Origin of the sequence: Vibrio tubiashii ATCC 19109 (assembly GCF_000772105.1) — a bacterium.
In the GTDB taxonomy this organism is placed as follows: Bacteria; Pseudomonadota; Gammaproteobacteria; order Enterobacterales; family Vibrionaceae; genus Vibrio; species Vibrio tubiashii.
This window is the reverse complement of record NZ_CP009354.1, coordinates 285,947-747,319: the sequence shown is the minus strand read 5'-3', so window position 1 is coordinate 747,319 and position 461,373 is coordinate 285,947. Positions and strand designations below refer to the sequence as shown.

The following is a 461,373-nucleotide window of genomic DNA, read 5'->3' as shown; positions in this document are numbered from 1 at the left end:
CAGTTTGAAGAGCTGAAGATGAAACTGGCGGGGGAAGGTTTATTTGCCCAAACCAGTAAACAGCCGTTACCAGAGCACCCAAAACGCGTCGGAGTTGTCACATCAAAAACGGGCGCGGCTTTGTTCGATATCCTAGATGTACTTAAGCGTCGTGATCCCTCCCTTCCTGTGGTTGTTTATCCAACCATGGTTCAGGGAGAAGAAGCCGCTATCCAAATCGCACAAGCCATTGGCTGTGCAAACAGCCGCAATGAGTGTGACGTTTTAATTGTTGGACGTGGCGGTGGCTCACTGGAAGACTTGTGGTGTTTTAACAATGAAATACTGGCGCGCACCATTGCCGCGAGCCAAATTCCGATCATCAGTGCAGTCGGTCATGAAGTCGATGTGACGATTGCCGACTTTGTTGCGGATATGCGTGCTCCTACTCCATCAGCCGCAGCCGAATTAGTTAGTCGAGATAACAGCCACAAAGAGCAAGCGCTCACCACTCGCCAGCACAAACTGATTAGCTCAATGCGCTACTACTTGGCTGAGCAAAAAAGAACGACCACTTCTTTACTTCATCGCATCGAGCGCCACCATCCTAATTATCAACTGCAGCGTCAAAGCCAACAGTTAGACGAGCTTGAGGCTAGATTGCACCGTGCTATGGGGCAATTTATCTCTCTGCGCAATCAGAAGATTGAACGTCAGCAGCACAAAATTCAGCTCAATTCTCCAATCAAACGACTAGCCGAGCAAAATGCTTCATTACAAAGACTGGAGCAAAAGCTATTGGATGCAATGGATCGAAAACTGCTCAATACTCGCCACCAACTTGCAATGGCAGCGGAAAAGCTTGAGACAGTAAGCCCACTAGCCACGCTCAAACGTGGTTATTCGATCACCCAGACCGAACAAGGTAAAGTAGTGACTCAATCCTCACAAATAAAAACAGGTGACACTTTAGTCACCCGTCTTTCTGATGGCGAAGTTCGTTCAATCGTGAACTAGAGAACTAGAGAACTAGAGAACTAGAGAACTAGAGAACTAGAGAACTAGCTTGGTTGAAACTCGAATCGAACACGAGATTTAGATTTCAGTTCATTACAGTTATTGCAAAAGTAGTTCGCTGCTCCACATGCTTGGAGCTTTTCTAACTCGGCTTCACAATCAGGGCAAAAGCCCACCTTAATATAACTCTCATCACAAGCAGAACAGTGGTATTTGCCTGTCCACTCGAGTTCGTCTTCGCATACAGGGCAAATGTTATCGTTCATACGGGCACTCAACAATCTTTCACAACTTACACTCACTTTAATATTCTGCGGTAAGTTTGCCTTGATCTTTGTCATGCCTGCGCTGGTGTTTGACCTTATACATCTGCTGATCAGCTAGCTTTATTAAGCTTTGAAGTGATGTCACTCGGCTTACTTCGCACACAGCCTTACCCACACTCACTTTGATCGTTAAACCTTCTATTGGGGAGACACTCTTCAGCTGCTGATTAAACATTTCCTCAAGTTCGGTGAACACTTCTCTACTATTGGAGAAAGAGAACACGACAAACTCGTCACCGCCATAACGACCTTTTAGACTGCAACCTTTAAAGGTTTGGTTTAGCAGCATTCCCACTGTAGACAGTACTTTGTCACCAACTTCATGCCCGAAACGATCATTAATCAACTTAAACTGGTCTATGTCGGCAAAGAAGCATGAAACATACTGAAGGTCGGTGTTCAAACAGTCAGCAACTTGGTCTAGTAATGCAGAACGATTTAAGCACTTGGTTAGCGAATCATACCTCGCATGATAATACAGCTGCTCTTCAAGCTGATACTTTTCCCAAGCAACAGCATACAATGAGGCTAACATCTCAAGTACTTCGAGCTCATGAGCCGCGGGAGCAGATGGCGTCGAGCTATAGATTGCGAATGTCCCCATTGCGGTGTCTTCGCTTGATAAGATAGGCACCGACCAGCAAGCTCTCAAATTGGCTTGAGCCGTTATTGAGAGAAATGGAGCCCAATTAGGGTGAAGGTTGATATCCTCGACGACCACTGTCTGCTTTAGATATGCGGCTGCACCACAAGAGCCAACATTAGCCCCTATTTCAACCCCTTCTATTGCGTCGTTATACAACTTTGGCAAACTAGGGGCATACTCTAAATATAATTTCGCAGTGTTTGGTTCTAAACGAAGAATGGATGCTCTGCGCTCGCCAAACCAGCTTTCAGAAAGATCGACAACTCTTCGATTGAGCTCTTCTTTTCCCATTCCCAAGGCTAATTTTGCGAGCAGCTTATTTACTTCTCTGTGAGCTGTGAGAAGTTCAAGGTGACTCATAAGGCGACTACTTTATTTGTTTTAGTTTTTCACCTCGAACACTAGCATAAAGTTTGAGCTTTTTAGCCGATCTCTAGCTCATTAATAATCACGAGCAATTAATCTTTACCACCAAAACCGTTAAGATGATAAAAGATCCAAGTCTGATCGTCGGCAAAATCCAAAGTGATCAGCGATCTGCCCTAAAAAGAACATTTATATAACCACACACCGAAAGCATAAGTTACATATGCTGCATTTGGATTTTAGAAAGCATAAAACTTCAGAAATACAACTTTAAATCTAGTTTTTAGCATTTAATAAAAAGATCAGATTCCATTAAGCCGGTTTTACATTGGTGTGCATTTCAATATTTTGCTCATCAACATGAAGTAAACTCACCTCAATAGCGAGATATTCTGCCAATGAACTAGCATGGGTGCCACCGCACGGAATGACTGCCATTGCGGATTCTTTCAAGTCACATTGCCAGTATCGAGAATCGGTTAAAGCCTCACCATCACACTCAACTTTGATGTCAGAATTGAGCTCAAGCCAGTTGATCAATTGCTCATTAACTTGCTGCTCGATTTGACTTAAATCTGAAAGTACATCAGCGCTATTTAAACCTCGTTTACGCAGCGTTTTTCCTAAACGATAGGTATCTAAGCACTTATCTGGGGTGACAAAACTGGTCACTTGCGCATAGCTATTAAAATCATAGTTTCCATGAGGGTCTTTACGATCAGCATCTTTACGCCAATAGCCTTGTTTGGTCAGAACCTTATTTAATGCAAGATAGGATAAGTGACCTGCACTATGACCTCGACTGAGTGACAGTTGGTACTCTTTATCGACAGATAGGCTCACGCTCTGCCCTAGAGTTAAATCAGAACAATCTGCTGATAAACAATGCACGGTGACAAACACCCATCCAGCTTCATCACGTTTAACCGGAATCGCCTGTCCAACATAGAGTTCACCGCTTTCAGTATCGACAGCGCCGACTTGGCAATCTTGTACTATGTAGCCATTCAGTGTGCCTTTATCTGCTGGATGATCAGGCCAAATATGGCTTACAGGGTGAAAAGGCGTGGTATCGGTTACTACATAGAAATGTTCTTCGGTTAACTTGGTCAGTTGAATGCTCGCTTCTAGCTGCCAAGTCTGATGACAGAATTGTGTAATGGTGGGTGTAATGTGCATCTTTCTATTCTTTCCATATCATACTAACCAGAATAAACATCTGGTCGTTCTTGCTAGTGAATATCGCCGATTACCTATTTGTCTCGACTGGTATAAAAAAAGCGCCGAGATCATCAGGCGCTTTTGTCGAAATTAGTCGTTTTTACCGTTAGGAAGCAGAGTTACTTCTTACGATTTTTCATCATGCTCATTAGGCGTTTACGTTTACGCTCTTGAGACATAGTCATTTTGTTCGATTTACCCTCAAATGGGTTATCGCTGCTTTGGAACTGGATACGAATCGGTGTACCCATGATTTCCAATGACTTACGGTAGTAGTTCATCAGATAACGTTTGTACGAATCTGGTAGCTCATTTACTTGGTTACCGTGAATCACAACGATCGGTGGGTTGTATCCACCAGCGTGCGCGTATTTGAGTTTAACACGACGACCGCGCACTAGTGGCGGTTGGTGATCGTCAGTAGCCATTTTCATGATACGCGTCAGCACAGAAGTCCCTACGCGAGTTGTCGCTGATTTGTATGCCTCTTGAACAGACTCAAATAAGTGACCAACACCTGTACCGTGAAGTGCAGAGATAAAATGGATGCGAGCAAAGTCGACGAAACCTAAGCGACGATCAAGTTCTTTCTTAACGTGCTCTTTCACGTCCATATCCAGACCGTCCCACTTGTTCACTGCAAGCACAATTGAGCGACCAGCGTTAAGTGCAAAGCCAAGTAGACTTAGATCTTGGTCTGAGATGTTTTCACGAGCGTCAATAACCAGTAGAACAACGTTAGCGTCTTCAACTGCCTTCAACGTTTTAACTACAGAGAATTTTTCAACGGTTTCGTTGATACGCTTACGACGACGTACACCCGCTGTATCGATAAGAACGTATTCACGACCATCACGTTCCATAGGAATGTAGATAGAGTCACGCGTCGTGCCTGGCATATCGTAAACCACCACGCGCTCTTCACCGAGAATACGGTTAGTCAGGGTAGATTTACCTACGTTAGGACGACCAATAATCGCCAGTTTGATCGGCTGATCTTGTAGACGTTTGAACTCTTCTTCCGCTTCTTCTTCGGTGTAGTCGAGTTTCTCTTCTTCTTCGTCAACGAATTCAGTTAAGTCTTCGATTTCACCTTGCGCTTCTTCCGCCATTTTTTCAGCAAACGGATTCAGAGCTCGATCGATCAATGCGCCTACACCACGGCCGTGAGCAGCAGCAATCTGGTACATGTTTTCAACACCTAACTGCCAGAAGTCAGCCGATGCGGCATCAGCATCGATACCATCAACCTTGTTCACAACAAGCATTGAAGGTTTTTCAATTTTGCGTAGGTGATTAGAAATCGCAATATCAGATGGCGTCAGACCTGCGCGTCCATCAACCATAAACAGCACGACATCAGCTTCGTCAATCGCTGCCAATGACTGCTCAGCCATTTTGGTTTCAACACCTTCTTCCGTGCCATCGATACCGCCGGTATCAATCACGATAAATTCATGCTCACCAAGCTTCGCTTGGCCATATTTACGGTCACGAGTTAAGCCAGGGAAATCCGCAACCAATGCGTCGCGAGTACGAGTCAATCGGTTAAATAACGTTGATTTACCAACGTTTGGACGCCCTACCAGAGCAACAACAGGTACCATAACAACCTCTACAATATTCTTTTCTTTATGTAGTTATAGGTAACAACTCAGCAGAGTCCACACTTTGAGCGCTTTACCTATAACCACATCTAACTATGGGTTCTAAAACAAACAAACGGCTCCCAACTGTTACCAGCTAGGAGCCGAATGTGAATTATATCACACGATTACTCGTTGATCGTCAGTTTCTTTACATCGCCATTGCGAGTCGTCAGCACGTAACCACCCGGCACTGCAATCGGTGCCACAGCAAAACCTGTGGTATTTACTTGCTGCATTGAAACAAATTCGCCACTACTGCGATCGATCCAGTACAAATAGCCTTCGCTATCACCTACCACAACGTACTCATCAATCATTACAGGAGCAGTTAGTAGTCGGTGTTCTAGCTGGTCATTAGTCCACAGCTCAGTACCACTGCGAGCATCTACAGCGACAAGATGATCTTTTTCTGTCACTAAGTACAGACGACTGCCGTCGCTCGCTAGGTCTGTTGCTGAAGAATAGCTGCGCTTCCAAGCTGGTTTGCCAGAACGCAAGTCAATTGCTGTTAGCTGCCCGTTGTAACCTACGATGTATAGTGAGCTACCCAAAATCAGCGGTGCGGCATCGACATCAACTAGGCGATCAATCTCAGTGGCGCCTTGTGGCATACCGATTGGTTGTTGCCAAATGAGCTGTCCACGTTCAACAATCGCGGCTGCGAGTCGGCCGTTTGCCGTACCCCAGAAAACACCACCAGAAGCGGTTACTGGAGTACTATTACCACGCAAAGTTAGGTTTGGAACTTCAGTACTGATGGTCCACTTGGTTTCACCCGTTTCTTGGTCTAGCGCCACTAACATACCGCTGTTGGTGTGAACGATAACGTAGTTACTGTCCGTTGCTGGCGCTGTTAGTACTTCGCCGTCTACGTCGACTTGCCAATTAACTTCACCTGTTTCTTCATTGAAGGCGATCACTTGACCGTTTTCACTACCAATAAAGATTTGGCTGTAACCTGCGGTAATGCCACCAGCTAGACGAGCAGAGACATCCGCTTCAATCTCGGTTTCCCATAAGGTTTTACCATTTTCAGGATCCAAAGCTTTAACGACACCGTCACGGCTTGCGACAAAAACTTTGCCATAAGCGTACTCAGGAGTCAGCTTAGAGTAGTATTGACCAACACCATTACCGACAGAAGTGCTCCATTGGCTTGACGGAGTGAACTCACTGTCAACTTGCGGTACAGGTGACATAATGATGGTATCTTCTTCGCCGGCACAGCCCGCAAGAACACCAACGAACACCGCCGTTGTGAGTGCTTTTTTCAGCATATTCTTCATGCGACGCCCTTACTTGGCTAGATCATCCAGTTTCATCTGTAGAGTCTGGCTCGCATCACCTGACTGCTGTGCTTCCGTGTATGCTGCATACGCCGCTTGTGCATCACCTTTACGCAGTAGGATGTCACCTTTTAGCTCGGCAACACGACCAGCCCAGCTTTCGTCTGTAATGTTAGCCAGCTGAGCAACAGCTGCATCAAATTCGCCTTGCTCTGCTTTAACACGTGCCAAACGGTAATCAAGTACCGCAGAAACCGCTGCATCTTTCGTTGCTGACTTCGCCCACTCTAGTTGAGCCAAAGCTTCATCAAGGTTACCAGCTTCAACTTGGACTTTTGCCAATTGCAGCGCGGCTAACACTGAGTATTCAGTTTCTTTGTTTGCATCGATGAAAGCTTGAATATCGCCTTCTGCAGATGCGCCTTTTTCAGCGAGTGCTTGAACCGCTTTAGTGTAGCTTTCAGACGCTGCTTCTTGAGCCGCGGTCACTGAATCTTGGTAATAACGCCAGCCAAACAGACCGCCTAGACCAACAACAGCACCTAAAATGACTGCTTTGCCGTTCTCTTTCCACCAATCTTTGATCGCTTCTACTTGTTGTTCTTCAGTATCGTAGAGTTCCACTTCCTGTCCTCTTACATCAAAATGGCAGCCGAGACTGCCATTCAAAATTCATTAATATTAAACGAGCTCTGCTAGCTTAGCGATGACATCTGCTTGGCTCAGTGTATCTTGAGTACCGCCAATCAGATCTTTTAGTACCACTGTATTGTCAGCGACTTCGTTTTCACCAAGTACTAGAGCCACAGCTGCGCCTACTTTGTCTGCGCGCTTGAACTGCTTCTTAAAGTTACCACCACCGAAGTGGCTCATAACACGTAGTCCAGGGACTTGTTCACGTAGTGACTCTGCTAGCTTCATACCCGCTAGCATTGTGCCTTCGCCTGCCGTTACCATGTAAACATCAACACTACGACGAACTTCTGTTAGCTCTAGAGTTTCTAGCATAAGAACCAGACGCTCAAGACCCATAGCAAAGCCCACTGCTGGTGTTGCTTTACCGCCTAGCTGTTCGACTAGACCATCGTAACGACCACCACCACATACAGTGCCTTGAGCACCTAAGCTTTCAGTAATCCACTCAAATACAGTACGGTTGTAGTAATCCAGACCACGAACTAAACGCTCGTTAACTGTGTATTCGATACCTGCCGCGTCAAGAAGTTCACAAAGACCTGCAAAATGTTGCTTTGACTCTTCGCCAAGGTAATCAGATAAACGCGGTGCATCACCTAGAATCGCTTGTACATCTGGGTTCTTAGTATCCAGTACACGCAGCGGGTTAGTGTGCATACGACGTTTACAATCATCATCCAGAATATCAATGTGCTGCTCTAGGAAGGCAATCAGTGCAGTACGGTAATTCGCACGGTCTTCCAGTGAACCAATTGAGTTCAGCTCTAGACGAACGTGCTTATCAATACCAAGCTCACGCCATAGACGAGCTGTCATCATGATAAGTTCTGCATCAACATCTGGGCCGTCTAGACCAAATACCTCAACACCACATTGGTGGAATTGACGGTAACGACCTTTTTGCGGACGCTCGTGACGGAACATTGGACCCATGTACCATAGGCGCTGCTCATCACGGTTGATAAGGCTGTTTTCAATACAAGAACGTACACAGCCAGCCGTGCCTTCTGGACGAAGGGTTAAGCTGTCGCCGTTACGGTCTTCAAATGTGTACATCTCTTTTTCAACCACGTCGGTCACTTCACCGATAGCGCGACTGAATAGATGAGTCATCTCAACGATTGGCATGCGCACTTCGTTGTAACCGTAGGCGCTGATTACGTTCTTCACTGTGTTCTCAAGTTTCTGCCACAGTGGTGATTGAGTTGGAAGGCAGTCGTTCATGCCTCGAATTGCTTGGATTTTCTTTGCCACAGTTATCTACCGTAAAAATAGTTACCGTAATTTGGGTTACGTTGAGATTAATCTTGTACTTTAACGTCGATGCGATTTGCTTCGTCTAATGTTGAAGCTTTTGCACGAATTTTAGCTTCTAGCTGGTCAACAAGGTCGTTATTGTCAAAACGCTCTTTCTGACGTTTACCGTCCTCGTAGAATGCGCTCTTCTTGTTACTACCAGCTAAGCCTAAATGAGAAACTTCTGCTTCACCCGGACCATTGACCACACAGCCAATAATGGACACATCCATCGGCGTAATCACGTCTTCTAGACGTTGCTCCAGTGCATTCACTGTACCAATCACATCAAATTCTTGGCGCGAACAGCTTGGGCAAGCAATAAAGTTAATACCGCGAGAGCGAATACGCAGAGATTTTAGGATATCGAAACCAACTTTGATCTCTTCTACTGGGTCAGCCGCAAGAGAGATACGCAGCGTATCGCCAATCCCTTCTGCCAACAGCATCCCAAGGCCAACTGAAGATTTCACCGCGCCAGCTCGTGCGCCGCCTGCTTCAGTAATACCTAAGTGAAGCGGCTGATCGATCTTCTTCGCAAGTAAGCGATAAGAATCGACAGCAAGGAAAACATCTGAGGCTTTCACACTCACTTTAAACTGGTCGAAGTTAAGACGATCAAGAATATCAACATGTCGCATCGCAGACTCTACCAACGCCTCTGGAGTTGGTTCGCCGTACTTCATCTGAATGTCTTTTTCTAGCGAGCCACCATTCACACCGATACGAATCGGAATGTTTTTGTCGCGCGCGCAGTCAACCACAGAGCGGATACGGTCTTCGTTACCGATATTGCCCGGGTTGATACGTAAACAGTCTACGCCGTACTCCGCTACTTTTAGCGCGATACGGTAGTCAAAATGAATATCTGCCACGAGTGGGATATTCACTTGCTGTTTAATTTGCTTGAACGCTTCCGCAGCATCCATAGTTGGAACCGATACGCGAACGATATCAGCACCGACATTTTCCAGTGATTTAATTTGAGCAACAGTCGCTTCAACGTCTGTTGTTCTAGTGTTAGTCATCGACTGCACAGCAATCGGTGCACCGTCACCAATAGGTACGTCGCCCACATAGATACGAGTCGATGGGCGACGTTTGATAGGAGATTCGTATTGCATAGTAATTTTTTAAGGTAAGTTGAATCTTGCTACTTTGCCTGAAGTATACCCAGAAAGGTCGACAGGTTCACTCGCTAATGTCATTGAAACGTTTTCTGGTGCACCTAAAATGACACTATAAGGTAAATTGCCGCTTAAATTGAGGCTCTGACCCGCTTTCTTCACACCAGTAGAAAGGGTTTTACCCGAGGCATCTTTAACTTGAATCCAGCAATCATCGGTGAATGACATCACCAGTAAGTTAGCCGCGGCAGCTTGTTCTGTTGTCGCGGTTTCTTCTACTGGCTCAGGCTCCACAACTTCTTTAGTTTCACTTACTGGCACAGCTTGAGTTGGTTGTGCTGGTTGTGTCTCTTCGACTATCTCTGTAGTGGCAGGTTCAGTAGAGACTACCTCTTCAGTAACCGGCGCAGGCGTTGAGTCGAGTGCTTCAATCGCATCTTCACCAACTGCAGGCTCCAGTTCCGCTTCAGTTAAGGTTGTAAAATCAAGAGGTTGGTTCTCTATTTCCTGCTCTAGCTGTATTTCTTGATCCGTTTGGTCGGTCAGTGACTCCATGGTTTTTTCTTGGTTTTGCCACCACCAAACTGATGAAATGCCTAACACTACAATCACGATACCCAACGTCAGGGTCATAATCCGGCTATCATGAGCTTCGCGCTTAGTTTTGTGCGAAAAGCTCTTCATTTCTTGCTCTTCAGGTTGAGTCTCTTCACAACCATCTAAAGCACATAAGACTTCTGACTCCGCAATCCCTACCGCTCGCGCATAAGAACGTAAGTAACCACGAGTAAAGGTGGCTACTTGGTCAGAAGTAAAATTGTTACTTTCAATATTTTCGATGATAGATACGCGTAGGCGTAAACGGTCGGCAATTTGTTTTTGACTGAGGCCAAGCGATTCTCGTTTGTTTTTTAACAGAGTGCCCGCTTGCACTTTTTCTACGTTCTCGTCGCTCGCTTGAAGTTGTTGTTCAGCTGTCATGATTCTAAAAATTCTCTTCTCGTTTCAGTTTCGCCATATCGCCGCTTAATTATTTATTTTTCGTTGCGTGCTACTAACCAAACTCTGAATTATGTAAGGAATAATCCTTAATTTATGTCAATCAACGCTCCACTCAATAGACAGAGGTAAGTACCCCGAAAGCGTTAACCATTAATTCTAATAGATATCATAGATGAAACAACACTAACAAAGCGCATAATTTACAAGCAGCTCAAGGTTTTTCGTTATTTTGACAGTTAGATCGCTACCAGATGTAACAAAAAAGCCAGAGCTAGGCTCTGGCTTTCGCAAAATTAGCGCGCTTTATGAAACTGCTTTAACTTCGATTGTTTCACCTTTGGCCGCTTTATTGGTCGCTGTACGTTTAGTACGGTCGATGACGTCACCAACTAGCTGACCACATGCTGCATCAATGTCATCACCACGAGTTTTACGTACCGTTACCGTGTGCTCGTACTGCATCAAGGTTTTTTGGAAACGATCGATACGCGAGTTACTTGGTTTCTTGTATGGCGAACCTGGGTACGGGTTAAACGGAATCAAGTTGATCTTACAAGGCGTGTCTTTTAACAGCTCAGCAAGCTCTCGTGCGTGGTCCATATCATCATTAACATGGTCGAGCAGAACATACTCTACTGTTACCTTACCGCGGTTAGCGTTAGAAGACTGAATATAACGACGTACAGACGCTAAGAAATCTTCAATATCCCAACGATCGTTGATTGGCATGATTTCACTACGTAGCTTATCGTTAGGCGCATGCAGTGAGATTGCCAGTGCAACGTCAATCTTACCTGTCATCTGGTCGAGGCCAGAGACCACACCAGATGTTGATACCGTCACGCGGCGCTTAGACAAACCAAAGGCTAAATCATCAAGCATTAGCTCAAGCGCAGGAATCAGGTTCTTCATGTTGAGTAGTGGTTCGCCCATACCCATCATTACTACGTTGGTGATTGGACGACGACCTGTCTCTTTTTCTAAACCGATCTCACGCGCAGCGCGCCACACCTGACCAATAATTTCAGATACTTTCAGGTTGCGGTTGAAACCTTGTTGAGCAGTCGAACAGAACTTACACTCTAGCGCACAGCCAACTTGCGAAGAAACACACAAGGTAGCACGGTCATCTTCTGGGATGTATACCGTTTCTACGTCTTGATCGCCCACCTTCATCGCCCACTTAATCGTACCATCTGACGAGTGCTGAGCTTCCGCTACGGTTGGCGCTTTAATTTCGCAACGACGTTGCAGCTTTTCACGTAACTTCTTATTAATGTTGGTCATATTATCGAAGTTATCGACACCGAAATGGTAGATCCACTTCATCACCTGATCTGCACGGAATGCTTTTTCACCAAGCTCATCGGCAAAAAACTTACGCAAACCTTGGCGATCAAAGTCGAGTAGATTGATTTTTTCAGTGGTCATGTGGCCTCTCAAGCGACGGAACATTAATTAAGGGCGCGAATTGTACAGCCTTTACGCAGCGACAACAAGACCTGTAAAGCCCTGTATTTACTAAGGCGTTAATATAGCGGTGTTTATTTTTTGTACAGAAGAAATCAGCCTTCAGAGATTTGCTTAATCTGCTCGACAATCGCTTTCAAGCCATTGCCTCTAGAAGGGCTTAAGTGGGCAATCAAGCCCAGCTTGTCAAAATAAGCATCAATATCAAAAGATTGAATTTGTTGCGAAGATTTACCATCAAATGCCGCCATCACCAAAGCAATCAGACCACGCACAATACGTGCGTCGGAATCTGCGCAGAAATACCAGACTCCATCGGAATTTTCACTCACTAGCCATACGGTGCTTTCACAACCTGAGACCGTCACTTGCTCAGACTTGAGCTCTTCAGGCATCTTTGGCAGTTTCTTGCCCCACTGGATAACCTGACGATAGCGATCTTCCCAGCCTTTGAAACCTTGCATGGTTTGGGCAATCTCTTCGGCCGTAATTTCAGTACCAAATGGTGATTGAGGAAAAGGTGACATTTTTCTCTGACCTTATTTACTTGCTGTATTTCTGGATAAGCTTTTCAACGATGCGTGATACCGCAACAAAACCAAAGCTCGCCGTCACAACGGTAGCTGCGCCGAAACCGCTGGCACAGTCCATGCGCTTTGGTCCTTCCGCGGTTGATTTTACCCCACATACACTGCCATCCGGCTGAGGGTATTTCAGTTGTTCAGTGGAAAATACACATTCAATACCAAACTTACGAGCCGGATTAGTTGGGAAGTTATGATGACGACGCAGCGTATCTTTGATTTTCTTCGCCAATGGGTCTTGAATCGTCTTTGTCAGGTCTGCGACTTTAATTTGAGTTGGGTCAACCTGGCCACCAGCACCGCCCGTCGTAATAACTTTGATTTTATTGCTGCGACAGTAAGCCAATAACGACGCTTTTGCTTTGACGCTATCAATCGCATCCAGCACATAGTCGTATTCTTTACTCAGGTACTCATGTTGGTTGTCTGGTGTAATAAAATCATCAATCAGATTCACTTTACACTCCGGGTTAATCAGCTTAACCCTTTCTGCCATCACTTCGATCTTGCTTTGACCCACGGTTCCGCTCATTGCGTGAATCTGACGGTTAATGTTGGTCACACACACATCATCCATATCGATCAGGGTTAGCTCACCAATACCTGTTCTTGCCAGTGCTTCAACAGCCCAAGAACCCACACCACCAATACCGATAACGCAGACATGCGCAGCGCGCAAAATTTCAACTTCACTATTACCGTAAAGACGGCGTGTGCCACCAAAACGTTGGTTGTAATTATCAGAAGCTGGAGTGTCGAGTTCACGCATATGGGTTTTCCGCAGGGTACAAAAACAAAGAGTGCGATTTATACGCACTCTTAATTAAAAAGTCTAGATGAAGCTATTGTAGCTTTTCTGGAGGCAATGCCCAAGGCGCTTGTGTCGCACTCCCTTCAAGCCCCAACTTCCACACTCGGCCAAAATGTTTGTAGTGACCAGCTTCGGTACCCGCTCTTGGCCCCATCCCATGATAAAGGTCGAGATGGTTCTGTTTTACTGCACCGCCTGTATCTAGCACAATCAATAAACGCAGCTGATGCGCACCACTCCATGAACCATCCGGATTTAGCAATGGAACTTCAGCAAGGATTGGTGTCCCCATTGGGAATATGGAGCGATCGCCAGCAACAGAGGCCATAGGTAGAAGTGGAATACCTGCCGAGCCAGTTACTGGTGCGTCAGCGCGAGGCTGGAAGAAAACGAAAGAAGGATTCTGTTCAAGAAGCTCACGAACGGTCGCTTCATCATTTTCCATTACCCACTCTTTGATCGCCTTCATCGACATTTTTGCTCTCGGCACTAAGTCTCGTTCGATTAATACCTTACCGATACTGACATAAGCCTTGTTGTTTTTGCCTCCGTAGGCGAAATACTCCAAGGTATCGTCATCTTCAAAATGGACAAAGCCACTGCCCTGCACTTCCATCAAAAACGGGTCGATTCTATTTGATGCGTAACCTAGCTCTAGCCCTTGACCTTCTAGCGCACCATCGTAGATTTGAGCTCGGGTCGGGCAATCACTTTCGCACTCAGGTTTAGCATAAACTGGGTATTTAAATTTCTCGTTCGGCTCATGGCGAAGCTCCATCACCGGAGAAAAGTACCCGGTAAACAAAACATTGCCTTGCTTGTCGCCACCACCTAATTGAGCAGCTTGAATGCCAAAACTAGCGAGATCGGTAGGTTCACCGCTTTGCAACACCCATTCATTTAGCTTGTCATACAGAGGCTGATAGATCTTCGCCATTGAAGGCGAGTTATCAACGACTTGTTCAGCCTGACGGTGAAACTCGGTAAAATCGCGTGGCTTAGTCGATTCGACAACTGCAGATTTATTCAAAATTGAATTGAATTCATCATCGACATATTGCTGAGCGCGGTCGGTAGGTTGAGCACAGCCGAACAGTACACTGGCGGCTGCAAGAGGAAGATATTTTTTAAACACTGGTTTTATCCCTAGCAAGCTATGTCATGAGCATGACAAACTTGTTAGGAATTCGCAATCGAGTCGTCGTTAATGAATGTTATTTTTAACTTTTTCTGACAATCGATACACGGGTTGGTAGTTGGGTTCTGAGACTAACTGCAGCTCGGTAAATTCCTCATTGAGCGCTTTAAACTTACGTACCTTATCGCCAAGGCGATACTCAAGATGGGAGCCATCCCAACTGTACTGAGTATCGACAATCCCACCGTTAATAGAAATACCTGCAGAGCTGACCACAAACTCTTCCGCCGCATAAGACGCAACGTTTTGCTCAACCCAAGTGCCATAAACATTCGATTTAGGATACGTTGTAGCTAAGTAGAACTGATACAAGCTGCTTGTCATCATAACAGCCGCTACCGCAGCAATAATTGCACCTAACACTATTGCTCTCTCAAGAAACTTCTTCTTACCGCTCACACCACTCACTTTCTTTGTCACCAATGTACTACTGATAATTTCACCATTAATTGTTAACCAAAAATGTGTTTACCGCGAATTACAAAACCATTTTGACCTGCTCAATGGCCCTGAGTCTCAAAGTCGAAATCCGCTCCTTACACTAAGAACACAAAGAAGCACTTGCATCACATTGAAAAAAACCTTGCTGAACACCGAATAAAATTGCAATATCTTTGTATATAAATTCAATTCACGGAAGATATTGTGAAGATTCGAAGTACTGCCCTAGTCAAAGGGTTTAGACAATCTGCTCCTTACGTCAACGCTCACCGAGATAAGACCATGGTCATTATGCTGGGCGGCGAAGCCGTGGCTGACGGCAATTTTTCGAATATTATCAGTGATCTGGCTCTACTGCATAGCTTAGGTGTCAAAATTGTTCTCGTTCATGGAGCGCGACCACAAATTAATCACCTTCTTCAGCAAAATCAGTACGATAGTCCATATCACAAAGGAATCCGCGTTACAGATGAGACATCCCTTAATTACGTCATGCAAGCTGCCGGGCAATTACAGCTGACCATCACTGCACAGCTGTCGATGAGCTTAAGCAATACCCCTATGGCTGGAACTCAACTGAACGTTGTTAGCGGTAACTTCATTACCTCTCAACCTCTCGGGGTCGACGATGGTATCGACTATTGTCACAGTGGCCGGATTCGACGCATCGATGTGGAAGGGATCAATCGCATGTTGGATCAAGGTTCGATTGTTCTCCTTGGCCCGATAGCAAGCTCAGTTACCGGAGAGTCGTTTAACCTACTTTCAGAAGAGGTAGCAACTCAGGTCGCCATTAAGCTCAATGCGGACAAGTTAATCGGCTTTTGTTCAGAGCAGGGCATCATCGACGAAAATGGTGACGTCGTTGCTGAACTGTTCCCAAAAGATGCGGAAAGAATTTTATCAAGACTTGAAACAGACCGAATCGAAGGCGTTGATAATTCCTCAGGCACACTAAGGTTCTTACGCGCAGCGACCGCGGCTTGTCGAGCAGGGGTTCCTCGCAGCCACCTAGTGAGCTATAAAGTTGATGGTGCTCTGATTCAAGAGTTGTTTTCACTCGATGGTATCGGAACCCAAGTGGTGAAAGCCAGTGCTGAACAAGTTCGTGTAGCCGACATTGATGATATTGGTGGCATCTTAGATCTAATTCAGCCACTGGAAGAACAAGGCGTGCTAGTTAGGCGCTCACGTGAACAGCTGGAGCAAGAGCTGCATCAATTCACCATCATAGAAAAAGATGGACTGATCATTGGCTGCGCAGCTCTCTACCCGTACCCAGATGAAAAGATGGCTGAAATGGCCTGTGTTGCGATTCATCCTGAGTATCGTGACGGCAACAGAGGCTTACTGCTGCTTAACCACATGCGTTTACAATCTAAGGCTCAGGGGATTGAACACATCTTTGTCTTAACCACCCATAGCCTTCACTGGTTTAGAGAGCAAGGTTTCCATGAAATGGGGGTCGATTTCCTGCCTTCCCAGAAGCAAAACTTATACAACTATCAACGAAAATCGAAGATCTTAGCACTTGTTCTCTAAGCGATTGTAATTCTTACATTTGCGATCAAATTGCTTATTTTTCTTACACTATAAGCTTTATTTCATATTTCCAATTGGTTAATATTTCAGCTCCTCACCTCTAGTGAGGAGCTAGATAGGATTCACTTCTCTACTTAACTTTTTACTCAGTTGAGTCGCAAGGATTGCTTGAGGTTACTGACTACGTCACTAAGAGCAAACTATCGATGAAGAAAATTATCTGTAACTCTGTACAGAGTTTTTGGGATATGGCTGATAATGAACTACTAGAAGATCTAGACGTTCACTGTGTCTTCCCAGTGACAGAAGGCTTAAAGGCGTTCATTCTGAACTATCAGAAAAAGTACCGCATCCGCAGTATCTCTTTCTCTAAAGCACTTTAATCGTTTAATACGGTAGCCACGGATGGTTATCCCCTTCGCTGCAACCTGTGTATCAACCCACTCGCTCGCTCAGTTCGAACTTTAATTCCACGCTTCATCACTCGCTCATCAATGTATAAACTCAAACGTTTCTTCGCTCGCGTTATCCCTGTGTAGATCAACTCACGTGTCAAAATCGGGGTAAAGTCTGGTGGCAAAATCATTAGCGTATGCTCAAATTCACTCCCTTGAGATTTATGAATCGTCATCGCATAAGCGGTTTCGTGTTCTGGTACACGGCTTGGCAACACTGACTTGACGCTGCCATCTGGCAGTTCGAAAAAGACCTTCAATCTTGGCTCGCTTTCCGAGTCATCCAGCATGCAAATGCCGATATCACCGTTATACAGACCCAGTGCATGGTCATTTCTCGCCACCATCACAGGTCTACCGTGATACCAAAGCTCGTCTTGGGTTTGAATCAACTTTTTAGCCGCCAGTGCACGTTCAATACGCTGATTGAGCCCAGTAACACCAAAGTCACCCTCACGAATAGCGCACAACAAACGACAACGCGCAAACTGATCTAATACCGCTTTGGCCCGCTTCGCCATGGTTTCGACTTCGCCTGTTGCAGAATCAAGTTGCTGCACATCAATTCGCTTAAGGTAATGGCTATATTCAGCAACCAAAATCTGCACCATTTGATTGTAGTGCTGGCTATCCATCGGAAACTTAGCGATATCAGAGAAATCTTTCTGCCAAACCCAATCAACTTTTTGCGCCGAACCAGCATTAATGGCTTGCGCTAATTGACCGATCCCAGAACGAGCATCAAATCGATAGCTCTTCTTCAGCATACACAAGCTGTCAGCAATAGAGGGCAGCGTATTGGTGGTGTGAGCCAGTGTTTCAAAACCGGTTAAGCGAGCAATTTGAGCCGCTTGACCATGACTAAAACCTAGCTGGCTGAATGAACAAATGTCCCCCAGTACCGCCCCCGCTTCTACTGACGCCAACTGATCTTTATCACCCAGTAGAATCAATCTGGCATGCTTAGGTAACGCATCGACCAATTTGTACATCATAGGCAAATCGACCATTGAGGCTTCATCGACCACCAGGATATCTAGGTGGAGTGGATTATCTCTGTTGTGTCGAAACTCTGAGCTGTTAGGCAGTGCACCGAGCAAGCGATGTAATGTACTGGCATCGGTTGGAATGGCTTGTTTTAGTTCAGGCGCGACAGGTAATTCTGCCACAGCCTTACCAATCGACTCAGTTAATCTCGCTGCTGCTTTGCCCGTCGGCGCGACCAACTTAATCGTTGGCTGCTCAGCTTGAGCGTTTTGCTGCGATGAGCTTTGAGCTTGCTCAATCAAAGCGGCAAGCAGCTTGGTTACGGTGGTCGTTTTACCTGTACCCGGACCACCAGAGATCACGGCAAACCTTTTACTCAGTGCAACCGCAGCTGCAACTTTCTGCCAATTCACACACGCAGATAAAGGAACTAACTCGTCCAACACCGAAAGTTGCTCAATGTTTTTAGCGGCTAGGAGCTTTTGGTCTATGGTAGGCCAATCCAATTTATCCTCTGCCACGACGTCTAGATGGTCACAAACCATACGCTGACGCATTACTGGCGTAGAGTTACCTTCTTGCTGAGATTTGTTAATTGCTTCAAAGAGATAGCGATAGTTACGAGCAAAAAGATGATCGAGTAGATTGGAAAGCTTTTGGATTTCATTAGGCTTTAGGATCATAGGTGACCCAAAGCTATTCAAACGCTCAGCCAAGGTCACTTCATAGTGCCAATAGCGGTGTAAATAGAGTCGCTCACCATCAAATATCAGCGGTAGCGCTTCACTCTCTTCAGCTGAGTTTTTAGCCACCAAACAAGAGTTGTTGAGCAAGGATACCCAATCAACTGTCACCTGCGTTTGATTTAACTCTAGCGCCGCTTCGCCAAACAAACCCAGCTTAGCAGCGAGATCGACAGGCTGCCCTTCTGCATCAAACAGCGGTAGACAGATATGGCCTTTGCCAAGTTCGTGACTAACGACTCCTGCAATAAAAGCGAGCTGATCATCCTGCGATTGGCTAGCGATAAATCGGGCAAACTGATAATCAAGTTGTCTGATGCTGGATTTGTTTGCCAGTTGTTTAAGCACAGAAATAAGAGTAGTCATGATTACAGTAGCTCCATCTGGCCAACTTGATTCGTTTTCGCATCGACACTTTGCCCATCGATGAGTCTGTCCATATCGTTAAGAAACTCTAGGCTTGGTTTGGCAGAGAAAATGCCATGCTCGCTTTCTCCATCCATCCCCCTAAGGAATAGGTAGTAGACACCGCCAAAGTGCTGATCGTAGTCATAATCTGCGATTCGACTGCGTAAGAAGCGATGTAGCGCTAAGGCATAGATTTGATATTGCAGGTCATAACGATGATCTGCCATGGCAGATTTTAGCGCTTCTCCGTGATAGAAACCGACCTCGTCACCCAGATGGTTCGATTTCCAGTCAAGGACATAGTATTTACCTTGATGCTCAAACACCAAATCAATAAAGCCCTTCAACATACCTTGAACGGTATAAAACCCTAAGTCACCAGCCTTTGCAGATAAAGGATCATGACGCTGGATGACGCGATTTAATGCCGGCGCCGCCAGTACCTCAATCGGTAGCAAGAACTCCATCTCAACTAAACGTTGGCTTGGCCCTTTCTGGTTAAGCAGCAAAGACTTTCCGTCCAGTGGTGTGGCTAACACGGTATCAATCAATTGCTGTAAAACCGGTAGCCAACTTGGTTCTAACTGCTCACTGTCGAGAAGATGAGTGATAATCTCAGTATTCGCTGCGCTAGTACTTGGCTCGGTAAACTCGACTTCTTCGAATAACGTATGCAGGAAAGTACCCGGTCTAGCGCCGCGCGGGAAAGTGAAGATGGATTGCTCTGGTTCAACTAACTCATCTTCATCGTGCTCATCGGAAGAATCAATATCAAGATGCATTAAATCAGTAAAGGCATCCGAGCTATGATGAGAGCCCTGTTTTACCAATCCAGAATAACTGGTGATTCGCCAATCTCGATCAATCACACTTTTCAGCTCACTTGCGGTTATATCTTGCTGCTGCGAAGTATGGGCAACAAAGACCTCTTGTTGTAGCTCTGGTAAGTCGCTTAATCGCACACTTTCAAGCCCATCCACATGCTGTTGAATAGCGTTAGTGAGATCATTGATCCCCCCTTCTTTGCCATCTTGTAGCAAATACCCCATCGCACTGTGATGAACACCGGTTGGCTCTTTAGTAGAGCGACCGTTTCTCAGTGGCGCAGCCCCAACAAAACAGCCATAAACGGCACGGGTAAGCGCTACGTAGATTAGACGTAAATCTTCAGCAAGGCGCTCTTTATCAGCTTGCGCTAAAGAAGCATCTTGCCCAGTAATATCTAAAATGGTTTTGTCTTGTTGCTCATCATAGTATTTTGCTTCGCTAGCCTCGCGATAGCTGAGAACGAAAGGCAAGAACACTAGATCATATTCCAGACCTTTTGATTTGTGGATTGTTACGATTTGCACCAAATTACGCTCTGATTCCAAGCGCTGAATTTGGTCTTCGCTGCCACCTAAACCATTTTGTGCATCACTGATCGCTTGAGCCAACCAACGTAGTAAACCATGGTCACTATCGAGTTCCTGACTTGCTTGCTGTAACAGCTCACCGATGTGCATCAAATCCGTCAGTGCACGCTCTCCACCTTCTTCTTCTAATAAGCGCTCAGCAATATGTCGCTTGCTCATCACACTGCGCAACATAGGGAGCACACCTCGCTGAGTCCAGAGTTTACGGTACTCTTTAAACTCATTGATTGCGTTTTCCCACTCATTTTCATCGTTGTTGAGCTTATCTAAACTACCTGCATCGAGAGCAAACATTTCAGAAGCCAAGCTTGCTCGTAAGGCGCGATCATTTTCAGGCGTCAGTACCGCTTGCAATAGACGCTGAATATCTTGGGCGACAAGCGAGGTAAACACGCTGTCTCGGTTTGATAGATAAACACTCGCAATACCTTGTTTGGCTAGCGTATCTTTCACCATACGACCTTCATTACCGGTTCGAACCAGTACTGCAATATCTCCCGCCTGAATCGTATGCTCTCCTTTACCATCTTTAAAGAAAGCTTGCTCGTTTTGCGCCGCAGTGAGAATGGTTTGGATTTGATCCGCGGTCGCCTTAGACATCGCCTCTAGGTACTCACCTTTTGGTAATGGCTTCTCGTCCGCATCTTGCAGCCAATAAGTGAGCGCGGGTTGCTTTTGACCACCGATAGTCCAAACGCGTTTATCCGCGTTGGGGCTAGAGTCGACAGGCAAGAATGGAATATCTTTATCGTAAATAAACGGGCTCGAAGGCAACTCAAAAATCTGGTTTACCGCACTGACCATATCTGCGCTAGAACGCCAGTTAGTACCTAGAGTGAAGTGCGACGAAACCTGATTACGCGCTTTGATGTAAGTAAATATATCTGCGCCACGGAAGCCGTAGATTGCCTGTTTGGGATCACCGATCATGAACAAACCACATTCAGGGTTGTTCAAATAGATACGGCTAAAAATGCTGTATTGAAGGGGATCGGTATCTTGGAACTCATCAATCATAGCGACCGGATAGAGAGTTCGAATCCGCTCTGCAAGTAGCTCTGATTCATCACCATCAATAGCAGCAGAGAGATTGGTCAGCAAGTCATCAAAAGAGAGCCACTGTTTCTGCTGTTTGGCTTTTGCCAACATCTCGCGACAATGTTCAATCGCATGGGCAAGAATAGGCGCTTTGAGACTAATTGGCGCAGCAAGGAAAGCATCGATCGCTTCAAAAACAAGGTGCTGCGGCGCGGTGCCTTTCGGCGTTTTCTCAACCAAGGTATTCTGGGCAAACTTCTCCAGTTTGTCTGGATAGTCATAGCCCGTCGTTTCTGTTGCCGCCCACACATTGACCGCTTCGAGCCAAGTCGGTAAAGACTTTTTGGTGTAACTGCGTTTGTTGACATCAGAGTCACTAATCAGGGCGAAAAAGTCATCCTGATGCTCTCGCCATAGCAATTTCAATTCATCGATACGCTTTAGATTTTGTTGGTGTAAGTCCGCTAAACTGCCACTCATCGCAGCAACAGACAGGCTCAGTGGTGCACCAGTCAGATAGTTAGTCACATCGCGTAGTAAATCAGAGGGGGCATTCCAGATTCGACGCACCTCTCCTGCCAAATTAAGCGGCAAAGGATAGAAATTACGTCGCCAGTAATCGGCAACAATCTGCGCTTTAAGGTGACTCTCATCGGTCACAAATTCGTTGTTAAAGCGACTGCCTGATTCAAATGCATTTTGGGTTAACATGCGTTGGCAAAAGCCGTGGATGGTATAGACCGCGGCTTCATCCATTTGCCTTTCTGCTTGCAAAAGGATCTCCGCGGCTTGTTTGTGGTCACTGAACTCATCAAGTAAAGGCTCAATCACAGGATCGCTACTTTTACCTCGGGCAAAGGCAAGACGAGCATCATGAATACGAGCGCGGATTCGGTCTCTAAGCTCTGCAGTTGCCGCTTCAGTAAATGTCACCACTAAAATCTGGTCGACAGTCAACGGCACCTGATGTTTGGTCTCGGATGTACCGTGACCGAGAAGCAATCTCAGGTATAAGCCAGCGATAGTAAAGGTTTTACCCGTACCCGCCGATGCCTCAATTAATCGTGCACCGTGCAAGGGAAAAGTCATGGCATTAAGCGGAGTAACCATTGACGTTGCTGTCATAAAATATTTGCCCTTTTTATGAAAACCCGAGATCCAAATGTGATCCAGACTTAAAAACGATTGTTATTAATATAAATCCCTAAAAACTTGGGACTTTATGAGATCCTTCTCACGGCAGGCTCGTTACCTAACCGCTACTATGCGCGCCATGTGTTGAGCAACTCTAAGCTTGTCTAAGCAGCCAAGTTGCAACAAACCGACAGAATAATGGTCCCTCTGACCTGTGGCCGTACAGCGAACGCCCTACACTATAATGATTTACTGGCGGCCACCTACTTTCCTTCAACCTGTTTTCCACTAAGCTGATCTATTGCGCGTCTTCACTGCTCTTTGCCTCTAGTCGAGGAGTTTGCAGTACCAATGTTGTGATGGTGCGTGCCTGCGCGGCTAAGTTGTCGTTCCAATTTGGCCAAATACGCGAGATGTAAGGGTTATTGCCTTCACCTGCTGCCATAAAACTATCGTTAAATGTATCGGCCATTTTCTTGAGTGATTTCTCTTCATCATCCACCCAGTTCCCACGACTGAATCCCGCTTCAACACCCGCTAATGCGGTTCTCGGGAAATAGCACAAGGGTTCGGTCATACCTTGGTAGAACAAACGAACCAGCTCAGCTAACAAGCTATGAGCGTAGCTGGCATCTGCAATTTCAGGGTAGATAAGATGAACAACCCCTTCCTTGCGATCATAACCAATCATATGGGTGCGCTTACTAATGCCCATCGCCGACATCGCTAGGTGGTCTATCCAAGCAGACAAGTAGTCTTGTGAGCGAATCTTACCGCTGCGAAAACGAATTAAGCCCGACTGATAATACTGTGTCAGCCAGCCAGTTAGGTTGACCTTTTTATCCTCGCCTAAGATATCAAAAGTCAGCTTTACTTCGAGGTCATTAGCTTCGCTGCCACATAAGAAAGTCAGTTTTTCCACCAGCTCCTGCGCCTGAACTCGGTTAGTTTCAAACTCGATATCACCAAATGCGCCAACCGGTAATCTCCCTTGCGCCCGTTGCTGCTTAACAAAGCTTTCAATCACACCCTTGCTATCTTGACCACCAGAAAGCTGCTGTTTGAGTAAGCTATCCAATAAACTGTCGCGCATTTGATAGCTTTCTAATCCATTAAGTACAAAGGGCTCGTCATCTTCCATAACCGGTAGCGGTGGCTCAAACATCACTTTTAAGCGGCGATTGAAAAAGTATTGCACCGGCAAACGCCAGAAGCGTTGCAACTCAACCAGATCTAGCTCTAACGGGTAGGTCGCATCGAGTAAGTAATCTTGCAGTTGTCGATTAAACTCACCGCTTACCTGACCTAATCTGTTCACCGCAGGTAACCACTCTTTAGCATAACTTGGATGCTCACCGACAAACGCGGTAGCACTAAACGGCACCATAGAGTGGTGAGTGATAAGTTCTGATAGCAGTTTTTCTCCAGACTCATCACTCGCTAACACCTCATCTCCATCTAGGCGGTAGTTTTGATGGCAATACTCCATCAGCTCAGAAACCAGCACCGATGGCACACGCTCGGTGTTATCTTGGATTGAGCGGCCAACATAGCTGATGTATAGCGTTTGCTGCGCAGACAGCATAGCCTCTAAGAATAGGTATCTGTCATCATCTCGGCGAGAGCGATCCCCTGGTTTGGTTCGCCCATTCATCAGATCGAAGCCCTCTGGCGGCATAGAACGTGGATAGACCCCATCATTCATACCCAGTAAGCACACCGTTCTAAATGGAATAGAGCGCATCGGCATCAAGGTACAGAAGTTCACTTGCCCAGCAAGGAAGCGCTGGCTGATCCGCGTCCCCGACAGCTTGTTGTTCAAATAGGTGGTAATAATCGCCGGAGATAATGACTGCTCGAAGGCAGCGTCCGTCAGTTGCTCTTTTAAGTTGGCCAAGGTGTCACGAATCGATTTGAGCGCAGCTTCACCTTCGAGTTCAACACTAAAGAAATCATCCAGCAGCAAGGTTAGTATTTCGCGCCAACTATCAATTGATTGAGTTTGTACCAGTTTGTGTCGGTAATCGCTGATCGTCTCAATAAAGTGCGCCAGCTTGCCCGCTAACTCCGCACCCATTCCTTGCACTTCATTGTAAGGTGAAAGCGCCCCTGACCTTGATTCAAACAGCCCTGCTGATTCTGGCATGGCATAGCCAAGCAACATGCGCTCAATACCAAACTGCCAAGTATTTTGCGCTGTCTCAGGTAAATCAAACTCTTGTCCTGTGGTCGCATTCAATCCCCAGCGAATACCCGACTCTTCGACCCACTGTTTAGCTAAAATAAACTCATCTTCCGTTAAGCCGAACCGAGCTAAAATCGCCGGAGTTTCAAGCAGTTCGAGTAACTCAGACGCTAAACAGCGGGTGTTTGGCAGATTAACCAGCTGCATAAATGCATTAAGGATTGGGCTTTCTTGGTCGGCGGTACGGTCAGAAATAGAGTAAGGGATAAATCGCTCACCGGGAGCGTTGCCAAACACGGCTTGAATGGCTGGGCTGTAGGCATTGATGTCCGCCACCATGACAATAATATCGCGTGGCTTTAAACTTGGATCGGCATCGAACATCGCCAATAGCTGATCATGTAAGACTTCCACTTCACGCATCGGGCTATGGCAAGCGTGCAGCGTGAGGGACTTATCGCCTAATTGCACCACTTGCTTATGCGAGCTGGTTTCTAACTGATGATCATCTTGATGCTCTTCAAGATTGAGAATGTCTGCTTGAAGTTGATGGAGCAATGAATCTCGCTCAACATCAACAAAAGCTTCAATCTCGTGTGATTCTAGCTGCGATAGAAGATACATGTTGTCGCGTCCCAACTTACCCATTGAAGCGAGTAAGCTATTCCCCACCGCATCGGTATGCAGCTCATCAAGTACGTTATCTTCAATCGAGCCTTTTAGTTGCTCACTCTCGCCCTGTTGCTCTGAGTGGTCTTGATTCCACACCACATGTTTACGGTGTTTTGCCGCTAAACGCGCTAAGAACTTTCTGTCTCGAACCTCACCCCAGTAGTAACGACAAGGGTTGGTAAACATCAGGTGGACATCAATATGCTCACCTATGGCTTTAAGCGCATCCATATAACGTGGCGGCAGTGAGGTAATTCCGAACACAAACAAGCGCTGAGGCAAGTGTTCAAAACTGCCCTGAAAGTTTTCTAAGGTATCGATAAAGTGTTCGTACAAGTTGGCGCGATGATAAGGTGACTGACCTAAGGCAACAGTATGATCGTAAAGCGCTTGCCATAAAATCGGCTGCCAAGGGTGCTCATCTTCCAACTCCAGTACCGCTTGCCCCGCTTCCCAACTGGCAATCCACTCTGGTCGATAAACCAAATAACCATCAAAGATATCGGCAATTTTCTCTGAGAGTTGGTAAAGCTTGGAACTGTCTTCGTCTTGCTCTAGATAGCGCTTAAGTGGTTCGAACTCTGGCTGACCCAGAAGCCCAGGCAAGATGTGCATCAACTTCCAAGTCATCGACTCTTTGTTAAAGGCGCTACGCTTAGGTACATCTGGCAATACCTCTGTAAACATGTTCCAGATAAATGTCGCTGGCAGAGGAAAATCAATGTTCGCCGCTACGCCAAACTCTTTAGCCAGTTCCATCTTCAACCACTGAGACATACCCGGGCTTTGCACCAAGATCTGCTCTTTATCGAAAGGGTTTTCTAATGGATTGAGACGAACGAGTTCAACGAGTAGTGACTTTAAGACGTCGACTTGGTTGGAATGGTAGACAGTAAACAAAATGCACTCACACTAATATTGCCGCAACTAGGGTGAGACTAGCACAAGCTGATCAATTTCGAGAGCGTTATAAGCGTATGATTTGGCTCGAATCAAAATACCCGCTCAAGCCTTAAACAGACAAGAGCGGGTAGGAGGGAGAAATCATCAATTAAGGCGATAAAACCTTATTGAGCGATGAGATCTTTGTAAGCAATAGTCTTACCTTGTGGCTTCTCGTTAGCCAGTTTCGCTTTTGGAGCACCTAGCTGAGATAACCAGTGTTCTGGGTCTTTCTTCGGATTCAGCTGAGGACCACACTCACCTTGTGCACCACTACGCTCTAGACGTTGCAGTACTCGGTCTTGTGCTTTTGCTAGACCATCCAGTGCTTCTTGAGGTGTTTTCTCACCGCTTGCTGCTTCAGAAACGTATTGCCACCAAAGCTGAGCCAGTTTTGGATAATCTGGCACGTTGGTTCCTGTTGGTGTCCATTGTTTACGAGCATCACTGCGGTAGAACTCAACCAAGCCACCCAGTTTTGGCGCCGCTTCCGTCATCGCGTCTGAGTTGATATCCGACTCACGAATTGGCGTTAGACCAACCAGAGTTTTCTTCAAGCTGACTGATTTAGAAACCACAAACTGAGCGTATAACCATGCAGCCTGACGACGATCAACAGGTGTACTGTTGAGGAATGTCCACGATCCCGCATCTTGGTAACCTAGCTTCATACCGTCTTCCCAGTATGGACCACGTGGTGACGGAGCCATACGCCATTTAGGTGTGCCGTCTTCATTAACAACAGGAAGACCTGGCTTGGTCATATCAGCAGTAAAGGCGGTATACCAGAAGATTTGCTGCGCGATAGAACCTTGAGCTGGAACTGGGCCTGCTTCACCAAATGTCATACCCTGAGCTTCTGGTGGCGCGTACTGCTTAAGCCAATCCACATATTTGGTCGTTGCATAAACTGCTGCTGGGCCGTTAGTTGCGCCGCCACGAGCGACATCTGAGCCAACTGGCTTACAACCTTCAATACGAATACCCCATTCATCAACTGGTAGACCGTTTGGAATACCTTTGTCACCCGCACCCGCCATTGAGAACCACGAGTCCGTGAAACGCCAGCCTAGTGAAGGATCTTTCTTACCGTAATCCATGTGACCGTATACAGGCTCGCCATCGATGGTCTTAACTTTATCGGTAAAGAACTCGGCAATATCTTCATACGCAGACCAGTTCAAAGGTACACCCAGCTCATAGCCATACGCTTTCTTGAACTTAGCTTTCAAATCTTCGCGTTCAAACCAGTCTGCGCGGAACCAGTACAGGTTCGCGAACTGTTGGTCAGGAAGTTGATAGAGCTTGCCGTCAGGGCCTGTCGTGAAGTCCAGGCCAATAAAATCTTGCAGGTCTAAGTATGGGTTAGTTACGCTTTTCCCTTCACCTTCCATGAAGTCTGAAATAGGTACAACTTTACCGTAACGAACGTGAGTACCAATCAAGTCGGAATCGTTAATGTAGGCGTCGTAGATGTTACGCCCTGTTTGCATCTGAGTTTGTAGCTTTTCTACTACATCACCTTCTTGAATCAGGTCATGATTTACCTTGATCCCTGTGATTTCATAGAATGCCTTTGCCAATACTTTCGCTTCGTACTCGTGCGTAGTAATGGTTTCAGAAGCAACATTGATTTCCATACCTTGGTAAGGCTTAGCAGCATCGATAAACCACTGCATCTCTTGCGTTTGTTCATCCTGTGACAAGGTCGTCGGAGTAAACTCTTCACTCATCCATTGTTTTGCCGCCGCCATGTCAGCTAGCGCAGCAGGAGAGATTGCAGCAAGCGCAAAGGTCAGTGCTAAGCTACGTGCAAGGTAAGACTTTTTGATATCCTTTTTCATTATTGTGTAACTCCAGTTATGAGTATTCTGTCTCTTACGTTATTGATTACACTCATTACCTAGCGACTATGGCATCCTGTCAGACTGGTAATGAGCACATGTCAGTCAGTTGTATTTATCCCCATTTCAAAACTGTACCCAGCCAGATCACGCAAAGCGTAAATGGCACCCAAATAGATAATTCAGTCAGCCCTACAAACCCAAGATGGATAAATGCGGAGCTTAATAACCCGATAAACAGACGATCGCCACGTGTGGTGGTGATAGGAAGAAATCCTTTACGCTCAATACATGGCGTACGAATTTCTCGAATCGTCATTGTGAGTAAGATCAGCGCAATCCCCAGAAAGAACAGTGCTGAAGGTGTTGTCCATGCCATCCAAGCCATGATTTATCTCCTTAAACTCGACCCAGTGCGAAGCCTTTCGCAACATGGTTTCTCACGAACCAGATAACCAAAATACCTGGTAAAATGGTCAGCACACCGGCAGCCGCCAGTACACCCCAGTCAATGCCAGACGCACTAACAGTACGGGTCATAACCGCAGATATAGGCTTGGCATCAATAGAGGTCAGCGTACGTGCGAGTAGCAACTCCACCCAGCTGAACATGAAGCAGAAAAAAGCCGAGACCCCAATCCCCGAACGGATCATCGGCAAAAAGATTTTCACGAAAAACTTTGGAAAGCTGTAACCGTCAATGTAAGCGGTCTCATCGATTTCACGTGGCACACTCGACATAAAGCCTTCAAGAATCCATACCGCCAAAGGGACATTGAACAAACAGTGCGCAAGCGCGACCGCAATATGGGTATCGAAAAGACCAACCGACGAGTAAAGCTGGAAGAATGGCAGCAGGAATACTGCTGGTGGCGCCATTTTGTTGGTCAACAGCCAAAAGAACAGGTGGTTGTCGCCAATAAACTTAAAACGCGAGAAAGCGTATGCGGCTGGCAGAGCCACTGTTAAGGTAATAACCATATTCATGACCACGTAAATGATGGAATTCACGTACCCCATGTACCAGCTTGAATCAGAGAAGATGGTCGCATAGTTTTTCAGCGTCCAAGTCTCTGGCAGAAAGCTCAGTCCACCTAAGATTTCCTGGTTCTCCTTGAAAGACATGTTAAGTAACCAGTAAATCGGCAGCATCAAACAGATGATGTAGAACGCTAACCCGACAATTTGTGTATAGCGGGTGTATTTTGATTTTGTCATCGCCATTGTAGTTTCCTTACTTGTTTTCACCGTGCGTCATTGCGGTATAGAACACCCAACTCACCAACAAGATGATTAGGAAATAGATAATTGAGAAAGCGGCTGCAGGACCAATATCGAACTGGCCGATAGCCATTTTGGTCAGCGTTTGGCTGAGGAAGGTCGTTGAGTTACCTGGACCACCACCCGTCAAAACAAACGGTTCGGTGTAAATCATGAAGCTGTCCATAAAGCGGATAAGAATGCCGATTAACAGCACACTCTTTAGCTTCGGCAGCTGAATGTAACGAATGATTGACCAAGTAGAAGCGCGGTCGATGTTCGCCGCCTGATAGTAAGCATCAGGAATAGCGCGCAAGCCTGAATAACACAGCAACGCGATTAACGATGTCCAGTGCCAGACATCCATTAGAATAACCGTTAGCCATGCATCAATTGGGTTACCCGCGTAGTTGTAGTCAATCCCCATGCCATTGAGTGCCCAACCAAACAAACCGATATCTGCACGACCAAAGATCTGCCAGATCGTGCCGACCACGTTAAGTGGAATAAGCAATGGAATCGCTAACACAATCAGACAAAATGCAGACCACTTACCTTTGGTTGGCATTGTCAGAGCAACAATGATCCCTAGCGGAACTTCGATAAGCAAAATCGTGAAAGTAAAACCAAACTGACGAAGCAGCGCGCCATGTAATCGATCATCATTGAGAATTTCTCGATACCACTCGGTGCCAACAAAGTATGCGGTGTTAGCATCAAAGATATCCTGCAGCGAATAGTTCACTACGGTCATTAAAGGCACAATCGCACTGAAGGCGACCAATATGAAGACGGGTAGAACGAGGAACCACGCTTTATTGTTTGCTACCTTATCCATTACTCTTCCCCTACATTGACTAAGAATTCATCGACATACAGCATGGTCCATTGTTCAGGGAAGCTGATGTAAGCCTCTTTTTCTGGAACAGGTTGATCCTCTTGAAGACGTGCTTTGATTTGTTTGTTACCCAATTGCAGTGTGACAATCTTGTAGGTACCTAAGTCTTCAACGTGCAACACTTCACAACGCAGCGCAGACTCATTGCCCTTCTCCCATACATGAACAAATTCAGGTCGAATGCCGATCTTGATGTTGTTGCTACCTGCTTGAGCAATGGCATGACGGTAGGACTCAGATAACGGTACTTCAACTCCATCGAACATCACGCCATTATCCGTTGGTGTCACCTCCATTAAGTTCATCCCTGGACTGCCAATAAAGTAACCAACAAAGGTGTGGTTCGGTCTTTCAAACAACTCTCTTGGAGTACCAAATTGAACAATCTGGCCGTTGTACATCACGGCAATTTCATCAGCGAACGTCGACGCTTCAAGCTGATCGTGTGTGACGTACACCATGGTGATATTGAACTGCTGATGGATTTGCTTTAGCTTGCGGCGCAGTTTCCACTTCAACTGCGGATCGATAACGGTGAGCGGTTCATCGAACAAAATCGCCGACACGTCATCTCGCACCAGACCGCGCCCCATCGACACTTTCTGCTTTTCATCTGCGGTAAGGTGTTGCGCTTTTTTCGACAGCACATTGGTCAGCTCTAAGATTTCAGCAATTTCGGTCACTTTGGAGTGAACCTTTGCCTTGTGTACCTTCATGTTGCGCAGTGGAAACGCCAAGTTGTCGTAGACAGACATGGTGTCGTAGATGACTGGAAACTGGAAAACCTGAGCGATATTGCGGTCTTGCGGGCGAAGCTCGTTGACTCGCATGTCATCAAACATCACATCACCTTGAGATGGGCTCATCAATCCAGAAATAATGTTCAACAGTGTCGACTTACCACAGCCCGATGGCCCCAATAGAGCGTATGCACCGCCCTGCTTCCAAACATGATTCATCTCTTTAATCGCATAAGGCGATGAAGCCGTTGGTTTCTTATCATAAGTATGCGCGAGCGAATTGAGTGTAATTTGAACCATGACGACTACCCCCTAACATCACGAATCGGGGCATGGATAAGGTTCTGATCCATACCAAAGACATAAAATTTGTGGATTGGAATATAGATTTTGATCGTCTCATCCACATCGTAGGTATGTACGCCTGGTAAGTGCAGCACCATATCGAGGTGCGCATTACGTACATGGAGAAACGTCTCAGAGCCACTGATCTCAGCGACTTCTACCTGAACAGTTAGCTCTACATCGTCGTCATTTTTTGGCAGTAAACTCAGATGGCTCGGGCGAATACCAAACTGGTACTCCCCTTTATCCAACTTACTGAGAGACTGGTTAAGTGGGAAATGAGCACTCTTATCAAACGTCACTTCATTGCTGGTTACTGCACCTGAGATCAAGTTGATAGGTGGTTCACTAAACAAGGTTGCTGAATCAACATTATCTGGTTGGTGATAAACCGAGGCAGTCGGGCCAGATTGAATCACCTGACCTTCATGCAGAATTGTGGTTGTACCGCCAAGCGCAAGCGCTTCATTCGGCTCCGTTGTCGCGTAAATCGCAATGGTGTGCCTGGTTTGGAATAGCTCACGCATTTCTTGACGCAACTCTTCACGTAGCTTGTAGTCGAGGTTTACGAGCGGTTCATCAAAAAGAATGATTTCCGCATCTTTAACTAAAGCGCGAGCCATCGCTGTACGCTGCTGCTGACCGCCAGAAAGCTCTAGTGGATGTTTCTTCAAGTGTTCAGTAATGCGCAACATTTCTGCGGTTGCGTGAACACGCTCTTGAATCTCTTTCTCTGGCATACCCGCCAAGCGTAGTGGCGAAGCCACGTTCTCAAACACGCTTAGGTTGGGATAATTAATGAACTGCTGATACACCATCGAGATGTTACGCTCCCTTACGGAGACTCCCGTGACATCCACGCCGTTTACCAGAATCTTCCCTGATGTTGGTTTGTCTAGACCTGCGATAAGTCGCATCAACGAGGTCTTTCCTGCCAATGTGCGTCCTAGCAACACATTGAACGAACCAGGCTCAAAGGTGAGGTTAACGTCTGAGATATGCATCTCACCGTCAACGTATTTGCTTACCTGCTCAAGTGTTAATGACACTAAAAACTCCTTACCATTCGAACAATAATTTTTTTCGATATTGTTCGGTAGAGCGAGAGTCATGCCAACTTACAAAATTTGAAACAATTATTTTACAATACAGTTTTCCAGCCCTTTAAACATAAGGATATTGTGACTAAAAACTCAGTAAGGACCTAGATTTCATACTCATTCCACATATGAGACCACCGTAACATTTGTTAATAAAATGTGTTCAAAACATGTTCAAGGTGTTCAGATGAGTGATATGTTAAGTGAGCGTTTGTGATCATTAACGTTCACATACGAACAATTAGAATAATTACTTAAAAATGACTTTGTATCGCTGCTATTGGCCAACACTATGGACAAAAAACATCAATCAATGATCGAGAGCTCTTGGCAACGCTGTCGGGATGCTGGGCTAGTTCACAACAGCAACCCGATAATAGAGATGGAAACAGGACAAGCCTTTTCGCACACTCTCGAAGAACACTCGGGGTTGCTGACGACAACTCAGCAAAAGGTATTGCCTTTCTATGACAGCTTACTTTCCAATAGCAATTGCTTGATTACACTAGCAAACACGAATGGTCAGGTGTTGAACAGCTGGGGTGAACAACGCTTTTTCTCGCAAAGGCAACCACAGGTTTTCCAAAACGGTGTGCATTGGCAGGAAGGACTTATCGGCACCAACGCGATAGGTACTGCCCTTGAAACGGGTTCTATTGTTCAGGTGTTTCACGATGAACACTTTTTGACATCCAATCGATTTATGACGGGTTCAGCTGCGCCGCTATTTGATGCCGACAGAAAGATGGCTGGTGTATTGTCTATTTCTAGCGATGCCTACATGCCGACGGCTCATACCTTGGGTATGGTGAAGTTGATGTCACAAGCAATTGAGAACCAACTCATCGCCTCTAAATTTCAATCTGATCACTATCTACTGTGGTTTAACACTTCCCCTGAAAACATTGATAGCCAGTGGTCATCTTTACTGGTGTTCAATGAACAGGGTGTGATTGTTTCTGCGAATCGACGTGCAGAAGTCGTACTCGGACAAGATCTAGCTTTGCAAAGACTGGAACAGATTTTTGATATTAAGCTTGAACAGCTGTTGTCTCACCCTCCTTTCAATCCTACGGCGATTAGCACCCATTCACGCTTTAGCTTTTTTGGTATTATTACCCCACCTAAGGTGCCTCAAGGAAGACAAATTGACTACCGTAAATCGATTCCTAAGACCGACTTAAAAGACGCAAAAGCACCGCTGGATTTGGAGCGCTTAAACATGGGCGATCCTAGATTGGCAAAAGCGATTGCTCAGGCAAGTCGGATTCTAAATACCGATATTCCTATCTTGATTCAGGGCGAAACGGGCGTAGGTAAAGAGGTGTTCGTCAACGCTCTACACCTATCTAGTGAACGAAAACACGCTCCTATGATTGCCGTTAACTGCGCAGCAATTCCGGCCGAGTTAGTGGAGTCAGAGCTATTCGGATACGAAAAAGGCGCTTTCACAGGAGCGAACAACAAAGGCTATATCGGATTAATCCGCAAGGCAGACAAAGGTACCTTGTTCTTAGATGAATTGGGCGATATGCCAATGAATGTTCAGGCTAGACTGCTGCGCGTCTTGCAAGAACGTAAAGTAACGCCACTCGGTTCAACCACATCATATCCTGTTGACTTTAAATTAGTTTCTGCGACAAACCGGAATTTAAAACAGGATGTAGAGAGAGGGACATTTCGCCAAGATTTATACTACCGAGTTACGGGACTCAATCTATCTCTGCCTGCTCTGAGGGAGAGAACAGACAAAGAAGCATTAGTGAAGTTCTTGCTAGCCAAATACGCGCTCGATGAGGAAACGCCCAATATTAGCCTAGAAGTGCTAGCCATGTTTAAGTCACACCCTTGGCCGGGTAATATCAGACAGATGGTCAGTGTGATTCAAATTGCGATTGCGATGGCTGGCGATGAGACTATCTGTGTCGAACATCTTCCTGATGACTTTTTGCATGATCTTGAACTGCATGACCTTGAAGCACAGCAACTAGAGCCAATCGCGATGGCAACAACCAATATCAGTCTGCTGACTCCTCCAGAGCAATCCGAGTTAGACCAAGGAGACTGGCTAAGCGTTTATGAGCAAAACGGCCGCAATGTTTCTGCGACCGCGAAAGATTTGAATATCAGCCGCAACACCTTGTATAAACGGCTGAGAGAACAAGGACTGCGTTAATTTGATGCTAAGCCCAATGCATTGCTCACAGGTTTGTAGAAGGTGAGATATCTTAAGGCCACGTAGCTAACGACTAAGGTCGCCACAACCAGTTCAATGGCGGCTATCCATTGCACTTGCACAATGTACTTGTTTGCAACGCCAATAGTTTCCATCCATGCGGCAAGTTTAAATAGCGCTGTTGCACCAATCACCATTGGGAAGGTAAATGCTGCGTAACCAGGGCTGAATGGCAGTCTGAGTAATTTAAAGAAAGCCAAGTAGATAATAGCTGTCATCAAAATCGCAATGCCAAACAGCAGACCAATGATCACAGGTGAAGGGTCAGCAGTGACCGTTAAATATCCCGCTAACGATAGGCTGGCAGGTGCTGCCATGATCGCCATGGTTGGTTTTGCTGCGTCAGGAATCTCATGAGTAAACATAAAGCGATAAATCATCATTGGCAGCATCACGGCATAGGCAACCATTCCGAACAATAGCGTACCATCTGCAATATGGCTCAAGACAGGGTTACCTGAGAAAGATACATCAGCCACTATGATGCCTACCGGTGGTACGAACCAACTCGGTACCATATGGTGCAATTCAAACTCTTGCGCTCTGTGGTAGATAAAACTGACTAGAAACACAATGTGAAGACCAACCGCAAACAGCCAAAGTAAGTCGCCAGCTAAAGGGTAAAAGTGCCCTAAAGAATTCGAAACCACCATAGTGCCCATCGCAAACGTTGGTACAACACTACCCACGACAGGATGAGCAAGATCTTCACGCAATAGATGATTATGAAAGAGAAATTTTACTGCTAGAACAGCCAGCAATACACTTGCGATTGCCGCACCACTCCACTGAGCATAACCATCAAATGGGGCTGCATTTTCCCAACACCATCCTAAACTGGCGATACCAAGCGCTAAGCCTGCCATAGGAGTAGGCGCACCCATCACTTTTGCTTTTGCTGCTTTAATCATCTTTATTTACCTAGTTTGCTTACCATGGAGCTAGTTTACGCTTGCCAATCGTTCGATAATATCTAATTATTTAGAACATATGTTCAGACAATCTTAACGAAGCTATGGCCACGAATATTTCTCTAAAACAGCTCAGAGTGTTTATCTCAATCACGCAACATGACACGTTAACAGCAGCGTCAGAAGCCTTGTTTTTGTCCAAGGCGGCAGTCAGCATGGCGTTGTCAGAGCTAGAAAAACAAATCGGCCATTCATTGTTCGACAGAGTCAATAACCGACTTATCCTCAATCAAGAAGGGCAGAAACTACTGCCTTTAGCGGACGAACTCATTGAGCGGGCGCAAGATATTGAACAGTTATTTGATAATGACCAGACATTAACGGGTGAACTAAGAATTGGGGCTAGTGACACCATAGGTAATCAAGTTGCGCCTTATCTAATTAGTGATTTTCGCCGCCATACCAATCACCACTCGCAAAGCTTGTTTATCTCCAACTCTGCATTGATCTGTCAGAAGTTGGTCGACTATGAGCTCGATCTTGCACTTATTGAAGGAAAAACACTGCACCCTGAACTTATTTCCACTCAATTCAGCCAAGACGAGATGTGCGTGATCTGCTCCCCTGATTCGCCCCTGGCAAATAAACAAAGGTTTAGTGTTGGTGATTTAGAAGAGAGTGAGTGGATATTGCGCGAGCCGGGTTCAGGCTCGAGAGAGTTTTTCCTTCGCGCTATCGCTCCGCGTATTGAACAGTGGCATGAATCATTTCAGCTCAACACCACAGAAGCTTTGATTAACAGTGTCTCTGCTGGGCTTGGATTGGGTTGCTTATCTAAACTCGCGGCTCAGCCGGCGTTAACCGATGGTAGAGTGGTAGAACTTAAACTCTCTTTGGATATGAAAAGGCGCTACTGGTTACTGGTACATAAAGAAAAATATCAGAGCCCATTGCTCAAATCCTTTATTGAATTTTGCCATAGGTGGAACAAAGGCTGACCACTTAGCTCTCAGTTTGGTGCTCTCGTCTAGACTTAATTGGTTAAAAACTGTATAAACAGACAGTAAATATTTTTGATAATTTGAGTTAGAGGACCAACCATGGCTGTAATCGTCAAGTACGTGGTAGAACGCAACGGAGAAGAGAAAATGACTTTTACCTCTAAAGCGGAAGCTGACGCATATGACAAAATGCTTGATATGGCTGATGAGCTTTTTGAGCTACTAGGTAAAAGTGAACTGCTAGAAGACGAAGGCAAGAAAGAAGACTTGGCTATGTTCCTAGCGCAAAACAAAGAAGAAGTGCTCTACGCACTGGGTGCAAAACGCAAACCTGCACCTAAGAAGCCTAAAAAGGTTGAAGCAGTCGAAGACGCTGAACCAGCACAAGACGACGCAGCTTAATCTAGCTCCTGCTCAAGATCTTAAACCTCAGCTAATGCTGAGGTTTTTTATTTTCTCCCACTCATTTTTGAGGAAATCAAATCTTCGACCTTTACCCTAATATCTTCCGCGGTGACTGCTAAAATAACGCCAATCTTATCCTCAGAGAGCTCTACCTATGAAGTACCACGTTGAAGTTTGTATCGATAATCTTGAATCACTGCATAATGCGATTACAGGTGGCGCAACACGCATCGAGCTATGCTCCTCTCTAGCGCTTGGTGGATTAACGCCTAGCTTTGGTTTTATGAAAAAAGCGGCGCTAATCTCCCCTATCCCTGTCTACGCCATGATTAGACCAAGGCAAGGAGACTTCTTGTACGACCAAGATGATATTGAAGCAATGTTACTCGATATCGAAGCAGCAGCAGAGGCTGGATTGGCAGGCGTAGTACTGGGTGTGCTGAGTGCGGATGGACATATCGATATGCCGTTAGCCGAACAGCTGACTCAACGCGCCAAGTTGTATAACTTAGGTATCACTTTCCACCGTGCCATTGACCAAAGCAGCAACTGGCAGCAAGCTCTTGAACAGATAATTTCATTAGGCTGCGAGCGTACCCTTACTTCAGGTTTGGCTGCCAATGTAGAACAAGGAAAAGAGGTTCTGCAACAGATGGTCAAAGTCGCTGACGGTAGAATCTCAATCATGGCAGGTGCTGGACTAACAGCCGACAATGTTCAAAGCATCGTTCAACAAACTGGCGTCAGAGAAGTTCATCTATCCGGTAAGAGTACCCGATCAAGCTACATGACTAACGTCAGCGAAGAAGCCAAAATGGGTAATCAGAACGTCGACGATTTCATTATTCCAGTGACCAATAGCGCAGCCATCGAAAAGGTCGTAGAGGCTCTCAGTTCTCAGCGATAAAACTCTCATCCCTACTCCACAAGTGCTAACCTTTTGATAACAAAGGAGTGCGCTATGGCTAAGAGCAAACTGGATAAGAAGTTTTACGAAAAGGAACTTCAACGCCTTCAAATTGAGTTGGTAAAGCTACAAGAGTGGGTTAAGCAAGAGGGGCTGAAAGTTGTTGTGATCTTTGAAGGTCGTGATGCCGCAGGGAAAGGTGGTGTTATCAAGCGCATCACTGAAAAACTCAATCCAAGGATTTGCCGAATCGCCGCATTGCCCGCCCCCACAGAGAAAGAGAAAACCCAATGGTACTTCCAACGTTACGTTGCACACCTCCCTGCCGCAGGTGAAATAGTCCTTTTTGACCGCAGTTGGTACAACCGAGCGGGTGTTGAAAAGGTGATGGGCTTTTGCTCTGATGAGCAGTACGATGAGTTTCTGCGATCTTGCCCTGAATTTGAGCGCATGTTGCAGCGATCTGGCATCATCTTGCTAAAATATTGGTTTTCCGTCTCCGATGAAGAACAGGAAAAACGCTTTTTAGAGCGAATCAAAACTCCGATCAAGCGCTGGAAGTTCAGCCCAATGGACTTAGAATCGCGCAACCGCTGGGCTGAATACTCTGAGGCCAAAGATAAGATGTTTGCCTATACAGACACCAAACAATGCCCATGGTGGGTAGTCCCTTCAGATGATAAAAAACGTGCTCGCCTAAACTGCATTAGCCATCTACTTGAACAAATTGAGTATCAGGATATTACCTACCCAGAGATCGAGCTACCAGAGCTTAACAAAGAAGGTTATATTCGAGCTCCACTTGAAGAACAAACCTTTGTTCCTGAGAAGTATTAGGGTTATTAGTGCATGGCAAAAGATCTGTTTTACAACTTAGATTTAAACCTTTTGAGAACCTTCTTGGTCCTGTCTCAAGAGCTTAATATGCGCAAGGCTTCTCAGCGTCTGTTTGTCTCTCAGCCCGCAATTAGCCAAGCTTTGCAGAAGCTACGTCATCATTTTGATGATGATCTTTTTGTCAAAGTTCCCAAAGGATTAGAGCCGACCTCTTTTGCCATTGAGCTTGCTGAGTCAATCACTCCCCACTTAGATGGATTGGCTAACGCACTCAATGCCTCACAAAAATTCGACCCTAGTGAAGTCAACTCCAAGCTCAAGATTGCTCTAGCCCCAATGGTGTTAAGCTGCTTATCTGGAACATTGTTTCAACAATTGAGAGCCCAAGCCCCTAACGCTGAAATCGAGCTTGTAAGTTGGACTCATGCAACTCTTGAAGAAATCAGTAAGGGACAAGTCTTAATTGGAGTTAATTACGACCTTTCGGCTCCAAAAGAAATATACATCAATCACCTTATTGAAGTAACAGGACACGTTTTAGTTCGTCAAGATCACCCTATCACTAAGTCAATTGCAGACCCACAAGACTTTGAGGGCTATGAAATTGCCTCCTTTATCAATCCTGGTTGGAATGATCATGCAAGTTTAGCTGAACAAATTCTTAAGTCACAAGGGGTGACTGCGCGAACAGGTTTTCGCTCTGAAATGATCATGGCAATAATAGACGTAATCAAGCACACCGATATGTTTATGCCTCACTCAAACCTCTTCCCTATCGATCAATACCCAAGCTTGAGAGCAATAGAAGTCAACGTCGACGATAAACTCAAAAAAACGAGTGTATATAGTCAGTACCATGTCAAAAATCGCAATAACCCTCTTATTGCATGGCTACATCATGAAATAAAAAGCGCACTAGAACAGCAAATCTCATCTAACCATAAGTGATAAGTATTGATTATCACGCATATAAAAAGTGTTAATTAGAAATTATCTAAATCGTTTTTTAACATTGCCACATCGGAATAGCTTCAATTCAAGGAAGACAGTTCTCAACCTTAGTTCATGGTCTTCAAACAATGAAAAAACACTTTTTAGCACTCACACTTTTAGCTCCAATCACTGCCTCAGCAACTGGGTTACATATTTCACCAGAATTTAAGATTGGTCCATATTTTGGCTCTGGTATTTCAGGGGGTGGGCTGCAACTTGGGGCAACGGATGTTCTTGGCTTGGACGCTTTGTACTTAAGTTACTCCCATACTTCAGCAGAGTTACTCTGGGATAAAGATAGGCTAAAAACTTACCGTGTTGGCGGACAGTACCACTTTATCGATCAACCAATTAAATTTGGACTGCAACTAGAAGCTGGGGTTGTTGAGTATGAAGGATATCGAGAGCCAATATTCAGTGGCGATACTCGTTATGCCGAAGGCACTGGGGCAAGCTTTTCAGCGGCTTGGGTTGTCTTCCCCACTGATAACATTGGTTTTAGACTAGGTGGCGATTTCAATTACATCGATAAGAAAAAAACACTGCTTGAAAACAATTGGTCCGCTACCCTCTCTACTGGGATTATCTTCCACTTCTAACGAAGTGCATCATCAATACTCTGTTCGCCCAAGTGGCGAACATCTTTACCTTTGACAAAGTAAATGATGTACTCACAGATATTCTGGCAACGATCCCCGACTCGTTCTATCGCACGAGCAGACCACATGACCTGAAGGATATTGGGAATATTTTTCGGGTCTTCCATCATATAGGTCATCAACTGACGGATCACCGCTTCGTATTCAGCGTCAATCTTATCATCGAGTTTGTATACTTCTGCTGCCGCATCAACATCCATACGTGCAAAGGCATCCAACACTTGGTGCAGCATGCTGATCGCTTGACGGCAAAGCGGCTCTAATGAAACATGGAACTGGCGCTCTTTGGAAGATGGACTTTCAATCGCCACATAAGCAATTTTAGTTGCGACGTCACCAATGCGTTCTAAATCGGTAATCGTCTTGATGATCGCCATAATCAGTCGTAAATCTTTTGCCGTCGGCTGACGCTTGGCAATGATACGAGTGCAGGCTTCATCGATTGAGACTTCCATCGCGTTAACTTTATGATCATCGCGCACCACTTTTCTCGCCAGTTCGATGTCTTCTTTGTGCAACGCCTGCATCGCAAACGACAACTGCTGCTCGACCAAACCACCCATCGTCAATACGTGGGTTCGGATCGACTCTAACTCGACATTAAACTGACCTGATATGTGGCGTCCAAAATTCATAGTTAACGTTAATCTCCCAATGGATAAGTAAAAATTCTAATACGACGAGTTAGCCGTATCGACCCGTAATATAATCTTCAGTCTGCTTTTTCAATGGCGACGTAAAAATTGAGTCGGTATCTGAGTACTCGATCAACTTACCCATATGGATAAAGGCTGTGTGATCGCTCACTCGCGCTGCCTGCTGCATGTTATGGGTAACGATAACTACAGTATATTTGGTTTTCAGGTCGTTGATCAGCTCTTCAATAGTTAAAGTGGAAATAGGATCAAGTGCTGAGGTCGGCTCATCAAGTAACAGTACCTCAGGTTCAATCGCAATTGCACGCGCGATAACCAAACGCTGCTGCTGACCACCCGACAATCCAAATGCATTTTCATGTAAGCGATCTTTAACTTCATCCCATAGCGCTGAAGCACGTAATGAGCGCTCGACAGCATCATCGAGAGCGCGGCTATTTTTGATTCCTTGCAGACGCAAGCCATACACCACATTTTCGTAGATAGACTTGGGAAACGGATTCGGGCGCTGGAACACCATACCCACTCGGCGGCGAAGCGTGGCGACATCAACTTTCGGGTGGTAAACGTTTTTTCCGTGTAGTTTGACCTTGCCTTCGACACGGCAACCATCAACAAGATCATTCATGCGGTTTATGCAACGAAGCAGTGTCGATTTTCCACAACCAGAAGGGCCGATAAACGCGGTAACCTGCCCTTTTGGAATTCGCATCGAGATATCACTTAATGCCTGGCTGTTTTGGTAGTACAAGTTCAACCCTTCGATAGCAATCGCCGTTTGCTCATCGCTCAGATTATTCACATCTAAGGGTGCTTGGTAGCCGAGTGTTTGATTGACTGAAAACATGGTTAATCTTGTCCTAGAGTTCGGTACTTCTCGCGCAAATTATTTCGAATACTGATCGCGGTTAAGTTCAGGCCAACAATCACAGTTACAAGTAGAAATGACGTGGCATAAACCAAAGGTCTTGCTGTTTCAATGTTAGTGGTTTGGAAGCCAACATCATAGATATGGAAACCTAAATGCATGAACTTACGCTCTAAATGCAAAAACGGAAACTGGCTATCGACAGGCAAGCTCGACGCTAATTTCACTGCGCCGACTAACATCAACGGAGCGACCTCACCCGCCGCACGCGCGACCGCAAGTATTAAACCAGTAATAATCGCCGGACTTGCCATTGGCAAGACAATTCGCCACATGGTTTCAAACTGAGTCGCGCCTAACGCCAAAGAACCGTGACGAACTGAGCTCGGAATTCGAGTTAAGCCTTCTTCGGTAGCGACTATCACCACTGGCAGCGTTAGCACTGCAAGTGTTAGTGCTGACCATAACAGACCAGGAGTACCAAAGGTCGGGGTTGGCAGTTTCTCTGCATAGAATAGCGAGTCGATTGAGCCGCCTAGCGTGTAAACAAAGAAGCCTAGTCCAAATACACCGTACACAATGGAAGGCACACCTGCCAGATTAATTACTGCCACTCGAATTAAGCGGGTGAACGCATTGTTCTTAGCGTACTCGTGAAGATAAATAGCTGCAATCACACCCAGTGGCATCACTATAACCGACATGATCAGTACCAGTAGCACGGTACCGAACATCGCAGGGAACACACCGCCCTCAGAGTTAGACTCGCGAGGATCATCGGATAAGAACTTCCACGCCTGCTTACCCCATCTAGCAATTTTCTCTGCCAGGTTCATTTGGTTCGGGTACCATAAATCCAGAATCTCACTCAGTGGAATCGTTACCTGCTGACCAGTCATATCTTCAACCAGCAAACCTTGGTTCGCCAATTGGTTACGCAATCGGTCTAACTCAGCTTCTGTTGCCGCTAACGCCTCGGTGTACTTGCTACTCTGGCTTTGATACAAAGCAATGAAATCATCATCCAGCGTGCCATTCAGGCTACGTTTTTTCCTCTCCAACCTTAATCGCTCAGCTTGAGCATTAATCACTCTCACATCGCGCTCAATGAGACTTTCGATCTCGTCGCGCAAGTTTTCAGCAAACGCGATTCCCTGCGTGTAGTCTTGAAGAATATCGCTACTTACACGTCCATCCGCATGTATGTATCCAACTGGATGACCGTAAAAATCTCCACCACGAGTTCGCTCTATAACCGCCCAGTTTTCTGGTTTCGTTGGCTCATCAAGGTCAATTTCTAACAGCGACACAAAGTCTGAAGGGTATAAATCACGATTAGCAATCTTGATGCTAACTCGTTTGACTAAACCTTTTTCCACCACGTCCTGCGGTAACTCAATATCCATCTCTCGCAAGTGACTGATAGGGACGTACTCTTGCGAGTAAACTTGACCAACCAGAATATCGCCTTGCTTTGTTTGCCACTGATACAAGGGGGCAGGCCAGAAGTAAGAAAGCCCCTTCCAGCCAATAAGCAGCAAAAGCCCTAACACAGACAACAAGCTGATACTGACTGCACCGCCCGTCAACCATATCCAAGGAGAGCCTGACTTTAACCACTTAAACACGTAGAAGGTTTCCTAATAATTCTGATTTATAGCGAGCGATACTTGGCGCGTAAACGCTCACGTACCCACTCAGCTAAAGAGTTAACCGCAAAGGTAAAGACTAACAACAATAAAGCTGCTAAGAACAAGATTCGATAGTGAGAGCTACCGACCGCTGACTCAGGCATTTCAACCGCAATCGTCGCGGATAGAGTGCGCATCCCTTCAAGGATGTTCCAATCCATAATTGGGGTGTTACCTGTTGCCATGAGTACAATCATGGTTTCACCTACCGCGCGCCCGAGTCCCATCATAATCGCGGAAAAAATACCGGGACTCGCCGTCAATAGAACAACATGAATCAGTGTTTGCCATGGCGTCGCCCCTAGAGCGAGCGAACCATCCGACAAATGCTTAGGTACTGAGAAAATCGCATCTTCGGCAATAGTAAAGATCGTAGGGATAACCGCAAATCCCATCGCAAAGCCAACCACTAGCGCATTGCGTTGATCAAAATCGATACCGTGTTCAGCCAGATAAACCCTGACATCACCATTAAAGAATAAGGCTTCAATATTGCCGCTCTGCGACAAAATCACCACAGTAATCACCACAATGATTGGCATTAAAATCGCGGCATGCCAACCATTTGAAAGCTGCCCAGACCATTGCTTAGAAGCCATATGCCAAGCAAACCCGACCATGATGGTTGAGAGTGGTAAAAACAGCATTAGAGCAACGACCGCTGCAAGATGGCTCTCTACAATCGGGGCAAACCATAATCCTGCTAAGAAACCTATGATAACCGTAGGTAGTGCTTCCATCAGCTCAATCGAAGGTTTGACGACTCGGCGCATTTTCGGCGTCATAAAGTAAGCTGTGTAGATGGCACCTAACACCGCGATAGGAATCGCGAAAAGCATCGCAAATGCTGCTGCTTTTAAAGTACCAAAAGCAATCGGTACTATGCTGAACTTAGCCTCAAACTCATCACTGGCAGACGTGGTTTGCCAGACAAATTCAGGTTCAGGATATCCTTCATACCACACTTTCTGCCAAAGCGAGGAGAGCGACACTTCAGGGTACGGGTTATCAATCACAGATAAGCTAAGCGTGCTGTCATCAATGGCAAGCAGATAAGATTCATTGTTCGACATAGCAGCAAGCTGAGGGGCTTTCTGATATGCGCGCTCAAACATCACCAGCTTTTCACTGGTGGTATAGTGACTTTGCACCGTGCCGTTGATATAAAAACTGTAGAACCCTTTACGGTAGGTATCTGGCAACAAGAATTGAAGCTCGGAAGCGAGCTTGAACTGGCGAATATGAGTTAAATAACGTTCTCCATCCGTCAGTACATCAAACCATTGAGATACAAGACCGTCTTGGTGAGTGACCAAAACTGAGTAGGCTCCCGGTAATAAATCTATATCGGTGACGACATGTTCAGGGCGACCTTGGCTCAAGTCCACTACCTCACGAACCTCAAATCGATTCTGTTTCTTCAGCGCCACGATAAGCTCTGAGCCAGAACGCAAATAAAGTGTCTTGCCGTCAGGCGTCAATACTAGCTGATCCAAATCAGGCATTGGCGCGGCAAAAGTGAAATGGTGGGCTTGCCCCTGCTCTAACCAACGGACTCTGACAAAACCATCATCATACCAACCCGCCAACGCCATACTGTCTTGGGTAGCAAAAGCAAATTTAACTAACTTGTGCTTATCAGTACGTAGATCAAATGGTAGCTTGAGTTCAGTGACACTCGGGGTTAGTACTCTAACGCCTTGCTTCATCTCTGAATCTAAGTTTGGCTTGATGATTTTTACTTGTCCTTGTGGCGAAGCAAAAGCATATAAACCTTGTGCAGAGAGTGACTGAGCGAATAAGTCATTGAGTTGACCCACCTGCTGCGATAGCACGGGCTCACTACTTGATTTGGTCAGTGACCAGAAGTCGATTGCTCCTTGGTTAGAGATGACAAAAGCGCTTTCGCCAGAGTCATCGACACCTAGTGCTATTGGCTGCGCGGTTGAAATGGGAACTGAACGAACATTAGGCGTTATTTTGGCATCGCTAAACAAGGGCAATACCATCATGGCAAGGTAGACAAAGATCAGAACCAGAGCCGCCAACACGCCCACACCACCAGCAGATACAGCGAGTCGAACTAATCGATCTTTGATTAGTCGCTTTTGATCTCGCTCTCGCAATGAGAATTCTGCTTGGCCCATCTGTTTCTCTTACCTATTTTCGTCCGAGGGTATAATATTTCTACTAGGTGACAATTATATTACAGATCGCAATAAACAACTGAAAACAATGCAATAAAAATTTGCAATAAAACTGTCATCTAAGCACCTTAAGTTGCTATTCATCTGAGAGTTTTCTCAATACTTTACTTCGTCACTTCGGTTAAAGGTAAGATCATGAGCGCAGAGAAACTGTATATTGAAAAGGAATTAAGTTGGCTCTCTTTCAATGAGCGCGTCTTACAAGAAGCCGCAGATAAAAGTGTGCCTTTAATCGAAAGAATCCGTTTTCTTGGTATATTTTCCAATAACTTAGATGAGTTTTACAAAGTTCGTTTTGCCGATGTAAAACGCCGAATTCTGATCAATCAAGAACGTGGAATAAATGATAATTCCAAACACTTGTTAACCAAGATGCAGACCAAAGCGCTACGACTCAACGAACGTTTCGATGAACTATACGCTGAGCTGATCCGCGATATGGCAAGACATAGAATCTTTTTAGTCAATGAGACTCAGCTCAACGAAACTCAACAAAATTGGGTAAGAAAATACTTCCGCAAACAAGTTCTACCTCACATCACCCCACTGATGATGCGTGATGATATTGATGTGCTGCAGTTTCTAAAAGATGAATATGCCTACATTGCCGTTGATTTGCGTAGCGGTGAGCAAAGTCAGTATGCATTGATTGAAGTCCCGACCGATCATCTACCTCGTTTTGTGATGGTGCCAGAGCAAAAGCGCAAGCATCGTAAAACCATCATCTTACTCGATAACATTATTCGCTACTGTTTAGATGAGTTGTTCAGTGGATTTTTCGATTATGACGAACTCAACGGCTATGCGATGAAGATGACACGCGATGCTGAATATGATCTTAACTATGAAGTCGAACACAGCTTAATTGAGCAAATGTCTGAAGGGGTCAACCAACGTTTAACCGCGATGCCGGTCAGATTCATCTACGAGCGAGAAATGCCGCAAGCTATGCTCGACTTTCTATGTAGAAAACTCAAAGTCTCCAATTATGACAGCTTAATTCCAGGTGGACGCTACCATAACTTTAAAGACTTTATCGACTTTCCTAATGTCGGAAGAGACTACTTAGAAAACAAACCATTACCGCCAATGGCATGTGCCGACTTTAACGGATACGCCAATAAATTTGATGCCATCAAGGCGCAGGACATCTTGCTGCACTACCCCTACCACACTTTTGAGCATATCAGTGAATGGGTACGGCAAGCTTCGTTCGACCCTAAAGTGCTGAGCATTAAGATCAACATCTATCGTGTCGCCAAAGACTCACGCCTTATGAACTCGCTCATTGACGCGGTTCATAATGGCAAAGCGGTGACTGTTGTCGTTGAGCTGCAAGCACGCTTTGATGAAGAGGCGAATATCGAGTGGTCAAAAGTACTCACCGAAGCTGGCGTTCATGTCATATTTGGCGTTCCGGGGCTGAAGATTCACTCCAAACTGCTACTCATTAGCCGCCGAGAAGAGGATGAGATTGTTCGTTACGCGCACATTGGAACCGGTAATTTTCACGAAAAAAATGCGCGAATCTATACCGACTTTTCTCTGCTCACAGCGGACTCTGAGCTCACCAACGAGGTTCGTGGGGTATTCAACTACATAGAAAATCCTTACCGACCAATTAAGTTCCACCACTTGATCGTCTCACCGCGCAACTCGCGTAAACAACTCTACCGCCTGATAGACAATGAAATCGCTAATGCAGAGCAAGGCCTAAAGGCAGAGTTGACTCTTAAAGCCAATAACTTAGTCGATAAAGGCTTGGTCAATAAACTCTATGAAGCCAGTGGGGCTGGGGTCAACATTCGCATGATCATTCGCGGTATGTGTTCTTTAGTTCCTGGGGTCGAAGGCGTCAGTGACAACATCAAGATCATCAGCATTGTTGATCGATTCTTAGAGCATCCAAGGGTTATGATTACCCACAATAACGGTGACCCACAGGTTTACATTTCTTCAGCGGATTGGATGACACGTAATATTGACCATCGCATTGAGGTCGCAACCCCTATTCGTGACGAACGTCTTAAACAGCGCATTATTGATATCATTAACATCCACTTTACCGATACAGTGAAGGCGAGATGGATCGATAAAGAAATGAGTAATAGCTACGTAGCGCGCGGAAACCGAAAGAAAGTTCGCTCACAAATTGCCATTTACGACTATCTTAAAAATATAGAAAAACAAACTAAGAATCAGAAACGTAAAGAGCCGTTAATAAAACATGACCTCGGACATTCGTGACGTTGCCGCTATAGATTTGGGCTCCAATAGCTTCCATATGGTGGTAGCGAAAGTCATTGACCAAGACTTACAACTTGTCAGCCGCCATAAGCAGCGAGTTAGGCTAGCTGCTGGGCTCGACGCACAAAAAAACCTAGACAATGCTTCTATTGAACGTGGATTAGAGTGCCTTGCGATTTTTGCTGAGCGCTTACAAGGCTTTGAGCAACAAAACGTTCGCATTGCAGCAACCCACACGCTTCGCCAAGCCAATAACGCACATATCTTTTTGCAGCGCGCTCGGGAAGTCCTCCCTTTTCCGATTGAAATTATTCCCGGCATTGAAGAGGCGCGCTTGATCTACCTTGGTGTGGCTCACACCCAGCCTGAATCAGACTCAAAACTGGTGGTCGATATTGGTGGGGGGAGTACTGAGATGATCATTGGAAGCGGATTCGAGCCCCAATTGATTAACAGTAAGCAAATGGGCTGCGTTAGTTACACCAAACGTTACTTCGCTAACGGCAAGTTATCTAAGAAAAATTTCGCTAAAGCTATTCTCGCCGCCGAGCAGAAGATGGAGTCTTTAGCCTATCGCTACAAGAAAAAAGGTTGGGATGTTGCTTTTGGTTCTTCTGGCACTATCAAGGCAATCCGAGAAGTTCTAGTAGGCTTAGGTTATGAGGATGGCCTCATCAACGCGAAAAGACTGAATGAAGTGATCGATACGCTGTGCGAGTGGGAAACAATTGATGAGATTGAGCTGAGTGGGCTCACCCCAGAACGTAAACCCGTCTTTGCCGCCGGCGTTGCTATCTTGTGCGCAATAGTAAAAAGCCTCAAAGTTACTGAGATACACTTTTCAGAGGGCGCACTACGTGAAGGTCTCCTGTTTGAAATGGAAGACAGCTTTAAACGCTCTGATATTCGTATGCGAACCACTGAGAACCTCGCCAGTAAACATCTCGTAGATTTAGAACACGCGGCAAAAATCAAAGGCCAAGCGACCGAGTTTTTGCAGCAAGTCCATAAAGATCTCGGCATCAAAAAAAGCTCAGAGCTGTTCGACTTGCTAGAGTGGAGCGCACTGCTACATGAAGTAGGGTTAAGTATCAGCCTGCAAGCTTTTCACCGTCATTCCGCATACATTCTTCGTAATACTTACATGCCGGGCTTTAACCGCGAGCAGCAACGTGTGTTAGCCATGTTGGTTCGATTCCAAAGAAAAGCCCTCAAACTGCATGAAATGGAAGAGTTTACCCTGTTTAAGAAAAAGCACATCGTCGGTTTGATACGTATTCTACGCTTGGCGATCTTAGTCAATGGTCAACGTAATGATGAACCGCTGCCAGAGCTTAAACTGTCTATCAATGGCGATAAGTGGTCACTCACTTCGCAAGATGAAAACTGGTTGGAAGCAAATAAATTGCTCGATGCGGACCTAACCAGTGAGCAAGAATATTGGCTGGCTGCCGGCTGGGAATTGAGCTTCTAGATGCAAATAGAGCCTCTTAAATGAGGCTCTAGCTGGGCTTACTGTTCTTCCGAAATACCGACTTTCGCTAACTCTCGGCGAGCGATGTCCGTCGAGATGGGAATATAACCATCTTTCGCCACCAAGGCCTGCCCTTGCTTTGAATAAATAAAGCGAATGAACTCTTGCTCGATGGGACTGAGTGGTTTAACTGGGTTCTTGTTTACATAGACGTACAAGTAGCGCGATAGTGGGTACTTACCTGATAGAATATTCTCTTGGCTCGCTTGGATGTAATCTTGACCCTGTTTCGCTATCGGTAACAACTTCACTCCAGAAACCTGATAGCCAACACCGGAGTAGCCAATAGTGTTGATTGCAGAGCTGACAGATTGAACGACAGACGCCGAGCCTGGCTGCTCATTGACACTATTTTTAAAATCACCACCACAAAGTGCATTTTTCTTAAAATAGCCGTAGGTTCCAGAAACGGAATTTCGGCCGAACAGCTGCATGCCTCGTTTAGCCCACTGATAGTCTAAACCTAACTCTGACCAAGTATTGATATGTTGCGTTGAACCACAACGGAGTGTCGCCGAGAAAATACTGTCGAGCTGTGAAAAGTTCAGCCCTTTGATTGGGTTATCGCGATGAACAAAAATCCCAATTGCATCAATGGCAATTCTCAGTTCAGTCGGCTTGTAGCCATGCTCTCTTTCGAATGCTTCGATCTCACGATTTCGCATTGGCCGACTCATAGGACCAAACTGCGCTGTGCGTTCAGTCAGCGCAGGGGGTGCAGTCGAAGAGCCCGAAGCTTGTACCTGACCATTAACGCTCGGGTATAGCTCTTTAAATTCCTCAACCCACAAGGTCGTCATACCTGCCAAAGTATCAGAGCCGACACTAGTTAAGCTGCCCGTAATCCCCGACTTTTTCTTGTAGCTTGGCAGTTCATCCGCCGCAAAAGCAGAGATACAGACACTCAATAACATTGACGCTACGGCTATTCTCATTAACTCACCACTAATCGCGGTGGCAGAATAAACGAGAACTTACTGCCGACATTGACCTCACTTTGAATTTCAAGGTGTGAGTCATGATGACTAAGCGCATGTTTTACAATAGCTAAACCTAAGCCACTGCCGCCTGTATCGCGAGAGCGAGCTTTATCAACGCGATAAAATCTTTCAGTCAGGCGATGTAAGTGTTGCGGCTCAATACCGTCACCACTGTCTTCCACTTCTAAGTGCGCACCTTGTGCAGACTGATACCAACGAACTCGAATATCTGCCCCTGCCGGAGTATATTTCACTGCGTTGTATACCAAGTTCGATATTGCACTGCGTAGCTGGTCGTCATCGCCTAATACACGCAGGCTGCTATCAACATCGAACGACAATTTATGTTCGAGCTCACCGCTTAAACTCGCCGCTTCTTTCTCTAGCACTTCAAGCATCGCAGGGACATTGACGACCTCTTCAAGCTCATGCATCGGCGCAGCTTCAATCTTAGATAGCGTCAGCAACTGATTAACCAAGCTATTCATGCGATTGAGCTGCTCAGTCATTACGCCATGAGCTTTGGTCCACATTGGGCCAACCACCATGTCTGGATCTTCGGTCATTTCAAGGTAACCTTGCAGCACCGTCATTGGCGTTCTTAACTCATGAGAGACATTGGCGAAGAAGTTACGACGCATCCCTTCCAGCTGTTTAAGCTGAGATACGTCACGCACCACCATCAAGTGCTCGCCTTCTGTGTAGGGTACGATACGCAGTTCAAGCATACGTTCAACATTGAGCGGCGAACGCATCTCAAGTGGTTCAGAAAAGTCTTGCTTGTTGAGGTACTTAATAAAATCCGGCGTACGAATCAGATTCGAAATTGGCTGACCTGAATCATCGGGCCATTTAAAACCAAGTAGGTGCTGGGCAAGTTTGTTGCACCAGACAATATTCCCCTCACCGCGAAACACGACCACGGCATCCGGTAAGGATTCTGCACCATTGCGGAAACGGCGAATTAGGTTGGTTAACTCTTTGCGTTTTTTACGTTGGCGTTGCTGCAAACGGTAAATACCGTTAAACAACGATTCCCAGTTACCACTGCCTGAAGGTGGCGTAAGACGCTTTTCGTCCCACAACCAAGCAGATAAGCGCATCTGGTTATGTAAATGCCATACAAGCTGCAAAACCGTGGCAGCTAATAGCAACCACGGCATATATCCGAAAATCCAGCCTACAATCACCCAAGGGGTGTAAAAAAAAGCTAGCTCCCAGGCTAGCTTTTTCCAAGTTAACCGTTCTACCACTTACCTCTCCAAATGGTATTGCTTGTTACGCTTTCGTCGAGAATCGGTAGCCTGCACCACGAACTGTCTGAATCAGTTTGTCATGCCCTGCTGCCTCTAGCGCTTTACGCAAGCGACGAATATGTACATCCACTGTGCGGTCTTCAACATAAACGTTGGTTCCCCAAACATTGTTCAGCAGTTGCTCACGGCTATATACGCGCTCTTGATGCGTCATAAAGAAGTGCAGCATTTTGAACTCAGTTGGGCCCATATCTAACGCTTCATCGTTAGCCGTAACACGGTGTGAAACTGGGTCTAGTTTAAGACCTTGAACGTCAATCACGTCTTCTAGCGCGGTTGGTGTCACACGACGAATCACAGCTTTTAAGCGAGCCACCAGCTCTTTAGGTGAGAATGGCTTGGTGATGTAGTCGTCAGCGCCGACTTCAAGTCCACGGACTTTGTCTTCTTCCTCACCACGCGCCGTTAACATCACAACAGGAATGTTACGCGTCAGCTCTTCACGCTTCATATGTTTAATAAAATTGATACCGCTGCCACCAGGTAGCATCCAATCTAGTAGCACTAGATCTGGGAAGGGTTCAGCCAGTTTAGTTACCGCACTGTCGTAATCTTCCGCTTCCACCGCTTGGTAACCTTTCTGTTCAAGAACAAAGCAAAGCATTTCGCGAATTGGTGCTTCGTCTTCAACAACCAGAATCCTTCTAGACATAATCGCATAACCTTATGTTAATTGAGTTTTCTCATGATTAAGGCAGTTCTGCCGCCTCTTGATGCATAGGCATTATTACTAGCAATTATGACACTTTTGTGACCTTTGAAAACAAATTTTCATATAACTTTCATCCCACTATTGTGTGTTTGCAGTAAGACAAGCGCGACAAAAGTCTTTATGATTGGCTGCTAATTTAAAGGTATAGAGAAAGAGTATGTGGTTTAAAAACTGTCTGGTGTATCGTTTTAACCGTGAAATTGAGTTCAACGCAGATCAGCTTGAGAAACAATTAGCTGAGTTTCGTTTTACCCCGTGTGGCAGCCAAGATAAGCAGAAATTTGGCTGGGTTACCGCCATGGGCAAGCATGGTGACATGATGACTCACGTCTCTGAAAACCGCATCCTTATCTGCGCTAAGAAAGAAGAAAAAATGCTACCTGCATCAGTCATTAAAGACTCTTTGAATGCCAAGGTAGAAGCTCTTGAAGCGCAAGAAGGTCGCCCTCTTAAAAAGAAAGAAAAAGATAACCTCAAAGAAGATATTGTGATGGATTTGCTTCCGCGCGCCTTTAGCCGTAGCAACCACACTTATGTTCTGATACTGCCTAAAGAAGGCTTTATTTTAGTCGATGCGAGCAGCTTCAAAAAAGCGGAAGATGTTTTAGCACTACTACGTAAGACGATGGGCAGCTTACCTGTGGTTCCTGCTATCCCAGAAAAAGCGGTAGAAACAACCCTGACTGAGTGGGTGAAAACGGGTGAGACGCCGGTTGGTATTCAAATGCTTGATGAAGCCGAGCTTAAATCAGTGCTTGAAGAAGGCGGTGTGATTCGCTGTAAGAAGCAAGAGCTGACAGCAGACGAGATCCGCAGCCATATTGATGCTGATAAAGTCGTGACTAAACTGGCATTATGGTGGCAAGAGCGTATCGAGTTCATCTTAGCTGAAGACGGCAGTATTAAACGCTTGAAGTTCTCTGATGAGCTTAAAGACCAAAATGATGATATTCCACGTGAAGATCAAGCAGCGCGCTTTGACGCTGACTTCTCTCTACTGTGTGGCGAGCTAAGCGCATTCCTACCTAACCTGTACGAATGCTTAGGTGGTTTACCTCACCCTAACGCTTAATGCCTCCTAGGTGCTCGACCTATTCGGGCACCTTTTGCAATTCCCCATCTTAGTTATGGACTTTTTCCTAGTCACAGGTCACATTTTGGCGTAAAATTTTCGCCCCCGATCCCATCTGGTGGAATCGGCCTGACTTGAGATCAGATTAAGAGAATTACACATGACTGAGAAAGCATTCGTACCTGAGCTACTGTCACCAGCAGGTAGCCTGAAAAACATGCGTTACGCATTTGCCTACGGCGCAGACGCGGTATACGCAGGCCAACCTCGTTACAGCCTTCGCGTACGTAACAACGAGTTCAACCACGAAAACCTAAAGATTGGTATCGACGAAGCTCATGCCCTTGGCAAAAAGCTTTACGTGGTTTGTAACATCCAACCGCACAACTCTAAGCTAAAAACCTTCATCCGCGACCTTAAACCTGTGGTTGAAATGGGCCCAGACGCACTAATCATGTCTGACCCTGGTTTAATCATGATGGTTCGTGAAGCCTTCCCTGAAATGCCAATTCACCTGTCTGTACAGGCGAACGCGGTAAACTGGGCAACAGTGAAGTTCTGGGCGGCAAACGGCGTTGAGCGCGTGATTGTTTCTCGTGAGCTTTCTCTGGAAGAGATCGAAGAAATTCGTGAGCACTGTCCTGAAACTGAACTCGAAGTGTTCGTTCACGGTGCTCTATGTATGGCTTACTCTGGTCGTTGCCTACTTTCTGGCTACATCAACAAACGTGACCCTAACCAAGGTACATGTACCAATGCATGTCGTTGGGAATACAAGGTTGAAGAAGGCAAAGAAAACGACACTGGCGACATCGTTGAGAAGTTCGACCCAGCACAAGCGCAAGCAGTTGAAGTTCAAGACGAGCGTCCAGAAACGACAATCGGTCGTGGTAAGCCAACAGATGAAGTAGTTCTGCTTTCTGAAGCACACCGTCCAGAAGAGAAGATGGCAGCTTACGAAGATGAGCACGGCACTTACATCATGAACTCAAAAGACCTACGTGCAATCCAACACGTAGAGCGCCTGACTAAGATGGGTGTTCATTCACTCAAGATTGAAGGCCGTACTAAGTCTTTCTACTACTGTGCTCGTACTGCGCAAGTTTACCGTAAAGCGATTGATGATGCGGTTGCAGGCAAGCCATTTGATGAGAGCCTGATGACCACTCTTGAAAGCCTAGCTCACCGTGGCTACACAGAAGGCTTCCTCCGTCGTCACACTCATGACGCTTACCAAAATTACGATTACGGTTACTCAGTTTCTGACGCTCAGCAATTTGTCGGTGAATTCACAGGCAAACGCCGTGGTGACCTTGCTGAAGTTGAAGTGAAAAACAAATTCGTTGTTGGTGATAGCCTTGAGCTCATGACGCCAAAAGGCAACGTGATCTTCACACTTGAAGCAATGGAAAACCGCAAGTCAGAGAAGATTGAGGACGCAAAAGGAAACGGCCACTTCGTATTCATTCCAGTTCCAGAAGATATGGATCTAGAGTACGGCCTATTAATGCGTAACCTAAACTCAGGTCAAGATACCCGTAACCCAACTGGTAAATAAGCAATGGCGTTACTGATTACCGACAAGTGCATTAATTGCGATATGTGTGACCCAGAATGCCCAAACGGCGCAATTACCATGGGTGACACTATCTTTGAGATCGATCCAGATCTCTGCACTGAGTGTAAAGGTCACTATGAAAAGCCAACGTGTCAGTCTGTGTGTCCAATAACCAAATGTATCATCACAGATCCTAACCACGTTGAAACCGATGAAGAACTGCTCGAAAAGTTCGTCATTATTCAAGGTTTAGCTTAATTGAAAACGCCGCTCATCGAGCGGCGTTTTTGTTGAGTAATTGCTGACACTGTTGGTGCATCACTTTAACAGGCTTCTTTTTCGGTTTGGCTGTCGTTACTTTGGGAGCTGCAGGTTTGGGTTGAGGTTTCCAACTCGCTAGCTCTGCCCCACAGCCATCACCTTGAGGTGGCTCCGCCTGCGGTTTACAATTCATACTTCCTTCAGGGCACTGTAATCGTACGTGCATATGATAGTGATGGCCCCACCAAGGACGTACCTTTCGCAGCCACTCTCTTTCACTTCCCTCTTCGCTAGCGCATAACTTTTCTTTAATCACTGGATGAACGAATATCCGTGCGACCTGCTCATCACTCGCTGCCATTTTAATCAATTGAAAGTGACGATTGTCCCAGCTTTTCTTTAGCAGTTGATACTGTTTTAGGTTCACTACGCTCATTGGCGTTGGTTGTTCTAGATCTGTTGGCGACAGCGGAGAGTCAGCCAAACGCAGCCAAATATCAATATCAAGACCAGTTTGATGACTAGAATGACCGCTAGAGAAACGCCCACCTTGTGGTAAAGAGATATCACCAATAAGCAGCCTGGTATTGAGCTTATCCTTGGTCAGGCTAGCCAATCTCTGAATGAAGCTAACAGCATTAGGGTGACCATAGTAGCGTGCTCTTTGACTGCGGAGCACTTGGTAGCCCTCACCTTCAAGTGGTAAAGCGGCACCACCTGCTAAACAGCCGTTCGCATAACTGCCAATGGCTTGAGGGTTCTGTTTGGAAGGGGTTTGAATCTGCTCCCAGGGCGTGGCATGCGCCGTCACTGGAATCACGTTCAGCAAGGATAAGAACGCCGCTATCGTCATCGCGATTGTGTTTCTCATCCTTACCTCTCTCATTTATGCTCTGTTAGTAGTGCTGACCATTATCATAGTAGCCACTAGCATCCAGCGCTGTGAAGATCACCGCGACATCGACATCTTCACCGATCATGCCACGTACTTGATGTGTAATGATCTTAGCCACTTCATCTTGTGTCTCTTGCCCACGGTTGAACCACAACACCTCGACAAACGGATAAGCTTGGTTTACTTCACCTTCATGATAAAAAGTGCTGTAGATGTACTCAAAAGTAAAATCCTCACGCGGACAGTCCATATGTGACTGTAGCTCATCGATCAGCGATTTTGATAATGTCTGGACCGTTTGCGGCTCTACTGCTCTAAAACGTAAATGTGGCATTACTTGCTTCCTATTATTTTATTTTTATTCATCATAACAAGTTATTCATTAATGTCTCTCTAAATGATCACCCTATGTTTCAGTCTCGTATTTCTCTTCAATAGTGCAATTACTACTTAGTTGTCCATTAGCACTATGCTTACTGATAGAAGATAGAAAACACCGTGTCTTCAGTTTTTAAGGGAGAATTTCTTGATGGTCAGAGGATTACGTCGATTAATGGTACTGTGCTTGATCAGTTTCAGTTCTCATAGCTTATCTCAAGATTGTATTGGCGTGGTTCCTGCTGGCTCAGTTCATGACTTTTGGATGTCAGTCAAAGCAGGCAGTGAAAAAGCAGCGCAAGAACTAGGGTTAGCCATTTATTTTCGCGGACCAAAGGACGAGTCCGACATTGATGCTCAGCGCATGATCATTGACCAAGTGGTAAAAAATAGATGCATCGGTTTATTGCTCGCCCCCAACTCTGCAGACAGAGCAGACGACGTTGCACGGCTCAAACAACTCAACATTCCAACCGTCTATATAGACAGAGATGCAGGGGTTTCAGATGTCATAAGTGTTATTGCGACGGATAACTATCACGCCGGTTTTCTAGCCGGGAAAAAAATGGCAAAAAAACTTGGCAATCAAGGCAAAGTCGCTCTGTTAAGAATGGAAAAAGGCGTGGTATCAACAGACGACCGTGAGCAAGGCTTTGAAGATGGCGCGACATCGTCTGGGTTAATGATTGTTGAAGACCGTTACTTAGGACTAAAGATTGGTGACGCGCGCAAAAATGCCAAAGAAATCCTTGCCGGCAAAATCCAACAACTTGATGGTATCTTCACACCGAATGAATCCACAACTGTCGCTGTATTAATCGCTTTAAGATCACTCAAAACACCGACAGATTTAGTTCACATTGGCTTCGACTCAAACAAAATTCTTGTAGAGGCCCTATCGGATGGTCGAATTTATGGACTCGTAATACAACAACCCTATGAGATGGGCTATCGAGGTGTTTACGCTTTGTATCAGACTTTTCTCGGTAATCCTTTTCCTAAAAACATTCCGACAGATAGTATCTTCGCCACTCAAGCGAATATGGACCAACCTAAGGTACGTAAAGCACTGTTAATGAAGTACCGATAAGAAAACGGTTGTTAAGACAACTCCAGCTTTGCAAATCAGTTTTCACTTGGTTGAATGCGACGCTGAGTAAGTGTCAACGAGACTAACTCACCGTCACTTTTTAGCTGGGTATGCCAAACTCGACTTTGCCAATCAAGTGTTCGTTCAGCGCTAGAGGGGTAGCGATTAAGAAACAGAATTAGAGCCTTGTCCGCTTCAGCAAGCGACGACTCTTTTACCGCTGAGGCAACATCAAACTCTACCCCTTCGATCTTTACTCTAAGCAGTTCAAAGCCATCTTGGCGCAGGTGCAGTTGTAATTGAGAAAGTAAGTGAGGTGAGTATTCAGCAAACAACTCGACAGTAAGGCTCTGCTCGGTAACTTGCGCTTCGGCAATAAAGCTCTCTCGATAGTAATACACCTCATCAGCACACCAACGTTGCTCCTCACAGTGCATCCACGATGATTGAATCATCGCTTTCAACTCATCGCCCGTATCCTCTGATATGACAAAGGTGTTCGCCCATAGTGTTGAGCTCAGCAGTGCAGAGATAAAAAAAGCAAAACAACGCTTCATTGATTTTCCTTATACCAATCGGGAGAAATAGGTGATCAGATAGTTATTCTGGTTTGTATTAAAACAATAAAGCCGCTGAGATTCAGCGGCTTTCGTATAGCGAGCTTGATTTGCCTTATGGCATCTCGTCGAACTCTGCACCTTCTTTTTCTACTTGAGGCGGCATTAGGTGTTCTTTGGTAATACCCAGTTTCAATGCTAGTGCCGAAGCCACGTAGATTGATGAGTAAGTACCTACCGTAATCCCCAGTAGAAGTGCTGTCGCGAAGCCGTGAATCATAGCACCACCCTGCGTAAACAGTGCGATAACTACGAACAAGGTTGTACCCGAAGTAATCAATGTACGGCTCAATGTTTGTGTAATTGAGTTGTTCATGATCTCAGCAGGCTCGCCTTTACGCATCTTGCGGAAGTTTTCACGGATGCGGTCGAATACAACAATGGTATCGTTGAGCGAGTAACCAACAACGGTTAATAGCGCCGCGACGATCGTCAGGTCAACTTCGATTTGTAGCAGTGAGAAGATGCCTAGCGTAATGATAACGTCATGAGTCAGAGCCATTACAGCACCCGCTGCCAAACGCCACTCAAATCGCACCGATACGTAGATCAAGATACAGATAAGGGAAACAAGGATCGCAAGACCACCCGCTTCTGTTAGCTCATCACCGACGTTCGGACCAACGAACTCGATACGACGCATCTCAACGCTTTCACCCGTACCATCTTTGATAGCATCTAGGATCTGGTTGCCCAGTGTTTCACCGGCAACATCTTCACGTGGACGCAGACGTACCATAACGTCACGAGCACTACCAAAGTTCTGTACTGTCGCATCACCGAAGCCTTTCGCTTCTAGAGCATTACGAATATCTTCAAGGTTAGCTGGTTGCTCAAAACCGACTTCGATCAAGGTACCGCCAGTAAAGTCTAGACCCCAGTTCAACCACTTGGTTGATAGAGTAAAGATTGACGCACCAATCATTAGGATTGAGAAAACAAATGCCAGCTTTGACCAACGCATAAAGTCGATCGTTCTTTCTGTTTTCAATAACTGAAACATAATACTTCCCTAGATCGACAATTTGTTGATTCGTTTACCGCCGTACAATAGGTTCACGATACAACGTGTACCAATGATGGCTGTAAACATTGAGGTCAAGATACCGATAGATAGCGTTACTGCGAAACCTTTAATCGCACCTGTACCGACTGCAAATAGGATAATCGCAGTGATAAGGGTTGTGATGTTCGCATCGGCAATGGTACTGAATGCGTTGGCATAACCTTGGTGAATCGCTTGTTGAGGGTTACGACCTTCACGTAGCTCTTCACGAATACGTTCAAAGATAAGTACGTTAGCATCGACCGCCATACCCACTGTCAGAACGATACCGGCAATACCGGGTAGCGTCATCGTCGCACCAGGGATCATCGACATAATACCGATGATAAGTACGATGTTAGCAATCAAGGCACAGTTAGCAAAAATACCAAACTTACGGTAGTAAACCAGACAGAAAAGCATCACCGCAACCAGACCAAAGATACACGCTTGAATACCCATATCGATGTTCTGCTGACCCATAGAAGGACCAATGGTACGTTCTTCAACGATAGAGATTGGCGCAATCAGAGCACCTGCGCGTAGTAGAAGCGCTAGGTTATGTGCTTCTGAAGCTGAATCAATACCTGTGATACGGAAGTTACGACCAAGAGCAGATTGAATCGTTGCTTGGTTGATCACTTCTTCATGCTTAGTCAGAATCACTCGACCATCAGGCGTTTTACGGCCGCTGTCTTTGTACTCTGCAAACACGGTAGCCATTAGCTTACCAATGTTCTTTTTCGAGAACGCAGACATCTTGTTACCACCTTCGCTGTCTAGCGAGATGTTAACTTGAGGACGACCATATTCATCAACACTTGAGCTTGCATCCGTAATGCTTGAACCACCTAGAATAACGCGCTTTTTAAGCACAACTGGGCGACCATCACGGTCTTGCTTGATCTCACTACCTGCTGGCGCACGGCCATTTGCTGCAGCTGCTAGATCCGCTTTCGAGTCCACTTCACGGAACTCAAGCGTCGCTGTCGCACCAAGAATTTCTTTAGCACGAGCCGTGTCTTGTACACCTGGAAGCTCAACAACAATACGGCTTGCGCCTTGGCGTTGAACAAGAGGCTCAGCAACACCAAGTTCGTTTACACGATTACGTAGGATGGTGATGTTCTGCTCAACAGCGTAGTTACGAATTTCAGTTAAGCGTTGCTCAGTAAAGGTTGCGGTTAACGCGTAGCGGCCATCAGAGTCTGATTCAGTGAAGATCATATCTGGATGGTTTTGCTTTAGAATGCGCTCAGCATCCGCTAACTGTTCTTCGTTACGAAGCAGTACTTCAACGGCATCTTTACCTGAAGGACGAATAGCACGGTAACGAATTTTCTCTTCACGAAGTTCGCTGCGGAAAGCTTCTTCTTGCTGACCAACTAGCTTTTCCATTGCAGCGTCCATATCCACTTCCATCAAGAAGTGAACACCACCACGCAGGTCAAGACCAAGCTTCATTGGCGCCGCACCAATAGACTCTAGCCAGTCTGGTGTTGCAGGAGCAAGGTTAAGAGCAACAATTTTATCGCTGCCAAGCGCTTCGTTGATAATATCGCGAGCACTGATTTGCGTGTCAGTGTCGTTAAAACGTACGAGAATAGATCCATTTTCGAGAGCAATGGATTTATGAGATAAGCCCTGTTCATCAAGAGCTTTAGTGACAGAATCCAGCGTTGACATATCTACAGAGGCGCCACGCGCCCCTGTAACTTGAATAGCCGGATCTTCACCGTAGATATTTGGAAGTGCATACAATGCAGCAATGGCGATGGCAAACACCACCATTAGGTACTTCCACATAGGATAGCGGTTTAGCACAGCGAGGATCCTCTAGCTGTTTTATAGAGACTTAAGCGTACCTTTTGGTAGCACTGCAGTAACGAAATCTTTCTTGATCACAACTTCGTTATTTGTGTTCAGCTCGATAGAGATGTAGTCGTTGTCTTCTGCGATTTTAGTAATTTTACCTACTAGACCACCGCTTGTTAGAACTTCATCACCTTTGCCCATCGAAGACATTAGGCTCTTGTGCTCTTTTACACGCTTAGCTTGTGGACGGTAGATCATGAAGTAGAAGATCACCGCGAACATACCTAGCATGATTAGCATTTCAAAACCGCCGCCTGCTGGAGCGCCTTCTGCTGCTGCGTGAGCTTGAGAAATAAACATTAAAAAGTCCTCTATTATTTTTTATTAATATCCAAGTTGGGCTTTCGCATTTTAGTTTCAAGTCTGAGAGTGACTAATAGAGATCGCTCTCTCAAAAATAACCTGCGTTCGCCTACTTTATTAGCAAAAGCCTCTGGCACAATGCCAAAGGCTTTAATTTTTTTAATCGGTCAATTACTGCTCTTTTGCTAGCGGTGGTACTTCACGACCACGACGCTCATAGAACTCAGTAACAAACTCATCGAAACGATCTTCATCAATCGCTTTACGAATACTTTCCATTAGACGCTGGTAGTAGCGCAGGTTGTGAATCGTGTTTAGGCGAGCACCTAAAATTTCGTTACAACGCTCTAAGTGGTGAAGGTACGACTTGCTGTAGTTCTGACAAGTGTAACAGTCACAGTGTGGATCTAATGGAGTTGTATCTGTTTTATGTTTCGCATTACGGATCTTGATCACACCGCCAGTCACAAATAGGTGACCGTTACGTGCGTTACGCGTTGGCATTACACAGTCAAACATGTCGATACCGCGACGTACACCTTCTACTAAATCTTCTGGTTTGCCAACACCCATTAGGTAACGAGGTTTGTCTTCCGGAAGTTGTGGACAAGTGTGCTCAAGAATGCGGTGCATGTCTTCTTTAGGCTCGCCGACTGCAAGACCGCCAACCGCATAACCGTCAAAACCGATATCCGTTAGACCTTTAACCGATACATCACGCAAGTCTTCATAAACACCGCCCTGAACGATACCAAATAGGTTGTTCGGGTTTTCTAGCTTATCGAAGTGGTCGCGTGAACGTTGTGCCCAACGCAGTGACATCTCCATCGATTTTTTCGCTTCGTCGTGTGTCGCTGGGTATGGCGTACACTCGTCAAAAATCATCACGATGTCTGAACCTAGGTCTTTTTGGATTTCCATCGATTTTTCAGCGTCCATGAAAATCTTGTCACCATTTACAGGGTTACGGAAATGTACACCTTGCTCAGTGATGGTACGCATTTTACCTAGACTGAATACCTGGAAACCGCCTGAATCGGTAAGAATAGGACCGTGCCAGTTCATAAAATCGTGCAGGTCGCCGTGCATTTTCATCACTTCCTGACCTGGGCGTAGCCAAAGGTGGAAAGTGTTACCAAGAAGAATTTCAGCACCCGTACCTTTTACTTCTTCTGGTGTCATGCCTTTCACAGTACCGTACGTACCTACTGGCATAAATGCAGGGGTTTGAACGGTGCCACGTTCGAAGGTCAGTTGACCACGACGTGCAACACCGTCTTTTTTCTTAAGATCGAATTTTAACTTCACGAAGCCTCCGGTTGTCAGAGAAACAGTCTGACATTAAGTTCAGAGCTTTTAGCTCTATGAGGAGCGGTCGCCTTCCATGCGAGATGTAGAGTATCCGATTACTCTACTTCCTAGCCTACTGCTAGCACTCGTAAATTGTTTGCGTTCAGCTCAATGCTGAACATAAGAGATTCCCTACTCGCTCGTTCCTCACTCTATAGAATGACAAAACCGTCATTCCTGAATCGAGGCACGAGATATCAGGAATCTCTCAAAGTAATCTATACCGTTTTCTTTTTAATGAACATTGAATCGCCATACGAGAAGAAACGGTAGTTGTTCTCTACGGCATGTTTATAGGCGTTCATCGTATTTTCATAACCAGCAAATGCACTCACCAACATAATCAGTGTCGACTCTGGTAAGTGGAAGTTAGTGATTAAACAATCGACTAGCTGGTACTCATAACCTGGATAGATAAAGATTTCAGTGTCACCAAAGAAAGGAACAAGCTCAGTGCCTTTCTTGATGGCATCTTGCGCGGCACTTTCTAAAGAGCGAACCGATGTGGTGCCTACCGCGATGATGCGACCGCCACGCGCTTTTGTTGCTTTAATCGCCTCTACCACTTGTTGCGGTACTTCAACATATTCCGCATGCATGTGGTGGTCATTGATGTTATCCACTTTTACCGGCTGGAACGTGCCCGCGCCAACGTGAAGTGTCACGTAAGCGAGCTCAGCACCTTTCGCTTTGATTTTTTCGATTAAAGGCTCATCAAAGTGCAAACCTGCCGTTGGCGCCGCAACAGCGCCCGGTTTTTCGTTGTAAACCGTTTGGTAACGCTCTTTATCTGAATCTTCGTCAGGGCGGTCAATATAAGGAGGAAGAGGCATATGACCAATCTCTTCCAATACCGCCAAAACGTTTTGCTCAGAATTAAATTTCAGTTCAAACAGTGCATCATGGCGTGCCACCATTTGTGCCGAATACTCGTCGTTCTCACCAATAAAAATGGTTGAACCCGGCTTAGGAGATTTAGAACAGCGCACGTGGGCCAGAATGCTCTTTTCATCAAGAACGCGCTCAACTAGAACCTCAAGTTTACCGCCTGATTCTTTACGACCAAACAGTCGTGCTGGAATCACGCGCGTGTTGTTGAAAACCACTAGGTCACCCGCTTGTACTTGATCCAGTACATCGGTGAAGGTGCCATCATTAAGCTCACCGCTATTTCCATCCAGTTGAAGCAGACGGCTAGCAGTACGTTCAGGCTGAGGATAACGAGCAATCAGCTCATCAGGTAAGTCAAAGTGGAAATCAGATACTTGCATGTTACTAAATCTTTTGTCGTGGTTTATCTTGTCGTGATGGAAGTCGAACTGATTCTGTCACAAACAGACGACGAGTTTTTCGCAGCCGACTAGTATATTCTGCGCACGCGCAATAGCAAGGAAAGAGATGTGAATTATTGTAATCAGATTCGAATTTCGTGCGAATGAAAACGCTTTGTAGGCAATGCTTCTGAGTCGTTGCTGGAAGCTGTTCATATTTCGCTACAGCTTTTTCTAAAAATCGGAATAAAAACCCAACTAGCTCTCAATATCTAGTCGCAAAAGTTACTATATTAAAGGTATACCTAAGTAGCTTTCGTCGATATCGACAGTGGGTAGATGACAAAGATTAAAGGTACTGCCAAAGAAAAGGTTACTTAGTTATAAACAACAATAACTCAGGAGGCAGCCATGATTAAAATCGAAGACATGATGACGCGTAATCCGCATACCTTGCTACGCTCACATAACCTTGCCGATGCAAAACACACCATGGAAGCACTAGATATTCGCCATGTTCCTATCGTCGACGCGAACAAGTGTTTGCTTGGCGTGGTTTCTCAACGTGACGTATTGGCCGCTCAAGAATCGAGCTTACAAAAAATTCCAGAAAATCAATCCTTCACTCTCGATACACCGCTATATGAAGTTATGAAAACGGGTGTCATGACCGTTTCTCCACAAGCAGGATTAAAAGAGAGTGCGATCTACATGCAGAAACATAAGGTAGGCTGCTTACCGGTAGTGGAAAAAGGCCACCTAGTCGGAATTATCACTGACAGCGATTTTGTTGCTATCGCTATCAACTTACTTGAACTTCAAGAAGAAGTTGAACCAGAAGAAGTAGAATAAAAAAAGAGCGGTCTGCACCGCTCAAAGCATGTCAAAGTTTATGCTTAACAGAATACCAATTCCCAAATCTAGCGAGTTAAAGCCTGCATTTTTTAACTCGCTAGTTAGGAACAGTGGCTAGGGATTAAAATTGGTCTTCTTCGGTAGAACCTGTCAGAGCCGTTACTGAAGAGTTACCACCTTGGATGGTGTTGGTCATCTTATCAAAGTAACCTGTACCTACTTCTTGTTGGTGCGCTACGAAGGTGTAACCTTTTTCAGCCGCTTGGAACTCAGGGCGCTGTACTTTCTCAACGTAGTGGCGCATACCTTCACCTTGCGCGTAGTCGTGCGCTAGTTCAAACATGTTGAACCACATGTTGTGGATACCTGCCAGTGTAATGAACTGGTACTTGTAGCCCATATCCGATAGTTCTTGCTGGAATTTCGCGATAGTTTCAGCATCTAGGTTCTTCTCCCAGTTGAATGAAGGAGAACAGTTGTAAGCCAATAGCTGACCAGGGTGTTCAGCATGAATCGCTTCAGCAAACTTACGAGCTTCTTCCAGACATGGTGTTGCTGTTTCACACCAGATAAGGTCTGCGTATGGTGCGTAAGCTAGGCCACGAGCGATTGCTTGGTCGATACCTGCACGAACTCGGTAGAAACCTTCTTGAGTACGCTCACCTTGAATGAAATCTGCATCGTATGGATCGCAGTCTGAAGTAATTAGGTCTGCAGCGTTCGCATCTGTACGCGCAATCACAAGTGTTGTTGTGCCTGATACGTCTGCCGCTAGACGCGCTGCTACTAGCTTTTGTACCGCTTCTTGAGTTGGTACAAGAACTTTACCACCCATATGGCCACATTTTTTCACTGACGCTAGCTGATCTTCAAAGTGTACGCCTGCTGCGCCCGCATCAATCATCGACTTCATCAGCTCGTAAGCGTTAAGTACACCACCAAAGCCTGCTTCTGCATCCGCTACGATTGGTAGGAAGTAGTCAATACCCCCTTCATCCGCTGGCGATTTACCGTTAGACCATTGGATTTGGTCAGCGCGACGGAATGAATTGTTAATACGCTTAACCACAGAAGGTACAGAATCCACTGGGTATAGCGATTGGTCAGGGTACATGGTTGATGCAGTGTTATTATCTGCCGCTACCTGCCAACCTGATAAGTAGATTGCCTCGATACCCGCTTTTGCTTGCTGCACCGCTTGACCACCGGTTAGAGCACCTAAACAGTTTACGTAGCCTTTTTTCGCGTCACCGTTGACCAGTGACCATAGCTTGTCTGCACCACGTTGAGCGATAGTGTTAGCAGGCACCATTGAACCACGTAGTTCTACGACTTCTTCAGCTGTGTAAGGGCGTTTAACATTTTTCCAGCGTGGATTAGTAGCCCAGTCTTTTTCCAGAGCTTCGATTTGTTGGCGGCGAGTTAAGTTAGTCATCGGTCTATCCCTCTTTTGATGAGCGCTTCTTATGTGGGTAAATGGGCGCTATGTTTCTTTTATCCTTGGCAGTACATCCATCTCTGCCTTAGAACATTCACGTTATTGTTGAGTTGTTATTGGTTTACTTAGTCCAAGAAGTCATATCCTGGGACGGTTAAGAAATTGGTCAGTTCATCACTGGTGGTGAGCTTAGCCATTAGCTCGGCGGCTTGTTCAAATCGACCCGAGTCATAACGCTCTTGGCCAATCTCACTTTTCACCACTTCGATTTCTTCTATTAGGTACTGCTCGAATAGCGGTTTGGTCACTGTTTGCCCGTTATCAAGTGATTTGCCGTGCTGAATCCATTGCCAGATAGAAGCGCGAGAGATTTCTGCTGTCGCGGCATCTTCCATCAAGCCATAGATAGGCACACAGCCGTTACCAGATATCCAAGCTTCGATGTATTGCAGCGCAACACGAATGTTGTGACGCATGCCTTGCTCAGTAATCGCTCCGTCACACGGTGCTAGCAGATCTTCTGCCGTAACCGGAGCATCTTGACTACGAGAGACATTGAGCTGGTTGGTACGCTCTCCTAGCGCTTGGTCAAACACCACCAGCGCTGTGTCGGCAAGGCCCGGGTGCGCAACCCAAGTGCCATCATGGCCATTGCTCGCTTCCAGTGACTTATCGTTATAAACCTTATCGAGCACTTGCTGATTGGTTTGTGGGTCTTTCGCTGGGATAAAGGCGGCCATCCCTCCCATAGCGAAAGCACCACGCTTGTGACACGTTCGAACAAGTAAACGCGAGTATGCATTTAGGAACGGCTTGTCCATGGTCACCACCTGACGATCCGGCAGCACGCGATCGGGGTGTCTTTTTAGGGTTTTAATGTAGCTAAAGATGTAGTCCCAGCGACCACAGTTTAGACCTACGATATGCTCTTTAAGAGAGAACAAAATTTCATCCATCTCAAATACCGCAGGGAGCGTTTCTATCAGTACCGTTGCTTTGATAGTACCAGTGTCTAAACCAAAGTAGTCTTCAGTAAAGTGGAATACGTCGCTCCACCATTTCGCTTCGTGATGAGACTGCAATTTAGGAAGATAAAAGTAAGGGCCACTGCCTTTTTTCAACAAGCTGGTGTAGTTGTTGTAAAAGTAAAGCGCAAAGTCAAACAGCGCCCCTGGGATAATCTGACCGTTAAATGTCACGTGTTTTTCTTTTAGATGTAGACCACGTACACGGCAGATTAAAACGGCTGGATCTTGTTCCAGCTTATAGTGCTTACCATTAACCGGGTTGGTGTAACTGATGTCGCCATTTACCGCATCGCGCAGGTTAATTTGACCATCAAGCACCTTATCCCAAGCGGGAGCCAAAGAGTCTTCAAAATCTGCCATGAACACTTTTACGTTGGCATTCAGTGCATTAATCACCATTTTGCGGTCAGTAGGACCTGTGATTTCAACACGGCGATCTTGCAGATCTTTTGGAATCCCTTGGATCTTCCAGCTTCCTTCTCTGATATCTAGCGTATCTTCAAGGAAATCCGGCAGTTCGCCAGCGTCAATGCGCGCTTGCTTCTCTTCACGAGTAGCCAGCAGCTCATCCACTCGGCCAGCAAACTTGTCACACAGCAGAGACAAAAAGGTTTGGGCTTCAACAGGGAAAATCGCCTGATGCTCTGGTGAAAGGGTACCAGTGACATCAAGCATGCCTTCGGTTAGTAGGGTTTCTTGGGCTTCTACTGTTGTTTTTTCTCTATCTGGTGTGTTGGCAAGCATAATTTCTTCCTTAACTATCCAGAGTGTTGAAACTGGGTGCTGTTCACTCACCTTTAATTAGTTTCTGTCACTCAGGTATTGCTTGGTCTATTTCAAGTTACATTTGTAACTATCAAACAACAATCAAACATCCACATTGACCATCACTTGATTGATTTTTTGTTTCGTTGGTTGTTAGATTGACTGAGCCTAATTCGCTTTTCAATCTAGACATAAGTCTTACAAGACCTGCATTTAAACTATACCAACATCCGTTAGAGTAAAAGTCCTAAAGTAAACAAATCGTTAAATTCAAAGTTTTATTCGGTCAGCTCCAAGCTATTGATTTCGATCACCAAAATGTAAGTAGTTACGTAATTTAATTACAGTAAAATTACACCTGTAAAACCGTTTCAAACAGATGTTTGATTATTAATAATAGAAAGGAAACCTAGCGATAACTGGGCTTTTAGAGGATATGCAACGAAGAGATCAAACAGAGTAAATTTGACTAGTTGTAAAATTCACAGTGTGAAATTTCACAATTTAATGAAAGCTTCATCAAGATTTCTTTGTAAAATTTTACAAGTTAAAGTTCACCAACAGAATAAAATGCTAAAAAGCGCACTGAAACTAGTGCGCTTTTTACGGGATATTGAGAGTTAATGGCTACTACTTATCGCTAAAGTAGCTCTGACACGACATCTGCTAATTGATTAAAAGTATTCACACGCGACGAACTTGGTCGCCAAACGAGTCCGATATGGCGATGAGCCTGTTGCCCTGGCGCGTCGACTACGACCAAATTCTGGTTTTCAATCAATCCATGATCAATCGCCATTTGCGGAATAAACGTCGTGCCCATGCCGTTTGCCACCATTTGAACTAGCGTGTGCAAGCTAGTAGCAGAAAACGGATTGATCTTTTCTTTATCGGTTAACTGACAAGCCGATACCGCATGCTCGGTTAAACAGTGCTCTTTCTCTAATAGAAAGACGAACTCATTTGGCAAGTCAGCATATTTAATCGGTGTTTGAATTGCATCGGCTTGGTTTTGACTGATGATCATCCGGAAAGGGTCGTTACCGACAATTCGGCTGTCCATTCCGTCAATCTCGACCGGTAAGGCCAAAATCAGCACATCAAGCTCACCGTGACGAAGCGCATCTAATAAATTAGTGGTGGTGTCTTCTCTTAATAGAAGGTTGAGTTGCGGGAAGCGCTGGTTCACTTCCTGAACTAAATCGCACAATAAGAAAGGAGCAATCGTTGGAATACAGCCAACTCGAAGTTGACCTTCCATTTCATCCCCTTGGCACAGACGCCCGAGTTCAACTAAGTCTTGCCCTTTAGCCAGTAGCTCTCGCCCTTGCTGGACAACGAGTTCTCCTGCCTGAGTAAAAACCAGTGGGCTCTTCTTATCTTTCTTTTCATAGAGAGGACAGCCAATCAGCTCTTCGAGATTTTGAATGCCTTTACTTAAGGTTGACTGGCTAACAAAACACTTTTCAGCAGCATCGCTAAAATGACGTGTTTCATACAAAGTGATTAGATAGTGTAACTGCTTGAGGCTAGGCCACTTATTCATAGATTTGTTTATTACTTCTGACTAGATATTGACCAAGTTAATAAAAACTAATTTATCGCTTTTTTCGATTAACTTAATCTATTTAATTCGCTTTTTTACATACTACAATGTGTACTATAGTTTGTCGCGTACAAACACGGACCAAACCAAAAACACTTATCTTGGTTTGGAACTAACCATATATTTTAGGAGCAAAAAAATGGTACTAGTAGGTCGTCAAGCCCCAGATTTTACTGCTGCAGCTGTTCTAGGTAACGGTGAAATCGTTGATAACTTCAACTTTGCAGAGTTCACTAAAGGTAAGAAAGCAGTTGTTTTCTTCTACCCACTAGATTTCACTTTCGTTTGCCCATCTGAGCTAATCGCTTTCGACAACCGTCTAGCTGATTTCCAAGCTAAAGGTGTTGAAGTAATCGGTGTTTCTATCGATTCTCAGTTCTCTCACAACGCATGGCGTAACACTGCTATCGAAGATGGCGGTATCGGTCAAGTTAAGTACCCACTAGTTGCTGACGTTAAGCACGAAATCTGTAAAGCATATGACGTTGAGCACCCAGAAGCAGGCGTTGCTTTCCGTGGTTCTTTCCTAATCGACGAAGAAGGTCTAGTACGTCACCAAGTAGTTAACGACCTACCACTAGGCCGTAACATCGACGAAATGCTACGCATGGTTGACGCTCTAAACTTCCACCAGAAGAACGGTGAAGTATGTCCTGCACAGTGGGAAGAAGGTAAAGCAGGTATGGACGCATCTCCAAAAGGTGTTGCAGCGTTCCTATCTGAGCACGCAGAAGACCTAAGCAAGTAATTACTTGCTTCACATACCCAAGCTCACGGGTATGAACGGTTGGTAGTATAAAGCTATATAAACAGTAATAAGCGCAAAAAGCGCAGCGCCAATCAGTTATAAGTAAAGTCTTACTAAAGAGCCCGAAGCATTGCTTCGGGCTCTTTTTATTGCGGGTAGCAAAATCGCCAATATATACAAAAAGACAACATATCGCTAAAGAGACAAAAAATATCGGCTTACAGACTTTCTCCATTTCAGGTCTTTAAACTCTTAAATCGTCTCTTTATGATGAATCTAACTTAATTTGAGACAGAGCAACAACGCCCTGTCGAAACGATATCTACATGGAGATGAAACATGGCTTACTTTTCTCTAGCCTTTGGTACGGCAACCAAAAACCGTGATGGAAAAATCATCGAAGCATTTTTCCCAAACCCAGTTCTTAACCCAGCTGATGCTCTAGTTGAAGCGGTAGCAAAAGTGGCAGGTTATGAGCAAGGTAACCAAGCTATCGAAATCTCTGCGGCTCAAAGTGCTGAGCTTGCTGGCGCATTTGAAGCAAATGGCGACGCAGCAAACGCATCATTCGCGGCAAAAGCAGCGGAATCTTCTCAGCCACTAGTACTGGTTGTTCTAGCATCGGACGAGAAACCAGCGTCAGTAGCAGAAGGCTTCCTTAAGCTACAACTGATCTCTAACCGCCTAGTTCAACCTCACGGTACCGTGCTTGATGGTATCTTCGGCCTACTGCACAACATTGCTTGGACTAACGAAGGTCCTATCGATCTACCAGAACTGGCTGAGCGTCAAATTGAAGCTCGTCTAGCAGGTCGCGCACTATCTGTAGATTGTGTCGATAAGTTTCCTAAGATGGTTGATTACGTGGTTCCTGCAGGCGTTCGTATCGCTGACACATCTCGCGTACGTCTTGGTGCGCACGTGGGCGAAGGTACTACGGTTATGCACGAAGGCTTCATTAACTTCAATGCGGGCACAACAGGTGTAAGCATGGTTGAAGGCCGTATTTCTGCTGGTGTGGTTGTTGGCGACGGTTCAGATATCGGTGGCGGTGCATCTATCATGGGTACGCTATCTGGTGGCGGTACCGTTGTCGTATCTATCGGTGAAAACTCACTGCTTGGTGCTAACGCAGGTCTTGGTTTCCCACTAGGCGATCGTTGTACTGTTGAATCTGGTCTTTACGTAACTGCGGGCTCTAAAGTACGTATGCTTGATTCAGATGGCAATGAAGTAGAAGTGGTTAAAGCTCGTGATCTTGCTGGCGTATCTGACCTGCTCTTCCGTCGCAACTCAGTAACCGGCCAAATTGAATGTCTTGCTAACAAGACGGCTGTAGAACTGAACTCTGAGCTTCACAGCAACAACTAATAGCACAGTAGACCAAATTAGCGCTTGTTAATAAGAAAATCCCCCAGCAGATACCTGCTGGGGGATTTTTTCGCTTATGCATAAAAATTAACAATAAGCATTATATGTCACTGACGTTGTTTTTATAGTTTTTACTCAAGAAGCAACAAGCTGCTATCAGGCTAGCGCTTCTTTCTCGCGTGCTTTTTGTTCGTGGTGCGCTCGTTCACCTAAGAAGGCATAGGTCAAACAAACGATAGATGTAATACAAGAGCCAACCAAGATGATGAATCCGCCATCCCAGCCAAAGTGGTCAACCGTATAGCCGAGAATCGCATTCGCCGCCACAGCGCCACCTAAGTAACCAAACAAGCCAGTCAGTCCTGCAGCTGTTCCCGCTGCCTTCTTCGGTGCCAGTTCTAATGCATAGAGACCGATTAGCATTACTGGGCCGTAAATTAAGAAGCCGATCGCCACGAGAGCCATCATATCAACCGTAGGGTTACCGGCTGGGTTAAACCAGTAAACCAGAACTGCGACGGTAACGAGAACCATAAACAAGATACCTGCAGGTGCTCGGCGACCTTTGAACAACTTATCGGAAATCCAGCCACAAAGCAGAGTGCCAGGGATCCCTGCCCACTCATATAAGAAGTAAGCCCATGAGGATTTGTCGACTGAAAAATCTTTCGCTTCTTTGAGGTACACAGGTGCCCAGTCCAATACTCCGTAACGAATCAGGTAGACAAACGCATTGGCAATCGCAATCGACCACAACAGCTTGTTAGAGAAAACATATTTAAAGAAGATCTCTTTTGCGGTCATCTCTTTCTCATGTGACTTGTCGTAGTCATCTGGGTAATCTTCTTTGTACTCTTCAATCGGAGGCAAGCCACAAGACTGAGGCGTATCTCGAACAGTAAACCAGATAAAAATCGCAACGAGAGTGGCAAAGAAAGCGGGAACATAGAAAGCAGTTCGCCAATCATCGTTGAATGCCCATAATCCAAGAATAAACAGAGGGCCAATTAAGCCGCCGCCAACGTTGTGTGCCACGTTCCAAACCGAAACGATCTCACCCCGCTCTTTACGCGACCACCAGTGAACCATAGTTCGACCGCAGGCAGGCCAGCCCATTCCTTGGAACCAGCCGTTCAAGAACAACAGAATGAACATGGCCGCGATGCTTTCGGTAGCCCAAGGCATAAAGCCAAAACAGAACATCACCAAGGCTGACATCAACAGACCGCCACTTAGGAAATAACGTGGGTTAGAGCGGTCCGACACACTGCCCATCAAAAATTTGGACAGACCATAAGCAATAGAGACCGCAGCAAGCGCAACGCCAAGATCACCACGACTAAAGCCTTGTTCAATTAGGTATGGCATAGCCAGACTGAAGTTTTTACGTACTAGATAGTAGCCCGCATAACCGACAAAGATGCCGATAAAGAGCTGCCAACGTAAACGGGAATAAGCGCCATCAATCTTATCTGTGGGTAATCGATCGATGTGCGCCTTAGGTTTAAATATTCCAAACATAGGGGCCTCATTATAATTTGAGCGATAGTAGGGTCTTCAAAAACTCGAACGAGCAAAATAAAGTTTCGTTCGAAAGCCTGCGCATTCTATTAGAAATTCAATTTATTTCTGTGACAAATGTTGCATAAGAATTAAATCTGAGTAAATACAGTGTATTAAGGCAAAATAGTTAGCGCGCGCTTCCACTTTTCACATATTTAGTTACTGTTCGAATGACCATATTGAACAAAACACCAACTCCCCTACCGTACAAAATCTCAAATAAAGCTATTCACAACGGTGATACTCTCGATAACAGAGTGACTGAAAGGCACGCTCATTAAGGGGCTAACATCGATTTTTTAGGGCTTTCGACAACTACCCATAGATAGCAAACAGACAGAGATGATTAACAAACAAAGCGCGTTTACTTAACATTTACATGCTTAAACGCTCATTTTTTATGCTCGTTTGTTTTCGATTGCCGTGATATGTGCAAAATTAATGTGCATAAACAGGGAAACTACACCAATCTTTACTGCTCAAACCGCTCTGTCTCGACTCGCACGGCAAAGATAAGCAGACCAAGATTAGCTAAAATAGTAATAACGAAACAAAAGGACTCTTACCATGACTGAGCAAAAGTACATTGTTGCCCTAGACCAAGGCACAACAAGCTCACGCGCGGTGATTTTGGATCACGATGCAAACATCGTTAGTATCTCGCAACGTGAATTCACACAAATCTATCCTCAGTCAGGATGGGTGGAACATGACCCTCTCGAAATCTGGGCAACCCAAAGTTCAACCTTGATTGAAACTCTGGCTAAGTCTGGCATAAGCAGTGATCAGCTCGCAGCTATTGGCATCACTAACCAACGTGAAACCACCATCGTTTGGAATAAAGAGACGGGTAAACCTGTTTACAATGCGATCGTATGGCAGTGCCGCCGAACTGCAGAAATTTGTGAGCAGCTCAAAGAACGAGGATTGGAAGAGTACGTCAGAGAGAATACGGGGTTAGTTCTCGATCCTTACTTCTCGGGAACCAAAGTAAAATGGATACTCGACAACGTAGAAGGAGCAAGAGAAGATGCCGAAGCGGGCAAGCTCTTGTTCGGCACCGTTGATACTTGGTTAGTTTGGAAAATGACTCAAGGCCGTGTTCATGTCACTGACTACACCAACGCATCACGTACCATGTTGTTCAACATCAACGACTTGTGCTGGGATCAAAAACTACTTGATGAACTAGGAATTCCGGCTTCAATGATGCCAGAGGTTAAACGCTCTTCTGAAATTTACGGACAAACCAACATTGGTGGTAAAGGCGGTACAAGGATCCCTATTGCCGGTATCGCTGGAGACCAGCAAGCCGCACTCTACGGCCAAATGTGTGTCGAAGCTGGTCAAGCTAAAAACACCTATGGAACAGGTTGTTTCCTACTGATGAACACCGGACAAGAGAAGGTCAACTCTACCCATGGTTTGCTCACTACGTTGGCTTGTGGACCTTCAGGGGAACCTGCTTATGCATTAGAAGGCGCGGTATTCATGGGTGGCGCATCTATCCAATGGTTACGTGATGAGATGAAACTGCTTGCTGACGCAAAAGATTCTGAATACTTCGCCACCAAAGTCGACTCATCCAATGGGGTGTATGTCGTCCCTGCTTTTACCGGCCTTGGTGCTCCGTATTGGGATGCTTGGGCGCGTGGCACTATTGTTGGCCTAACTCGTGGTGTCAGCTCTAACCACATCATAAGAGCGACGCTAGAAGGTATCGCCTATCAAACCAGAGATGTTCTTGATGCGATGCAGGCGGACTCGGGCATTAAACTGGCCAACTTACGTGTTGATGGAGGTGCAGTCGCTAATAATTTCCTTATGCAGTTCCAATCAGATGTTTTAGATACTGAGGTTCACCGTCCTAAAGTAACCGAAGTCACCGCATTGGGAGCGGCTTACCTTGCTGGCCTTGCTGTTGGATATTGGAATAGCATTGATGAGCTGCAAAACAAAGCCGAACTCGATCGCACCTTTGAGCCTCATCATGACGAAGAGAAACGCAATCGCCGCTACAAAGGATGGAAGCGCGCCGTGAAGTGTGCTCAGGTATGGGCTGAAATGCATAATGAAGAAGACTAGTAAATAAATCCGACATTCGATTAACGAAAGTGGGGCGCCTTAAGGCGCCCTTTTTTGCGCCTTGCCCCCTATTCCGTACACGCTTCTCTTCTCAGAACGAAAGAATTCGCGCACAATAGCGCGAGTTATTATTTTCGAATATTAGTGTATTAATTCTAATAGTTCGAACACAGGGAGCGGCGAGTGAAGCAAATACCAAGACATCAGCAAATCATTGCTCTTGTACAAAAGCAGGGCTATGTGAGTACTGATGAGTTAGTTGAAAAGTTTAATGTCAGTCCACAAACCATCAGACGAGATCTGAATGAGTTAGCGGACGAAAACAAAATTCGCCGCTATCACGGCGGTGCTACGATCCCATTAAGTTCAGAAAACACCTCTTATACCGATCGTAAGAGCATGAACTTCAATGAAAAGGATGTGATCGCTGACGAAGTGGTCAAACACATTCCAGATGGCGCGACGCTATTTATCGACATCGGTACCACCCCAGAGGCCATCGCTCGTGCACTGAGTAAAAATCACAAGCAATTACGTGTTGTCACCAATAACATCAATGTCGCGACTATCTTGCTTCCGAATCCAGAATTTAAAGTGATTCTCGCAGGCGGAGAGGTGCGCAATCGAGACGGCGGTATTGTCGGCGAAGCAACACTCGATTTCGTCAAACAGTTCAGACTAGACTTCGGTATTCTGGGGATTAGTGGCATTGATTTTGATGGTTCTCTACTCGACTTTGACTACCATGAAGTCAGAGTGAAACAAGCGATTATTGAGAACAGCCGTAGTGTGTTCTTAGCCGTTGACCACTCCAAGTTCGGTCGTAATGCAATGGTCAAACTAGGCAACATCTCTCAACTCCACATGTTGTTTACCGATAAGCAGCCACCAAAAGAAATTCTTTCAATCCTTAGAGAACACTCCATTCCTTTAGAAGTGGTAAACAAAGAAGAATAATCAACATTTCTTCATTTGAATTTAACCTTATTGAAACCTTTATCGCGAGATAAAGGTTTTTTTGTGCACAAATCACACAAACGAGCGTAAACGAAAATAAATAGTGATCAAAAACGAAAGCTGAGCTAGGATTCAATTATGTTCAAAAATGCTCGTTCGCTCAACACAAGGTCATATTCATGAGTAACAACCAGAATTCGGCTAATTCGCAAAAAGTTTTAGATTTGATCGTTATTGGTGGTGGTATCAATGGCGCAGGTATTGCTGCAGATGCGGCAGGTCGTGGACTATCAGTCGGTCTATACGAAGCACAAGATTTCGCGTCAGCCACTTCGTCGGCCAGTTCTAAACTGATCCACGGTGGCTTACGCTATCTAGAGCATTATGAGTTTCGTTTGGTTTCGGAAGCGCTCGCTGAACGTGAAGTATTACTCCAGAAAGCGCCCCATGTTGCTCAACCGATGCGTTTTCGCTTACCTCATCGACCATTTCTCCGCCCAGCTTGGATGATCCGTTGTGGACTATTCCTTTACGACAACCTAGGTAAACGCACCACACTACCTGCAAGTAAAGGGATTGATTTAGCCAAGTCCGGCATACTTAAGCCTGAAATGAAAAAAGGCTTTGAGTATTCAGACTGCTGGGTAGACGACGCGCGCTTAGTGCTGCTCAATGTCCTTGCTGCTCAGGAGAACAATGCAGAGATCCGTAACTACAGCCGTGTAGAAAGCGCTCGACGTGAAGGTGAACTGTGGAGCGTGACTATTCGTGATGAACTGACAGGCCAAGCAATAGAACGCAAGGCGAAAGCCTTAGTCAACGCGGCAGGGCCGTGGGTCAAACAGTTCTTTGATGATGGTTTAGAGCAAGCTTCTCCTCGCAATATTCGCTTGATCAAAGGATCGCATATTGTCGTTCCTCGTATTCATGATGAGCCTCAAGCTTACATTCTTCAAAACCAAGATCACCGAATCGTGTTCATGATTCCTTATTTAGATAAGTTCTCGATCCTTGGTACCACCGATGTGGAATACAAAGGTGACCCACGTGAAGTTGCCATCTCTGATGATGAAGTCGATTACCTCATCGACATCGTCAACCAACACTTCGTCCAGCAGCTTAAACGTGAGGACGTGGTTTGGACATACAGCGGCGTGCGCCCTTTATGTGATGACGAATCAGACTCACCACAAGCAATCACGCGCGATTACACACTTGAACTGGAAGCGGAATATGACCAAGCACCACTGCTTTCCGTATTTGGTGGCAAGCTCACGACCTACCGTAAGCTGGGTGAAGCTGCGTTAGAAAAGCTCAAGCCTTACCTACCTAATATGGGTACACCTTGGACAGCAAACCATGCGCTTCCTGGCGGTAACTTCAGTTGCTCACGTGAGCAGCTAGCCGCAACGATTCACAACGCTTACCCTTGGTTACCCGAAGCATTATTGCTGCGCTACGTAACGCAATTTGGCACCTATACATGGAAGCTACTGGAAGGAATGGAAGATATTGATGCGCTGGGAACTAAGTTCTCGGACGCAGCTCAAGGTGTTTTTCAACGTGAAATCGACTATCTCATTGAACATGAAATGTCAGTCACTGAAGAGGATATATTGTGGCGTCGTACCAAACTTGGCTTGTACCTAGACAGCCAAGAGCAACAGGCGCTAAGTGACTATCTAAAGAGTAAGCAACCTGCCACAGTGGTCCCGTTTTCTGAGGTAGGTTAGCCCCCACTTTCCTATCGCAATGCAAAAGGCTTGGCACTCGCCAAGCCTTTTCTTTTGATTTAATTCACTTTAACCAGGGTGCCCATCGACTCTTGGCGTGATCAGCATCTTGCCAAACATTCCCACATACATAGCGAATGCGAGTATCCACAATGCGGCGCTGATGTTGACCGATTCAATCAGATATTGAGGGAAAAACGCAACGCCCAAGCTACGAACCAAAGCAGCCAATATAATCGCTGCGAAAGCAACACTCATATTTGGACCTTGGTAAATCGCGCGCCCGGTGTGCCCCATCGTTACACGTGCGATCATCGCTAAGATCACACCACCAATGGCGCCAATAGCAAACATGTGCAGCATATTGTGGCTGGCAAATGGGTTGTCGAGTAAACCACGCAGCAACAAACTCACTGGAATACATAAGTAGGTTGCGTGCAGCGACCAGACGAGAGGCTCACTGAGAGTTCGCCACGGCTGCCACCTCATCACTCTAATGAAATGCGCTACTCCTGAAATCACCATTAATGGCTGACCTAATTGTGCAAACGTCATCGGGAAGAAGCTGAGAATAAACAGCCCTACCAATGGCAAATTCGCCACCCAATCTAACCAGACAGTAGGTTGAGGCTTTTCGAAATTAAACCGACGAGCCGTAAAGAATGGGATCACTCTGCTCCCCATAATAGAAAGCAACAAGGTGAACCACCACAGCATAGCTTGCCACACCGCCGATGAAGGAAACGGTGGCATCCCCTTCACTGTTGCGTAACTGGCAAAGTTAGCCACGATTGCCAGAACAAACAAGGGAACGAAAAACAGGTTACGCCACCCTTTTGCTTTGACCACGCGCGTCCCGACTTCAAATGCGGTCATAGCCAAAAACAGAGCTTCAATAGAAGAGATGAGCCACAACGGCGTTGGCGTCCATAACAGTACGCGAGGCGCTAACCACAACCCAACCAAGATGGCTAAACGGTGATGTTTAGTGCCGTTAATGCCCGTCCAGTTTTGCACTGCAGTTAACACAAAGCCGACAACAATCGCCATCGCAAAGCCAAAGATCATTTCATGTACGTGCCACCACAGCGCAGGCACTTGCAATGTTGTTGGCTGGCCGGATTGAAACATCCATACCCAAACCGCTATCGCAATAACGGCATAAATAGAACCAAGAAGAAAGAAAGGCCGAAACCCAAGACGCAAAACGGGTGGAATGGCTTCTTCGACCTTTTTGTCGGTAATATTGAGCACTGAAATACTCCTAAACAAATTTAAATCTCTAACTTGTTTCACTATCGCAAGAAGTGTTCCAGTTTGTTAAACCTTTATAGACTCTTGCTTTCAGCGCTCTAATTACTCCATTTAAAGTCATAATGACACAATAAATACATGTCATTATGACCTTAATGAAACAATTTGTATCACTTACTTTTATCTCGAAAAGTCGCTAGTTTAGAACTCAGCTGATCATGCCAATCAATAAGGAGAGCAGAATGGCAAACTATATCTTTGGCTACGGCAGTCTGATGAACTCTGCCTCACGACAACTGACTGGCCAAACTTCCGCAGCGATTCCCGCTACCGCACATGGCTTCAAGCGTTACTGGGGCAAAGTCGATGATAGCTATATTCTATCGCCACTGGTGGTAGACAAAGGACAGGGACAGGTCAATGGGGTTTTGCTGGAAGTCAGCGATGAAGGACTGCAAGAATTCGACATTCGAGAACGAGGGTATCAGCGAGTTTTAATCTCAGCGGATAAACTTGATGCTGAACTAGCATTATCGACAAACGATCATGTGTGGGTTTACATCAAAGACAACCCTGAACCACCCTGTTCATTGAGCCCTATCATGCAGACTTACGTCGATACTGTACTCGCGGGGTGTCTAGAAATTTCCGAGCAGTTTGCCAAGCAGTTTGTAGAACATACCATTGGCTGGAACTTTCCATTGGAGAATGATCGCCATCAGCCCAAATATGGCAATTTGGCAGGAGTAAAACCAGAGCACCACAACACAATTGATGCTCTGGTGGCTGAAGCAAGAACCTAATAAAAAAACCCTCAGCCGAAAAGAGAACTCTATACAATACGAACCCCAGCAGGCATAGAACGCTCTGGGGTTAACAGAACACTTTGTGATTCATCGTCCGTCTCAGCGCAAAGCAACATACATTCCGAGGTTTCTCCACGCATTTTGGCTTTCGCCAAGTTACACAGCACCACGACTTCTTTTCCCATCAACTCCTGCTCGGTGTAATAAGGCACTAAGCTAGTGACGGTTTGCAGCGTCTTTTCCCCAACATCAATTTGAACGATGTAGAGTTTGTCTGCATTTTCGTGGCGAGCGACTTCGATGATTTTTCCTGTACGCATTTCTAATTTTGCGAAGTCGGTGTATGCGATCGTTTCCATGATAAACCTCGAACTTAAAGTTGGTAAAATTTTACTAAAAGACAACGTTTACACTATCAGCAATCGCTTATATTGCAAGTGGTAAAGATCGCATTTCAAGAAACTGAATGCTATACAATTTGCCTTATTTACATTCAAAGGGTTAAATAACCCTAGGAGTATTTTTCGAGGTCACACATGGCAACTATTAAAGATGTCGCCAAAGAAGCGGGCGTATCAATCGCGACTGTTTCTCGGGTCATTAACAAATCACCAAAAGCGAGCAAAGCATCGATTGCTTCAGTGACACAGGCGATGGCCAAACTCGGCTATCGACCAAATGCCGCCGCAAAAGCCTTGGTAAGCCAAAGCAGTAATACGGTTGGGGTATTAGTTGGCGATGTATCTGATCCTTTTTTTGGCACTTTAGTTAAAGCAGTCGACAATGTTGCCCATGAACACGGTAAACATATCTTGATCGGCAACGGCTACCACAGTCCAGAGGAAGAGCGAAAGGCGATTGAGCTATTGATCAACAACCGTTGCGATGCCTTGGTTATTCACTCGAAAGGTTTGTCAGATGAAGAATTGATCGGCTATGCCAAAGAAGTCAAAGGCCTGGTTTTTATCAATCGCCACATTCCTGAAATGGCCGAGCGCTGCATTGCTTTAGACAACCGCCGGGGTGCCTACCTCGCCACGGAATACCTTATCCGCCATGGTCATACTAAGATAGCTTGCGTCGCTTCAGCGCATCGTATTGAAGACTCGGATCAACGTGTTGATGGTTACTTGCAAGCACTACGAGACAACAATATCGAACTTCCGCAAAGCTATATTGAATATGGTGAGCCGAACAACGATGGCGGTGAAGTTGCCATGACAAATCTGCTGACTAAATCTTTAGACATCACTGGCGTTGTAGCCTACAACGACTACATGGCCGCGGGTGCGCTGTCGGTGCTAGACGAAAATGGCATCAAGGTGCCGGATCAAATTTCAATGCTTGGTTTTGATGATGGCTTGATCGCTCGCTATGTCAGCCCTCGTCTCACAACTATCCGCTATCCAATCGCCATGATGGCAGAACGAGCGGCGCGTTTAGCGCTTAATCTAGCCAAAGAGCAAAGCTCAAACGAAGAGGCGCTGATGTTCACGCCGACCTTAGTACGCCGCAATTCAGTTGAGAAAGTGACCTAAACGTAATAAAACAAAGGCGTTACCTGAGTAACGCCTTTGTTGTTTTAGGCATTTAAGCCACACCATGACCTTTCGATGCAACCCAAATTCGGTACCACTGTTCATTGGTCAATGACAGTTCAAGCGCGCCAACCGCAGCGTGAACACGCTCAATGTTTCCACTGCCCAAGATTGGGATTGGGTTGGAAGGTAAACGCAATACCCATGCAAAAATGACTTGGTCGATCGAACTTGCGCCGATTTCTTGCGCCACTTGTGTCAAGCTGTGACGAATGCGATCCATCTGTTCACTCTCTTCACTGAAGATACGCCCACCAGCGAGACAAGACCACGCCATTGGTTGCACGCGATGTTGCTGTAATTGGTCTAGCGTGCCATCTTCCGTCATTTGCAGGTTGACCGGATTGATCTCGACTTGGTTAGTGATCAATGGCTGCTCAACTCTTGATTGCAATAGAGCAAACTGAGCAGGGGTAAAGTTAGACACACCGAAATGTTTTACTTTACCCGCTGCTTTTAACTGAGCGAATGCTTCAGCCGCTTCATCAGCATCCATGAGTAAGTCAGGGCGATGCAGGAGTAACACATCTAGATGATCGGTATTGAGTCGAGTTAACGATTGATCAACGGATTCAATAATGGCGGCTTTACCACTGTTGTAATGGTTAACCTGAGGATCTTCACCACGGTAAATTCCGCATTTAGAGACGATCTCAATTTGATCGCGCAAACTGCTATCTAATGCCAACACTTGACCAAACATACGCTCACACGCAGAGTCTGGGCCGTAAACAGGCGCGTGGTCTACCGTCGTAATGCCTAGCTCTAGGTGCTGCTTAACAAACGACAGCTGCTGTTGGGTATTCATTCCCCACTCAGCCATACGCCAGTAACCTTGGATCATTGGTGAAAACACCGGATGTGTCTTATTCATCTCTATCCCCTGATTTATAGACCTCACCATTGCAATATTGCAGTGAGTTTAATCTGTTCTGCACTCAGTATACTGGTACTAAAGCGAGGGATTAAACTAGCTAACAAGAAAAGATAATTCGATATACAGCACAATAGAAGAGATTTAATTTCCTATATAGAACGATATAATTAACGACAGATTCAAGAACTCAGGTGAGTCAGATATGCAGAAGATGCACAAACGCTTTGAACGATATGCGTTGTTTAGTGAAGTCGCAAAGCAACTCAGCTTTTCTAAGGCCGCGGAAAATTTAGGCATTTCACGCAGCTACCTTTCTTCACAAATCAATCAGCTAGAGCAAGAATTAGATACAAGTCTACTGATTCGTTCGACACGCAATGTGCGCCTAACTGCAGCGGGAGAAAAAATTCTGGCTAAGATGCAGTTTATTAATACATCGATCGTCGAGTTAGAAAAAGAGCTCGACCACACCAAAAGCGATGTCAGTGGCCTACTTCGAATTACTGCGCCCACCATTTTTAGCCACCGTTTCTTGATCGATATTTGTCATCAATTTCAGCAACAATACCCAGAAATCGAGTTTGATCTTGATGTTGGTTATAACCGTGAAGACCTAACCAAAAGTCATTTTGACTTAGCGATAAGAGCCACCAACAACCCTCCAGATAATATGGTGGCGAAAAAGCTTATTCCTTATCAACACATCTGCTGCGCGTCACCTGAATACCTTGAAAAACATGGCGTACCCAGTCACCCAGACGAACTGGTCCATCACAACTGTTTGTCCGATCCCAACTTACGTCGCTGGCAGTTTGTCGATAGTACCAAGAGCATTGAGGTCGAAACGAATGGCGATATGCTGATAAACGACAACTTACTGCTTCTGACTGCCGCGCAACAAGGCAAGGGGGTTATAAAAATGCCAAGCTACTTGGTGCAGCCTTCTTTAGACAGCGGACAATTAGAACAGCTACTGCCGAATTACTTTATTGCCAGAAGCAATATTTATCTCATCTACCCACCGCAACTGCGCAGCAGCAGCAAGCTTGCCGCTTTTATCGAATTCACTCAGAAATGGTTTGAGGGTAAGTAGTCTCTGCACACAAAAAAAGCCACTTCCAATCGCTTGGAAGTGGCGTCGAAATTACCGACAAAATGTTTGCAAATGAATATGGACAGGGATAATACCAATCGGGATAAATAGGTGGTCAGAGAATTGCGCTGAAAAAATCGCTTAGAGCAAGGCATAGATTGCAGCTAGCTAGTTGTTCTAACTACAAAATCTATAACGATGCTATCAGCGATTTTAGCAAGCAAGGATGACCAGATATTTGTTCGGGTTGGTATCGAACTCTTTACGCCGTTTCAGCAACCTTTGCTGGAGCAGGTGTGCGAATTAGATAATCGAACGCGCCTAAGCTTGCTTTAGCACCCTCACCCATGGCGATGATGATTTGCTTGTACGGCACTGTGGTTACGTCACCCGCAGCAAAGACACCGCTCATCGTAGTTGCACCGTGCGCATCGATTTCAATTTCACCGCGTGGTGAAAGCTCAACCTTAGTACCTTTCAACCATTCGCTGTTTGGCATTAGGCCAATTTGAACAAAGATACCGGCTAACTCGATTTTCTTAATCTCACCTGTGTTGCGGTCTTGGTATTCCAAACCAGTAACACGGTTGCCGTCGCCTAGCACTTGTGTGGTTTGCGCCATCTTGATGATTTCAATATTAGGTGTCGCATTGGCTTTATCGATCAGAACTTGGTCAGCACGTAGGGTGTCTGCAAACTCCAGAACGGTAACATGTTCAACAATACCGGCTAAGTCAATCGCCGCTTCAATACCTGAATTACCACCACCGATTACCGCTGTTTTCTTGCCTTTAAATAATGGACCATCACAGTGTGGGCAGTAAGCAACCCCTTTGTTGCGATACTCTTGCTCACCAGGAACATTCATTTCACGCCAGCGTGCACCTGTACTGGTAATCACTGTGCGAGCTTTTAGTACTGCGCCGCTTTCAAGCTCAACATGGATGTAACCATCTTCAGTCTGCTCTGCATCGATAATGTTGGCTGCGCGTTGCTCAGTCATTACTTCCACGCCGTATTCTTTAACGTGCTCTTCTAGACTCGCAACCAGCTTAGGACCGGTTGTCGCTTTGACTGAGATAAAGTTCTCAATCGCCATCGTATCCATCGCCTGACCACCGAAACGCTCAGCGACGACACCTGTGCGAATGCCTTTACGTGCTGCGTAGATTGCTGCTGAAGAACCCGCAGGACCACCGCCAACAACCAAAACATCAAATGGTGCTTGTTCGTTTAGGCTGGCTGCTTTTTTCGCTGCTGCACCGGAATCAACTTTGTTAAGAATCTCAGCCAATGACATACGGCCTTGACCAAACAGCTCACCGTTGATGAAGACACTAGGCACCGCCATGATATCGCGTGATTTCACTTCATCTTGGAATGCAGCACCATCAATCATGGTTGTGTTGATTAGTGGGTTAATCGCAGACATCATGTTGAACGCCTGAACCACTTCAGGACAGTTTTGGCATGATAGTGAAATAAAGATTTCCACGTTTAGTGCTTGGTCTAGCTGCTTGATCTGCTCAATCACTTCCGCTTCTAGCTTGATTGGGTGGCCGCCGCTGTGAAGAAGAGCGAGAACCAGTGAAGTAAACTCGTGACCCATTGGCAAGCCTGCAAAACCAATCGCTGTCCCTTGTGTTTGGTTCACAACCTGCATAATTGGTTTGCGTGAGCTTGCGTTGTCGTCACGCGTTACTTGGATTTTGTCTGTCAGTGAAGCGATATCATCCGCCAGTGCTTGGAGCTTGCTTGCTGTTTCGCTTTCATCAAGGCTCAATACAAGCTGAACGTCTGTTTTTAAGTTTTCTAGGTATGCTTTAAGCTGCTGCTTCATCGCTTGGTCTAACATGATATTACCTACTATTCATTTGTGATTCAGATGCGCTCTACTGCGCTGATGGAGCTATATTGCCCTGCGGTCGTAGATAGGTAAATTTGAACGTTTCTATTAGTTTGGTAGGCAAAACCTATCGAAAATCCCACGCCATCAACATTCTTTTCTGCAAAAAATCAAACGCAAAAAGCCACACCCTATTCGGGTATGGCTTTATCATTAAAGGCGGTATGCCAAGCTCAATAGGAGCAGAGCAAGGCATACCTGTACAAACCTGGTAATAAGGTTAGATTTTACCTACTAGGTCTAGAGATGGCGCTAGAGTCTCTTCACCTTCTTTCCATTTCGCTGGGCAAACTTCACCTGGGTTTGCTGCAACGTACTGTGCTGCTTTAACTTTACGTAGTAAGTCTTCTGCGTCACGACCGATACCTTCAGCAGTGATTTCCATTGCTTGGATAGTACCTTCTGGGTCGATTAGGAAAGTAGCACGGTCAGCAAGACCTTGACCTTCACGCATCACGTTGAAGTTGTTAGTGATAGTGCCAGTTTGGTCACCTACCATGAAGTATTCGATAGTACCGATCTTGTCAGAAGTATCGTGCCACGCTTTGTGTGAGAAGTGAGTATCCGTTGATACTGAGTAAACTTCTACACCACGTGATTGAAGTTCAGCGTACTTCTCTTGTAGGTCTACAAGCTCAGTTGGACATACGAAAGTAAAATCAGCTGGGTAGAAGAAGAATACTGCCCATTTGCCTTTCACGTCTTGCTCTGTGATATCTACGAACTCGCCGTTTTTAAATGCTGTTGCTGAGAATGGTTTGATTTGTGTGTTGATCATGATTTTACTCTCTTTCTAATCTAGTGTTTGAACGCTGCCTTGCGTCGATGGAGTTATATTGCCCTGACCAGGTTGATAGGTAAATTTGAACGTTTCTATTGCTCTGATAGGGAATCACTATCAATCGAGATAGAGAAAATCTATCAACTCCTCGGGAAAGTAGAGAGCGTGGCGATTTGAGGTGTGTTGCGATAAAGTGGCATCTATTAATTCCCTTAATTGACTCACCATGATTTCCGTTCCGTTAAACAGTTTTGTTCACCGCGTTAACGATAAAGCGCAGGTTATCAGCGCGATTGTTAGTTATGGCTGCCAAGTAAAGCGTATCCGACGTTCTCGGCATTGGTTGCTTAGCGGAGAGGAACAAGTGCTATGAGAACTCAAACAGCACTTGGTTACGGAAGATACATTGTGGATTGTGAAAGCGATAGAGAAAGCTTTGCCCACTCCCGTTGTTGATCTATCAGCCATCATTGCTGAGTCACCAAATATCACAATCAATCAGCTCGTTACTCAGTCGGGTTGTTCTCTTTCTGAAGCAAGAGCCGCGATTGACGAATTTGAAGGGTTTTAACGCCAGTTATCAGACTGGCGTTATTAGTAGGTGGTGCTTTCGAAGCTCAATTAGAAAGCAAACTGATAGGTGGTTTTATACCTGTATTCCTGATCTGGGTAGAGAATACAACTTGGTTGCTGCCATTCGGGATGGTTAGGCGAATCAGGTAAAAATTGGGTTTCCAATGCTACGCCTGCGTAGTCTGCATATTCTTCCCCATCGCGCGCTGGGGTTCCAGCTAACCAATTACCAGTATAAAGCTGCATTGCGGGCTTATCGGTTGACACTCGCATAGTCACTAAGCGGTCTTCACTAACTAGGCTTGCAACGGGTAGATTTCTGTCTCGGTTTGGCTCAAACCAATAGCTGTGATCATAGCCTTTCGCCGCTTGCTGTTGTTCGTCTTGCAAGAAGTCTTGCGTGATGCTTTTCGCCACGCGAAAGTCGAATCCAGTGCCACTCACACTTTCCAGTTCACCGATTGGAATCCCCACATCGCTGGTTGGCAAATAGTAATCAGAACAAATATTCAAAGTATGATGGCGCGCGTCTAACTCGCTGCCCGCGCCATTGAGATTAAAGTAGGCATGATTCGTCAGATTGACTGGCGTTGCTTTGTCGGTGTGAGCATAGTATTCAATCGAGACGCTGCCGTCGTTATCGAGCTGATAAGTGACAGAGACACTTAGATTACCGGGGAAGCCTTGGTCACCATCTGGAGATTGGAAACTAAAAGTCACCCTTTGTGCGCTTTGCTCGACAATGTCCCAGCGCAGCTTATCAAAGCCAGTGACGCCACCATGTAAGCAATTGCCTGCTTGATTCGTTACCAATTGAACTTGCTGACCTTCGAGATCAAAAAGACCATTGGCAATGCGGTTTGCATAGCGACCAACCGTTACCCCCATGTAACTTTGTTGGCACTCAAAGTCAGCCATAGCCCCTACACCAAGCAAGACTTCGCGCTGCTCCCCGCACGCCAAAGGTAAACGACAACTGAGCCATGTAGCTCCGATGTCCATCAACACAATGCTAACCCCTCTAGCATTGGTCAATTCGATTAACTGAGCAGGCTGCCCATCATAGGCAAACTGCTTAGTCATACTCTCAAAAAGAGGATGAGCCATCATTTAAGTTACTCCACCACACCTGCGCCATTTTTAGCTTGGCACACGTAGATAGACTCTTTCAGCCCAATCGCAGCTTGATATTGTGCTGCAACCGCCGCTTTTACTGGCTCTACAAGTTCAGGTGGCATAACCGCAACAATACAACCACCAAAACCGCCTCCTGTCATACGAACGCCACCTTGCTCACCGATCACTTGTTTAACGATCTCAACTAAGGTGTCGATCTCTTTGACTGTGATTTCAAAGTCGTCACGCATAGAGGCATGGGATTGTGCCATCAGCTCTCCGATGCGCTTCATGTCGTGATTACGCAACGCATCAGCCGCTTCTACCGTTCTGTCGTTCTCGCTGATCACATGGCGCGCGCGCTTTGCTACTAACTCATCTAATTCAGACGCCTTATCATTGAACTGCTCAATAGTGACATCACGCAATGCTTTTACGCCAAAGATGCGAGCCGCTTCTTCACATTGCTCACGGCGAGTGTTGTATTCGCTATCGACCAATCCACGTTTTTTGTTCGAGTTAATGATCACCACTGACATGTTTTCAGGCATTGAAACCGCCTGCGTTTCTAGGCTGCGACAATCAAGCAGCATTGCGTGGTTCTCTTTACCTTCAGCAGAAATCATCTGGTCCATAATGCCGCAGTTACATCCGACAAATTCGTTCTCAGCTTGCTGACCATTAAGAGCGATCTCAGCCTGAGAGATTTCTAGGTTATAAAGCACCTTAAATGTCTGACCAATCACCACTTCAAGCGCTGCTGATGAGCTAAGCCCTGCGCCTTGAGGAACGTTACCGCTGACAGAAATATCCGCGCCACTAAACTCGTATCCGCGTGCGATAAGGTACTTCACTACACCACGAATGTAGTTCGACCACATTTTATCTTGCTGAAAGATGATCTCTTGGCTGATATCAAACTCATCAAGCTCATTGCCATAATCAACCGAGACGACACGGACTATGTTGTCGTCACGCTTAGCTGCTGCAACGACAGTTTGGTAATCAATGGCACATGGCAGAACAAAACCATCATTGTAGTCGGTATGCTCACCGATCAAATTAACGCGCCCCGGCGCTTGGATAATGTGGCTTGGTGCATAGCCCAACGCTTGTTGAAAAGAAGTTTTTACGTTTTGGATTAGATCAGACATAGTAAATTCTCAGCTTCAATATTTAGTTAGATTCCCAACTCGTTCGTCCCTCACTCTCGAGAATGACTACTTCTCTAATGATTGAGTTTGTCATTCCAGAATCGAGGGACGAGATGTCAGGAATCTCAAATTTTTATCTATTCACTATCGGCAAAATGACAGAGGCTACTGTTCTTTGTAGTGAATATCGCTCAAATCACGCAGACGCTGCGCGGCTTGCTCTGCGGTTAAATCACGCTGACTTTCTGCCAGCATTTCATATCCCACCATAAATTTACGAACCGTTGCGCTGCGCAGCAGTGGCGGATAGAAGAGTGCGTGTAGTTGCCAATGTTCAATATCCGTACCCTGTTCAAAGAAAGGTGCGTAGTGCCAACCCATTGAGTAAGGGAAAGAGCATTGGAATAAGTTGTCATAACGACTGGTGAGTTTTTTGATTGCCACAGCCAAATCATCACGCTGGATTTCTGTCAGTTCACTCATACGGCGAATATGCGTTTTCGGCAGTAGCATGGTCTCAAATGGCCAAGCCGCCCAGTAAGGGACTAGCGCTACCCAGTGTTCGGTCTCCACCACAATACGCTCGCCATCTTTCAATTCAGCTTGAACATAATCGACCAGTAAATTGGTGCCCTTTTCTTGATAGTAAGCTTTTAGATTCTGCTCTTTGCGCTCAATTTCATTGGGTAGAAAACTGTTCGCCCAAATCTGACCATGCGGATGCGGCTGAGAGCAGCCCATGGCTTCACCCTTGTTCTCAAAAGCTTGCACCCAAACATAGTCTTTACCTAGTTCTTCAATTTGTTCGTTCCAGGTATCGATCACGCCACGAATTTTTTCAACGGCAAGCTCAGGTAAAGTTTTGCTGTGATCTGGGGAGAAACAGATAACCCGGCTCAACCCTCTAACACCCTGAGTTTTAAACAATGGATTTTCTGATTCGGGCGCCTCTGGCGAGTCAGTCATCAGAGCGGCAAAATCATTGTTAAATACATAAGTACCTTGGTAATCGGGGTTCACATCACCAGAAATACGCTCATTCGTTGGGCATAAAAAACACTTACCGTCATAGCTTGGCAAATCAGCAGTAGCAGGAGTTTCATCCGCACCACTCCATGGACGTTTAGCGCGATGCGGTGAAACTAAAATCCACTGCCCTGTCAGCGGGTTGTAGCGGCGGTGTGGATGATCAACTGGGTTAAACTCAATACTCGACATATTACTTACTCAACTTTTAAAAATACCTTTGTGCATTCGCCAATGAAATTGGAGTGCAACCTTGTTACGCAGGGGAATAGCCGTTTGGGTTTTCTGATTGCCAGCGCCATGTATCGGCTGTCATTTCATCGACACTGCGAGTGGCTTTCCAAGCTAAATCTCGCTGCGCTTTATCTGTACTCGCCCAACATTCAGCAATATCACCTAGGCGACGTGGACAGATTTCGTAAGGAATAGGCGCACCACAAGCTGCACCAAATGCATTCACCATCTCAAGCACACTGGAACCTTTACCCGTACCTAAGTTGTAAACATGTAAGCCCGCTTTATCGCCAACAGATTTTAGCGCTGCAATATGACCATCGGCCAAGTCCATCACATGAATATAGTCACGCACCCCAGTGCCATCTGGTGTTGGGTAGTCATCCCCAAATACCGCTAAAGATTCGCGTCGTCCCACTGCAACTTGAGCAATGAAAGGCATTAAATTGTTTGGAATACCTTGCGGGTCTTCACCCATGGTGCCTGATGGATGAGCCCCCACCGGATTGAAATAGCGCAGTAGCGTGATGCTCCAATCACTCTCTGCATTGAAGAGATCACTCAAACACTGCTCGACCATATATTTGCTGCGACCATAGGGGTTGGTGGTAGCCCCTGTTGGAGAGTCTTCAGTAATTGGCACAATATCCGGGTCGCCATACACGGTAGCTGAAGAGCTGAACACAATGCTTTTCACGCCAGCTTTACGCATACAACGCGCTAAGACCAAGGTACCGTTAACATTGTTATCGTAGTACTCAAGAGGTTTTGCCACCGATTCACCGACCGCTTTAAGTCCGGCAAAATGAATAACGGCGTCGATGTCATGCTGCGCAAACACAGAGTCTAGAAACGCCTCGTCTCGGATATCGCCCATGTGAAACTTTGGCTTTTTACCCGTTAATCCTTCAACGCGGCTCAACACTTGTTGTTTTGAGTTAGCTAGATTGTCTACGATAATTGGCTCCATCCCTGCTTCAATCATTTGAACGCAGGTATGACTGCCGATGTACCCCATCCCACCTGTGACTAGAACTTTCACTGTTTGCTCTCCAGATAATCTTGAGCACTAAATACTCAATGCTTGATGTTGGAAAAGTCTACCAATCAAACCGCATACAGATCCGTGATCAAATTCGCATTGTGTAAACGTTTCCACAAAATCACTCATTAGAAGAGGGAAGATATTAGGCAGAAAGTGATTTTAACTCTGCGGCTAAAGTCTCCTCTAACCCCTGTATTTATTGGTTTTCTAACCCACCATCTCTGGAAATTTCCACTCAGCACAAAGCTGACAACAATTTTTACTAAAAATTAGTGCTTCATCAGTGTGTTTGTTTACAATAGAGACCAATAGTTAGATTGCCCGCTCAAAAAGGGATGTAAGAACACATGGCAACACTAAAAGATATTGCAACTGAGGCAGGCGTTTCTTTAGCGACGGTTTCGCGAGTCTTAAACGATGATCCGACACTCAGTGTGAAAGAAGAAACCAAGCACCGCATTCTGGAAATTGCAGAAAAGTTAGAATACAAAACCAGTAGCTCAAAACGTGCTGGACTGGGGAAAAAGCACAATCACCACTTTCTTGCTGTCTATAACTACAAGCAAGAAGCAGAAGTGAATGACCCTTACTATTTATCGATTCGACATGGTATTGAGACCCAATGTGACAAATTAGGCATCGAACTAACTAACTGTTATAACAATGAAATCTCTCTTGAAGGCAATAAGGTCACTGGTGTCCTCTTAGTTGGCCGCAGTCATCCAAATGTTTTATCTGAAGTTCAAAAACTCACCGACAATATCTGTTATGTCGATTTCAGTGACGCGAACTGTGAATATGATTCGGTAGACATCGATCTCGTGCGCATTAGCAAAGAAATCACCGATTTTTTCATCGCTCAAGACTATCAACGTATCGGTTTCATCGGTGGTCAAGACGAACCGAATAGTGCTGATATTCGTGAAATTGCCTTTGCAGAATATGGGCAGTTAAAAGGCGTTGTCTCTCTAGATGATATCTACCGCGGCGATTTTACTAGTTCGTCAGGGTATGATTTAGCTAAGGAAATGCTCGCTAAACCGGACTACCCTAACGCACTTTTTATTGCATCTGATTCAATTGCGATTGGTGTATTGCGTGCGATTCATGAGCATGGCCTTAATATCCCACAAGACATTTCACTGATTAGTGTTAACGATATTCCAACCGCTAAGTTCACCTTCCCTTCTCTTTCAACAGTAAGAATTCACTCTGAAATGATGGGAATTCAGGGAGTTAACTTGCTGATCGAAAAAGCGCGCGATGGACGAGCGCTCCCTTTGCAAGTTTACGTCCCAAGTAAACTCAAGCTGCGAGACACTACTAAGAAGTAGTTCCCACTGCTAATTACTCATATAAAGCGCTGATTTTCAGCGCTTTTTTATTATCTCCCTTTCCCTACCCCAGCGTTTAGTGGTTAGCTTCCACACATTTACTGTTCAATATTCACTCTTTTAAACAGATCACAGCTTTCAGACAATTCAGTCAATAAATCGTGATCAAGTTAAAGTAAAACGTTTTCACAAATTTATTTTAGTAAAACTTTTACTAATATCTTTCCCAGATGCTCAGTGAGCAATTATTTCATTACAACGTCGGCATGATCATTCGATCGTTTTAGCCGAGGGAGAGTAAACGTGAACAACTGGGAAAACTTCCTACATCTGCATGAGAACCGTATGGCACCACGTGCTTACTTCTTCTCTTATGACTCAGTGAAAACAGCTCAAACCTTCCAACGTGAACTCAGCAGCCGCTTTATGCTTCTGAGCGGTCAATGGAACTTTAACTTCTTCACTAACCCTCTATTGGTTCCTGAAGAGTTCTATTCGCAAAAGATGACCCAATGGGGCCAGATTACGGTTCCGAACATGTGGCAAATGGAAGGCCACGGCGACCTTCAGTACACCGACGAAGGTTTCCCATTCCCAATTGATGTGCCGTTCGTGCCAACCGATAACCCAACCGGTGCGTACCAACGCACCTTCACCCTAGGTGAAAGCTGGGATAACAAGCAAACCATCATTAAATTTGACGGTGTAGAAACCTACTTCGAAGTGTATGTAAACGGTGAGTATGCAGGCTTTAGCAAAGGTAGCCGCTTAACCGCTGAATTTGATATTTCACAGTTCGTTCAGCAAGGTGAAAACCTGCTGTCAGTGCGCGTTATGCAGTGGGCAGACTCTACTTATATCGAAGACCAAGATATGTGGTGGACGGCGGGGATCTTCCGTGATGTTTACCTAGTCGGTAAAGAGCAAATTCACGTACAGGACTTCACCGTTCGCACGGATTTCGACGAAGAATACCACGCAGCAACCCTTTCTTGCCAAGTAGAACTGGAAAACTTATCTGCCCTACAAGCTTCTGGCTACGCGCTTGACTATGCGCTGATGGATAAAGGTCAGGTTGTTGCACAAGGCTCTTGCAGCAACCTGACAATCGATACCTCAACACAAGCTCGCTTTGAGATTGAAATGGATGCACCAATCCACTGGACGGCAGAAAATCCTTATCTTTACCAACTGATTCTGACCTTAAAAGACCACCTAGGTAAAACCGTGGAAGTCATTCCGCAACGAGTGGGGTTTCGTGACATTAAGGTGCGCGATGGTCTGTTCTACATCAATAACCAGTATGTGATGCTGCATGGCGTTAACCGTCACGACAACGATCATCTGAAAGGTCGAGCTGTTGGAATGGAGCGTGTAGAAAAAGACTTAGTCTTGATGAAGCAGCACAATATCAACTCTGTACGTACTGCTCACTACCCGAACGACCCACGCTTCTACGAACTGTGTGATATTTACGGCCTGTTTGTCATGGCCGAAACGGATGTAGAAACCCACGGTTTTGCTAACGTTGGCGATCTCAGCCGAATCACTAACGACGCAGCATGGGAAGCGGTATTTGTTGATCGAGCAGAGCGACATGTTCATGCCCAAAAAAACCACCCTTCGATCATTATGTGGTCGCTAGGCAATGAGTCAGGCTATGGCTGCAATATTCGTTCGATGTATGAGGCGACCAAAGCGATTGATGACACTCGTCTAGTACATTACGAAGAAGACCGAGATGCAGAAGTGGTCGACGTGATTTCAACCATGTATTCCCGCGCTCAACTGATGAACTACTTTGGTGAGTTTCCTCACGAGAAGCCACGCATTATCTGTGAATACGCCCACGCAATGGGGAATGGCCCTGGCGGTTTAACTGAGTACCAAAATGTGTTCTACCAACATGATCACATTCAAGGCCACTACGTTTGGGAATGGTGTGATCACGGCATTTTAGCTCGTGATGAAAAAGGCCAGTCCTTCTACAAATACGGCGGTGATTACGGTGACTACCCGAACAATTACAACTTCTGTATGGATGGTTTGATTTATCCAGATCAAATACCTGGTCCGGGGCTTAAAGAGTACAAGCAAGTGATTGCGCCAGTGAAAATCCGCGCTGTAGATGAGCAAGCAGGCAAGTTCATTGTTGAAAACAAACTTTGGTTTAGCGACCTCAATGATTACACCATCACCGCCGATATTCGCGCTGAAGGTGAAACACTGCGCAGCGTTCAGTTCAAAGTGGAACAGCTTAGCGCAAACTCAGCGCGTGAAATTAATATCGCCATCCCTGCACTTGATGAGCGTGAAGCCTTCATTAACTTCACGGTACGCAAAGATACGCGCACCCTATACAGTGCCGCAAACCATGAGATAGCTATTTACCAATACCAGCTCAAAGAAAGCACAGCGATAGAACCAAGCTTCATCAATCAAAATGCGACACCACTTAACGTTGAAGAAAGCCGCCTTAACTACCTGATCTCAGGCAACAACTTTGCGCTTAACTTCTCAAAAGTGAATGGCAAGCTGACCTCTTGGATTGTCAATGGCGAAGAGCTGATTCAATCAGAACCTAAACTGAATTTCTTTAAGCCGATGATCGATAACCATAAACAAGAGCACGAAGGTCTGTGGGAACCCGCTCACCTGCAAATCATGCAAGAGCATTTCCGCACCCTTCACCTTGAGCATCTTGATGGCAAAGTAGAGATCACCGCCACCAGCATCATTGCGCCGCCCGTGTTTGATTTTGGTATGCGCTGCGAATACCGCTACCAAGTGAGTGCTGACGGCCAATTAAACCTAGAACTGAGCGGTGAACGTTACGGCGACTACCCTCATGTCATTCCAGTTATCGGCCTAGATCTTGGTATCAATGGTGAGTTTGACCAAGTGAAATACTACGGTCGTGGCCCTGAAGAAAACTATCAGGATAGCAAGCAGGCAAACCTGATTGATATTTACCACAGCACAGTTGCCGACATGTTCGAGAACTACCCGTTCCCACAGAACAACGGCAACCGCCAACACGTTCGTTGGGCGGCACTGACTAACCGTAATGGTACCGGTTTGTTAGTGAAACCTCAGCAAGAGATCAACTTCAGCGCTTGGTTCTACACCAATCAAAACCTACATCAAGCACAGCACACGATTGAGCTAGAAAAGAGCGGTTATATCACCCTCAACTTAGACCATAAATTGATGGGGCTTGGCTCAAACTCTTGGGGTAGTGAAGTGCTCGACTCTTACCGAGTGACTATGGATGAGTTCCGCTACGGGCTGACACTCGTTCCGCTACAAACGGGGGATTGCAGTGCACAGACAATGGCGCAGCACCGCTTTGAACAAGGTTTCTTTACTTCAACTACAGCAAATGAGGCATAACCCATGATCGTGTTAGAGAGCTTAGCGCAATTCAAAGTCGTTTACCGCGATGGCCGCAAGTGGAACCGCTGTATAGAAGCGATTGAAAACATAGCCAATATCAAAGATGGCGTCATGCATTCAATTGGAGATTCATTGGTTTACATGATTGAAGATGGTGTTGCTCGTCATACCGACACCTTTGAAGGTAACCGACGCTATTTCGATGTTCATTACTACCTAGAAGGAAGAGAAAGCGTCGAATTCGCTGAAAAATCTCAGCTTGAGCTCGCCGATAAGTACCGTGATGAAACGGATCGAGAATACTTCTCTGGTCAAGGTGAGACACGTGAACTCACAGAAGGCCAAGTTGCCATTTTCGACAACAACAATGCCTATCGTTTCCACGGAGATAACCGAGTTCGCAAAGTGGTGCTTAAAGTGACCATCGAAGACGGCTATTTCCTGAATAAATAAATACAACTTACAGGGTCAGCACAACTGACCCAAACAATAACGACTACAACCCCTGAGGTACTAAAGTCACAAAAGCCAGTTACAGCGCTGGACTCTAACGCGGCATAGCCTACTATTCGCGCAGGATGACAGAACGCTCAATAGCAAGTGTAACTTTTAGTACCAAAGGAATTGACGTGATTCATCGGAGGACTCTATGTCTGAATCTATGCGTGGCACCATTGGCAAGTTTGCCCTGCTGTCGATGACCTTTGCGGCGGTATTTAACGTCCGTAACATCGTAAACAACAACATTGAATTAGGCTTAAGTTCAGCGCCTATTTTCTTACTCGCAACCATCGTTTATTTCATTCCTTTTGTGTTCATTATTGCCGAATTTGTTTCTGCCAATAAGAACTCTGAATCCGGTATGTACGACTGGCTGAAAAAACCGTTAGGCACTAAAGCCGCATACTTAGGCTCTTTCTTATACTGGTTTGTAAACCTGTTCTGGTTTGTCTCTCTACTACCAAATGTTATTGCCTACGCCTCATACGCAATGCTTGGCTATGAGTACACCTTCTCACCTATGGTGACATCGATTATTTCGATTGTTCTCTTTGCTGCGGCGACTCATATCTCGACTAAAGGTGCGAGCTGGCTGGGTAAGATTTCAGAGATTGTGGCATACGGCGTCTTTGCTCTGTTCGCTATTTACGTCCTTGGCGCGTTAATGGCATTAGGCGGCGGTGAGTACACACCAGCTGAACCGATTACCTTAGAAGCGATGAGCCCAACAATTAACTGGGCAACTCTGGGCATTATGTGTTGGATCTTCCAAGCAGCCGGTGGTGCAGAAACCGCAGCCGCTTACCTAAAAGATGTCAAAGGTGGTCAGAAAGCCTTTATCAAGGTGATCATCATGGCAGGTGTTCTGATCGGTGCTATGTATGCGCTTGGCTCACTACTGGTTAACGTTTTTGTCCCTCGCGAAGATCTCACTTACGCAGGTGGTATGGTTGAAATCTTTACTGGTATGGCTCAATACTTCGAGGTTTCTACCTTAGTAGTTGGTCGCTTTGTTGGGGTTATTCTCTTTATCGCGATGTTTGGCTCTATGATGATGTGGACAGCGGCTCCAGTGAAAATCCACTTCTCAGAGATTCCAAAAGGCGTCTACGGTGAGAAAACCACTGAGCTTAATGAGCACGGTGTACCAGTTCGCGCAGCTTGGTGGCAGTTTGCCTTCGTCGTCGTGATGTTGGTGGTGAATGGCTTTGGTTCAGAATCCGTGCAAGACATGATGAACCAAGCAATCAACTTAACCGCTGGTACTGCGATGCTACCACCAATCTTTATCATGGCTGCTTACTTCATCTTCCGTCTAAAACATGATGATACGCCACGTGATTTCCGCATGGGCTCACGTAAGTTTGGTATGGGTGTGGTATCGGTATTGATCACTATCTTTGTGGTAAGTATGACCGCATCTGCCTTCCCAGCTGGCGTTGATTTAGTACGTGCCTTCTTCATCAACGTCTTTATGACCGCAGTATTCTCTGGCCTTGCATGGTGGTGGATCTCTCGCTTCGAGAAAAAACAGGCGAGCAAAGAGGTAAAGTTACAGACAGCTAAACAAGCCTAGGGTCTGTTGAACACGGTAAAACTATAGCCCTTACCTTGATGGTAAGGGCTTTTTAATCTGACGCTAAGCGCGGTACTGACTCATAAACAAACGAGTGCTCTGCTCAGCCAATACCCTCGCCTCTTGCTTGGTCAGCGAAGGTTTCATTCCCAGAACCTGAGGCCAGAAGGCGCTACCTTTAACTAAGCTATGCAACTGGGTGCTAGCCACAACCACGTCCTCAATAATGAGCGTCTGCTGCTCCTTCTGCTCAATTAGCCAACGAAACAGCGCGGTCTCTTGTTTTGCCATCTTCGCTTCTTGCTCTTTAAGCTCATCCGGCTTATGGAAGAAGTAGCTTAAAGCCACTTTGGCTAGATCAACATAGTGAGGTTCTGTCACAACATTAATCTCGCTTTCAAGCAGTGCGATAAGCTGCTGCTCTAAAGTCAGTTCAGCAAGCCCCGCTATTTCATGTTCAGCCATTGAAGTGCGCCACAACTCCGCCAGCAGTTCCATGACGATCGCTTCTTTAGACTCAAAATGGTTGTAAACCGTTCGCTTAGAAACCTCTGCCATCGCAGATAGCTTATCCATACTGGTATTTTGCACACCAAATTCCTGAAAAGCCTGCTTTGCCGCAACCAATATCGCCTCACGTTTGATTTCGCTACGACCTTTTTTTCTAACTTTCATAGAGTTAACGATCCTACCTCATTCTGCTGAGATCTATTTTACACCAAGTAGTTTACTTTAAAAGCAAAGCATGTAAACTACACCGTATAGTTTACTTTGGGATAGTCACTATGAAACGCACATTGTTAGCTACTGTAGGAGCGATAATTATGACCACCTCTATCATCTCTTGTTCTAGTTCAGATAAAGCAGCGGGTAAGCAATACCCAGAGAAATTTGCCAACACTGAGCTTGAATACAAAAGCGGCTTTGGAGACATCCTGAAGATCGTAAAAGCCTATTTCACGACTGAGCGCCTTAACCCAACGCCAAGCTTTGATTTACCCGTCCATGCGATGACGACAGAGCAACTTGCCAATGAACAGCAAGATGTTCTCTACCGCTTAGGCCATTCAAGTATCGCGATGAAGATTGATCAGCAGCTCATCCTGACAGATCCTGTGTTTAGTGACCGAGCATCACCCGTACAATGGGCTGGGCCAAAGCGTTTCCATCAGCCACCTATCTCGTTACAAGAGCTACCAAGTATTGACGCCGTTCTGATCAGTCATGACCATTACGATCATCTCGACAAAGCGTCGATCAAAACACTGACCGAAAAAGTCACGGTATTTATTGTGCCGCTGAAGATTGGTCAAACCTTGAGAGAATGGAATGTTCCTGAAGAGAAGATAGTTGAGCTTAACTGGTGGGAGTCCCATGTACACAATGGCGTGGAATATGTGCTCACTCCAACCCAACACTTCTCTGGACGTGGACTAACTGATCGCGACGGCACTCTATGGGGAAGCTGGGTGATTAACGGTCAGCAGAATAAAGTCTTCTTTAGTGGTGACTCTGGCTACTTCTCAGGATTTAAAGAAATTGGTGATAAATACGGGCCATTTGATTTCACCATGATAGAAACCGGAGCTTACAATAGCTTATGGGCGGAAATCCATATGTTCCCTGAGCAAAGTGTTCAAGCACACATTGATCTTAGAGGTAAGGTGATGATGCCAATTCACAACGGCACCTTTGATCTCGCTATGCACGATTGGAACGAACCAATGCAGCAAGCGATGGAGATTAGTGAAGAGCGTGGTGTCACCATAGTCAGTCCTGAATTTGGACAACGTGTTGAACTCAACGAGCCACTAGAACTCAAACCTTGGTGGAACCTATAAGGCTATGCGGGGTGAGTGGTCGGTATTGGTCGCTGCCAAACGTAGATTAAGGGGAAGTGATGAAACGGTTGTATCTAGTCATAATGTTAGCGATGTTGGCAACTTCTGCAGCAGCCAGCATTCAAAATGATGTAGACAGCTTAATCAGCAAGATTGAGCAATCATCCTGTACTTTTTATCGAAACGGCAAAGCCTATACCCCGACAGAAGCCGCTGAGCACATTAAAAATAAATGGGACTATGCCCAAGATGAGGTCAAAGATATCGAGACCTTCATTAACGAAGTTGCCTCCAAAAGCTGGTTCACAGGTAAACCTTATATGGTCGAATGTGGCACACAACAAATCACAAGTCAGCAATGGTTACTTCACCTCGCTAAAAGCGAAACCACTCAATAATATCATTAGCACTAAAAAGCACCCATGCGGTGCTTTTTCTTTTCCTTGCTCTCACCAACTCCATCCGCCAACTTCGACCTCTAGGAACAGAAAACCGTCCGATGGGATCATTTGTTCCGATTTAGCCAAGCTATAGTAACTACCCATATAGGTGGCCACCGCATCTTTCTCTACAGTTGAATTAATAAGGTTAAATCTGATGATTAAATTAGATTCTCTCGCTCCTATCCTATTCCTAGTGATGTGGAGCAGTGGTGCGGTTATTGTAAAACTTGGATTACAGTTCTCTTCCGAATGGAGCTTTCTGGCAATACGTGCGCTGATCTCTTTTGTCAGTGTTAGCATCATTTGTTTGCTTGCTAAATCACTGTTCAATACTCAATTTCATAAACCTAGCAAGGAAGAATTGAAAACCGTCTTGTCGGTCGGTTTGTTGTTACAGGTGTTCTATCTGGCTTTCTATATTCTGGCGATAGCAACAGGCATGTCTCCTGGCTTAGTAACCTTGGTTTTAGGTATCCAACCTTTGATAACCCCCTTACTTGGCAAGCAAAAAATCGGTGCGAGTAAATTTATCTTACTGGGTGTTGGTTTCGTAGGACTCGCTATCGCGATTGCTGGTGCGCAAAGCCTTGATAGCATTCAATGGGCTGGTATTCTGTTTTCCGTCTTAGCGCTCCTCTCCCTCACCATAGGCACTATCAAGCAAACCAAGGTGACGATGAATTCATTTCAAGCCATGTGGTATCAATGTGTTTTATCGAGCCTTGTATTTATCGCGCTTAGCATGGGCACTGAAGGCCATATTGATTGGCAGCCAGAGTTTGTTTTCTCAGTGTTGTGGATGAGTTTGGTGGTTTCCGTCGGGGCACTCTTACTGCTGATGTACATGGTAAAACGGGACAGCTCAGATAAAGTCAGCGTACTGTTTTACGCAATCCCAATGCTAACCTATCTGTTTGATCACCTGCTGTTCGGTACAGTGTTAACGCCTTTGACTATGCTAGGAATGGCTATCGTCGCCATTTGCATTGTTTTGTATCGTCGTCAGCCGAGACTCAATCGTGGGCGCGATAAGCTTTCGGTGGCAAACCAAAATAACCACTAAAACTACGCGTAAAGGAAGATGGGTTACTAAAGCCCACTTCCTCAGCAATCCGGCTGATCGGCATATCGGTATTGATCAGCAAAGTACGCGCTTTTTCCATACGTAACTTAGCTAGATACTTAAGTGGGGAAAGCTGTACTTCTTTGCTAAATAGGTGTTTAAACTGAGTCGCACTTAAGCAGGCAACCTGAGCGAGCTCGTCAATTGAGTGATTCTTAGCGATGTCTTGATGAAGGTACTGGATACTGTTTTTGATCCTCATATCCATTTTACTACTGGAACACTGGCGAGCTAATAGTTCAAACAAGAGCGACAACATGTTCTCTTCTAGTTCACCGGAAATATCTTGCTCAAGCCGCTTCTCAATAAAACTTAGATACTGATGCGTTGCTTCATCGAGTGCCAGAATCGGATGCTCTAGTTCTAGTAATGGGCTTGGTAGCTCGTTGACATCAATAACCAAAAAGCGAAAGTCCTCACGAGCACGAAACTCATGGTAGCAACCGGATAAAATCACCACACAATCGCCATAAGAGACTGTCGCCGCCTGCCCATCTAACGTCAAATCAATATAGCCACGTAAAGGCAGCAGCACCTGATGATGGCTATGACTATGTCCATTCGATGAGCGGCTATAAGCTCTCACTGTTATCTTACCACTCAAAGCTTCTTCCTGAATTTAAACAAGTGGATACTCACTCTATCACACTCATCAAGAATCAATCGATGGCAAATTCTATAGCCATCTTATGTTGGCATTCCAATAACTATCTGGACAAATACAATACAAGGTAAAATTTTACTAAATAATGATCACACATTAACTAAAGATTATTTAACCCCAACAAATAGGGTCGATAGAATCATCTCAAACAAACTTCAGGTCGCTGACCGAGGATAATTACATGACCCTACGAAAAACTTTAATCGCTGTTGCTGTTGGTTCTGCTGTCGCTCTCTCTGGCTGCGGTTCTATATCCGATTCAAACAACGCAGATCTGCAAGCTGCTCAATTCAAAAATGTCATCGACCGCACTGGTTCTCCAGAGTATATGCGTGACTATGACTTTGACGACCACCAACGATTTAATCCATTCTTTGACAATGGCGCTTGGCATGGTCATCTACTTCCTGATAACCAAGAGGGGATGGGAGGTTTTCCAGGCACGGCATTGCTGACCGAAGAATACATCAATTTTATGGCCAATAATTTTGACCGTTTAACTGTGTACAAAAATGGCCAGAAAGTTGAATTCACCATGGAGGCTTACAGTCTTCCTGGCGCACTCGTCCAAAAGCTTTCATCTGACGATGTGCAAATTGAAATGACTTTACGCTTTGCGACTAATCGCACTTCGTTGCTACAAACTAAAATCACGTCAGACAGCCCACTCGACCTAGTTTGGGATGGAGAGTTGCTTGAAAAATACCACGCCAAACAAGGCATAGCGCAATCCGACAAAACCATCGATCAAGCTTATCCTGAATATGATCGTAAGATCGTAAAAACCGATGACGGTCTCAAGGTAACCTTTGGCAAAGTTCGTGAGACATGGATATTGTTAACTTCGGGTGAATCTGAATACCAAATCCATAAATCAATCCCAATGGAGACAAAGATTGACGGACATAAGTTTGTGTCCAAAGCACAGGTTTCTGGGTCGACAACACTCTATACCACATACACGCATGTACTGACTGAGAAAGAAAGTCGGGCTGAACAGAGCAAGATCCAAGATGTATTCGCCCACCCACAGCAATATTTACAGGCTTCGGCTCAACGCTGGGAAGACTATTTAGAAAAAGGTCTGAGCAACCCAAATGCTACACCAGCACAAGAGCGCGTCGCGGTCAAAGCAATGGAAACGTTGAATGGCAACTGGCGAGGAGTCGCTGGTGCGATGAAGTTTGACTCTGTCACGCCGTCGGTTACCGCCCGATGGTTCTCGGGTAATCAAACTTGGCCTTGGGACACATGGAAACAAGCCTATGCGATGGCGCATTTCAATCCAGATGTGGCGAAAGACAATATTCGCGCGATGTTCGCTTATCAAATCCAAGCTGACGATCCGGTGCGACCATGGGATGAAGGCTATGTGCCAGATTTGCTGGCTTACAACTTAAGCCCAGAGCGCGGCGGTGACGGAGGTAACTGGAATGAGCGTAACACTAAGCCGAGTTTAGCCGCATGGGCCGTAATGGAAGTGTACAAAACGACTGGTGATAAAGCTTGGCTAGAAGAGATGTATCCAAAACTGGTTGCTTACCACAATTGGTGGCTACGTAATCGTGATAACAATGGTAATGGCGTACCTGAATATGGCGCCGCCCGTGATAAAGCCCATAATACCCCAGACGGTCAGATGCTATTTACTGTCACTCGTGGTGACAAAGTGCAAACCTTTACCGGGCTCGATCAGTATCAAGCAATCATCGCCAATGGCCAATATGACCATATTGAAATCCCAGCCCAAACAGCTGCTTCATGGGAATCTGGCAGAGACGATGCGGCAGTATTTGGCTTTATCGACAAAGAGCAGCTAGACAAGTATGTCGCCCAAGGGGGCAAGCGTGGTGACTGGGATGTACAGTTTGCTCAAAACCGAGCGAAAGACGGCACCTTACTTGGCTACTCTTTGCTGCAAGAATCCGTCGATCAGGCTAGCTATATGTTTAGCGATAACCAATACCTAGCTGACATGGCAGACATACTAGATAAAGCTGAAGAAGCCAAACAGTTTCGTGCTAAAGCAGATCATCTAGCCAACTACATCAACACTTGTATGTTCGATGAAAGCACAGGCTATTTCTACGATATTCGTATTGAAAACAGACCACTCGCCAACGGCTGTGCAGGAAAACCTATCGTCGAACGTGGCAAAGGCCCTGAAGGCTGGTCGCCACTGTTTAATGGTGCGGCAACCCAAGTGCACGCAGATGCCGTGGTCAAAGTGATGAAAGACAACAATGAGTTCAATACCTATGTTCCACTAGGAACAGCAGCGTTAACCAACCCTGCCTTTGGTCCAGATATTTATTGGCGTGGCCGCGTATGGGTCGATCAGTTCTACTTTGGCTTAAAGGGTATGGAGAAGTATGGCTACCGCGACGATGCGGTTGAAATGGCGAAAGCCTTCTTTAACCACGCTGATGGCTTAGTGGAAGATGGCCCAATCAGAGAAAACTATAACCCGCTAACCGGTGCTCAGCAGGGTGCTCCAAATTTCTCTTGGAGCGCAGCGCACCTGTATATGCTCTACAACGATTTCTTTACCGAAACTAAGTAACTAAGCTAGGGGTCAGATGAAACTGGCCCCTTTTCAATTTTAGAAAGCATCGAAAGTCAAAGTTACTTGGTAGCGGTAACGTTTGTCATTCAGCAAGTACTCTTTGTGTACGCTTGGGGTCCAAGAATCATCGCCACCGACTCCCATATGGAAACCATCAATCCGAACAAAAATAGTGTCTTGCTTCATCAGTTCATTGGTGTGTTTTGCCATCGCGAGGTTAGCTTGACTAAACTCACTCACCGCAAAATGGAAGTCACCCCGAACGCTCAGTTCGCCAATCTGTGCTTCTAACACATTGCAGCGCAGACCGTTTTCTGAAGGGAAGATGTAATCGGTGTGCATCTGCCTAACGGAGGATTGATAACGACCTATATGCGCCGATTCTTTTCTATCAGGATAATTCTCGTGAGGCCCGCGACCAAACCAGCTCACAGGCTCTTGGTGCTCGCTCACTCCATGATCATATAGTGATAACTCAAGACCAATCCGAGGTAGTGGCGGAAGGCCATTAGCCAATTCAACATCAACATCGATAGTCACTTCACCATCTTGAGTCACCAGATAACGCCACGTGGATACAATCAGGACTCTACCCTGCTGAAGATAGGCCGATTTGATGATGACTTGTAAGCCAGATTTGGTTTCATTCCATTCAAAATCAATCGCTTCACATTCTAAGGAATCTAACCCTATCGACTGCCAGCGAGCGAACCAAGAGTTGGGATCTAACCGGTCAGCCTCACTGGTGCCTATATCATTATCAAGCGGCGCGCGATAAAAGTTATCCATGATTGGCTGGGTAAGCTTTTCGTTGCCATTGACCTTCCAGCTCGAAATCGCACCAAGGCGTTTGTCGAACTCAAGCGCAAAAAGATCACTGTAGACCAAAAGCTTTTCTGGGCTATCAGAGATGTTCGCTTGCCAAGTTGGTTTCGGATCTGGCAGCACCAACTCTGGCTCTGAGCTCAGTTCAAACTGTTCAGTGGCAGTAACATGCCCAGCTTCAGACCATGGAGTCGCTTTGCTCAGTACCACAGTTAAATTCAAGTGATATCGAGCGCCTGATTTTTCACGCAAAGCGGTATTTTCTAGTACCAATTCGGCGCTTTGCTGCGCTTCTAAAACAAGCTCTACGTCACCTTCATCCACAACAACGCCATCTTCAAGAATCTGCCACTGCAGGCTTTCTCCTTGGCTTGAAGTGAATAAGTTTTCGCTGGTCATTTTCACCGTTAAAGGGGTTTGCTCTACAAGAGTGAACTGGTAGAACTGCTGAGCTTTTTTCACTTCATGTAGAGTCGGATGCACACTACGATCTGGGAATATCAACCCATTGATACAGAACTGGCGATCATTAATCTCGTCACCAAAGTCACCTCCATAAGCCCAATATTGATTACCTTGCTCGTCGACCTTGGTCAGCCCTTGATCAACCCAATCCCAAATAAAACCACCTTGTAGGCGCGGATGATCGCGAAACGCCTGCCAATACTCGCTGAAGCTGCCTAAGCTATTTCCCATCGCATGCGCGTATTCACACAATATCAGCGGGCGTTGCTCATCAGGCAGCGCGATGGACTTTTTAATTCCAACTCTTGGCGTCACATGAGGTTGATGAGCAACGACAGGTAAATCCCAATCCACTCTGGCGTACATAGGGCAAATGATGTCAGTGGCGGCTGTCATTGCACCGCCTCCTTCATACTGAATAGGCCGTGACGGGTCCCGCTGCTTCACCCATTGATACATCGCATGATGGTTATGGCCTATCCCTGACTCATTGCCTAGCGACCAGATAATGATAGAGGGATGGTTTTTATCGCGTTCAACTAAGCGCGTTATTCTGCGCATATAAGCATTGAGCCACTCACTGTCATCGGATAGACGACACATAGGAAACTGACCATGAGTTTCGATATTGGCTTCATCGACCAGATACAGCCCATATTCATCACAGAGCTGATACCACATCGGATGATTGGGGTAATGGGCAGTGCGCACTGCATTAAAGTTGTTTTGCTTAAGCAATTTGATATCGCGAATCATATCTTCGCGCGTCATTACATGGCCAAGTTCTGGATGGTGCTCATGACGATTAACACCGCGAATCAGCAGCGGCTTACCATTAAGTTTAAGCTGGCCTTGGCTGATTTCTACCTGTCTAAAGCCGACATCATAGCTCTCACAATCCACCAGCGAGCCATGCTCGTCAATTAAACTGACGACCACTCGATACAGTGCTGGCGACTCTGCGCTCCATAGCTCTGGCGCTTGAATCGATAGACTGTGATTAACTTTATCGCACCAAGGCCCCTTCTCATCGGCAAACTCCAGACCTGCTTGAGAGCTCTGCTGAGAAACCATTTGCTGCTGGGCATCAAACAAGCTGACACATACCTGATAAGGGAGGTTCTTTTTCGATAGCGTCGTTACCACTTTTAGCTCAGCATCGCGATAAGCCTTATCTAGCTGCGTGACGACTTGGACATCTTTGATATGAATGGCAGGTTTCGTTAACAGGGTAACATCACGAAAGATACCGCTTAGCCACCACATATCTTGGTCTTCAAGGTATGAGCCGTCACTCCAACGCATCACCATTACTGTGAGTTGATTTTCGCCATCGATAAGAAAGTCTGACAGATCAAACTCCGCCGCAAGTCTTGAGTCTTGTGAGTAACCTACCCATTGGTCGTTACACCATAGATGGAAAGCACTATTTACCCCATCAAAGGTGACCGTTGTTTGCCCTTGCTGTGGCGAAAACAGGAACCGAGTTCGGTAAACACCCGTTGGATTATCTTCAGGAACTTTTGGTGGCGTATCCGCAAATGGATACTTTACGTTGGTGTAGATTGGCTTATCAAAGCCTTGCAGTTGCCAGTTACTCGGAACCGCTATTTGACTCCAGTTGCTGTCATCAAAACTCTTACTCACACATTCAGCCGGCACATTATCTGGTCTATCGAACAGCGCAAACTTCCACTGACCGTTCAAACTCAGTTGATTGCTTGAAGGCGTTTTATTCAATGCGTTTTGTTCGCTTGAATAAGCATGAAGAGGCGCGTGCGCAGGCATCACATTGTGGTGAACCACATGCTGATTTTCCCATTCGCGCGCCGCTATGACTTGGGTAAAAGTACTCATCACAGCACCCTTTAGATAAGAGGAAAAAGAGCGCCCCTTGTTGGTAAGGAAACGCTCAAGATTGACCACATCAATCTCATCTCGATTGATGCCCTCCTCTGCTTATCGCTGGCATGGTAAACGGGGAACGACAGCCACAAGCAAAGGAAGAACAGTTTGAGTTATTTGAAAGTACGCTTACTGACTTTATCCAGTTTGGCGAGAATCTTATCGATACGTTCTGGATGTACCATAAACTGCTGGAAGCCTTTCATCCCTTCTTTCGCCATTGCAGGATCCGTATCGCGATCATAAAACTGAGCTGTCCCTGATGCACTGTTAAGCATCTCGACACCTTTGTTCAGGAACGGATCATCTTTCACTTCCGCTTTATTGTTAGTTGGAATTTGCAGCATCATCTGATTGATCAATTGCTGATTTTCCTTACGCGCGACAAAAGCGAGGAACTTGCGAGCATCTTCTTTGTTTTTAGCTTTAGCGGGAATATGAATCGTATCCATTGGCGCATCTTCTGCTTTTGGAATCGAAGGATCGATAATTGGGAACTGGAAGAAACCCATTTTATCCCCCATCCCTTCAGGGAAGTTGGCGGTTAAGAAGTTACCCATTAAATACATTGCCGCCTGACCGTTATAAAGGAATGGCTGAGCTTCTTGCCAAGAGTATGAAGCGTGGTTTTCTAGGAAATAACCCGGCTCTACTAGCTGAGACCAATTTGCAAACGTCTTCTTAACCCGCTCATCTGTATATGGCACCTTGCCATCCATTAATTGAATATGGAAATCTAAGCCATTGGTGCGCATGTTGATGTAGTCAAACCAACCCGCAGCCGTCCACAGATATTTAGTACCAATAGTGAAAGGAGTAACACCATTCTCCTTCAATGTAGCTGAAGCTTTCAGCAATTCATCCCACGTTTTAGGTTCAGCAATACCGAATTTGTTAAAGATATCTTTACGGTAATAAATACCCCACTGATAATAAGTGTAAGGCACACCATACTGCTTATCACTGATCGTCATAGCGGGTTTGGCAGAAGCAAAGTCATCATACATACCCTGCTCTTTCCACACGTCGCTGACATCTTCGAATAGGCCTCTGTCCACAAAAGTTTTCATACGGTTACCAGCATACCAAAACACGACATCCGGCGGCGAAGTCACCAACCAGTTTCGAATGGTTGTCTTATAAGCCTCGTGATCATACAGATTGTACTTCACGGTAATATCTGGGTACTCCTGCTCAAATCGCTTAACGATTTCACCCCAAGCTTCTTTTGGTGCAGGATCCGATGCATCTGAGTTGATCACTAAGGTTCCCGCCCAAGAAGCGGTAGAAAGTGTTGCCCCGAGAATTGCGGAAGCAGCAAGATGTTTCACGTATTTCATATTCAGGTCCTTGTTAGTGAGCTTACGCTCATGGGTCCAATTGTTATATTTATTTACTGCATAAAAGAGCGAGCCAACCTTTGAGGGATAAAGTTGGCTTGCTATGAAAACTAACCTTTTGTCGCACCGAGTGTTAAACCAGCAATAAAGTGACGCTGCATGGTGAAGAACAGAACAACTGGTGGAATCGCCGCAACGATGGCGCCTGCAGACATCAGCTGCCACGACGCTAGCCACTGACCTTGCAGTGAACTTAAGCCTGCGGTGACAGGGCGTACTTCATCACTTTGAACGAGTACCAGCGCCCAAAAGAAATCATTCCAAATAAAGGTAAACACCAATACCGCTAAAGCAGCTAATGCTGGGCGAACTAATGGCAGTACGACATGCCAGAAGATTTTCCACTCTGTGACCCCTTCTACGCGTGCCGCTTCAATGAGAGCATCAGGAATACCAACAATAAAATTGCGCATAAATAGCGTGCAAAATCCAGCTTGGAAAGCGATATGGAAAAAGATCAGCGCCCAGTGGGTATCGTATAAACCAAAGCTAATGGTTAAGTCTCGTACCGGAATCATCAGAATTTGGAAAGGCACAAAATTACCCGCAATAAACATCGCGAAGATCCAGATATTGGCTTTAAAGTTGTACTTAGCTAGAGCGAAGCCCGCTAATGTCGACAAAGCTACTGCCCCCGCGACAGCTGGAAGCGTTATGAGAAGACTGTTGACCAAATACTGCCCCATCGCCGTCGAAGCAAACACTTGCGTATAGTTTTCTAGAAATTGAATCTCACTCGGCCAGCCCCAATAGTTACCTGTATTGATATCTTCCATGCCACGAATTGAAGTCATCATTACGGCAATCAATGGTAATAACCACATCACAATAGAAATGGGCAATGCCACACGGTAGCTAATGTTGGCAAAGCGTCCTGCTTTTTGAATCGGTTGTGGGTACATTATTTTTCACTCCTCAACATACGCCATAAGAAGTAAGCGATATACACATCCATGATGAGGAACAACACAACTGAAACCGCTGCGCCATAGCCCATTCGATAGTTAAAGATCGACTCTTCATACATTTGATAAGCCAGTACCGTCGAGCTACCCCAAGGTCCGCCCGCTGTCATGGTTGCGACTAAGTCAAAAGAACGCAGAGCGCCAATCACGGTCACAACGATGGCGATAAAGGTCGCCGGACGTAGTTGAGGGATCACCACGTACCAAAGCATGCGCCATTTTTTCGCCCCATCCAGGCGCGCGGCTTCAATCTGCTCTGGGTCGAGGTTGTTCAAACCTGTAAGGTACAAAATCATGCAGTAAGAGATTTGCGGCCACAGACCAGCGGCAATGATGCCGTAGGTAACGTAATCTTCATCGGCAAGAATCGAAATTGGCTCTACACTAAATGACCCCAGCACCATGTTAAACAGGCCAAACGACGGGTCGTAAAACCAAGCGAACACCAAACCGACCACCACTTGTGAAATAACAAAAGGGAAGAAGAAGAGTGATTTCACCACGCGGATTCCTTTTACCTGCTGGTTAAGGAACAAAGCGATAGCAAGACCGATTGGTGGGGCTAACATAAAGAAGACTAGCCACAAGGTATTGTTCTTAAGAGAGGTATAGAAAGCTTCAGAGTCAAACAGCTCGCGATAGTTATCTAAACCTACCCATACCTTCTCTCCTAGACCATCCCACTCATAAAAACTAAGCCAGATACTGTCTAGAATTGGATAGATGACATAAATAGCGAAAATCGCCATTGCTGGGGCTAAAAATAACCATGGTGAGAGCTTTGCGCTTACCCTTGCTTTGCGCCTTGCAGAAGGAAGACGATTTTCCGGGTATATCGTTTTCACAGATCGCTCCATTTTGTGTGACTCCTTGTCACATCTTCAGGTTTACAACCGCTTCAAACACTTTAGTAAAAGTAGAAGAAGGGTGACCAAAAGATGAAGTTATATCTAATCTACACTCATATACTAATAACTCTGGTGATTTAATACACAGTAACAAATCAGTTTTGTAAACGTTTCCACAAAATTGATCTATTTTCATGAAATAACCATGATCATGATCAACAATTCCTTAATGGCAGGTAACAAAAATATATCAAAGGCGTATGTTTTATAGACGAAGCGAAATTGACAGTGGTTGTTCACTCACTCTTCGCTCATCGAACGAGTTTTTTGCGCCATAAGGCAAGGAGTAGATATGGCTGACATCAGCTTAAAACAGGTCATCAAACGTTTTGGTGATGTGCAAACCATTCATGGTGTCGACCTAGAAATAGACAACGGTGAATTTGTCGTTTTTGTCGGTCCATCAGGTTGCGGAAAATCAACACTACTACGACTTGTTGCGGGCATTGAAGAGATCTCTGACGGCGAAATTCATATCGATAACCAGCTAGTGAACGATATTGATCCTGCCGAGCGAGGTGTTGCTATGGTATTCCAATCCTATGCCCTCTACCCACATATGACCGTAGAAGAGAACATGGGTTTTGGCTTGAAGATGAATGGTCACCCGAAAGAGCAGATCGAAAAACAAGTCCATAGCGCCGCGAAAACGTTGCAACTTGATCATCTACTAAAGCGTAAGCCAAAAGAGCTGTCTGGTGGTCAGCGCCAACGTGTTGCTATTGGTCGTGCCATTGTACGCAACCCGAAAGTGTTCCTATTTGATGAACCTTTGTCTAACCTTGATGCCGAATTGCGAGTTGATATGCGTTTGCAGATTGCCAAGCTGCATCAAGATCTGCAAAACACCATGATCTATGTGACTCACGATCAGGTTGAAGCCATGACGTTGGCAGATAAGATCGTGGTGCTGCGCGATGGGCGTGTTGAGCAAGTAGGTTCACCCCTTGAGCTTTACCATAACCCACAAAATGAATTTGTGGCGGGCTTTATTGGCTCACCTAAGATGAACTTCATCCCGACAAAAATTGAGTCTTCGAACGAGCAAGGATTGAAGCTTGTCAGCGAAGATGGTTCATTGTTTACACTGCCTCCAGTGCAGCAAGACCTAGCAGCGGGCGATACTCTTACTCTAGGTATTCGTCCTGAGCATTTGGAAATTGACCTCTCCGGTGACGTACACCTTAACTTCCAAAGTGAAGTCGTCGAGCGCTTGGGTAACAGTACATACATGTTCGGTCAATCATGTGGCGTCGATGGCTTCAAAGTTCACCTGCCCGGTGACCAAGAAGTGTCTAAGTTCCAACAAATGGAGCTAAGCTGCAAAGCTTCAGATTGCCACCTGTTTGATGCTAATGGCCTGCGAGTCGAATAAGCCGATCAAAGATGTCAAAGTGGCTGAGAGAACTTCAGCCACTAATTGACGACTGAGGCCACAACCCTTCTTATCCAAATGCTTTTCTCTTCATACTGATTCGCCTTTAAGAACAGTAAGCGAATATCGAAGTCAGGAATCTCTATTGGGCTCGAAATGGCTTGCAGATCATGGCTGTACATTTCCATCTCAGCAAAGCGTTTAGGCACAATACACAACAACTCTCGCCCGAGTAACAAACGTCGAATAGTCAGAAAGTTTCGCGAGGCTACCCCAACTCTGCGCTCATAACCTAACTTAGCGAGACGCTTATCAACCTGAGTTTGTAAGCTACCGTCTGGACTAACGAGCGCATGTTCATAGCCCACAAAGTCTTCAAGGCTCATCGGTTCATTCGTGGTCACGGAGCTAGGATCAAACAAACAGAGGTGTTGCTCGGTATAGAGATGCTCAGAGAGGAAACGACGGTTAAGGTTTTCAATGCTGCCAATCACGACATCTAGACCTTCACTCTCTGCAATCTCAACATAGTTGCTGCGGTTGACGTTAAAAAAGCTCACTTGCGAATTGGGTGACTGCTGCTTGATCGCATCATACAGGGCTGGGGCAAAAAGCTGCTCTGCATAATCAGTTAAACCTATTTTCCACACTCCCGAATAGCCATTGGCTGTGAAATGCTTCTTAACTAGCAAGTCGTTCTTGATACTGCCCAACAACCTGTCGATTGTCGGAGCTATCTCCTGAGCATGTTGCGTGGGCTCCATTCTCGCTCCAACCCTCTCAAACAGAGGATCATCAAACAGCACACGCATTCTTTGTAAGGTGTGGCTCATTGCCGACTGGCTAACAAAGCACTGCTCTGCCGCCGCGCTGACACTGTTGGTCTGAAACAAGGCTTGAAAAGCCACCAGCAAATTGAGGTCGACCCCTTTCCAATTAAACTCTTTCACTCACCCAATCCCATTTGATTCATAGTTTGTATTAAGACTATCAATTTGAATCATTTTAGTTCATTACGTACATTATTGGCACTATTTAAGGTCTCTTGACCTAGCAAAAGAGTAAACCTAACCATGCTGTCGATTTTTAAAACCTTCTTTATGCTTGGCTGGATTAGCTTTGGCGGTCCTGCAGCGCATATTGGCTATTTCAGAAATACCTTTGTTGAAAAGCTCAACTGGCTAGATGACAAAGAGTACGCGCAAATTGTTGCGCTGAGCCAGTTCTTACCCGGCCCAGGTTCGAGCCAAGTAGGCTTTGCCTTAGGTTACAAACGTGGTGGCCTTGGCGGTGCGTGTATGGCCTTTATCGGCTTTACCCTACCGTCTGTCATCATTATGTTGGCGCTCGCAGTGCTAAGTAGCCAACTCACTGAGGCGAGTGCGTTCCAAAACATCGTGCATGGTTTAAAACTGCTCGCGGTTGTAGTGGTTGCCGATGCCACTTGGGGAATGTACAAAAACTTCTGTAAAGAGAAGCTATCTGTCGCATTGTGTTTGATGACGGCTGTTGCGCTATTGCTTTTACCTGGTATTGCGACCCAAATGGGCGTGTTGATTGTTGCGGCCTTAATCGGCGTTAAATATCTTGGTAATGACGATGCGCAAAGCACCAGTAAGTTTGAGCCTTCTATTGCTCCTCTCGCTCTGTTTGTTGCTTTACTTGTTGGCCTACCGTTTGCGGCACAAGCATTGCCAGCACTTGGGTTATTCAATGACTTTTTCCAAGCGGGCAGTTTAGTCTTCGGTGGCGGTCATGTGGTTCTGCCACTGCTACAAAACATCGTTGGTGATCAGCTAAGCCAAGATGCTTTCCTTACCGGCTATGCAGCAGCGCAAGCGGTGCCTGGGCCTATGTTTACCTTTGCGACTTACATAGGTTACGAGTTGATGCCTTCAGCTCCGATTGCGGGTGCGTTGATAGCCACATTAGCGGTTTTCTTACCGGGCTTCTTGTTGCTACTTGGGGTACTAAAGAACTGGCAATCACTGGCTCAAAATCACAAGGTCTCTGGCGCTGTCAACGGAGTGAATGCTGCGGTCGTTGGTTTGCTGGTCGCTGCGCTATACCAACCGGTATTTACTAGCGCAGTAATCAATCCACTTGATATCTCGCTCGTTCTGGTCGGTTTCTATTTACTCAAGCAACAGAAGCTGCCGATTGTTTGGATGGTCGCCTTCTTTATGCTAGCGGGCTTAGCAACGGGCTACATCGCCTAACTAGAAGGTAGGTAGAAATTAACAAGGGAGAGCCAGCGCTCTCCCTTTTTTATCACTCGTGTTTTATTGCTCTTGTTTAATTTTCTCTTCCCTAACCATAGCCAGAGCTTTTTCTAAATTCTCATTCGCGACTTTGTAGTAAGTCGATTTGGTATTAATTGCTTGCTGAAGATAAGGGATCGCCTTATCGGGTTTGCCTTGCAGAGTGAGAAAGTATCCGACGTTGTTTAGCGCTTCAGATTTATCCATATGCTGTGAGAAAACATTGAGCGCGCGATTAATCTCCCCTTTCGCTAGATAAATCAGTGCTAGGTTATTGAGCGCTTTTTCGTTATCGGGATCAATATCGAGCGCCTGCAATACGAAGCGCTGCGCCTTACGATAATCTCCAGACATATAGAATGAATAGCCGACATTGGTGAGAGTTTTGACCGATTCTGGCTCAATGCTTAAAGCCTGTTTGTAAAACGCCTGTGCTAACTCGTGCTGCTTATCTAAATCTGCCGCTACTCCTAACCCCATAAATGCGTACTCAGGTGAATGCTGGTCAACCTTAAGATTGGTAACAGATTTCACCGTCACTAGATCTTCACTTTCTAGCGTCTCAGCGTTATTGAACCTTAACTGGTCAGCATTGACCGCACGTAGGAAGTAACTGCGACCTTGCTCAATATCACCATTGCGACTATAAAGAATGCCCAGTTGTTCAAGGACTTTGATGTTGTTGGGATTCTCTTCGATAGCAATCAAGTAGGCCTTTTCTGCCAACGCTAAGTTGTTTCGCGACTGATGAATACGGCCAATATTAAACAGCGCTCTATCTCTGAATTGCCCGTTTTCAAACGCCAGCGAGCGAATATACTCATACAAGGCGAGATCAGAGTTGCCCGAACTCAAGGCAATATCACCGCGCTGAATCGCCTCCTTTTCTGTTTTCGGTGGTTCCTCTAATGAAAGCGTATCTATGGGCCGTCCGTCATACAGAGAGGTATCAAGAGATGGCTCCTTGCTCGCACACGCTGAAAGCAACACAATGCTAGCTAACAGTATTAAATAACGTAATCCATTCATAACGAGTCCTTAATTCCCTAAAGTCGAAGTTAACGACAGCATTGAAGGGCCTATTGCGACAATAAAGAAGCAAGGCCAGATGAAAATTAGAAGCGGGAATATCATTTTAGTCGGTATTTTAGCCGCAATCTCTTCCACCTCTTGATTGCGCTTATCACGGAAGTCTTCCGTATATTCACGCAAAGTTTGCGACAAGCTACCACCAATTCGAGAAGCATGAGACAACATGGTAACAAGACCCGCAATCTCTTTTACCCCAGTGCGTTCGACCAACTCACTAAAGGCGTCAGACATCTCTACACCCGCTTTAATTTTTGCACAGACCGTATCAAGCTCATCAGCAAAATCAGGGTGAGAGATCATTAGCTCATCAGCCACTCGACGCAATGCCGCACCAAACCCTAAACCGGACTCTGTACAAACCACCAGCAGGTCTAGTGCATCGGGCACCCCACCACGAATCAGAGACTGGCGTTTATCCACCATATAGTTGAGCGCGATATTAGGTGTATATAAACCAATAGCGACACTGACTATCATCAACAGGTTTAGCTGTGTAACTTCCGGCAAGAAAAAGTAAAGAAATGCGGCAACCGCTAAACCAAAAATGATTGATATACCCTTGAAAGCATAAAATATGGTAATCGCACTCGCATCATGGTAACCAGCATGCATTAATTTACTTCGAATACTCTCACTTTCCTTACTATTGGCAGGCTGCATTACTGGTGCCAATGATTCCAAAGTATTATCTAAACGACGACTCTTCTTGAGTTTTTCACTTCCTGTACTTTTGCGGATCTCTTCTAATTTTTGAGCGATGGGTGACTTAGAACCCAATAAGAGCAAAAAAAGAGTAAAGATGATCACCACTGTCGCAATGAGTATGAAAACTAAAAAAACAGTTTGTTCGTCTATTTGAAAAGCATTGAGTTGATTAATGAGGTCTTCCATAACTACACCTCAAAGTTGATTATTTTTCTTATCCACATCGAGCCAATAAATAGACTCACTATGCCACCACTCACTAAATCTAACCCTCGAGGATCTCTGTAAAGTGGTTCTACATACTCAGGATTTATGAACGACATGAAAACAAACAAAATAAAGGGGGAAAGGACAAGTATCCATGCTGATAAACGACTTTCAGCCGACAAAGTTTTAATCTTACGCTGTAGCTTGAAACGAGAACGTAGCACCTTAGACACTTTCTCTAAGTTCTCAGAAAGGTTCCCTCCCGTTTCCTTTTGCAGAAGTACGGCACTAGAAAAAGCGAGCATGGAAACAGTGGGGGTACGCTCTGCCATTTGCATGATAGCCATCCGCATATCGTAACCATAATTGAGTAAGTTAAAGGTGTTTTTAAACTCTACTCCGATGGGTGCTGGCATTTCGTTACCAACCTCGTTGAATGCCTGAGTGACTGGCTGGCCGGCCTGAAGCATTCGGCGCATAATATCGAGCGCTTCAGGAAGCTGCTCCTCGAATGCCGCTAATCGATCTGAAATCTTTTTATTCAACCAGAAGTAGAGTATGAACCAAATACCAACGGCGGCGACAAGCCCAACGTAAATCGGTTGCTTGAATATTAAGGTCGTGACGAAGACTATCGTCGAAAATAAAAAAGTAACAGTAAGTGTTTGAGTAAGACTCCAGTCGTAACCTGACAGCTCTATCATTTTCTTTAAGGAAGAGAAAGTTTCAATTTTAACCAGTTTTCTATCAAGCGGAGTTAAGCTTTTAACGTAGTGCTCTTGTAACAAAGAGCGAGCTTCTTCATCGAGGCCAGCTTGAGATTCTTTCAGTCGCTGAGACAATTCTTTGTGCTTGGCTTTGCTACCAGCAGCAGGAAGTATCAATGCTTGTGAAATAAACACTACTGCAAAGAATAGTAATATAAAGAATAACGTCGCATCCTGCTGCATAACGCCCCCTTATAAGAATGTCTCATTAAAAATGTCGAACGGAAGGTGCATGCCTTTTTTCGATAACTGGTCATGACACTGAGGGACGACTCCAGTCGCCGTGTAATAACCTCGAACATTACCTTCTTCATCCATCCCTTGGCGATTGAAGCGGAACAGTTCCGACATGGTAATAATCTCGCCTTCCATGCCATTTATTTCACAGATACTCACCATGCGCCGCTTACCATCTTCCTGACGCTCCATTTGAACCACCAAGTGAATCGCTGAGGCAATCTGCGAACGTAAGTTCTTGGCTGACATGTTCCAACCTGCCATGGCAAACATGTTTTCAACCCTTGAAAGTGCGTCCCGCGGCGTATTGGCGTGAATGGTGGCTAATGAGCCATCGTGACCAGTATTCATTGCCGCGAGCATATCGACCGCTTCAGCGCCACGCACCTCCCCAAGCACAATACGGTCTGGTCGCATACGCAGTGAGTTTTTAACTAAATCTCGCTGAGTAATTTCCCCTTTGCCTTCAAGGTTGGCTGGGCGAGTCTCTAAACGAACAACGTGAGGCTGTTGCAACTGAAGCTCAGCCGAGTCTTCAATCGTCACGATGCGGTCATCTGACGGGATAAAGTTGGAAAAGATATTTAAAGTGGTGGTTTTACCCGAGCCCGTACCGCCTGAAATTAACACGTTCAAAGCACCGTTCACCGCCGCTTCGACAAATTGAGCCATCTCTGGAGAAAGCGAGTTGAATTCAAGCAAGTTATCCATGTTGAGTTTTTCCACCGCGAAGCGACGAATTGAGACGGATGAGCCATCTAACGCTAACGGGGGAATAATCGCATTAACACGTGAACCGTCAGTCAAACGCGCATCAACCATAGGAGATGCTTCATCAATACGACGACCCACTTGGCTAACAATACGGTCGATAATATTGCGCAAGTGCCGTTCATCAAGAAATGTATAAGGAGTGAGCTCAAGCTTACCGCGTCTTTCAACAAATACATGCTTAGGACCATTGACCAAAATATCAGACACGGTCGCATCGTGAAGTAACGGCTCCAAAGGCCCAAGACCAAACACTTCATCTTCAATCTGTTGAATCACACGTTTACGCCCTTCCGCACTCAACGCATGTGTCTGGTCCTCAGCCATCAACTGAACGATGGCATCATGTAGATCCGCTTTTGCTCTTTCTGGCTCTAAACTTGCCAAAAGTCCAAGGTCTAAGGTCTCAAGCAATCTTTGGTGGTAATAACGCTTTACTTCCTGCTCAAGCGTCAATTGCTTACGAGTCTCTTCTATGACCTTTTCTTTGGCTTCTGTCTCTAACATTTTCTGTTCTTTGAAAGAGTTAGATGAAGAAGAACTGGCTGCTGCATGTACATTTGAATCTGACGTCTTCGATAAATTTTCTTGCTGTTGCTCTACTGCATTCACTTTTTCTTGCAACTCAGGATTCAAATTTTTTCTTTTAAAAAACATAATCGCTCTCTGTCACTGGAAGTGAAAAGTTATGAGAATAACCGCTTAAACCAACCTTTTTTCTCTTCAGGCTGTGGAGAAATGGACTCAACAAAACGGCTAATTGATTTAGAAATCGAACTGCTTTTTTTGGCTTCAATAAATGGGCGACCTAAATTGGCACTCTCTAATGCCACTTTAAAATCATTCGGAACGACATGAAGCGAGATATCGCCGATCGTTCCTTGAATATCTTTAAGGCGAATGGATTGACGCTTCTCATAGCGGTTAATCACAATTTCTAATTGATCCTTGCTGATGCCGAATTCAAACGACAATAGCTTGATCATTTGCGTGGTATTTTTAATCGCGACTAAGTTTTGTTGTGCTATCAGGTAAACTTTGGTCGCAGGTGCCAACACGGGAGCAAATAGACGATCTAACCCTCGTGAAAGATCGACAATCACATACGGGTAATGCTCTCGCAGTAAGGGCATGAGCTTATTTAAGTACTTGGCTTTCTCGTAGTTTTCGTGGCTGTTTTCACGCTTAAACGACAAAATATGCAAGCCACTGGAGTGCTTAGTGACAAATGTACTCAGGGAAACTTCATCAAGATCAGACACATTCGCTAACGCATCCGTCATGCTGTAAGAAGGATTAATACTCAAATAGTCATTCACCACACCAAACTGAAGATCTAAGTCGAGCAATAACACTTTTTCAGGGTTTTGATTAGCCATCTTTATTGCAGAGTTGAGAGCAATGGTTGAAGCTCCTGATCCCCCTTTGGTGTTCATAAACACCAGCAATTCCCCCAAATTGCGACTAGCAACTTTTTCTTCTGCAACGTTTTTAAGTAGCGGAATGAGTTCTTCAATCTGCGCCGTATTCGAAACAAAATCTGCCGCACCAATGCGCAAAGAGATCTTTAGTGCGCCATTGTCATTCTCATTACCAAACACAATCAATGATGCTTCGTGGTTATCTGAGTTAGATTCGGGGGCTTCGTAGTTCTGTAGCTCAACGATTTTCTGCGCCCAATTAGGGCCTGTTTCTACGAAGATTAAGTCTGGCGGTGAAAAGTGGGCCAAATTAGCAACGACTAGCCCGTGAAAAGAGATCATTTCGTAGCTAATGCTTTGGCATTTAGATAGCTCGTGACTGATATGCAAATGAAAAGAGTCAGACGAGTAAAACACCCAAATCGTAAGATTGGTTTTTAGTCTTAGCGGAGCACTTCCATTTGGCGTTATCTTCACAGCCTCTCCCATATTTGCCTCCTAGCAATCTGAACTACTACTGCTGCCATCCGATGTTCGATGATGACCTAAGTTTTCTCTCGGTCGAATCGTTTCAAACTCAGGCACAGCCAACAACCCTGTTAAGTTGACGAAACTCAATAACCCTGTGTACTGATAATTAAAATTCACCACTCTAGCTCTTACATAACTAATTGTAGGAAACACATCATCATCTGTCAGAGTTCCGGTAACAACATTTCCAGAGTCATCCAGATAATCGATAACAATGTTAGCCGTCGTTAACCCTCCCGGCGCATACGCAGGAAGAACTAAAGCAGGAATATCATTACGATCTTCCACGCGGCATACTGCTGCTAATCTTGCTGCAACTCTAGTCACGTCGTTGATGACCTGTAAGGAATATACATACCGCCCAATCTCTATTACCGAAAAAATAACCAACAGAAGCGCTGTCGATATCATGGTAAACTCTATAATGCTAATACCGGCTTGCCGCTTCATGGTGCTGTCCTCATCATTGCTGAGGAATTCAGTGGTACAGTAAAATTAAAGTCGGTATCAAATGCCGTCATCATCGGGGTATATTCATGAGAAATGGTAATAGTGACATAGCCATTGCTGTGGCTTACCGCCACATCTGAAGTAGAGACACCTTCAACCATAGGGGTAGAACCGTCTCCCACTGATGAGTGACCATAAACCACAATGTTTTTGATCTCACTGATGTCAGCGATTTGATCATAGCTTGCTGAACCCGCAATATCGGTCGTGGCATATCTAATGCCGTTTTGCGCCATTTTATTTAGAGTGTTGTAACGAATAAGAGCGTTACCAAATTCAGTAATGGCCATCATTACAAGTAACAAAACTGGTATGGAGATAATCATCTCAACAGCAGCTAGCCCACGCTGCTTTTTACATACTGGAGTTAAGCGATTCATGACTCACCTCCATTAGGGTCTTTGTAAAGCACAATTCGATAAGGACCATCACTATCTGAATTTTGCCCTGGAGGCCCACTCAACACTGAGCAATCTTCAATGAATTCGCCATAGACAGGGTCTTTGCTGCCATTGCTAGTCGGTGCTTGCTGCAGTAAAAAGAAACATGCTAGAGCGGTCACATCGAAGCTCGTTGTCCCTCCTTTAGCCCCAGTACAGTCAACAACAGGAAGAACTAAAACTCTGCGGTTAACTTGCCCCCCCGATGAAATTCGGCAATCACTGTCTCCTGTACAGTCAGGTAAAGCACTGAGGTAATCACTATATCCCCATGGTTGACCACCAGCACCACTGGTGTCTTCATAGGTAACATTACCGTCGTTGTCGGTTGTCGGTGAGGTATCAGGCTCACGCACGTAGACATCCGAAGGGTAATCATCTGCGGACAAACCTCCACCACTGTATGAGCCAAAACGTGTATTGAGCCCCTGCCCGACAGGACCGACTGTATTACCTGGTTTAGTCGTGACCGTACTGCCAACACCAATTGAACCGTGGGTGGCCTGATATTGCTCAACGGGTTCAGGGTCTCCCGCTAAAGCCTCACGGACAGTAGACGCCCCGGAACCAAAGTCGAGCAATTGATAGTTCCCTGGCCCCATATCACTGTTTTTATGATCGGAGACTTTAATTGGATAGATTTCACCTGGGTTATAGCCATTGGTTCCACCATCTTCACCTTCACAGACAGCAATTGGCACAATATTAGTGGTAGAGCCAACCGAAGGGCTTGGCCCTGCGACAGCGGAAGAGTCTAAGTTCTTATCAACGCTAAAAACGTGAGCAAAAAAGTTATCTAGCTCGAAACCTGTAACGGACACTCGAACAAATGTGTCTTCTGCTGCGTTAAAACTGCCATCAGGAAACACACCCGCATCATTGGAGTACTGTACTGCTATTGTGGCAGTAGAAAAGTCCATTTCATCATTACCAGTAGCGTTGGCGACATTGGTCAGCGTCGTATTGGCTGCGGCTGTTGCTTCAGCTGTCGTTCCACCGTTATCAATGACGATTGCTGCTGCAAGCGCCGCGGCATCAAGACTGTTTTGCAGTCGAGTTTTATTGAGCATTGCATGGTTTACATCAATAGATAATGCTGCAACGCCTATTAGCGACAACATTGCAGCTGTCACAAGTACTAATGCTAAGCCTTTTTGCTTACTCGCTCTCCGAGTGTTTGTTCGCCGACACATAGCTGGATCCTTAGAGGCTAATCCGAGCCTCCTTCTAAGAATTGACTCTCAGTACCTTTCAGCTCAGTCCCTTTTTTACCGGTATAAACTTGATAAGCACCTTCCATTCGTTCACCACTACCTGACGGAATAACCCCTAAATTGTCCTGAGTTGCATTAGGGTTGTACGTTTGTTCTGTTTTCAATTTCGCCACATGGGCTCCCAACCGCTCTGCATTATTGACACACCCAAAGAGCAGCAGAGATAGAAAAATCACACCTGTAATTACTTTCGTATGTTTCATATTGCCCCCTATAGACTGTGCCCAAATGTGCCTTCCGTACCACCTTTGGTATGGTCAACATATTCTGGCTCAGTGGTATCGTTTGGCTTAGCCGTGTTCGCAGGAGCTAAATAAGCACCACGCCCAAGTAAGTAATATTCAAAGTCATTTGGTTCAACAAATGAATCGGTCGGAAGAGTTACACGACGGCGGTCCACAGGTTTGGCTAATCGCGGAGTGACCAGAATAACTAATTCAGTTTCACCCGAAATATATTCCTGACTATTGAACATCTGACCAAGGATAGGGATATCACTAAAGCCCGGCATTTCATTAACGATGTCACGAACGTTTTCACTAATTAAGCCTGCAATACCGATTGTCTGACCATCGGCCATTTCCAATGTCGAAGATGCGCTGCGGCGAGTAATGGGTGGGATAATATAGGTGCTGTTAGTAAAGTTAGGGTCTAATACCAAAGATGACGTATTGGCGATTTCACTCACATCAATCGCCAAGTTAAGATTAATTTTCTGATCACTTAACACCGTGGGGATAAACTTAAGACCAACGCCATACTCCTTATACGCAATGGTAATTCCATCCTTATCAGGTACCGGTATTGGGAACTCACCACCTGCTAAGAATTCAGCTTTAGCACCACTGAGCGCGGTTAGATTCGGCTCTGCCAAGACCTTGGCTGTTCCATTTTGCTTCGCGATATCCAACGCGAATGAGAAGAGGGTATTGCTATCAATAAATGAGCCCAACAAACCTGTCGTATCTATAGTAGGTGCGTTAAATACAGGTGTCACAGAGCCTGGACTTCCTGGTAATGTCGGTAGGGAACCGCCTGCTGACGTTCCTCCCCAAGAAAAATTGCCGCTTTGCTGCAAAAACTGAAAGTTTGCATCGAATTTGCGCACTAAACTTCTTTGCACTTCAGCGACTGTGACTTCAAGTAGCACTTGCTGCGCACCACCTATTGTCATTAAATTGATCACTCCAGTTTGAGCTGTTTGCTCACTCAGAGACTCTTTCGCTTCATCAGCCTCTTGCCCTACAGCGTAAGTCTCTGCGACTCGCAATGCGATATTCATTGCCGCTTGGTTACTGATTTGCCCACTTAGGATCAAACGATTCTGAGCACTGTGAACTTCGATCTGTTCATTAGGTAAAAACTCAAATAATTTGGCTTTTAGGCTATTTAAGTCATGGGTGACTTCAATATTGATCGATTCAATCAACTGGCCTCGACTGTCCCAAGCCATCAAGTTGGTTGAGCCTAGTTTTTTACCAATTAAGAACACTTCGTTTGATTTAAGCATCACAATATCAAGCACTTCTGGGTCGCCTAAAGAAACGCGTTTTGCTTTACCCGCTAAAGTGACATGAGTTGATTTATGATGTGGCACCTTAACCACTTTTCCCGATTGAGTCGCGCTATGTACATGTAACGTACTCAATAAAAAAACACTTATTAGTATGATTATCTTACGCATAGCTCACCTCAATCCTTGACTCTGATGTTGCTTTTCTCTGTGCCTTTAAGGATGGTGACACTTGGTGCAACATATCTTTTAACAGGCTTCTCCTCTTCGTGAGGATTGCGAAGGGCGAGTTGAATATCTCCCTTACTTTGCGCTGATAAAAGCTTCTCAGCTTCTCTTGGTGACACTTCTAAAGTCACTGCTCTAACAATAATGGGTTTGTTTTCTTTAGTTCTGGCGGTTTGGTCTACCGCTAATACTCTAATGTCTTTTAAAACAGTTAAAGTCGTTGCTGATGTCGCGCTATAGCTAATGGTATTCAGCACATCAACTCTGTTGCCGGGTAATAAAAAGCCCGCAACACCAATAACATCATTCACTCGTATAGTTACCGCTCGCTTGTTCTCAGGAATTAATGCGGCCAGCGTAGAGCCCTCGCCAGAATTTGCGAGTCTGTTTCGACTCACGATTTCGCCTGGGTAAATTGTAGTTGCTACTACTTGACCGAGTAACTCTTCTTCAACCATAAACTGAGACTCATCACGCCATGCAACTTCAAGTAGCTTAGAACTAATATGCTGCTCTTCAATAACGCTACCTGACGCAATTTCTTGTGCTGCGACAATCACGGGCTCACGCTCTACCACTTCAACTTCGGTTTGTGGTGTTAGTTGCCGATCCATCCACTGCTTGGCAAAAAAAACCGCTCCAAGTCCGAATGCGATAGAGAGTAAAAATAGTAAAATCACTTGGTTTCGACTCATCGAGCACCTCCTCCTTTGCCATCAGCAGTAAAATAGACTTCCCATGCGCGGCAGACAATCTCAGAGGTAATGACCGGGGCAACTTCTTCGAACACTATAATATCTCGGCTGATACCTACTAAATCCTTTGGAATACAAGGATAAAAGCCAACGCTATGCTGACGATGTAACTCTAAAAGTGATGGTATACAGTCCTCAGCAAGCTCTAGCTGACGACCTTGAGAAAACTGGTCCCACAATTGGCGATACTCTGTTTCCAATAAAGGGCCAAACTGAATTTTGTAGCCTAATCGACGTAAAAAAGCGGGGTCACTGATCTTTTCCGGATCTAAGTTCGTAGAAAAGGCCAGAGTTAAAATAAACGGGATGGTGATTTGCTGACCATTTGGCAGAGATAGATAATCGTAGAAGTACTCCATCGGTACTATCCAGCGGTTAAGCAATGTAGCAACAGGCATAGTTTGACGACCCAAGTCATCAATGATGAAAATGCCATTATTTGCCATCATTTGGAGAGGAGCCATCCAAACTCGGTTGTGCTCACTGTGGTTGACCTCTAGCATATCCATGGTCAGCTCACCACCAACTTGGATACTGGGTCGCTCACATAGGCACCATCGACGGTCAAACTGTTCTTTAAATGTTATGGACTGATTTTCAGCACTTCTAACCCGTTTGTGGTGCTGAGGCGAAAATACTTTGATGATGTTTCCCGCTGCATAGACAGCATAAGGAACGTAGACAGATGTATTAAGAGAATTCAGTAAACGAGTCGCAACAAACGTTTTACCAGTACCTGCATCGCCATAAAGAAGCAGCGCTCTACCCGAGTTTATTGCCGGACCTAAAACACCAGTCATTCGCTCGGCACCAAGTACTTCCTCTAAGGCATAAGTGACATCTTTGCGATTGACCATTTTTGCTCTTACGTCCTGAGACTTAACCATCGCATCGTAACTAGTTAAAGAAACCGGTACGGGACCTAGATAAGCATCTTTGGCAAAGGCAGTATCCGCTTCCTGCATACCTTGTTCTGAGAGACCATACCGTATGTTGCCAGCAGAAGATGCAGCGAAGCCAGAACCTTGTGCTTGATATACTTCTACCTGGGATTTAGCTCTCAGGTCACTGAGCATCTCTTCAATCATGTGGCTATTAATACACATCAACTTAGTCAACTGAAGAATGTCAGACTTTGGATACGCAGCAAGATGTTTAAGAAGAAGATTTTCGACAACAGCTTTAGGTAATTCCAAAGCATCAAAAGATACAGGCACAGAGGGTGCGGGGGCTTGGGGCGTAAGTTCGACCCTATGTTTTATTTGAACCGTCGACTGAACCATAGAGACTCCTTGTCTCTTGAAGGTAAGTACTCAAAAATACTGGGACATAGCAACTCCAACTACAACGACTGGAGCAAATGGCATTCTATAATGCTCTTCCATGCTTCTTTTCTCACCTAGAGCTTTAGTAGAAGAAACGCCATACAACGCAAAGATCGAGTATTTCTTTATTAGTACTTTAGTTTGTTCTGGGCTTTGTGCCATTCTCTGAAGTGCGTACAATAACCCTATCATTACGCTAGAAACTGCAATCCAAAACACAGCATTTAACGTGTGTTCGCTACCTAACCAAAAGCCGACCACTCCCATTAGTTTTACATCCCCAGGAGCCATAACTTTTAATAAGTAAAGAATCAAGGCGCATATAAAACAAGTAATACCACTAAATAAAGACCATGCTAAAAGAGAAAAATCGCCGACAACGAAAGCATTGTTTATGAAAACAATAGCAATAATCGTTAATAAAAAAGTATTAGGAATTCTATGTTCTTTGGCATCAGAAACGGCTACTGCAAATAAGACGACCCAAACTAATACATCCATTTAACCGCTCCGTAATAAGACTTTGTTATTAGTTAAATATAGTCGCAAATTCGGCAGTTAGTATTCCTCTAAACGCAACAAATAAACCAGCAAAGCCCACAACTATCAGACCAGCCCCCACTACATATTCAACAACGGTAAGTCCTTCTTCATCCTTTAAAAAATCTGATACAGACACAAAAACCTCCTTATTTCACCTAGTACAAAAGACCCATAGTGAGTTCACTATGGGTCATAAACTATCGATTGAGAGGTGATACTTTTACCTTATACTCTCGGCTATTCATCAGCAAATACATTGCCCAGCTCAGTTTCTAGGGTTGTACTGAATGTGCCAAAAATACCCGCTAATCCTGCAACGAGTAGACCTGCACCTACAACGTACTCAACAACTGTCAAACCTTCTTCGTCTTTCATAAATGCTGTGATGTTTTTAATAAGCTTGCTCATGATATGTCTCCTTCCAAAGTTCATTAAGCTGTAGCGCTTATTGATAATTTAGAGTTATTCGAAGATAAGAGTTAGGATTATTTTGTCCATCTTTGGTATTTTTTTGCTCAACCTTCGAATACGATCTGGACTTTTTTGTCCTATTAAGCGCACAAATTTAGCCATTAAAACAATTACTCTAAATAATTTTATTACTACAAATAAATGATTAAAAAAGAAATAATCAACAATCTAAGCTAAAATTATAAAAACACTGTAAACATTACTTTATTTCTCACTTTTGATACTTGACAAAATTCTGACGAGAACAAAGTGTGACAATGATCTATTAAAATAATCATATAAGTTTGTTAAAGCTCAATAGCGCAGTTGGTCAACCTCATAATCTCATACTAAGCTCAACCTTATAGTTCCTCATTATTCTAATTAAGATGACTAAGGACTGCATACAGTGGAAGTACTACACAAAGGCTACTGGCTCGGAAAATCAGTCACTTATATCGAAAAAGATCTGGTAAGAGATTTAGAAAGACATTTTCACATTCTAGATTATGGTTATGATGTATCAGTACTGAGTGAGCCCGATATACATTTCTGCTTTTTTTATTTTGAAGAGCCCTTTGCTTCTTTACTGCATACTGCGGTTAAGCTTTGCCAAAACTTAGATAAACACTTAATTGTTATCTGCAATGAAGAACTTCCAGAAGAAATTGGTCAGTTGGATGTGATATTTTCTTCCTTCTCTATAAATAATGATGACGTAAGGTTATGGTCTGATGAGCTGAATAAGCAGGTTTATTATCAGTTTACGAAACATCAAGAAATTCTTGATATACATAAATTAGTTGAGAAACAATCTCAAAAACATATCAGTAAAGACCTCGTTGAAATGCTGAGATATATAGAGAAAAACTTATCTAGAACAATAAGAGAAGAAGATGTCGCCGAATATTGCCATTATTCAGTCACTTACTTTTCTAAGTTTTTTCATAAAACCATCGGGGTGAGTTTTCGCGATTACCTAACCTTAAAAAGAATCAATCTTGCCAAGCACCTTCTCACCAACGACCGCAAAGAAAAGATTTCCTTTATCGCCTTCCAATGTGGTTACAACGACGTCTCCTACTTTTCTCGTATCTTTAAAAAGAAGACTGGAATCAGCCCGGCTATCTACCGTCAACTACACTAGTAGTAGATAACGAGGAAGTCTCCCATTCGGACGACTTATGCATATTGAGCGCGTTTACGTATATTGTTCACAAGATGCACGAAAACTCGCGACTTGCACTTTCCTCCGCTTAGACTAACATGCTAGAGTTAACAATCTATTAACAATAAAAATATAAACATAACTTTGCAAATAACATGGAGTTAGAGAATGATTCAGCCTAACGAGTTAAGCAAACCAACCTGTGCTCTCCCACCACCAAACGAGATGATCCTAAAATGGGCTGAGGAACGCCCAAACGAGGTTTATCTCAAGCAAACCATCAATCGAAAGTTTGTTGAATATACCTATGCTGAAGTCGCCGATCAGGCATTGAAGCTAGTAAGTGCGTTAAACGATCTTGGCGTTCAACCTCGCGATAAAGTCGCCTTAGTCTCAAAAAACTGTGCCGAATGGTTTATTTGTGATTTAGCGATGATGCTTGGTGATTTTGTAAGTGTCCCTATCTTCCCTACTGCGGGGGCGGATACGATCGAATACTGTTTAACGCATAGTGAAAGTAAAGTATTGATTGGCGGTAAGTTAGATGACGCTGCAGCGACTCAGCAAGTGATCGACTCAAAGCCTGATGTCATTACTATCTCACTACCTTATGATACTGCGCCAAAATGTAAATATCAGTTCAAAGAGTTAATTGCTTCAGCTCAGCCTAGTGAGACTCGTCCAGAACATTATGATGATAAGTTAATGTCATTGGTATACACCTCTGGTACTTCTGGTCTACCTAAAGGCGCAATGCTGACTTACGGCGCATTCAGTTGGTCAGTTCAACAGCTTATTAATCATATCGGTATCCAAGAAAACGATCGCTTGTTCTCTTATCTGCCGTTAGCACACATCACTGAACGCGTTTACATCTTTGGTTCATCGATTATGGGTGGCGTTCAAACCGCCTTCCCTGAGTCTTTAGATACCTTTATCGAAGACGTGAAAATGCAGCGCCCAACGCTGTTTATCTCAGTTCCTCGCCTATGGACTCTGTTCCAGCAACGTATTCAAGACAAGCTACCGCAGAAAAAACTCAACATTCTTCTTAAGATACCGTTTGTAAACTCTCTGATTAAGAAGAAACTCGCAGAAGGCTTGGGATTAGATCAAGCACGTGTACTCGGCTGTGGTTCTGCGCCAGTTTCACCTGCTCTACTTGAGTGGTATCACAGCGTTGGTCTACATATCACCGAAGCATGGGGCATGACAGAGTCGTTTGCCTACAGTACGCTCAACTACCCATTCCGCGCAGACAAAATAGGTAGTGTCGGTAATGCAGGACCCGGTATTGAACTTAAGATTGCCGAAGATGAGGAGATCATGGTTCGCGGTAAAGGCTTGTTCTCTGGCTACTACAAGAATGATATTGCAACGCAAGAGTCATTCAATGCTGAAGGCTGGCTACATACAGGCGACATCGGCTTTATTGATAGTGAAGGCTATCTAACGATTCAAGGTCGTAAGAAAGATACCTTTAAGACAGCTAAAGGTAAATTTGTTGCCCCTGTGCCAATCGAGAAAAAGCTGTTTGAATACAGTCGAGTCGAAATGATGTGTTTGATTGGGCTTGGTCTGCCAGCACCCATTCTTCTCGTAGTTCCGCATGACTTCCCGAACTTCGATAAAGAGCGTTATGAGAGAACAACCAAAAAGGTCATTGCGAGAATGAACGCCGACCTTGAATCTCACGAGCAGATCAAAGGCGTGCTAATGATCAAAGACCCGTGGAGTATCGAGAATGGTATCTTGACGCCAACGCTTAAGATCAAACGTCATGTTCTAGAACAAAAATACCACGACATTGGTCATAACTGGCCAAAAGGACAACTCGTGGTGTGGGAAGATTAATCTTCACTAACTCAATCCAAAGGAGAGCATACGCTCTCCTTTTGCTTTTGTTACTAAACCGATTATGATGCCAATTCATTCGGACCAAACATAGGAAGTGGATATGGATGCAAGGCTGCATCACTTACCGGGTTTACGCTATTTTGAGGTGGCTGCGAGATTAAACAGCTATAGTCGCGCTGCCGAAGAGCTATTTATTAGCCAAGCGGCTGTCAGTCAGAAGATTCGTCAGCTAGAAGACGGCTTAGGCTGTAAACTGTTTGTCCGTGAAGGCAGGGAAATGCGTTTAACAGAACAAGGGAAAATCTTGTTTAAACATGTCTCCCAAGGTTTTGAAAACATCATCAGTGGCCTCAATCAAATCCAAAGTGAACCGGTAGAAGGCTTGCTGTGTGTCAGCTCTACCCCTTCGTTTGCTTCGCGTTGGCTACTGCCGAGACTGTGGAAATTTTCTACTCAGCACCCAAACATCCCGATTCGCATCATCACCAGTTGTGATGCCCCAAACCTCAAGCAAGGCGACGCTGACCTTGCGGTATGGCAGGGGGAAGAACTCGATATCAACAATGACCAAAAGCTGCATAAAGAGTTTCTATTTGAGGAAACCATCTATCCCTTCTGCTCACCCAATTTAGCAAAAACTATCCAACTTACTAGCCCTGAACAGTTACTCAATACATGGCTTATTCACTATGAGTCTGGTGGTTACCCTTGGCAAACCTGGTTCGCTCAAGCGGGAGTGACAATGAACAAGGAATCAGTCCAATGGATGGATGTCAGTACTTTTGACCATGCAATGAATGCCGTTATGGCCGGTCATGGCGCTTGCCTTGCTTCCGATTCGTTAGCAAGCGACTACGTTGAAAGAGGGCTACTGATTAAGCCATTTGAGATAGGGATGACACCGGGTATTCAGTTCAACCTTTTCTATGACCATGAATCTCCTCGTCGACAACGTATCGCCGCATTTGCTAACTGGCTGCACAGTGAAATCGCAGAGTAGTCGCCAATAGAGAACTACTTGTCCCAAAATCGACGAATACTCTCTTGATGCGCTTGCTCTTTCGTGAGCCCAAGATCATCGAGTAGATGCTCTGGCAGATTTTCTAACTGCTTACGAGTACGATAATTACGCCACCAGCGTTTTATTAGAGTTAAGATTTCTTTATCCCAAACTAAAGTATCAGATAGTTTCTGTTTGTAGCCATACTCTGAAGTTTCCATGGTTTCTCTCCTCTCTTGCATTTAATGACTAAATAATTAACCATGAACCTATCTTGCTCAAACGATACAAATTGACCTTCAGTTAAGGAAAACTAAAGTGAAAGATCGATTACCACCTTTGCAGGGTATCTATTACTTTTATACCGCTGCGAGGCTAGGCAGCTTCAAACTCGCGGCTCAGGAACTCTATGTCACCGCCGCAGCCATTAGTCAGCAGATACGCCAACTGGAAGACTTTTTAGGCGCAGAACTGTTCTTGAGGCAGCATCGTAAAGTCACGCTAACCATGGAGGGAGAGATACTCTATGAGCAGGCGCTGCGAGGCTTTGAGCACCTTCATCGCGGTGTTCGACAAATCAACCAAGATCCGAATCCTAACCAGCTCTCCATTTCGACATTGCCTTCCTTTGCCCAGCACTGGCTTGTGCCGAGAATTGGCCACTTTAGACAACAAAACCCAGATCTTGAGTTGATGATTGAACCCACCAGCGAACTGGCTGACTTTCAAAACTCTAATCTCGATTTGTGTATTCGATATGGTCCTGGGGATTATCCAAACATTACCTCAGAGCTACTTATTGAAGAGTTGCTCTATCCCGTTTGTCATCCTATCTACCAAGAGCAACACGGCATATACGAACTCAGCGACCTAACAGGCGCGGACCTAATTGAAGATTATTGGCGAGACCTAGACTGGGGAATTTGGCTCAACAATGTGGGCCATAAAGCCTCTAAGCCGACACTGAAATACAATGGTTCCCACTTTGTGTTAGAAGGCGCTTTAGCCGTTCAGGGCGTCGCACTCGCCAAGCATACCTTAGCTCAACGTTATATTGATGAAGGGAAACTAGTGAGAATCGGCAATCTAGCGCAGCGTACCGACTATAACTATTTCCTGTGCGCACCCCGCGCCTACTTTAAAAGAGAGAAAATCAAACGCTTCTGTGAGTGGATTTTTGACCAAGCCAAAGAGTGCCAGAAGCTCGATCACTTAGGTTTGGAGATTATTGATAGTCGTAGTCCGAGGTGAGCGGAACAACTGGATAACTGGATAACTGGATAACTGGATAACTGGATAACTGGATAACTGGATAACTGGATAACTGGATAACTGGATAACTGGATAACTGGATAACTAAAGTTGCTTCGATATGATTGAGGGAGCAAATCTATTTTTCCAGAAGGGCGAAGCCCGATCCCGTTTTCCAAAAGCGCAGCGTTCCATAGGACGAAGTCCGTTCCCGCTCTCCATAGGACGAAGCCCGTTCCCATAACAAAAAAAGCCCCAGTCTTTCGACTGGGGCTTTCAAAGCTATCTAGCTAACGTAAGAATTACTTCTTCTCGTTACGCTCTTTAACTTCTGCGATTACTTGCTCAGCAACGTTTGCTGGACATGGTGCGTATTGACCGAACTCCATAGAGAACTGACCACGACCAGAAGTGATAGTACGTAGGTGACCGATGTAGCCAAACATTTCTGATAGAGGAACGTCAGCTTTAATACGAACGCCTGTAGTACCAGCTTGTTGGTCTTTGATCATACCACGACGACGGTTAAGGTCACCGATTACGTCACCAACGTTGTCTTCTGGAGTGAATACGTCAACGTTCATGATTGGCTCAAGAAGTTGTGCACCCGCTTTAGGCATAGACTGACGGAATGCGCCTTTAGCAGCGATTTCGTAAGCGATAGCTGAAGAGTCAACTGCGTGGAAACCACCGTCGAATAGTTCAACTTCTACGTCTAGAGTTGGGAAGCCAGCTAGAACACCAGTTTCCATCATAGATGCGAAACCTTTCTCAACTGCAGGCCAGAATTCTTTAGGTACGTTACCACCAACAACTGTTGAAGAGAACGTGAAGCCAGAGTTTGGCTCACCTGGTTTGATGCGGTAGTCGATCTTACCGAACTGACCAGAACCACCAGACTGCTTCTTGTGCGTGTAGCTATCTTCAACTGCTTGAGTGATAGTTTCACGGTAAGCTACCTGTGGAGCACCTACTTCTAGCTCAACGCCGTAAGTACGCTTAAGGATATCTACCTTGATGTCTAGGTGAAGTTCACCCATACCTTTCAGGATAGTTTCGCCAGACTCTTCGTCAGTCTCAACTTGGAAAGATGGATCTTCTGCAACCATCTTACCGATAGCGATACCCATCTTCTCTGAACCGCCTTTGTCCTTAGGAGTTACAGCGATAGAGATTACTGGTTCTGGGAAGATCATAGCTTCAAGAGTACATTCGTGCTTAGGATCACATAGAGTGTGACCAGTTTGAACGTTCTTCATACCAACGATAGCGATGATGTCACCAGCTTGCGCTTCAGTAAGTTCGTTACGCTCGTCAGCTTGCATCTCACACATACGGCCGATACGCTCAGTCTTACCAGTTGCTGAGTTAAGGATAGTGTCACCCTTCTTCAGACGACCAGAGTAGATACGTACGAACGTTAGAGCACCAAAACGGTCATCCATGATCTTGAATGCTAGCGCTTTTAGTGGCTCATCTGCAGATACAGTAGCTACTTCGCCAGTTGGCTCACCAGTTTCTGGATCTGTTAGAGGCTGAGGATCAACTTCAGCTGGAGCTGGTAGGTAATCTACAACAGCGTCAAGGATTAGCTGCATACCTTTGTTTTTGAATGCAGAACCACAGAAAGTTGGGAAGAACGCTAGGTCACGAGTACCTTTACGGATACAACGCTTAAGGTCTTCGATAGAAGGCTCTTCACCTTCCATGTAAGCTTCCATTAGGTCGTCGTCTTGCTCTACAGCAGTCTCAACTAGCTCTTCACGGTAAGCTTCTAGATCATCAACCATGTCCGCAGGAACATCTGTGATCTCGTAGTTTTCTGGAAGACCTGTGTCATCCCAAACGTAAGCTTGACGGTTTAGAACGTCTACAACACCAACGAAATCGTCTTCACGACCGATTGGCAGAGTCATTACTAGTGGGTTTGCACCAAGAACGTTTTTCACTTGATCAACTACGTTGAAGAAGTCTGCACCCATACGGTCTAGTTTGTTTACGAAGATCAGACGAGCAACTTCTGAATCGTTCGCGTAGCGCCAGTTAGTCTCTGACTGAGGCTCAACACCACCAGAACCACAGAATACACCGATACCACCGTCAAGAACTTTAAGTGAACGGTATACTTCTACTGTAAAGTCAACGTGTCCCGGAGTATCGATAACGTTTAGGCGGTGGCCATTCCACTCACAAGTTACGGCAGCAGACTGGATTGTGATACCACGCTCAGCTTCCTGCTCCATGAAGTCAGTTGTAGACTCACCGTCGTGTACTTCACCAGTTTTGTGGATTTTACCAGTAAGCTTAAGGATACGCTCAGTGGTGGTAGTTTTACCCGCATCAACGTGCGCGAAAATACCAATGTTTCTGTACTTTGATAAATCTGCCATTGTCTTACTCTGTTTATAAGGTATAAATTGCGCGCAGAGTATATCACAATCTGTCAAGACTGATACCCTTGCATGCGCTGTATGTAAAAAAAACTTTTCTCACCAATACTAGCAGTTAATCTGCCCTTTCATGGCAATTTTCAACGAATTGACGAAGTTTTTTCAGAATAAAAATGCTGCCTATAAACAATACAGGCAGCATATCTATCATTAAGCCTGTCCTTTAATTATCGAGGACAGATTTCCGATTCAGGGAAGAAGAATTCGATTTCGCGAGCCGCAGACTCTGGGCTATCAGAGCCGTGAACAGAGTTATGACGCATGCTTAATGCGTAATCAGCGCGAATAGTGCCGCAAGCCGCTTCCTCAGGGTTAGTTTTACCCATTAATTCGCGGTAGCGAGCAATTGCGTTCTCACCTTCCAGTACTTGAACCATAATTGGACCTGAAGTCATAAAGGCTTTCAAATCTTCAAAGAATGGCTTGCCTTCATGTTCAGCGTAAAAGCCGCTCGCTTGCTCTTCAGTTAAACGCACCATTTTTGCAGCGATAACTTGCAGACCTGCTTTCTCAATACGGTGGTAGATTTCACCAATTAAATTACGTTCTACTGCATCGGGCTTAACAATAGAAAAAGTTCTTTCTAGAGTCATAGGGTATCCTTTCGTTATTTCTTGGTATTATTAAAAGAGGCTCTACGACCTCTTAGCTTATTTATTCGCTTGCTGTAGTAGCAGACCAGCTAGGCTACGCACACCTACGCCAGTTGCACCTGCTGCCCACTTATCTGTTGCAGACTTACGATAAGTTGCTGCACAGTCAAAATGCAACCAACCTTTTTTGTAGTCTTCAACAAAGTAAGACAAGAATGCCGCCGCAGTACTTGCACCAGGAGAGTAGTCGCCACTGCTGATGTTTGAAAGATCAGCAAAATTAGATGGCAACATACCACGGTGGAAGTCAGCCAATGGCAGTGGCCATAAACCTTCTTTTTCTTCGCGTGCCGCGTTCAGCGCTTGATGAGACAACTCATCGTCAAAGCTCATCAATGCGTGGTAATCATTACCTAGAGCATTTTTAGCAGCTCCAGTTAAGGTAGCGCAATCAATAATTAGCTCAGGGTTTTGCTCACTCGCATAAATTAGACCATCCGCAAGTACAAGACGACCTTCCGCATCGGTATTCATGATCTCTACTGTCTTACCGTTTTTATAGGTAATGATGTCGCCAAGTTTAAGTGCGCGACCAGAAATCATGTTCTCTGCACAACAAAGGATCAGTTTCACACGCTTGTTCAAACCGCGCATAATCGCAAGACCTAAACCGCCAGTAATCGTACCTGAACCGCCCATATCCGCTTTCATTGCTGTCATAAAGCCAGACGGTTTGATGCTGTAACCACCAGAGTCGAAGGTGATCCCTTTACCAACTAGACAAGCAAAAACTGGAGCGTTTTCATCACCTGTTGGGTTGAAATCCAGTTGAAGCATTGCCGATGTACGCTCAGAGCCGCGACCAACCGCAAAGATACCTTGCCATCCTTCAGCAAGAAGGTCTTTATCTTTTACGATACGCGCCTTCACTGTCCCTTCAGGTGCAACTGATTTGATGAACTCCGCCGCCATCGTCGCCAATTGACGCGGTGCGACTTCTTCTGCTGGCTTATTGATAATATCGCGAGTAAAGTCCGTCGCTTTAATGCGCGCAGTTAACTCAGCTTGATCTTGCTCTTCAAGCTCTTGCCATACGAATTGATTTTTCTTCTTTGGTCCACGGTAACCTTGATGGAACGACCAAATACTCTCTAGATCCCATCCTTCCCCTTGTAAAGAAATGGAAGCGATACCTTGGCCATCTAACTTACGCGCAGCACGCTGAATTGCGCCTAAATCATGATTATCACCAAGATGGATTGTCGCACCTGAATCAGAGAAAGAAAGAATTGCTTTCTCACCCCAATGTGGCGCTGCAGTCTCTTGGCTTAGAAATACTGACATCTGTGTAGACATGGTTTCTCCTTGTCTGTACTGGCGCTGCCTACGCCTTTTTCTGTTCACTCAGGGATGTTAACACTTTAATGTGAAATTGATAAAAAAACGGGCCATAAGGCCCGTTTTTTTTAGTAAATTTTGTTAACTGAGATGGGTTTCCGTTTAAGGATTAATCCATTTCATCCATCCAGCACAAGATCACCGCTTCCAGAATCTTTTCATTAGAACGGTTTGGCTCATCATCAAACTCGTCCAACTCAGTAATCCACTGATGAAGATCGGTAAAACGTACTGTTTTAGGATCTACCTCTGGAAACTTGTCACATAGCTCGATCGCAATATCGCGTGAATCTGTCCATTTCATTACCAACTCCTTATGTAATTCTTGTTGCTCACATCTATAAATGCAGGATACTCAAAATAATTGGAGTTGCAGCTAGGCAACAAGTAAGCTCATCCCTATGAGCATAGGTGTTCTATGTGATTAGGGCGGCCGGCGTTCCGGGGAGCTTACGCAGTTAACAACGCTGCGGCTTCAAGTATGAAGAGTATTTAGTGATCTTCTGAAGCGTGGTTCAGAGTATATTTTGGAATCTCAACGACGAGATCTTCGTCTGCGACTTTAGCCTGACAGCCAAGGCGAGATTCTGGCTCAAGACCCCACGCTTTATCTAGCATGTCATCTTCAAGCTCGTCACTCTCTTCTAGTGAATCAAAACCTTCACGAATCACCACGTGACAGGTCGTACAAGCGCACGACTTTTCACATGCGTGTTCAATGCCAATGCCATTTTTTAGCGCAACATCAAGAACGGTGTCACCACTATTTGCTTCCAAAACCGCACCTTCTGGGCATAAATCTTCATGCGGTAATACAATAATCTTAGGCATAACTCTTTCTCTTAAATATCATTTACTGATTGACCTGACAAAGCAGCTCGAATCGATTTGTCCATGCGGCGAGAAGCAAACTCTTGGCTCGCCTTGTCAGTATCTTTGATACCTTGTTCTATCGCGTCAGCGCTGTCGCCATTGCGTAGCTCAATTAAAGACTCAATCGCTTTAAGCAGCTCAGCACGTTCTGACTCAGACAGTAGCTCATCACCATCTGCCTGCATTGCTGCAATCAAACCTTCGATAACGCGATCGGCTTCAACGCGTTGCTCTGCTAGCGCTCGAGCATTCATATCTTCTTTTGCATACGTCATAGAATCACGCAGCATATTGGCGACTTCATCATCGCTCAAACCATAAGACGGCTTAACCTGAATCTCAGACTGAACACCTGTACTCTTTTCCATCGCAGTTACAGACAGGAGGCCGTCTGCATCAACTTGATAGGTCACGCGGATATGCGCTGCCCCTGCCGCCATAGGTGGAATGCCTTTTAGCGAGAAACGCGCCAGAGAGCGACAGTCATCAACCATTTCACGTTCACCTTGCACAACATGAACGCTCATTGCCGTTTGACCATCTTTAAACGTGGTAAATTCTTGAGCTCGTGCAACTGGAATTGTCGTGTTACGTGGAACAATCTTCTCAACCAGTCCGCCCATGGTTTCAATACCAAGGGATAGCGGAATAACATCGAGTAGTAGCATTTCAGAGTCAGGCTTATTGCCAGCCAAAATATCGGCTTGAATACCAGCGCCAATTGCCACCACTTCATCAGGGTTAATGCTGGTTAGCGGCTTACGACCAAAGAAATCACCCACCATTTCTCTTACAAGCAGCGTACGTGTAGAACCGCCTACCATAACCGCTTCTAGCACATCTTCGGCATCAACTTGTGCGTCTTTCAATGCACGGCGACAAGACATCAAAGTCTTCTTAACGAGCGGGCGAATCAAGTCTTCAAACTCATCGCGAGAAACGCTACCTTGCCAACCTAGAACATCAACCTCTACTGACTCTTTATCTGAGAAAGCAATTTTAGTCGCAGTTGCCACATTCAAAACTGCGCGCATCTGCGTTGCAGTTAAAGTCTCTGTGTTACCCGACTTTTCAAGTAGGTAATCAGCCAGCAGGTGGTCAAAATCGTCACCACCAAGTGCAGAATCACCACCGGTTGCCAATACTTCAAACACGCCTTTGGATAGACGTAGAATAGAGATATCAAACGTACCACCACCCAAATCGTATACGGCGATCACACCTTCCTGACCCGAGTCTAGTCCGTAAGCAATTGCCGCTGCTGTCGGCTCATTAAGCAGTCTTAAAACATGCAGACCTGCTAGCTTAGCCGCATCTTTGGTTCCAGCACGCTGAGCGTCATCAAAGTAAGCAGGAACGGTGATTACCACTCCCGCTAACTCGCCACCTAGCGTTTTCTCAGCACGCTGACCTAGCGACTTGAGAATTTCAGCGGATACTTCAATAGGGTTTTTATCCCCACTTGCCGTTTGCAGTACCGGTAGGCCGTTGTCACTCGCTTTAAACTGGTAAGGAAGATTCGGATAGCGCGCTTGGATATCTTCTAGTGAACGGCCTAATAGTCGCTTCACTGAGATAATGGTATTGGTTGGATCAGCTTCTGCTTTATCTTTCGCTGCATAACCAACTTCGGGAGTCTCTCCTGAGTAGTTAACAACGGAAGGTAAGATGCTTTGACCTTGCTCATCTTGCAGTGTTGCCGCGTCGCCACTTCGAACTGAAGCCACCAGTGAGTTAGTCGTACCTAAGTCAATGCCAGCAGCAAGTTTATGCTCATGTGGAGCCGAGCTTTGACCCGGTTCTGCAATTTGAAGTAATGCCATGGGTGGTCCTTGTATTGCACTAGCCGAAGAGTTTGTCTTCCACTAGCTCGATTTCGTTCTGTAGTTTGGCAATAAATTTAAGTTTACGAACTCGGTCAGCTGCTTGCTGCCAGTCCGTTTGATTTAAATCTTGCTCGGTTGCAGTCAATTGCTGCTTAAACATTTTGCTCACTTTGCTTTCAAAGTCGAACAACGCATCTTCTGCGTCGGAGCTTGAAGAGATATCTTCTAGTTCTTCACGCAGTTCCATTTGCTCCATTAAGAACATCGGATCTTGCATCGTTTGCTGCTCACCTCGAATCTCTACGCCATTCTCAGACAAGATGTATTCGGCTCTTGAGATAGGGTTCTTGAGAACTTGGTAGGCGTCGTTAATCTCGGCAGCTTTTTGCACCGCCATTAAACGGTCACGTTCAGATGCAGTCGCAAAATTATCAGGATGAAACTGTTTTTGAAGTTCACGGAATTGTGAAGAAAGAAGGCTACCATCCAGATTAAACTGACTTGGTAGCCCAAATAATTCAAAGTAATTCATGGAGAATTCTATCCTTGGTAATAAACCTGTGAGCCGAAACCCACAGGCCTTATCAATTACACGTTGAAGCTTTCACCACAACCACATTCGCTCTTAGCATTCGGGTTATTGAATTCAAACCCTTCGTTGAGGCCTTCTTTAACGTAATCCAGTTCAGTTCCGTCTAAGTACACTAGGCTCTTTTGGTCAATGATGACCTTCACGCCTTCATGTTCGAATACTGAATCTTCTTCGTTAAGCTCATCAACGAATTCAAGTACATATGCCATACCAGAACACCCGGTCGTTTTCACACCCAAGCGTAAACCGATACCTTTGCCTCGGTTTTCTAGGAATGTTCTAACGCGACTTGCCGCGGTTTCTGTCATTGTAATGGCCATACTGCACCTTAGTTTGTCTATTTCGCGAATGAAATGGGGGTTCTGGCCCCCATTATATACAGATTACTTATTCTTGGTGTTTTTTCTTGTAGTCAGCAACCGCTGCTTTGATTGCGTCTTCAGCAAGAATTGAGCAGTGAACTTTTACTGGTGGAAGCTCTAGCTCTTCAGCGATTTCAGCATTTTTAATTGCTGCTGCTTCATCAATGCTCTTGCCTTTTACCCACTCAGTTACAAGTGAGCTTGATGCGATCGCACTACCACAACCGTAAGTTTTAAACTTCGCGTCTTCGATAATACCTTCTGGTGTTACCTTGATCTGAAGTTTCATTACGTCACCACACGCAGGAGCACCAACCATGCCGCTACCTACTGCTGGATCTTCTTTATCAAATGAACCAACGTTACGTGGGTTCTCGTAGTGATCAATTACTTTTTCGCTATATGCCATGATATTTACCTCGAATCCTCTATTTCTATCCTTGGAATGACTGAGTCAGTATTAGTGGTGTGCCCACTCAACTGTGCTTAGGTCAATTCCTTCTTTGTACATATCCCATAGAGGAGACATGTCACGCAGTTTAATCACTGCTGTACGAATTTGTTCGATTGCGTAGTCGATCTCTGCTTCAGTCGTTGCACGACCAAATGAGAAACGAACTGAGCTGTGAGCTAGCTCATCATCCAAACCTAGAGCACGTAGAACGTATGAAGGCTCTAGACTTGCTGAAGTACAAGCACTACCTGAAGAAACCGCTAGATCTTTTAGCGACATCAGTAGTGATTCACCTTCAACGAAAGCAAAGCTGATATTTAGGTTATGAGGTACACGCTGCTCAAGGTCACCGTTGATCGTGACTGCTTCAAGATCTTTAACGCCATCAAGAAGGCGAGTACGTAGAGCTAGAGCATGATCGAAGTCTTTCTGCATCTCTTCTTTCGCGATGCGGAACGCTTCACCCATACCCACGATTTGGTGAGTCGCTAGAGTACCTGAACGGAAACCACGTTCGTGACCACCACCGTGCATTTGTGCTTCTAGGCGAATACGTGGCTTACGACGTACGTATAGTGCGCCAATACCTTTAGGACCGTAAACTTTGTGCGCTGACATAGAGATTAGGTCGACTTTCATCTCTTGAACGTCGATAGGTAGCTTACCTGCTGATTGAGCAGCATCTACGTGGAAAACAATCTTACGCTCACGACACATTTCGCCGATTGAAGAGATATCTTGGATAACGCCGATCTCGTTGTTTACGTGCATGATAGACACAAGAACGGTATCTTCGCGCATTGCAGCTTCAAGCTTCTTAAGATCGATAAGACCGTTTGATTCAGGCTCAAGGTAAGTGACTTCAAACCCTTCACGCTCTAGTTGACGGCATGGGTCAAGAACCGCTTTGTGCTCAGTTTTACAAGTGATGACGTGCTTGCCTTTCTTCGAATAGAAGCGCGCTGCACCTTTAATCGCTAGGTTGTCTGACTCAGTTGCACCAGAAGTGAATACGATTTCACGCGGGTCTGCATTTAGTAGGTCTGCAATCTGCTCACGAGCGGTATCTACTGCTTCTTCTGCCTGCCAGCCGTAACGGTGCGAACGAGACGCTGGGTTGCCAAACGTACCGTCCATAGTCATGTACTGAACCATTTTTTCAGCTACACGAGGATCAACAGGACAGGTCGCTGAATAATCTAGATAAATAGGCAGTTTCATTTTCTACTCCAATGTAACAGGCAAACCGCTTATGAGCGGACGTTTACACCGATGGGCGCGGTGTTTGTATTTTTAGTAGCGAACCCATGATTAACGGCAAGATCAATATCTTGTCGATCTGAAATTTCTAGTACTTCATTGTCTTTCATCAACTCACCTAGAGTGATGTTATTCAAGAAGTCACTGATACGTGAACTTAGGTCACGCCACAGTGTGTGCGTAAGGCAACGAGAGCCACCTTGGCAATCTCCTTTACCATTACATTTTGTAGCATCCACTGACTCATCTACCGCGGCAATGACAGTGCCAATTGCGATTGAATGAGCGTCTTCGCCGAGGCGGTAACCACCACCAGGACCACGCACACTAGCTACTAGGCCAGCTTTACGTAACTTAGAGAAAAGCTGCTCTAAGTAAGACAAAGAGATACCTTGACGCTCTGAAATATCAGCCAGAGGCACAGGGTTCTGTTGCGAATGCAGAGCCACATCTAACATGGCTGTCACTGCGTATCTTCCTTTAGATGTAAGTCTCATATAACACCATATCCACACCGTTTATGTGGTATGAATTGTCACATACCCGACTAAATTGGTCAAGTATTTAATTGACTGTTTTAGTCAGGTATTTAACCATTCACTTACGGTGGTTATTTGGGTTGAGAGATACGCTTCTCAATTGAAGTTAAGATACCGCGCAGAATATTAAGCTCTTGTGATTCAGGTCTAGCTCGATTAAACAATCTACGTAGCTTATTCATCACCTTGCCAGGCTGTTCTTCACTGATAAATTGGGTCTCTTGCGCCACTTTTTCAAGGTGTGAGAAAAATAATTCTAATTCTTTGTGCCTTGGGTACTCTGCCGTTTCTTGCGGTTCATATTGGCTTTGTTCACGTTCTAGGTAAGCCATTCGCACTTCGTAGCTCAATGTCTGAACCGCCATCGCCAAATTCAGAGAACTGTATTCAGGATTCGCAGGGATACATACGTGATAATGGCAAGTTTGTAGCTCTTCATTAGTCAGCCCAGTGCGCTCTCGCCCAAAGACTAAAGCCACTGGTGCAGATTGACCCTCTTCAACAAACTTCTGGCCGCATTCACGCGGCTCAAGCATCGGCCACTCTAGAGTACGCGAGCGAGCACTCGAACCGACAACTAACGCGCAATCGGCTACCGCTTCAGTCAAAGTCGATACAACTTGAGCATTCTGAGCGATGTCTGCCGCGCCTGCCGCTAACGCTAGGGTTTGTTCATCAACGCTACACTGAGGATCAACGAGCACTAGGTTGGATAACCCCATAACCTTCATTGCACGGGCTGCTGAGCCAATATTTCCTGAGTGAGAAGTGCCGACAAGGACGACTTTTACGTTGTTAAGCATTGATGATTTCCGAACACAAAATTTGAGCTGCAAGATAGTACCATATACCTGAGTAAAATGGTCAGACCCTTTCTACTAATAAAACTAAAAGTGCAAAAATTAACCACTTCCATTTCACTATTTATCTGGTATACTGCCGCCCGTTTTTCTGTTCTTTAACATCCGTTGGGAAATTAGTATGCATCCAATGCTTAATATCGCTATTCGTGCTGCACGAAAAGCAGGCAACCATATTGCTAAATCTTTAGAAAATGCTGAGAAGATCGAATCGACTCAAAAAGGCGCGAATGACTTTGTTACTAACGTAGACAAAGAAGCTGAAACTCTAATTATCGATACAATCAAAGCGTCTTACCCTGAGCACGAGATCGTTGCTGAGGAAAACGGCGTAATCGAAGGTAAAGATAAAGACGTACAATGGATCATCGACCCACTGGATGGCACAACAAACTTTGTTAAAGGTTTGCCACATTTCTCTGTATCTATCGCTGTTCGTATCAAAGGCAAAACTGAAGTAGCGTGTGTATACGACCCAATGCTTAACGAGCTATTCACTGCACAACGTGGTGCTGGCGCTCAGCTAAACAACGCTCGTATCCGCGTTAAACAACTAAAAGACCTTCAAGGCACTGTTCTAGCGACAGGCTTCCCATACAAGCAGAAGCAACACTCTGAGTCTTACTTCAAGATCATGTCTGCTCTATTCGTAGATTGCTCTGATTTCCGTCGCACTGGTTCTGCTGCTCTTGACCTATGTTACCTAGCAGCTGGCCGAGTTGATGGTTTCTTCGAGCTAGGTCTTAAGCCTTGGGATATCGCTGCAGGCGAACTGATTGCTCGTGAAGCAGGTGCTATCGTAACTGATTTTGCAGGCGGCACAGACTACATGAAGTCGGGCAACGTTGTAGCTTCAAGCGCTCGCGGCGTTAAAGGTATGCTTAAGCACATCCGTGAAAACGGCAATGAAGCACTACTAAAATAATCTCAAGCTCCGTCACAGCTGAAACTTTTAGCCCACTCTAATGAGTGGGCTTTTTTGTATCAACACTATCTATTATTGGGAGCTAACTCAGCTATTAACTCGCTATAGACACATAACTAAGACAATGTGTGATAAGAAAGTGATGCCTATTTTTGAAGACAACGGATGTATCGATACTAACGCATGAAGATAAAACCTCTTTTCTACTCTATTACCCTACTTTTAGTTGGCTGTGGCTCAGACCCAGACAGTGTGCCACTTTCTGAAATAGATCATTGTGATTCAATCCAAAAGCATCAAGTAGAGCCTCTCTCTCATTACATTGAGCCCTTCCAATCAAAGCTAGACAATGCAACTGGTGTATATGTTTTGGAGCAAGGTGCGGAAGCCATGATGTCTAGAGCTTGGATAACGGATAGAGCGGAGCACAGCATTGATATCCAGTACTTTATATTCTCGGTAGACAACATTGGACTGATTGCAACAGACCACCTTGTTCGCGCGGCCGAGCGCGGAGTAAAAGTCAGAGTATTAATTGATGACATCATGCTAGATGCAAAAGGCGATGAGCTTCTAATGCTCGATGCCCATGAAAATATAGAGATAAAAATCTATAACCCAAATGTGAACATAGGAAAGAACATCACCAATAAGCTTGGCACCTTGCTTACTGACTTCCACGGTTTAAACCAAAGAATGCATAACAAGGTATTCTTGGTCGACGACCAGATAGCCGTTACTGGAGGACGCAACATTGCGGACGAGTATTTCGGTTTTGACCACGAGTATAATTTCAGAGATCGCGACGTCTTTCTCGCGGGTAAAGCGGTATCAGATGTAAAAAGGTCATTTAATGAATTTTGGAACCATGAGTTAAGTGTAGGAGTTGAGAAACTGGTTGGTAATAACCCTTACCCTAAGAACCCTGACTTCTCCCGCCTGCATTCTTACTCGTGTAACCCTGAGAACTTCCATCCTGAGATAAAAGCTGAAATCGAGAAAGTGCCTCAAACTTTTGACCGCTTGATGGACCAAGGACGCTTTAGATTCCTTGAGAAGGTGGAATACGTCTCAGATAAACCCGGTAAAAACGATCAGCAAACTTTTCTTGGCGGTGGAAGTATTACAAGGAGCAAGTTGATTGAACTCGCAGAAAGTGCTGAGAAAAGTATTTTGATCCAAACACCATACCTAGTCACCACAAAAGCGGACCGTAAGTTCCTTCGTCAATTAGTCGATAAAGGGGTAGAGATAAAGATCCTCACCAACAGCCTCGCCTCCAACGACAACCTAGAAGCGTTTAGCGGCTACCAAAGGAATCGCTCTGCGCTACTAAAAACAGGCGTCGAGATTTATGAGTTCAAGCCAGATGCCAAAGTTCGTCAGCGAGTTATGACTGAACATATGTTTAAACGCTTACCCACCACGCCTATCTTTGGCTTACATGCTAAGACGATGACCATTGATGAGCATATAACGATTGTCGGTACTTATAACTTTGACCCTCGTAGCGCTAACCTCAATACAGAGAGCTTTACCGTCATTCATTCGCCAGAGATTACTGATGGTGTAAATACTGCAATGAGAATAGAGATGGAACCAGAAAACGCGTGGCTTATTAGCGAAGACTTCAACCCGGATCATAAGGTCAGTATCTTTAAACAAATAGGGGTAAAAATCAGAAGAATTGTTCCCAAGAGTATCCTTTAAACGGGATTCTCAATATATGGCAGGAATGGAAAGATCTGACTAGGCTGACACTCCAGCTTGCAGCATATAGATGTTTAGGTAGTGTCGGAGTCCGCTGATCTTTTCTTGCTACAAAGAAAAAGGCTCTAGAATATGGCAGGGGTGGACAAATTCAAACTCCCAACACGCGCATGTTTTGGTATTGGGGGAATCCGCTACTTTGGTTTGACACGCATACGAAAAAAGCCTCAGCATTTCTGCTGAGGCTTTCGAAGATGCCAAGGATGGAAAGACTCGAACTTGAAACACGCGCGTCTTTGGTAGTGGCGGAATCCGCTGCTTTGCTTTGAAGCTCGCATACGAAAAAAAGCCTCAGCATTTCTGCTGAGGCTTTCGAATATGGCAGGGGTGGAGAGATTCGAACTCCCAACACGCGGATTTGGAATCCGCTGCTCTGCCAATTGGAGCTACACCCCTGTAGTTCGTGTTTAATGAGACGACTCTCTAAATAAGTGGCGGAGCGGACGGGACTCGAACCCGCGACCCCCGGCGTGACAGGCCGGTATTCTAACCAACTGAACTACCGCTCCGCACTGGTTAGACTCTAAGTCTAAATTTAAAGCCTGGCGATGTCCTACTCTCACATGGGGAAGCCCCACACTACCATCGGCGCTAATTCGTTTCACTTCTGAGTTCGGCATGGAATCAGGTGGGTCCAAATCGCTATGGTCGCCAAGCAAATTCTTAATTCGGAAAGCTGTTTTAAGTTCTGTAATTACACATTCAAAGTTCTTGCTTTGAGTCCATCAAAACCCTTTGGGTGTTGTATGGTTAAGCCTCACGGGCAATTAGTACAGGTTAGCTCAACGCCTCACAACGCTTACACACCCTGCCTATCAACGTTCTAGTCTCGAACAACCCTTTAGGACCCTCAAGGGGTCAGGGAAGACTCATCTCAGGGCTCGCTTCCCGCTTAGATGCTTTCAGCGGTTATCGATTCCGAACTTAGCTACCGGGCAATGCGTCTGGCGACACAACCCGAACACCAGAGGTTCGTCCACTCCGGTCCTCTCGTACTAGGAGCAGCCCCCTTCAATCTTCCAACGCCCACGGCAGATAGGGACCGAACTGTCTCACGACGTTCTAAACCCAGCTCGCGTACCACTTTAAATGGCGAACAGCCATACCCTTGGGACCGACTTCAGCCCCAGGATGTGATGAGCCGACATCGAGGTGCCAAACACCGCCGTCGATATGAACTCTTGGGCGGTATCAGCCTGTTATCCCCGGAGTACCTTTTATCCGTTGAGCGATGGCCCTTCCATACAGAACCACCGGATCACTATGACCTGCTTTCGCACCTGCTCGAATTGTCATTCTCGCAGTCAAGCGGGCTTATGCCATTGCACTAACCTCACGATGTCCAACCGTGATTAGCCCACCTTCGTGCTCCTCCGTTACTCTTTGGGAGGAGACCGCCCCAGTCAAACTACCCACCAGGCACTGTCCTCAACCCGGATAACGGGTCTAAGTTAGAACATCAACACTACAAGGGTGGTATTTCAAGGACGGCTCCACCGATACTGGCGTACCGGTTTCAAAGCCTCCCACCTATCCTACACATGTAGGGTCAATGTTCAGTGCCAAGCTGTAGTAAAGGTTCACGGGGTCTTTCCGTCTAGCCGCGGGTACACTGCATCTTCACAGCGATTTCAATTTCACTGAGTCTCGGGTGGAGACAGCGTGGCCATCATTACGCCATTCGTGCAGGTCGGAACTTACCCGACAAGGAATTTCGCTACCTTAGGACCGTTATAGTTACGGCCGCCGTTTACCGGGGCTTCGATCAAGAGCTTCGACTTACGTCTAACCCCATCAATTAACCTTCCGGCACCGGGCAGGCGTCACACCGTATACGTCATCTTACGATTTTGCACAGTGCTGTGTTTTTAATAAACAGTTGCAGCCACCTGGTATCTGCGACTCTCAATAGCTCCATCCGCAAGGGACTTCACCGTCAAGAGCGTACCTTCTCCCGAAGTTACGGTACCATTTTGCCTAGTTCCTTCACCCGAGTTCTCTCAAGCGCCTTGGTATTCTCTACCCGACCACCTGTGTCGGTTTGGGGTACGATTCCTTACAATCTGAAGCTTAGAGGCTTTTCCTGGAAGCATGGCATCAATGACTTCACTACCGTAGTAGCTCGACATCGTGTCTCAGCCTTAAAGAGAGCCGGATTTACCTAACTCTCAAGCCTACGCACTTGAACCTGGACAACCGTCGCCAGGCCCACCTAGCCTTCTCCGTCCCCCCATCGCAATTGTAAGAAGTACGGGAATATTAACCCGTTTCCCATCGACTACGCCTTTCGGCCTCGCCTTAGGGGTCGACTTACCCTGCCCCGATTAACGTTGGACAGGAACCCTTGGTCTTCCGGCGAGGAGGTTTTTCACCCCCTTTATCGTTACTCATGTCAGCATTCGCACTTCTGATACCTCCAGCAGACTTTACAATCCACCTTCAACGGCTTACAGAACGCTCCCCTACCCAATACGATAAATCGCATTGCCGCAGCTTCGGTTTATAGCTTAGCCCCGTTACATCTTCCGCGCAGGCCGACTCGACTAGTGAGCTATTACGCTTTCTTTAAATGATGGCTGCTTCTAAGCCAACATCCTAGCTGTCTAAGCCTTCCCACATCGTTTCCCACTTAGCTATAATTTGGGACCTTAGCTGGCGGTCTGGGTTGTTTCCCTCTCCACGACGGACGTTAGCACCCGCCGTGTGTCTCCCGGATAGTACTTACTGGTATTCGGAGTTTGCAAAGGGTTGGTAAGTCGGGATGACCCCCTAGCCTTAACAGTGCTCTACCCCCAGTAGTATTCGTCCGAGGCTCTACCTAAATAGATTTCGGGGAGAACCAGCTATCTCCAGGTTTGATTGGCCTTTCACCCCTAGCCACAAGTCATCCGCTAATTTTTCAACATTAGTCGGTTCGGTCCTCCAGTTGATGTTACTCAACCTTCAACCTGCCCATGGCTAGATCACCTGGTTTCGGGTCTATATCCAGCAACTCGACGCCCAGTTAAGACTCGATTTCTCTACGGCTCCCCTAGATGGTTAACCTTGCTACTGAATATAAGTCGCTGACCCATTATACAAAAGGTACGCAGTCACACCACGAAGGTGCTCCTACTGCTTGTACGTACACGGTTTCAGGTTCTATTTCACTCCCCTCACAGGGGTTCTTTTCGCCTTTCCCTCACGGTACTGGTTCACTATCGGTCAGTCAGTAGTATTTAGCCTTGGAGGATGGTCCCCCCATATTCAGACAGGATATCACGTGTCCCGCCCTACTCGATTTCACTGATGATGAGATGTCGGTTACGGGGCTATCACCCTGTATCGCTGAGCTTTCCAGCTCATTCACCTGTCTCATTAAAAGCTTAAGGGCTAGTCCAATTTCGCTCGCCGCTACTTTCGGAATCTCGGTTGATTTCTTTTCCTCGGGGTACTTAGATGTTTCAGTTCCCCCGGTTCGCCCTGTTAACCTATGTATTCAGTTAACAGTAACTGCTTATGCAGTTGGGTTTCCCCATTCAGAAATCCCAGACTCAAATGGTTGTTACTACCTAATCTGGGCTTATCGCAAGTTACTACGTCTTTCATCGCCTCTGACTGCCAAGGCATCCACCGTGTACGCTTAGTCACTTAACCATACAACCCCAAAGGGTCTCTGTTTAAACAACCAAAGTTGTCTGCATTTTTATACATGTGCAGACACGATTTTGCCGGACTCAAATTTCCAAGAACACTTGAATGTGTGTTGGTACCTAAAACATAGTTTTAGGATTTGAGAACTTTTAATTTGAATAACAACGCATCTCATAGAGATGGGGATTGTTGTTATTCGTCAGCTTTCCAAATTGTTAAAGAGCAAATCACCTCAATGAGGTAACCATTTTTAAACACACTCATAAGAATGCTTAAAGATGGTATCCCGTAGGGGAGTCGAACCCCTGTTACCGCCGTGAAAGGGCGGTGTCCTAGGCCTCTAGACGAACGGGACACTGAATTTCCAGACGGAAATTGGTGGAGCTAATCGGGATCGAACCGATGACCTCTTCGCTGCCAGCGAAGCGCTCTCCCAGCTGAGCTATAGCCCCTTCAAAGCTCTAATAAAGACATATCAATCTGTGTGGACACTCATCGTGAGTAATCATCGTATAAGGAGGTGATCCAGCCCCAGGTTCCCCTAGGGCTACCTTGTTACGACTTCACCCCAGTCATGAACCACAAAGTGGTGAGCGTCCTCCCGAAGGTTAAACTACCCACTTCTTTTGCAGCCCACTCCCATGGTGTGACGGGCGGTGTGTACAAGGCCCGGGAACGTATTCACCGTGGCATTCTGATCCACGATTACTAGCGATTCCGACTTCATGGAGTCGAGTTGCAGACTCCAATCCGGACTACGACGCACTTTTTGGGATTCGCTCACTTTCGCAAGTTGGCTGCCCTCTGTATGCGCCATTGTAGCACGTGTGTAGCCCTACTCGTAAGGGCCATGATGACTTGACGTCGTCCCCACCTTCCTCCGGTTTATCACCGGCAGTCTCCCTGGAGTTCCCGACATTACTCGCTGGCAAACAAGGATAAGGGTTGCGCTCGTTGCGGGACTTAACCCAACATTTCACAACACGAGCTGACGACAGCCATGCAGCACCTGTCTCAGAGTTCCCGAAGGCACCAATCCATCTCTGGAAAGTTCTCTGGATGTCAAGAGTAGGTAAGGTTCTTCGCGTTGCATCGAATTAAACCACATGCTCCACCGCTTGTGCGGGCCCCCGTCAATTCATTTGAGTTTTAATCTTGCGACCGTACTCCCCAGGCGGTCTACTTAACGCGTTAGCTCCGAAAGCCACGGCTCAAGGCCACAACCTCCAAGTAGACATCGTTTACGGCGTGGACTACCAGGGTATCTAATCCTGTTTGCTCCCCACGCTTTCGCATCTGAGTGTCAGTATCTGTCCAGGGGGCCGCCTTCGCCACCGGTATTCCTTCAGATCTCTACGCATTTCACCGCTACACCTGAAATTCTACCCCCCTCTACAGTACTCTAGTCTGCCAGTTTCAAATGCAATTCCGAGGTTGAGCCCCGGGCTTTCACATCTGACTTAACAAACCACCTGCATGCGCTTTACGCCCAGTAATTCCGATTAACGCTCGCACCCTCCGTATTACCGCGGCTGCTGGCACGGAGTTAGCCGGTGCTTCTTCTGCAGCTAACGTCAAATGATAGTGCTATTAACACTACCACCTTCCTCACTGCTGAAAGTACTTTACAACCCGAAGGCCTTCTTCATACACGCGGCATGGCTGCATCAGGCTTGCGCCCATTGTGCAATATTCCCCACTGCTGCCTCCCGTAGGAGTCTGGACCGTGTCTCAGTTCCAGTGTGGCTGATCATCCTCTCAGACCAGCTAGGGATCGTCGCCTTGGTGAGCCCTTACCTCACCAACTAGCTAATCCCACCTGGGCATATCCTGACGCGAGAGGCCCGAAGGTCCCCCTCTTTGAGCCGAAGCTATTATGCGGTATTAGCCATCGTTTCCAATGGTTATCCCCCACATCAGGGCAATTTCCCAGGCATTACTCACCCGTCCGCCGCTCGACGCCGTTAACGTTCCCCGAAGGTTCAGTTAACTCGTTTCCGCTCGACTTGCATGTGTTAGGCCTGCCGCCAGCGTTCAATCTGAGCCATGATCAAACTCTTCAATTTAAGATTTTGTCGGCTCAATGAATACTGAACATTACATAAAGTAATGTTTGAATTGACTGTGCTCTTATTGGTTTTCACTTTTGAAAAAGCAAAACAAAACAGCTCAAGGCTGCTTCCCAATTCGAATGGTCACTTCGTATCATTGAAACCTAATTTGAAACCCCTCTTTATTTAGAGAAATTTCTAATTGGATTATCATCAACGAGTGCCCACACAGATTGATAGGTCTATATTTTTAAAGAACTTCGTTTTGGGCTCTGCTCAAAACGGACGGCCATTTTATCGATATAACTTCCAGTGTCAAACACTTTTTTCGTTATTTCTTCGAAAGTTAATGCTTAACTTTCACCGTCTCAGTTGTCATTGCTTTTCAGCTCGGTATCCCCTGACAACGGAGGCGCATTATAGAGAGTTAGCTTTGAAGCACAAGAGCAAAATCAAAAAAAATCACCAACTTTAATCCGTTCGCTCAGCAAACGAACAATAAGTCTAAAAAGAAAACAAAAGAGCCCATAAACAGGGCTCTTTTTCTTGTTCAACCTGTAGATTTACTGATGCGCGATAATCTGATCGTTGTTCACCAGTAGTTTGACCGGTTTATCCGGTATGACTTTCCCAGCTAGAATTGCTTTAGCTAATGGATTTTCTACGCTCTGCTGAATAGCTCTTTTAAGTGGTCTTGCACCATACACAGGATCAAAGCCCACTTGAGCAATCAGATCTAGCGCTTTATCAGAAACATCGAGTGAATAACCTTTCTCTTCCATTCTCTTAGATAAACGTTCCAATTGAATAGAGGCTATTGACTTGATGTGGTCCTGACCTAATGGATGGAAGACAACACTTTCATCAACACGATTAAGGAACTCTGGGCGGAAATGCTTGCCGACCACATCCATCACCTGCTCTTTCATTCCCTGATAATCCAAAGAACCAAAGTTTTCTTGAATTCGAGTTGAGCCCAAGTTGGAGGTCATGATAACAACGGTATTACGGAAATCGACCGTTCGACCTTGTCCATCGGTGAGACGACCATCATCTAGCACTTGTAGCAATATATTGAAAACGTCTGGATGCGCCTTCTCTACTTCATCTAACAAGATCACTGAATATGGCTTACGACGAACGGCCTCTGTTAAGTAACCGCCCTCTTCATAGCCAACATAACCAGGGGGCGCACCGACTAAACGAGCAACGGAGTGTTTCTCCATAAACTCGGACATGTCGATACGTACCATTGCATCTTCACTATCAAACATAAAGCTTGCTAACGTTTTGCATAGTTCCGTTTTACCAACGCCTGTTGGACCTAAGAATAAGAATGAGCCAATGGGTTGATTTGGATCGGATAAGCCTGCTCGGCTGCGACGAATCGCATTCGCCACAACTTCAACGGCTTCAGTTTGACCAATAACACGTTTGTGCAGCACATCTTCCATACGCAGCAGTTTTTCTTTCTCTGCTTCAAGCATCTTAGACACAGGAATACCTGTTTGCTTCGACAAAACATCAGCGATTTCGTTATCCGTGACTTTATTACGTAATAAAGTCATCTCTTGCATTTCTGCCTGAGTCGCAAGATCGAGCTGCTTTTCGAGTTCTGGAATACGGCCATATTGAAGCTCGGACATTCTATTGAGGTCACCCGCACGGCGAGCAAACTCCATATCCATTCGTGCTTGTTCTAACTCCGACTTAATATGTTGAGTACCAGACAAGGCCGCTTTTTCTGCATTCCAAACTTCTTCAAGTTCGGCAAACGCGCGCTCTTTCTCGGCCAATTCATCATTTAAGATGGTTAGACGCTTTTCACTTGCGTCATCATGTTCATTGGTTAGGGCTTGCTGTTCAATCTTAAGCTGAATGATCTTGCGTTCTAACTTGTCGAGCGATTCTGGTTTAGAGTCGATCTGCATGCGGATGCTCGAAGCCGCCTCATCAATAAGGTCAATCGCTTTATCCGGAAGCTGACGATCAGAGACGTAACGATGAGATAGGCTTGCAGCCGCTACAATCGCAGGGTCAGTTATCTCTACATGGTGGTGAAGCTCATAGCGTTCCTTCAAGCCACGTAAAATCGCTACGGTATCTTCTACACTCGGCTCATCAACGATCACTTTTTGGAAGCGGCGCTCAAGCGCAGGGTCTTTCTCTATATATTGTCGATATTCGTCCAGTGTCGTCGCGCCAACACAGTGAAGCTCACCACGGGCAAGTGCAGGTTTAAGCATATTGCCTGCATCCATCGAGCCTTCACCTTTACCTGCTCCAACCATGGTATGAATTTCATCAATAAAGAGGATGACGTTACCCTCTTCTTTAGACAGTTCATTCAATACCGACTTAAGGCGTTCTTCAAACTCGCCGCGATACTTAGCCCCAGCCACCAGTGCGCCCATATCTAAAGAGAGTACCCGGCGACCACGAAGACCTTCAGGCACTTCGTTATTAATGATTCGCTGAGCAAGACCTTCAACAATTGCTGTTTTACCAACACCAGGTTCACCAATAATCACCGGATTGTTTTTGGTTCGGCGCTGCAAGACTTGGATCGTACGACGAATCTCGTCATCACGGCCGATAACGGGGTCAAGCTTACCTTGCTCTGCACGCTCCGTGAGATCGATGGTGAACTTCTCTAAAGCTTGGCGTAACTCTTCAGCGTTTGGGTCATTGATTTTTTGTCCACCACGAACTTTATCTATTGCTTCAGCAACATTAGCCTCTGTTAGACCCAGTTCTTTTAGCAGAGCGCCTAAAGCCCCCTTATCTTCTAAGGCGGCAAGCAGGAATACTTCAGATGAGATATAAGCATCTTGACGTTTCTGTGCAACTTTATCGCACAAGTTAAACATGGTGCCCATCGCACTCGATAGCTGCACATCCCCACCGATACCACTCACTTTAGGTAATCGGTCTAGAATTTCGCTTAACTTAGAGCGTAAATGGGTAACATCAACATTAAGCATGGTCAAAAGTGGGCGAATTGGGCTGCCATTTTGATCCATCAGTGCCACCATTAGATGCACAGGTTCGATGTATTGATGATCTCGGCCTAAAGCCAATGATTGAGCGTCAGATATAGCGATTTGGAATTTGCTAGTAAATCTGTCAAGACGCATACCTACCTTCCTACCTCAACTGAGAAAAAATTAACTAATCAGTATGAAAGATGGATACGCTAGGCGGGAATTTCAAGGGGAGAGAGTCTGTTTCCGCTATGAAAACAGACGATTAATTTTCAATCCAGATAAATGTCGCTTGGCGCCCAGTTACCCCATCGCGACGATAGGAGTAAAAGCGCTCTGCATCTTCAAAAGTACACAGTTCGCTGTAATAAACTTGATTCACTCCTGCTCGTTGCAATCTTTGCGTAACCAGTTGATTCATATCAGCTAGCCACTTCCCTTCTTGCTTGCGTGGAATAAATGCCGCCATCGCCTTTGCTTCGACAGAAACGAAGGCGTCAACAACATCTTTACCTACCTCGAATACTTGAGCACCGATAGCAGGTCCAATCCAGGCCATGACTTCACCATCAAACTTTTCAACCGCATTTTCAACAATGCCGCTGGCAAGCCCACGCCATCCAGCATGAACAGCAGCAACTTGCGTTCCCTGAACATTGGTTAGCAGCACAGGTAAACAATCCGCTGTCATTGCCGAGCAGACAACATTAGTAGTGGAAGTGAAAACTCCATCAGCATTTAGCACCTGACGGGTTGGAGCATTCACCTCTTCAACGACTGTCGAATGAGTTTGATTGAGCCAAACAGGCGCACTTGGCATGTTTGCCTGTTCTGTGAGCCATTGACGATTCTGTTCAACCTTTGCCAGTTCGTCCCCAACATGAGTACCTAAGTTCAAACCTTGGTACACGCCAGTCGAAAAGCCGTCACATCGCGTCGAAGCAAGGGCTTTAATCTGTTTTGCAACTGGCCAGTTAGGAACGATCAGATCCATAGGTTTAGTACTCGTCTTCTAAGCCATGCTCACGGGTATCTTGGCGAAGTGCTTCTGCCATTTCTACCATGTCGTCAGGCACTGGTGCGTGGAACTCAACTTCTTCACCCGTGATTGGGTGTTCGAACTTAAGCATCACCGCATGCAGAGCTTGGCGGTCAAAAGAGCGAATGTGTTCTGCCAACTCTTGCGAAGCTCCGCTTGGTATACGAGCACGACCACCGTATGCAGTGTCACCTAGAAGTGGATGCTGCAGATAAGACATATGAACACGGATTTGGTGAGTACGTCCGGTTTCTAGGCGAAGACGAATGCGAGTATGCTCGCGGAAATGTTCCGCTACTCGATAATGCGTGATTGCCGGTTTACCCATTGGGCTTACTGCCATCAAGGTACGTTTCGTCGAGTGTCGACCAATTGGTTGTTCAACACGACCACCCGCGGTCATACGGCCGATTGCAATCGCTTCATACTCACGAACGAAGTTACGCTTTTTCTGAAGGGCGCGAACCAAACGTGTTTGAGCAGGAACTGTCTTTGCAACCACCATCAAGCCTGTGGTGTCTTTATCAAGACGATGCACGATACCCGCACGCGGGACTTCCGCGATATCAGGATAATGATGGAGCAATGCGTTGAGCACAGTACCATCTGGCGTTCCGGCACCCGGGTGAACTACAAAACCACGAGGCTTATTGATCACCATGATGTCGTCATCTTCATAAACGATGTCTAATGGAATATCTTGCGCTTCCCAACGCTCTTCATCTTCAAGTTCCGCTTGCAGAGTAATCTCTTCGCCGCCCATCACTTTGGTGCGTGGCTTGGTGATTACCTCTCCGTTCACTTGAACTTTACCATTCAGGAGCCATTCTTTGAGGCGAGAACGTGAGAAGTCGGCGAATAATTCGGCGATAGCTTGGTCTAAACGCTGACCTAATTGGCTATCTTTTACTGTATTTGTTAATTCAATCTGCTGAGCCATATCGAACTTTTTTAAAAACTGTGAGACTAATTGTCACTACTGTGGAAAAATATACTATTTGGACATTGTATCTGTTACGCCACAGAAAGTAACGGAAGCAACAGAAATATTTATCTCAAGGAATCGAATCCTGACATGAAAAAGCATACTTTATCTGGTTTGTTGGCATTATCCGTACTGGTAGGCTGCTCTAGCAGCGAAGAAGTTGTGCCAGATGTGCCACCATCTGAGCTTTACTCAGAAGCACAGGTTTCGCTTCAAAGTGGTAACTGGCTGACTGCAATTAGCAAACTGGAAGCGCTAGATTCTCGCTACCCATTTGGTGCTTACTCAGAGCAGGTGCAACTTGACCTTATCTATGCCTACTACAAAAATGACGACTTAGCGCTAGGCTTAGCAACAATTGAACGCTTTATGCGCCTCAACCCAACCCATGAAAAATTAGATTGGGTACTTTATATGCGCGGCCTTACTCATATGGCGCAAGATCGTAACTTTATGCATGACGTATTTAACATGGATCGTAGCGATCGCGATCCAGAGCCCGTGAAAAAAGCATTTGCTGACTTTAAGAAGCTACTTGAGCGTTACCCTGCAAGCCCATATGCAGAAGATGCACAAAAACGTATGTACGCACTTAAAAATCGATTAGCGAATTACGACTTAGCAACGGCGGATTTTTACCTGCGTCGTGAAGCTTGGATTGCTGCGATTAATCGTACTCAAGAACTACAAAAGACTTACCCAGATACAGAAGCAGCACGTAAGTCTTTAGAAATTCAGCTTGAAGCCTATCAGCAACTAGGTTTAGAAGATGCGGTTAAACGAACTGAGGAGCTCATCGAGCTAAACCCTCAGTAACTTGCTAATTTAATAGAAGAAGCGCCTTTATCGTATGGCGCTTTTTTTATGCCTAATTTTTGCACCTGCACCACTTTACAACTACATTTTAATCAATGTTGTTTAGAGGTCCGTCATGCTGCGAGCAGTTGTTTCCGTTTTATTAATCTTCCTTTCTATCCAGTGCGCTCAAGCTCTTTCTTTGTCGCCATTAAAGAAACAACCTTATTTTGGCGATCTTCCTGCGCTTGAAAAGAAAGGCGTCATCAGAGTTCTCGTCGCTGCTGATTTGGGTTTTTACTATGTTGAAGGAGGTAAACCCAAAGGGATACTCGCAGAACTTCTCTATCACTTTGAAAAAGAGCTGCGTCAACGCTCTTCTTACTTCAACTTGCAAATTATTCCCGTCCATCGAGACGAGTTAATTCCATCCCTTGAGCAGGGATACGGCGATTTAGTTGTCGCCAACCTAACCATTACCCAATCAAGGCTAGAAAAAATCGATTTTAGTGCCCCTGTTTTAAAAGGCGTGCAGGAGCTACTGGTTACCCATAATGCCATTGAACCGATTCTTTCGTTGGAACAATTGAGCGGACAAGAAGTATGGGTTCGCGCAAGCTCCAGTTATTTTGAAAGCCTACAAAAGCTTAACCAACAACTCGATAGCCAATCTTTACAGCCCATCACAATTCGATTTATTGAAGAGACACTACAAGACTACGAACTGGTTGAGATGATCAACCAAGGACATATTCCCGCAACCATACTCGATAGCCACAAGACCGAGCTGTGGTTAAAGGTGATGGAGAACATCCAGATTCACGCCAATATTCCACTGCGTGAAGAAGGACAGATCGCTTGGGCAATGCGTAAAGATAGCCCTAAGCTAGAAGCCTTTGTAAACCAATACCTCAAAGATTATCGCTCTGGCACCCTTCTCGGTAATGTTATTTATGGTAAGTACTTAGGTAACACTCAATGGCTTAAACGAATCTTAAACCCTAACCACATCAACAAACTTGAATCCCTAACGCCTATCTTCGAGCTCTATTCAGATCAATACAGTTTCGACTCATTGATGATCTCGGCACAAGGCTTTCAAGAATCAGGGCTAGATCAAAGCAAGGTTTCGCACAAAGGCGCGGTAGGCGTTATGCAAGTTTTACCCAGCACAGCGAAAGACCCTAACGTCAATATTCCGGATATCTATCAAGTCGATAACAACATCCATGCCGGTGTGAAATACATGCGATTTATTAAAGACCGCTACTTTAGCGAACAACATATCTTGCCTGAAGATCAAGTCTACTTCGCGCTTGCGGCCTATAACGCAGGCCCCGCTAATATTCGCAAGATGCGCCGACTGGCAGAAAAGAATGGTTATGACCCGAATAAGTGGTTTCGTAATGTTGAAATCATGGCGAGAAGAAACATAGGAAGAGAACCCGTGCATTACGTTTCTAACATCAATCGCTATTTCATTATCTACAAGCAACTCAATTCGCTGAGGCTAATAAGGGAAAATCAAGCCGCGCTAAACAGAGTGGCAGAACAGCCTTAACAAGGTTGCAAGCTAACAGCAAAGAGACAGAATTGTGAGCGGATAAGAAAATGGAATTTAATTCACATTTTGTAGATGGTTAATTCGCAATCAAGTGTTTTTATTAGGTCGCAGGAAGTCCCTAAAAAACAGTTGAATTTTAGCGTGTTACCTCTCCCAATCTAATGAGATTTTCTCGTGACACAAGCTTTTTCGACTCATAATCAAGCTAGTATTTGAGATAGATCACGTTTAATTTCAACGCCTAAAAACACCCGCAAAAAGGTGATTTGGATCACATCTTTTTAGCCTTGGATAAGTAATCTGGAGTTAACCCATGAGGGATGACACAGAGGAAAACATCTATGAAAGTAAACATCACTGGTAAAAATATCGACATCACCTCTGCAATCCGCAATCACATTGAGAGCAAATTTAAAAAGTTAGAAAAGTGGCAAGTAGACATTATCGGTTGTCAGGCAAGCTTCAGCGAGGAGCCGAACAAGCAGAAGAAATTTGAAGCTGTAATCACCGTACCTAAAGGACAGCTTATTGCGTCCGCCACTCACGAAGATTTATACGCTGCCGTTAACGAGGTAGAACAGAAACTAGAACGTCAGCTAAACAAACTACTCCACAAGCCAGAAGCACGCCGTACCGAGAAGCCAGAGCTTGAGGAAGAAGCTGAATAAAGCCAAATCTAAAGGATTGTAAAAATAGCGCCAATTGGCGCTATTTTTTTGCTTGACGCCCTATAGCGTGTTGCTTATTGTGTTCAAGGGTTCACTACTTAGTTGATTATTATGCACCAAACCACTCTGTTCGTTTTTGACTTCTTTTTTCTCCACTAAGCTTGGAGGCTCTCGCGTTTTCGAAAGATAAGTCAAAAACGAACAGAAAGCCTCCCAAAGGGAGGCTTTTTTTATAAGGAATACCAGGATGACTGACCAAAAATACTCACTTGATGAAATACGACTGCGTTTAAACGAACTGGACGACCAACTGCTCCAGCTCCTGTCTGAGCGTCGCCAAATGAGTATTGAAGTAGCAAAAAGCAAAGTACAAACCTCAAAACCTGTTCGCGATGCCGATCGTGAACAGCAACTTTTGGTTAAGCTAATCAATAATGGTCACCAAAAGTACCAGCTTGATGCTCAGTACATCACCAAACTTTTCCATACTATTATTGAAGACTCAGTCCTCCTTCAACAGTCATACCTACAAAACTTGGCGAACCCTGAATTGAGCCGCAAGCCACTCGCTCGCGTCGCTTTCCTCGGTTCAAAAGGCTCATACTCCCACCTTGCAAGTCGAGAGTATTTCAGCCGCAAGAACACTGAACTGATTGAACTGAACTGCGAACACTTCAGAGAAGTGACACACACTGTGGAGTCTGGCCACGCAGACTATGGTGTGTTACCGATTGAAAATACTAGCTCAGGCTCAATCAATGAAGTGTATGACCTTCTCCAGCACACCACTCTCTACATCGTCGGTGAACTAACCTTGCCAATTGAGCACTGTTTGGTTGCTACTTCAGAGCTGCGTTTAGAAGAGATAAAAACCCTTTACTCACACCCTCAACCCCATGCTCAATGTAGCGAGTTCTTGAGCAAGCTAGACGGTGTTAAGCTAGAGTCTTGCGCCAGTACCGCAGATGCAATGCGTAAAGTTAAAGAGATGAATCGCTCGGACGTTGCAGCAATCGGTAATGCATCAAGTGGAAAATTGTATGGCTTGCAGCCGATTCAAGGCAACATCGCCAATCAGACAGAAAACCATACGCGCTTTATTATCGTCGCACGTAAGCCAGTCGAGGTATCGGCTCAAATTCCGGCGAAAACAACCTTGATCATGTCGACGTCACAAGAGGCAGGCTCACTGGTTGAAACTCTATTGGTTCTTCAGCGTTACGGCATCAATATGACCAAGCTAGAGTCGCGTCCTATTATGGGCAACCCTTGGGAAGAGATGTTTTATGTTGACCTTGAAGCACACCTTGATTCTCAAGCGATGCAGCAAGCACTTAACGAGCTCACTAAGATCACAAAACACCTGAAAGTCCTCGGCTGCTATCCGAGTGAAAATGTGAAACCAACACAAGTAAAACTACAATAAATATATCTACATAGCTCAAATAAATACCACTTAGTAGCTGACACAATTTATTAATATTCTTAATATCACAGATATTTAGTTGCATATTAGTGTTGTGTCAGCCCTTACCAACTGACTCTGATAAGCAGTACATTTCTGATTTATCTAATAAGGTACCACCTAGTCAGTATGAGAGCTTCGTTCTTATCTTTACTCGCCCTTTTCAACTCCTCTGTTTTCGCACAAGAATCCGCTCTGAATGTCTATATGTGGGAAGACACGCTCTCACCAAGTATCCATTCAGACTGGGAGCAAAAGTCTGGTGCACCGCTAACTTTGTCGCACTTCGACAATGATGATGAGCGCAGTTTACTGATGATGAGGAGCGTCCAGCTGCCTTTTGATGTCGTTGTTTTAGATAATGTTTCAGCGCAAATATACGGCCGCCTAGGATCATTTGAAGACTTATCGAACCTTAAGAACCGCTCCAATAACGACCCTAAATGGAACCAAGCGTGCGGTCCTTATGCGGTCCCTTATTTTTGGGGAACAGTAGGCGTCGCTTACCGCAAAGATAAAATCGAACAGCCGCCCACTACATGGCAAGAATTTGTTAATCCGCCCAAAGAGCTGTTTGGCAAGATTGGAATGATTAATGACAGTGTGGAAAGTTTTTTGCCCGTTTTGTACAGCTTAGGAATTTCGCCAACAACGGAAGACACTAAACAACTACAAGCGGCATATCCTGCCATGATGACATTTAGCGAAAAAGTTCTCACGTATGAGTACATTTTGAGCTACGTTCGTAGCCAAGAAAATATCAACCAAATGCTAATGACCCTCGCCTATAGCGGTGATCAATACTCGTTAAACCGCTCTTTTAAGCAAGATAAATGGGATTATGTCATTCCAGACGGAGAACTCTTCCTCTGGGTGGATTGTTTAGCTGTAACCAGTCATTCAGAGCAAAAACAACAGGCTATCGCCTTTCTTGAATACCTCATGTCTCCCAAAGTGGCTGCAACAAATGCAATGGATATCAAAGCCGCTACTCCGAATTTAAGTGCTACGAAACTACTGCCCGAATGGTACTTAAATGATGCATCATTATTTCCACCAGCAGAAAGACTAAAAAACGCACGTATAGATAGCGAGCTCTCTGCAGAAAATATAAGCCTACGGGCAAAAATAATTAACCAAATACTTAAACGTCATGAAGCTAAACACTAGAGTTTTATTACTCGTTGCGCCTGTCATTTTGTTGAGTGCTGCTGTCTCTAGTTATAGCATTTACTTCAATCAAAAAGACGCCTTAATAAAGCGCGAGCAAAGTTATCTTCAACTCTCTATGGAAAAGCTAGCCGGTCACTTTCGTCAATCTATGGCATTGATCAACAGCTACTCTCTGACCCTAACCAAAAGTGACATTATTCATCACTACTTTGGGCAGCCAGAGAACCCTTATCGAGAGATGAAATTGATTGAAAACCTACAAACTACCATCGAAAACCTGCAACCGAATAAGCAGGATGATATCGCCGTCGCTATTGTCGATAGCCAGCACAGAGTCCGCTTTTACGCCGATAACCAAAACGACCCTTTTTCCGCGCTAGATGAGAATGTTCGTTACTACGTGCAACAAACCTATGAAACAACCGGACAAACGAGCCATACGGGGTTTGCTAAAAGCTACCAAGGACAAAGTATCTTGATCCGCTATGACGTATTGGACAACAACACGCTCGTATCGCCACTTAGCTACAATAAGGATCAAGTGTTCTTCATCGTTGTATCGCTGTCACTAGAGAAGTTCGATCAACTCAAGCATATCCTTGAGTTTGACAACGACAGCAGCATCTTTTTCTCTGAAGAGCCGATCTTTAAATCAGGGCTCACTCAATCGGTCGAACTAAAATCAGGCCTCTATGCCGTGTTAGATCCAGCACAGTATCTTACTACAGAAAAACTCGCCAAGATTGAACAGCGCTTAATGCTCTCATTTGGCGTGTCGTCCTTGATTACGGTTTTGATTCTTTTGGTACTGCTTTATCGTCATGTCATTCAACCCATTACTCACCTTGATCGCCAGTTAAGAGAAGTTGAACAACGTAAGCGGTCTAATATTGAACGCTTAGATAGTGACAATGAAATAGGTCGTTTATCTGCCCGTTTCTACGATATGTATAAGGAGCTCAACTCTAGCTATCAAAAAACCAAAGCGATGGCTGAGAATGACCACCTCACCCAACTGGCAAATCGCTATCAATTTCAAGTCTATGTGGAACGAATCTTGGCCAACAAATTTAACTACAGCCACGCTTGGATTCTTTACATCGACCTAGACAATTTTAAGTATGTAAACGATAAGTATGGGCATCATGTCGGTGACTCCTTACTGGTCAACTTCGCTGAACACATCAAGAAACTCAGTGTAGAAAGCGAAACAAAATATGGCGTTAAGTCACTGGCATCACGATTGTCTGGTGATGAGTTCGCAATTTTTATTGCCGCCAACAAAGCAGGCACCTTTGCTGACACATTAGCCCAGGCGGTGTTAGACCCTATTCAAAATCATACCAACGCATCCATTGGGAGTTTCCCAATAACCGCAAGTATCGGTATTGCCTCTTACCCTGATGATGGAATGGATTTAGCTAAGTTGCTGTCTCATGCAGATACTGCCATGTATCAAGCTAAGCGCGCGGGTAAAAATCAAATTGCTCATTATTCAAAAGAGCTAGATGAAATTGTACGTCGACGAACTCAAGTAGAGCGCGCACTGCGTAAAGGTGATCTAGAGAACGAGTTTACCCTGCTCTATCAACCTTATTACGACCGCGACGGCAAGGTCATTAAGGGCGTCGAGGCTCTGTTGCGTTGGGACTCACCAAAATTAGGCAAAGTCACTCCAAGCGAGTTTATCCCCATTTCAGAGCAAATTGGTCTATTTGGCACCATTGACCGTTGGGTCATCAAGCAAGCTTTTATCGACTTCCAGCAGCTACAGAGTTGCTTTGAGAGTCCCATTCAGCTATCGATTAACTTGTCATCAGCAGAGCTGGATTCTTTACAGCTAGCGGCTGATATTCAAAGTTTGATGGAGCTATATCCCGTTCAACCGCACTTAATCGATTTCGAGATCACGGAAACTTTTGCTTCAGATTCACAAAGCTACCTACTCCTTCATGAGTTAGCACAGATGGGCTTTAAGTTAACCATTGATGATTTTGGCTCAGGTTATACCTCGATCACTCAGCTGGTCGAATACCCGGTACAGAAGATTAAGTTTGATCGCGAGTTTTTAGAAACTCTAATCAAAACCAATAATCATCAGGTGGTAAAACCTTTGGTTGACCTTTGTCACTCGCAATCTATGATGGTGACTGCGGAAGGGATCGAGTCAGAAGAGATGCATCGCTGGTTAGCGGACAACAAGTGTGATTACATGCAGGGTTATCATCTATCGCCACCACTGTCACTTTCGCAGTTAAGTTTTGTCCATATAGACCCGAAAGGAAATCTCAATGTCGGTGAAGACGGTTATTGTAGCTTCGCTTAATCCCGCCAAAATCAATGCGGTAAAGAGTGCATTTGAAGCCACATTCCCTAAGCAAGCATTCAATTTTTCTGGCGTAAGTGTTGATAGCGGTGTCGCAGACCAGCCAATGTCCAATCAAGAAACACATACTGGTGCACTTAACCGTGTAGTCAATGCAAAAGCTGAACGTCCCAATGCAGACTATTATGTTGGCTTAGAGGCGGGTATCGAAGGTTCTGTTACTTTTGCTTGGATGGTGGTGGAATCACAAACCCAGCGCGGTGAGTCCCGTTCAGCCAGTTTAATGTTGCCACCGGTTGTTATTGAGAAGCTTCAACACGCCAATGAACTTGGTGATGTCATGGATGAAGTCTTCGGTACAGAGAATATCAAACAGAAAGGTGGCGCAATAAGCTTGCTCACGCACGACTTGCTCACCCGTAGCTCGGTCTATCACCAAGCGTTAATATTGGCATTGATTCCATTTGCTAACCCTGAGCATTTCCCTGCCAATTTGTAATATGTCTTTAAAAAAATAAGGATGCCGAGGCATCCTTATTTATTTTCGAGTAGAGCGGCGATTTGCTGCTTTTCGTCTTCACTCTTTGATTTTAGCTCGTTAGAACCCCGGGTAATCGTTGCAATGCCCACGCCGAGCATCTGGCTGATCTGCCGCTGCGACATTTCCCCTTTGAGCAACTCCCGAAAAATATTGACGCGCGCAACAAGAGCTTCACGCTCATCTGGTGTCAATAACATGGTCAACAACATCTGATGTTGCTGTGACTCTGTGCTATGTTCAATCAGATCTAGTATCTGTTGCCACTCTTTATATTCAGGTTCTAAAGACATCTACTGGTGCTCGCTAATATTTCGCGTTCAGCTCATGCGGGTTTAAGAAAGCGCCATCAACACCTAACACCTCACGGTAGTAGGTTTCAAACATCAGGATATTTTGTACATATCCACGAGTTTCTTTAAATGGAATCGCTTCAATAAACGCATAAGCATCTAGTTTTCCTTGCGTTCTTTCACGCCAAGTTTTCACTCGATGAGGCCCTGCATTATACGCAGCTAACGCGAAAATTCGATTGTTATCGTAGCGTTTGAGTAAGCCATCCAAATAGTGGCTACCTATCTCTATGTTCTTACCCACTTGGTAAAGGTCTTTATAGCCCTGATAATCAATCTTGTATTTCTTGGCAGTGTACTTAGCGGTGGAAGGCATAATTTGCATGATGCCGCGCGCACCAACCGGCGACCTTGCTTCAATATCTAATGCGCTTTCCTGTCTTGCCAGAGACATCAGAGTAATTGGGTCAATGCTGTGCTTGTCACCATAGAAGTTAAACCACCAACGATGCGCAACCGGGAAACGAATCTCAAGGTTATCCCACATCTTTGCTTGGATGCTCGCAGTCACCGTCAGATGATGCCAGCCTTTAAATGAAGCGAATGCCGCTAGCATCTCTTTTTGAGATTTGTCTGCACGCGCCAGTAGCCAGCGCCATTCACTTTTAGCAGCGGCAATCTTATCGCGATCAATCAACTCTTCTATTCGAATCAGTTCACTGCGGTAAGGCTTTATCTGCTGTTGGTCGAGGGATATCACTGACGTAGGGTACTCAATCGAACGCTTAAGCTCTTTCGCCGCTGCAACGCTATAAAAATTACGCTGACCAACCAAAGCCTCTAAGCGTTGCTGACCATTCTGCTTCTCACCCTGCGCCATTTCACTGCGCGCAAGCCAGTATTGCCAACGTAGACTCTGTTGTTTATCTTGCGGTAACTGCTCTATCCAACCTTCAACGCCTTGCCAGTCAGCAAACTGAATCGCAAGGCGCACACGGCGCTCAATCAAAGGCACACTTGAAGAGGTCGTAATTTTCTTGTCACGCCACTTAGCCAACGATTCTGAATCTGTATTGATTAAACGAAACGAAACATAGTCAGCAAGATGTTGTGCCGTGGCTTTGTCGAAGTGTTGGCCCTTAACCACCCCATCGAACTGCTGCTGCGCCATTTCGGCATCTTTACGTGCCAGCTTCTTAAAAGCGAGCTTGGTTTGAGTTTGGTAAAACTCAGTGACTTTGTGTTTTTTGGCAAACGCCTGAACCGACTCTGGCTTACTAAACAGCGCTTTCATTTCATCGGCTTGACGCTTTGCTTGAGTCGAATTGAGCTGCTTTTTCAGATAGTTCATCAAGCTGCCATTACGAGCTTCAAACGCCAACAGCATACGTTCAAGGACTAGCTGGTCGGTTTTGAGACCAGCCTTATTCCAAGCGTCAAAAAGCGGGTCACAAGCATCGGCGATGCTGTGTCCTGATAACCAGAGTTTTTCCGCCCCGGCAAATGCGACTTGCTTGTCTCCTGCCTGCGCATGAGCGTTGTAGAAGTAACATTGATACGTTTCGCCTCTTGGCTCTTCAGTTTGAAACTCCAACAGCGTGCGCCATTTTCCTTTCCTTGCCAAAGCATCGATGTAAGGAGCCCGCATTCGATTCGAGAAAGGGAAAGATTGATGAGTGGCAATAAACTGATCCACTTCACTAGGCGTTCTATCGCCAATATCAACTAAGAAACTGCGGTAGTCGACGTAAGGCGTAAGAGGATAATTCGCTATCTGAGGACGTATTTTTTTGTACTGAGAAACCTGTTTGTCATCAAGCAATGACTGAGCTTGATCGTATAAGTCTCGCTGTTGTTGAAGATCAGAAGCCACCACTGATGTGGCAAAACCTGCGCTGCAAACCATCGAAGATACAAATAAAATCGATGAAGGAAGACGATGCAGCGACTTGAGAAAAGTCAGCGTCATAAGAGTCTCATCCTGAGATTAGAAATCTATGGTGTTCCCTATTAATGCTTATTGTAATCAGCGCTGTAAAGGGCGTAGATGTAAATAATAATAAATTCACACAACTGTGACATTCAGCTTGCTTTGGGCAAATTGTTGATTAGTAATTCATCAGCAAAGAGAATCTATTTCAGTGTCTTGCTTTCTCTGGTAACAAACTGAGCTCGGTTAGTATAAAATAACCTTTTACGTGAATTGACTATTTAGGAACGATCGGCAATGGCTGAATACGTATATACCATGTCGCGAGTGAGCAAAATTGTGCCACCAAAGCGACAAATTCTTAAAGACATCTCTCTAAGCTTCTTCCCTGGCGCAAAAATCGGTGTTTTGGGTCTAAACGGTGCAGGTAAATCTACCCTACTACGCATCATGGCTGGCATTGATACCGATATTGATGGTGAAGCGCGTCCACAACCAGGTCTTAATGTGGGTTACCTACCACAGGAACCAGTACTGGACGAATCTAAAACGGTACGTGAAATCGTTGAAGAAGCGGTATCCGATGTTGCAGGTGCGATGAAGCGTCTTGACGAAGTATACGCAGCTTACGCAGAACCAGATGCTGACTTCGATGCGCTAGCAAAAGAGCAAGGTGAACTTGAAGCGCTAATCCAAGCGAAAGAAGGTCACAACTTAGAGAATGCTCTAGAGCGTGCAGCTGATGCACTTCGCCTTCCTGAATGGGATCAGAAGATTGAGCACCTATCTGGTGGTGAGCGTCGCCGTGTCGCTATCTGTCGCCTACTTCTTTCTAAGCCAGACATGCTACTACTCGACGAACCAACCAACCACCTCGACGCAGAGTCTGTTGCTTGGTTAGAGCGATTCCTAGTGGACTACACAGGTACTGTTGTGGCAATCACCCACGACCGTTACTTCCTAGATAATGCTGCTGGCTGGATTCTTGAACTTGACCGTGGTGAAGGTATCCCATGGCAAGGTAACTACACTTCTTGGCTAGAGCAAAAAGATGCTCGTCTACAACAAGAAGCCTCTCAAGAGAAAGCGCGCCAGAAAACGATTGAGAAAGAGCTTGAGTGGGTTCGTCAAAACCCTAAAGGCCGTCAGTCTAAATCTAAAGCACGTATGGCTCGCTTTGAAGAACTGCAAAGCGGTGATCGTCAGAAGCGTAACGAAACCAACGAACTCTTCATCCCGCCAGGTGAGCGTCTAGGTGACAAGGTTATCGAAGTGAATAACCTATCTAAGTCTTTTGACGGCCGTGTTCTGATTGATGACCTATCATTTAGCATGCCTAAAGGTGCAATCGTGGGCATCATCGGTGCCAACGGCGCAGGTAAGTCGACTCTGTTTAAGATGCTAAGCGGTACTGAGCAACCAGACTCTGGTACGGTTGAGATGGGTGACACGGTTAAACTTGCGTCTGTTGACCAGTTCCGTGACTCTATGGACGATTCAAAAACGGTTTACCAAGAGATTTCTGAAGGCGCTGACATCATCAAGATCAACAACTTCGAAATTCCTGCTCGTGCCTACTGTTCACGCTTTAACTTCAAAGGCTCAGATCAGCAGAAGATCATTGGTGAGCTTTCTGGTGGTGAGCGTAACCGTGTACACCTTGCTAAGCTGCTTAAAGCTGGCGGTAACGTACTACTACTCGACGAACCGACCAATGACCTTGACGTTGAAACGCTACGTGCACTAGAAGAAGCACTTCTTGAGTTCCCTGGCTGTGCCATGGTTATCTCGCACGACCGTTGGTTCCTAGACCGTATCGCTACGCACATCATCGACTACCGCGATGAAGGTCAGGTTAACTTCTACGAAGGTAACTATACTGAATACATGGAGTGGCTGAAGAAGACCCTTGGTCCTGAAGCAGCGGAACCGCATCGCATCAAGTACAAACGTATTGCTAAGTAAATACGCTTGAAATTTGTGCAAAGGCCGCTAATATTAGCGGCCTTTATTTATATAGCTCACAATACGGATAACTTCTGGTATTGATTAAAGCGAAGAATGCGAACAACCGCGCATAGTAGCCACTTTAGTTTTGTTACTCTTATGAGTTGAAATATAGAGAGAAGATTATGATCGAACGTCGTCGTTTTTCGCGCATTGTTTATCAAGCTCAAGCTACACTGACTCAAGAATCCACAGAGGTGACTGCCTTAGTGTGTGATTTATCGCTACATGGACTCTTAGCCACCAGCGAACAGTCAGACCAGCTCGACACAGATAAACAAGTAGATGTTGAATTTTCGCTTGCAGGAAGTGATGTCACGATCCAACTTGTAGGAAATATCGTTGGGCTTAATAACAATGTGATTCGTGTCAGCATTGATCATATTGATATTGAGAGTATCGGACATTTGAAGCGATTAGTTGAATTAAATGTAGGTGATGATGACCTGTTACACAGGGATATCGAACACCTCTCTGATTTAGGTGAATACACCTAATCTAACTAGTTTATGTCGAAGAAAATTACCATTTCTATCCCCAATTCATCGGGGGTACAAACTTTTGATGTTTCAAGAAAAACTCTGTTTACTTCTATAGCGGTCATCGCTGGCATCCTATTTTCAGGTGTCGGTTATGGCTACTACCAGTCGCATCAAGAACAAACCACCCAACAAAAGTACCATGCGCTAGTCGATAAGCTCAGCGAGCTTGAAGTGCTTTATGAGGAACAGGTTGATACCACGCACTCTCTTTCCCAAGAGCTAGAAGATAAGCGCAATCAAATACATGTATTGGGCAAACGCGTCTACGATGTGGAGTCCGTTCTTGGTCTTGCAGATGAATCCTTAACGGATGATGTCAGCCTAGAAAACCGCATTGATGCAGCGGCGGTAGATTCTGCTGTACGTGCCACCATGTTTCGCTTAATTCCAAACGACACACCAATGAACTACGAGCGTATTTCGTCTTCCTTTGGTCGTCGTACTAACCCAATCACAGGCAAAAGACATACCCATACCGGGATCGACCTTACCTGTAAGCGTGGTGAAGAGATTTATGCGCCTGCCGATGGCGTGATTGAAACAGTCCGACCAAGTAAAAAGGGCTTTGGCAACTTCTTAACCGTTCGCCACTCGTTTGGTTTTATGAGTTCCTATGCCCACTTGCATCAGTTTAAAGTGCGTAGCGGACAGTTTGTCAGTAAAGGTGATCTGATTGCCACCTGTGGCAACTCAGGTAACTCCACTGGCCCTCATTTGCATTATGAAGTGCGCTTCCTCGGACGTGCTCTAAATCCGCAATACACCATGGATTGGACGCCAGAGAACTTTAACTACCTGTTTGAGAAAGAGAAAAAGGTAAAGTGGGCGCCACTGGTTAAGCTGATTGATGACACAGTCAGACTGCAAGTGAACTTGACCAACAACCCTTACCAAGACAGTTCAGTCAGCACAGTAAAAAACGACCAAGAGCCGAAAATCGATAATCTTACAGTGCAATAGTCTTCCTGAGAAAACAAAAGAGCGACCGTTTGGTCGCTCTTTTTCTATTCATTATCGACTTATTAGCCGCGATGAATGGAGTCATTGGCTTGTTTTAACAAGTTCTGGCTCTCATCAAGGAACTGCTTTGAGTAATCGCCAAACCAGTCACTCACTCTATCAAAGCTCTCAACAAATGCTTGTTTGTCATTACCATCCAGAATTTCCAACGCCTCACCGAAACAGCGATGGAAACGCTTGATCATGTCGATGTTTTCCTGAGAAGAGAGAATGATATCCCCGTATAGGTTAGGATCTTGGCCAAATAGACGTCCAACCATTGCCAGCTCCAAGCGGTAGATAGGTGAACTAAGCTGCAGTAGCTTGTCGATATTTGGGTTTTCTCTACTTAGGTGTAGACCGTAAGCGAACGATGTAAAGTGTCTTAGCGCTTGAATCAAAGTCATACCGTGGTCATGCTCACTTGCATCAATCTGGCATAAACTCGCGCCCCAAATAGAGAACTGCTTTAGCAGCCATTGATAATGCTCTTCACCACGTCCATCACAGTAGACAATCACCTGCTTAGCTAAACTTGGCACATCTGGACCGAACATAGGGTGCAAACCAACAACAGGCCCTTTATGGACGTTCAGCATCGCTTGTAACGGTCTTGATTTTATCGAGGTTAAATCACACAGAATGCAGTCTTCAGGCAATTTGCTCAACTTCTCAATCACACCTTCAGTCAGGTGAATTGGCACGGTCACTACGACCATGCCAGCATTCTCTAGCAGTTCATCAGCGCGGTGCCAATCTTTGCTGCCAAGTACTTTTACATCGTAGCCAGACAGAGTGAACATGCGACCAAACAGTCCACCCAGTTGACCATTACCACCAACGATGACAACAGAGCGCAATTCAGGGTTGAGGCACTTAAAGCCAGAATCCTTCTCGCTCGCATAAGACTCGCGCATAGTGCGGCGCAAAATATCTTCAATCAGCTGAGGCGGTACGCCCTTTTTCTCGGCTTCTTCACGGCGCGAAGCCAGCATTGCGGCTTCACGATCCGGAGCATAGATTGGCAAACCGTGCTCACTTTTTACTTCACCAACCTTCTCAACTAAAGAAAGTCGCTGGGATAATAAATCAAGAATTTGTTTATCGACTGCGTCTATCTGATCACGCAATTCATTCAATTCAACTGCCATTGATATTCCTTGTGCTCTCTACTTACCCTTTCAAGCGGTCTTCTAGGAAAGGGACTAGCTCTTCATGTGCATGACGTAATAGTGCCTCAGTTGTATCCCAATTGATACACGCATCGGTGATCGATACGCCATATTGCATTTCATTGAGAGGAATATCTGAAGATTGATTACCTTCATTGATATGGCTTTCAATCATCAAGCCGATGATAGACTTGTTGCCTTCGCGAATTTGATGGATCACATCTTCTGCTACAAGCGGCTGACGACGGAAATCTTTGCGCGAGTTTGCATGGCTACAGTCAACCATCAGTGACGCTTCTAAGCCGTGCTTAGCCATATCTTGCTCACACTCAGTGACAGAAACAGAATCGTAGTTAGTCTGCTTACCGCCACGCAGGATAACGTGGCCGTTTGGGTTACCTTGAGTCGTCAGTAGAGCGACTTGGCCTTCACGGTTGATACCCATGAAACGGTGGCTTGAAGAAGCAGCCTGCATCGCATTGATTGCCGTTGCTAAGCTGCCATCAGTACCATTTTTAAAGCCGATTGGCATTGAAAGACCACTCGCCATTTCACGGTGGGTCTGCGATTCCGTGGTGCGAGCGCCAATTGCAGCCCAGCTAAAGGTATCCGCTAGGTATTGTGGGCTAATTGGGTCAAGCGCTTCCGTCGCAAGTGGAATCTCCATTTCAGCGAGTTCTACTAACAGCTCACGCCCAACATGCAGACCATGCTCGATATCGAATGAGCCATCTAGATGTGGGTCATTAATCAGGCCTTTCCAGCCGACAGTAGTACGAGGCTTTTCGAAGTAAACACGCATAACAATATACAGTTGATCACTCAGTTGTTCTGAGAGTACTTTTAGACGCTTAGCATATTCCTTTGCAGCATCAACATCGTGAATTGAACATGGACCACATACAACAAGTAAGCGGTGATCTTTCTTATGGATGATATCAGCAATGGTTTGGCGAGATTCTTGGATAAAACGTCGAGCGTTGTCGCTCAAAGGCAGTTTCGCCTTTAGCTCTTCAGGTGTAATAAGAACTTGTTCATCACTAATGTTAATATTGCTCAATTCACTTTTTTGCATAACTCTAACCTGTATATTATTTTTTACACCTAGCTATATCCGTGTTTACTAGGTTGGAATAAGCATAAAATAACAGGCTGAATGTAGATTTCAAGGTGTAAATATAAAAAAACACATATGTAAAAATTAATTTACATCCTGTGTTTTAACTCTCTTTATTGTCAAAGTATGAGATAAGCATGTTTTCTAGAAGGATTCTTAACTAAAATAAGCCTAAATCCCGCTAATTGAATCGTTATGGATCTAATCCTCTCTCTTCTTCAGCAAATGTGTGTCTATTTGGTTTTAGCTTATATGCTAAGCAAGACGCCTATCTTTTTGCCTCTGCTAAATATCTCTAACCGTCTTAGTCACAAACTGAGTGTCTATGTGCTGTTTTCGCTATTTTGTATCATGGGAACCTACTTCGGTTTGCAGATTAATGATGCGATTGCCAATACGCGCGCGATTGGTGCAGTGATGGGAGGACTGTTTGGTGGTCCAGTTGTGGGTTTCTTTGTCGGGCTAACCGGTGGTCTGCACCGCTATACTCTAGGTGGGTTTACCGATCTCGCCTGCGCAATCTCGACCACAGCAGAAGGACTGATTGGCGGATTGTTCCATATCTACTTTGTGCGTAAGAATAAATCTGACCAACTGTTCAACCCAAGTATCGTGTTCGCCATTACTCTTGTCGCTGAAATTGTCCAGATGCTGATCATCTTGATCGTCGCCAAACCCTTTGATCAAGCTTATTCCTTGGTTTCTGCGATTGCGGCGCCAATGATCATCGCTAACTCGGTAGGCGCTGCGCTATTTATGAGTATTTTGCAGGACAGAAAAACCATCTTCGAAGAATACTCAGCGACCTTTTCTCGCCGCGCGCTGAACATTGCAGAGCGTTCTGTTGGTATTCTAGCCTCTGGTTTCAATGTGCAGAACGCTGAGAAAATTGCCCGTATTGTCTATGAAGAGACCAATGTCGGTGCGGTATCGATTACCGATGATGAAAAGATTCTTGCTTTTGTAGGTATCGGCGATGATCACCACAAACCCAATACCCCTATCTCTTCTCAAAGCACCTTAGATGCGATTCAACAAGATGACATCATCTACCTAGACGGGGCAGAAAAGCCGTATCAATGTTCGATCTCTGCAGATTGTAAGCTCGGTTCAGCGCTGATCATTCCTCTTCGCGCAGGCGACAAGGTCATCGGCACCATTAAGCTCTATGAGCCCAAGCGTAAACTCTTTTCCACCATCAATATGTCGATGGCGGAAGGGATAGCCCAACTGCTTTCGAGCCAAATCCTGTTTGGCGATTATCAGCAAAAACAAACGCTGTTATCTCAAGCCGAAATCAAACTGCTGCACGCTCAGGTAAATCCACATTTCCTATTCAATGCGCTCAATACTATCAGTGCCGTTATCAGGCGCGACCCACCTAAAGCTCGGGAGCTTATTCAGCACCTTTCACAATTCTTTCGCAGTAACTTGAAGCAAGATATTGAAACGGTCACGCTGAAAGAAGAACTCGCACACGTTAATGCCTACCTCACGATAGAGAAGGCGCGTTTTACCGACCGCTTAGAAGTGACGATCGATATTGATGAAGCGCTGTTAACTCGAAAAGTACCGACCTTTACCCTACAGCCGTTAGTTGAGAACGCCATTAAGCACGGTATCTCTAATCTTCTGGAAGGCGGTAAGATTCACATCTACAGTCAAATAAGTGAGTCAGGATTCCAAGTCGTGGTGGAAGACAATGCTGGCAGTTACACACCACCAGCTGATGACCATGCAGGCCTGGGGATGCAGATTGTCGACAAACGACTGAGCAATAAATTTGGTCGCGCTTCAGCTCTCAATATTGAAGTCGAGCCTAACCATTTTACTCGGATGAGCTTTATCATCCCAAATAAGAACATGTACTAAGGTATCAACATGCTTTCGGCATTAGTCATAGATGACGAACTTTTTGCTCGCGAGGAACTGACCGAGCTACTCGAAGAAACGGGTCACATTGAAGTGATAGATCAAGCCAGCAATGCGATTGAAGGGTTGAAGAAAATCAATCAACTCAAGCCTGACGTGGTGTTTCTTGATATCCAAATGCCGCAGATTACTGGGATTGAGCTATTAGCTATGCTTGACCCTGAAACTATGCCTAACGTGGTGTTTGTCACCGCTTATGATGAGTTTGCTGTCCAAGCATTTGAAGATAATGCCTTTGATTACTTACTAAAACCTGTTGATACCTGTCGCTTGGAGAAAACCGTCAAGCGGTTACTCAAATCAAAACAAGCCGACCCCCATCAATTTGCCGCCATTACCCCTCAGAACTTAGATCAAGTGCCATGTATTGGCTTAAACCGCATCGTCATTATTCCAACCCAAGATGTTGAGTTTGCCTACAGTGATATCAGTGGCGTCCATGTTCAAACCCATGAACAGAAAGCTACATCTCAGCTGACGTTAAAAGTACTTGAAGAAAAAACACCTTTGGTTCGCTGTCACCGCCAGTTTTTGGTTAACATTAAAGCAATCAAAGAGATAAAACTGTTCGAAAATGGCCTAGCAGAAATTATCACCGTCAGTGACCATCCACTTCCGGTAAGTCGACGTTACTTGAAAACTTTAAAAGAGATGCTGGGTTTTCATTAGCAACAAAAAAGCCGCACTTGATGTGCGGCTTGTTGATTGAATCTATGAGATTAAGCGTCAAGAATACGCTTCATGGCCTCGGAAGCCTTTTTCCATTGTTCACTGCTATGTAGCTCAGACAAACTAAAGCTCTGTGTTTTCAATAAGCGACTTGCTTGCGGAGTTTCCATCACAGGCAGATTGTCTAGCACTTCCACCTGAGCGTCACGTTTATTACACACTAAAATCATATCGCACCCGGCCACTAACGCCTGATGTGAACGTTCTGCTGGGCCGCCCATGATCGATGCACCTTCCATTGTCAGATCATCGGAGAAAACAATACCTTTAAAACCTAGCTTTTCACGCAGTACCTGCTTAAGCCAGTATTCCGAACCACTTGCAGGTTGAGCATCATAGTGTGGGAAAACAACATGCGCAGGCATCATTGCGTCTAAAATTCCCGATTCAATCTGAGCTTTAAAAATCGCCATATCTTGTTCAAAGATAGTGTCTCGGCTATCGAATGGCGTTTCTAAGTGTGAATCAGCCACAACGCCGCCATGTCCAGGAAAATGCTTACCCGTCGTCGACATTCCAACCGCTTTCATCCCTTTCATGTAAGCCAGACTGTGGCGGATTATGGTATCAGCATCATCACCAAATGCACGGCTACCAATCGCTTTACAATCAAAGCCTTTATCAAGAACAGGCGCAAAACTTAAATCAATATCATGGGCAACTAACTCTGCAGCCATCAACCAGCCACCTTGCTCTGCAAGTTGCTCGCCATTATCAAACTGAGCATATCTTTGAGCCGCAGGAATCAGTGAGAAACCCTCTTTAAAGCGCTGAACACGACCTCCTTCTTGGTCAACACCAATCAGAATTGGGCGCTTAGCCGCTTGACGAATCGATTTGTTCAAAGCCAGTAGCTGATCACTGTCATGATAGTTGCGGGCAAATAAGATCACGCCTCCCACCGTTGGGTGCTCAAGAATCTCTTTATCTTCCGCAGTCAATTCACAGCCTGCTACGTCTAACCATAACGGTCCCATACCGAATCCTTATTGTTTCAATGCCGCCACTGCGGATTTACTTTGTTCTATCAGTTGATCAGCACTCTCTTCTTGCTGAGTTAAAGCAATAAAGAGTAAATCAGTAATCAATAACTGACTGTCACGCGCAGTAATCGATGAGCTACGAATATGCTCTTCGTCGGCGGCAGTCATTAGCTTTATATCGGAGTACTTGTCTAATGGCGTTGGCGCTAATTGGCTGATGGTAATCACCTTTGCTTTACGCCCTTTAGCTATTTGGGCGACGCGAAGAATTTCACGACTTCGCCCCGAGTAAGACAAAGCGATCAGCACATCGTTCTCATTTAAAGCCGAGGCATTGGCAATTTGGATATGGGCATCGTGCTCACAATGCACCGCATGACCAATTTTCATTAGCTTGTAACTTAAGTCTTTCGCCACCAGCGAAGAAGCCCCAACACCAGCTATCTGAATCTTGCCCGCCAAATGAAGCAAACGCGTTGCCTGCTCTATCTTATCGCCTTCATTGAGCGCAATCGTTCTCTCCAATGATTGCTGTTTACTCGCGAGTAACTTAGCCATCACCAGCGGAATATCATCACTACGCGAGATAGTGCCATGAATCGCCTTACGTGAGGTCGGCTGGTAACTTATCTCACTTTCGTACAGCTTGACCTTTAATTCAGAAAACCCGCTGTAACCAATTTTCTGGCTGAACTTAACGATGGTTGATTGACTCACTCCCACCGCTTTAGCCAACTCTGGAGATGACATTACCTTGACTTGCTCAGGGTACTCAAGAAGGAACTGAGCAATCTGCGTATCGGATGGTGATAGCTTTGGCAGAAGCGTTTTTATTCGCGCTAACCCTTTCATCATCAAGCCTCCTATCAATTGATGCCAGTGTACTCAGCTAAGTCTGTATCTGGAATAGCTATTCCAAAAAACAATTCACGGCGGAATAGCTTCGACGATTAAATGGGATCATGGTCATAGAAAACAACTGGTCACTATTCCACCAAGGAATAGCCTTTTGAATCACTTATTCTTCACAGCATACTGGTGAAAATAACAAAGATATACCCTACATAATTCATGCTATGGAGCTGCTATGAATTCTCTATTTACCTCATTAGATTGGGCAGTATTTGCGCTTTACTTTGCGCTGATTGCCTACACAGGTTGGCACTTCAGCCGTGTCAAAATCACTTCAACCAAGGATTACTTTCTCGGTGGCAACAGTATGCCAATGTGGGTGGTTGCGGTATCGGTACTGGCGACATCTCAGTCTGCAGCTACCTTCCTTGGCGGACCAGAATCTAGCTACCGCGGTAACCTAACTTACTTAGCCACCAATATCGGCGGGATATTAGGTGCTTTGTTTGTTGCTTGGGTACTGATTCCTAAGTTCTACCACAACAAAGTCTCGACCGTTTACGAGCTGCTTAAGGTTCGTTTTGGTGAAAAAACCAAACAACGCGCAGGCTTGATGTACCTCGTGGGACGTGTGTTTGCTTCTGGTTCTCGCCTTTATATGGCCGCTATCGCCGTGTCGATGATTCTGTTTACGAACATTGAACCTTCTAGCGTCATTACCTCTGTCGTGATTCTGGTTGTCGTCGGTCTTGCCTACACCTATATGGGCGGAATTCGCTCCGTCATCTGGAGTGATCTTATTCAGTTGATTGTTTATGTGGGCGCAGCCCTTGCAGTCATCGTCTATCTTCTCGGACAGATTCCAGCGGATATGGGGCAAATTGTTCATGCCTTACAAAACCCGGGCAATGATCAAATCTCTAAGCTGACACTATTTGATTTTAGCCTCGATTTCTCACCAGCCGGCACCTTTAGTTTCTGGGCTTGTATTACAGGTTTTGTGTTACTCAACATCGGTGCATTTGGTCTTGATCAGGATATGACTCAACGAGTTCTGACCTGTAAAAACGCTAAGCAGGGTTCACAAGCGATGATCAACTCCATTATCTTCTCGATTCCTGTCGTACTAGTGTTTATGACCATCGGCTTGCTGCTGTATGTTTTTTATCAACGACCAGAGCTTATGGGCGTTGAAGGTAAAGAAGTAGTACAAAACTTCAATGGCGAAAATGTCACCATCTTTATGTACTACGTCCTCAACGAGATGCCTGCTGGATTGCGTGGTCTGGTAACTGTTGGTGTCGTTGCTGCCGCATTATCTACGCTCAATTCTGGTTTGAACTCTATGTCTTCAGTTGCGGTGCAAGATCTCTATCGTCCTTGGAAAGAGAATCGTGATGGTAAACAAGATGACTTCCACTATGTTAAAGCAGGCCGATTCGGCATGGCCGTGGCCGCAACCGCACTGGGTAGCATGGGGATTCTTTGTTTCTACTGGCAACAGTACACGGATATGCCGCTACTCTCTTTTGCTCTCAGCGTGATGGTGTTTGCTTACACGGGCTTACTGGGGGTTTACTTCACCGCCATCTTTACTAAACGTGGTAGTGAAGCATCGGTTGCCATGGCGCTTATCGCTGGCTTCTTAACGACATTGCTGCTGCAAGCTTATGTATGGGACAGCATCATGGGTGTTATTAACCCAGAGTGGGTGGGTGTTCAGCTCGCGTTCCCATATCAGCTTTGCATTGGTACTTTGGTCTCGTTATGTGTTTGTTTGTGTGGGAAAACAAGCAATCAAGAGCAAGACCAGCTACAAACGGCTTAATATGATTACACACCTTCTTGCTGTCGACGGGGGCGGAACCAAAACCGCTCTTCGTTTAACACCTCTGGAACCCCTAACGGCGGACCCGTTTTTCACCTTAACGTTTGGTCCGTCATCCCTTACACAACAAGGTAAGCAAGCAATAGAACTTATTCAACATGCCGTTGCTGATTGCCTTGAGCAACACAGACTGCGAGTAGAGCAAGTCTCAATCGTTGTTGGTGTTGCTGGAGCTGGGAATCTGGAGCTAAAACAACAACTACAATTAGCTTTAACAAAATACCCGTATTGCCAAGTCACAACTGACGCTCATATTTCGCTGTTAGGCGCTAATCAAGGTCAGCCAACTAACGTCATTGCGATTGGTACAGGCTCGGTGGCGAGTCAGCTTAACCGTGATGGAGAGGTAAAAACATTTGGTGGATGGGGCTTTCCTATCGGCGACCAAGGTGGTGGTGCTTGGCTTGGCCAGCAAAGCATTAGGGCGTTAATCCATACCCTCGAAGGGGCACCGCCTTCGCCGTTAACTCGTCATCTTAAACACAATATTGGCGACTCTCGCGCTGAGGTCATTACTTGGCTAAAGCATGCAACAGCAACAGAATTTGCCCAACTCGCTCCCGATGTCATTCGACTGGTTGAGCAGTCTTGCCCTGATAGCTTAGCCATCTTGAACCAAGGCTGTCGGTATATTGATAGGCTTATAGCAAAGTGCTGTGAAAATAATGACTTAGATATCGCTTTTCTAGGGAGTTTAGGCGCATACTATCAATCACGGCTTGGTAACCCATGGCGGTCTAGAGTGATTCAGCCCAAAGGAGATGCCTTAGACGGGGCGATTTGGCTAGCAAAACAACAAGTGGAAAATAACAATGAGTAAAGAGCTGTATATTGGCATTATGTCTGGTACCAGCCTTGATGGTATCGACACTGTTTTAGTTGAGATCGAACACAATCAAGTTCGCTTGCTAGACAGCCACGACTATCCCATTCCGCAATCGCTTAAGCAGCGCCTATTAAATGTTTGCCTAGGTCAGGCAACGAGCTTAGTTGAAATTGGTCAACTTGATCATTTGCTCGGGCAACTCTACGCGCAAGCCGTTCAAGCTCTGTTAAACAAAACGGGTTATGCTGCCGAGGAGATCACAGCGATCGGCAATCACGGTCAGACCGTCTATCATCAACCGAGCGGAGATACTCCATTTACTACCCAGCTAGGTGACGCCAATATTATTGCCGCTCTTACAGGATTAGACACCATTGCGGACTTTAGACGCAAGGACATGGCTCTTGGAGGTCAAGGAGCGCCACTGGTTCCTGCATTTCACCAATCGATTTTTGGCTCTACAGAGTCTAGTGTGGTGGTACTTAATATTGGAGGCATCGCCAATATTTCAGTATTACGACCTGAACAAACCGTTATTGGGTATGATACAGGCCCAGGTAATATGTTGATGGACGCATGGTGTGCTAAAAACACTGGCAATGCCTATGACTACAATGCTCAATTCGCACTACAAGGAAAGCTCAATCAAGATTTGCTGACTGAATTACTCAGTGAGCCTTATCTTGCGCTCAGCGCGCCTAAAAGCACGGGTCGCGAGCTGTTTAACTTACCTTGGTTAGAAGCAATCCTTGCCAAGTTCTCTATTAAGCCTGCAGATGTGCAACGGACTTTGTGCGAGTATACCGCGATAACAATTGCCAACGAGGTAAGTAAGTTTGCCGTTGGCAGCTCACCAGAACTACTGGTATGCGGCGGAGGAGCACACAATCCTCTTCTCATGCGTTGTCTCACCCAGCAGCTAGCTGATTGGCAGGTCATGTTGACCGATGACAAGGGTGTAGACAGCAACAATATGGAAGCGATGGCCTTTGCTTGGCTCGCCTATCGCCGTATTCACAATTTGCCAAGCAATCTGCCTGAAGTCACCGGAGCCAGTAAAGCGGTTTCCCTTGGTGTGATGTACTTTGCTGATAAATAAGGACCACTATGACTAACGATGCGTTAATCGCCGCTCTTTCTCATCTCGTTTCTGAAGGACGTAACCCAGAGACGATGGATATCGACTTATTGCCTTCTCTGGAAATTGTTCAGCGAATCAATCAGCAAGATCAACAAGTTCCATTAGCGGTAGAAAAAGTCCTACCTGAGATAGCCCAAGCGGTCGATAAGATCACTGCTGCATTTAAAGTGGGTGGCCGACTTGTTTATATGGGTGCTGGCACTAGCGGTCGCTTAGGTGTGCTAGATGCCTCGGAGTGCCCTCCGACGTTTGGCGTTTCAGACCAAATGGTGATTGGCCTGATTGCTGGCGGGCCAGAAGCGATTTTAAAAGCAAAGGAAGGAGCGGAAGACTCCCCAGAGTTTGGCGTCGACGATCTCAAATCGATTAACTTTAGCGCTAAAGATGTGGTGGTCGGTATTGCTGCAAGCGGCCGAACCCCTTACGTCATCGGAGCATTGGAATACGCCAATGACATTGGAGCGACAACAGTTGCTCTATCTTGTAACCCAGATTCAACGATTGCCGATATTGCCCAAATAGCCATTAGCCCAGTTGTAGGCCCAGAAGCTTTGACTGGCTCGACGCGTTTAAAATCAGGGACTGCGCAAAAGCTCGTGCTCAACATGCTTACCACAGCCAGTATGATTCGCTTGGGTAAGAGCTACCAGAACCTTATGGTCGATGTGAAAGCGACGAATAAGAAGCTCGTCGCACGCGCAGCCAGAATCGTTATGCAAGCGACAGATTGTGATAAGCGCCTAGCCACCGAAACGCTAGAGAAAACCGATTATGATGTGAAACTGGCGATTTTGATGCTACTGACTGGCATGGAGTTATCTCAAGCTAAGAGTCAGCTAGAAAAGCAAGACGGCTTCCTACGTAAGGCGGTTCAAGACCACCACGGCGAATAGAAAAAGGGAGAAGATCACTCTTCTCCCTCTACTCTATAAAATATTAATTTTGGTGTTCACTCCAACCACGCTGCCACTCCATACGGAACCTTTGTGCGGTTTCGGTGCCTTCACATACACCCTCGTAATACTGACCGGATAACCCAATTTGATAAGCAAAGTCAGGGTTACAGTACTCACCTACCCCTTCTAAATAACCCTCTTCATAATCCGCGTGTTTAACACTGCCTAAACTCGCCAGTTCAGTATAAGAGCGTTGAGTGTGACCAGTGATGCCATCTTGATAACCGATTTGATACCAATCCCCTTGCTCAGCTAACTGCTCAGGGCTACTGCTACAAGCCGCCAATACTGACACTAACGCTGCGATAACGATGTTTCTCATTGTTTTTCCTTGTTTTTGCAGACTTCTATTAATCAAACCACTAAATCCTAATAATTGCCACTCACCAAATGTAAAAACCACTTATTTTCTCAGCAAACCACTCACTTCGTTATACGACCACTCACTCCATAACCAGATGATGATGGCCAAGTAACCCCATAATATGCATGGTGAGCTTAATCAATTTCACTAAGGAACAAGTGCTATGTTGTGGTTTCTAACCTGTGTTGCAGCCCTAATCGGCGGATACTTTATTTATGGGGCTTTTGTAGAAAAAGTCTTTGGCATTAACGAAAAACGTCAAACTCCTGCGCATACCAAAGCTGATGGTGTTGACTACGTGCCAATGTCTACCAAGAAAGTTTACCTCGTTCAGCTACTTAACATTGCTGGTGTTGGTCCAATCTTCGGCCCAATCATGGGTGCCCTATACGGCCCTGCGGCTATGCTATGGATTGTTATCGGCTGTATTTTCGCTGGCGCAGTACACGATTACTTCTCTGGTATGCTGTCTGTTCGTAACGGCGGAGCCTCTGTTCCTACCATTACCGGCCGCTACTTAGGCAATGGCGCAAAACACTTTATGAATATCTTTGCCATTGTTCTATTGCTATTGGTTGGTGTTGTATTCGTATCAGCGCCTGCAGGTATGATCACTAACCTAATCAATGATCAAACTAGCCTATCAGTTAGCATGACGACTATGGTCATCGCGATTTTCGCTTACTACATCATCGCAACAATTGTTCCTGTTGATAAAATTATTGGCCGCTTCTACCCACTGTTCGGCGCGCTACTGATCTTCATGTCTGTTGGCTTGATGACTGCGGTTGCCTTTTCAAGCGAACATACCGTGATGGGTGATTTCCAAGTGAGCGACATGTTCACTAACCTAAACCCTAACGATATGCCGCTATGGCCAGCGCTATTTATTACTATCGCCTGTGGTGCAATCTCTGGCTTCCACGCTACGCAATCGCCATTGATGGCTCGCTGTATGGAAAATGAGAAGAATGGCCGCTTTGTATTCTATGGTGCAATGATTGGTGAAGGTGTTATCGCGCTAATCTGGTGTGCTATCGCGCTGTCTTTCTTTGGTAACTTAGATGCACTGTCTGAGGCAGTAAGCAATGGTGGCCCAGGCAATGTTGTTTACAGCGCGTCATTTGGCCTACTTGGTGTGTTTGGTGGTGTCATTGCTTTCCTAGGTGTAGTGATTCTGCCGATTACCTCTGGTGATACGGCTTTCCGCTCTAGTCGTCTGATCCTAGCTGAATACTTCAACGTTGACCAAAAAGCACTGCGTAACCGCTTAATGATGGCCGTTCCACTATTCATTATTGGTGGCATCCTAACTCAAGTAGACTTCGGTGTTATCTGGCGCTACTTCGGTTTTGCTAACCAATCAACCGCAGTCATGATGCTATGGACCGCTTCAGCTTACCTACTTCGTCACAATAAGATGCACTGGATTACAACTGTTCCTGCTATCTTCATGACAACTGTGTGTGCGACCTTCATTTTGAACAACAGCACACTAGGCTTTGGTCTGCCAATCCAAGTTTCAACCATCTCAGGTATCTTGTTTGCTCTAGCCGTTGCTGGTTACGTGATTAAAACGTCGAAAGGTAAAGGTGAAACAGAGCTAGCAGACGAAGAGAAACCAAAAGCAGTCACTGAAACTGCGTAAACCAACAATATCTTTGCTTGCGAAAAAGGCTCCTTCGGGAGCCTTTGTTGTATAGTAAGAAATACCAAAAGAGAGGCCAAATTTTACCTTGGCACACTGTTTAGTTTTTTGCTGATAAGGTCGCTGTCATTTTTTGACTGTTGGCACCAAATGTCCAATCTGCTCGCTGCTGAATGTCACTCAAAGTAATACTATTCGTCGTAGCTTCAATATCAAGCAGTGCATCAATGCCATAACCATGGATTAGGTAACGGCTATAAAACCAAGCGCGCTGAATTGGATCATCATTAATCGGCTCAACAGCAACGGCAAGTTGCTTAGTCGCAGTAGACACCTCTTCTTCGGTGATAGACTTAGCTAATCCATCAAACATGGTATCTAAAGCTTGCTGTACCTCTTTGACATCTTCGCTTGCGACTTTTGCCGTTACAAACCAATCAGAGACTTGCTCTCCATCTTGAGTCACAGGGTAAATCTCTGGAGAGTAATCTAAGCCACGTTTTTCCCTGACTTCTTCAAGAAGACGTGCACTTGCGATGCGTTTTAGTGCGTCCTCAGCAAAAACATCCTTGGCTGTTTTCGCTCTTTGTTGCGTGTTAATCAGACGAGTCAACAGCATAGTGCCTTTCTCATTGCCTTCATTAACTTCAATAAGAGGTGCTAGCTCTGTGTTGTAGCCATTGTCAAAGTTCAGCGGGGAAGGCTTATCTTTTCGCAGCGAAATTGAAGCTATGTACTTACGCAGCATAGGAGCAATTTGCCCTGGCTCAAGATCGGCAATAATGACCAACTTATTATCCCGGTTGTAGCGGAACAAGCGCTGATGAACTTCCAGCAGTTGCTCGGTAGTGACTCCAGCGATATCTGGGTTCAATACGAAACGGTGACGACTATCTGGTTGATAAGTGCCAGCATTGATCGCTTTGTACCATTTCCCTTCAGGGGAGTTGTAATAAGCGCTATTGTTCTCATAAAACTCTTGCTTCACGGCTTCGAGTTGACGCGACTCAACCTTCACCTCAGTTGTAATGTTAAAGATAGTATTCAGAGCTAAGGGTAGCTCTTTCGCCGTAGCGTTTATCTCTACCCCATGAAACGTCAGACCAATAAATGGAAACACTGCGATATCTTTCTTACGCAAGTAGCTGTCAAATTGCGCGCCGCTAAACTCTCCTAGCCCACTTCGGGCGGCAGACTGTGGCAGTAAATCACTTGCTGCGTACAAATCAGGAGTAAGGGCTGCTTTACCACCTTGGCTCGCATAGACAATATGTGCTCTTTTACCTGCTTTCGGATCACGCTGGTACCACACTTCGACACCATTACTCAATTGCCATACGGTGAAGTCACGTTCTCTATCCACTTGCGACACTAGCTCGCCCTGTGTCGCGGGTTGTTTCAGCTCTGAGGTCACTTGCTGCAACGCTAACGGTTTAAAGCCGGCTTGAGCATACTGCTCAGGGAGTTTATTGAACTGCTGCTCTAACGCACTCAAAGATTCGTCTGCACTATAACCTTGAAGCCAGGAGAGATCGGACGAAAGCAGATCATCTATGTTCTCATTGACTCGCTTCAAATCAACATGCGTAACAAACTCACTCAGGGCTTTGCGATTTGTCTCTCGACTTTGTACTGGCATAGCTTGTTCAATTGCGAACACCTTGTCATCCACGATTTGCAATGGCTTACGCTTATCCCATTCACTATCGAAGTTAGACAAACTATTACGATAGCCAGTCATAATACTCTCTAGCTCACTTTGGCTAACCCCATAGTCTCTTAATGAGCGTAAAGTCTCTAAAAATAGTTGCTGACTCGCCTCTCTGTTATCAGCCGAAAAAGCAATGCTCGCTGCTGAATATCGGTTGTATTCAATCCATTGAGTGTAGCTTCCCGAATATTGCACCGCTTGAGCGGCATTGTTAAACGCGGCGTGAAGTCGTTGAGAGATTAACTGCTGAGTAACATCATCTAGCCAGTATTGATACTGCTGCTTAAAAGTGGTGATGGCGATAGACCCTCGCTCAACTAGGAAATGTAAGCTTGGTGACTCCATCTCCCCCACTAATAAGGTGTATGACTCTTCGTTAATGCTGTAATCACGTTGCTTTTTAACCGCTGGCTTACCATTGCTTTTCCAAGTTGAAAATTGCTGTGCGATAAGCTTTGAAAGCTCTTCACTGTTGATGTTGCCGGAGATGATCAACTCGGCATTTTGCGGTTGGTACCATGTTTGGTAGTAGTTTTTCAGTCCTTCTACAGACGCCTGCTTCACTGACTCTTGAGTCCCTAGAGGATCCTTCCCCTCTACCAACGTACCTTTTATTGCTTCTAGATACGCTTTGGTAAACAAAGGCTCATTCTCTGGTCGAGTAGCGCGGAACTCACCAAGAATAACGCCCTTCTCGCGCTCCACCTGCTCAGGTTCAAACTTAATACCGTCTGCGACATCTCTCATCCAAGTCAAAGCGAGTGTGAGATGTTCTTGATCGGAGAGATCCATTTTATACGTTGTCAGTTGGTATCCAGTGAAGGCGTTAATATCGGCACCAAAGCTGCCGCCTGTTTTCTCGAACAGCTTAATTACTTCGTTACCTGTAAAATTACGGCTGCCATTAAACGCCATATGCTCAACAAAATGAGCATAGCCTTGCTGATCGTCAGCCTCTTGGATCGAGCCTGCGTGAATCATGAGGCGAATTGAAACCTCTTTATCCTCTGTTGGGTAGAGATGGTAGCGCAACCCATTATCGAGTTGATACTGGATCCAGTTCGCGTCTTCTGGAATGGATTTGTCGAGATCACTATTGCAACCGACGACAAGTAAAACGATAGAAAAAGTAAGCCACTTTTTAATAACTTGCATGAACGACTCCTAGTCCAATTACTAATCGCACTATATCGTTCCGCGTGACTCAAATGTAATACACAACAAGCAATGGCAAGAAAATACGACTCACAACATATAATCTTGAAACTTATATGATTATTAACAAACTAGATATTTAAAAACAGGTACAAAAAAGCCCCTAACTTAAGAGTAAGTTAGGGGCTGGATTAAGATTCAACTCAGTTAGTCGACTTGTTTAATTTGTAGCTCTTTAGGCACTTCAAAGAACATGTTTTCTTCACGGCCTTGGATCTCTTCGACAGAGCGAGTGCCTACCAGATCTTTAATACGATCTAAGATCTTATTAACCAGTTCTTCTGGCGCAGAAGCTCCAGCGGTTACGCCGACTCTCACTTTACCTTCAAACCACTTAGGCTCGATGTCTTCAGGGCAATCGGTCAGGTAACCCGGCGTACCTAGCTTCTCTGCAAGCTCTTTTAAGCGAGTCGAGTTAGATGAGTTTTTAGAGCCAACCACAATCACGACATCCACATCGGTCGCCATTTCACGCACGGCATCTTGGCGGTTTTGTGTAGCATAGCAGATATCATCTTTACGAGGCCCTTGAATATCAGGGAAGACGCGTCGCAGCTCTTCAATCACATCCGCAGTTTCATCCACAGACAGTGTTGTTTGGCTAACGTAGTGTAAGTGACTTGGATCTTTCACTTGCTCTTTTAAGCTAACTACGTCTGCCGGAGTTTCAACTAGGTACATACCACCTTGCTCACTCGCATATTGCCCCATGGTTCCTTCGACTTCAGGGTGGCCTGCGTGTCCTATAAGTACAACTTCCATATGCTTACGGCTTGCGCGCGCCACTTCCATATGAACTTTAGTCACCAATGGGCAAGTGGCGTCAAATACGGTTAAGTCGCGCTCTTTGGCTTCTTTGCGTACCGCTTGAGAAACACCATGAGCCGAGAAGATTACGATGTTGTCATCAGGTACTTCATGTAACTCTTCAACAAAGATAGCACCACGTTGTTTTAGCCCTTCCACCACAAATCGGTTGTGTACCACTTCATGGCGTACGTAGATTGGCGGTTGGTACATTTCGAGTGCTCGCTCAACAATGCTGATCGCGCGATCAACACCGGCACAAAAGCCACGTGGGTTAGCTAACTTAATTTTCATTTCATTGCTCATGATGATTATATTTTCGCTTTGGCTCGCTATTCTACTGACAAAATTTCAACTTCAAAAGTCACATCTTGTCCTGCTAGAGGGTGGTTAAAGTCAACGGTCACTGAGTCCCCAGCAATTTCTTTAATGATTCCAGGAATTTCCATCCCATCAGGGCCTGAGAACGCCATAATCGTTCCAACTTCAACTTCTGCATCACCGACAAACTTAGTTCTGTCCATGTGGTGGATATTGTCTGGGTTAGGCATACCAAACGCGTCTTGCGCTTTAAGCTCAATGGCCTTTTTCTCGCCACTACTTAGCCCGAGAAGACACTGTTCAAAGTTATCACTCAAGCTGCCATCACCAATCACTAGCTTGGCTGGTTTTCCCATATTGTGGGTACTGTCGGCAACAGAGCCGTCATTCATCTTAATGGTAAAGTGCAGAGTTACTGCAGAATCTTGGGCAATGGTAGTCACGTTACTGCTTCCTTGAGGTCGTTATTTTTATAGGTGTATACCCTAAATAGTTGAAGCTGCGGCTTCAAATATGACGGGTATACTAAAAAGCGCTACCGGAATCAACCGACAGCGCCTAGGGTTATTCAATTTATCACGAATTAGGCTTTGGCATCTTCTTTCTTGCGAAAGCCATCAAGAATAATCATTGCTGCTCCAATACAGATAGTGGTATCGGCTAAGTTGAATGCTGGCCAGTGATAATTACCCCAGAAGAAGTCTAGGTAGTCGACCACAAAGCCGTGGACGACACGGTCAAACACGTTGCCCACAGCCCCACCAATGATCATGGCGTAAGCAATGTTGTTCCATTTCTCTTGTGCCGGAAGTTTGCTCATCCAGTAAGTCAGCATACCTGTTACCACAAACGCGATACCGGTAAATAGCCAACGTTGCCAACCCGCTTGGTCGCTCAAAAAGCTAAACGCAGCACCATAGTTATGGACATACAATAGATTAAAGAAAGGCAGTACCTCAATTCGATTCGCCCAGCCATAACCCATGTTATCCATTACGAATAGCTTGATGCCAATATCCGCAAGGAAGATAACCAAGGCTAGCCACAGCCAACGTACGCCTGATTGCTTTAGAGTAAATGTTTGTTCGCTCATAAAGTTCCTAAAAATAACCCCAGTAGATACTGGGGCTAGATTATTTTAATAAAGTTCCGCTAATCTTAAGCGAATTTGCGCACTTCGCCTTCACCATCAACGTTAGACACACAACGACCACAGATTTTCTCGTGACCTGCGATTGTGCCAACATCTGGAGTGTGGTGCCAGCAGCGGTCACACTTCTCGTTTTCAGTTGCTTTCACTTCAACAAACAGACCTTCGACATCTGTTGCTTGCGCCGCTTCTGATTTCTCGCTTAGAGGCTTAACAACCGCTGCTGAAGTCAGTAGTGCAAAACGTAGCTCATCTTCTAGCTTGCTTAGTTTCGCCGCTAGTGCATCATCAGCGTAAAGCGTCACTTCAGCTTGCAGAGAACCACCAATTGTCTTCTCTTTACGAGCGTCTTCTAGCAGTTTGTTCACACCACCACGAACCGCTTGGATTTCAGCCCAGAATTCGTTGTTCAGCTCTTCGCCTTCAGCTAGACCGAACAGACCTTCATACCACTCGCCTGTGAAGACAAACTTATCGCGCTCGCCTGGCATCTCGTTCCAGATCTCGTCTGCAGTGAACGACATGATTGGCGCCATCCAACGAACAAGCGCTTCTACGATGTAGTAAAGCGCTGTCTGACAGCTACGTTGAGCGTGACCGCCTAGTTTCGCTGTGTACTGACGGTCTTTAATCACGTCTAGGTAAAATGAGCCCATTTCGATAGAACAGAACTGCATTAAACGCTGTGTTACTGCGTGAGTGTTGTACTCACCGTAAGCTTTAACGATCTCTTCTTGTGCCGCTAGTGCACGACCTACAGCCCAACGGTCTAAAGCAACCATTTCTTCAGCAGGAACGAGATCCGTTGCTGGGTTAAAGCCGCTTAGGTTAGCAAGGAAGAAACGCGCTGTGTTACGGATACGACGGTACGCATCTGCAGAGCGTTTTAGGATTTCATCAGAAACCGCAACTTCACCTGTGTAGTCAGTTGAAGCAACCCATAGACGCAGGATATCTGCACCTAGCTTATTAGTTACATCTTTTGGCGCAACTACGTTACCGATAGATTTCGACATCTTACGGCCTTGACCGTCAACCACGAAACCGTGAGTAAGCACTTGCTTGTATGGCGCTTCATCTTTCATCGCGATAGATGAAATGAGTGAAGATTGGAACCAACCGCGGTGTTGGTCAGAGCCTTCTAGATATAAGTCTGCTGACGCGCCGTTGTACTCTTCACGAGCATCAACTACTGAGTAGTGAGTCACACCTGAGTCGAACCATACATCTAGCGTATCGAGTACTTTCTCGTACTTATCCGCGTCTTCACCTAGTAGGTCAGAGATTTCTAGATCCCACCAAGCTTGAATGCCTTTCTCTTCAACTAGCTGAGCCACTTTCTCAATCAGCTCTAAAGTGTTTGGATGAAGCTCTGCCGTTTCTTTGTGAACGAATAGAGCGATTGGCACACCCCAAGTACGTTGACGAGAGATACACCACTCTGGGCGACCTTCAATCATACCTTCGATGCGGCTTTGACCCCACTCTGGCATCCACTCAACACCTTTGATTGACTCTAGTGCTTTTGCACGTAGGCCCGCTTGGTCCATAGATACGAACCATTGTGGTGTTGCTCGGAAGATGATTGGCGTTTTGTGTCTCCAACAGTGCGGGTAGCTGTGCTCGTAAGCGTGGTGATGTAGCAGCGCGCCTTTCTCTTTTAGCGTTTCAACAACTGCATCATTAGCTTTGAATACGTGTTGGCCAGCAAATAGCTCAGTATCCGGCAGGTAAACACCGTTTGAACCTACTGGGTTAGCCACTTCTAGGTTGTATTTGTTACCGACTGCAAAGTCTTCTTGACCGTGGCCAGGTGCTGTGTGAACCACACCAGTACCAGAATCCGTGGTTACGTGATCGCCAAGGATCGCAGGAACCGTGAAGTCGTAGAATGGGTGATTGAACTGAGATAGCTCAAGGTCGCTACCTTTTGCAAAGCCAAGATTATGGAAGTGCTCGATACCCGCACGATCCATCACGTCTTTCGCTAGCTCAGAAGCAACGATGATGCGCTCCTTCGACTCACCTTCTACTTGGATCAACACGTACTCTAGATCATCACGTAGACATACTGCGCGGTTTGCTGGCAGTGTCCAAGGTGTGGTTGTCCAGATAACGATAGAGATATCGCCTTCGCCTTCATGACCTTCGTTCAATGAGAACTTAGATAAAAGCGCTGCTTCATCTGCCGCTTTAAAGCGTACGTCGATAGATGGAGAAACTTTATCTTTGTACTCTACTTCTGCTTCGGCAAGCGCAGAGCCACAGTCTGTACACCAGTGAACTGGTTTGAAACCTTTTAGTAGGTGGCCGTTATCAGCAATTTTACCCAGTGCACGGATGATGTTTGCTTCAGTAGCAAAATCCATAGTGCGGTAAGGCTTGTCCCACTCCCCCATGATACCTAGGCGTTTGAAGCTCTCTTTTTGACCTTCTACCTGACCTGCCGCGTACTTACGACACTCTTCACGGAACTCAGCCGCAGAGATTTTTTGGCCTGGTTTGCCTTTTTTCTTTTCTACCATTAGTTCAATTGGTAGACCGTGACAGTCCCAACCAGGAATGTACGGTGCATCAAAACCAGAAAGTGTTTTGGATTTAATAATAATGTCTTTAAGAATCTTGTTTAGTGCGTGACCAATGTGAATGTCACCATTCGCGTATGGAGGGCCATCGTGTAGAACGAAAGATTTTTTGCCTTTCTTCGCTTTACGGATCTCACCGTAAAGGTCTTCTTTATACCAACGCTTAAGCATTTCTGGCTCACGATTTGCCAGATTGCCACGCATCGGAAACCCTGTTTCAGGAAGGTTCAGGGTATCTTTATACTCACTCATCGATTCTTAATTCCGTTGTGTTGGGTGACAGTTAGACATTATGCCAAGCAGCGAACTAAACCGCTTGGGCTTTATACTGACGCAGCCACACCCTTGCTGCTTCAGCATCCAATTCAATTTGTTGTTTCAAAGCTTCGAACGATTCAAATTTATGTTCGTCGCGAATCTTATCTAAAAGTACGATTTCTAGCTGTTTGCCATATAAGTTGGCTTTAAAGTCGAATAAATGTACTTCGAGTTGTTGGCGTACGCCATTAACTGTCGGTCTATTACCGATATTGGCAACACCGCCGACAGGTTCTTCGCCCAAGCCCAAAGCTTGCACGGTATACACGCCAGAGACTGGCGATACGCAACGTTTTAGTGGAATGTTCGCCGTCGGAAAACCGATCGTTCTGCCGAGTTTTCTCCCGTGAGAAACTCGCCCACTAATACTGTAATCACGCCCAAGCATTTCAGCGGCTTGCTCAAGCTTATCTTGCGCTAAGGCTTCTCTAATCGCAGTACTGCTTACACGTAACTGTTGTAAACAGAAGCTTTGAGTGCTTACCACTTCAAAACCGTACTTTTTGCCTGCTTCTTGCAGCATGGCAAAATTGCCTTTTCGGCCACGACCAAAGCAGAAATCATCACCTACGACGAGAAACTTAACACCCAAACGCTTCACCAACAAGTCACTAATAAACTCGTCAGCACTTTGATTAGCGAATTGATGATTAAAGTTCACGCAAAGCAGCCTTTCGATATTCAATTTGCTCAACTGAACAAACTTATCTCTAAGACGCGTTAAGCGCGCAGGTGCTTTATCTTTAGCAAACAGCTCCAATGGTTGAGGGTCAAATGTCATTACAATTGAAGGCAAACTTAATTGTTTAGCTTGCTCAGACACTTGGCGCAAAACTTCTTGATGTCCGAGGTGAACACCATCGAAATTTCCGATCGTCAATACACACCCTTGATGGTGTGGTTTGATGTTGTGAATACCTCGAATCAATTCCATTGGAGACTACTAAAAACTAATTTATTGACTACAAATTCTCAAAAAAAGAATTAACGTTGCGTGAAACTGACGGATTATATACTAATCACCCTTATTCTGTCGCCGCTTTTAGATCTTTTAAACGAACACCCATAATAAGCAGTGACAACAGATAAACACCCGCGCCTAATCCAATCAATGCCGTTAACCACATCACTCGCTCTAGCAATGTCCAAGTTAGCCACACACTCATATCTTCTAACTGCCACAAAATCGCACCAACCATTAAGCCACCAGCAATAACAAGCTTGGCTATAAACAGTAACGTTCTTTTGGTCAGGTGATAGACACCCGCAATGTGCAAGCCTCTATATAGAAGAGACATATTTACAAAGGCAGACAATGCGGTTGCAATGGCAAGACCAACATAACCATAGAACCAAGCGAAGATAGCGTTGAAAACCATATTGGTTACCATCGCGATAATGCCATATTTCACTGGCGTTTTGGTGTCTTGGCGCGAGTAGTAACCTGGAGCCAGTACTTTAATCAACATAAAGTTGAGTAAGCCTGACGCGTAAGCAACCAGAGACATCGAGGCATAGTTCACGTCTTGGGGAGTAAACTCTCCACGCATAAACAGCACCATTAGCATAGGTTTGGCCAATACCATCAAACCAAGCATGGCCGGAATGCCGAGTAAGGTGACCATACGTACGCCCCAATCCATGGTTTGCGCAAAACCGTCATTATGATCATCGACATGTTTTCGAGACAAGGCAGGCAGAATGACTGTTGCGATAGCAATACCAAATAAGCCAAGCGGAAACTCTAACAGTCGATCCGAGTAATAAAGCCAACTGATAGAACCGGTCTGAAGGAAACTGGCGATAAAGGTATCGAACAATAGGTTAATTTGGCTAACAGAAACACCAAACAGTGCTGGAATCATTAACGTGCGAATCTTAACTACACCCGGATCACGCCAGCCCCACTTAGGCTTAACCATAACTCCCGCTTTAATCAGGAACGGGATCTGAAATAAAAACTGGACTAAGCCGCCAAGGAAAACACCTATCGCTAGACCTATTTCAGGTTGTGATAATTGAGGCGCAATAAACCACGCAGATAGAATAATCATCACATTGAGAAAAACCGGCGTAAAAGAAGAGACTGCAAATTTACCTAGCGTATTAAGAATCGCCCCCGACAAAGCGACAAAGGTGATAAACCATAAGTACGGGAAAGTAATTTTGAGCATTAAGCTCGCGAGCTCAAACTTTTCTGCCGAAGGTCCTCCGTTAAGCCAGTCTAAAAACCAGCCGAAACCAAACAACGCAGTCACCACACCTGAACCTAAAACGCCGAGCACGGTAACAATAGAGACAATAACGCCTAATGTGCCCGCTGCTCTCGCGATGAGCTGGCGAGTTTTATCCATCTCTCCAGCGGCATGGTATTCCGTCAATACAGGAACAAAAGCTTGTGAAAATGCACCTTCAGCAAATAGGCGCCTTAAAAAGTTAGGGATTTTGTTGGCAAAGAAGAACACATCGGCACTGGCACCAGCCCCCATAAGATTGGCAACAACAACATCTCGAACCAAGCCTAAAACTCGAGAGATCAAGGTCATAGCACTAACTATCATGCCTGACTTGAGTAGGCGTTTACTCACATTTACCTCGGGAATCAAAAATTTTGCTCTACTTTACAACAGGAATGTCATAACCAGAGCAGATTAGTATTAGCATTGAAAAAAAAATACTGTTAGAATCCCCGCCATCTTAACCGTGAAGACCTTTCAAACCAAAATTAGTTTGGCTCGATTGGTTTTTGCACAAATTATTTGACATTTAAGCGCAAATGAGGGATATTCCTCGCCCTTAAATTGTCACTGAACTAAGTTTTTGGGAGTTAGACCCTTGGCAAATAGTAAATCTGCTAAGAAGCGCGCTATCCAGGCTGAGAAACGTCGTCAGCACAACGCTAGCCGTCGCTCAATGATGCGTACTTACATGAAGAAAACTGTTGCTGCTATCGAAGCAGGCGACAAAGCTGCTGCAACTGAAGCATTTGCTGCAGTTACACCAATCCTAGACCGCATGGCGACTAAAGGCCTTATTCACAAGAATAAAGCTGCACGTCATAAGTCTCGTTTCGCTGCTGCAATCAAAGCTCTTTAATAGAACTCTGATTTCCCAGTGAAAGAAAAAACCGGCAATTGCCGGTTTTTTTATATCTAAATTTCGAGGCTAAACAACAAACCTCGATAAATCTACTATTTCTCTGAACAGTAAAGGTCGTGCAGCAATTGGATCATTGCTTTCACTTCTTCACTACTCAAAGTGTAATAAACTGTCTGTGCCTCTTTTCGAGTATTGACCAAACCATCTCTTCGCAACCACGCTAGGTGCTGAGATAAAGCAGATTGGCTTAACTCCAACTTACTGCACAATTCCCCTACTGACAGCTCTTGATTGTGTAATAAGCACAAGATCTGAAGACGCCTCTCATTGGCCATCGCCTTAAGCAGTACTACAGCCTGAGCAGAGTTCTTTTCCATCTCTTGTAGATTCATCGGCCACTACCTCTTCCTACAACAATACTTCTACAAACATCAGCCTTACACAATAAGTAACGCTGTCGATCAGTCACCAGATTCACTGTGTATTTAATTATATTAGAGTGAATTATTTCAAATATTAATCGAATTGTAACAACTAATCTATTTGTTCAAATAGATCGGAGTCTAATTAAATAGGGTTGTGAAGTCTGCATCACAAACATTCTTCACCGCTGGGTGCTGAATCATACGCTCTGCAAATATGACATAGTACTCTTCTTTTAACTCATCAATATGGCCGATAAGTTGTAGAGGAAGGTCGCTTTCGACTTCAGACATATAGATAGAAGGGGCTAAGAAAATCACATCATGGTGGTAACGAGCAAAGGCTTTCATTAAAGCGACGTCGTCAAATTCACCTAAGATATTAGGCTGCAACCCCTGACGGTCAAACCACTGCAACACTTTACGTCCCATCGCTGTACGGCTACCGGGAATAAGCAGTTTGCGCTGCTCTAATACTGCAGGAAAGCTAACATTATCGACGTTACCTGAACAGAAGAAGCTCATATTGGATTCACCGAGCTTTTTGCTGTACAGACCAGGGCTCTGACTAGAGTCAACTGGGCAATCAGACAAAATCATATCCAGCTTATGCTGTGCGAGTTGCTCTAGTAGCATCTCGTGAGTTGATTCGAAACAGCGTAGATGAATACTGTTATCTTCAGGAACGGTGGTTAGGAGTATTTTACTCACTAGTCGCTTTGATAAGGCATCTGCCACACCGACATCAAATAGAATGTTAGAGCGCTGACTGTAGTTAACAATATCTAGCATCTCATAACTCAGACCAAACATTCGATCGGCATACTTAAACACTAGCTGCCCAAGCTCAGTAGGCTCAACACTACGGCCATTGCGCTTAGTTAACTTGCCATCCATACGTTCTTCTAGTGCTTTAATCTGTCCAGTAACAGTTTGCGGAGTGAGAAACAGAGCATCGGCAGCCTTGGTAACAGAGCCTTGCTTACATACCATCCAGAAGTAATAAAGGTGGTTGTAGTTTAAGTGTGACATAGAGAAATACTCTTCTTATTTTAGTGTGTAGGTTATAGCAAATGCGGCGCGTGACAACAATAACTCGACAAAACCTACCTTATATTCATTTACCGTAACTTTTACCGAAACTAGAATTATAAATATGACAATGAAGTGTCACAAACCGGCTCACAATCGAAAATTTTCTGCGATTTTTTCGATTCTAATCACATCCTAAAGGCATCCACAAAATCAATTATTATTACAAATAAAACAACAACTTAAACCAAGCGTAAATTTCAAATTACGGCAACACTCTCTCTACTCAAATAAAAAAAAACCTATTACACACAACTGTAATATTACTGAAATATTTCCCCTCTAACATCGCCCTCAGTTTCAACAACAGACCAAAACTAAGACATTAACGGTCCACGGAGAAAATGATTATGAACCAAGCTACTACTACAGCGGCGCCAATTTCGAGCACTACTCGCTGGTTGCGCTGGGCTAACTTGGCATTCATGTTGTATCTGCTACTTCTAGCGGTATCTATGGTAGGCAGTGGTTTCAAATGGGCAACAGGCGATCAAGCTAAAGTTCTATTTGAATTTGCATCTCACCCAGTAGCAGGTTTGATGATCGGTCTAGTCGCAACAGCACTTATCCAATCTTCAAGTACAGTAACTTCTATTATCGTGGGCCTAGTGGCCGGCGGTCTTCCGGTAGAAACAGCTATCCCTATGGTGATGGGTGCGAACATCGGTACAACAGTAACCAACACTCTAGTTTCACTAGGTCACGTTCGTTGCAAAGAAGAGTTTAAGCGCGCATTTGCAAGTGCGACTATCCACGACTTCTTTAACCTATTAGCGGTTGCGATCTTCCTACCTATCGAAATGATGTTTGGTATTCTTGATAAGATCTCACACTGGTTAGTATCTCCATTCCTAGCAACTGGCGATATGAGCATTAAAGGTTTGAACTTCATTAAGCCTCTAACTAAGCCAGTAGTCAGCGCAGTTAAAGAGCCACTAGCAACATTCGGTGACCAAATGGGTGGTATCTTGCTTATCGTCTTAGGTATCGCGACTATCTTCGTAGCAATCACTGTAATGGGTAAGCTAATGAAGAGCCTAATGGTTGGTCGTGCTCGTGAGATTCTAAAGAACGCAATTGGTCGTGGCCCAATCCACGGTATCTTCTCTGGTTCTATCGTAACAGTACTTGTACAGTCTTCTTCTACGACTACAAGTCTAATGGTTCCACTAGTAGGTTCTGGTGTACTTAAAGTACGTGACGTTTACCCATTCACTCTAGGTGCAAACATCGGTACTTGTATCACCGCTCTATTAGCAGCGACAGCAGTATCAGGTGAGTTTGCGGTATTCGCACTACAGATTGCTCTAGTACACCTAGTGTTCAACATCATGGCAACAGTATTCATCTACGGCATTCCGTTCCTACGTGAACTACCTGTAAAAGGTGCTGACTTAATCTCTGACATGGCTGTGAAGAATAAAGCGGTTGTAGCTGGTTATCTATTAGCAGTGTTCGTTGCACTGCCAGGCACAATCCTAGCGCTGACAGCTTAATACAAAAGACCATCGCTTATTACAAAGCCCGCAACTTAGGTTGCGGGCTTTTTGCATTTAGGAACGCTGCGCTAAGGAAGGGGAAACGGGAAAGAGGGATAAGGGAACGGGCTTCGCCCTACGGAGAGCTGGAGAGCTGGAGAGCTGGAGAGCTGGAGAGCTAAAGTTCCTACACTGTGGTTAAGTAATCAACCCTAGCTTTCCATGAGGGCGAAGCCCGATCCAGTTATCCAGTAACGAAGCGCTCCATAGGACAAAGCCCATCCCCACTCTCCAAAAGCGCAACGACCCGTAGAACGAAGTCCGTTCCCGCTATCCAAAAGCGCAACGACCCGTAGAACGAAGTCCGTTCCCGCTATCCAAAAGCGCAGCGTTCCACAGGGCGCAGCCCGTTCCCGCTTCCTTTCCCCTACAAAAAAGCCGCCCTATCTTGGGCGGCTTAGTAATTTATAACGTCTTGCTAGACTGAAAACGGATACTGAATCGGGTCGTGGTGCTCGTAACCTTCAACCCAGAAATCATCCAGCGTTACCCAAGTTTCCAAATCTTCTAGTGACTTAATCTCAGGATTAATATGGAACGTTGCCGCTTTTAATGGCTCACGTTTTAGCTGTACATCACGCATCAGCTCAAGTTGATCTTCATAGATATGAGCGTTAACAATCTTGTGGTATGCCTGCCCCGCTTTCTTGCCTGTAATCTGAGCCATAATCGCGAGGAACACATACACTTGAACCATATTGAAGTTAAGCCCCAGAGGGACATCACAAGAGCGCTGAGTGCTGTTCAAGTACAAGGTATCACCTAACAAGGAGAAGTGATGACTGTACATACATGGACGCAGACAGCCCATGTGAAACTCACCTGGGTTGTAGAAGTTTAGGATTTCACCACGGTCATCGACGCCGCGCGTTAAGTCATCAACGATTTTACGTAGTTGGTCGATATGGCCGCCATCTGGCTTAGCCCAAGCGCGACCTTGCACACCGTAAACGCGCCCCATATCATCTTCACCTTTACGGTAAGGATTATTGAGCCACGCCTCGTTGAGGTTTGCGTTGGCATCCCAAGTTTTGGTGCCTAGCTTGCGAAAATCTTCAGCACTATCGTAACCACGAATGTAACCAAGTAGCTCAGCAACCGCCGCTTTCCAGAAGCTTTTACGAGTCGTCACTAACGGGAACTGGTTGTTCGCGACATCGTAAATTAGATCTGCATTGATCACCGTTAGGCAACGCTTGCCGGTGCGCTCATTTTCAATCCACTCACCTTGGTCAACGATACGCTGACAGAGATCTAAATACTGTTTCACACCAATTCCTTACTTCATTTGTTGTGGGAGTTCATCTTTGTAATGGCCGCGCTTATACGCCCAAACCATCAACAGGATACCAATCAGCACCATAGGTAGGGATAAGATTTGTCCCATAGAGATAAATCCACCAAACAGACCTAAATGTGCATCCGGTTCACGTACGTATTCGACTAGGAAACGGAATGTACCATATCCCGCTAAAAATAGCCCTGATACTGCGCCAAGAGGACGTGGTTTCTTAATAAACCAGTTCAGGATAAAGAACAGTACGATCCCTTCAAGGAACATTTCATAAAGCTGAGATGGGTGACGAGGCAGTGGACCACCATTAGGGAAGACGAATGCCCAAGGCACATCCGTTACGCGACCCCATAACTCGCTATTCATAAAGTTACCAAGTCGGCCCATACCTAAACCAAACGGTACTAGCGGTGCAATGAAGTCCGCCACACCAAAGAAGGTACGGCCATTCTTTTTCGCATACCAGAACATAGCGGTGATGACACCCAGTAGGCCGCCATGGAATGACATGCCACCTGTCCACACCTTAAATAGGTAAAGCGGGTCTTGGATGAAGAGATCAAAGTTGTAAAAGATAACGTAGCCGACTCGACCACCAATAACGACACCCAAAAATCCAGCGAACAGAAGATCCGAGACTTGCTCACGCGTCCAACCGCTATCCGCTTTGTCTGCTCGGCGATTCGCCAACCATAGGGCAAAAGCAAATCCGACTAGATACATTAATCCATACCAACGGATAGAAAGCGGCCCAATGGACACAAGTACAGGATCGATATTTGGAAAAGTTAGATATCCCTGAGACATAGGTGGATTACTCTTTTTGAAGTTCTGACGATTTTATTTGTATAGATGAGAGTGCTCTAGAGCAACATAGTTCCAGCAACAAACATTAAAAAAACTGCAAATATTTTTTTCAAAGTTGGTGTAGGCAAGGATGTCGCTAGCTTTGCCCCAATGCGCGTCGTCAACATAGAGGTCGATGCAATCGCAACCAAAGCAGGCAGATAGACATAGCCGATACTGTAATTAGGCAGCGCATCGACTTTGTAGCCATGTAAGATAAAACCCGCCATACCCGAGATAGCAATCATACAACCACAAACCGAAGACGAGCCTACCGCTTTACGCATTTCAATGCCATGGCTGTTGAGAAACGGTACAGACAATGAGCCGCCACCAATACCAGCTAAGCTCGAAACGACGCCAATCCCAGTACCATAGACCATAGTAGTGGCACTACCTGGCATGGTTTTCTGTGATTTACCGCGGATAGAAAATAGCATTTGAATAGCCAACAGTAGCACAATGATGCCAAACACTTTAGGAAGATATTGAGCAGGGATCCACTCAGCAACATTTGCGCCTAGGAAGCCACCGACCACCACACCGGGCATCAGCCACTTAACGACGAACATGTCGACATTACCGAGTTTAAAATGGTTGAGAGCCGATGAGCCTGAGGTGGCAATAATGGTCGCAAGCGATGTTGCTAACGCAATTTGCATACTAATGCTGGCATCAATGCCTGCAGCAGGTAAAAGAAAAAGCAGCGCTGGTACAACGATTAATCCACCACCAATACCGAGTAATCCCGCCATGACGCCAACGACAGCGCCAAGCAGCATAAAAGAAACAAGTAGTTCTATAGACACAATAATCCTTATTTTTTGCCCGCTCGAATAAAGCCGGCAAAGCCTTTACTTTCAAAAAATGATTGCATCATAGCATAAATGTCATGGCCGTAAGGTTGCATCAACGCTTTGTCAGCGAGCGAACGTAATTCTTCCGTTTCAGTATGGCGCAGCAGGTACTTCACTTTTGCCACGTTTGACGTGTTCATACTCAAACTGCGGTAACCTAAGCCAACCATTAAGAGTGCACCAATTGGGTCACCAGCGAGCTCACCACAGATACACACAGGCAGGTTTAATTGCTGACAAGTTCGGTGAATATGACTTAAAGCCATAATAACCGAGGGGTGCATTGATTCATAAACATCGGCAACTCGCGCATTGTTTCGGTCTACTGCAAGCAAGTACTGAGTTAAGTCGTTAGTACCGATAGAAACAAAGTCTACTTTACTGGCAATCAGTGGCAGCAAGTAGATCATCGACGGTACTTCGATCATCACACCAATCTGAGGCATGGCGATCTGATCATCAAGCTCTGCCACCTCTTCATAGGCGCGCGTAATCAGTTCAATTGCATCATCAAGCTCTTGGGCACCAGATACCATTGGCAGCAAAATACTTAGATTCTGATGCTTCGAACTCGCTTTCATCATCGCACGTATCTGCATTAAGAAGATGTCGGGATGATCGAGAGTAAAGCGAATACCGCGCCATCCTAAGAATGGGTTATCTTCTTCAATCGGGAGATAAGGCAAGGCTTTGTCACCACCCACATCTAGCGTTCGCATAACAACGCGCTTACTCGGGTAGCTGCTTAGCACGGCTTGATACTGCTGAGTCTGCTCTTCTTCTGAAGGGAATCGGTGCTGAAGCAAAAATGAGATTTCAGTTCGGTACAGGCCTACCCCATCAACACCTTGGTTGATGGCAATATTGGTATCGGCACTTAACCCGGCATTCAACATCACTTCAATACGTTGACCATCTCTAGTAAATGCAGGTTCTTCAATACGCTGATTGACCATATTAGCCAACTCGCGCTCTTCATTAGCGAGGGCGCGATACTCACGTAGCAATTGTCGATTGGGTGAAACGAGTATTTTACCGCTATAGCCATCAACAACGCCTTTCTTACCATTCAGTATTTTAGGGTTTAACGTGACACCCATGACCGCGGGGATACCTAATGCACGCGACAAAATCGCCGCATGCGAGTTAGCTGCGCCTTCTAAGGAAATAACCGCTAGCAGTTTCTCTTTGGGGATCGATGCCAATAGTGTCGCGGTGAGTTCACGTACTACTAAGATAACGGGCTTATCAAAGGACTGCTTTTCTTGGTCGGTATTGTGCAAAAAGAACAGCAAGCGCTGGCCTAATTCGCGGATGTCTTGCGCTCGTTCTCGCAAGTAAACATCAGACATACGAGCAAAGCGGTTGGAGTAGGATTCGACCACTTGGCGCAGCGCCCAGTCAGCACGATCCCCCTTTTGGATTTGCGCTTTGAGGTCTTTGCGCAGCATAGGATCGTTAAGCAAGTGGGTAAAAAGATCGAATATCGCTAAAGCATCTTTGTTTATCTCGCTATCGAGCTTTTTGCGCATGCGTCGAAAGTCATTCAACGCTTCTTCTATCGCCAGTAACAGCCACTCCTGCTCACGATCAATATCAAGGGTCGAAGCAGGATAAACATTACTCAGTTCAGGTTGGGTGTCATCCCACCAAAACTCGCCAATTGCCACACCAGAAGAGGCCGGAACACCACGAATTGCTTGCTGTTTTTTCTCTAATCGCCAATGACCTTGAGTCTGGGCATGGGCGATAATCACGGCCAGCTGAGCGGCAAGAGTGACCAGAAACGACTCTTCCATCTCATCAAACTGACGCGGGGTCTTCTGCTGAACGACGAGTACGCCAAGCACTTGTTTACGGTAAATAATTGGGGTTCCGAGGAAGCTTTGATAAACCTCCTCTCCCAGCTCGGAGAAGTATTTAAAATTGGGGTGTTTGGAAGCTTCCGCTAGGTTAAGCGGCTCAGCACTGCGTTTAACAAGGCCAACCAAGCCCTCGCTAAATCGGATATGAATTTTATCCCCTTTAAAACGCAGGCCCTGAGTCGCCATTAACTCAAGACGCTGCATTTCTTCGTTAGCAAGATAGACGGTGCAACACTCAGTACTCATCGCACTGCATGTTTGTTTAACTAAGATGTCTAAGGCCTGATGAACTTCTTCTACCTTAGAAACTTGTTCAACTATTTCCCTTAGTTGAGAAAGCATGTCTATCCTCTTCGGTGCTTACGTTTGCCTTTTACTTTACGCTGTTTAAATGGCATCGCCATTGATGCAAACTCTTTCATTGCGCGACGATAAACATCACGCTTAAAAGAAACCACTTGTCTGACTGGATACCAATAGCTTACCCAACGCCAACCATCAAACTCAGGGGAACTGCCACGCAACATATCAATTCGTGATTCATCACAATCGAGTCGCAGCAGAAACCATTTCTGTTTCTGACCGATACAAACAGGTTTTGAATCCCAACGAACAAGGCGCTTTGGTAGCTTATATCTTAACCAATGACGACTTGTCGCAACGATCTTTACGTCTTTCTTTGTAAGACCAACCTCTTCATACAACTCCCTATACATTGCCTGTTCAGGGGTTTCACCTTCATCAATTCCACCTTGAGGGAACTGCCAAGAGTGTTGTCCGTATCGTTTAGCCCAGAAGACCTGACCATGGCTGTTACAGATTACAATTCCCACATTTAAGCGGTAACCATCGCCATCTATCACTGGCCAACCTCAAATAAAATCTTTAATTACAGTGATTTTTCCACATATCCCCAGTAGGAGCAAACTTACTAGTGTGACTAGGGCAGAAAATATTGCTTTCACATCCTCCAATGGATAACTTTTAATCAAATTCGAGGTTACTCACACTGCAGTGAGACATAGACCACATTTATTCACCTTTTCTGTGCATAACTATGTGAAGAATCAATGTGAAAGTGATCAATAGCTAACCAACTCATACTTTGGGGCAGCAAGAAGATCAAATCAAGACATATTAAATTCAATAAAAACAATGAATTATGATAAAAATAAATTTAAATAGTTTGTATCATAGAAGCATTTCTATCAACAAACACAGATCGGTCAAAGATCAACCATAGTTGATTTTATCCACACCACATAAGTTAAACCTAACTATATGACTAAAATTTCAAGTATTTTTTCACCCCAAAACCCCTGTTTATTCATACACACCATCGCCAATTGGCAAGTTTCTCCAACTAGGCTGTGGATAACCTTTTAATTGATGATCTTTTACTCATAACGATCATTCTCTCTACAGTCGTAATTTTCTTTCACTGAGTTACAATGAGCCCACTTTCCACACTGTTGCAATACCAATGAAGCCAGAACCGACCACAGAACAAGAACTGCTTGAACGAGCAAAAAGCATCGCAGGTGTTAGCTTTGCCGATCTAGCAGAGGAAGCCGAGATCGAAGTTCCACCGGATCTTCGTCGTGATAAAGGCTGGGTTGGACAGCTATTAGAATGGCACTTAGGGGCAACGGCAGGCAGTAAACCGACTCAAGACTTTGAGAAGCTGGGAATCGAGCTAAAAACCATTCCAATTGGGTACTCAGGAAAACCATTAGAAACGACCTTTGTTTGTGTCGCACCACTGATTGGCGTTCATGGTCTCACTTGGGAAACAAGCCATGTTCGCAATAAACTTTCCCGAGTGTTGTGGATTCCAGTAGAAGGCGAAAGGGAGATCCCATTAGCGCAGCGTTGCGTCGGTTCACCTTTGATCTGGTCGCCAAGCATCGAAGAAGAGCAACAACTTAAAGCTGACTGGGAAGAGCTGATGGAACTCATCGTACTAGGTCGAGTCGAGCAAATTAACGCTCGTCATGGTGAGGTTTTGCAGCTACGACCTAAAGCGGCGAATAGCCGAGTTTTGACCGAAGCCTATGGAGCAAGCGGTAAACCAATAAAAACGCTGCCAAGAGGATTCTATTTAAGAACTCAATTCACAGCGCGTATTCTTGAAAACCATTATGTTTAGTGCGTGGTAAGCGATAGCTCCACATCATGATACAGAGGGCCGTCACTCGCACCACATTCATCATAAGCGTTATGTAAACGTAAGTATGCTCGTTCCACACCCAGTCTCAGTAACTCCTCTTTGACTAGCTCTAGCGAGTCGAAGTGCACGGGCTCATCATCAATCTTTATTGGCTCTATTTTGTGCTTATATTCAACGGCTAATAGATACTGGGATAAGTCTGAACAGCCAATCACAAACACCTTTGGTGGTTGATAGCTGTCTTTATGATGACCATGTATCCACTTATCTAACTGACTTTTTTGCATAGTTCACCTCCATTAACCAGTATTAGCCAACTTTGCAAAATTTGCGAATTTGTTACCCCTCGCTCTTTTCTAATCATACTCAAATCCCCTATAGTGGGATCACATACCCGTAACGACAAGGAAGATCGATGCAATACAACAAGTTACCCCATTCCACTTTGGAAGTGAGTAAGATCTGTCTTGGCACCATGACGTTTGGTGAGCAAAATACTGAGCAAGAAGCTTTTAGCCAGCTTGATTACGCACTTGAGCGCGGTGTGAATTTTATTGATACCGCAGAGATGTACCCTGTGCCACCAAAAGCAAATACTCAGGGATTAACCGAGCAGTACATTGGAAGCTGGCTTGCTAAATCAGGTAAGCGAGAAAAAGTGGTGTTAGCCACCAAGGTTGCGGGTCCAAGAAACGTCCCTTATATCCGCGAAAACATGAGTTTAGATCGGAAAAACATCCATCTAGCGATTGATGATAGCCTGAAACGGTTACAAACCGATTATGTCGATCTTTATCAACTACACTGGCCACAAAGGCAAACCAACTGTTTCGGTCAGCTGAACTACCCCTACCCTGACGCTCAGGAAGAGGTGACATTAGTTGAAACGCTCGAAGCGCTCGCTGAGCTAATTAAAGCAGGAAAAGTCCGCTATATCGGTGTTTCTAATGAGACACCTTGGGGCGTGATGACTCTGCTTCGCTTAGCGGAAAAGCACGAGCTACCAAGAATTGTCTCGATTCAAAACCCTTACAACTTGCTCAATCGAAGTTTTGAAGTGGGTTTGTCTGAAATAAGCCATTATGAAGGCGTTCAGCTACTTGCTTATTCCCCACTCGCGTTTGGCTGCCTAAGCGGTAAATATCTAAATGGAGCACGTCCTGAAGGGGCTCGATGCTCTCTATTTGAACGCTTTGTTCGTTACTTTACTCCTCAAGGAGAACAAGCGACACAAGCGTACGTCGATCTCGCAAGACAACACGGTTTAGATCCGGCGCAAATGGCGTTGGCATTTGTTAACCAAAGGCCGTTTGTCGCATCCAATATCATTGGCGCGACAAACTTGGAACAGCTTAAATCTAATATTGATAGTTTAGATGTCGTATTAACAGATGAGTTGCTTCAAGGGATTCAAGAGATTGGTACGACTTACTCCAACCCTTGTCCATAATCTATCGTTACAGAAATAGCGGGGCAGGTGAAGCGCCTGCCCCTGAGATTACGTTGGTATTCGCGCACTGAGTACACGACGAAGATGACGAATACGACGTTCGGCTTTGACGCTATCTGGTTCAGTAAATCCTATTGGACGACCATCTTGCTCAAGACCGATATCACGTAGCAAATGCTCATTGTTCCAAGGTAAGTCGTAGGCACTACGACGCAGTTTACGTTTCCAATCACGCTCTTCTCGACGTAGATCCGCTTTGACCAAAAGAGTGGCAAGTTTTAGGTATACAGAATGACTCATGAGTTTTCTCCAGTTGAGTTTGAAGCTGGGAAAAGATCAACGAATCATTAGATCAAGAGTGTTTTAATTCGCTGCTTTTCCGCAGCCAATTAAAAAAAGGATACGGATTAATTACATGGTTTTATCTAGTTTTCGATCGGCTACAAACGTATTGCGTTTAATAGCATCCATTGCGGGAATGGTTTGATCGACAGACGCACAGATAAATGATTGAACAGTGAAATGTTTCATTGTGCGCCTCCTAGCTAATGTATTAATCCAAATATTTTGATGGGTTTGAGCCTTAGCTCATGGTTAAATTCTATTCATATTAGGTGATATTTCAACCACCTTGCTGCATAAATTTTCAAAACAAATTTTTAACCTAAAAATAACCGGGTTGAGCTTTTGATTATAAGATATTCAGCTAAGTAATATTACATGAACAATAGATCGTATCGGTAATATAAATAAAGCCGCGCTATCACTAGCGCGGCTTTTTATTTACAAATCAATCAGCTATGCAGGTATGTCTGAAATTAGGTTGTGTTTGTTTAATAATCGATACATGGTTGCACGCGATACACCTAGCTCTTTTGCAGCCATCGACACCTGACCAGAATGAGACTCTAGCACCAACAACAAGGCATCCCTTTCGCTACGCTCACGAATACTCTTTAAGCTACGGCGGCTATCACTACGCTTAGGTAAATCTAGATGTGGCTCGTCAAGCATCACGGTATCTGACATCAGAACGATACGTTTGATCTGATTCATCAGTTCGCGGACATTACCAGGCCAATGATAACGAGTCATGGCACGTGCTGCTTCTTCAGTAAAGCTACGCGCTTGGGCATTGTACTCTTTTGAGTATTCCTGCAAGAAGTGACGGGCAAGGATAGAAATATCCCCAGCACGTTCTTTTAGACTCGGAACATTAATACGTAGCACATTGATGTAGTGATAGAGCTCTTCGTTAAAATCGCCATCAATCAATGCTTTTTCAATATCAGCAGAATTCGCCGCTAAAACGCGCACATCCACTTCCCTACGACCTGATGCAGTGTCTACCATCCCCTCTTGGAGGAAACGCAATAAATTAAACTGCTGTGAGCGAGGTAAGGTGAGAATATCGTTGAGTAATATCGTACCGCCATCCGCTCTCTCTAGAATTGATGGCTCGCTCATATCATCACGATTAATTCCGAATAAGTCACTCTCTATTCGACGCTCCGACATCGCACGACAGTTAACCGAGATAAACTCTTTGTTTGCTCGCGCAGAGGTACGATGGACGGCACGGGCAACGGTTTCTTTACCTGTGCCATTTTCTCCATAGATTAAGATACTGACATCAGTAGGACCAATGCGCTTAATCTGATCACGTAGACGCTTAACAGGGATAGAGTCACCAATTAATCCCATGTCACTTTGATTGCCGTAATGTGGCCAAACTTTTTTCTCAAGTTTCAGCATACCTAATTGATGACCAATGGTGCTGAGCAACTGAGCATCAGGAATTGGAGCGGTAAAAAAGTCGATACAGAAGTTAACGATAAATTGGCAAATAGTATCTGAGCTTAATTGAGACTCACGAATGAAGGCTAACCAGCGTACCTGTTTGTGTTTGCTCACCAAGTTAGCAATACCATTGAGACTGAACTCATCATGGCTAAGATCAACAATACCGATACAAGGGCCCGTTTCAGTGAACAGTGCATCGGCTTTGCGTAAATCACCACACTGAGTACATCTCCAACCTACTTGCTCTAAAACTGACAGCCAAGGCTCATAGGTTCCTCCCACTACAACCAACGAACCTGGAACGGAATCCATCCGGAATTGACTACCCATGAAGCTAGTTCCTTTTTATTGATAATGTAAATGCTGTGCGCGTAAACACACATAAAATTGTATGTGGTTACATTATAGAGACTTACAGAGATAATCTGTCTCAAATATAAGACTAGCGGGGGAATCGCACTTTTTCCATGCGTTGTGAGAAGCTACTCGAAAAAAACTTTCTTTGCTAAGTAACTCAATTGCTTAGAAAGCAGTGAATAGATTGACTGGTTAGACCAATACTAGAGGGAAAAATAAACTTTAGTTGTAGATGACTAAACGCAAAAAAGTCACCCGAAGGTGACTTTTTCAATTATGTTGCCTGCCTACAGCTTAAGCTTGAGGGCGCATCGCTGGGAACAGAATCACGTCACGAATTGTGTGCGTGTTAGTGAACAACATAGCAAGGCGATCGATTCCGATACCTTGTCCCGCTGTTGGCGGTAGACCGTGCTCTAGTGCAGTGATGTAGTCTGCATCGTAGTACATAGCTTCGTCATCACCTGCGTCTTTGGCGTTAACTTGCGCTTTGAAACGCTCGTCTTGGTCTTGTGCATCGTTAAGCTCAGAGAAGCCGTTTGCAACTTCACGACCACCGATAAAGAACTCAAAACGGTCAGTGAAGAACGGGTTGTCATCGCTACGACGTGCTAGAGGAGAGATGTCCGCTGGGTAGCCCGTGATGAAGGTTGGTTGAATTAGCTGAGGCTCAGCCGTTTCACCAAAGATCTCTTCTAGAAGCTGGCCACAAGTCCAGAACGTTTCTACTTCTACGTGTACAGATTTCGCGATTGCTACCATCTTGTCACGGTCTTGTAGGTCTGCTTCTGTTAGCGCTTGGATCTCAGCGTGCCCAGGGTTGTAGTGCTTGATCGCATCAAACATGCTCATGCGAGCGTACTTACCACCGAACTCAACTGTTTCGTCACCGTAAGGCATAGAAGTCGAACCAAGAACGTCCATCGCTGCTGTGCTTAGCATCTCTTCAGTCAGATCCATCAGATCTTTGTAGTCAGAGTACGCTTGGTAGAATTCCATCATTGTGAATTCTGGGTTGTGACGTGGCGATAGGCCTTCGTTACGGAAGTTACGGTTGATCTCAAATACACGGTCAAAACCACCCACAACTAGACGCTTCAGGTAAAGCTCCGGTGCAACACGTAGGTACATGTCGATGTCTAGCGCGTTGTGGTGCGTGATGAATGGACGTGCAGTCGCACCACCAGGGATCACGTGCATCATTGGTGTTTCAACTTCTAGGTAGCCTTTTGAGCTCATGAAGTTGCGGATTGAAGATACTAGCTTAGAACGCACGATAAATGCATTGCGAGAATCTTCGTTCACGATTAGGTCAACGTAACGCTGACGGTAACGCATCTCTTGGTCAGTTAAACCGTGGAACTTCTCTGGCAGTGGACGAAGTGCTTTAGTTAGCAGCTCGTAAGACTCCATGTTCACGTAAAGGTCGCCTTTACCTGATTTGTGAAGTGCACCTTTAACACCAATGATGTCACCGATGTCTAGGCCTTGGTATTTCTCTTTCAGCTCTTTTTGAACATCTTTGGCAGCGTATGCTTGGATACGGCCAGATGTTTCTTGAATAGCTAGGAATGGACCACGTTTAGCCATAACACGACCAGCGATTGCTACAACATGGTTAAGCTCTTCTAGCTCTTCCTTCGTCTTTTCACCGAATTCCGCTTGAAGATCGCCAGCTAGGTGCTCACGACGGAAGTCATTTGGGTGGCCGTTTGCTTTGCAGCTCTTACGGATATGATCCAGTTTAGCGCGGCGCTCAGCAATTAACTTGTTCTCTTCTTGTACGTTCTCGTTTTGAACAGCATCAGTCATTTTCGATGTATCCTGTTTTCGTTAGTAACGATAGTTTTTTCGGTGAAAAGCTTACAGACCTGATTTCAGGCTAGCTTCAATAAATTTGTCTAGGTCGCCATCTAGAACCGCTTGAGTGTTGCGGTTTTCAACGCCAGTACGTAGATCTTTGATGCGCGAGTCATCCAGTACGTAAGAGCGGATTTGGCTACCCCAACCGATGTCAGATTTCGCATCTTCGTTAGCTTGCTTCTCTGCGTTCTGTTTTTGAATCTCTAGTTCAAAAAGCTTCGCGCGAAGCTGCTTCATCGCTTGGTCTTTGTTCTTATGTTGAGAGCGATCGTTCTGACATTGAACCACAGTGTTAGTAGGAACGTGAGTAATACGAACCGCTGATTCCGTGGTGTTAACGTGCTGACCACCCGCACCAGAAGCGCGGTATACGTCGATACGTAGATCAGAAGGGTTAATGTCGATCTGAATGTTGTCATCAATCTCTGGGTAAATAAACGCAGAAGCAAACGATGTATGACGGCGGCCACTTGAATCGAACGGTGATTTACGAACAAGACGGTGAACACCAGTCTCTGTGCGCAACCAGCCATAAGCGTACTCGCCAGAAATCTTAACCGTTGCACCTTTCAGACCCGCGACTTCACCTTCTGATACTTCGATAACTTCGGTCTTAAAGCCTTTCGCTTCAGCCCAGCGCAAGTACATGCGTAACATCATTGAAGTCCAGTCTTGCGCTTCTGTACCACCAGAGCCTGACTGTAAATCGATATAACAGTCTGAAGCATCGTGGTCGCCAGAGAACATACGACGGAACTCAAGCTTTTCTAGTTTAGCTTCAAGCTCAGCCAATTCTGGTTCAACTTCATCGAAGGTTTCTTGATCTTCTTCTTCAACAGCAAGCTCTAAAAGACCTTCAACGTCTTCAACACCTTGCTCAAGTTGATCAATCGTTTCAACAACCGCTTCTAGTGAAGAACGTTCTTTACCTAGAGCTTGTGCGCGTTCTGGTTCGTTCCATACATCTGGTTGTTCTAGTTCTGCGTTGACTTCTTCTAGACGCTCTTGTTTGGCGTCATAGTCAAAGGTACCCCCTCAGGACATTTGTGCGCTCAGACACGTCCTTTAGGCGGTTTTTAATTGGATTGATTTCAAACATGTTTGCTCAACATTTATGAGTAGAATTTAACCGGAGAATTCTACTGAAAAATGTGATGAAGATACAGGAATATTTTATTGGCGAATAAAAATGCTTGAATAGAAAAAATCCCCTGTCACGCCTTGCGCGACAGGGGATCTTTGATTCAAAAAAGTTGCTTTATTATGCAGCTTCTTCCGTTAGCGACTGTTGCTCTGACTTACCAACAAAAAACATACATGCAATCGCAACTGCCGTTGGCATCAACCATCCCATACCAACATCAAACAGCGGCAGCATGCTCATTGCTGATACGTCGACACCTGCAACTTTTGCCGCATCAATTAGTGCAAACAGTAATGAGACCAAAATAACCACACGATAAGCCACTTGTGGATTTGGTAGCTTTTTGCGCACAAACGTCAGTGCCACTAGCGCAATCGCTACTGGATATAGTGCAAATAGCACAGGCACAGATAGAGAAATTAGCTGTGATAGACCAACATTTGCCACAGTTGCACAAGCAACACCAATGATAACTACCCATGCTTTGTAAGAAACTGGCGTGATAGAACTGAAGTAATCAGAACAAGCAGAGATAATACCGATAGCCGTGGTCAAACATGCAAGCAGTACAATCACAGACAGCACAATCTGACCATATGGACCAAATAGAGACTGAACGTACACGCTAAGAATCGCACCACCGTTGTCAGCACCAGCAGCTACTGCGGCACTAGTTGCGCCTAGGTAGAACAGTGATACATAGACAAAGACTAAGCCCGTTGCAGCGACAAATGCTGCGCTAATCAGGTACTTCGCCGTCGCCTTTTGATCATCTACACCTTTTTTACGCAGTGCATCTACGATAAGCCCACCAAACATCAGCGAGGCAAACGTATCCATGGTGTTGTAACCCTCTAGGAAACCTTTCTGTAGAGGATGCGTCAGGTACTCTCCTTGCGCAGCGATCATTTCACCTTGCGGATCAATAAATACCGCAGCCGCAAGCACAATCAATCCCAAGAAAAGAACTGGAGTCAGGATTTTACCAATCACATCGATCAACTTGCCCTGAGACCATGCAAAAAACATCGCAACAACAAAGAATAGGATAGAGAAAACCGTCAAATGCATTTGCGCCGCATCGACAAAGAAGGGTTTAACGGCCATTTCGTAAGCGACAAGACCTGTACGAGGCGCTGCAAATGCAGGACCAATGATGATGAAAATCAGTACCGCAATAGTCATCGCCACGCGCTTTGGCAAATCTTTGGTTAAGTGCTCCCAAGAACCACCAGCAACCGCAATTGCAACGATAGTAATAAGAGGTAGACCTACTGCCGTTAGTAGGAAACCTGTCATAGCAGGAATTAAGTTTTCTCCGGCTAATTGACCAGCCAAAGGTGGGAAAATAATGTTACCTGCACCCAAAAAGAATGCGAAAAGCATAAAGCCTACCGCAATAATATCTGTTAGTTTTAAAGTCTGATTCACTGTCGACCCTTTACTTATAATTTAATAGATGTTGTGTTTGCTGAGTGATACGAACGTGCGCTCACTCTATAAAATTAAGGCGCGCATGATGACGAAATCCTTATCACCTCGCAAGCTCAAGGCTAAAAACACCATAAAAATTTATAACTCGACCTAAAAATCAGCATACATCACCAAGATCAATAAAAATACCAGTTTAATAAACTAGTCAAAATCCACTACACACTGGACACAAATAGCACAAAAAACCAAACAACCGCGTAACAACAGATCAATTAACTCAAAAACCAACCGAACTCCGACAAACATAAAAGTTATGAAAAAAACAAAAGACTTCGATTTCAAACAATTTAGCATTTATGGCGGCCTTTCAGGCATGCCTGTCAGTACTGACGGAGTACTTCTAGGTGCTTGGACTAACTTAGAAAATGCGGCGTCTTTATTGGATATTGGAACAGGGACAGGTTTGCTAAGTTTGATGTGCGCTCAATGTCATCTTTCACTGACTATCGAGGCGATTGATATTGATGACAATGCTATCGAAGCGGCGAGTATAAATTTCGCACGCTCACCTTGGGCACAAAGATTAACGCTCCATCAAGGTGATGTGCTTACGTACCAGTTTCCAAAACAGTTTGATCGCATCATATGTAACCCGCCTTACTTCAATACAGGTGAGCAAGCGAGCAATATTTCGCGCGCAACGGCTAGACATACAGATACCTTAACCCATCAAGCGTTGCTTGCACGATGTCAGCAGTTACTGACCAGCCAAGGCAAAGCAAGCTTTGTACTACCTAAAGTCGAGGGAGATCTGTTCATCCAGTTAGCGGTAGAACAAGGTTGGCATCTCAGTCAACGATGCCAAATCAAGCCTACTGAACGTAAAGAGGTCACTAGGCTGTTGATTGAACTGACCAAAACAGCAACGACTGCGATTGAAGAATCCCTGACTATTCATAGTGATGGAGGCTATAGCGATGCCTTTATCGATTTGACGAAAGACTTTTATCTTAAGATGTAAAAATAACGTGTGATCCTTGTCACCGAAAACTCTATAATACGTCCCCTTAAATTTATTGCTCACACCAACTGGCTTGTGGAGACATCATAGTGATCAGAAATTTTGCTGAATTAGAGTTAGACCCTAACCTACTCCTCGCAATCGAAGAAATGGGTTACGACCGCCCAACGCAAATTCAAGCTGAAGCCATTCCACAAGCTTTAGATGGCCGCGATATCTTAGCTTCCGCACCGACAGGGACGGGTAAAACCGCAGCGTTTGTCTTGCCTGCTCTGCAATATTTGCAAGACTTCCCTCGCCGTAAGCCAGGACCTGCGCGCATTCTAATATTAACTCCAACTCGTGAGCTAGCGATGCAGGTTGCCGATCAAGCACGCGCACTGGCTAAGCACACTAAGCTCAATATCTTCACCATTACTGGTGGTGTGCAGTATCAAGAGCACGCTGAAATCTTAGGTAAGACTCAAGATATCGTCGTCGCGACGCCAGGACGTTTGATGGAGTACATCAACGCTGAACGTTTTGACTGTCGAGCGATCGAATGGCTGATCCTAGATGAAGCTGACCGCATGCTAGACATGGGCTTTGGTCCAACCGTTGACCGCCTATCTGCTGAGTGTCGTTGGCGTAAGCAAACTTTACTCTTCTCAGCGACGCTAGAAGGTAAGGGTGTTGAAGGTTTTACTGCGGATCTACTTAAAGAGCCTGCTGAGATAGATGCAGAGCCTTCGCGTCGTGAGCGCAAAAAGATTGCCCAGTGGTATCACCGTGCTGACGATATGACGCACAAGCTTGAGCTACTGAAAAAGATCATCAATGACCAAGCTGAGCGTTCAATCGTGTTCCTAAAAACGCGTGAGCGCTTATCAGAGCTACGTGTTGAACTAGAGAAAGCGCAAATCCCATGTGCATGGATCCAAGGCGAAATGCCTCAAGATCGCCGTAACAATGCAATTGCCCGCTTCCGTGATGGCAGCGTCAATGTTCTTCTAGCGACCGATGTAGCTGCTCGTGGTATTGACCTTCCAGATGTTAGCCACGTGATCAACTACGACATGCCGCGCAGCGCTGATGTTTACTTACACCGCATCGGCCGTACCGCGCGTGCAGGTAAAAAAGGTAATGCTATCTCACTAGTAGAAGCACACGATCAACCAATGATGGATCGCGTTGCTCGCTACGTAAAAGAAGAGATCAAAGAGCGCTTCATTAAAGAGATGCGCCCTAAGCATAAGAAGCCGACGTTCAAGAAAAAGAAAAAAGACGACAAGAAAAAGTCTGTCGCTAAAGGCAAAAAGAAAGTCGCTAAGAAGAAGAAATAGCTAGAGAGCTAGAGAGCTAGAGAAATTTGGAGGGTTGATGTGCGAGCATCGACCCTTTTTGTTTGCGATCGCTTCGCTAGTGATATGGGATACGGGAACGGACTTCGTCCTACGGATAACTGGATAACTGGATAACTGGATAACTGGATAACTGGATAACTGGATAACTGGATAACTGGATAACTAAGGTTGAGTGATCACGTTAGAGAGTCAACTTTATTTTTCCGAAGGGCGAAGCCCGATCCCGTTTTCCATAAGCGAAGCGATCCATAGGACGAAGTCCGCTCTCCCCCCCCTAGACAAAAAAATACCGCCTTAATTAAGGCGGTATTTGAGAATAAATTCTTCAAAGTAGTTGGGGTTAGAACAAGGCAACGAGCAAGTTCAGCCCCATGAGCATAGTCCACTATGTGATTGGGTTAAATTTGCGAAGTTAACGCAGTTATCACCCCAAATACGCAGAAGATTAGTGCTCGCGGGTGGCACGGAACTCAACTTCTGGAAAACGCTCTTTCGCTAGATTCAGGTTCACCATAGTTGGTGCGATGTAGGTTAGGTTATCACCACCATCTAGCGCTAGGTTAGTTTGGTTCTTACGCTGGAACTCATCCAGTTTCTTACCATCTTCACACTCTACCCAGCGTGCAGTTGCGACGTTTACGCTCTCGTAGATCGCTTCTACGTTGTATTCTGCTTTCAGGCGCGCTACCACGACGTCAAACTGAAGTACACCTACCGCACCTACGATTAGATCGTTGTTTTGTAGTGGGCGGAATACCTGTACCGCACCTTCTTCAGAAAGCTGTACTAGACCTTTTAGTAGCTGTTTCTGCTTCAGAGGGTCTCTTAGGCGAATACGGCGGAATAGCTCTGGAGCAAAGTTAGGAATGCCTGAGAACTTCAGCGCTTCACCTTGAGTAAAGGTATCACCAATCTGGATTGTACCGTGGTTATGTAGACCAATAATATCACCTGCATAAGCGTTTTCTGCACGTGAACGGTCACCAGCCATAAAGGTTACCGCATCAGAGATATTGATTTGCTTACCAATACGCACATGATTCATCTTCATACCTTGCTTGTAGGTACCCGATACAATTCGCATGAATGCAATGCGGTCACGGTGCTTAGGATCCATGTTTGCTTGGATCTTAAATACGAAACCTGAGAAGTTTTCTTCTGTTGCTTCTACTGAACGCTCGTTAGCTTCGCGCGTTTGAGGTGCTGGCGCCCACTTAGTAAGACCTTCCAACATATGGTCAACACCAAAGTTACCTAGTGCAGTACCAAAATAGACAGGTGTTAATTCACCTTGTAGGAACAGCTCAAGATCAAATTCCGGACAAGCTCCCATGACTAACTCAAGTTCCTCACGGACGCTTTCAGCAAGGTCTGCGCCTACTGCTTCGTCTAGCTCTGGGTTATCAAGCCCTTTGATGGTGCGTACTTCTTGAATCTCATGACCGTGGCCAGATTCATAAAGAATCGTTTCATCACGGTGAATGTGATAAACCCCTTTAAACTCTTTACCACAACCGATTGGCCAAGAGATAGGCGCACACATCATGCCTAGCTCGCTTTCAACCTCGTCTAGGACTTCCATTGGGTCACGAACATCACGGTCTAGTTTGTTCATGAAAGTAACGATTGGCGTATCACGTAAACGTGTTACTTCCATCAGTTTGCGAGTACGGTCCTCGACACCTTTCGCTGCGTCGATTACCATCAAACAGGAGTCAACCGCCGTCAGTGTACGATAAGTATCTTCTGAGAAGTCTTCGTGTCCTGGGGTATCGAGAAGGTTAACCAAACAATCGTTGAACGGAAACTGCATGACAGACGTTGTTACCGAGATACCACGCTCTTTCTCCATCTCCATCCAGTCAGATTTTGCGTGTTGAGCTGAGCCACGGCCTTTAACAGTACCCGCTGTTTGGATAGCACGTCCGAACAATAGTACTTTTTCTGTAATCGTGGTTTTACCCGCATCCGGGTGCGAGATAATAGCGAATGTTCTACGTTTAGACACTTCGCCTAGAAATGGAGTATTTGACATGAAAGGTTCTTCTTCTGTCTAAGCGCTAGAGAAGGCAAGAAATACCCTAGCGTAAATGGTCGATTCAATTTTGCGCGGTATTTTCGCTTATAATGGACTGTGGGGCAACTTCCACAGCGAAAATGGCACAAAATCAACGTCAATTTCCCTGTCTATTAAAATATCAATGAAATTGGGCTATAACTAAAGGAGTAGAGGGAACCGATCTGAACTATGCCTAAAAGCAAGAAAATAAACTCACTAGCTTTTCGTCAAGCGAAAACAGTATTCCTAGTTTCCGTTATTCTAGGGATCTGCTTTAGCTTTTATCATATCTTGGTGGATCTCCATCAGGAGCAAAAGCGCATAGAAGAACATTACCAGTTCAAGCTCCTACAGAACTATTCAAATGCCAGTCAAGCAGCCTACCACCTCAATCAGTTATTGGCGGAACAAGTTGCTTCTAGCTTGATGATGGACAATGCGGTCTACAAGGTGCAAATTGTCGATGACTTTGGTGATACGCTAACGGAAAAAGAGCGCAATGTGTCACTGCAAGGTGATTTCACTGAAGCTCTGTCTAGCTATCTCACCCCTACGACGCCGATTTATACCACTGACTTGCATCAACCTAACTCACACGTTGTGGTCGGAACCTTAAGCTTTTCCGTCAATGGCGCTAATATTGCCAAAGACTTTATTGCCAAAACCAGTCAAATACTGCTGTTTGACCTATTTCGAAATATCCTTTTAACGTCAATCCTATTGATGTTCTTCTATCAAAAGCTTTCCAAACCACTTGTTACGTTAATTGAATGGGTACGTTCACTACAAAATACCAAAAGTGACCTTCCGCCACCGACTCTCTATCGAGATGATGAACTTGGCCAGTTAGCGAAAACCTTCCATACCCTTTGGAAAGAGAGAGAAGCTGCAGCGGTACAGCTCAATCAACTGGCTTACTACGACTCACTAACTGGATTAGCTAACCGCAGTTTACTTTTGCAAATGCTTAAAGACTCGATCGAAGAAGCCAACACTAATAACCAAGCGGGTGCACTTTTCTACTTAGATTTAGACAGATTTAAAACCATCAATGACTCTCTCGGTCATACGATTGGGGATAACTTGATTAAGGCGATATCTAAACGGATCGAAGCTTGGCTGCGAGATGACTTCACAGCAGCTCGTATCGGCGGGGATGAGTTTGCAATCTTGCTGCCCAATACTAGCGCAGACAAAGCCCATGAGTTTGCTCAGCAGCTCCTTGCCCTTATCTCCAACCCATACTCTATTGATGACCACCAGCTCTACTGTACGGTTAGTGTCGGCATCGCTATCTTCCCATCGGTGGGTAGCACTAATATCGATGTGTTGCGTCAAGCGGATACCGCCCTATACCGCGCCAAAACAGCAGGGCGAAACAAATACATGTTCTATGAGCCAGAGATGCAGGCTCAGGTCGAATCTTTCCTAGAAATTGAAAAAGGCCTCCATGAAGCTCTCAACCAAGGGCAGCTTGAGCTCTATTATCAACCTCAGGTCGATGACAATCACAATATCATTGGCGTTGAAGCTCTGATTCGTTGGAACCACCCACAAAAAGGGGTGTTACCTCCTGGGGTGTTTATGCCAATCGCCGAAGAAACAGGGCAAATCCTGCAAATTGGTAATTGGATCATTGAGCAAGCTTGCTATCAGTTTTCTCACTGGAAAAAAGAAGGGATACTCCCAAGCACTTTCCGTAGACTGGCAATTAACATCAGTCCATTACAGTTTTCTCAACCATCGTTTGTGGAGCACATCGTTGACTCCCTCGCCCAAGCGGACATTGACGGTGAACATATTGAGCTAGAGATTACCGAGAATCTACTGTTAGAGAATGTCGAAGCAGCGATTCAGAAAATGGCAGAGTTGAAAGAGCACAACCTAAAAACATCGATTGATGATTTTGGTACTGGGTATTCTTCATTACGTTACTTGAAGCACTTGTCTGTCGATGTGCTTAAAATCGACCGCTCCTTCGTTACCCAATTGCATTTAGATGAGAGTGACCAAGCGATCGTTGATACCATCATTATGACCGCTCGTAGACTCAATTTGGAAGTGATTGCCGAAGGTGTCGAGGATGCTAATGAGCTCAATGCGCTTAAGCAGCTTGGCTGTGCTCAATTCCAAGGCTACTTGTTTGATAAACCTTTACCAGCCTCAGAACTGAATGAAAGGTTTGAAAAGAACTTTTACCCCGTAGAAGGCCCTTCGGTCGTCAAAGCGGTACAAAAGTAGCAGTCTAAAAAAAGATATAACTCATGATGATCGCATCTTCTTTGCCTGACGTTGTCGGGTAGTAGTTGATGCGGCGATCGACTTCATTAAAACCAATCGATTCGTAGAGACCAAATGCACTGCTATTGCTTTCTCGCACCTCTAACCAAGCGCTATCAGCCTTATCTTGCTCGCAGATATCTAGGAAAGCTTTCATTAACTGCTTGCCGTAGCCTCGCCCTTGCTGACTAGGACTAACCGCAACATTGAGCAAAGTGACTTCACCAACGATATTCTGGGCATAAAAATAGCCCATGACTTGGTTTTCAACCACCAATACATGATGACGCGCGCCGCGACTGTTTAGGTCACGAATTATGGTTTCAGACCAAGGGTGAGAGTGGGCGCTTTGCTCAATATTCCACACTTGATCAAGATGCTCTAATGCGAGCGGTAAAATTGAAGATTGGCTCATAAAAGGGTCACGATGACTGATAAGAACAGATCTGTTGCCATAGGGCTCGACGCTGTTCGTTGTTACCATCAACTTGAGTCAGTAATGGGGAAACAAGCGCTTTAGCTTCAAGACGATCTTGCTGATCGCATCCGGCAAACCAAATCCACTCTAGATGATGATTATCGTTATCGAGCTGGCTCAATTGCTCTGGAGTAACATGTAAAGCCTGTTCGAGCGACAACTTGATGCTTTTTAATACCCGCTCAAACATCTCTGCCGTTTTTCCCTGAGGAAGTTGAGGAGAAACAAGCAGCAATTTACAGTTATCAGGCAAGATCAGTTGTGGTGATTGGTATCCCAATAACCTTTCAGGGTGTGCCAACTGATAGCACTGGATTCCCATTTCTTGTAAATACTCTTGCTGTGGCATATCAATCATCACCCATAAAATCGCACTAATCCTACCATAACAACCCCAGTTCCAATCAAGCATTTGTCTGGGTAACGCACAATAAAAAGCGCCGCCCGAAGGCAGCGCTCTAAACTCAGCAAGAGCTGTAATCTAGAAACTCGACTTAACGGCTTCGGCAATTTTCAGCGCAGAAGACTGAACTAGCTCTGCATCTTCACCTTCAACCATAACGCGAATTAGAGGCTCTGTACCTGACTTGCGTAGCAATACACGCCCTTTGTCACCTAATTCTGCTTCCACTTCAACCACTGACGCTTTCACGGCATCCGCTTCTAGTGGGTTAGAATCACCAGAGAAACGAACATTCTCAAGAACTTGCGGGTAAAGAGTCATGCCTTGCGAAAGCTCGTGGAGAGACATATCACTGCCCACAACCGATGCAAGCACCTGAAGCGCAGCAACAATGGCATCACCCGTCGTCACTTTATCTAGCAGAATAACGTGCCCCGAGTTCTCAGCACCGATTTTCCAGCCTTTCTCTAGCAATTGCTCCATAACGTAGCGGTCACCCACAGCAGCGCGTACAAATGGAATGCCTAGCTGTTTTAAGCCATTTTCCATACCAAGGTTGGTCATCAGCGTACCAACGACACCACCTTTTAGCTCACCGCGGCGCAGGGCATCACGTGCGATAATGTAAGCAATTTGGTCACCATCAATCTTGTTACCTAGGTGGTCAACCATGATGATACGGTCGCCATCGCCATCGAAAGCCAAACCAAGCTCTGCACCTTCTTCAACCACACGTTTCTGCAGTGCACGTACATCTGTAGCGCCAACTTCTGCGTTAATGTTGGTACCATTAGGCTCAATACCCATGGCGATCACTTCTGCACCTAGCTCGCTAAACACAGCTGGAGCAATATGATAAGTCGCACCATGCGCGCAATCGACCACGATCTTTTTACCCGCTAGACTTAGCTCTGATGGGAAAGTGCTCTTACAAAATTCAATGTAACGGCCCGCAGCGTCGTTAAGACGGCTTGCTTTACCAAGTAGTGCCGACTCAACACATTCAATGTCTTTATCAAGCTCAGCTTCAATCGCCAGCTCAATATCATCTGGTAACTTAGTGCCTTCTGACGAGAAGAACTTAATGCCGTTATCGTAATATGGGTTGTGCGATGCTGAAATCACGATGCCCGCTTCTGCACGGAAAGTTTGCGTCAGGTATGCGACTGCCGGTGTTGGCATTGGGCCAGTAAAGGTCGCTTTTAACCCTGCTGCGGCCAAACCCGCCTCAAGAGCAGACTCAAGCATGTAACCTGAAATGCGTGTGTCCTTACCTATGATTACTTTCTTTGTGCCCTGCTTAGCCAATACACGACCCGCAGCCCAGCCTAGCTTAAGCACAAAATCTGGAGTAATTGGGTACTGGCCCACTTTGCCACGTACACCATCCGTACCAAAATAACGTCTCTTATCAGACATGGTTGTTCCTTTTTATCTTTCTATTCTGCTCAATGATTCGCTTTGGTCATTGAGACAATTTTCATAGCATCAAGCGTTTGTTCAAAATCGTGCACGCGAATGATTTGCGCACCTTTCATAGCGGCGATTGTAGCGCATGCCGCGCTCGCTGACACGCACTCAGCCGGAGCTTTGTCGAGGAGTTTGAAGATCATAGATTTTCTCGACATCCCTGCAAGAACTGGCAAACCAAATTGATGAAATTCTTCTAGGTGAGACAGCATATGATAGTTGTGTTCTAGTGTTTTACCAAAACCAAACCCGGGATCAAGTATCAGCTTTTCACGCTCGATACCAACTTCAGCACAAGCTTCAATACGCTGCTGCAAAAACTCACCGACTTCTTTTACCAGATCATCATAGTGAGGGTTTGCTTGCATAGTGCGAGGTTGGCCTTGCATATGCATTAAACAGATAGGTAATCCTGTTTCTGCCGCTACCTCAAGCGCTCCAGGCTCTTGCAAAGCCCTGACGTCATTAATGATATCGGCACCAGCTTCAGCTGCTTGGCGCATTACTTCCGCTTTACTGGTATCAATTGAAATCCACACGTCAGATTGCTCGCGAATCGCTTTGATCACTGGAATGGTTCGTTGAAGCTCTTCCGCCAATTCAACATCTGGAGCACCAGGGCGAGTTGACTCACCGCCAATGTCAATAATGGTCACACCTGAGTCAATCATACGCTGAGCTTGAACAAGCGCATCTTCTAAAGCGCGAAACTGACCGCCATCAGAAAAAGAATCAGGGGTAACATTCAGAATCCCCATCACTTGTGGCTGAGATAAATCGAGAGTTTTATTATTTGCTTTTAGGATCATAAACACAAAAACCCCGAGTTGCCTCGGGGTTTCTCTTAATCATAACAATTATTCTGAGTCTTTCTTCTCGGTGGTTTCCGCTGAAGTGCTCTCTTGAGAAGTTGCTGCGTCATCGGCTTTCGCTTCAGTGGCTGGTGCACTCTCTTCCGCTTTACCTTCTGACTTATCTTCAGGCTTCGCGTCTGATTTGTTGCTTGGGTTATCACCCCAACCAGCTGGTTCACGAATATCTGCTTTACGCTCCATTAGGTCATCAATCTGACCCGCATCAATGGTTTCGTACTTCATCAATGCATCTTTCATTGCGTGCATGATATCCATGTTGTCTTCAAGAATCTGTTTCGCACGAGCGTAGTTTGAGTCGATCAAGTGACGAACTTCGTCATCGATAAGCTTCGCTGTATCGTCAGACATGTGCTTAGTCTGAGTTACGCTACGTCCAAGGAACACCTCACCTTCATCTTCTGCATAAAGAAGAGGACCAAGCTTTTCCGAGAAGCCCCACTGAGTCACCATTTTACGCGCGATATCAGTTGCACGTTCGATATCGTTCGAAGCACCCGTTGAGACTTTGTCTGCACCGTAGATTAGCTCTTCAGCCAAGCGACCACCGTATAGGCTTGAAATCATTGACTCAAGATGTTGACGAGACATGCTGACACGATCTTGCTCTGGTAAATACATTGTCACACCAAGAGCACGCCCACGTGGAATGATCGATACCTTGTACACTGGATCATGTTCAGGAACTAGACGACCAACGATAGCGTGACCCGCTTCGTGATAAGCCGTTGACTCTTTAGTCTCTTCAGACATCACCATAGAACGGCGCTCTGCACCCATCATGATTTTGTCTTTTGCTAGCTCAAACTCAACCATAGATACGTTGCGCTTGTTACCACGAGCAGCGAATAGCGCCGCTTCGTTAACAAGGTTTGCCAGGTCTGCACCTGAGAAACCTGGTGTACCACGGGCAATTAGTGATGGCTCTACATCGCCTGCTAGGGGCACTTTACGCATGTGAACTTTAAGGATCTGCTCACGACCACGTACATCTGGTAGACCAACGACAACCTGACGGTCAAAACGGCCTGGACGAAGTAGCGCTGGGTCTAGTACGTCTGGACGGTTAGTCGCGGCGATAACGATAATACCTTCGTTACCTTCGAAGCCATCCATTTCTACTAGCATTTGGTTAAGTGTTTGCTCACGTTCATCGTGACCACCACCTACACCAGCACCACGCTGACGACCTACCGCATCAATCTCATCGATAAAGATGATACATGGCGCCGCTTTCTTCGCTTGTTCGAACATGTCACGTACACGAGATGCACCAACACCAACAAACATTTCAACGAAGTCAGAACCAGAGATAGTAAAGAATGGTACTTTCGCTTCACCAGCAATCGCTTTTGCTAGTAGTGTTTTACCTGTACCTGGAGGACCAACCATCAGAACACCAGTTGGGATCTTACCGCCCAGCTTTTGGAAACGGCTTGGATCACGTAGGTAGTCAACCAGTTCTTTTACGTCTTCTTTTGCTTCATCACAACCAGCAACGTCAGCAAAAGTTGTTTTGATTTGTTCTTCGCTCATCATACGAGCTTTGCTCTTACCGAAAGACATCGCGCCTTTACCGCCGCCGCCTTGCATTTGACGCATGAAGAAAATCCACACACCAATCAGTAAGATCATAGGGAACCAAGAAATAAAGATAGTACCTAGTAGGCTTTGCTCTTCTGGAGGTGTGCCCTGTACTTTCACATTTTGGTTAATTAAGTCATCAAGTAGCTTCTGGTCGTAGACCGGCATGTAAGTAACATAACGCGAGCCGCCGCCACGACGTGTGAAAGTGATTTCACCGTCTTTAAAAGTTGCTTCCTGAATCTGGCCTTGGCCAACTTCCTGTACAAACGTGGTGTAATCCACCGCTCTGCCATTGCTCTCTCCAGGGCCAAAGCTCTGGAAAACCGACATCAATACGACAGCGATAACAAGCCACAGAATTAAATTTTTTGCCATGTCACTCAAGGTGTCAGCCTCTCGATAACTAATTGTAATTAAAGGTAGGGTACTACAGTTTATAACCTGTAGCTATAGTGTTAACTAACCCATCAACGGGCAAATAGTTAACCTTTGTAACCAGTGGCTACAACGAAGACTTCTCGTGAGCGAGCTCGCGATGAGTCAGGTTTTCTGATTTTTACGACTTTAAAGGTGTCTCGGACTTCTTTGACAAATTGGTCAAACCCTTCGCCTTGGAAGACCTTTACAACAAAGCTACCATTAGGTGCTAGAACTTGTCGACACATATCTAAAGCCAATTCAACTAAATACATTGCGCGAGGTTGATCGACTGAATTATTGCCTGCAATGTTTGGTGCCATATCCGACATCACCACATCGACCATCGAAGGTTGAATGCGATCAAGCAAAGCGTCTAAAACCGCTTCTTCACGGAAATCACCTTGTAGGAAGCTGACACCTGCAATCGGGTCCATCGGCAACAAATCACATGCAATAATTTGCCCATCCTCACCTACTATCTTAGCAGCATATTGAGACCAACCGCCGGGAGCTGCACCTAAATCGACTACAGTCATACCAGGTTTTAGCAATTTATCCTTAGTTTGGATCTCTTCCATCTTGAAATAAGCACGCGAGCGATAGCCTTTTTTACGGGCTTCATTGGCGTATTTATCATCAAAATGTTCTTTCAACCAGCGACCTGAGCTAGCGGAATGTTTCTGTTTACTCATTTGTTACCTAATAGATAGAGGGAACAACTAACCCAATAAATTATAGTCTTCAGGGTTAGATGGCGTTAAAATGGTATTTTTCAACCCTTATATTAAAGAAAATTGGCCGCGTAATGAACCTAAGCACCAAACAAAAGCAGCATCTAAAAGGCCTAGCGCACAGTCTAAAACCTGTTGTGCTTATGGGCGCAAACGGACTAACTGAAGCTGTTCTAGCGGAAATTGAAATTGCTCTTAACCACCACGAGCTAATCAAAATCAAAGTCGCATCAGAAGATCGCGACACTAAGAACCTGATTATTGAAGCTATTGTACGTGAAACACGTGCAGAGAAAGTACAAGTAATCGGTAAGACTTTAGTTCTATTCCGCCAATCGGAAGAACGTAAAATCGAGTTGCCACGTAAGTAATTTTACTTTCATGAGCAAGAAAAAAGGTCGCCTATGCGACCTTTTTTGATATTCAGAGCAACAAACTTGCTTAGATGTACTCGACGCTGTCGATTTCAAAGTCGCGATCACCACCTGGTGTAGAGATAACCACTTCGTCACCTTCCATCTTGCCGATAAGACCGCGCGCGATTGGTGAACTTACCGAGATACGACCCGCTTTAATGTCAGCTTCGTCATCACCTACGATCTGGTAGGTTTTCTCTTCTTCAGTATCACAGTCAATCAAAGTGACGGTTGAACCGAAGATAACTTTACCCGTGTTGTCCATTGTGGTTACGTCAATAACCTGAGCAACCGATAGCTTGTATTCGATATCACGAATTTGTGCTTCACAGATACCTTGCTCTTCACGAGCTGCATGATACTCGGCATTTTCTTTAAGGTCGCCTAGTTCACGTGCTTCAGCAATGGCTTCAGAAATCTGTGGGCGAAGCTTCAATAGTCTTTCTAGTTCTTCACGTAGCTTTTTCTCGCCACGTAGTGTCATTGGCACTTTTTCCATTATATACCTCATTCCAAAGCAATCTTTGGACAAAACAAAACTACCTAATCCAGTGGACTAGGTAGATGCATTTACTAATCAATTGCCTCTAGTGTAAACAAACTTGGCGGCTAAATCACTCAAATTAATCAAGCGTGATCTCTATCTCAAAATGCGCGCGATAAACAATTGATAAATCAGCGCTGTTTTTGAATTCGATCGCGGCGTCAAACATATTTCACCTAAAAAAAAATAAAGGTTTAGATATAAACCAACCTATCAACAACGCAACTTAACCCTTAATAATCAATAGTTTGATATTATTTTATGTTTAATAAAACACTGTTCATAAGTTCGATTTATATCATTTTACTAACCCATCATGGAACTTTGCGTTAAAAACTTAGCTGACCTAATCAGCGAGATTAGTCTTTATTGCTCAATAACTTGCTATAACGCGTCGTTATGAGACTGGATTAATAGCGCTGATAACTAGAGGGCTCCCACAATTAAGTGGAGACGCTCCTCGCTATACAACTATTTATGGACAGTAAATTAGGACTAATAAGATGAACAAGACTCTGATCGCTCTAGCAGTTTCAGCTGCAGCAGTAGCTACAGGCGCAAACGCATCAGCTGATGGTATTCAAGCAGGCGGTATCGAAGGTACTTCAGTATACAGCTCAAACGGCAACTCTCTAGAGATCGGCGGTCGTGCTGAAGCTCGTATGTCTCTAAAAGATGGTAAAGCTGAAGACAAAACACGTGTACGTCTAAACTTCCTAGGTAAGACTCAAATCACTGATAGCCTATATGGTCTAGGTTTCTACGAAGCTGAGTACACTACAGCAGACAACACTGTAACTGTAGACGGCAAAACAACTGACGGTGATAACATTGAGCACCGTTACACTTACGCTGGTATTGGTGGTGACTTTGGTGAAGTAACTTACGGTAAAAACGATGGTGCACTAGGCGTTATCACTGACTTTACTGATATCATGTCTTACCACGGTAACACTGCTGCATATAAGATTGCAGTTGCCGACCGTACTGATAACATGCTTTCATACAAAGGCCAATTTGCTGACCTAGGCGTTAAAGCAAGCTACCGTTTTGCTGATCGTATCGATGATCCAGCGACAGGTGGTTACACTGACAACGAAACAGATGGTTACTCTCTATCTGCTATCTACGCAATCGGCGACACTGGTGTTAAGCTAGGTGGTGGTTATGCAGATCAAGATACTGGTACTAACAAGTCTTCTGATCAGTACATGCTTGCTGCATCTTACCGCATCAGCGATTTCTACTTCGCTGGTACGTTTACTGATGGTAAAGACAAAGACGGCTCAAGCAAAACAGACAAAACTGGTTACGAATTCGCAGCAGCTTACACTCTAGAAAAAGTAGCATTCACTACAACATACAATAAGCTAGAAGAGAAAACTTCAGGTACTACGTATGATGCAGCTGACAATGTAGCGATCGATGCAACATACTACTTCAAGCCAAACTTCCGTACTTACATCTCTTACAACTTCAACCTACTTAGTAAAGATGATAAGACAGCAACTGGTACTGTAGGTAAAGCTGGTGCAGAAGACGAGCTAGCTCTAGGTCTACGTTACGACTTCTAATTTCCTGACACTAAGTCATGAATCTAAGACGCCTGCTCTATAGCAGGCGTTTTTTTTACCCGCTATACTGACCCTCTTAAACCGCTAACCGTGAATTCTTATGCTGCGCTTTGTTGATCGTTTTACCTCTGCTTGCCTACTCTCTCTAATCAGCGTATCTGCCTCGGCCTATGCGCCACTCAATGAATTGCCATTAGGTAGCCGTGCAGCAATTAAAGTCGAAACACTTCAAAGCCAAAATAAAATCCAGCAAACCGACAACCAAAATCAGTTCTTCCCACCGGCTAGTACATTAAAGATTGTTACTGCACTTGCTGCCAAACTAGAGCTCGGTGATGAGTTTCAGTTTGCAACTAGCATTGAGAAGACTGGCAGCGATGTGGTGCTGCGTTTTAGTGGCGATCCGACTTTAACCACCCAAGACATAAAACAACTACTCAGCCAGCTACGTAATAGCGGCACGAAAAAAATCAGCGGCGATCTCTGGTTAGATAACAGCGCATTTACCGGTTATGACCGCGCAGTTGGTTGGCCGTGGGATATTCTTGGCGTCTGCTATAGCGCTCCAGCCAGCGCCATTTCACTTGATGGTAATTGTGTTCAGGCCTCTATCTATACGCAAGAAGATGGAAAAACTCGCGTCTATGTGCCTGAGCATCAACCTATTTATGTCACGACGGTGGCAAGTTCAGTGTCTAAAATCGAACAAGAGAGCTCACAGTGCGATCTGGAGTTACTCTCATCCCCAGACAACCACTATCAACTCCAGGGATGCCTACAGAACCGTAGCAAGCCACTGCCACTAAAATTTGCAGTACAAGATCCAGCGCTATATGCCCAGAGAATTGTTAATACTCTGCTTGCTCAGCTAAACATCGAGCTAGTGGGCAGTATTCGGCTAGGTGCTCCTGAGCAGCAAGGTAAAGTCATTGCCACTCATAATTCGCAAGCACTGCCACAGCTACTTGAAACCATGCTCAAAAAGTCAGATAACCTTATCGCCGATAACCTAACCAAAACCTTAGGTGCGAAGTTCTTTATTCAGCCTGGCAGTTTTGCCAACGGAACCAAGGCAATCAAGCAAATTTTATTTACCCAAACCGGCATTGATATTGAGCATACCCCACTGGCTGATGGCTCTGGGCTATCACGCAATAACCGCTTTACCAGTCAAAACATGGCTGCGGTACTGCGCTATATTTGGCAACATGACAGTGAATTAGGCTTGATCGCCTTAATGCCCACATCAGGCACCAACGGCACTTTGAAATATCGCCGCAGTATGCGTAAAGCACCAATTAAAGGCGAGTTGATTGCTAAAAGTGGTTCCGTGTATGGCAGCTACAATATGGCAGGCTATGGGTTAGATAAATCTGGTCAACCAAGCACACTGTTTGTTCAGTTTGTGACTGACTACCACCCACCAAAAACAAAGGGCGATGATAAACCTACCATCGCCCCAATCACCAAGTTTGAAACCTTGTTCTACAAAGATATTGTCCAGTTCAGTCAGGCAATACCTAAGAAGTAGTTCACCACAGTGAAATAGATCCACATTCCTGAGATATCGACAATAGACGCTAAAACTGGGCTAACCAACACAGCAGGATCAAGTTTAAATGCACGCGCTAGGATAGGTAGCAAACCACCTAGCGTGGTCGACATCGTGACCTGAATAAACAGCGCAACCGCGATCGCAAGTGCGATGGTGTTAAGCTCAAAGCCACCCGTACTGCTGCTATCACTAAAAAGTAAGATACGGCCAATAATCACCAAGGCTATGGCAAAAGCTAAGCAAATCGCCACTCGGCTCTCTTTCCAAAACACTTCTAACCACTGCCTTTTACGCAACTCACCCGTCGCTAAAGCTCGTATCACCAAGGTCGCCGCTTGCGTACCGGTATTACCACCCGCCGCTGCTATTACAGGCATATAGATCGCTAATAGCACCAACTGGCTCAAAGTATCTTCATATTGAGCGATAATTAGACCTGAAACTATGCCAAGTAATGCGAGCGCAATGATCCAACCGATACGTTGCTTTACATGCTCAATAACTGGTGTATCTAGGTAACCATTCGAAGGCTCAACTTCCGAATGAATAAAACCAAGCTGGTGCGCGTAGTGACGTGCCAACTTTTCATGTCCATCGAGCTCTAACGCAGAGATCAATTGCTGGACATAACCCACTGAACAGTGGTGTAAAATCCCGACAGCTTCCTCTACTGGCATAACCGTAAGTAAATGGACCTGCTGGGCTTGCTCGTATTGCAAAAATGCATTGCGAGCGGCACCGATCTCCTCTTGAGAAAAGTGCGGGGTGTTTTCAATGTAAGTATTGCTCATTACCGTCATGGCGAATCTCCCGATTGGCAATAGGTAACGACCATCAAATACAGCTGATGTTGAATCAAAAAATAGACACGTCTATCCGTACACGAGTGCACAGAAAAGCTGTATTGGATTCTAGAATTTAGAGGAGAAAAACGTGAGGATTCACAAAGAGATGAGAAGCGCTCTACCGCAATGGCAGAGGCGTGAGACGACAATACCGAAGCGGACTATTTTTCCCCTTTCATACTAGGAGGATGGTCGATATTGTTCATAAAAGTCTCCGAAAAAACTGCCGTTTTGGCAGCGCGAGGATAATAACAAAAGTTCTCCACTAAAGCAGCCCAAATTTGCAAAAAAGTTAGATATTTAACCTCTAGCGACACGCATAAAAAAAGCGCCTAAAAAAGACGCTTTTTAATGCATATATTGGGAATGCTCAGCGATTATTGAATCGTGATACGAGCAAACTTACGCTTACCAACTTGGAATACGTAAGTCCCTGCTTCAGGAGCAAACTTAGAGTCTGCTACCTTCTCGCCATCAATCTTAGCTGCACCTTGCTTAACCATACGCATTGCTTCAGAAGTAGAGGCACATAGACCCGCTTCTTTAAGAATATTGCTTACCGGTAGACCTGCATCAAAATCAAACTCTGGCATTTCATCAGGAATTTGGTTCTTAGCAAAACGGTTTACGAACTCTTGCTCCGCTGCGTCAGCATCTGCCTGAGAGTGGAAGCGTGCAATGATCTCTTTCGCTAGAGCCACTTTTACATCACGTGGGTTCTGACCTGCTTCAACGTCAGCTTTTAGTTGAGCAACTTCGTCAAGTGGACGGAACGACAGCAAGTCGTAGTAGTTCCACATTAGGTCATCAGAGATCGACATGATCTTACCAAACATTTCGCTTGGCGCTTCACTGATACCAATGTAGTTGTTGGCCGACTTAGACATCTTCTTCTCGCCGTCTAGGCCAACAAGAAGTGGCATCATTAGTACAACCTGTGGCTTCTGACCGTTCGATTTTTGCAGTTCGCGTCCCATCAGTAGGTTGAACTTCTGGTCAGTACCACCTAGCTCAACGTCAGTTTCCATCGCGACTGAATCATAACCTTGTAGTAGTGGGTACATGAACTCATGAATAGCGATAGGCTGACCGCCTGCATAGCGCTTTTTAAAGTCATCACGCTCTAGCATACGTGCTACGGTTTGGTTAGCAGCAAGGCGAATCATGCCCTCAGCACCCAGCTCAGACAACCACTCAGAGTTAAACTGAATTTTCGTCTTAGCTGGATCTAGAATCTTAAATACCTGCTCTTTGTAGGTTTCAGCGTTGCGCAGTACATCTTCACGACTTAGTGGCGGACGAGTGTTGTTCTTACCCGTAGGGTCACCAACCATGGCAGTAAAATCACCGATAAGGAAGGTAACGTCGTGGCCTAGCTCCTGAAATGCACGCAGCTTGTTGAAAATCACTGTATGACCAAGGTGAATATCCGGTGCAGTTGGATCGGCACCTAACTTAATACGAAGAGGACGACCCTCTTTCAACTTAGCAATCAGTTCTTCTTCTGGAATCAGTTCTTCAACACCGCGCTTAATCTCGGCTAGTGCAGCTTCAATGCTCGCCATTCTTGTTCACTCCCACAGATTTGGCAAAAATTTGTTAGTTGGTCATCTTACTTGAATAGCGATGCTTTTTGAAACCAGTTAGACTAAACAGCTGAGCTTTTTTACTGAATTTTTTAGAACGGACATAAGATGTTGTCTCTTTTCGCTCGATTGCCATGGATTCACCGAGCCCTTATCGCCTTATTTAGCGCTTTTATCGTCATTGCTTTGTTTCTGCCAGCGCCGAAAGATCTCCGTCAAGAGGAGAGCAACTATCAAGTAGGTAAAGCCTACCCGCTAGCCATTGATCTTGAATTGCTCGCTTTGCAAGAGTCAGCACCAAAACTTGCAGTGCTGCGATGGGAAAAACATACCATAGGCTCTGGCGACAGCATGGCACTACTTTTTCAACGTGCTGGGCTTTCTTCTCGCCTGCTGTATCAACTGACTTCAACTAATAAAGATATTGAAAGGCAGTTAACCCGAGTTCGACCGGGTGATTCATTCCAGCTAGGCTTCGATGCTGACAACCAACTGATTCAACTAAAACGCGTCATTAGCCCTTATGAGACCTTTCTTGTCACCAAATCAGAGGGTGGCTATACCTCAACGATTGATAAAAAACAGGTCCACTATCAGTACAACTATGCTGAGGCAGATATCACTTCAAACTTCTGGAACGCGGGCGTCAATGCTGGTCTAACACCAAACCAGATCATGGAACTAGCGGGCATTTTTGGCTGGGATATCGACTTTGCTTTGGATATTCGTGGCGGGGATAACTTTAAGATTCTTTATCAAGAGAAAGTCGTTGAGGGTGAAGTTGTCGGCCGAGGTAAAATCATTGCTGCCATCTTCAAAAACCAAGGTGATACCTTTAAAGCGATTCTCGACGACAAAACGGGTAATTACTACGACGAAAATGGTCGTGCAATGAAGAAAGCCTTCTTGCGCTCTCCGCTCGATTTCCGTCGCGTTAGTTCAAACTTTAACCCAACTCGTCGCCATCCAGTAACAGGGAAAGTCCGCGCACACCGCGGCACTGACTATGCTGCACCAGTTGGCACACCGATATGGGCTGCTGGTGACGGTACGGTTCTAAAATCGAGTTACAACCAGTTCAATGGTAACTATGTGTTTATCAAACATAGCAATACCTATATTACTAAGTACCTCCACTTACAGCGTCGTAAAGTCAAAACAGGGCAACGTGTAAAACAAGGGCAAACAATAGGTACGCTAGGTGGAACAGGACGCGTCACTGGCCCTCACCTACACTATGAATTCTTAGTAAACGGGGTACATAAAAACCCAAGAACGGTTAAGCTACCACAATCTAAATCTCTGACAGGCAAAGCCAAAACCACGTATATTGCCAACGCAAAATTAAGGCTAGAGAAGTTAGAGCGTTACGGAGAGTTGCTCGCGACTCCATAAACACAAAGACCCGCATCATGCGGGTCTTTCTTTTTTGCTGGTGTTTCTATTCTGCTTCAATGACTTGGTTAGCCTGCTCTTCCACTTTATGAACTCTGCCAAGCATCAACAGACAAGGCGTCAAGACTAAGGTCAACACAGTAGCAAAGGCTAATCCACCCGCTACCGCTGTCGCTAATTGCGACCACCACTGAGTACTAGGGGCGCCAAACTCGATCTTCTGATTGATAAGATCGATGTTCATTTCAAGCACCATAGGCAGTAGACCAAGTATGGTCGTCACCGTGGTTAACAACACAGGTCTTAAACGCTGCACACCCGTGCGCAATATTGCTTCGCGTTTATCGAGCCCACGTTTTAATAGCTGATTGTAGGTATCAATTAACACGATATTGTTGTTAACCACGATCCCTGCGAGGGCAATAACACCAATACCTGACATGATGATGCCAAACGGTTTTTGGAACACGAGCAAGCCGACAAATACCCCCACTGTTGAGAACAGAACAGCACTTAGAATCAAAAATGCCTGATAGAAACTATTAAACTGAGTAATCAAGATCAGCGCCATCACAACCAAGGCGACCAAGAAAGCGTTTTGCAGGAAGGCAGAAGAGTTTTCTTGCTCTTCATTCTGACCACGAATCTTAAACTCAACACTCGAAGGGAGATCGAGCTTGGAAACCGCCTCATTGATCTTTGGCAACTCCAATGCGAGGTTATAGCCCTCTTTCATGTCGGCCATAATGTTGATCACGCGATGTCCGTCGATTCGGCGAATCGTATCTTGTTTCTGCTCAGGAACAATATTGGCAAAATTAGTAATAGGCACAAGACCTGCGGCTGTTTTGACTCGCAATTGATCAAAGCGACCAATATCGCGTTTCTCTTCCGGATAACGCACCAAAATATCGACTTCTTCAGTGGCGTCATCGGGTAGATAATCACCAATTTTTAAGCCGTTAGTGACAAACTGAACCGTATTACCAACTAATGTTGCATCCGCGGCAAAGCGCGAGGCATCATCACGACGAATATCAATTTGCCAGTCGATCCCCTCTTTACTTGAGGTATCACTCAGGTTGGTAAACGCAGGGTAATTGTCTGCCCATTGCCTCACTAACTTTGCGGCGCCATCGAGTTGATCAGGAATCCGCGCTGACATCTCAATCACTAGGTCATGCTCAACGGGTGGACCAGCATCCGGGAACTTGTACTCTATTTCCACCCCTGCATATTGATCCGTTTGTTGCTTGAGCTCTTCAATGATCTCTTTGACTTTACGGCGATATTGCCAATCGACTGGCGTAATTTGGATTTGCCCGATTTCGTCGTCGCCACCTGTTTTGGTGTAGACGCTTTCGAACTCATCATGCCCAAGCATCACCGCCTCAATATCACGCATGATAACGTCTTTCTCATCAAGGGAGAGATCGCCATAAGAGCGCACTTTAACGGTAAAGAAAGGGGGATCAACTTCAGGGAAAAACTCAGCGCCCAAGCCCGCTTTGGCGTAGGTAAAGCCCACCGCAATAGCTAACAGAATTGCACTCAACAAGATCTTCAGTGGATGGCGAATCGCGATATCTAAGGTATGAAAATAGAGCTTAGTGATACCGGTCGCTTTAGAGAAATCACCGTCATGCAAGGCGACCATTTTTTCACGCTGCGCTTTAGTTACGTGTTGCGGTCGACCGATTAAGCTCCCTAGTACAGGGACGAGCAATAACGCCATTGCCAGTGATGCGGTTAAAGTTGCGATCAAGGTAAGCGGCAAGTACTTCATGAACTCACCAGTCACATCTGGCCAGAAAAGCAATGGTGCAAATGCCGCTAAAGTCGTCGCCGTTGACGCAGTAATTGGCCACGCCATACGTTTCGCCGCATCTCGATACGCCTCTCGACGTGGCGTCCCCTCTTGCATGCGCCTGTCGGCAAACTCAGTCACCACAATTGCGCCGTCTACCAACATGCCTACAGCCATAATCAGCGAGAACAACACCACGATGTTGACAGTTAAACCAAATACAGACAGAACTAAAAGCCCAGTCAGAAAAGAGCCTGGTATAGACACACCAACCAAGAAAGCGGTTCGAACGCCTAAAATCGCGATGATGACGATAACAACCAAAATGATTGCCGACAGAATGTTATTTTGCAGATCGTTAAGCATCATCTTAACGTCTTTGGATTGATCCCAAGTGTACTTAACTAATAGGTTATTTGGCCATTCAGGACGTTTTTGCGCCTCTTCTAAAACCGTTTTTATTAACGCAACGGTTTCGATGATGTTTTCGCCCGCACGCTTTTTAACATCAAGTACAACTGCAGATTTACCATCGAGTCTCGCGTAGCTCTCTGGATCTCGGAAAGCTCGACGTACGGTCGCGACATCACCAAAAGTGATTACTTGCTTACCGTCTACCTTGACAGGCAGTTCAAGCACGTCTTTCAAGGAATCAAACACTGATGGCACTTTCACTGAGAAACGCCCATAACCGGTATCAACAAAGCCTGCCGCAACCACTTTGTTGTTCAAGGCAATCAGATTGTAGATATCTGCTTGATCGAGCCCGTAGCTTTCCATTAAAAGCGGATCAACCACGATCTCGACAATATCTTCGCGATCACCAGCAATATCCACTTCAAGGATCTGACGATAGCTTTCAAGCTTATCTCTTAGTTGGCGCGCAATCTGAACAATAGTGCGCTCTGGCACCGTACCATATAGCACGATAGATAAAGCAGGCTCTTCTGATGCCAAAGTCACTTCATTAACAGTCGGTTCATCACTATCGCTAGGTAACTTAGGCTTAGCGAGGTCAACGGCTTCACGCACATCTGCCATCGCTTTGTTGAGATCGACACCGACACTAAATTCCAGCATCACAGAGGCATGCCCCTCCGATGCGGTAGAGGTCATCTCTTTAACCCCTTCAATCGATCTTAACTCTTGCTCGATTGGGCGTACTAGCAGCCTTTCTGAGTCTGATGGCGAAATACCTTGGTGCCCAACCGATACATAGATAATAGGGATGGTGATATCTGGACTCGACTCTTTGGGAATCGTCACGTATGTCGCAGCGCCAGCAAGAAGAATAAACACCAACAACACCATCATGGTGCGCGTGCGAGAAAGCGCCGCATCAATCAATGCAAACATAATCGCGCCTCCTATTCTTGCTGCTCTACAGCGATGACTTGATCGCCATCGCGAACAAAGCCCTGCCCGGTAGTGACGATATCAACGCTCTCGCCCAATCCTGTCAGCCACACGCCATCTTGTTCAGCTTTAACTAGGTTAATAGGAACAAACTTAATACGATCTGCGACTAGAGTTTTAACCCCAAGATTACCGTCATCATCTAGAGCGAGCATGGCTGGCGTCACCTTGATAGCGAGTTGATCTTGCAAGTTCAGAGTCACTTCAGTACTGATACCAGCAGGGATTCTCTGCTTAGGGTTAGGCAGCTCGATTTCTATCGGAAAGGTGTTGGTCGAATCAGAGGAAACGCGCGAGATGTAACGAACTTCGCCTTGTGCCTGTTGACCATTAATAAAACGAACTTGCGCTTGTTGGCCGAGCACTAAGTCTTGAATATGTCGCTCGCTGACATCGGCTTCAATCACAATCATACTCAAGTCAAGTAAGCTCGCGACAGGATCGCCTACACCGACAAAGTCCCCTTTCTCAATAAACAGATGATCGACAATGCCAGTAAACGGCGCTGTCACAGAGGTGTTACGCAAAGCAATTTTGGCATTGCTTACCATAGCTTTAGCTTCAACCAAACCCGCCTGAGCGTTGGTGAAGGCGACCTCACCCTGCAAGCCTTTACTTTGCAGCGACTTGGCCGCTTTAAACTCTTTCTCTTTTACCTTAAGCATGGCTTGTGCGCGCTCTAGTTGAATCTCAAGATCGCCTTTATCAATCAGCGCAATCACTTGTCCTTGCTTAACATTGTCCCCTTTGGAAACTTTAAGCTGGGTAATTTTACCTGCAATCTCAGCGCCTAGTTTTGCTTGCTTATTGGGAGCAGTCCGTCCATAGAGATCGATGCTCCTATGGGTAGGGTTGGCGACAAACGAAGTGAAAGCCACCTTAGCTAAAGGGATCTCCTGTTCGTTATGTTGTGGGGTGGAGTCTTCAGCATTTAACATACCGACGCCAAGCCAGAGCGTAAGTACAGTGACTAAAAAAAGAGATACAAGATAAGGTCTGGTCGCGATAAAACGCAACGGAGAGATACTAGCCATAACTATCCTTAGTAATTCTATATCGCATCCTAATTCAACCGTAACAACCTGCGTAACGGTGACTAGGTAAGCCTTAGATATAGGGGCTCACGAGATTCATTCGTGAGAAGTATTATTCAGGATATAAATTAACCAAACAAAAATAAAATACAGTTGGACAGTATTTTAGAGTAGGTCTCAGTTTCTGGAATCTGAGAGGCAGATAAAACAAAGGCTGCAATCAATGCAGCCTTTGACAAAACGGTCAGTGATTAAACACTAAAAGATGCACCACAGCCACAGGTAGTGGTCGCATTCGGGTTGTTAACGAAGAAGCGTGAGCCTTCAAGGCCTTCAGTGTAATCGACTTGTCCACCCACTAGGTACTGGAGGCTCATAGGGTCAACGACTAAAGTCACGCCACTGTTTACAATCGTGGTATCACCTTCATTGACGCTTTCGTCAAACGTAAACCCGTATTGGAAGCCGCTACAGCCGCCGCCCGTGATGTATACACGTAGCTTCAGGTTTGGGTTCTCTTCTTCAGCAATTAAAGCGCCTACTCGCTGAGCCGCTGCATCTGAAAATGTTAATGGGATATTTACTTCGCTCACGATGACCTCTCTCAGTCTTCTGCATCCAGACTGCACTCACCATCTGGAACTTATCTTTTAATATTGCAGTGATTATCTAATACCTGAGTGAAGCGTTCAAGTATTCACCACTTTTCAAGCCATTTTTTACACTATTTGCGGTTTATTTGCTGTCAAAGTATTCAGAATGTGGCGCAAAGCGTTTTATTGAATCCGGCAGGGCAGGTACAATGCGAGCCAAATTGGTCCGAGCAATCAAAAGAGGATATCCCATGACCAAATCAGCTGATCTATTTCAAAAAGCACAGCAAACCATTCCTGGCGGCGTGAACTCTCCTGTACGTGCTTTTAACGGCGTTGGTGGCGCGCCAATCTTCGTAGAACGTGCCGACGGCCCATTGATTTTTGATGCTGATGGTAAAGCCTACATCGACTACGTAGGCTCTTGGGGTCCAATGATTCTTGGTCACAACCACGCAGTCATCCGTGAAGCGGTTATTGATGCAGCACAACGTGGTCTTAGCTTTGGCGCTCCGACTGAGATGGAAATTGCTATGGCTGAGCTTGTATCAGAACTTGTTCCATCAATGGAGCAAGTGCGTATGGTAAGTTCAGGTACAGAAGCGACAATGAGTGCGATTCGTCTAGCTCGTGGCTACACTGGTCGTGACAAGATTATGAAGTTTGAAGGCTGTTATCACGGTCATGCAGACAGCCTATTGGTTAAAGCTGGCTCAGGCGCATTGACTTTAGGTCAACCTAGCTCACCAGGTGTTCCTGCTGATTTTGCTAAGCACACGCTAACCGCTACATTTAACGACCTAGATTCAGTACGTGAGCTGTTTGCAGCAAACAAAGGTGAGATCGCTTGTATCATCGTAGAGCCAGTGGCAGGCAATATGAACTGTATTCCGCCAGTAGAAGGTTTCCACGAAGGACTGCGTCAAATCTGTGATGAAGAAGGCGCTCTGTTAATCTTTGATGAAGTAATGACAGGCTTCCGCGTTGCTCTAGGTGGCGCACAAGGCTACTACAACATCAAGCCAGACCTAACGACTCTAGGTAAAGTTATTGGTGGTGGTATGCCAGTTGGCGCATTCGGTGGTCGTAAAGAAGTCATGCAACATATCGCACCAACAGGTCCTGTTTACCAAGCGGGAACGCTTTCTGGTAACCCAGTAGCAATGGCTGCAGGCTTTGCATGTTTGAACCTGTTAAAAGAAGAAGGCAATGAAAAACGCCTAGCTTCAAAAACCAAGCAACTTGCAGAAGGCTTTAAAGCTTTGGCTGACAACCACAACATCCCATTAGTGGTTAACCAAGTTGGCGGTATGTTTGGCTTCTTCTTCACTGACCAAGAAAGCATTACTCGCTACGAAGACGTGACGAAATGTGATATCGAACGCTTCAAACGCTTCTTCCACCTAATGCTAGACCACGGTGTTTACCTTGCTCCATCAGCATTCGAAGCAAGCTTCACGTCACTTGCTCACGGTAGCAAAGAGATTGAAGCGACACTAGAAGCGGCAGACCGCTGCTTCGCAATTATTGCTGCAGAAGCATAATCATAGCGCTTGATACGAAATGAAGGCTGCCGAGTGCAGCCTTTTTTATTGCCAGTTAACGACCACTAATACCGCTAAGCCCAATAACATCAGAGCAAACCAAGGTATTTTGCGCTTAGGCTCGCCCTTACTATCGCAACATTTCTCTTTCTCACAACAGCCCATACTCTTTCCACTCCGCGAATAACATTTTGATTTTGCGTTGAACACTCAGACATTTACAGCCATTATACTGATACAGTATCGAAATCTTGGACAAGAAAAGTGTCAGATAAAGTCAAATTAACTTCCAGCCATTGGGTATTGATTGTTGCCTTACTTGCTGCTGGGCTTGCTTGCTTTTTGTTAGTTGAGCCTTACATCAACTCAATTGTCATGGCATTTATCATCTCACTACTGATGTTTCCTATTCATGAGTGGATAGAAAAACGCATGCCGAAGCACACCAATTTGGCGTCGCTACTCTCATGTATCGTACTCACCTTCATCATTGTTTTCCCGCTGTTGTTTGTCTTTGCAGCTATCGTTCAGCAAGGTTCGGCTTTTTCACAAAATGTCTATCAGTGGGTCACCCATGGCGGTATTCAAACGATTTTCGAACACCCTTGGGTAGTGAATGGACTATCGTTAGTCAATACTTACTTACCGTTTGATACCATTAGCCCTCAAGAAATTGCCCAAAAGGTAGCGCAATTTGCCACTTCTTTCGGCAGTAACCTAGTGGGTATCAGCGCCAAGATCTTAGGTGATGCGACTAACTTCTTAATGGACTTCTTCTTAATGTTGTTCGTGTTGTTCTTCTTACTCCGCGATCACGACAAAATCATCAGCGCAATTCGACACATTTTACCGCTGTCACGCAGCCAAGAAGACAAGCTGCTGGATGAAGTGGAACAGGTGGCTAAATCTGCTGTAATGGGCTCATTCTTAACGGCCATTGCGCAAGGCTTTGCGGGCGGTATTGGTATGTGGATTGCTGGATTCCCGGGCTTATTCTGGGGCACCATGATGGGCTTTGCTTCCTTTATCCCTGTAGTGGGAACCGCGCTAATCTGGATACCTGCCGCGATTTACTTGTTCTTAATCGGTGATACCACATGGGCTATTTTCTTAACGGTTTGGAGCGTCGCGATCGTTGGCTCGATTGATAACATACTGCGTCCACTACTAATGCAAGGCAGCGCTGGAATGAATACGTTGATGATCTTCTTCTCACTGCTTGGTGGTCTACATCTATTTGGCTTAATTGGCTTGATCTACGGTCCAATTATCTTTGCCGTCACCATGGTACTGTTCAATATCTATGAAGAAGAGTTCCAAGGCTTCCTTGATCAACAAGATCGCAGTTAGCGTTTACGTTAGGCGCTGTTGAGCGAGTTTATCACTTCAAGATGAGGGAGGATTATGCGAAAATCCTCCCTCATTTTTTTATACTGAGTTTGCTATGTCTGCTTATATTGCACCAAGTCAAATCGCTGAGAGACAGTTTGCCTACTTCGAAGGTAAGCACGTTTTGGTCGCTGGAGAAGCTGAAGATCTTTTTCCCGTCGAACTTACTAAACACTGTCACTCTGTCACTGTCTTCACCACTAACTATGGTTACCATCGACAGTTGAGCGCATACTCGCAGGTGACAAGTGTCTTTGGTGCTGAATTTAATCAGCAGACTCAAGCCGATATGGTGCTGCTCTACTGGCCGAAAGCAAAAGCCGAAGCGGAATACTTACTCGCCATGCTGATGGCAAAACTTGGCAAAGGCACAGAGATCGTGGTTGTCGGGGAAAACCGTTCAGGTGTGAAAAGCATCGAGAAAATGTTTAAGCCATATGGCTTGATCACCAAATACGATTCCGCGCGTCGCTGCTCATTCTACTGGGGGCAGTGTACACAGACTCCCGCTCCGTTTGAGCTGCAAGCCTGGTTTAAAACCTATCAAGTCGAATATCAGCAAACTTCGTTGACGATTAAGAGCTTACCGGGTGTATTTAGTCATGGTGAGTTTGATATCGGTAGTAAGCTACTGCTTGATACACTACCTGACCTAAGCGGCAAGGTGCTTGATTTTGGTTGTGGTGCTGGTGTTATCGGTAGTGTGATGGCACTATTGAATTCAGATATTGAGCTAGAAATGTGCGACATCAGCGCATTAGCAGTGGCATCGAGCAAAGCAACCTTAGAAGCCAACGGGTTAACAGCTAAAGTTTTTGCCTCTGATATCTATTCTGATACCAGTAACGATTATGACTTTGTCATTAGTAATCCGCCGTTCCACGCGGGGCTTGATACTAGCTACAGCGCAACAGAAACCTTACTTGCCGAAGGTCCTAAGCAGAGCGCAAACCAAGGTCACTTGTACATTGTTGCCAATAGTTTTTTAAAGTATCCACCGATTATTGAGCAAGCTTACGGTAATTGTGAGACGCTAAATAAGACCAACAAATTCGCTATTTACCACGCGAAAAAGTAATTTAACCGCCCAATCCCTCACTTAGATTGGGCAATATCCCACCTGTAGCCATTAAATTTGCGCCACTCTCCACGCTTTGATCGCAACTTACTTGTCAAAGTAAAAAAACTCGTTAATTTTGTCATCTTAGGAAAATAACGTTTTGTCTCGCTTATCTGGTGCGCCCTATTCCATATAAGCAGTATTCTTACGGAAACTAAACTCAGGCTATGTTTAAGTTTTATCGAAAACAGAAGTTTAAACGCCTTCAGAGTACCTTAATGCTGGCATTTTTAGTGTTGAGTATTACCCCTCTGACGGTTATTGCGATCTTTTTCTTACAATCCCACACTCAAGATCTTCAAGAGCAAAGTACCTCACACCTAACCTCGGTTAGAGATAGCAAGCGCCAACAAGTGATCGATTACTTATACGCCAAGGAATCTGAGGTAATGGGCTTCGTCCGTTCGGAATTAGCCTATGCCAGTGGCGGACGTTTCTATGGTTTGGTCAACGCATTTAGCAGCTTAGGTTTGGATATTGAGCAAGCTCGTGAGTACGCTCAGCGTCGTTATATCCAAGGTTCAGGCGACCAAATTAAAACCTCAATATTACCTCAGTCCAGTGTCTACAACGGTACAGAGCGCTACCGCCTTCTCCACAAACGTTATCACTGGGCATATCTAGAGCTTCTAAAGCGCTCTGATTTTGATGACATTCTACTTGTCGATAGAGAAGGTAATGTCACTTACTCGATCTACAAGCATGATAACTTTGGTACTAACCTACTGACGGGTAAATACAAAGACGATAACTTAGGTAAAACCTTCGCTAAGCTGCGTAATCTAGTTAACGATAAACGCAAAACCAATGAAGATTTTACCCCTCTGATTATTTCCGACTTTTCTAGCGAGCAGGGAAAACCCGTAGCTTGGCTTGGTGCGCCTATAATCCAGCAAGGCTATTTGCACAGTTATGCGATGTTCAGGTTGCCAAATAATGGCATCACCAAACTGGTCGCCGACAAGAGCAATCTGGTGTCGATGAAGACGTTACTAGTCGGCTCCGATCATCAATCACGCACCCTTGCCTACCAACAAGAAGATATTGATAAAAGCCGTCAAGTGGTCGACCTTGCACTTACAGGTGCAAGCGACGTAGGCACTTATACTAATACCGAAAATGAAGCGATTATTGCCGCATACAGCCCAATTTCCTTTAAAGGCATTGACTGGGCCATTGTGGTAGAAGTGCCAGAAAGCGTCGCCTTCGCCCGTGTCCACCAGCTCGAAACCCTGTTTATCTTCGCCATGCTGACAGCCATTCTCTTGGTTGTCATGGCCTCGCATTATTTGTCGAACTTTATCACCTCACCACTGCTGCAACTGACTTGGGCAGCAGAGAAAGTGTCAGCTGGCGATCTTGATGCCGACATGAACAACACTCAGCGCAAAGACGAAATCGGGCGCTTGGCGATCAGCTTCGAGCGGATGCAGCGTTCTATTAGAGAAAAGATCCTTCTGATCAAACAGCAGAATGAAGAGCTAGAAAGTAATCTTCAACTGATCCAGAAGCAAAATGAAGAACTGCAATTGGCGAATAAACTCAAAGATGAGTTCTTAGCCACGACTTCCCATGAGCTACGCACACCACTTCATGGTATGGTCGGTATAGCTGAAGCCCTCGCCTCTGGCGCTAATGGCCCAATCACCTCTGAACATAAGTATCAGCTCGATATCATCATCAATAGTGGTCAACGTTTAGCAACCTTGGTTGATGACCTGCTCGACTATCATAAGATGCGCTATGGCAATCTAGATATAGAGACCAGTGCCGTCGATTTAGCAGGCTCTACTCGCTTGGTATTGGAACTCTCTTCTCATCTTATTGGCTCTAAGCCTCTGCGAATTATTAATCAGGTTCCAGACGAGCCTGTCTGGGTTAGCGCTGATCCGCAACGACTAGAGCAAGTTTTATATAACTTGGTCGGCAATGCGATTAAGTACACAAGTGAAGGGAAGATCGTTATCTCTGCCAGTGTGGTAGATGACAACATTCGCGTTCAAGTGGTCGATACAGGGCAAGGTATCCCAGCGGATCAACTTGACCATATATTTGAACCTCTTATTCAAGCAGGAAGCGACGCGAGTCGTTATCGTCAGGGAGCGGGATTGGGCTTGTCGATTAGCCGTCAGCTAATTGAACTAATGCAAGGTACGCTCTATGTCAGCAGTCAACCTATGGTTGGAACCACCTTTAGCTTCACGTTGCCAATCGCCAATACAGAGCAAATTGAGCATGCAAACCATTATGAATCCGCTCATTTTAGAGCGCCAAACTCTGGTGAGATTGAACTAGAGGAGCCAGCAAGCTTACCTGAAAATCCAGACGGCCCACTATTACTTGTCGTCGACGACGAACCCGTAAACTTACGGGTACTGGATAGTTTCTTGCGCCTAGAAGGCTATCGTGTTCGAACCGCGAAAGATGGTCATGAGGCGCTTGAAGCCATCAGTAAAGAAAAACCTGAGCTGCTACTACTGGATATCATGATGCCAGGAATGAGTGGTTACCAAGTATGTGAAACTCTGCGCGAGACCTACGATCATGCGCAACTACCCGTGATCATGCTAACCGCTTTAAACCAAACTGATGATCGGGTACGTGGCTTTAACGCGGGTGCCAACGACTATCTATCCAAGCCATTTAACAAGCAAGAGCTGGCTGCTCGTATCGTCGCTCATCTCACCGCTAGCAAAGCGGAACAGCGTCGAATCGAAAATCAGCAGCTGCATCAAGAGCTAAAACATCGGGCAATCGTCGAAGCGAGTTTACTTGAGACACAAGGCCGACTACTTGAGCAACTTGAGACCGCTCCAGAGGCCATTGTCTGCGTACGAGAAGATAATAAGATTCGCTTCGCCAACGAGGCAGCATCAAGACTGTTTAAACGCTCAACCGAACAGCTAAAGCGTTCAAGCGCCGACGAAATCATTGCGCCTAAGTTCCTCAACGTGGAACAGGAACACTACTGCGGCACTATTGATGTCTATGTAGAAGATGTAAGGCAACATCTGTCGGCAGATATCCTTAAACTACCTGAAGGAGCTGGGCTGCGCTCTATGTACATCTTCAATGTGGGTGGTGGTATCAATGCTGCGCGTATTAACAACCTAGAAACCGCAATTGAAGCATTATCTAGCTTCGCTTTTGAAGGGGATAAAGCAAAACTGCAAGAGCTTAAAGAACTAGGTGGTGAATTTACACGCTTGGCAGACCGAGCAACAAGCGACAACAAATCGAAACAAGAGGTGATGCGCGAAGTATTGGTAGAAGCGATGACCAGCGCGCTTATTTATTGGGAATCGGTCACAGGCCAAACTAAATTTGCTTTTGCTGAGCAAAGCGGTTTGTGGCGCGTGTATCTCGACCGAAGTACACTGCAAACCCGTACCTTGGACAAGTACCTCCGACCGGAAACCCTACCTAAGACTCCGCGTTGGAGAACCGTATTAAGCTCTCTCGATTACATTCTTGAGCACTGTAATGAACAAAGTCCAGAGAGAACCCACATAGAAGGATTACGCGATAAATTGCAGCATTTGCTCACCAGCTAACGCGTAGCGACAAACGAACTAAAGCCTGCTTGTGCAGGCTTTTTTGTTGCCCAAACAAAATGAGTAGAGCAACTTTAAATGACGTTAATACGCTGCGTAAAACAACTCAAACAAGGCGTTATTTTCAAGCTATAACACTTACTCAAAACGACCAAAACAAGCTTATTATCGTCTCTATTGAACAAATAAAGCTCATATTGCGAAGCCAATCACAACAAGACGGCAGTTTTTATTTAGTGGGGAAAATTAACGCTTTATAGCACGCGTGACTAAGATCTCACGATCTACAGGCGGCAGAAAACCTTTGATTTTAAAGGGGGTAACAAGTTAGTAACCACCAACAAAGCAAACACAAAAGGTGACTTATTGCGACTCAGTTCAAACTCAATTATTGGCCAAAAAATCACTCCTATAGAGCTTTTTTAACATTATTGACGTCATAATTAGGGGTTTTAACGGTTTTGACGGGAATAGCAATTGCGAAAATTGACGTTAAGGTGTTTTCTTACTGTGCCTAAGGCCTACAGGCCACTCTAGACTGCTCGTCACCTCCGGCGAAAAGTTACCTACAGAGGTAGGCCTTAGTGAGTGTTATTCAATTGATGACATTCCAATCCATTAGTGAAATGAAAGCAAATAGTAAGGAACAGCTATGCTTGCCAACATTAAAAAAACAGCACTAGCAACAGCAATTATCGCAACAGCAGCAACTGGTTTTACTTCAGTAGCCGCAGCAGCTGAACGCAGTGAATTAACTATCCACCCTAAAGAGTTCACCACTTTCGTACGTAACTTTAACCCATACTTAGGTGCAACGAACTTACATACAACAACAGATTTCCTATACGAGCCTCTTGTTGTTTTCAACGAGATGCATGGTAATACACCTGTATTCCGTCTTGCAGAGAACTACACGATTGCAGACGATCTACTTAGCGTTGTATTTGACCTACGTAAAGGCGTGAAATGGTCTGATGGTGAAACCTTCAACGCAGATGATGTGATCTACTCATTTAATCTAGTGAAAGAGAAGCCAGAACTTGATCAAAGTGGTATCAACTCTTGGGTTTCTAGCGTTGAGAAACTGAATGACTACCAAGTTAAATTCAATATCAAAGAAGCAAACTCAAATGCTCCTTACGAAATTGTAAAAGTACCTGTAGTTCCTCAGCACGTATGGAGCAAGATTAAAGATCCATCGACGTTCACTAACGAAAATCCTGTAGGCTCTGGTCCGTTTACTGAAATCGCGACTTTCACTCCACAACTTTACATTCAGTGTGAAAACCCGAACTACTGGGACGCAGATAACCTAGATGTAGACTGTCTACGAGTTCCTCAGATCGCAAACAACGACCAATTCCTTGGTAAAGTTGTAAACAGCGAAATGGACTGGACTTCATCATTCATTCCAGACATCGATCGTACGTATGCAGCGGCAAGTCCTAAGCACCACTACTGGTACCCGCCAGCAGGTACACAGGCATTTGTTGTTAACTTTAAGCACCCTGACGCAGCTAAAAATGAAGCGTTAACAAACGTTGATTTCCGCCGCGCATTCTCAATGGCACTTGACCGTCAAACGATTATCGACATTGCATTCTACGGCGGCGGTACAGTGAATGACTTCGCTTCAGGTCTAGGTTATGCATTTAAGACTTGGTCTGACGAAGGCACTCATAAGAAATACCAAGGTTACAACACTTACAACGTTGAAGGCGCTAAAAAGCTGCTAGAAAAAGCTGGCTTTAAAGATGTTAACAATGACGGTTTCGTAGACACTCCATCAGGTAAGTCTTTCGAACTTCTGATTCAATCTCCTAACGGTTGGACTGACTTCAACAACACGGTTCAACTAGCGGTTGAGCAACTTGCTGAAGTAGGTATTAAAGCAAAAGCTCGTACTCCAGACTTCTCTGTGTACAACCAAGCGATGCTAGAAGCTACGTATGACGTTGCTTACACCAACTACTTCCACGGTGCAGATCCACATCTATACTGGAACAGTGGCTACAACTCTGAGCTACAAGCTGGTGACGGTATGCCTCGCTTTGCAATGCACTACTACAAGAACGACAAACTTGATGGTCTTCTTAACAGCTTCTACAAAACAGCTGATAAGAACGAACAGCTAGAAATCGCTCACGGCATTCAGGAAATCATTGCTAAAGACCAAGTAACGATTCCAGTATTGTCTGGTGCATACATGTTCCAATACAACACAACTCGCTTTACTGGTTGGTGGAACGAAGAAAATCCAAAAGGCCGTCCAAACATTTGGGCTGGTATCCCAGAGCGTCTACTACACGTACTGGACCTAAAACCAGTTAAATAAGTAGTTGTTCTAACTATGCGGCATACATTCCGTATGCCGCAAAATCCCCCTCACTGTTACCAGTTTGTCATGTGGCGCTAGTCGTCAGGGGATTGTTCGCTCTAAATTTTCGTTTTCGCTAGGGCGACCTGAAGCCAGAAACAGGGAAAATCTGGGTAAGTAAGGTGTAAGTTATGGGTTATTTTTTAAGACGTTTGTCGTTCTATTTGGTCGCGCTGTTAGTTGCTGCGACGTTAAACTTTATTATTCCACGTGCGATGCCGGGCGATCCGGTCACCATGATGTTTGCAAACGCATCGGTTCAGGTAACGCCTGAACGTATTGCAGCAATGAAAGAACTGCTAGGTTTCGTCGATGGCGGCCTATTTGTTCAATACATTGCATATATGAAAAACATTCTTAGCTGGGAGCTGGGTACTTCAATCCAATTCTACCCGCTCTCAGTAAATAAACTGCTTGGTGGTGCATTTGGTTGGTCACTGTTCCTTGCAGGTTCAGCCGTAATCCTTTCATTCTCGCTAGGTTCTATCTTAGGCATCTTCGCCGCATGGAAGCGCGGCAGCAAGTACGATGCTTTCGTCACACCAGGCATGCTCATTATTCAAGCCGTCCCTCAAGTTGTTATCGCGATGCTAGCGCTCTTTACTTTCGCAATCGGCTTGAAATGGTTCCCAACAGGATATGCCTACACAGCAGGTACAGTGCCTGAATGGACAAGCTGGGAGTTCATCAAAGACGTCGCGTACCACGCCATCCTGCCGCTGTTTTGTGCTTCTGTGGTTCAGATCGGTGGCTTCTTGATCAACATGCGTAACAACATGATTAACCTACTCGCCGAAGACTACATCACTATGGCGAAAGGTAAGGGTTTGAGCGAAAACCGCGTTGTTTTCAACTACGCAGCACGAAATGCGCTACTGCCAAGTGTGACTGCCCTTTCAATGTCACTCGGTATGGCGATTGGCGGTCAGCTAATTGTAGAAATCATCTTTAACTACCCAGGGCTTGGTACGGTTCTTCTTAACGCGATTCACGCACGTGATTACCAGGTTCTTCAAGGTCAATTAATCATTATGACGCTGTTTATGCTGTCATTTAACTTAATTGCAGATATGGCTTATGTCGTTCTAGACCCTCGCCTGCGCAAGGGAGGAAAATAATTATGAAACAACTATTTAAGCTAATTTTAGGTAACGCATACGCACGTGTCGGTTTAGCCATTGTCTCAGTGTTCTTACTTGTCGCGATTTTCGCACCGGTACTGACTAAGCATGCTCCAGATAAAAGAACAGGTAATCCACATGAGTACCCAGGTTTTGTTGTCACTTCAGCAAAAGCTAACCCAGATGGTTGGATTGCACAGAATTTAGCGACTGATCGCCGCACAATGATCATGTCCAAAAAAGCCGATCACGTTCTTGGTACTAGCCGTATGGGCCGCGACATTTGGTCTCAGCTTGTTCACGGTGCGCGTATTTCTCTCGGTGTCGGCTTTGGTGCGGGTATCACAGTGTGTCTACTTGCAACCATCATCGGTATTTCAGCAGGTTACTTCGGAGGCCGTGTTGATGACGTATTAACCGCCGCGATGAACATCATGCTGGTTATCCCTCAATACCCATTGCTATTTGTTTTAGCCGCATTCATTGGTGAGGCAGGGCCGCTAACCATTGCCATTATTATTGGCTGTACCTCCTGGGCTTGGGGCGCGAGGGTTATTCGCTCTCAAACGCTTGCCTTGCGAGAGAAAGAGTTTGTTAAAGCCGCAGAAGTGCTTGGTGAGTCTTCTTTCCGCATCATCTTTGTTGAGATTCTACCGAACTTAATCCCAATTGTTGGCGCGAGCTTTATTGGTTCAGTGATGTACGCAATAGGTATGGAATCTATCATTTCGTTCCTTGGTCTTGGTGACCCGAATACCATCAGCTGGGGCATCATGCTTTACAACGTTAACCAATCATCTGCGATGCTAATCGGCGCATGGTGGGAAGTTCTTACACCTTGTATTGCACTCACTGTACTGGTTACTGGTCTAGCGCTGCTTAACTTCGCAGTCGATGAGATTGCCAACCCTCAGCTACGTTCACATAAAGGCATGAAGCGTTGGAAGAAGCTTGCTGCTCAAGATAAGAAAGAACGTACACCTGAAATGCCACCTCAAAATGCACTTTGGAGCGGAGATAAATAATTATGACTAGCCCACTTATTTCTATCCGCAACCTTTGCGTTGACTATATTACTGACGCAGGCGACGTCCGTGCTTGTAACAATGTCAGCTTTGACATTGCCCCAGGTGAAGTCTTTGGCCTAGCAGGTGAGTCTGGTTGTGGTAAATCAACCGTTGCCTTCTCGCTAATGCGCCTGCATAAGCCGCCTGCATTCATTACCGGTGGTGAGGTTATCTTCAATGGTGAAGATATCCTTAAGTACAGTGACGATCGAATGCAGTCGTTCCGTTGGAGCGAAATGTCGATGGTGTTCCAAAGCGCAATGAATGCTTTGAACCCTGTACTGACCATGGAAGAGCAGTTTTGTGACGTTATTATGCGCCACACCAACATGACTCGTGAACAAGCCCGTAAACGCGCTGAAGGTCTGTTAGAGATTGTCGATATTCACCCTAGCCGACTCACTGACTACCCGCACCAGTTCTCGGGTGGCATGCGTCAACGCTTGGTGATTGCGATCGCTCTCGCGCTCAATCCTAAGATGATCATCATGGATGAGCCAACCACAGCACTGGATGTAGTGGTTCAACGTGAGATTCTGCAAAAGATCTATGCACTAAAAGAAGAGTTTGGCTTCTCAATCTTATTCATTACCCATGATATCTCTTTGATGGTCGAGTTCTCTGACCGCATCGGCATCATGTACTCAGGTGAGTTAATTGAAGTTGCGCCTTCGAAACAGATTCTAGAAAGCCCTTACCACCCTTATACCAAGGGGTTAGGTAGTTCTTTCCCTCCATTAACTGGGCCAAAAACTAAGTTGACTGGTATTCCAGGAAACCCTCTCAACCTACTGGAAATTCCACAAGGTTGTCGTTTCCAAGCACGCTGTGACCGCGTTCACGAGGCATGTACTCGCGTACCGACTCAACTACGACAAATTGAGCCTAATCGTTTCTCAAATTGCCACCTTTATGGTGACCCGATAGCTCAAAGCAAACTCTAGAGAGCCATTGAGAAATAACTATAAAGATTACTGGAGACAATTATGAGCAAAGAATTTGGCGAGCTATTGGTAGAAGGGAAAAACCTAGTTAAAGATTTCCCGATCAGTAGCAATGCATTACAACAGCCAATGATGCGTGCCATCAACGACGTATCATTCAAAATGTACAAAAGCCGCGGCCTGTCTGTGGTTGGTGAATCTGGTTCAGGTAAATCAACAACCGCCAAGATGATCGCAAAAATGTATGCACCAACCGATGGTGTGATTGAGTACAAAGGTCGTGATATTCAAACCATCGACTCGCGTTCTGACCTAATGGCGTACCGCGAAGGTGTACAGATGGTTTGGCAAGACCCGTTTGGTTCACTAAACCCTACTCACAATATCTTCCACCATATTCTTCGTCCGTTGCTGATCCATAAAAAAGTGGATCCTCGCAATAAAAAGGAACAGGAAGAGCGTGTATACGATCTGCTTGAGCAAGTAGGTCTTATCCCACCAAAAGAAACGGCGCAAAAGTTCCCGCATCAGTTATCTGGTGGTCAGCGTCAGCGTGTCAACTTAGCTCGCAACATCGCAGTAGGTGCGGAAGTGGTGTTGGCCGATGAACCGACGTCAATGCTGGATGTTTCGATTCGTGCTGGTGTACTCAACCTAATGGAAGAGATGAAGTTTGAGAAACAAATGTCTCTGCTTTACATCACTCACGACATCGCTACTGCACGTTACATTGCAGAAGATCTCGCGGTTATGTATGTCGGCCACATGGTTGAATGGGGCGATACGGAAGAGATCATTCATAACCCTCAGCACCCATATACACAGCTATTGGTTTCTGCGGTACCAGATCCAAGCAAATCGATTCACGAGAAACTCAAAGGCAACAAAGGCGAGATCCCACTCTGGACGCCAGTCTCTGTAGGCTGCCCTTTTGCCGGTCGATGCCAGCACGCTTCTGATAAATGTCGCGAACAGCTACCAGAAGTGACTCAGCTTTCTGATAACCACTTTGTTCGCTGTTACCTATACGAAAACTAAAACCTAAAGAGCCAAGATTTTCTTGGCTCAACTAATACCAAGATTGATTTTTCGGAGATTTTAATGCTGCTACTTACTAACCATATTGGTTATGAAGCCCTTGGGCCAAAGCAGGCTGTTTTGATGACCGGCAAGACACGACTTTCATCTACCACTGCGTTGTTAGTATGTGCCGACAGTCATCAAACTGTGGCGACTTTTGCTATTGAGAAAGGCACAAAGGTCGCTAATTGGCACCAAGGGAGTTTTTTTCGTATTGAATTCTCTGATTTTGAACAAGCAGGACGCTTCTACCTAAGAGTTGAAAACCTGCGCTCTGAAGTATTTGCAATTGAGCAAGGCCTACTGCTCAACACAACCTTTTCCGACCTACTCCACTACTTCAAATCACAGCGATGTGGTGGCCGCTTTGACAAACAAGACAAACAGATCCCTATTCTCGGCAGTGATCAAACCGTAAATGTTCAAGGCGGTTGGTATGATGCCTCAGGAGATGTCAGCAAATACCTAAGTCACCTGTCGTATGCCAATTATCTAAACCCACAGCAAACTCCGATGGTAGTTTGGAACATGCTCAAAGGTTTAGAGCTTGTAGGCAGTGGTGATGCCCTACCCGCTTTCTCTAAAGTTCGCTTAGTTGAAGAGGCGCTATTCGGCGCAGATTTCCTAGTACGAATGCAAAATGAAGCCGGTTACTTTTACATGACCGTCTTTGATAAGTGGTCGAAAGATACCAAACAGCGAGAAATTTGTGCCTACGCCACTCAAGAAGGTCACAAGTCTGAAGACCATCAAGCAGGCTTTAGACAAGGTGGCGGTATCTCTATCGCGGCATTAGCTCAGGCAGCTCGATTAGATGAATCAGGTGAGTTTACTCGCCAAGAATACTTAGCCGCTGCTGAGAAAGGCTATTGGCACCTTAAAGAGTTTAACCGCCAATACCTAGATGACAGCCACGAGAACATCATTGATGAGTACTGTGCATTGCTAGCAGTGACTGAGCTGCTGCGTACAACAGAAAATGAACAGTATCTTGAAGAGTGCCGCTACTGGAGCAATCAACTGGTCTCACGTCAGCAAAGTGACCAAAACTTCAACCATTACTGGGCAGCCAACCAAGATGGTAGTCGCCCATACTATCACGCTGCTGAAGCCGGCCTGCCCGTTATCGCTCTATGTGAGTACCTCAATGTTGAACCTAACGCTCAACGAAAATCACAAGTGACCGAAGTGCTCAATCGAGCGGTGAAGTTTGAATTGACGATTAGCAATAGCGTGGCAAACCCGTTTGGTTACCCTCGCCAATACGTCAAATCTGTTGATGGTGAAAAGCGAGATGCATTCTTTGTCGCGCAGAACAATGAAACCGGCTATTGGTGGCAAGGAGAGAATGCACGTTTAGGCTCTCTCAGTAGCATGGCATTTTTTGCCCTTGCGCATATTGAAGATCATGCGACGAAGCAACAACTCCTCGCTTTCGCCCAAAACAGTCTCAACTGGATCTTAGGCCTTAACCCTTACCACATGTGCATGCTGGATGGGCATGGCATCAACAACCCAGATTACCTGCCACAGCTTGGATTCTTTAATGCAAAAGGCGGCATTTGTAACGGTATTACCGCAGGCTTTGAAGACGAAAACGACATCGCCTTTAACCCAGAGAAACAAAAAGACGACATGCTGCAAAACTGGCGTTGGGGAGAGCAATGGATTCCACATGGCGCTTGGTATTTACTCGCGATAGTAAGTCAGTTCGCTCACTTCAATACTGAGGAGACAGCCAATGAGTAAGTTATTTGTTGGTGTTGATGGTGGCGGTACTTCCTGCCGCGCCAGAATTCGTGATGAACAAGGCAACTTAATCGGCGAAGCGAAAAGCGGTAGCGCCAATATTTTGCTAGGCGTTGAAGTTGCAATGGCTTCGATTGTTCAAGCCATTACTGAGGCCACCGATCAGGGTGGTTTGAACACCAATGACTTTGCTCGTATGCATCTTGGCCTTGCTCTCGCGGGTGCTGAGCAAAAATCAGCATGGCAAGCATTTATGAACCTACCGCACCCGTTTGCCTCAATAGTACTCAATACCGATGCCTACGGCGCATGTATTGGTGCTCACAATGGTGATGCTGGCGCGATCATGATTGCAGGTACAGGCTCTTGTGGTATCTACCTTGAAAATGGTCAACAACACGTTGTCGGTGGACGAGAGTTTCCAATCTCAGATCAAGGTGGCGGTGCTGTTATGGGCCTACGTCTTATTCAAAAAGTGCTTCTTGCTCAAGATGGTATCGGCGAAAAGACTCCACTTGCTCAGCACGTTCTCGCTCATTTCAACCATGATGTCGACCAAATAGTGGAATGGTCTAAATCAGCATTACCAAGAGACTACGGACAATTCTCTCCTGCAATTTTTCAACACGCTCACCAGGGCGATAGCTTAGCAATCGATATGCTTAAGCAGACAGCTGCAGATATTGAAATGTTCCTAGTGGCACTTAATCGTAAAGGTGCGACTCGCATCTGTTTAATGGGCAGCATTGCCGAGCGCATCAAAGCTTGGCTTTCGCCACCAGTACAGTCTTGGATCGTTGAACCGCAGTTTGATGCCATTGAAGGCGCAATCATGTTTGCCGGTCAACCTAAGCACAATCTTTATTGAGGATAAGATTATGAGCTTTCGCGTAGAACTTGCTGTCCTATCCGAACAAAAGCAGTTTTGCCGTTTTGGTTTAACTTTGCATAACCTTACCGAGCAATCACTCGACAACTGGCAACTGCAGTTCATCATTGATCGCTTTATCTTGCCTGATAGCTTCACTCATGGAGAAATCAAACAAGTTGGTAGTTTCTGTACCGTCAAACCTGACATACAAGTTCTTGAAGCAAATCAGCACTACTACTGTGAGTTCAGCATTAACACTGCCCCTCTTCGCTTTTATACAGACGGTCTAAAAGACGCGGTCATTATCGCTAATGATGGGCAAGAGAAGCATCAGGTGCTCCTCACCCCGATAGCTCTTGCCTCACCATATCGTGAACGCGCTGAGCTACCTAGTGTTGATAGGCCTGAAATTGCGCTAATTCCAAAGCCAAATAAGGTCGAGCTATTTGATGGTAAGTTCCAACTGACTCGCTCTAGTCAAATTACTTTGCAAGCTAATCTAGCCGAGAAAGCCGCAACATGGCTGCAGCTTGAGCTAGAAAGGCTGTTTGATTTTAAAGCTCAAACCATAGGTCATAGCGAGATTGTTTATCGAAATAATCCGACTCTTGATGAAGGTGAGTACCAACTTACGGTGAGTGGCGCGGGCGTTCGACTTGAAGCAGGCTCTCGCTCTGGTTTTGTTCATGCCAGCGCAACCTTGTTGCAATTAATTGAGCAAGATGAAGACCACAACTTATCTCTCCCGTGTATTAAAGTCGTTGATGCGCCACGTTTTAAGTATCGCGGCATGATGTTGGATTGTGCTCGCCACTTTCACTCAGTTGAGATGGTGAAGCGTTTAATCAATCAACTCGCCCATTACAAATTTAATACCTTCCACTGGCACCTAACCGATGACGAAGGATGGCGTCTGGAAATCAAAGCGCTACCAGCGTTAACCAAGACTGGCGGCTACCGCGGAGTTGGGACGGCGCTTGAACCTCAGTACAGTCACCTAGCTGACACCTATGGCGGTTATTACAGCCAAGAAGAAGTCAAAGAAGTGATTGCTTACGCGGACGAACGCGGGATCAACATAATTCCAGAGATCGATATTCCAGGTCACTGTCGTGCGGCGATCAAGTCTTTACCTGAGCTATTACAAGATCCGAATGATCGTTCTCAATATCGCAGTATTCAGCACTACAACGACAATGTGCTCTCGCCAGCCCTTGCTGGCACTTACGAGTTCCTCGACAAGGTTTTGCAAGAAGTTGCTGAGCTATTCCCCTCCCCTTGGGTTCATATTGGTGCCGATGAAGTACCTGATGGCGTATGGCTAGAAAGCCCAGCCTGTCAGAAATTGATGCAAGAGAAGGGTTATCAGAGCGCTAAAGAGCTCCAAGGTCATCTTCTAGGTTATGCGGAGAAAAAGCTTCGCTCACTGGGTAAACGCATGGTGGGCTGGGAAGAAGCTCAACACGGCAATAAAGTGAGCAAAGACACTGTCATATACTCTTGGCTCAGTGAAGAGGCTGCTCTCAACTGCGCTAAACAAGGCTTTGATGTCATTTTACAGCCGGGTCAATCGACTTATTTAGATATGACCCAAGACTACAGCCCAGAGGAACCTGGGGTCGATTGGGCAGCGGTTATCCCTCTCGAAAATGCTTACCGCTATGAGCCATTAGCGCAAGTCCCTGATAACGACCCAATAAGAAAACGAATTTTGGGTATTCAGTGCGCACTATGGAGCGAAATCATCACACAGCAAAATCGCATGGATTACATGGTTTTCCCAAGGCTCACTGCCATGGCAGAAGCTTGTTGGACAGAGAAGTCCGAACGAGATTGGGAAGACTATTTAGCACGGTTAAAAGGTCATTTACCTTTACTCGACAGGCAAGACATTAACTACCGTCAACCGTGGAAATAACACTGGAGCGAATGGTGAGCATTCGCGGTTTTCACTAGCTTAAATTTTTGGCTGCTAAAATGGCAGCTTGGTAAAAAGGAAATCAACATGAAATACGGCTATTTCGATAACGACAATCGTGAATACGTCATCACTCGACCAGACGTACCTGCGCCATGGACTAACTACTTAGGCACAGAGAAGTTCTGTACTGTCATCTCGCACAATGCAGGGGGTTACTCATTCTATAACTCACCTGAATATAACCGTGTTACCAAATTCCGTCCTAACGCAACTTTTGATCGCCCGGGTCACTATGTTTACCTGCGCGATGATCAAACTGGCGATTACTGGTCAATCTCATGGCAGCCGGTGGCGAAAAGCTTAGATGAAGCAAGCTATGAAGTGCGTCACGGTTTGTCATATTCAAAGTTCAAGTGTGATTACAACGGCATCGAAGCGACAAAAACGCTCTTTGTACCAAAAGGCGAAGATGCGGAAGTTTGGGATGTTGTGATTAAAAACACTTCTGATAAGCCACGTACTATCAGTGCCTTCTCATTTGTTGAGTTCTCATTCAGCCACATTCAGTCTGACAATCAGAACCACCAAATGTCACTGTACTCAGCAGGAACTGAGTACAAAGATGGCGTGATTGAGTATGACCTGTACTACAACACCAACGACTTTGAAGGCTTCTACTACCTAGCCTCTACATTCGACCCTGACTCATACGACGGTCAACGTGATAGCTTCCTAGGTCTATACCGTGACGAAGCAAATCCAATTGCCGTTGAACAAGGTAAATGTACCAACAGCGCGCAAACTTGTTACAACCACTGTGGTTCGCTACACAAGCAGTTCACCATCCAACCTGGCGAAGAAGTACGCTTTGCTTACATTCTAGGTATCGGTAAAGGTAATGGCGAACGTCTACGTGAAAAGTATCAAGACCTCGCGAATGTCGATGCTGCGTTTGCAGGCATTAAAGCGCACTGGGACGAGCGCTGTGCTAAGTTCCAAGTCAAATCGCCGAACGAAGGCTTAGATACTATGATCAACGCTTGGACTCTATACCAAGCTGAAACCTGTGTGGTTTGGTCTCGCTTTGCTTCTTTCATTGAAGTCGGCGGACGTACTGGTCTGGGCTACCGAGATACTGCTCAGGACGCGATTTCAGTCCCACATTCAAATGCGGCAATGACACGTAAACGTCTTGTTGATCTTCTACGTGGTCAAGTTAAGGCTGGTTACGGTCTACACCTATTTGATCCTGATTGGTTCGATCCTGAAAAAGCAGATGTTGAGCCTTCAAAATCTCCAACCGTAGTTCCGACACCATCTGATGAAGATAAGATCCACGGCATTGAAGATACTTGTTCAGATGATCATCTATGGCTAGTTCCTACCATCTGTAAGTACGTGATGGAAACTGGCGAGCATAGTTTCTTCGAGGAAGTCATTCCTTACGCTGACGGCGGAGACGCATCAGTTTACGAGCATATGAAAGCCGCACTCGATTTCTCGGCGGAATATGTCGGTCAAACCGGTATCTGTAAAGGTTTACGTGCCGACTGGAACGACTGTCTAAACCTAGGTGGCGGTGAATCCTCGATGGTTTCATTCCTCCACTTCTGGGCTCTGCAAGAGTTCATCGACCTGGCCAAATACTTAGGTCGCGATGCAGATGTAGAGAAATACACCGAAATGGCGGCCAATGTTCGTGAAGCGTGTGAAACGCACCTTTGGGATGATGAAGGTGGCTGGTACATCCGTGGCCTGACCAAAAATGGCGATAAGATTGGTACTGCACAACAGACCGAAGGCCGTATCCACTTAGAGTCTAACACTCTTGCCGTTCTATCAGGCGCGGTATCGCAAGAGCGCGGTGAAAAAGCGATGGATGCGGTAGATGAGAACCTATTCTCAGAATACGGTCTACATCTTAACGCCCCTTCATTTGCAACACCGAACGATGATATCGGCTTTGTCACCCGTGTATACCAGGGCGTAAAAGAAAACGGCGCTATCTTCTCGCATCCAAACCCGTGGGCGTGGGTAGCTGAAGCGAAACTTGGTCGTGGTAACCGCGCAATGAAATTCTACGATGCGCTCAACCCATACAACCAAAATGACATCATAGAAAAGCGCATTGCTGAACCTTACTCATACGTGCAGTTCATTATGGGACGTGATCACCAAGATCATGGTCGCGCTAATCACCCATGGTTGACGGGCACTTCGGGCTGGGCTTACTTCGCGGTAACCAACTTCATCTTAGGTGTACGTACCGGTTTTGATGGCTTAACCATAGATCCATGTATTCCAACTGACTGGCCTGGCTTTGAAGTCACTCGTCAGTGGTTAGGTGCGACATACAACATCAAGGTCGAAAACCCAAACTCAGTAAGCAAAGGGGTCAAGTCGATCACGGTTAACGGACAAGCAGTGACAGGCGCTGTTCCAGTTCAAGCGGAAGGCAGTATCAACGACGTTGTGGTTGTTCTTGGTTAACGCCAGCAATGAGCCTCTTTCGAGAGGCTCTTTTACTTAAAGGATTATCACTATGATTAAATTTGGAACAGGTGGCTGGCGCGCATTCATTGGCGAAGAGTTCACTAAAGACAATGTTCGCTTAGTGGCTCAAGCTCTGGCCAACATCATCAATCAAGAGCAAGTGGCTGAAAAAGGATTCGTAATTGGTTACGACCGTCGCTTTTTATCAGATAAAGCAGGTCGCTGGTTTACAGAGGTTTTAGCTGCAAACGGCATTACCGTCAGCTTTATCGACAAATTCGTTCCAACGCCAATTGTGATGTTTAAGGCCAAAGAGATGGGCTGCGCCTACTCTGCCTGTATCACCGCTTCACACAACCCAGCCGACTACAATGGTATCAAAGTCTTTATTCAAGGCGGGCGTGACGCTGATGAAATCATCACTGAAAAGATCGAAACGCAAATTAGCCAGCTAAGTGCTGAGCAGGTTAAGTCGGTTGATTTCGACCAAGCGGTTGAAGACAAACTGATCGATGTCATCAACCCAATGAACGAGTTTGTCGATTCGATCATTAACTTCATCGACATTGAATCAATTAAGAAAGCCAACTTGCGTGTTTTGATCGACCCTATGTTTGGTGTGGCAAAAAACGCGCTGCAAACTGTGCTGATTAACGGCCGTTGTGATGTCGATGTGATCAATGATGGTAAGAACCCAGATTTTGGTGGTTTGATGCCTTCACCGAGTGCCGCGACCTTGTATAGGCTAAAACACCTTGTGGCCGCCGAAGGGTACGACATTGGTATCGGAACCGATGGTGATGCTGACCGTTTAGGCATCATCGATGAAAAAGGCCACTTTATTCATCCTAACGAAGTGCTGATCCTGCTTTACTACTACCTACTAGAGTACAAAGGCTGGAAAGGTTCCGTGGTTCGTAATATTGCCACTACGCATATTCTCGATAAGATCGCCGCTGATCATGGTGAGAAATCATTTGAAGTGCCGGTAGGCTTTAAACATATCAGTTCACAAATGGAAGCCGATGATTCGCTGATTGGCGGTGAAAGTTCTGGTGGCCTTACCATCCGTGGACACATCAAGGGTAAAGACGGCGTTTTCGCCTCTAGCCTATTGGTTGAAATGATCTCTGTGACTGGCAAGAAACTGTCAGAGCTACTGGATGAGATATATGGCAAGTATGGCTATGCCTATACCGCTGAGGGAGACTGTACCTTTAAACCAGCCCAAAAAGAGGTGCTCTACAATCGTATTTACGTTGAAAAACAATTGCCTGATTTTGAGTTTGAGATAGATAAGGTGAGCTATGAAGATGGCGCTAAGGTCTACTTCAAGAATGGTGGTTGGGTAATTGCGCGCTTCTCGGGTACAGAACCACTACTACGTATCTTTGCAGAAATGGCAGACAAAGAGACCGCCGAACAGGTCGTACAACAAGTTAAAGCGTTTTTACAACTCTAATTAACTGAATTCACTTCCCTATAGGTGAATACAATTAGCCCGGCGACTAAGCCGGGCACTTTTTTAGCTAGAAAGCGAGCACACCTTGGGTCTCAACCTTAACCGACACCTGCTGGCCTATGGTCAGAGGCTCTGCTGAGCTTGCTAATAATCGACTACCACTAGCATCAATCACATAACGGCAGTGATCACCCATAAACTGTTGTTCTAGCACAGTGACTGTACTCTCTTCAGCCGCGCTGATCTGCACATGCTGAGGTCGAAGCAGGAGCTCACAATGATCGCCAATTTGAATATGCTGCTGCGCAGTGGCTTCAACCAAGCCTAATTCAGTTTCAAACTGAGACTCAGAAGAACGCTTAGCCGTTAAGTAGCTACCACCACCCAAAAAGTCTGCCACAAACTTGCTTGATGGTTGATAGTAGAGCTCACTTGCTGTGCCATACTGTTCTATCACGCCATGATTCATCACAGCCATCTTGTCTGCAAAGGCAAACGCTTCTTCACGGCTGTGAGTAACGAATATCGCCGTTACCCCTTGCTTCTTAAAGATCTTGCGGATCTGAGCAATAAGCTCATGACGCACTTGAGTATCAATGTTTGAGAACGGCTCATCGAGCAGTAAGAGATCTGGCTTATACGCCAAAGAACGTGCTATTGCGACGCGCTGTTGTTGACCACCAGAGAGTTGGTGAGGATAGCGCTCACCATAACCATCCAAGTGGACCAAGGCTAGCATCTCTTCAACTTTAGCTTTTTGCTCACTAAGCGATAGTTTACGTAGACCAAAAGCAACATTCTCAGCCACCGTTAGGTGAGGGAACAGCGCGTAATCTTGAAAAATCATACCGATGTTACGCTGCTCTGGTGGGAGCCAATTCGCTCCATCATCAATAGTCATACAGTTCAGGCTCATAGTGCCCGAGCTTAAAGGCAGCAAACCAGCAATCGCTTTGAGCAGAGTTGTTTTACCGCACCCACTCGCCCCTAATAGACAAACAATTTCACCTTGCTCAACTTCTAGCGATAGCGACTCAAGCACTGTCGTTTGCTCATCGTATTTACACGTTAAGTCTTTGATTGATAATGCACAGCTCATTAGTGGGAATGCTCCAGTGAACGGTTAACAATAACTAAAGGCACTAAGCCGACCAAGACCAATAGAACGGCGGGCATTGCCGCTAGTTCTAGATGCTCGTCAGAGGCAAAGTTATAAACATAGGTGGCTAAGGTTTCAAAGTTGAAAGGACGCAGCAGCAAGGCTGCATTAAGCTCTTTCATTGACTCGATAAACACTAATAGTCCCGCGATTAAAGCCCCTCTACGTACCAGTGGTAAGTGGATGCGCCAAAGCATGGCATTGGCGCTGCACCCCATGGTTCTTGATGCCATGTCCAGTGAAGGAGAGACTTTACTTAAACTGCTTTCAATACTGCCGATAGCAACGGCTGAGAAACGCACCACCATGGCAAAGATCAACGCAAACATGGAACCAGAAAAAATTAGCCCAGGTCTGCCCCAGTCCATAAACTTAGCAATGTCATTGACTAAGTGGTCCATGAATAGCACCGGAACCATCACGCCAATAGCAAGCACCGTTCCTGGCACCGCGTACCCCATTGAGGATAAGCGCATAAATGCGAGGCTCTTACGCCCAGGATTAACGCGTTGGCAGAAGTTAACAATCAGTGCGACCACAACACCAATCACCGCAGCAGTGAGCGAAACATACAAGCTATTGAGCGCATACTCGCGAAATTCCGCCGTCCAGCTTTGAGCGAAGTATTTGTACGCATAGATAATTAATTGGCCTAGCGGGAAGATAAAGGCAACACAAACAAGCCCCCAGCACCAAGATAAGGCTAGCCATTTTTTCCAACCTACTAACTGATAACGGAAGTCTTCTCGGCTACTAAACTGATTTTGAAACAGTTTTTGTTTACGGCGACTATAGCGTTCTGAGCTAAGTAATAGAATCACGACAACCAACATTATCGCTGAGATTTTCGCTGCGGCAGTTAAGCTTGAGTAACCAAGCCAAGTGTCATAGACCGCTGTGGTTAAGGTATTAACTGCGAAATAGCTGACCGTACCAAAATCACCAATGGTTTCCATTGCCACCAGCGAAAGTCCGACGGCAATAGACGGTCTGACTAAAGGTAAAGAAATACGGCGAAAGCTCTCCCACGGCGAGCACTTCAGAAGTCGCGCCGATTGGAGCAGAGAAACGTTTTGCTCCATAAATGCTGCGCGGCATAGCAGGTATACGTAAGGATAAAGCACTAAGGCGAGAACAATAATCGCGCCAGTTAAAGTTCGAATGTCTGGAAACCAATAATCACCTGGTCCCCACCCGGTCAAATCACGCAGTAATATTTGCACAGGCCCTGCAAAGTCGAACCAATCTGTAAAAATGTAACCTACGATATAACCAGGCATCGCAAGAGGAAGCACCAGCGCCCATTGCAAAACGCGCTCACCAGGGGTACGGCACATCGCCATTATCCATGCGGAAGGGATACCAAAAAGAAGAGACAGTGCCATAGTACCGGCGACTAGAACCACGGTATTAAATGCGTAAGTCGGCATTACCGTTGACATCAAATGAGTAAAAAGCTCATTGGTTTCGCCAACAGCAGTCATGAATATCGCTAAGATCGGCAAAACCAGTAGCAAAGCGAGCGCTCCGCTACTGGTTTTCCATAAATAATTTTTTTCTTTCATCGCCTACTTACAACCAGGATTTATGAAATATAAATGCGTTTGCAAATACCTCTCATATCCCTTTAATAGTTTAGGGTATTTATACCCTTATAAACAAACAACCTCAAGTAACCCTACAAAAAGAGCGACTTGAGGCTGTGCTTATTTAATGAGTCTATGACTCACCAAAAACTATTATAGGTCGAATTTAACTTCGTCTAGTAGTTTGATCGCAGCTTCATGGTGGCTAGCAACATCATCTAGAGAAATAGTATCTGGCTTGAAATCACCCCAAGACGCAACCAGTTCAGAACGCTTAACGCCATCTTTTACTGGGTACTCGTAGTTCACTTCTGCGTACATGCTTTGCGCTTTATCACCTGCTAGGAACTCCATAAGCTTCACTGCATTCTCTTTGTTTGGAGAGTACTTAGCCATCGCCATACCAGAGATGTTTACGTGTGTACCTGTTGACTTCTGGTTAGGGAAGTTGATGTAAACGGCATCAGCCCAAGCTTTTTGCTCTGCATCGTTAACCATCTTGCCTAGGTAGTAGCTGTTACCAAGAGAAACGTCACATAGACCTTCTTTGATTGCTTTAACTTGAGCACGGTCGTTACCTTGTGGCTTACGTGCTAGGTTAGCTTTAACGCCTTCTAACCACTCTTTCGTTGCCGCTTCGCCTTCGTGAGCAATCATTGCAGATACTAGAGATACGTTGTATGGGTGCTTACCGCTACGAGTACAAATTTTGCCTTTGAATTCAGGCTTAGCTAGATCAGCGTAAGTGAAATCTTCACCTAGACGACCAACACGATCACGTGAAGAGTAAACGCTACGAGTACGAGTTGTTAGAGCAAACCACTCATTGTCAGTATCTTGGTACTGAGCTGGAATGTTTTTCTCTAGAACTTCGCTTTCAACAGCTTGAACTAGGTTCTTCTTAGTCAGTTCAGATAGACGGCTAATATCTACAGTTAGAATCACGTCTGCTGGGCTGTATTCGCCTTCCTGAGCTAGCTTCTCTGCTAGACCTTTCTTAGCAAACTTAACGTTTACTTTAATACCAGTCTCTTTAGTGAACTCGTTGAACATTGGCTCAACTAGGAAAGGTTGACGGTAAGAGTATACGTTCACTTCTTCTGCAGCGATTGCCGCTGTAGGTGCGATTGTCGCGCAAGCTAATGCAGAAAGAGTCAGCAGTTTTTTCATTGGTTCAGTCCTTTAACTTCGTAATGATAACGTTTATCAGTTGCGTTATTATATTCATCATAGTTTAGAAAACAATGACACGAAACAAAAAAACCTGCTCTAGAGAGCAGGTTTTTGATACTTTTATTTGTAACTATATGTAACGTCACATCTAGTGTAATTACTTCACTGTTACGAATTCTGGATAAGCGCCGACACCACAATCGTGCATGTCCATACCTTCCATCTCTTCGTCTTCTGAAACTCGGATACCAATTGTCGCTTTAAGCACAGCCCATACCACTAGACTTGCACCAAATACCCAAGCAAAGATTACCGCGGCGCCTAGAAGCTGTGCACCAAATGTTGCATCACCATTGCTTAGTGGCACAACCATCAGACCAAAGAAACCACATACACCGTGCACTGAGATAGCACCTACAGGATCGTCAATCTTAAGCTTGTCTAGACCGATAATGCTAAATACCACTAGCGCGCCAGATACTGCACCAATTGCTACTGCGTAAAGTGGTGAAGGCGATAGAGGGTCAGCCGTGATAGCGACAAGACCTGCCAATGCGCCGTTAAGAATCATAGTAAGGTCAGCCTTACCCCAAGTTGTTTTACAGACAAGTAGCGCTGCAATGGCACCCGCTGCTGCTGCTGCGTTGGTGTTAAGGAAGATTTGACCCACTGCAGTTGCATTCTCAAAATCAGAGACCATTAGCTGAGAACCACCGTTGAAGCCGAACCAACCGAACCATAGGATAAAAGTACCAAGCGTTGCTAGAGGCATGTTTGAACCTGGAATTGGGTAGATTTCACCGTTCTTACCATATTTGCCTTTACGCGCACCTAGAAGTAGAACACCTGCTAGTGCGGCTGCTGCACCTGCCATATGAACGATACCTGAGCCTGCGAAGTCACTAAAGCCCGCTTCTGATAGGAAACCACCGCCCCAAGTCCAGTAACCTTCCATTGGGTAGATAAACGCTGTTAGTACCGCCGAGAAGATAAGGAAAGACCATAACTTCATACGTTCAGCAACAGCACCTGACACAACTGACATGGCTGTAGCAACAAACACAACCTGGAAGAAGAAGTCTGACTCTAGCGAATGGTCAGCGCCCTCTCCTTGAGTACCAATCAGTGCGCCAAATGATGGTAGCCAACCGCCTTCACCATTATCAACATACATGATGTTGTAACCAACGATCAGATACATAGTACAAGCGATCGCGTATAAACAGATGTTTTTAGTTAGAATTTCAGTAGTGTTCTTTGAGCGAACCAGACCCGCTTCTAACATGGCAAAACCTGCTGCCATCCACATTACCAACGCACCCGAAATGAGGAAGAAAAAGGTGTCTAGTGCGTAACGTAATTCTGTTACTGTAGTTGTTAATTCCATCTTATTGTCTCCAGTCCTTTGAATTCTTAAAGCGCTTCAGCGTCCATTTCACCGGTACGAATACGCACCGCTTGGCTGAGGTCATAAACGAAAATTTTTCCGTCTCCGATTTTTCCCGTGTGCGCTGCTTTTGACACCGCCTCAATCACTCGGTCAACGTTTTCTGCCTGAGTCGCTATTTCAAGTTTCACCTTAGGTAGAAAGTCGACTTGGTATTCTGCACCACGGTATAGCTCAGTGTGACCTTTCTGACGGCCAAAACCCTTAACCTCTGATACTGTCATCCCTTCAATACCAACATCGGCTAGGGCCTCACGAACATCGTCTAATTTGAACGGTTTAATAATCGCATTTATAAGTTTCATCGCATCCTCTCTGAAGCTGTCATCCTTTTGTTTATTAGTAATCCAAGGTGCGTGCCAACTTGTTAAGTTATTGATTTAAATAAAAACAAGCAATAAACATTGCTCCATAAACAAAAAGGGCGCACCAATTCGGTGCGCCCTATTCACAAATTTAAAGCAAGCCTAAGATGACTCACCACAAAAGTGCATTACTTGGTCGTAAGGAAGGTCTTCCACTGTTCAATAAGATCTTCAAAATCTTCCAGTCCGCAGCTTGCTGTACTTTCACTGTCATAAAAATCAAACTCACTCTCTGCGTCCATCTCTTGACCATGAGCAAGCACATTCTCTTGAACCGTTACTTCATCACCTTGAATCATCAGTAAAATTTCAGTGCCTTCTAAGCTATGCTCTTGTTGAGGATTAGATCGTGCCTTGCGAATTAGATCATCAACGCGCTCAATTTTCTGCCAATCCTTGCCAATTTCTTCCTGCAGCCAGCGTGCAACAATTTCGTGCCCCATACTGGACTTCACATAGTATTCGCCCATTAAAGTGTTTCTAATAAACTCGAATTCCATAGGGCGCCTCTTGTGGTTCTGTCTAACTTAATGGGCGGGAGTATACAGGGTAGAGAGTCGGGAAGCGAGATGCTGGAGAGCTGGAGAGCTGGAGAGCTGGAGAGCTGGAGAGCTGGAGAGCTGGAGAGCTGGAGAGCTGGAGAGCTGATTTATTATATCTCTTAAGGAACAACTCCTATCAACACCCACCTCCAGTAGGACGAAGTCCGTTCCAGTTTTCTAGCAGCGAAGCGATCTAGATTTCCTAGGGGCGCTCCCACAAAAAAGCGCCCACCTTTCGGTGGGCGCTTAGTCATCTATTCAGTGTTCCAGAGCTAATTATGCAGGCTCTTGAAAAATAACCTCATCCGCCTTCTTGGTGTAATCTTCCATCTTATGGAAGTTCAAGTAGCGGTAGGTATCTGCTGCTGTTGCATCGATCTGCTTCGCGTACTCTAAGTACTCTTCCTTAGTTGGAATCTTACCTAGAATTGCACCTACAGCCGCTAGCTCTGCTGAAGATAGGTATACGTTCGCACCAGTACCTAAACGGTTAGGGAAGTTACGTGTCGATGTAGACATGACTGTCGCTTTATCTGCCACACGTGCTTGGTTACCCATACATAGTGAACAGCCCGGAGTTTCGATACGAACACCCGCACGACCGTAAATGCCGTAGTAGCCTTCTTCGGTTAGCTGATCACGGTCCATCTTCGTTGGTGGCGCAACCCATAGTCGAGTATCTAACTGACCACCAAATTGCTCTAGTAGTTTACCTGCCGCACGGAAGTGACCAATGTTAGTCATACATGAACCAATGAACACTTCGTCGATGTTTGTGCCCTGAACTTCAGATAGAAGACGAGCATCATCTGGGTCATTTGGTGCACATAGAATCGGTTGATCGATATCAGCCAAGTCGATTTCAATCACATGAGCGTACTCTGCGTCCGCATCTGCTTCCATCAACTCAGGGTTCGCTAGCCACTCTTCCATCGCTGTAATACGACGCTCGATTGTACGGCGGTCACCGTAACCTTCCGAGATCATCCACTTAAGCATAGTGATGTTCGAGTTTAGATACTCTTCGATTGACTCTTGAGATAGTTTCACGGTACAGCCAGCTGCTGAACGCTCTGCTGATGCATCTGATAGCTCAAACGCCTGCTCAACAGTTAAGTGCTCAACACCTTCAATTTCAAGTACGCGGCCAGAGAATTCGTTGATCTTACCCGCTTTCTCAACCGTCAATAGACCTTGCTGAATTGCGTAGTAAGGAATCGCATGAACTAAATCACGTAGCGTGATACCCGGCTGCATTTCACCTTTAAAGCGAACCAAGATTGATTCAGGCATATCAAGTGGCATAACACCTGTTGCGGCTGCAAATGCAACGAGACCAGAACCTGCAGGGAATGAAATACCTAATGGGAAACGAGTATGCGAGTCACCACCTGTACCTACTGTATCAGGAAGAAGCATACGGTTTAGCCAAGAGTGAATAACACCATCACCCGGACGCAGTGACACACCGCCACGGTTCATGATGAAGTCAGGTAGCGTATGGTGAGTGTTTACGTCTACTGGTTTTGGATAGGCAGATGTGTGACAGAATGACTGCATCACTAGGTCAGCCGAGAAGCCAAGACACGCAAGGTCTTTTAGCTCATCACGCGTCATTGGACCCGTTGTATCCTGAGAGCCTACTGTTGTCATCTTAGGTTCGCAGTATTGACCAGCGCGAACACCTTCAACGCCACATGCTTTACCGACCATCTTCTGAGCTAGTGTGTAACCCTTATCTGACGCAGACGGATCAATTGGTTTAGCAAACAGATCCGTTTCTTCTAGACCAAGAGAAGTACGAGCACGGCTTGTTAGGCCACGACCGATGATCAATGGAATACGTCCACCAGCGCGTACTTCATCAAGCAATACCTTGCTCAGTTCGAAGTTCGAGATCTCTGCGCCGTCTTTACGTACCACACCTTCATATGGGTAGATATCAATCACATCACCCATGTTCATGTCTTGAACATTTAGCTCGATTGGTAGTGCACCTGAGTCTTCCATCGTGTTGTAGAAGATTGGTGCAATCTTGCCACCCAAACAGATACCACCGGTACGTTTGTTTGGTACAAATGGGATATCTTCACCCATGAACCAAAGTACAGAGTTAGTTGCTGACTTACGTGAAGAACCCGTACCAACAACGTCACCCACATATGCTAGTGGAATGCCGTCTTTTTGTAGCTCTTCGATTTGTTTGATAGGACCAACGCTTCCTGGCTCGTCAGGATTGATACCATCACGTTCCATTTTCAGCATCGCTTTGGCGTGAACTGGAATATCTGGTCGAGACCAGGCATCTGGTGCTGGAGATAAGTCATCGGTGTTTGTCTCACCAGTAACTTTAAATACTTTAACGGTGATTTTTTCAGCCACTTTCTCTTTCGAGGTAAACCACTCAGCATCAGCCCATGACTGAAGAACTTGCTGTGCGTATGTGTTACCTGCTTTTGCTTTCTCTTCTACATCGTAGAAAGCATCAAACATCAGTAGCGTGTGTGAAAGTGCTTTAACGGCAATTGACGCGAGTGCGTCATCATCTAGCAAATCAACCAATGGAGCGATGTTGTAACCGCCCTGCATGGTACCAAGCAGTTCTGCTGCTTTTTCACGGCTGACTAGCGGCGAGTCCACTTCACCTTTAGTCACAGCCGTAAGGAAACCTGCTTTTACGTAAGCAGCTTCATCAACACCTGGTGGGATACGATTCTCTAGTAGGTCAAGAATAAATGCTTCTTCACCTTGAGGTGGGGTTTTAAGAAGTTCAACTAGGCCGGCAACTTGCTCAGCATCTAGTGGTTTAGGAACAACTCCTTCAGCAGCACGCTCTTCGACGTGTTTACGGTAGGCTTCAAGCACGACTTTTTCCTCTCATTGCGGTTCCTCCCTCTTATGCTATTTATTCAAAGAATAAGGGAGTGAACATCCTTGGAAACTTGGCTCTCCTTGCCATATTTTTCATTCAATGCTGACTGAGAAACAGTGCCGAGAGGCCAAACTGTGGGCGGTAGAATAGCAAATTTAACGTTAAATTAAAATCTCATCATTTTGACCAACATAGCAACTTAAGACTAAAGTTCTATGATTTTGCATGTCAATTCAGCCAATATCCCACTCATTAAGAACGGGATATTGTGGTGGCCAATGAAGTTCAAGTTACTTAAATGTTGTGCCAATAATTAGATAAACCGAATCAAAGTTCTGCTCAGTACGGCCATAACCAAACATTATTGGTCCTATCGGAGAGTCCACCCCCGCGAACACTGAGCCAGCGGTATACAAAGGCGCATCATCAATACCAAGATCAGGGTCCGACCAAACACCACCATGCTCTAATGAAGCACCAACATAGAATGGTGAAGTGAACAATCCAAAGTCATTGTCAAACCAACGATAACGATAAACGAGGCTACCAAATACTTTATTCTGCCCAATCAGACTGTTACGTGGAATACCCGATAAATTTAGAAAACCACCGATTTCTTTAGGATCAATCGGGACGGATGAGTTTTTATTGTTTACAAAACCAAGGTCAATATTTGCGACCAAAGTATGGCGAGAAAATGTATGCGCAGCGATCACTTTTGCCCCAAACTCATAGGCGGTATCTTCCTCGTAGACTCTCTCTGTCTCAATCGTTCCGCCAACGCTTTCATCATGTGAAATCAAGTAATCGAGATTAAGATAGAGTCCTTTGCGCGGTAAGCTGTAGTTATCTAAAGTATCTATTCGATAATTCGCAAAGACACCTAGGCGTTTAAAGTCTAAGTCCAAATAAGACGGTAGGGTCGACAACTCTCCTTCACCATCAACATATCTTGCACCAACTTTAAAGCGTCGCCATAGCGTGTCTTGATAGCCAAGCGCCCACTCTGCAACCCACTCGTTGTAGGTTAAAGGGAAATAGTTTTTGGTAGCATCGAGCGTTGTGTCTTCGAAACCTGAATCCGGCACATTTCGCTTTTCGCTGTTAAAGGTAATACCAAAGGTTGTAAAGGCTTTCTGGCTTGAGAAAAATGGCGTATACAGCTGAGCCTCAAATAACTTATCAGTACCAATTTCAAAATTGGTTCTTAACTCTGCACCATAATCATTAAGGTCGGTAAAGTTGCTCGAAACACCCAACGAGTACTGGCTATCGGTGCTAAAGTCATCTTCTAAAAAGAAGCGAAAATTAACGTAGTTAGGGCCCCATGATTTCTCATTAACATCAACAATTAGCGTATCTTGACCATCAACGACATCATAACGGTACTTAATAAGCTCAAAACGATCTAAAGCATACAAGTCTTGAACGCTTTGTTCGACCTCAGACAAGCTGTACTTATTGCCTGATTCTAAATTTAACCGTTGTTCAAGCAGCTCATCGGCATAGTGAGTATTGTTGTTGATCACAACGTTCTGGACGGTAATTTCGTCTCCGTATCGCAGCTTACGACGCACCTCTTCTTTATGGTCAACGTACTTTTGATATTGCGCTGATGAGAGACTGTATCGCTTTAGTAGCTCTTTGCTCTCCATAGTTACCTGATAGCCTTTATTGAATGCTTCAGGCATTTTCACAAATTCAGTCGTTTCCATCTCACCCACTTCAGGGCGTAAGTATAGGTCTTTCTCGGTGAGCAGTTCAGCTTGCTGATTGGTCGTGTTGCGAACTAGGTAATTGGAGAGCTGATCGGCAACGGTAAACAGTGTGGTAAAGTCTTCTTTATCTTTGTACTCAGTACTGATATCAACCGCAATAACAATATCCGCACCTAAATCACGTGCAATGTCGACTGGCATGTTATTGGTGACACCACCGTCGACAAGTAAGCGACCTTCAAGCTCATACGGCGGTAATGCACCCGGCACTGACATACTCGCCATCATGGCATCAACCAAGTAGCCATGATCAATAACCACAGGTTCGAGCTCAATGATATCTGTCGCCACAGAGCGATAAGGTATGGCGAGTTCATCGAACGACTCAAAAGGGGGTAAGTTGCCAGCGGTTTCACGCAGTAACTTCAACATCCCCTGCCCCTGAACGATGCCACGCTTACCATGTATTTCGCCCCAGCTTAAGCCAAGATCGGTGGTGAGTTGGTATCTGTCTTCGTACTCTTTGTCTTGAACTTTGCGTTGACTGCGATCAACCCGATCGCGGTAACCACTATTCCAGTCAACCGTATCAATAAAGGACTCGATTTCGTCGGCACTCATACCTGTGGCGTATAAGCCACCAACATATGAGCCCATACTCGTACCAGTGATGATGTCGACGGGAACTCTTAGCTCTTCCAGTGCTTTTAATACGCCGATATGCGCGGCACCTTTAGCGCCACCACCCGCTAAAACAAGGGCGACTTTAGGTCTGACTTCTTGTTCCGTTTCAGGCTGAGCGACCGCACTAAATGCAACACTTCCGATGACACATGCTAGGAAGCCAACGAGTTTTCTCACAATTCGAGTTCCTTTCTGGGGCTTATATTGTGTTTATACTGTCAGACATTATCGCCGTAAAGTATTAATATTCAACACAATGATTACTACCAACTAAATAATTCTTTTATCCATTGTTTGGGTTGATTCTCGCACTGTTTTTTCAGACTGCCGCCAACATCCCACACCGGTAATTTAAACTGATTAGAACAATCAAGATCTAAACTACCCTGCGCTGTTTTCGCAAAACCTAAAGTGCTGACACCTTGCGGCCAAGGCAGGGTTAATTTCTCTGGAATTCGATGCTTTAGATACTCAGCGTAAACTCTCAATGCGCCACTAGAGCCTGTCAGCTTAGTCGGTTTGTTGTCATCTCGACCTAACCATATGGTAGTCACCTCGCGCCCATCAACACCGACAAACCAACTGTCACGGGTATCGTTACTGGTGCCTGTTTTACCTGCTAGTGCAGCCCAGCCAAATTGGCTATTAAGGTAACGCCCCGTCCCTTCAAGTACCCCACGCTTCATCGCATAAGTGGTCAGCCATGCCGCTTGCTGATCAACGGTTTGTGACACTCTTGGCAGTGACTGATACAAAACATTACCGTCTAAATCGATGACTGAACGGAGCGCGGACAACCTAGCCTGCTTACCTGAGTTGGTCAGGGTTTGATACATCTGTGCCACTTGGAATGGCGTCAGTGTGAATGAGCCAAGGAACATCGACGGCACAGGGCGAATTTCACTTTTATCCACGCCTAACTTTTCTAAGGTTTTAACTACGCTAGGTATGCCTACTTGCATCCCTAGTTCAACAGTTGGCACATTTAATGACTTGGCTAAGGCAATATATAGCGGAACATCACCACGGAATTTACGATCATAATTACGCGGCGACCAAACGTTACCTTTACTGCCCTTTAAACTGATTGGCTTATCATGCAAAGTCGTCGCGAGGTTGTATTTCTCCGGCTGCTCAAGCGCGGTTAAGTAAACTGCCGGCTTAGCCAGAGAGCCAATTTGACGACTGGCATTTAGCGCGCGGTTAAAACCGTCATAGCCCGTGCGTTTACCACCAACCATAGCGCGAATTTCTCCGCTATGGCGATCAACGGCGACAGCGGCACCCTCTAAAGACCTACCCGCAACGCTAGCAAGTTGCGGGATTTTCTTCGCTATAGCCTGCTCGAGTTCATGCTGAGAAACAGGGTCTAGTGAGGTAAAGACTTTCAAGCCAACATCTGACTGGAAAGCTTCGCCCACTTTCTCTCTCAGCTCAATTTTCAACTGTTGGAAGTACGCAGGCTGACGACTGGCTATCTGTGGATTATCTTGAATATCCAACGGTCGACTGGCGGCCATATCATACTCATTCGCAGTTAGCGTACCCTGTTGCATCATCAATCTTAGTACTAAGTCACGTCGCTTTTTGGCACGCTCTGGGAAACGGATTGGATTGTAGTATGAAGGACCTTTCACCATACCAACTAACAAAGCCAACTGATCGATACGTAACTCTTGAATAGGCTGACCGAAATAAAGCCGAGCCGCTAAGCCAAAACCATGAATTGCCTGACCGCGGCTTTGCCCTAGATACACTTCATTAAGATACGCCTCTAAGATCCGATCTTTGCTGTAGCGGTGATCAAGAATTAGAGCGATATAAGCTTCGCGGATCTTACGCCACAATGTTCGGTCGCTTGATAAAAATAGGTTTTTCGCTAACTGCTGAGTAAGGGTACTTCCCCCTTGAACCGTTCGCCCTGCCTTAACATTCACTATTAGTGCACGAGCTATCGCTAATGGTGACACACCATCGTGATGATAAAAATCACGATCCTCAGTAGCCAGTAAGGCATCGATCATCACTTCTGGAAATTGCACACGTTTAACAAATAGCCTTTGCTCATCATGGTTTTTCTCAAGCATTCCTAACATCTTAGGCTCAATACGCAGATAACCGAGATCACCTTTGGTCTCTAACGATTGAATCCGCTCAAGATTATTTTTCGAGAAGTGGAGCATCACGCGACGATCTGGCTCAGGACCGTCACTAAACTCAAACGGACGACGTATTAGCTCGATCTTAGTTGACGATGATGAATACTCACCGGGATAACGGGGTTGGCGCACCTTACGATAGTTAAGTACATCCAGCTCATTGCGCACCTCTTGGATGGTAATCGAATCCCCTGGCGCTAGGTTAAGAATACGTGCGTAAACCACTGTCGGTAGGTCGAAAAGCTGTCCTTCAAAGCGCTGTTTCACCAGTGTATCAAGATAGATGCCGACCACCAGCAACACAGCGATACCGGCTAAAGCAAGCTTCCAGCTCAAGCTCCAGATAGCCTTTAACCAAGAACGCTGTGGCTTCTTGTTCGGGCTCCGTTTTGGGGATTTAGTCGCGCGTTTACGCACAGGCTTACTGGTTGTCTTTTTAGTGCCTGCCGACGTTGATTTCTTGGTCATGAGTTTAGCTGTCTTTTGGTTTTCGTTGTCGCCACATGGTTAGCTGGATCGTCCGGCCAAACGTGCTTGGGGTAGCGCCCTTTCATCTCTTTCTGCACTTCTTTGTAAGCGCCACGCCAAAAGCTCGCCAGATCTCGCGTTACTTGCAGTGGTCTTTGCGCAGGAGAAAGTAGTTCTAGCACCAAACGCTTCCTACCCTGAGCAATTTCAGGCGAAGCCTGTTCACCAAATACTTCCTGCATCCGTACCGACAAGACTGGATCCTGCCCTTGCTGATAGCGAATTTTCTTATTGCTGCCCGTTGGCACTTGGTAATGTGTTGGCAGCCACTTGTCTATCTCTTGATTTAGCGGCCAGCCTAGATAAGCCAATAGCGCCGCGCTTAAATCCACCTTTGCCAATGCCTTTACTGAACCTACACCATTTAGGTAAGGCTCTAACCAATCAGACAAGTGATTCATTAGCCCTGCTTCATCTAACTGGGGCCACTCTTGTTCCGGCAACCATTCCTGCCCGCATCGCATACGTTCTAAGAGCTCAACGCTTTGCGGTGTCCAATTTAATACTGAAAGCCCTTTACGTTGAACGAAGTTAAGTAAAGCTTGCGTCATTTTTTCGCGTGGCGGTTCAGGCAGCGCTTTTCTCCCAATAACTAAGCGGCCGAGTTTTGTCTGACATTCAGCAATCAGACGACCTTTTTGCTCATCCCAATCAACCAATTCTATTGATGTAAACAGCTCTGGTGAACGCTGCTGCAGCGACGCAAGATCAAGTTCCAAGGCAGAAAATATTTGTGAGGATTCCGATTGACCGCGCATCAAGTCAATCACGACAATATAATCGCAAGCAGCGAGTCTTTGACTGTCTTCTAGCTGCGCCCCATGCCCATTGGCAAGTAAGAAACGTCCTAGTTGATTGGTACGAGCCTGAGCAATTCGATCAGGGAAAGCGAGCGCCAACAAACAGGCAACGGATGACTCGTCGATGCTAGTCAGTGAGAAATCGCTACCGATGCGCTTGGCAATGGTCCGTGCGCGCTCAATCACCAGTTTTTGCTTGCTGTGTTTACCCAGCTTTAAACGGTGCACACTGTGCATAAAGTCCAATGTGTTACGTTCAGGCTCCTCCAGAAGAGCGATAACTGCCGCAGCGGTCTCGCTTGAGTCTTTCGCTTTGGCAAGCATAGCGCAAGCTCTAGGCTCCAATCCCAACTTCGCGGCCAGTTTACCGGCTTCAGTTAACTGACCTTTTCTGTCTAATAGTCCAAGCTGCACAAGCAAGGCTCTGGCTTGATTTATCGCGCTTTCGGGCGGTACATCTAACCAACTTAAATCAGCAGGCGTTTGCGCTCCCCACTGAGCAAGCTCCAATACGAGATTGGACAAATCTGAATGCAATATTTCCGGTGAAGGCACATAAGGCTGTTGATTGAGCTGTCCTTCAGAATACAACCGCACACAAATACCAGGCTCTAAACGCCCAGCACGTCCCGATCTTTGCTCTGCAGATGATTGAGCAATCCGAGTTTGTTCTAAGCGAGTGACACCACTTTTCAGATCAAATTTCGCTACGCGCTCATAACCTGAGTCAACAACCAGTCTAATCCCTTCAATGGTCAGTGAGGTTTCTGCAATATTGGTGGCCAATACAACTTTTCTCTCGCCATTTTTAGCCGGTTGGATTGCGGCTTGCTGCTGCGCAAAGTCTAGCTGCCCATAGAGGGGACAAATCTGAACATCACTCGCTAGATGCTGCAACCGCTCTTCAACACGTTTGATTGCCACCACTCCCGGTAGAAAAGCCAATAAAGAACCGGATTCGTTTTCTATCAGCGAGGTGATCTGCTTCGCCATCTGATCTTCTAAGCGTTCATTTGGCTTAGCGGGGACATATCGGTGCTCAACTGGGAAGCTTCGGCCTTGAGATTCAACGTATTCAGCGTCAGGCAACAAACGAGATAGAGCGAGTTGATCTAATGTCGCTGACATCACTACTAATTTAAGATTATCGCGCAGCGCTTCTTGGATCTCCAAACAAAACGCGAGCGCAGTATCAGCATGAATACTGCGTTCATGAAACTCATCAAAGATCACCAGATCGACGCCGGTCAATTCCGGATCGGATTGAATCATGCGAGTCAGAATACCTTCGGTCACCACTTCCAACTGGGTCTGTGGACTGGTTTTATTTTCTCCACGAACACGATAACCCACTCGCTGTCCAACCTGCTCTCCAAGCTGATCGGCAAGGTAACGGGCAATATTACGCGCGGCGAGTCGCCTCGGCTCCAGCATAATAATCTTACGTTTAACCACATTGTGCTTAATCAGTTGCAGCGGAAAATGGGTTGATTTACCCGCACCTGGGGCTGCTTTAAGAATGAGCTGTGAATTGTTGCGCACACCAGAGATGAGCTCTGGCATCACGCCCTGAATAGGCAATTGTGACAAAGGAGAAACCTTGTGGTGTAATGTTGGCAACTATTGTACATAAAAACAGTGCTAAATGAAGTTTGAACCATCATTAGAATCCGCAACATTAATCAAACGCTATAAGCGCTTTCTCGCCGACATTACTTTACCGGATGGCAGTGAGTGCACTATCCACTGTGCCAATACAGGTGCAATGACAGGCTGCGCTACGCCAGGAAATAAAGTTTGGTACTCAACGTCGGATAACCCTAAGCGTAAGTACCCGAATAGCTGGGAATTATCGGAGACCAGTCAAGGTCATCGCATCTGTATAAATACCGCGCGCGCGAACCAGTTAGCTGTGGAAGCGATAGAAGCAGGTGTGATTAGTGAACTGCAAGGTTATGACCAACTTCAAACTGAAGTGAAATATGGCAATGAAAATAGCCGGATTGATATCTTGCTCAAATCAGAAAATCAACCAAAATGCTATATAGAGGTTAAAAGCGTCACCTTATTGGATGAGGATTTACAAGGCCAAGGGTATTTCCCAGATGCAGTCACTACTCGTGGACAAAAGCATCTGAGAGAGCTCACAGAAATGGTGCATTCTGGAAGCAGAGCAGTACTTTTATTCACTGTTTTACATTCAGGGATTGAAAAAGTCGCTCCAGCACTCCATATAGACGCCAAATATTCACAATTACTGAAATACGCTCAAGAACAAGGGGTGGAAGTACTGTGCTACAAGGCAGAGCTTTCAAGCGATGAGATTAAACTGGTCAAGTCACTCGAATTTAGCCATTAACGGCAAAAAATGATGTGACCTTCACATTGACAGTAAGTTTAACCTCAAGTATTTGCCTCCAAAGATTCTTTTTGCTATAGATACCCGCCTTAAAAATAACTGCGAGCGCAGTTGACTAGGTGTTAGTAGGAGATGCTGCATGCCAGACTCAAAGAAAAAAGCGCTAGGCATCCTAGCCATTGCAGGGGTTGAGCCATACCAAGAAAAAGCAGGTGAAGAATACATGTCACCTGAGCAGTTGGCTCATTTTACAAAAATTCTATCAGCTTGGCGCAACCAGCTCAGGGAAGAAGTTGACCGCACTGTACACCACATGCAGGACGAGGCAGCAAATTTCCCAGATCCAGTTGACCGTGCTTCTCAAGAAGAAGAGTTCAGCTTAGAGCTACGCAACCGTGACCGTGAGCGTCGCCTGATTAAGAAGATCGAGAAAACACTAACAAAGATCGAAGACGATGACTTCGGCTTTTGTGAATCTTGTGGCATCGAGATCGGTATTCGCCGTCTAGAAGCTCGTCCAACCGCAGACCTTTGTATTGACTGTAAGACTCTTGCAGAAATCAAAGAGAAGCAAATGCAGGGTTAATCACTCTTGCAATGACTATTGAAGGGAGCTTTGGCTCCCTTTTTGGTTTGTATCACGGCATAAAAATAGTATGAGTTATATTGGTCGCTTCGCACCATCTCCATCCGGCCCATTGCATTTTGGCTCCTTGATTGCCGCTTTAGGCAGTTATTTCCAAGCGAAAGCAAATCATGGTCAATGGTTGGTCAGAATTGAAGACTTAGATCCACCACGCGAAATGCCCGGTGCCGCTTGTTTAATTTTACAAACCTTAGAAGCATACCGTCTGTTTTGGGATGGTGAGGTGGTTTACCAAAGTCAACGACACGACTTATATCAAGCGCAAATTGAGCGTTGGTTAGCAAGCGGACAAGCGTATTACTGCCAGTGCACACGTAAGCAAATTAAAGCGCTTGGTGGTTTCTACTCGGGCACTTGCCGTGACCTTGGCCTCACCAATCATGAGCAGTGCGCAATTCGATTACGCATGACAAAACCGGTGTACGAGTTTGAAGATAAGCGTCATAGCACTTTGCACATCCCAAACGCCTTGGCAGATGAAGATTTTATTATAAAGCGCCGCGATGGGTTATTTGCCTATAACCTTGCAGTAGTATTGGATGATATCGAGCAGGGAATTACTGAAGTAGTGCGCGGGGCAGATTTGATTGAGCCGACTGGCAGACAAATCAGTCTTTATCAAATGCTAAATAAAGCCCCTGTAGGCTATTTACATCTTCCGTTAGCACTTGATACAAATGGTCAGAAGTTATCCAAACAAAACCATGCGAAAGCGATTGATAATGAGAACCCAAAACCTGCATTGCTTGATGCGATGACGTTCTTAGGGTTTGATATTAAGGAAGAAATTCGACATTCGAGCATAGATGAAATCATTGAGTGGGGGGTACAAAATTGGCACCTAACTCAACTGCCTTCATCGACTGAGATCACACCATTATTCTCAAACCGCTCGCTGTAGGCTATTATTAGCCGCAAATTCGCCCCTAGCGGGCCTAAAAAACTAAACTCAAGCAAGATTGGATTAACCAATTATTGCCAAATGCACATGAATAAAAACGACTATACACCCAGCGAATCTCGAGCAATTACAGAACTCGATTTAAATATTATTACTCGCCAAGAGCATAACATCTCGCGCAAAAAAATCAGTGATAATGCATTGAAGGTGCTATACCGTCTTCATGGTGCAGGCTTCGACGCATATCTTGTTGGCGGTGGCGTTCGAGACTTATTACTCGGTCAAGCACCTAAAGACTTTGACATTGCAACCAATGCTACCCCAGAGCAGATCAGGCAGCTATTTAAAAACTGCCGTTTAATTGGTCGTCGATTCCGCCTAGCCCACATTATGTTTGGCCGCGACATCATTGAAGTGGCAACATTCCGTGGTCACCACCAAGAACCAAGCAAGAATGTCTCTCAGCAGTCAAAAGAAGGCATGCTGTTACGTGATAATGTTTACGGCACCATCGATGAAGACGCAGAACGTCGTGACTTTACCGTCAACGCGATGTATTACAGCATCGGTGACTACTCCATTCACGACTACGCCGGTGGCATTGAAGATCTAGAAGACAAACTGATTCGCTTACTCGGTGACCCTGAAACGCGCTATCGCGAAGACCCAGTACGTATGCTGCGTGCGATTCGCTTTGCAGTAAAACTCGACTTCGATATTGAAGAAGACACTGCAGAGCCTATTGAAGAGCTCTCAACCTTACTTCAAGACATTCCACCAGCACGTCTTTATGAGGAATCACTAAAGATGCTGCAATCAGGTCATGGTTTAGAAACTTACCACCTGATGCGTGAATACAACTTGTTCCAACAGTTGTTCCCAACAATTGCAGAGTTCTTTACTGAAGATTACTCATCACAAACCGAACAGATGCTTGATCTGGTATTAGATTCTACCGATCAGCGCATCGAAGAAGGTAAACGCATTAACCCAGCATTTATGTTCGCTGCTATGCTGTGGTACCCACTGCAAGAGAAAGCCAACCAGTTAATGGAGAAGCGTAAGCTCTCTTTCTATGACGCGATCATGGAAGCCAGCAACTACGTACTTGATGATCAGGTACGCACCATCGCCATTCCACGCCGCCACACGGCGACGATTCGCGAAATCTGGCAATTACAGCTTCGTATGCCCCGTCGCAATGGTAAGCGCGCTTTCCGCCTAATGGAACTCAACAAATTCCGCGCAGGCTTTGACTTCCTTGAGATGCGTGGTGAGATTGAGCAAGGTGATACTGAACTATTAGCCAAATGGTGGGAAACCTTCCAAAATGCGGGTCGCAATATGCGTCAAGCGATGGTTGCCGACTTGGATTCTTCAACTGAAGGCCTACCAAAGCAGCGTCGCCGCAAGAACTACCGTAAGAAAAAGCCTAAGGCATCGTCATGATCACGGTCTTTATCGCAGTAGGCAGCAATCTTAGCGATCCTGTTTCTCAAGCCAATGCGGCTATTGATGCATTAAAACAATTTCCTAAGTCAGAGTTCGTGCGTAGCTCATCCTTGTACAGCAGTACACCGATGGGCCCTCAAGACCAACCTGACTACATCAATGCCGTGGTTGAAGTAAAAACAGAATTAACGCCACTTGAACTGCTTGATAGCACTCAAGCTATTGAACAAGAGCAAGGGCGCGTCCGTAAAGAAGAGCGTTGGGGTCCAAGAACCTTAGATCTCGATATTCTGCTTTATGGCAATGAGGTGATGGATTCCGAGCGCCTAGTCATTCCTCACTACGGAATGAAAGAGCGAGAGTTCGTACTCTACCCGCTCGCAGAAATCGCACCAAATTTAACCCTCCCATGTGGGACCAGACTGGAAGACTTACTGAAAGTCGTTGAGCAAAACGGTCTGCGTATTTGGCAATCATAGCCAACTCCTGTAAGGAAAAATCATGAAAAAAATTTCTATCAACGACCTAATGAAATGGAAGCAAGAAGGTCGTAAATTTGCAACTTCTACCGCTTACGATGCGAGCTTCGCTCAGCTATTCGAAAGCCAAGAGATGCCAGTACTGCTAGTAGGCGACTCGCTAGGTATGGTTCTTCAAGGCGAAACTTCAACGTTACCTGTGACGGTTGAAGAACTTGCTTACCATACTCGCTGTGTTCGTGCCGGTAGCCCTAACTGTTTATTGATGGCTGATATGCCATTTATGAGCTATGCCACACCAGAGCAAGCATGTGAAAATGCCGCGACTCTGATGCGTGCTGGTGCAAACATGGTAAAAATTGAAGGTGGCGACTGGCTAGTCGACACTGTGAAAATGCTTACAGAGCGCGCGGTACCTGTGTGTGCCCATCTAGGATTGACTCCACAATCGGTAAATATCTTTGGTGGTTTCAAGGTACAAGGTCGCGAGCAAGATAAAGCCGATCGCATGGTTCGTGATGCACTGGCTCTACAAGAAGCAGGCGCACAGATCATTTTGCTTGAATGTGTTCCAAAAGAACTTGCCGCACGCATCACCGAAGTGTGTGATGTGCCAGTGATTGGTATTGGTGCCGGAAATGCTACTGATGGTCAAATCCTAGTTATGCACGATATGTTCGGTATTGCAGCGAACTACATGCCAAAATTCTCGAAAAACTTCCTTGCTGAAACTGGCGACATGCGCAAAGCTGTAGCTAAATACAAGGAAGATGTCGAAAGCGGAGCTTTCCCTGGCGACGCACATACCATCGCGTAAGGATTATAGTCATGCAAACTTTTGCTGAAATTGTCGCTCTTAGAGAGCAGATTAAGCAGTACAAGCGAGATGGACGCAAGGTGGCTTTTGTTCCAACCATGGGCAACCTGCACGAAGGCCACTTAACCTTAGTTCGTAAAGCGCGTGAGCACGCCGAAATTGTTGTGGTGAGCATCTTTGTTAACCCAATGCAGTTTGACCGTGCGGACGATCTAAACAACTACCCTCGCACCCTGGAAGATGACCTTGCCAAACTAGGCGGTGAAGGTGTTGAAGTTGTCTTTACTCCGACACCTGAAATCATCTATCCGAATGGGGTAGAGAATCAAACCTCTGTGGAGGTTCCGGGTCTATCTAACATCCTTGAAGGTGCCTCTCGCCCAGGTCACTTCCGTGGTGTCGCCACTGTTGTTAGCAAGCTTTTCAATATTGTTCAGCCTGATTTCGCTTGTTTTGGTGAGAAAGATTTCCAACAGTTAGCGGTAATTCGCAAGATGACCGAAGACTTGGCTATGGATATCGAAATCATCGGTGTGCCGACAGTGCGTGAAATGGATGGCTTAGCAATGAGCTCACGTAACGGCCTTCTGACCATTGATGAGCGTCAGCGTGCTCCTGTCTTGGCTCGTACTATGCGTTGGATTAGCAGCGCTATGCGAGGCGGACGCGATGACTACGCATCTGTGATTGAAGATGCAAGTGATCAGCTACGCGCAGCAGGTCTGCAGCCTGATGAGATCTTTATTCGCGACGCCCGCACCTTGCAAGCGATCACAGCCGATACCACTCAAGCTGTGATTCTAATGTCTGCTTTCTTAGGTAAAGCTCGCCTGATCGATAACCAAGTTGTCGAAATGGTGGTTGAATCGAAAGAAGAAGAAACGGCAGAAGCGCCATCAGAAAGCGCTGAATAGCGACAAGATAAAGCGAAAAAATTAAAGGCTTGGTGCACTAAACCAAGCCTTTTTTGTTTGGATAACTGGATAACTGGATAACTGGATAACTGGATAACTGGATAACTGGATAACTGGATAACTGGATAACTGGATAACTGGATAACTGGATAACTGGATAACTGGATAACTGGATAACTGGATAACTGGATAACTGGATAACTAAGATTGATTGAATTCCTTAGACAATCAACCTTCGTATTCCCGGAGGGCGAAGCCCGCTCCCGTTTTCCAAAAGCGAAGCGCTCCCGCTCTCCATAGGACGAAGTCCGTTCCCAGCAAACTGCTAGCTACGCAACCCTATTCCGCGAGTCACTAGGTAATGGGCTACCGCATACAAAGCGACGACAAACACACCCAGTACACTAAACGAAGTCACAATACCGACATCAGATACGCCTAAGAAACCGTAGCGGAAGGCGTTAACCATGTAGACGATCGGGTTGATCTTAGACACACCTTGCCAGAACTCAGGCAACAAGCTAATTGAATAAAACACGCCACCCAAATACGTAAGTGGTGTCAGAACAAAGGTCGGGATGATCGAAATATCATCGAAGGTCTTAGCATACACGGCATTGATCAAGCCACCGAGTGAGAACACGACCGAGGTCATAAATACCGTTGCAATAATAATGCCCCAATGATCGACCTGAAGATCAACAAAGAAAAGTGAGACGAAGGTGACGATAGTACCAACAAGTAAACCGCGCACTACGCCACCCATAACAAAACCAAGAATGATCACATAGTTTGGCACAGGTGCTACAAGCAACTCTTCAATGTTCTTCTGAAATTTGGCACTGAAGAATGACGACGCTACGTTCGAATATGAGTTGGTGATCACCGACATCATAATCAACCCCGGAACAATATACTCCATATAGCTAAAGCCGTTCATCTCACCGATACGCGAGCCGATCAGGCTACCGAAGATAATGAAGTAGAGTGTCATCGTAATTGCAGGCGGAACCAAGGTCTGAACCCAAATACGAGTAAATCGATTGACCTCTTTTGTCAGCAGACTACAAAAGGCTGTCCAATATAATTGATACATCTTACTGCCCTCCTTCTCTAACAATACTGACAAACAGTTCTTCTAAACGGTTTGCTTTGTTACGCATAGACAATACTTGAATACCTTGCTCAGTCAGTTGGGTAAAGATCGCATTCAAACCTTGTGTCTTTTCAATCTCAATCTCCAAAGACCCGTTGGTAAATGTCTGGCTATTTACCCCAGACAACTGCGGCTCTGAGCTACCTTCTGCTAAGTCGAGAATAAAGGTCTCAACATGGAGTTTGCCGAGCAGATCCTTCATCGTGGTGTTTTCAATCAGCTCACCCTTGTTGATGATACCGATGTTACGACACAGCATTTCCGCTTCTTCTAGGTAGTGAGTGGTTAAGATGATAGTGATACCTTGCTGTGAGTTGATCTCTTTCAAGAACTCCCACATTGAGCGACGTAATTCGATATCAACCCCAGCCGTCGGCTCATCGAGAATAAGCAGTTGTGGTTCATGCATGAGCGCACGCGCAATCATCAAACGGCGCTTCATACCACCAGAAAGATTTCTTGCGCGTTCGCTACGTTTTTCCCAAAGATCGAGCTTAGTTAGATACTTTTGAGCTCTTTCTTTAGCAAGTTGTTTAGGAACGCCGTAATAACCTGCTTGTTGTAGCACAATCTGCTCGACGGTTTCGAACTGATTAAAGTTGAATTCTTGCGGCACTAAGCCAAGATTTTGCTTAGCTAGCTCTAGAGATTTGTCGATATCATAGCCAAACACCTTAACTTGACCTGAAGTCTTGTTCACTAGCGAAGAGATAACCCCTATGGTGGTCGACTTACCTGCTCCGTTTGGCCCAAGTAAGGCGTAAAAATCCCCTTTGGCGACATTTAAACTAATGCCTTTAAGCGCTTCAAACCCACCCGCATAGGTTTTACGCAGCTGCTCAATTTCTAATGCATACATATTATTTACGATTGCCATTGCTACATCTTATTTGTAAATCAGTTTATCGTTGAATAACGATGATTACAATTAAACCTTTCGAATATTTTGGAAATGAATTTTGTCGCGATAAAAAAACGCCACTAGAGTTTCCTCTAGTGGCGTCAGTTATCTTAAATAAGTCGTTGCTTATACAGCTTCTAACTGATGCTCATCGGTATCAACATGCTTGACTGCTGCTCTAAGCGCTTCGTAACGGAACTTGAAGGTATTGTCTTGAGGAACTAAGTCTATTACGTGGAATTTCTCTAGCTGCTGGCGAGTTTTCTCGTTCGGACACAGCAGATAAACCTGACAGTTGGCATCGAGTGCATCTTTAATCGCATTCTCAAGTGCCAAGCCAACCGTTACGTCAATCATAGGCACATCGGTCAGATCTAAGATCATCACTTCATAATCTGAAATGCTGGTATGTTGACGAGATATCGCTTTTGAAACACTGAAAATCATTGGCCCAGAAAGATAGAAGAACAGCACCTTACCATTCGCCATATCAAGCAATCCACGCTCGCTATCAGTGAGCGGCACATCATCTTCGTCTGCGTCACTGATGGCTTTAACCTGACGAGCTTGTTCACGACTTAAGCGTTCAATGATGATGATATTTGAGATAAATACACCAAGACCAACCGCTACAATCAAATCAACGAATACCGTCAGCAGCATTACGCCGTACATCACCGCCATACCCGCAAAGCTAACTTTGTGAGCACGTTGGATAAAGCTCCAGTCTAGGATATTAAAACCTACGTACACCGCAATACCGGCCAGTACAGCCATAGGGATCGGTTCTGTTAGCCCACCAGCAACCAGTACCACCAAAGCAAGCATTAACGCACGAACCACGCCAGATAAAGGAGAACGAGCACCGACTTGAATATTAGTTACCGTCCCCATCGTCGCGCCTGCGCCAGGTAAAGCGCCAAATAGACCAGAGATGATATTTGCTAACCCTTGCCCGCGCAGCTCTTTGTCCGAGTCGTGCTCTTTACGTGTCAAAGAGTCACCAATTACCGCAGTCAACAAGGTATCAATACAGCCCAGTGTGCCAAGCACCAAAGCATCAATGACCATCTCAGTAAACATCGCAGCATCGATATGGGGGATCACCAGTGAAGGCAGACCTGCTGGAATTTCACCTATACGGCGAATAGATTCTGTATCGAAGATGATGACCGAGAGTAAGGTAACCGCGACCAAAGCGACCAGCTGTGCTGGTACATAGCGGCGATATTTCTTGGGGAAGAAAAACAGAATACCAAGCGTTAGTAAGCCTAAAAACAACTCGCTAAACTTCATATTGGCGACAATATCAGGAATCGCTGACAGGGTTCCCATAACGCCACCAGCAGGCGCGGCTTGCCCCAGTAGTGGTGATATTTGCAATATAATCAAAATAACGCCAATACCTGACATAAAGCCGGATATCACGCTATATGGCATCAAAGTTACATATTTTCCTAACTTTAATGTCCCGAGTAAAACTTGAAATGCGCCGGCCATCATGACGACCGTAAAGGTCATCGCCATCCCTGTTTCAGGGTACTTAGCCATCATGCTAGTCAACACCGCGGTCATGATAACCGTCATTGGACCGGTAGGCTCAGAGATTAGCGTGTTTGACCCACCAAACAGAGCAGCGAACAGACCGACCATGATCGCGCCCCACAAACCCGCTTCAGCTCCTGCTCCGGAAGCCACACCAAAGGCTAGCGCCAAAGGCAAAGAGATAATAGCCGTGGTGACACCACCAAATAAATCTCCTTTGAGATTCATATCTTCAAAACGACTAACAAACAAAACGTTACTCCATGTCTAACACGTCATAGCCCAAATACGTTTCCGCGACTCGACAGAGAGCAACAGAGATTTGATTTGGACCTAGTCACAACGTACTGGTTTTAGGTTATTCTGGTTATTGAGAGTAGTTAAAAAATAACCTTAGTTTTTGTAGCTAAACATCACGCGAAATGTAATAAATTTGCTGCGAAATGTAGCTAACTCCATCACCTTAACAAATGTTACTTGAAAGAGATAAGTGTTAATTGCATCTCATCACTCATAGGTTATAACCATTAGTTAGGATAGCGACTAAGTTTATGATTTTTGGCGCTCGAACACGTCAGATGAGTACCGTTTTACCCAATTTTGACGGGAAGGGAATTGTAACATTGTGTATAGTGATGCAAGTTTTTATTAAGGGTTGTGAGTAAGATGCCGGAAATTAAACAGTTATTTGAGAACAATTCGAAATGGTCCGAGTCGATCAAGGCAGAACGCCCTGAATACTTTGCCAAATTGGAAGAAGGACAAAGCCCTGGCTTTTTATGGATTGGTTGTTCAGATAGTCGAGTACCTGCAGAACGCTTGACTGGGCTCTACTCTGGCGAGCTGTTTGTTCACCGTAACGTCGCGAACCAAGTTATCCATACCGACCTTAACTGCCTATCAGTCGTGCAGTACGCAGTAGACGTTCTTAAAGTAAAACATGTCATTGTCTGTGGCCACTATGGCTGTGGGGGCGTAAAAGCGGCAATTGATAACCCACAGCTAGGCTTGATCAACAACTGGTTACTACATATTCGCGATTTGTATTTCAAGCATCGTGATTACCTAGAAACCATGCCTGAACAAGATCGCGCGGATAAACTCGGCGAAATCAATGTCGTTGAGCAAGTTTACAACCTTGCTAACTCAACCATTATGCAAAACGCTTGGGAACGTGGACAAGATATTGAGATTCATGGCGTGGTCTATGGCATCGGTGATGGTAAGCTAGAGTACTTAGGCGCTCGTTCTAATTCTCGTGAAAGCGTCGAAAGCTCTTACCAAAAAGCAATGGAAAGCGTCCTAAACCCGCAGCATAAGCTTCTGTGTCGTTAAGCAGCTACCTATTCTCTAATTCAATAAAAAGCGCCCGCTAAGTTAGCGGGCGTTTTACTGTATCTAGCTTTAAGAGTTGAGTTACTCTTGAGGAACTACTTTACCAATGTAAGGCAAGTGACGGTATTTTTGTGCGTAGTCGATACCGACACCAACAACGAACTCATCTGGAATTTCAAAACCAATCCACTTCACATCTACCGCAACTTCACGACGAGAAGGCTTGTCTAGTAGCGTACAGATTTCAATCGACTTAGGCTCACGAAGGCTCAGAATCTCTTTTACTTTGTTCAAAGTGTTACCTGTATCGATAATGTCTTCGACTAACAGGACATCTTTGCCTTTAATATCGTCATCAAGATCTTTCAAGATACGAACATCTCGTGAACTTTCCATTGTATTGCCGTAGCTAGAAGCTGTCATGAAATCCACTTGGTGAGTCAAGTCGATGGCACGCGCTAAGTCAGCCATGAATACAAATGATCCACGCAGAAGCCCCACTAGAACCACATCTTCGCTGCCCTTGTAGTGTTCGCTAATTTGCTTACCTAGCTCTTTAACTCGTTCACTGACTTCCTGCTCAGAAATCATTACTTCTACTGTATGTTTCATACCAATCTCGTTTTTCACGTTAGCTGTATAGAGCGTAATTATAGTCACTCAAGATTTAGGCGCGTAGTTTACCACCAGCATGCGCCAAGGAAAAACGTTTGCCTAAATAATTCATGAAACGCAGGATTATTTCTTATTGATCTTTAGCACGATATTAACAAAAGTGATTATAAAATAGACTGAAACCGTTGACCTTAACTATATGCACCATTACACTCATAGGGCGTCAGCAAATTATAAATTAATAAATAGGGCAAAAAGCCCAAACAAATATAAACAACTCATTTGGCAAGGAAATTAATTATGGACTCAATTGCTAAAAGACCGCGTACGCGTCTTTCACCGCAAAAACGAAAACAGCAACTAATGGAAATCGCACTGGAAGTGTTCGCTCGTCGTGGCATCGGCCGCGGTGGTCATGCTGACATTGCAGAAATTGCGCAGGTTTCTGTGGCTACTGTCTTCAACTACTTCCCGACTCGTGAAGATTTGGTTGATGACGTACTAAATTACGTTGTTCGTCAATTCTCAAACTTTCTATCAGACAATATCGATTTAGATATTCACGCGAAAGAAAACCTAAATAACCTGACTTCAGCAATGGTTGAACTGGTACTTAACGACTGCCACTGGCTTAAAGTGTGGTTCGAATGGAGTGCATCAACCCGTGATGAAGTATGGCCACTGTTTGTTTCAACAAACCGTACTAACCAACTCTTGGTTCAGAATATGTTTGTTAAGGCAATTGAACGTGGTGAGGTATGTGAAGAGCATGAGCCTGCTGAACTAGCGACTCTGTTCCACGGTATCTTCTACTCACTGTTTGTGCAAGCAAACCGTACTCAAGATGAAGACGGCATGAAGAAGCTAACTGAAAGCTACTTAGACATGCTGTGCATCTACAAGCACGCGAAAAACGCGTAACCTAAAAGCCTGACGCACACTAAGACAAAGCCTGCTCAACGAGCAGGCTTTGTTGTATGCAGAGCATAAAAAAACCGCTGAGAGAGCTCAGCGGTTTTTAGATTCAGCTAGAAGAGTGGATTACTTCTTCTTTTTCGCTTTAGGGTTTGGAAGGTCAGTGATTGTACCTTCAAACACTTCCGCCGCTAGACCTACTGACTCGTGTAGAGTTGGGTGAGCATGGATTGTTAGTGCGATATCTTCAGCATCACAGCCCATCTCGATCGCTAGACCGATTTCACCAAGTAGTTCACCACCGTTAGTACCAACGATAGCACCACCAATTACACGATGAGTGTCTTTGTCGAAGATTAGCTTAGTCATACCGTCTGCACAGTCAGACGCGATTGCACGACCTGAAGCTGCCCATGGGAATGTAGCCGTTTCGTAGTTGATGCCTTCCGCTTTTGCTTCTTTCTCAGTCTTACCAACCCATGCCACTTCTGGCTCAGTGTAAGCAATTGAAGGAATAACTTTAGGGTCGAAGTAGTGCTTCTTACCAGCAATAACTTCAGCAGCAACGTGACCTTCATGCACACCTTTGTGAGCAAGCATTGGTTGACCAACGATATCACCGATAGCAAAGATGTGAGGAACGTTAGTACGCATTTGCTTATCAACGTTGATGAAACCGCGCTCGTCTACTTCTAGACCCGCTTTTTCTGCATCAAGAAGTTGACCATTTGGCACACGACCGATAGCAACTAGAACAGCATCGTAGCGCTCAGCTTCTGCTGGTGCTTTCTTGCCTTCCATTGAAACGTAGATACCGTCTTCTTTCGCTTCAACTGCTGTTACTTTCGTTTCAAGCATTAGGTTGAACTTGTTCTTGATACGCTTAGTGTAAACCTTCACGATATCTTTATCCGCAGCAGGGATAACTTGGTCGAACATTTCAACAACATCGATTTGAGAACCTAGAGAGTGGTAAACCGTACCCATTTCTAGACCGATGATACCACCACCCATGATTAGAAGTTTTCCTGGAACTTCCTTCAGCTCTAGAGCGTCAGTTGAGTCCCAAATACGTGGGTCTTCATGTGGGATAAATGGTAGCTTGATTGGGCGAGAACCCGCTGCAACGATAGCGTTGTCAAAGTTAACAACAGTTTTGCCTTCCTCGCCTTCCACTTCGATAGTGTTAGGACCAGTGAATTTACCAAAACCGTTAACCACGTTAACTTTACGCATCTTAGCCATACCGCCAAGACCGCCAGTTAGTTGGTTAATTACTTTCTCTTTCCACTTACGGATCTTGTCGATATCCGTTTGAGGTTCACCAAATACGATACCGTGGTCAGCAAGTGCTTTTGCTTCTTCGATAACTTTAGATACGTGAAGTAGTGCTTTAGATGGGATACAACCCACGTTTAGACACACACCACCAAGAGTGCTGTAACGCTCGATAAGAACCGTTTCTAGACCTAAGTCTGCACAACGGAAAGCGGCAGAGTAACCAGCAGGACCTGCACCAAGTACTACAACTTGGGCTTTAATTTCTTTGCTCATTTTGACCTCTTGTAGTCATTATCCCTAACAGGCTGAGTGGGTATTGATTCTATATGTTCAAGTCAGTTTATTTTAAACAGTTATTTTCAGACCGCCATCAGTTTACAGAGATGTTAATGGTGTGAAAAGTAAATCAATTTAGCCTGTGAGCTAGACAACAATTCGCTTGAGAAAACCCTATTGACTCTAAGGTCTGCAATCAAATTGTTTGATAATTATTAGTAGTAGAGGCGGCTCTAATGCCGCCTCTAAATCATCTAATCTTTAATTAAAGAACTAGACGACGGATGTCTGATAGCGCTGCGTTCAAGAACGTGATGAAGCGAGCACCTTCAGCACCATCAATCACACGGTGGTCGTATGATAGAGATAGTGGAAGCTGCAGACGTGGTTCGAACTCTTTACCGTTCCACACTGGCTTCATTTCAGACTTAGACACACCTAGGATACCAACTTCTGGAGCATTTACGATTGGTGTAAACGCAGTACCGCCGATACCACCTAGGCTAGAGATTGTGAAACAACCGCCTTGCATGTCACCAGCAGTTAGCTTACCAGCACGTGCTTTCTTAGAAATAGCCATTAGCTCTTCAGATAGCTCGTAGATGCCTTTCTTGTTTACATCTTTAAATACAGGAACAACTAGGCCGTTAGGCGTATCTACTGCGATACCGATGTTCACGTATTTCTTCAGAATGATGCTTTCGCCATCTTCAGATAGAGAAGAGTTGAACGCTGGGAATGCTTCTAGCGCTTTCGCTGCCGCTTTCATGATGAACACAAGTGGTGTGATCTTCATACCCGTGTCTTTCTTCGCTTCGATAGCGTTCTGCTCTTTACGGAATGCTTCTAGCTCAGTGATGTCAGCGTTATCCCACTGTGTAACGTGAGGGATCATTACCCAGTTACGGTGCAGGTTAGCGCCTGAGATCTTCTTGATCTTAGAAAGCTTCTGAACTTCAGTTTCGCCGAACTTGCTGAAGTCCACTTTTGGCCAAGGTAGTAGACCAAGAGCCGCGCCGTCGCCTTTACCAGATGCCGCTGCACCTGCGCCAGACTCAAGACGCTTAAGCGCATCTTTAACGTAAGACTGTACGTCTTCTTTTAGGATACGGCTCTTACGACCAGTACCTTTAACCTTAGAAAGGTTAACGCCAAACTCACGAGCTAGACGACGAACAACTGGAGACGCGTGTGCGTACTCATTGTTCTCTTGGAAATCACCTGTTGCTGAAGGTGCCGCTGGAGCTTCTGCTTTAGGACGGTCCGCCGATGCGGCTGGAGCGGCTGCAGGTGCCGCAGCTTGAGCTGGGGCTGCTTGAGCAGGTGCTGCACCCGCCACTTCGAAGACCATGATTAGCGAGCCAGTCGACACTTTGTCGCCTGCTGCAATCTTGATCTCTTTAACTGTACCAGCAAACGGAGCAGGAACTTCCATTGAAGCTTTGTCACCTTCAACAGTGATTAGAGATTGCTCTTCTTCCACTGTATCGCCAACTGCAACCATGATCTCAGTTACTTCAACTTCGTCACCGCCGATATCAGGAACGTTAACTTCTTTCGCTGCTGATGCTGCTGGAGCCGCTGCAACTGGAGCTTCTACTGCTGCAGGTGCCGCTGGAGCGCCAGAGCCTGCTACTTCGAATACCATGATTAAAGAGCCAGTCGTAACTTTATCGCCTGCTGCTACTTTGATCTCTTTTAGTGTACCAGCGAATGGTGCAGGTACTTCCATAGAAGCTTTGTCGCCTTCAACCGTTAGAAGAGATTGCTCTTCTTCAATGCTGTCGCCAACTGCAACCATGATTTCAGTTACTTCAACTTCATCGCCACCAATATCTGGTACGTGAACTTCTTTAAGCTCTGCCGCTGCTGCTGGAGCAGCTGCAACTGGTGCCGCCGCTTCAACTGCTGGAGCAGCCGGTGCTGCTGCACCTTCCGCTTCGAAGACCATGATAAGAGAACCCGTAGTAACAGAGTCGCCTTCCGCTACTTTGATTTCTTTAACGATACCTGCTTGAGACGCTGGAACTTCCATAGAAGCTTTGTCGCCTTCAACAGTGATCAGAGACTGCTCTTCTTCAACCTTGTCGCCAACGCTTACAAGAATTTCAGTAACTTCAACCTCATCCGCACCGATGTCTGGTACATTAATTTCGATTGCCATTTCTTATTTACCTTCTCAATTAAGCGTATAGCGGGTTAGTTTTTTCAGTGTCGATGTCGAACTTAGCAATAGCTTCAGTTACTACTGACTTCTCAACATCACCACGCTTAGCTAGTTCAGTTAGCGCTGCAACTACCACGTAGCCTGCGTTAACTTCGAAGTGACGACGTAGGTTCTCACGGCTATCAGAACGGCCGTAACCATCTGTACCCAGCACTTTGTATGACTCAGAAGGCATGAACGCGCGAACTTGCTCAGAGTAGTTCTTCATGTAGTCAGTCGCTGCGATAGCTGGCTCAGTACCCATTACTTGTGCAATGTAAGGTACTTTTGCTTCGCCTTCTGGGTGAAGCATGTTGTAACGCTCTGCGTCTTGACCATCACGAGTTAGCTCGTTGAACGACGTTACAGAGAACACGTCAGAAGCGATGCCGTACTCTTCGCTTAGGATAGTCGCTGCTTTACGTACTTCGTTCATGATAGTACCAGAGCCCATTAGCTGAACTTTAGACTTGTCACCTGCGTAAGACTCAAGCTTGTAGATACCCTTACGGATGCCTTCTTCAGCGCCTTCTGGCATTGCTGGCATTGCGTAGTTTTCGTTCATCACAGTTAGGTAGTAGAACACGTTCTCTTGGTTCTCACCGTACATGCGACGGATACCGTCTTGCATGATGACTGCAACTTCGTAAGCGAATGTTGGATCGTAAGAGATACAGTTAGGTACTGTGTTCGCCATGATGTGCGAGTGGCCATCTTCGTGCTGTAGACCTTCACCGTTTAGCGTTGTACGACCAGCAGTAGCACCTAGTAGGAAACCACGAGCTTGTTGGTCACCAGCCATCCACGCCATGTCGCCAACACGTTGGAAACCGAACATAGAGTAGTAGATGTAGAACGGGATCATTGGCAGATCGTTTGTGCTGTAAGAAGTAGCAGCAGCAACCCAAGATGCCATTGAGCCTAGCTCGTTGATACCTTCTTGTAGTACCTGACCAGATGTCGCTTCTTTGTAGTAAGAAACAATGCCTTTATCTTCTGGTGTGTATTCCTGACCGTGCGGGTTGTAGATACCGATCTGACGGAATAGACCTTCCATACCGAACGTACGTGCTTCATCACAGATGATAGGAACGATGTTCTTACCAATGTTCTTGTTCTTAAGCAGGATGTTAAGAGTACGAACGTAAGCCATAGTTGTAGAGATATCACGCTTTTGCTCGCTTAGTAGCGGCGCGAACTCTTCTAGCTCAGGTACTTTGAATTCTTGAGTGAACTTAGGTAGACGCTGTGGCGTGTAACCTTTTAGTTCTTTACGACGAGCGTGTAGGTAATCGTATTCCGCAGAACCTTCTTCAAGTTTCAGGTACGGAAGCTCTTTAACCGCTTCGTCAGTTAGGATGTCTTGAAGACCTAGGCGATCACGTAGATGTAGTACGTGAGTCATGTCCATCTTCTTAACTTGGTGCGCGATGTTCTTACCTTCAGCCGCTTCACCCATGCCGTAACCTTTAACAGTCTTAGCTAGGATTACTGTTGGACGACCTTTAGTTTCTGCCGCGTTTTTGTATGCTGCGTACAGCTTAGAAGACTCGTGACCACCACGCTTAAGTGCGAAGATTTCGTCATCAGTCATATCTGCAACTAGTGCAGCTGTCTCTGGGTACTTACCAAAGAAGTGTTCACGTACGTAAGCACCGTCTTTAGATTTAAATGTTTGGTAGTCACCATCTACAGTTTCGTTCATTAGCTGTAGAAGCTTGCCAGACGTATCTTTAGCAAGTAGTGCATCCCAGTTGCTACCCCAGATAACTTTAACAACATTCCAGCCAGCACCTTTGAATAGGCCTTCTAGCTCTTGGATGATGCTACCGTTACCCATTACAGGGCCATCTAAACGCTGTAGGTTACAGTTAACTAGGAAACATAGGTTGTCTAGCTTCTCACGCGCAGCGAAAGATAGTGAACCACGTGATTCTGGCTCATCCATCTCACCGTCACCTAGGAACGCATATACACGCTGAGCCGAAGTATCTTTCATACCACGACCGTCTAGGTACTTAAGGAAACGCGCTTGGTAGATCGCAGAAATAGGACCTAGACCCATAGAAACTGTAGGGAACTGCCAGAACTCAGGCATCAGTTTAGGGTGCGGGTATGATGGGATACCTTTACCGTCTACTTCTTGACGGAAGTTATCTAGCTGCTCTTCAGTTAGACGACCTTCAACGAATGCACGAGAGTAGATACCTGGTGAGATGTGACCTTGGTAGTATACTAGATCGCCACCGTCCGTCTCGTTTGGAGCGCGGAAGAAGTGGTTGAAACATACTTCGTAGAATGCAGCAGAAGACTGGAAAGACGCCATGTGGCCGCCTAGCTCTAAGTCTTTCTTAGATGCACGTAGAACGATCATGATTGCGTTCCAACGGATGATGGAACGAATACGGCGCTCAAGAGTTGTGTCACCTGGGTAAGCTGGTTCTTGATCTGCAGGAATCGTGTTGATGTAGTTCGTTGTGATACCTGTTGGCATATCAACACCGTCTAGACGTGCTTTGTCTAGAACTTGCTCTAGTAGGAACTGAGCACGTTCTACACCTTCTTCACGTACAACTGACTCAAGTGCTTGTAGCCATTCTTGAGTTTCCAGTGCATCTACGTCATGCTTCATATCAGACATGGCGATCTATCCTTCTATTGGTTGGATCTACTTATTTAAAGTAACCGTTTCTTGTTTTAAGAATCGTTACCTTGCTGAATTCGACGCAAAGAACGCTCTCTGCGAGACTCTTCACGAGTCAAATCCAACAATGTTTCTTCAATATAAGCTAAGTGTGAGTGAGACATTTCACGCGCCTTTTCAGGCTGACCAGAAACAATCGCATCCACGATATTAGCTCGGTGTTTACTTACTTTTTCGACCACTTCATCGCGGCGATGTAAGAGCTTTAAATTCTGCAAGACATTCTGCTCTAGCAAAGGCGCAAGGCTGCGAACAATGTGCAGAAGTACCACGTTATGGGCAGCTTCAGTTAAAGCGATCAAAAACTGCATTACCGCAGCTGATTCTGCTTCGACATTCTTCTTAGTTTGCTCTTCACTGATGTTTTTCAGGCAAGCCTGAATACGAGCGAAGTCTTCCTCGGTACCACGAACTGCTGCAAAGTAAGCGGCTATACCTTCCATCGCATGACGCGTTTCCAGTAAATCCAGCTGAGTTTCGGAGTGGCTAGACAATAAATTTAGCAGAGGATCTGAAAAGCTGGTCCAGATGTTCTCGCTAACAAAAGTGCCACCACCCTGACGGCGAGTAAGAAGACGTTTAGCTTCTAAACGTTGTATCGCTTCTCGGATTGAAGGACGGGAAACATCAAACTGTTTTGCCAGTTCGCGCTCTGGAGGCAGCTGCTGCCCCGGAGACAATGTTCCTTCCACAATCAGCCTTTCTAACTCTTGTTCAATCACATCAGAAAGTTTTGGCTGACGAATCCTTTGATAAGCCATAGTTGTTTTTCTTCTACTCTTTGCAGTCAATTGGTAATACCAATTTTAAGTTGGCGAGAAAATTAACATAATTAAAACGCAAGTTCCAGACAAAAATTGACCCAAATCATAGAACGAGCCATGTACCAACACTTTGATAACAATAGCTGATTAAAACAGCAATCAAATTGGTCTGACCAATTACAAAATATAAACAGATGGGAATAAACCGTGCTAGGTATCACAGTTTAATTGGTAAGTTTTAAAGGAATATGAACAGAATATGTCGTGAAAAGATGGGAAATGAGGAGTTTGGAGAGCTGGAGAACTAGAGAACTAGAGAACTAGAGAACTAGAGAACTAGAGAACTAGAGAACTAGAGAACTAGAGAACTAGAGAACTAGAGAACTAGAGAACTGGCAGATGATTTCTTCTAAGAAGTGAATACTGTCAACATATTTTCATCAAAGGCTTCATCATCACTCTGCCGTTACCTACCTCCAGCAGGGCGAAGCCCGATCCAATTATCTAGCAGCGAGGCGCTCTAGTTTTCCATAGGCACTACTTCGCCTCTAAATGATCAATCATCAACTGCAACGATTGATTGCCGCGGAACTCATTAATGTCGAGCTTATAGGCTAAACGCACCGTTTTCACTGAAGCATCAGGCCAGCGGCGCAGATCAACGTTGAATGCAATACCATCAATCATGATATTGGTTGGATGGCCTTTGTGTAGGGGTTCTAGCATAAGTTTCAGGTGCTTCTCGCCAACCAGTTTCTGATGAAGCACTTTAAATTCACCGTCAAACAGTGGTTCTGGGAAAGCTTGCCCCCAAGGTCCACCAGCACGAAGCATCTCGGCGACATGCATAGAGAACTCTTCTGGCTTGAGTTCGCCATCAGACAAAATAACACCTTTCAGTGCCGCTTCATCTAAGTCTTGCTTTACTGCCTCATCAAACAGTTTAGAGAAGCGTTCAAAATCTCTCTCCAAAATGGTTAGACCCGCTGCCATCGCGTGCCCACCGAACTTGAGTATCAAACCTGGGTTTTGCGTATCGATGCGATCTAAGGTGTCACGCATATGAAGACCCGGTATCGAGCGGCATGAACCTTTAATCGAGCCTTCACCACCATCTGCAAAAGCAATCACAGGACGGTGAAACTTCTCTTTAATGCGTGAGGCTAAAATACCAATCACGCCCTGATGCCAATCACGCTGAAAAAGTACTAGGCCATGAGGCATATCTTGATCGCCGAACTGCAGACGTTCACAAAAAGCCATCGCTTCTTGCTTCATTCCCTCTTCAATTTCTTTGCGAGTTTGGTTCAAACCATCTAACTCGCTCGCCATTCGACGTGCGGCATGAATGTTGTTTGCCATTAACAGCTCAACACCAAACGACATATCATCTAATCGACCCGCAGCATTGATACGTGGCCCTAACGCGAAACCAAAATCAGAAGCCACTAAACGACGTGAATCTCGCTTTGCCACTTCAATCAGAGCTTGAATGCCCGGACGCGCTTTACCCGCTCTAATTCGCTGTAAACCTTGATGAACCAAAATACGATTGTTTTCATCTAGAGGTACAACATCGGCAACCGTACCGAGTGCCACTAAGTCAATCAACTCCATTAACTTAGGTTCTGCCATCCCTTGCTCGGCAAACCAGCCGGTTTTACGCATATGAACGCAAAGCGCCATCATCAAGTAAAAGGCAACGCCAACGCCAGCTAAAGCCTTGGAGGGAAACGCGCACTCTTGCAGGTTGGGATTGACCATGGCATCAACATTCGGCAGCTCATGACCAGGTAAGTGGTGATCAGTCACCAATACCTTCAAGCCCTGCTCTTTCGCATAGCGCACACCATCAATCGAAGAGACCCCATTGTCGACGGTCATAATCACTTCAGCGCCAATCTCAATCGCTTGGTCAACAACCTCAGGACTTAGGCCATAGCCATCTTCAAAACGATTTGGGACTAGGTAGTCGACATTACTCGAACCTAACATCCTAAGCGCCAATACAGACAAAGCCGAACTTGTCGCCCCATCTGCATCAAAATCACCCACCACGATTATCCGCTTGTTGTGCTGAATAGACTCAAATAACAGCTCAACCGCCGCTTCAATGCCATGCAGTTTTTGATAGGAGTGCAACGCACGCGCTGTAGTATCTAGTTGTTGCTGCGATGTGATGCCTCGACTGGCGTAGATACGTTTAAGTAAAGGCGCAATGGTATCTGGCAGAGAGGATAAATCAGGTTCAGGGCGACGTTGGATTTCAATCATGGCAATAGATCGGGTGATGATAAGTTAAGTGGGACAATCATAGCAGTAACCAAACTAAACTGAGGATATTTAGTTTGGTTACTTGATTCGTTTAAATTACGACTTTGGAGTTTGTTGCAGGCGTTGCAACATCTGTTCTGGTGGCAAGTAACCACCGACCATCTCACCATTAGGTAAGAAGATTGCTGGCGTACCACTGATTCCTAGTTCACGACCTAGCGCATAGTGATCCTGAATAATCTGCTGATACTTAGCAAAGTCTTCACTCTTTTCTGGGAACTCACGCTTTACCTTACCGTTGTGCATCGCGGATTGTGGATCTTCAGCACCCCAAATCGATGCCATTTGATCAGCTACTGAGCCTGTCGCCCCCTGACGAGGATAAGCAAGATAACGAATAGTAATCCCTAGGTCATTGTAGTCTTTCATCTGACTATGAAGTCGAACACAGTAGCCACATGTAATATCAGTGAACACAGAGATCACGTACTTCTCATCTTTAGCTTTAAACTCAATCATGCTGTCTTTAAAGGCTTCAATTTTCGCCGCATTGATTGGCGCTTGGCGTTTTGCTAGCACATCTTCGTACTTGCCATTAGAGTCCAACTTGTACAAGGTACCCGTGATAAAGTAATCGCCAGTTGGTGATGAGAACAGGATTCCACCGCTGGTTTGTATTTCAACTAAGCCATCAATATCAGCAGGAACAACGTCCTTCACTTCCAATCCTAGCTTGGCAAAATGTTCTTCTAGCTGCGCTTTATCAAATTTCACATCACCTGCAGATACGGTTTGTGTAGCAAGTAGAAATGGCAATGTAAGTAGAGTCATTCGGCGTAATACGCTCATTCAATTCACCTTAAATCGATTTAGTTGTAACCCTGAGCGATTAAGCCCTTGGGTGATGCTCACTGTGTAGCTGTTTCAATCGTTCAGTTGCTACATGAGTATAAATTTGTGTTGTAGACAAGTCACTATGCCCCAAAAGCATCTGTACTACACGTAAGTCTGCGCCGTAGTTCAACAAATGGGTCGCAAAAGCGTGTCTTAGCACGTGAGGAGAAAGTAGTTCGGTATCAATTCCAGCTATCACCGCGTAGTGCTTTATACGATGCCAAAACGTCTGGCGAGTCATTTGTCGCGCGCGTTTACTTGGAAACACCACATCAGAGGTTGTCTCTCCAAGTAATTCAGACCTGCCTTGGTGGATAAAAGTTTCAATCCATTCAACGGCATTTTCTCCCATCGGCACCAAACGCTCTTTACCACCTTTACCCGTGACCCGAACAACGCCTTGACGCAAGCTGACGTTTTCCATTGTCAGACTGACTAGCTCTGTGACACGCAACCCGGTCGCATAAAGCAATTCAAGCATGGCTTTATCACGCAGCTCCATCGGATCATTCGGATCTGGCGCATCAAGTAGCGCATCCACTTGTTCTTCAGTCAGATCTTTAGGCAGGCGTTTGGGTAGTTTTGGGCTTACCAGTAGTGCACTCGGATCATCACTGCGTACTTTCTCACGATGCAAATACTGAAACAGACGTCGAATTGCGGACAACATTCTTGCTCGTGAAGTTTGCTTATACCCTTCATCGACCAACCACGTCTGGTAGTCTTGCAGCCCAGACAAACTGATAAAGTCGAGACGATAATTATTGGCTGTCATCCACTGGATTAGCTTTGAGAGATCATTTCGGTATGAGGCAAGGGTGTTTTCAGATAAGCCCCGCTCCATCCACATCGCATCTAAAAACTGTTCCACTAGCCCTTGGTCAGGCGACATTTGTTGTGACACGGCAAACCTCAAAAATTTTTTCTGCGCTCAAATGTAAGTGCCACAAAACAATAAAGCTATAAAAATTGCTAGTGAAAGTGGATATTCGCTGCAAAGCTCGCCATTTTGTGGTTAGAATTCACCATCAATTCTCAAAATATAAAACAATGCTATGAAAATCGGTCTATTTTACGGCTCAACGACTTGTTACACCGAAATGGCGGCAGAGAAAATCCGCGCTATCATTGGTGAAGACCTTGTTGATATTCACAACGTTAAAGAGTCACCACTCTCTTTGATGGAAGATTATGATTTTCTGATTATCGGCATTTCGACTTGGGATTTTGGTGAGATCCAAGAAGACTGGAATGAGTTATGGGATCAAATCGATGGCGTATCGCTAAATGGCAAAACCGTCGCACTATTCGGCTTAGGCGATCAAGAAGGCTATGGCGAGTGGTACCTGGATGCAATGGGACTCTTGCACCACGAGCTGAAAAAGACCGGAGCTAACTTTGTTGGCTACTGGCCTAACGACGAGAACTACGAGTTTGAAGCCTCAAAAGCTCTAACCGAAGATGGCAGTCAATTTGTCGGCTTAGCACTTGATGAAGATTCCCAATACGAACTGAGCGATGAACGTATCGCCACTTGGGTCGAGCAGATTCTGGTTGAGTATCAAGAGACGCTTTAAAGCTGGAGAGCTGGAGAGCTGGAGAGCTGGAGAGCTGGAGAGCTGGAGAGCTGGAGAGCTGGAGAGCTGGAGAGCTGATTGATTATCTTCCTTTAGGAACAAATTCCGTCAACACCTTCAAGATCAATAGTCCTATTACTTGGCAACCAGCCCCCACCGCCAGAAAGGCGAAGCCTGATCCAGTTTTCCAGTAGCGAAGCGTTCTAGTTCTCCATAGGGCGCAGCCCGCCCCTAAACCTACCCCAATCAAACACCAAACCTGGGTCGGTTTTGCGCAGTGGTGCAATGTATTGGTGGCCAGTAATGCGCGGTAAGGTGATTTTCGGGTAGCTGACTTGAATCTGCCTGGTGAGCTCCGTTAACGCTTGGTATTGCTCATCTGTGTAGGCAACAAAGTCACTGCCCTCTAACTCAATGCCGATAGAGTAGTCATTGCACTTATCTCGCCCAGCAAAGCTCGAAACACCTGCGTGCCATGCTCTGGCAGTAAACGGTACAAACTGAACCACCTCTCCATCACGCCTGATCAGACAGTGAGCCGAAACCCCCATATTATGGATCACTTCAAAGAACGGATGTTCATTCGGGTCTAGTTGCCCAGTAAAAAACTGTTCAATATACTGACCACCAAACTGACCCGGCGGTAAGCTGATGTTATGCACAACCAAAAGAGAAATGTCTGTAGCGTCTGTTCTGTGGTCAAAAAAAGGTGAAGGTACATGTCTAGCTTTGTCGTACCAACCATTTTCATCGATCATAAGCGGCTCATTATCTTGATTAACTCTCTGATTTTATCCCTTTGGCGATGAAATGCGAGATTAATGGCTGAATTTCACACTCAGTCAGCGTATCATGCCCACCTCTTGTCCAACTGCGTATTAGATTTGCGATGAAAAACACACACAATAGCCAAGAACGTCTCGAATATTTGAAACAGCAACTTCCTTTAGAGATCTCCCGCGCAGTCGCGGATACCATCAAGGAAGATCTGGGTGGTACTCTAGACCCTGCCGCAGATATTACCGCAAGTCTAATCCCTGCAGATGCACGCAACGAGGCAACCATTATCACTCGAGAACATGGTGTTTTTTGTGGTAAAGCTTGGGCTGACGAAGTATTTAAACAGCTAGGCGGCGAAGTACAGGTTGAGTGGAATGTAGAAGATGGCGATAAAGTAGCGCCTAACCAAGTACTGTGTACTCTTTCAGGCCCTTCTCGTGCTCTTCTTACTGGTGAGCGCAATGCGATGAACTTTATCCAGACTCTTTCTGGTTGTGCAACGACCGTGGCTGAATATGCTGAGAAAATTGAAGGCACTGGTTGTCGCCTACTTGATACCCGCAAAACTATTCCTGGTCTACGTAGTGCATTAAAGTACGCTGTTGCCTGTGGCGGTGGCTTTAACCATCGTATCGGTGTGTTTGACGCTTACCTAATCAAAGAGAACCACATTATTGCTAACGGTGGTATTTCTCAAACCATTAAAACGGCAAAAGAGCTCAATCCAGGCAAACCGGTTGAAGTCGAAACAGAGAGCCTTGAAGAGCTGCAAGAAGCGATTGAAGCAGGTGCCGATATCATTATGCTCGATAACTTCACTACCGATATGATGCGTGAAGCAGTAAAAATTAACGCAGGCCGCGCTGCACTAGAAAACTCAGGTAATGTGACGCTAGAGACTATCCGCGAATACGCTGAGACTGGCGTTGACTATATCTCGGTTGGCGCACTGACTAAACACCTAAAGGCGATGGATTTATCCATGCGCTTTAAGTAACTATCAGCTGAAGAACAGACGCATTATCAAAGAAAAATAGAGGCTCCAAGCCTCTATTTTTGTATTTACCTCCCAGCTAACCTACCGCAGCTCTTGTCCTAGCTCTGATCAAATTGTACTTGATATGAAACTAAGGACTATTTTTCCCTAACTTACTCGGAAACAACCTGTACCAACATTTCTGCTTAGCACCCCATTCAATACTCTCTCCGGACAATTCGTCTTTTATCTATGGAGAGAAATATGCAAAGCTTACAAAGCCGTAAAACCAAAGGCTTTACCTTAATTGAGTTGATGATTGTGGTTGCCGTTATTGGCGTTCTAGCAGCAATTGCGGTGCCTCAATATCAAACATATGTAGCGAAAAGCGAGGCATCCTCAGCATTAGCCTCAATAACCGGACACCGTGCCAATGTCGAAACGTATGTTCTGACAGAAGGGAGCTTTCCTGCGAACTCATCTGCCTTGGCAATACCTTCCTCACCTCTTGGCATCATTAGCTATGACAATGTTTCTTCAGCGGCGGGAGATATTCTCTTCACTTTCAGCTCTTCAGGCGTTAGTCCTGATGTTGTTAGTAAAAAAGTCTCTCTAAAGCGTGATGGAAACGGGGCTTGGACTTGCCAGTCTGACGTAGACAGCGACCTAAAGCCAAAAGGCTGTTCTTAACCAATATGCTAACCAACCTACCCTCTATTTTACGCCATGCTGAGCTTCTTGATCCTGCTCAAGAAGCTCAGTTAGTTGAACTGGTTAACGATACAAGCCTTACCGTGGCCGAAGTCATAATAGAGCAAGGTTGGCTCACCCAAGCAGAGCTAGTCTCACAACTCTCGCGAATTTTTGCCTTACCCATCATCGACTTTGCTAATTACGACTATCAAGCGGTATGCCACAGTTTAGGCCTGCGCGAACTGATCACCCGCTCCCGAGCTGTACCTATTAGGCAGAGTGAACACCAACTGCTTATCGCCGTTACCGACCCGACCAATATCGCAATCGAAGAAGAGTTTCGCTTTGCGACCGGAAAGCAGATTGAGTTAGTTTTAGCTGACGTAAAGCAACTCAATGGCGCGTTACGTCGCTTGTATGGCAGCGCTATCTGTGGTGAAGAAGCGAGTCATGCAAAAGAGCTGAGCGAACAAGAGCTCGTCAGCTTAGTCGAGATCTCTAATGATGAGATGAACCCAGTCGAAGACCTGAGTAGTGATAACTCCCCAGTCAGTCGGTATATCAATCAAATCTTATTGGATGCGGTCAGGAAAAAGGCATCTGATATTCACTTTGAACCCTATGAAGCCTCTTATCGTGTGCGCTTTCGCTGTGATGGAATTTTGATTGAGACTCAACAACCTAGCCATACATTAAGCCGTCGGTTATCCGCAAGACTAAAGATCATCGCCAAACTCGATATTGCCGAGCGCCGCTTACCTCAAGATGGGCGCATCAAGCTTCAACTCAGTGCAAGTACCGCTGTTGATATTCGAATTTCAACCTTACCAACCCTGTGGGGCGAGAAGATCGTGCTACGCCTTCTCGATAGCAGCAGTGCCGAGTTAGACATTCAATCACTAGGGTACAACCAACACCAACAAGCTTTGTATCAAAAATTACTGAGTAAACCCCAAGGCATGATTTTGATGACAGGACCAACGGGCAGCGGTAAGACAGTCTCTCTTTATGCGGGGTTAAACATGCTCAATACCCCACAAGTGAACATTGCAACCGCAGAAGACCCGGTGGAAATTAATTTACCGGGCGTTAACCAAGTTCAAATCAACCCCAGAATTGGACTAGACTTCGTCCAAGCGTTGCGCGCCTTTTTACGCCAAGACCCGGATATTGTCATGGTCGGTGAGATACGCGACCTTGAAACGGCTGAAATCGCAGTCAAAGCGGCACAAACCGGTCACCTAGTGCTATCCACATTGCATACAAACTCGGCTGCCGAAAGCATCGTTCGCTTGCAACATATGGGCATCTCCCCATTTAATCTATCTTCATCACTGAGCTTAATCATTGCCCAACGTTTGGCACGAAAGCTGTGTAACCATTGCAAGCAGCAGCAAACCTTGCCCGAAGCGCACTGCCAACAACTGGAGTTAGCAAACAACACCGTGGTTTTTGCTGCTAGTGAGCAAGGGTGCAGTGAATGCAATCAAGGCTACTTTGGGCGAACCGGAATCTATGAAGTGATGCAGATAGACGACAAGTTAGTGCAAGTCATCAATCAAAAGGCGGATGCTAAAGCCATCGAAAAGATCGCGATAAAGCAAGGAATGCAGACGCTTAAAGAGTCTGGAACGGAGAAACTGCTCGCAGGAGTCACCAGTTACCAAGAGTTGCAACGTGTTCTTTACTTGTAGGTGATCTGAAATGAAAGCAACATCTCATCAACTCAAACACTATCGCTGGAAGGGGGTTAACCAGCGAGGAAAGCTCGTCTCTGGCTCTACGCTCGCCTTAAGTGACAACGAAGTAAAAGATAAGCTGAGTGAGCAATCGATCCGTGTTAAATCTCTAAGAAGAAAGTCACTGTCTCTCGTCACTCGCCTAACGCAAAGAGTCAAAAAGAAAGACATCACTTTGCTTACTAGACAATTGAGCACCATGCTTGCGACCGGAGTGCCACTTCTTCAAGTATTGAAGCTTATTACTCTTAACCACCCCAAAGCGGAGATGAGATCGATCTTAAGCTACATCAGCAAAGAGGTAGAATCGGGAAACCCGTTATCAAGGAGTCTCGGAGCTGCTAGCCCGCTATTCGATAGCCTTTATACCGACCTCGTTGCCACTGGAGAGCAATCTGGCAACTTAGCGGAAGTACTCCAACGTATTGCTGACTATCGGGAAAAATCGCAGCGACTCAACGCTAAAGTCACCAAAGCGCTCATCTATCCCACTATGGTGATGATCACGGCTTTCGCAGTTACGTATCTAATGCTAACGATGGTGATACCTCAATTTGAAGCGATGTTTGCAGGCTTTGGTGCTGAGCTACCTTGGCTTACCCAACAAGTGTTAGACTTATCCGCTTGGCTACAAACCTATTCGGGACCTAGCTTAATTGGATTAATACTGTTCTTAGGGGTCATTAAGCTCTGTTTAACAAAATCATACCGACTTCAATTACTATTTAATCGTGCCCTACTCAAGATCCCGCTTCTCGGCAACATTTTGACTAAAGCGGCAATTGCTAAATTTAGCCGAACACTTGCCACTAGCTTTAACGCCGGAATCCCAATTCTAGAAGGTATAAGAGCCTCCGCTAAAACGGTTCGTAACCAGCATTATCATCAAACAATCAAAACGGCTATGCTTGATGTCACTGCAGGTATGCCGCTGTATCTTTCACTGCGCAACTCTGACTGTTTTCCCGAAATGGTTTTGCAGATGATAATGATAGGTGAAGAGTCAGGACGACTCGGGGAAATGCTACACAAAATTGCCGATGTGTATGAGTTTGAGATCGATAACACGGTTGATAACCTTGGTAAGATCATAGAGCCCGCGATTATCATCTTTCTAGGTATTGTTGTCGGTGGTCTGATTGTCGCAATGTATTTACCTATCTTTAATTTGATGAGTGTCTTAGGATAAGATACAAGGCTTATCTAATTGAACTGAATGCTTTTACTTAAAGAGCTGCACCTACTTTATGGACGTTTTTGACTATTACCCTTGGCTTTTTCCTACACTAGCAACATTGTTTGGTCTTATCGTAGGCAGCTTTTTAAACGTGGTTATTCATCGCCTGCCGATCATCATGGAACGTGAATGGCGAGCCGAATGTGCGGAAAGCTTTCCTGAATACCAAATATCGCCCCCAGAAGGGACTTACAACCTCAGCGTTCCAAATTCAACTTGCCCCAAATGTGATACCCCAATTCGCATGATTGACAACATTCCTGTTGTTAGTTGGCTGATACTGAAAGGGAAATGTCGTCAATGCGATAATAAAATAAGCATGCGCTACCCTCTGATTGAGATCTTATCAGCAGGTCTATGCTTTGTTATCGCTAATCAGTTTGCATTGAACTACTTCTCGATTGCCTTGCTGTTTTTCACCTTTACTCTTATCGCGGCAACCTTTATTGATCTCGACACCATGCTGCTGCCAGATCAACTCACTCTTCCTCTAACCTGGGCGGGAATTGCGCTCGCACTGTTTGGGATTAGCCCAGTATCTCTACAAGACGCGGTGATCGGTGCAATGGCTGGCTATCTTGCTTTATGGTCAGTTTACTGGCTGTTTAAGCTAGCCACAGGCAAAGAAGGAATGGGTTACGGAGACTTTAAACTGCTTGCCGCCTTGGGCGCTTGGCTTGGTTGGCAATATTTGCCGATGATAATTTTGCTCTCTTCTTTAGTTGGCTTAGTTTTTGGCCTCATTCAGCTCAAATTGAAAAGCCAAGGAATCGACAAAGCCTTCCCCTTCGGTCCTTATTTAGCTATTGCAGGTTGGTTGAGCATGATGTGGGGAAATAACATTCTCAATTGGTATTTAAGTAACTTTTTAGGAATCTAACATGGCACTAGTTATTGGTGTGACTGGTGGCATAGCCAGTGGTAAAACAACGGTTGCAGACCTATTCCATCAAGAGTTTGGTATTGAGATTGTGGATGCTGACATTGTTGCTAGGCAAGTGGTTGAGCCCAAAAGCCAAGGCTTAAAGGCCATTGCGCAACACTTTGGTCAAAGCGTTATTCAACAAGATGGAACATTAGATCGTGCAACACTAAGAGAAATCATCTTTAGCGATCCGAGCCAAAAGGAATGGCTGAACAATCTACTCCATCCTATGATTAGAACCAAAATGCTCTCTGAGCTTGCCAAAGTACAATCGGAGTATGCCTTACTGGTCATCCCTCTAATGGTGGAGAACAACCTACAGGCACTCGCAGATAAGGTGCTAGTGGTTGATGTTGAAGAACAAACGCAAATTCAGCGCACCGTTGAGCGAGACCAAGTTGATGCCGTTCAAGCGAAAGCTATTCTCTCTTCTCAAGCAACGCGAGAGCAGAGATTGGCCATAGCGGATTATGTGATTAAAAATAATACAGAAAACCAAAAACTTTTGCCTCAAATCACAGAATTACATAAAAAGTTCCTAGAAATCAGTAGGGAAAATCGGTGAGAATAAAGGTTGAAGAATACAGAGCCGCATATTGATGACCACGCATTATTTTGAACATCCACTGAACGAGAAAACTCGAATTTACCTCCGGGTTGAAGCCTTGCTGAATCAACTGGATGTAGCGGCTCAGTTTAGTGATGATATGCAGCACCTGATTTTCTATCGTTCTTTGTTTGATCTGCTTGAGATCTTCGAGCAAATTCAACTTAAGAGTGAGCTAGCCAAAGATATCGAAAAGCAAAGATTAACATACCGCTCTTGGCTCAATGTCGAGGGCGTTGACCAAGATATGCTGCAAAATATCTTAAATGAAGTCGACGCGGTACACAGTGACCTAATGGGTGCAGAACGTTTTGGGCAAAGTCTTAAGGAAGACCGCTTCCTAAGTGCAATTAGGCAACGTTTCAATCTCCCTGGTGGTTCGTGTTGCTTTGACCTACCAGCACTTCATCACTGGCTACACCTACCACTTGAAAACAAAAAAGCCGATGCATCTCAGTGGCTTTCAACCCTAAGACCTCTCGCTGAAGCCCTCAAGCTTTGGCTTAAACTCACGCGAGAAACGGGTCACTTCCGCGCCATTCAGGCCAATTCTGGCTTCTACCAAAGTGACGCCGATGAAGCCAATATTCTCCGCTTAGAAATCCCGATGCACTTTGGCGTCTACCCTATGATTTCAGGGCATAAGAACCGCTTCGCGATAAAGTTCATTGAGTTTGAATCAGGTCAAGCATCGGTTGCTAACGTTGAGTTCAAACTCGCTGTGTGTAGCTAACAACAGATTCCGTATTCAAGCTATACTAAGCCCACACCTTTGTTTAAGTTCAGAGAAACACCATGTCTAAGATTACCGTCGTTCCTTGCCCTCAATGCGGCCAAGATGTTACATGGGGCGAGCAGAGCCCTTTCCGCCCGTTTTGCAGTAAGCAGTGTCAGATGATTGATTTCGGCGAGTGGGCTGACGAAGAGAACACTATCCCCGGCGCACCAGATATGTCTGACGCTGACAGTTGGTCGGAAGATCAGTACTGAAAGTACGGAACGCTTAGCGCCGAGATTAAAGAGAAGCTGATGTGATTAGAGCATCGGCTTTTTTTGTTTTTTTGGAGAGCTGGAGAGCTGGAGAGCTGGAGAGCTGGAGAGCTGGAGAGCTGGAGAAGTTTTGGAAGGTTGATATTTAGTATCAACTCTTTTATGTCAAAAAGTTAGCATGTCATCCTCAAGAACGAGGCACGAGTGAGTTGGGGATCTCTTCATACTAGTCGATGACTTATGGAGATTCCCTACTCCTTCCTCCGTCAGTCTAGGGAATGACGGAATTTCCACTTCGCAGGGCGGATCTAACTTTCCAGAAGCGAAGCGCTCCATAGGACGAAGTCCGTTCTCGAATCTCGCAGGACGAAGTCCGCTCCAAACAAAAAAGCGGAGACCAATTGGTCTCCGCTAATACTATGAGAACGCTAGTTATAGCATTACTTCTTAGCAAGTTTCTCTTTAATACGAGCAGACTTACCAGAACGCTCACGTAGGTAGTACAACTTGGCACGACGTACTGCACCACGGCGTTTAACTTCGATGCTATCAACCATTGGAGAGTGAGTTTGGAACGTACGCTCTACGCCTTCACCGTTAGAAATCTTACGTACAGTGAATGCAGAGTGTAGACCACGGTTACGGATTGCGATTACAACGCCTTCGAAAGCCTGTAGACGCTCACGGTCACCTTCTTTTACCTTAACTTGAACAACAACTGTGTCACCAGGTGCGAAGTTAGGTAGGTCTTTTTTCATTTGCTCTTCTTCAAGAGCCTTGATGATGTTACTCATTTTCAATATTCCTAGAATAAACTGATACTAAATTTAATAGGTTACTTAGCTCGGGTCTCTTTAATGAACTCGGCCAGTAATTGTTCCTGTTCGTCAGTCAGAGCTAGGTTTTCCAGGAGCTCTGGTCTTCTTAGCCAAGTACGGCCTAACGACTGCTTTAGTCGCCAGCGACGAATGTCCTTATGGTTACCAGACTTGAGTACCGCAGGTACTTCTTTATCGTCTAACACCTCAGGGCGCGTATAGTGAGGGCAATCTAGCAAGCCATTAGCAAAAGAGTCTTCTTCTGCTGACGCGAAATCTCCTAGTACACCCGGAACAAACCGAGACACTGAATCAATCAACGTCATGGCTGGTATTTCACCACCCGTCATCACAAAATCCCCAATTGACCATTCTTCGTCAACTTCAGATTGGATGATACGCTCATCTACCCCTTCGTAACGGCCACAAATAAGAAGCAAGTTCTCGTTTGTTGCCAGTTCCTCTACCCCTTGTTGGTCAAGTTTTCGACCTTGAGGAGAAAGGTAGATGACTTTCGTCTTACCCGGTGACGCTTGTTTGGCTGCGTGGATAGCATCGCGCAAAGGCTGAACCATCATAAGCATGCCAGGGCCGCCACCGTAAGGTCTATCATCAACAGTGCGATGTTTGTCGTGCGTGAAATCACGAGGATTCCAAGTCTCAATCGACAAAAGACCTTTTTTAACCGCTTGACCTGTTACTCCAAAATCAGTAACAGAACGGAACATTTCAGGAAATAGGCTAATTACGCCAACCCACATGTTTATCTCGCTCTGGTAATTTGGAGTTTAGAATCCAGGATCCCAGTCAACTTCGATCCGTTGAGCTTCACGATCAATGTTTTTGATCACTTGCTCTTCAAGGAACGGAATTAATCGTTCCTTTTGTCCGAAAGCATCTTTTAGATTTGCTTTAATTACGAGAACATCGTTGGAGCCAGTTTCTAGCATGTCGGAAACGACACCTAGATCGTAACCTTTGTCGGTTACTACCTGCATACCAATCAAATCACGCCAATAGAACTCGTCTGATGGCAATTCTGGTAATACCGCAGGGTCAATTGAGATTTCAAAGTTAGTCATGAGCTGCGCTTCTTCGCGCACATCAAGACCTTCCAGCTTTACCACCAAACCTTTGTTATGGCGCTTCCAGCTTTCTACTTTGTACTCGACCCACTTTTCACCTTGCTTAATAAACCAAGGTGCGTAATCAAATATGCTTTCAGTATTGTCTGTGTAGGAAAAAACCTTGAGCCAACCGCGAATGCCATAAGTAGCACCAAACTTGCCTACAACAATCTTGTCATCGCTCATTGTTTCTTTACCTTTCATCGACATAAGCTAATTTCTACTTCTTAAAATAAGAATTAAGCCGCTTTTTGAGCGTCTTTAACTAGCTTAGCTACGCGGTCAGATACAGATGCGCCTTGACCAACCCAGTGGTTAACGCGATCTAGGTCTAGACGTAGACCTTCTTCTTGACCTTGAGCAGTTGGGTTAAAGAAACCAACTTTCTCGATGAAACGGCCAGTTGCTGCATTGCGGCTGTCCGCTACTACGATTTGATAAAATGGACGCTTCTTAGCGCCGTGACGTGCCAAACGAATGGTTACCATGTCGTCCTCTTTGCTTTCTCAAAAATAAAATTAACCCCAGAAACCATTTATCACTAAACAGTTTGGGGCTCGTGCCAAAATAAAGCTCCGGAATTTTACTCTTATTCCGGAGCAATGCAAGGTATTTAGCTACTTTTTCACCAACATAAAACGAGATCTAAGTTTGTGACCGAGCTAACACCTTGAAATTTTTGTTGCTGGGTGAAATTAGCGTCCAAATGGATTGAAGCCACCGCCTCCCATTCCGCCCATACCACCCATCATGCCTTGCATGTTACGCATCATGCCTTTCATGCCACCTTTCTGCATTTTCTTCATCATCTTCTGCATCTGAGTGAACTGTTTAAGCAGGCGGTTAACGTCTTGTACTTGGGTACCAGAGCCTGCGGCAATACGTTTCTTACGCGAGCCTTTAATGAGCTCAGGGCGCTGACGCTCTTTCATCGTCATTGAGTTGATGATCGCTTCCATCTGCTTGAACATCTTATCGTCAACTTTGTCTTTCACGTTGTCCGGTAAATTGCTCATGCCTGGTAGCTTGTCCATCATCCCCATCATGCCGCCCATGTTTTGCATCTGACCAAGCTGTTCACGGAAGTCTTCAAGGTCAAAACCTTTCTTCTCTTTAAACTTCTTAGCCAGCTTCTCTGCTTTATCTTGGTCAACATTACGTTGTAGATCTTCGATAAGCGACAGGACGTCACCCATACCAAGAATACGAGATGCGACACGATCCGGGTGGAAAGGTTCTAGTGCGTCGGTTTTCTCACCAACACCGAGGAATTTGATTGGTTTGCCAGTGATATGACGAACAGACAGCGCTGCACCACCACGTGCATCACCATCTACTTTGGTCAGAACCACACCCGTTAGAGGCAGCGTATCACCGAAAGCTTTGGCTGTGTTCGCCGCATCTTGACCTGTCATCGCATCGACAACAAACAGAGTCTCAACAGGGTTAATCGCAGTATGCAGCTCTTGAATCTCAGCCATCATCTGCTCATCAACCGCTAAACGACCCGCCGTATCGACAAGAAGTACGTCGTAGAATTTCTTCTTCGCGTGGTCGATGGCAGCATTAGCGATATCAATCGGCTTTTGATCAGCTGAAGATGGGAAGAAATCAACACCCACATCTGAAGCCAATGTTTCTAGCTGTTTGATCGCCGCAGGACGGTAAACGTCGGCAGATACAACCAGCACTTTCTTCTTATCGCGCTCTTTTAATAGCTTTGAAAGCTTACCAACAGAAGTCGTTTTACCTGCACCCTGCAGACCAGCCATTAATACAACAGCAGGTGGCTGAGCAGCTAGGTTAAGCGCTTCATTGGACTCACCCATCACCGCTTCAAGCTCAGCTTGAACGATCTTAATGAACTCTTGGCCTGGTGTGAGAGATTTCGAAACCTCTACCCCAACGGCGCTCTCTTTAATACGCTTAATAAATTCACGTACAACCGGAAGAGCAACGTCAGCTTCAAGAAGCGCCATACGCACTTCACGCAACGTCTCTTTAATATTGTCTTCGGTCAGACGACCTTTACCGCTGATGTTTTTCAGCGTTTTGGATAAGCGATCCGTTAAATTCTCAAACATCTTAGTCTCTTTACCCAGACGGTGTGCAAGGAGGCTCGCCCGTCAATATTGGCGAAAAATTACTATGAGTATACCTTAGCCAACCCATGCTTGACACTGCCTAGATAACTTTTGATATCTCAAGTCACGCAAATGAGCGAGATAAGTCATAGCTCAAGCCGTTGATGCAAGGTATAATTTGTTAAAAATTCACCAGCTCTAGAGAATAATGGATAACCTAATCGCCGTTGTTGCAGCCATACTTTATCTATTAGCGATTGCAACCATCGTTCCGGGACTTGTACATCAAACAGGGATCCGCGTAAAAACAGTCTTCGTTAGTGCCATTCTAGCGCTGGCTTTTCATGCGTGGTTGCTAAGCGATCTTATTTTAGGCAGCTCCGGGCAAAACCTCAGTATTCTGAATGTCGCTTCATTAATCGGCTTTATTATCTCTTTAGTCATGAGTGGCGCGATGTTAAAAACTCGCCTCTGGTTCTTACTGCCTGTGGTTTACAGTTTCTCTGCAATGAATCTTGTTGCGGCAGCTTTTTTACCGAGTACTTTTATTACTCATCTAGAACAAGACCCTAAGCTGCTCATTCATATCTCCTTGGCACTGTTCTCTTACTCGACTTTGACCATTGGTGCTTTGTACGCCTTACAGTTGGCATGGCTTGACCATAAACTTAAAACCAAGAAAGCCTTGGCGATCAATCCCAACTTGCCACCTCTACTAATGGTTGAGCGTCAACTATTCAATATCATCTTAATTGGTAATCTACTACTGACAGGGACACTACTGACTGGCTTTATCTTTGTCCAAGATATGTTTGCTCAAGGGAAAGCGCATAAAGGCATCCTTTCGTTTATTGCGTGGGTTGTCTATTCAGTACTGCTTTGGGGACACTACCAGAAAGGGTGGCGCGGCAGGAAGGTTACTTGGTTTGCCGTCGCAGGTGCCACTTTACTGACCCTAGCTTACTTTGGCAGCCGATTTGTACGGGAAATCATTCTTCGCTAGCTAACTAGTATCAACAAAGGTGCATCGAATGCACCTTTCTTTTACAATATTCAGTTCTCTTTTTGAAATTGACTTAACCCAGAAATTAGGTCATAAATTAACCAAACATAACAAGGAAAAGATAAGCTTTGGACGACATATCAACGGGTATCTTATTTGCGCTACTCACGTGTCTTATTGTTATTTCAGGATATTTTTCAGGCTCAGAAACAGGGATGATGTCTCTGAACCGATACCGCCTCAAGCACCTAGCCAACACAGGCCACAAAGGTGCTAAACGTGTTGAAAAGCTGCTCGATCGCCCCGATCGTTTGATAGGCTTGATCCTCATCGGCAACAACCTCGTCAATATTCTTGCTTCTGCAATTGCCACCATTCTAGGTATGCGATTGTTTGGTAACTTAGGTGTCGCCATTGCAACTGGTACGCTCACCTTAGTCATTCTGGTCTTCGCCGAAGTCACCCCAAAAACCCTTGCAGCTCTCTATCCTGAGAGAGTGTCATACGCGAGCAGCGTTGTACTGACCATCCTAATGAAGATTCTTTCTCCGCTGGTTATCTTGGTTAACTTTATCACCAACGGTTTCATCCGCCTTCTCGGAATCAAAGCCGATCATGGTGGTGACGATCATTTAAGCTCTGAAGAATTGCGTACTGTCGTCAATGAAGCGGGGAGCCTGATTCCACGCCGTCACCAAGATATGTTGATCTCCATTCTCGATTTAGAGCATGTAACGGTAAATGACATCATGGTGCCACGTAATGAGATTACCGGTATTGATATTAATGACGACTGGAAATCTATCGTACGCCAGTTGACTCACTCTCCGCATGGCCGCGTTGTCTTATACCGCGATCAAATTGATGAAGTGGTTGGTATGCTGCGTTTGCGCGAGTCATACCGTTTAATGCTAGAGAAGAATGAGTTTACTAAGGAAACCTTGCTCCGTGCTGCCGATGAAGTTTATTTCATTCCGGAAAGTACCCCGCTCAACGTGCAACTACTAAAGTTTCAACGCAACAAAGAGCGAATTGGTTTAATCGTAGATGAGTACGGCGATATTATCGGCCTGATTACTTTAGAAGATATCTTGGAAGAGATCGTCGGTGAGTTTACCACTTCTATTGCACCAAGCTTATCAGATGAAATTACCCCACAAGGTGATGGCAGCTTCCTTATTGAGGGCAGCGCCAATATTCGAGACATCAACAAGGGACTCAAGTGGACACTACCAACTGACGGGCCAAGAACGCTGAACGGATTGATTCTCGAACACTTAGAAGATATCCCGGAAAGCCACCTCAGTGTGCAAGTCTCTGGTCATCCAATGGAGATCGTTGAGCTTGAAGAGAACCGCATCAAGCTAGTCAAAGTATTTCCTGTTCTCAAAACTCAGTAACAAGTACAAAAGCTAGAAGATCAAAAAAGCCTTGGAATTCCAAGGCTTTTTGCTATCAGTTTGAAGATTAATCTTCAGTGACACTAAATAGGTTTTCCATATTTAGTCCCTGCTTGATCAATATCTCTCGTAGGCGACGTAAACCTTCTACCTGTATCTGACGAACACGTTCTCGAGTAAGATTAATCTCGCGACCGACCTCTTCAAGAGTCGATGGCTCGTAGCCAAGTAGGCCAAAGCGACGCGCTAAGACTTCTTTTTGCTTTGGATTAAGCTCATCTAACCAATGGATTAGAGAGTTTTTGATGTCGTCATCTTGAGTTGAGACTTCAGGGTCTGAGTTATTAATATCTGGAATGATATCAAGCAGAGCCTTTTCACCATCACCACCAATGGGTGTATCAACAGAACTGATGCGTTCATTAAGGCGGAGCATTTTACTCACATCATCGACTGGCTTATCTAGCTGAGTCGCTATCTCTTCTGCAGTAGGCTCATGGTCTAGTTTTTGTGAAAGTTCACGAGCGGTACGCAGGTAAATATTGAGCTCTTTGACGACGTGAATAGGTAATCGAATCGTGCGAGTTTGATTCATTAATGCACGTTCAATGGTTTGGCGAATCCACCATGTTGCGTAGGTAGAGAATCTGAAACCACGCTCTGGGTCGAACTTCTCAACCGCACGGATCAATCCTAGATTCCCTTCTTCAATAAGATCAAGAAGCGCTAGGCCACGGTTGCTATATCGACGTGAGATTTTCACTACTAAGCGAAGGTTACTTTCGATCATTCGTTTACGCGCAGCTTCGTCACCTCGCAAGGCACGACGCGCATACAGAACTTCTTCTTCAGCGGTAAGTAGTGGAGAAAAACCAATTTCACCTAAGTAAAGCTGGGTAGCATCAAGACTTTTGGTCGATGCATCAAACTCTTCTTTGGTTTCTTGTGCGGGTTTTGCAGATTCTACGGCTTGAAACGTTTCCGTTGTTTCTTGACCGATTTCGAATTCTTCGACTTTCGTTGCTGTATTGCTGATACTCATAGCGCCTCCCCCTGGCGAGCTAGCAAGACATTACTACGTCTAATGTCGCTATTTTACCTAACAGTAAATTTACGGTAAGTAGCGTTTTGGATTTACTGACTTACCTTGATAGCGAATTTCAAAGTGCAAACGAACGCTGCTTGTTCCTGAGCTGCCCATTGTTGCAATCTTTTGGCCTGCTTTTACACTTTGTCCTTCGTGTACTAGCAACCGATCATTATGTGCATATGCACTGAGGTAATTGTCGTTATGTTTTATAATCACGAGATTACCGTAACCACGTAGCGCATTGCCTGAATAAACGACGGTGCCACCTGCTGTTGATACGATGGATTGACCCCGCTGTCCTGCGATATCAATACCCTTATTCCCTTGATCTCCAGCAGAAAAGTTTTTGATTACTCTCCCTTTTGTTGGCCATAACCACTTGGAAATTTTATTGTTGTTGGTAGCTGATTTGCTAACAGTTTTGTTAACATTTTGTTTACCTGTAGAACCAACATACTCCTTTGATTTCGATTGATCAACCTTCTTTGGTGGATCTTTTTTCGCCGTTTTGTGATCTTTCTTAGCTTGAGTTGAGCTAACCTTTTGATTCGAGTTTTTGCTCGAACTTGACTTATTGCTTGGGGTAGATGGCGTGCTTGCCGCAGCGACAACAGCGCCCGCCCCAGTACCACCGTACGCTGGTGCGGTATAAGCGGGCTGCCATAGCTTTAACTTTTGTCCTGGATAGATGGTATATGGAGCTTTCAAACCATTGTAACTAATGATTTCTTTTACATCCTTGTCTGTGACATAGGCTATAAAATACAGCGTATCGCCTTTTTCAACTTGGTAGTAACTACCTCGATAGCTACCTCTTGATACTGAGCTGTAGTCTTTTTTCAGTCCGGTCACTGGCGCAGGAGTATGCGCCGCGCATCCAATCAATACGCTGCACAAGGCTAATACCAGAAGAAAGTAAGACTGCTGCTTCATCTTTATGCCAGATCACCTGCAACCAAAGGAACAAACCGCACCATCTCTATCACTTCGGAGAGATAATCGTCACCGTTGCGGGTAATCTTCAACAATTGCTGCTCTTCGTTCCCGACAGGAATCACCATAACGCCGCCCTCAGCCAATTGAGCAAGCAATGCCGCAGGTACTGATTCTGCTGCTGCGGTAACAATAATCGCATCGAACGGGGCTTTTGCAGCCCAGCCTTGCCATCCGTCACCATGCTTGGTCGCAACATTGTAGATATCAAGCTGTTTTAGGCGACGCTTTGCCTCCCATTGCAGCGCTTTAATACGCTCAATCGAAAACACATGATCGACTAGTTGGGCTAATACAGCGGTTTGATAGCCAGAGCCTGTGCCCACTTCAAGGACTTTACTCTGCCTCGTTAGACCCAATATCTCAGTCATCTTGGCGACGATATAGGGCTGAGAGATGGTTTGCCCTTGCCCAATCGGCAATGCATTGTTGTCGTATGCTTGATGCATCATCGCTTGAGAGACAAACTGTTCTCTCGGTAAACGATAAATAGCATCGAGCACTTTCTGATCTTGAATGCCACTCGCGACAAGAAAGTCGATTAATCTGTCAGCATGTGGGTTTACCATTCTTATTGTTCCTTTAACCAGTTATCCATACTTGTCAGAGATTCGTGCGCAGTCAGGTCAACTTGCAGTGGTGTTACTGATACGTAGCCTTGCTCAATCGCAAAGAAATCCGTCCCCTCTCCAGCATCTTGCTCTTTACCGGGAGGACCTAACCAATAAATATCATGACCACGAGGATCTTTCTGCTTAATCATTGCTTCAGCGTGATGGCGCGCACCCAGTCGAGTCACCTGAGTTCCTTTGAGCTGAGAAAGCTCAACATCTGGAATATTAACGTTGAGAAGCCTGTTGGTTGGAATAGGTTTGGCTGCATGCTGAGAGACTAACTCGCGCGCAATGGCTGCTGCAGTTGCAAAGTGATGCTTACCCACCAGCGAAAATGCTATCGCTTGTACGCCCAGAAAATGACCTTCCATTGCAGCGGCGACAGTCCCCGAATAAAGCACATCATCACCTAAGTTGGCACCGTGGTTAATTCCGGCCAGTACCAGATCAGGTAAGTCATCTTTCATCAATTCATTGAGCGCAAAGTGGACACAGTCCGTTGGTGTCCCTTGAACTGAAAAAATCTTCGGTGAAATTTCAGTCACACGTAAGGGTTGTTCTAACGTTAATGAATTGGAAGCACCAGAGCGGTTACGGTCAGGCGCAACGATCGTCACCTCTGCCATATCTCTTAACGAATCGGCTAAGGCATGAATCCCTTCAGCATGAACACCATCATCGTTACTAATTAGGATTTTTAGTGGCTTATCATTCATTGATAGTGACGCTCCACTTCGACCTCTTCAATTAGCTCTCGAACAATGACAGTCGCAAAACAGCCTGCATCTAAGGAGAACTTCAAAGTCACTTGGTCACCATTAACTTCCCAAGTGAGGTTTTGAGGCATTAATGAAATCTCACGTCGCTCATGACGCATGCGATTACCACGAATCAAAGCCATAAGATCAGGCTCTGCATCCAAATGCGGCTGCTCAAGCTCAAGCGCCTGCTCTAAAGTCGGTAAAGCGTTGTCGCCCGCCATTGCGGCAGTAATTTGCGCTTGGCCTAAACTCAATTGCTCCGTCACACTGGCTAGATTGTCCTGAGTGATAGTCACTCGCTCATCATCTTGCAAAACGATATCACCCATCACTGGCTGCGCGAAAAGGTCTTTCTCAATACGCTCAGATAGAATCGTGTTGAAGATCCAAGATCGTGCAGCAGACAAATAAAGGCTACGTTTGTTCTGGTTGCGAGTGCGGACGTTCTCTCGCCCCCAACGACGAGCTTCGTTAAGGTTATTACCTTGATTACCAAAGCGTTGGCTACCAAAATAGTTTGGCACCCCTGTTTTCGCCACAGACTCTAAACGTGACACTACATCTTGCACATCGCTCACTTCAGTGATGGTCAGCGTAAATTCATTGCCAACCAAGTCACCCGGGCGCAACTTTTTGTTATGTCGATCTGTTGCCAGTATTTCAATACTCGGATATTGGGCGAGGAAAGCACTAAAGTCTGGAGTGTCTCCTTTTGGCAAATGGACACTCAGCCACTGCTCTGTGACTGCATGGCGGTCTTTAAGGCCAGCCCAGCTCACATCTTTAGATTTGACACCGCATGCTTTGGCCAATTCATTAGCGACAAAGCTAGTATTTTCACCCGTTTTACGGATACGCACCATAAGGTGTTCGCCGCTACCAGTGAAGTCAAAACCTAAATTTTCGTTGACTTGAAAATGCTCAGGCTCAACTTTTAGCTTGCCCTTTGCTACTGGCTTACCATTTAAGTAAGCCAATGGAGATAAAATATCAGACATAGTTTTTTCCGTTACTTGGCAGCCAAAACAATTCAAGCCAACCAGTAATCTATTTATTCTTTAATCAGCACCACAACCGCTGCAGTTGCAATACCTTCTTTGCGCCCCGTGAAACCCAAACGCTCAGTCGTCGTTGCTTTCACGTTCACATTCCCGATATCTGTTTCCAGATCTTGGGCAATCACCTGACACATGGACTCAATATGCGGCGCCATTTTAGGTGCCTGCGCCATGATCGTAACGTCAGCATTACCAAGAATATAGCCTTGTTCTCGCACTCGACGGTAAACATCGCGTAATAAATCTCGGCTATTGGCTCCTTTCCACTTGTCATCAGTATCAGGGAAATGACGACCAATATCACCAGCAGCGATTGCACCTAGCAGTGCGTCACACAATGCGTGCAGAGCGACATCACCGTCCGAATGGGCAATCAGCCCTTGCTCATATGGAACGTCAACACCACCAATTATAACCGGGCCTTCGCCACCAAATTTATGCACATCAAAGCCATGGCCAATTCGAATCATGAGTTATCCTTTGTTTCTATTTAGATAAAACTCAGCTAACGCTAAATCTTCTGGTTGGGTTATTTTTATATTGTCAGCGCGCCCTTGTACTAAGGCGGGCTTTTCTCCTAACCATTCCATTGCTGACGCTTCATCTGTGATAGCAACACCACTTGCGAGCGCCTGCGTCAATGCTTCTGTTAGCGGCTGAGTTTTAAACAGTTGTGGAGTAAGTGCATGCCACAATGCTTCTCTTTCGACAGTATGATCAATATTTTGCTCACTATCCGCTCGTTTCATCGTGTCTCGAACTGGCGCCGCAAGAATACCGCCCAACTGATTGTTATCAGCTTCTGTCATCAAACGATCGACATCTTCCAGTGCGAAACATGGCCGCGCCGCATCATGTACTAACACCCATTCAGCGAGTTGATTTTGCTCGATGTACTGCAAAGCGGATAACACGGAATCTGCCCGTTCTTTACCACCCGGCACTCGAATAACATTCGGGTTCTCTGCTAATGAAAGTTCTGGATAGTATGGGTCACCATCTGTAATCGCGACGACAACTTTATTGACCATAGGATGGAGCAAAAGTTTTTCAACAGTATGCTCTAATACTGTATGACCTTGGATCTGAAGGTACTGCTTAGGGCGATCCGCTTTCATGCGACTCCCTACACCAGCGGCGGGGACCACAGCTACCACAGACATTTGACGGGTCGAAGACATTTAATTGTCCTCTCCAACGATACGATAGAAAGTTTCCCCTTCTTTGATCATACCAAGCTCATGGCGAGCGCGTTCTTCAATCGCATCAAGCCCTTGGCGTAAATCATCAATCTCCGCAAACATTTCATCATTGCGAGTTTTTAAGTTGCCATTCACTTGGTGCTGAACTTGAGTTTCAGCATTCACGGCCTGAAAATCGGAAATGCCATTTTTGCCGAACCACAGTTCAAATTGTAGCCAGCCTAAAACTAAGGTTAGGGTCAGTGCAAAAATCCGCATACCGTCAATCAAAGAAGAGAGATAAAGAAAGACCACATATATATCACAATGTCACGGTTCAAGCGAGATTGGACTATGTGGTCTTAGTAAAGATTGTGTATCTGTTTGAGAGACTTAGCTCATCATTAAAAACGCAAACAAGCCGACACCTAAAATCAAACGGTAGATAACAAATGGTGTCATGCCCATGCGAGAAATAAGCTTCAAGAAGAAGTGGATACAGATGTAGGCACTAATAAAAGAAGTCACAATCCCTGTCAGTAAAAAGCCTAAGTGGATAGGTTCACCACTCGTGACTAGCTTAAGGCCTAGATAACCGCCCGCTAACAAAATGATTGGAATCGACATTAGAAACGAAAAACGTGCCGCCGCTTCACGGGTAAAACCAAGATACAGAGCCGCAGTGATGGTTGCACCAGAGCGAGACGTGCCAGGGATCATTGCCATTGCTTGAGCGATACCAATAAACAACGCTTTCTTCCAATCAGCTTGATACTCATCATCGGCTAACTTTGAGTTTTTATCGACATACCAAAGCAGTAAACCAAATACGATGGTTGTCGTTGCAATAACCCAAGCACTACGTAAATACAGCTCGATAATGTCTTTCATCAGCAAGCCAAACACACAGGCTGGAATGGTCGCTAAGATAATCATCCATGCCAACTTGGCTTCTTTGCTGCGCTCGCCTTTGAAAATCGAACCTAAGAATGCGGAGAGTAAGCTGATCACTTCTTTGCGGAAATAGATCACTACCGCAGCTAAAGTACCAACATGCACTGCGACATCAAACGCTAACCCCTGGTCTTCCCAACCCAGAACGGCCGATGGAAGAATCAGATGCGCAGAACTAGAAATAGGCAAAAATTCGGTTAGTCCTTGAATCAAAGCAAGAACAAAAGCTTCAAAATAACTCATTAAAATCTCATAACGTCTTCAGGTCTTGTGACCTTAGTTAAACCATAAGGGAATGGCTTCTAAATCAGTATCAAACGAGGTCTGCTGCCAAATTTGTTCAATCGTCCGTCCATCTTGAGGGACAACTAATTGCGGACAAAGCTCAAACAGTGGCTTGAGAACAAAGGCATATTTAAAAATATCACCACGCGGTATCTCAGGCTTAGATGAACAAGTTTGATCACCAAACAGGATAATATCGAGATCGACGGTGCGAGGCTCAAATTTACCAGCGTTCTCAGCTCGCCCCCATTTGAGCTCAATTTTACGCAGTTGTCGTGAAAATTCCGTTAAAGTTAACGATGTTTTCATTTCTACGACAAGGTTGTAAAAGGCATTGCTCTCAAAGCCAATCGACTCGCACTCATAAATCGTCGATAGACGAATATCGCTACCGATCGCACCCAACTCAGTAATTGCGGCTTGGATATGTTTGCGCCTGTCAATGTTTGAACCAATACCTATATAGGTGGTGATCATGCAGTGCCTCTTTCAATCACCACACCTACGCCTGCTGCTTGAGGGACTGCCCCCGGTTTAGTAAGACGAATTTTAATCCAAGGAACATTGAAACGAGACATAATCAGTTCAGCGACTTCTTCTGCAACACGCTCGACTAACAGGAATCGACCACCTTCGATATGAGAGAGCACCGCTTGGCTAACCTGAGCATAATCAAGCGCATCAACCACATCATCGCTTTTACCCGCAGGACGGTTATCGTGAGCCATTTCGATATCAAGCACCAATTTTTGCTTAATCTCTTGCTCCCAATCGTACACTCCAATCGTAGTAATCACTTCGAGTTGCTCAATAAATACTTTATCCATTTGTTGCTTCCTTTAGAGGTCGGATACCCAATTTAAGTAAAAAGTCGTACTATTTGCAGCTCAAACTAGACTGATTTTGTAGTTTGAGAGCGTCAGGCGCGATATGATATCAGTTACTTGCTTGGCTAACACCTGTTTCGGACGAGTTACTCTACTATGACCCCACTAGCACTGTTTATGATCATCTTTGCCTATATGCTAGGCTCGATATCGAGTGCTGTGCTTATTTGTCGTGTTCTGCGATTACCGGATCCTCGTGGTGTTGGTTCAAACAATCCTGGCGCGACCAACGTACTAAGAATTGGCGGAAAGAAAGCAGCGGTTGCAGTTCTTCTATGTGACATGTTGAAAGGCACCATTCCTGTCTGGGGCGGTTACTTCCTTGATATTGATCCGATCATACTTGGCGTTATCGCGATTGCGGCCTGCTTAGGTCATATGTACCCGTTGTTCTTTCACTTTAAGGGCGGCAAAGGGGTAGCCACAGCGTTAGGCGCCATTGCTCCGATTGGATTAGATCTGACAGGCATGATCATCGCAACTTGGCTAAGCGTCGCGTTTTTGTTCCGCTACTCGTCTCTGGCCGCGATTGTCACTGTGTTGCTTGCCCCGTTTTATACGTGGATGGTCAAGCCGCAATATACACTGCCAGTAGCCATGCTGTGCTGTTTGATCATTTTCCGCCATCATCAAAACATTAAACGTCTATTTGAAGGAACGGAACCTAAAGTGGGTGAAAAGAAGAATGGATTAAATAAAGCCTCATAGTTATGAGGCTTTATAGAGGTTTTCTGGTCTAATTAAGAGTTTACGCGCTCTAAGAAGCTCTTAAGCATCTCGGTAACAAAATCCGCTTGCTCTAGATTAGAGATATGACCCGCTTTCGGAATCTGAATAAGCTCTGAGCCAGAAATAGTATCGTGCATCAGGTATGACTCTAGAACCGGACGAGGTTTATCTTCTTGGCCTACCGCAATCAAAACCGGTAGAGCGAATTTTTCGATCTCTTCAATTTGGTCGCGACGACCAAATACCATGCGCCCTACACGAGCGACTTCAACCGCTCTATCACCTTTCAAGCTGCGCAAAGATTCAGTGAATCTTTCGACCAACTCTGGGTTATCTTGCTGTGCGTTATTGGCAAAAAACAGTGGCGTCACCGCTTCAACCAATGGTTCTGGTACCGCTTGTAGCTGGCTGATGGTATCGAGCATACCGAAGTATTTCGCATGGGTAACTTCAGGCTCTAGACCAACAAAAGTATCCATCAATACTAGCAACTGAACGCGTTGTGGTACTAGGCTAACCACTTCAGTGCCCCACATACCACCCACCGACAGACCGATAATTGAGAAGGTTTCAATATCAAGATGATCCATCAATGCCACAATCTGCTTAGCGTAATCCGTTAAAGAACGCGTCGACTCTGGTGCAAAGTCTGATTGGCCATGCGCCCATAGCTCTGGAACAATACAGCGGTAATCTTGGCTCAATGCAGCGACTTGTGGCGCCCACATCTCGCTATCCCAAAGATAACTGTGGCCGAGAACAATCACTGGACCTTGACCAATATCTTGGTACGCCATTTCACGCCCGTCGATCGCAAACTTATTCATCTCAATTTATCCATTTGTTTTATAAAGTCCAAAGCGTAGCACTTTTTACATCGTTAACAGCTCGGAGCTTAGATACAAAAAAGTCGCCTTGCTAGGCGACTCTGCTCTTATTCAGCAATTGGCTCTAGTTGATCGATAGGCCAACGTGGTGTCGCTTGAACCGAAAGATCGGCCACTTCACCATTTTTCAGTCGCTGCATACCTGCATACGCGATCATTGCACCATTATCTGTACAGAACTCAGTGCGTGGGTAGTAAACTTCGCCACCGATTTTCTTTGCGAGCTGCTCAAGATCAGCACGTAAGCGACGGTTGGCGCTTACTCCCCCAGCAATCACGATACGCTTAAAACCTGTTTGCTCAAGCGCTCGCTTACATTTGATCGTTAGAGTCGCACACACAGCTTCTTCAAACGCCAACGCGATATCCGCGCGGGTCTGCTCATCATCACCATTGGCAGCAATGGTATTGGCAGTAAACGTCTTTAGACCCGAGAAACTCATATCGAGTCCAGGGCGATCCGTCATAGGACGTGGGAACTTAAAGCGACCAGGCGTACCTTTTTCCGCTAGTTTAGACAGTAAAGGGCCGCCCGGGTAATCTAAGCCCATTAACTTAGCGGTTTTATCGAATGCTTCACCAGCCGCGTCATCAATAGACTCACCAAGGATCTTGTATTCGCCAATACCTTTTACTTCAACCATCATCGAGTGACCACCAGAAACCAAGACCGCAACAAATGGGAAAGGTGGCGGATTGTCTTCAAGCATTGGGGCTAATAAATGCCCTTCCATATGGTGAACAGGTACAGCAGGTACACCCCAAGCATAAGCAATACTACGACCTATAGTGGCACCAACCAGCAGTGCTCCCACCAGACCCGGGCCCGCGGTATAAGCGACACCATCAATATCTTTTGGCGTCAGATTCGCTTCCGCCATTGCCGCTTTAATTAACGGAATCGTCTTTTTAACGTGATCGCGTGAAGCCAGTTCTGGCACTACACCACCATAATCCGCGTGCAGTTTTACCTGACTATATAATTGATGCGAAAGCAGTCCTTTCTCATCATCGTAAATAGCAATTCCTGTTTCATCACAAGAGGTTTCGATACCAATAATGCGCATGGTTTACCTTGGATGTCTCTGTCTAGTATTCAAAATTGGCGCAATCTTACCGCGCCTTCGCTTCTCAAACAAATTTTGTGCAAACTCTACCCAACAAAATACTTTACAAAGCCAGTGTGATCAGATTAAAATTCCGCACCATTTTTGATCAAGCTGATTGTAGACCTAGCGACTAAGCTAAGTACTGTGAAGTCAGCATTAACGAATTAACCCCTGAGGTGAAAGGCATATGCCAGTAGTTAAAGTACGTGAAAACGAACCGTTCGACGTTGCTCTACGTCGTTTCAAACGCTCTTGCGAAAAAGCAGGTATCCTTTCTGAAGTGCGTCGTCGTGAGCACTACGAAAAACCAACTACAGTTCGCAAACGCGCTAAAGCAGCAGCTCAAAAGCGTCACGCTAAGAAGCTAGCTCGCGAAAACGCTCGTCGCGTTCGCCTGTACTAATAACTAAGTCCAAAAGGATTATAGTTATGGCTCTGATTGACAAACTCAAAGAAGAGCAAAAATTAGCGATGAAAGCCAAGGACAAAATGCGCCTTGGCACTATTCGTTTAGCTCTGTCAGCAATTAAGCAACGTGAAGTCGACGAACGGATCACTCTGGGCGAAGACGACATTCTTGCCGTGTTGACCAAAATGGTTAAACAACGTCGCGACTCTGTGGCTCAATTTGAATCAGCAGGTCGTCAAGATCTTGCAGATGCTGAGAAGGCTGAAATCACTGTACTTGAGGACTTTATGCCTCAACCGCTTACTGACGAAGAAGTCGCTGCGCTAATTGATAGTGCAATTACTGAATCTGGTGCTGCGGGCATGCAAGACATGGGTAAAGTGATGGGCGTTCTTAAGCCTCAAATTCAAGGGCGCGCAGATATGGGTAAAGTTAGCGGTTTAGTTCGCGCTAAACTGGCTTAATAACCCAACCCAATTGCAACAAGCCGTGCTATCCTTCGGAATGCGCGGCTTGTTTGTATCTACCCTTTCTTATTGTTAGTGCATTTTTCTAAGGTTTTATGGCAGGACACATCCCTCGAAGTTTCATTGATGATCTCCTTGCTCGACTTGATATCGTCGACATTATTGACGCTCGCGTAAAACTTAAGAAAAAAGGCAAAAACTACGGCGCTTGTTGCCCTTTCCATAACGAAAAGACCCCATCATTTAGCGTTTCTCAAGAAAAGCAGTTCTATCACTGTTTTGGCTGTGGCGTACACGGTAACGCCATCGACTTTATGATGGAGTATGAACGCCTCGATTTTGTTGAAGCGATTGAAGAACTGGCTTCTTACCTGGGCTTAGAAGTTCCACGAGAGCAACGCCAAGGTGGCAGTTTTCAATCCAACCAACCTAAAGCCAACTCTGAACAGAAGCGGAATCTGTATGACTTAATGGGCAGCATTGGTCAGTTCTACCGCGACCAACTTAAGCAACCTAAAAGCAAAGTCGCCATTGATTATCTCAAAGAACGTGGCTTGTCTGGTCAAATCGTGCAGAAGTTTGGTATTGGCTATGTAGCCGATGAATGGGACCTTGTACGCAAGAACTTTGGTCAAACACCGCAGACACAAGAGATGTTAGTCTCTGGTGGTATGCTGATTGAGAATGACAAAGGTAACCGCTACGACCGTTTCCGTGGTCGTGTGATGTTCCCGATTCGCGATCGCCGTGGAAGAGTGATTGGTTTTGGTGGTCGAGTGATTGGTGATGGTACGCCGAAATACCTTAACTCTCCTGAAACGCCTATTTTCCACAAAGGTAAAGAGTTGTACGGCTTGTATGAAGTTATGCAAGCCTACCGCGAGCCTACGCAAATCCTAGTTGTGGAAGGCTACATGGATGTGGTTGCTCTAGCGCAGTATGGCGTCGATTATTCAGTTGCCTCACTGGGTACTTCAACTACAGGTGATCATATTCAACTGCTGTTCCGTCAGACCAATACCGTGGTTTGTTGCTACGATGGTGACCGAGCAGGTAAAGAAGCAGCATGGCGAGCGTTAGAGAACGCTCTGCAATACCTAAAAACCGGCAATACGCTTAAATTCTTGTTCTTACCCGATGGCGAAGATCCTGACAGCTATGTCCGTAAGTACGGCAAAGAAGCATTTGAACAACAAATAGAACAAGCAACGCCACTTTCGAGCTACTTGTTCGACAACTTGATTGAAATCCATAGTCTGAATCTTGGAAGCAATGAAGGTAAATCCGCACTTCGAGCTCATGCCAGTGCATTGATTGATAAAATTCCAGATCCTTACTTCCAAGAACTGCTCGAAAAACTATTGGATGAGCGTACCGGCTTTGACAATCGTCTACGCCAGACACGTAAGAAAACCAGCGAAACTCGACCTCAACCGCATAAAGAGATCAAACGTACGCCTATGCGCGAAGTGATCGCTTTGCTTATTCAAAATCCGAGCTATGCTGAAATGGTACCAGACCTCTCTACTGTGAGAGAGTTAACAGTACCGGGACTAAGTTTATTTGCTGAGGTGCTTGATTATTGTCATCAGCATCCCAATATCACTACGGGTCAGTTATTAGAACGCTGGCGAAATAGTAGCCAAGAGGCACTTTTATCTCGTCTCGCTGGGTGGGAAATCCCCCTCGACGAAGATAATCAACAAGATATATTTTTAGATTCATTGGACAAGATTCTTGCCCAATGCGTCGAAAAACAAATTGAAAACCTGCAGGCCAGAGAAAGAAGTGTCGGTTTATCAACCGAAGAAAGAAGGGAGCTGCTAGCTTTGATGCTAGATTTAAAAGCGTAACCCTGTTCGAATAGTCAGCAATAAATAAATTTGTTAAGATGTGTGGTTTGCAACTCGCATACTAATTCCTTCACCAGATACTAAGTTGGATACCGTCTATGGATCAAAATCCGCAGTCACAGCTAAAACAACTTGTCATTAAAGGCAAGGAACAAGGCTATCTGACGTACGCAGAAGTAAACGACCACCTACCGGCAGAGATTGTCGATTCAGAGCAGGTCGAAGATATCATTCAGATGATCAACGATATGGGCATTCGAGTAGTAGAAACTGCTCCTGATGCTGATGATCTTGCACTGAATGATGACGATACAATTACCGATGAAGATGCAGCCGAAGCTGCTGCTGCTGCGCTTTCAAGCGTAGAGAACGAAATCGGCCGCACTACTGACCCAGTACGTATGTACATGCGTGAAATGGGTACTGTTGAGCTATTGACTCGTGAAGGCGAGATCGATATTGCGAAACGAATTGAAGATGGTATCAACCAAGTTCAAAACTCAGTAGCTGAGTATCCAGGCACTATCCCATACATCCTTGAGCAATTTGATAAAGTTCAGGCTGAAGAGCTACGTCTTACCGATCTTATTACAGGTTTCGTAGACCCAGATGCTGATGAGACGGCTGCTCCAACAGCAACTCACATCGGTTCTGAGCTTGCTGAATCAGATCTTGAAGATGAAGATGCTGAAGAGAAAGACGAAGAAGAGTCTGAAGACGATGAAGAAGAAGAGGAAGATACAGGCATCGACCCTGAGCTTGCTCTAGAGAAGTTCACGGCTTTACGTAACACATTCCAGAACTATCAGCTTGCGTGTAACGAGTACGGCAACGAAAGTCCGAAAGCGACACTGGCTCATGAGATGGTTATCGACGTCTTCAAAGAGTTCCGTCTAACGCCTAAACAGTTCGACTACCTAGTTGAAGAGCTACGTACTTCTATGGAACGTGTACGTACTCAAGAACGCTTAATCATGAAAGCGTCTGTTGAGTACGGCAAGATGCCGAAGAAATCGTTCATCACGCTATTCACTGGCAATGAGTCAAGTGAAGCATGGCTAGACGAAATCCTCTCTTCTGATAAGCCATACGCTGAAAAGATTCGTCGTAGCGAAGACGACATCCGTCGCTCTATCGCGAAACTGAAAGTGATCGAAGAAGAGACATCACTAACGGTTCAGAACATCAAAGACATCAGCCGTCGTATGTCTATCGGTGAAGCGAAAGCTCGCCGTGCGAAGAAAGAGATGGTTGAAGCGAACTTACGTCTAGTAATCTCTATCGCGAAGAAATACACCAACCGTGGTCTACAGTTCTTGGATCTGATCCAGGAAGGTAACATCGGTCTGATGAAAGCGGTAGATAAGTTCGAATACCGTCGTGGTTACAAGTTCTCGACTTACGCGACATGGTGGATCCGTCAGGCAATCACTCGTTCAATCGCAGACCAAGCTCGTACGATTCGTATCCCGGTACACATGATCGAAACGATCAACAAGCTTAACCGTATCTCTCGTCAAATGTTGCAAGAGATGGGTCGTGAGCCGCTACCGGAAGAGTTGGCTGAACGCATGCAAATGCCGGAAGACAAAATCCGTAAAGTACTGAAGATCGCCAAAGAACCAATCTCAATGGAAACACCAATCGGTGATGACGAAGATTCGCATCTAGGTGATTTCATTGAAGATACAACGCTTGAGCTACCACTAGACTCTGCAACTGCAGGCAGCCTAAAAGTAGCAACCAAAGACGTTCTAGCGGGTCTTACACCGCGTGAAGCGAAAGTACTACGTATGCGTTTCGGTATCGATATGAACACTGACCACACTCTCGAAGAGGTGGGTAAGCAGTTTGACGTAACACGTGAGCGTATCCGTCAGATCGAAGCTAAAGCACTACGTAAACTTCGTCACCCTAGCCGTTCAGAAACTCTGCGCAGCTTCCTAGACGAGTAAACTCTTCAGCTTTGCTAAGATTGATGAAAAGGTGAGCACTGGCTCACCTTTTTTATTGCCTATCGATTTAAGTGGATAAAATCTAAGCGCATTTACCCTAGATAGCGTCTAGACAGCTAGATCTGCATCCCCTATAATCATTGCCCTACACGGCCCCTTAGCTCAGTGGTTAGAGCAGTCGACTCATAATCGATTGGTCCGCAGTTCAAGTCTGCGAGGGGCCACCATATACAGAAAGGCCTGAGAGCGATTCCGCTTCTCAGGCCTTTTGCTTTTCTAGCTGCTGTGTAGCAAATATGTAGCAGATTTTTTTAATCGCCTCTCGCTCCCTATCTGAAATAGCCTCTGATCACTGCAACTAAATTTACTTCTGTCCCTTTCCTTGTTTCATCTCACTAAAGGTTAACTTCATCTAAGCATTGCTTAACTTGCTTTCTCTCCTTCCAGCGAGGTGATCACATAGATGCAAAAGAGAATTAGTCTTTGGGGTGATGCAACCATTTGATAATCGTTCTGACTCCTACATCGGCTTTTCCTGCTATTCACTATTACATGTTTTCTATATAATTTGTCCCTTTTAAAATAAAAGCTTGGAGTACTAAACTATTTGATGTCTAGGCGTTTGCTCAAGTCCCTATCTGTAGAGTATGTTTAAATCAGGGAAAGATTAGATACCCTCGGAATCCAACGTTTAATGCTTTGTAAGTGATATGAATCATGAGAGTTAAAGATGCAGCAAGAATCTTCAGCAGCAGTTACCTAAAACGGTTAGCTGAGGGAGACTTTTCATTGCTTTCGAGAGTAGCGTCAGAGTTTGATCTTTGTGACGGTTCAAACGATACGATTAGAGATATCTATGAGCGTGTCTATATGGAAGTCTGTCAGCACTATCGCTTTGAGTACTTTTACAAAAACACCTTAGTAAATAAGCAGTTGCTTGGCAGACACTCATTGAATACAGCCACAATGCTCTCTGAATTTCGAGTTGGGCAAAATGTTGCCGATTGTGTTTTGTTAAATGGCGCATCCACATGCTATGAGATTAAAACTGAATATGATTCGTTAGAGCGGCTAGAAGAGCAACTTAACTCATATTGTTCTGTTTTTGATAGTGTATATGTTGTATGTGATGAAAAACACTTAGACAAAATAATAGAAACTACTCCAGGTGAAGTCGGTATAATCCAACTAACGAAACGAAACACCCTTTCCCCTAAACGACAAGCAACTGACTTACGAACCCGAGACATTAGTGTAGAAAATGTTATGGGCTCTCTTCGTGCTGATGAGTATAAACATTTAGCAAAAATGATTAGTGGTAATGTCCCGAATGTTAGCAATATCAAAATGTACTCAGCTTGCTACCAGATTATTTCTGAAGCGGATCCTAGTGAAATAAGGAAGCAATATAGAGAGATACTAAAAGCACACAGAAAGCCTAATATCCCTTTTGTGTTATCGTTACCTAAATCCTTGAAAAATGCAGGGATTAGCTATAAGTTTAACAGCAGAATTCAATCGCAGCTTATTGATATTCTTGACAATAACTTATGTAAGGGACGATCATGTACTACCCAACTCTTAGAGGCAAACAGTTCGAGCTGATAGCCCTTCGCGAATTATCATCAAGATTAAGCAAAGAGTTATTTTGCCCAATAATTGAGCCAGTAAGAAGTAAACTACAAGCGCTAGGAAAAACGATTTCCTTTCTCAATGAATCAGATATTGAGCCTATTGTAATCGTCAATCCTAGTTTAGGTGATTTTAGCGAGCAGTCGTTTTATAACATTGAAAGTAAGTTGCGAGAAGAAGCTCAAGAACTTCGTTTCATGCCATGCTTTTCGACTAAGAAGCAGACTACTGAATCACTACAACAATTAATTTCTAGCACTTCAGTTCCATTTGCAATCTTTGTGGAGGAGGGATTAAGCCGAGAAATGCTACCACTTCTTTCTGACGCAAGTTTGGTAATCACCACCAAATATCAGCGTTCTGCCTTTAAGGACTTAGAGCGTGTCGTTATTGTTGAAGATAGTTTCTCCCGCGCTTCACGAAATTCAGATTACCCTGAACGTTCATACTTTTCTGACCGACATACAGACTTCCAAGAAGGCAAAAATGTTTGTGGCTACGGGGATTACACTATAACGGGGAATGATTTCTTAGAAAGTGGTGGCCCTGCATTTGTTGTAACGATCCACCTATCCTACATAGATCCTGATGAATTTGACGCTATGTACATTCGTCACTTCAAATCATTTGATGATAACTCTCCGACTAGGCCTGGAGAAAAATTTGGTGATGCGTTAGAAAAGCTGATTAGTTTTTGTGATTCCAATCCAGATCTTTTCGAGCAAACTTTGGGACTAGAAGGGTTTAGAAAGTTAAATTTACAGGATCATTTTCCTGGATTAGGACAGGTGAAAAAACTTTCAATGCAGCATCATATTGAAACTCTTGCCATGTACGGAGTTAAATGATGCCTACCTGCTGTATCAATTGTTTTCATGATATTGAAATAAAAAAAATTATCACAAGCCAGAATAAATTAGGCAGATGCTCATATTGTCAATCCAAGCAAACTCCGATCTGTGAAGCTAGTTCACTATCAGAACAGTTTGAGTTTTTGACTTATGTTCTAGATGAAGCAGAAGGTGGCTGTGCTGCCCATGAGTTAATCAATGGTGCATTTGCCATTTTTAGTGAGAAAGTACAAGATACGAAGCAGTTACTTCATGATATTGTTGAAGAAAATTTTGATGGCCAAACCTTTCAACTAAAGCTTTCTAAAGATCATTATACAGAAGGTTGGAGCCAGCTCTGTAGTGAACTAAAGCACACAAATCGATTCTTTTTAAAGAATGAACTTTACAACAAAATTTTCAACCATAGCTCTGAAGGTCAACTTTCAAAGCTATTCATGATATTAGAGCAACTTGAGCAAGAAGTTAATCCTGATGACGTGTTCTACCGTGCACGCATTAATGATGAACCTTTAACCGCTGATGTGATGGGGGCCCCACCAGCAAAACTAAGTACGGCTGGGCGAGCCAACCCGAAGGGTATCTCCTACATTTACCTAGCAGATAATATTGACACTTGTATTTCTGAAGTTAGGCCGTATAAGGGTAGTGATATCTACGTGTCAGAGTTTAAAACCAAAGAAAACAGAAGAGTTATAGACCTTACCAACCCAAGAGAAACCTTCTCCATCATACCTTTCTCTGAGAGTGAGTATGATGAAATTTTAGCTATTATTGAGCTGTTAGAGTCCTTCTCTTTACAGCTTTCAATTCCGGTTAAGCCACACCTCTCTGAGCTAGAATACATCCCTACACAGTTCCTTTGTGAGTACTTTAAGTCGTTAGGCTCTTATGATGGAATAATCTTTAATAGCTCATTTGGTAAAGGGCGAAATTTTGTCTTCTTTGATAGCAAAGGGTTTGATGTTGGTGATCCCGATTGTTTTAAATTGTGTGATATCAGTTTCAACTTCGAGAAGAACATAGCTACTCAAAAAATTGAGGGGAATACACCATAGGGAATCCTTAAAATACTAATTTGGTAAAATCATTGGTTCATATCTAAAAGCGCTTTACGTACACTTATTCACAGAACTCCAAGTAAAACACCCCTCATCAATGATGAGGGGTGTTTATGTTTACAACTACTTCTTACTAATTTTGGTTAGTGGAAAATAACGAGAAGAACAAACCAAGCTAGTGGTAGGTATTGCGCACTAAAAGCGACTCGCTCTGAAGCTCTCTTTGCTACAGTCATAACTTTTCACCGTTCCTAATTACATAAACGATAAAATATTAAACCTTTGACCAAACCATTTATGCGCATGAGTGCATACAAAACTAATAAGTAATTATTATTTATCGCACTTAGGTGCCTATAGAGCTTGACGCTGTAAACACTCGCGCCACTCAAACATTCTTGTTATTAACTCCAAGCCACCGACTACAACGCCTTTTAAAGAACATATGAGTTCTTCTGAACAGTAACGAGAAGTTTTAACGAGCCCAGTGTCTGTATCAATCGAGAACTCATAATACGGTTGGAATAGTTGCTGTTTTCGAAGGCAAAATACTCCGCCCATGCCTTTGGTGTATTCGCACCAATCACCTTTATCAGCAGCCTCAACCACCGTACGAGCTAGCTCTGGTAGCTTCATAAGTTCTCTGAGTCTTCGTAGCTCTCTCCAGACTGTTACTGAACAACCGCCTAGTTGCTGGAACTGCCTAATTCCCCAACACGAAGCCCAAGCGTCAACTCTAGCCGCAGCATCGGTTGGATCCTCTCCATACACTCCAAAATCTAACCCTTCACCATCAATATTCTTCGAGACATATTTAGCGATATAACCTGTAGCCGAGCCCTTGTCTGGATCTATTTTCACTTCCTTGAATCGATGCTCATTAGCACCTAATTCTTCGCGGTCTTCGCGCAATGAGTAATGCCGGATAACTTCCACCAGCTTTTGATAGTTTTCTTGCTCAACGAAAAGTAACAAATGCCAGTGAGGTGTACCGTCATGTTGTGGTTCGGCGACGCGAAAGCCATAAAATCGAACTTTAAGCCGATCTAACTTCGCACGTATCTGCTGCCAAAGCGTATTTAGGTAGTTTTGCCCATCTAGTGGAGACATACCGTCCCATGAAGGGTTCATATCACCACTTGCTGAATAACACCGATGGTACTTGGACGGGCATGTAATAGTTAAAAACGTCGCCATGTGTCCGAGCTCTTTCGCTAAATCCTCAAATCCTCGTGCTCTTACCATGAGCTCTGCTTTACGTAATTTAGGATTGGATACATTCTTTTGAGATAGCTCTAGTAAAGAGAAAGTTTGCCCGAACTGATTGGTAACATAGGAAGCCTCAAGAAATTCTTTTTGGTACTCCTTTTGTCTAATTCGAGCACGAAGTGTATGCCGCGAGCAATATAGCCCTTTAATCCGACTAATTTGGTTCATGTGATGGAAAACCGTTTCAACGTGCCTTCTCTGAGTCCGTCGAATCTGTCTTAGCCACCATTGCTCATTAGATAGCCTTCCGATCTGGCCTGTGCGGGAAAAGGTTTCCAACTTTTTAGCAGGAACTCCCTTTTTTCGAAGAAGGACCTTGATTCCCTGAAGTAATAAGTCACTATCGTCAGGGTAAATACGCCGAAGAGAAAGGCATGTATCAACACACCTTTTCGCTTCTTTTCGTAGATCTTCTTCTGACCAATCCAGTGACAGTTCTTTCAAAGGCAGGGTTAGTTTACTTTCTATGGCTCGAATCGTTTCTCGCAAATGACAATTACGCTCGAACTTGTTAGCTATAGAAAGATACTCTTTGAGTAACAAGCGTCTTAATTCTTGGGGGAATGGATTAATCATGTCTCGAACAAACCCCTTATCATCCCAATCAACTTGAGCTAAAAGGTTCGCTACTTGTTCCATGTTCTCCCCCTTTCTGTCAGAGAAAACCTATCCCACCTTATGCCGTGTTTTCTTTGAGTGGTGTATTCAGCAAAACCTTCTTTGATGAGTTTGCATCGTGTCTTTTCAAAGATTCTATGAGGCGGTGGAGAAGAACAATAAAGTTTTCCCCAATGACTGCAATGTTCACTACAAACTTCAAAATAGTTTCCCTTTTGAAGCCAAATTAAGATGGCTTGCTGTTTAGGACTAAGCATAGTCACCTCCATTGCATGGGAGGTGCTGCAACTTAACCTGCTCACTTAACCATTGGTCAAGGTCTTCACGCAGATATCGGACTGCTCTTCCTATCTTTATAAATGGTGGGGCAATCTTACGATTTTTCCTAATACCTTCCATTCTTGCTTGGCGCAGATAGGAACGGCTCATGCCAATATATTCCGAAGTTTCTTCTTCGGTTAATACACGCTTATCTAAGTTGATAGTTGTCATAATGTGTCCTCCGTTTGACTACGAAAGACACCTTAGAACATTGAAAACGTCACGTGACGCTGAGCGTGACACTCAGCGTGACATTATTTACGTCGGCAGAAAGTCATGTGCTAAAACTTCAAGCTGAGATAAGCTTTCTTAGCGAAGATGTAAGCTAAAAATGCGAATACAAATATGTATATGAAGCTTAAGAGCAGAGGGAAAGTAGCCAAGTATGTTGTCTGTTGTGTGATAATGCCACCAGCACGTTCAACCAAATTGGTAGATAAAGGGCCAACAATAAAATCCACACTCTGGACAGGGAAACCTGTCCAGAAAAATTGTATTGGTGTCAGTGAGGAAAGTGCGAGAAGACCGTACACCCAAGGAATTTTAGGACGATATATTGAAACCTTAACTCCCTTCCCTTGCCCTGTTATCTCTGGCTCTTTAGCAGCATTTTTTCCAGCAGTAAGAACTGACACATCGATTACTTCTTCATCATTTAAGTATGGAAGGTAAACTTTTAAGGTATTTGGCTCACTGTCTTTCTTTTCTATAGACATTTTATACTCTGGATTCCCTACCCCATCACATGAAAATGAGATGATCTCAACATCAGGTTCAAAGCTAATGTCTATAAAAACTTCGTCAGTTTCAGTGTTCCCTCTATTTTTAATTTTTAGGGAATGAGCACAAGCACCATCAACCTCATTATCCCTGCCGACTTTCTCGTCTTTAGAGTTCTCAGGCTGAGCCAAAATGACTTTTAGCTCTTTGGGAGCCTGTTCATGAACATCAAACAACTGTATTGCATTGCAATGCACACTAATTTCTCTTTTGATTTTTTGGGTTTTGTGTTGCAGCTTTAAAAGTATATACCCGCCCAAAAAACCACCTAAAATTGGAAACAAGTGCTCGAGAAACCAATTAAAATCCATACGATAAATACCTAAATTTGGATACATAAAGCCTAATATGCTAACAGGTTCTTATTGGAATTGTCGATTGGTAGTTAACTCCCAACATAAATGTGGTTGCCCCTAATAACTTACCTTTCCCCTCAGCCCAAATACCCAAGCACTGTCCGCCTGAGAGTTAAACGGAAGTGTATTTAGATACTGAACATTGGGTGTTACCGAAACAAGCCCAAACTTCATTCGATAGTAAAGTTCAGAATTGTACGTATCATCAAACGATGCATTGGGTTCTGCCCACCCGACTGCAAAGCCCAGAGTACCGGGCCCTAGCCCTAAATACCCAGTCCCAGCTACAACAGATGATTTATAGAGCGCTTCCGGCCCTTGTGCTATACCCACTCTGAAGAAAGGAACCCAACTCCCCATTTTATAAATTGTCGACCAGTTAGCCCCATAATTCTCACTAGATTGAGCTTTAGGGCCTTCGCTATGCCAAACCGTCAAATGAGAATTCTGCATATAAAATGAACCTTTGTTGGATACCCACCCTATTTCCAATGATTTAAAGTACTGGTTGTCTCTAAAGAAGTTATCAAAACCTTCAAACGGCTCGGTTGAATCTGCTTTTGCATCAGAGAAGCTTAAGTAGGCGTAATAGTTTTCAGACATCATGTGTCGAACAGAAACCCCGAGCGTCGATTCATCAGGAATCGCAATAGAGCCTGATCCGGTACTGAATTGGATGTTAGAAAAGCCAGAATAGGGATTACCAAGAGCGTAAGTATCAATGTAGTCAGTGCTATCTAAAAAACCAACCATCACTTCAGTATCTTGCGCATTAAACTCCTGCTTCCAATATAGGTTAGTAAGCCTTAAACCTATGTCACTAAAAGCGGGCTGTATTAAGCCGAAACCTCCGATATTCCCCATAACAAACTTGGAAGGAGCATCGTCGGTGTAATCATGTTTATGATCGACCCTCAACCTTAATGATCCTGTATCTAAGTCAGTTTCATCCTGATAAGCCCACCAATCGATAGTTACCCGAGCAATACCAGCCGCGGCACTACTATCTTTTCCTGAAAGAGTCTCATTGGACGTTAATCCAAATACGTAGTAATCACCGGTAACATCGACTGTTTTATGCTCCGAGGAATAAGTTTCATTGGAAATCATTAGCGCACTTGCAGCTATGAAGGTCGTCAGCAACTGCGGTTTTGACAATAAATGTTCTCTCATTTCAATAGCTTCCCATATTAGCTACTGAGTTGTACGACTTAGCTCAACCGTATTGTTTGAATAAAATAAAAAGGAGGACCATTTTGCAAACGAGCAAAAGGAGAGAACATTAGAATTTGGATAGCCGCGTAAATCCCTTAATTAATTCATAATTAATCATCGGGGTTCATCAGAGTTTAACGATATCTATAGAAGGTTTTTGCAGGGTTCTATTAGATGTGTTTAAGAAAATAATCTTCCATTTCTTAAATTGAGGATTGAGCACTTTTAACGAACTGCACTAATTCATTTCTGTCCAGGGGCGTTCATTTTACCCTACAAATAGTTATCCGATTAAATCTAATTCAAGACGATTTAAGCCTTCATTATGGTTGTTTAGCTTGTCAAAGTGACCTTTTGGGCAGTGAGGTCATCAGTTCATCTAAATGGGAATGATAAATCATTGAAAACATTGTTATCATCCTTCTTTGTTTGTCAGTCAAGCCGAATCCCATGAGATATGAATCCGCTCCTGTTGCTCCAGGAGTAAGACAAAAATCCACAAGAGAAAGTGCAGTACGCCAACGCCTAGAACGCAGGGCTGAATTAACGTACTCAGAAAGTGATGAAAAACGATGGACAGAAAACCGAAAAAGAGTCATTTCTGAACGTGAGAAAGCAGCACAGGTCTTTGAACTTGGTTGGTTGCAATCGCCTGTAACACAGTCACAAGAGGCGCTGTGGGCAAGCCTGTTTACAGCTGAAACCAAAGAAGAGCAAAAGTTGTATATCAAGCAGTGCAATGTTCATTTGAATGAACCAGTGCGTCAGGGTGAGATTGTTTTATTACCCACGGGAGAGCCAACAACTTCTGATGATCAACGCTTATTTGATGAATGGCTGGAACAAGCGAAAACTGCCAGTGCTGAACTAGCCAAGCTAGCGGATGAAGAAGTCGCCACGCTCAATCGTCACTTTGATTTATTTTCTCATCAGTTGGATGAACGGATCCGTAATGATGGGTTGCCTACAGATTACTATGCACAAGTGGCAACAGGGGTGGGCGCCACGTCAGCATTGGTCGAACAGAATCTTAAAAATATTCAGAATGTCCTGTTAGAAATCAATACTCTGCATGTGAAGCATCTCGAAACCAAGCGTAAAGTAGGCTATGTCAATTTTGATCGATTTTTTGAACAACGTGCCGCCTTGTTTAAAAAACTGGATGGTTCGTTTGCTATGTTATCTAAACGAAGTGTTCAGCTTCCGATTCACACGCAAGTCAAGCGCAATCTCAGTCTCTCCTCAAGATCAATGATCCATAATGCTGATGAGATTCTCAAGAAAGGGTTTGTGAAAGACTTAGGGAAAAGGATTGCCAATATTGCGATTGGGATTTCAGCATCTAGAGGCTTGGGTTACATCGGTCTCACTGTTGGAGCGGTAAGCGGCGTCGATAACATTTATGAAGCCTGTAAGGTCGATGGTTCAGGGAATTGTGGTAAAACGACGACTAGAGAGTTCGCTGGATTTATTGGTGGCGTTGTCGGTGGTGCGAAAGGTGGATCCGTTGGTGCTGGTGCAGCGGTGGCAACGATTTCTGGTATTGCCTTAATTATTGGGGTAACAGCCTCGGTCCCTGTTCTGGCTATTGCTGCAATCGGCGGTGCGGTTGCAGGTGGTGTTGTCGGAGGTGTTGCTGGTTCGACCGCTGGTAAATGGGGAGCTGATGTTATTTATGAAAAGGTTGAAGACGTTTTGGGTAATAGATAAATGTTGGATTGGTTAATGGTTGTTTTCGGTGTTATTGCTATTGTCTGGTGTTTTCCATCAGTGATTGTATTGCCTGTGATCTCGTTAGGTAGTTTTAAACACATTATTTTCATAGATAAGCAGTTAGCTAAAGATTTAAATAAGTATTACGACGATAAAGGTTATATGCGACCAAAGTATCAAGCATCTTGGGATGTCGGGAGTCGGTTTATTAATTATTGTATTGCTTATCCTTTTATTCGCCATCGTGAAACAACGAATTCTAAAAAGTTTAAGGCTTTTATGTGGTGGAATGCTTTGGGCTTTTGGAGTTGGATAATGGTTTTCTTTCTGGCTTTCCTTGAAAGAGGTCTAGGCATTTGATTCTCACGAAACATAACTACATTCAATCCACACCTCAACCAAATATGTTAGCTAGTGCAATTTAACTCGTCGCACTAGCTCTCTACAACTCGCTTTGCCACACCCAGAGTTATTGTAATTTTTGCAATTTACTTAAGGGGCTGGCGCGCTTTTGTCCAGAAATGAGTTGGCAACTAACGGGATAAACGCGATCACTATTGGTTCACGCGTAATCTTTTACCTACTGGTACGCTTTATTGCTTATCGACTTTAACACTTTCATAACTGACGACTGTTTCCACATACCGATACCTGTTAAAGCAAGCGCTGGTATGAGACCCCATAGCGTAGCTGTAAGATACGCTTCATCTTTTCCTAAGGGAGAATAGAACGCCGCACCAACACATAGCGCTAACGCTATGTGTATCCACCTCAAAATTATTCTTACGTTCTTACCGTTCATGACGCTTTCCTTTTGGCTGTTGTTTAGGCTCTATGATGAGGCTGTTGTATCTATAGTTCTTATAATTGCGATAAGCGGTGTTTCCAGAGCGTGAGTTGCTCTATTTTAAGATAAATGGGGAAAACTCATTGCAAGTGCCAATATAGACACACAAACACTTAGAAAATAATAGTCAGGCGAATAAATCTTATTGAGGAGGTCGAAGTTAAATTTAACCCCGCTCTGGCACACTTAATGGGACAGAATTGAGCTACGAACAAACATTACCAATGCTGCCAGCTTTTGATTGACTTAGTAGTAAAACTTAAAATTTTTCTTCACTTCCACAAGTAAGTTTCTAAATCGTCTCCTACCGGTACTAACAGTACTTTCTCCATCCAAAGAGCGCCTTACAATCTCATTTTGATCCATGCACTCTATAACAAAGTCAGTGTCGTAAATCCGCTCATCCTCATTTTTGACATCAACCCTCAAGCATCTCCATACCTGATCTGACGACAAGTCCTTACCTTTATCCTTGAGAATACGCACCATGATCTGCTCTATCGGATTCGTGACAATTCTTTCTTCAGAACCTTTTAGGTTTGGTAGCTGCTTATTTTCGGTTAATAAACCACTTGTTAAACGGTTAGTTAACCGAAGGTAGTCGGTTTCTAAACCATTAACTAAACCTATGTCTAAACCGAAATGCTCGGTTAACTCATCTAGTTTAAAGCGAAGGTTTTGCGGTTCTAAAACCATCTGCACTATATGAACAGATTGCTTATCATCAGCATTTACGTTTTCGAAAAAATCACTAAATGTCCCTGCTGGCTTTTTAGTCGCACGTTTAAGAGCGCCGAACAAATCTTTACCAACCTGAACTTCTCCACATGCATAAAAGGGCTCTTCAGGTAATAAATAGTTATCCTGAACAAATTCAAAATCAGATCGAGAGTATTCCTCAAGGGCTAAATACGGCTTTCTGAAGTTTGAGCAACGCCAAGGTTCTTCAATTAAAAAATACTTAACACGTGATTTTTCCTCACGAACTAATAGCTCAAATGAGTTTTCTGCACTTAGCTTGATTAACCCCTTGTATGTGAAGTGACCTCGAAGTACCACACTTTTGCCTACTCCTTTCTTAGTCCAGAAATGGACGTAGCCTAAGTTTTCCGCTTTTATCCATGCATGAAGAGATAACCCTTCATTCTCTACAGCATGCTTCAAGTCGCCCAATGTTATCTGGGCAACATCTGATAACTCATCAATTCGATAGTAAGTTCTATTTCTCATCGTAGCCTCTCAGCCTATTAGGTTTACAGCAGCATGTTTATGTTCGGGAGCTAGGTGGGCATACCTCAGTGTCATCTTGAGATCCGAATGACCCAACAGTTCCCGAACCGTATTCAAGTCAACTCCAGCCATTACCAATTTGCTTGCGAAATGGTGCCGCAAGTCATGAAACTTAAAATCTGATATCTGAGCTTTGTTAAGCAATCGCAGCCATGGTTTTTTGATGTCGCTCAGTGGTGTATCAACTTGGCTTGGAAAAACAAAAGTTTTGTTGAGATTTTGGCTACGCCATTGCATCAATGCTGAATAGACCGAGTCATTAAGAGGGACAATACGAGTCTTCTTACTTTTGGAGTTTTTAGACGCTACGGAAAGGTATCGCTGATCCAAATTAATATCACTCCAAACGAGCTGTAATAACTCACCTCTCCGCAGCCCTGTATTCATCGCGGTTAAAACCAGAGGTTCCACATAATCAACAAACTCTTGAGCGTTAAAAGATGGAAAGAGTTTCTTTCTTCGAACGCTTCTATGATGGTTCGCTGACTCGCGCTTTCTAACGATCTCTTCATTTCGTAGCTGGATAGCAGATAAGAGCCTCACCTCTTCTTCAACAGATAAGTAGCGAATTCTCGTATTATCAAACTTCAGAGACTTAACTTTCGTTAACTCGTGGCTTTCAATAATCTGCCATTCAACAGCCCTTGATAAAGCACCTTTTAAAGAGTTAACTGCATAGTTGATTGTTGCAGGAGCTCTACCCTGTTTGGTTTTCTTATTCCGCCACAATTCAATATCCCATGCAGTAATAGCTGTCAGCTCTTTATCGAGGAAATCTCTGAAAGAGGAGCGGATATCTTTAATAATTTTCTCTGCGGTCTTGGGGTTACGTGTGAGCAGGAATGGTAGATACCTTTCTGAGAGGAAGCGACCTAGCTTTAAAACTCTCGCTTGGTCTTGAATCGCTTTTTCTTCATATTTTAGACGTTGAATATCAACCCCTTTGACAACCTCGGCTAACTTTTCTGTTGCTAGATCCCTTGCTTGTGTTGGAGTCAAAACTGAGGCTGGGCCAAGAAAGTAATTTGCCTGTCTTCCTTGTATTCGGTAGTAGAGATAATATTTAACAGCACCACTTTTTGAAATTCTGGCGTGAAAACCACTAACCACAGTATCGTTAAGACGCTTGTCCTCAGGACTAAGCTCCTTAATCGTTTTTGTAGTGATTTTCTGGTTCATCACCATTCAACTACTCCTTGGACACGTTTTCTGTGTAGCAAATATGTAGCAGAAATAATAAAAAGTGATGTACTTCAGTGAATACTAATGAATATTAATTTATAAAAAATAAAAGCAAAAACAATGTGTTAAACTTCACAATGTAACATGGTCGTTCACCGTAATTTCGCTAAATTATAGACTCATAATCGATTGGTCCGCAGTTCAAGTCTGCGAGGGGCCACCAAATTAGAAAAGGCGTAGCAGGTTAATTTCTACTACGCCTTTTTTCATTTTTCCAGTAAGTACCATTCTCTAATACAGCCCTTCTAATGGGTCTCTCTCTGGATAACGTTGGATGATCGTATCAAGTTGGGCTTGGTGCTTACGTAAAGCGTTGACACAATCCGTATCTAGTTTGTTATCAAAAACCATTTTCTCCAGCTCTAAAAGAGCGTACGGCACGGAACAAGCCTGTTTATAGGGTTTATGGGTGGTAAGGGCATCAAATATGTTAGCAACACACACTATCTTCGCACTGATAGGAATCGCTCCGGCACACAATTGATGAGGGTAACCGCTCCCATCTAAAAATTCGTAGTGAAAAGAAACAATATCGCGAAACAGCTGAGCACTGCGGTGATTGTCAGCTTCAAGCTCAGTGATAAATTTCGCTACTAAATCTTCACCATAGATAACATGGCGACGTAACTCAGCGACTTCTTCCGCTGCAAGCGCTTGCTGCTTACAAAGTAATTCAGGTGATATCATTACTTTACCCAAATCATGATATTGAGAGAGCAAAGTTAAGTGCTCCACAAACTCATCGTCAAAGTCATATCTATCCGCCAATTCTAAAGCAATGACATTAGCGTAGCTTGAAACACGCTGCTTATGGCTAATTGATTCTCTTTGATACACAGGGGAGTGCGCCACCAGCTTGTTGGCTTTTTCGACCAACCGGTCAACCAACTGATACTCAGAAAATATGGTCGCTTCAAGCATGTTAAGGTAAGGCTTAACAGCTTCAATCCCACTTTCACTAAATGCGTCTTTGTGGTGAGAGTTAAGGAACACAAAGCCTCTAAATTGCTGAGCATTAAACGTAGGGATAGCGACTGAAGATTGATAACCGTCTTCGATAAGTGAGTTGATATAAGGGGAAGAACGCAAACAATCGATGTCAGGCAAGATCGTCGCTGTTCTACTTTCTATACACTGCTTTAGATACGGTAGTGAACTCAGTGGAGCTTCAAAATGTATCAAGCTCAACGACAGAGAAGAGCTATCGGCATAACTTCTAAGCAGATGCTCTCGAGTATCATACAGTGCAAAACAGATTTTATCTAACTTTGGTAGATGGACTTTTATTCGCTCCTGGATGTGAGCTAACTGCCGATTAAGCAGATGATGGCAAGTGATGTTTGCCTCTACTTCCCTAGATGTAACTTCCATTGTTTCTAACCGCTCTAACTTCCATTCAAAGGTAAGTGTAGATGCAGTTTTCTGCTCCTTACCAAGAAGATGTTGCCAATTCTTAGACTAAATTGATCCAACACAAAAAGCGTCATAGAAAGAGCTTCAATAACCAACCATCTAACCGATTAAAACATCTATATATTCGATGATATTACTGTGAGGAAGGGAACAAGAGAGTACTAAATCGTACTCTCTGGGGGCATTTTATGAGTATAAACCAGCAGCGATCAGAAACCTTTCGCTTTCTTGATCAAGTCATAAGCATTCTGGATTTCTTGCGCTTTTTCTTTAGCAACATTCATCATCTCAGGCGGTAAACCTTTTGCCATCAGCTTGTCTGGGTGATGTTCATTCATCAGCTTACGATACGCTCGCTTGACTGTTTTCGAATCTGCACTGCCGTCAACGCCGAGCAGCTTATAGGCATCGCTGAGTTGATCCGCAGTAGACGCTTGTTGCCAACTTCCCCCTGACTGATGAGAATGTCCGCCACTCGACTGACCACCAAACCCTCCTTGCTGGAATCGAAACGCTGCTTCTTGCATACGTAAACGTTGCTCAAGCTGCTCTGAGGAAAACCCAAGCCCGCGAGCAATTTTATGCAGTACGTTACGCTCACTAGGGTGAATATCACCATCGGCAAAGGCTGCAGAAATTTGTAGCTCTAAGAAGAATTGCATCAGGTCAAATCGACCAGCAGATGAAATTCGCACTCTTTCCAATACTGTTTCAAGTGGGAAGTCGCTTTCTTTGCCTTCTCTGAAAGCTTCTTGCGCAGCTTTTCGCTGCTGACCATGAAGATTCATGCGCTCCATCATGGTGGTCGCAAGCTGAATTTCCTCTCGCGTCACTTGTCCTTTCGCTTTTGCGACGTGGCCCATCACCGCAAATGCGGCTTTAAAGAACTCTTCCTGTCGCTCAGCCTGACTTGGCCCGTTGCCGAAGCTAGAATTAAAGCCCGCTTGACGTAAACGGCGCGCTTTATCGAATTGGTGGCCTATAAATAAACCGAATACAGCACCAAATGGGCCTCCAAATAGGAAACCAAAGAATGTGCCGAGAATTTTGCCAAAAATATGCATTATGTGCTCTCAATCTCTGAATTTTATCTTCGCGTCGCGGTCTGATAGTGCCGTAAGCTGTAAATTACTTTATTATAAGGACCGATTTATTTTACGTTCGGTCCCTATTCACCGGATATATCAAGTTCAACAGGATAGTAAAACTCGATGTTACGTTTTCCCCGCACCTTGCTAGCCGCTTCAATCAGTGCTGCTTTCGTAGTGCCTCAGACTCAAGCAGAAACTATGTCAGACGATAGTGTGCAGGAATTGCCCACTATAGATCAATGTCTGATCAATGAACCTGAAGCAGAAAATCCAAATCAACTGCCTGTTAACGTTGAAGCAGACAGCTTAGAAGCCATTAACGGCGATAAAGCGACCTATCGTGGTAATGTGGTTGTTGTTCAAGGCAAAAAACGTATGTTGGCTGATAACGTCACCATGCATCAACAAGAAAACATTGTTGTTGCAGAAGGGAACGTAACCTTTAGTGATGGTGAAGTAAAAACCATCTCTGAGAAAGCCACCAATAACCTCAACACTGAAGAAGTCACGCTAGAAAATACCAACTATAAGTTCCTGTGTGAACCGGGGCGTGGTGAAGCAGTATATGTTGCGAAAACAGGTAAAGCGGTATACGAAATCGAAGACGGCACTATCACTTCTTGTCCAGAGGGAGATAGCTCATGGCGTATGCGTGCTTCGAGCATCGATATCGACCAAAATGAAGAAGAAGCGATTTTCTACAATCCTAGATTCGAAATTCTGAATGTTCCTGTTTTCTATATGCCATTTTTGACTGTACCCATTGGTGATACGCGTAAAACAGGCTTCCTTTACCCAAAAGTCTCCTACGGGTCAAGAGATGGATTTGAGATGGAGGTGCCAGTCTACTGGAACCTAGCGCCTAACTACGATTTAAAAACCACCTTTAAACATATGCAAAATCGCGGCAACCAACTAGATAGTGAGTTCCGCTATTTATCAGATTTGGGCTACAGCACGATTAAGTCTGAATACCTGGTTGATGATAAGAAAAACCCAGAGCTTGGCGACCGTTGGGGTTTCCAATGGCAACACTCAGGCATTTACCAACAAAACTGGAAGTTTGAAGTTGACTACTCCAAAGTCAGTGATATCAGCTACTTTTCTGATATGGACTCCAGTATTGGTAAGCAGGAAGATGGTCAACTGATCCAAGAAGGGCGTGCATCTTATCGTTCAGAAAATTGGGATGCGTCACTATTGGCGCGAGACTTTCAAGCGTTAACACCAGGTGCTACGCCTTATCGTTTGTTACCTCAGCTGAGCTTTAATTACTATGCACCAGAACTGATGCGTTATTTAGACTTCGATATGATCAGTCATATTTCACGCTTTGATACTGATGCTAAGGGTCAGCCTTCTGCAACTCGCGTCCATGTTGAACCAGGCTTAACCATTCCCGTTGGAACAACTTGGGGTACGTGGACGACAGAGGCTCGCCTGTTAGGAACATACTACCAGCAAGATTTAGACGGGGTAGACACCACTTCTGGTAACAAAACAACAAATCCTTATTACGGCCTGGAGGAAACAGCCTCACGAGTAATCCCCGAGTTTCGAACTCATGCAGGGGTCGTGCTAGAAAGAGATACGGTTATTTTTGATAATTATACTCAGACGCTTGAGCCACAAGTGCAATACTTGTATGTGCCTGATAAAGATCAAACCAGCATTGGTAAATACGATACCACCTTGTTACAAACCGATTACTATGGTCTGTTCCGTAGCCGTAAGTACAGCGGTGTGGATGAAATCAAAGATGCCAATCAATTTAGTTATGGTGCCTCAACACGCTTCTTTGATGACGCCTACAAAGAGCGTCTTAACATCTCCTTTGGCCAAATTTTCTATTTAGAGCGAGACAACAAAGCCCCTGGTTCGAAATCTAACTTCTCTGCTTGGGCAGTAGAAATGGACTTTAACTATGACGACTACCTTTTCTACCATGGTGGTGTGCAATATGATATCGAGTCTAGTGAACTTCAGCTTGGTAACAGCACCTTAGAATATCGCTTTAGTGGCGGTTACATCCAAGGTAACTACCGCTACGTAACGCGAGAGTACATTGAAGCGACACTAGGGGACAGTATTGGCAACCTCGATAGTATTACCAAAGACGGGATTTCACAGGCAGGGCTTTTAGCTGGTTATCAAATTACTCGCAAGTGGAATGCTAGCGCTCAGTATTTTTACGATCTAACCACTGAAAACGCTCTTGAATGGCTAGGTCAAATTAACTATACCTCAGACTGTTGGTATATCGGCTTTACTTATAGTAACAAGCTACAAACATGGAACAACCTTGGTACTGGTGGCTTCCCTAACTCACCAAACGCGACGCCACAATATGAAAACAACTTTAGCTTAAACTTTGGTATTATTGGTTTTGGCACAAGCATTGGTTCGGGTTCAGGTTTGGCAGGTCTTGATGATGCTGGTAACTCTCTAGGTTATGGTCGCCCATTCTCTTTAAGTAACTAATTGCTTAGCTCGCTGTCTAATCGTAGCGAGCTATTTATTTTTATAGGATTTTCAATGAAATTTTGGAAACACACTTTACTTACCTTGCTAACGGCGAGTGCAATCAGCCCAGTTCAAGCAGAGCCAGTGCCTCTAGATAAAGTGGCAGTGATCGTTAATGAAGGCGTGGTACTGCAAAGTGATATCGATGTCTCAATTAAAACGCTTAAAGCCAATGCAAAGAAGAACGGCCAGCAGCTGCCTGATGAAGATGTGTTAATTGAGCAAGTTACCGAGAAGCTTATCGTTGATACGATTCAACAACAGGAAGCGGAACGTATTGGTGTACGTATCGATGACAACCGCCTCAATGAAGCAATCACTGAGATTGCTAAGAACAACAACCAAACGGTTGAACAACTTAGCGCTTCAATTGCAGAAGAGGGCTTAAGCTACGCGGAATTCAGGGAACAAATTCGCAAAGAAATTGCAGCTAGTGAAGCACGCAATGCACTGGTACGACGTCGCATAAATATCTTACCAGCGGAAGTAGACAATCTAGCCAATATTCTTGCTCAAGAAACCAATGCAACAGTTCAATACAAGATCGGCCATATTCAGCTACGCGTAGATGACGGCGATGATAAATCAGCGATTGAAGCAGAAGCCAACCAACTAGTTAAAGAGTTAAAAAACGGCGCCGATTTCAGCACTATGGCTTACACCTACTCAAAAGGTCCTAAAGCGCTACAAGGTGGTGATTGGGGCTGGATGCGTAAAGAAGAGATGCCAACCATCTTTGCTGATCAAATTAATCTACAAAACAAAGGTAGCATTATTGGCCCATTCCGCAGCGGCGTTGGTTTCCACATTATCAAGATCGAAGACGTTAAAGGTCTAGAAACTGTCGCGGTTACCGAAGTCAATGCTCGCCATATTCTTATTAAGCCAACCGTCATTCTTAGTGATGAGGGTGTACAAAACGATCTTAATGAGATCATTCGTCGTATTAAAGCTGGCGAAACAACCTTTGGTGAAATGGCACAGCAATACAGCCAAGATCCTGGTTCTGCGGCTCAAGATGGTGAGCTAGGCTACCAAACTTCTGATCTTTACGTCCCTGAATTTAAACACCAAGTTGATACTTTACCTGTCGGCCAGATTAGTGAACCATTTAAGACCGTTCATGGTTGGCATATTGTTGAAGTTATCGATCGCCGTGAAGTTGACCGCACTGACTCAGCACTGAAGAATAAAGCCTACCGAATTCTGTTTAACCGCAAGTTCAATGAAGAAGCGAGTGCTTGGTTACAAGAAATCCGTGCCAGTGCCTTCGTCGAAGTGGTTGAGGAAGAGGACCAAGATGACCGTTAAGCGCATTATTGTGACTGCAGGTGAACCTGCAGGAATTGGCCCGGACTTGGTGCTTGCTCTTTCTAAAGAGAATTGGAGCCATCAAATCGTGGTCTGCGCAGACAAACAGATGCTAGCTGAGCGCGCTGCTCAGCTTGGTATTTGTGTCGAATTAATTGACTATCAAGCCGATAGTGCAGTGGTCGCTCAAAAAGCGGGAACCCTAGTGGTTGACCATATCCCTTTAGCTAATCCTGCCGTTGCAGGCCAGCTCGATGAAGCTAACGGTCAATATGTATTAAAAACATTAGAAAGAGCCGCATTGGGCTGTATGAACAATGAATTTGATGCTATTGTCACCGGCCCTGTGCATAAAGGGGTGATAAACCGTGCTGGTGTCGCATTTAGCGGTCATACAGAGTTCTTCGCTGAGAAGTCCAACACACCACTTGTGGTAATGATGTTAGCGACCGAAGGACTTAGAGTAGCCTTGGTCACCACACACATCCCACTCGCTTATGTATCGCAGGCAGTAACAGAAGAAAGATTAGAGAAGATCATCGACATCCTAAACAAGGATTTGGTGGAAAAATTCGCTATATCTTCGCCTAAAATCTACGTATGTGGCTTAAACCCGCATGCAGGAGAAGATGGTGTGCTCGGCATGGAAGAGATTGAAACCATCACTCCAACTCTGAACAGACTGCGCCAAGAGAAAGGTATCAACCTAATTGGCCCTTTGCCTGCAGATACCATCTTCAATGAAAAATATTTGCAAGATGCCGATGCAGTGCTCGGGATGTATCACGATCAGGTACTTCCTGTATTAAAATATAAAGGCTTTGGCCGCTCGGTGAACATCACCTTGGGCTTGCCGTTTATAAGGACCTCCGTTGATCACGGCACCGCACTTGACCTTGCAGGGACTGGCAATGCGGATACAGGAAGCTTTAGAACGGCTTTGGCTCATGCGATTGAGCTAGTCGATAAAAAATCGAATTAACTTGAGAATACTATGAGAAACGATGTCCACTTAGGACACAAAGCAAGAAAACGCTTTGGTCAAAACTTCCTAAATGATCCTTACATCATTGATGGAATTGTCTCTGCAATTAACCCAAAACCTGGTCAAAACTTGGTTGAGATCGGTCCTGGTCTAGGTGCGATTACTGAACCAGTAGGTAAAGAAGTCGATAAGTTTACAGTTATTGAGCTTGACCGCGATCTGGCAGAGCGTCTACGCAACCACCCTGAATTAGGTGACAAGCTGACTATTCATGAAGGCGATGCAATGCGCTTCGACTTCACTCAGCTAGTAAAGCCAAACAACAAGCTGCGTATTTTTGGTAACCTACCGTACAACATCTCTACGCCATTGATGTTCCACCTATTTGAGTTTCATAAAGATGTGCAAGACATGCACTTTATGCTGCAAAAAGAGGTAGTTAACCGTTTAGCAGCAGGCCCAGGAACTAAAGCTTACGGCCGTTTAACCGTAATGGCTCAATACTTCTGTAAGGTTGTTCCGGTGCTAGAAGTTCCACCAACTGCATTCGTTCCGCCACCAAAAGTGGATTCTGCTGTGGTACGCCTTGTTCCTTACGAAGAGATCCCTCACCCTGTGACAAGCTTAAAATGGCTTGATCGCGTGTGTCGTGAAGGCTTTAACCAACGCCGTAAAACAGTTCGCAACTGTTATAAAGCACTACTTAGTGCTGAGATTCTTGAGCAACTCGGAGTTAACCCAAGTATGCGTCCAGAGAATCTCACCCTAGAACAATTTGTTGATATGGCCAACTGGCTAGACGCCAACCACCAATAAGCGCTATATATTAAGGGTGATAAATTGCAGATTTATCACCCTTTTTTTTGGCTTTGCATAGGAGTTTACATGGAAGCTACCCCTTGTATTAAAGTCCAAGTCCATACCAAATACATTCCTGACCAATCTCAACCTGATGCAAAACGCTACGTTTTTGCCTACATCATTACGATCAAAAATCTTAGCCAACAATCCGTCCAACTTATCAGCCGACGCTGGCTGATTACTGATGCCAATGGCAAGCAAATGACCGTTGAAGGGGAAGGCGTGGTTGGTCAACAACCCGTTATCTCAGCTAGCGACGAGTACACTTATAACAGCGGTACGGTGATCGAAACCCCTGTTGGCGTGATGCAAGGACAATACATTATGCATGACCAAGATGGCAATGAGTTCATCGTTGAGATTGAACCATTTAGACTCGCCATCCCCAATATTCTTAACTAAGGTACATCCGTGGCTACATACATTGTCGGTGACCTACAAGGTTGCCTTGATGAGCTCTTATTATTGTTAGATAAAGTCGCTTTCGACTCGACGCAAGACACACTGTGGATTGCTGGCGATCTCGTTGCCAGAGGGCCAAAATCGCTTGAGACACTACGTTTTGTACGCTCTCTAGGTTCCTCTGCCAAAGTCATTTTAGGTAACCATGATTTGCATCTTCTTGCGGTCTCGCTAGGGTTGTTCAAAGTTAAAAACAAAGACAAAACTGCACCTATTTTTGCTGCCGATGATAAACAACAGCTGCTTGATTGGTTAAGAGAGCAACCTCTGTTAGCCGAGCACAATGAGTTTGTTATGTGTCATGCTGGCATCTCCCCTCAGTGGTCTTTAGAACAAGCGCGCCAAGCAGCAAGTGAAGTGGAAACCATATTACGTAGCGAAAGATGGCCTTGGCTGATTGAAAACATGTACTCCAATCAACCTGCTCTTTGGCAAGACTCTTTACAAGGTATCGAGCGCTACCGTTACATCATCAATGCTTTTACCCGGATGCGTTTTTGCTCGGCCGATAGCCGATTAGATATGGACTGCAAACTGCCGCCGAACGAAATTAACAACGACAATCTCATTCCTTGGTTCAAAGTCAAAGACAGAGTGCAGCTCGAAAAGACAGTACTATTTGGTCACTGGGCAGCACTTGATGGGTATGCCGGAGAAGAGGTAATTGGCTTAGATACTGGCTGCGTCTGGGGCGGTCATCTAACTATGCTGCGATGGGAAGACAAGCAATTCTTTACTCAAAAGGCGTTATCTTAATATACCAACGTCATTCCCAAGCAGGAGGAATGACTAAGTAGGGAATCTCCAATAGTAAGCTCCCTATTGTAAAGATTCCCTACTCTCTCCTTCGTCGCTCTATGGAATGACGATGATTTGATGCCTCATAGTTGGAATTGCGGAGCTATAAGCTAGCTTCTTTCCAATACGACAAAACGCATATTGTAGGCGTTCTTCTCATCAGCAGAGTAAGACTCGGAGTAAGTTTCTTTAAACTCATCACCCCATGCTGGGAACTGAGTATCACCTTGAATCTCAGCTTCAATATGAGTGACATACAACTTATTGGCTTTAGGAAGGCAAGCCTCATAGATAGTACCGCCACCAATGATCATCACTTCCTCAACATCTCCAGCCACTTGCAGTGCTTCTTCAATAGAAATTACCGTATCAACGCCTTCAATCACCAAAGACGCATTACGGCTAATCACAATATTTTGTCTACCCGGCAGAGGACGTCCAATCGAGTCATAGGTTTTACGTCCCATCACAACCGGTTTACCCATTGTTGAACGCTTAAACCAAGCGAAGTCAGCCGGTAAATGCCATGGCATCTGGTTGTCTTTGCCGATAATGCGACCATTGGCCATTGCGGCGATCATGCTGATGATCATTGAGTAACTCCTTGGATTCTAAACGATAGGTTTGCGGCGATAGAATAGCAACCCAGGCATGGCTAAGCCAACTGCTAATCCCGCGATTATGAACATTGCTTTAAGGAAGTTTTCCATCAGCATCGCCACAAGCTCAGGACTGTACCCTCGATGATTCAGCTCAACCAAGGCAATCATCGCTTTAAAGGCAAATACACCTGGTACCATTGGAATCAGAGCCGCGACAGTAAACACTTTCGGATGAGCCAAAAAGCGCGCTGACCAATGAATACCGACCATACTGACGATCATAGCCGCAAAGAAAGTCGCCCATTCAATGGGAATACCAAAATGCATCATTAAATAACGCGAACCATGACCAATAGCTCCCCCCAAAGCACAATAAATTAACGCCTTTTGTGGCACGTTAAACACCAAGGCAAAACCGACTGCGGGAATAGCAGCAAACAACATGTCATTGAGTAAGCCCAATATAAGATCGAATGAGATCATACTACCCACCCCCATACACCAACTAAACTCATCGCTGCGACGATACCGAGACTTGTCGCCAGAGTCAGTAAACTCGCCATCACAAAGCGTGCTATGCCCATATTGATATAGCCCTTAAGCATATCTGCGACTGAGTTAATTAGAGGGAAGCCGGGAACGAGCATCAAAACCGAAGAGGCCATCACCAGAGAGGGAGAATTACCCAGCTCATAGATAACCGCTTGCGCTGAAACTACAGTGGTCACAAATGCCGTCGCGGTAAAGTTCATCAATGGATTGAAATGGCGATGACCAATTTCTTGTCTTACCACCATGCCGACCGATGAAGCAATAAAAGTCATCGCAAACACAACCCAGTCACCACCCGCTAAATGACTGAATGCAGCGCATGACAACCCGATCATAAACACAACTAACCAGCGGTTGTATCGTTCAGGGCTAATCTTATCTAGCTGCTGCTGAGCTAAAGAGTAATCAATAATGCCACGTTCGAGCATAATGCAGATTCGTTGCACCTGAGTGATTGCGCGCATATTAATACCGCGATCAGGGCAACGACGGGCGGTAGTAATACAGTGTTCTTGGTAAACCGTAGTGACAACTAATGAACTTGCAGATAATGAAACTTCAACTTCATCCATTCCAGCGGCGAAACCGAAGCGGCGCATAAGATCGCCAACGAGGGTACTTTCAGCACCATGCGCCAAAAGCATTTGCCCAGCCTGGGCGATTAAACGAGACACCGCCCGTTGTTTAGATGCCATGATTCTATCCTACTCCTTTAGAATCTCTTTATTGTGCAGAGAAATTTACTATAGTGATTTGATTTAGACACAAAAAAGCCGCAATAGATATTGCGGCTATAAATTTTATGCACTGTTATTCGCGGACATAGACAACGTGGCCGTCATCTTCTTCATCGTCCCAGTCATCCCAGTCGTCATCATCTTCAGTGATAACATCATCACCTGCGATCGCATCTTTATGGTAATCATCCCACATGAAGTCGACTTTCTCTTCTTCAGAGATTTCTTCCTCTTCGCGCGGTAGATTTTCCATAAAGTCAGCCAGTTTATAACAAAGCTCTTTGGTGCCCTGTTTATTCACGGCAGAGATCTTGTAGTAATCCTCTTCCCAGCCTAAAGCATCGATAATGTTTTGGATCACTTCGTTCGCTTCTTCTTCAGGCATCAGATCAACCTTGTTGAAGATCAGCCAACGCGGTTTGTCCGCTAGCTTCTCGCTGTATTGCTCTAGCTCGTCAATGATGGTTAGGGCATTTTGCACAGGATCGCTTTGATCAATCGGCATAATATCGATCATATGCAGCAGAACGCGACAACGCTCCAAGTGCTTCAAGAAACGGATACCAAGGCCAGCACCATCAGCAGCACCTTCAATCAAGCCTGGAATATCCGCAACAACAAAGCTCTTCTCTGGAACAACACTCACTACGCCTAGACTCGGGATAAGAGTCGTAAATGGGTAGTCTGCCACTTTTGGCTTCGCTGCAGATACTGAGCGAATGAATGTCGACTTACCTGCATTCGGCAATCCAAGCATACCCACATCAGCAAGTAGCAACAGCTCTAAACGAACTTCGCGAATTTCACCTTTAGTACCTAACGTCTTTTGACGTGGTGCTCGGTTTACTGATGATTTAAAACGGGTGTTACCCAAACCGTGCCAACCGCCTTTTGCCACCATGACTTTTTTGCCATGTTCAGCAACTTCAGCAACGATTTCATTGGTGTGAATGTCAACAGCACGAGTACCAACAGGCACGCGAAGCACTTTGTCTTTACCGCGCTTACCTGTACAGTTACCACCACGACCATTTTCACCACGCTCAGCTTCATAGAAGCGCTGGAAGCGATAATCAATTAGCGTGTTAAGGTTTTCATCAGCTTGGATGTATACATCACCACCGTCACCACCGTCGCCACCATCAGGGCCACCTTTCGCAACGAATTTCTCACGCCAGAAACTCACTACACCGTTACCGCCATCACCGGCTTGAACTTTTACTACCGCTTCATCAACGAATTTCATCTCTTACTCCGCCCTTGTGCTACTTATCGTAGCTGCGTTGCAAATATCATCTCAAAACACCCAATCTCTTAGGGAGAAGTGAATGATATAAATTCTAGCAGATTCCATTTTCAGATCGATCACCTTGATCTTCGATCGTTCTGCTAACTAGGAATACATATTGAGGGACTTTTTTCAAAGTGCCTTAGTATAGATTCCACGTTTCAAAGCTATCTCTTGAGCTACCATAAATAAAAAACCCCGCCGAATCGGCAGGGCTTTTGAATTCAGCTTGAAAGCTAATAAGTGATTTAAACTAGGTTTAAATTACTCAGCTTCGATGCTAACGAATTTACGGTTTTTAGGACCTTTCACTTCGAACTTCACTTTACCTTCAGTAAGAGCGAATAGAGTGTGGTCTTTACCGATACCAACGTTAGTACCAGCGTGGAACTTAGTACCACGTTGACGAACGATGATGTTACCTGCAAGAACAGACTCACCACCGAAACGCTTAACACCTAGACGTTTGCTTTCTGAATCGCGGCCGTTACGAGTAGAACCACCAGCTTTTTTGTGTGCCATTGTTAAACTCTCCTAATCGATTAAGCGTTGATACCAGTGATTTTCACTTCCGTGAACCACTGACGGTGACCTTGTTGCTTACGAGAGTGCTTACGACGACGGAACTTAACGATTTTAACTTTATCGCCACGACCGTGTTGTACAACTTCAGCAACTACTTTACCGCCCTCTACTAGAGGAGCACCCACTTTAATGTCTTCACCGTTAGCAACAAGAAGAACTTTATCAAATTCAACAGTTGCACCAGTTTCAACGTCTAATTTCTCTAAACGAAGAGTTTGACCTTCGCTTACACGGTGTTGTTTACCACCAGATTGGAAAACAGCGTACATATCTTACTCCGCTTTTTCCGCACAGCCGTATGCTATTTGAGCATCAAGGGTGTGCGCTAAACTAATCATCAATAGGGCGCAGATTCTACAGAAAGGTCGCACCTATGACAAGCCATATTTTGAAAAAATTGGCGAAAAGCTAATCGCCAATGAAAAGTGCCCAGATGATGCCCTTTAACCATGTATTAATCAACGTTTTTTAGTGTATTATTCAGCAATTAAAATAGATAAGAATACCTTACTAGTTCTAACTTCAGCCGGAATTACAATGGATTTTAAAGCTATCCAAGCACTCACCGCCGATGACATGGCAAAAGTGAATGAAACAATTCACGCACAACTCAACTCTGATGTCTCTTTAATCAATCAACTGGGTTTCTACATCGTTAGCGGTGGTGGCAAGCGTATACGTCCTCTTTTAGCTGTACTGTCAGCTAAAGCGCTTGGCTATAAAGGAGAGGCTCATACTACCGCAGCCGCTTTTATTGAGTTTATTCATACCGCGACTCTACTACATGATGATGTCGTCGATGAATCAGACATGCGACGTGGTAAAGCCACAGCTAATGCTGCCTTTGGTAATGCCGCGAGCGTTTTGGTGGGCGACTTTATATACACGCGCTCATTCCAAATGATGACGGAGCTAGGATCATTAAAGATCCTTAAGCTAATGAGTGACGCAGTAAATGTCATTGCGGAAGGTGAAGTTCAACAACTGATGAACTGCAATGACCCTGACACCAGCGAAGAAAGCTACATGCAAGTGATCTACTCTAAGACAGCTCGCTTGTTTGAAGCGGCAACCCAGATAGGTGCCATCCTAAATGAAGCACCTGAAGAGGTAGAGCTTGCCTTACAGAATTACGGCAAATACCTAGGAACCGCATTCCAGCTGATTGATGACGTGATGGATTACACTTCTGATGGCAAAGAGATGGGCAAGAATGTTGGGGATGACCTTGCTGAGGGTAAACCGACCTTACCTCTTCTTTATGCGATGCGTAACGGTAGTGCAGAACAAACGGAGATGATTCGTGAAGCAATTGAAAAATCCAATGGCATGGAACGCTTGAACGATATTCTCGAAGCAATGGAACAAACCGGTTCTTTAGAGTACACACGCCAAAAAGCTTACCAAGAGGCAGATAAAGCCATTGCTGAGCTAAAGGTATTGGAAGAGTCTGAATATAAACAAGCACTCGTCACGCTTGCTCACATGGCGGTTCATCGCACGAGCTAATTTTTGCGACAGTAATTAAGCAGCATATACAACAACGGGAACCTCTAGGTTCCCGTTTCTCTCTTTATTAGAGAGAGTTCCAGCTCAGCAAATCGAAGGTAAATTGACTGGTTACTATACATAGAGTCTTTGCGCTCCAAAGCTTTAATAACCTCACCCGCTATTCAAACCTAGCACTAAAGGTTGATCTTTAACATGACCTTAGTACATTTTGTGAGCAATATATTTTTTAGAATGCTTAAATAAATCATTATTGCATCCTTTGCTCATCTCCTTCCCAAATTAGCCTTTGGTCATCAAAACGTCATAAGGTGATCATCTAACTCTCATCTCGCTGAAGCCTTCTTGCAACATCCCATACCTATCCTCATTTCGACCCACTACCATTTTGAGGATGCTATGGAAGTTTCTAGTCCGTTTCGTTTACCGAAAAAGACCCCATTTCGCCTAGGAGAGAGCTTTACTGAATGGGCAACTGGTCTCAATAAGCTCGATAAATTTTATGCCCAGCGCCCTGCTGGCTGTGATACTCAAGCCTTTCTTCGCTTCACTCTTGAAGTGCTGGGTATTGACTATCAGGTGTGTAAAGGTTCGCTAAGCCATATTCCGCAATCGGGTTCTACTGTGATTGTCGCCAACCATCCGCTAGGTTGCGTCGAAGGCGTGATTCTCGCCGAGTTGTTACTGCAAATAAGAAGTGACGTTCAGATCCTTGCTAATCAATACCTAAAAACGGTTCCTGAACTTGATGAGCTCTTTATTGGTGTGGATGTATTCGAAGGACAAAATGCTCACAAGGCCAATCTAAAAGCACTTCGTAAAGCCCACCAGCATTTAGAACAAGGTGGTTTATTGCTGCTATTTCCTGCTGGAGAGGTATCACAGTTAGTCGATAGAAAAGCGCAGCGCCTTGAAGACAAGGAGTGGAGTCGTTCAGTCAGTAGTTTGATTCGTAAATCACGAGCAACCACCATTCCGGTGTTTATCGATGGTCAAAACTCTCAACGCTTTTATCTAGCGGGGAAAGTACACCCTCTATTGCGCACCTTGATGCTTGGCCGAGAGTTACTCAATAAAACGCATCAGAAGATTCAGATCTCTATCGGTTCAGCGATCAAATACAAAGAAGTCAATGGACTCACAGATAACCAAATCGTCAATTACCTGCGCTTAAATACCTACTTATTACAAAGCAAGACACTGACGCAGCAAAAACAGAGCTCATCCGCTAACTCATTTTTACCTATTGCCACTCAACTACCCATTGATGATCTCGAAGCGGATCTCAGCACCATGCCCAAAGATCATTTGTTGCTTTCGAGCGCAGAGTTTGACGTCTACTGTACGACCGCCGAGCATATCCCTTCGATACTGCATGAGATTGGACGCCTGAGAGAATATAACTTTCGCCAAGTTGGGGAAGGAACAGGTCTGGATCTTGATCTCGACGAGTTTGATCGTGATTACTTACATCTCTTTATTTGGGATAGAGAGCATCGATGCCTCGTCGGCGCTTATCGACTAGGACTGGTAGATCAACTCATCAGTAAGCATGGAATTAAGGGGCTTTACTCAAGAACCTTGTTTAACTTTGAACAGCCTTTTATCGATACCATGAGTCAATCAATAGAAATGGGGCGCTCTGTAATCGATGAAAAGTATCAGAAGAGTATGGCGCCACTATTGCTGCTTTGGAAAGGTATTGCCGCCTATGTAGATAGGAACCCAGAGTATACCCACCTGTTTGGTCCGGTCAGTATCAGCAACGATTACAGTGAGCAAACAAGACAATTACTCGCAGAGACCATGACCCTTCATCACTATGACTCCGAAAAAGCCGAGTACGTCACCCCTTCTAACCCATTATCAACTAGCGCTCCGAGCTGGAATACAAGCATGCTCACAGCCCTTGCCGATCTGCAGCTCTTGTCACGAGTCATTGCCAGAATCGATGATGGCAAAGGCGTGCCTGTTTTATTGAGGCAATACCTTGGACTAAATGGAAAGCTAGTATCCTTTAACGTTGATCCAGCCTTTAATAACGCACTTGATGGCTTGATCATGGTTGATCTTAGAGATGTTCCACTCAAAACCTTAGCGAGATATATGGGTGCTAACCAAGCTGAGGCTTACTTAAAATCCCATCATATTGAGCTCTAGAAAATCATCACCTCCCTCCCCCTAAGTGCTGCGTGACCAAGGCAGCACTTTTGTTATCCAGATTATCTGCTTACAACACCTCACTAATCGCTCGATTGCAATAGAAGCAACCTTTACACCTAGGGAATTGAACTGGATAAGAACACAGTTATAGAGATTAAAACCAAGATTACTTTCAGGATCAGTTAAAAATGAGATTGACGAAAAAAACAACAAGATAAAAGCTAGGTAAGATAACAAAACACAACAATAAGGAAGTCGCTTAGTTATGTTGCCATCCAAGCTGAAACTGCGCTCACTATTAGCAGGAACGCTAACATTATCACTTGCTCTTAGTTCATTCTCTGCACTTGCAGCAGAGAAAGTCTATCGTTTAAAACTTGCCGAAACTTGGGGACCGAATACCCCCATCTTAGGTGATGCTACCAAGAACATGGCCAAGCTTGCCGAAGAGATGTCAAACGGTCGCCTAAAAATTCGTATTGATTCCGCCAATAAACATAAAGCCCCATTAGGGATATTCGATATGGTCAAGTCTGGTCAATACGACCTGGGCCACTCAAGCTCCTACTATTGGAAAGGCAAAGTACCTAACACGTTATACTTCTCCTCCATGCCATTTGGCATGATCTCTACTGAGCAATATGCTTGGTTTTATCGCGGTGGCGGTATGGAGTTAATGGAAAAAGTCTATGCACCACACAACCTTCTTTCTTTCCCCGGCGGTAACTCTGACATTCAGATGGGCGGCTGGTTTAAAAAGGAGATCAACTCAGTAGAAGATCTAAAAGGACTTAAAATTCGCATTCCTGGCTTTGCTGGTGAAGTGATGGCAAAAGTAGGTGCAAAACCGACCAACATCGCTCCGGGTGAACTGTATACCTCATTAGAGCGGGGAACCATTGACGCACTAGAATGGGTTGGCCCTGCATTTGATCTTAGAATGGGCTTTCAGAAAATTGCGCCTTATTACTACACGGCGTGGCATGAACCGGGTTCGGAAACTCAGTTCTTAGTGAATAAAAAGAAATGGGATTCACTACCTAAAGATCTACAAACAATATTGGAAACAGCATTCCGAGTGGCGGCATTTGATATGTACACTCAGGCAGTCGATGCAAATGCAAATAGTTGGGCGACAATGAGTGCTGAGTACCCAGATATAAAAGTAAGGGACTTCCCACCAGAAGTGTTAAAAGCGATGCAAACAGCAACCACCGAATTGCTTGAACAGCAGGCTAGCAGCGACGCATTAGCGAAAGAAATTATTGAGTCACAAAGACAGTACTTAACTAAAGTACGTGCATGGACTGACATCTCTTCTAAAGCTTACCTAGATACCAACTAACTCAACTTAGTGGCAGAGGAGACTCTGCCACGTAATCTGCCTTAAATAACGACAAGCTTACTTGGCTAGACGGAGGGTTTGATGTGTTACTTAGTTACAGAAAGAAGCCCGATGTGATAACGATCACAATCACACGCCTAACCACCCCACAACAAAATCAAACAAAGATCACATTAATAGTTAATTCGAATAATCAAAGAAGACACAAGGTGATCTAGATCACCAAGCATTGAGATATTAAAAAATCAAAAACAAGATATTGATCGACTAATATTTATTGACAAAAGAGTAAGTTCTAATTTGTAAAAAAGTTACACACGAAATACTTGAACTAGATCGCTTAAATACTATTAGGTAGAAGTGTTTTATTTGCGACTAATCACAAAAAACCCGTTGTCAGTTCCAAACTGAATTTGTGTGGTAAATTGATTGGGTACTAAGCAATCAAGCGGTTTTGGCGAACCGTACTACTACAATATTCATCAGAACATCGAACGGGGAACTCTTATGATATCACCAGATGCTAAGATCAAGATACAAAATTTTGGTCGTTTTCTGTCTAACATGGTAATGCCGAATATCGGTGCGTTTATCGCATGGGGCTTTATCACGGCACTCTTTATTCCAACTGGCTGGCTACCTAATGAAACGCTAGCAGCTATGGTTGGCCCAATGATCACTTACTTACTACCGCTCCTTATCGGTTATACCGGTGGTAAACTTGTTGGTGGCGATCGTGGTGCGGTTGTTGGTGCCATCACGACCATGGGCGTCATCGTTGGTACTGATATACCAATGTTTATGGGCGCGATGATGGTCGGCCCTCTGGGTGGTTGGGCAATTAAGAAATTCGACAACTACATTGATGGCAAAGTGAAAAGCGGCTTTGAAATGTTGGTCAACAACTTCTCTGCTGGCATCATCGGTATGCTATGCGCTATTTTGGCATTCATGTTCATTGGACCTTTTGTCAAAATTCTTTCTGGTGGCCTAGCGGCTGGCGTTAACTTCCTAGTCTCAGCACACCTTCTACCTTTGACCTCTATTTTTGTTGAGCCAGCGAAGATTCTGTTCCTCAACAATGCGATCAACCACGGAATATTCTCACCACTAGGTATTCAGCAAGCTTCTGAAGCCGGTCAGTCGATCTTTTTCCTAATCGAAGCAAACCCAGGTCCTGGTTTAGGTATTCTGTTGGCTTACATGGTTTTCGGTAAAGGTACTGCTCGTCAAACTGCAGGTGGAGCTTCAATCATTCACTTCTTTGGCGGTATCCACGAGATTTACTTCCCGTATATCCTAATGAACCCGCGTCTTATCCTAGCTGCAATTGCTGGCGGTATGACAGGCGTATTCGTACTCGTCATGTTTAATGCGGGTATCGTCTCTCCAGCTTCTCCAGGTTCTATTTTTGCCATTCTATTGATGACGCAGAAAGGCTCTATCGTTGGTGTATTAGCTTCTATTGCAGCCGCTACTGGTGTTTCATTTACAGTTGCTGCCTTGCTGATGAAAACTCAAACATCAACGGAAGAAGATGGCGACAAAGCGGCATTAGAAAAAGCCACTTCGCAAATGAAAGAAATGAAGTCTGGCGCAAAATCAGAATCAACAGTCAACGCTCAAAACAAAGGCAACATCGATCTTGCAAACGTAACCAGCATTATTGTCGCTTGTGACGCTGGTATGGGCTCTAGCGCGATGGGCGCGAGCATGCTGCGTAAAAAAGTCCAAGATGCAGGTCTAAACATTGGTGTAAACAATCTAGCCATTAATAGCCTAACTGAGAGCGCTGATATCGTGATTACCCACAAAGATCTAACGGATCGTGCTCGCAAGCATGCTCCGAATGCCCACCATATTTCTCTGACTAACTTCTTAAACAGTGAAATGTACAACCAACTCGTCACTAAGCTTCTTGCTGCTCAGAAAGGGGCAGCCGCAAATGATGAGCACAACGCCAAAGTCTCTGTACTCGCAGCCAATGATGACAGCTATGAGCCGCAGCAGCCTTCTGTTTTCCAAATCGCACCAGAAAACATCCATCTAGGATTAACCGCTAGCAACAAAGAAGACGCGATTCGTTTTGCAGGTAACAAACTGGTTGAAATGGGCTACGTAGAACCAGAATACGTTGATGCCATGTTTGAGCGCGAGAAATTGGTCCCAACTTATTTAGGCGAGTCTATTGCTGTCCCTCACGGTACCATTGAAGCAAAAGACAAAGTAAAGAAAACCGGTATTGTCATCTGCCAATATCCAGCAGGTATTCAATTTACTGATGACCAAGGTGATGTCGCCAAACTGGTTATTGGTATTGCCGCTAAAAATGATGAACACATTCAAGTGATCACTACCATCACTAATGCACTCGATGAGCCTGAAGCGATTGAAACGCTAACCAGCACTCAAGATGTGGCCAAGATTCTCAATATTTTAGGGAATCCACAAGCCGCTTAATCCTTCACTCAAAACCTTTGTTCCTGAGAGCAAACGAGGTCGACTGTCACCCCCTATGCAGTTGGCCTCCCCCTAGAGTCGTTAGTTTTTATTCTTTTATTTGGTAGGTAAATTATGAAAAATGCAGTTCATTTTGGTGCAGGCAATATCGGTCGCGGTTTTATTGGAAAGCTACTTGCTGACGCGGATGTTGAAGTCACGTTCGCCGATGTGGATACTCCGCTTGTCGATCAACTCAGTCACAAACAAGAGTACAAGGTTAAAGTTGTGGGCACTGAGTGCCAAATCGAGACCGTTACTCACGTGACTGCGGTCAACTCAGCAAGTGAAGATGTGATTGAACGTATAGCGAAAACCGATTTGGTCACCACCGCCGTTGGTCCAAATGTGTTGGATATCATTGCGAAAACGATCGCAACAGGTATCACAAAGCGCTTTGAATCTGGTAATGAATCACCGCTCAATATTATCGCCTGCGAAAACATGGTTCGTGGCACCACTCACCTCAAAGGCGAAGTCTATAAACACCTAGATAACACACTGCATGGTAAAGCTGATGACTTGGTTGGCTTTGTCGACTCAGCCGTTGACCGTATTGTGCCACCCGCAGAAGCCGCCAACGATGATCCACTTGAAGTCACTGTTGAAAGCTTTAGCGAGTGGATTGTTGACGAGCAGCAGTTTAAAGGTGAAATTCCCGACATTTCTGGAATGGAGAAAACCGATAACCTAATGGCCTTCGTTGAGCGTAAGTTGTTTACTCTCAATACTGGTCACTGCATCACGGCTTATTTAGGTTGCTTGAATGGTCACCAAACCATTCGTCAGGCTATTGAAGACCCAGACATTAGAGCGGATGTAAAACAAGCAATGTTCGAAAGTGGTGAAGTCCTGATTCGTCGCTATGGCTTTGATCGCGAATTACACAACGCTTATATCGAAAAAATTCTAAGTCGATTCGCTAATCCATATTTGGTTGATGAAGTCGACCGCGTTGGCCGCCAACCAATTCGCAAATTAGGCGCAAATGATAGATTAGTGAAGCCATTACTAGGTACAATTGAGTATGGCACTGAAAATCAAACGCTTTTAAAGGGTATCGCCGCAGCTCTCAAGTATAAGAGTGAGGATGACCCACAAGCAATTGAGCTACAAACCTCTTTGCAAGAACATGGCATTCGCCACACGCTAGCAAGGTACACAGGTTTGGATGAAAACAGCGAAGAAGTCGCGCAAATCGAATCCTTTTTCGCAGCACTATAACAACAAATACGGGGAGGAGAACTCTCCTCCTCTATCAACAAAAAGTTTTAGTTCAGTATATGGCAGACAAAATTAATGAAACCGACATTATAGAGCGATTAAATAGCGCCCCATCGGTACGCGGCTTTTTTATTGCTGCCGTTGACGTATTTAATGACTCAATTGATGCACTGATGCAAAGAATCTTTCAGAAAGATAACTTTGCGGTGCAGTCGGTTGTTGGTCCGTTGCTCCATGACTCCGGTCCATTAGGCGATTTATCTGTCCGTTTGAAGTTACTGTTTGGCTTAGGTGTTCTACCTAATGATGTCTATCACGACATAGAAGACATCATCAGAATTAAAAATGAACTTAACAGTGACGCTGCTGATTATCAGTTCACTGATCCTAACGTTTTACAACCAATCAAAAAGCTCAACTTGGTTAAAAAAATGGGCATGGTACAGCTTGAAGTCGCCGAACCTGATGACGACATAGATCTTGATTTCTACCAGCTACAGCTTCAACGTCAACAACAGATCATAAAGTCAGGGCTCTCACTGGCAATTGTCGAGATATGTAATGAACTCGACAAAGAGAGCCCATTCTAATAACAACGACGACTTACCATTGTCAGCCTCCTATTGACTTACAACAGGAGACATCATGTTAAAAGCGGTTCTTTTCGATATGGATGGGCTTATCTTTGATACCGAGTCCATCTACAAACTGAGCTGGCAGTATGCCGCTAGTGAACAAAATCTCGATTTAAGCGACGACTTCTATCAACAATTCATCGGTGTTCAAGACCCTGAGTGCGAACGGATTCTCGCAGAGCACTTTCAAAATGCACTCGATCTGTCACGCTATAAACAGGTTCGCGACGACCATTTTCATCGCTTAAGATCCAATGGCATCGCTTTCAAACCCGGTTTTGACCAACTATTCCAAGACATTAAGCGACGTGGACTCGCAACAGCCATTGTCACCTCCTCACACCTTGCTGAGGTCAAATACAACTTCGCCACCAGCGACTACCTACCTCAGTTTGATTTAGTCATCACAGCAGAAGATGTCGAACGCGGTAAACCTTACCCTGACTGCTACCAAATGGCATACACTCGCCTCGGTTTGGAAGCCGAACAGTGTTTAGTTTTAGAAGACTCTAATAACGGAGTAAAAGCGGCACTGGCTGCGGGTTGCCCTGTGGTCATGGTGCCAGATCTCGTTGCTCCATCAGACGAAGTAAACACAGAAGCTATTGTTATGAATTCATTAGAACAGGTTATTCCGCATCTAAATATGCTGATAGATCAGTAATTAGCCTCAATTCCTGATGACAAATTGAAAGTTAAATCCTTCCAACTATTAGACCCATGTAGGATTACAACCAAAGCACCAAATCAATTTGGCTAAGCTCCGTTGTCAGCCTATGCAACTGCATCTAAGTTGATAGTTTAAATGGAGCCAGTTTTCGCCTCACGCAAAGTAATCGTAGTTGAGATGAGAATTAGAGCTCCAAATATAAAGTCAGTTGGATAAGGAAAATAAAATGGAAATAGGCGGTTACGATGAATATCGCTACGAGCAGTTAAGATCTGTGGGAGTCGGTAACCTTACGAAAAGGCTCAAATACCTCAAAATTAATCAAGCGGCTGAGAAAGAGTGTTTAGACGCACTCCATCAGATGGCACTAAATCTCACACAAACCTCATATAGACAACACTGCCAGAACAATAGCCCCACTGAGTGGATGGACATGATGAGAGGCTTTGTCAATCAATACAAGGTGGCACAAAGTATGAGACATCGCTGGTCTGTGCCTGACAGCGTCAGCGCTCGTATTACTGACCTCGAGCAACAAGCTTTGATTGAACAAATGGAGATGGTGACAGCTCTGTCTTTTTATACGTTCAACTCTAACACCATCAATACTGAGATGACCGGCTACACCACTAAAGGCAACCAGCTTAAAGATGACGCAGTTAAAGTCTGGCGGGCTTACAAAAAGTGGGGACAGAACTCAACTACGCGCGTTGATGTACCCGTCTATCGCCAAATTACCGTGCCAAATCCGCAAAACTCGGCTTGGTGGAAGTACGCCAATGAAATAGTCAACGGCGCCAATCCTAAAGGTCCGGTTGGGACAATAAAAAGTAGTCGCTACTTATCATGCAGCTTCCACAAAGGGTTTATTGAGGGAGCCTGCTTCCCTGTTTACAAAAACACCGAAGGTATCCTTAACTTCGTTATACGTCGTGCTCAAGGGGTCAATATCAGTGCATTTAGCGGTTACAACAGTACTAACTTAGCTAACCGATTAGATGAGACAGCAGTAAGACTATTAAATCTAAACGACAATTCAATTAAAAGCATCCCTGATTACGAAAAGAAATACGTCACTGATGTGATAGAGAAAAGCAAAACGCTCTACCTTGAAAGACGCCGAAGAAATAAGATGAAGCAAGGCTATGAGAATCTCGCCAAACTGATGGAATTCAAAGACCAAGAATCGGCAATCGCAGTCCAAGCCGAGTTTTTGTTGCCTCCTGCTGCGCAGTTAACGGTAGACAGAATTGTCAAAAAACCAGCCTACCCAAGTGCAGCTAACGTACCAGTGCTAGAAGTACACTGCACGTATGTTCGCAGCCTAGAGAAAGGGAATGGCTTACCGCAGATTCTTGCTCCGAGCGACCAGTCTATGTTTCTTGGCCCAATTACCCTCTATCCTGCCAATGGTTGACCTAGTTTCTAACAGGGCATGTAAACAAAAATGGTGGCCTAACAGCCACCATTTTCTAATTGCTAGCCTTCGCTAGACTGTTACTCAACCGTCACCGCTTTCGCTAGGTTACGTGGTTGGTCCACATCCGTTCCTTTAATCAAAGCAACGTAGTAAGACAGAAGCTGCATCGGGATGGTGTAGTAAATCGGTGCCGTGATCTCGCTGACGTGCGGCATAGTGATGATCTTCATTGTCTCATCAGCTTCAAAGCCCGCATCTGCATCGGCGAATACATATAATAAACCACCACGTGCACGAACTTCTTCAACGTTCGATTTTAGCTTCTCTAACAACTCGTTACTTGGCGCGACCACAACAACTGGCATATCAGCATCAATCAGCGCCAGTGGACCGTGCTTTAGTTCGCCTGCTGCGTATGCTTCAGCGTGGATGTAAGAGATCTCTTTTAGTTTAAGAGAGGCTTCCATAGCAATCGGGTAAAACTCACCACGACCTAAGAACAGTGTATGGTGCTTGTCAGCAAAATCTGTCGCCAACTCTTCAATGTCTTTCTCAAAAGAGAGAGCAGCATTGATTTGCTTAGGTAGTGCATGCAGCGCTTCAACAATCTCTTGCTCTTTTTCTTTGCTGATACGATTTTGTTGCTTACCTAGCGCAGTCACTAACATCAGTAAGGCTGAAAGCTGAGTGGTAAAGGCTTTGGTTGACGCCACACCGATCTCTACGCCAGCACGTGTCATAAAGGCAAAATCAGACTCACGAACCAGCGAAGAGCCAGCAACGTTACAAATCGTCATTGCAGCCATATAGCCTTTCTCTTTAGCTAGGCGCAGAGCTGCCAAGGTATCAGCCGTTTCACCGGATTGAGAAAGCGTGATTAACAGACTGTTAGGACGCGTCACAAATTTGCGGTAACGGAACTCAGAAGCAATTTCTACGTCACAGCTTACGCCAGCGAGATCTTCAAACCAGTAACGAGCTGTCATACCTGCATTGTAAGAAGTACCACACGCAACAATTTGTACATGCTCGACTTTGCTTAGGATTTCCGCTGCGTTAACACCGATAGCTTCTGTTACCACAGAGTCTGCCGTAATACGGCCTTCCATGGTGTTGATCAGTGCCGTTGGCTGCTCATAAATCTCTTTTTGCATGAAGTGACGGTACTGGCCTTTGTCACCCGCATCATGCTCAGCGTTAGATTCCGTAATCTCACGTTCTACACGCTCACCTGAAGCATCAAATACCGTTACTTCACGGCGAGTGATTTCCGCAACGTCACCTTCTTCTAGATACATAAAGCGGCGAGTCACGTTAAGCAGAGCAAGTTGGTCAGAGGCAAGGAAGTTCTCACCAACACCAAAACCAATCACGATTGGGCTGCCTGAACGAGCTACGACAATACGCGAAGGATCTTTACGATCCAATGCCACAGTGCCGTAAGCACCTTCAAGTTGCTTCGCGGTCTTTTGGACTGCTTCCAATAGTGTCTCAGAGCTACGCAGCTCCCACTCAACCATATGAGCGATTACTTCAGTATCTGTTTGAGACTCAAATACATAACCGCGAGACTTAAGTAGCTCACGCAGTTCTTCGTGGTTTTCAATAATACCGTTGTGCACCACTGCAATGTCGCCTGACATATGTGGGTGGGCATTCGCTTCAGAAGGTTCACCATGAGTCGCCCAGCGAGTGTGCGCAATACCTGTGCCGCCGACAACTTGTGCCGAATCTACCGCGTCTGCTAGCTCTTGCACTTTACCAAGGCGACGGACGCGAGTTAGGTTTGACTCACCATCAACAATCGCCACACCCGCAGAATCATAACCACGGTATTCAAGGCGACGTAATCCTTCTACTAAAATTTCAGCGACATCTCGTTGTGCAACAGCACCGACGATTCCACACATATTCAACTCCAATTTGTTGATTCCGATAGGCAGCAAGCAAAGGCCAGATTCGGAGAAGTAAGATTAAAAAATTTGTTTAACGTTATGCACAAAGCACTTTGACGCCATGAGATTCAATTTTTGTTTTTAACTCTGGGTCTAAGTCTTTGTTGGTAATCAAGATATCGATGGCATCCCAAGCTAACTCTAAGTTAGGGATCTTTCTGCCGATCTTTTCCGACTCGACCATGACGATGACCTCGCGTGACACCTCAGCCATCACTTTACTTAGGCCAACGAGCTCATTGAAGGTGGTGGTCCCGCGCTCAAGATCGACACCGTCTGCGCCAATAAATAACTGGTCAAAGTCATATGAGCGTAGAACAGATTCTGCAACTTGACCTTGAAACGACTCAGAGTGTGCATCCCAAGTTCCGCCTGTCATCAATAGAGTCGGTTCGCTTTCAAGCTCATTCAGCGCGTTAGCGACATTAAGAGAATTGGTCATCACCACCAAACCGCGCATGCCATCAAGCATTTTGATCAGAGCGCCAGTTGTACTGCCACTGTCGATCACAATACGGTTATGCTCGCGGATCAGCTTAACCGCCGCCTCCGCCAATTCGTTCTTTCGAATCGAAACATTTTCGTTCATTTCGTCGCTTACCACTTCTTTGGGTAAGGCAATCGCACCACCATAGCGACGAAGAAGCTGACCATTTTTTTCTAGCGAAGCAAGATCCTTTCTAATCGTCACCTCAGAGGTTTCAAATTGAACAGAAAGTGCTTCAACGCTGACCTCTCCTTTCTCATTTACTAGATTAGAAATAGCGTGTCTTCTTAGCTGAGTGTTTCGTTTCGACATTTAATTTATACATTCAAGTTTCGAACTGAAAGAAATTATAGTCAAGTCGAAACATTCATGTCCATTTATTTCGATCCAAAAAATTAATATTTAGCGCAAAAACCTTGTCCTAAGACAATTGTTAAGCAGTGATATTGAAATCATTAGGTGGTAGAATTCGCACCCTAAAAGAAAAAAAATTACAGAATTGACCGTTATTTTTTTGCAATCTAGCCACTATATCCTAGTGTTGTCACAAAAATACGGCGTTGAACGGCATTAAGTTGGTCATAAAATGACTAAACTATGTGAAAGACTTTCAGTTCTGGAGCCAACTAGATGTAATGCTGTCATGAAGAGTTGGCAGGCACAAAATGCCTATTCGACAGCCTTGGTTTCAGACCAATAACCGACTTTCAAATTGTAACTATTATCGACCGGAGAGTATCTTCCATGAAAAAGACCAAAATCGTATGTACGATTGGCCCTAAAACTGAATCTGTAGAGAAGCTAACTGAACTAGTAAACGCAGGCATGAACGTAATGCGCCTGAACTTCTCTCACGGTGACTACGAAGAGCACGGCACTCGTATCGCGAACTTCCGCAAAGTAATGGAAGAGTCTGGTAAGCAGCTTGCTATCCTTCTAGATACTAAAGGTCCAGAAATCCGTACTATCAAACTAGAAAACGGCGACGACGTTGATCTAGTAGCTGGTCAAGAGTTCACTTTCACAACTGATATCTCAGTTGTAGGTAACAAAGATAAAGTAGCAGTGACTTACGCTGGTTTCGCAGCAGACCTAAACGTTGGTAACACTATCCTAGTAGACGACGGTCTAATCGAAATGGAAGTACTTGCTACTTCTGAAACTGAAGTTAAGTGTAAAGTTCTTAACAACGGAGCACTAGGTGAAAACAAAGGTGTTAACCTACCAGGCGTTTCAGTAAACCTACCTGCTCTATCTGAAAAAGATAAGAACGACCTTAAGTTTGGTTGTGAGCAAGGCGTTGACTTCGTTGCAGCTTCATTCATCCGTAAAGCTTCTGACGTTCAAGAAATCCGTGAAGTACTTGCTGCAAACGGTGGCGAGAACATCCACATCATCTCTAAGATCGAAAACCAAGAAGGTGTTGATAACTTCGACGAGATCCTAGAGCTTTCTGACGGCATCATGGTTGCTCGTGGTGACCTAGGTGTTGAAATTCCAGCTGAAGAAGTAATCTTCGCTCAGAAGATGATGATCGAGAAGTGTAACCGTGCACGTAAGATGGTTATCACTGCAACTCAAATGCTTGATTCTATGATCAACAACCCACGCCCTACTCGTGCGGAAGCAGGCGACGTTGCTAACGCAGTAATGGACGGTACTGACGCAGTGATGCTTTCTGGCGAAACTGCAAAAGGTAAGTACCCTGTTGAAGCGGTAACTATCATGGCTCAAATCGCGAACCGTACTGATTCAGCACTAAAAGCTGAGCTTGGCTCTCGCCTAGATAGCCCACGTCTACGCATCACTGAAGCAGTATGTAAAGGCGCAGTTGATACAGCTGAGAAACTAGCAGCTCCTCTAATCGTTGTTGCAACTGAAGGTGGTAAATCAGCACGTTCAGTACGTAAGTACTTCCCAACAGCGAACATCCTAGCGCTTACAACTAACACTAAGACAGCAGCACAGCTAGTTCTAACTAAAGGTGTTACTCCAGTTGTTGTTGATTCTATCGAGAACACAGACGCGTTCTACGTAGCAGGTAAAGAACTTGCACTAGAGTCTGGCCTAGGTAACAAAGGCGACATCGTTGTTATGGTATCTGGTGCACTAGTTGCTTCTGGTACAACAAACACTGCATCTGTACACGTTCTATAATAAAACGCATACAATTGCACATTCTATTAAAGAGGGCTTAGGCCCTCTTTTTTTATATATTTTTCTTGCCCACCCATTCCGTACGCTGTATTATCAACCAAAATTCAGTACCACATACCGTTTAATAATTATTAGTGGTGTCTTAGTAGCAGTGTAAGTAGTGAGGAATGCATCGTGTCTAGCCCGACGTTAACAGACAAAGTCGCTAAAATGATTGTGCAAGATATTTTGAATGGGCAACTTCAACCAGATGAAAAGCTGGTCGTTGCTGAGCTTAAACAGAGATACGATGTCGGTGCCTCTCCTATCAGAGAAGCACTGGTACAACTTTCTTGGAGCAAGTATGTCAGCTTACAACCGCAAAAAGGTTGTTGGGTTGCGCCTGTCTCTATTGATGAACTGAACGATCTCTATGAAAGCTTACGCTTTATCTCTTCCATTCTCCTCAAGCAAGCGATTGAAGCTGGCGATGAAGGCTGGGAGCTAGAAGTACTGACGTCATTTCATAAGTTGTCGCGCGTACAACACGCAAAAGAAGGCTTTGACTGGCAAGAGTGGGAAGAGCGTCAACATCAGTTCCACATTTCACTCCTCGAAGGGGCACGTTCGAATAACATGCTTGGCTTCTTCAGTGATCTCATCACCCAGATCAAACGTTATCGCTACTACGCAATCGTTAACGGTTTAGAGTATGGCAGTTCTTGCTTAGATGACTACGAACAAATTATGAAGCTAGTATTAGCCAAAGACGGAGAAAAAGCCGCCAAGACACTAGATAGTCACCTAGAGCATAACAGACAGAAAATTCAAGCCATCATTGATGAGCAAGCCGTCGCTGCATAGCGATATGAGATAAGAATCGAGCCAAAAGGCTCGATTTTTTATGCCACCTCTTCGGAGCTAAAACAGACCGACACTCGGTTACGACCAGAAGACTTCGACTCGTAGAGCGCAATATCCGCGCACTTGTAACAACGCGTGCTATCAGCAATAAAATCGGTCACACCAATACTGACGGTGACAGGGATGCTCGCTTCCAAATCAATCGCTATACGTAAGCGCTCTAAGGCCAGTTCAGCCTCTGATATTGAGGTATGAGGCATAATGATCGCAAACTCCTCACCACCGATTCGAGCCACAAAATCTGTCTCACGCAAGGTGGACTCAAGCATCTGAGCCACATTAGTAATGACGCGGTCTCCTTCGTCGTGACCAAGCTCATCATTAACGCGTTTAAAAAAGTCGATATCGAGCAAAGCCAAGCAAGCATTCGAGGTGGCAGGATAACGCTCCATAAGCCGGGCATTACGGCGCAGCTCCAATTCAAACTTACGACGATTCCAAAGCTGGGTGAGCTCATCTCTTTCACTTAAAATACGCAGGCGTTCTTCAAGCTCTTTACGATCACTGATATCGACAATTGAGGTGATGTAATAGCTAACTCGACCTGATTTTGCCAATACACTTTGTACCCGTAGTAACGCAGTGACAGCTCGCTCTTCATCGGCTCTTTGAATACTAATTTCGCCTTCCCATAGCTGTTGATGGGCTACTTGCTCAAAGATCTCTAGCGATAGTTCAATTTGCTCTTCGCCAAGCAAGTGCTTGATGATATTGCGTGAGTGGATATCGCGATGGGCGAGTCCGGTGAGCGCACAAAATTGATCATTAACCATAATCGCACGATGGTTGCGGTCGGAAATAATCACAGCAGACATACCACTCAAGGCTGCACGGGCTAATTGGCTTTCGATACTGCGTTTTCGGTAGTGACCAACGAGTAAAGTACCTGGGATAACGAACGCTAGCATCAAAACGAACACTAAAGTTGCTTCTTGCACTAAAGCTTCGCTCTCATGCTTGGCAATCGCGTCTAACTCTTTGCCATCAAGTTCTATCACCAGATAGAGGGGCTGCTGTGGAGAAAGATAAATCTGATTAAAGACAATCAAACCCTCTTTCTCCATCAGGTAACCCGACTTATTGTGTTGCATCATCTGCCAAGTGACAGGGAAAGAGCGTGCAAAATTGTGCTCATTTCTCTCTTTGACTAAATGACCATATAGCTCATTGAGGCTTGAACCCGCCAAATAAAAGCCCTGCTCACCAATAAGCTCGGGGCTAAATCGCTCATCGGGCGAATAGTTTAAACGAGATGAAAGATAGCGAACATCAATATTGAGGACCAAATAACCTGCTCGGCTTCCAGCGACATAGACAGGTGTAATTAAGCGCAGCGCGGGCTGATAAGGCTCGACAAGCTTGCCATGTTCATGCTCTAGATCGATTCCCCATACGCCAATATCATTCTCATTCAGAGTTTGAGCGTACAGGTAATAATTTCGCTGTGATTTATCTTGAAGATTTTTTTCGCTCTCAACCTCGGCAACTCCGTCGCTGTAATTGAGGCGAATTTTCTCCATTCCGTTAGTATCTAAAAAACGGATCTGGGTGTACCACTTTTGATTGCTTGCAACTGACGACCAAACCTCTTCAACAACGCCTTTATTGGTCTTTGTCGGCTCTAGTACATACTCATAGAGGTTGCGACTATGAGAAAGCAACTCAATAATCGAGATAAACTGGCTACGAACGCTTTGGTATTCACGCTCACTGTACGCAAGCTGGTGAATCGCCAACTCAGCATTTTGAACAATGATGTCTTTTTCAAGCTGTTGATGTTTCTTGAAATAGTAAAAAGAAACGAGAGAAAAAAAGACCAGCGTAGTAATAGCGAGATATGAAAATACGGATTTACGCTGCATTAGGTGAAGAAGGCTCGTGTCGATAAGGCCGAGCAGTATATCATTTAATCGAAATAGGATTAAAGCCCCTACCGGAAGAAGTAGAATAGGGGCGACTTTACTAGCAATAGAATCACTGAATTGATCAATCGATCTTATAAATCACATCAACGCTATCGCGGATAACGATGGTAGAGTCTTGGTAACTGTTCGATTCTGAACGCGCATCCATAGCCATTGAGCGCAGCAAAACAGGCTGATTGCCAGGCATATTGTAATCAATGCGCCAAACACCATTCAGCTCTTTACCAAAGCCCTCTGCGAGCGACTCGGCCTTGCTGTTGGCATCTTTGATCGCCGCCATTCGTGCCTGCTGTTGATACTTAGCTTGGTCTTTGACTTTTAGCTGAATGTTATCAACTTGATTGATGCCAGAGTTGAGCGCCAGATCTAAGTATTGGTTTAAGTCAGCCAAATCTTCGACCGTCACCGTAACACTGCGTGAAGCTCGGTAGCCTACAAGCTCTGGTTTACCGTCTTTAGGGTAGTGGTATTGAGGGGTAATGTAGAGGTTCGAGCTAGTCACGTCCTGCTTCTCTACGCCCTCTTTGTTTAGAGCATCAAGGAAGGTACGGACAACTTTATCAACCGACTGCTTTGCTTGCTCTGCCGTCATGGTTGACTCTACAACCTTAACCGAGAACTCAGCCATATCGGGTTTGGCGATCACTTCACCATAACCTGTGGTTGATAAATGTGGAAAATCGGGACTATTGGCCAACACGCCAAAACTGCTTAAAGACAGCGACAAAGCTGCAACAACTGTAGGGATAGCTTTCATACTCAATTACCATATGCCATTAACTCAATACATCATAGGCATGGAATAAATCTACACCAAGATCTAGCCATCAGTTCTGACAGAGAATTAACTGAGCACTTACGCGGCTACATACTCGCTATTTCGGCAGCAAATCCTTTGTGTATTCGACAATGGCCTGTGTCACCTGTTTAAGTAAACCCGTTTCAAGTTGCCAATGATGCCAGTAAATACGAAAGCTCATAAAAAAACCCGGCATCAAATCCACTAATTTTCCAGAGGCAAGTTCCCGTTCTATTTGTAGCTTAGGGATCAAGCAATAAGCACATCCCATCAAAGCTAAGTTGACGAAAGCCTCAGAGCTTGCAACATGATGATGCGGCACAGAATCGGGAGAAATATTAAAATGCTGCTTAAGAAAATCACGATGTAGTTCATCATGCTGATCATAAGAGACAGCCGGTGCTTGTTTTAGCCCTTCTCGCGTCACTCCTGTTGGAAAATACTCCTGAGCAAACTCTGGGCTCGCCACACATACATAATCCATCCGACCAATGTATTTCGCTTCACAGCCAACCATGGCTTTGGGCTCCATGCTTAACGCGCCCAAGACTTCGCCATTTTTTAATTTGTCTAACGTTCTCGCTTCCCCATAAACCTCAAGTTCAAACTGAACCCGCCGTGACTTCATAATTGGTGCTAAAGCAGGCAGCAGCCATGTCGCTAAGCTGTCTGCGTTAGTCGCAATAGCCGCGGTTTGTAGACGCTCAGCCGTTTCGTTATCTAGCTCTGGAATCAACTCGGACTCTAGCAATTGGACTTGTTGGTAGAGCGCGAGAAGCTTTTGCCCTATCGGGGTAGGTCTTGGCGGTTGCTCGCGCACTAAAACGGGTTGAGCTAGATACTTTTCTAGCTGTTTTAGTCGTTGCGAAACTGCCGATTGAGAGACAAACAATGCTTCAGCGGCACGCTCAAAATTACCACTACTGATCACCGCCTCTAGAGCTTCTATCCACCGATAATCCAAGCCACGCATCTTTTATTCCTCTCTACGACCAGTTTATTAGATAGTCTAATATAGTATAAAAATTATTAAATATACTTATTTTGACAGTTTACTTATCTTCTCGCCATATCAGTTAATTTGTTGGAGAGAAAGCCGTGAACTTTTGGCTACTACTACAAGGCTTTGGCCTAGGCGCAAGTATGATCATCCCTATTGGCGCCCAAAACGCTTACGTACTAAATCAAGGCATTAAGCGCCATCACCACCTTACAACCGCGACGATCTGCAGTGTGCTTGATATTGTATTTATTTCGCTCGGAATCTTCGGTGGCGGTGCTCTGCTATCACAAAATGAAACCTTGCTCATGTTGGTCACTCTCGGTGGTATTACTTTTCTTGCTGTGTATGGCTCACTATCACTCAAAAGCGCTTTTACACCACAAGCGGAAGAGACTCAGCTCAACCAGACACTCAGAGGTAAGCGCGCTGTCATTCTAGGCGCTTTAGCAGTGACGGTACTGAACCCTCACCTTTACCTTGATACTGTGGTGATTCTCGGCTCAATAGGCGGCCAATTTGAAGGCCAAGATCGTATCGCATTTGCCATCGGCACCATGATGGCTTCGCTAGTGTGGTTCTTCTCTCTTTCAATTGGCGCGGCCAAGCTCGGTCCCACTTTGTCACAACCGCGAGTTAAGCAAGGTATTGATATTGTGGTTGCGATTATGATGTACGTGATTGCCGCCTTGTTGGCAAAAGAGTTATTCAATCAGTTAATGTAGGTGATGTATGAACAAGCTGGATGCTATTTATCAGTTCAACAAAAAGCTCTTAGAGCAATTGAATGTTGATTATCAAGAGTGGCAACACGAACCTATATTAGATTTTGCCACCGACGAGAAGGTAGCAGAGCAATTAGGTTGGACGGGCACTCATAGTAAAAGCCTATTTCTCAAGCTAAAAGGATCTGGCTATGCGTTGCTTCTCACCGACAAAGATAGCCGTTTAGACACTAAGGGGATTAAAGCCCTAACCGGCAAGCGACCTTCGATAGTCAGCAATGACGAGATGATTGAGCAGATTGGTTGCGTACCGGGAGCGGTGTGCCCTTTCGGTCTGCCTACTGAAGTAGAAATTATTGTGGATAGCAAACTGTATCAACACAATGAAATCTTATATACACCGGGTAAACCAGAGGTGACCTTTGGCATCCCAGCCAACCAATTAAAAACCGTCTTAAGCTCGCTAGAAAATAAAGTGCTAGAAATGTAAAAAGCGAGGCAGTTTGCCTCGCTTTGTTCAATCTACGCTTAGAGATTATGCGTCCACTTTGTTCATATGAACATCCATTTGTGGGAATGGAATCTCGATACCTTCTTTATCTAAGCCTTCTTTGATCGCTTGCATCAAATCGAAGTAGACATTCCAGTAGTCGGCGGTTTTAACCCAAGGACGCACGACAAAGTTAACTGAAGAGTCAGCTAGTGTATGCACGCCAACCTGTACACCAGGCTCTTTAAGAATGCGCTCATCTGATTCACAAATCTTTGTCAGTAGCTCTTTGGTCTTCTGTAGATCTGCGCTGTAAGAAACACCAATCATCAGATCAATTCGGCGTGTTTCATGACGTGAGTAGTTAGTGATTGGGCTACCAATTACACTACCATTCGGCACTACGACCATTTTGTTGTCTGGTGTAGTTAGCACGGTTTGGAAAATCTGGATTGAATCTACCGAGCCTGCCACACCACCAATTTCCACGTAGTCACCCGACTTAAATGGACGGAAAGCAACAATAAGCACACCAGCAGCAAAGTTAGAAAGTGAGCCCTGTAGAGCTAAGCCTACAGCTAAGCCAGCCGCACCGATAACAGCAACCACAGACGCGGTTTGTACACCTAAACGACCTAGTGCCGCAATCAGCACAATAACAAATAGAAGGTAACGAACCAGACCATGGATAAACTCAACAACCGCTTTATCCATCTTCTTCTTGTTTAAAACTTTAGCCACACTGTTGGCGACCATTTTAACTATGATGTTACCGATAAATAAGATCAGAACAGCGGAAATAATGTTCACGCCATACTGCACTAAAAGATCGGAATTGTTAGTCAACCACTGCTCGGCATGACTTAAACCATCAACCAAAGGAGTTTCAATCCCTGCTGATTCACCCGCCATAATTTCTATCCTCTCAATAAAATGATTCTATGAACCAAACTGCTTTTAATTACCAATCAGAAACAACATCCCTATACATTCACTGAAGCAATGTCAGCTTTTTGGCACGATATCTCATTTTTGACTAATCTCAAAGTTATGTTTTTGCAAAGAGAGCAAAAACAAAAACTTATCAGAATTCTCTGATATCGACACATTACAGGTTACGCAACAAATTTCTATTTCGCCATCACTTTCATCTCGCAAGCAGATAACTTTACTGAATAACAGACATAAAAAAACCGCTCAAGGTGAGCGGTTTTTCATTTAACTTAGTAAAGACGAATTATAGTACGTCTACTGCGTTAAGGTCAGCGAATGCTTTCTCAAGACGAGCAACCATAGAAGCTTGACCAGCACGTAGCCATACGCGTGGATCGTAGTACTTCTTGTTTGGCGCATCTTCACCAGTTGGGTTACCGATTTGACCTTGTAGGTAATCGCGGTTTTCCGCTTCGTATGCACGGATACCATCCCATGTAGCCCACTGTGTATCAGTATCGATGTTCATTTTGATAACACCGTAGCCGATAGACTCTTGGATCTCAGCTTCAGTAGAACCAGAACCACCGTGGAATACGAAGTTTAGAGCGTTAGGTGCGATACCGAACTTCTCTGCACAGTATGCTTGAGAGTCACGTAGGATAGTTGGAGTTAGTACAACGTTACCTGGCTTGTATACACCGTGTACGTTACCGAAAGAAGCTGCGATAGTGAAACGGTGTGAAACAGCGTTTAGTTTCTCGTACGCGTATGCAACGTCTTCTGGAGAAGTGTATAGCTCAGATGCGTCCATGTGAGAGTTATCTACGCCGTCTTCTTCACCACCAGTACAACCAAGTTCGATCTCGATTGTCATGTTCATTTTAGCCATGCGCTCTAGGTACTTAGCACATGTTTCGATGTTCTCTTCTAGAGACTCTTCAGAAAGGTCTAGCATGTGAGAAGAGAATAGAGGCTTACCAGTTTGAGCGAAGAACTCTTCACCTGCGTCTAGTAGACCGTCGATCCAAGGAAGAAGTTTCTTAGCAGCATGGTCAGTGTGTAGGATTACTGGCACACCGTAAGCTTCAGCTACAGCGTGAACGTATTTAGCACCAGCTACAGCACCAAGGATTTGAGCACCTTGACCTTCAAGTTTAACGCCTTTACCAGCGAAGAAAGCTGCACCGCCGTTAGAGAACTGAACAACAACTGGAGCTTTAACTTTAGCAGCTGCTTCTAGTACTGCGTTTACAGAGTCAGTACCTACTACGTTTACTGCAGGTAGAGCGAAGTTGTTTTCCTTAGCAACTTCAAAAACTTTCTGTACGTCGTCGCCAGAGATAACACCTGGTTTTACGAAATCGAAGATCTTAGACATGGATTTAATCCTATTTATCTGTCGTTTTAAAAATAAAACTTGTTAAGTTTAAATTCTTGCAAACGTTTGCTCACAACTCGCGCTATTCTAGCAAAAAAGTGTGATGTGCAGCAAACAAGAAAGCGGGAGATTAACTCCCCCGCTTTCACTTAATTACTTAGCGCGCTCTTCAAGCATCGCAACTGCTGGTAGTACTTTACCTTCAACGAATTCAAGGAATGCACCACCACCTGTAGAGATGTAAGAAACGTCAGCTTTAATACCGAACTTGTCGATAGCCGCTAGCGTGTCACCACCACCTGCTACAGAGAAACCTGCAGACTGAGCGATTGCTTCAGAGATACCTTTAGTACCTGCTTCGAAGTTCTTGAATTCAAATACGCCTACAGGACCGTTCCAAAGGATAGTTTTTGCGTTGCCGATGATATCAGCTAGAGCCGCTGTTGATTCTGGACCTAGGTCGAAGATCATGTCGTCGTCAGCTACTTCTGAAACGTGCTTGATTTCAGCTTCTGCGTTTTCATCGAATGCTTTCGCACATGCAACGTCAGTCGCTACTGGGATAGAACACTCTTTCATTAGCTTTTGAGCTGTTTCAACTAGGTCTGCTTCGTATAGAGACTTACCTACGTTGTGGCCATCAGCTGCGATGAACGTGTTTGCGATACCACCACCAACAACAAGTTGGTCAGCAACTTTAGATAGAGATTCTAGAACTGTTAGCTTAGTAGAAACTTTAGAACCACCAACGATAGCAACAAGTGGACGCTCTGGGTTGTCCATTGCTTTACCTAGTGCTTCCAGTTCAGCAGCAAGTAGAGGACCAGCACACGCTACAGGTGCATTCATGCCAACACCGTGAGTAGATGCTTGTGCACGGTGAGCAGTACCGAATGCATCCATTACAAAGATGTCACATAGGGCAGCGTATTTCTTAGATAGCTCTTCTTCGTTCTTCTTTTCGCCTTTATTGAAGCGAACGTTCTCAAGAACAACTAGCTCACCAGTGTTTAGCTCTAGGCCTTCTAGGTAGTCTTTAGCTAGCTTAACTTCGCAATCTAGTGCGTCGTTTAGGTAGTTAACAACAGGTTGTAGAGAGAACTCTTCTGCGTATTCACCTTCAGTCGGACGACCTAGGTGAGAAGTAACCATAACTTTCGCGCCTGCTTCTAGACAGTGCTTGATTGTTGGTAGAGATGCTAGAATACGTGCATCAGAAGTCACTTTGCCTTCTTTTACTGGTACGTTTAGGTCCGCACGGATAAATACACGTTTACCTGCTAGATCCAGGTCAGTCATCTTGATTACAGACATGATGTGTCCTCTCAAATTTTCAATAAGTAAAGTTTTCAGTAGCCCGGCAACCCTGCCAGACCTATTAATTCTTCAAACGCTGTTGGTATAGTGGAGATGCTCAATATTTATTTCAAGGGTTAAAATAAATATTTCTCCATTAAAAGAGTGGTTATTTCGCACTCTGCATTGCGAGCGCTGTATCCAACATACGGTTCGCAAAGCCCCATTCGTTATCGCACCAAACGAGCATTTTTACTAAGTGCCCATTACTCACTCGTGTCTGTGTACCATCGACAATCGCGCTATGGGGATCATGATTAAAGTCGATCGAAACGAGCGGCGCTTCAGTATAGTCAACAATGCCCTGTAATGTACACTGAGATGCGTTAACAATGGTTTGATTTACGTCATTAACTTTCACATTTGTATTAATTGTGACACTTAAATCCATTGCTGTGACGTTTACCGTCGGAACTCTTACAGAAATCGCTTCAAACTTGTTGGAAAATTTCGGGAAGATTCTTTCAATACCTTTATGCAACTTGGTGTCCACAGGAATGATCGACTGACTCGCTGCACGGGTACGTCTTAGGTCCGAATGGTAGGCGTCTATGACTTGCTGGTCGTTCATAGAAGAGTGGATAGTAGTGATAGTGCCAGATTCAATTTCAAACGCATCATCAAGCGCTTTAATGATCGGCACAATACAATTGGTGGTACAAGAGCCATTGGAAACCACATTGTGTTCCGCTTTGAGCGTTTCGTGATTAACACCATAGATGATGGTGTTATCAAGGTCGCAGGCACCAGGATGCGAGAACAGGACTTTCTTGGCTCCTGCTTTGATATGCTCCTGACCATCCGCTTGAGTGCCAAATACACCTGTGCAGTCGAGAACTAAATCCACTTCGAGATCACGCCAAGGCAGTAGCTCAATATCATTAAGATGAAGGATACGGATGGAATCAAACTCACCAGTGCCTTGATGAGGAGTATCATGGTGGATATAGATGTGCTCTTGATCGTTGGTCACTTTTCTACCAAAACGACCATGACTAGTATCATATTGAAGTAGATGGGCCATCGCATCCGGTTGCGCCAGTTCATTCACCGCCACTACCTTTATTTGTTGGTTTTTGCCACTTTCATATACCGCTCGCAAAACATTACGGCCAATACGTCCAAACCCGTTGATCGCAACTTTCAGCATAACTCCATCGCCCTACATCATTTTCGTGTCACAAATACTACCCGATAGTAGGCCAAAGCGCATTAAGTTAGTGATGTGTGCCGAACAATTGAAACTGTATAACTTGAATAATAAGCCAGCAATATAGATAGTCGCTGTGTGAGGTTGTTTTCCTTATGGCTGTTTCTTATCTAGTTTCATCAACCAAAGGAAATGACTATGTCTGGGTACCCAGCCACTCACTTTTGTAAACAGTGCGAACAAGAAGCACCCCATAGTGAAGTGCTTGTAAGAAAGACCAGCAGCTACGACACGGACACTTCTTTGTTAGGTAGAGTCAAACTGATGGCTCATGCCTTTATTAATGGCGGTCACTACTATGACATGGACAGATATGTCACGTGTAAAGTCTGCGGCCACAAAGAGAAGGATAACTGGGGTAACGAGTTTGAGTAGTCGCTACTTGACCTCAGATTGAACGCATAAAAAAACCGAGCCACTAGGCTCGGTTTTCTACTTCATGACTTCAGCAAATCTTATGCTAGTAGCTCTTTTGCTGTGTTTACTACGTTTTCTGTAGTGAAACCGAACATCTTGAATAGCTCACCTGCTGGTGCAGATTCACCAAATGTTGTCATACCGATGATACGACCGTCGAAGCCAACGTACTTGTACCAGAAGTCAGCGATGCCAGCTTCTACAGCGATACGAGCTGTAACGTCAGATGGAAGTACAGATTCACGGTACTCAGCGTCTTGCTTGTCGAATGCGTCAGTAGCAGGCATAGATACTACACGTACCTTCTTACCTTCAGCCGTTAGTTGCGCTGCTGCTTCTACTGCTAGCTCAACCTCAGAACCTGTAGCGATAAGGATTAGCTCTGGCTTGCCTTCACAATCTTTTAGGATGTAACCACCGCGAGCGATGTTTGCAACCTGCTCTTCGTTACGCTCTTGCTGTGCAAGGTTTTGACGAGAGAAGATCAGAGATGTTGGACCGTCTTTACGCTCGATAGCCAGTTTCCAAGCGACTGCAGATTCCACTTGGTCACATGGACGCCATGTGCTCATGTTTGGCGTTAGACGCAGAGAAGCCATTTGCTCAACCGGTTGGTGAGTTGGGCCATCTTCACCAAGACCGATAGAGTCGTGCGTGTAAACTTGGATGTTCTGAACTTTCATCAGAGCCGCCATACGCATCGCGTTACGTGCGTACTCCATGAACATTAGGAACGTTGCGCCGTATGGTACGAAACCACCATGTAGTGCAATACCGTTCATGATCGCTGTCATACCGAATTCACGTACACCGTAGTGGATGTAGTTACCTGACGCATCTTCAGCAGACACAGATTTAGAACCAGACCACATAGTTAGGTTAGAAGGGGCAAGGTCAGCAGAGCCGCCTAGGAATTCAGGTAGCATAGCACCGAACGCTTCTAGTGCGTTTTGCGACGCTTTACGTGATGCGATGTTGGCAGGGTTAGCCTGAAGATCAGCAATGATTGCATTGGCTTTCTCTTCCCACTCGGCAGGTAGTTCACCGTTTAGGCGACGTTTAAGCTCAGCCGCTTCAGCTGGGTAAGCTGCTGCGTATGCATCAAACTTAGTGTTCCACGCTGCTTCCTTAGCTGCGCCTGCTTCTTTCGCATCCCACTCTGCGTATACGTCAGCAGGGATTTCGAATGGACCGTGTTCCCAGCCAAGTTCTTTGCGAGTTGCTGCAATTTCTTCAGCGCCTAGCGGAGCACCGTGACAGTCGTGTGAACCAGACTTGTTAGGTGAACCAAAACCGATGATCGTCTTAGTACAGATTAGAGTTGGGCGTGGGTCAGCTTTCGCTGCAACAATAGCTGCATTGATCGCTTCTGGATCGTGACCGTCTACTGCAGGGATTACGTGCCAGCCGTATGCTTCAAAACGCTTAGGTGTGTCGTCAGAGAACCAACCTTCTACTTCACCGTCGATAGAGATGCCGTTGTCATCCCAGAACGCGATCAGTTTGCCCAGACCTAGTGTACCTGCTAGAGAACATGCTTCGTGCGAGATACCTTCCATCAGACAGCCGTCACCCATGAATGCATAGGTGAAGTGATCAACGATATCGTGGTCTTCTTTGTTGAACTGTGCTGCAAGTGTCTTCTCAGCTAGCGCCATACCAACAGCGTTAGTGATACCTTGACCTAGAGGACCCGTTGTAGTTTCAACGCCTGGTGCATAACCATACTCTGGGTGACCTGGAGTCTTAGAGTGTAGCTGACGGAAGTTTTTCAAATCGTCAATTGATAACTCATAGCCAGAAAGGTGTAGCAAAGAGTAAATCAGCATAGAGCCGTGGCCGTTTGATAAAACGAAACGGTCGCGGTCAGCCCACTCAGGGTTAGACGGGTTGTGATTTAGGTGAGAACGCCAAAGAACTTCAGCGATATCAGCCATACCCATAGGTGCACCTGGGTGACCAGAGTTAGCTTGTTGAACTCCATCCATGCTTAGAGCACGAATTGCGTTAGCGAGATGTTGACGAGAAGACATGTCAGCTCCTGAATGCATTAAGCGAATCAAATATAAAATGAGCGATAATTCTCTCAAAGCACCACCAGCACTGCAATCGTTTTCCAAGACAAAAGCTCACAAATTTCCTCGCTTTCGCAACATATCGATAAAAGTTACTAATATTTCGACCGATTAACGCAAACGTTTGGTTTTAGTAAATAACAAAAAAGAGCTTGTAATCCGAGCATTCAAAACTAAAATAGACGTCTAGATGTAGATACACCTACAGATATCAGTATTATTTATTAGTGCTCCCCCTTTGATAACGGAGCGCTCTCTAAAAATTTAAAGTGGAGCTCACATGGCTAAGCACCTGTTTACTTCTGAGTCTGTTTCAGAAGGTCATCCAGATAAAATTGCAGACCAAATTTCTGATGCAGTCCTTGATGCGATTCTAGAGCAAGACCCAAAGGCACGTGTTGCTTGTGAAACTTACGTAAAGACCGGCATGGTGATGGTTGGTGGTGAAATCACGACTTCAGCATGGGTAGATATCGAAGAGCTAACTCGCCAGACAGTGCGTGAAATTGGTTATGTTCACTCTGACATGGGTTTCGATGCTGACTCTTGTGCGGTTCTAAACACTATCGGTAAGCAATCACCTGACATCAACCAAGGCGTTGATAAAGCAGACCCTAAAGAGCAAGGCGCTGGTGACCAAGGGATCATGTTCGGTTATGCGACCAACGAAACTGACATTCTAATGCCAGCTCCAATTACTTACTCTCACCTTCTTGTTCAAAAGCAAGCTGAAGTACGTAAAAACGGTACACTGCCATGGTTACGCCCTGACGCTAAGTCTCAGGTAACTTTCCAGTACGACCAAGGTAAGATCGTTGGTATTGATGCAGTTGTTCTTTCTACTCAGCACTGTGATTCAATCTCGACGCCTGACCTACGTGAAGCAGTAATGGAAGAGATCATCAAACCTGTACTGCCTTCTGAGTGGATCAATAAAGAGACTAACTTCTTCATCAACCCAACCGGCCGTTTTGTAATCGGTGGTCCTATGGGTGACTGTGGTCTAACTGGTCGTAAGATCATCGTTGATACCTACGGTGGTGCGGCTCGTCACGGTGGTGGTGCTTTCTCTGGTAAAGATCCATCAAAAGTTGACCGTTCTGCAGCATACGCAGCACGCTACGTTGCGAAAAACATCGTTGCTGCTGGTCTAGCAGATCGTTGTGAAATCCAACTTTCTTACGCGATCGGTGTTGCTGATCCAACGTCTATCATGGTTGAGACGTTTGGTACTGAGAAAGTATCTCACGACATCATCATCGAAGCAGTTCGTCAAAACTTCGACCTTCGCCCATACGGTCTGCAAGAGATGCTGAACCTACTTCAGCCTATCTACAAGAAGACTGCGGCATACGGCCACTTCGGTCGCGAAGAGTTCCCATGGGAAGCGACAGATAAAGCAGCTCTACTGCGCGAGTTCGCTGGTCTGAAGTAATCTTTGATTACACTATAAAAATATTAAGAACGTCTGGATTACCAGACGTTCTTTTTTTATGCGCAAAAAAACATCAAGAAATTTGTATTTTTTTGCCATGCGGTCAATAGTTAAAAATATGTTAACGAACAAATCGCACAGCGATCTTGCTTCGTAAACTGTTTAACTGATGCGCCGCTTACATTATTAGAGGTCGCCAAGCCGGGCATCGAGTTTCGTTCACTGTCGCTCAAGAGCGCAGTGTAGGTAGAGAATCGATCAAGGAGGATATATGCCTCGTACGGTGAATCCACACGACTTCGATGACAAGAACAAAGAAGTCAAAGACTCAGAATACGCCCGCACGATTCCGTGTAATCAGGTCAGTATTTCTGCCCCATTCCATTGGCTTGCCCTCGGTCTGCATGACTTTGTCCGTATGCCACTTATCAGCGCCTTTTACGGTTTGTGCTTTATGGCCGCCGCAATAGGTATTGTTTTACTTGTCCAATGGCAGGGCACGCACTTAGTCGTGATGCCAAGTCTCGTTGTCTATATGCTTATTGGTCCTTTCTTAGCGCTTGGTCTTTATGATGCGAGCTGGGAAAGAGAAAAAGGCCATAGTGCAAGCCTACTTCACTCAATGAAAGCGATTGGTCGTAACTCATCTTCTCAATGGGCATTCGCCGTCTTACTGGCGGTATGTATGATCTTCTGGATGAGAATAGCAGCACTTCTACACGCTCTATATCCATCCGTCCAGGGCGCACCGCTAACGGAGTTTCTGCCTTTCTTAGTCATAGGCTCGCTGGTCGGTTTCGTTCTAGCATGTGTCGTATTCAGTATCTCAGCGTTTTCCATTCCATTAATGATGGAACGTCGTGTTGATATGATGACTGCGGTTTTCTCAAGCTTCAATGCAGTGAAATCGAATATTCCAGCCATGATTGTGTGGGCTGCCCTCATTTGTGGCGGTATTCTCGTCGGCTTTGCGACCTACGGAATCGGAATGCTGTTTACCATGCCAATTCTTGGTTATGGTACTTGGCATGCTTATCACGAAACGATCAAGAAAAAGCATCACCCATAAGTCGCGCTCTACACTGAACCAGTATATGATTCGCCTCTAACTATAGAGGCGTTTTTATTTGGAGTGTGCGTTGGACTTGGAACTTGAATACCGAGCAAAAAAGGTCATGGCTGACTGCATCCAGACCGCATCACATACCTTTAAGCGCTCTTTTCCTCTCCCGCAGTTAAACTTCAATCTACGCGGCAAAGCGGCGGGTAAAGCCTACTTGCAACTGAATGAGATTCGCCTCAACCCAGTCTTGTTCACAGAGAATCAGCAGGCATTTTTAGCGGAAGTTATTCCTCATGAAGTCGCTCATCTGATTACCTACCAAGTCTATGGCCGCGTTCGACCACATGGTAAAGAATGGCAAGGAGTCATGGAATCAGTATTTAACGTGCCAGCCCGCACCACCCACAGCTTCGAAACAACGTCAGTGCAAGGGAAAACCTTTGAGTACTACTGTGGCTGTAGCACTTATCCGTTATCCATTCGCCGCCATAATAAAGTATTACGTTATCAAGCAAGCTACCGTTGCCAGCAGTGTCAGCAACCACTTAGTTTTACAGGTAAGCAACTGTCATAATTAAGTAGAGCATCATCAATTTATAGCTAGATTTGCGTGTTAAACTGTAGTTATTACTACTTTTCTAACACTCAATCATGAACAAATCTCTGTGGTTATCTGCTATCGGCTTGTTGTGTGCTGCTGTTGTACATGCTGCGCCCCCTTCATCTTTCTCTAAGGCAAAAAAAGAAGCGGTAAAGATATACGCTGACCATCCCACCAGTTTTTATTGCGGCTGCAATATTTCATGGCAAGGTCGCAAAGGAATACCTGACTTAGAATCATGTGGCTATCAGGTTCGTAAACAGCAAAAACGAGCATCGCGCATCGAATGGGAACATGTTGTTCCAGCCTGGCAGTTTGGTCACCAACGTCAATGTTGGCAAAATGGTGGACGTAAAAACTGTACTAAGAATGATAAAGCCTTCCGTATGATGGAAGCTGACTTACACAACCTGACTCCTGCGATTGGTGAAGTTAACGGTGACCGTTCTAACTATAACTTCAGTCAGTGGAATGGCATCGATGGCGTAAGCTATGGTCGTTGTGAAATGCAGGTCAACTTTAAGCATCGTAAGGTGATGCCACCAGATCGCGCTAAGGGTTCCATTGCCCGTACTTATCTGTACATGAGCCAAGAGTATGGCTTTCGCCTCTCTAAGCAGCAAACACAGTTAATGAATGCGTGGAATAAACAATTCCCTGTCGACCATTGGGAATGCGAACGTGAGCAGCGCATCTTCAAGGTTCAAGGCAATCACAACCCATTTGTGCATCAAGCTTGCCAAGCGTTATAAGTTAGCTCAAAAGAGTTTCTGGTAATTAATTGGAAACTCTTTCTAACCCTTGTTTTTTAAACCCAAAGCATCCATGTTAGAGAGAACTTCAAATCTCTTGTTGGAAATCGAGACACCATGCGAATCCCACGAATTTACCACCCAGAAGCCATTTCTCAGTTAGGCTCTTTGATGCTCAGTGATGACGCTGCTGGCCATATCGGCCGCGTGCTGCGCATGAAGGAAGGACAAGATATTTTACTGTTTGATGGTAGTGGGGCTGAGTTTCCAGCAACCATTGCGAATGTGTCGAAGAAATCAGTAGAAGTCGACGTCACGGAGCGTATCGAACGCAGCTCTGAATCACCGCTCGACCTACATCTTGGTCAAGTCATTTCACGTGGTGATAAAATGGAGTTCACCATTCAAAAATCTGTTGAGCTGGGTGTAAACACCATTACTCCCCTCATATCAGAGCGTTGTGGCGTTAAGCTTGATCAAAAGCGTTTTGAAAAAAAACTCGCGCAATGGCAAAAAATTGCTATTAGTGCTTGCGAGCAATGCGGACGTAACACCGTACCTGAAATTCGCCCAATTATGCAGCTTGAAGAGTGGTGTGCTGAAGAGTATGACGGCTTGAAACTCAACCTTCATCCTCGCGCAAAATACTCAATCAATACCCTACCTGCACCTGTTGAAAAAGTGCGTCTGTTGATTGGTCCTGAAGGTGGGCTATCCGCAGAAGAAATCGGTATGACTGAAGAATACAAATTTGAAGAGACGCTGCTTGGTCCGCGCGTATTACGTACAGAAACAGCGGCTCTCACTGCAATTACAGCCTTGCAAGTTCGTTTCGGCGATCTTGGTTAAACGGAGAAAATACATGATCAAATTAGGTATCGTAATGGACCCAATCTCGTCCATTAACATCAAAAAAGACTCTAGCTTTGCCATGATGCTTGAAGCGCAGCGCCGCGGCTACGAAATTCACTACATGGAAATGCACGACCTACATCTAGATCAAGGTGTAGCCATTGCAGATACCAAAGTTGTTGAACTAAAAGAAGATCCAAACGCTTGGTATGAGTTCAAGTCGGAGCAAACTATTGAACTGTCTGAGTTAGATGCCGTATTGATGCGTAAAGATCCTCCGTTTGATACTGAGTACATCTACGCGACATACATTCTAGAGCGCGCTGAAGAGCAAGGCACATTGATCGTCAACAAGCCGCAAAGCCTACGTGACTGTAATGAAAAGTTATTCACGGCTTGGTTCCCTGACCTCACTCCGACCACGATTGTGACGCGTAAAGCAGATAAGATTAAAGCTTTCCGTGAAGAGCATGGTGATGTGATCCTAAAACCTCTTGATGGCATGGGTGGCGCTTCGATCTTCCGCGTTAAAGAAAACGATCCTAACGTTTCGGTGATCATTGAAACCTTGACCAATCATAGTCAAAACTACGCAATGGCGCAGACTTTCGTTCCTGATATCAGCAATGGCGACAAACGAATTCTTGTCGTTGACGGCGAACCAATGCCTTACTGTTTGGCGCGAATTCCAGCCAAAGGCGAGACTCGCGGTAACTTAGCGGCAGGTGGCACAGGTGAAGCTCGACCACTTAGTGAGACAGATAAAAAGATCGCTGAGGCTGTAGCGCCTACACTTAAAGAAAAAGGACTGATCTTTGTTGGTCTCGACGTTATTGGTGACAAGCTGACAGAAATCAATGTAACAAGCCCAACATGTATTCGTGAAATCGAGGCTGCATTCGATGTGTCAATTACAGGCAAGCTAATGGATGCCATTGAGCGCCGCTTAAAAGCCTAATCATATTTGGGCAACGCTATTGGTTGCCCTTCTTTTGTAAGTGGGAGTCTTTATGAATTTAACCAACCATTTTTTAGTGGCAATGCCGGGGATGAAAGATCCCTACTTCCAGCGCAGTGTTATCTATGTGTGCGAGCACAATGAAGATGGCGCGATGGGTTTAATGATTAATGCTCCTATCGATATCACCATCGGTAAAATGTTGGAACGAGTCGATGTAGAGCCCTCTCACCCTAAGCTTGTGACCGAGAGTTTAGACAAGCCAGTGCTTAACGGCGGCCCTGTCTCTGAAGATCGCGGGTTCATTCTTCATCAGCCTAAAGATGAATATGAATCAAGCATCAAGATGACGGATAACATATCTGTCACCACCTCTAAAGATATTCTTGGCGTACTTGGGACAGAGGCTGAGCCAAACCACTATATCGTCGCTTTAGGTTATTCAGGTTGGGAAGCAGGTCAGCTAGAAATCGAGCTCTCTGAAAACTCTTGGTTAACCGTAGAAGCGGATCCTAACGTGATGTTCGATACACCAATCAATGAACGCTGGCAGAAAGCAGTACAAATGCTTGGTATTGACGTCTCGCAGCTCTCAAGTGATATCGGCCACGCATAACAAAAAAGATACCTGTTTATGTCTAAAACAATTATGGCCTTTGATTTCGGCACTAAAAGCATTGGTAGTGCGATTGGGCAAGAGATCACAGGCACAGCTTCACCACTAAAAGCATTTAAAGCCAATGATGGCATTCCAAACTGGGATGATATTGAGAAACAGATTAAAGAGTGGCAACCCAATTTACTGGTTGTTGGCTTACCTACCGATCTGTATGGCAAAGATTTAGAAACCATTACGCCAAGAGCAAAAAAGTTCGCCAACCGCCTGCATGGACGATTTGGTCTGCCTGTTGAACTCCATGATGAAAGACTTTCTACCATGGAAGCACGTGCCGATCTGTTCGAGATGGGCGGCTATAAAGCCTTGAGCAAAGGCAATGTCGATTGCCAATCTGCGGTAGTCATTTTAGAAAGTTGGTTTGAAGCCCAATGGGGTGAATAACTACTTACACTTAGCTGAGACTAAACGACAAAAGCTGGCACAAGTGCCAGCTTTGTTTTTACATCGAGTGGTTTATAGGTCTTGCGCCTCAATCCAAAGTACTGCGTCTTGCGACAGCTCTTTACCTTTAAACTCGGTATCTGGACCAGAACCTAGACAAGCGAAGCCCCACTTGCCAGCTGTTGGGATGCCGAAAGTGAACATACCGTTGTCGTCTGTAATCGCAACGATAGCAGAAGCTGGAGTCGCACGGTGAGTGTCTTTACCAAACGCATTGGCTTTAGTATCGATATCAGTGTTTAGGAATTCAATCTCACACTCAACGCCAGCTGCTGGCTTACCCTCAGATAGAAGTTGACCAGTGAATGTGCTGCCTGCAAACACTTGGTAAGGCTTGTTCTTAGGGACGATTTCTGTCTTAAGACCTAGAGGCTCTTCCCAACCTGTTGGCATTGCACCTTTGTTGATGTAGCGTTTAGTGATCTGTTGGATATAAATGTCTTCGCCACCTTCATAATAAGGCGCTGGTACTAGACCAAAGATGTAATCGCCGTTGCGACGGATTTTGTAGTCTACCTTGTACGCATCTGCTTTGTTATCGTGACCAGCCCAAGAGATTTTCTTCAAATCTTTTAGAAGATCTGTCTTTTCACCTTTGAAGCTTACAAAAAACTCTTCTGGTTGACCCATGTCCATCACGTGACCATTTTCCATCGGGTGACCAAACACAAGTTTCATGTCGACAGTCGCTGGTTTTTCAAGCTGAGAAGTTGGTGTATACATCAATTGAAAGTGTGCTTGAGAAACTGCGGATATAGAGAGTGCTGCCATACCAACAGCTAAAGATAGCTTTTTCATTTTTTATTTCCCTAAATACAAATAACTATTCAACAATATCTTTGCCATCGACTTCGATGGAATGTCCTGGACCTGCATTAAACAGAACTTTATAAGCACCTTGTGGCTTATTAAATTCAATTTCACCGTCTTCGTTTATTTCACTTTTAATTAGCTCTGTACCTGAGCCATCCACGACTAAAATTTCTACGCCAGCGGCTGATGAACCATCAGAGAAACCACCTTCACAAAGAATGGTGTTATCACCAAAGTCATAACAGGAAAATAGAGGGGTATGGGCAAACGCCAAGCTAGGTAAAGCGGCGCTAGCCAATAACAACAGGGTTGATTTTTTCATTGCTAATTCCATTTTGAGCTTACGCAAATAGACAGATATTGAGACTTGCTCTCAATTTGATGAAGGGAAGACTAACGATCTATTTATTTAAATGAAAGTGAGAATGATTCTTAACTACACCTTCATTGATTTAAATCATATTTAGTGGAGTTATTTTTGATTTAACAAAACGGATATTGATTACAATCTTGAGACGAAAAACAACTCGGTGTGTTCTTTATGGAAACCACTCTAAGCCAATTACCAATTAAGGCGCATGCGACTATCACAGCTCACATGTCTGATGGCGCGATTCGCCAACGCTTACTGGATTTGGGACTTATTCCACAGACCAAGATTGAATTTGTACGCAAGGCACCACTAGGGGACCCACTTGAGTTTCGCGTCGGTGCCACCAGCGTCGTGATCAGAACAACAGAAGCAGACACTGTAATCGTGCGTTTAGATTAAGCGCAGGCAGTGAGGACAGAGTAATGCAACGGACAAAAGTACTATTAGCTGGTCAACAAAATGCCGGCAAATCGACCATTTTTAACATGCTGACAGGGGCAAGACAGCACGTAGCCAACTACCCCGGTGTGACTGTAGACAAGAAAACCGGCTACTTCTCTAACGATAACGCCGCTTATCAGCTCATCGACTTACCAGGCACCTATAGCTTAAGCTGCTTTTCACTTGAGGAAAGGGTCGCTCGCGACGCATTACGAAACGAAGCGGCAGATGTGGTCTTGAATGTTGTTGATTCCGCCAACCTTAATCGCTCTTTGCATCTCACCATGCAGTTACTTGAGATGGAGCTCCCACTCGCCCTCGCTCTCAACATGATGGATGTCGCACAAGCCGAAGGAATTACTATCGACTCACATTCTTTAAGTCAGGAACTCGGAGTCCCTGTCGTTGAATGTATAGGGCGAAAAGGTAAAGGGGTAGAAGGCATCACGACTGCGTTAGTAGAGGCCCAAATTGGCTCAACACCTGTTGAATATCCTCTCTTAGAGCCAGAACTCACCTCTTTCACCCAGTGGATAGATTTCTATATTGAGCCACAGACCTACAGTACCCGCTGGCTTGCTCTACGATTACTTGAACGTGATAGCCACATAGGAAAGTGGTTAGAAGATTTGATGCCCGAGCCACAGCTTAAACAGCTAAGTGCTAGAGTCGAACAGCACTTAGACAAAATTACACAGACATTGAGTGGAACCGTCAGCGATTATATCGTCGCTCAGCGCCATCAGCGTGTATCAACAATTATTGAGCGCTGCACAACTCAATCCCAACACCAAAGCAACCAGCTTTCACTCACCGACAAAATCGATAAAGTAGTCCTGAATAAGTTCGGCGCCCCACTGTTCTTAATTGCCACTGTATTCATCATTTACCAGAGCTCTATCGTCTACGGCTATGAACTGACCAATTATTGGTGGCCTTACCTTGCTGCATTTCGTGAGTTGGTGGCAAGCTTACTTCCCGAAGCGGGCTTCTTGCACGATCCTTATGTTCGCTCACTAGGGCTGTGGATCATCGATTCAGCCAACACTCTACTCAACTACATCCCGATCTTTTTGATCCTTTTTGCCCTAATCGCAATATTGGAAGACTCGGGGTATATGGCTCGAATCGCGTTTATTTCTGACCGAGTTTTGAACCGATTTGGCCTTCATGGGCAAAGCACTCTTCCGATGATTTTAGCCGGCGTATTTGCCGGAGGGTGCGCAGTACCCGGCGTTATGGCAACCAAAGGGATACCGGATAACCGAGCCCGTATCGCGACCATCTTAACGGTTCCTTATATGAACTGTTTGGCTAAAGTTCCCCTGTATACACTACTGCTCGGTATTTTCTTTGTTGAAGATAAGTCATTGATGACATTTTATATTTCAACCATTTCCATTATCGCTGCGCTGCTAGTGGCAAAACTGCTAACTCAATCGGTACTGCGTCGTACCGAGCAAGCGCCCTTTGTCATGGAACTGCCACGCTACAACCTGCCAACAGCTCGCAGTGTCGTGACTCGGGCGATGGAGCGAACTTGGATGTACGTTCGCAAAGTCGGGACCATAGTGCTTGCGGTTTCAACCGTCATCTTCGTTCTGCTCCAGTTCCCAGGGGTTCCACAGCAAGAGCTCAATGACTACCAACTACGCGCAGAAAAAGCAGTAGCTCAATTCCAAAAAGCAGCCAACAAAACACAATATGCTGATGCTTTTGACCAACATACTTTGACGGATCTGGTCAACTTCTACACCGACTATCGTCAAGCGAAACTGAATGCCAAAGGCGCACAAGCCTCACAGAAGGTAAATGCCGATTTTCAAGCTCGCAATGAGCTCTACTTTGCGATTACTGCTCGTAAGGGTGATAAAGATGCCAAGAAGCTTAACAAACCACTGCGCAAGCTTGCTTCCGAACGTAAGAAAATTCGTCGCGAAATGAAAGAGCGACGCTTAGAAGCTTCCTTACTGGGTAGTTTTGGTCGCTCCATTGAACCTGTGACGCAATTTGCTGGTTTTGATTGGAAAATCAACGTCGCGCTGTTCTCTTCCTTTGCAGCGCGCGAAAGTAGTGTCGCAACCTTAGGGGTGCTGTTTCAACCAGAAGAGGGCAGTAATCAAAAGCTTGAGCAACGAATGGCAGAATCAGATGAACTGGCGAGCCATGGTGAGGTTGCGGCAGTGGCACTTATTCTGTTCTTCATTCTTTACCCGCCTTGCCTAGCGACCGTGATGATGATTAAGGTCCAAACCGGTCAGTATAAATGGCTGTTGCTATCGATCTTCTTACCCACTTTACTAGGTTTTACAGTCGCAACAGCGGTGTACACCATTGGGACTCATTTTGCACTCAGTGGCATTCAAGTCATGTCGCTGACTTACTTCTCCGCTCTATTGGCATTGCTCATCGTAGGTTTACGCGATAGTGCGCAACAGAAAAAGCAGGGTAAGCCGATCCCAATTCAGATGATTGAGAAATAGCCATGTATCAACAAAACGTAGAAATGTGGGACATCCTGACCCTAGTGGTCGTTGTCGCCATCGCCGTGGGTTACCTCTACTTCCGTTTAGTGAAAAAGAAAGGCAGTTGTGGCAATGGATGTGGCGGTGACTGCGCCTCTCAAACTAAAAAGAAGTAACAACTTAAACGAGAAAACCCAGCCAGTACGGCTGGGTTTCATTTTAATATCACAGAGTTAAAAATAGTAATCGCTAGAGGCTAGAAGACTAGTCCATATCAATCTTCACGCCACTGAGTGATCCTGAGCTAGATACATCACCACGTTGTGTTTTAAGCATTAGGCGTAAATCATTAGCTGAATCTGCACTGTGCATGGCATCTTCTTCACTGATCTTGTCTTCCACTACTAGTTGATAAAGCGCCTGATCAAAAGTTTGCATGCCAACCTCTTTCGATTTAGCCATGGTCGCTTTAAGCTCATGCAGATCGCCGCGGCGAATCAGATCCGACACACGTGGGCTGTTGAGTAAAACTTCAAACACGCCGTGCCGACCTTGACCATTTTTATCTCGAATAAGTTGCTGACCTATCACACCACGTAGGTTCATCGATAAATCAAATAGGAACTGTTCTTTTTGTTCCTTAGGCACCAAATGAAGGATCCGCTCTAACGCTTGGTTAGCATTGTTTGCATGAAGGGTCGCCATACACAGATGCCCAGTTTCAGCAAAGGTCATTGCGTATTCCATCGTCTCACGTGTACGAATCTCACCTATTAAGATCATATCTGGAGCTTGGCGCAGTGAGTTCTTCAACGCCACTTCATAGCTTTCGGTATCTAACCCCACTTCACGTTGCGTAACAATACAACGCTGATGCTCATGAACAAACTCTATCGGGTCTTCAACAGTTAAAATATGCCCTGTCCGCTGGCTATTACGAAACCCTGTCATTGCAGCCATGGTCGTCGACTTACCCGATCCCGTCGCTCCAACCACCAGCACCAAACCCCGTTTCGCAATCGATAAGTCTTGCAAAACATCTGGTAACTTAAGCTCATCAAAGGTAGGAATCTTGGTTTCAATTCGGCGAATCACCGCCCCAGGCAATTCGCGCTGATAAAATGCAGAGACACGGAATCGACCAAAGTGACGCACAATGGCAAAGTTCGCTTCCTTGCTCGAATGAAACTCGTGTTGGCGATCATGATCCATAATCCCATCCAACAAAGAGCTCACAACAGCGTGCGATAGTTTGTCCCCGTGTGCACGCAACTCTCCATCGACACGGTAAAGAATTGGCGCATCAACTGTAATGTAAAGATCAGACGCATTCTGGTCGATCATCTGTTGCAAAAAAACATCAATATCCATAACTCTTTCCCTAGAACATTGAAGTTTCAAGTTCGATCTTCTTCGCTACTTCATCTTGATCAACAAGACCTTGTGCGATCAACTGCTTGGCATTTTGCTCCATGGTTTGCATGCCATGTGCAGCACCGGTTTGAATCACAGAAAACATCTGAGCAACCTTGTCTTCACGGATCAAGTTACGGATCGCCGGTGTCGCCATCATGATCTCATGACAAGCGGTACGGCCACCGCCAATACGCTTCAGCAACTTTTGTGCAATGACTGCGCGTAATGACTCAGAGAGCATAGAGCGAACCATGTCCTTATCACTCCCCGGGAAAACATCGATAATACGGTCGATGGTTTTTGCCGCTGAACTGGTATGCAAAGTCCCAAACACCAAGTGCCCGGTTTCTGCTGCTGTCAGTGCTAGGCTGATTGTCTCTTGGTCACGCAATTCACCCACTAAGATCACGTCTGGGTCTTCACGCAGTGCACTGCGCAGCGCATTATTAAAACTATGCGTATCTCGGTGGACTTCGCGTTGGTTGATTAAGCACTTATTATTGCTATGAACAAATTCAATTGGGTCTTCAATCGTCAGAATATGCTTATTGTGGTTGCGGTTGATATGGTCAACCATCGCCGCCAAAGTAGTGGACTTACCCGAGCCTGTAGGGCCCGTCACCAGTACCAAGCCTTTTTCCATATTGGAGATGCTTTCGAAGATTTGCGGGGCTGACAATTGCTCTAAGGTTGGGATCTCGGTCGGAATGGTACGAAATACCGCCGCGCAACCACGCGCTTGGTTAAATGCATTAACACGGAAACGACCAACATTCGGCAACTCAAAAGAAAAGTCGACTTCAAGGCGCTCTTCAAATTCACTGCGTTGACCATCATTCATAATTTCGAATACTAAACGATGCACATCTGCATGGCTAAAAGCAGGCACGCCAAGCTTTCTTACTTCACCATCTATCCGTACCATTGGAGATACTCCGGCAGAAAGATGTAGATCTGAAGCATTATGCTTTACACTAAAATCCAGTAATTCGGCGATATCCATTTAAAATCCTTAAGTAAAATCTGCTATGACTAGTATTCAACAAAACATTGAACAGATCACCTCACAGATTGAGGGCGCACAACAAAAGTGTGGACGCGGTCGAGACACAGTGCAACTTCTGGCAGTAAGTAAAACTAAGCCAGTCGAGGCAATTTTAGAGGCAGCTCAAGCCGGGCAAGTCTCTTTTGGCGAGAACTATGTGCAGGAAGGCGCAAACAAAGTCGAGTATTTTGCCGAGCACCATCCACAGTTAGAGCTTGAGTGGCACTTTATCGGTCCAATCCAGTCGAATAAATCACGCCATGTTGCTGAGAACTTTGCTTGGGTTCATACCGTTGATAGAGCCAAGATTGCTAAGCGCCTCAACGAACAGCGACCTGATGATATGGCACCAATACAAGTGCTAATCCAGGTCAACACCAGCGGCGAAGATTCGAAATCAGGCATCAATGATGATGAAATCTTTGAGCTAGCAGAGTTGATTTCTAGCCTGCCCAACCTCACTTTAAGAGGATTGATGTCAATTCCGGCTAACGTCTCAGACTATGCCTCACAGCTAGACGCCTTTACTCAACTAGCTCAACTAAAAGATAAGCTTGCGCAGCGTTTTCCAGAGCAAAACATCGATACCTTATCAATGGGTATGAGCGGCGATATGCAAGCAGCAATTGAAGCTGGCAGCACTATGGTACGTATCGGCACAGCGATATTTGGCGCACGAGATTACAGTAATAAAGCGTAAGCGGTTCACAAGGAATACAACAGTAATGGAACATAAGAAAATTGCCTTTATCGGCGCAGGAAACATGGTAAAAGCCATAGTGTCGGGCTTAGTGGCTGATGGTTATCCAGCGGAGCTAATTACAGCGACTGCGCCATCAGAGACGCGCCGAGTGCCTTTAGAGCTAGAGTTTGGTATTCGTACCACCGATGACAACCTTCAAGCGGCGCAGCAAGCGGACGTTGTCGTACTGTCGGTAAAACCTCAAATGATGGAAGAAGTGTGTAAACCACTGCAAGACATCGATTGGTCACAAAAACTGGTGATTTCCATTGCTGCTGGAATTCAAAGTGCACGCTTTGACCAAATGCTTGATTGTGAACTTAACCTTGTACGCGTCATGCCGAACACGCCTTCGCAACTCGGGCTAGGTATGAGTGGCCTTTATGCGCCAGAAAAGGTATCGCAGCAAGATAAAACCTTCGCCGCCGCGCTGATGGAATCATGCGGCAAAGTATGCTGGGTTGAACAAGAATCTGGCATCAACAACATTATTGCGGCGGCTGGCAGCGCACCTGCGTATTTCTTCTTATTTATGGAAGCGATGCAAGCTGAAGCCATCGCTCAAGGTTTTGATAAACAAACGGCTCGCTTGCTGGTACAACAATCGGCTCTTGGCGCTGCTAGCATGGTTGAAGGTAATCCCGATACTGAACTTTCAACCCTGCGTGAGAACGTGACTTCAAAAGGTGGCACCACCGCAGAAGCGCTGCGAACATTCAACCAACATCAACTTTCAGATATAGTAGCCAAAGCGATGCAAGCCGCGGTTTCACGCGCTGAAGAGATGGAAAAATTATTTTAAATGACCAGAGCAATAGTCTCTAGACAATAAGGGTAACCTATGAATTCAATGAGTTTTCTGATTTCCACCCTGTTTGATCTCTACATCATGGTGGTGATCTTACGTATTTGGTTACAAGCTGCCCGTGCAGACTTCTATAACCCGTTTTCGCAATTTATCGTCAAGGCTACTCAACCAGTGATTGCACCGCTGCGTCGTGTAATCCCTTCTGTCGGCAGCCTTGATTTAGCGACTCTGCTATTTGCCTATGTGCTTTGTGTGCTTAAATTTGTCGCGCTTATTCTAGTCGCTTCAAATGGCTCCGTTTCATTCAGTGCTGACTTCCTATTCTTAGGTCTATTGTCATTGGCTAAAGCAGCAGGCGGCTTATTGTTCTGGGTGCTATTAATCCGCGCAATTCTAAGCTGGGTGAGCCAAGGCCGAAGCCCAATTGAGTATGTTTTCCATCAACTAACAGAGCCTATGCTAGCGCCGATTCGTCGTATTATTCCTGCGATGGGTGGCTTTGACCTAAGCGTACTGGTTTTATTTATTGCGCTACAGTTTGCCAATTTCTTGATGGGTGATCTGATCGGCCCAATCTGGTTCCAACTATAATGTCACAAGCAGCTTGGTTTGATGGTGAAGACCTTGTTATTCGGCTCTATATTCAGCCGAAAGCAAGTCGAGATAAGATTGTAGGTCAACACGGCGAGGAACTGAAAATAGCGATTACAGCGCCTCCTGTCGATGGTAAAGCCAACGCTCACCTGAGTAAGTATCTCGCCAAGCAATTTAAGGTGGCAAAGGGATTAATAACAATAGAAAAAGGCGAGCTGGGCAGACATAAACAAGTCCGAATCAGCTCTCCATCCCAAATACCTAACGAGATAGAAGCCATCCTATGATGGCTTTTTATTTGTGTTCATGTAGAGCACACGCCCAATACAAAGGAAGCATTATGAAACAATGGATCACTCTTATTCTTGCTACAGCCCTAGCCCTACCTGCATGGGCAGGTCAGTTTAAAACCATCAAAGATGTTGAAGTGCATTATTCAGCCTTTAACTCAACGTTTTTAACCCCTCAAGTCGCACGCAGCTATAAACTCAAGCGTAACGGTTACTCAGCTATTCTCAATATAAGCGTGTTAGATAACTCTCAAGTGGGCAAACCTGCGATCACCGCAGAGCTTTCTGGCAGCGCAAAAAACCTGATTGGTCAAACGCGTGAACTCAGCTTCCGCGAAGTGAAAGAAGGCAGTGCTATTTACTATCTTGCTGAGTTTCCAATCTCAGACGAAGAGCAACTAACTTTCAACATTGACGTTAGCGCTGGTAATAAAGGCGCAGGGGCATTAAAGTTCACCCAAAAATTTTATGTCGAAGAATAGAAGTCGACAGTCGACAGTCGACAGTCGACAGTCGAGAAATAGATAAGGCGATACGATGAAAAGCAATAAGATTGTTCTAGCGACCGGTAACCAAGGCAAAGTGCGCGAAATGGCAGATTTACTGTCTGACTTTGGTTTTGATGTTGTTGCTCAAAGCGAGTTCAATGTGTCTGAAGTAGCAGAGACCGGAACAACATTCATTGAAAACGCTATCATCAAAGCGCGTCATGCAGCTAAAGAAGCGGGACTTGCCGCTATCGCCGATGATTCAGGTCTTGAAGTCGACTTTCTAAAAGGTGCGCCAGGTATCTACTCGGCTCGTTATGCAGGCGAAGACGCAAGCGATCAGCAGAATCTAGAAAAACTGCTAGAAGCCATGAAAGATGTCCCTGAAGAACAACGCACTGCTCGCTTTCACTGCGTGCTAGTACTGATGCGTCATGAAAACGATCCAACCCCGATCGTCTGTCATGGCAAATGGGAAGGCCGCATCTTAACTAAAGCACATGGCGAGAATGGCTTTGGCTACGACCCTATATTCTTTGTCCCTGAAGATAATTGCGCTTCAGCAGAGCTAGAACCTGCACGTAAAAAGCAGCTTTCGCACCGCGGCAAAGCATTGAAACAGCTTTTTGCGACACTATCTGAGCAAGCGGTCTAGGTCATCTTTTTCACCACTATGAATCAGTTAATTCCACCAGCTCTGAGCCTTTATGTACACATCCCGTGGTGTGTACAAAAGTGCCCTTATTGCGACTTTAACTCGCACGCGCTTAAAGCGGATATTCCAGAGCAAGAGTATATTGCTGCCCTGCTACAAGATTTAGATGCAGATATTGAGCGCTACCAGATTGCAGACAATCAGCGCCAACTGCACTCGATTTTTATAGGTGGCGGAACGCCAAGTCTGATTTCGGCCCAAGGGATCGCAGACTTGTTGCAAGGTATCGAGGCGCGAATCCCATTCAAGTCAGACATCGAAATCACAATGGAAGCCAACCCCGGAACCATAGAAGCGGAACGTTTTGCTGGTTACCAAAAAGCGGGAGTGACTCGAATATCCGTGGGTGTACAAAGTTTTGAGCAGCAGAAACTAGAAAGGCTTGGCCGTATTCACGGTCAAGATGAAGCGGTGAATGCTGCTAAGCTTGCCCATAAGATTGGCCTCAACAGCTTTAACCTCGATCTGATGCATGGCCTACCGGATCAGTCTGTTGATCAAGCACTTAGCGATCTTGAAAAGGCGATCGAGCTCGCTCCCCCACACTTATCTTGGTATCAGTTGACGATCGAGCCAAACACCATGTTCTACTACAAGCAGCCAACTTTGCCTAACGACGATGATTTGTGGGATATCTTTGAGTTAGGGCATAAAAAGTTAGCTGACGCAGGCTATGTGCAGTACGAGATATCTGGCTACAGCAAGCCCGGTTATCAATGTCAGCATAATCTCAACTACTGGCGCTTTGGTGACTACCTCGGGATTGGCTGCGGCTCACACGGTAAAATAAGCTTTGCGGATGGTCGCATTGTACGTACCACCAAGATTAAGCACCCTAAAGGCTATCTTGCCGCTTACGATAATATGGTTAAGCCTTATCTCAACAGCGAGCAAGAAGTCGCTGTTGAAGACCGTCCTTTCGAGTTCTTTATGAACCGCTTCCGCCTGATAGAAGCGTGCCCTAAACAAGACTTCTTAGATACGACAGGGCTTGGCTTTGCAGCCATTCAAGAGACCATAGATTGGGCTATTGAGATGGGCTACATCGACGAGAGCGACACTCACTGGCAAATCACCGAGAAAGGCAAACTGTTCCTCAACGACTTACTAGAAGCCTTTATGGTGGAAGAGTAGAGCGTTAATGGGAAGCGGGAGGAAGGAACGAACTTCGTCCTATGGAGGGCTAGAGAGCTAGAGAGCTAGAGAGCTAGAGAGCTAGAGAGCTAGAGAGCTAGAGAATCTTGAAGGACTGGCGCATTGCTTCAATCCTTTTTTCATTTTGGATAACTGGATAACTGACGTTGAGCCACACTTCAGTAGAGAATCAACATAGCTATCTAGCAGGGCGAAGCCCGACCCAGTTCTCTAGCAGCGAAGCGCACCATACTTCTCTAAAAAATCGAGCGCCCAATACGTTCTGCTAACAGTTCTAGCGCTTTGGTTCCTGCTAAAGAGTTACCTGATGGATCCAGTTCTGGTGACCAAACAGCAATCGTCATTTCACCCGGTACAACGGCCATAATACCACCACCGACACCCGACTTTCCTGGCATACCCACTCGGTAGGCAAACTCACCGGCACCATCGTATAGACCACAGGTCGCGAGCAAAGCATTAAGCTGCTTGGTTTGCGTTGGTGTAATCACAGGCTTTCCGGTTTGAACTGAAGTTCCTTTGTTAGCAAGGTAGCTAAAAGTTTTTGCCAGATCGACACAGCTCATCTTGAGTGCACACGCGTGGAAATAGTTGTTTAGTACAGGAATGACTTCATTTTCAAAGTTACCAAACGATCGCATTAAGTAGGCAATTGCCGCATTGCGATCACTGTGCATCATCTCTGAAGCAGCCACAATCTTGTCGTAACAGATATGAGTATCACCAGACAACTGGCGAACAAACTCCAATAAACGCTGGCGAGGAGCCGACAAGCGACTATTAAGCAAATCCGCCACAACAATGGCTCCGGCATTGATAAACGGGTTGCGCGGAATACCCTGCTCCATTTCAAGCTGAATAAGAGAGTTAAATGCTTGCCCTGAAGGCTCTTTACCAACACGAGCCCAAATCTCTTCAGGTTTATACAAGCACATCGCTAGCGTCAGGCTGAGCGCTTTGGAGATTGATTGAATAGAAAATGCTTCATCAGCATCGCCCGCTTTGATTACTTCACCTTGATTGGTAAAAACAGCAATACCAAACTTTGAAGCTGGGACTTTCGCCAAGGCAGGAATGTAGTTAGCAACCTTACCTTGACCGATAAGTGGACGAACCTCTTCTAGAATCTCTTGTAATATTTGTTGTGTCGGTTTCATCAGCAACCTTAAAAATCAATCAGTTATTATTATTTTCTTGTAGGGTCAAAAAAGCCAACATAGGCATGTTGGCTTTAAAATTCTATTCGATGCATGCTCTCATGTTCAGAAAGCGGTCATTGCATTCGTTTTGGTTATTTTACGCGCTTAAACTTAATATCCCAAACGCCGTGACCTAAACGGTGACCACGTGCTTCAAATTTTGTTAGCGGGCGCTCATCTGGACGAGGTACAAAATCGCCTTGTTCAGCAATATTTTCGTAACCCAGCGCTTCGTTCATCACTTCAATCATATGCTCTGCGTAGTTCTCCCAGTCTGTTGCCATATGGAAGATACCTTCACCTTCGATAAGCTTTTGGCGAACCATCTCAGCAAAGTCTAACTGAACGATACGACGCTTGTGGTGACGCTTTTTATGCCATGGGTCTGGGAAGAATAGCTGTAGAGTCGCTAAGCTGCTGTCAGGAATCATGTTAGCGAAAACTTCTACCGCATCGTGACACATTACGCGCAGGTTAGTAATGCCTGCATCACGCGCATCTGAAAGACATGCACCAACGCCTGGGCTGTGCACTTCAATACCGATGAAGTTCTTCTCAGGAGCGTTTTTCGCCATTTCTACTAGCGATGCGCCCATGCCAAAACCAATTTCTAGAACGACAGGGTTGTCATTACCAAACACTTCTTTCCAATCAAGAAGCTGTTCTTGGTAATCAATACCCATAGTCGGCCAGCACTCATTCATCGCGTTTTCTTGACCCTTGGTCAAACGACCTTCGCGTCGAACAAAGCTGCGAACTTTGCGTATCAGTTTACCGTCTTCGTTATACTCGTTAGTGGTCACTTCACTCATGATTTTGCCTGTTTAAAAATTGGTCTCGCCTCAAAGGGATTGTGATTATCCAAAGAATTGCTATCGGTGCAAGTTTTTTAGCGAATTTCAGCTTTGTTCGCTTATATCCTTACTCTTTATCGGTTGTACTTTACCCATGTTATATGGTGCAATTTTGCCTAATCTAGGGTCTGTTGACCTTTTGAGCTGATTTTTGCAGCAGTTTGTGGGTTCTTTATGCAAGGCAGAGGCTTTGAATTGTAGTTGCCCTACCCGATAAGCCGATAACGCAGCAGAAGGGAGCCACAAACGCTGCCCGAAGGGTTCGGCTAAAAGCGTTTTACTCTTTGTTGAGAGGTATTTGCTTAGAATGACTAAGCGACAAACCTCTCGCCGCGATTAAAACGCTTTTATCTCGAACAAAATTTAACCGCAAAAGGTCAACAGACCCTAATTATATTGAGCATATCGTGACCCCATTTGCCAGTGCCATCTTAGATTGGTACGAAAACTATGGACGTAAGAGCCTACCTTGGCAGCAGGATAAAACTGCTTATAGCGTATGGCTATCAGAAATCATGTTGCAGCAAACTCAAGTTGCGACCGTGATTCCCTATTACCAACGGTTTCTAGAGCGCTTTCCAACCGTGGTTGATCTTGCTAATGCAGAGCAAGATGAGGTCCTCCACCTCTGGACAGGTTTAGGTTATTACGCTCGTGCTAGAAACCTGCACAAAGCCGCCAAAATTGTCGCGCAAGAATATGATGGTCAGTTTCCATTAGATATCGAGCAGATGAATGCCCTGCCGGGAATCGGCCGCTCGACCGCTGCGGCTGTCCTTTCGTCCGTATACAAACAGCCTCATGCTATTTTAGATGGCAACGTCAAAAGAACCCTAGCGCGAAGTTTTGCCGTAGAAGGCTGGCCAGGACAAAAGAAGGTCGAAAATCAACTTTGGCAATACGCCGAAGAACACACACCGGATGTCGATGTCGATAAGTATAACCAAGCCATGATGGATATGGGGGCGATGGTCTGCACTCGCAGCAAACCAAAATGTACATTGTGCCCTGTTGAATCTTATTGCATCGCTAATAAGCAAGGTAACCCACTCGATTATCCGGGTAAAAAACCTAAGAAAGACAAGCCAATAAAAGAAACTTGGTTTGTCATGCTGCACTACCAAGGGCAAGTTTGGCTAGAACAGCGCCCTCAATCCGGTATTTGGGGTGGTTTGTTCTGCTTTCCTGAAAATCCAGATGCAGAGCTTGCGCATCAGCTTGATATTCGAGGAGTATCTTCGAAAATGATTGAGCAGCAAACTCAACTGATTGCCTTTCGCCATACCTTTAGCCATTACCACCTCGATATCACACCAATTTTGGTAGACCTATCAAAGCAACCTCATGTGATAATGGAAGGAAGCAAAGGTCTTTGGTATAACTTATCGCAACCTGAAGAGATTGGCTTAGCTGCACCAGTAAAACAGTTACTGGAAAGCTTACCATTCGAACTTCAAAGCTAATTATTGTTAAGGAGTCGTTATGAGCCGCACTGTATTTTGTGCTCGACTACAAAAAGAAGCCGATGGATTAGATTTCCAACTTTATCCAGGCGAGCTAGGCAAACGTATTTTTGATAACATTTCAAAGCAAGCTTGGGCTGAGTGGCAACACAAGCAGACCATGTTGATCAATGAAAAGAAGCTCAACATGATGGATCCTGAGCACCGCAAGTTGATCGAAACCGAAATGGTTAACTTCCTATTTGAAGGTAAAGACGTTCATATCGAAGGCTACACTCCACCAAGCGAGTAACGAATAGCCCAAGTTGAAACAGAGAAATGACATCATTGCCTGCAGTGATGTCATTTTTTTAGGAGAGTTATGAGAAAGTTAGCGTACTTTTTAATTGCAGTGACACTGACAGGCTGTAGCCGCGAGTTTGTAGAAAGCCTTTATGATGTCAATTATGAACCGACCAATAGGTTTGCGAAGAACCTTGCAGAGCTACCGGGGCAATTTCAGAAAGATACTGCAGCTCTCGATGCGCTCATCAGCAGCTTTTCTGGCAACATTGAAAAACGCTGGGGACGAGGAGAAATTAAATTTGCTGGCAAAAGCAATTACGTAAAGTACATCGATAACTATCTTAGCCGCTCCGAAGTAAACTTTGATAAAGGCTTGATTACTATAGAAACCGTCTCCCCAACTGACCCAAAGAGACACCTTAAAAACGCGATCGTTACCACTCTTCTCACTCCTGATGATCCCGCTAACGTCGATCTGTTTTCTTCCAAAGACGTCAAACTTGAAGGGCAACCTTTTCTCTACCGACAAGTGGTCGATCAAGACAAAAAGGCAATTCAATGGTCTTGGCGCGCCAATCGTTTCGCTGATTATTTGATCGCTAATAAGCTAAAAGTGAAAAATGTCGACTTTAAGAAAGCGTATTACGTCGAAATTCCGATGGTCGAAGAACAATTTGAGATTCGTAGTTACAAATACGCCGACATTGTTCAGCGCGCTTCACGTAAATATGACATCCCAGAAGACCTGATCTACGCAATCATCAAAACAGAAAGTAGCTTCAATCCATATGCGGTTAGCTGGGCGAATGCGTATGGCTTGATGCAAGTCGTGCCAAAAACAGCCGGAAAAGACGTCTTCAAGTTAGTAAAGAAAAAATCGGGACAACCTTCACCGGAATACCTGTTTAATCCAGAGAACAATATCGATACCGGTACCGCCTATTTCTATATTCTCAAAAATCGCTACCTGAAAGATGTCAGCCACCCCCTTTCATTGGAGTACAGTATGATTTCTGCTTACAACGGAGGCACAGGTGGGGTACTCAATACTTTCAATCGCAATGACCGTAAACGTGCAATGCGAGATCTTAACTCACTGCAACCTAATCAAGTTTATTGGGCATTAACCAAAAAGCACCCTAATGCGGAAGCACGTCGTTATCTCGAAAAAGTTACCAAATTCAAAAAGGATTTTAACTCAGGCAAAACATAATCATCAAAAACGCCTAAATAATCGGCACTCAACCACTTTTTTGAATTTTTTTCTAAAAACAAGTTGACGGCAAGACCGAAAATCCGTTTAATAGCGCTCCGTCGCCCGGATAGCTCAGTCGGTAGAGCAGAGGATTGAAAATCCTCGTGTCGGTGGTTCGATTCCGCCTCCGGGCACCACAATTTGATTGTTGGTGTCTAAGACATCAATAAGTTAGCAAAAAGAATATTAGTGTGCCGACTTAGCTCAGTAGGTAGAGCAACTGACTTGTAATCAGTAGGTCACCAGTTCGATTCCGGTAGTCGGCACCATTCTTTTGCCTCGATAGCTCAGTCGGTAGAGCAGAGGATTGAAAATCCTCGTGTCGGTGGTTCGATTCCGCCTCGAGGCACCATTATTTGGTGCTTAACAAATAGTGGTCTTACAGACCTGTTGTTAACACAAATAATTCCCCCTTAGTTCAGTTGGTAGAACGGCGGACTGTTAATCCGTATGTCGCAGGTTCGAGTCCCGCAGGGGGAGCCACTTTCAAAAAGCCAAGTCGAAAGACTTGGCTTTTTTCGTTTTTAACTGCGACTTACTTGTACCAAGTAAATGTCTCAGAGCTAGCCGCCCGCGTTGAGTCCCAACAAGGGGAGCCATATTAGAGAAAGCCTCATCGCAAGATGAGGCTTTTTCGTTTCTACTGCTCCTGGTTTGTTCCAAACCAATGTCTCAGACCTAGCCGGCCGCGTTGAGTTCCGACTGTGGGAGCCACTTTCAAGAAGCCAAAACTGGGCGTCCCCGACGAAAGACTTGGCTTTTTTCATATTTCTCCCAAAGAATCTTTCCAAACACAAGACCTTTACCGCACTGGTTTCATATATTACTTATTGCCTCGATTATGTAGCCCTGCCCTTAAAATTGTTGTCCAAGCCTGTTTTATGCTTGTGCTGTCGTAAAAAACGACTTATTTCACACCAAAAATTTAATCTAAATCATAGTTTGAACTCAGTCTGCTATTAGGCTTAGAGCATCTAAAATAAGATGACAACAATATTAAAATAAGACACCAACTTCGTTTTCGTTAGAAATCGACCTATTGATGAGCAATTTTTATGAAACTTAAGACACAAGCTTATTTATTATCAGGAATTATCTTGATCGCCTTGCTTGCGTTAACCGCAACAGGTCTGTGGACTCTGCGCGTGGCAAGTAACTTAGACAACAAGGCTCGCGTAACAGAATTGTTCCGCAGCGCCTACAGTATCCTTACTGAAGTTGAGCAGATGGCGATCGACGGCACACTCGAAGAGCAACAAGCTAAAGAACTGGCAACACGCTTGCTGCGCAACAACATCTACAAAGACAATGAGTATGTTTATGTTGCCGATGAGAAGATGACCTTTGTTGCCACCCCTCTTGATCCGCAGCTTCATGGAACAAGCTTCCATGACTTCAAAGATGGCGATGGTAACAGCGTTGGGCAACTCATTCTCGATGTGCTAGGTCGTAAAACTGGGCAAATGGTTGAGTATACTTGGACGCAGAAACAACCAGATGGCAGCATCGAAGAGAAACTGTCTATCGCGGAGAAAACTCCTCATTGGGGTTGGGTGGTAGGGACAGGTATCGGCTTTAATGAAGTCAATGCTCGTTTTTGGTCTACAGCGCAATGGCAGCTGGTGCTCTGTTTAGGTATTGCGGGCGCTATCTTAGCCACATTAATTGTGTCAATACGCCGCATGCTCACTCTTCTTGGTGGTGAGCCACAAGAAGTACGCCGAGCAGTTCAAGAAGTCGCGAAAGGCAACATCCAGACAACGTTTGAAAACCAAGCCGATGACGGCAGCATCTATCAAGCAGTTCAGCAGATGAGTCAGTCTTTGGCTCAACTAGTGAGTAACCTTGAAGGTTCAATGCATGACTTACGTAGCGAATTGGCAAGTGTAGAAGATCGCGCAGGAAGTATTGCCCAGCTTACTGATTCTCAGCAGCAATCTACCGCTATGATCGCTACAGCAATGACAGAAATGGCCTCTTCTGCAAGCAATGTTGCTGATTCAGCCAGTGATACTGCAAGAAACACTGATGAAGCGGATAAACAGAGCCAACATACTCAGCACCTGATTCATAATACTGTCGATAATATTCAAGGCTTAGCCACTCAACTTGGTACAGCAAGTCAAGCTGTCGCTGACCTAGATAACGATGTAAACAATATCGTTAAGGTACTCGATGTTATCGGTGATATTGCCGAGCAAACTAACCTGCTAGCGCTTAATGCGGCTATCGAGGCAGCCCGTGCTGGTGAACAGGGCCGAGGTTTCGCTGTAGTTGCCGATGAAGTTCGTAACCTAGCGGGTCGAACTCAAGACAGCACCAAAGAAATTCAGCAGATGATTAGCAACTTACAGGAAGGCTCACGCAACGCGATCCAAACTATGGAAGTGTGTGCAGAAACCAGTGAAAGCACGGTTCAAGAGTCGCAAAATGCTTCTGAAGCATTGCAGCAAATCGTTGTCGCACTAGAGTCTATTACCCAAATGAGTCAGCAAATTGCCACAGCAGCGGCTGAACAGACTCAAGTAAGTGATGATATTTCTCAGCGAATCAATATGATCGAAGAGAGCGGCAACCAGTTAAGTGGCGTCGTCACCGAGAGTCATAACAGTACTCAAAGCCTAGCAAGATTAGCGAATGAGCTAGAAAACTGGGTAAGCAAGTTTACTGTTAAGCACTAATTCGGCTTGGAGTAGCAAAAAGCACGCCTCTTCGCGTGCTTTTTTGTTGTCTAAACTGGACTATTTCACCTATCAAAGCGTATAACGCCTGTTGTCCTCTATACATTTAATATCCAAAATGGATAAAAACAGCCCATTAAGTATAGAAAAACAACAAACGATATTTTTTTTGCATTTTAATGTTGACCTAAAGCACGAAAAGCCGTTTAATACACCTCGTCGCCCGGATAGCTCAGTCGGTAGAGCAGAGGATTGAAAATCCTCGTGTCGGTGGTTCGATTCCGCCTCCGGGCACCACAATTTATTTGTTGGTGTCTAAGCTAGACAACAACAAGAAAAGAAATAACGTGCGCCGACTTAGCTCAGTAGGTAGAGCAACTGACTTGTAATCAGTAGGTCACCAGTTCGATTCCGGTAGTCGGCACCATTTCTTTTCCTAATGGACAATTCCTCCTTAGCTCAGTTGGTAGAGCGACGGACTGTTAATCCGCAGGTCGCTGGTTCGAGCCCAGCAGGAGGAGCCATTTTTAGTGTGCCGACTTAGCTCAGTAGGTAGAGCAACTGACTTGTAATCAGTAGGTCACCAGTTCGATTCCGGTAGTCGGCACCATTTATTATCTTTAAGAATTCGTTCTTAAAGCATAATTCCCCCTTAGTTCAGTTGGTAGAACGGCGGACTGTTAATCCGTATGTCGCAGGTTCGAGTCCCGCAGGGGGAGCCATATTAGAAAAAGCCTCATCGCAAGATGAGGCTTTTTCGTTTCTACTGCTCCTGGTTTGTTCCAAACCAATGTCTCAGCCGAAGCGTCGGACCGTCCTAGCCGGCCGCGTTGAGTTCCGACAGAGGGAGCCATATTTGAAAGTGCCTCATCGCAAGATGAAGCTTTTTGTTGTCAGCCCTCCCTCACCTACCCCATTGTCGGTAATTCCTCAAGCACATTGGAAAAAGCCATCTTCGCTTCCTATATTTATTCCATAATATCTATAAGGAAATATCATGGCTAGGAAGCAACTGTTTGTCATTGCTGCGGAGATCTCTGCAGAACTTAATCGTGGTGTACTTATTGCGAAACAGCTCCAGCTTGTTGCAAGCAATGCGCGCGCCTTGGCTTTACGTGCTGGAGAAAGTGCGGCTGGTTTCCACCCTATCACTGATTCCATTGACGAACTTGTCCGCCTTACTCTCAATGCTTCTAGCAGTATCAATTTAAAGGCGCAGAGGCTCAGCAAGATAGCCACTGCTGAAGCGCGCTCGCGTACTGTTCTGAATCATTTTGAAACCGTCTATACGCGCTCACAAGGCGCTGTTTACCTCCATAGCCTTGATGCAACCCGCTCTCGATGTTTTGAAGAAGCAGAGCAGCTCAGTCAGACCTTCATTCAAGACTCTAAAGAGCTCAGCACGCTTCTTAATACGCTCCACAGTGAGTTGAGAGTTGCCTTGATCATTTCAACCTTGCTAAGCGTTGAAGCCTCCCAAGTCGAAGAGCGTTTTAAAGGGCAACTGAACTCCATTGCCGACAGTGTCCAAGAGTCTGCGGAAGCTATCCGTAGCCATGTTCTGCAATCCCTCAAATTATTCTCATTGTTCGAGTAAAGGAATACTATGCAATCAAAAGTCTTATTTAGAGATGATGAACACCGTTGGATCATGTTTGCCCGCGATCCTCACAAACCGGAAAAGATCATCGATACCAATCAATATATGATCGTCAACAAGCAGCAAGCGATTCTGCTTGATCCCGGTGGTATAGAGATGTTTTCTTCCATGCTCAGCAGCGTCGTCAAGGAAGTACCCACAGAGCAAATTAAGTATCTGTTTGCTTCTCACCAAGATCCGGACATCATCTCGTCTCTCGGTTTATGGGATAAAGCTTTGCCAAGCGCGACCCTATACTCTCCTTGGCTATGGGAAGGCTTTATCCGTCACTTTGGTATGGAGTCTATCTCCTTTTCTCCGATCAAAGATGAAGGTGGACGCTTATCGCTTGCTGACATAGATATCGAATTTATTCCCGCGCACTACATGCACTCATCAGGGAACTTTTCCGTCTATGATCGTAAAGCCAAGATTTTAATGTCAGGGGATATTGGGGCGGCGCTCGATGTGCCCAATGCCCCTTTATTTGTCGAAGACTTTGAAGCTCATATTCCAAAGATGGAGTACTTCCATCGACGTTGGATGCCGTCAAATAAGGCTAAGAGTGCTTGGATTGAACGAGTGCGAAATCTTGATATCGATATGATTTGTCCGCAGCACGGTGGGATTTTTAAAGGTGATAATGTCCAATGCTTCTTAGCTTGGCTTGATGAGCTCGATGTAGGTATTGCGGTGTAGACGGCTAGATACGAAAAAGCCAGTCACTCACTGGACTGGCTCTCTCTAATCGCTTGCTCTAGGCTAGGCTTTCACACCTTGCTGCTGGTTGAGCATTGCAACCTCTTTATCAAGCGACTCTAGTTTAGCTTTCATCTGCTCACGGCATGTATTGGCGAGCTCACGAACATTCTCTTTGCCGTAATCTTCGACTTGTACTGGAGGCAACATTTCAATAATAACGTGGCCATTGTTCCAGCGGTTAAGCTTCACGCCACCTGTTGAGCTACATACGATAGGAATGATAGGTAGCTTAGCGCCAATAGCAGCATGGAAAGCACCTGTTTTGAAAGGCAGTAGACCACGACCTCGCGAACGTGTCCCTTCTGGGAACATCCACACAGATACGTCACTGTTGTTTAGGCTATCCACTACCTGATCGATTGTCCCTTTTGCTTTAGAGCGGTTAGCACGGTCGATAAGAATATTACCTGTTAGCCAGTACAACTGACCAAATAAAGGCATCCAAGCTAGGCTCTTTTTACCTACTGTCACAACCTTTGGTGTTACCGCCGATGAGACAGTAAACAAATCCCAGTTGTTTTGGTGGTTGGCAATGTAAATATGCTGACCGCGTTTGTAAGCGTCTTCAGGAATGCGCAGCTCAAGCTTAATACCGAACACTCTCGACATCTTTCCAAATAGACGACCAAAGGTAAACACGTGCTTTGGATTACGCGGGCTCAGTAAGCAATAGCCACAGCCAAAAATAAACATCACAATTGCAAATATCGCAACAGCCAATACACGTAATAGTGCAATCATTGTGGTTCTCCAAAATAGAGAGTCATTTATCAGTTGAGCAGACTCTAACTGATCTATCATTCATAAAAAAGCCGAAACTCGCGTTTCGGCTTACAAGCGTTAGCTGATTCTATCTTTAATCGCGAAAACGTTCAATATTTGCGCCTAAAGCAGACAGTTTGTCTTCAATTTTGTCGTAACCACGATCAATGTGGTAGATACGGTCAACAATGGTTTCGCCATTCGCAATACAACCGGCGATTACCAAGCTTGCCGAGGCACGGAGGTCAGTTGCCATCACTTGTGCACCACTTAGCTCATCCACGTCACCACAAATAACAGTATTGCCTTCAATCTCTGCTTTAGCGCCCATACGCATCAGCTCAGGCACATGCATAAAGCGGTTCTCGAAGATATTCTCGGTGATAACACCACCGCCTTTGGCCATTAGATTAAGCAGCGTGAACTGAGCCTGCATATCGGTTGGGAAGCCTGGGTGTGGCGCAGTGCGAACTGTCACCGCTTTCAGATCTCTGCCCGTCATGTCGACAGTGATCCAGTCTTCACCAGTCTCAACCATTGCCCCAGCTTCTTCTAACTTAGCCAGTACCGCTTCAAGCAAGTGCGCTTTAGTGTTGCGACAGGTCACTTTACCGCCAGAGACCGCTGCCGCGACTAGGAAAGTACCCGTTTCAATGCGGTCTGCAACCACAGAGTGCTTACCACCACCTAGGCGCTCGACGCCTTCAATAGTGATGGTATCTGTACCTGCACCAGAGATCTTAGCACCTAGCTTGTTAAGGAAGTCAGCAGTATCAACAATCTCAGGCTCACGAGCAGCGTTATCTAAAACTGTTTTACCTTCCGCCAAAGTTGCCGCGCACATAATTGTAATCGTTGCGCCAACACTGACTTTATCCATAACAATGTGAGCACCTTTAAGGCGACCATCAACATTCGCTTTAACGTAGCCGTCTTCAAGCGTAATCGTCGCACCAAGCTGCTCTAGACCATGAATGTGCAAATCAACCGGACGAGCACCAATCGCACAACCACCAGGCAATGAGACCTGACCTTGACCGAAGCGCGCCACTAATGGACCTAAAGCCCAAATTGAAGCTCGCATCGTTTTTACTAAATCGTAAGGTGCGCAGTATTCATTAATACAGCTTGGATCAACATGAACAGAGCCATTGCGCTCGACTTTAGCACCGAGTCGCTCTAGTAGCTCCATCGTTGTGTCAATATCACGCAAGCGAGGCACATTGGCCACTTCAACTGGCTCTTCAGCCAAGATAGACGCAAATAAAATTGGCAGTGCAGCGTTTTTTGCACCAGAAATGGTTACTTCACCTACAAGAGGCTTGTTAGAACCAGTAACTCGAAACTTTTCCATTATTAAACCTTACAGTGACATCAACTTCTTATCACGAGCCCACTCTTCAGGAGTGTATGCCTTGATAGAGACAGCGTGGATGTCATTTCTTTGGATGTATTCCATCAGTGGTGCATAAATTAGCTGTTGTTTTTTAACGCGACTCATTCCATCGAAACAAGCATCAACAGCAACTACTTCATAATGACTGCCTTCGCCTTTCACGTGCAGTTCTTCTAATTTAAGTGCTTCGTTTAAAATCTGTTGTACTTTTGCGCTATCCACAATTCACCCCTGTAGTATTCTTTAAATGCCCTGCAATGAGTTCATCGACATTGCTCAACTGAAATAATGTGCGCAGTTGTTCCGGCACGAAACTGAGCATTATATGACAGTTTTGTTTTTTTGCATTCTCAATTAGATGAATTAGCATCACCATTCCAGCAGAGTCTATTCTTGTTACGGCTTCTAACGAAACTTCAACCTGCTCACTAGCTAGCTGCGATGTTTGAATAGACTGCCACAACTTAGGGACAGTATCTCGATTCAGGTCACCCGTTAGTAAGTACTGACCATCATTATCTTGCTGCCATTTGGGTTCCATCATTGAGCTTTACTCTCAAGACGAATCGGTTGCTTGGCAAGCTCTTCGAGCTCTTGAGCGACCGACAGAATACCTTCTTGGCGAAGCTTAGTGCTCCACTCAGACTGTTTGCTAGACAGAAGGCTGATACCTTCGGCAATCATGTCAAATGCTTGCCATTCGCCACTGTTCTTGTCACGGCGCAGCTTAAATTCCAACTTAATGTTTGGTCGCGGCGTATCAACAATGTCGACCTTAATGCTAGTAATGCTCTTTTTAGTGTCAAGCTTTGGCTCTGGACCAAACTCGATTGTCTGGTCAGTATACTGAGTCAATACTTGCGCATAAGAGCTGACTAAATAGGCACGAAATGCAACGATAAACTGACCTACATCCTCGCGCTTGGCCCCTTTTAAGTTCGGCCCAAGCAATTTCAAAGCCGCATACTTTTCGTTGACGTAAGGCATTAATTCTTCATCAACAATCACTTTTAGATGATTAGGATCTTGCTGTACCTGATCTTGCTCTGCTTTCAAGCGAGCAAAAGCGATCTCTGATACCTGCTTCATCATCTGATAAGGTTGAGTCTTATCAATTGGCTGTGCAGAAGCATTAAACGCCAAAAACATTGAAAACAGAGTAAGTACTAACTTTCTCAACATCATTCTCTCCTTACTCTTCAGAGCCACCAACGCTATACAAGACCTGACCAATCAAATCTTCTAGCACCAAAGCAGACTTGGTATCTTCAATATAGTCGCCTTCCACCAGCATCTGCTCATCTTCAAACACAAAGCCCGGCGTTAAACCAATGTACTGTTCGCCAATTAAACCTGACGTTAAAATTTTCACGCTCGACGTTTCTGGAAACTGGTTGTAGGTGCTGCTGATTGCCATGGAAACCACAGGGAGTAAAGACTCACTATTGAGACCAATACTGGTCACGCGCCCGACTACCACTCCGCCTACCTTAACTGGGGAACGTACTTTCAAGCTGCCAATGTTATCGAACTCGGCCTTGAGAGTATAAGTATCGTTAGAGCCGAGCCCCTTTACGTCAGCAACTTGAAAAATCATCACCAGAATTGCGCAAATTCCAGCGAGAACGAAGCTACCAACCCATAATTCTATCTTTCGAGTTTGTTGCATGATTAGTTCCCAAACATCATTTAATTACCAAACATCAAGGCAGTTAGTACGAAGTCTAGACCAAGTACAGCCAAAGAAGAGTGGACAACGGTGCGAGTCGTTGCGCGACTGATCCCTTCCGAAGTCGGAATCGCATCGTATCCATTAAAAAGCGCTATCCAAGTAACAGTTATCGCGAACACTAAGCTCTTTATCATACTGTTACCAATATCTTGTCCAAGTTCAACGGAAGCTTGCATTGCCGACCAGAAGCTACCGTGGTCAATCCCTTTCCAATCAACCCCAACTAACTGACCACCCCAGATACCGACAGCCATAAAAATCATCGCTAACAGTGGCATAGAGATAACGCCAGCCCAGAACCGAGGCGCGATGACGCGTTTAAGTGGATCAACCGCCATCATTTCCATGCTCGATAGCTGCTCAGTCGCTTTCATTAGGCCAATTTCAGCCGTTAATGCAGAGCCTGCACGCCCAGCAAACAATAGTGCTGTTACCACTGGCCCTAGCTCTCGAAGCAAAGAGAGCGCAACCATTTGGCCTAAAGCACCTTCAGCGCCAAAGTCGACCAAGATGACATAACCTTGCAGACTCAACACCATGCCGATGAAAAGACCTGACAAGACAATAATAATCAGGGATTGAACGCCCACGCTATAGAGCTGTTTAACTAGTAGAGGTAAATTTTTAAGTGGCTGAGGTCGACTCGCTAATGCGCCAAACAGCATCAAGCTTGCTCTACCAAACGCTTCACACACCGACATAGTACGGCGGCCAATCGAAGCTACGAAATTCGCTAAGCCCATTATAAGAACAGCTCCTTAGCTAAAGGTTGAGATGGGAAACGAAATGGCACTGGACCATCCGCATCCCCTTTAAGAAACTGCTGCACTTGTGGATCCATATTGGCACGTAACTCTTGTGGCGTTCCGCTCGCAATCACTTTACCGTTGGCCAAGATATACACCCAGTCCGCAATACTCATCACTTCAGGAACATCATGCGACACGACGATAGAGGTAACACCTAACGCCTGATTTAAGTTACGAATCAGCTCCACCAGCACGCCCATCGTTATCGGGTCTTGGCCTACAAAAGGTTCATCGTACATGATGAGATCGGGGTCGAGTGCGATCGCTCGAGCTAAAGCAGCACGTCTTGCCATACCCCCAGAGAGTTCACTTGGCATTAACTGCGCCGCACCACGTAATCCGACAGCTTCTAATTTAAGCAGGACTAAAGTGCGAATAATCGACTCGTCCAACTCGGTATGTTCACGCAAAGGAAAGGCGACATTGTCAAACACTGACAAGTCAGTAAACAAGGCTCCAGATTGGAACAACATGCTCATTTTCTTACGTTCTTGATAGAGCTTGCGTCGGCCTAAAGTGGGGATATTGTTACCATCAAACCAAATATCGCCGCTCTCAGGGTAGATTTGGCCGCCGATAAGGCGCAGCAAGGTTGTTTTACCAATCCCTGATGGACCCATGATCGCAGTCACTTTACCTTTAGGTACATGTAGACTGACGTTATCAAAGATCTTGCGCTCGCCACGAGAAAACGTTAGCTGCTTAACGGTGACTAGGTCTTCAGATTCCATGCTGGACTCATATTTGTTCCTTTAAGAATGGGCAATCATAAGCACATTCAAATTGAATTTAAAGCACTGTTCAATTAAATGTGAGTTATTCGAATTCTCACTCTATAGCCCGCCTACTCTACCTTAGTCGCTCCAATTACGTATTTGGTTAACAATTAATTGAATGAACTGCTTTTCTTTTTACCCCCAAACCGTCAAAATTAACGGTTAAATTCTCTCGTTGTATATTGATTAGGAATCATCATGCTTGAAGCCGTTGTGTTTCTCATTATTGGATTGGTATTTTTGGTTTGGAGTGCCGACAAACTGGTGTTTGGTGCTGCTGCCCTGGCTCGTAACGTAGGTATTTCTCCTCTCGTTATCGGTATGACCATCCTTGCTATGGGCTCTTCAGCACCTGAAATGATGGTTTCTGCCACTGCAGCTCTCGATGGTAAAACCGACACAGCAGTGGGTAACGTCTTAGGCTCAAACATTGCCAACATTGCGTTAATCTTAGGTATCACCGCACTAATCAAGCCACTCTCAATCAGTTCAGGCGTTCTACGCCGTGAATTACCTTTGATGATTGGGGTGACGCTTTTAGCAGGTGTTCTCTTGTGGGATAGCCACTTAGGCTTCTATGAAGGTGTATTGCTGTTTGCTCTTTTTGCCGCTTTTATCCTCACTATGCTGCGCATCAGCCGTAACGAGAAAAAGAACGGCGATGCATTCATTGAAGAGCAAGAATCCGAAGTACCAGAAGGCGTAAGTAACGGTAAAGCGGCCATGTGGGTAGTGATCGGCCTGATTGTTTTGCCACTCGCTGCCGATGTATTAGTCGACAATGCGGTGATCATTGCTCAATACTTTGGCATGAGCGATCTAGTGATAGGCCTGACGATTATTGCGGTTGGTACTAGCTTACCTGAACTAGCGGCTTCTCTTGCTGGCGTTATGAAAGGCGAAGATGACATGGCAGTCGGTAACATCATCGGCTCGAACGTATTCAATATTCTCGCAGTCATGGGGATCCCTGGCATTCTAAACCCATCAATTTTAAGTGAATATGCAATGGGGCGTGATTTCTGGGTCATGCTTGGCGTCTCACTACTGCTTGTTGCGATGGCGCTAGGTAAATCTCGTAGCATTAATCGTTTTGAAGGCGCAGCCCTATTTTGCTGCTTTATTGGCTACCAAGCCTACTTAATTATGAACATGACCGCCTAAAACCCTGTTGGAGTTCTGTATGTTTGACTATCGCTCTGCGGCACTAGAAGTACTAAAAACCGAGATCGCAGCACTAGAACAGCTCGACCAATATCTAAACCAAGACTTTATCAAAGCATGTGAGCTTATCCTTGCTAATAAAGATGGCAAGGTAGTAGTCATGGGTATGGGTAAATCTGGTCATATCGGCAACAAAATTGCTGCGACACTTGCCAGTACAGGCACCTCATCCTTTTTTGTTCATCCAGGCGAAGCTGCTCACGGCGATCTAGGCATGATCGAGCCCGGAGATATTGTGCTAGCGATTTCCAACTCAGGTGAATCTGGAGAAATCCTTGGGCTTTTCCCAGTATTAAAACGCCTCAATATTAAAATCATCAGTATGACTGGCAAGCCGAAGTCGAACATGGCAAAACTGGCTGATATTCATCTGCAAATCACAGTGCCAAAAGAGGCTTGTCCAATCCAACTTGCGCCAACATCTAGCACCACGGCAACCTTAGTAATGGGCGATGCGTTAGCAATGGCACTGATGCAAGCACGCGGTTTTACAGCAGAAGACTTTGCCCTATCGCATCCAGGTGGTGCGTTGGGAAGAAAATTGTTGCTTAAGCTGTCTGATATCATGCACACAGGCGAGGACTTACCGCTTGTCACTCCAAACACAGTTGTTCGTGATGCGCTGCTCGAAATCAGCCAAAAAGGGCTTGGAATGACGGCGGTCGTCGATGACCACCAGCAACTGGTTGGTATTTTTACCGATGGTGATTTACGCCGAACCTTGGATAAACGAGTCGATATTCACACAGCGCTGATTGGTGATGTGATGACAGTAAACCCAACCGTCGCAATACCAAATATGCTCGCGGCTGAGGGGTTAAACTTAATGCAGGATAAAAGCATTAGTGGCCTAATCCTATGTGACAATGGCAAAGTGGTTGGCGCACTCAACATGCATGATTTATTAAAAGCTGGAGTGATGTAATGTCGAAAATGATTGAAACTTTATATCAACCAGTGGAACAATCCATTCTAGATATTGCCAAAGACATTAAACTATTGATCTGCGATGTAGATGGCGTCTTCTCTGACGGTCTGATTTACATGGGCAACAATGGTGAAGAACTGAAAACATTTCATACCCGTGATGGCTATGGCGTAAAATCGCTGATGAATGCGGGGATTGAAATCGCCATTATTACCGGTCGACGCTCTCAGATCGTCGAAAACCGAATGAAGGCATTAGGTATCAGCCTGATTTACCAAGGCCAAGATGACAAAATCAAAGCCTATCAGGATATTTGTACCAAGCTCGACATTGCACCAGAACAAACTGGCTATATTGGTGATGACCTAATTGATTGGCCAGTGATGGAGCAAGTTGCTTTAAAAGTATGTGTGGCTGATGGACACCCACTACTGGCGCGTCGAGCAAACTACGTGACCTCTATTCGAGGTGGACATGGAGCAGTAAGAGAAGTCTGCGACCTAATTCTACAAGCACGAAACGAACTCGATGTTCATAAAGGTCTAAGTATATGAGTCTATCTCGTATTGGATATCTCATCCTGACTTTCATAATATGCTGGTCTGCTTACTATCTTTTCGATAAGCAGCAGGGTTATGATATTCAGGTAGAGCCAGATACAGAGCTCCCGATGTTCAGTGGTGAAGGTCTAGTCAACACCTCATACAATGAGTCAGGCATTCGCAGCTACGTAATAACATCGGTAAATCTTGACCACTTCGCAAGAAGTGGCGATACCATTTTTTATCAGCCGGTCCTTAAAGTTTATAAGGAAGGCACCACTCAAGAGTGGGAAGTGACAGCAGTCCGTGGTGTTTTAAGCAAAGATCATGTTTTGACGCTTTATGAAGATGTTTTAGCGACAAACTTATTACCTGATTCAGGCTTTGACACCCTGTCTACCGATGTTATGAACATCCAGCTAGACAGTAGAGACTTTTGGGCAGACAACCAAGTAATCATGGTTGGGCCTCAATTTGAAACAGTAGGGCAAGCGATGACGGGTAATTTCGCCGATAATCACGCTACCCTCTACAATCACGTACAAAGTAGATATGAAACTCTCACACCTTAGTCTGATTTCTTGTTTATTACTGTCTAGCCAAGCGATGGCTTTGTCGACCGACCAAGATCAACCGGTTTATATCGACTCAGATAGCCAACAGCTAGATATGCAGAGCAACAAAGTTACTTTCCTTGGTGACGTAAAACTCAAACAAGGCAGTATTAATATCAATGCTGATAAAGTTATTGTTACCCGTGACCCCAAAGATGGTTCAATCCAAGAGATTGAAGGGTATGGGGATTTAGCTACGTTTTCTCAGTTAACGGATGATGGAAAAACGCTTTACGGGGAAGCAAAAGAGCTTTACTACGTCATGGTCGATGACCAATTGACCATGATCGATGAAGCCATGCTTTCGCAAGATGACAGCGTGATTCGCGGCACGAAAATACGCTACAAAATTTCATCTCAGAAGCTGATTGCTGACGGTAAACAGAAAGGCGATCGCGTCTCTACCGTACTTCAGCCACAAGCAGTACAAGAATAATTATGGCAATACTTAAAGCTGAGCACTTAGCGAAAACTTACGGCAACCGTACCGTTGTTACCGATGTAAGTTTGCAAGTGGAATCGGGTCAGATTGTTGGCCTTTTAGGTCCTAACGGTGCAGGTAAAACGACCTCGTTTTATATGATTGTCGGCCTAGTGGCGCGTGACCAAGGTGCGATTACTATCGACGGTGAAGACATCAGTATCCTACCGATGCATAGTCGTTCACGTATGGGTATTGGCTACCTGCCTCAGGAAGCATCTATCTTCCGTAAGTTGTCTGTTGAAGACAACATTATGGCGGTTTTGGAAACTCGCGAAGAGATGACTCGCGAAGAACGCCAAGACAAGCTAGAAGATTTGTTAGAAGAATTCCACATTCAGCACATACGCCACAGCGCGGGTATGGCATTATCAGGGGGTGAGCGTCGCCGTGTAGAAATTGCACGCGCACTAGCAGCCAACCCTCAATTCATTCTGTTGGATGAGCCGTTTGCAGGTGTTGACCCGATTTCGGTTATCGACATTAAAAAGATCATTGAACATCTAAGAGATCGTGGACTGGGTGTATTGATCACTGACCACAACGTTCGTGAAACACTGGATGTATGTGAAAAAGCTTACATTGTAAGCCAAGGTCACCTCATCGCAGAAGGCACACCAGATCAAGTGCTAAACAACGAGCAAGTGAAACAAGTTTATCTCGGCGAACAATTCCGTCTATGATTAAAGGGAAGAACGGTAAGATTCTCCAGCATTAAGGCAAGTAATACTGAATGAAACCCTCATTACAACTCAAGCTAGGACAGCAGTTAGCGATGACACCTCAATTGCAGCAAGCGATTCGTTTGTTGCAGCTGTCGACGCTAGATCTTCAACAAGAGATTCAAGAAGCTTTGGATTCAAACCCTCTCCTCGAGGTTGAAGAAACCAGTGATGAGCCGTCTGCTGAAGAAACAAACCGCAATGAAGAGAAAGAACCCACAGTTGAGCTTGCAGAAACAGCAGAGCCTGATGTAAAAGACAGCTCAGAGCTGATAGAAAAATCTGAAATCAGCAACGACCTCGAAATTGATACCACTTGGGAAGATGTCTACAGTGCAAACACGGGTAGTACAGGCATCGCTCTTGATGATGACGCTCCCGTCTACCAAGGTGAAACCACTCAATCTCTGCAAGACTACCTAATCTGGCAATTGGACCTCACGCCATTTAGTGAAACGGACCGTACTATCGCCTTAGCACTGATCGATGCCATTGATGACTATGGTTACTTAACCGTCTCAACTGAGGACATCCTTGAAAGTTTCAATAACGAAGAGATTGAGATCGAAGAGATTGAAGCGGTACGTAAACGTATCCAACAATTTGATCCACTCGGCGTTGCCTCTAATAATCTCCAAGACTGTTTGTTACTCCAGTTAGCTACCTTCCCAGAAGACACACCTTGGCTAACAGAAGCTAAGTTAGTACTGACTAACCATATTGATCAGTTAGGTAACCGTGATTACAAACTGGTTATAAAAGAGACTAAGCTAAAAGAAGCAGAGCTGCGTGAAGTGCTCAAGCTAATTCAACAGCTTGACCCAAGACCGGGAAGTCGCATTGCCCCAGACCATGCTGAATATGTCATTCCAGATGTGTCCGTATTTAAAGACCACGGAAAATGGGTGGTCACCATCAACCCAGATTCAGTACCAAGACTTAAGGTCAACCAGCAATATGCCGCGCTGGGTAAAGGTAATAATGCGGATAGCCAGTACATTCGCAGTAATCTGCAAGAAGCAAAATGGCTAATTAAAAGCTTAGAAAGTAGAAATGAGACGTTACTCAAAGTTGCTAAGTGTATTGTTGAACATCAACGCGATTTCTTTGAGTATGGTGAAGAAGCCATGAAACCAATGGTGCTTAATGATGTTGCGTTAGCTGTCGACATGCATGAGTCCACCATTTCTAGGGTTACCACGCAGAAATACATGCATACCCCTCGTGGCATTTTTGAACTGAAGTACTTCTTTTCAAGCCATGTCAGCACCGACAATGGCGGAGAGTGCTCATCAACTGCAATCCGTGCACTGATTAAGAAACTCGTCGCTGCAGAGAACAGTGCGAAACCACTCAGTGACAGTAAGATTGCAGCTCTACTCGCTGACCAAGGGATTCAGGTCGCTCGTAGGACAATAGCGAAATACCGAGAGTCTTTAGGAATAGCCCCTTCAAGTCAGCGCAAACGCCTGCTTTAGGCCTACAACCGAGAAGGAAAGTCTATGCAAATCAATATTAATGGCCACCACGTTGATCTAACCGATTCAATGCAAGACTACGTAAACGAAAAGTTTCAGAAGCTCGAACGCTTTTTTGACCATATCAACAGTATTCATGTGGTATTAAAAGTTGAAAAACTCCGTCAAATCGCGGAAGCTACCCTTCACGTAAATCAAGCTGAAATTCATGCCTCTTCAGACGATGAAAACATGTATGCAGCGATAGATTCGCTCGTCGACAAACTTGTTCGACAGCTCAACAAGCACAAAGAAAAGCTAAACGCCCACTAAAACCATGCAATTAAGCGAAATCCTTACATTGGACTGCACCAAAAGTGCAGTTCAATGTACTAGTAAAAAACGAGCCCTTGAAATGATCAGTGAACTTGTCGCTGAACAAACGGGGCAAAACTCAACCGAACTTTTTGAATGTATGCTCAGTCGCGAGAAAATGGGCAGTACTGGCATTGGAAATGGAATAGCCATTCCCCATGCTCGTATGCAAGCAAGCGATAAAGCTGTCGCAGTATTGCTGCAGTGTGAATCACCTGTTGAGTTTGACGCCATTGACAATCGCCCTGTCGACCTACTTTTTGCTCTACTCGTGCCAGACGCACAATGTAAAGAGCACCTAAAAACACTTTCGAGCATGGCAGAACGTCTAAACGACAAACAGATCCTCAAACAACTGCGTAAAGCTCAGTCAGACCAAGAGCTCTACGACATCATGGTTAATCAATAATGCGCCTTATCGTTGTTAGCGGTCAGTCCGGTGCAGGTAAAAGCGTTGCATTACGCGTACTGGAGGACTTAGGTTACTACTGCGTAGATAATCTGCCAGTCGACCTGCTTGAAGTCTTTGTTCAATCGGTTCAAACCAGCAAACAGAATGTCGCCGTCAGCATCGATATCCGTAACCTACCAACAGAGCCAAACTTAGTCGAAGCTGTGTTAACTAAGCTAAAGAAAAGTTCTGATGTCAGCGTGCTATTTTTGGATGCCAACAAAGAGACGCTATTAAAACGCTACAGCGAGACTCGCCGTATTCATCCTTTGTCACTCAGTATTGAAAACACCTCGTTAGAGCAGGCGATTGAGAAAGAACGCTGTATCCTCTCTCCTCTCAAAGAGCATGCTGACTTAGTGATCGACAGTAGTAATCAATCTCTGCATGAACTGAGTGAAACAGTACGTATGCGCGTTGAAGGGCGAGAACGCAAAGATCTCGTGATGGTTTTTCAGTCCTTTGGTTTCAAGTACGGTCTGCCAAGCGATGCCGACTACGTGTTTGATGTACGCTTCTTACCCAACCCGCACTGGCAGCCTGATTTAAGGCCATTAACTGGCTTAGATGCACCAATCAAATCCTTCTTGGAAGGTCATCATGAAGTGATGGAACTCAAGCAGCAAATTCAAAAGTTCATTGAACACTGGTTGCCAATGCTGGAGAAAAACAATCGTAGCTATCTCACCGTCGCGATTGGTTGTACTGGCGGCAAACATCGCTCCGTCTATCTCACTCAGCAAATTGGCGAATACTTTGCGCAGATGGGACATCAAGTTCAGATTCGTCACGCTTCACTAGAGAAAAACCACAAGGAATAGTTTATGCAGCAGCAAAGCCGTACTGTCTTAATCCAAAATCGTTTAGGTCTTCACGCTCGTGCTGCTGTAAAACTAGTCGAATTGGCTCAATCCTTTGATGCCATTCTCACCATTCAAAATCATGAAGGCAAAGAAGCGACTGCAGATAGCGTAATGGGGCTGCTAATGCTCGAATCAGCGCAAGGCGAACATGTCACTATAAGCGCTGAAGGTAGCGATGCGCACCCTGCACTTGAAGCCGTTTGTCATCTTATTGAAGACAAGTTTGACGAAGACGAGTAATTCACCGACCAATTAGCACTAAATAACCCTCCTTCACAATAACTTATTAAATACATTCTAAAATTAAGTTACTATTCACAGCATTGTAAGCATAGAGAGTCAGGGGGAATGAATGGCAGAGCAAATAGAATTCGATCAAGCTCACCAAGCCCTCCAAGAAGTTACCGAAGCTCTAGAAAATGGTCGTTTTGTCCATGTCCGTCGCCAACTTCAGGACATGGAACCAGAAGATATTGCCCATCTCTTAGAAGCCTCTCCACGTAAAAGTCGTGAAGTCCTTTGGCAACTCACCGATCCGGAAGATTACGGTGAAATTCTTGATGAATTAAACGAAGACGTTAAAGATGATCTGGTGTCTAAGATGGCGCCGGAGATGCTTGCTGAAGCCACTGAAGGTATGGAAACGGATGACGTCGCTTACGTACTCCGAAGCCTTCCTGATGACGTCTCGCGCGAAGTCTTATCCCAAATGGATGCTGCTGAGCGTCTATTGGTTGAAACGGCCCTTTCCTATCCGGAAGACACTGCTGGTAGTTTGATGAACACCGACGTTATCACCATTCGTGGTGATGTCGACGTCGATGTTGTGCTTCGTTATTTGCGTATGAAAGGAGAGCTTCCAGAAGCCACCGATGCTTTGTACGTGATTGACGAAGAGAGCCGTCTGATTGGCGAACTGCCGATCACAACCCTTCTGACCACTCAGCCTGACGTTAAGATCAGCGATGTCATGGAAGATGCCGATGAAGCTATCGATGTCACCATGAGCGACTCTGACATTGCTAGCCTGTTCGAACGTCGTAACTGGGTCTCGGCGCCTGTTATCGATGAGAACCAACACTTGGTCGGTCGTATCACTATCGATGACGTGGTCGATGTTATCCGTGAAGACGCTGAGCACTCCATGATGAGTATGGCGGGTATGGATGATGACGAAGACACTTTCGCCCCTGTAGTAAAATCAGCGCGTAAGCGTAGTATCTGGCTAGGTGCGAATGTTCTCGCAGCCCTTGCGGCCGCATCCGTTTCAAACATGTTTGAAGCAACGCTTGACCAAATGGCGGCAATTGCTGTCTTGATGACCATAGTCCCCTCTATGGGCGGTGTCGCGGGTAACCAGACCGTAGCGCTCGTAATTCGCGGTCTAGCACTTGGTCATATCGGTGATGCCAATAAACGTGAACTGCTGATGAAAGAAGCCGCGATCGGCCTACTCAATGGCATCATGTGGGCACTGATTATTGGCGGTATCGTTGTCGCTTGGAAAGGAAATTGGATGTTAGGCGGCATTATTTCCGCCGCAATGCTGACCAATTTACTGGTCGCTGGTGTGGCTGGGGTAACCATCCCTATTCTGCTCAAGAAGATGAACATCGACCCGGCACTGGCAGGAGGCATGGCGCTCACAACAGTGACCGATGTTATCGGCCTATCGGTCTTCCTTGGCTTAGCAACCATCATGATTTAATCAGACTCTCAGAGACTAAAAAGCGCAGCTTATAAGCTGCGCTTTTTGTTGCTAATTTAGAACTAGTTAAGGTTTGGCCCTAACCATTTCTCTGCTTCAAGCATATCCCAACCTTTGCGATCCGCGTAGCTTTGCGCTTGATCCTGTTGGATCTGAGCGATCGCAAAGTAACGAGAGTCTGGGTGAGAGAAATACCAACCGGAAACAGACGCGCCTGGCCACATCGCATAACTTGTCGTCAGTGACATATCGATGGTCTCTTCAACTTTAAGCAGCTCCCACAGAGAGCCTTTCTCAGTATGTTCTGGACAAGCTGGGTAACCTGGAGCAGGACGAATCCCCTGATATTTCTCACGGATCAACTCGTCATTCGATAAGTTCTCATCGGCAGAATAACCCCAGATTTCTTTACGTACCTGTTCATGTAAATACTCGGCAAACGCTTCAGCTAAGCGATCGGCCACCGCCTGAATCATGATGGCGTTATAGTCGTCACCGGCCGCTTTATATTGGTCAGCAAGTTCGCGCTCACCTATACCGCCCGTGACTGCAAACGCACCAATCCAGTCCTTCTTACCTGACTCTTTAGGAGCAATGTAATCTGATAAACAGTAGTTAAAGCCTTTTGGCTTCTCTGTTTGCTGACGCAGGTTATACAACACTTTGGCCACTTCTGTACGAGACTCATCGGTGTACACTTCAATATCATCACCAACGCTTGCTGCAGGAAAGAGTGCACACATACCGCGAGCTTTAAGTAACCCTTCGTTTTCTACTCGGTCTAGCAGATCATTGGCATCTTTAAACAGACGCTTCGCCTCTTCACCGACTTCTTCATGGTCTAAAATCGCTGGGTACTTACCGACAAGCGACCAAGTCATAAAGAAAGGCGTCCAGTCAATGTAGTTACGCAATGTGGCAACATCAAAATCATCGAACACATGGACACCCGGCTTAGCAGGCTCTGGAGGTGTATAGCACTCCCAATCAATCGCCACTTTGTTAGCACGCGCTTGCTCAAGAATGACAGGCTTGGTTCTTGGCTTCTTACGATTATGCTGATCACGAACACGGACGTAATCCGCATCTAACTTCTCGACAAAGGCAGGACGCAGTTCATCTGAAAGAAGTGATGTACACACGCCAACCGCTCTCGAAGCATTGTTTACATACACCACGGGATGTTTGTAGTTTTGCTCAATCTTAACCGCAGTGTGGGCTTTCGATGTCGTCGCGCCACCAATCAGCAGTGGCAAATCAAAATCAAGACGTTCCATCTCTTTGGCCACATGAACCATTTCGTCCAATGAAGGAGTAATCAGGCCGGACAAACCAATAATATCAACATTCTCTTCTTTGGCGACCTTGAGGATCTGCTCACACGGCACCATGACGCCAAGGTCAATGATCTCGTAGTTATTACACTGTAGAACAACGCCAACAATGTTCTTACCAATATCGTGAACATCACCTTTTACTGTCGCTAGAAGAATTTTACCGTTCGACGAGCCCGCTTGCTTCGATGCATTAATATAAGGTTCTAAGTGAGCAACCGCCTGCTTCATCACGCGAGCTGATTTTACCACCTGAGGTAAGAACATCTTGCCTTCACCAAACAGGTCGCCAACCACATTCATGCCGTCCATTAATGGACCTTCAATCACTTCTAACGGCTTGCTAGCATTAACTCGCGCCTCTTCGGTATCCTCAACAATAAACTCGGTGATGCCTTTAACTAGCGCATGCTCTAAACGCTTCTCAACTGACCAGGTACGCCATTCAAGTGCTGAGGCATCTTCTTCTTTTCCAACGCCTTTACCTGCATATTCAGCGGCAATATCGAGCAGTCGCTCTGTACCATCATCACGTCGGTTTAGAACCACATCTTCTACCGCTTCACGCAACTTGTCGGGTACGTTGTCGTAAATTTCAAGCTGACCAGCATTTACGATCCCCATATCCATACCGTTTTTAAAACAGTGATAAAGGAATACGGCGTGAATCGCTTCACGTACATAGTTGTTGCCGCGGAATGAGAAAGAGACGTTAGAGACACCTCCAGAGATCATAGCGTAAGGTAGGTCGCGCTTGATATCCGCAACCGCTTCAATAAAGTCTACTGCGTAGTTGTTATGCTCTTCGATACCGGTCGCAACAGCAAAAATGTTCGGGTCGAAGATAATATCTTCCGGTGGGAAGCCAATTTCATCAACCAAGATATTGTAGGCATTAGTACAAATTTCCAGTTTGCGTTCACGCGTTTCTGCCTGACCAACTTCATCAAACGCCATCACGATAACAGCCGCACCGTAGCGACGAATCAGCTTGGCTTGCTCAACAAACTTCTCTTTGCCTTCCTTGAGTGAGATGGAGTTAACAATGCCTTTACCCTGAATACACTTCAAGCCAGCTTCGATAACCTCCCACTTAGAGGAGTCGACCATGATAGGCACTTTGGAAATTTCTGGCTCAGAGGCACACAGGTTGAGGAAACGCACCATACATGCTTCAGCATCAAGCATGCCTTCATCCATGTTGATATCGATGATCTGTGCACCGTTCTCGACTTGCTGGCGTGCAACCTCTAACGCCTCATCATAAAGCTCTTCTTTGATCAGACGTTTAAAGCGTGCAGAACCCGTTACGTTAGTGCGTTCACCAACGTTAACAAACAGGGTTTCTTTTTCGATTGTCAGTGGCTCAAGACCAGATAGACGACAAGCCGTGATAAGTTCTGGTAATGCGCGCGGTTTTACTCCTTCTACCGCGATAGCCATTTGGCGGATATGCTCTGGAGTCGTACCACAACAACCGCCAATCAGGTTTAAGAAACCACTTTCCGCCCACTCTTTAACATGCACTGCCATATCTTCAGGTGATAAATCATACTCACCAAAGGCGTTAGGTAAACCCGCATTAGGGTGAGTAGAAACAAATGTCTCTGAGATACGTGAGAGCTCTTCCACATACGGACGTAGCTCGTCAGGGCCTAGCGCACAGTTCAAACCAAATGAGATTGGATTGACGTGACGAAGTGAGTTGTAGAAAGCTTCGGTTGTTTGGCCAGAAAGCGTTCGACCTGACGCATCGGTAATGGTGCCCGATATCATCACTGGCAGTTTGGAACCCAACTCTTCAAACACAGTGTCTACCGCAAAGGCACAAGCTTTAGCGTTCAAGGTATCGAAGATAGTCTCGATCAGAATTAAATCTGAGCCGCCTTTAATCAGAGCGCGTGTCGACTCGGAATACGCTTCGACAAGCTCATCAAAGCTAACGTTTCGATAACCGGGATCGTTCACATCGGGTGAAATAGAACATGTGCGGTTAGTTGGGCCCAATACACCTGCAACGTAACGAGGTTTTTCTGGCGTTTTTGCCGTCCACTCATCGGCCGCTTCACGTGCGAGTTTGGCTGCAGCGAAGTTAATCTCTTCGCTTAGGCTTTCCATTTCATAGTCAGCCATTGCAATAGTGGTTGCGTTGAAGGTGTTGGTTTCGAGGATATCTGCACCTGCTTCTAGATAAGCAGAATGGATATCTTTAATAAGTTGAGGCTGAGAAAGAACAAGTAAGTCGTTGTTGCCTTTTAAATCGCAATGCCAGTCAGCAAAGCGCTCACCTCGATAGTCTTGCTCTTCTAGTTTGTAATCTTGAATCATGGTGCCCATACCACCATCGATCAGCAAGATACGTTGTTTTAATTGAGCTTCAATCTGTTGCCTTACATTACTTCCCACGGTACAGCCTCATTCCTTTAGTTATCACTCCATCCTATCACACATTAAAAAGGAGTCTAGACGTCTAAAAGACTTAATTGATGACTTAGTTATGACAAAAAAATGTTTGCTATTTGTACATAGTAGGCAGAAAATTCCCATTCATAATTTGTTACATGTCGAGATTCTAATGTCGGTCTATTACACTCTCTGTTTCCTATCAGCTGCCGCTATGTTGATTGCGTTTGTAAACAGCAAGATAGGTAAAATGCAAACCACCATCGCAATTACAGCAGGTTCGATGATGCTGTCGCTGTTGATTCTTGTAGCAGGTCAAAACGATTGGTTTCATTTAACAGAAATCGCTTCAAACACAGTGGCGAGCATTAACTTTGAAGATTTCCTACTTAAGGGGATATTAGGTTTTCTCCTTTTTGCCGGTGGTTTAGGTATCAAACTACCCAACCTCAAAGATCAAAAATGGGAAATAACTGCCTTAGCTCTGGGCGCGACTCTATTCTCGACTTTCTTTATTGGCTTTGTCCTTTATGGTTTCTGTCAGTTTATCGGCATTCAGTTCGACCTAGTCTACTGCTTACTGTTTGGTGCGCTGATCTCACCAACCGATCCAATTGCTGTACTGGCCATCGTTAAAAAGCTCGACGCTCCTAAACGAATCTCAACTCAAATCGAAGGTGAATCTCTATTTAACGATGGCTTTGGTCTCGTTATCTTTGTCACCATCTTTACCATCGCCTTTGGTACCGAAGCGCCTACCGTCGGCAGTGTTACTATGCTGTTTATACAAGAAGCGCTTGGCGGCATCTTATATGGTTTTGCTTTAGGGTTACTGTTCCACTATTTAATCAGTGCTACCGACGATCACTCAATGGAGCTCCTGCTGACCATAGGTATACCGACAGCAGGCTATGCCTTCGCCGAAGTTCTGCATGTCTCTGGACCATTAGCTATGGTCGTATCTGGCATTATGATTGGTAACTGGACCAGATTTATCGGTTTCTCCAAAGAGAGTGAAGATCACCTCGATCACTTTTGGGAGCTCGTTGATGAGTTCCTAAACGGTGTTCTATTCCTGCTGATTGGTATGTCGATGCTGCTGTTTGAATTCCATAAGGAAGACTGGATTCTAATGGCTTTCTCTGTACCTCTAGTCTTGTCAGCTCGCTACCTCAGTGTTTTCTTGTCATATATCGGCTTTAAGCGTTTTCGAAAATATAACCCTTGGTCAGTCAAGATTCTTACTTGGGGTGGCTTAAGAGGCGGATTGGCGTTAGCCATGGCGCTGTCAATTCCGTCTGGCATCTGGGTTATTCAAGATAAACTGATCGATGTAAAAGAGATTATCCTAGTCATGACCTACTCGGTAGTAGTGTTCTCAATCTTAATTCAAGGCTCTACCATTACGCCAATGATCGAAAAAGCTAAGCTTGCCCAAAAAGAGATGGATTCTGAGAATAGAGAAGCAGAGCAAGAATAGGTTTTGGAAACATCTATAACGTAAAGGCAGCTAACTAAGCTGCCTTTTTAGTATCTAGAGCTTTTGGGTCATAGGTAGACCAAAGCTATTTTTGAGCATTTTCCGTGACAGGTTTCATCATCGATTTGCGCAGCTTGATGACAATAATACTTGAAAGAGCAGCGCATAAGGTGATGACTGGCGCTGCCATAAGCCCCGCTGTGATGTAACAGGTGTCGCAATGACAAAAGGTCGGCCGTTGTGTTGAGCAACGATACTAGGATGCGGGAACGGACTTCGTCCTACGGAAAACTGGAAAACTGGAAAACTGGAAAACTGGAAAACTGGAAAACTGGAAAACTGGAAAACTTTGAGGGTTGGCTTATCGTGTCAACCTATTTTGTTTTCAATACATTACGTTGTCATCCTCAAGAGCGAGGGACGAGTGAGTTGGGGAGCTCTTGTAGCGAGTCGAAAACTAAAATAGATTCCCTGCTCACTCCTTCGTCGCTCCATGGAATGACCGAAGCTATTGAAGTATGCGAATCTTTTTGATCTGTCCCCTTAGGCTCTACCAACTTAGTATCAACACTCACCTCTCGTAGGGTGAAGCCCGAATCCGATTCTAGAGGACGAAGTCCGTTCCAGCAGCGCAGCGATCCCGATTTCCATAGGGCGTAGCCCGTTCTATCTCCCCCTTAAACGCAAGAAGCCCGTTGCGTCAGCAACGGGCTTCTAAAACGACAAAACCCAGTCCGAAGACTGGGTTTTTTAAATAAGTGGCTGACGGCCGGGCTTGCGGGCAAGCGGGACTCGTTGGTCGCAGACCAAAATAATACTGCAGATACAAAAAGACCTCAGCATTTCTGCTGAGGTCTGGAATAAGTGGCGGAGCGGACGGGACTCGAACCCGCGACCCCCGGCGTGACAGGCCGGTATTCTAACCAACTGAACTACCGCTCCGCACTGGTTAGACTCTTGAGTCTAAATTTAAAGCCTGGCGATGTCCTACTCTCACATGGGGAAGCCCCACACTACCATCGGCGCTAATTCGTTTCACTTCTGAGTTCGGCATGGAATCAGGTGGGTCCAAATCGCTATGGTCGCCAAGCAAATTCTTAATTCGGAAAGCTGTTTTAAGTTCTGTAATTACACATTCAAAGTTCTTGCTTTGAGTCCATCAAAACCCTTTGGGTGTTGTATGGTTAAGCCTCACGGGCAATTAGTACAGGTTAGCTCAACGCCTCACAACGCTTACACACCCTGCCTATCAACGTTCTAGTCTCGAACAACCCTTTAGGACCCTCAAGGGGTCAGGGAAGACTCATCTCAGGGCTCGCTTCCCGCTTAGATGCTTTCAGCGGTTATCGATTCCGAACTTAGCTACCGGGCAATGCGTCTGGCGACACAACCCGAACACCAGAGGTTCGTCCACTCCGGTCCTCTCGTACTAGGAGCAGCCCCCTTCAATCTTCCAACGCCCACGGCAGATAGGGACCGAACTGTCTCACGACGTTCTAAACCCAGCTCGCGTACCACTTTAAATGGCGAACAGCCATACCCTTGGGACCGACTTCAGCCCCAGGATGTGATGAGCCGACATCGAGGTGCCAAACACCGCCGTCGATATGAACTCTTGGGCGGTATCAGCCTGTTATCCCCGGAGTACCTTTTATCCGTTGAGCGATGGCCCTTCCATACAGAACCACCGGATCACTATGACCTGCTTTCGCACCTGCTCGAATTGTCATTCTCGCAGTCAAGCGGGCTTATGCCATTGCACTAACCTCACGATGTCCAACCGTGATTAGCCCACCTTCGTGCTCCTCCGTTACTCTTTGGGAGGAGACCGCCCCAGTCAAACTACCCACCAGGCACTGTCCTCAACCCGGATAACGGGTCTAAGTTAGAACATCAACACTACAAGGGTGGTATTTCAAGGACGGCTCCACCGATACTGGCGTACCGGTTTCAAAGCCTCCCACCTATCCTACACATGTAGGGTCAATGTTCAGTGCCAAGCTGTAGTAAAGGTTCACGGGGTCTTTCCGTCTAGCCGCGGGTACACTGCATCTTCACAGCGATTTCAATTTCACTGAGTCTCGGGTGGAGACAGCGTGGCCATCATTACGCCATTCGTGCAGGTCGGAACTTACCCGACAAGGAATTTCGCTACCTTAGGACCGTTATAGTTACGGCCGCCGTTTACCGGGGCTTCGATCAAGAGCTTCGACTTACGTCTAACCCCATCAATTAACCTTCCGGCACCGGGCAGGCGTCACACCGTATACGTCATCTTACGATTTTGCACAGTGCTGTGTTTTTAATAAACAGTTGCAGCCACCTGGTATCTGCGACTCTCAATAGCTCCATCCGCAAGGGACTTCACCGTCAAGAGCGTACCTTCTCCCGAAGTTACGGTACCATTTTGCCTAGTTCCTTCACCCGAGTTCTCTCAAGCGCCTTGGTATTCTCTACCCGACCACCTGTGTCGGTTTGGGGTACGATTCCTTACAATCTGAAGCTTAGAGGCTTTTCCTGGAAGCATGGCATCAATGACTTCACTACCGTAGTAGCTCGACATCGTGTCTCAGCCTTAAAGAGAGCCGGATTTACCTAACTCTCAAGCCTACGCACTTGAACCTGGACAACCGTCGCCAGGCCCACCTAGCCTTCTCCGTCCCCCCATCGCAATTGTAAGAAGTACGGGAATATTAACCCGTTTCCCATCGACTACGCCTTTCGGCCTCGCCTTAGGGGTCGACTTACCCTGCCCCGATTAACGTTGGACAGGAACCCTTGGTCTTCCGGCGAGGAGGTTTTTCACCCCCTTTATCGTTACTCATGTCAGCATTCGCACTTCTGATACCTCCAGCAGACTTTACAATCCACCTTCAACGGCTTACAGAACGCTCCCCTACCCAATACGATAAATCGCATTGCCGCAGCTTCGGTTTATAGCTTAGCCCCGTTACATCTTCCGCGCAGGCCGACTCGACTAGTGAGCTATTACGCTTTCTTTAAATGATGGCTGCTTCTAAGCCAACATCCTAGCTGTCTAAGCCTTCCCACATCGTTTCCCACTTAGCTATAATTTGGGACCTTAGCTGGCGGTCTGGGTTGTTTCCCTCTCCACGACGGACGTTAGCACCCGCCGTGTGTCTCCCGGATAGTACTTACTGGTATTCGGAGTTTGCAAAGGGTTGGTAAGTCGGGATGACCCCCTAGCCTTAACAGTGCTCTACCCCCAGTAGTATTCGTCCGAGGCTCTACCTAAATAGATTTCGGGGAGAACCAGCTATCTCCAGGTTTGATTGGCCTTTCACCCCTAGCCACAAGTCATCCGCTAATTTTTCAACATTAGTCGGTTCGGTCCTCCAGTTGATGTTACTCAACCTTCAACCTGCCCATGGCTAGATCACCTGGTTTCGGGTCTATATCCAGCAACTCGACGCCCAGTTAAGACTCGATTTCTCTACGGCTCCCCTAGATGGTTAACCTTGCTACTGAATATAAGTCGCTGACCCATTATACAAAAGGTACGCAGTCACACCACGAAGGTGCTCCTACTGCTTGTACGTACACGGTTTCAGGTTCTATTTCACTCCCCTCACAGGGGTTCTTTTCGCCTTTCCCTCACGGTACTGGTTCACTATCGGTCAGTCAGTAGTATTTAGCCTTGGAGGATGGTCCCCCCATATTCAGACAGGATATCACGTGTCCCGCCCTACTCGATTTCACTGATGATGAGATGTCGGTTACGGGGCTATCACCCTGTATCGCGCCACTTTCCAGAGGCTTCACCTGTCTCATTAAAAGCTTAAGGGCTAGTCCAATTTCGCTCGCCGCTACTTTCGGAATCTCGGTTGATTTCTTTTCCTCGGGGTACTTAGATGTTTCAGTTCCCCCGGTTCGCCCTGTTAACCTATGTATTCAGTTAACAGTAATTGCTTATGCAATTGGGTTTCCCCATTCAGAAATCCCAGACTCAAATGGTTGTTACTACCTAATCTGGGCTTATCGCAAGTTACTACGTCTTTCATCGCCTCTGACTGCCAAGGCATCCACCGTGTACGCTTAGTCACTTAACCATACAACCCCAAAGGGTCTCTGTTTAAACAACCAAAGTTGTCTGCATTTTTATACATGTGCAGACACGATTTTGCCGGACTCAAATTTCCAAGAACACTTGAATGTGTGTTGGTACCTAAAACATAGTTTTAGGATTTGAGAACTTTTAATTGAATAACAACGCATCTCGAAGAGATGGGGATTGTTGTTATTCGTCAGCTTTCCAAATTGTTAAAGAGCTAGATTTCTTTCGAAACCATTTTTAAGAACACTTACGCAAATGCGCTTAAAGATGGTGGAGCTAAGCAGGATCGAACTGCTGACCTCCTGCGTGCAAGGCAGGCGCTCTCCCAGCTGAGCTATAGCCCCATCAGGTGTTGATACTGTATGCCAATTCTTCTGGGAGGAAGATTGGTGGGTCTGAGTGGACTTGAACCACCGACCTCTCGCTTATCAGGCGAACGCTCTAACCACCTGAGCTACAGACCCAGTATCGTCTCTTAACGTGTATAAACATATCAATCTGTGTGAACACTCATCGCAATAATCATCGTATAAGGAGGTGATCCAGCCCCAGGTTCCCCTAGGGCTACCTTGTTACGACTTCACCCCAGTCATGAACCACAAAGTGGTGAGCGTCCTCCCGAAGGTTAAACTACCCACTTCTTTTGCAGCCCACTCCCATGGTGTGACGGGCGGTGTGTACAAGGCCCGGGAACGTATTCACCGTGGCATTCTGATCCACGATTACTAGCGATTCCGACTTCATGGAGTCGAGTTGCAGACTCCAATCCGGACTACGACGCACTTTTTGGGATTCGCTCACTTTCGCAAGTTGGCCGCCCTCTGTATGCGCCATTGTAGCACGTGTGTAGCCCTACTCGTAAGGGCCATGATGACTTGACGTCGTCCCCACCTTCCTCCGGTTTATCACCGGCAGTCTCCCTGGAGTTCCCGACATTACTCGCTGGCAAACAAGGATAAGGGTTGCGCTCGTTGCGGGACTTAACCCAACATTTCACAACACGAGCTGACGACAGCCATGCAGCACCTGTCTCAGAGTTCCCGAAGGCACCAATCCATCTCTGGAAAGTTCTCTGGATGTCAAGAGTAGGTAAGGTTCTTCGCGTTGCATCGAATTAAACCACATGCTCCACCGCTTGTGCGGGCCCCCGTCAATTCATTTGAGTTTTAATCTTGCGACCGTACTCCCCAGGCGGTCTACTTAACGCGTTAGCTCCGAAAGCCACGGCTCAAGGCCACAACCTCCAAGTAGACATCGTTTACGGCGTGGACTACCAGGGTATCTAATCCTGTTTGCTCCCCACGCTTTCGCATCTGAGTGTCAGTATCTGTCCAGGGGGCCGCCTTCGCCACCGGTATTCCTTCAGATCTCTACGCATTTCACCGCTACACCTGAAATTCTACCCCCCTCTACAGTACTCTAGTCTGCCAGTTTCAAATGCAATTCCGAGGTTGAGCCCCGGGCTTTCACATCTGACTTAACAAACCACCTGCATGCGCTTTACGCCCAGTAATTCCGATTAACGCTCGCACCCTCCGTATTACCGCGGCTGCTGGCACGGAGTTAGCCGGTGCTTCTTCTGCAGCTAACGTCAAATCCATACGCTATTAACGCATGAACCTTCCTCACTGCTGAAAGTACTTTACAACCCGAAGGCCTTCTTCATACACGCGGCATGGCTGCATCAGGCTTGCGCCCATTGTGCAATATTCCCCACTGCTGCCTCCCGTAGGAGTCTGGACCGTGTCTCAGTTCCAGTGTGGCTGATCATCCTCTCAGACCAGCTAGGGATCGTCGCCTTGGTGAGCCCTTACCTCACCAACTAGCTAATCCCACCTGGGCATATCCTGACGCGAGAGGCCCGAAGGTCCCCCTCTTTGAGCCGAAGCTATTATGCGGTATTAGCCATCGTTTCCAATGGTTATCCCCCACATCAGGGCAATTTCCCAGGCATTACTCACCCGTCCGCCGCTCGACGCCGTTAACGTTCCCCGAAGGTTCAGTTAACTCGTTTCCGCTCGACTTGCATGTGTTAGGCCTGCCGCCAGCGTTCAATCTGAGCCATGATCAAACTCTTCAATTTAAGATTTTGTCGGCTCAATGAATACTGAACATTACATAAAGTAATGTTTGAATTGACTGTGCTGAATCCGAAGATTCAATGGTCACTTCGTATCATTGAAACCTAATTTGAAACCGAAGTTTCTAATTGGATTATCATCAACGAGTGCCCACACAGATTGATAGGTTTATATTGTTAAAGAGCTTTGCTTTCAGTGCCTTAGCACTTGAGCAGGACGCGTATAATACGCTATTGACTCGGTAAGTCAACATAAAACTCTAAGAAAACTTAAAGATTTATGGTGACTTGTCTACAGAGTAGACAAAGTCGAAATTAAAGCCTGGCGATGTCCTACTCTCACATGGGGAAGCCCCACACTACCATCGGCGCTAATTCGTTTCACTTCTGAGTTCGGCATGGAAATCAGGTGGGTCCAAATCGCTATGGTCGCCAAGCAAATTCTTTAATTCGGAAAGCTGTTTTAAGTTCTGTAGTTACACATTCAAAGTTCTTGCTTTGAGTCCATCAAAACCCTTTGGGTGTTGTATGGTTAAGCCTCACGGGCAATTAGTACAGGTTAGCTCAACGCCTCACAACGCTTACACACCCTGCCTATCAACGTTCTAGTCTCGAACAACCCTTTAGGACCCTCAAGGGGTCAGGGAAGACTCATCTCAGGGCTCGCTTCCCGCTTAGATGCTTTCAGCGGTTATCGATTCCGAACTTAGCTACCGGGCAATGCGTCTGGCGACACAACCCGAACACCAGAGGTTCGTCCACTCCGGTCCTCTCGTACTAGGAGCAGCCCCCTTCAATCTTCCAACGCCCACGGCAGATAGGGACCGAACTGTCTCACGACGTTCTAAACCCAGCTCGCGTACCACTTTAAATGGCGAACAGCCATACCCTTGGGACCGACTTCAGCCCCAGGATGTGATGAGCCGACATCGAGGTGCCAAACACCGCCGTCGATATGAACTCTTGGGCGGTATCAGCCTGTTATCCCCGGAGTACCTTTTATCCGTTGAGCGATGGCCCTTCCATACAGAACCACCGGATCACTATGACCTGCTTTCGCACCTGCTCGAATTGTCATTCTCGCAGTCAAGCGGGCTTATGCCATTGCACTAACCTCACGATGTCCAACCGTGATTAGCCCACCTTCGTGCTCCTCCGTTACTCTTTGGGAGGAGACCGCCCCAGTCAAACTACCCACCAGGCACTGTCCTCAACCCGGATAACGGGTCTAAGTTAGAACATCAACACTACAAGGGTGGTATTTCAAGGACGGCTCCACCGATACTGGCGTACCGGTTTCAAAGCCTCCCACCTATCCTACACATGTAGGGTCAATGTTCAGTGCCAAGCTGTAGTAAAGGTTCACGGGGTCTTTCCGTCTAGCCGCGGGTACACTGCATCTTCACAGCGATTTCAATTTCACTGAGTCTCGGGTGGAGACAGCGTGGCCATCATTACGCCATTCGTGCAGGTCGGAACTTACCCGACAAGGAATTTCGCTACCTTAGGACCGTTATAGTTACGGCCGCCGTTTACCGGGGCTTCGATCAAGAGCTTCGACTTACGTCTAACCCCATCAATTAACCTTCCGGCACCGGGCAGGCGTCACACCGTATACGTCATCTTACGATTTTGCACAGTGCTGTGTTTTTAATAAACAGTTGCAGCCACCTGGTATCTGCGACTCTCAATAGCTCCATCCGCAAGGGACTTCACCGTCAAGAGCGTACCTTCTCCCGAAGTTACGGTACCATTTTGCCTAGTTCCTTCACCCGAGTTCTCTCAAGCGCCTTGGTATTCTCTACCCGACCACCTGTGTCGGTTTGGGGTACGATTCCTTACAATCTGAAGCTTAGAGGCTTTTCCTGGAAGCATGGCATCAATGACTTCACTACCGTAGTAGCTCGACATCGTGTCTCAGCCTTAAAGAGAGCCGGATTTACCTAACTCTCAAGCCTACGCACTTGAACCTGGACAACCGTCGCCAGGCCCACCTAGCCTTCTCCGTCCCCCCATCGCAATTGTAAGAAGTACGGGAATATTAACCCGTTTCCCATCGACTACGCCTTTCGGCCTCGCCTTAGGGGTCGACTTACCCTGCCCCGATTAACGTTGGACAGGAACCCTTGGTCTTCCGGCGAGGAGGTTTTTCACCCCCTTTATCGTTACTCATGTCAGCATTCGCACTTCTGATACCTCCAGCAGACTTTACAATCCACCTTCAACGGCTTACAGAACGCTCCCCTACCCAATACGATAAATCGCATTGCCGCAGCTTCGGTTTATAGCTTAGCCCCGTTACATCTTCCGCGCAGGCCGACTCGACTAGTGAGCTATTACGCTTTCTTTAAATGATGGCTGCTTCTAAGCCAACATCCTAGCTGTCTAAGCCTTCCCACATCGTTTCCCACTTAGCTATAATTTGGGACCTTAGCTGGCGGTCTGGGTTGTTTCCCTCTCCACGACGGACGTTAGCACCCGCCGTGTGTCTCCCGGATAGTACTTACTGGTATTCGGAGTTTGCAAAGGGTTGGTAAGTCGGGATGACCCCCTAGCCTTAACAGTGCTCTACCCCCAGTAGTATTCGTCCGAGGCTCTACCTAAATAGATTTCGGGGAGAACCAGCTATCTCCAGGTTTGATTGGCCTTTCACCCCTAGCCACAAGTCATCCGCTAATTTTTCAACATTAGTCGGTTCGGTCCTCCAGTTGATGTTACTCAACCTTCAACCTGCCCATGGCTAGATCACCTGGTTTCGGGTCTATATCCAGCAACTCGACGCCCAGTTAAGACTCGATTTCTCTACGGCTCCCCTAGATGGTTAACCTTGCTACTGAATATAAGTCGCTGACCCATTATACAAAAGGTACGCAGTCACACCACGAAGGTGCTCCTACTGCTTGTACGTACACGGTTTCAGGTTCTATTTCACTCCCCTCACAGGGGTTCTTTTCGCCTTTCCCTCACGGTACTGGTTCACTATCGGTCAGTCAGTAGTATTTAGCCTTGGAGGATGGTCCCCCCATATTCAGACAGGATATCACGTGTCCCGCCCTACTCGATTTCACTGATGATGAGATGTCGGTTACGGGGCTATCACCCTGTATCGCTGAGCTTTCCAGCTCATTCACCTGTCTCATTAAAAGCTTAAGGGCTAGTCCAATTTCGCTCGCCGCTACTTTCGGAATCTCGGTTGATTTCTTTTCCTCGGGGTACTTAGATGTTTCAGTTCCCCCGGTTCGCCCTGTTAACCTATGTATTCAGTTAACAGTATCTGCTTATGCAGATGGGTTTCCCCATTCAGAAATCCCAGACTCAAATGGTTGTTACTACCTAATCTGGGCTTATCGCAAGTTACTACGTCTTTCATCGCCTCTGACTGCCAAGGCATCCACCGTGTACGCTTAGTCACTTAACCATACAACCCCAAAGGGTCTCTGTTTAAACAACCAAAGTTGTCTGCATTTTTATACATGTGCAGACACGATTTTGCCGGACTCAAATTTCCAAGAACACTTGAATGTGTGTTGGTACCTAAAACATAGTTTTAGGATTTGAGAACTTTTAATTGAATAACAACGCATCTCATAGAGATGGGGATTGTTGTTATTCGTCAGCTTTCCAAATTGTTAAAGAGCAAATCACCTCAATGAGGTAACCATTTTTAAAAGTACTTAACTAAGTACGCTTAAAGATGGTATCCCGTAGGGGAGTCGAACCCCTGTTACCGCCGTGAAAGGGCGGTGTCCTAGGCCTCTAGACGAACGGGACACTAATAAGGGCTCTTAATAAGACATATCAATCTGTGTGGACACTCATCGTGAGTAATCATCGTATAAGGAGGTGATCCAGCCCCAGGTTCCCCTAGGGCTACCTTGTTACGACTTCACCCCAGTCATGAACCACAAAGTGGTGAGCGTCCCCCCGAAGGTTAAACTACCCACTTCTTTTGCAGCCCACTCCCATGGTGTGACGGGCGGTGTGTACAAGGCCCGGGAACGTATTCACCGTGGCATTCTGATCCACGATTACTAGCGATTCCGACTTCACGGAGTCGAGTTGCAGACTCCGATCCGGACTACGACGCACTTTTTGGGATTCGCTCACTTTCGCAAGTTGGCCGCCCTCTGTATGCGCCATTGTAGCACGTGTGTAGCCCTACTCGTAAGGGCCATGATGACTTGACGTCGTCCCCACCTTCCTCCGGTTTATCACCGGCAGTCTCCCTGGAGTTCCCGACATTACTCGCTGGCAAACAAGGATAAGGGTTGCGCTCGTTGCGGGACTTAACCCAACATTTCACAACACGAGCTGACGACAGCCATGCAGCACCTGTCTCAGAGTTCCCGAAGGCACCAATCCATCTCTGGAAAGTTCTCTGGATGTCAAGAGTAGGTAAGGTTCTTCGCGTTGCATCGAATTAAACCACATGCTCCACCGCTTGTGCGGGCCCCCGTCAATTCATTTGAGTTTTAATCTTGCGACCGTACTCCCCAGGCGGTCTACTTAACGCGTTAGCTCCGAAAGCCACGGCTCAAGGCCACAACCTCCAAGTAGACATCGTTTACGGCGTGGACTACCAGGGTATCTAATCCTGTTTGCTCCCCACGCTTTCGCATCTGAGTGTCAGTATCTGTCCAGGGGGCCGCCTTCGCCACCGGTATTCCTTCAGATCTCTACGCATTTCACCGCTACACCTGAAATTCTACCCCCCTCTACAGTACTCTAGCCTGCCAGTTTCAAATGCAATTCCGAGGTTGAGCCCCGGGCTTTCACATCTGACTTAACAAACCACCTGCATGCGCTTTACGCCCAGTAATTCCGATTAACGCTCGCACCCTCCGTATTACCGCGGCTGCTGGCACGGAGTTAGCCGGTGCTTCTTCTGCAGCTAACGTCAAATGATAGTGCTATTAACACTACCACCTTCCTCACTGCTGAAAGTACTTTACAACCCGAAGGCCTTCTTCATACACGCGGCATGGCTGCATCAGGCTTGCGCCCATTGTGCAATATTCCCCACTGCTGCCTCCCGTAGGAGTCTGGACCGTGTCTCAGTTCCAGTGTGGCTGATCATCCTCTCAGACCAGCTAGGGATCGTCGCCTTGGTGAGCCCTTACCTCACCAACTAGCTAATCCCACCTGGGCATATCCTGACGCGAGAGGCCCGAAGGTCCCCCTCTTTGAGCCGAAGCTATTATGCGGTATTAGCCATCGTTTCCAATGGTTATCCCCCACATCAGGGCAATTTCCCAGGCATTACTCACCCGTCCGCCGCTCGACGCCGTTAACGTTCCCCGAAGGTTCAGTTAACTCGTTTCCGCTCGACTTGCATGTGTTAGGCCTGCCGCCAGCGTTCAATCTGAGCCATGATCAAACTCTTCAATTTAAGATTTTGTTCGGCTCAATGAATACTGAACATTACATAAGTAATGTTTGAATTGACTGTGCTGAATCCGAAGATTCAATGGTCACTTCGTTTCATTGAAACCTAAATTGATACCGAAGTATCTATTTGGATTATCATCAACGAGTGCCCACACAGATTGATAGGTCTATATTTTTAAAGAGCTTCTCTTCTTTGTGATTCGCATCACTTCGGAAGAGGCGGCCATTCTAGCGTTTTAAGTTTTAGTGTCAACCACTTTTTTAAACTTTTTTCTTAAGCGTTTCCGCTTGGCTAGTTAACCTGTCGATTTCGCTTGAACCCTTGTGAGCCCTTGCCCTGTCGACGAGGAGGCATTATAGAGATCGCGCTCACATTGGCAAGCGTTATTTTGAAAAAATTGCAAAAATAACGTTTAACAGGCTAACTTTCGCCCAAAGCCTTATTTATCCAACTTTACCCAAATCAAGCCAACAAAATATTCACAGAGTTATCCACATTCGCTGTTTTTCACGCAAGAAGAAAGGCCGCTCTCGCGACCTTTTTATCTATATATAGAGGGAAAAACTAAATCCCCGAACCATCTTGCTCACTATCGTCTTCGTGAAGACCACATTCACGCTTCAATCCAAAGAAACGAGTTTCTTCTTCACTCATACCTGGCTCCCACTTCTTGCTTGTATGGGTATCACCAACAGATAGATAACCTTCATCTCTTAGGGGATGATAAGAAAGTCCGTTTTGCTCTAGGTAATAATGAACATCTTTATTTGTCCAATCGATCACAGGCAAGAACTTAAACACACCATTTTGAATCGATAAGATAGGTAAGCTTGCTCGTGATTTAGATTGCTCACGACGTAAACCTGAGAACCAAGTCCCTACCTCAAGCTCATCTAAAGCTCGCCTCATCGGTTCGACTTTATTTAGTTTGTTGTATTTCTCTATTCCCTCTATACCTTGTTCCCATAATTTTCCATAACGCGCTTCCTGCCAGTTAGCACTTTCTTTTGCACGATAGACCTTAAGGTTTAGCGTCAACTGCTCACTTAGCTGATCAATAAAGCGGTAGGTTTCTGGAAACAGATAACCAGTATCAGTCAAGATAACGGGGATATCAGGCTTTTGCTCAGTAACAAGGTGCAACATAACAGCAGCCTGAATACCGAAACTAGAGGAAACAGCGAACTGACCTTCAAGGTTTTCAAGCGCCCAAGCAACTCTTTGCTGCGCAGTTAGCTGCTCTAACTCTGCATTAATTTGACCAAGCTGGAGTATTTGTTCCGTCTTAGTTAATGAGAGAAGTTTCGCTAACTGAGGTTTAGAAGCGACAGAATCAAGCATGTAAGTCCCTCTTCGATACTTTTACCTCTTGGATGATTCCAGCACGAATTGCAAAATCACCAAACCCTTCACCCGTTTCACGCTCTTGCGCCCAACGACCAACAAGCTGATCGATTTCTTCAAGAATCTGCTTATCGGTAATGTTCTCTTTGTACATCTTTGGAATGCGTGTACCCGCTCGGTTACCACCTAGGTGGAGGTTATAGCGCCCTGGAGCTTTACCGACTAAGCCGATTTCAGCCAACATTGCACGACCACAGCCATTCGGACAACCAGTCACACGTAAGATGATATTTTCTTCTTCTGGCAAACCGTGTTTCTCAAGTATGCCTTCTACGTCTGTTACAAACTGAGGTAAGAAGCGCTCAGCTTCAGCCATAGCAAGTGGGCAAGTCGGGAAAGCGACACATGCCATCGAACTCTTACGCTGTTCACTCACGCTATCATCAATCAAACCGTGTTCACGTGCGATCTTTTCGATCTTGGCTTTTTGACTTTTCGAGACGCCCGCAACGATTAAGTTTTGGTTAGCCGTCATGCGGAAATCACCTTTATGGATCTTGGCAATTTCGGCAACCCCTGTCTTAAGAGGTTTACCTGGAAAATCTAGTAAGCGTCCGTTCTCGATAAACAGTGCTAAGTGATGTTTACCATCGATACCTTCAACCCAACCGATACGATCGCCGCGGTCAGTAAATTCATAAGGTCGACTTTCAGCAAACTCAACGCCTGCGCGCTTTTCTACTTCTGCTTTGAACACATCGATTCCGACGCGATCTAAGGTGTACTTGGTTTTGGCATTCTTACGGTTCGAGCGGTTACCCCAGTCTCGCTGAGTGGTAACCACTGCCGCTGCAACATCAAGCGTTTTCTCTAGTGGAACAAATCCAAAATCATCGGCACGACGGGCATAAGTAGAAGTATCACCGTGGGTCATTGCCAAGCCACCACCGACAAGAACATTAAAGCCCACCAGCTTACCGTTCTCACCAATCGCCACAAAGTTAAGATCGTTGGCGTGAACATCAACATCATTTTGCGGCGGAATCACTACCGTCGTTTTAAACTTACGAGGAAGATAAGTCTTACCTAGGATTGGCTCATCACCTTCTGTTGTCTCTACTTTCTCGCCATCTAGCCAGATTTCTGCGTATGCCTTAGTCTTAGGTAGCAAATGCTCACTGATTTTCTTCGCCCATTCATAGGCTTCTTGATGCAGCTCTGACTCAATTGGGTTAGTGGTACACAAAACGTTACGGTTCACGTCACCCGCAGTTGCAATCGAATCAATACCAATACTGTTTAGGGTTTGGTGCATCAACTTAATGTTCGGCTTAAGAACTCCGTGAAACTGAAAGGTTTGACGAGTCGTCAGGCGAATACTGCCGTAAAGAGAGTGCTCCGTTGCGAACTTATCAATCGCTAACCACTGATCCGGTTTGATAATGCCACCCGGCATGCGAGCACGCAGCATGACATTATGTAGCGGCTCAAGTTTTTGCTTTGCACGTTCGTTACGAATGTCACGGTCATCTTGCTGATACATGCCGTGGAAACGAATCAGCTGAAAGTTGTCAGCAGTAAAACCACCCGTAATTCTGTCTTGTAGGTCTTGCTCGATCGTACCGCGTAAGAAGTTACTTTGCGTTTTTAGACGCTCGTTATCAGAAAGCTTTCCTAAGTCTTCGCCTAATACAACCTGCTTATTATTCTCAGTAGAAAAAGTCATTAGTACACATCCCTTTGATAACGTTTCGCTTTACGTAGTTCGTTAATAAATTCTTCCGCATCATCGCGTGATAGCTTGCCTTGTTGCTCAGCAACATGAATCAAGGCTTCATGCACATCTTTCGCCATGCGTGTTGCATCGCCACAAACATAGATGTAAGCGCCTTCTTGGATCCACTGCCATACTTGCTCGGCATTTTCTAGAATTCGGTGTTGGACATAGACTTTCTCTGCTTGATCACGGCTGAATGCCACATCAAGGCGATTGAGTAATCCAGATTTAAGGTACTTCTGCCACTCCACTTGGTAGAGGAAATCTTGAGTAAAGGTACGATCACCGAAGAACAACCAGTTTTTACCTTCTGCATCTCGATTATCACGTTCTTGAATAAAGCTGCGGAATGGCGCGATACCTGTACCCGGGCCAATCATGATAACTGGGGTGTTGTCATCTTGAGGTAGTTTGAAGTTATTGTTGTTCTCAACAAAGACTTTCACTTCGCCGCCTTCTTCCAAGCGCTGTGATAAGAAGCTCGATGCCCCTCCGTAACGCTTTTCATCCCCTTTGTCGTATTCAACTAAGCCTACCGTTAGATGAACTTCTTCATCCACTTCACTTTGGCTTGATGCGATAGAGTAAAGACGCGGAGTTAAACGACGCAATAAACCAACCAACTCTTGTGCAGATAACTTAGCCTTTTTCTCAGCAAGTACATCAACAACCTGAGTATTCCCAGCGTATTCACGTAACTTGTCTTTGTCTTCCACCAGCTTTTGTAGTTTTTTACTGTCAGACAACTCTGCAAACTTAGTTACTAGTTGAGGGTTAGCCGCTGTAATCTCGAACTTGCTGACCAAAGCGCTATGAATCGATAGGCTCTCGCCATCAACTTCAACGCTTTCTACACCAGATAGGCCTACTTTAGCTAAAATGGCATTAGCGAGATCGCTGCTGTTTTCAAACCATACACCTAGCGCATCACCCGGTTGGTAAGTTAAACCTGATTCTTCGAGATCGATCTCTACATGGCGAACATCTTTACCTGAATCGCGACCTGTTACTTTTTGGCTCGTCAGCAATGTCGCTGTATAAGGATTTTGTTTGTTGTATGGAGAGTGCCCTGGTGCCGCTTGGCCTACTGGGAGTTGCACCACTTCCGCTTCTGCACCAGACGATAGCGCCTCTTTAACTTTCTCTAACGCTGAAGCACGCCACTCAGCGGCCGGCGCTTCATAGTCAACATCGAGATCAACACGATCGATAAATGAAGTGGCACCTAACTTAGACAAAAATGCATCAAAGTCTTTACCTGTCTGACAGAAAAACTCGTAGCTTGAGTCACCTAAGCCAATCACGCCATATTGCAGATTTGGCAATTTCGGTGCTTTCTTCGACTGTAAGAACTCATGCAACTCGATAGCATTGTCTGGTGCTTCACCTTCACCATTGGTTGATGCCACGAAAATTACGTGCGTTTCTTTGGCAAGGTTTTTACCTTTGTAGTCACTGGCATCAAACAGCTCAACGGCAATGCCCTGTGCTTTTGCTTCTTGCTCTAACGCTTCAGCAACGCCTTTAGCATTACCCGTTTGTGATGCGAAGATAATTGACAGTTTTCCAGCAGGTTTAGCCGCAACAGCAGCTGCCGCTTGATTAATTGGAGCAGAAGCTGCCGCCGGTTGAGCTTGAGCTAATCCCCAGAAATAACCGCTCACCCAAGCTAACTGCTGCGCCGACAGATCGGTAACCGTCTGTTGTAGCGAGCTAAGCTGTTGATCATTAAGAGGAGCAGCGATTGATGGTAATTCTTGTGGTGTGTTTCCTTGAGAGGACACGTTCTTGTTCAAAGACATGGTCTCGACATCCCTATTCATTGCGTGATGATAGATTAACCACTCTCTTTAATAACAAGAAAGAATAGAAGTGAATGTTTTATAACTTTTCGAATTAAAGAAAGGAGAAGAATTGAACTAACTCACCTACTTGGCTTCGACTCTGACTTGTTTGAAACCTACCGCCATTGCTGACTTCGACGCGAGGTCTAAGTTCATATAGTGACATTCTTCACCATGAGAGTCGGTTAAAAGAACAAAGCCTCCACGGGCATGACGAAACTCAACGATCCAACTGCCTTCCTGAGCCGATGGCTCGATGATGGCTTCAACCAATTGCTGCTCTCGATAAAGATGTCTAAGTTCATTGATAGTCATGAGATTCCTTTCTCTGGCTAAAAACACTATTCCTCTTTAAGCATGGTCAATCGACAAGAAAGTGCTAAATGAATTATGTAAATATAATCAATAGATATAAAAAAACGCCGTCTTAGAAGACGGCGTTTTAAAAAAAATCAATATTAAAGCTTCGTTAGAACGAGAACTCTGCTCCAGCAAAAAAGCCATTAGCGAAAATAAATGGTTTACCTAGATTTGAGCCTTCAGCAGGCTTAAAGATCTCTTCAGCTTCAAGGTCTATGACTCGGTAACCACCGCGCAATGCCAAAGTACTGCTCCCAAGCGGCAGTCGATACTGCATCCCAGCTATCAAGTCAGTACTCTTAATCCCGCTATTATTGCCAAAGTTCATTTCACCAATCACATCAAGATTGGTATTCGGCACCGTAATTTCTGCATAGCCGTACCAAGCCCAAATCATCTCATCAAAGTTCTTTACGTCATTAGTATCCGCGTTGACGTACTTAGTATTACTCAAATCACTGAAGGTCATACCCGCATCAAAATGCATTAAGTCATGCTCCAGAATACGGTAATACAAAGTCAGATCTAATTTGTTGAATGCCATATAGTCGGCATCGACCGTAGAATAGCGAACGCGTGCATCTGGGACATATTTAACATCATGTTCTATCGCAGCATAGAAGCTCGGTGTGGTATCGCTTTCTCGGTTGACTTCATTTACTTCAGTCTTGGGAAACCACATTTCGGCGCCAAACTTAGTGGTTAGAGACGATTCTGCCAATGCAGACGTAGAAACAACAGCTGCCAACGCAATTGCGGTTTTTAAACCCATAAATTTGACTCTCCAGTTAATCGCAATAGGCAGCACCTCGCTGTGCTGCCTTAGCTAGACAAGTATGGTATGCGTCAAATACTAATGCATATTTGTACGACTAGCCATCAAGTATTTGTCTTTCAATCTATTTATCTAGGCTGAGCCACATAGGATTTAAAGAACCAAATACCGATTGCAATAACAATGAGCCAAGGCAACAACTTAAGGACTGCTCCTACCATGCCAAGCAGTACCATGACTACCAAAGAAAACGCTACACCCGCAAGCACTGTCACCATAGTCACACCAGTGACTAGCAATGTAGCAGCAAATACCATGATAAAGATCAGTTCAAACATACGATTCTCCTTAGTTGACCTAGACTATCTATCAGGATACGTGCCAAACTCACACCCAAACATAAAGCATTGATAAATAACAAATAAAAAAGAGCACTCTATTTGAGTGCTCTTTAAAAATCTTCGATGAGGTAAAATTAACCAAGTAACTAGGTATTTTTTACACATCCAACTCTTTAGGAATTTTTGCCAGTGCAGCTTCAACCACTTCAATACCCGAACCTGGTTTGTGCGCGTTTTCACTGATGTAACGACGCCACTGACGAGCACCAGGCATATTTTGGAATAGACCTAACATATGACGAGTAATATGACCAAGATACGCACCTTGAGATAGCTGCTGCTCAATGTATGGGTACATCTCTTCAACCACTTGGCTGCGTTTCTTCACTGGCTTATCCAAACCAAAGATCTCTTGATCAACGTTAGCTAAGATATATGGGTTTTGATACGCTTCGCGCCCAACCATAACACCATCAAGGTGCTGAAGGTGCTCCTTGCTCTCTTCCAGTGTCTTAACGCCACCATTAATCGCAATTGTCAGGTGCGAGAAGTCTTTCTTGAGCTGATAAGCACGCGGATAATCAAGTGGTGGGATCTCGCGGTTCTCTTTTGGACTCAAACCAGATAGCCAAGCTTTGCGCGCATGAATCGTGAACTGCTCACAACCGCCCTTCTCAGAGACAATTGATACAAAGTCAGTTAGAAACTCATAAGAGTCTTGGTCATCGATACCGATGCGAGTTTTCACCGTAACTGGGACATCAACTACATCACGCATTGCAGAAACACATTCAGCCACCAGCTCCGGCTCTGCCATTAAGCACGCACCAAAACGACCGTTTTGAACTCGGTCTGAAGGACAACCGACGTTAAGGTTAATCTCATCATAACCACGCTCCGCCGCTAACTTAGCACACGTAGCCAAATCCTGAGGGTTCGAACCACCAAGCTGAAGCGCCACTGAATGCTCTTGCTGGTTATAAGCTAAGAAGTCACCTTTACCGTGAATGATTGCACCAGTTGTCACCATCTCGGTGTAGAGCAGTGTTTCACTTGTCAGCAGGCGATGGAAGTATCGACAATGGCGATCCGTCCAATCGAGCATGGGCGCAATGGAAAAGCGGTTAGCCGAGTATTTACTAGTATTGTCAGGTTTCATAAGGTGTTACTCGAAATCTATATACTGTATAAATATACAGCAATCTGCTAGAATTGCCCTTAGTTTACTCATTCAGTACGGATATAGTACGTATCAAGGAGTAGGACAGATGGCGTCATTCAGCATTAAAAAACGCACACTAAAAAGCGGAGAAACTCGCTTCACAGTGGACATCATCGTAAAAAATAATTCGGCGATTATACACAGAGAATCAAAAACATTCAGGAAAAAAGAACTCGCCCGAAGCTACGGATACAAACGCGTCCAGGAGCTTGAAGACCCTGAAACATTTAGCCAAAAATCCGTACCAATATACGTACTACTCGACAGATTTATGGAAGAGCCTGATTTATGGGATAAAACAGGTCGTACAAAGAAGTATGTTATCCAACTTCTTAGAGATTGCGACATATCCAATATCGAGAGCAATCGACTTCGAACCAGTGATCTAATTACTCACTGTAAGAATCGTAGGGCTGCTGGAGCAGGCGGCGCAACCATCTATCACGACATCGCCTATCTGCGCTCTGTCATGAAAAAAGCTAAGCCCGTCTTTAATATCACAGCTAACTATCAAATTTTCGAAGAGGCGGTTCCTGTTCTCTCTGATATGGGATTAATTGGAAAAAGCCAGAAGCGAACCCGACGCCCAACTTCTCAAGAATTGGATAAGCTTAGAAATGGTCTTTTAAAGAGAGAAAGCTTTCGTCCAAATGGCAAGACTCGTATTCCTTTCACTGACATTCTAGAGTTCAGCATCCTAACCTGTATGAGAATTGGTGAAGTTTGCTCAATCCGCTGGGAGGACTTAGACAAGACAAACAAAACGGTAGTAGTTAGAGATAGAAAAGACCCCCGTAAAAAATCTGGTAATCATATGCTAGTTCCGCTGCTAGGAGGTTCGTTCGATATCGTCATGAAGCAATCCCAGGGAAGGGAACGCATTTTTCCGTACAATCCTAGAAGTGTTACAGCTGGTTTTCAAAGGGTTCGAAATGAACTGGGTATACAAGATCTTCGGTACCACGATTTAAGGCGAGAAGGAGCTAGCCGACTATTTGAAAAAGGGTACTCTATTGAAGAAGTGGCACTAGTCACTGGGCATAGGAACCTTAATATACTGTGGCAAGTATATACTCAACTTTATCCCGCCAACCTACATTCTTCGTACAATTAACACCTTTTGGTTAAACTTAAAATATATGCATATACGATCAATTATTTTAACTCTTTGTATTGTATGAACATTAGCAATACTTCATAGTCCTATATACAAACAACTTCTTAATTGAGGCTTCGCTTTAGATTGGACGATAGATTTACCGAGTATCTTGAAAGACTAGACAGCAGACTCAAAATTAAGTTTTTTAGTCAGAAACGCCGTATGCACTTCACGGTATCGGAAGAGCTCTGCGTTTACTACAAACAAAGAGACTTTACTCTTAACTTTCTCAGCAACATTAGTTCAGCTCTGTTTAAACACAACGTAAAAGTGCATTTAGATCTCACGGCATGCCCTAATATCTCAGCTGCCGCCCTAGTTATGCTTTTTGCTGAAGTAAGCCGAGCAAGAATGGCTCTGGAAGAAGATGATGTCATAACTATAGAGCTCCCCAAAGAGTTTAGTGACACGTCTTGGGAAGAAGCAATCACTCTGCATTACAGAAAGTACGCTTCGCTATTTGATAATGACCACACTTTCCAAACAGTTAGTGAGCCCAATAAGGCTATGGCCTCCATCATGAAGCTACTATTTAAAAGTGGTGTTGTTCTAAGTAAGCCTGACACTCGAGTGTTTACTAAAGGTGTCAATGAAGCAATGCTCAATGTAATTAACCATGCCTATAGTGATCAATTAGAGCCTTTAGGAGGTATTGGGCGCAGGTGGTGGCAAGCTTGTTGGCTACAAAAAAAAGCCAATGGCGACGAGACTCTAGTGTACATCATCTTTGATTTGGGTTGCGGAATGCTCAAATCTTTACCAAACCAAAATAATGAAACACCAGTACAACACATTACTAGGGCAATGAAGTATGGCGTAACCCGAACCGATGAAGTTGATCGCGGTAAAGGAACCAAAAATATGGAAGAAGCTACAATTATTAGAAACAATTCCTTGATGTTTATTGGTTCTAATAATGCTATATATATAAAAGCAGAAGGTCAGAACTCTCAAGCGTTAGAGAGTCGCCTACCATTTGACGGCACCCTTGTAGAGTGGCAAATCTGCATACATAAGGAGGAGTCCAATGATGTACCAAATTGACTTAGCCAAAGACTTTTCTGAATTTCCATTTGGCAGAACATCACCAGAGGATGGTGAATTCACTGGTCAACGATTTAGAGATAACATTCTAAAACCTGCTATTGAGCGTCTCAAAGCAGGGGATAAAATCGATGTAAACTTAGATGGGATCATTGTAGGAATTGGTTCTTCCTTCCTGTCTGAGAGCTTCGGAGGAATGGTTAAGAAAGGCTATATCTCAAAAGAAAGACTGTTAGAAGTACTCATCATCACTTGTGAGGATGAAGTGTACAAAAGGGAAATCAATAAATATATAAACGAAGCTGTAGTTGAAGAAGAAGCTTAATGGCTGTTAGTTCAATAATTATAGGTGCTGGGGTCTCATTTAGCATTGCGTGGCTAGGTTGGAATAAGCTTGAAAAAAGAGCCGAAAAGACTTCTCTTCGTAGTGAATCGTTTTCTTTGTTAGGGCCGACAATAACATTGATCTCAGAGTTTCGAGAAATGGCTGAGAACAGCCTCTATGAACGAAGCTCTAGCTCTTACGACCCGATTAGCTCCAAAGATAAGCTAATCAAGCGCCAAGGTTTCGATATTAAGTTTCACGCAAAGTATCAATTACTAAAAACTAAGCTCGCGCAGCTACAAACTCGTGGAATCTCTATTCCGGAAGATAAGCTAGTTGAGCTTAGAATGGCGTTTACTACCTCAGAAATCGACAATATCAAAAGCTACTCTATCGCTCTTAATGCCTCTGACAGAATAGAAGTAGAGCTGTATTCAGCTTTTGAGCGAACTTACCCCAAAAGCGAAAGTTGGGTAAAAAAATATCTTTAACCTCTATAAGCCTGCCTTTACGCAGGCTTTTTACTCTTTATCTACCGCTAATAATCACACCCACTCGTAACCTTTTCCCAACCACTTCCACTCCTTTCATTGTTAAAGTTACTTAAACAAAAATGTAGTGGTATTTATTCAAATAAATTTTGTCACTCGATTTTTGTACGCTTGAAAAAAAGCGCTTATGTTCAATGACATAACTATAGTCTTTCTCGTGATACTTGTAGTTACCGTCTCTTCAGCAAATATAGTTGGTGTCAACAACCAAACGAATGGTGACAATGTTGACGATAACTCTACAAAATCACTAGAACAGCCAGCGAAAACAAACCATAAAAAGTAGTTATACCTATTTACTAAAAAACAAAATACAAATATGATACTAGTTAAATACAGAATCACGCATCAGTCTGATGCAAGCGGTTACTTTGGCCGTTGTCACAACCCTTGAACTCCACTTTTTACCTTATCTCGGAGGACTTATGGGAACATTCGCGGCAACAATGGTAGTGAAGTGGGTAAGCGAACAGGTAGTAGGTGCAGCACCAGCGGGGCTTTGCAGGGGACTACATAAGACCTTTAGCGACACGGAACTAGTAACCGTAAGTTTGGGCTAGTGA

The 461,373-nt window shown here is 45.3% G+C and carries 389 protein-coding genes, 18 tRNA genes, 9 rRNA genes, 1 pseudogene and 1 other annotated feature (1 of these 418 running past the window's edge); of the genes and pseudogenes, 184 read left to right on the top strand and 233 right to left on the bottom strand.

Annotated elements, in window-relative coordinates; genetic code table 11:
• Positions 1-996, top strand: the 3' portion of a protein-coding gene (gene xseA, locus IX91_RS03470; RefSeq protein WP_004746283.1) for an exodeoxyribonuclease VII large subunit. Its footprint begins 336 nt before the window's first position; 996 of the gene's 1,332 nt are visible here — the last part of the coding sequence; its start codon lies off the left edge, out of view; it ends in the stop codon at positions 994-996.
• Positions 997-1,040: 44 nt separating this feature from the next.
• Here xseA and IX91_RS03465 read toward each other — a convergent pair whose 3' ends face one another.
• The 14 genes from IX91_RS03465 to IX91_RS03400 all read right to left on the bottom strand — a co-directional run bounded on the left by IX91_RS03465 (position 1,041) and on the right by IX91_RS03400 (position 15,094).
• Positions 1,041-1,262 carry a zinc ribbon domain-containing protein gene (locus tag IX91_RS03465; protein ID WP_004746282.1) on the bottom strand — a complete coding sequence of 74 codons (222 nt, stop codon included), beginning with the start codon at positions 1,260-1,262 and terminating at the stop codon, positions 1,041-1,043.
• Positions 1,263-1,299: 37 nt separating this feature from the next.
• Complete coding sequence (locus tag IX91_RS03460; protein WP_004746281.1) at positions 1,300-2,328, bottom strand: sensor domain-containing diguanylate cyclase; 1,029 nt, start codon at positions 2,326-2,328, stop codon at positions 1,300-1,302.
• 318 nt (positions 2,329-2,646) lie between these two features.
• On the bottom strand, positions 2,647-3,513 hold the full coding sequence (locus IX91_RS03455) for an alanyl-tRNA editing protein (protein WP_004746280.1): 867 nt from the start codon (positions 3,511-3,513) through the stop codon (positions 2,647-2,649).
• Positions 3,514-3,674: 161 nt separating this feature from the next.
• A complete protein-coding gene (der, locus tag IX91_RS03450; protein WP_004746279.1) occupies positions 3,675-5,162 on the bottom strand; it encodes a ribosome biogenesis GTPase Der in 1,488 nt (495 codons plus the stop codon).
• Between the two features lie 167 nt (positions 5,163-5,329).
• Positions 5,330-6,490 carry an outer membrane protein assembly factor BamB gene (gene bamB, locus IX91_RS03445; RefSeq protein WP_004746278.1) on the bottom strand — a complete coding sequence of 387 codons (1,161 nt, stop codon included), beginning with the start codon at positions 6,488-6,490 and terminating at the stop codon, positions 5,330-5,332.
• A gap of 9 nt (positions 6,491-6,499) precedes the next feature.
• Positions 6,500-7,114 carry a YfgM family protein gene (locus tag IX91_RS03440; RefSeq protein WP_004746277.1) on the bottom strand — a complete coding sequence of 205 codons (615 nt, stop codon included), beginning with the start codon at positions 7,112-7,114 and terminating at the stop codon, positions 6,500-6,502.
• Positions 7,115-7,171: 57 nt separating this feature from the next.
• A complete protein-coding gene (gene hisS / locus IX91_RS03435) occupies positions 7,172-8,440 on the bottom strand; it encodes a histidine--tRNA ligase (protein WP_004746276.1) in 1,269 nt (422 codons plus the stop codon).
• 47 nt (positions 8,441-8,487) lie between these two features.
• Positions 8,488-9,606: a flavodoxin-dependent (E)-4-hydroxy-3-methylbut-2-enyl-diphosphate synthase gene (gene ispG / locus IX91_RS03430; RefSeq protein ID WP_004746274.1), complete on the bottom strand. Its 1,119-nt coding sequence runs from the start codon at positions 9,604-9,606 to the stop codon at positions 8,488-8,490.
• Positions 9,607-9,615: 9 nt separating this feature from the next.
• The gene (gene rodZ / locus IX91_RS03425) at positions 9,616-10,590 is read right to left on the bottom strand and encodes a cytoskeleton protein RodZ (protein ID WP_004746273.1); all 975 of its coding nucleotides are present in this window, start codon (positions 10,588-10,590) and stop codon (positions 9,616-9,618) included.
• A 324-nt stretch (positions 10,591-10,914) separates the two neighbouring features.
• Complete coding sequence (locus IX91_RS03420; RefSeq protein ID WP_004746272.1) at positions 10,915-12,042, bottom strand: bifunctional tRNA (adenosine(37)-C2)-methyltransferase TrmG/ribosomal RNA large subunit methyltransferase RlmN; 1,128 nt, start codon at positions 12,040-12,042, stop codon at positions 10,915-10,917.
• Positions 12,043-12,176: 134 nt separating this feature from the next.
• A complete protein-coding gene (gene csdE, locus IX91_RS03415) occupies positions 12,177-12,608 on the bottom strand; it encodes a cysteine desulfurase sulfur acceptor subunit CsdE (RefSeq protein ID WP_004746271.1) in 432 nt (143 codons plus the stop codon).
• A gap of 16 nt (positions 12,609-12,624) precedes the next feature.
• On the bottom strand, positions 12,625-13,434 hold the full coding sequence (gene tcdA / locus IX91_RS03410) for a tRNA cyclic N6-threonylcarbamoyladenosine(37) synthase TcdA (RefSeq protein WP_004746270.1): 810 nt from the start codon (positions 13,432-13,434) through the stop codon (positions 12,625-12,627).
• Positions 13,435-13,507: 73 nt separating this feature from the next.
• Positions 13,508-14,611: a murein transglycosylase A gene (gene mltA, locus IX91_RS03405; RefSeq protein WP_004746269.1), complete on the bottom strand. Its 1,104-nt coding sequence runs from the start codon at positions 14,609-14,611 to the stop codon at positions 13,508-13,510.
• A gap of 69 nt (positions 14,612-14,680) precedes the next feature.
• Positions 14,681-15,094 (bottom strand): DUF2850 domain-containing protein, encoded by a 414-nt coding sequence (locus tag IX91_RS03400; RefSeq protein WP_004749791.1) that lies wholly within the window; start codon positions 15,092-15,094, stop codon positions 14,681-14,683.
• A 225-nt stretch (positions 15,095-15,319) separates the two neighbouring features.
• Between IX91_RS03400 and argA the strand changes: the two genes are divergently transcribed.
• Together argA and IX91_RS26605 are read left to right on the top strand one after the other, a co-directional pair.
• Positions 15,320-16,657 (top strand): amino-acid N-acetyltransferase, encoded by a 1,338-nt coding sequence (argA, locus tag IX91_RS03395; RefSeq protein WP_004746267.1) that lies wholly within the window; start codon positions 15,320-15,322, stop codon positions 16,655-16,657.
• A gap of 206 nt (positions 16,658-16,863) precedes the next feature.
• Entirely contained in the window at positions 16,864-17,040 is a 177-nt protein-coding gene (locus tag IX91_RS26605; protein WP_004746266.1) for a hypothetical protein, read from the top strand.
• Positions 17,041-17,066: 26 nt separating this feature from the next.
• On the opposite strand, the gene recD is transcribed toward IX91_RS26605, so the two are convergent.
• The 9 genes from recD to IX91_RS03345 all read right to left on the bottom strand — a co-directional run bounded on the left by recD (position 17,067) and on the right by IX91_RS03345 (position 32,772).
• Entirely contained in the window at positions 17,067-19,208 is a 2,142-nt protein-coding gene (gene recD / locus IX91_RS03385; protein WP_004746265.1) for an exodeoxyribonuclease V subunit alpha, read from the bottom strand.
• Between the two features lie 2 nt (positions 19,209-19,210).
• Complete coding sequence (recB, locus tag IX91_RS03380; RefSeq protein ID WP_004746264.1) at positions 19,211-22,828, bottom strand: exodeoxyribonuclease V subunit beta; 3,618 nt, start codon at positions 22,826-22,828, stop codon at positions 19,211-19,213.
• Positions 22,829-23,135: 307 nt separating this feature from the next.
• Positions 23,136-26,594 carry an exodeoxyribonuclease V subunit gamma gene (gene recC / locus IX91_RS03375; protein ID WP_004746263.1) on the bottom strand — a complete coding sequence of 1,153 codons (3,459 nt, stop codon included), beginning with the start codon at positions 26,592-26,594 and terminating at the stop codon, positions 23,136-23,138.
• Positions 26,595-26,761: 167 nt separating this feature from the next.
• The gene (locus IX91_RS03370) at positions 26,762-28,480 is read right to left on the bottom strand and encodes an ABC transporter substrate-binding protein (RefSeq protein ID WP_004746262.1); all 1,719 of its coding nucleotides are present in this window, start codon (positions 28,478-28,480) and stop codon (positions 26,762-26,764) included.
• A gap of 115 nt (positions 28,481-28,595) precedes the next feature.
• On the bottom strand, positions 28,596-28,868 hold the full coding sequence (locus IX91_RS03365; RefSeq protein ID WP_004746261.1) for a DUF2160 domain-containing protein: 273 nt from the start codon (positions 28,866-28,868) through the stop codon (positions 28,596-28,598).
• An 11-nt stretch (positions 28,869-28,879) separates the two neighbouring features.
• Complete coding sequence (locus IX91_RS03360; RefSeq protein WP_004746260.1) at positions 28,880-29,698, bottom strand: carbohydrate ABC transporter permease; 819 nt, start codon at positions 29,696-29,698, stop codon at positions 28,880-28,882.
• 16 nt (positions 29,699-29,714) lie between these two features.
• The gene (locus IX91_RS03355; RefSeq protein ID WP_004746259.1) at positions 29,715-30,578 is read right to left on the bottom strand and encodes a carbohydrate ABC transporter permease; all 864 of its coding nucleotides are present in this window, start codon (positions 30,576-30,578) and stop codon (positions 29,715-29,717) included.
• Positions 30,578-31,678: an ABC transporter ATP-binding protein gene (locus IX91_RS03350; RefSeq protein ID WP_004746258.1), complete on the bottom strand. Its 1,101-nt coding sequence runs from the start codon at positions 31,676-31,678 to the stop codon at positions 30,578-30,580. Before IX91_RS03350 ends, IX91_RS03355 begins: the two co-directional genes overlap by 1 nt.
• 5 nt (positions 31,679-31,683) lie before the next feature.
• A complete protein-coding gene (locus tag IX91_RS03345) occupies positions 31,684-32,772 on the bottom strand; it encodes an ABC transporter ATP-binding protein (RefSeq protein WP_004746257.1) in 1,089 nt (362 codons plus the stop codon).
• Positions 32,773-33,115: 343 nt separating this feature from the next.
• Between IX91_RS03345 and IX91_RS03340 the strand changes: the two genes are divergently transcribed.
• Positions 33,116-34,999: a sigma-54-dependent Fis family transcriptional regulator gene (locus IX91_RS03340; RefSeq protein ID WP_004746256.1), complete on the top strand. Its 1,884-nt coding sequence runs from the start codon at positions 33,116-33,118 to the stop codon at positions 34,997-34,999.
• Here the strand turns inward: IX91_RS03340 and IX91_RS03335 are convergent.
• Positions 34,996-35,970 (bottom strand): TDT family transporter, encoded by a 975-nt coding sequence (locus tag IX91_RS03335; protein ID WP_004749797.1) that lies wholly within the window; start codon positions 35,968-35,970, stop codon positions 34,996-34,998. The genes IX91_RS03340 and IX91_RS03335 overlap by 4 nt on opposite strands.
• A 104-nt stretch (positions 35,971-36,074) precedes the next feature.
• Between IX91_RS03335 and IX91_RS03330 the strand changes: the two genes are divergently transcribed.
• The 6 genes from IX91_RS03330 (at position 36,075) to IX91_RS03305 (ending at position 40,712) form a co-directional block, all read left to right on the top strand.
• Positions 36,075-36,968, top strand: coding sequence for a LysR family transcriptional regulator (locus tag IX91_RS03330; protein ID WP_004747953.1), 894 nt, complete (start codon positions 36,075-36,077; stop codon positions 36,966-36,968).
• Between the two features lie 102 nt (positions 36,969-37,070).
• A complete protein-coding gene (locus IX91_RS03325) occupies positions 37,071-37,373 on the top strand; it encodes a YebG family protein (RefSeq protein ID WP_004747950.1) in 303 nt (100 codons plus the stop codon).
• Positions 37,374-37,530: 157 nt separating this feature from the next.
• Positions 37,531-38,283 carry a copper homeostasis protein CutC gene (locus IX91_RS03320; protein ID WP_004747949.1) on the top strand — a complete coding sequence of 251 codons (753 nt, stop codon included), beginning with the start codon at positions 37,531-37,533 and terminating at the stop codon, positions 38,281-38,283.
• 54 nt (positions 38,284-38,337) lie between these two features.
• Positions 38,338-39,120: a polyphosphate kinase 2 gene (ppk2, locus tag IX91_RS03315; RefSeq protein WP_004747948.1), complete on the top strand. Its 783-nt coding sequence runs from the start codon at positions 38,338-38,340 to the stop codon at positions 39,118-39,120.
• 12 nt (positions 39,121-39,132) lie between these two features.
• Entirely contained in the window at positions 39,133-40,068 is a 936-nt protein-coding gene (locus tag IX91_RS03310) for a LysR family transcriptional regulator (protein WP_004747946.1), read from the top strand.
• Positions 40,069-40,199: 131 nt separating this feature from the next.
• Positions 40,200-40,712 (top strand): hypothetical protein, encoded by a 513-nt coding sequence (locus IX91_RS03305; RefSeq protein ID WP_004747944.1) that lies wholly within the window; start codon positions 40,200-40,202, stop codon positions 40,710-40,712.
• Here the strand turns inward: IX91_RS03305 and phoU are convergent.
• The 4 genes from phoU to IX91_RS03285 are packed head-to-tail and all read right to left on the bottom strand — an operon-like array spanning position 40,709 to position 46,134.
• A complete protein-coding gene (phoU, locus tag IX91_RS03300; RefSeq protein ID WP_004747942.1) occupies positions 40,709-41,407 on the bottom strand; it encodes a phosphate signaling complex protein PhoU in 699 nt (232 codons plus the stop codon). The genes IX91_RS03305 and phoU overlap by 4 nt on opposite strands.
• 49 nt (positions 41,408-41,456) lie before the next feature.
• Positions 41,457-42,275, bottom strand: a complete 819-nt coding sequence (gene pstB / locus IX91_RS03295; protein WP_004747940.1) for a phosphate ABC transporter ATP-binding protein PstB — start codon at positions 42,273-42,275, stop codon at positions 41,457-41,459.
• Positions 42,276-42,277: 2 nt separating this feature from the next.
• Positions 42,278-43,924: a phosphate ABC transporter permease PstA gene (gene pstA, locus IX91_RS03290; RefSeq protein WP_004747939.1), complete on the bottom strand. Its 1,647-nt coding sequence runs from the start codon at positions 43,922-43,924 to the stop codon at positions 42,278-42,280.
• A 26-nt stretch (positions 43,925-43,950) separates the two neighbouring features.
• Positions 43,951-46,134, bottom strand: a complete 2,184-nt coding sequence (locus IX91_RS03285; RefSeq protein WP_004747938.1) for an ABC transporter permease subunit — start codon at positions 46,132-46,134, stop codon at positions 43,951-43,953.
• 195 nt (positions 46,135-46,329) lie between these two features.
• Between IX91_RS03285 and ppk1 the strand changes: the two genes are divergently transcribed.
• Both ppk1 and ppx read left to right on the top strand, forming a co-directional pair.
• Entirely contained in the window at positions 46,330-48,441 is a 2,112-nt protein-coding gene (gene ppk1, locus IX91_RS03280) for a polyphosphate kinase 1 (protein WP_004747935.1), read from the top strand.
• Positions 48,422-49,915 carry an exopolyphosphatase gene (gene ppx / locus IX91_RS03275; protein ID WP_004747934.1) on the top strand — a complete coding sequence of 498 codons (1,494 nt, stop codon included), beginning with the start codon at positions 48,422-48,424 and terminating at the stop codon, positions 49,913-49,915. The genes ppk1 and ppx overlap by 20 nt, the downstream gene beginning before the upstream one ends.
• Before the next feature lie 38 nt (positions 49,916-49,953).
• Here the strand turns inward: ppx and IX91_RS03270 are convergent, their stop codons facing one another.
• From IX91_RS03270 to phoB, 3 genes are read right to left on the bottom strand one after another with little or no spacing between them, the layout of a single operon-like run.
• The gene (locus IX91_RS03270; protein ID WP_004747933.1) at positions 49,954-50,889 is read right to left on the bottom strand and encodes a PstS family phosphate ABC transporter substrate-binding protein; all 936 of its coding nucleotides are present in this window, start codon (positions 50,887-50,889) and stop codon (positions 49,954-49,956) included.
• A gap of 20 nt (positions 50,890-50,909) precedes the next feature.
• On the bottom strand, positions 50,910-52,208 hold the full coding sequence (gene phoR / locus IX91_RS03265) for a phosphate regulon sensor histidine kinase PhoR (protein WP_004747932.1): 1,299 nt from the start codon (positions 52,206-52,208) through the stop codon (positions 50,910-50,912).
• Between the two features lie 25 nt (positions 52,209-52,233).
• A complete protein-coding gene (gene phoB, locus IX91_RS03260) occupies positions 52,234-52,923 on the bottom strand; it encodes a phosphate regulon transcriptional regulator PhoB (protein ID WP_004747931.1) in 690 nt (229 codons plus the stop codon).
• A gap of 217 nt (positions 52,924-53,140) precedes the next feature.
• Here phoB and rdgC point away from each other — a divergent pair, with 217 nt between their 5' ends.
• The 3 genes from rdgC (at position 53,141) to IX91_RS03245 (ending at position 55,871) form a co-directional block, all read left to right on the top strand.
• Positions 53,141-54,055: a recombination-associated protein RdgC gene (gene rdgC / locus IX91_RS03255; RefSeq protein ID WP_004747930.1), complete on the top strand. Its 915-nt coding sequence runs from the start codon at positions 53,141-53,143 to the stop codon at positions 54,053-54,055.
• Positions 54,056-54,215: 160 nt separating this feature from the next.
• Positions 54,216-55,613 carry a prephenate-dependent tRNA uridine(34) hydroxylase TrhP gene (gene trhP / locus IX91_RS03250; RefSeq protein WP_004747929.1) on the top strand — a complete coding sequence of 466 codons (1,398 nt, stop codon included), beginning with the start codon at positions 54,216-54,218 and terminating at the stop codon, positions 55,611-55,613.
• A 3-nt stretch (positions 55,614-55,616) separates the two neighbouring features.
• Complete coding sequence (locus IX91_RS03245; protein WP_004747928.1) at positions 55,617-55,871, top strand: YfhL family 4Fe-4S dicluster ferredoxin; 255 nt, start codon at positions 55,617-55,619, stop codon at positions 55,869-55,871.
• Between the two features lie 13 nt (positions 55,872-55,884).
• Here IX91_RS03245 and mepA read toward each other — a convergent pair whose 3' ends face one another.
• Both mepA and IX91_RS03235 read right to left on the bottom strand, forming a co-directional pair.
• The gene (mepA, locus tag IX91_RS03240; RefSeq protein WP_004747927.1) at positions 55,885-56,745 is read right to left on the bottom strand and encodes a penicillin-insensitive murein endopeptidase; all 861 of its coding nucleotides are present in this window, start codon (positions 56,743-56,745) and stop codon (positions 55,885-55,887) included.
• A gap of 25 nt (positions 56,746-56,770) precedes the next feature.
• Positions 56,771-57,103, bottom strand: coding sequence for a DUF1904 domain-containing protein (locus IX91_RS03235; protein ID WP_004747925.1), 333 nt, complete (start codon positions 57,101-57,103; stop codon positions 56,771-56,773).
• A 195-nt stretch (positions 57,104-57,298) separates the two neighbouring features.
• On the opposite strand from IX91_RS03235, the gene IX91_RS03230 reads away from it, so the two are divergent.
• Entirely contained in the window at positions 57,299-58,237 is a 939-nt protein-coding gene (locus IX91_RS03230; RefSeq protein WP_004749803.1) for an ABC transporter substrate-binding protein, read from the top strand.
• A gap of 35 nt (positions 58,238-58,272) precedes the next feature.
• Here the strand turns inward: IX91_RS03230 and IX91_RS03225 are convergent, their stop codons facing one another.
• From IX91_RS03225 to queA, 6 genes are all read right to left on the bottom strand, one after another.
• Complete coding sequence (locus tag IX91_RS03225; protein WP_004747923.1) at positions 58,273-58,794, bottom strand: hypothetical protein; 522 nt, start codon at positions 58,792-58,794, stop codon at positions 58,273-58,275.
• A gap of 115 nt (positions 58,795-58,909) precedes the next feature.
• On the bottom strand, positions 58,910-59,857 hold the full coding sequence (secF, locus tag IX91_RS03220) for a protein translocase subunit SecF (protein WP_004747921.1): 948 nt from the start codon (positions 59,855-59,857) through the stop codon (positions 58,910-58,912).
• Positions 59,858-59,866: 9 nt separating this feature from the next.
• Entirely contained in the window at positions 59,867-61,723 is a 1,857-nt protein-coding gene (gene secD / locus IX91_RS03215) for a protein translocase subunit SecD (RefSeq protein ID WP_004747919.1), read from the bottom strand.
• A 21-nt stretch (positions 61,724-61,744) separates the two neighbouring features.
• The gene (gene yajC, locus IX91_RS03210) at positions 61,745-62,074 is read right to left on the bottom strand and encodes a preprotein translocase subunit YajC (RefSeq protein WP_004747918.1); all 330 of its coding nucleotides are present in this window, start codon (positions 62,072-62,074) and stop codon (positions 61,745-61,747) included.
• Between the two features lie 174 nt (positions 62,075-62,248).
• Positions 62,249-63,385, bottom strand: a complete 1,137-nt coding sequence (gene tgt, locus IX91_RS03205; RefSeq protein ID WP_004747915.1) for a tRNA guanosine(34) transglycosylase Tgt — start codon at positions 63,383-63,385, stop codon at positions 62,249-62,251.
• A gap of 260 nt (positions 63,386-63,645) precedes the next feature.
• Positions 63,646-64,698: a tRNA preQ1(34) S-adenosylmethionine ribosyltransferase-isomerase QueA gene (gene queA / locus IX91_RS03200; protein WP_004747913.1), complete on the bottom strand. Its 1,053-nt coding sequence runs from the start codon at positions 64,696-64,698 to the stop codon at positions 63,646-63,648.
• 411 nt (positions 64,699-65,109) lie between these two features.
• Between queA and IX91_RS03195 the strand changes: the two genes are divergently transcribed.
• A complete protein-coding gene (locus IX91_RS03195) occupies positions 65,110-65,550 on the top strand; it encodes a CBS domain-containing protein (protein WP_004747910.1) in 441 nt (146 codons plus the stop codon).
• A 124-nt stretch (positions 65,551-65,674) separates the two neighbouring features.
• Here the strand turns inward: IX91_RS03195 and aceA are convergent, their stop codons facing one another.
• From aceA to IX91_RS03180, 3 genes are all read right to left on the bottom strand, one after another.
• Positions 65,675-66,988, bottom strand: coding sequence for an isocitrate lyase (gene aceA, locus IX91_RS03190; protein WP_004747909.1), 1,314 nt, complete (start codon positions 66,986-66,988; stop codon positions 65,675-65,677).
• 128 nt (positions 66,989-67,116) lie between these two features.
• On the bottom strand, positions 67,117-68,763 hold the full coding sequence (gene aceB / locus IX91_RS03185) for a malate synthase A (RefSeq protein WP_004749806.1): 1,647 nt from the start codon (positions 68,761-68,763) through the stop codon (positions 67,117-67,119).
• A 661-nt stretch (positions 68,764-69,424) separates the two neighbouring features.
• On the bottom strand, positions 69,425-70,330 hold the full coding sequence (locus IX91_RS03180; protein WP_004747908.1) for a hydrogen peroxide-inducible genes activator: 906 nt from the start codon (positions 70,328-70,330) through the stop codon (positions 69,425-69,427).
• A gap of 199 nt (positions 70,331-70,529) precedes the next feature.
• Between IX91_RS03180 and IX91_RS03175 the strand changes: the two genes are divergently transcribed.
• Together IX91_RS03175 and dapD are read left to right on the top strand one after the other, a co-directional pair.
• The gene (locus IX91_RS03175) at positions 70,530-71,138 is read left to right on the top strand and encodes a peroxiredoxin (RefSeq protein WP_004747907.1); all 609 of its coding nucleotides are present in this window, start codon (positions 70,530-70,532) and stop codon (positions 71,136-71,138) included.
• A gap of 339 nt (positions 71,139-71,477) precedes the next feature.
• Positions 71,478-72,509 (top strand): 2,3,4,5-tetrahydropyridine-2,6-dicarboxylate N-succinyltransferase, encoded by a 1,032-nt coding sequence (gene dapD, locus IX91_RS03170; protein ID WP_004747906.1) that lies wholly within the window; start codon positions 71,478-71,480, stop codon positions 72,507-72,509.
• 156 nt (positions 72,510-72,665) lie between these two features.
• On the opposite strand, the gene glpT is transcribed toward dapD, so the two are convergent.
• Positions 72,666-74,030, bottom strand: coding sequence for a glycerol-3-phosphate transporter (gene glpT, locus IX91_RS03165; RefSeq protein ID WP_004747903.1), 1,365 nt, complete (start codon positions 74,028-74,030; stop codon positions 72,666-72,668).
• Positions 74,031-74,639: 609 nt separating this feature from the next.
• On the opposite strand from glpT, the gene glpK reads away from it, so the two are divergent.
• The 3 genes from glpK to glpD all read left to right on the top strand — a co-directional run bounded on the left by glpK (position 74,640) and on the right by glpD (position 78,847).
• Positions 74,640-76,157, top strand: coding sequence for a glycerol kinase GlpK (gene glpK / locus IX91_RS03160; protein WP_004747901.1), 1,518 nt, complete (start codon positions 74,640-74,642; stop codon positions 76,155-76,157).
• 183 nt (positions 76,158-76,340) lie between these two features.
• Complete coding sequence (locus IX91_RS03155) at positions 76,341-77,114, top strand: DeoR/GlpR family transcriptional regulator (protein ID WP_004747899.1); 774 nt, start codon at positions 76,341-76,343, stop codon at positions 77,112-77,114.
• Between the two features lie 179 nt (positions 77,115-77,293).
• Entirely contained in the window at positions 77,294-78,847 is a 1,554-nt protein-coding gene (gene glpD, locus IX91_RS03150; RefSeq protein WP_004747898.1) for a glycerol-3-phosphate dehydrogenase, read from the top strand.
• 69 nt (positions 78,848-78,916) lie between these two features.
• Here the strand turns inward: glpD and IX91_RS03145 are convergent, their stop codons facing one another.
• On the bottom strand, positions 78,917-80,101 hold the full coding sequence (locus tag IX91_RS03145) for an NnrS family protein (RefSeq protein WP_004747896.1): 1,185 nt from the start codon (positions 80,099-80,101) through the stop codon (positions 78,917-78,919).
• A gap of 242 nt (positions 80,102-80,343) precedes the next feature.
• Here IX91_RS03145 and IX91_RS03140 point away from each other — a divergent pair, with 242 nt between their 5' ends.
• Complete coding sequence (locus IX91_RS03140; RefSeq protein ID WP_004747895.1) at positions 80,344-80,904, top strand: gamma-glutamylcyclotransferase family protein; 561 nt, start codon at positions 80,344-80,346, stop codon at positions 80,902-80,904.
• 29 nt (positions 80,905-80,933) lie between these two features.
• On the opposite strand, the gene IX91_RS03135 is transcribed toward IX91_RS03140, so the two are convergent.
• On the bottom strand, positions 80,934-81,266 hold the full coding sequence (locus tag IX91_RS03135) for a tRNA-binding protein (protein ID WP_004747893.1): 333 nt from the start codon (positions 81,264-81,266) through the stop codon (positions 80,934-80,936).
• A gap of 177 nt (positions 81,267-81,443) precedes the next feature.
• Here IX91_RS03135 and IX91_RS03130 point away from each other — a divergent pair, with 177 nt between their 5' ends.
• Positions 81,444-82,445 carry a substrate-binding domain-containing protein gene (locus tag IX91_RS03130; RefSeq protein WP_004747891.1) on the top strand — a complete coding sequence of 334 codons (1,002 nt, stop codon included), beginning with the start codon at positions 81,444-81,446 and terminating at the stop codon, positions 82,443-82,445.
• Positions 82,446-82,497: 52 nt separating this feature from the next.
• On the opposite strand, the gene IX91_RS03125 is transcribed toward IX91_RS03130, so the two are convergent.
• Positions 82,498-83,379, bottom strand: coding sequence for an aldo/keto reductase (locus tag IX91_RS03125; protein WP_004747889.1), 882 nt, complete (start codon positions 83,377-83,379; stop codon positions 82,498-82,500).
• Positions 83,380-83,584: 205 nt separating this feature from the next.
• On the opposite strand from IX91_RS03125, the gene IX91_RS03120 reads away from it, so the two are divergent.
• Positions 83,585-84,475, top strand: coding sequence for a LysR family transcriptional regulator (locus IX91_RS03120; RefSeq protein ID WP_004747888.1), 891 nt, complete (start codon positions 83,585-83,587; stop codon positions 84,473-84,475).
• A gap of 262 nt (positions 84,476-84,737) precedes the next feature.
• On the opposite strand, the gene ahpF is transcribed toward IX91_RS03120, so the two are convergent.
• Both ahpF and ahpC read right to left on the bottom strand, forming a co-directional pair.
• Positions 84,738-86,330 (bottom strand): alkyl hydroperoxide reductase subunit F, encoded by a 1,593-nt coding sequence (ahpF, locus tag IX91_RS03115; protein ID WP_004747885.1) that lies wholly within the window; start codon positions 86,328-86,330, stop codon positions 84,738-84,740.
• 271 nt (positions 86,331-86,601) lie between these two features.
• Positions 86,602-87,159 carry an alkyl hydroperoxide reductase subunit C gene (ahpC, locus tag IX91_RS03110; protein ID WP_004747884.1) on the bottom strand — a complete coding sequence of 186 codons (558 nt, stop codon included), beginning with the start codon at positions 87,157-87,159 and terminating at the stop codon, positions 86,602-86,604.
• 229 nt (positions 87,160-87,388) lie between these two features.
• On the opposite strand from ahpC, the pseudogene IX91_RS26300 reads away from it, so the two are divergent.
• Positions 87,389-87,733 (top strand): annotated as a pseudogene (locus tag IX91_RS26300) (ribosome recycling factor family protein).
• A gap of 50 nt (positions 87,734-87,783) precedes the next feature.
• On the opposite strand, the gene galM reads toward IX91_RS26300, so the two are convergent.
• The 4 genes from galM to galE all read right to left on the bottom strand — a co-directional run bounded on the left by galM (position 87,784) and on the right by galE (position 92,307).
• The gene (gene galM, locus IX91_RS03105) at positions 87,784-88,842 is read right to left on the bottom strand and encodes a galactose-1-epimerase (RefSeq protein ID WP_038197869.1); all 1,059 of its coding nucleotides are present in this window, start codon (positions 88,840-88,842) and stop codon (positions 87,784-87,786) included.
• Between the two features lie 8 nt (positions 88,843-88,850).
• On the bottom strand, positions 88,851-90,005 hold the full coding sequence (gene galK / locus IX91_RS03100) for a galactokinase (RefSeq protein ID WP_004747878.1): 1,155 nt from the start codon (positions 90,003-90,005) through the stop codon (positions 88,851-88,853).
• Between the two features lie 165 nt (positions 90,006-90,170).
• The gene (locus tag IX91_RS03095; RefSeq protein WP_004747877.1) at positions 90,171-91,223 is read right to left on the bottom strand and encodes a UDP-glucose--hexose-1-phosphate uridylyltransferase; all 1,053 of its coding nucleotides are present in this window, start codon (positions 91,221-91,223) and stop codon (positions 90,171-90,173) included.
• A gap of 64 nt (positions 91,224-91,287) precedes the next feature.
• Positions 91,288-92,307, bottom strand: coding sequence for a UDP-glucose 4-epimerase GalE (gene galE, locus IX91_RS03090; RefSeq protein WP_004747875.1), 1,020 nt, complete (start codon positions 92,305-92,307; stop codon positions 91,288-91,290).
• A gap of 350 nt (positions 92,308-92,657) precedes the next feature.
• Between galE and ebgR the strand changes: the two genes are divergently transcribed.
• The 4 genes from ebgR (at position 92,658) to IX91_RS03070 (ending at position 99,117) form a co-directional block, all read left to right on the top strand.
• Positions 92,658-93,644 (top strand): transcriptional regulator EbgR, encoded by a 987-nt coding sequence (ebgR, locus tag IX91_RS03085; RefSeq protein WP_004747873.1) that lies wholly within the window; start codon positions 92,658-92,660, stop codon positions 93,642-93,644.
• 303 nt (positions 93,645-93,947) lie between these two features.
• The gene (gene ebgA / locus IX91_RS03080) at positions 93,948-97,037 is read left to right on the top strand and encodes a beta-galactosidase subunit alpha (protein ID WP_004747871.1); all 3,090 of its coding nucleotides are present in this window, start codon (positions 93,948-93,950) and stop codon (positions 97,035-97,037) included.
• A 3-nt stretch (positions 97,038-97,040) separates the two neighbouring features.
• Complete coding sequence (locus IX91_RS03075) at positions 97,041-97,493, top strand: beta-galactosidase subunit beta (RefSeq protein WP_004747869.1); 453 nt, start codon at positions 97,041-97,043, stop codon at positions 97,491-97,493.
• A gap of 196 nt (positions 97,494-97,689) precedes the next feature.
• The gene (locus IX91_RS03070) at positions 97,690-99,117 is read left to right on the top strand and encodes an amino acid permease (protein WP_004747868.1); all 1,428 of its coding nucleotides are present in this window, start codon (positions 97,690-97,692) and stop codon (positions 99,115-99,117) included.
• Positions 99,118-99,180: 63 nt separating this feature from the next.
• Here IX91_RS03070 and IX91_RS03065 read toward each other — a convergent pair whose 3' ends face one another.
• Positions 99,181-99,792 carry a TetR/AcrR family transcriptional regulator gene (locus IX91_RS03065; RefSeq protein ID WP_004747866.1) on the bottom strand — a complete coding sequence of 204 codons (612 nt, stop codon included), beginning with the start codon at positions 99,790-99,792 and terminating at the stop codon, positions 99,181-99,183.
• Positions 99,793-99,941: 149 nt separating this feature from the next.
• On the opposite strand from IX91_RS03065, the gene IX91_RS03060 reads away from it, so the two are divergent.
• The 3 genes from IX91_RS03060 to IX91_RS03050 all read left to right on the top strand — a co-directional run bounded on the left by IX91_RS03060 (position 99,942) and on the right by IX91_RS03050 (position 102,464).
• Positions 99,942-100,958: an MBL fold metallo-hydrolase gene (locus IX91_RS03060; RefSeq protein WP_004747865.1), complete on the top strand. Its 1,017-nt coding sequence runs from the start codon at positions 99,942-99,944 to the stop codon at positions 100,956-100,958.
• 59 nt (positions 100,959-101,017) lie between these two features.
• On the top strand, positions 101,018-101,356 hold the full coding sequence (locus tag IX91_RS03055; protein WP_004747862.1) for a DUF5329 family protein: 339 nt from the start codon (positions 101,018-101,020) through the stop codon (positions 101,354-101,356).
• 199 nt (positions 101,357-101,555) lie between these two features.
• A complete protein-coding gene (locus IX91_RS03050) occupies positions 101,556-102,464 on the top strand; it encodes a DMT family transporter (RefSeq protein WP_004747858.1) in 909 nt (302 codons plus the stop codon).
• On the opposite strand, the gene IX91_RS03045 is transcribed toward IX91_RS03050, so the two are convergent.
• On the bottom strand, positions 102,415-103,128 hold the full coding sequence (locus IX91_RS03045; RefSeq protein WP_236642844.1) for a helix-turn-helix domain-containing protein: 714 nt from the start codon (positions 103,126-103,128) through the stop codon (positions 102,415-102,417). The two genes, IX91_RS03050 and IX91_RS03045, sit on opposite strands and share 50 nt — an antisense overlap.
• Before the next feature lie 241 nt (positions 103,129-103,369).
• On the opposite strand from IX91_RS03045, the gene ygjK reads away from it, so the two are divergent.
• Complete coding sequence (ygjK, locus tag IX91_RS03040; protein ID WP_004747855.1) at positions 103,370-105,751, top strand: alpha-glucosidase; 2,382 nt, start codon at positions 103,370-103,372, stop codon at positions 105,749-105,751.
• Between the two features lie 39 nt (positions 105,752-105,790).
• On the opposite strand, the gene IX91_RS03035 is transcribed toward ygjK, so the two are convergent.
• From IX91_RS03035 to IX91_RS03020, 4 genes are all read right to left on the bottom strand, one after another.
• Complete coding sequence (locus tag IX91_RS03035; RefSeq protein ID WP_004747852.1) at positions 105,791-108,901, bottom strand: beta-galactosidase; 3,111 nt, start codon at positions 108,899-108,901, stop codon at positions 105,791-105,793.
• A 161-nt stretch (positions 108,902-109,062) separates the two neighbouring features.
• Positions 109,063-110,289, bottom strand: coding sequence for an ABC transporter substrate-binding protein (locus tag IX91_RS03030; protein WP_004747850.1), 1,227 nt, complete (start codon positions 110,287-110,289; stop codon positions 109,063-109,065).
• 110 nt (positions 110,290-110,399) lie between these two features.
• Positions 110,400-111,251 (bottom strand): carbohydrate ABC transporter permease, encoded by an 852-nt coding sequence (locus IX91_RS03025; protein ID WP_004747849.1) that lies wholly within the window; start codon positions 111,249-111,251, stop codon positions 110,400-110,402.
• Entirely contained in the window at positions 111,251-112,171 is a 921-nt protein-coding gene (locus IX91_RS03020) for a carbohydrate ABC transporter permease (RefSeq protein WP_004747847.1), read from the bottom strand. The genes IX91_RS03025 and IX91_RS03020 overlap by 1 nt, the downstream gene beginning before the upstream one ends.
• 343 nt (positions 112,172-112,514) lie before the next feature.
• Between IX91_RS03020 and IX91_RS03015 the strand changes: the two genes are divergently transcribed.
• Entirely contained in the window at positions 112,515-113,597 is a 1,083-nt protein-coding gene (locus tag IX91_RS03015) for an ABC transporter ATP-binding protein (protein WP_004747845.1), read from the top strand.
• A gap of 41 nt (positions 113,598-113,638) precedes the next feature.
• Here the strand turns inward: IX91_RS03015 and IX91_RS03010 are convergent, their stop codons facing one another.
• Positions 113,639-114,547 (bottom strand): LysR family transcriptional regulator, encoded by a 909-nt coding sequence (locus IX91_RS03010; protein WP_004747843.1) that lies wholly within the window; start codon positions 114,545-114,547, stop codon positions 113,639-113,641.
• 123 nt (positions 114,548-114,670) lie between these two features.
• On the opposite strand from IX91_RS03010, the gene chrA reads away from it, so the two are divergent.
• The gene (gene chrA, locus IX91_RS03005) at positions 114,671-115,816 is read left to right on the top strand and encodes a chromate efflux transporter (RefSeq protein ID WP_004747842.1); all 1,146 of its coding nucleotides are present in this window, start codon (positions 114,671-114,673) and stop codon (positions 115,814-115,816) included.
• A gap of 63 nt (positions 115,817-115,879) precedes the next feature.
• Here chrA and IX91_RS03000 read toward each other — a convergent pair whose 3' ends face one another.
• The 15 genes from IX91_RS03000 to IX91_RS02935 all read right to left on the bottom strand — a co-directional run bounded on the left by IX91_RS03000 (position 115,880) and on the right by IX91_RS02935 (position 128,585).
• Positions 115,880-116,887 (bottom strand): tetratricopeptide repeat protein, encoded by a 1,008-nt coding sequence (locus IX91_RS03000; protein ID WP_004747840.1) that lies wholly within the window; start codon positions 116,885-116,887, stop codon positions 115,880-115,882.
• Positions 116,888-116,896: 9 nt separating this feature from the next.
• Entirely contained in the window at positions 116,897-117,841 is a 945-nt protein-coding gene (locus IX91_RS02995; protein ID WP_004747839.1) for a type II secretion system F family protein, read from the bottom strand.
• Positions 117,842-117,843: 2 nt separating this feature from the next.
• Positions 117,844-118,812, bottom strand: coding sequence for a type II secretion system F family protein (locus IX91_RS02990; RefSeq protein WP_004747837.1), 969 nt, complete (start codon positions 118,810-118,812; stop codon positions 117,844-117,846).
• 9 nt (positions 118,813-118,821) lie between these two features.
• Positions 118,822-120,294 carry a CpaF family protein gene (locus IX91_RS02985; protein WP_004747835.1) on the bottom strand — a complete coding sequence of 491 codons (1,473 nt, stop codon included), beginning with the start codon at positions 120,292-120,294 and terminating at the stop codon, positions 118,822-118,824.
• Positions 120,295-120,323: 29 nt separating this feature from the next.
• Positions 120,324-121,547, bottom strand: a complete 1,224-nt coding sequence (locus tag IX91_RS02980; protein WP_004747833.1) for an AAA family ATPase — start codon at positions 121,545-121,547, stop codon at positions 120,324-120,326.
• Between the two features lie 9 nt (positions 121,548-121,556).
• Positions 121,557-122,039, bottom strand: a complete 483-nt coding sequence (locus IX91_RS02975) for a TadE/TadG family type IV pilus assembly protein (RefSeq protein WP_004747832.1) — start codon at positions 122,037-122,039, stop codon at positions 121,557-121,559.
• Positions 122,036-122,479 carry a TadE/TadG family type IV pilus assembly protein gene (locus tag IX91_RS02970; RefSeq protein WP_004747830.1) on the bottom strand — a complete coding sequence of 148 codons (444 nt, stop codon included), beginning with the start codon at positions 122,477-122,479 and terminating at the stop codon, positions 122,036-122,038. Before IX91_RS02970 ends, IX91_RS02975 begins: the two co-directional genes overlap by 4 nt.
• Entirely contained in the window at positions 122,476-123,732 is a 1,257-nt protein-coding gene (locus IX91_RS02965) for a Tad domain-containing protein (RefSeq protein WP_004747828.1), read from the bottom strand. The genes IX91_RS02970 and IX91_RS02965 overlap by 4 nt, the downstream gene beginning before the upstream one ends.
• Before the next feature lie 17 nt (positions 123,733-123,749).
• Positions 123,750-124,016, bottom strand: coding sequence for a hypothetical protein (locus IX91_RS02960; RefSeq protein ID WP_004747827.1), 267 nt, complete (start codon positions 124,014-124,016; stop codon positions 123,750-123,752).
• An 8-nt stretch (positions 124,017-124,024) separates the two neighbouring features.
• Complete coding sequence (locus IX91_RS02955; RefSeq protein ID WP_004747825.1) at positions 124,025-125,497, bottom strand: type II and III secretion system protein family protein; 1,473 nt, start codon at positions 125,495-125,497, stop codon at positions 124,025-124,027.
• Positions 125,498-125,505: 8 nt separating this feature from the next.
• Entirely contained in the window at positions 125,506-126,249 is a 744-nt protein-coding gene (cpaB, locus tag IX91_RS02950) for a Flp pilus assembly protein CpaB (protein WP_004747824.1), read from the bottom strand.
• Positions 126,246-127,592, bottom strand: a complete 1,347-nt coding sequence (locus IX91_RS02945; protein ID WP_004747822.1) for an ATP-binding protein — start codon at positions 127,590-127,592, stop codon at positions 126,246-126,248. The genes cpaB and IX91_RS02945 overlap by 4 nt, the downstream gene beginning before the upstream one ends.
• A 30-nt stretch (positions 127,593-127,622) precedes the next feature.
• Entirely contained in the window at positions 127,623-128,135 is a 513-nt protein-coding gene (locus IX91_RS02940; RefSeq protein WP_004747821.1) for an A24 family peptidase, read from the bottom strand.
• Positions 128,136-128,163: 28 nt separating this feature from the next.
• Positions 128,164-128,313 (bottom strand): Flp family type IVb pilin, encoded by a 150-nt coding sequence (locus IX91_RS26600; protein WP_004747820.1) that lies wholly within the window; start codon positions 128,311-128,313, stop codon positions 128,164-128,166.
• 101 nt (positions 128,314-128,414) lie between these two features.
• On the bottom strand, positions 128,415-128,585 hold the full coding sequence (locus IX91_RS02935; RefSeq protein WP_004747819.1) for a Flp family type IVb pilin: 171 nt from the start codon (positions 128,583-128,585) through the stop codon (positions 128,415-128,417).
• A 451-nt stretch (positions 128,586-129,036) separates the two neighbouring features.
• On the opposite strand from IX91_RS02935, the gene IX91_RS02930 reads away from it, so the two are divergent.
• From IX91_RS02930 to IX91_RS02920, 3 genes are all read left to right on the top strand, one after another.
• Positions 129,037-129,774, top strand: coding sequence for a helix-turn-helix domain-containing protein (locus tag IX91_RS02930; protein WP_004747818.1), 738 nt, complete (start codon positions 129,037-129,039; stop codon positions 129,772-129,774).
• 189 nt (positions 129,775-129,963) lie between these two features.
• Entirely contained in the window at positions 129,964-131,649 is a 1,686-nt protein-coding gene (locus IX91_RS02925; RefSeq protein WP_004747817.1) for an AMP-binding protein, read from the top strand.
• 103 nt (positions 131,650-131,752) lie between these two features.
• Positions 131,753-132,652, top strand: coding sequence for a LysR substrate-binding domain-containing protein (locus IX91_RS02920; protein ID WP_004747815.1), 900 nt, complete (start codon positions 131,753-131,755; stop codon positions 132,650-132,652).
• A gap of 14 nt (positions 132,653-132,666) precedes the next feature.
• Here IX91_RS02920 and IX91_RS02915 read toward each other — a convergent pair whose 3' ends face one another.
• Positions 132,667-132,873: a DUF1127 domain-containing protein gene (locus tag IX91_RS02915; protein WP_004747814.1), complete on the bottom strand. Its 207-nt coding sequence runs from the start codon at positions 132,871-132,873 to the stop codon at positions 132,667-132,669.
• 97 nt (positions 132,874-132,970) lie between these two features.
• Between IX91_RS02915 and IX91_RS02910 the strand changes: the two genes are divergently transcribed.
• The gene (locus IX91_RS02910; protein WP_004747813.1) at positions 132,971-133,903 is read left to right on the top strand and encodes a LysR substrate-binding domain-containing protein; all 933 of its coding nucleotides are present in this window, start codon (positions 132,971-132,973) and stop codon (positions 133,901-133,903) included.
• A gap of 302 nt (positions 133,904-134,205) precedes the next feature.
• Here the strand turns inward: IX91_RS02910 and fusA are convergent, their stop codons facing one another.
• From fusA to trmJ, 12 genes are all read right to left on the bottom strand, one after another.
• Complete coding sequence (gene fusA, locus IX91_RS02905) at positions 134,206-136,293, bottom strand: elongation factor G (RefSeq protein WP_004747811.1); 2,088 nt, start codon at positions 136,291-136,293, stop codon at positions 134,206-134,208.
• Positions 136,294-136,520: 227 nt separating this feature from the next.
• Positions 136,521-136,946, bottom strand: a complete 426-nt coding sequence (ndk, locus tag IX91_RS02900) for a nucleoside-diphosphate kinase (protein ID WP_004747808.1) — start codon at positions 136,944-136,946, stop codon at positions 136,521-136,523.
• A 57-nt stretch (positions 136,947-137,003) separates the two neighbouring features.
• Entirely contained in the window at positions 137,004-138,302 is a 1,299-nt protein-coding gene (gene pepB / locus IX91_RS02895; protein ID WP_004747806.1) for an aminopeptidase PepB, read from the bottom strand.
• Positions 138,303-138,453: 151 nt separating this feature from the next.
• Positions 138,454-138,648 carry a Fe-S cluster assembly protein IscX gene (iscX, locus tag IX91_RS02890; protein WP_038197960.1) on the bottom strand — a complete coding sequence of 65 codons (195 nt, stop codon included), beginning with the start codon at positions 138,646-138,648 and terminating at the stop codon, positions 138,454-138,456.
• A gap of 188 nt (positions 138,649-138,836) precedes the next feature.
• Positions 138,837-139,175 carry an ISC system 2Fe-2S type ferredoxin gene (gene fdx / locus IX91_RS02885; protein WP_004747803.1) on the bottom strand — a complete coding sequence of 113 codons (339 nt, stop codon included), beginning with the start codon at positions 139,173-139,175 and terminating at the stop codon, positions 138,837-138,839.
• Between the two features lie 11 nt (positions 139,176-139,186).
• The gene (gene hscA / locus IX91_RS02880) at positions 139,187-141,040 is read right to left on the bottom strand and encodes a Fe-S protein assembly chaperone HscA (protein WP_004747801.1); all 1,854 of its coding nucleotides are present in this window, start codon (positions 141,038-141,040) and stop codon (positions 139,187-139,189) included.
• Between the two features lie 19 nt (positions 141,041-141,059).
• On the bottom strand, positions 141,060-141,575 hold the full coding sequence (gene hscB, locus IX91_RS02875; protein WP_004747800.1) for a co-chaperone HscB: 516 nt from the start codon (positions 141,573-141,575) through the stop codon (positions 141,060-141,062).
• Positions 141,576-141,631: 56 nt separating this feature from the next.
• On the bottom strand, positions 141,632-141,955 hold the full coding sequence (gene iscA, locus IX91_RS02870; protein WP_004747799.1) for an iron-sulfur cluster assembly protein IscA: 324 nt from the start codon (positions 141,953-141,955) through the stop codon (positions 141,632-141,634).
• A 67-nt stretch (positions 141,956-142,022) separates the two neighbouring features.
• Complete coding sequence (gene iscU, locus IX91_RS02865; RefSeq protein ID WP_004412993.1) at positions 142,023-142,406, bottom strand: Fe-S cluster assembly scaffold IscU; 384 nt, start codon at positions 142,404-142,406, stop codon at positions 142,023-142,025.
• Positions 142,407-142,457: 51 nt separating this feature from the next.
• Entirely contained in the window at positions 142,458-143,672 is a 1,215-nt protein-coding gene (locus tag IX91_RS02860) for an IscS subfamily cysteine desulfurase (RefSeq protein WP_004747796.1), read from the bottom strand.
• 29 nt (positions 143,673-143,701) lie between these two features.
• Entirely contained in the window at positions 143,702-144,208 is a 507-nt protein-coding gene (gene iscR, locus IX91_RS02855; protein ID WP_004747795.1) for a Fe-S cluster assembly transcriptional regulator IscR, read from the bottom strand.
• Between the two features lie 113 nt (positions 144,209-144,321).
• Positions 144,322-145,053: a tRNA (cytosine(32)/uridine(32)-2'-O)-methyltransferase TrmJ gene (trmJ, locus tag IX91_RS02850; protein WP_004747793.1), complete on the bottom strand. Its 732-nt coding sequence runs from the start codon at positions 145,051-145,053 to the stop codon at positions 144,322-144,324.
• Between the two features lie 178 nt (positions 145,054-145,231).
• On the opposite strand from trmJ, the gene suhB reads away from it, so the two are divergent.
• The gene (suhB, locus tag IX91_RS02845; protein ID WP_004747792.1) at positions 145,232-146,035 is read left to right on the top strand and encodes an inositol-1-monophosphatase; all 804 of its coding nucleotides are present in this window, start codon (positions 145,232-145,234) and stop codon (positions 146,033-146,035) included.
• A 183-nt stretch (positions 146,036-146,218) separates the two neighbouring features.
• Positions 146,219-147,745, top strand: a complete 1,527-nt coding sequence (locus tag IX91_RS02840) for a phospholipase D family protein (protein ID WP_004747790.1) — start codon at positions 146,219-146,221, stop codon at positions 147,743-147,745.
• A 379-nt stretch (positions 147,746-148,124) separates the two neighbouring features.
• Here the strand turns inward: IX91_RS02840 and IX91_RS02835 are convergent.
• The 10 genes from IX91_RS02835 to rluD all read right to left on the bottom strand — a co-directional run bounded on the left by IX91_RS02835 (position 148,125) and on the right by rluD (position 158,452).
• A tRNA-Trp gene (locus IX91_RS02835) sits at positions 148,125-148,201 on the bottom strand.
• Between the two features lie 36 nt (positions 148,202-148,237).
• Positions 148,238-148,314 (bottom strand) — tRNA-Asp (locus tag IX91_RS02830).
• Between the two features lie 31 nt (positions 148,315-148,345).
• A 5S ribosomal RNA gene (gene rrf, locus IX91_RS02825) occupies positions 148,346-148,461 on the bottom strand.
• Positions 148,462-148,551: 90 nt separating this feature from the next.
• Positions 148,552-151,441, bottom strand: a 23S ribosomal RNA gene (locus IX91_RS02820).
• Between the two features lie 276 nt (positions 151,442-151,717).
• A tRNA-Glu gene (locus IX91_RS02815) sits at positions 151,718-151,793 on the bottom strand.
• 21 nt (positions 151,794-151,814) lie between these two features.
• Positions 151,815-151,890: transfer RNA gene (locus tag IX91_RS02810), tRNA-Ala, on the bottom strand.
• Positions 151,891-151,951: 61 nt separating this feature from the next.
• Positions 151,952-153,504 (bottom strand): 16S ribosomal RNA (locus IX91_RS02805).
• Together the 16S, 23S and 5S rRNA genes with 4 tRNA genes alongside form the textbook arrangement of a ribosomal RNA operon.
• Before the next feature lie 548 nt (positions 153,505-154,052).
• Positions 154,053-156,626 carry an ATP-dependent chaperone ClpB gene (gene clpB, locus IX91_RS02800; RefSeq protein ID WP_004742796.1) on the bottom strand — a complete coding sequence of 858 codons (2,574 nt, stop codon included), beginning with the start codon at positions 156,624-156,626 and terminating at the stop codon, positions 154,053-154,055.
• A gap of 112 nt (positions 156,627-156,738) precedes the next feature.
• The gene (pgeF, locus tag IX91_RS02795; RefSeq protein ID WP_004742795.1) at positions 156,739-157,467 is read right to left on the bottom strand and encodes a peptidoglycan editing factor PgeF; all 729 of its coding nucleotides are present in this window, start codon (positions 157,465-157,467) and stop codon (positions 156,739-156,741) included.
• Positions 157,468-157,471: 4 nt separating this feature from the next.
• Positions 157,472-158,452, bottom strand: coding sequence for a 23S rRNA pseudouridine(1911/1915/1917) synthase RluD (rluD, locus tag IX91_RS02790; RefSeq protein ID WP_004742794.1), 981 nt, complete (start codon positions 158,450-158,452; stop codon positions 157,472-157,474).
• A 135-nt stretch (positions 158,453-158,587) separates the two neighbouring features.
• On the opposite strand from rluD, the gene IX91_RS02785 reads away from it, so the two are divergent.
• The 7 genes from IX91_RS02785 (at position 158,588) to yjjX (ending at position 166,987) form a co-directional block, all read left to right on the top strand.
• Entirely contained in the window at positions 158,588-159,313 is a 726-nt protein-coding gene (locus IX91_RS02785) for an outer membrane protein assembly factor BamD (RefSeq protein ID WP_004742793.1), read from the top strand.
• Positions 159,314-159,428: 115 nt separating this feature from the next.
• Positions 159,429-160,853, top strand: coding sequence for an MltF family protein (locus tag IX91_RS02780; RefSeq protein ID WP_004742792.1), 1,425 nt, complete (start codon positions 159,429-159,431; stop codon positions 160,851-160,853).
• 344 nt (positions 160,854-161,197) lie between these two features.
• Entirely contained in the window at positions 161,198-161,524 is a 327-nt protein-coding gene (gene hpf / locus IX91_RS02775) for a ribosome hibernation-promoting factor, HPF/YfiA family (RefSeq protein ID WP_004742791.1), read from the top strand.
• A gap of 113 nt (positions 161,525-161,637) precedes the next feature.
• Positions 161,638-161,758, top strand: a sequence feature (Phe leader region).
• 13 nt (positions 161,759-161,771) lie between these two features.
• Positions 161,772-162,950: a prephenate dehydratase gene (gene pheA / locus IX91_RS02770; protein ID WP_004742790.1), complete on the top strand. Its 1,179-nt coding sequence runs from the start codon at positions 161,772-161,774 to the stop codon at positions 162,948-162,950.
• 168 nt (positions 162,951-163,118) lie between these two features.
• A complete protein-coding gene (locus IX91_RS02765; protein WP_004742789.1) occupies positions 163,119-164,159 on the top strand; it encodes a polyamine ABC transporter substrate-binding protein in 1,041 nt (346 codons plus the stop codon).
• Complete coding sequence (locus IX91_RS02760; RefSeq protein ID WP_004742788.1) at positions 164,143-166,488, top strand: putative bifunctional diguanylate cyclase/phosphodiesterase; 2,346 nt, start codon at positions 164,143-164,145, stop codon at positions 166,486-166,488. The genes IX91_RS02765 and IX91_RS02760 overlap by 17 nt, the downstream gene beginning before the upstream one ends.
• The gene (gene yjjX, locus IX91_RS02755) at positions 166,454-166,987 is read left to right on the top strand and encodes an inosine/xanthosine triphosphatase (RefSeq protein ID WP_004742787.1); all 534 of its coding nucleotides are present in this window, start codon (positions 166,454-166,456) and stop codon (positions 166,985-166,987) included. Before IX91_RS02760 ends, yjjX begins: the two co-directional genes overlap by 35 nt.
• A gap of 35 nt (positions 166,988-167,022) precedes the next feature.
• Here the strand turns inward: yjjX and trpR are convergent, their stop codons facing one another.
• Together trpR and sltY are read right to left on the bottom strand one after the other, a co-directional pair.
• Positions 167,023-167,319, bottom strand: coding sequence for a trp operon repressor (trpR, locus tag IX91_RS02750; protein ID WP_004749076.1), 297 nt, complete (start codon positions 167,317-167,319; stop codon positions 167,023-167,025).
• A 13-nt stretch (positions 167,320-167,332) separates the two neighbouring features.
• On the bottom strand, positions 167,333-169,288 hold the full coding sequence (gene sltY / locus IX91_RS02745) for a murein transglycosylase (protein WP_004749077.1): 1,956 nt from the start codon (positions 169,286-169,288) through the stop codon (positions 167,333-167,335).
• Positions 169,289-169,546: 258 nt separating this feature from the next.
• Here sltY and ettA point away from each other — a divergent pair, with 258 nt between their 5' ends.
• The 3 genes from ettA (at position 169,547) to IX91_RS02730 (ending at position 172,758) form a co-directional block, all read left to right on the top strand.
• Entirely contained in the window at positions 169,547-171,214 is a 1,668-nt protein-coding gene (gene ettA / locus IX91_RS02740; protein ID WP_004744833.1) for an energy-dependent translational throttle protein EttA, read from the top strand.
• A 167-nt stretch (positions 171,215-171,381) separates the two neighbouring features.
• Positions 171,382-171,753, top strand: coding sequence for a PilZ domain-containing protein (locus tag IX91_RS02735; RefSeq protein ID WP_004744834.1), 372 nt, complete (start codon positions 171,382-171,384; stop codon positions 171,751-171,753).
• Positions 171,754-171,765: 12 nt separating this feature from the next.
• The gene (locus IX91_RS02730; protein WP_004744835.1) at positions 171,766-172,758 is read left to right on the top strand and encodes a M23 family metallopeptidase; all 993 of its coding nucleotides are present in this window, start codon (positions 171,766-171,768) and stop codon (positions 172,756-172,758) included.
• A gap of 62 nt (positions 172,759-172,820) precedes the next feature.
• On the opposite strand, the gene tyrA is transcribed toward IX91_RS02730, so the two are convergent.
• Positions 172,821-173,948, bottom strand: coding sequence for a bifunctional chorismate mutase/prephenate dehydrogenase (tyrA, locus tag IX91_RS02725; protein WP_004744836.1), 1,128 nt, complete (start codon positions 173,946-173,948; stop codon positions 172,821-172,823).
• A gap of 22 nt (positions 173,949-173,970) precedes the next feature.
• Complete coding sequence (locus tag IX91_RS02720) at positions 173,971-175,044, bottom strand: 3-deoxy-7-phosphoheptulonate synthase (RefSeq protein WP_004744837.1); 1,074 nt, start codon at positions 175,042-175,044, stop codon at positions 173,971-173,973.
• A 237-nt stretch (positions 175,045-175,281) separates the two neighbouring features.
• On the opposite strand from IX91_RS02720, the gene IX91_RS02715 reads away from it, so the two are divergent.
• Positions 175,282-176,958: a sensor histidine kinase gene (locus IX91_RS02715; RefSeq protein WP_004744838.1), complete on the top strand. Its 1,677-nt coding sequence runs from the start codon at positions 175,282-175,284 to the stop codon at positions 176,956-176,958.
• A gap of 9 nt (positions 176,959-176,967) precedes the next feature.
• Positions 176,968-177,687: a two-component system response regulator BtsR gene (gene btsR, locus IX91_RS02710; RefSeq protein WP_004744839.1), complete on the top strand. Its 720-nt coding sequence runs from the start codon at positions 176,968-176,970 to the stop codon at positions 177,685-177,687.
• 50 nt (positions 177,688-177,737) lie between these two features.
• Here the strand turns inward: btsR and nagZ are convergent, their stop codons facing one another.
• Both nagZ and IX91_RS02700 read right to left on the bottom strand, forming a co-directional pair.
• Positions 177,738-178,724: a beta-N-acetylhexosaminidase gene (nagZ, locus tag IX91_RS02705; protein WP_004744840.1), complete on the bottom strand. Its 987-nt coding sequence runs from the start codon at positions 178,722-178,724 to the stop codon at positions 177,738-177,740.
• A 9-nt stretch (positions 178,725-178,733) separates the two neighbouring features.
• Positions 178,734-179,582 (bottom strand): MurR/RpiR family transcriptional regulator, encoded by an 849-nt coding sequence (locus IX91_RS02700; protein WP_004744841.1) that lies wholly within the window; start codon positions 179,580-179,582, stop codon positions 178,734-178,736.
• A 235-nt stretch (positions 179,583-179,817) separates the two neighbouring features.
• On the opposite strand from IX91_RS02700, the gene IX91_RS02695 reads away from it, so the two are divergent.
• From IX91_RS02695 to murQ, 4 genes are read left to right on the top strand one after another with little or no spacing between them, the layout of a single operon-like run.
• On the top strand, positions 179,818-181,410 hold the full coding sequence (locus IX91_RS02695; RefSeq protein ID WP_004744842.1) for a sodium:solute symporter: 1,593 nt from the start codon (positions 179,818-179,820) through the stop codon (positions 181,408-181,410).
• 1 nt (position 181,411) lies between these two features.
• Entirely contained in the window at positions 181,412-182,290 is an 879-nt protein-coding gene (locus IX91_RS02690) for a BadF/BadG/BcrA/BcrD ATPase family protein (RefSeq protein ID WP_004744843.1), read from the top strand.
• Positions 182,283-183,395, top strand: a complete 1,113-nt coding sequence (locus IX91_RS02685) for an anhydro-N-acetylmuramic acid kinase (RefSeq protein ID WP_004744844.1) — start codon at positions 182,283-182,285, stop codon at positions 183,393-183,395. The genes IX91_RS02690 and IX91_RS02685 overlap by 8 nt, the downstream gene beginning before the upstream one ends.
• An 8-nt stretch (positions 183,396-183,403) precedes the next feature.
• A complete protein-coding gene (gene murQ / locus IX91_RS02680; protein WP_004744845.1) occupies positions 183,404-184,330 on the top strand; it encodes an N-acetylmuramic acid 6-phosphate etherase in 927 nt (308 codons plus the stop codon).
• A 43-nt stretch (positions 184,331-184,373) separates the two neighbouring features.
• On the opposite strand, the gene IX91_RS02675 is transcribed toward murQ, so the two are convergent.
• Entirely contained in the window at positions 184,374-184,715 is a 342-nt protein-coding gene (locus IX91_RS02675; RefSeq protein ID WP_004744846.1) for a DUF2799 domain-containing protein, read from the bottom strand.
• Between the two features lie 205 nt (positions 184,716-184,920).
• Here IX91_RS02675 and IX91_RS02670 point away from each other — a divergent pair, with 205 nt between their 5' ends.
• Positions 184,921-186,405 carry a carbon starvation CstA family protein gene (locus tag IX91_RS02670; protein ID WP_004744847.1) on the top strand — a complete coding sequence of 495 codons (1,485 nt, stop codon included), beginning with the start codon at positions 184,921-184,923 and terminating at the stop codon, positions 186,403-186,405.
• Between the two features lie 100 nt (positions 186,406-186,505).
• Here IX91_RS02670 and IX91_RS02665 read toward each other — a convergent pair whose 3' ends face one another.
• The 7 genes from IX91_RS02665 to murJ all read right to left on the bottom strand — a co-directional run bounded on the left by IX91_RS02665 (position 186,506) and on the right by murJ (position 197,100).
• Complete coding sequence (locus tag IX91_RS02665) at positions 186,506-189,271, bottom strand: M16 family metallopeptidase (RefSeq protein WP_004744848.1); 2,766 nt, start codon at positions 189,269-189,271, stop codon at positions 186,506-186,508.
• Between the two features lie 207 nt (positions 189,272-189,478).
• A complete protein-coding gene (gene ispH, locus IX91_RS02660; protein WP_038197105.1) occupies positions 189,479-190,444 on the bottom strand; it encodes a 4-hydroxy-3-methylbut-2-enyl diphosphate reductase in 966 nt (321 codons plus the stop codon).
• A gap of 26 nt (positions 190,445-190,470) precedes the next feature.
• Entirely contained in the window at positions 190,471-190,902 is a 432-nt protein-coding gene (fkpB, locus tag IX91_RS02655) for an FKBP-type peptidyl-prolyl cis-trans isomerase (protein ID WP_004744850.1), read from the bottom strand.
• A 140-nt stretch (positions 190,903-191,042) separates the two neighbouring features.
• Positions 191,043-191,552, bottom strand: a complete 510-nt coding sequence (gene lspA, locus IX91_RS02650; RefSeq protein ID WP_004744851.1) for a signal peptidase II — start codon at positions 191,550-191,552, stop codon at positions 191,043-191,045.
• A 65-nt stretch (positions 191,553-191,617) separates the two neighbouring features.
• Positions 191,618-194,446, bottom strand: a complete 2,829-nt coding sequence (ileS, locus tag IX91_RS02645; RefSeq protein WP_004744852.1) for an isoleucine--tRNA ligase — start codon at positions 194,444-194,446, stop codon at positions 191,618-191,620.
• 55 nt (positions 194,447-194,501) lie between these two features.
• On the bottom strand, positions 194,502-195,446 hold the full coding sequence (gene ribF / locus IX91_RS02640; protein WP_004744853.1) for a bifunctional riboflavin kinase/FAD synthetase: 945 nt from the start codon (positions 195,444-195,446) through the stop codon (positions 194,502-194,504).
• A 91-nt stretch (positions 195,447-195,537) separates the two neighbouring features.
• Positions 195,538-197,100, bottom strand: coding sequence for a murein biosynthesis integral membrane protein MurJ (murJ, locus tag IX91_RS02635; RefSeq protein WP_004744854.1), 1,563 nt, complete (start codon positions 197,098-197,100; stop codon positions 195,538-195,540).
• A 247-nt stretch (positions 197,101-197,347) separates the two neighbouring features.
• Between murJ and rpsT the strand changes: the two genes are divergently transcribed.
• A complete protein-coding gene (gene rpsT / locus IX91_RS02630) occupies positions 197,348-197,608 on the top strand; it encodes a 30S ribosomal protein S20 (RefSeq protein ID WP_004744855.1) in 261 nt (86 codons plus the stop codon).
• Between the two features lie 95 nt (positions 197,609-197,703).
• On the opposite strand, the gene IX91_RS02625 is transcribed toward rpsT, so the two are convergent.
• Entirely contained in the window at positions 197,704-198,003 is a 300-nt protein-coding gene (locus IX91_RS02625; protein ID WP_004744856.1) for an ArsR/SmtB family transcription factor, read from the bottom strand.
• A gap of 171 nt (positions 198,004-198,174) precedes the next feature.
• Positions 198,175-199,065, bottom strand: a complete 891-nt coding sequence (gene nhaR / locus IX91_RS02620) for a transcriptional activator NhaR (protein ID WP_004744857.1) — start codon at positions 199,063-199,065, stop codon at positions 198,175-198,177.
• 410 nt (positions 199,066-199,475) lie between these two features.
• Between nhaR and IX91_RS02615 the strand changes: the two genes are divergently transcribed.
• The gene (locus tag IX91_RS02615) at positions 199,476-200,621 is read left to right on the top strand and encodes a Na/Pi symporter (RefSeq protein WP_004744858.1); all 1,146 of its coding nucleotides are present in this window, start codon (positions 199,476-199,478) and stop codon (positions 200,619-200,621) included.
• A gap of 460 nt (positions 200,622-201,081) precedes the next feature.
• Here the strand turns inward: IX91_RS02615 and IX91_RS02610 are convergent, their stop codons facing one another.
• The 5 genes from IX91_RS02610 to rppH are packed head-to-tail and all read right to left on the bottom strand — an operon-like array spanning position 201,082 to position 206,388.
• Entirely contained in the window at positions 201,082-201,933 is an 852-nt protein-coding gene (locus IX91_RS02610) for a thymidylate synthase (protein WP_004744859.1), read from the bottom strand.
• A 9-nt stretch (positions 201,934-201,942) separates the two neighbouring features.
• Positions 201,943-202,764 (bottom strand): prolipoprotein diacylglyceryl transferase, encoded by an 822-nt coding sequence (gene lgt / locus IX91_RS02605; RefSeq protein WP_004744860.1) that lies wholly within the window; start codon positions 202,762-202,764, stop codon positions 201,943-201,945.
• Between the two features lie 56 nt (positions 202,765-202,820).
• Positions 202,821-203,585 carry a sulfite exporter TauE/SafE family protein gene (locus IX91_RS02600; protein WP_275666580.1) on the bottom strand — a complete coding sequence of 255 codons (765 nt, stop codon included), beginning with the start codon at positions 203,583-203,585 and terminating at the stop codon, positions 202,821-202,823.
• Positions 203,586-203,620: 35 nt separating this feature from the next.
• Positions 203,621-205,867: a phosphoenolpyruvate--protein phosphotransferase gene (ptsP, locus tag IX91_RS02595; RefSeq protein WP_004744862.1), complete on the bottom strand. Its 2,247-nt coding sequence runs from the start codon at positions 205,865-205,867 to the stop codon at positions 203,621-203,623.
• 2 nt (positions 205,868-205,869) lie between these two features.
• Positions 205,870-206,388, bottom strand: coding sequence for an RNA pyrophosphohydrolase (rppH, locus tag IX91_RS02590; RefSeq protein ID WP_004744863.1), 519 nt, complete (start codon positions 206,386-206,388; stop codon positions 205,870-205,872).
• Between the two features lie 620 nt (positions 206,389-207,008).
• Between rppH and mutH the strand changes: the two genes are divergently transcribed.
• Positions 207,009-207,674: a DNA mismatch repair endonuclease MutH gene (gene mutH, locus IX91_RS02585; protein WP_004744864.1), complete on the top strand. Its 666-nt coding sequence runs from the start codon at positions 207,009-207,011 to the stop codon at positions 207,672-207,674.
• Here mutH and IX91_RS02580 read toward each other — a convergent pair.
• Positions 207,671-207,982 carry a DUF6482 family protein gene (locus tag IX91_RS02580; protein ID WP_004744865.1) on the bottom strand — a complete coding sequence of 104 codons (312 nt, stop codon included), beginning with the start codon at positions 207,980-207,982 and terminating at the stop codon, positions 207,671-207,673. The two genes, mutH and IX91_RS02580, sit on opposite strands and share 4 nt — an antisense overlap.
• 128 nt (positions 207,983-208,110) lie before the next feature.
• On the opposite strand from IX91_RS02580, the gene IX91_RS02575 reads away from it, so the two are divergent.
• The gene (locus IX91_RS02575) at positions 208,111-209,145 is read left to right on the top strand and encodes an NADP(H)-dependent aldo-keto reductase (protein ID WP_004744866.1); all 1,035 of its coding nucleotides are present in this window, start codon (positions 208,111-208,113) and stop codon (positions 209,143-209,145) included.
• Between the two features lie 48 nt (positions 209,146-209,193).
• On the opposite strand, the gene IX91_RS02570 is transcribed toward IX91_RS02575, so the two are convergent.
• From IX91_RS02570 to brnQ, 5 genes are all read right to left on the bottom strand, one after another.
• Entirely contained in the window at positions 209,194-209,445 is a 252-nt protein-coding gene (locus tag IX91_RS02570) for a hypothetical protein (RefSeq protein ID WP_004744867.1), read from the bottom strand.
• Positions 209,446-209,943: 498 nt separating this feature from the next.
• Entirely contained in the window at positions 209,944-211,278 is a 1,335-nt protein-coding gene (gene vpsR / locus IX91_RS02565) for a cyclic-di-GMP-binding transcriptional regulator VpsR (RefSeq protein WP_004744869.1), read from the bottom strand.
• A 321-nt stretch (positions 211,279-211,599) separates the two neighbouring features.
• Positions 211,600-213,117, bottom strand: coding sequence for a lysine--tRNA ligase (lysS, locus tag IX91_RS02560; RefSeq protein WP_004744870.1), 1,518 nt, complete (start codon positions 213,115-213,117; stop codon positions 211,600-211,602).
• A 51-nt stretch (positions 213,118-213,168) separates the two neighbouring features.
• Positions 213,169-214,267, bottom strand: a protein-coding gene (prfB, locus tag IX91_RS02555) for a peptide chain release factor 2 (protein WP_100225195.1) whose coding sequence is annotated in 2 segments (ribosomal slippage) — positions 213,169-214,191 and positions 214,193-214,267 — 1,098 coding nt in all. Because the reading frame shifts where the segments join, the coding sequence is not laid out codon by codon here.
• Between the two features lie 162 nt (positions 214,268-214,429).
• The gene (gene brnQ / locus IX91_RS02550; protein ID WP_004744872.1) at positions 214,430-215,743 is read right to left on the bottom strand and encodes a branched-chain amino acid transport system II carrier protein; all 1,314 of its coding nucleotides are present in this window, start codon (positions 215,741-215,743) and stop codon (positions 214,430-214,432) included.
• Between the two features lie 316 nt (positions 215,744-216,059).
• On the opposite strand from brnQ, the gene IX91_RS02545 reads away from it, so the two are divergent.
• Both IX91_RS02545 and srmB read left to right on the top strand, forming a co-directional pair.
• Positions 216,060-216,767: a tRNA1(Val) (adenine(37)-N6)-methyltransferase gene (locus IX91_RS02545; protein ID WP_004744873.1), complete on the top strand. Its 708-nt coding sequence runs from the start codon at positions 216,060-216,062 to the stop codon at positions 216,765-216,767.
• Positions 216,768-216,856: 89 nt separating this feature from the next.
• The gene (gene srmB / locus IX91_RS02540) at positions 216,857-218,089 is read left to right on the top strand and encodes an ATP-dependent RNA helicase SrmB (RefSeq protein WP_004744874.1); all 1,233 of its coding nucleotides are present in this window, start codon (positions 216,857-216,859) and stop codon (positions 218,087-218,089) included.
• Positions 218,090-218,555: 466 nt separating this feature from the next.
• Here the strand turns inward: srmB and prfC are convergent, their stop codons facing one another.
• Entirely contained in the window at positions 218,556-220,145 is a 1,590-nt protein-coding gene (gene prfC / locus IX91_RS02535; protein WP_004744875.1) for a peptide chain release factor 3, read from the bottom strand.
• Positions 220,146-220,358: 213 nt separating this feature from the next.
• Between prfC and IX91_RS02530 the strand changes: the two genes are divergently transcribed.
• The gene (locus IX91_RS02530) at positions 220,359-222,410 is read left to right on the top strand and encodes a putative bifunctional diguanylate cyclase/phosphodiesterase (protein ID WP_004744876.1); all 2,052 of its coding nucleotides are present in this window, start codon (positions 220,359-220,361) and stop codon (positions 222,408-222,410) included.
• A gap of 4 nt (positions 222,411-222,414) precedes the next feature.
• Here the strand turns inward: IX91_RS02530 and rimI are convergent, their stop codons facing one another.
• From rimI to rlmE, 6 genes are all read right to left on the bottom strand, one after another.
• Positions 222,415-222,864 carry a ribosomal protein S18-alanine N-acetyltransferase gene (rimI, locus tag IX91_RS02525; RefSeq protein WP_004749689.1) on the bottom strand — a complete coding sequence of 150 codons (450 nt, stop codon included), beginning with the start codon at positions 222,862-222,864 and terminating at the stop codon, positions 222,415-222,417.
• Between the two features lie 7 nt (positions 222,865-222,871).
• Entirely contained in the window at positions 222,872-223,282 is a 411-nt protein-coding gene (locus IX91_RS02520; RefSeq protein WP_100225196.1) for a DNA polymerase III subunit psi, read from the bottom strand.
• A 126-nt stretch (positions 223,283-223,408) separates the two neighbouring features.
• Positions 223,409-224,749 carry a phosphoglucosamine mutase gene (gene glmM, locus IX91_RS02515; RefSeq protein ID WP_004742666.1) on the bottom strand — a complete coding sequence of 447 codons (1,341 nt, stop codon included), beginning with the start codon at positions 224,747-224,749 and terminating at the stop codon, positions 223,409-223,411.
• 29 nt (positions 224,750-224,778) lie between these two features.
• A complete protein-coding gene (gene folP, locus IX91_RS02510) occupies positions 224,779-225,609 on the bottom strand; it encodes a dihydropteroate synthase (protein WP_004742665.1) in 831 nt (276 codons plus the stop codon).
• 48 nt (positions 225,610-225,657) lie between these two features.
• Positions 225,658-227,634 (bottom strand): ATP-dependent zinc metalloprotease FtsH, encoded by a 1,977-nt coding sequence (gene ftsH / locus IX91_RS02505; protein WP_004742664.1) that lies wholly within the window; start codon positions 227,632-227,634, stop codon positions 225,658-225,660.
• Between the two features lie 107 nt (positions 227,635-227,741).
• Complete coding sequence (gene rlmE, locus IX91_RS02500) at positions 227,742-228,371, bottom strand: 23S rRNA (uridine(2552)-2'-O)-methyltransferase RlmE (RefSeq protein WP_004742663.1); 630 nt, start codon at positions 228,369-228,371, stop codon at positions 227,742-227,744.
• Positions 228,372-228,484: 113 nt separating this feature from the next.
• Here rlmE and yhbY point away from each other — a divergent pair, with 113 nt between their 5' ends.
• Complete coding sequence (yhbY, locus tag IX91_RS02495) at positions 228,485-228,781, top strand: ribosome assembly RNA-binding protein YhbY (RefSeq protein WP_004742662.1); 297 nt, start codon at positions 228,485-228,487, stop codon at positions 228,779-228,781.
• 70 nt (positions 228,782-228,851) lie between these two features.
• Here the strand turns inward: yhbY and greA are convergent, their stop codons facing one another.
• Positions 228,852-229,325 carry a transcription elongation factor GreA gene (gene greA / locus IX91_RS02490; protein WP_004742661.1) on the bottom strand — a complete coding sequence of 158 codons (474 nt, stop codon included), beginning with the start codon at positions 229,323-229,325 and terminating at the stop codon, positions 228,852-228,854.
• Positions 229,326-229,873: 548 nt separating this feature from the next.
• Between greA and IX91_RS02485 the strand changes: the two genes are divergently transcribed.
• On the top strand, positions 229,874-230,944 hold the full coding sequence (locus tag IX91_RS02485; RefSeq protein WP_004742660.1) for a porin: 1,071 nt from the start codon (positions 229,874-229,876) through the stop codon (positions 230,942-230,944).
• Positions 230,945-231,044: 100 nt separating this feature from the next.
• Positions 231,045-232,475, top strand: coding sequence for a serine-type D-Ala-D-Ala carboxypeptidase (gene dacB, locus IX91_RS02480; protein WP_004742659.1), 1,431 nt, complete (start codon positions 231,045-231,047; stop codon positions 232,473-232,475).
• Here the strand turns inward: dacB and IX91_RS02475 are convergent.
• Positions 232,454-233,299 (bottom strand): magnesium transporter, encoded by an 846-nt coding sequence (locus IX91_RS02475; protein ID WP_004742658.1) that lies wholly within the window; start codon positions 233,297-233,299, stop codon positions 232,454-232,456. The two genes, dacB and IX91_RS02475, sit on opposite strands and share 22 nt — an antisense overlap.
• A 422-nt stretch (positions 233,300-233,721) precedes the next feature.
• Positions 233,722-234,909 carry a tyrosine--tRNA ligase gene (gene tyrS, locus IX91_RS02470; RefSeq protein ID WP_004742657.1) on the bottom strand — a complete coding sequence of 396 codons (1,188 nt, stop codon included), beginning with the start codon at positions 234,907-234,909 and terminating at the stop codon, positions 233,722-233,724.
• A gap of 129 nt (positions 234,910-235,038) precedes the next feature.
• Here tyrS and IX91_RS02465 point away from each other — a divergent pair, with 129 nt between their 5' ends.
• The gene (locus IX91_RS02465; protein WP_004742656.1) at positions 235,039-236,325 is read left to right on the top strand and encodes a peptidoglycan DD-metalloendopeptidase family protein; all 1,287 of its coding nucleotides are present in this window, start codon (positions 235,039-235,041) and stop codon (positions 236,323-236,325) included.
• A gap of 46 nt (positions 236,326-236,371) precedes the next feature.
• On the opposite strand, the gene IX91_RS02460 is transcribed toward IX91_RS02465, so the two are convergent.
• The 3 genes from IX91_RS02460 to erpA form a co-directional block, all read right to left on the bottom strand.
• Positions 236,372-239,488, bottom strand: a complete 3,117-nt coding sequence (locus IX91_RS02460) for an efflux RND transporter permease subunit (RefSeq protein ID WP_004742655.1) — start codon at positions 239,486-239,488, stop codon at positions 236,372-236,374.
• Positions 239,489-239,499: 11 nt separating this feature from the next.
• Positions 239,500-240,582 carry an efflux RND transporter periplasmic adaptor subunit gene (locus IX91_RS02455; protein WP_004742654.1) on the bottom strand — a complete coding sequence of 361 codons (1,083 nt, stop codon included), beginning with the start codon at positions 240,580-240,582 and terminating at the stop codon, positions 239,500-239,502.
• A 251-nt stretch (positions 240,583-240,833) separates the two neighbouring features.
• Positions 240,834-241,175 (bottom strand): iron-sulfur cluster insertion protein ErpA, encoded by a 342-nt coding sequence (gene erpA, locus IX91_RS02450; protein WP_004742653.1) that lies wholly within the window; start codon positions 241,173-241,175, stop codon positions 240,834-240,836.
• Positions 241,176-241,426: 251 nt separating this feature from the next.
• Between erpA and hemL the strand changes: the two genes are divergently transcribed.
• The 14 genes from hemL (at position 241,427) to IX91_RS02380 (ending at position 263,867) form a co-directional block, all read left to right on the top strand.
• A complete protein-coding gene (gene hemL, locus IX91_RS02445; protein WP_004742652.1) occupies positions 241,427-242,719 on the top strand; it encodes a glutamate-1-semialdehyde 2,1-aminomutase in 1,293 nt (430 codons plus the stop codon).
• 264 nt (positions 242,720-242,983) lie between these two features.
• Positions 242,984-244,069 carry an AI-2E family transporter gene (locus IX91_RS02440; RefSeq protein ID WP_004742650.1) on the top strand — a complete coding sequence of 362 codons (1,086 nt, stop codon included), beginning with the start codon at positions 242,984-242,986 and terminating at the stop codon, positions 244,067-244,069.
• Positions 244,070-244,163: 94 nt separating this feature from the next.
• Positions 244,164-245,186: a 16S rRNA (guanine(1207)-N(2))-methyltransferase RsmC gene (gene rsmC, locus IX91_RS02435; protein ID WP_004742649.1), complete on the top strand. Its 1,023-nt coding sequence runs from the start codon at positions 244,164-244,166 to the stop codon at positions 245,184-245,186.
• A gap of 209 nt (positions 245,187-245,395) precedes the next feature.
• On the top strand, positions 245,396-248,782 hold the full coding sequence (locus tag IX91_RS02430) for a response regulator (RefSeq protein WP_004742648.1): 3,387 nt from the start codon (positions 245,396-245,398) through the stop codon (positions 248,780-248,782).
• A 652-nt stretch (positions 248,783-249,434) separates the two neighbouring features.
• Entirely contained in the window at positions 249,435-251,117 is a 1,683-nt protein-coding gene (locus tag IX91_RS02425; RefSeq protein WP_004742647.1) for an ABC transporter substrate-binding protein, read from the top strand.
• Positions 251,118-251,290: 173 nt separating this feature from the next.
• The gene (locus IX91_RS02420; protein WP_004742646.1) at positions 251,291-252,277 is read left to right on the top strand and encodes an ABC transporter permease; all 987 of its coding nucleotides are present in this window, start codon (positions 251,291-251,293) and stop codon (positions 252,275-252,277) included.
• A gap of 2 nt (positions 252,278-252,279) precedes the next feature.
• Positions 252,280-253,305: an ABC transporter permease gene (locus IX91_RS02415; protein ID WP_004742645.1), complete on the top strand. Its 1,026-nt coding sequence runs from the start codon at positions 252,280-252,282 to the stop codon at positions 253,303-253,305.
• 2 nt (positions 253,306-253,307) lie between these two features.
• The gene (locus tag IX91_RS02410) at positions 253,308-254,291 is read left to right on the top strand and encodes an ABC transporter ATP-binding protein (RefSeq protein WP_004742644.1); all 984 of its coding nucleotides are present in this window, start codon (positions 253,308-253,310) and stop codon (positions 254,289-254,291) included.
• 42 nt (positions 254,292-254,333) lie between these two features.
• Complete coding sequence (locus IX91_RS02405; RefSeq protein ID WP_004742643.1) at positions 254,334-255,329, top strand: ABC transporter ATP-binding protein; 996 nt, start codon at positions 254,334-254,336, stop codon at positions 255,327-255,329.
• Positions 255,330-255,392: 63 nt separating this feature from the next.
• Complete coding sequence (locus IX91_RS02400) at positions 255,393-257,120, top strand: glycoside hydrolase family 9 protein (RefSeq protein WP_004742642.1); 1,728 nt, start codon at positions 255,393-255,395, stop codon at positions 257,118-257,120.
• A complete protein-coding gene (locus tag IX91_RS02395) occupies positions 257,113-257,988 on the top strand; it encodes an N-acetylglucosamine kinase (protein WP_004742641.1) in 876 nt (291 codons plus the stop codon). Before IX91_RS02400 ends, IX91_RS02395 begins: the two co-directional genes overlap by 8 nt.
• Positions 257,989-257,998: 10 nt before the next feature.
• Positions 257,999-259,909, top strand: a complete 1,911-nt coding sequence (locus IX91_RS02390; RefSeq protein ID WP_004742640.1) for a beta-N-acetylhexosaminidase — start codon at positions 257,999-258,001, stop codon at positions 259,907-259,909.
• An 87-nt stretch (positions 259,910-259,996) separates the two neighbouring features.
• Positions 259,997-262,402: a GH36-type glycosyl hydrolase domain-containing protein gene (locus IX91_RS02385; protein ID WP_004742639.1), complete on the top strand. Its 2,406-nt coding sequence runs from the start codon at positions 259,997-259,999 to the stop codon at positions 262,400-262,402.
• 52 nt (positions 262,403-262,454) lie between these two features.
• Positions 262,455-263,867 (top strand): phosphoglucomutase/phosphomannomutase family protein, encoded by a 1,413-nt coding sequence (locus IX91_RS02380; RefSeq protein ID WP_004742638.1) that lies wholly within the window; start codon positions 262,455-262,457, stop codon positions 263,865-263,867.
• Positions 263,868-263,934: 67 nt separating this feature from the next.
• On the opposite strand, the gene IX91_RS02375 is transcribed toward IX91_RS02380, so the two are convergent.
• The 10 genes from IX91_RS02375 to hrpB form a co-directional block, all read right to left on the bottom strand.
• On the bottom strand, positions 263,935-264,966 hold the full coding sequence (locus IX91_RS02375; RefSeq protein ID WP_004742637.1) for an ABC transporter ATP-binding protein: 1,032 nt from the start codon (positions 264,964-264,966) through the stop codon (positions 263,935-263,937).
• The gene (locus IX91_RS02370; RefSeq protein WP_004742636.1) at positions 264,966-266,591 is read right to left on the bottom strand and encodes an ABC transporter permease; all 1,626 of its coding nucleotides are present in this window, start codon (positions 266,589-266,591) and stop codon (positions 264,966-264,968) included. Before IX91_RS02370 ends, IX91_RS02375 begins: the two co-directional genes overlap by 1 nt.
• A 174-nt stretch (positions 266,592-266,765) precedes the next feature.
• Positions 266,766-267,782: a Fe(3+) ABC transporter substrate-binding protein gene (locus tag IX91_RS02365; protein WP_004742635.1), complete on the bottom strand. Its 1,017-nt coding sequence runs from the start codon at positions 267,780-267,782 to the stop codon at positions 266,766-266,768.
• Positions 267,783-267,942: 160 nt separating this feature from the next.
• Positions 267,943-269,172 (bottom strand): ammonium transporter, encoded by a 1,230-nt coding sequence (locus tag IX91_RS02360; protein WP_004742634.1) that lies wholly within the window; start codon positions 269,170-269,172, stop codon positions 267,943-267,945.
• A 26-nt stretch (positions 269,173-269,198) separates the two neighbouring features.
• Positions 269,199-269,537, bottom strand: a complete 339-nt coding sequence (gene glnK, locus IX91_RS02355; RefSeq protein ID WP_004742633.1) for a P-II family nitrogen regulator — start codon at positions 269,535-269,537, stop codon at positions 269,199-269,201.
• Between the two features lie 188 nt (positions 269,538-269,725).
• Positions 269,726-270,097, bottom strand: coding sequence for a YacL family protein (locus IX91_RS02350; protein WP_004742632.1), 372 nt, complete (start codon positions 270,095-270,097; stop codon positions 269,726-269,728).
• 318 nt (positions 270,098-270,415) lie between these two features.
• Entirely contained in the window at positions 270,416-273,004 is a 2,589-nt protein-coding gene (gene acnB, locus IX91_RS02345) for a bifunctional aconitate hydratase 2/2-methylisocitrate dehydratase (RefSeq protein ID WP_004742630.1), read from the bottom strand.
• Between the two features lie 297 nt (positions 273,005-273,301).
• A complete protein-coding gene (locus IX91_RS02340; protein ID WP_004742629.1) occupies positions 273,302-275,590 on the bottom strand; it encodes a patatin-like phospholipase family protein in 2,289 nt (762 codons plus the stop codon).
• A gap of 86 nt (positions 275,591-275,676) precedes the next feature.
• The gene (mrcB, locus tag IX91_RS02335; protein ID WP_004742628.1) at positions 275,677-278,040 is read right to left on the bottom strand and encodes a penicillin-binding protein 1B; all 2,364 of its coding nucleotides are present in this window, start codon (positions 278,038-278,040) and stop codon (positions 275,677-275,679) included.
• A complete protein-coding gene (gene hrpB, locus IX91_RS02330) occupies positions 278,037-280,490 on the bottom strand; it encodes an ATP-dependent helicase HrpB (RefSeq protein ID WP_004742627.1) in 2,454 nt (817 codons plus the stop codon). Before hrpB ends, mrcB begins: the two co-directional genes overlap by 4 nt.
• Before the next feature lie 55 nt (positions 280,491-280,545).
• Here hrpB and sfsA point away from each other — a divergent pair, with 55 nt between their 5' ends.
• The 7 genes from sfsA (at position 280,546) to panC (ending at position 286,468) form a co-directional block, all read left to right on the top strand.
• Positions 280,546-281,259, top strand: a complete 714-nt coding sequence (gene sfsA, locus IX91_RS02325; RefSeq protein ID WP_004742626.1) for a DNA/RNA nuclease SfsA — start codon at positions 280,546-280,548, stop codon at positions 281,257-281,259.
• Between the two features lie 139 nt (positions 281,260-281,398).
• Positions 281,399-281,845 (top strand): RNA polymerase-binding protein DksA, encoded by a 447-nt coding sequence (gene dksA, locus IX91_RS02320; protein WP_004742625.1) that lies wholly within the window; start codon positions 281,399-281,401, stop codon positions 281,843-281,845.
• Between the two features lie 70 nt (positions 281,846-281,915).
• Positions 281,916-282,806 carry a tRNA glutamyl-Q(34) synthetase GluQRS gene (gene gluQRS, locus IX91_RS02315; RefSeq protein WP_004742624.1) on the top strand — a complete coding sequence of 297 codons (891 nt, stop codon included), beginning with the start codon at positions 281,916-281,918 and terminating at the stop codon, positions 282,804-282,806.
• An 81-nt stretch (positions 282,807-282,887) separates the two neighbouring features.
• Positions 282,888-284,255 carry a polynucleotide adenylyltransferase PcnB gene (pcnB, locus tag IX91_RS02310; RefSeq protein ID WP_004742623.1) on the top strand — a complete coding sequence of 456 codons (1,368 nt, stop codon included), beginning with the start codon at positions 282,888-282,890 and terminating at the stop codon, positions 284,253-284,255.
• Positions 284,252-284,737: a 2-amino-4-hydroxy-6-hydroxymethyldihydropteridine diphosphokinase gene (gene folK / locus IX91_RS02305; protein WP_004742622.1), complete on the top strand. Its 486-nt coding sequence runs from the start codon at positions 284,252-284,254 to the stop codon at positions 284,735-284,737. Before pcnB ends, folK (IX91_RS02305) begins: the two co-directional genes overlap by 4 nt.
• Positions 284,738-284,759: 22 nt before the next feature.
• A complete protein-coding gene (panB, locus tag IX91_RS02300; RefSeq protein WP_004742621.1) occupies positions 284,760-285,554 on the top strand; it encodes a 3-methyl-2-oxobutanoate hydroxymethyltransferase in 795 nt (264 codons plus the stop codon).
• An 11-nt stretch (positions 285,555-285,565) separates the two neighbouring features.
• Positions 285,566-286,468 carry a pantoate--beta-alanine ligase gene (gene panC / locus IX91_RS02295; protein WP_004742620.1) on the top strand — a complete coding sequence of 301 codons (903 nt, stop codon included), beginning with the start codon at positions 285,566-285,568 and terminating at the stop codon, positions 286,466-286,468.
• 325 nt (positions 286,469-286,793) lie between these two features.
• Here the strand turns inward: panC and IX91_RS02290 are convergent, their stop codons facing one another.
• The 3 genes from IX91_RS02290 to IX91_RS02280 all read right to left on the bottom strand — a co-directional run bounded on the left by IX91_RS02290 (position 286,794) and on the right by IX91_RS02280 (position 290,322).
• Positions 286,794-287,564 carry an ABC transporter permease gene (locus IX91_RS02290; RefSeq protein WP_004742619.1) on the bottom strand — a complete coding sequence of 257 codons (771 nt, stop codon included), beginning with the start codon at positions 287,562-287,564 and terminating at the stop codon, positions 286,794-286,796.
• 1 nt (position 287,565) lies between these two features.
• Entirely contained in the window at positions 287,566-288,483 is a 918-nt protein-coding gene (locus IX91_RS02285) for an ABC transporter ATP-binding protein (RefSeq protein WP_004742618.1), read from the bottom strand.
• 168 nt (positions 288,484-288,651) lie between these two features.
• Positions 288,652-290,322: a SulP family inorganic anion transporter gene (locus IX91_RS02280; RefSeq protein WP_004742617.1), complete on the bottom strand. Its 1,671-nt coding sequence runs from the start codon at positions 290,320-290,322 to the stop codon at positions 288,652-288,654.
• A 414-nt stretch (positions 290,323-290,736) separates the two neighbouring features.
• On the opposite strand from IX91_RS02280, the gene can reads away from it, so the two are divergent.
• On the top strand, positions 290,737-291,405 hold the full coding sequence (can, locus tag IX91_RS02275; protein ID WP_004742616.1) for a carbonate dehydratase: 669 nt from the start codon (positions 290,737-290,739) through the stop codon (positions 291,403-291,405).
• An 81-nt stretch (positions 291,406-291,486) separates the two neighbouring features.
• Here the strand turns inward: can and hpt are convergent, their stop codons facing one another.
• Positions 291,487-292,017 (bottom strand): hypoxanthine phosphoribosyltransferase, encoded by a 531-nt coding sequence (hpt, locus tag IX91_RS02270; protein WP_004742615.1) that lies wholly within the window; start codon positions 292,015-292,017, stop codon positions 291,487-291,489.
• 303 nt (positions 292,018-292,320) lie between these two features.
• On the opposite strand from hpt, the gene IX91_RS02265 reads away from it, so the two are divergent.
• Positions 292,321-292,941, top strand: coding sequence for a LuxR/HapR/OpaR family quorum-sensing transcriptional regulator (locus tag IX91_RS02265; RefSeq protein WP_004742614.1), 621 nt, complete (start codon positions 292,321-292,323; stop codon positions 292,939-292,941).
• A gap of 120 nt (positions 292,942-293,061) precedes the next feature.
• On the opposite strand, the gene lpdA is transcribed toward IX91_RS02265, so the two are convergent.
• The 7 genes from lpdA to xerD form a co-directional block, all read right to left on the bottom strand.
• Positions 293,062-294,489, bottom strand: coding sequence for a dihydrolipoyl dehydrogenase (gene lpdA, locus IX91_RS02260; protein WP_004742613.1), 1,428 nt, complete (start codon positions 294,487-294,489; stop codon positions 293,062-293,064).
• Between the two features lie 268 nt (positions 294,490-294,757).
• A complete protein-coding gene (aceF, locus tag IX91_RS02255; RefSeq protein WP_004742612.1) occupies positions 294,758-296,656 on the bottom strand; it encodes a pyruvate dehydrogenase complex dihydrolipoyllysine-residue acetyltransferase in 1,899 nt (632 codons plus the stop codon).
• 19 nt (positions 296,657-296,675) lie between these two features.
• A complete protein-coding gene (gene aceE, locus IX91_RS02250) occupies positions 296,676-299,339 on the bottom strand; it encodes a pyruvate dehydrogenase (acetyl-transferring), homodimeric type (protein ID WP_004742611.1) in 2,664 nt (887 codons plus the stop codon).
• Positions 299,340-299,395: 56 nt separating this feature from the next.
• A complete protein-coding gene (gene pdhR / locus IX91_RS02245) occupies positions 299,396-300,163 on the bottom strand; it encodes a pyruvate dehydrogenase complex transcriptional repressor PdhR (protein ID WP_004742610.1) in 768 nt (255 codons plus the stop codon).
• Between the two features lie 540 nt (positions 300,164-300,703).
• Positions 300,704-302,440, bottom strand: a complete 1,737-nt coding sequence (recJ, locus tag IX91_RS02240) for a single-stranded-DNA-specific exonuclease RecJ (RefSeq protein WP_004742609.1) — start codon at positions 302,438-302,440, stop codon at positions 300,704-300,706.
• A gap of 96 nt (positions 302,441-302,536) precedes the next feature.
• On the bottom strand, positions 302,537-303,289 hold the full coding sequence (locus IX91_RS02235; protein WP_004742608.1) for a thioredoxin fold domain-containing protein: 753 nt from the start codon (positions 303,287-303,289) through the stop codon (positions 302,537-302,539).
• Between the two features lie 40 nt (positions 303,290-303,329).
• Positions 303,330-304,226, bottom strand: a complete 897-nt coding sequence (gene xerD / locus IX91_RS02230; RefSeq protein WP_004742607.1) for a site-specific tyrosine recombinase XerD — start codon at positions 304,224-304,226, stop codon at positions 303,330-303,332.
• Positions 304,227-304,389: 163 nt separating this feature from the next.
• Between xerD and fldB the strand changes: the two genes are divergently transcribed.
• On the top strand, positions 304,390-304,911 hold the full coding sequence (gene fldB / locus IX91_RS02225; RefSeq protein ID WP_004742606.1) for a flavodoxin FldB: 522 nt from the start codon (positions 304,390-304,392) through the stop codon (positions 304,909-304,911).
• Positions 304,912-305,114: 203 nt separating this feature from the next.
• Here the strand turns inward: fldB and ampD are convergent, their stop codons facing one another.
• Positions 305,115-305,669, bottom strand: coding sequence for a 1,6-anhydro-N-acetylmuramyl-L-alanine amidase AmpD (gene ampD / locus IX91_RS02220; RefSeq protein WP_004742605.1), 555 nt, complete (start codon positions 305,667-305,669; stop codon positions 305,115-305,117).
• A gap of 131 nt (positions 305,670-305,800) precedes the next feature.
• Here ampD and nadC point away from each other — a divergent pair, with 131 nt between their 5' ends.
• The 8 genes from nadC to yacG all read left to right on the top strand — a co-directional run bounded on the left by nadC (position 305,801) and on the right by yacG (position 312,858).
• Complete coding sequence (nadC, locus tag IX91_RS02215) at positions 305,801-306,688, top strand: carboxylating nicotinate-nucleotide diphosphorylase (protein ID WP_004742604.1); 888 nt, start codon at positions 305,801-305,803, stop codon at positions 306,686-306,688.
• A 243-nt stretch (positions 306,689-306,931) separates the two neighbouring features.
• Positions 306,932-307,357 carry a pilin gene (locus tag IX91_RS02210; RefSeq protein ID WP_004742603.1) on the top strand — a complete coding sequence of 142 codons (426 nt, stop codon included), beginning with the start codon at positions 306,932-306,934 and terminating at the stop codon, positions 307,355-307,357.
• A 5-nt stretch (positions 307,358-307,362) separates the two neighbouring features.
• Complete coding sequence (gene pilB, locus IX91_RS02205) at positions 307,363-309,054, top strand: type IV-A pilus assembly ATPase PilB (RefSeq protein WP_004742602.1); 1,692 nt, start codon at positions 307,363-307,365, stop codon at positions 309,052-309,054.
• Between the two features lie 10 nt (positions 309,055-309,064).
• On the top strand, positions 309,065-310,288 hold the full coding sequence (locus tag IX91_RS02200) for a type II secretion system F family protein (RefSeq protein ID WP_004742601.1): 1,224 nt from the start codon (positions 309,065-309,067) through the stop codon (positions 310,286-310,288).
• A gap of 58 nt (positions 310,289-310,346) precedes the next feature.
• Complete coding sequence (locus tag IX91_RS02195; RefSeq protein WP_004742600.1) at positions 310,347-311,216, top strand: prepilin peptidase; 870 nt, start codon at positions 310,347-310,349, stop codon at positions 311,214-311,216.
• A 1-nt stretch (position 311,217) separates the two neighbouring features.
• Positions 311,218-311,826, top strand: a complete 609-nt coding sequence (coaE, locus tag IX91_RS02190) for a dephospho-CoA kinase (protein WP_004742599.1) — start codon at positions 311,218-311,220, stop codon at positions 311,824-311,826.
• A 34-nt stretch (positions 311,827-311,860) separates the two neighbouring features.
• Positions 311,861-312,601 carry a cell division protein ZapD gene (gene zapD / locus IX91_RS02185; RefSeq protein ID WP_004742598.1) on the top strand — a complete coding sequence of 247 codons (741 nt, stop codon included), beginning with the start codon at positions 311,861-311,863 and terminating at the stop codon, positions 312,599-312,601.
• Positions 312,602-312,663: 62 nt separating this feature from the next.
• Positions 312,664-312,858 carry a DNA gyrase inhibitor YacG gene (gene yacG, locus IX91_RS02180; protein WP_004742597.1) on the top strand — a complete coding sequence of 65 codons (195 nt, stop codon included), beginning with the start codon at positions 312,664-312,666 and terminating at the stop codon, positions 312,856-312,858.
• A gap of 440 nt (positions 312,859-313,298) precedes the next feature.
• Here yacG and rplS read toward each other — a convergent pair whose 3' ends face one another.
• The 5 genes from rplS to ffh all read right to left on the bottom strand — a co-directional run bounded on the left by rplS (position 313,299) and on the right by ffh (position 316,887).
• A complete protein-coding gene (rplS, locus tag IX91_RS02175) occupies positions 313,299-313,652 on the bottom strand; it encodes a 50S ribosomal protein L19 (RefSeq protein WP_004742596.1) in 354 nt (117 codons plus the stop codon).
• Between the two features lie 41 nt (positions 313,653-313,693).
• A complete protein-coding gene (gene trmD / locus IX91_RS02170; RefSeq protein WP_004742595.1) occupies positions 313,694-314,437 on the bottom strand; it encodes a tRNA (guanosine(37)-N1)-methyltransferase TrmD in 744 nt (247 codons plus the stop codon).
• A gap of 27 nt (positions 314,438-314,464) precedes the next feature.
• Positions 314,465-315,013, bottom strand: coding sequence for a ribosome maturation factor RimM (gene rimM, locus IX91_RS02165; RefSeq protein WP_004742594.1), 549 nt, complete (start codon positions 315,011-315,013; stop codon positions 314,465-314,467).
• Positions 315,014-315,042: 29 nt separating this feature from the next.
• Positions 315,043-315,291: a 30S ribosomal protein S16 gene (rpsP, locus tag IX91_RS02160; protein ID WP_004742593.1), complete on the bottom strand. Its 249-nt coding sequence runs from the start codon at positions 315,289-315,291 to the stop codon at positions 315,043-315,045.
• Positions 315,292-315,498: 207 nt separating this feature from the next.
• Positions 315,499-316,887 (bottom strand): signal recognition particle protein, encoded by a 1,389-nt coding sequence (gene ffh, locus IX91_RS02155; protein WP_004742592.1) that lies wholly within the window; start codon positions 316,885-316,887, stop codon positions 315,499-315,501.
• A 208-nt stretch (positions 316,888-317,095) separates the two neighbouring features.
• Between ffh and IX91_RS02150 the strand changes: the two genes are divergently transcribed.
• Entirely contained in the window at positions 317,096-317,890 is a 795-nt protein-coding gene (locus IX91_RS02150; protein WP_004742591.1) for a cytochrome C assembly family protein, read from the top strand.
• A 128-nt stretch (positions 317,891-318,018) separates the two neighbouring features.
• Entirely contained in the window at positions 318,019-319,290 is a 1,272-nt protein-coding gene (locus tag IX91_RS02145; protein WP_038197210.1) for an HlyC/CorC family transporter, read from the top strand.
• A gap of 67 nt (positions 319,291-319,357) precedes the next feature.
• Here the strand turns inward: IX91_RS02145 and rpoS are convergent, their stop codons facing one another.
• The 11 genes from rpoS to folB all read right to left on the bottom strand — a co-directional run bounded on the left by rpoS (position 319,358) and on the right by folB (position 327,053).
• Positions 319,358-320,332, bottom strand: a complete 975-nt coding sequence (gene rpoS / locus IX91_RS02140) for an RNA polymerase sigma factor RpoS (protein ID WP_004742589.1) — start codon at positions 320,330-320,332, stop codon at positions 319,358-319,360.
• Positions 320,333-320,401: 69 nt separating this feature from the next.
• A complete protein-coding gene (gene nlpD, locus IX91_RS02135) occupies positions 320,402-321,313 on the bottom strand; it encodes a murein hydrolase activator NlpD (protein ID WP_004742588.1) in 912 nt (303 codons plus the stop codon).
• A 2-nt stretch (positions 321,314-321,315) separates the two neighbouring features.
• Positions 321,316-321,942, bottom strand: coding sequence for a protein-L-isoaspartate(D-aspartate) O-methyltransferase (locus tag IX91_RS02130; RefSeq protein ID WP_004742587.1), 627 nt, complete (start codon positions 321,940-321,942; stop codon positions 321,316-321,318).
• Positions 321,943-321,944: 2 nt separating this feature from the next.
• Complete coding sequence (gene surE, locus IX91_RS02125) at positions 321,945-322,703, bottom strand: 5'/3'-nucleotidase SurE (protein WP_004742586.1); 759 nt, start codon at positions 322,701-322,703, stop codon at positions 321,945-321,947.
• Positions 322,700-323,746 carry a tRNA pseudouridine(13) synthase TruD gene (gene truD / locus IX91_RS02120; protein WP_004742585.1) on the bottom strand — a complete coding sequence of 349 codons (1,047 nt, stop codon included), beginning with the start codon at positions 323,744-323,746 and terminating at the stop codon, positions 322,700-322,702. The genes surE and truD overlap by 4 nt, the downstream gene beginning before the upstream one ends.
• 53 nt (positions 323,747-323,799) lie before the next feature.
• Positions 323,800-324,276 (bottom strand): 2-C-methyl-D-erythritol 2,4-cyclodiphosphate synthase, encoded by a 477-nt coding sequence (ispF, locus tag IX91_RS02115; RefSeq protein WP_004742584.1) that lies wholly within the window; start codon positions 324,274-324,276, stop codon positions 323,800-323,802.
• A 3-nt stretch (positions 324,277-324,279) separates the two neighbouring features.
• Complete coding sequence (ispD, locus tag IX91_RS02110; RefSeq protein ID WP_004742583.1) at positions 324,280-324,987, bottom strand: 2-C-methyl-D-erythritol 4-phosphate cytidylyltransferase; 708 nt, start codon at positions 324,985-324,987, stop codon at positions 324,280-324,282.
• On the bottom strand, positions 324,988-325,266 hold the full coding sequence (gene ftsB, locus IX91_RS02105) for a cell division protein FtsB (RefSeq protein ID WP_004742582.1): 279 nt from the start codon (positions 325,264-325,266) through the stop codon (positions 324,988-324,990). It lies immediately after the preceding gene.
• A gap of 114 nt (positions 325,267-325,380) precedes the next feature.
• Positions 325,381-326,184: an undecaprenyl-diphosphate phosphatase gene (locus IX91_RS02100; RefSeq protein WP_004742581.1), complete on the bottom strand. Its 804-nt coding sequence runs from the start codon at positions 326,182-326,184 to the stop codon at positions 325,381-325,383.
• Positions 326,185-326,217: 33 nt separating this feature from the next.
• A complete protein-coding gene (gene folK, locus IX91_RS02095) occupies positions 326,218-326,703 on the bottom strand; it encodes a 2-amino-4-hydroxy-6-hydroxymethyldihydropteridine diphosphokinase (RefSeq protein WP_004742580.1) in 486 nt (161 codons plus the stop codon).
• The gene (folB, locus tag IX91_RS02090) at positions 326,700-327,053 is read right to left on the bottom strand and encodes a bifunctional dihydroneopterin aldolase/7,8-dihydroneopterin epimerase (RefSeq protein WP_004742579.1); all 354 of its coding nucleotides are present in this window, start codon (positions 327,051-327,053) and stop codon (positions 326,700-326,702) included. The genes folK (IX91_RS02095) and folB overlap by 4 nt, the downstream gene beginning before the upstream one ends.
• A gap of 156 nt (positions 327,054-327,209) precedes the next feature.
• Here folB and plsY point away from each other — a divergent pair, with 156 nt between their 5' ends.
• Complete coding sequence (gene plsY, locus IX91_RS02085) at positions 327,210-327,821, top strand: glycerol-3-phosphate 1-O-acyltransferase PlsY (protein ID WP_004742578.1); 612 nt, start codon at positions 327,210-327,212, stop codon at positions 327,819-327,821.
• 32 nt (positions 327,822-327,853) lie between these two features.
• On the opposite strand, the gene IX91_RS02080 is transcribed toward plsY, so the two are convergent.
• Both IX91_RS02080 and tsaD read right to left on the bottom strand, forming a co-directional pair.
• Entirely contained in the window at positions 327,854-328,669 is an 816-nt protein-coding gene (locus IX91_RS02080) for an alpha/beta fold hydrolase (protein ID WP_004742577.1), read from the bottom strand.
• Between the two features lie 107 nt (positions 328,670-328,776).
• Entirely contained in the window at positions 328,777-329,796 is a 1,020-nt protein-coding gene (gene tsaD, locus IX91_RS02075) for a tRNA (adenosine(37)-N6)-threonylcarbamoyltransferase complex transferase subunit TsaD (protein WP_004742576.1), read from the bottom strand.
• A gap of 229 nt (positions 329,797-330,025) precedes the next feature.
• On the opposite strand from tsaD, the gene rpsU reads away from it, so the two are divergent.
• The 8 genes from rpsU to IX91_RS02035 all read left to right on the top strand — a co-directional run bounded on the left by rpsU (position 330,026) and on the right by IX91_RS02035 (position 338,063).
• A complete protein-coding gene (gene rpsU, locus IX91_RS02070; protein ID WP_001145625.1) occupies positions 330,026-330,241 on the top strand; it encodes a 30S ribosomal protein S21 in 216 nt (71 codons plus the stop codon).
• Between the two features lie 26 nt (positions 330,242-330,267).
• On the top strand, positions 330,268-330,711 hold the full coding sequence (locus IX91_RS02065; protein WP_004742575.1) for a GatB/YqeY domain-containing protein: 444 nt from the start codon (positions 330,268-330,270) through the stop codon (positions 330,709-330,711).
• A 98-nt stretch (positions 330,712-330,809) separates the two neighbouring features.
• Positions 330,810-332,567, top strand: coding sequence for a DNA primase (gene dnaG / locus IX91_RS02060; RefSeq protein WP_004742574.1), 1,758 nt, complete (start codon positions 330,810-330,812; stop codon positions 332,565-332,567).
• A gap of 98 nt (positions 332,568-332,665) precedes the next feature.
• The gene (gene rpoD / locus IX91_RS02055; protein WP_004742573.1) at positions 332,666-334,522 is read left to right on the top strand and encodes an RNA polymerase sigma factor RpoD; all 1,857 of its coding nucleotides are present in this window, start codon (positions 332,666-332,668) and stop codon (positions 334,520-334,522) included.
• Between the two features lie 151 nt (positions 334,523-334,673).
• Positions 334,674-334,749: transfer RNA gene (locus IX91_RS02050), tRNA-Ile, on the top strand.
• A gap of 490 nt (positions 334,750-335,239) precedes the next feature.
• A complete protein-coding gene (locus IX91_RS02045) occupies positions 335,240-336,127 on the top strand; it encodes a sce7726 family protein (RefSeq protein ID WP_004742572.1) in 888 nt (295 codons plus the stop codon).
• Positions 336,088-337,002, top strand: coding sequence for a sce7725 family protein (locus IX91_RS02040; protein WP_004742571.1), 915 nt, complete (start codon positions 336,088-336,090; stop codon positions 337,000-337,002). Before IX91_RS02045 ends, IX91_RS02040 begins: the two co-directional genes overlap by 40 nt.
• Entirely contained in the window at positions 336,999-338,063 is a 1,065-nt protein-coding gene (locus IX91_RS02035) for an RES domain-containing protein (protein ID WP_236642838.1), read from the top strand. Before IX91_RS02040 ends, IX91_RS02035 begins: the two co-directional genes overlap by 4 nt.
• A 357-nt stretch (positions 338,064-338,420) precedes the next feature.
• Here IX91_RS02035 and IX91_RS02030 read toward each other — a convergent pair whose 3' ends face one another.
• The 4 genes from IX91_RS02030 to IX91_RS02010 all read right to left on the bottom strand — a co-directional run bounded on the left by IX91_RS02030 (position 338,421) and on the right by IX91_RS02010 (position 342,520).
• Complete coding sequence (locus IX91_RS02030; RefSeq protein ID WP_004742569.1) at positions 338,421-339,974, bottom strand: replication endonuclease; 1,554 nt, start codon at positions 339,972-339,974, stop codon at positions 338,421-338,423.
• A gap of 228 nt (positions 339,975-340,202) precedes the next feature.
• Positions 340,203-340,445, bottom strand: a complete 243-nt coding sequence (locus tag IX91_RS02020) for a helix-turn-helix transcriptional regulator (protein WP_004742567.1) — start codon at positions 340,443-340,445, stop codon at positions 340,203-340,205.
• Positions 340,446-340,555: 110 nt separating this feature from the next.
• The gene (locus IX91_RS02015) at positions 340,556-341,365 is read right to left on the bottom strand and encodes a hypothetical protein (protein WP_004742566.1); all 810 of its coding nucleotides are present in this window, start codon (positions 341,363-341,365) and stop codon (positions 340,556-340,558) included.
• Positions 341,366-341,467: 102 nt separating this feature from the next.
• Positions 341,468-342,520: a carbohydrate porin gene (locus IX91_RS02010; protein ID WP_330216910.1), complete on the bottom strand. Its 1,053-nt coding sequence runs from the start codon at positions 342,518-342,520 to the stop codon at positions 341,468-341,470.
• Between the two features lie 555 nt (positions 342,521-343,075).
• On the opposite strand from IX91_RS02010, the gene IX91_RS02005 reads away from it, so the two are divergent.
• Together IX91_RS02005 and IX91_RS02000 are read left to right on the top strand one after the other, a co-directional pair.
• Complete coding sequence (locus IX91_RS02005; protein WP_004742564.1) at positions 343,076-344,335, top strand: hypothetical protein; 1,260 nt, start codon at positions 343,076-343,078, stop codon at positions 344,333-344,335.
• Entirely contained in the window at positions 344,336-344,698 is a 363-nt protein-coding gene (locus tag IX91_RS02000; protein WP_004742563.1) for a hypothetical protein, read from the top strand.
• A gap of 733 nt (positions 344,699-345,431) precedes the next feature.
• Here the strand turns inward: IX91_RS02000 and IX91_RS01990 are convergent.
• The 4 genes from IX91_RS01990 to djlA all read right to left on the bottom strand — a co-directional run bounded on the left by IX91_RS01990 (position 345,432) and on the right by djlA (position 350,194).
• The gene (locus IX91_RS01990) at positions 345,432-346,415 is read right to left on the bottom strand and encodes a hypothetical protein (RefSeq protein WP_004742561.1); all 984 of its coding nucleotides are present in this window, start codon (positions 346,413-346,415) and stop codon (positions 345,432-345,434) included.
• Positions 346,416-346,424: 9 nt separating this feature from the next.
• Positions 346,425-347,660, bottom strand: coding sequence for a site-specific integrase (locus IX91_RS01985; RefSeq protein WP_004742560.1), 1,236 nt, complete (start codon positions 347,658-347,660; stop codon positions 346,425-346,427).
• A gap of 288 nt (positions 347,661-347,948) precedes the next feature.
• A complete protein-coding gene (locus tag IX91_RS01980; RefSeq protein WP_004742559.1) occupies positions 347,949-349,088 on the bottom strand; it encodes an HD-GYP domain-containing protein in 1,140 nt (379 codons plus the stop codon).
• A 251-nt stretch (positions 349,089-349,339) separates the two neighbouring features.
• Entirely contained in the window at positions 349,340-350,194 is an 855-nt protein-coding gene (djlA, locus tag IX91_RS01975) for a co-chaperone DjlA (protein ID WP_004742558.1), read from the bottom strand.
• 147 nt (positions 350,195-350,341) lie between these two features.
• Here djlA and lptD point away from each other — a divergent pair, with 147 nt between their 5' ends.
• The 6 genes from lptD to apaH all read left to right on the top strand — a co-directional run bounded on the left by lptD (position 350,342) and on the right by apaH (position 357,119).
• Complete coding sequence (gene lptD / locus IX91_RS01970) at positions 350,342-352,702, top strand: LPS assembly protein LptD (RefSeq protein WP_004742557.1); 2,361 nt, start codon at positions 350,342-350,344, stop codon at positions 352,700-352,702.
• Positions 352,703-352,756: 54 nt separating this feature from the next.
• Positions 352,757-354,055 carry a peptidylprolyl isomerase SurA gene (gene surA / locus IX91_RS01965; protein WP_004742556.1) on the top strand — a complete coding sequence of 433 codons (1,299 nt, stop codon included), beginning with the start codon at positions 352,757-352,759 and terminating at the stop codon, positions 354,053-354,055.
• Positions 354,045-355,037, top strand: coding sequence for a 4-hydroxythreonine-4-phosphate dehydrogenase PdxA (gene pdxA, locus IX91_RS01960; protein ID WP_004742555.1), 993 nt, complete (start codon positions 354,045-354,047; stop codon positions 355,035-355,037). The genes surA and pdxA overlap by 11 nt, the downstream gene beginning before the upstream one ends.
• A 12-nt stretch (positions 355,038-355,049) precedes the next feature.
• A complete protein-coding gene (gene rsmA / locus IX91_RS01955; protein ID WP_004742554.1) occupies positions 355,050-355,856 on the top strand; it encodes a 16S rRNA (adenine(1518)-N(6)/adenine(1519)-N(6))-dimethyltransferase RsmA in 807 nt (268 codons plus the stop codon).
• A 69-nt stretch (positions 355,857-355,925) separates the two neighbouring features.
• Positions 355,926-356,303 (top strand): Co2+/Mg2+ efflux protein ApaG, encoded by a 378-nt coding sequence (gene apaG / locus IX91_RS01950; RefSeq protein ID WP_004742553.1) that lies wholly within the window; start codon positions 355,926-355,928, stop codon positions 356,301-356,303.
• Between the two features lie 9 nt (positions 356,304-356,312).
• Positions 356,313-357,119 carry a bis(5'-nucleosyl)-tetraphosphatase (symmetrical) ApaH gene (apaH, locus tag IX91_RS01945; RefSeq protein WP_004749096.1) on the top strand — a complete coding sequence of 269 codons (807 nt, stop codon included), beginning with the start codon at positions 356,313-356,315 and terminating at the stop codon, positions 357,117-357,119.
• 152 nt (positions 357,120-357,271) lie between these two features.
• Here the strand turns inward: apaH and folA are convergent, their stop codons facing one another.
• From folA to rplU, 6 genes are all read right to left on the bottom strand, one after another.
• Complete coding sequence (gene folA / locus IX91_RS01940) at positions 357,272-357,754, bottom strand: type 3 dihydrofolate reductase (RefSeq protein ID WP_004742552.1); 483 nt, start codon at positions 357,752-357,754, stop codon at positions 357,272-357,274.
• 18 nt (positions 357,755-357,772) lie between these two features.
• On the bottom strand, positions 357,773-358,246 hold the full coding sequence (locus tag IX91_RS01935; RefSeq protein WP_004742551.1) for a threonine/serine exporter family protein: 474 nt from the start codon (positions 358,244-358,246) through the stop codon (positions 357,773-357,775).
• Positions 358,243-359,010: a threonine/serine exporter family protein gene (locus IX91_RS01930; RefSeq protein WP_004742550.1), complete on the bottom strand. Its 768-nt coding sequence runs from the start codon at positions 359,008-359,010 to the stop codon at positions 358,243-358,245. Before IX91_RS01930 ends, IX91_RS01935 begins: the two co-directional genes overlap by 4 nt.
• A gap of 115 nt (positions 359,011-359,125) precedes the next feature.
• On the bottom strand, positions 359,126-360,298 hold the full coding sequence (gene cgtA, locus IX91_RS01925; protein ID WP_004742549.1) for an Obg family GTPase CgtA: 1,173 nt from the start codon (positions 360,296-360,298) through the stop codon (positions 359,126-359,128).
• A 306-nt stretch (positions 360,299-360,604) separates the two neighbouring features.
• Positions 360,605-360,862 (bottom strand): 50S ribosomal protein L27, encoded by a 258-nt coding sequence (rpmA, locus tag IX91_RS01920; RefSeq protein WP_004409945.1) that lies wholly within the window; start codon positions 360,860-360,862, stop codon positions 360,605-360,607.
• A gap of 20 nt (positions 360,863-360,882) precedes the next feature.
• The gene (gene rplU / locus IX91_RS01915) at positions 360,883-361,194 is read right to left on the bottom strand and encodes a 50S ribosomal protein L21 (RefSeq protein ID WP_000271393.1); all 312 of its coding nucleotides are present in this window, start codon (positions 361,192-361,194) and stop codon (positions 360,883-360,885) included.
• A 268-nt stretch (positions 361,195-361,462) separates the two neighbouring features.
• Between rplU and ispB the strand changes: the two genes are divergently transcribed.
• The 8 genes from ispB (at position 361,463) to IX91_RS01875 (ending at position 372,387) form a co-directional block, all read left to right on the top strand.
• Positions 361,463-362,434 (top strand): octaprenyl diphosphate synthase, encoded by a 972-nt coding sequence (gene ispB / locus IX91_RS01910; protein ID WP_004742548.1) that lies wholly within the window; start codon positions 361,463-361,465, stop codon positions 362,432-362,434.
• 399 nt (positions 362,435-362,833) lie between these two features.
• Positions 362,834-364,594 carry a lysophospholipid acyltransferase family protein gene (locus tag IX91_RS01905; RefSeq protein ID WP_004742547.1) on the top strand — a complete coding sequence of 587 codons (1,761 nt, stop codon included), beginning with the start codon at positions 362,834-362,836 and terminating at the stop codon, positions 364,592-364,594.
• 268 nt (positions 364,595-364,862) lie between these two features.
• Positions 364,863-365,942 (top strand): TRAP transporter substrate-binding protein, encoded by a 1,080-nt coding sequence (locus IX91_RS01900; RefSeq protein ID WP_004742546.1) that lies wholly within the window; start codon positions 364,863-364,865, stop codon positions 365,940-365,942.
• Positions 365,943-366,449: 507 nt separating this feature from the next.
• Positions 366,450-368,402: a PTS mannitol transporter subunit IICBA gene (locus IX91_RS01895; protein WP_004742545.1), complete on the top strand. Its 1,953-nt coding sequence runs from the start codon at positions 366,450-366,452 to the stop codon at positions 368,400-368,402.
• A 114-nt stretch (positions 368,403-368,516) separates the two neighbouring features.
• Positions 368,517-369,665, top strand: a complete 1,149-nt coding sequence (locus IX91_RS01890) for a mannitol-1-phosphate 5-dehydrogenase (RefSeq protein WP_004742544.1) — start codon at positions 368,517-368,519, stop codon at positions 369,663-369,665.
• Between the two features lie 59 nt (positions 369,666-369,724).
• The gene (locus IX91_RS01885; RefSeq protein WP_004742543.1) at positions 369,725-370,255 is read left to right on the top strand and encodes an MltR family transcriptional regulator; all 531 of its coding nucleotides are present in this window, start codon (positions 369,725-369,727) and stop codon (positions 370,253-370,255) included.
• A 55-nt stretch (positions 370,256-370,310) separates the two neighbouring features.
• Positions 370,311-370,964 (top strand): HAD family hydrolase, encoded by a 654-nt coding sequence (locus tag IX91_RS01880; protein ID WP_004742542.1) that lies wholly within the window; start codon positions 370,311-370,313, stop codon positions 370,962-370,964.
• Between the two features lie 232 nt (positions 370,965-371,196).
• A complete protein-coding gene (locus tag IX91_RS01875) occupies positions 371,197-372,387 on the top strand; it encodes a hypothetical protein (RefSeq protein WP_004742541.1) in 1,191 nt (396 codons plus the stop codon).
• An 80-nt stretch (positions 372,388-372,467) separates the two neighbouring features.
• Here the strand turns inward: IX91_RS01875 and glmS are convergent, their stop codons facing one another.
• Both glmS and IX91_RS01865 read right to left on the bottom strand, forming a co-directional pair.
• Positions 372,468-374,300, bottom strand: coding sequence for a glutamine--fructose-6-phosphate transaminase (isomerizing) (gene glmS / locus IX91_RS01870; protein WP_004749095.1), 1,833 nt, complete (start codon positions 374,298-374,300; stop codon positions 372,468-372,470).
• Between the two features lie 82 nt (positions 374,301-374,382).
• A complete protein-coding gene (locus IX91_RS01865; protein ID WP_004742540.1) occupies positions 374,383-375,144 on the bottom strand; it encodes a DeoR/GlpR family DNA-binding transcription regulator in 762 nt (253 codons plus the stop codon).
• A 432-nt stretch (positions 375,145-375,576) separates the two neighbouring features.
• Here IX91_RS01865 and pykF point away from each other — a divergent pair, with 432 nt between their 5' ends.
• Together pykF and IX91_RS01855 are read left to right on the top strand one after the other, a co-directional pair.
• Complete coding sequence (gene pykF, locus IX91_RS01860) at positions 375,577-376,989, top strand: pyruvate kinase PykF (RefSeq protein ID WP_004742539.1); 1,413 nt, start codon at positions 375,577-375,579, stop codon at positions 376,987-376,989.
• A 210-nt stretch (positions 376,990-377,199) separates the two neighbouring features.
• Positions 377,200-377,832: a GntR family transcriptional regulator gene (locus IX91_RS01855; RefSeq protein ID WP_050809754.1), complete on the top strand. Its 633-nt coding sequence runs from the start codon at positions 377,200-377,202 to the stop codon at positions 377,830-377,832.
• A gap of 38 nt (positions 377,833-377,870) precedes the next feature.
• Here IX91_RS01855 and IX91_RS01850 read toward each other — a convergent pair whose 3' ends face one another.
• From IX91_RS01850 to IX91_RS01840, 3 genes are all read right to left on the bottom strand, one after another.
• Positions 377,871-379,754, bottom strand: coding sequence for a GGDEF domain-containing protein (locus tag IX91_RS01850; protein ID WP_004742537.1), 1,884 nt, complete (start codon positions 379,752-379,754; stop codon positions 377,871-377,873).
• Positions 379,755-379,878: 124 nt separating this feature from the next.
• Positions 379,879-380,574 carry an oxidative stress defense protein gene (locus IX91_RS01845; RefSeq protein ID WP_004742536.1) on the bottom strand — a complete coding sequence of 232 codons (696 nt, stop codon included), beginning with the start codon at positions 380,572-380,574 and terminating at the stop codon, positions 379,879-379,881.
• A gap of 118 nt (positions 380,575-380,692) precedes the next feature.
• Positions 380,693-381,589, bottom strand: coding sequence for a LysR family transcriptional regulator ArgP (locus IX91_RS01840; protein WP_004742535.1), 897 nt, complete (start codon positions 381,587-381,589; stop codon positions 380,693-380,695).
• A 125-nt stretch (positions 381,590-381,714) separates the two neighbouring features.
• Here IX91_RS01840 and IX91_RS01835 point away from each other — a divergent pair, with 125 nt between their 5' ends.
• Both IX91_RS01835 and IX91_RS01830 read left to right on the top strand, forming a co-directional pair.
• Positions 381,715-382,341, top strand: a complete 627-nt coding sequence (locus tag IX91_RS01835) for a LysE/ArgO family amino acid transporter (protein WP_004742534.1) — start codon at positions 381,715-381,717, stop codon at positions 382,339-382,341.
• Between the two features lie 7 nt (positions 382,342-382,348).
• On the top strand, positions 382,349-382,831 hold the full coding sequence (locus tag IX91_RS01830; protein WP_004742533.1) for a YbaK/EbsC family protein: 483 nt from the start codon (positions 382,349-382,351) through the stop codon (positions 382,829-382,831).
• Positions 382,832-382,876: 45 nt separating this feature from the next.
• Here IX91_RS01830 and mscS read toward each other — a convergent pair whose 3' ends face one another.
• The 4 genes from mscS to epd form a co-directional block, all read right to left on the bottom strand.
• Positions 382,877-383,743 carry a small-conductance mechanosensitive channel MscS gene (gene mscS, locus IX91_RS01825; protein WP_004742532.1) on the bottom strand — a complete coding sequence of 289 codons (867 nt, stop codon included), beginning with the start codon at positions 383,741-383,743 and terminating at the stop codon, positions 382,877-382,879.
• 325 nt (positions 383,744-384,068) lie between these two features.
• A complete protein-coding gene (gene fbaA / locus IX91_RS01820; RefSeq protein WP_004742531.1) occupies positions 384,069-385,145 on the bottom strand; it encodes a class II fructose-bisphosphate aldolase in 1,077 nt (358 codons plus the stop codon).
• 153 nt (positions 385,146-385,298) lie between these two features.
• A complete protein-coding gene (locus IX91_RS01815) occupies positions 385,299-386,459 on the bottom strand; it encodes a phosphoglycerate kinase (RefSeq protein WP_004742530.1) in 1,161 nt (386 codons plus the stop codon).
• A 151-nt stretch (positions 386,460-386,610) separates the two neighbouring features.
• Entirely contained in the window at positions 386,611-387,651 is a 1,041-nt protein-coding gene (gene epd, locus IX91_RS01810) for an erythrose-4-phosphate dehydrogenase (protein WP_004742529.1), read from the bottom strand.
• 198 nt (positions 387,652-387,849) lie between these two features.
• On the opposite strand from epd, the gene IX91_RS01805 reads away from it, so the two are divergent.
• Entirely contained in the window at positions 387,850-388,086 is a 237-nt protein-coding gene (locus IX91_RS01805; RefSeq protein ID WP_004742528.1) for a hypothetical protein, read from the top strand.
• 80 nt (positions 388,087-388,166) lie between these two features.
• Here IX91_RS01805 and tkt read toward each other — a convergent pair whose 3' ends face one another.
• Positions 388,167-390,161 (bottom strand): transketolase, encoded by a 1,995-nt coding sequence (gene tkt / locus IX91_RS01800; RefSeq protein WP_004742527.1) that lies wholly within the window; start codon positions 390,159-390,161, stop codon positions 388,167-388,169.
• 322 nt (positions 390,162-390,483) lie between these two features.
• Here tkt and metK point away from each other — a divergent pair, with 322 nt between their 5' ends.
• From metK to ruvX, 8 genes are all read left to right on the top strand, one after another.
• Positions 390,484-391,638, top strand: coding sequence for a methionine adenosyltransferase (metK, locus tag IX91_RS01795; protein ID WP_004742526.1), 1,155 nt, complete (start codon positions 390,484-390,486; stop codon positions 391,636-391,638).
• 271 nt (positions 391,639-391,909) lie between these two features.
• Positions 391,910-392,707: a DUF2189 domain-containing protein gene (locus IX91_RS01790; RefSeq protein ID WP_004742525.1), complete on the top strand. Its 798-nt coding sequence runs from the start codon at positions 391,910-391,912 to the stop codon at positions 392,705-392,707.
• Between the two features lie 70 nt (positions 392,708-392,777).
• Positions 392,778-393,275: a SprT family zinc-dependent metalloprotease gene (locus IX91_RS01785; protein ID WP_004742524.1), complete on the top strand. Its 498-nt coding sequence runs from the start codon at positions 392,778-392,780 to the stop codon at positions 393,273-393,275.
• Positions 393,276-393,352: 77 nt separating this feature from the next.
• A complete protein-coding gene (locus tag IX91_RS01780) occupies positions 393,353-394,054 on the top strand; it encodes an endonuclease (RefSeq protein ID WP_004742523.1) in 702 nt (233 codons plus the stop codon).
• Positions 394,055-394,171: 117 nt separating this feature from the next.
• On the top strand, positions 394,172-394,903 hold the full coding sequence (rsmE, locus tag IX91_RS01775; RefSeq protein ID WP_004742522.1) for a 16S rRNA (uracil(1498)-N(3))-methyltransferase: 732 nt from the start codon (positions 394,172-394,174) through the stop codon (positions 394,901-394,903).
• Between the two features lie 13 nt (positions 394,904-394,916).
• Entirely contained in the window at positions 394,917-395,864 is a 948-nt protein-coding gene (gene gshB, locus IX91_RS01770) for a glutathione synthase (RefSeq protein WP_004742521.1), read from the top strand.
• 52 nt (positions 395,865-395,916) lie between these two features.
• On the top strand, positions 395,917-396,480 hold the full coding sequence (locus IX91_RS01765) for a YqgE/AlgH family protein (RefSeq protein ID WP_004742520.1): 564 nt from the start codon (positions 395,917-395,919) through the stop codon (positions 396,478-396,480).
• Between the two features lie 18 nt (positions 396,481-396,498).
• On the top strand, positions 396,499-396,924 hold the full coding sequence (gene ruvX / locus IX91_RS01760) for a Holliday junction resolvase RuvX (protein WP_004742519.1): 426 nt from the start codon (positions 396,499-396,501) through the stop codon (positions 396,922-396,924).
• 72 nt (positions 396,925-396,996) lie between these two features.
• Here ruvX and IX91_RS01755 read toward each other — a convergent pair whose 3' ends face one another.
• Together IX91_RS01755 and IX91_RS01750 are read right to left on the bottom strand one after the other, a co-directional pair.
• The gene (locus tag IX91_RS01755) at positions 396,997-397,782 is read right to left on the bottom strand and encodes a DUF4198 domain-containing protein (RefSeq protein ID WP_004742518.1); all 786 of its coding nucleotides are present in this window, start codon (positions 397,780-397,782) and stop codon (positions 396,997-396,999) included.
• Positions 397,783-397,807: 25 nt separating this feature from the next.
• Complete coding sequence (locus IX91_RS01750; RefSeq protein WP_004742517.1) at positions 397,808-398,119, bottom strand: hypothetical protein; 312 nt, start codon at positions 398,117-398,119, stop codon at positions 397,808-397,810.
• A gap of 219 nt (positions 398,120-398,338) precedes the next feature.
• Between IX91_RS01750 and IX91_RS01745 the strand changes: the two genes are divergently transcribed.
• The 3 genes from IX91_RS01745 to IX91_RS25690 are packed head-to-tail and all read left to right on the top strand — an operon-like array spanning position 398,339 to position 401,252.
• Positions 398,339-398,569, top strand: coding sequence for a FeoA family protein (locus IX91_RS01745; RefSeq protein ID WP_004742516.1), 231 nt, complete (start codon positions 398,339-398,341; stop codon positions 398,567-398,569).
• A 23-nt stretch (positions 398,570-398,592) separates the two neighbouring features.
• Positions 398,593-401,094 (top strand): ferrous iron transport protein B, encoded by a 2,502-nt coding sequence (gene feoB, locus IX91_RS01740; protein WP_004742515.1) that lies wholly within the window; start codon positions 398,593-398,595, stop codon positions 401,092-401,094.
• 2 nt (positions 401,095-401,096) lie between these two features.
• The gene (locus IX91_RS25690) at positions 401,097-401,252 is read left to right on the top strand and encodes a FeoB-associated Cys-rich membrane protein (RefSeq protein WP_004742514.1); all 156 of its coding nucleotides are present in this window, start codon (positions 401,097-401,099) and stop codon (positions 401,250-401,252) included.
• A gap of 88 nt (positions 401,253-401,340) precedes the next feature.
• Here the strand turns inward: IX91_RS25690 and IX91_RS01735 are convergent, their stop codons facing one another.
• Together IX91_RS01735 and IX91_RS01730 are read right to left on the bottom strand one after the other, a co-directional pair.
• A complete protein-coding gene (locus tag IX91_RS01735; protein ID WP_004742513.1) occupies positions 401,341-402,447 on the bottom strand; it encodes a PilT/PilU family type 4a pilus ATPase in 1,107 nt (368 codons plus the stop codon).
• Positions 402,448-402,457: 10 nt separating this feature from the next.
• Positions 402,458-403,495, bottom strand: a complete 1,038-nt coding sequence (locus tag IX91_RS01730; RefSeq protein ID WP_004742512.1) for a type IV pilus twitching motility protein PilT — start codon at positions 403,493-403,495, stop codon at positions 402,458-402,460.
• Between the two features lie 25 nt (positions 403,496-403,520).
• Here IX91_RS01730 and IX91_RS01725 point away from each other — a divergent pair, with 25 nt between their 5' ends.
• From IX91_RS01725 to hemW, 7 genes are read left to right on the top strand one after another with little or no spacing between them, the layout of a single operon-like run.
• Positions 403,521-404,237, top strand: a complete 717-nt coding sequence (locus IX91_RS01725) for a YggS family pyridoxal phosphate-dependent enzyme (RefSeq protein WP_004742511.1) — start codon at positions 403,521-403,523, stop codon at positions 404,235-404,237.
• A gap of 25 nt (positions 404,238-404,262) precedes the next feature.
• Entirely contained in the window at positions 404,263-405,081 is an 819-nt protein-coding gene (gene proC / locus IX91_RS01720) for a pyrroline-5-carboxylate reductase (RefSeq protein ID WP_004742510.1), read from the top strand.
• A gap of 39 nt (positions 405,082-405,120) precedes the next feature.
• The gene (locus tag IX91_RS01715) at positions 405,121-405,678 is read left to right on the top strand and encodes a YggT family protein (protein ID WP_004742509.1); all 558 of its coding nucleotides are present in this window, start codon (positions 405,121-405,123) and stop codon (positions 405,676-405,678) included.
• Entirely contained in the window at positions 405,678-405,968 is a 291-nt protein-coding gene (gene yggU, locus IX91_RS01710; RefSeq protein WP_004742508.1) for a DUF167 family protein YggU, read from the top strand. Before IX91_RS01715 ends, yggU begins: the two co-directional genes overlap by 1 nt.
• 53 nt (positions 405,969-406,021) lie before the next feature.
• Complete coding sequence (locus tag IX91_RS01705) at positions 406,022-406,453, top strand: DUF4426 domain-containing protein (protein WP_004742507.1); 432 nt, start codon at positions 406,022-406,024, stop codon at positions 406,451-406,453.
• A gap of 55 nt (positions 406,454-406,508) precedes the next feature.
• Positions 406,509-407,114 carry an XTP/dITP diphosphatase gene (locus tag IX91_RS01700; RefSeq protein ID WP_004742506.1) on the top strand — a complete coding sequence of 202 codons (606 nt, stop codon included), beginning with the start codon at positions 406,509-406,511 and terminating at the stop codon, positions 407,112-407,114.
• 18 nt (positions 407,115-407,132) lie between these two features.
• Positions 407,133-408,308 (top strand): radical SAM family heme chaperone HemW, encoded by a 1,176-nt coding sequence (gene hemW / locus IX91_RS01695; protein ID WP_004742505.1) that lies wholly within the window; start codon positions 407,133-407,135, stop codon positions 408,306-408,308.
• A 257-nt stretch (positions 408,309-408,565) separates the two neighbouring features.
• On the opposite strand, the gene glsB is transcribed toward hemW, so the two are convergent.
• Positions 408,566-409,486, bottom strand: a complete 921-nt coding sequence (glsB, locus tag IX91_RS01690) for a glutaminase B (RefSeq protein ID WP_004742504.1) — start codon at positions 409,484-409,486, stop codon at positions 408,566-408,568.
• 134 nt (positions 409,487-409,620) lie between these two features.
• Positions 409,621-410,340 carry a tRNA (guanosine(46)-N7)-methyltransferase TrmB gene (gene trmB / locus IX91_RS01685; RefSeq protein ID WP_004742503.1) on the bottom strand — a complete coding sequence of 240 codons (720 nt, stop codon included), beginning with the start codon at positions 410,338-410,340 and terminating at the stop codon, positions 409,621-409,623.
• Positions 410,341-410,789: 449 nt separating this feature from the next.
• On the opposite strand from trmB, the gene mutY reads away from it, so the two are divergent.
• From mutY to IX91_RS01605, 15 genes are all read left to right on the top strand, one after another.
• Positions 410,790-411,845, top strand: coding sequence for an A/G-specific adenine glycosylase (gene mutY / locus IX91_RS01680; protein WP_004742502.1), 1,056 nt, complete (start codon positions 410,790-410,792; stop codon positions 411,843-411,845).
• 19 nt (positions 411,846-411,864) lie between these two features.
• Positions 411,865-412,137, top strand: coding sequence for an oxidative damage protection protein (locus IX91_RS01675; protein ID WP_004742501.1), 273 nt, complete (start codon positions 411,865-411,867; stop codon positions 412,135-412,137).
• 69 nt (positions 412,138-412,206) lie between these two features.
• A complete protein-coding gene (gene mltC / locus IX91_RS01670; protein ID WP_004742500.1) occupies positions 412,207-413,343 on the top strand; it encodes a membrane-bound lytic murein transglycosylase MltC in 1,137 nt (378 codons plus the stop codon).
• A gap of 103 nt (positions 413,344-413,446) precedes the next feature.
• A tRNA-Phe gene (locus tag IX91_RS01665) sits at positions 413,447-413,522 on the top strand.
• Positions 413,523-413,578: 56 nt separating this feature from the next.
• Positions 413,579-413,654, top strand: a tRNA-Thr gene (locus tag IX91_RS01660).
• Between the two features lie 7 nt (positions 413,655-413,661).
• Positions 413,662-413,737, top strand: a tRNA-Phe gene (locus IX91_RS01655).
• 55 nt (positions 413,738-413,792) lie between these two features.
• A tRNA-Asn gene (locus IX91_RS01650) sits at positions 413,793-413,868 on the top strand.
• Positions 413,869-414,440: 572 nt separating this feature from the next.
• Entirely contained in the window at positions 414,441-416,066 is a 1,626-nt protein-coding gene (locus IX91_RS01640) for a methyl-accepting chemotaxis protein (RefSeq protein ID WP_004742498.1), read from the top strand.
• Between the two features lie 221 nt (positions 416,067-416,287).
• A tRNA-Phe gene (locus IX91_RS01635) sits at positions 416,288-416,363 on the top strand.
• A gap of 54 nt (positions 416,364-416,417) precedes the next feature.
• Positions 416,418-416,493 (top strand) — tRNA-Thr (locus tag IX91_RS01630).
• 21 nt (positions 416,494-416,514) lie between these two features.
• Positions 416,515-416,590, top strand: a tRNA-Asn gene (locus IX91_RS01625).
• A gap of 10 nt (positions 416,591-416,600) precedes the next feature.
• Positions 416,601-416,676, top strand: a tRNA-Thr gene (locus tag IX91_RS01620).
• 36 nt (positions 416,677-416,712) lie between these two features.
• Positions 416,713-416,788 (top strand) — tRNA-Asn (locus IX91_RS01615).
• A gap of 275 nt (positions 416,789-417,063) precedes the next feature.
• The gene (locus tag IX91_RS01610) at positions 417,064-417,663 is read left to right on the top strand and encodes a hypothetical protein (protein WP_004748581.1); all 600 of its coding nucleotides are present in this window, start codon (positions 417,064-417,066) and stop codon (positions 417,661-417,663) included.
• A 9-nt stretch (positions 417,664-417,672) separates the two neighbouring features.
• Positions 417,673-418,404: an oxygen-binding di-iron domain-containing protein gene (locus IX91_RS01605; RefSeq protein WP_004748582.1), complete on the top strand. Its 732-nt coding sequence runs from the start codon at positions 417,673-417,675 to the stop codon at positions 418,402-418,404.
• Between the two features lie 63 nt (positions 418,405-418,467).
• Here the strand turns inward: IX91_RS01605 and IX91_RS01600 are convergent, their stop codons facing one another.
• The 8 genes from IX91_RS01600 to mlaF form a co-directional block, all read right to left on the bottom strand.
• A complete protein-coding gene (locus tag IX91_RS01600; protein ID WP_004748583.1) occupies positions 418,468-419,208 on the bottom strand; it encodes a 1-acylglycerol-3-phosphate O-acyltransferase in 741 nt (246 codons plus the stop codon).
• A gap of 115 nt (positions 419,209-419,323) precedes the next feature.
• The gene (gene murA / locus IX91_RS01595) at positions 419,324-420,583 is read right to left on the bottom strand and encodes a UDP-N-acetylglucosamine 1-carboxyvinyltransferase (protein WP_004748585.1); all 1,260 of its coding nucleotides are present in this window, start codon (positions 420,581-420,583) and stop codon (positions 419,324-419,326) included.
• Positions 420,584-420,592: 9 nt separating this feature from the next.
• Positions 420,593-420,847, bottom strand: coding sequence for a BolA family iron metabolism protein IbaG (gene ibaG / locus IX91_RS01590; protein WP_004748587.1), 255 nt, complete (start codon positions 420,845-420,847; stop codon positions 420,593-420,595).
• Complete coding sequence (locus IX91_RS01585) at positions 420,840-421,169, bottom strand: STAS domain-containing protein (RefSeq protein WP_004748588.1); 330 nt, start codon at positions 421,167-421,169, stop codon at positions 420,840-420,842. Before IX91_RS01585 ends, ibaG begins: the two co-directional genes overlap by 8 nt.
• Positions 421,166-421,807, bottom strand: coding sequence for a phospholipid-binding protein MlaC (mlaC, locus tag IX91_RS01580; RefSeq protein ID WP_004748589.1), 642 nt, complete (start codon positions 421,805-421,807; stop codon positions 421,166-421,168). The genes IX91_RS01585 and mlaC overlap by 4 nt, the downstream gene beginning before the upstream one ends.
• Positions 421,808-421,817: 10 nt before the next feature.
• Positions 421,818-422,294 carry an outer membrane lipid asymmetry maintenance protein MlaD gene (mlaD, locus tag IX91_RS01575; protein ID WP_004748590.1) on the bottom strand — a complete coding sequence of 159 codons (477 nt, stop codon included), beginning with the start codon at positions 422,292-422,294 and terminating at the stop codon, positions 421,818-421,820.
• Positions 422,295-422,314: 20 nt separating this feature from the next.
• Complete coding sequence (gene mlaE / locus IX91_RS01570; protein ID WP_004748592.1) at positions 422,315-423,100, bottom strand: lipid asymmetry maintenance ABC transporter permease subunit MlaE; 786 nt, start codon at positions 423,098-423,100, stop codon at positions 422,315-422,317.
• On the bottom strand, positions 423,100-423,897 hold the full coding sequence (gene mlaF, locus IX91_RS01565; RefSeq protein WP_004748593.1) for a phospholipid ABC transporter ATP-binding protein MlaF: 798 nt from the start codon (positions 423,895-423,897) through the stop codon (positions 423,100-423,102). The genes mlaE and mlaF overlap by 1 nt, the downstream gene beginning before the upstream one ends.
• A gap of 243 nt (positions 423,898-424,140) precedes the next feature.
• Between mlaF and IX91_RS01560 the strand changes: the two genes are divergently transcribed.
• The 12 genes from IX91_RS01560 (at position 424,141) to mgtE (ending at position 433,307) form a co-directional block, all read left to right on the top strand.
• Positions 424,141-425,106 carry a calcium/sodium antiporter gene (locus tag IX91_RS01560; RefSeq protein ID WP_004748594.1) on the top strand — a complete coding sequence of 322 codons (966 nt, stop codon included), beginning with the start codon at positions 424,141-424,143 and terminating at the stop codon, positions 425,104-425,106.
• 19 nt (positions 425,107-425,125) lie between these two features.
• Positions 425,126-426,091: a KpsF/GutQ family sugar-phosphate isomerase gene (locus IX91_RS01555; protein ID WP_004748595.1), complete on the top strand. Its 966-nt coding sequence runs from the start codon at positions 425,126-425,128 to the stop codon at positions 426,089-426,091.
• Entirely contained in the window at positions 426,091-426,648 is a 558-nt protein-coding gene (gene kdsC / locus IX91_RS01550) for a 3-deoxy-manno-octulosonate-8-phosphatase KdsC (RefSeq protein ID WP_004748596.1), read from the top strand. The genes IX91_RS01555 and kdsC overlap by 1 nt, the downstream gene beginning before the upstream one ends.
• Positions 426,645-427,208: an LPS export ABC transporter periplasmic protein LptC gene (gene lptC, locus IX91_RS01545; RefSeq protein WP_004748597.1), complete on the top strand. Its 564-nt coding sequence runs from the start codon at positions 426,645-426,647 to the stop codon at positions 427,206-427,208. Before kdsC ends, lptC begins: the two co-directional genes overlap by 4 nt.
• Entirely contained in the window at positions 427,189-427,686 is a 498-nt protein-coding gene (gene lptA / locus IX91_RS01540; protein WP_004748598.1) for a lipopolysaccharide transport periplasmic protein LptA, read from the top strand. The genes lptC and lptA overlap by 20 nt, the downstream gene beginning before the upstream one ends.
• A gap of 2 nt (positions 427,687-427,688) precedes the next feature.
• Positions 427,689-428,414 carry an LPS export ABC transporter ATP-binding protein gene (gene lptB / locus IX91_RS01535; protein WP_004748600.1) on the top strand — a complete coding sequence of 242 codons (726 nt, stop codon included), beginning with the start codon at positions 427,689-427,691 and terminating at the stop codon, positions 428,412-428,414.
• Positions 428,415-428,464: 50 nt separating this feature from the next.
• Positions 428,465-429,931: an RNA polymerase factor sigma-54 gene (locus IX91_RS01530; RefSeq protein ID WP_004748602.1), complete on the top strand. Its 1,467-nt coding sequence runs from the start codon at positions 428,465-428,467 to the stop codon at positions 429,929-429,931.
• Between the two features lie 24 nt (positions 429,932-429,955).
• The gene (hpf, locus tag IX91_RS01525; RefSeq protein WP_004748604.1) at positions 429,956-430,243 is read left to right on the top strand and encodes a ribosome hibernation promoting factor; all 288 of its coding nucleotides are present in this window, start codon (positions 429,956-429,958) and stop codon (positions 430,241-430,243) included.
• Between the two features lie 4 nt (positions 430,244-430,247).
• Complete coding sequence (ptsN, locus tag IX91_RS01520; protein WP_004748606.1) at positions 430,248-430,694, top strand: PTS IIA-like nitrogen regulatory protein PtsN; 447 nt, start codon at positions 430,248-430,250, stop codon at positions 430,692-430,694.
• A complete protein-coding gene (gene rapZ / locus IX91_RS01515; RefSeq protein WP_004748608.1) occupies positions 430,694-431,557 on the top strand; it encodes an RNase adapter RapZ in 864 nt (287 codons plus the stop codon). Before ptsN ends, rapZ begins: the two co-directional genes overlap by 1 nt.
• A 3-nt stretch (positions 431,558-431,560) precedes the next feature.
• Positions 431,561-431,839, top strand: a complete 279-nt coding sequence (locus tag IX91_RS01510; RefSeq protein WP_004409805.1) for an HPr family phosphocarrier protein — start codon at positions 431,561-431,563, stop codon at positions 431,837-431,839.
• A 112-nt stretch (positions 431,840-431,951) separates the two neighbouring features.
• Entirely contained in the window at positions 431,952-433,307 is a 1,356-nt protein-coding gene (mgtE, locus tag IX91_RS01505; protein ID WP_004748609.1) for a magnesium transporter, read from the top strand.
• 62 nt (positions 433,308-433,369) lie between these two features.
• Here the strand turns inward: mgtE and metH are convergent, their stop codons facing one another.
• Positions 433,370-437,047 carry a methionine synthase gene (metH, locus tag IX91_RS01500; protein ID WP_004748610.1) on the bottom strand — a complete coding sequence of 1,226 codons (3,678 nt, stop codon included), beginning with the start codon at positions 437,045-437,047 and terminating at the stop codon, positions 433,370-433,372.
• A gap of 169 nt (positions 437,048-437,216) precedes the next feature.
• Here metH and IX91_RS01495 point away from each other — a divergent pair, with 169 nt between their 5' ends.
• Positions 437,217-438,524, top strand: coding sequence for a cation:proton antiporter (locus IX91_RS01495; protein WP_004748612.1), 1,308 nt, complete (start codon positions 437,217-437,219; stop codon positions 438,522-438,524).
• Between the two features lie 865 nt (positions 438,525-439,389).
• Here IX91_RS01495 and IX91_RS01490 read toward each other — a convergent pair.
• The 17 genes from IX91_RS01490 to dusA all read right to left on the bottom strand — a co-directional run bounded on the left by IX91_RS01490 (position 439,390) and on the right by dusA (position 457,668).
• Positions 439,390-439,466, bottom strand: a tRNA-Asp gene (locus IX91_RS01490).
• Positions 439,467-439,498: 32 nt separating this feature from the next.
• Positions 439,499-439,614, bottom strand: a 5S ribosomal RNA gene (gene rrf, locus IX91_RS01485).
• Between the two features lie 90 nt (positions 439,615-439,704).
• A 23S ribosomal RNA gene (locus IX91_RS01480) occupies positions 439,705-442,594 on the bottom strand.
• 273 nt (positions 442,595-442,867) lie between these two features.
• Positions 442,868-442,943 (bottom strand) — tRNA-Ala (locus tag IX91_RS01475).
• A 43-nt stretch (positions 442,944-442,986) separates the two neighbouring features.
• Positions 442,987-443,063 (bottom strand) — tRNA-Ile (locus tag IX91_RS01470).
• A gap of 66 nt (positions 443,064-443,129) precedes the next feature.
• Positions 443,130-444,682, bottom strand: a 16S ribosomal RNA gene (locus IX91_RS01465).
• 317 nt (positions 444,683-444,999) lie between these two features.
• Positions 445,000-445,116 (bottom strand): 5S ribosomal RNA (rrf, locus tag IX91_RS01460).
• Positions 445,117-445,207: 91 nt separating this feature from the next.
• Positions 445,208-448,097, bottom strand: a 23S ribosomal RNA gene (locus IX91_RS01455).
• Positions 448,098-448,374: 277 nt separating this feature from the next.
• Positions 448,375-448,450 (bottom strand) — tRNA-Glu (locus IX91_RS01450).
• 65 nt (positions 448,451-448,515) lie between these two features.
• Positions 448,516-450,068, bottom strand: a 16S ribosomal RNA gene (locus IX91_RS01445).
• 564 nt (positions 450,069-450,632) lie between these two features.
• The gene (locus IX91_RS01440; RefSeq protein ID WP_004743371.1) at positions 450,633-451,409 is read right to left on the bottom strand and encodes a phosphoadenylyl-sulfate reductase; all 777 of its coding nucleotides are present in this window, start codon (positions 451,407-451,409) and stop codon (positions 450,633-450,635) included.
• A complete protein-coding gene (gene cysI / locus IX91_RS01435; protein ID WP_004743372.1) occupies positions 451,402-453,138 on the bottom strand; it encodes an assimilatory sulfite reductase (NADPH) hemoprotein subunit in 1,737 nt (578 codons plus the stop codon). The genes IX91_RS01440 and cysI overlap by 8 nt, the downstream gene beginning before the upstream one ends.
• On the bottom strand, positions 453,138-454,991 hold the full coding sequence (locus tag IX91_RS01430; protein ID WP_004743373.1) for an assimilatory sulfite reductase (NADPH) flavoprotein subunit: 1,854 nt from the start codon (positions 454,989-454,991) through the stop codon (positions 453,138-453,140). The genes cysI and IX91_RS01430 overlap by 1 nt, the downstream gene beginning before the upstream one ends.
• 126 nt (positions 454,992-455,117) lie before the next feature.
• On the bottom strand, positions 455,118-455,348 hold the full coding sequence (locus IX91_RS01425; protein WP_004743374.1) for a hypothetical protein: 231 nt from the start codon (positions 455,346-455,348) through the stop codon (positions 455,118-455,120).
• 154 nt (positions 455,349-455,502) lie between these two features.
• The gene (locus tag IX91_RS01420) at positions 455,503-456,165 is read right to left on the bottom strand and encodes a TIGR04219 family outer membrane beta-barrel protein (RefSeq protein WP_004749436.1); all 663 of its coding nucleotides are present in this window, start codon (positions 456,163-456,165) and stop codon (positions 455,503-455,505) included.
• A gap of 131 nt (positions 456,166-456,296) precedes the next feature.
• Positions 456,297-456,506, bottom strand: coding sequence for an envelope stress response protein PspG (pspG, locus tag IX91_RS01415; RefSeq protein WP_004743376.1), 210 nt, complete (start codon positions 456,504-456,506; stop codon positions 456,297-456,299).
• Between the two features lie 160 nt (positions 456,507-456,666).
• On the bottom strand, positions 456,667-457,668 hold the full coding sequence (dusA, locus tag IX91_RS01410; RefSeq protein ID WP_004743377.1) for a tRNA dihydrouridine(20/20a) synthase DusA: 1,002 nt from the start codon (positions 457,666-457,668) through the stop codon (positions 456,667-456,669).
• A gap of 109 nt (positions 457,669-457,777) precedes the next feature.
• Between dusA and IX91_RS01405 the strand changes: the two genes are divergently transcribed.
• The 4 genes from IX91_RS01405 to IX91_RS01390 all read left to right on the top strand — a co-directional run bounded on the left by IX91_RS01405 (position 457,778) and on the right by IX91_RS01390 (position 460,750).
• Positions 457,778-458,845: a site-specific integrase gene (locus tag IX91_RS01405; protein ID WP_004749437.1), complete on the top strand. Its 1,068-nt coding sequence runs from the start codon at positions 457,778-457,780 to the stop codon at positions 458,843-458,845.
• A 396-nt stretch (positions 458,846-459,241) separates the two neighbouring features.
• On the top strand, positions 459,242-459,934 hold the full coding sequence (locus tag IX91_RS01400; protein WP_236642837.1) for a hypothetical protein: 693 nt from the start codon (positions 459,242-459,244) through the stop codon (positions 459,932-459,934).
• Positions 459,918-460,259, top strand: coding sequence for an STAS-like domain-containing protein (locus IX91_RS01395; RefSeq protein WP_004748277.1), 342 nt, complete (start codon positions 459,918-459,920; stop codon positions 460,257-460,259). Before IX91_RS01400 ends, IX91_RS01395 begins: the two co-directional genes overlap by 17 nt.
• A complete protein-coding gene (locus tag IX91_RS01390; protein WP_004748279.1) occupies positions 460,259-460,750 on the top strand; it encodes a hypothetical protein in 492 nt (163 codons plus the stop codon). The genes IX91_RS01395 and IX91_RS01390 overlap by 1 nt, the downstream gene beginning before the upstream one ends.
• The last annotated feature ends 623 nt before the right edge of the window (positions 460,751-461,373 follow it).

Excerpts from the sequence above, each read along its gene's own strand:
- IX91_RS03465 (WP_004746282.1), bottom strand. The coding sequence starts at position 1,262 with ATGAACGATAACATTTGCCCTGTATGCGAAGACGAACTCGAGTGGACA.
- IX91_RS03460 (WP_004746281.1), bottom strand. The coding sequence starts at position 2,328 with ATGAGTCACCTTGAACTTCTCACAGCTCACAGAGAAGTAAATAAGCTG.
- IX91_RS03455 (WP_004746280.1), bottom strand. The coding sequence starts at position 3,513 with ATGCACATTACACCCACCATTACACAATTCTGTCATCAGACTTGGCAG.
- der (WP_004746279.1), bottom strand. The coding sequence starts at position 5,162 with ATGGTACCTGTTGTTGCTCTGGTAGGGCGTCCAAACGTTGGTAAATCA.
- bamB (WP_004746278.1), bottom strand. The coding sequence starts at position 6,490 with ATGAAGAATATGCTGAAAAAAGCACTCACAACGGCGGTGTTCGTTGGT.
- ispG (WP_004746274.1), bottom strand. The coding sequence starts at position 9,606 with ATGCAATACGAATCTCCTATCAAACGTCGCCCATCGACTCGTATCTAT.
- rodZ (WP_004746273.1), bottom strand. The coding sequence starts at position 10,590 with ATGACAGCTGAACAACAACTTCAAGCGAGCGACGAGAACGTAGAAAAA.
- IX91_RS03420 (WP_004746272.1), bottom strand. The coding sequence starts at position 12,042 with ATGACCACTGAAAAAATCAATCTACTCGACTTTGATCGCCAAGGTTTG.
- csdE (WP_004746271.1), bottom strand. The coding sequence starts at position 12,608 with ATGTCACCTTTTCCTCAATCACCATTTGGTACTGAAATTACGGCCGAA.
- tcdA (WP_004746270.1), bottom strand. The coding sequence starts at position 13,434 with ATGCGTGAACTCGACACTCCAGCTTCTGATAATTACAACCAACGTTTT.
- IX91_RS26605 (WP_004746266.1), top strand. The coding sequence starts at position 16,864 with ATGAAGAAAATTATCTGTAACTCTGTACAGAGTTTTTGGGATATGGCT.
- recD (WP_004746265.1), bottom strand. The coding sequence starts at position 19,208 with ATGACTACTCTTATTTCTGTGCTTAAACAACTGGCAAACAAATCCAGC.
- recB (WP_004746264.1), bottom strand. The coding sequence starts at position 22,828 with ATGACAGCAACGTCAATGGTTACTCCGCTTAATGCCATGACTTTTCCC.
- IX91_RS03370 (WP_004746262.1), bottom strand. The coding sequence starts at position 28,480 with ATGAAAAAGGATATCAAAAAGTCTTACCTTGCACGTAGCTTAGCACTG.
- IX91_RS03365 (WP_004746261.1), bottom strand. The coding sequence starts at position 28,868 with ATGGCTTGGATGGCATGGACAACACCTTCAGCACTGTTCTTTCTGGGG.
- IX91_RS03360 (WP_004746260.1), bottom strand. The coding sequence starts at position 29,698 with ATGACAAAATCAAAATACACCCGCTATACACAAATTGTCGGGTTAGCG.
- IX91_RS03355 (WP_004746259.1), bottom strand. The coding sequence starts at position 30,578 with ATGGATAAGGTAGCAAACAATAAAGCGTGGTTCCTCGTTCTACCCGTC.
- IX91_RS03350 (WP_004746258.1), bottom strand. The coding sequence starts at position 31,678 with ATGGTTCAAATTACACTCAATTCGCTCGCGCATACTTATGATAAGAAA.
- IX91_RS03340 (WP_004746256.1), top strand. The coding sequence starts at position 33,116 with ATGGACAAAAAACATCAATCAATGATCGAGAGCTCTTGGCAACGCTGT.
- IX91_RS03335 (WP_004749797.1), bottom strand. The coding sequence starts at position 35,970 with ATGATTAAAGCAGCAAAAGCAAAAGTGATGGGTGCGCCTACTCCTATG.
- IX91_RS03330 (WP_004747953.1), top strand. The coding sequence starts at position 36,075 with ATGGCCACGAATATTTCTCTAAAACAGCTCAGAGTGTTTATCTCAATC.
- IX91_RS03325 (WP_004747950.1), top strand. The coding sequence starts at position 37,071 with ATGGCTGTAATCGTCAAGTACGTGGTAGAACGCAACGGAGAAGAGAAA.
- IX91_RS03320 (WP_004747949.1), top strand. The coding sequence starts at position 37,531 with ATGAAGTACCACGTTGAAGTTTGTATCGATAATCTTGAATCACTGCAT.
- ppk2 (WP_004747948.1), top strand. The coding sequence starts at position 38,338 with ATGGCTAAGAGCAAACTGGATAAGAAGTTTTACGAAAAGGAACTTCAA.
- IX91_RS03310 (WP_004747946.1), top strand. The coding sequence starts at position 39,133 with ATGGCAAAAGATCTGTTTTACAACTTAGATTTAAACCTTTTGAGAACC.
- IX91_RS03305 (WP_004747944.1), top strand. The coding sequence starts at position 40,200 with ATGAAAAAACACTTTTTAGCACTCACACTTTTAGCTCCAATCACTGCC.
- phoU (WP_004747942.1), bottom strand. The coding sequence starts at position 41,407 with ATGAATTTTGGACGCCACATATCAGGTCAGTTTAATGTCGAGTTAGAG.
- pstB (WP_004747940.1), bottom strand. The coding sequence starts at position 42,275 with ATGTTTTCAGTCAATCAAACACTCGGCTACCAAGCACCCTTAGATGTG.
- IX91_RS03285 (WP_004747938.1), bottom strand. The coding sequence starts at position 46,134 with ATGGGCCAAGCAGAATTCTCATTGCGAGAGCGAGATCAAAAGCGACTA.
- ppk1 (WP_004747935.1), top strand. The coding sequence starts at position 46,330 with ATGAGCGCAGAGAAACTGTATATTGAAAAGGAATTAAGTTGGCTCTCT.
- ppx (WP_004747934.1), top strand. The coding sequence starts at position 48,422 with ATGACCTCGGACATTCGTGACGTTGCCGCTATAGATTTGGGCTCCAAT.
- IX91_RS03270 (WP_004747933.1), bottom strand. The coding sequence starts at position 50,889 with ATGTTATTGAGTGTCTGTATCTCTGCTTTTGCGGCGGATGAACTGCCA.
- phoB (WP_004747931.1), bottom strand. The coding sequence starts at position 52,923 with ATGTCTAGAAGGATTCTGGTTGTTGAAGACGAAGCACCAATTCGCGAA.
- rdgC (WP_004747930.1), top strand. The coding sequence starts at position 53,141 with ATGTGGTTTAAAAACTGTCTGGTGTATCGTTTTAACCGTGAAATTGAG.
- trhP (WP_004747929.1), top strand. The coding sequence starts at position 54,216 with ATGACTGAGAAAGCATTCGTACCTGAGCTACTGTCACCAGCAGGTAGC.
- IX91_RS03245 (WP_004747928.1), top strand. The coding sequence starts at position 55,617 with ATGGCGTTACTGATTACCGACAAGTGCATTAATTGCGATATGTGTGAC.
- mepA (WP_004747927.1), bottom strand. The coding sequence starts at position 56,745 with ATGAGAAACACAATCGCGATGACGATAGCGGCGTTCTTATCCTTGCTG.
- IX91_RS03235 (WP_004747925.1), bottom strand. The coding sequence starts at position 57,103 with ATGCCACATTTACGTTTTAGAGCAGTAGAGCCGCAAACGGTCCAGACA.
- IX91_RS03230 (WP_004749803.1), top strand. The coding sequence starts at position 57,299 with ATGGTCAGAGGATTACGTCGATTAATGGTACTGTGCTTGATCAGTTTC.
- IX91_RS03225 (WP_004747923.1), bottom strand. The coding sequence starts at position 58,794 with ATGAAGCGTTGTTTTGCTTTTTTTATCTCTGCACTGCTGAGCTCAACA.
- secF (WP_004747921.1), bottom strand. The coding sequence starts at position 59,857 with ATGTTTCAGTTATTGAAAACAGAAAGAACGATCGACTTTATGCGTTGG.
- yajC (WP_004747918.1), bottom strand. The coding sequence starts at position 62,074 with ATGTTTATTTCTCAAGCTCACGCAGCAGCAGAAGGCGCTCCAGCAGGC.
- queA (WP_004747913.1), bottom strand. The coding sequence starts at position 64,698 with ATGCAAGTATCTGATTTCCACTTTGACTTACCTGATGAGCTGATTGCT.
- IX91_RS03195 (WP_004747910.1), top strand. The coding sequence starts at position 65,110 with ATGATTAAAATCGAAGACATGATGACGCGTAATCCGCATACCTTGCTA.
- aceA (WP_004747909.1), bottom strand. The coding sequence starts at position 66,988 with ATGACTAACTTAACTCGCCGCCAACAAATCGAAGCTCTGGAAAAAGAC.
- aceB (WP_004749806.1), bottom strand. The coding sequence starts at position 68,763 with ATGCTTGCCAACACACCAGATAGAGAAAAAACAACAGTAGAAGCCCAA.
- IX91_RS03180 (WP_004747908.1), bottom strand. The coding sequence starts at position 70,330 with ATGAATAAGTGGCCTAGCCTCAAGCAGTTACACTATCTAATCACTTTG.
- IX91_RS03175 (WP_004747907.1), top strand. The coding sequence starts at position 70,530 with ATGGTACTAGTAGGTCGTCAAGCCCCAGATTTTACTGCTGCAGCTGTT.
- dapD (WP_004747906.1), top strand. The coding sequence starts at position 71,478 with ATGGCTTACTTTTCTCTAGCCTTTGGTACGGCAACCAAAAACCGTGAT.
- glpT (WP_004747903.1), bottom strand. The coding sequence starts at position 74,030 with ATGTTTGGAATATTTAAACCTAAGGCGCACATCGATCGATTACCCACA.
- glpK (WP_004747901.1), top strand. The coding sequence starts at position 74,640 with ATGACTGAGCAAAAGTACATTGTTGCCCTAGACCAAGGCACAACAAGC.
- glpD (WP_004747898.1), top strand. The coding sequence starts at position 77,294 with ATGAGTAACAACCAGAATTCGGCTAATTCGCAAAAAGTTTTAGATTTG.
- IX91_RS03140 (WP_004747895.1), top strand. The coding sequence starts at position 80,344 with ATGGCAAACTATATCTTTGGCTACGGCAGTCTGATGAACTCTGCCTCA.
- IX91_RS03135 (WP_004747893.1), bottom strand. The coding sequence starts at position 81,266 with ATGGAAACGATCGCATACACCGACTTCGCAAAATTAGAAATGCGTACA.
- IX91_RS03130 (WP_004747891.1), top strand. The coding sequence starts at position 81,444 with ATGGCAACTATTAAAGATGTCGCCAAAGAAGCGGGCGTATCAATCGCG.
- IX91_RS03125 (WP_004747889.1), bottom strand. The coding sequence starts at position 83,379 with ATGAATAAGACACATCCGGTGTTTTCACCAATGATCCAAGGTTACTGG.
- IX91_RS03120 (WP_004747888.1), top strand. The coding sequence starts at position 83,585 with ATGCAGAAGATGCACAAACGCTTTGAACGATATGCGTTGTTTAGTGAA.
- ahpF (WP_004747885.1), bottom strand. The coding sequence starts at position 86,330 with ATGTTAGACCAAGCGATGAAGCAGCAGCTTAAAGCATACCTAGAAAAC.
- ahpC (WP_004747884.1), bottom strand. The coding sequence starts at position 87,159 with ATGATCAACACACAAATCAAACCATTCTCAGCAACAGCATTTAAAAAC.
- galM (WP_038197869.1), bottom strand. The coding sequence starts at position 88,842 with ATGGCTCATCCTCTTTTTGAGAGTATGACTAAGCAGTTTGCCTATGAT.
- galK (WP_004747878.1), bottom strand. The coding sequence starts at position 90,005 with ATGTCTGATCTAATCCAAAACGTAAAAACTTCTTTTCAACAAGCGTTG.
- IX91_RS03095 (WP_004747877.1), bottom strand. The coding sequence starts at position 91,223 with ATGTCGAGTATTGAGTTTAACCCAGTTGATCATCCACACCGCCGCTAC.
- ebgR (WP_004747873.1), top strand. The coding sequence starts at position 92,658 with ATGGCAACACTAAAAGATATTGCAACTGAGGCAGGCGTTTCTTTAGCG.
- IX91_RS03075 (WP_004747869.1), top strand. The coding sequence starts at position 97,041 with ATGATCGTGTTAGAGAGCTTAGCGCAATTCAAAGTCGTTTACCGCGAT.
- IX91_RS03070 (WP_004747868.1), top strand. The coding sequence starts at position 97,690 with ATGTCTGAATCTATGCGTGGCACCATTGGCAAGTTTGCCCTGCTGTCG.
- IX91_RS03065 (WP_004747866.1), bottom strand. The coding sequence starts at position 99,792 with ATGAAAGTTAGAAAAAAAGGTCGTAGCGAAATCAAACGTGAGGCGATA.
- IX91_RS03060 (WP_004747865.1), top strand. The coding sequence starts at position 99,942 with ATGACCACCTCTATCATCTCTTGTTCTAGTTCAGATAAAGCAGCGGGT.
- IX91_RS03055 (WP_004747862.1), top strand. The coding sequence starts at position 101,018 with ATGAAACGGTTGTATCTAGTCATAATGTTAGCGATGTTGGCAACTTCT.
- IX91_RS03050 (WP_004747858.1), top strand. The coding sequence starts at position 101,556 with ATGATTAAATTAGATTCTCTCGCTCCTATCCTATTCCTAGTGATGTGG.
- ygjK (WP_004747855.1), top strand. The coding sequence starts at position 103,370 with ATGACCCTACGAAAAACTTTAATCGCTGTTGCTGTTGGTTCTGCTGTC.
- IX91_RS03035 (WP_004747852.1), bottom strand. The coding sequence starts at position 108,901 with ATGAGTACTTTTACCCAAGTCATAGCGGCGCGCGAATGGGAAAATCAG.
- IX91_RS03030 (WP_004747850.1), bottom strand. The coding sequence starts at position 110,289 with ATGAAATACGTGAAACATCTTGCTGCTTCCGCAATTCTCGGGGCAACA.
- IX91_RS03025 (WP_004747849.1), bottom strand. The coding sequence starts at position 111,251 with ATGTACCCACAACCGATTCAAAAAGCAGGACGCTTTGCCAACATTAGC.
- IX91_RS03020 (WP_004747847.1), bottom strand. The coding sequence starts at position 112,171 with ATGGAGCGATCTGTGAAAACGATATACCCGGAAAATCGTCTTCCTTCT.
- IX91_RS03015 (WP_004747845.1), top strand. The coding sequence starts at position 112,515 with ATGGCTGACATCAGCTTAAAACAGGTCATCAAACGTTTTGGTGATGTG.
- chrA (WP_004747842.1), top strand. The coding sequence starts at position 114,671 with ATGCTGTCGATTTTTAAAACCTTCTTTATGCTTGGCTGGATTAGCTTT.
- IX91_RS03000 (WP_004747840.1), bottom strand. The coding sequence starts at position 116,887 with ATGAATGGATTACGTTATTTAATACTGTTAGCTAGCATTGTGTTGCTT.
- IX91_RS02995 (WP_004747839.1), bottom strand. The coding sequence starts at position 117,841 with ATGGAAGACCTCATTAATCAACTCAATGCTTTTCAAATAGACGAACAA.
- IX91_RS02990 (WP_004747837.1), bottom strand. The coding sequence starts at position 118,812 with ATGCAGCAGGATGCGACGTTATTCTTTATATTACTATTCTTTGCAGTA.
- IX91_RS02985 (WP_004747835.1), bottom strand. The coding sequence starts at position 120,294 with ATGTTTTTTAAAAGAAAAAATTTGAATCCTGAGTTGCAAGAAAAAGTG.
- IX91_RS02980 (WP_004747833.1), bottom strand. The coding sequence starts at position 121,547 with ATGGGAGAGGCTGTGAAGATAACGCCAAATGGAAGTGCTCCGCTAAGA.
- IX91_RS02975 (WP_004747832.1), bottom strand. The coding sequence starts at position 122,039 with ATGAAGCGGCAAGCCGGTATTAGCATTATAGAGTTTACCATGATATCG.
- IX91_RS02970 (WP_004747830.1), bottom strand. The coding sequence starts at position 122,479 with ATGAATCGCTTAACTCCAGTATGTAAAAAGCAGCGTGGGCTAGCTGCT.
- IX91_RS02965 (WP_004747828.1), bottom strand. The coding sequence starts at position 123,732 with ATGTGTCGGCGAACAAACACTCGGAGAGCGAGTAAGCAAAAAGGCTTA.
- IX91_RS02960 (WP_004747827.1), bottom strand. The coding sequence starts at position 124,016 with ATGAAACATACGAAAGTAATTACAGGTGTGATTTTTCTATCTCTGCTG.
- IX91_RS02955 (WP_004747825.1), bottom strand. The coding sequence starts at position 125,497 with ATGCGTAAGATAATCATACTAATAAGTGTTTTTTTATTGAGTACGTTA.
- cpaB (WP_004747824.1), bottom strand. The coding sequence starts at position 126,249 with ATGAGTCGAAACCAAGTGATTTTACTATTTTTACTCTCTATCGCATTC.
- IX91_RS02945 (WP_004747822.1), bottom strand. The coding sequence starts at position 127,592 with ATGGTTCAGTCGACGGTTCAAATAAAACATAGGGTCGAACTTACGCCC.
- IX91_RS02940 (WP_004747821.1), bottom strand. The coding sequence starts at position 128,135 with ATGGATGTATTAGTTTGGGTCGTCTTATTTGCAGTAGCCGTTTCTGAT.
- IX91_RS02935 (WP_004747819.1), bottom strand. The coding sequence starts at position 128,585 with ATGAGCAAGCTTATTAAAAACATCACAGCATTTATGAAAGACGAAGAA.
- IX91_RS02925 (WP_004747817.1), top strand. The coding sequence starts at position 129,964 with ATGATTCAGCCTAACGAGTTAAGCAAACCAACCTGTGCTCTCCCACCA.
- IX91_RS02920 (WP_004747815.1), top strand. The coding sequence starts at position 131,753 with ATGGATGCAAGGCTGCATCACTTACCGGGTTTACGCTATTTTGAGGTG.
- IX91_RS02915 (WP_004747814.1), bottom strand. The coding sequence starts at position 132,873 with ATGGAAACTTCAGAGTATGGCTACAAACAGAAACTATCTGATACTTTA.
- fusA (WP_004747811.1), bottom strand. The coding sequence starts at position 136,293 with ATGGCAGATTTATCAAAGTACAGAAACATTGGTATTTTCGCGCACGTT.
- ndk (WP_004747808.1), bottom strand. The coding sequence starts at position 136,946 with ATGACTCTAGAAAGAACTTTTTCTATTGTTAAGCCCGATGCAGTAGAA.
- pepB (WP_004747806.1), bottom strand. The coding sequence starts at position 138,302 with ATGTCTACACAGATGTCAGTATTTCTAAGCCAAGAGACTGCAGCGCCA.
- iscX (WP_038197960.1), bottom strand. The coding sequence starts at position 138,648 with ATGAAATGGACAGATTCACGCGATATTGCGATCGAGCTATGTGACAAG.
- fdx (WP_004747803.1), bottom strand. The coding sequence starts at position 139,175 with ATGCCTAAGATTATTGTATTACCGCATGAAGATTTATGCCCAGAAGGT.
- hscA (WP_004747801.1), bottom strand. The coding sequence starts at position 141,040 with ATGGCATTACTTCAAATTGCAGAACCGGGTCAAAGCTCGGCTCCACAT.
- hscB (WP_004747800.1), bottom strand. The coding sequence starts at position 141,575 with ATGAATTACTTTGAATTATTTGGGCTACCAAGTCAGTTTAATCTGGAT.
- iscA (WP_004747799.1), bottom strand. The coding sequence starts at position 141,955 with ATGGCCATTACAATGACAGAAACCGCGGCAAGTCGCGTTAGAACATTC.
- iscU (WP_004412993.1), bottom strand. The coding sequence starts at position 142,406 with ATGGCATATAGCGAAAAAGTAATTGATCACTACGAGAACCCACGTAAC.
- IX91_RS02860 (WP_004747796.1), bottom strand. The coding sequence starts at position 143,672 with ATGAAACTGCCTATTTATCTAGATTATTCAGCGACCTGTCCTGTTGAT.
- iscR (WP_004747795.1), bottom strand. The coding sequence starts at position 144,208 with ATGAGACTTACATCTAAAGGAAGATACGCAGTGACAGCCATGTTAGAT.
- trmJ (WP_004747793.1), bottom strand. The coding sequence starts at position 145,053 with ATGCTTAACAACGTAAAAGTCGTCCTTGTCGGCACTTCTCACTCAGGA.
- suhB (WP_004747792.1), top strand. The coding sequence starts at position 145,232 with ATGCATCCAATGCTTAATATCGCTATTCGTGCTGCACGAAAAGCAGGC.
- IX91_RS02840 (WP_004747790.1), top strand. The coding sequence starts at position 146,219 with ATGAAGATAAAACCTCTTTTCTACTCTATTACCCTACTTTTAGTTGGC.
- clpB (WP_004742796.1), bottom strand. The coding sequence starts at position 156,626 with ATGCGTCTTGACAGATTTACTAGCAAATTCCAAATCGCTATATCTGAC.
- pgeF (WP_004742795.1), bottom strand. The coding sequence starts at position 157,467 with ATGGATCTGATCGTTCCTAACTGGCCAGTTGCAAAACAGATTAAAGCC.
- rluD (WP_004742794.1), bottom strand. The coding sequence starts at position 158,452 with ATGGCTCAGCAGATTGAATTAACAAATACAGTAAAAGATAGCCAATTA.
- IX91_RS02785 (WP_004742793.1), top strand. The coding sequence starts at position 158,588 with ATGAAAAAGCATACTTTATCTGGTTTGTTGGCATTATCCGTACTGGTA.
- IX91_RS02780 (WP_004742792.1), top strand. The coding sequence starts at position 159,429 with ATGCTGCGAGCAGTTGTTTCCGTTTTATTAATCTTCCTTTCTATCCAG.
- hpf (WP_004742791.1), top strand. The coding sequence starts at position 161,198 with ATGAAAGTAAACATCACTGGTAAAAATATCGACATCACCTCTGCAATC.
- pheA (WP_004742790.1), top strand. The coding sequence starts at position 161,772 with ATGACTGACCAAAAATACTCACTTGATGAAATACGACTGCGTTTAAAC.
- IX91_RS02765 (WP_004742789.1), top strand. The coding sequence starts at position 163,119 with ATGAGAGCTTCGTTCTTATCTTTACTCGCCCTTTTCAACTCCTCTGTT.
- IX91_RS02760 (WP_004742788.1), top strand. The coding sequence starts at position 164,143 with ATGAAGCTAAACACTAGAGTTTTATTACTCGTTGCGCCTGTCATTTTG.
- yjjX (WP_004742787.1), top strand. The coding sequence starts at position 166,454 with ATGTCGGTGAAGACGGTTATTGTAGCTTCGCTTAATCCCGCCAAAATC.
- trpR (WP_004749076.1), bottom strand. The coding sequence starts at position 167,319 with ATGTCTTTAGAACCTGAATATAAAGAGTGGCAACAGATACTAGATCTG.
- sltY (WP_004749077.1), bottom strand. The coding sequence starts at position 169,288 with ATGACGCTGACTTTTCTCAAGTCGCTGCATCGTCTTCCTTCATCGATT.
- ettA (WP_004744833.1), top strand. The coding sequence starts at position 169,547 with ATGGCTGAATACGTATATACCATGTCGCGAGTGAGCAAAATTGTGCCA.
- IX91_RS02735 (WP_004744834.1), top strand. The coding sequence starts at position 171,382 with ATGATCGAACGTCGTCGTTTTTCGCGCATTGTTTATCAAGCTCAAGCT.
- IX91_RS02730 (WP_004744835.1), top strand. The coding sequence starts at position 171,766 with ATGTCGAAGAAAATTACCATTTCTATCCCCAATTCATCGGGGGTACAA.
- tyrA (WP_004744836.1), bottom strand. The coding sequence starts at position 173,948 with ATGGCAGTTGAATTGAATGAATTGCGTGATCAGATAGACGCAGTCGAT.
- IX91_RS02720 (WP_004744837.1), bottom strand. The coding sequence starts at position 175,044 with ATGCAAAAAAGTGAATTGAGCAATATTAACATTAGTGATGAACAAGTT.
- IX91_RS02715 (WP_004744838.1), top strand. The coding sequence starts at position 175,282 with ATGGATCTAATCCTCTCTCTTCTTCAGCAAATGTGTGTCTATTTGGTT.
- btsR (WP_004744839.1), top strand. The coding sequence starts at position 176,968 with ATGCTTTCGGCATTAGTCATAGATGACGAACTTTTTGCTCGCGAGGAA.
- nagZ (WP_004744840.1), bottom strand. The coding sequence starts at position 178,724 with ATGGGACCGTTATGGTTAGACGTAGCAGGCTGTGAATTGACTGCGGAA.
- IX91_RS02700 (WP_004744841.1), bottom strand. The coding sequence starts at position 179,582 with ATGAAAGGGTTAGCGCGAATAAAAACGCTTCTGCCAAAGCTATCACCA.
- IX91_RS02695 (WP_004744842.1), top strand. The coding sequence starts at position 179,818 with ATGAATTCTCTATTTACCTCATTAGATTGGGCAGTATTTGCGCTTTAC.
- IX91_RS02690 (WP_004744843.1), top strand. The coding sequence starts at position 181,412 with ATGATTACACACCTTCTTGCTGTCGACGGGGGCGGAACCAAAACCGCT.
- IX91_RS02685 (WP_004744844.1), top strand. The coding sequence starts at position 182,283 with ATGAGTAAAGAGCTGTATATTGGCATTATGTCTGGTACCAGCCTTGAT.
- murQ (WP_004744845.1), top strand. The coding sequence starts at position 183,404 with ATGACTAACGATGCGTTAATCGCCGCTCTTTCTCATCTCGTTTCTGAA.
- IX91_RS02675 (WP_004744846.1), bottom strand. The coding sequence starts at position 184,715 with ATGAGAAACATCGTTATCGCAGCGTTAGTGTCAGTATTGGCGGCTTGT.
- IX91_RS02670 (WP_004744847.1), top strand. The coding sequence starts at position 184,921 with ATGTTGTGGTTTCTAACCTGTGTTGCAGCCCTAATCGGCGGATACTTT.
- IX91_RS02665 (WP_004744848.1), bottom strand. The coding sequence starts at position 189,271 with ATGCAAGTTATTAAAAAGTGGCTTACTTTTTCTATCGTTTTACTTGTC.
- ispH (WP_038197105.1), bottom strand. The coding sequence starts at position 190,444 with ATGAGCAATGAAATGAAAATTAAGTTAGCTAACCCACGTGGCTTTTGT.
- lspA (WP_004744851.1), bottom strand. The coding sequence starts at position 191,552 with ATGAGCGAACAAACATTTACTCTAAAGCAATCAGGCGTACGTTGGCTG.
- ileS (WP_004744852.1), bottom strand. The coding sequence starts at position 194,446 with ATGAGTGAGTATAAAGATACCCTGAACCTTCCTGAAACAGGGTTTCCG.
- ribF (WP_004744853.1), bottom strand. The coding sequence starts at position 195,446 with ATGGAATTGATTCGAGGTATTCACAACATCAAACCACACCATCAAGGG.
- IX91_RS02625 (WP_004744856.1), bottom strand. The coding sequence starts at position 198,003 with ATGAATCTACAAGAGATGGAAAAGAACTCTGCTCAGGCTGTAGTACTG.
- nhaR (WP_004744857.1), bottom strand. The coding sequence starts at position 199,065 with ATGTCACACTTAAACTACAACCACCTTTATTACTTCTGGATGGTATGT.
- IX91_RS02615 (WP_004744858.1), top strand. The coding sequence starts at position 199,476 with ATGAACCAAGCTACTACTACAGCGGCGCCAATTTCGAGCACTACTCGC.
- lgt (WP_004744860.1), bottom strand. The coding sequence starts at position 202,764 with ATGTCTCAGGGATATCTAACTTTTCCAAATATCGATCCTGTACTTGTG.
- IX91_RS02600 (WP_275666580.1), bottom strand. The coding sequence starts at position 203,585 with ATGCTGCTTGGCGCTGTCGTTGGCGTCATGGCGGGATTACTCGGTATT.
- ptsP (WP_004744862.1), bottom strand. The coding sequence starts at position 205,867 with ATGCTTTCTCAACTAAGGGAAATAGTTGAACAAGTTTCTAAGGTAGAA.
- mutH (WP_004744864.1), top strand. The coding sequence starts at position 207,009 with ATGAAGCCAGAACCGACCACAGAACAAGAACTGCTTGAACGAGCAAAA.
- IX91_RS02580 (WP_004744865.1), bottom strand. The coding sequence starts at position 207,982 with ATGCAAAAAAGTCAGTTAGATAAGTGGATACATGGTCATCATAAAGAC.
- IX91_RS02575 (WP_004744866.1), top strand. The coding sequence starts at position 208,111 with ATGCAATACAACAAGTTACCCCATTCCACTTTGGAAGTGAGTAAGATC.
- IX91_RS02570 (WP_004744867.1), bottom strand. The coding sequence starts at position 209,445 with ATGAGTCATTCTGTATACCTAAAACTTGCCACTCTTTTGGTCAAAGCG.
- vpsR (WP_004744869.1), bottom strand. The coding sequence starts at position 211,278 with ATGGGTAGTCAATTCCGGATGGATTCCGTTCCAGGTTCGTTGGTTGTA.
- lysS (WP_004744870.1), bottom strand. The coding sequence starts at position 213,117 with ATGACTGATGCTGTTCAAAACGAGAACGTACAAGAAGAGAACAAGTTA.
- IX91_RS02545 (WP_004744873.1), top strand. The coding sequence starts at position 216,060 with ATGAAAAAAACAAAAGACTTCGATTTCAAACAATTTAGCATTTATGGC.
- prfC (WP_004744875.1), bottom strand. The coding sequence starts at position 220,145 with ATGTCAAATACTCCATTTCTAGGCGAAGTGTCTAAACGTAGAACATTC.
- IX91_RS02530 (WP_004744876.1), top strand. The coding sequence starts at position 220,359 with ATGCCTAAAAGCAAGAAAATAAACTCACTAGCTTTTCGTCAAGCGAAA.
- rimI (WP_004749689.1), bottom strand. The coding sequence starts at position 222,864 with ATGAGCCAATCTTCAATTTTACCGCTCGCATTAGAGCATCTTGATCAA.
- glmM (WP_004742666.1), bottom strand. The coding sequence starts at position 224,749 with ATGTCTGATAAGAGACGTTATTTTGGTACGGATGGTGTACGTGGCAAA.
- folP (WP_004742665.1), bottom strand. The coding sequence starts at position 225,609 with ATGATCCTAAAAGCAAATAATAAAACTCTCGATTTATCTCAGCCACAA.
- ftsH (WP_004742664.1), bottom strand. The coding sequence starts at position 227,634 with ATGGCAAAAAATTTAATTCTGTGGCTTGTTATCGCTGTCGTATTGATG.
- rlmE (WP_004742663.1), bottom strand. The coding sequence starts at position 228,371 with ATGAGTAAACAGAAACATTCCGCTAGCTCAGGTCGCTGGTTGAAAGAA.
- yhbY (WP_004742662.1), top strand. The coding sequence starts at position 228,485 with ATGAACCTAAGCACCAAACAAAAGCAGCATCTAAAAGGCCTAGCGCAC.
- greA (WP_004742661.1), bottom strand. The coding sequence starts at position 229,325 with ATGGAAAAAGTGCCAATGACACTACGTGGCGAGAAAAAGCTACGTGAA.
- IX91_RS02485 (WP_004742660.1), top strand. The coding sequence starts at position 229,874 with ATGAACAAGACTCTGATCGCTCTAGCAGTTTCAGCTGCAGCAGTAGCT.
- dacB (WP_004742659.1), top strand. The coding sequence starts at position 231,045 with ATGCTGCGCTTTGTTGATCGTTTTACCTCTGCTTGCCTACTCTCTCTA.
- IX91_RS02475 (WP_004742658.1), bottom strand. The coding sequence starts at position 233,299 with ATGACGGTAATGAGCAATACTTACATTGAAAACACCCCGCACTTTTCT.
- tyrS (WP_004742657.1), bottom strand. The coding sequence starts at position 234,909 with ATGGCGAGCATTGAAGCTGCACTAGCCGAGATTAAGCGCGGTGTTGAA.
- IX91_RS02465 (WP_004742656.1), top strand. The coding sequence starts at position 235,039 with ATGTTGTCTCTTTTCGCTCGATTGCCATGGATTCACCGAGCCCTTATC.
- IX91_RS02460 (WP_004742655.1), bottom strand. The coding sequence starts at position 239,488 with ATGTTTGCATTGATTGATGCGGCGCTTTCTCGCACGCGCACCATGATG.
- IX91_RS02455 (WP_004742654.1), bottom strand. The coding sequence starts at position 240,582 with ATGGCTAGTATCTCTCCGTTGCGTTTTATCGCGACCAGACCTTATCTT.
- hemL (WP_004742652.1), top strand. The coding sequence starts at position 241,427 with ATGACCAAATCAGCTGATCTATTTCAAAAAGCACAGCAAACCATTCCT.
- rsmC (WP_004742649.1), top strand. The coding sequence starts at position 244,164 with ATGTCTGCTTATATTGCACCAAGTCAAATCGCTGAGAGACAGTTTGCC.
- IX91_RS02430 (WP_004742648.1), top strand. The coding sequence starts at position 245,396 with ATGTTTAAGTTTTATCGAAAACAGAAGTTTAAACGCCTTCAGAGTACC.
- IX91_RS02425 (WP_004742647.1), top strand. The coding sequence starts at position 249,435 with ATGCTTGCCAACATTAAAAAAACAGCACTAGCAACAGCAATTATCGCA.
- IX91_RS02420 (WP_004742646.1), top strand. The coding sequence starts at position 251,291 with ATGGGTTATTTTTTAAGACGTTTGTCGTTCTATTTGGTCGCGCTGTTA.
- IX91_RS02415 (WP_004742645.1), top strand. The coding sequence starts at position 252,280 with ATGAAACAACTATTTAAGCTAATTTTAGGTAACGCATACGCACGTGTC.
- IX91_RS02410 (WP_004742644.1), top strand. The coding sequence starts at position 253,308 with ATGACTAGCCCACTTATTTCTATCCGCAACCTTTGCGTTGACTATATT.
- IX91_RS02405 (WP_004742643.1), top strand. The coding sequence starts at position 254,334 with ATGAGCAAAGAATTTGGCGAGCTATTGGTAGAAGGGAAAAACCTAGTT.
- IX91_RS02400 (WP_004742642.1), top strand. The coding sequence starts at position 255,393 with ATGCTGCTACTTACTAACCATATTGGTTATGAAGCCCTTGGGCCAAAG.
- IX91_RS02395 (WP_004742641.1), top strand. The coding sequence starts at position 257,113 with ATGAGTAAGTTATTTGTTGGTGTTGATGGTGGCGGTACTTCCTGCCGC.
- IX91_RS02390 (WP_004742640.1), top strand. The coding sequence starts at position 257,999 with ATGAGCTTTCGCGTAGAACTTGCTGTCCTATCCGAACAAAAGCAGTTT.
- IX91_RS02385 (WP_004742639.1), top strand. The coding sequence starts at position 259,997 with ATGAAATACGGCTATTTCGATAACGACAATCGTGAATACGTCATCACT.
- IX91_RS02380 (WP_004742638.1), top strand. The coding sequence starts at position 262,455 with ATGATTAAATTTGGAACAGGTGGCTGGCGCGCATTCATTGGCGAAGAG.
- IX91_RS02375 (WP_004742637.1), bottom strand. The coding sequence starts at position 264,966 with ATGAGCTGTGCATTATCAATCAAAGACTTAACGTGTAAATACGATGAG.
- IX91_RS02370 (WP_004742636.1), bottom strand. The coding sequence starts at position 266,591 with ATGAAAGAAAAAAATTATTTATGGAAAACCAGTAGCGGAGCGCTCGCT.
- IX91_RS02365 (WP_004742635.1), bottom strand. The coding sequence starts at position 267,782 with ATGAAAAAACTGCTGACTCTTTCTGCATTAGCTTGCGCGACAATCGCA.
- IX91_RS02360 (WP_004742634.1), bottom strand. The coding sequence starts at position 269,172 with ATGGAATTAACAACTACAGTAACAGAATTACGTTACGCACTAGACACC.
- glnK (WP_004742633.1), bottom strand. The coding sequence starts at position 269,537 with ATGAAACTTATAAATGCGATTATTAAACCGTTCAAATTAGACGATGTT.
- IX91_RS02350 (WP_004742632.1), bottom strand. The coding sequence starts at position 270,097 with ATGGAATTCGAGTTTATTAGAAACACTTTAATGGGCGAATACTATGTG.
- mrcB (WP_004742628.1), bottom strand. The coding sequence starts at position 278,040 with ATGACCAAGAAATCAACGTCGGCAGGCACTAAAAAGACAACCAGTAAG.
- sfsA (WP_004742626.1), top strand. The coding sequence starts at position 280,546 with ATGAAGTTTGAACCATCATTAGAATCCGCAACATTAATCAAACGCTAT.
- dksA (WP_004742625.1), top strand. The coding sequence starts at position 281,399 with ATGCCAGACTCAAAGAAAAAAGCGCTAGGCATCCTAGCCATTGCAGGG.
- gluQRS (WP_004742624.1), top strand. The coding sequence starts at position 281,916 with ATGAGTTATATTGGTCGCTTCGCACCATCTCCATCCGGCCCATTGCAT.
- pcnB (WP_004742623.1), top strand. The coding sequence starts at position 282,888 with ATGCACATGAATAAAAACGACTATACACCCAGCGAATCTCGAGCAATT.
- folK (WP_004742622.1), top strand. The coding sequence starts at position 284,252 with ATGATCACGGTCTTTATCGCAGTAGGCAGCAATCTTAGCGATCCTGTT.
- panB (WP_004742621.1), top strand. The coding sequence starts at position 284,760 with ATGAAAAAAATTTCTATCAACGACCTAATGAAATGGAAGCAAGAAGGT.
- panC (WP_004742620.1), top strand. The coding sequence starts at position 285,566 with ATGCAAACTTTTGCTGAAATTGTCGCTCTTAGAGAGCAGATTAAGCAG.
- IX91_RS02290 (WP_004742619.1), bottom strand. The coding sequence starts at position 287,564 with ATGTATCAATTATATTGGACAGCCTTTTGTAGTCTGCTGACAAAAGAG.
- IX91_RS02285 (WP_004742618.1), bottom strand. The coding sequence starts at position 288,483 with ATGTATGCATTAGAAATTGAGCAGCTGCGTAAAACCTATGCGGGTGGG.
- can (WP_004742616.1), top strand. The coding sequence starts at position 290,737 with ATGCCGGAAATTAAACAGTTATTTGAGAACAATTCGAAATGGTCCGAG.
- hpt (WP_004742615.1), bottom strand. The coding sequence starts at position 292,017 with ATGAAACATACAGTAGAAGTAATGATTTCTGAGCAGGAAGTCAGTGAA.
- IX91_RS02265 (WP_004742614.1), top strand. The coding sequence starts at position 292,321 with ATGGACTCAATTGCTAAAAGACCGCGTACGCGTCTTTCACCGCAAAAA.
- lpdA (WP_004742613.1), bottom strand. The coding sequence starts at position 294,489 with ATGAGCAAAGAAATTAAAGCCCAAGTTGTAGTACTTGGTGCAGGTCCT.
- aceF (WP_004742612.1), bottom strand. The coding sequence starts at position 296,656 with ATGGCAATCGAAATTAATGTACCAGACATCGGTGCGGATGAGGTTGAA.
- aceE (WP_004742611.1), bottom strand. The coding sequence starts at position 299,339 with ATGTCTGATATGAAGCATGACGTAGATGCACTGGAAACTCAAGAATGG.
- pdhR (WP_004742610.1), bottom strand. The coding sequence starts at position 300,163 with ATGGCTTATCAAAGGATTCGTCAGCCAAAACTTTCTGATGTGATTGAA.
- recJ (WP_004742609.1), bottom strand. The coding sequence starts at position 302,440 with ATGATTGAAATCCAACGTCGCCCTGAACCTGATTTATCCTCTCTGCCA.
- IX91_RS02235 (WP_004742608.1), bottom strand. The coding sequence starts at position 303,289 with ATGAGCGTATTACGCCGAATGACTCTACTTACATTGCCATTTCTACTT.
- xerD (WP_004742607.1), bottom strand. The coding sequence starts at position 304,226 with ATGTCGCCTGACCAAGGGCTAGTGGAACAGTTTTTAGATGCGATGTGG.
- fldB (WP_004742606.1), top strand. The coding sequence starts at position 304,390 with ATGAAAATCGGTCTATTTTACGGCTCAACGACTTGTTACACCGAAATG.
- ampD (WP_004742605.1), bottom strand. The coding sequence starts at position 305,669 with ATGATCGATGAAAATGGTTGGTACGACAAAGCTAGACATGTACCTTCA.
- nadC (WP_004742604.1), top strand. The coding sequence starts at position 305,801 with ATGAAAAACACACACAATAGCCAAGAACGTCTCGAATATTTGAAACAG.
- IX91_RS02210 (WP_004742603.1), top strand. The coding sequence starts at position 306,932 with ATGCAAAGCTTACAAAGCCGTAAAACCAAAGGCTTTACCTTAATTGAG.
- pilB (WP_004742602.1), top strand. The coding sequence starts at position 307,363 with ATGCTAACCAACCTACCCTCTATTTTACGCCATGCTGAGCTTCTTGAT.
- IX91_RS02200 (WP_004742601.1), top strand. The coding sequence starts at position 309,065 with ATGAAAGCAACATCTCATCAACTCAAACACTATCGCTGGAAGGGGGTT.
- IX91_RS02195 (WP_004742600.1), top strand. The coding sequence starts at position 310,347 with ATGGACGTTTTTGACTATTACCCTTGGCTTTTTCCTACACTAGCAACA.
- coaE (WP_004742599.1), top strand. The coding sequence starts at position 311,218 with ATGGCACTAGTTATTGGTGTGACTGGTGGCATAGCCAGTGGTAAAACA.
- zapD (WP_004742598.1), top strand. The coding sequence starts at position 311,861 with ATGACCACGCATTATTTTGAACATCCACTGAACGAGAAAACTCGAATT.
- yacG (WP_004742597.1), top strand. The coding sequence starts at position 312,664 with ATGTCTAAGATTACCGTCGTTCCTTGCCCTCAATGCGGCCAAGATGTT.
- rplS (WP_004742596.1), bottom strand. The coding sequence starts at position 313,652 with ATGAGTAACATCATCAAGGCTCTTGAAGAAGAGCAAATGAAAAAAGAC.
- trmD (WP_004742595.1), bottom strand. The coding sequence starts at position 314,437 with ATGTGGGTTGGCGTAATTAGCCTATTTCCTGAAATGTTCCGTTCTGTT.
- rimM (WP_004742594.1), bottom strand. The coding sequence starts at position 315,013 with ATGTCGATGAAAGGTAAAGAAACAATGAGCGATGACAAGATTGTTGTA.
- rpsP (WP_004742593.1), bottom strand. The coding sequence starts at position 315,291 with ATGGTAACCATTCGTTTGGCACGTCACGGCGCTAAGAAGCGTCCATTT.
- ffh (WP_004742592.1), bottom strand. The coding sequence starts at position 316,887 with ATGTTTGAGAATTTAACGGATCGCTTATCCAAAACGCTGAAAAACATC.
- IX91_RS02150 (WP_004742591.1), top strand. The coding sequence starts at position 317,096 with ATGGATAACCTAATCGCCGTTGTTGCAGCCATACTTTATCTATTAGCG.
- rpoS (WP_004742589.1), bottom strand. The coding sequence starts at position 320,332 with ATGAGTATCAGCAATACAGCAACGAAAGTCGAAGAATTCGAAATCGGT.
- nlpD (WP_004742588.1), bottom strand. The coding sequence starts at position 321,313 with ATGAAGCAGCAGTCTTACTTTCTTCTGGTATTAGCCTTGTGCAGCGTA.
- IX91_RS02130 (WP_004742587.1), bottom strand. The coding sequence starts at position 321,942 with ATGGTAAACCCACATGCTGACAGATTAATCGACTTTCTTGTCGCGAGT.
- surE (WP_004742586.1), bottom strand. The coding sequence starts at position 322,703 with ATGAATGATAAGCCACTAAAAATCCTAATTAGTAACGATGATGGTGTT.
- truD (WP_004742585.1), bottom strand. The coding sequence starts at position 323,746 with ATGTCTGATATTTTATCTCCATTGGCTTACTTAAATGGTAAGCCAGTA.
- ispF (WP_004742584.1), bottom strand. The coding sequence starts at position 324,276 with ATGATTCGAATTGGCCATGGCTTTGATGTGCATAAATTTGGTGGCGAA.
- ispD (WP_004742583.1), bottom strand. The coding sequence starts at position 324,987 with ATGTCTTCGACCCGTCAAATGTCTGTGGTAGCTGTGGTCCCCGCCGCT.
- ftsB (WP_004742582.1), bottom strand. The coding sequence starts at position 325,266 with ATGCGGATTTTTGCACTGACCCTAACCTTAGTTTTAGGCTGGCTACAA.
- IX91_RS02100 (WP_004742581.1), bottom strand. The coding sequence starts at position 326,184 with ATGAGTTATTTTGAAGCTTTTGTTCTTGCTTTGATTCAAGGACTAACC.
- folK (WP_004742580.1), bottom strand. The coding sequence starts at position 326,703 with ATGATCACCACCTATATAGGTATTGGTTCAAACATTGACAGGCGCAAA.
- folB (WP_004742579.1), bottom strand. The coding sequence starts at position 327,053 with ATGGATAAAGTATTTATTGAGCAACTCGAAGTGATTACTACGATTGGA.
- plsY (WP_004742578.1), top strand. The coding sequence starts at position 327,210 with ATGACCCCACTAGCACTGTTTATGATCATCTTTGCCTATATGCTAGGC.
- IX91_RS02080 (WP_004742577.1), bottom strand. The coding sequence starts at position 328,669 with ATGAATAAGTTTGCGATCGACGGGCGTGAAATGGCGTACCAAGATATT.
- tsaD (WP_004742576.1), bottom strand. The coding sequence starts at position 329,796 with ATGCGCATTATTGGTATCGAAACCTCTTGTGATGAAACAGGAATTGCT.
- rpsU (WP_001145625.1), top strand. The coding sequence starts at position 330,026 with ATGCCAGTAGTTAAAGTACGTGAAAACGAACCGTTCGACGTTGCTCTA.
- IX91_RS02065 (WP_004742575.1), top strand. The coding sequence starts at position 330,268 with ATGGCTCTGATTGACAAACTCAAAGAAGAGCAAAAATTAGCGATGAAA.
- dnaG (WP_004742574.1), top strand. The coding sequence starts at position 330,810 with ATGGCAGGACACATCCCTCGAAGTTTCATTGATGATCTCCTTGCTCGA.
- rpoD (WP_004742573.1), top strand. The coding sequence starts at position 332,666 with ATGGATCAAAATCCGCAGTCACAGCTAAAACAACTTGTCATTAAAGGC.
- IX91_RS02045 (WP_004742572.1), top strand. The coding sequence starts at position 335,240 with ATGAGAGTTAAAGATGCAGCAAGAATCTTCAGCAGCAGTTACCTAAAA.
- IX91_RS02040 (WP_004742571.1), top strand. The coding sequence starts at position 336,088 with ATGTACTACCCAACTCTTAGAGGCAAACAGTTCGAGCTGATAGCCCTT.
- IX91_RS02035 (WP_236642838.1), top strand. The coding sequence starts at position 336,999 with ATGATGCCTACCTGCTGTATCAATTGTTTTCATGATATTGAAATAAAA.
- IX91_RS02030 (WP_004742569.1), bottom strand. The coding sequence starts at position 339,974 with ATGGAACAAGTAGCGAACCTTTTAGCTCAAGTTGATTGGGATGATAAG.
- IX91_RS02020 (WP_004742567.1), bottom strand. The coding sequence starts at position 340,445 with ATGACAACTATCAACTTAGATAAGCGTGTATTAACCGAAGAAGAAACT.
- IX91_RS02015 (WP_004742566.1), bottom strand. The coding sequence starts at position 341,365 with ATGGATTTTAATTGGTTTCTCGAGCACTTGTTTCCAATTTTAGGTGGT.
- IX91_RS02010 (WP_330216910.1), bottom strand. The coding sequence starts at position 342,520 with ATGATTTCCAATGAAACTTATTCCTCGGAGCATAAAACAGTCGATGTT.
- IX91_RS02005 (WP_004742564.1), top strand. The coding sequence starts at position 343,076 with ATGAGATATGAATCCGCTCCTGTTGCTCCAGGAGTAAGACAAAAATCC.
- IX91_RS02000 (WP_004742563.1), top strand. The coding sequence starts at position 344,336 with ATGTTGGATTGGTTAATGGTTGTTTTCGGTGTTATTGCTATTGTCTGG.
- IX91_RS01990 (WP_004742561.1), bottom strand. The coding sequence starts at position 346,415 with ATGAGAAATAGAACTTACTATCGAATTGATGAGTTATCAGATGTTGCC.
- IX91_RS01985 (WP_004742560.1), bottom strand. The coding sequence starts at position 347,660 with ATGGTGATGAACCAGAAAATCACTACAAAAACGATTAAGGAGCTTAGT.
- IX91_RS01980 (WP_004742559.1), bottom strand. The coding sequence starts at position 349,088 with ATGGAAGTTACATCTAGGGAAGTAGAGGCAAACATCACTTGCCATCAT.
- djlA (WP_004742558.1), bottom strand. The coding sequence starts at position 350,194 with ATGCATATTTTTGGCAAAATTCTCGGCACATTCTTTGGTTTCCTATTT.
- lptD (WP_004742557.1), top strand. The coding sequence starts at position 350,342 with ATGTTACGTTTTCCCCGCACCTTGCTAGCCGCTTCAATCAGTGCTGCT.
- surA (WP_004742556.1), top strand. The coding sequence starts at position 352,757 with ATGAAATTTTGGAAACACACTTTACTTACCTTGCTAACGGCGAGTGCA.
- pdxA (WP_004742555.1), top strand. The coding sequence starts at position 354,045 with ATGACCGTTAAGCGCATTATTGTGACTGCAGGTGAACCTGCAGGAATT.
- rsmA (WP_004742554.1), top strand. The coding sequence starts at position 355,050 with ATGAGAAACGATGTCCACTTAGGACACAAAGCAAGAAAACGCTTTGGT.
- apaG (WP_004742553.1), top strand. The coding sequence starts at position 355,926 with ATGGAAGCTACCCCTTGTATTAAAGTCCAAGTCCATACCAAATACATT.
- folA (WP_004742552.1), bottom strand. The coding sequence starts at position 357,754 with ATGATCATCAGCATGATCGCCGCAATGGCCAATGGTCGCATTATCGGC.
- IX91_RS01935 (WP_004742551.1), bottom strand. The coding sequence starts at position 358,246 with ATGATCTCATTCGATCTTATATTGGGCTTACTCAATGACATGTTGTTT.
- IX91_RS01930 (WP_004742550.1), bottom strand. The coding sequence starts at position 359,010 with ATGGCATCTAAACAACGGGCGGTGTCTCGTTTAATCGCCCAGGCTGGG.
- cgtA (WP_004742549.1), bottom strand. The coding sequence starts at position 360,298 with ATGAAATTCGTTGATGAAGCGGTAGTAAAAGTTCAAGCCGGTGATGGC.
- rpmA (WP_004409945.1), bottom strand. The coding sequence starts at position 360,862 with ATGGCACACAAAAAAGCTGGTGGTTCTACTCGTAACGGCCGCGATTCA.
- rplU (WP_000271393.1), bottom strand. The coding sequence starts at position 361,194 with ATGTACGCTGTTTTCCAATCTGGTGGTAAACAACACCGTGTAAGCGAA.
- ispB (WP_004742548.1), top strand. The coding sequence starts at position 361,463 with ATGGATTTTAAAGCTATCCAAGCACTCACCGCCGATGACATGGCAAAA.
- IX91_RS01905 (WP_004742547.1), top strand. The coding sequence starts at position 362,834 with ATGGAAGTTTCTAGTCCGTTTCGTTTACCGAAAAAGACCCCATTTCGC.
- IX91_RS01900 (WP_004742546.1), top strand. The coding sequence starts at position 364,863 with ATGTTGCCATCCAAGCTGAAACTGCGCTCACTATTAGCAGGAACGCTA.
- IX91_RS01895 (WP_004742545.1), top strand. The coding sequence starts at position 366,450 with ATGATATCACCAGATGCTAAGATCAAGATACAAAATTTTGGTCGTTTT.
- IX91_RS01890 (WP_004742544.1), top strand. The coding sequence starts at position 368,517 with ATGAAAAATGCAGTTCATTTTGGTGCAGGCAATATCGGTCGCGGTTTT.
- IX91_RS01885 (WP_004742543.1), top strand. The coding sequence starts at position 369,725 with ATGGCAGACAAAATTAATGAAACCGACATTATAGAGCGATTAAATAGC.
- IX91_RS01880 (WP_004742542.1), top strand. The coding sequence starts at position 370,311 with ATGTTAAAAGCGGTTCTTTTCGATATGGATGGGCTTATCTTTGATACC.
- IX91_RS01875 (WP_004742541.1), top strand. The coding sequence starts at position 371,197 with ATGGAAATAGGCGGTTACGATGAATATCGCTACGAGCAGTTAAGATCT.
- glmS (WP_004749095.1), bottom strand. The coding sequence starts at position 374,300 with ATGTGTGGAATCGTCGGTGCTGTTGCACAACGAGATGTCGCTGAAATT.
- IX91_RS01865 (WP_004742540.1), bottom strand. The coding sequence starts at position 375,144 with ATGTCGAAACGAAACACTCAGCTAAGAAGACACGCTATTTCTAATCTA.
- pykF (WP_004742539.1), top strand. The coding sequence starts at position 375,577 with ATGAAAAAGACCAAAATCGTATGTACGATTGGCCCTAAAACTGAATCT.
- IX91_RS01855 (WP_050809754.1), top strand. The coding sequence starts at position 377,200 with ATGATTGTGCAAGATATTTTGAATGGGCAACTTCAACCAGATGAAAAG.
- IX91_RS01850 (WP_004742537.1), bottom strand. The coding sequence starts at position 379,754 with ATGCAGCGTAAATCCGTATTTTCATATCTCGCTATTACTACGCTGGTC.
- IX91_RS01845 (WP_004742536.1), bottom strand. The coding sequence starts at position 380,574 with ATGAAAGCTATCCCTACAGTTGTTGCAGCTTTGTCGCTGTCTTTAAGC.
- IX91_RS01840 (WP_004742535.1), bottom strand. The coding sequence starts at position 381,589 with ATGCGTGGCTTGGATTATCGGTGGATAGAAGCTCTAGAGGCGGTGATC.
- IX91_RS01830 (WP_004742533.1), top strand. The coding sequence starts at position 382,349 with ATGAACAAGCTGGATGCTATTTATCAGTTCAACAAAAAGCTCTTAGAG.
- mscS (WP_004742532.1), bottom strand. The coding sequence starts at position 383,743 with ATGGCGGGTGAATCAGCAGGGATTGAAACTCCTTTGGTTGATGGTTTA.
- fbaA (WP_004742531.1), bottom strand. The coding sequence starts at position 385,145 with ATGTCTAAGATCTTCGATTTCGTAAAACCAGGTGTTATCTCTGGCGAC.
- IX91_RS01815 (WP_004742530.1), bottom strand. The coding sequence starts at position 386,459 with ATGTCTGTAATCAAGATGACTGACCTGGATCTAGCAGGTAAACGTGTA.
- epd (WP_004742529.1), bottom strand. The coding sequence starts at position 387,651 with ATGCTGAAAGTTGCGATCAACGGGTTTGGACGTATTGGCCGTAATGTT.
- IX91_RS01805 (WP_004742528.1), top strand. The coding sequence starts at position 387,850 with ATGTCTGGGTACCCAGCCACTCACTTTTGTAAACAGTGCGAACAAGAA.
- tkt (WP_004742527.1), bottom strand. The coding sequence starts at position 390,161 with ATGTCTTCTCGTCAACATCTCGCTAACGCAATTCGTGCTCTAAGCATG.
- metK (WP_004742526.1), top strand. The coding sequence starts at position 390,484 with ATGGCTAAGCACCTGTTTACTTCTGAGTCTGTTTCAGAAGGTCATCCA.
- IX91_RS01790 (WP_004742525.1), top strand. The coding sequence starts at position 391,910 with ATGCCTCGTACGGTGAATCCACACGACTTCGATGACAAGAACAAAGAA.
- IX91_RS01780 (WP_004742523.1), top strand. The coding sequence starts at position 393,353 with ATGAACAAATCTCTGTGGTTATCTGCTATCGGCTTGTTGTGTGCTGCT.
- rsmE (WP_004742522.1), top strand. The coding sequence starts at position 394,172 with ATGCGAATCCCACGAATTTACCACCCAGAAGCCATTTCTCAGTTAGGC.
- gshB (WP_004742521.1), top strand. The coding sequence starts at position 394,917 with ATGATCAAATTAGGTATCGTAATGGACCCAATCTCGTCCATTAACATC.
- IX91_RS01765 (WP_004742520.1), top strand. The coding sequence starts at position 395,917 with ATGAATTTAACCAACCATTTTTTAGTGGCAATGCCGGGGATGAAAGAT.
- ruvX (WP_004742519.1), top strand. The coding sequence starts at position 396,499 with ATGTCTAAAACAATTATGGCCTTTGATTTCGGCACTAAAAGCATTGGT.
- IX91_RS01755 (WP_004742518.1), bottom strand. The coding sequence starts at position 397,782 with ATGAAAAAGCTATCTTTAGCTGTTGGTATGGCAGCACTCTCTATATCC.
- IX91_RS01750 (WP_004742517.1), bottom strand. The coding sequence starts at position 398,119 with ATGAAAAAATCAACCCTGTTGTTATTGGCTAGCGCCGCTTTACCTAGC.
- IX91_RS01745 (WP_004742516.1), top strand. The coding sequence starts at position 398,339 with ATGGAAACCACTCTAAGCCAATTACCAATTAAGGCGCATGCGACTATC.
- feoB (WP_004742515.1), top strand. The coding sequence starts at position 398,593 with ATGCAACGGACAAAAGTACTATTAGCTGGTCAACAAAATGCCGGCAAA.
- IX91_RS25690 (WP_004742514.1), top strand. The coding sequence starts at position 401,097 with ATGTATCAACAAAACGTAGAAATGTGGGACATCCTGACCCTAGTGGTC.
- IX91_RS01735 (WP_004742513.1), bottom strand. The coding sequence starts at position 402,447 with ATGGATATTGATGTTTTTTTGCAACAGATGATCGACCAGAATGCGTCT.
- IX91_RS01730 (WP_004742512.1), bottom strand. The coding sequence starts at position 403,495 with ATGGATATCGCCGAATTACTGGATTTTAGTGTAAAGCATAATGCTTCA.
- IX91_RS01725 (WP_004742511.1), top strand. The coding sequence starts at position 403,521 with ATGACTAGTATTCAACAAAACATTGAACAGATCACCTCACAGATTGAG.
- proC (WP_004742510.1), top strand. The coding sequence starts at position 404,263 with ATGGAACATAAGAAAATTGCCTTTATCGGCGCAGGAAACATGGTAAAA.
- IX91_RS01715 (WP_004742509.1), top strand. The coding sequence starts at position 405,121 with ATGAATTCAATGAGTTTTCTGATTTCCACCCTGTTTGATCTCTACATC.
- yggU (WP_004742508.1), top strand. The coding sequence starts at position 405,678 with ATGTCACAAGCAGCTTGGTTTGATGGTGAAGACCTTGTTATTCGGCTC.
- IX91_RS01705 (WP_004742507.1), top strand. The coding sequence starts at position 406,022 with ATGAAACAATGGATCACTCTTATTCTTGCTACAGCCCTAGCCCTACCT.
- IX91_RS01700 (WP_004742506.1), top strand. The coding sequence starts at position 406,509 with ATGAAAAGCAATAAGATTGTTCTAGCGACCGGTAACCAAGGCAAAGTG.
- hemW (WP_004742505.1), top strand. The coding sequence starts at position 407,133 with ATGAATCAGTTAATTCCACCAGCTCTGAGCCTTTATGTACACATCCCG.
- glsB (WP_004742504.1), bottom strand. The coding sequence starts at position 409,486 with ATGAAACCGACACAACAAATATTACAAGAGATTCTAGAAGAGGTTCGT.
- trmB (WP_004742503.1), bottom strand. The coding sequence starts at position 410,340 with ATGAGTGAAGTGACCACTAACGAGTATAACGAAGACGGTAAACTGATA.
- IX91_RS01675 (WP_004742501.1), top strand. The coding sequence starts at position 411,865 with ATGAGCCGCACTGTATTTTGTGCTCGACTACAAAAAGAAGCCGATGGA.
- mltC (WP_004742500.1), top strand. The coding sequence starts at position 412,207 with ATGAGAAAGTTAGCGTACTTTTTAATTGCAGTGACACTGACAGGCTGT.
- IX91_RS01640 (WP_004742498.1), top strand. The coding sequence starts at position 414,441 with ATGAAACTTAAGACACAAGCTTATTTATTATCAGGAATTATCTTGATC.
- IX91_RS01610 (WP_004748581.1), top strand. The coding sequence starts at position 417,064 with ATGGCTAGGAAGCAACTGTTTGTCATTGCTGCGGAGATCTCTGCAGAA.
- IX91_RS01605 (WP_004748582.1), top strand. The coding sequence starts at position 417,673 with ATGCAATCAAAAGTCTTATTTAGAGATGATGAACACCGTTGGATCATG.
- IX91_RS01600 (WP_004748583.1), bottom strand. The coding sequence starts at position 419,208 with ATGATTGCACTATTACGTGTATTGGCTGTTGCGATATTTGCAATTGTG.
- murA (WP_004748585.1), bottom strand. The coding sequence starts at position 420,583 with ATGGAAAAGTTTCGAGTTACTGGTTCTAACAAGCCTCTTGTAGGTGAA.
- IX91_RS01585 (WP_004748588.1), bottom strand. The coding sequence starts at position 421,169 with ATGATGGAACCCAAATGGCAGCAAGATAATGATGGTCAGTACTTACTA.
- mlaC (WP_004748589.1), bottom strand. The coding sequence starts at position 421,807 with ATGTTGAGAAAGTTAGTACTTACTCTGTTTTCAATGTTTTTGGCGTTT.
- mlaD (WP_004748590.1), bottom strand. The coding sequence starts at position 422,294 with ATGCAACAAACTCGAAAGATAGAATTATGGGTTGGTAGCTTCGTTCTC.
- mlaE (WP_004748592.1), bottom strand. The coding sequence starts at position 423,100 with ATGGGCTTAGCGAATTTCGTAGCTTCGATTGGCCGCCGTACTATGTCG.
- mlaF (WP_004748593.1), bottom strand. The coding sequence starts at position 423,897 with ATGGAATCTGAAGACCTAGTCACCGTTAAGCAGCTAACGTTTTCTCGT.
- IX91_RS01560 (WP_004748594.1), top strand. The coding sequence starts at position 424,141 with ATGCTTGAAGCCGTTGTGTTTCTCATTATTGGATTGGTATTTTTGGTT.
- IX91_RS01555 (WP_004748595.1), top strand. The coding sequence starts at position 425,126 with ATGTTTGACTATCGCTCTGCGGCACTAGAAGTACTAAAAACCGAGATC.
- kdsC (WP_004748596.1), top strand. The coding sequence starts at position 426,091 with ATGTCGAAAATGATTGAAACTTTATATCAACCAGTGGAACAATCCATT.
- lptC (WP_004748597.1), top strand. The coding sequence starts at position 426,645 with ATGAGTCTATCTCGTATTGGATATCTCATCCTGACTTTCATAATATGC.
- lptA (WP_004748598.1), top strand. The coding sequence starts at position 427,189 with ATGAAACTCTCACACCTTAGTCTGATTTCTTGTTTATTACTGTCTAGC.
- lptB (WP_004748600.1), top strand. The coding sequence starts at position 427,689 with ATGGCAATACTTAAAGCTGAGCACTTAGCGAAAACTTACGGCAACCGT.
- IX91_RS01530 (WP_004748602.1), top strand. The coding sequence starts at position 428,465 with ATGAAACCCTCATTACAACTCAAGCTAGGACAGCAGTTAGCGATGACA.
- hpf (WP_004748604.1), top strand. The coding sequence starts at position 429,956 with ATGCAAATCAATATTAATGGCCACCACGTTGATCTAACCGATTCAATG.
- ptsN (WP_004748606.1), top strand. The coding sequence starts at position 430,248 with ATGCAATTAAGCGAAATCCTTACATTGGACTGCACCAAAAGTGCAGTT.
- rapZ (WP_004748608.1), top strand. The coding sequence starts at position 430,694 with ATGCGCCTTATCGTTGTTAGCGGTCAGTCCGGTGCAGGTAAAAGCGTT.
- IX91_RS01510 (WP_004409805.1), top strand. The coding sequence starts at position 431,561 with ATGCAGCAGCAAAGCCGTACTGTCTTAATCCAAAATCGTTTAGGTCTT.
- mgtE (WP_004748609.1), top strand. The coding sequence starts at position 431,952 with ATGGCAGAGCAAATAGAATTCGATCAAGCTCACCAAGCCCTCCAAGAA.
- IX91_RS01495 (WP_004748612.1), top strand. The coding sequence starts at position 437,217 with ATGTCGGTCTATTACACTCTCTGTTTCCTATCAGCTGCCGCTATGTTG.
- IX91_RS01440 (WP_004743371.1), bottom strand. The coding sequence starts at position 451,409 with ATGCTTGATTCTGTCGCTTCTAAACCTCAGTTAGCGAAACTTCTCTCA.
- cysI (WP_004743372.1), bottom strand. The coding sequence starts at position 453,138 with ATGACTTTTTCTACTGAGAATAATAAGCAGGTTGTATTAGGCGAAGAC.
- IX91_RS01430 (WP_004743373.1), bottom strand. The coding sequence starts at position 454,991 with ATGTCTTTGAACAAGAACGTGTCCTCTCAAGGAAACACACCACAAGAA.
- IX91_RS01425 (WP_004743374.1), bottom strand. The coding sequence starts at position 455,348 with ATGACTATCAATGAACTTAGACATCTTTATCGAGAGCAGCAATTGGTT.
- IX91_RS01420 (WP_004749436.1), bottom strand. The coding sequence starts at position 456,165 with ATGGGTTTAAAAACCGCAATTGCGTTGGCAGCTGTTGTTTCTACGTCT.
- pspG (WP_004743376.1), bottom strand. The coding sequence starts at position 456,506 with ATGTTTGAACTGATCTTTATCATGGTATTTGCTGCTACATTGCTAGTC.
- dusA (WP_004743377.1), bottom strand. The coding sequence starts at position 457,668 with ATGAAACCTGACAATACTAGTAAATACTCGGCTAACCGCTTTTCCATT.
- IX91_RS01405 (WP_004749437.1), top strand. The coding sequence starts at position 457,778 with ATGGCGTCATTCAGCATTAAAAAACGCACACTAAAAAGCGGAGAAACT.
- IX91_RS01400 (WP_236642837.1), top strand. The coding sequence starts at position 459,242 with ATGGCTCTGGAAGAAGATGATGTCATAACTATAGAGCTCCCCAAAGAG.
- IX91_RS01395 (WP_004748277.1), top strand. The coding sequence starts at position 459,918 with ATGATGTACCAAATTGACTTAGCCAAAGACTTTTCTGAATTTCCATTT.
- IX91_RS01390 (WP_004748279.1), top strand. The coding sequence starts at position 460,259 with ATGGCTGTTAGTTCAATAATTATAGGTGCTGGGGTCTCATTTAGCATT.